This is a genomic window from Streptomyces sp. TLI_146, assembly GCF_002846415.1.
GTDB lineage: Bacteria > Actinomycetota > Actinomycetes > Streptomycetales > Streptomycetaceae > Streptomyces.
Window position 1 is genome coordinate 3,012,783 of record NZ_PJMX01000001.1, and the last position, 456,330, is coordinate 3,469,112.

At 72.2% G+C, this 456,330-nt stretch carries 406 protein-coding genes, 4 tRNA genes, 1 other RNA gene, 1 pseudogene and 4 riboswitches (2 of these 416 running past the window's edge); of the genes and pseudogenes, 202 read left to right on the forward strand and 210 right to left on the reverse strand.

All coding sequences use genetic code 11. The features are described 5' to 3' along the window. Positions 1 to 2,098, reverse strand: the 5' portion of a protein-coding gene (dnaE, locus tag BX283_RS13740) for a DNA polymerase III subunit alpha (RefSeq protein ID WP_101387904.1). 1,442 nt of this gene lie to the left of the window's left edge; only the first 2,098 of its 3,540 coding nucleotides appear in the window; its start codon is at positions 2,096 to 2,098; the stop codon falls past the left edge of the window. Between the two features lie 223 nt (positions 2,099 to 2,321). Between dnaE and BX283_RS13745 the strand changes: the two genes are divergently transcribed. The 4 genes from BX283_RS13745 (at position 2,322) to BX283_RS13760 (ending at position 7,101) form a co-directional block, all read left to right on the forward strand. Then, entirely contained in the window at positions 2,322 to 3,662 is a 1,341-nt protein-coding gene (locus tag BX283_RS13745) for a DUF2252 domain-containing protein (RefSeq protein WP_101387905.1), read from the forward strand. A gap of 55 nt (positions 3,663 to 3,717) precedes the next feature. Further along, positions 3,718 to 4,407 (forward strand): hypothetical protein, encoded by a 690-nt coding sequence (locus BX283_RS13750; RefSeq protein ID WP_101387906.1) that lies wholly within the window; start codon positions 3,718 to 3,720, stop codon positions 4,405 to 4,407. Positions 4,408 to 4,498: 91 nt separating this feature from the next. Next, a complete protein-coding gene (locus BX283_RS13755) occupies positions 4,499 to 5,311 on the forward strand; it encodes a thioredoxin domain-containing protein (protein ID WP_101387907.1) in 813 nt (270 codons plus the stop codon). Between the two features lie 140 nt (positions 5,312 to 5,451). Next, complete coding sequence (locus tag BX283_RS13760; RefSeq protein WP_101387908.1) at positions 5,452 to 7,101, forward strand: alkaline phosphatase; 1,650 nt, start codon at positions 5,452 to 5,454, stop codon at positions 7,099 to 7,101. A gap of 10 nt (positions 7,102 to 7,111) precedes the next feature. Here the strand turns inward: BX283_RS13760 and BX283_RS13765 are convergent, their stop codons facing one another. After that, positions 7,112 to 7,681: a dienelactone hydrolase family protein gene (locus tag BX283_RS13765; RefSeq protein WP_101387909.1), complete on the reverse strand. Its 570-nt coding sequence runs from the start codon at positions 7,679 to 7,681 to the stop codon at positions 7,112 to 7,114. Positions 7,682 to 7,711: 30 nt separating this feature from the next. On the opposite strand from BX283_RS13765, the gene BX283_RS13770 reads away from it, so the two are divergent. Further along, positions 7,712 to 8,779, forward strand: coding sequence for a mechanosensitive ion channel family protein (locus BX283_RS13770; protein ID WP_101387910.1), 1,068 nt, complete (start codon positions 7,712 to 7,714; stop codon positions 8,777 to 8,779). A gap of 98 nt (positions 8,780 to 8,877) precedes the next feature. Here BX283_RS13770 and BX283_RS13775 read toward each other — a convergent pair whose 3' ends face one another. The 4 genes from BX283_RS13775 to BX283_RS13790 form a co-directional block, all read right to left on the reverse strand. Then, a complete protein-coding gene (locus BX283_RS13775) occupies positions 8,878 to 10,464 on the reverse strand; it encodes a Na+/H+ antiporter (protein ID WP_101387911.1) in 1,587 nt (528 codons plus the stop codon). Between the two features lie 192 nt (positions 10,465 to 10,656). Further along, positions 10,657 to 11,598: an RluA family pseudouridine synthase gene (locus BX283_RS13780; protein ID WP_101387912.1), complete on the reverse strand. Its 942-nt coding sequence runs from the start codon at positions 11,596 to 11,598 to the stop codon at positions 10,657 to 10,659. A 52-nt stretch (positions 11,599 to 11,650) separates the two neighbouring features. Continuing rightward, the gene (gene lspA, locus BX283_RS13785) at positions 11,651 to 12,217 is read right to left on the reverse strand and encodes a signal peptidase II (protein WP_101387913.1); all 567 of its coding nucleotides are present in this window, start codon (positions 12,215 to 12,217) and stop codon (positions 11,651 to 11,653) included. A 60-nt stretch (positions 12,218 to 12,277) separates the two neighbouring features. Then, positions 12,278 to 13,357, reverse strand: a complete 1,080-nt coding sequence (locus tag BX283_RS13790; protein ID WP_101387914.1) for a histone H1-like repetitive region-containing protein — start codon at positions 13,355 to 13,357, stop codon at positions 12,278 to 12,280. Positions 13,358 to 13,909: 552 nt separating this feature from the next. Between BX283_RS13790 and ileS the strand changes: the two genes are divergently transcribed. Then, positions 13,910 to 17,083, forward strand: coding sequence for an isoleucine--tRNA ligase (gene ileS / locus BX283_RS13795; RefSeq protein ID WP_101387915.1), 3,174 nt, complete (start codon positions 13,910 to 13,912; stop codon positions 17,081 to 17,083). Between the two features lie 344 nt (positions 17,084 to 17,427). On the opposite strand, the gene BX283_RS13800 is transcribed toward ileS, so the two are convergent. The 16 genes from BX283_RS13800 to rsmH all read right to left on the reverse strand — a co-directional run bounded on the left by BX283_RS13800 (position 17,428) and on the right by rsmH (position 35,191). After that, positions 17,428 to 18,633, reverse strand: a complete 1,206-nt coding sequence (locus BX283_RS13800; protein ID WP_101387916.1) for a DivIVA domain-containing protein — start codon at positions 18,631 to 18,633, stop codon at positions 17,428 to 17,430. A gap of 55 nt (positions 18,634 to 18,688) precedes the next feature. After that, positions 18,689 to 18,979 carry a YggT family protein gene (locus BX283_RS13805; RefSeq protein ID WP_067158122.1) on the reverse strand — a complete coding sequence of 97 codons (291 nt, stop codon included), beginning with the start codon at positions 18,977 to 18,979 and terminating at the stop codon, positions 18,689 to 18,691. A gap of 68 nt (positions 18,980 to 19,047) precedes the next feature. Beyond that, on the reverse strand, positions 19,048 to 19,665 hold the full coding sequence (locus BX283_RS13810) for a cell division protein SepF (protein WP_101387917.1): 618 nt from the start codon (positions 19,663 to 19,665) through the stop codon (positions 19,048 to 19,050). Positions 19,666 to 19,807: 142 nt separating this feature from the next. Then, on the reverse strand, positions 19,808 to 20,530 hold the full coding sequence (locus tag BX283_RS13815; protein WP_101387918.1) for a YggS family pyridoxal phosphate-dependent enzyme: 723 nt from the start codon (positions 20,528 to 20,530) through the stop codon (positions 19,808 to 19,810). Continuing rightward, positions 20,517 to 21,299 carry a peptidoglycan editing factor PgeF gene (pgeF, locus tag BX283_RS13820; RefSeq protein WP_101387919.1) on the reverse strand — a complete coding sequence of 261 codons (783 nt, stop codon included), beginning with the start codon at positions 21,297 to 21,299 and terminating at the stop codon, positions 20,517 to 20,519. The genes BX283_RS13815 and pgeF overlap by 14 nt, the downstream gene beginning before the upstream one ends. Beyond that, positions 21,296 to 22,489 carry a cell division protein FtsZ gene (ftsZ, locus tag BX283_RS13825; protein ID WP_101387920.1) on the reverse strand — a complete coding sequence of 398 codons (1,194 nt, stop codon included), beginning with the start codon at positions 22,487 to 22,489 and terminating at the stop codon, positions 21,296 to 21,298. The genes pgeF and ftsZ overlap by 4 nt, the downstream gene beginning before the upstream one ends. A 276-nt stretch (positions 22,490 to 22,765) precedes the next feature. Then, positions 22,766 to 23,566 (reverse strand): cell division protein FtsQ/DivIB, encoded by an 801-nt coding sequence (locus tag BX283_RS13835; protein WP_101387922.1) that lies wholly within the window; start codon positions 23,564 to 23,566, stop codon positions 22,766 to 22,768. Positions 23,567 to 23,590: 24 nt separating this feature from the next. After that, positions 23,591 to 24,676, reverse strand: coding sequence for an undecaprenyldiphospho-muramoylpentapeptide beta-N-acetylglucosaminyltransferase (gene murG / locus BX283_RS13840; RefSeq protein WP_101387923.1), 1,086 nt, complete (start codon positions 24,674 to 24,676; stop codon positions 23,591 to 23,593). Between the two features lie 6 nt (positions 24,677 to 24,682). Continuing rightward, positions 24,683 to 26,032 carry a putative lipid II flippase FtsW gene (gene ftsW / locus BX283_RS13845; protein ID WP_101387924.1) on the reverse strand — a complete coding sequence of 450 codons (1,350 nt, stop codon included), beginning with the start codon at positions 26,030 to 26,032 and terminating at the stop codon, positions 24,683 to 24,685. Between the two features lie 61 nt (positions 26,033 to 26,093). Further along, complete coding sequence (gene murD / locus BX283_RS13850) at positions 26,094 to 27,524, reverse strand: UDP-N-acetylmuramoyl-L-alanine--D-glutamate ligase (RefSeq protein WP_101387925.1); 1,431 nt, start codon at positions 27,522 to 27,524, stop codon at positions 26,094 to 26,096. Then, positions 27,506 to 28,576, reverse strand: a complete 1,071-nt coding sequence (gene mraY / locus BX283_RS13855; protein ID WP_101387926.1) for a phospho-N-acetylmuramoyl-pentapeptide-transferase — start codon at positions 28,574 to 28,576, stop codon at positions 27,506 to 27,508. Before mraY ends, murD begins: the two co-directional genes overlap by 19 nt. After that, on the reverse strand, positions 28,573 to 29,979 hold the full coding sequence (murF, locus tag BX283_RS13860) for a UDP-N-acetylmuramoyl-tripeptide--D-alanyl-D-alanine ligase (RefSeq protein ID WP_101387927.1): 1,407 nt from the start codon (positions 29,977 to 29,979) through the stop codon (positions 28,573 to 28,575). Before murF ends, mraY begins: the two co-directional genes overlap by 4 nt. Continuing rightward, positions 29,976 to 31,664 (reverse strand): UDP-N-acetylmuramoyl-L-alanyl-D-glutamate--2,6-diaminopimelate ligase, encoded by a 1,689-nt coding sequence (locus BX283_RS13865; RefSeq protein WP_101387928.1) that lies wholly within the window; start codon positions 31,662 to 31,664, stop codon positions 29,976 to 29,978. The genes murF and BX283_RS13865 overlap by 4 nt, the downstream gene beginning before the upstream one ends. Before the next feature lie 14 nt (positions 31,665 to 31,678). Further along, positions 31,679 to 33,610, reverse strand: coding sequence for a penicillin-binding protein 2 (locus BX283_RS13870; RefSeq protein ID WP_101387929.1), 1,932 nt, complete (start codon positions 33,608 to 33,610; stop codon positions 31,679 to 31,681). 4 nt (positions 33,611 to 33,614) lie between these two features. Next, positions 33,615 to 34,190: a septum formation initiator gene (locus tag BX283_RS13875; protein WP_101387930.1), complete on the reverse strand. Its 576-nt coding sequence runs from the start codon at positions 34,188 to 34,190 to the stop codon at positions 33,615 to 33,617. Further along, positions 34,187 to 35,191: a 16S rRNA (cytosine(1402)-N(4))-methyltransferase RsmH gene (gene rsmH, locus BX283_RS13880; protein WP_101387931.1), complete on the reverse strand. Its 1,005-nt coding sequence runs from the start codon at positions 35,189 to 35,191 to the stop codon at positions 34,187 to 34,189. The genes BX283_RS13875 and rsmH overlap by 4 nt, the downstream gene beginning before the upstream one ends. Positions 35,192 to 35,600: 409 nt before the next feature. Between rsmH and BX283_RS13885 the strand changes: the two genes are divergently transcribed. From BX283_RS13885 to BX283_RS13900, 4 genes are all read left to right on the forward strand, one after another. Further along, a complete protein-coding gene (locus BX283_RS13885) occupies positions 35,601 to 36,164 on the forward strand; it encodes a carbonic anhydrase (RefSeq protein ID WP_101387932.1) in 564 nt (187 codons plus the stop codon). A gap of 301 nt (positions 36,165 to 36,465) precedes the next feature. Continuing rightward, positions 36,466 to 37,476: a MoxR family ATPase gene (locus tag BX283_RS13890; protein WP_101387933.1), complete on the forward strand. Its 1,011-nt coding sequence runs from the start codon at positions 36,466 to 36,468 to the stop codon at positions 37,474 to 37,476. Then, entirely contained in the window at positions 37,476 to 38,882 is a 1,407-nt protein-coding gene (locus BX283_RS13895; protein WP_101387934.1) for a DUF58 domain-containing protein, read from the forward strand. Before BX283_RS13890 ends, BX283_RS13895 begins: the two co-directional genes overlap by 1 nt. Beyond that, positions 38,879 to 41,290 (forward strand): DUF3488 and transglutaminase-like domain-containing protein, encoded by a 2,412-nt coding sequence (locus BX283_RS13900; protein WP_101392324.1) that lies wholly within the window; start codon positions 38,879 to 38,881, stop codon positions 41,288 to 41,290. Before BX283_RS13895 ends, BX283_RS13900 begins: the two co-directional genes overlap by 4 nt. A 216-nt stretch (positions 41,291 to 41,506) precedes the next feature. Here BX283_RS13900 and BX283_RS13905 read toward each other — a convergent pair whose 3' ends face one another. The 3 genes from BX283_RS13905 to BX283_RS13915 all read right to left on the reverse strand — a co-directional run bounded on the left by BX283_RS13905 (position 41,507) and on the right by BX283_RS13915 (position 43,676). Next, on the reverse strand, positions 41,507 to 41,905 hold the full coding sequence (locus BX283_RS13905; RefSeq protein ID WP_067158170.1) for a DUF3040 domain-containing protein: 399 nt from the start codon (positions 41,903 to 41,905) through the stop codon (positions 41,507 to 41,509). Between the two features lie 342 nt (positions 41,906 to 42,247). After that, on the reverse strand, positions 42,248 to 43,006 hold the full coding sequence (locus BX283_RS13910; protein ID WP_101387935.1) for a methyltransferase: 759 nt from the start codon (positions 43,004 to 43,006) through the stop codon (positions 42,248 to 42,250). Positions 43,007 to 43,148: 142 nt separating this feature from the next. Next, positions 43,149 to 43,676 carry an SAV_6107 family HEPN domain-containing protein gene (locus BX283_RS13915; protein WP_101387936.1) on the reverse strand — a complete coding sequence of 176 codons (528 nt, stop codon included), beginning with the start codon at positions 43,674 to 43,676 and terminating at the stop codon, positions 43,149 to 43,151. Between the two features lie 176 nt (positions 43,677 to 43,852). On the opposite strand from BX283_RS13915, the gene BX283_RS13920 reads away from it, so the two are divergent. From BX283_RS13920 to BX283_RS13940, 5 genes are all read left to right on the forward strand, one after another. Continuing rightward, positions 43,853 to 44,611 (forward strand): ATP-binding cassette domain-containing protein, encoded by a 759-nt coding sequence (locus BX283_RS13920; protein ID WP_101387937.1) that lies wholly within the window; start codon positions 43,853 to 43,855, stop codon positions 44,609 to 44,611. Next, a complete protein-coding gene (locus BX283_RS13925; protein WP_101387938.1) occupies positions 44,583 to 46,667 on the forward strand; it encodes a YhgE/Pip domain-containing protein in 2,085 nt (694 codons plus the stop codon). The genes BX283_RS13920 and BX283_RS13925 overlap by 29 nt, the downstream gene beginning before the upstream one ends. A gap of 28 nt (positions 46,668 to 46,695) precedes the next feature. Beyond that, positions 46,696 to 47,301: a TetR/AcrR family transcriptional regulator gene (locus BX283_RS13930; protein ID WP_101387939.1), complete on the forward strand. Its 606-nt coding sequence runs from the start codon at positions 46,696 to 46,698 to the stop codon at positions 47,299 to 47,301. 351 nt (positions 47,302 to 47,652) lie between these two features. Continuing rightward, positions 47,653 to 48,312: a DUF4126 domain-containing protein gene (locus BX283_RS13935; protein WP_101392325.1), complete on the forward strand. Its 660-nt coding sequence runs from the start codon at positions 47,653 to 47,655 to the stop codon at positions 48,310 to 48,312. 54 nt (positions 48,313 to 48,366) lie between these two features. Continuing rightward, entirely contained in the window at positions 48,367 to 49,881 is a 1,515-nt protein-coding gene (locus BX283_RS13940; protein WP_101387940.1) for an NAD(P)/FAD-dependent oxidoreductase, read from the forward strand. Between the two features lie 51 nt (positions 49,882 to 49,932). Here BX283_RS13940 and BX283_RS13945 read toward each other — a convergent pair whose 3' ends face one another. The 5 genes from BX283_RS13945 to BX283_RS13965 all read right to left on the reverse strand — a co-directional run bounded on the left by BX283_RS13945 (position 49,933) and on the right by BX283_RS13965 (position 54,290). Beyond that, positions 49,933 to 50,802, reverse strand: a complete 870-nt coding sequence (locus tag BX283_RS13945; protein WP_101387941.1) for a hypothetical protein — start codon at positions 50,800 to 50,802, stop codon at positions 49,933 to 49,935. A gap of 71 nt (positions 50,803 to 50,873) precedes the next feature. Next, positions 50,874 to 51,791: a methylenetetrahydrofolate reductase [NAD(P)H] gene (gene metF, locus BX283_RS13950; protein ID WP_101387942.1), complete on the reverse strand. Its 918-nt coding sequence runs from the start codon at positions 51,789 to 51,791 to the stop codon at positions 50,874 to 50,876. A 96-nt stretch (positions 51,792 to 51,887) separates the two neighbouring features. Next, positions 51,888 to 52,544: a thiamine phosphate synthase gene (gene thiE / locus BX283_RS13955; RefSeq protein WP_101387943.1), complete on the reverse strand. Its 657-nt coding sequence runs from the start codon at positions 52,542 to 52,544 to the stop codon at positions 51,888 to 51,890. Positions 52,545 to 52,615: 71 nt separating this feature from the next. Beyond that, positions 52,616 to 52,981, reverse strand: coding sequence for an Rv2175c family DNA-binding protein (locus BX283_RS13960; protein WP_101387944.1), 366 nt, complete (start codon positions 52,979 to 52,981; stop codon positions 52,616 to 52,618). A gap of 43 nt (positions 52,982 to 53,024) precedes the next feature. Next, positions 53,025 to 54,290: an NAD(P)/FAD-dependent oxidoreductase gene (locus tag BX283_RS13965; protein WP_373979168.1), complete on the reverse strand. Its 1,266-nt coding sequence runs from the start codon at positions 54,288 to 54,290 to the stop codon at positions 53,025 to 53,027. Between the two features lie 63 nt (positions 54,291 to 54,353). Further along, positions 54,354 to 54,467: riboswitch (TPP riboswitch) on the forward strand. Between BX283_RS13965 and thiO the strand changes: the two genes are divergently transcribed. The 5 genes from thiO to BX283_RS13990 all read left to right on the forward strand — a co-directional run bounded on the left by thiO (position 54,465) and on the right by BX283_RS13990 (position 59,849). Continuing rightward, complete coding sequence (thiO, locus tag BX283_RS13970) at positions 54,465 to 55,661, forward strand: glycine oxidase ThiO (protein WP_101387945.1); 1,197 nt, start codon at positions 54,465 to 54,467, stop codon at positions 55,659 to 55,661. Its footprint overlaps the riboswitch before it by 3 nt. After that, complete coding sequence (gene thiS / locus BX283_RS13975) at positions 55,658 to 55,873, forward strand: sulfur carrier protein ThiS (RefSeq protein WP_101387946.1); 216 nt, start codon at positions 55,658 to 55,660, stop codon at positions 55,871 to 55,873. Before thiO ends, thiS begins: the two co-directional genes overlap by 4 nt. 3 nt (positions 55,874 to 55,876) lie before the next feature. Continuing rightward, positions 55,877 to 56,671 (forward strand): thiazole synthase, encoded by a 795-nt coding sequence (locus BX283_RS13980; protein WP_101387947.1) that lies wholly within the window; start codon positions 55,877 to 55,879, stop codon positions 56,669 to 56,671. Positions 56,672 to 57,015: 344 nt separating this feature from the next. Beyond that, on the forward strand, positions 57,016 to 58,989 hold the full coding sequence (pknB, locus tag BX283_RS13985; RefSeq protein ID WP_180357148.1) for a Stk1 family PASTA domain-containing Ser/Thr kinase: 1,974 nt from the start codon (positions 57,016 to 57,018) through the stop codon (positions 58,987 to 58,989). Positions 58,990 to 58,997: 8 nt separating this feature from the next. Then, complete coding sequence (locus tag BX283_RS13990; RefSeq protein ID WP_101387949.1) at positions 58,998 to 59,849, forward strand: deoxyribonuclease IV; 852 nt, start codon at positions 58,998 to 59,000, stop codon at positions 59,847 to 59,849. Here the strand turns inward: BX283_RS13990 and BX283_RS41045 are convergent, their stop codons facing one another. After that, a complete protein-coding gene (locus BX283_RS41045; RefSeq protein ID WP_143676426.1) occupies positions 59,850 to 60,119 on the reverse strand; it encodes a hypothetical protein in 270 nt (89 codons plus the stop codon). Positions 60,120 to 60,170: 51 nt separating this feature from the next. Here BX283_RS41045 and BX283_RS41050 point away from each other — a divergent pair, with 51 nt between their 5' ends. After that, the gene (locus BX283_RS41050) at positions 60,171 to 60,593 is read left to right on the forward strand and encodes a DUF4396 domain-containing protein (protein WP_101387951.1); all 423 of its coding nucleotides are present in this window, start codon (positions 60,171 to 60,173) and stop codon (positions 60,591 to 60,593) included. Between the two features lie 22 nt (positions 60,594 to 60,615). Here the strand turns inward: BX283_RS41050 and BX283_RS14005 are convergent, their stop codons facing one another. Continuing rightward, entirely contained in the window at positions 60,616 to 61,248 is a 633-nt protein-coding gene (locus tag BX283_RS14005; protein WP_101387952.1) for a sulfite oxidase-like oxidoreductase, read from the reverse strand. A gap of 154 nt (positions 61,249 to 61,402) precedes the next feature. Here BX283_RS14005 and bfr point away from each other — a divergent pair, with 154 nt between their 5' ends. Continuing rightward, positions 61,403 to 61,882, forward strand: coding sequence for a bacterioferritin (gene bfr, locus BX283_RS14010; protein ID WP_101387953.1), 480 nt, complete (start codon positions 61,403 to 61,405; stop codon positions 61,880 to 61,882). 30 nt (positions 61,883 to 61,912) lie between these two features. Here the strand turns inward: bfr and BX283_RS14015 are convergent, their stop codons facing one another. Together BX283_RS14015 and BX283_RS14020 are read right to left on the reverse strand one after the other, a co-directional pair. Then, positions 61,913 to 62,161, reverse strand: coding sequence for a bacterioferritin-associated ferredoxin (locus BX283_RS14015; protein WP_180357150.1), 249 nt, complete (start codon positions 62,159 to 62,161; stop codon positions 61,913 to 61,915). A 146-nt stretch (positions 62,162 to 62,307) separates the two neighbouring features. After that, positions 62,308 to 63,645 carry a class II 3-deoxy-7-phosphoheptulonate synthase gene (locus BX283_RS14020; RefSeq protein WP_101387955.1) on the reverse strand — a complete coding sequence of 446 codons (1,338 nt, stop codon included), beginning with the start codon at positions 63,643 to 63,645 and terminating at the stop codon, positions 62,308 to 62,310. A gap of 153 nt (positions 63,646 to 63,798) precedes the next feature. On the opposite strand from BX283_RS14020, the gene BX283_RS14025 reads away from it, so the two are divergent. The 3 genes from BX283_RS14025 to BX283_RS14035 all read left to right on the forward strand — a co-directional run bounded on the left by BX283_RS14025 (position 63,799) and on the right by BX283_RS14035 (position 68,811). Next, positions 63,799 to 66,621, forward strand: a complete 2,823-nt coding sequence (locus BX283_RS14025; RefSeq protein WP_101387956.1) for an N-acetylmuramoyl-L-alanine amidase — start codon at positions 63,799 to 63,801, stop codon at positions 66,619 to 66,621. Between the two features lie 87 nt (positions 66,622 to 66,708). Further along, a complete protein-coding gene (locus tag BX283_RS42435) occupies positions 66,709 to 66,765 on the forward strand; it encodes a trp operon leader peptide (RefSeq protein ID WP_101392327.1) in 57 nt (18 codons plus the stop codon). A gap of 93 nt (positions 66,766 to 66,858) precedes the next feature. Further along, on the forward strand, positions 66,859 to 68,811 hold the full coding sequence (locus tag BX283_RS14035; RefSeq protein WP_101387957.1) for an anthranilate synthase family protein: 1,953 nt from the start codon (positions 66,859 to 66,861) through the stop codon (positions 68,809 to 68,811). Between the two features lie 195 nt (positions 68,812 to 69,006). Here BX283_RS14035 and BX283_RS14040 read toward each other — a convergent pair whose 3' ends face one another. From BX283_RS14040 to BX283_RS14060, 5 genes are all read right to left on the reverse strand, one after another. Then, on the reverse strand, positions 69,007 to 70,002 hold the full coding sequence (locus BX283_RS14040; protein WP_101387958.1) for a 2-hydroxyacid dehydrogenase: 996 nt from the start codon (positions 70,000 to 70,002) through the stop codon (positions 69,007 to 69,009). A gap of 117 nt (positions 70,003 to 70,119) precedes the next feature. Further along, the gene (locus tag BX283_RS14045; RefSeq protein WP_101387959.1) at positions 70,120 to 71,148 is read right to left on the reverse strand and encodes a 6-phosphofructokinase; all 1,029 of its coding nucleotides are present in this window, start codon (positions 71,146 to 71,148) and stop codon (positions 70,120 to 70,122) included. A 189-nt stretch (positions 71,149 to 71,337) separates the two neighbouring features. After that, a complete protein-coding gene (locus tag BX283_RS14050) occupies positions 71,338 to 72,009 on the reverse strand; it encodes a response regulator transcription factor (RefSeq protein WP_101387960.1) in 672 nt (223 codons plus the stop codon). After that, on the reverse strand, positions 72,006 to 73,214 hold the full coding sequence (gene macS / locus BX283_RS14055; protein WP_101387961.1) for a MacS family sensor histidine kinase: 1,209 nt from the start codon (positions 73,212 to 73,214) through the stop codon (positions 72,006 to 72,008). Before macS ends, BX283_RS14050 begins: the two co-directional genes overlap by 4 nt. A 25-nt stretch (positions 73,215 to 73,239) precedes the next feature. Next, positions 73,240 to 74,019 (reverse strand): 1-acyl-sn-glycerol-3-phosphate acyltransferase, encoded by a 780-nt coding sequence (locus tag BX283_RS14060; RefSeq protein ID WP_101387962.1) that lies wholly within the window; start codon positions 74,017 to 74,019, stop codon positions 73,240 to 73,242. A gap of 154 nt (positions 74,020 to 74,173) precedes the next feature. Between BX283_RS14060 and BX283_RS14065 the strand changes: the two genes are divergently transcribed. Together BX283_RS14065 and BX283_RS14070 are read left to right on the forward strand one after the other, a co-directional pair. Continuing rightward, positions 74,174 to 74,953, forward strand: coding sequence for a carboxylesterase (locus BX283_RS14065; protein ID WP_101387963.1), 780 nt, complete (start codon positions 74,174 to 74,176; stop codon positions 74,951 to 74,953). Then, positions 74,946 to 75,500, forward strand: coding sequence for a hypothetical protein (locus BX283_RS14070; protein ID WP_101387964.1), 555 nt, complete (start codon positions 74,946 to 74,948; stop codon positions 75,498 to 75,500). The genes BX283_RS14065 and BX283_RS14070 overlap by 8 nt, the downstream gene beginning before the upstream one ends. A 294-nt stretch (positions 75,501 to 75,794) precedes the next feature. Here the strand turns inward: BX283_RS14070 and BX283_RS14075 are convergent, their stop codons facing one another. From BX283_RS14075 to BX283_RS14100, 6 genes are all read right to left on the reverse strand, one after another. Continuing rightward, positions 75,795 to 76,565 (reverse strand): endonuclease/exonuclease/phosphatase family protein, encoded by a 771-nt coding sequence (locus tag BX283_RS14075; RefSeq protein ID WP_101392328.1) that lies wholly within the window; start codon positions 76,563 to 76,565, stop codon positions 75,795 to 75,797. Positions 76,566 to 76,643: 78 nt separating this feature from the next. Beyond that, on the reverse strand, positions 76,644 to 77,585 hold the full coding sequence (locus tag BX283_RS14080) for an ROK family glucokinase (protein ID WP_101387965.1): 942 nt from the start codon (positions 77,583 to 77,585) through the stop codon (positions 76,644 to 76,646). A gap of 66 nt (positions 77,586 to 77,651) precedes the next feature. Further along, the gene (locus BX283_RS14085) at positions 77,652 to 78,140 is read right to left on the reverse strand and encodes a DUF5304 family protein (protein WP_101387966.1); all 489 of its coding nucleotides are present in this window, start codon (positions 78,138 to 78,140) and stop codon (positions 77,652 to 77,654) included. Between the two features lie 66 nt (positions 78,141 to 78,206). Further along, positions 78,207 to 79,388 carry an ArsA family ATPase gene (locus BX283_RS14090; RefSeq protein ID WP_101387967.1) on the reverse strand — a complete coding sequence of 394 codons (1,182 nt, stop codon included), beginning with the start codon at positions 79,386 to 79,388 and terminating at the stop codon, positions 78,207 to 78,209. A gap of 1 nt (position 79,389) precedes the next feature. After that, positions 79,390 to 79,863 (reverse strand): SRPBCC family protein, encoded by a 474-nt coding sequence (locus BX283_RS14095; RefSeq protein ID WP_101387968.1) that lies wholly within the window; start codon positions 79,861 to 79,863, stop codon positions 79,390 to 79,392. Between the two features lie 89 nt (positions 79,864 to 79,952). Continuing rightward, positions 79,953 to 80,714: a metallophosphoesterase gene (locus tag BX283_RS14100; protein ID WP_101387969.1), complete on the reverse strand. Its 762-nt coding sequence runs from the start codon at positions 80,712 to 80,714 to the stop codon at positions 79,953 to 79,955. Positions 80,715 to 80,985: 271 nt separating this feature from the next. Here BX283_RS14100 and BX283_RS14105 point away from each other — a divergent pair, with 271 nt between their 5' ends. Next, the gene (locus BX283_RS14105) at positions 80,986 to 82,782 is read left to right on the forward strand and encodes a long-chain fatty acid--CoA ligase (RefSeq protein WP_101387970.1); all 1,797 of its coding nucleotides are present in this window, start codon (positions 80,986 to 80,988) and stop codon (positions 82,780 to 82,782) included. A gap of 14 nt (positions 82,783 to 82,796) precedes the next feature. Here the strand turns inward: BX283_RS14105 and BX283_RS14110 are convergent, their stop codons facing one another. After that, positions 82,797 to 84,416, reverse strand: a complete 1,620-nt coding sequence (locus tag BX283_RS14110) for a GMC oxidoreductase (protein WP_101387971.1) — start codon at positions 84,414 to 84,416, stop codon at positions 82,797 to 82,799. Between the two features lie 291 nt (positions 84,417 to 84,707). Then, positions 84,708 to 85,850 carry a glycosyltransferase family 4 protein gene (locus tag BX283_RS14115; RefSeq protein ID WP_101387972.1) on the reverse strand — a complete coding sequence of 381 codons (1,143 nt, stop codon included), beginning with the start codon at positions 85,848 to 85,850 and terminating at the stop codon, positions 84,708 to 84,710. Between the two features lie 107 nt (positions 85,851 to 85,957). On the opposite strand from BX283_RS14115, the gene BX283_RS14120 reads away from it, so the two are divergent. Next, positions 85,958 to 87,193 (forward strand): glycosyltransferase 87 family protein, encoded by a 1,236-nt coding sequence (locus BX283_RS14120; RefSeq protein ID WP_101387973.1) that lies wholly within the window; start codon positions 85,958 to 85,960, stop codon positions 87,191 to 87,193. Here BX283_RS14120 and BX283_RS14125 read toward each other — a convergent pair. Then, on the reverse strand, positions 87,151 to 88,485 hold the full coding sequence (locus BX283_RS14125; RefSeq protein WP_101387974.1) for an MATE family efflux transporter: 1,335 nt from the start codon (positions 88,483 to 88,485) through the stop codon (positions 87,151 to 87,153). The two genes, BX283_RS14120 and BX283_RS14125, sit on opposite strands and share 43 nt — an antisense overlap. An 84-nt stretch (positions 88,486 to 88,569) precedes the next feature. Here BX283_RS14125 and BX283_RS14130 point away from each other — a divergent pair, with 84 nt between their 5' ends. Continuing rightward, complete coding sequence (locus tag BX283_RS14130; RefSeq protein ID WP_101387975.1) at positions 88,570 to 89,094, forward strand: PadR family transcriptional regulator; 525 nt, start codon at positions 88,570 to 88,572, stop codon at positions 89,092 to 89,094. Between the two features lie 15 nt (positions 89,095 to 89,109). Here the strand turns inward: BX283_RS14130 and BX283_RS14135 are convergent, their stop codons facing one another. From BX283_RS14135 to BX283_RS14155, 5 genes are all read right to left on the reverse strand, one after another. Beyond that, positions 89,110 to 90,339: a hypothetical protein gene (locus BX283_RS14135; RefSeq protein WP_101387976.1), complete on the reverse strand. Its 1,230-nt coding sequence runs from the start codon at positions 90,337 to 90,339 to the stop codon at positions 89,110 to 89,112. A gap of 16 nt (positions 90,340 to 90,355) precedes the next feature. Then, positions 90,356 to 91,372 (reverse strand): NlpC/P60 family protein, encoded by a 1,017-nt coding sequence (locus BX283_RS14140; protein WP_101387977.1) that lies wholly within the window; start codon positions 91,370 to 91,372, stop codon positions 90,356 to 90,358. 252 nt (positions 91,373 to 91,624) lie between these two features. After that, positions 91,625 to 92,647, reverse strand: coding sequence for a C40 family peptidase (locus tag BX283_RS14145; RefSeq protein ID WP_101387978.1), 1,023 nt, complete (start codon positions 92,645 to 92,647; stop codon positions 91,625 to 91,627). 257 nt (positions 92,648 to 92,904) lie between these two features. After that, entirely contained in the window at positions 92,905 to 94,266 is a 1,362-nt protein-coding gene (locus BX283_RS14150) for an NYN domain-containing protein (protein WP_101387979.1), read from the reverse strand. A gap of 43 nt (positions 94,267 to 94,309) precedes the next feature. After that, positions 94,310 to 94,555: a hypothetical protein gene (locus tag BX283_RS14155; protein ID WP_101387980.1), complete on the reverse strand. Its 246-nt coding sequence runs from the start codon at positions 94,553 to 94,555 to the stop codon at positions 94,310 to 94,312. 190 nt (positions 94,556 to 94,745) lie between these two features. On the opposite strand from BX283_RS14155, the gene BX283_RS14160 reads away from it, so the two are divergent. Further along, positions 94,746 to 95,489, forward strand: coding sequence for a rhomboid family intramembrane serine protease (locus tag BX283_RS14160; RefSeq protein ID WP_101387981.1), 744 nt, complete (start codon positions 94,746 to 94,748; stop codon positions 95,487 to 95,489). Further along, positions 95,486 to 95,767, forward strand: a complete 282-nt coding sequence (locus tag BX283_RS14165) for an Lrp/AsnC family transcriptional regulator (protein WP_067158275.1) — start codon at positions 95,486 to 95,488, stop codon at positions 95,765 to 95,767. Before BX283_RS14160 ends, BX283_RS14165 begins: the two co-directional genes overlap by 4 nt. Before the next feature lie 396 nt (positions 95,768 to 96,163). Here BX283_RS14165 and BX283_RS14170 read toward each other — a convergent pair whose 3' ends face one another. The 6 genes from BX283_RS14170 to BX283_RS14195 form a co-directional block, all read right to left on the reverse strand. Further along, entirely contained in the window at positions 96,164 to 97,579 is a 1,416-nt protein-coding gene (locus tag BX283_RS14170) for an aminotransferase class V-fold PLP-dependent enzyme (RefSeq protein ID WP_180357151.1), read from the reverse strand. Positions 97,580 to 97,819: 240 nt separating this feature from the next. Further along, a riboswitch (SAM riboswitch) is annotated at positions 97,820 to 97,937 on the reverse strand. Between the two features lie 98 nt (positions 97,938 to 98,035). Beyond that, positions 98,036 to 99,100 (reverse strand): anthranilate phosphoribosyltransferase, encoded by a 1,065-nt coding sequence (gene trpD, locus BX283_RS14175; RefSeq protein ID WP_101387982.1) that lies wholly within the window; start codon positions 99,098 to 99,100, stop codon positions 98,036 to 98,038. 134 nt (positions 99,101 to 99,234) lie between these two features. After that, entirely contained in the window at positions 99,235 to 100,863 is a 1,629-nt protein-coding gene (locus BX283_RS14180) for a cytochrome bc complex cytochrome b subunit (protein WP_101387983.1), read from the reverse strand. Further along, positions 100,860 to 101,909, reverse strand: coding sequence for a ubiquinol-cytochrome c reductase iron-sulfur subunit (locus tag BX283_RS14185; RefSeq protein WP_101387984.1), 1,050 nt, complete (start codon positions 101,907 to 101,909; stop codon positions 100,860 to 100,862). The genes BX283_RS14180 and BX283_RS14185 overlap by 4 nt, the downstream gene beginning before the upstream one ends. Then, positions 101,906 to 102,715 (reverse strand): c-type cytochrome, encoded by an 810-nt coding sequence (locus BX283_RS14190; RefSeq protein ID WP_101387985.1) that lies wholly within the window; start codon positions 102,713 to 102,715, stop codon positions 101,906 to 101,908. The genes BX283_RS14185 and BX283_RS14190 overlap by 4 nt, the downstream gene beginning before the upstream one ends. A 63-nt stretch (positions 102,716 to 102,778) precedes the next feature. Further along, on the reverse strand, positions 102,779 to 103,399 hold the full coding sequence (locus BX283_RS14195) for a heme-copper oxidase subunit III (protein ID WP_067158287.1): 621 nt from the start codon (positions 103,397 to 103,399) through the stop codon (positions 102,779 to 102,781). A 178-nt stretch (positions 103,400 to 103,577) separates the two neighbouring features. On the opposite strand from BX283_RS14195, the gene BX283_RS14200 reads away from it, so the two are divergent. Beyond that, on the forward strand, positions 103,578 to 103,994 hold the full coding sequence (locus BX283_RS14200; RefSeq protein ID WP_101387986.1) for a response regulator transcription factor: 417 nt from the start codon (positions 103,578 to 103,580) through the stop codon (positions 103,992 to 103,994). 19 nt (positions 103,995 to 104,013) lie between these two features. Here BX283_RS14200 and BX283_RS14205 read toward each other — a convergent pair whose 3' ends face one another. From BX283_RS14205 to coxB, 4 genes are all read right to left on the reverse strand, one after another. Next, positions 104,014 to 105,267, reverse strand: a complete 1,254-nt coding sequence (locus BX283_RS14205) for an Ig-like domain-containing protein (protein ID WP_101387987.1) — start codon at positions 105,265 to 105,267, stop codon at positions 104,014 to 104,016. A gap of 162 nt (positions 105,268 to 105,429) precedes the next feature. Beyond that, the gene (locus BX283_RS14210) at positions 105,430 to 105,828 is read right to left on the reverse strand and encodes a cytochrome c oxidase subunit 4 (RefSeq protein ID WP_101387988.1); all 399 of its coding nucleotides are present in this window, start codon (positions 105,826 to 105,828) and stop codon (positions 105,430 to 105,432) included. After that, positions 105,825 to 107,561, reverse strand: a complete 1,737-nt coding sequence (gene ctaD / locus BX283_RS14215) for a cytochrome c oxidase subunit I (protein ID WP_101387989.1) — start codon at positions 107,559 to 107,561, stop codon at positions 105,825 to 105,827. Before ctaD ends, BX283_RS14210 begins: the two co-directional genes overlap by 4 nt. Further along, positions 107,558 to 108,529 (reverse strand): cytochrome c oxidase subunit II, encoded by a 972-nt coding sequence (gene coxB, locus BX283_RS14220; protein ID WP_101387990.1) that lies wholly within the window; start codon positions 108,527 to 108,529, stop codon positions 107,558 to 107,560. Before coxB ends, ctaD begins: the two co-directional genes overlap by 4 nt. A 413-nt stretch (positions 108,530 to 108,942) precedes the next feature. Here coxB and BX283_RS14225 point away from each other — a divergent pair, with 413 nt between their 5' ends. After that, a complete protein-coding gene (locus tag BX283_RS14225) occupies positions 108,943 to 110,325 on the forward strand; it encodes a cysteine desulfurase/sulfurtransferase TusA family protein (RefSeq protein WP_101387991.1) in 1,383 nt (460 codons plus the stop codon). Positions 110,326 to 110,631: 306 nt separating this feature from the next. Here BX283_RS14225 and BX283_RS14230 read toward each other — a convergent pair whose 3' ends face one another. Beyond that, on the reverse strand, positions 110,632 to 111,606 hold the full coding sequence (locus tag BX283_RS14230) for a carbohydrate kinase family protein (RefSeq protein ID WP_101387992.1): 975 nt from the start codon (positions 111,604 to 111,606) through the stop codon (positions 110,632 to 110,634). Between the two features lie 140 nt (positions 111,607 to 111,746). On the opposite strand from BX283_RS14230, the gene BX283_RS14235 reads away from it, so the two are divergent. Together BX283_RS14235 and BX283_RS14240 are read left to right on the forward strand one after the other, a co-directional pair. Beyond that, positions 111,747 to 111,944 (forward strand): hypothetical protein, encoded by a 198-nt coding sequence (locus tag BX283_RS14235; protein ID WP_101387993.1) that lies wholly within the window; start codon positions 111,747 to 111,749, stop codon positions 111,942 to 111,944. 133 nt (positions 111,945 to 112,077) lie between these two features. Then, positions 112,078 to 113,628, forward strand: a complete 1,551-nt coding sequence (locus tag BX283_RS14240) for a hypothetical protein (protein WP_101387994.1) — start codon at positions 112,078 to 112,080, stop codon at positions 113,626 to 113,628. 78 nt (positions 113,629 to 113,706) lie between these two features. Here the strand turns inward: BX283_RS14240 and BX283_RS14245 are convergent, their stop codons facing one another. Further along, positions 113,707 to 114,063: an iron-sulfur cluster assembly accessory protein gene (locus tag BX283_RS14245; RefSeq protein WP_101387995.1), complete on the reverse strand. Its 357-nt coding sequence runs from the start codon at positions 114,061 to 114,063 to the stop codon at positions 113,707 to 113,709. Between the two features lie 341 nt (positions 114,064 to 114,404). On the opposite strand from BX283_RS14245, the gene nadA reads away from it, so the two are divergent. Further along, positions 114,405 to 115,592 carry a quinolinate synthase NadA gene (gene nadA, locus BX283_RS14255; RefSeq protein ID WP_101387997.1) on the forward strand — a complete coding sequence of 396 codons (1,188 nt, stop codon included), beginning with the start codon at positions 114,405 to 114,407 and terminating at the stop codon, positions 115,590 to 115,592. A gap of 493 nt (positions 115,593 to 116,085) precedes the next feature. Here nadA and BX283_RS14260 read toward each other — a convergent pair whose 3' ends face one another. The 4 genes from BX283_RS14260 to BX283_RS14275 form a co-directional block, all read right to left on the reverse strand. Beyond that, entirely contained in the window at positions 116,086 to 116,775 is a 690-nt protein-coding gene (locus tag BX283_RS14260) for a response regulator transcription factor (RefSeq protein ID WP_101387998.1), read from the reverse strand. Continuing rightward, entirely contained in the window at positions 116,772 to 118,052 is a 1,281-nt protein-coding gene (locus BX283_RS14265; RefSeq protein WP_257582782.1) for a sensor histidine kinase, read from the reverse strand. Before BX283_RS14265 ends, BX283_RS14260 begins: the two co-directional genes overlap by 4 nt. 101 nt (positions 118,053 to 118,153) lie before the next feature. Then, positions 118,154 to 118,432: a hypothetical protein gene (locus tag BX283_RS14270; protein WP_101387999.1), complete on the reverse strand. Its 279-nt coding sequence runs from the start codon at positions 118,430 to 118,432 to the stop codon at positions 118,154 to 118,156. A gap of 18 nt (positions 118,433 to 118,450) precedes the next feature. Beyond that, a complete protein-coding gene (locus BX283_RS14275; RefSeq protein ID WP_101388000.1) occupies positions 118,451 to 119,320 on the reverse strand; it encodes a PspA/IM30 family protein in 870 nt (289 codons plus the stop codon). Between the two features lie 206 nt (positions 119,321 to 119,526). On the opposite strand from BX283_RS14275, the gene BX283_RS14280 reads away from it, so the two are divergent. From BX283_RS14280 to BX283_RS14295, 4 genes are all read left to right on the forward strand, one after another. Continuing rightward, on the forward strand, positions 119,527 to 120,126 hold the full coding sequence (locus BX283_RS14280) for a DUF3043 domain-containing protein (RefSeq protein WP_101388001.1): 600 nt from the start codon (positions 119,527 to 119,529) through the stop codon (positions 120,124 to 120,126). 86 nt (positions 120,127 to 120,212) lie between these two features. Beyond that, positions 120,213 to 120,920: a bifunctional 2-polyprenyl-6-hydroxyphenol methylase/3-demethylubiquinol 3-O-methyltransferase UbiG gene (locus tag BX283_RS14285; protein WP_101388002.1), complete on the forward strand. Its 708-nt coding sequence runs from the start codon at positions 120,213 to 120,215 to the stop codon at positions 120,918 to 120,920. A 187-nt stretch (positions 120,921 to 121,107) separates the two neighbouring features. Further along, positions 121,108 to 122,838, forward strand: coding sequence for an ABC transporter ATP-binding protein (locus BX283_RS14290; protein ID WP_101392331.1), 1,731 nt, complete (start codon positions 121,108 to 121,110; stop codon positions 122,836 to 122,838). Between the two features lie 88 nt (positions 122,839 to 122,926). After that, the gene (locus BX283_RS14295) at positions 122,927 to 124,030 is read left to right on the forward strand and encodes a S1C family serine protease (protein ID WP_101388003.1); all 1,104 of its coding nucleotides are present in this window, start codon (positions 122,927 to 122,929) and stop codon (positions 124,028 to 124,030) included. An 85-nt stretch (positions 124,031 to 124,115) separates the two neighbouring features. On the opposite strand, the gene BX283_RS14300 is transcribed toward BX283_RS14295, so the two are convergent. Then, complete coding sequence (locus BX283_RS14300) at positions 124,116 to 124,325, reverse strand: hypothetical protein (RefSeq protein WP_101388004.1); 210 nt, start codon at positions 124,323 to 124,325, stop codon at positions 124,116 to 124,118. 79 nt (positions 124,326 to 124,404) lie between these two features. Here BX283_RS14300 and BX283_RS14305 point away from each other — a divergent pair, with 79 nt between their 5' ends. From BX283_RS14305 to BX283_RS40615, 4 genes are all read left to right on the forward strand, one after another. After that, positions 124,405 to 125,592: a bifunctional adenosylcobinamide kinase/adenosylcobinamide-phosphate guanylyltransferase gene (locus BX283_RS14305; protein WP_180357152.1), complete on the forward strand. Its 1,188-nt coding sequence runs from the start codon at positions 124,405 to 124,407 to the stop codon at positions 125,590 to 125,592. Between the two features lie 74 nt (positions 125,593 to 125,666). After that, entirely contained in the window at positions 125,667 to 126,740 is a 1,074-nt protein-coding gene (gene cobT, locus BX283_RS14310) for a nicotinate-nucleotide--dimethylbenzimidazole phosphoribosyltransferase (protein ID WP_101388005.1), read from the forward strand. An 84-nt stretch (positions 126,741 to 126,824) separates the two neighbouring features. Further along, the gene (locus BX283_RS14315) at positions 126,825 to 128,591 is read left to right on the forward strand and encodes a phosphatidylglycerol lysyltransferase domain-containing protein (RefSeq protein WP_101388006.1); all 1,767 of its coding nucleotides are present in this window, start codon (positions 126,825 to 126,827) and stop codon (positions 128,589 to 128,591) included. Further along, positions 128,588 to 129,331 (forward strand): hypothetical protein, encoded by a 744-nt coding sequence (locus BX283_RS40615; protein ID WP_257582785.1) that lies wholly within the window; start codon positions 128,588 to 128,590, stop codon positions 129,329 to 129,331. Before BX283_RS14315 ends, BX283_RS40615 begins: the two co-directional genes overlap by 4 nt. On the opposite strand, the gene BX283_RS14325 is transcribed toward BX283_RS40615, so the two are convergent. Then, on the reverse strand, positions 129,280 to 130,032 hold the full coding sequence (locus tag BX283_RS14325) for a hypothetical protein (RefSeq protein WP_373979169.1): 753 nt from the start codon (positions 130,030 to 130,032) through the stop codon (positions 129,280 to 129,282). The genes BX283_RS40615 and BX283_RS14325 overlap by 52 nt on opposite strands. A gap of 90 nt (positions 130,033 to 130,122) precedes the next feature. Here BX283_RS14325 and BX283_RS14330 point away from each other — a divergent pair, with 90 nt between their 5' ends. Beyond that, on the forward strand, positions 130,123 to 130,896 hold the full coding sequence (locus BX283_RS14330) for an adenosylcobinamide-GDP ribazoletransferase (RefSeq protein ID WP_101388008.1): 774 nt from the start codon (positions 130,123 to 130,125) through the stop codon (positions 130,894 to 130,896). Between the two features lie 418 nt (positions 130,897 to 131,314). Here BX283_RS14330 and BX283_RS14335 read toward each other — a convergent pair whose 3' ends face one another. The 5 genes from BX283_RS14335 to BX283_RS14355 form a co-directional block, all read right to left on the reverse strand. Then, complete coding sequence (locus BX283_RS14335; RefSeq protein WP_101388009.1) at positions 131,315 to 132,190, reverse strand: endo alpha-1,4 polygalactosaminidase; 876 nt, start codon at positions 132,188 to 132,190, stop codon at positions 131,315 to 131,317. Further along, positions 132,187 to 132,822, reverse strand: a complete 636-nt coding sequence (locus BX283_RS14340) for a spherulation-specific family 4 protein (RefSeq protein WP_101388010.1) — start codon at positions 132,820 to 132,822, stop codon at positions 132,187 to 132,189. The genes BX283_RS14335 and BX283_RS14340 overlap by 4 nt, the downstream gene beginning before the upstream one ends. An 89-nt stretch (positions 132,823 to 132,911) precedes the next feature. Then, positions 132,912 to 134,366 carry a hypothetical protein gene (locus tag BX283_RS14345; protein ID WP_101388011.1) on the reverse strand — a complete coding sequence of 485 codons (1,455 nt, stop codon included), beginning with the start codon at positions 134,364 to 134,366 and terminating at the stop codon, positions 132,912 to 132,914. Further along, a complete protein-coding gene (gene pelF / locus BX283_RS14350; RefSeq protein ID WP_101388012.1) occupies positions 134,363 to 135,907 on the reverse strand; it encodes a GT4 family glycosyltransferase PelF in 1,545 nt (514 codons plus the stop codon). Before pelF ends, BX283_RS14345 begins: the two co-directional genes overlap by 4 nt. Positions 135,908 to 135,944: 37 nt before the next feature. Next, positions 135,945 to 137,975, reverse strand: a complete 2,031-nt coding sequence (locus tag BX283_RS14355; RefSeq protein ID WP_101388013.1) for a hypothetical protein — start codon at positions 137,973 to 137,975, stop codon at positions 135,945 to 135,947. 299 nt (positions 137,976 to 138,274) lie between these two features. Here BX283_RS14355 and BX283_RS14360 point away from each other — a divergent pair, with 299 nt between their 5' ends. The 6 genes from BX283_RS14360 to BX283_RS14385 all read left to right on the forward strand — a co-directional run bounded on the left by BX283_RS14360 (position 138,275) and on the right by BX283_RS14385 (position 148,387). Continuing rightward, on the forward strand, positions 138,275 to 139,795 hold the full coding sequence (locus BX283_RS14360; protein WP_101388014.1) for a leucyl aminopeptidase: 1,521 nt from the start codon (positions 138,275 to 138,277) through the stop codon (positions 139,793 to 139,795). Positions 139,796 to 140,093: 298 nt separating this feature from the next. After that, positions 140,094 to 141,482: a dihydrolipoyl dehydrogenase gene (gene lpdA, locus BX283_RS14365; RefSeq protein WP_180357153.1), complete on the forward strand. Its 1,389-nt coding sequence runs from the start codon at positions 140,094 to 140,096 to the stop codon at positions 141,480 to 141,482. 54 nt (positions 141,483 to 141,536) lie between these two features. Further along, positions 141,537 to 143,306 carry a 2-oxoglutarate dehydrogenase, E2 component, dihydrolipoamide succinyltransferase gene (gene sucB, locus BX283_RS14370; RefSeq protein WP_101388016.1) on the forward strand — a complete coding sequence of 590 codons (1,770 nt, stop codon included), beginning with the start codon at positions 141,537 to 141,539 and terminating at the stop codon, positions 143,304 to 143,306. A 107-nt stretch (positions 143,307 to 143,413) separates the two neighbouring features. Beyond that, complete coding sequence (locus tag BX283_RS14375; RefSeq protein ID WP_101388017.1) at positions 143,414 to 144,037, forward strand: GntR family transcriptional regulator; 624 nt, start codon at positions 143,414 to 143,416, stop codon at positions 144,035 to 144,037. Positions 144,038 to 144,672: 635 nt separating this feature from the next. Further along, on the forward strand, positions 144,673 to 147,372 hold the full coding sequence (gene aceE / locus BX283_RS14380) for a pyruvate dehydrogenase (acetyl-transferring), homodimeric type (protein ID WP_101388018.1): 2,700 nt from the start codon (positions 144,673 to 144,675) through the stop codon (positions 147,370 to 147,372). A gap of 490 nt (positions 147,373 to 147,862) precedes the next feature. Then, a complete protein-coding gene (locus BX283_RS14385; RefSeq protein WP_101388019.1) occupies positions 147,863 to 148,387 on the forward strand; it encodes a DUF4240 domain-containing protein in 525 nt (174 codons plus the stop codon). A gap of 7 nt (positions 148,388 to 148,394) precedes the next feature. Here BX283_RS14385 and BX283_RS14390 read toward each other — a convergent pair whose 3' ends face one another. Beyond that, entirely contained in the window at positions 148,395 to 149,492 is a 1,098-nt protein-coding gene (locus tag BX283_RS14390; RefSeq protein WP_101388020.1) for a PP2C family protein-serine/threonine phosphatase, read from the reverse strand. Positions 149,493 to 149,548: 56 nt separating this feature from the next. Beyond that, positions 149,549 to 150,022 (reverse strand): GNAT family N-acetyltransferase, encoded by a 474-nt coding sequence (locus BX283_RS14395; RefSeq protein WP_101388021.1) that lies wholly within the window; start codon positions 150,020 to 150,022, stop codon positions 149,549 to 149,551. A gap of 85 nt (positions 150,023 to 150,107) precedes the next feature. On the opposite strand from BX283_RS14395, the gene BX283_RS14400 reads away from it, so the two are divergent. Together BX283_RS14400 and BX283_RS14405 are read left to right on the forward strand one after the other, a co-directional pair. Next, positions 150,108 to 151,001, forward strand: coding sequence for a TIGR01777 family oxidoreductase (locus tag BX283_RS14400; RefSeq protein ID WP_101388022.1), 894 nt, complete (start codon positions 150,108 to 150,110; stop codon positions 150,999 to 151,001). Between the two features lie 201 nt (positions 151,002 to 151,202). Next, entirely contained in the window at positions 151,203 to 152,567 is a 1,365-nt protein-coding gene (locus BX283_RS14405; RefSeq protein WP_101388023.1) for an NAD(P)/FAD-dependent oxidoreductase, read from the forward strand. 469 nt (positions 152,568 to 153,036) lie between these two features. Here BX283_RS14405 and BX283_RS14410 read toward each other — a convergent pair whose 3' ends face one another. Beyond that, entirely contained in the window at positions 153,037 to 154,506 is a 1,470-nt protein-coding gene (locus BX283_RS14410; protein ID WP_101388024.1) for a regulator, read from the reverse strand. A gap of 208 nt (positions 154,507 to 154,714) precedes the next feature. Between BX283_RS14410 and lipB the strand changes: the two genes are divergently transcribed. From lipB to BX283_RS14430, 4 genes are all read left to right on the forward strand, one after another. Further along, on the forward strand, positions 154,715 to 155,512 hold the full coding sequence (gene lipB / locus BX283_RS14415) for a lipoyl(octanoyl) transferase LipB (RefSeq protein WP_101388025.1): 798 nt from the start codon (positions 154,715 to 154,717) through the stop codon (positions 155,510 to 155,512). A 126-nt stretch (positions 155,513 to 155,638) separates the two neighbouring features. Beyond that, complete coding sequence (gene lipA, locus BX283_RS14420) at positions 155,639 to 156,628, forward strand: lipoyl synthase (protein ID WP_101388026.1); 990 nt, start codon at positions 155,639 to 155,641, stop codon at positions 156,626 to 156,628. A 262-nt stretch (positions 156,629 to 156,890) separates the two neighbouring features. Next, positions 156,891 to 157,103 (forward strand): hypothetical protein, encoded by a 213-nt coding sequence (locus BX283_RS14425; protein ID WP_101388027.1) that lies wholly within the window; start codon positions 156,891 to 156,893, stop codon positions 157,101 to 157,103. A 10-nt stretch (positions 157,104 to 157,113) separates the two neighbouring features. Then, positions 157,114 to 157,812 (forward strand): DUF4191 domain-containing protein, encoded by a 699-nt coding sequence (locus BX283_RS14430; protein WP_101388028.1) that lies wholly within the window; start codon positions 157,114 to 157,116, stop codon positions 157,810 to 157,812. A 253-nt stretch (positions 157,813 to 158,065) separates the two neighbouring features. On the opposite strand, the gene BX283_RS14435 is transcribed toward BX283_RS14430, so the two are convergent. Then, the gene (locus BX283_RS14435; protein WP_101388029.1) at positions 158,066 to 158,533 is read right to left on the reverse strand and encodes an RDD family protein; all 468 of its coding nucleotides are present in this window, start codon (positions 158,531 to 158,533) and stop codon (positions 158,066 to 158,068) included. A 242-nt stretch (positions 158,534 to 158,775) separates the two neighbouring features. On the opposite strand from BX283_RS14435, the gene glnA reads away from it, so the two are divergent. Then, positions 158,776 to 160,185, forward strand: coding sequence for a type I glutamate--ammonia ligase (gene glnA, locus BX283_RS14440; RefSeq protein WP_101388030.1), 1,410 nt, complete (start codon positions 158,776 to 158,778; stop codon positions 160,183 to 160,185). Between the two features lie 222 nt (positions 160,186 to 160,407). Continuing rightward, positions 160,408 to 161,676, forward strand: a complete 1,269-nt coding sequence (locus BX283_RS14445) for a phosphatidylserine/phosphatidylglycerophosphate/cardiolipin synthase family protein (RefSeq protein WP_101388031.1) — start codon at positions 160,408 to 160,410, stop codon at positions 161,674 to 161,676. A 56-nt stretch (positions 161,677 to 161,732) separates the two neighbouring features. Here BX283_RS14445 and BX283_RS14450 read toward each other — a convergent pair whose 3' ends face one another. Further along, the gene (locus tag BX283_RS14450; protein ID WP_101388032.1) at positions 161,733 to 162,014 is read right to left on the reverse strand and encodes a hypothetical protein; all 282 of its coding nucleotides are present in this window, start codon (positions 162,012 to 162,014) and stop codon (positions 161,733 to 161,735) included. A gap of 127 nt (positions 162,015 to 162,141) precedes the next feature. Here BX283_RS14450 and BX283_RS14455 point away from each other — a divergent pair, with 127 nt between their 5' ends. After that, positions 162,142 to 162,501 (forward strand): arsenate reductase family protein, encoded by a 360-nt coding sequence (locus BX283_RS14455; protein ID WP_101388033.1) that lies wholly within the window; start codon positions 162,142 to 162,144, stop codon positions 162,499 to 162,501. Positions 162,502 to 162,522: 21 nt separating this feature from the next. Here the strand turns inward: BX283_RS14455 and BX283_RS14460 are convergent, their stop codons facing one another. Further along, a complete protein-coding gene (locus BX283_RS14460; RefSeq protein WP_101388034.1) occupies positions 162,523 to 163,065 on the reverse strand; it encodes a carboxymuconolactone decarboxylase family protein in 543 nt (180 codons plus the stop codon). A 229-nt stretch (positions 163,066 to 163,294) separates the two neighbouring features. Then, entirely contained in the window at positions 163,295 to 164,224 is a 930-nt protein-coding gene (locus tag BX283_RS14465) for a Gfo/Idh/MocA family protein (RefSeq protein WP_101388035.1), read from the reverse strand. A 189-nt stretch (positions 164,225 to 164,413) separates the two neighbouring features. Between BX283_RS14465 and glnII the strand changes: the two genes are divergently transcribed. The 6 genes from glnII to BX283_RS14495 all read left to right on the forward strand — a co-directional run bounded on the left by glnII (position 164,414) and on the right by BX283_RS14495 (position 171,534). Continuing rightward, complete coding sequence (gene glnII / locus BX283_RS14470) at positions 164,414 to 165,442, forward strand: glutamine synthetase (protein ID WP_101388036.1); 1,029 nt, start codon at positions 164,414 to 164,416, stop codon at positions 165,440 to 165,442. Between the two features lie 372 nt (positions 165,443 to 165,814). Then, on the forward strand, positions 165,815 to 166,405 hold the full coding sequence (locus tag BX283_RS14475) for a winged helix-turn-helix domain-containing protein (protein ID WP_101388037.1): 591 nt from the start codon (positions 165,815 to 165,817) through the stop codon (positions 166,403 to 166,405). Positions 166,406 to 166,624: 219 nt separating this feature from the next. Continuing rightward, the gene (locus BX283_RS14480; protein WP_373979574.1) at positions 166,625 to 167,896 is read left to right on the forward strand and encodes a sensor histidine kinase; all 1,272 of its coding nucleotides are present in this window, start codon (positions 166,625 to 166,627) and stop codon (positions 167,894 to 167,896) included. Further along, positions 167,881 to 168,528, forward strand: coding sequence for a response regulator transcription factor (locus BX283_RS14485; RefSeq protein ID WP_101388039.1), 648 nt, complete (start codon positions 167,881 to 167,883; stop codon positions 168,526 to 168,528). Before BX283_RS14480 ends, BX283_RS14485 begins: the two co-directional genes overlap by 16 nt. A 224-nt stretch (positions 168,529 to 168,752) precedes the next feature. Continuing rightward, complete coding sequence (locus tag BX283_RS14490) at positions 168,753 to 169,898, forward strand: methyltransferase (RefSeq protein WP_101388040.1); 1,146 nt, start codon at positions 168,753 to 168,755, stop codon at positions 169,896 to 169,898. Positions 169,899 to 170,019: 121 nt separating this feature from the next. Beyond that, positions 170,020 to 171,534 carry a DUF1996 domain-containing protein gene (locus tag BX283_RS14495; RefSeq protein ID WP_101388041.1) on the forward strand — a complete coding sequence of 505 codons (1,515 nt, stop codon included), beginning with the start codon at positions 170,020 to 170,022 and terminating at the stop codon, positions 171,532 to 171,534. An 87-nt stretch (positions 171,535 to 171,621) separates the two neighbouring features. On the opposite strand, the gene BX283_RS14500 is transcribed toward BX283_RS14495, so the two are convergent. Continuing rightward, complete coding sequence (locus BX283_RS14500) at positions 171,622 to 172,017, reverse strand: hypothetical protein (protein WP_101388042.1); 396 nt, start codon at positions 172,015 to 172,017, stop codon at positions 171,622 to 171,624. A 142-nt stretch (positions 172,018 to 172,159) separates the two neighbouring features. Here BX283_RS14500 and BX283_RS14505 point away from each other — a divergent pair, with 142 nt between their 5' ends. The 7 genes from BX283_RS14505 to BX283_RS14535 all read left to right on the forward strand — a co-directional run bounded on the left by BX283_RS14505 (position 172,160) and on the right by BX283_RS14535 (position 181,746). Continuing rightward, entirely contained in the window at positions 172,160 to 175,261 is a 3,102-nt protein-coding gene (locus BX283_RS14505) for an alpha-N-acetylglucosaminidase (protein WP_101388043.1), read from the forward strand. An 80-nt stretch (positions 175,262 to 175,341) separates the two neighbouring features. Beyond that, positions 175,342 to 176,142, forward strand: coding sequence for a tyrosine-protein phosphatase (locus tag BX283_RS14510; RefSeq protein WP_101388044.1), 801 nt, complete (start codon positions 175,342 to 175,344; stop codon positions 176,140 to 176,142). A 266-nt stretch (positions 176,143 to 176,408) separates the two neighbouring features. Further along, a complete protein-coding gene (locus BX283_RS14515; RefSeq protein ID WP_257582798.1) occupies positions 176,409 to 178,325 on the forward strand; it encodes a hypothetical protein in 1,917 nt (638 codons plus the stop codon). Between the two features lie 87 nt (positions 178,326 to 178,412). After that, positions 178,413 to 179,300, forward strand: coding sequence for a metal-dependent hydrolase (locus tag BX283_RS14520; RefSeq protein WP_101388045.1), 888 nt, complete (start codon positions 178,413 to 178,415; stop codon positions 179,298 to 179,300). A gap of 1 nt (position 179,301) precedes the next feature. Next, a complete protein-coding gene (locus BX283_RS14525) occupies positions 179,302 to 180,369 on the forward strand; it encodes a PDR/VanB family oxidoreductase (RefSeq protein ID WP_101388046.1) in 1,068 nt (355 codons plus the stop codon). 13 nt (positions 180,370 to 180,382) lie between these two features. Then, entirely contained in the window at positions 180,383 to 181,081 is a 699-nt protein-coding gene (locus BX283_RS14530; protein WP_101388047.1) for a TetR/AcrR family transcriptional regulator, read from the forward strand. Positions 181,082 to 181,233: 152 nt separating this feature from the next. Next, positions 181,234 to 181,746 (forward strand): GNAT family N-acetyltransferase, encoded by a 513-nt coding sequence (locus tag BX283_RS14535; RefSeq protein ID WP_101392334.1) that lies wholly within the window; start codon positions 181,234 to 181,236, stop codon positions 181,744 to 181,746. Positions 181,747 to 181,748: 2 nt separating this feature from the next. Here BX283_RS14535 and BX283_RS14540 read toward each other — a convergent pair whose 3' ends face one another. From BX283_RS14540 to BX283_RS14570, 7 genes are all read right to left on the reverse strand, one after another. After that, positions 181,749 to 183,341, reverse strand: a complete 1,593-nt coding sequence (locus tag BX283_RS14540; protein WP_306822802.1) for a fused response regulator/phosphatase — start codon at positions 183,339 to 183,341, stop codon at positions 181,749 to 181,751. 104 nt (positions 183,342 to 183,445) lie between these two features. Next, positions 183,446 to 185,488 carry an NB-ARC domain-containing protein gene (locus tag BX283_RS14545; protein ID WP_101388048.1) on the reverse strand — a complete coding sequence of 681 codons (2,043 nt, stop codon included), beginning with the start codon at positions 185,486 to 185,488 and terminating at the stop codon, positions 183,446 to 183,448. 163 nt (positions 185,489 to 185,651) lie between these two features. Beyond that, the gene (locus tag BX283_RS14550) at positions 185,652 to 186,677 is read right to left on the reverse strand and encodes a LacI family DNA-binding transcriptional regulator (protein WP_257582800.1); all 1,026 of its coding nucleotides are present in this window, start codon (positions 186,675 to 186,677) and stop codon (positions 185,652 to 185,654) included. Beyond that, complete coding sequence (locus tag BX283_RS14555) at positions 186,674 to 188,323, reverse strand: glycoside hydrolase family 13 protein (RefSeq protein ID WP_101388050.1); 1,650 nt, start codon at positions 188,321 to 188,323, stop codon at positions 186,674 to 186,676. Before BX283_RS14555 ends, BX283_RS14550 begins: the two co-directional genes overlap by 4 nt. 343 nt (positions 188,324 to 188,666) lie before the next feature. Further along, positions 188,667 to 189,503, reverse strand: coding sequence for a sugar ABC transporter permease (locus BX283_RS14560; RefSeq protein ID WP_180357155.1), 837 nt, complete (start codon positions 189,501 to 189,503; stop codon positions 188,667 to 188,669). 2 nt (positions 189,504 to 189,505) lie between these two features. Beyond that, on the reverse strand, positions 189,506 to 190,513 hold the full coding sequence (locus BX283_RS14565) for a carbohydrate ABC transporter permease (protein WP_101388052.1): 1,008 nt from the start codon (positions 190,511 to 190,513) through the stop codon (positions 189,506 to 189,508). A gap of 33 nt (positions 190,514 to 190,546) precedes the next feature. Continuing rightward, positions 190,547 to 191,821, reverse strand: coding sequence for an extracellular solute-binding protein (locus BX283_RS14570; RefSeq protein ID WP_101388053.1), 1,275 nt, complete (start codon positions 191,819 to 191,821; stop codon positions 190,547 to 190,549). A gap of 312 nt (positions 191,822 to 192,133) precedes the next feature. Here BX283_RS14570 and BX283_RS14575 point away from each other — a divergent pair, with 312 nt between their 5' ends. From BX283_RS14575 to BX283_RS14605, 7 genes are all read left to right on the forward strand, one after another. Further along, positions 192,134 to 193,765 (forward strand): glycoside hydrolase family 13 protein, encoded by a 1,632-nt coding sequence (locus BX283_RS14575; RefSeq protein WP_101388054.1) that lies wholly within the window; start codon positions 192,134 to 192,136, stop codon positions 193,763 to 193,765. A gap of 25 nt (positions 193,766 to 193,790) precedes the next feature. Then, positions 193,791 to 194,813, forward strand: a complete 1,023-nt coding sequence (locus BX283_RS14580; protein ID WP_306822803.1) for a LacI family DNA-binding transcriptional regulator — start codon at positions 193,791 to 193,793, stop codon at positions 194,811 to 194,813. A 155-nt stretch (positions 194,814 to 194,968) separates the two neighbouring features. Next, positions 194,969 to 195,901: a phosphatase PAP2 family protein gene (locus tag BX283_RS14585; RefSeq protein WP_180357156.1), complete on the forward strand. Its 933-nt coding sequence runs from the start codon at positions 194,969 to 194,971 to the stop codon at positions 195,899 to 195,901. Between the two features lie 99 nt (positions 195,902 to 196,000). After that, positions 196,001 to 198,991, forward strand: coding sequence for a bifunctional [glutamine synthetase] adenylyltransferase/[glutamine synthetase]-adenylyl-L-tyrosine phosphorylase (locus BX283_RS14590; RefSeq protein ID WP_101388056.1), 2,991 nt, complete (start codon positions 196,001 to 196,003; stop codon positions 198,989 to 198,991). A gap of 270 nt (positions 198,992 to 199,261) precedes the next feature. Then, entirely contained in the window at positions 199,262 to 200,152 is an 891-nt protein-coding gene (locus BX283_RS14595) for an alkaline phosphatase family protein (protein WP_101388057.1), read from the forward strand. Position 200,153: 1 nt separating this feature from the next. Beyond that, positions 200,154 to 201,422 carry an MFS transporter gene (locus tag BX283_RS14600; protein ID WP_101388058.1) on the forward strand — a complete coding sequence of 423 codons (1,269 nt, stop codon included), beginning with the start codon at positions 200,154 to 200,156 and terminating at the stop codon, positions 201,420 to 201,422. A gap of 8 nt (positions 201,423 to 201,430) precedes the next feature. Further along, positions 201,431 to 202,453, forward strand: coding sequence for a PD40 domain-containing protein (locus tag BX283_RS14605; RefSeq protein ID WP_101392337.1), 1,023 nt, complete (start codon positions 201,431 to 201,433; stop codon positions 202,451 to 202,453). Here the strand turns inward: BX283_RS14605 and BX283_RS14610 are convergent, their stop codons facing one another. From BX283_RS14610 to BX283_RS14630, 5 genes are all read right to left on the reverse strand, one after another. Beyond that, a complete protein-coding gene (locus BX283_RS14610; RefSeq protein ID WP_143676427.1) occupies positions 202,454 to 203,128 on the reverse strand; it encodes a hypothetical protein in 675 nt (224 codons plus the stop codon). Continuing rightward, on the reverse strand, positions 203,115 to 203,495 hold the full coding sequence (locus BX283_RS14615) for a hypothetical protein (protein WP_143676428.1): 381 nt from the start codon (positions 203,493 to 203,495) through the stop codon (positions 203,115 to 203,117). Before BX283_RS14615 ends, BX283_RS14610 begins: the two co-directional genes overlap by 14 nt. A gap of 40 nt (positions 203,496 to 203,535) precedes the next feature. Further along, positions 203,536 to 203,895, reverse strand: coding sequence for a 5-carboxymethyl-2-hydroxymuconate Delta-isomerase (locus tag BX283_RS14620; protein WP_101388061.1), 360 nt, complete (start codon positions 203,893 to 203,895; stop codon positions 203,536 to 203,538). Positions 203,896 to 204,016: 121 nt separating this feature from the next. Then, positions 204,017 to 204,361: a VOC family protein gene (locus tag BX283_RS14625; protein ID WP_101388062.1), complete on the reverse strand. Its 345-nt coding sequence runs from the start codon at positions 204,359 to 204,361 to the stop codon at positions 204,017 to 204,019. A gap of 133 nt (positions 204,362 to 204,494) precedes the next feature. Continuing rightward, on the reverse strand, positions 204,495 to 205,856 hold the full coding sequence (locus BX283_RS14630) for a glutamine synthetase family protein (RefSeq protein ID WP_101388063.1): 1,362 nt from the start codon (positions 205,854 to 205,856) through the stop codon (positions 204,495 to 204,497). 287 nt (positions 205,857 to 206,143) lie between these two features. Between BX283_RS14630 and BX283_RS14635 the strand changes: the two genes are divergently transcribed. The 5 genes from BX283_RS14635 (at position 206,144) to BX283_RS14655 (ending at position 212,204) form a co-directional block, all read left to right on the forward strand. Then, on the forward strand, positions 206,144 to 208,132 hold the full coding sequence (locus tag BX283_RS14635; RefSeq protein ID WP_257582802.1) for an amino acid transporter: 1,989 nt from the start codon (positions 206,144 to 206,146) through the stop codon (positions 208,130 to 208,132). A 182-nt stretch (positions 208,133 to 208,314) separates the two neighbouring features. Continuing rightward, positions 208,315 to 208,653, forward strand: coding sequence for a hypothetical protein (locus tag BX283_RS14640; RefSeq protein WP_257582804.1), 339 nt, complete (start codon positions 208,315 to 208,317; stop codon positions 208,651 to 208,653). Between the two features lie 140 nt (positions 208,654 to 208,793). Further along, positions 208,794 to 209,453 (forward strand): DUF3105 domain-containing protein, encoded by a 660-nt coding sequence (locus tag BX283_RS14645; protein ID WP_257582806.1) that lies wholly within the window; start codon positions 208,794 to 208,796, stop codon positions 209,451 to 209,453. Beyond that, positions 209,450 to 210,067, forward strand: coding sequence for a DUF305 domain-containing protein (locus BX283_RS14650; RefSeq protein ID WP_101388065.1), 618 nt, complete (start codon positions 209,450 to 209,452; stop codon positions 210,065 to 210,067). Before BX283_RS14645 ends, BX283_RS14650 begins: the two co-directional genes overlap by 4 nt. 226 nt (positions 210,068 to 210,293) lie before the next feature. Then, positions 210,294 to 212,204, forward strand: coding sequence for a protease pro-enzyme activation domain-containing protein (locus tag BX283_RS14655; protein WP_101388066.1), 1,911 nt, complete (start codon positions 210,294 to 210,296; stop codon positions 212,202 to 212,204). Between the two features lie 320 nt (positions 212,205 to 212,524). On the opposite strand, the gene BX283_RS14660 is transcribed toward BX283_RS14655, so the two are convergent. Both BX283_RS14660 and BX283_RS14665 read right to left on the reverse strand, forming a co-directional pair. Beyond that, positions 212,525 to 213,364 (reverse strand): alpha/beta fold hydrolase, encoded by an 840-nt coding sequence (locus BX283_RS14660; RefSeq protein ID WP_101388067.1) that lies wholly within the window; start codon positions 213,362 to 213,364, stop codon positions 212,525 to 212,527. Next, positions 213,361 to 214,062, reverse strand: a complete 702-nt coding sequence (locus BX283_RS14665) for a DUF998 domain-containing protein (RefSeq protein WP_101388068.1) — start codon at positions 214,060 to 214,062, stop codon at positions 213,361 to 213,363. The genes BX283_RS14660 and BX283_RS14665 overlap by 4 nt, the downstream gene beginning before the upstream one ends. A gap of 71 nt (positions 214,063 to 214,133) precedes the next feature. On the opposite strand from BX283_RS14665, the gene BX283_RS14670 reads away from it, so the two are divergent. The 3 genes from BX283_RS14670 (at position 214,134) to BX283_RS14680 (ending at position 218,025) form a co-directional block, all read left to right on the forward strand. Further along, complete coding sequence (locus BX283_RS14670) at positions 214,134 to 214,532, forward strand: hypothetical protein (RefSeq protein ID WP_101388069.1); 399 nt, start codon at positions 214,134 to 214,136, stop codon at positions 214,530 to 214,532. 66 nt (positions 214,533 to 214,598) lie between these two features. Next, positions 214,599 to 216,197: a multicopper oxidase family protein gene (locus BX283_RS14675; RefSeq protein ID WP_101388070.1), complete on the forward strand. Its 1,599-nt coding sequence runs from the start codon at positions 214,599 to 214,601 to the stop codon at positions 216,195 to 216,197. 79 nt (positions 216,198 to 216,276) lie between these two features. Next, complete coding sequence (locus BX283_RS14680; RefSeq protein ID WP_101388071.1) at positions 216,277 to 218,025, forward strand: NAD+ synthase; 1,749 nt, start codon at positions 216,277 to 216,279, stop codon at positions 218,023 to 218,025. Positions 218,026 to 218,061: 36 nt separating this feature from the next. On the opposite strand, the gene BX283_RS14685 is transcribed toward BX283_RS14680, so the two are convergent. Continuing rightward, a complete protein-coding gene (locus BX283_RS14685) occupies positions 218,062 to 219,084 on the reverse strand; it encodes an endonuclease/exonuclease/phosphatase family protein (RefSeq protein WP_101388072.1) in 1,023 nt (340 codons plus the stop codon). Between the two features lie 304 nt (positions 219,085 to 219,388). Between BX283_RS14685 and panB the strand changes: the two genes are divergently transcribed. From panB to BX283_RS14700, 3 genes are all read left to right on the forward strand, one after another. Beyond that, a complete protein-coding gene (panB, locus tag BX283_RS14690; RefSeq protein WP_101388073.1) occupies positions 219,389 to 220,267 on the forward strand; it encodes a 3-methyl-2-oxobutanoate hydroxymethyltransferase in 879 nt (292 codons plus the stop codon). Positions 220,268 to 220,441: 174 nt separating this feature from the next. After that, a complete protein-coding gene (locus tag BX283_RS14695; protein ID WP_101388074.1) occupies positions 220,442 to 221,467 on the forward strand; it encodes an ATP-binding cassette domain-containing protein in 1,026 nt (341 codons plus the stop codon). After that, positions 221,464 to 222,318, forward strand: coding sequence for an ABC transporter permease (locus BX283_RS14700; protein ID WP_101388075.1), 855 nt, complete (start codon positions 221,464 to 221,466; stop codon positions 222,316 to 222,318). The genes BX283_RS14695 and BX283_RS14700 overlap by 4 nt, the downstream gene beginning before the upstream one ends. 25 nt (positions 222,319 to 222,343) lie before the next feature. Here BX283_RS14700 and BX283_RS14705 read toward each other — a convergent pair whose 3' ends face one another. Next, the gene (locus tag BX283_RS14705) at positions 222,344 to 225,661 is read right to left on the reverse strand and encodes a BTAD domain-containing putative transcriptional regulator (RefSeq protein ID WP_101388076.1); all 3,318 of its coding nucleotides are present in this window, start codon (positions 225,659 to 225,661) and stop codon (positions 222,344 to 222,346) included. 168 nt (positions 225,662 to 225,829) lie between these two features. Here BX283_RS14705 and BX283_RS14710 point away from each other — a divergent pair, with 168 nt between their 5' ends. Next, a complete protein-coding gene (locus BX283_RS14710) occupies positions 225,830 to 226,630 on the forward strand; it encodes a site-2 protease family protein (protein WP_101388077.1) in 801 nt (266 codons plus the stop codon). Here the strand turns inward: BX283_RS14710 and BX283_RS14715 are convergent. Beyond that, positions 226,620 to 226,811: a hypothetical protein gene (locus tag BX283_RS14715; protein ID WP_101388078.1), complete on the reverse strand. Its 192-nt coding sequence runs from the start codon at positions 226,809 to 226,811 to the stop codon at positions 226,620 to 226,622. The genes BX283_RS14710 and BX283_RS14715 overlap by 11 nt on opposite strands. Positions 226,812 to 226,877: 66 nt before the next feature. Next, the gene (gene npdG / locus BX283_RS14720) at positions 226,878 to 227,591 is read right to left on the reverse strand and encodes an NADPH-dependent F420 reductase (RefSeq protein ID WP_101388079.1); all 714 of its coding nucleotides are present in this window, start codon (positions 227,589 to 227,591) and stop codon (positions 226,878 to 226,880) included. 119 nt (positions 227,592 to 227,710) lie between these two features. Between npdG and BX283_RS14725 the strand changes: the two genes are divergently transcribed. Next, positions 227,711 to 228,313: a hypothetical protein gene (locus tag BX283_RS14725; RefSeq protein ID WP_101388080.1), complete on the forward strand. Its 603-nt coding sequence runs from the start codon at positions 227,711 to 227,713 to the stop codon at positions 228,311 to 228,313. A 289-nt stretch (positions 228,314 to 228,602) separates the two neighbouring features. Here the strand turns inward: BX283_RS14725 and BX283_RS14730 are convergent, their stop codons facing one another. Next, the gene (locus tag BX283_RS14730) at positions 228,603 to 228,827 is read right to left on the reverse strand and encodes a hypothetical protein (protein ID WP_101388081.1); all 225 of its coding nucleotides are present in this window, start codon (positions 228,825 to 228,827) and stop codon (positions 228,603 to 228,605) included. Between the two features lie 77 nt (positions 228,828 to 228,904). On the opposite strand from BX283_RS14730, the gene map reads away from it, so the two are divergent. Both map and BX283_RS14740 read left to right on the forward strand, forming a co-directional pair. Beyond that, positions 228,905 to 229,762, forward strand: coding sequence for a type I methionyl aminopeptidase (map, locus tag BX283_RS14735; RefSeq protein ID WP_101388082.1), 858 nt, complete (start codon positions 228,905 to 228,907; stop codon positions 229,760 to 229,762). Between the two features lie 173 nt (positions 229,763 to 229,935). Continuing rightward, positions 229,936 to 230,586: a heme oxygenase (biliverdin-producing) gene (locus BX283_RS14740; RefSeq protein WP_101392340.1), complete on the forward strand. Its 651-nt coding sequence runs from the start codon at positions 229,936 to 229,938 to the stop codon at positions 230,584 to 230,586. Positions 230,587 to 230,777: 191 nt separating this feature from the next. On the opposite strand, the gene BX283_RS14745 is transcribed toward BX283_RS14740, so the two are convergent. From BX283_RS14745 to BX283_RS14755, 3 genes are all read right to left on the reverse strand, one after another. Beyond that, the gene (locus tag BX283_RS14745; RefSeq protein ID WP_101388083.1) at positions 230,778 to 231,461 is read right to left on the reverse strand and encodes a PhzF family phenazine biosynthesis protein; all 684 of its coding nucleotides are present in this window, start codon (positions 231,459 to 231,461) and stop codon (positions 230,778 to 230,780) included. Positions 231,462 to 231,540: 79 nt separating this feature from the next. Then, the gene (locus BX283_RS14750) at positions 231,541 to 233,034 is read right to left on the reverse strand and encodes an HtaA domain-containing protein (protein ID WP_101388084.1); all 1,494 of its coding nucleotides are present in this window, start codon (positions 233,032 to 233,034) and stop codon (positions 231,541 to 231,543) included. A 50-nt stretch (positions 233,035 to 233,084) separates the two neighbouring features. Beyond that, complete coding sequence (locus BX283_RS14755; RefSeq protein ID WP_101388085.1) at positions 233,085 to 234,593, reverse strand: HtaA domain-containing protein; 1,509 nt, start codon at positions 234,591 to 234,593, stop codon at positions 233,085 to 233,087. Between the two features lie 80 nt (positions 234,594 to 234,673). Here BX283_RS14755 and BX283_RS14760 point away from each other — a divergent pair, with 80 nt between their 5' ends. From BX283_RS14760 to BX283_RS14790, 7 genes are all read left to right on the forward strand, one after another. Then, a complete protein-coding gene (locus BX283_RS14760) occupies positions 234,674 to 235,708 on the forward strand; it encodes an ABC transporter substrate-binding protein (protein WP_101388086.1) in 1,035 nt (344 codons plus the stop codon). A gap of 32 nt (positions 235,709 to 235,740) precedes the next feature. Continuing rightward, positions 235,741 to 236,796 carry an iron ABC transporter permease gene (locus BX283_RS14765; RefSeq protein WP_257584298.1) on the forward strand — a complete coding sequence of 352 codons (1,056 nt, stop codon included), beginning with the start codon at positions 235,741 to 235,743 and terminating at the stop codon, positions 236,794 to 236,796. Next, positions 236,793 to 237,749, forward strand: a complete 957-nt coding sequence (locus tag BX283_RS14770; RefSeq protein ID WP_101388088.1) for a heme ABC transporter ATP-binding protein — start codon at positions 236,793 to 236,795, stop codon at positions 237,747 to 237,749. The genes BX283_RS14765 and BX283_RS14770 overlap by 4 nt, the downstream gene beginning before the upstream one ends. 167 nt (positions 237,750 to 237,916) lie before the next feature. Continuing rightward, positions 237,917 to 239,059, forward strand: coding sequence for an iron uptake system protein EfeO (gene efeO, locus BX283_RS14775; RefSeq protein ID WP_101388089.1), 1,143 nt, complete (start codon positions 237,917 to 237,919; stop codon positions 239,057 to 239,059). A 34-nt stretch (positions 239,060 to 239,093) separates the two neighbouring features. Beyond that, positions 239,094 to 240,383, forward strand: coding sequence for an iron uptake transporter deferrochelatase/peroxidase subunit (gene efeB / locus BX283_RS14780; protein ID WP_101388090.1), 1,290 nt, complete (start codon positions 239,094 to 239,096; stop codon positions 240,381 to 240,383). A gap of 25 nt (positions 240,384 to 240,408) precedes the next feature. Beyond that, positions 240,409 to 241,404 (forward strand): iron uptake transporter permease EfeU, encoded by a 996-nt coding sequence (gene efeU / locus BX283_RS14785; RefSeq protein ID WP_101388091.1) that lies wholly within the window; start codon positions 240,409 to 240,411, stop codon positions 241,402 to 241,404. Further along, positions 241,292 to 242,266 (forward strand): hypothetical protein, encoded by a 975-nt coding sequence (locus tag BX283_RS14790; protein ID WP_101388092.1) that lies wholly within the window; start codon positions 241,292 to 241,294, stop codon positions 242,264 to 242,266. The genes efeU and BX283_RS14790 overlap by 113 nt, the downstream gene beginning before the upstream one ends. Before the next feature lie 329 nt (positions 242,267 to 242,595). Here the strand turns inward: BX283_RS14790 and BX283_RS14795 are convergent, their stop codons facing one another. Then, positions 242,596 to 243,330 (reverse strand): bifunctional DNA primase/polymerase, encoded by a 735-nt coding sequence (locus tag BX283_RS14795; RefSeq protein WP_101388093.1) that lies wholly within the window; start codon positions 243,328 to 243,330, stop codon positions 242,596 to 242,598. Between the two features lie 94 nt (positions 243,331 to 243,424). Further along, positions 243,425 to 244,030, reverse strand: a complete 606-nt coding sequence (locus tag BX283_RS14800) for a TetR/AcrR family transcriptional regulator (RefSeq protein WP_101388094.1) — start codon at positions 244,028 to 244,030, stop codon at positions 243,425 to 243,427. Positions 244,031 to 244,219: 189 nt separating this feature from the next. Here BX283_RS14800 and ddaH point away from each other — a divergent pair, with 189 nt between their 5' ends. Beyond that, positions 244,220 to 245,062 carry a dimethylargininase gene (gene ddaH, locus BX283_RS14805; RefSeq protein ID WP_373979170.1) on the forward strand — a complete coding sequence of 281 codons (843 nt, stop codon included), beginning with the start codon at positions 244,220 to 244,222 and terminating at the stop codon, positions 245,060 to 245,062. A 185-nt stretch (positions 245,063 to 245,247) separates the two neighbouring features. On the opposite strand, the gene BX283_RS14810 is transcribed toward ddaH, so the two are convergent. Beyond that, on the reverse strand, positions 245,248 to 246,237 hold the full coding sequence (locus BX283_RS14810) for a small ribosomal subunit Rsm22 family protein (RefSeq protein ID WP_101388096.1): 990 nt from the start codon (positions 246,235 to 246,237) through the stop codon (positions 245,248 to 245,250). A 32-nt stretch (positions 246,238 to 246,269) separates the two neighbouring features. Next, positions 246,270 to 247,535 (reverse strand): multidrug effflux MFS transporter, encoded by a 1,266-nt coding sequence (locus tag BX283_RS14815; RefSeq protein WP_101388097.1) that lies wholly within the window; start codon positions 247,533 to 247,535, stop codon positions 246,270 to 246,272. 133 nt (positions 247,536 to 247,668) lie between these two features. Here BX283_RS14815 and BX283_RS14820 point away from each other — a divergent pair, with 133 nt between their 5' ends. Together BX283_RS14820 and BX283_RS14825 are read left to right on the forward strand one after the other, a co-directional pair. After that, positions 247,669 to 248,433 carry an SDR family oxidoreductase gene (locus tag BX283_RS14820; protein WP_101388098.1) on the forward strand — a complete coding sequence of 255 codons (765 nt, stop codon included), beginning with the start codon at positions 247,669 to 247,671 and terminating at the stop codon, positions 248,431 to 248,433. A 79-nt stretch (positions 248,434 to 248,512) separates the two neighbouring features. Next, the gene (locus tag BX283_RS14825) at positions 248,513 to 249,370 is read left to right on the forward strand and encodes a PhzF family phenazine biosynthesis protein (protein WP_101388099.1); all 858 of its coding nucleotides are present in this window, start codon (positions 248,513 to 248,515) and stop codon (positions 249,368 to 249,370) included. Between the two features lie 6 nt (positions 249,371 to 249,376). Here BX283_RS14825 and BX283_RS14830 read toward each other — a convergent pair whose 3' ends face one another. From BX283_RS14830 to BX283_RS14840, 3 genes are all read right to left on the reverse strand, one after another. Beyond that, the gene (locus tag BX283_RS14830) at positions 249,377 to 249,700 is read right to left on the reverse strand and encodes a hypothetical protein (protein WP_101388100.1); all 324 of its coding nucleotides are present in this window, start codon (positions 249,698 to 249,700) and stop codon (positions 249,377 to 249,379) included. A 124-nt stretch (positions 249,701 to 249,824) separates the two neighbouring features. Further along, an RNA gene (rnpB, locus tag BX283_RS14835) (RNase P RNA component class A) lies at positions 249,825 to 250,224 on the reverse strand. Positions 250,225 to 250,278: 54 nt separating this feature from the next. Beyond that, complete coding sequence (locus tag BX283_RS14840; protein WP_101388101.1) at positions 250,279 to 251,712, reverse strand: RNB domain-containing ribonuclease; 1,434 nt, start codon at positions 251,710 to 251,712, stop codon at positions 250,279 to 250,281. Between the two features lie 291 nt (positions 251,713 to 252,003). Between BX283_RS14840 and yaaA the strand changes: the two genes are divergently transcribed. Next, positions 252,004 to 252,804: a peroxide stress protein YaaA gene (yaaA, locus tag BX283_RS14845; protein ID WP_101388102.1), complete on the forward strand. Its 801-nt coding sequence runs from the start codon at positions 252,004 to 252,006 to the stop codon at positions 252,802 to 252,804. Between the two features lie 70 nt (positions 252,805 to 252,874). Then, positions 252,875 to 253,489: a bifunctional 4-hydroxy-2-oxoglutarate aldolase/2-dehydro-3-deoxy-phosphogluconate aldolase gene (gene eda, locus BX283_RS14850; RefSeq protein ID WP_101388103.1), complete on the forward strand. Its 615-nt coding sequence runs from the start codon at positions 252,875 to 252,877 to the stop codon at positions 253,487 to 253,489. Positions 253,490 to 253,555: 66 nt separating this feature from the next. On the opposite strand, the gene BX283_RS14855 is transcribed toward eda, so the two are convergent. The 3 genes from BX283_RS14855 to BX283_RS14865 are packed head-to-tail and all read right to left on the reverse strand — an operon-like array spanning position 253,556 to position 256,391. After that, the gene (locus tag BX283_RS14855) at positions 253,556 to 254,815 is read right to left on the reverse strand and encodes a bifunctional RNase H/acid phosphatase (RefSeq protein ID WP_101388104.1); all 1,260 of its coding nucleotides are present in this window, start codon (positions 254,813 to 254,815) and stop codon (positions 253,556 to 253,558) included. Next, positions 254,815 to 255,558 (reverse strand): zinc ribbon domain-containing protein, encoded by a 744-nt coding sequence (locus BX283_RS14860; protein ID WP_257584301.1) that lies wholly within the window; start codon positions 255,556 to 255,558, stop codon positions 254,815 to 254,817. Before BX283_RS14860 ends, BX283_RS14855 begins: the two co-directional genes overlap by 1 nt. After that, entirely contained in the window at positions 255,555 to 256,391 is an 837-nt protein-coding gene (locus BX283_RS14865; RefSeq protein ID WP_101388105.1) for a Nif3-like dinuclear metal center hexameric protein, read from the reverse strand. The genes BX283_RS14860 and BX283_RS14865 overlap by 4 nt, the downstream gene beginning before the upstream one ends. A 249-nt stretch (positions 256,392 to 256,640) precedes the next feature. On the opposite strand from BX283_RS14865, the gene BX283_RS14870 reads away from it, so the two are divergent. Continuing rightward, entirely contained in the window at positions 256,641 to 257,747 is a 1,107-nt protein-coding gene (locus tag BX283_RS14870; RefSeq protein ID WP_101392342.1) for a hypothetical protein, read from the forward strand. A 68-nt stretch (positions 257,748 to 257,815) separates the two neighbouring features. Continuing rightward, positions 257,816 to 257,974 (forward strand): hypothetical protein, encoded by a 159-nt coding sequence (locus BX283_RS40620; RefSeq protein ID WP_180357158.1) that lies wholly within the window; start codon positions 257,816 to 257,818, stop codon positions 257,972 to 257,974. 97 nt (positions 257,975 to 258,071) lie between these two features. Here the strand turns inward: BX283_RS40620 and BX283_RS14875 are convergent, their stop codons facing one another. Genes BX283_RS14875 through BX283_RS14885 form a run of 3 tightly spaced genes read right to left on the reverse strand, consistent with a single transcriptional unit; the run spans position 258,072 to position 261,011 of the window. Next, a complete protein-coding gene (locus tag BX283_RS14875) occupies positions 258,072 to 259,016 on the reverse strand; it encodes a 3-oxoacyl-ACP reductase (RefSeq protein WP_101388106.1) in 945 nt (314 codons plus the stop codon). A 20-nt stretch (positions 259,017 to 259,036) separates the two neighbouring features. Further along, positions 259,037 to 260,113 (reverse strand): Zn-dependent alcohol dehydrogenase, encoded by a 1,077-nt coding sequence (locus BX283_RS14880; protein WP_101388107.1) that lies wholly within the window; start codon positions 260,111 to 260,113, stop codon positions 259,037 to 259,039. A gap of 43 nt (positions 260,114 to 260,156) precedes the next feature. Continuing rightward, entirely contained in the window at positions 260,157 to 261,011 is an 855-nt protein-coding gene (locus tag BX283_RS14885) for a MaoC/PaaZ C-terminal domain-containing protein (RefSeq protein ID WP_101388108.1), read from the reverse strand. Positions 261,012 to 261,372: 361 nt separating this feature from the next. Here BX283_RS14885 and BX283_RS14890 point away from each other — a divergent pair, with 361 nt between their 5' ends. Next, a complete protein-coding gene (locus BX283_RS14890) occupies positions 261,373 to 262,794 on the forward strand; it encodes an MFS transporter (RefSeq protein WP_101392343.1) in 1,422 nt (473 codons plus the stop codon). A gap of 4 nt (positions 262,795 to 262,798) precedes the next feature. Here the strand turns inward: BX283_RS14890 and BX283_RS14895 are convergent, their stop codons facing one another. The 6 genes from BX283_RS14895 to BX283_RS14920 all read right to left on the reverse strand — a co-directional run bounded on the left by BX283_RS14895 (position 262,799) and on the right by BX283_RS14920 (position 270,051). Beyond that, a complete protein-coding gene (locus BX283_RS14895) occupies positions 262,799 to 263,440 on the reverse strand; it encodes a response regulator transcription factor (protein ID WP_180357160.1) in 642 nt (213 codons plus the stop codon). Between the two features lie 90 nt (positions 263,441 to 263,530). Further along, a complete protein-coding gene (locus BX283_RS14900) occupies positions 263,531 to 264,793 on the reverse strand; it encodes a sensor histidine kinase (protein WP_101392345.1) in 1,263 nt (420 codons plus the stop codon). Between the two features lie 5 nt (positions 264,794 to 264,798). Then, positions 264,799 to 265,524: an ABC transporter permease gene (locus BX283_RS14905; RefSeq protein WP_101388109.1), complete on the reverse strand. Its 726-nt coding sequence runs from the start codon at positions 265,522 to 265,524 to the stop codon at positions 264,799 to 264,801. Next, positions 265,524 to 266,450 (reverse strand): ABC transporter ATP-binding protein, encoded by a 927-nt coding sequence (locus BX283_RS14910; protein WP_101388110.1) that lies wholly within the window; start codon positions 266,448 to 266,450, stop codon positions 265,524 to 265,526. Before BX283_RS14910 ends, BX283_RS14905 begins: the two co-directional genes overlap by 1 nt. A gap of 244 nt (positions 266,451 to 266,694) precedes the next feature. Beyond that, positions 266,695 to 267,882 (reverse strand): lipid-transfer protein, encoded by a 1,188-nt coding sequence (locus BX283_RS14915; RefSeq protein WP_101388111.1) that lies wholly within the window; start codon positions 267,880 to 267,882, stop codon positions 266,695 to 266,697. A 12-nt stretch (positions 267,883 to 267,894) separates the two neighbouring features. Beyond that, positions 267,895 to 270,051 carry an acyl-CoA dehydrogenase gene (locus BX283_RS14920; protein ID WP_101388112.1) on the reverse strand — a complete coding sequence of 719 codons (2,157 nt, stop codon included), beginning with the start codon at positions 270,049 to 270,051 and terminating at the stop codon, positions 267,895 to 267,897. Positions 270,052 to 270,227: 176 nt separating this feature from the next. On the opposite strand from BX283_RS14920, the gene BX283_RS14925 reads away from it, so the two are divergent. The 4 genes from BX283_RS14925 (at position 270,228) to BX283_RS14940 (ending at position 274,111) form a co-directional block, all read left to right on the forward strand. After that, the gene (locus tag BX283_RS14925; RefSeq protein WP_101388113.1) at positions 270,228 to 270,875 is read left to right on the forward strand and encodes a class I SAM-dependent methyltransferase; all 648 of its coding nucleotides are present in this window, start codon (positions 270,228 to 270,230) and stop codon (positions 270,873 to 270,875) included. Between the two features lie 77 nt (positions 270,876 to 270,952). Further along, a complete protein-coding gene (locus BX283_RS14930) occupies positions 270,953 to 271,918 on the forward strand; it encodes an N-acetylmuramoyl-L-alanine amidase (protein ID WP_101388114.1) in 966 nt (321 codons plus the stop codon). A 186-nt stretch (positions 271,919 to 272,104) separates the two neighbouring features. Further along, the gene (locus tag BX283_RS14935) at positions 272,105 to 272,938 is read left to right on the forward strand and encodes a hypothetical protein (RefSeq protein WP_101388115.1); all 834 of its coding nucleotides are present in this window, start codon (positions 272,105 to 272,107) and stop codon (positions 272,936 to 272,938) included. Between the two features lie 162 nt (positions 272,939 to 273,100). Then, a complete protein-coding gene (locus tag BX283_RS14940) occupies positions 273,101 to 274,111 on the forward strand; it encodes an LLM class F420-dependent oxidoreductase (RefSeq protein ID WP_101388116.1) in 1,011 nt (336 codons plus the stop codon). A 16-nt stretch (positions 274,112 to 274,127) separates the two neighbouring features. Here the strand turns inward: BX283_RS14940 and BX283_RS14945 are convergent, their stop codons facing one another. The 4 genes from BX283_RS14945 to BX283_RS14960 form a co-directional block, all read right to left on the reverse strand. Continuing rightward, on the reverse strand, positions 274,128 to 274,700 hold the full coding sequence (locus BX283_RS14945; RefSeq protein ID WP_101388117.1) for a hypothetical protein: 573 nt from the start codon (positions 274,698 to 274,700) through the stop codon (positions 274,128 to 274,130). Between the two features lie 197 nt (positions 274,701 to 274,897). Further along, a complete protein-coding gene (locus tag BX283_RS14950) occupies positions 274,898 to 275,971 on the reverse strand; it encodes a prenyltransferase (protein ID WP_101388118.1) in 1,074 nt (357 codons plus the stop codon). Beyond that, the gene (locus BX283_RS14955; RefSeq protein WP_101388119.1) at positions 275,968 to 276,711 is read right to left on the reverse strand and encodes a class I SAM-dependent methyltransferase; all 744 of its coding nucleotides are present in this window, start codon (positions 276,709 to 276,711) and stop codon (positions 275,968 to 275,970) included. The genes BX283_RS14950 and BX283_RS14955 overlap by 4 nt, the downstream gene beginning before the upstream one ends. Positions 276,712 to 276,856: 145 nt before the next feature. After that, on the reverse strand, positions 276,857 to 278,182 hold the full coding sequence (locus BX283_RS14960; RefSeq protein ID WP_101388120.1) for a glycosyltransferase family 4 protein: 1,326 nt from the start codon (positions 278,180 to 278,182) through the stop codon (positions 276,857 to 276,859). Between the two features lie 287 nt (positions 278,183 to 278,469). On the opposite strand from BX283_RS14960, the gene BX283_RS14965 reads away from it, so the two are divergent. After that, positions 278,470 to 279,087 carry a TetR family transcriptional regulator gene (locus BX283_RS14965; protein ID WP_101388121.1) on the forward strand — a complete coding sequence of 206 codons (618 nt, stop codon included), beginning with the start codon at positions 278,470 to 278,472 and terminating at the stop codon, positions 279,085 to 279,087. Positions 279,088 to 279,425: 338 nt separating this feature from the next. Next, positions 279,426 to 279,932 (forward strand): annotated as a pseudogene (locus BX283_RS14970) (LuxR C-terminal-related transcriptional regulator); the annotation flags it as partial. Here the strand turns inward: BX283_RS14970 and BX283_RS42440 are convergent. The 6 genes from BX283_RS42440 to BX283_RS15000 all read right to left on the reverse strand — a co-directional run bounded on the left by BX283_RS42440 (position 279,858) and on the right by BX283_RS15000 (position 288,346). Further along, complete coding sequence (locus tag BX283_RS42440; protein ID WP_373979171.1) at positions 279,858 to 281,726, reverse strand: ATP-binding cassette domain-containing protein; 1,869 nt, start codon at positions 281,724 to 281,726, stop codon at positions 279,858 to 279,860. The pseudogene BX283_RS14970 and the gene BX283_RS42440 overlap by 75 nt on opposite strands. After that, positions 281,723 to 283,450, reverse strand: coding sequence for an ABC transporter ATP-binding protein (locus BX283_RS14980; protein WP_257582828.1), 1,728 nt, complete (start codon positions 283,448 to 283,450; stop codon positions 281,723 to 281,725). The genes BX283_RS42440 and BX283_RS14980 overlap by 4 nt, the downstream gene beginning before the upstream one ends. Before the next feature lie 66 nt (positions 283,451 to 283,516). Then, positions 283,517 to 283,651 (reverse strand): SapB/AmfS family lanthipeptide, encoded by a 135-nt coding sequence (locus BX283_RS14985; RefSeq protein ID WP_101388123.1) that lies wholly within the window; start codon positions 283,649 to 283,651, stop codon positions 283,517 to 283,519. A gap of 43 nt (positions 283,652 to 283,694) precedes the next feature. Continuing rightward, positions 283,695 to 286,328, reverse strand: a complete 2,634-nt coding sequence (lanKC, locus tag BX283_RS14990) for a class III lanthionine synthetase LanKC (protein ID WP_101388124.1) — start codon at positions 286,326 to 286,328, stop codon at positions 283,695 to 283,697. Between the two features lie 318 nt (positions 286,329 to 286,646). Then, complete coding sequence (locus BX283_RS14995; RefSeq protein WP_180357450.1) at positions 286,647 to 286,880, reverse strand: ferredoxin; 234 nt, start codon at positions 286,878 to 286,880, stop codon at positions 286,647 to 286,649. Further along, complete coding sequence (locus BX283_RS15000; protein WP_101388126.1) at positions 286,880 to 288,346, reverse strand: aldehyde dehydrogenase; 1,467 nt, start codon at positions 288,344 to 288,346, stop codon at positions 286,880 to 286,882. Before BX283_RS15000 ends, BX283_RS14995 begins: the two co-directional genes overlap by 1 nt. A 175-nt stretch (positions 288,347 to 288,521) precedes the next feature. Here BX283_RS15000 and BX283_RS15005 point away from each other — a divergent pair, with 175 nt between their 5' ends. From BX283_RS15005 to BX283_RS15035, 7 genes are all read left to right on the forward strand, one after another. Continuing rightward, positions 288,522 to 289,577, forward strand: coding sequence for an MBL fold metallo-hydrolase (locus tag BX283_RS15005; protein ID WP_373979172.1), 1,056 nt, complete (start codon positions 288,522 to 288,524; stop codon positions 289,575 to 289,577). Positions 289,578 to 289,764: 187 nt separating this feature from the next. After that, positions 289,765 to 289,902, forward strand: a riboswitch (cobalamin riboswitch). 115 nt (positions 289,903 to 290,017) lie between these two features. Beyond that, complete coding sequence (locus BX283_RS15010; RefSeq protein ID WP_101388127.1) at positions 290,018 to 291,277, forward strand: prenyltransferase/squalene oxidase repeat-containing protein; 1,260 nt, start codon at positions 290,018 to 290,020, stop codon at positions 291,275 to 291,277. Continuing rightward, a complete protein-coding gene (locus BX283_RS15015; protein WP_101388128.1) occupies positions 291,277 to 291,933 on the forward strand; it encodes an SCO2322 family protein in 657 nt (218 codons plus the stop codon). The genes BX283_RS15010 and BX283_RS15015 overlap by 1 nt, the downstream gene beginning before the upstream one ends. A 17-nt stretch (positions 291,934 to 291,950) precedes the next feature. Then, complete coding sequence (locus tag BX283_RS15020) at positions 291,951 to 293,327, forward strand: energy-coupling factor transporter transmembrane component T (protein WP_257582832.1); 1,377 nt, start codon at positions 291,951 to 291,953, stop codon at positions 293,325 to 293,327. Beyond that, the gene (locus tag BX283_RS15025; RefSeq protein ID WP_101388129.1) at positions 293,324 to 295,375 is read left to right on the forward strand and encodes an ABC transporter ATP-binding protein; all 2,052 of its coding nucleotides are present in this window, start codon (positions 293,324 to 293,326) and stop codon (positions 295,373 to 295,375) included. Before BX283_RS15020 ends, BX283_RS15025 begins: the two co-directional genes overlap by 4 nt. After that, positions 295,372 to 296,214 carry an ECF transporter S component gene (locus BX283_RS15030; protein WP_101388130.1) on the forward strand — a complete coding sequence of 281 codons (843 nt, stop codon included), beginning with the start codon at positions 295,372 to 295,374 and terminating at the stop codon, positions 296,212 to 296,214. The genes BX283_RS15025 and BX283_RS15030 overlap by 4 nt, the downstream gene beginning before the upstream one ends. 339 nt (positions 296,215 to 296,553) lie before the next feature. Beyond that, the gene (locus tag BX283_RS15035; RefSeq protein ID WP_373979173.1) at positions 296,554 to 296,955 is read left to right on the forward strand and encodes a transglycosylase SLT domain-containing protein; all 402 of its coding nucleotides are present in this window, start codon (positions 296,554 to 296,556) and stop codon (positions 296,953 to 296,955) included. A 157-nt stretch (positions 296,956 to 297,112) separates the two neighbouring features. Here BX283_RS15035 and BX283_RS15040 read toward each other — a convergent pair whose 3' ends face one another. Then, positions 297,113 to 298,282: a steroid 3-ketoacyl-CoA thiolase gene (locus BX283_RS15040; protein ID WP_101388131.1), complete on the reverse strand. Its 1,170-nt coding sequence runs from the start codon at positions 298,280 to 298,282 to the stop codon at positions 297,113 to 297,115. A 249-nt stretch (positions 298,283 to 298,531) separates the two neighbouring features. On the opposite strand from BX283_RS15040, the gene BX283_RS15045 reads away from it, so the two are divergent. Next, entirely contained in the window at positions 298,532 to 299,773 is a 1,242-nt protein-coding gene (locus BX283_RS15045) for a cytochrome P450 (RefSeq protein ID WP_101388132.1), read from the forward strand. A 3-nt stretch (positions 299,774 to 299,776) separates the two neighbouring features. Here the strand turns inward: BX283_RS15045 and BX283_RS15050 are convergent, their stop codons facing one another. Together BX283_RS15050 and BX283_RS15055 are read right to left on the reverse strand one after the other, a co-directional pair. After that, complete coding sequence (locus tag BX283_RS15050) at positions 299,777 to 300,040, reverse strand: DUF397 domain-containing protein (protein WP_101388133.1); 264 nt, start codon at positions 300,038 to 300,040, stop codon at positions 299,777 to 299,779. Beyond that, on the reverse strand, positions 300,021 to 300,848 hold the full coding sequence (locus tag BX283_RS15055; RefSeq protein WP_101388134.1) for a helix-turn-helix transcriptional regulator: 828 nt from the start codon (positions 300,846 to 300,848) through the stop codon (positions 300,021 to 300,023). The genes BX283_RS15050 and BX283_RS15055 overlap by 20 nt, the downstream gene beginning before the upstream one ends. Positions 300,849 to 300,965: 117 nt before the next feature. Here BX283_RS15055 and BX283_RS15060 point away from each other — a divergent pair, with 117 nt between their 5' ends. Next, the gene (locus BX283_RS15060) at positions 300,966 to 301,376 is read left to right on the forward strand and encodes an ATP-binding protein (RefSeq protein ID WP_101392350.1); all 411 of its coding nucleotides are present in this window, start codon (positions 300,966 to 300,968) and stop codon (positions 301,374 to 301,376) included. Between the two features lie 40 nt (positions 301,377 to 301,416). Here the strand turns inward: BX283_RS15060 and BX283_RS15065 are convergent, their stop codons facing one another. Further along, on the reverse strand, positions 301,417 to 303,486 hold the full coding sequence (locus tag BX283_RS15065) for a bifunctional glycosyltransferase 87/phosphatase PAP2 family protein (protein WP_373979174.1): 2,070 nt from the start codon (positions 303,484 to 303,486) through the stop codon (positions 301,417 to 301,419). A 334-nt stretch (positions 303,487 to 303,820) separates the two neighbouring features. Between BX283_RS15065 and BX283_RS15070 the strand changes: the two genes are divergently transcribed. Together BX283_RS15070 and BX283_RS15075 are read left to right on the forward strand one after the other, a co-directional pair. Continuing rightward, positions 303,821 to 304,936, forward strand: a complete 1,116-nt coding sequence (locus BX283_RS15070; protein ID WP_257582835.1) for a DUF2330 domain-containing protein — start codon at positions 303,821 to 303,823, stop codon at positions 304,934 to 304,936. Between the two features lie 36 nt (positions 304,937 to 304,972). Then, on the forward strand, positions 304,973 to 305,299 hold the full coding sequence (locus BX283_RS15075; protein ID WP_101388136.1) for an antibiotic biosynthesis monooxygenase: 327 nt from the start codon (positions 304,973 to 304,975) through the stop codon (positions 305,297 to 305,299). Positions 305,300 to 305,377: 78 nt separating this feature from the next. Here BX283_RS15075 and BX283_RS15080 read toward each other — a convergent pair whose 3' ends face one another. Next, positions 305,378 to 305,872 carry a hypothetical protein gene (locus BX283_RS15080; RefSeq protein WP_101388137.1) on the reverse strand — a complete coding sequence of 165 codons (495 nt, stop codon included), beginning with the start codon at positions 305,870 to 305,872 and terminating at the stop codon, positions 305,378 to 305,380. Continuing rightward, entirely contained in the window at positions 305,872 to 306,474 is a 603-nt protein-coding gene (locus tag BX283_RS15085; protein ID WP_257582838.1) for a hypothetical protein, read from the reverse strand. Before BX283_RS15085 ends, BX283_RS15080 begins: the two co-directional genes overlap by 1 nt. A gap of 89 nt (positions 306,475 to 306,563) precedes the next feature. Here BX283_RS15085 and BX283_RS15090 point away from each other — a divergent pair, with 89 nt between their 5' ends. Continuing rightward, positions 306,564 to 307,067: a GNAT family N-acetyltransferase gene (locus BX283_RS15090; protein WP_101388138.1), complete on the forward strand. Its 504-nt coding sequence runs from the start codon at positions 306,564 to 306,566 to the stop codon at positions 307,065 to 307,067. A gap of 22 nt (positions 307,068 to 307,089) precedes the next feature. On the opposite strand, the gene BX283_RS15095 is transcribed toward BX283_RS15090, so the two are convergent. Continuing rightward, entirely contained in the window at positions 307,090 to 309,144 is a 2,055-nt protein-coding gene (locus tag BX283_RS15095; protein ID WP_101388139.1) for an MFS transporter, read from the reverse strand. Between the two features lie 795 nt (positions 309,145 to 309,939). Between BX283_RS15095 and BX283_RS42155 the strand changes: the two genes are divergently transcribed. After that, positions 309,940 to 310,455 (forward strand): peptidoglycan-binding protein, encoded by a 516-nt coding sequence (locus BX283_RS42155; RefSeq protein WP_180357161.1) that lies wholly within the window; start codon positions 309,940 to 309,942, stop codon positions 310,453 to 310,455. 194 nt (positions 310,456 to 310,649) lie between these two features. Then, a complete protein-coding gene (locus BX283_RS15110; RefSeq protein WP_101388140.1) occupies positions 310,650 to 311,315 on the forward strand; it encodes an HAD family hydrolase in 666 nt (221 codons plus the stop codon). A 152-nt stretch (positions 311,316 to 311,467) separates the two neighbouring features. Here BX283_RS15110 and BX283_RS15115 read toward each other — a convergent pair whose 3' ends face one another. Both BX283_RS15115 and BX283_RS15120 read right to left on the reverse strand, forming a co-directional pair. Continuing rightward, positions 311,468 to 312,049, reverse strand: a complete 582-nt coding sequence (locus BX283_RS15115) for a TMEM165/GDT1 family protein (RefSeq protein WP_101388141.1) — start codon at positions 312,047 to 312,049, stop codon at positions 311,468 to 311,470. Between the two features lie 336 nt (positions 312,050 to 312,385). Continuing rightward, positions 312,386 to 313,129: an ABC transporter permease gene (locus BX283_RS15120; RefSeq protein WP_101392353.1), complete on the reverse strand. Its 744-nt coding sequence runs from the start codon at positions 313,127 to 313,129 to the stop codon at positions 312,386 to 312,388. 235 nt (positions 313,130 to 313,364) lie between these two features. On the opposite strand from BX283_RS15120, the gene BX283_RS15125 reads away from it, so the two are divergent. The 4 genes from BX283_RS15125 to BX283_RS15140 all read left to right on the forward strand — a co-directional run bounded on the left by BX283_RS15125 (position 313,365) and on the right by BX283_RS15140 (position 317,308). Beyond that, a complete protein-coding gene (locus BX283_RS15125; protein ID WP_101388142.1) occupies positions 313,365 to 314,018 on the forward strand; it encodes an HNH endonuclease family protein in 654 nt (217 codons plus the stop codon). A 174-nt stretch (positions 314,019 to 314,192) separates the two neighbouring features. Next, entirely contained in the window at positions 314,193 to 315,854 is a 1,662-nt protein-coding gene (locus tag BX283_RS15130; protein ID WP_101388143.1) for an alkaline phosphatase D family protein, read from the forward strand. A 206-nt stretch (positions 315,855 to 316,060) separates the two neighbouring features. Then, complete coding sequence (locus tag BX283_RS15135; protein ID WP_101388144.1) at positions 316,061 to 316,552, forward strand: DoxX family protein; 492 nt, start codon at positions 316,061 to 316,063, stop codon at positions 316,550 to 316,552. A 114-nt stretch (positions 316,553 to 316,666) separates the two neighbouring features. Continuing rightward, the gene (locus BX283_RS15140) at positions 316,667 to 317,308 is read left to right on the forward strand and encodes a DedA family protein (RefSeq protein WP_101388145.1); all 642 of its coding nucleotides are present in this window, start codon (positions 316,667 to 316,669) and stop codon (positions 317,306 to 317,308) included. A 42-nt stretch (positions 317,309 to 317,350) separates the two neighbouring features. Here BX283_RS15140 and BX283_RS15145 read toward each other — a convergent pair whose 3' ends face one another. Next, positions 317,351 to 317,581: a DUF2277 domain-containing protein gene (locus BX283_RS15145; protein ID WP_101388146.1), complete on the reverse strand. Its 231-nt coding sequence runs from the start codon at positions 317,579 to 317,581 to the stop codon at positions 317,351 to 317,353. Between the two features lie 50 nt (positions 317,582 to 317,631). Between BX283_RS15145 and BX283_RS15150 the strand changes: the two genes are divergently transcribed. Both BX283_RS15150 and BX283_RS15155 read left to right on the forward strand, forming a co-directional pair. Then, positions 317,632 to 318,057, forward strand: a complete 426-nt coding sequence (locus BX283_RS15150; protein ID WP_101388147.1) for an RNA-binding S4 domain-containing protein — start codon at positions 317,632 to 317,634, stop codon at positions 318,055 to 318,057. Positions 318,058 to 318,173: 116 nt separating this feature from the next. After that, a complete protein-coding gene (locus BX283_RS15155) occupies positions 318,174 to 318,458 on the forward strand; it encodes a hypothetical protein (protein WP_101388148.1) in 285 nt (94 codons plus the stop codon). A gap of 110 nt (positions 318,459 to 318,568) precedes the next feature. On the opposite strand, the gene BX283_RS15160 is transcribed toward BX283_RS15155, so the two are convergent. Both BX283_RS15160 and BX283_RS15165 read right to left on the reverse strand, forming a co-directional pair. Then, positions 318,569 to 319,339, reverse strand: coding sequence for a CbtA family protein (locus BX283_RS15160; RefSeq protein WP_101388149.1), 771 nt, complete (start codon positions 319,337 to 319,339; stop codon positions 318,569 to 318,571). A gap of 18 nt (positions 319,340 to 319,357) precedes the next feature. Then, on the reverse strand, positions 319,358 to 319,582 hold the full coding sequence (locus BX283_RS15165; RefSeq protein WP_101388150.1) for a CbtB domain-containing protein: 225 nt from the start codon (positions 319,580 to 319,582) through the stop codon (positions 319,358 to 319,360). A 33-nt stretch (positions 319,583 to 319,615) separates the two neighbouring features. Next, a riboswitch (cobalamin riboswitch) is annotated at positions 319,616 to 319,771 on the reverse strand. A 68-nt stretch (positions 319,772 to 319,839) separates the two neighbouring features. Here BX283_RS15165 and BX283_RS15170 point away from each other — a divergent pair. Then, positions 319,840 to 320,409, forward strand: coding sequence for a histidine phosphatase family protein (locus tag BX283_RS15170; protein ID WP_101388151.1), 570 nt, complete (start codon positions 319,840 to 319,842; stop codon positions 320,407 to 320,409). 46 nt (positions 320,410 to 320,455) lie between these two features. On the opposite strand, the gene BX283_RS15175 is transcribed toward BX283_RS15170, so the two are convergent. Further along, a tRNA-Val gene (locus BX283_RS15175) sits at positions 320,456 to 320,527 on the reverse strand. Positions 320,528 to 320,707: 180 nt separating this feature from the next. Here BX283_RS15175 and BX283_RS15180 point away from each other — a divergent pair. The 3 genes from BX283_RS15180 to BX283_RS15190 all read left to right on the forward strand — a co-directional run bounded on the left by BX283_RS15180 (position 320,708) and on the right by BX283_RS15190 (position 323,003). Continuing rightward, complete coding sequence (locus BX283_RS15180; RefSeq protein WP_180357162.1) at positions 320,708 to 322,111, forward strand: hypothetical protein; 1,404 nt, start codon at positions 320,708 to 320,710, stop codon at positions 322,109 to 322,111. A gap of 80 nt (positions 322,112 to 322,191) precedes the next feature. Continuing rightward, positions 322,192 to 322,749 (forward strand): DUF4383 domain-containing protein, encoded by a 558-nt coding sequence (locus BX283_RS15185; protein ID WP_101388152.1) that lies wholly within the window; start codon positions 322,192 to 322,194, stop codon positions 322,747 to 322,749. Between the two features lie 38 nt (positions 322,750 to 322,787). Beyond that, the gene (locus BX283_RS15190; protein ID WP_101388153.1) at positions 322,788 to 323,003 is read left to right on the forward strand and encodes a zinc ribbon domain-containing protein; all 216 of its coding nucleotides are present in this window, start codon (positions 322,788 to 322,790) and stop codon (positions 323,001 to 323,003) included. 66 nt (positions 323,004 to 323,069) lie between these two features. Here the strand turns inward: BX283_RS15190 and BX283_RS15195 are convergent, their stop codons facing one another. The 4 genes from BX283_RS15195 to BX283_RS15210 are packed head-to-tail and all read right to left on the reverse strand — an operon-like array spanning position 323,070 to position 328,205. Further along, a complete protein-coding gene (locus tag BX283_RS15195; protein WP_101388154.1) occupies positions 323,070 to 323,729 on the reverse strand; it encodes an O-methyltransferase in 660 nt (219 codons plus the stop codon). A 20-nt stretch (positions 323,730 to 323,749) separates the two neighbouring features. After that, positions 323,750 to 324,586: an HAD family hydrolase gene (locus BX283_RS15200; RefSeq protein WP_101388155.1), complete on the reverse strand. Its 837-nt coding sequence runs from the start codon at positions 324,584 to 324,586 to the stop codon at positions 323,750 to 323,752. Continuing rightward, positions 324,583 to 327,045 (reverse strand): phosphoribosyltransferase, encoded by a 2,463-nt coding sequence (locus BX283_RS15205; protein WP_101388156.1) that lies wholly within the window; start codon positions 327,043 to 327,045, stop codon positions 324,583 to 324,585. The genes BX283_RS15200 and BX283_RS15205 overlap by 4 nt, the downstream gene beginning before the upstream one ends. After that, positions 327,042 to 328,205 (reverse strand): HpcH/HpaI aldolase/citrate lyase family protein, encoded by a 1,164-nt coding sequence (locus BX283_RS15210; protein ID WP_101388157.1) that lies wholly within the window; start codon positions 328,203 to 328,205, stop codon positions 327,042 to 327,044. Before BX283_RS15210 ends, BX283_RS15205 begins: the two co-directional genes overlap by 4 nt. A 240-nt stretch (positions 328,206 to 328,445) precedes the next feature. Here BX283_RS15210 and BX283_RS15215 point away from each other — a divergent pair, with 240 nt between their 5' ends. Next, on the forward strand, positions 328,446 to 329,336 hold the full coding sequence (locus BX283_RS15215; protein WP_101388158.1) for a TerD family protein: 891 nt from the start codon (positions 328,446 to 328,448) through the stop codon (positions 329,334 to 329,336). A gap of 52 nt (positions 329,337 to 329,388) precedes the next feature. Here BX283_RS15215 and BX283_RS15220 read toward each other — a convergent pair whose 3' ends face one another. The 6 genes from BX283_RS15220 to BX283_RS15245 form a co-directional block, all read right to left on the reverse strand. After that, on the reverse strand, positions 329,389 to 330,123 hold the full coding sequence (locus tag BX283_RS15220; RefSeq protein ID WP_101388159.1) for a Tellurium resistance: 735 nt from the start codon (positions 330,121 to 330,123) through the stop codon (positions 329,389 to 329,391). A gap of 133 nt (positions 330,124 to 330,256) precedes the next feature. Next, positions 330,257 to 331,402, reverse strand: coding sequence for a DUF475 domain-containing protein (locus BX283_RS15225; RefSeq protein WP_101388160.1), 1,146 nt, complete (start codon positions 331,400 to 331,402; stop codon positions 330,257 to 330,259). 88 nt (positions 331,403 to 331,490) lie between these two features. After that, on the reverse strand, positions 331,491 to 332,066 hold the full coding sequence (locus tag BX283_RS15230; RefSeq protein WP_101388161.1) for a TerD family protein: 576 nt from the start codon (positions 332,064 to 332,066) through the stop codon (positions 331,491 to 331,493). Between the two features lie 90 nt (positions 332,067 to 332,156). Next, the gene (locus BX283_RS15235; protein ID WP_101392355.1) at positions 332,157 to 332,732 is read right to left on the reverse strand and encodes a TerD family protein; all 576 of its coding nucleotides are present in this window, start codon (positions 332,730 to 332,732) and stop codon (positions 332,157 to 332,159) included. A gap of 122 nt (positions 332,733 to 332,854) precedes the next feature. After that, entirely contained in the window at positions 332,855 to 333,313 is a 459-nt protein-coding gene (locus BX283_RS15240; RefSeq protein WP_067158615.1) for a peroxiredoxin, read from the reverse strand. A gap of 121 nt (positions 333,314 to 333,434) precedes the next feature. Next, positions 333,435 to 333,857: a DUF3052 domain-containing protein gene (locus tag BX283_RS15245; protein ID WP_101388162.1), complete on the reverse strand. Its 423-nt coding sequence runs from the start codon at positions 333,855 to 333,857 to the stop codon at positions 333,435 to 333,437. Between the two features lie 391 nt (positions 333,858 to 334,248). On the opposite strand from BX283_RS15245, the gene aceE (BX283_RS15250) reads away from it, so the two are divergent. Both aceE (BX283_RS15250) and BX283_RS15255 read left to right on the forward strand, forming a co-directional pair. Further along, positions 334,249 to 336,996 carry a pyruvate dehydrogenase (acetyl-transferring), homodimeric type gene (gene aceE / locus BX283_RS15250; protein WP_101388163.1) on the forward strand — a complete coding sequence of 916 codons (2,748 nt, stop codon included), beginning with the start codon at positions 334,249 to 334,251 and terminating at the stop codon, positions 336,994 to 336,996. Between the two features lie 85 nt (positions 336,997 to 337,081). Beyond that, on the forward strand, positions 337,082 to 337,852 hold the full coding sequence (locus tag BX283_RS15255) for a potassium channel family protein (RefSeq protein ID WP_101388164.1): 771 nt from the start codon (positions 337,082 to 337,084) through the stop codon (positions 337,850 to 337,852). A gap of 43 nt (positions 337,853 to 337,895) precedes the next feature. Here BX283_RS15255 and BX283_RS15260 read toward each other — a convergent pair whose 3' ends face one another. Beyond that, positions 337,896 to 338,264: a peptidase inhibitor family I36 protein gene (locus BX283_RS15260; protein ID WP_101388165.1), complete on the reverse strand. Its 369-nt coding sequence runs from the start codon at positions 338,262 to 338,264 to the stop codon at positions 337,896 to 337,898. Between the two features lie 315 nt (positions 338,265 to 338,579). Here BX283_RS15260 and BX283_RS15265 point away from each other — a divergent pair, with 315 nt between their 5' ends. Together BX283_RS15265 and BX283_RS15270 are read left to right on the forward strand one after the other, a co-directional pair. Beyond that, a complete protein-coding gene (locus tag BX283_RS15265; protein WP_101388166.1) occupies positions 338,580 to 339,791 on the forward strand; it encodes an alpha/beta hydrolase in 1,212 nt (403 codons plus the stop codon). 96 nt (positions 339,792 to 339,887) lie between these two features. Then, entirely contained in the window at positions 339,888 to 340,748 is an 861-nt protein-coding gene (locus tag BX283_RS15270; protein WP_101388167.1) for a DUF4429 domain-containing protein, read from the forward strand. Between the two features lie 60 nt (positions 340,749 to 340,808). Here BX283_RS15270 and BX283_RS15275 read toward each other — a convergent pair whose 3' ends face one another. Continuing rightward, complete coding sequence (locus tag BX283_RS15275; RefSeq protein ID WP_101388168.1) at positions 340,809 to 341,270, reverse strand: MerR family transcriptional regulator; 462 nt, start codon at positions 341,268 to 341,270, stop codon at positions 340,809 to 340,811. A 67-nt stretch (positions 341,271 to 341,337) separates the two neighbouring features. Between BX283_RS15275 and BX283_RS15280 the strand changes: the two genes are divergently transcribed. Beyond that, complete coding sequence (locus BX283_RS15280; protein WP_101388169.1) at positions 341,338 to 342,153, forward strand: serine hydrolase; 816 nt, start codon at positions 341,338 to 341,340, stop codon at positions 342,151 to 342,153. Positions 342,154 to 342,428: 275 nt separating this feature from the next. Here the strand turns inward: BX283_RS15280 and BX283_RS15285 are convergent, their stop codons facing one another. After that, positions 342,429 to 343,088: a pirin family protein gene (locus BX283_RS15285; RefSeq protein ID WP_180357163.1), complete on the reverse strand. Its 660-nt coding sequence runs from the start codon at positions 343,086 to 343,088 to the stop codon at positions 342,429 to 342,431. An 80-nt stretch (positions 343,089 to 343,168) separates the two neighbouring features. Between BX283_RS15285 and BX283_RS15290 the strand changes: the two genes are divergently transcribed. From BX283_RS15290 to fabF, 5 genes are all read left to right on the forward strand, one after another. Then, the gene (locus BX283_RS15290; RefSeq protein WP_101388170.1) at positions 343,169 to 344,365 is read left to right on the forward strand and encodes a CdaR family transcriptional regulator; all 1,197 of its coding nucleotides are present in this window, start codon (positions 343,169 to 343,171) and stop codon (positions 344,363 to 344,365) included. Between the two features lie 89 nt (positions 344,366 to 344,454). Next, a complete protein-coding gene (locus BX283_RS15295; protein WP_101388171.1) occupies positions 344,455 to 345,372 on the forward strand; it encodes an ACP S-malonyltransferase in 918 nt (305 codons plus the stop codon). A gap of 13 nt (positions 345,373 to 345,385) precedes the next feature. Then, positions 345,386 to 346,384: a ketoacyl-ACP synthase III gene (locus BX283_RS15300; protein ID WP_101388172.1), complete on the forward strand. Its 999-nt coding sequence runs from the start codon at positions 345,386 to 345,388 to the stop codon at positions 346,382 to 346,384. Between the two features lie 56 nt (positions 346,385 to 346,440). Continuing rightward, complete coding sequence (locus BX283_RS15305; protein ID WP_101388173.1) at positions 346,441 to 346,689, forward strand: acyl carrier protein; 249 nt, start codon at positions 346,441 to 346,443, stop codon at positions 346,687 to 346,689. Between the two features lie 94 nt (positions 346,690 to 346,783). Further along, positions 346,784 to 348,046 (forward strand): beta-ketoacyl-ACP synthase II, encoded by a 1,263-nt coding sequence (fabF, locus tag BX283_RS15310; protein ID WP_101388174.1) that lies wholly within the window; start codon positions 346,784 to 346,786, stop codon positions 348,044 to 348,046. Positions 348,047 to 348,166: 120 nt separating this feature from the next. On the opposite strand, the gene BX283_RS15315 is transcribed toward fabF, so the two are convergent. After that, positions 348,167 to 348,661, reverse strand: a complete 495-nt coding sequence (locus BX283_RS15315) for a DUF3145 domain-containing protein (RefSeq protein WP_101388175.1) — start codon at positions 348,659 to 348,661, stop codon at positions 348,167 to 348,169. 315 nt (positions 348,662 to 348,976) lie between these two features. Here BX283_RS15315 and BX283_RS15320 point away from each other — a divergent pair, with 315 nt between their 5' ends. Beyond that, the gene (locus tag BX283_RS15320) at positions 348,977 to 349,903 is read left to right on the forward strand and encodes an SGNH/GDSL hydrolase family protein (protein WP_101388176.1); all 927 of its coding nucleotides are present in this window, start codon (positions 348,977 to 348,979) and stop codon (positions 349,901 to 349,903) included. 178 nt (positions 349,904 to 350,081) lie between these two features. Beyond that, positions 350,082 to 351,302 (forward strand): pyroglutamyl peptidase, encoded by a 1,221-nt coding sequence (locus tag BX283_RS15325; RefSeq protein WP_101392357.1) that lies wholly within the window; start codon positions 350,082 to 350,084, stop codon positions 351,300 to 351,302. Positions 351,303 to 351,469: 167 nt separating this feature from the next. Here the strand turns inward: BX283_RS15325 and BX283_RS15330 are convergent, their stop codons facing one another. Beyond that, positions 351,470 to 352,270: an NAD(P)-dependent oxidoreductase gene (locus tag BX283_RS15330; protein WP_101388177.1), complete on the reverse strand. Its 801-nt coding sequence runs from the start codon at positions 352,268 to 352,270 to the stop codon at positions 351,470 to 351,472. 58 nt (positions 352,271 to 352,328) lie between these two features. Here BX283_RS15330 and BX283_RS15335 point away from each other — a divergent pair, with 58 nt between their 5' ends. Next, positions 352,329 to 353,255 (forward strand): LysR family transcriptional regulator, encoded by a 927-nt coding sequence (locus BX283_RS15335; RefSeq protein WP_101388178.1) that lies wholly within the window; start codon positions 352,329 to 352,331, stop codon positions 353,253 to 353,255. On the opposite strand, the gene BX283_RS15340 is transcribed toward BX283_RS15335, so the two are convergent. The 3 genes from BX283_RS15340 to BX283_RS15350 all read right to left on the reverse strand — a co-directional run bounded on the left by BX283_RS15340 (position 353,230) and on the right by BX283_RS15350 (position 355,715). After that, on the reverse strand, positions 353,230 to 354,018 hold the full coding sequence (locus BX283_RS15340) for an EI24 domain-containing protein (protein ID WP_101388179.1): 789 nt from the start codon (positions 354,016 to 354,018) through the stop codon (positions 353,230 to 353,232). The two genes, BX283_RS15335 and BX283_RS15340, sit on opposite strands and share 26 nt — an antisense overlap. A gap of 117 nt (positions 354,019 to 354,135) precedes the next feature. Next, the gene (locus tag BX283_RS15345) at positions 354,136 to 354,561 is read right to left on the reverse strand and encodes an organic hydroperoxide resistance protein (RefSeq protein WP_101388180.1); all 426 of its coding nucleotides are present in this window, start codon (positions 354,559 to 354,561) and stop codon (positions 354,136 to 354,138) included. Between the two features lie 125 nt (positions 354,562 to 354,686). Further along, entirely contained in the window at positions 354,687 to 355,715 is a 1,029-nt protein-coding gene (locus BX283_RS15350; RefSeq protein WP_101388181.1) for an NADP-dependent oxidoreductase, read from the reverse strand. A 114-nt stretch (positions 355,716 to 355,829) separates the two neighbouring features. Here BX283_RS15350 and BX283_RS15355 point away from each other — a divergent pair, with 114 nt between their 5' ends. Continuing rightward, the gene (locus BX283_RS15355) at positions 355,830 to 356,252 is read left to right on the forward strand and encodes a MarR family winged helix-turn-helix transcriptional regulator (RefSeq protein ID WP_101388182.1); all 423 of its coding nucleotides are present in this window, start codon (positions 355,830 to 355,832) and stop codon (positions 356,250 to 356,252) included. 155 nt (positions 356,253 to 356,407) lie between these two features. Here BX283_RS15355 and BX283_RS42160 read toward each other — a convergent pair whose 3' ends face one another. Then, the gene (locus tag BX283_RS42160) at positions 356,408 to 357,124 is read right to left on the reverse strand and encodes a hypothetical protein (protein WP_180357164.1); all 717 of its coding nucleotides are present in this window, start codon (positions 357,122 to 357,124) and stop codon (positions 356,408 to 356,410) included. 145 nt (positions 357,125 to 357,269) lie between these two features. Here BX283_RS42160 and BX283_RS15365 point away from each other — a divergent pair, with 145 nt between their 5' ends. The 6 genes from BX283_RS15365 to BX283_RS15390 all read left to right on the forward strand — a co-directional run bounded on the left by BX283_RS15365 (position 357,270) and on the right by BX283_RS15390 (position 364,937). Next, entirely contained in the window at positions 357,270 to 357,836 is a 567-nt protein-coding gene (locus tag BX283_RS15365) for a hypothetical protein (protein ID WP_101388183.1), read from the forward strand. A 683-nt stretch (positions 357,837 to 358,519) separates the two neighbouring features. After that, positions 358,520 to 359,557, forward strand: coding sequence for a rod shape-determining protein (locus tag BX283_RS15370; RefSeq protein ID WP_101388184.1), 1,038 nt, complete (start codon positions 358,520 to 358,522; stop codon positions 359,555 to 359,557). Between the two features lie 35 nt (positions 359,558 to 359,592). Then, positions 359,593 to 361,143 (forward strand): GAF domain-containing protein, encoded by a 1,551-nt coding sequence (locus BX283_RS15375; protein ID WP_101388185.1) that lies wholly within the window; start codon positions 359,593 to 359,595, stop codon positions 361,141 to 361,143. Between the two features lie 279 nt (positions 361,144 to 361,422). Continuing rightward, complete coding sequence (locus tag BX283_RS15380) at positions 361,423 to 362,094, forward strand: hypothetical protein (protein WP_143676429.1); 672 nt, start codon at positions 361,423 to 361,425, stop codon at positions 362,092 to 362,094. Positions 362,095 to 362,164: 70 nt separating this feature from the next. Beyond that, entirely contained in the window at positions 362,165 to 363,592 is a 1,428-nt protein-coding gene (locus tag BX283_RS15385; RefSeq protein ID WP_101388187.1) for an acyl-CoA synthetase, read from the forward strand. Then, on the forward strand, positions 363,585 to 364,937 hold the full coding sequence (locus BX283_RS15390; protein WP_101388188.1) for a carboxyl transferase domain-containing protein: 1,353 nt from the start codon (positions 363,585 to 363,587) through the stop codon (positions 364,935 to 364,937). The genes BX283_RS15385 and BX283_RS15390 overlap by 8 nt, the downstream gene beginning before the upstream one ends. A 278-nt stretch (positions 364,938 to 365,215) precedes the next feature. On the opposite strand, the gene BX283_RS15395 is transcribed toward BX283_RS15390, so the two are convergent. The 5 genes from BX283_RS15395 to BX283_RS15415 form a co-directional block, all read right to left on the reverse strand. Further along, positions 365,216 to 366,475: an MFS transporter gene (locus tag BX283_RS15395; RefSeq protein WP_257582852.1), complete on the reverse strand. Its 1,260-nt coding sequence runs from the start codon at positions 366,473 to 366,475 to the stop codon at positions 365,216 to 365,218. Between the two features lie 194 nt (positions 366,476 to 366,669). Then, a complete protein-coding gene (locus BX283_RS15400) occupies positions 366,670 to 367,419 on the reverse strand; it encodes a class I SAM-dependent methyltransferase (RefSeq protein ID WP_101388190.1) in 750 nt (249 codons plus the stop codon). 645 nt (positions 367,420 to 368,064) lie between these two features. After that, positions 368,065 to 368,141 (reverse strand) — tRNA-Ile (locus tag BX283_RS15405). A 165-nt stretch (positions 368,142 to 368,306) separates the two neighbouring features. After that, positions 368,307 to 368,379 (reverse strand) — tRNA-Asn (locus BX283_RS15410). 5 nt (positions 368,380 to 368,384) lie between these two features. Beyond that, positions 368,385 to 368,457 (reverse strand) — tRNA-Asn (locus BX283_RS15415). 194 nt (positions 368,458 to 368,651) lie between these two features. Between BX283_RS15415 and BX283_RS15420 the strand changes: the two genes are divergently transcribed. The 4 genes from BX283_RS15420 to BX283_RS15435 all read left to right on the forward strand — a co-directional run bounded on the left by BX283_RS15420 (position 368,652) and on the right by BX283_RS15435 (position 374,343). Next, positions 368,652 to 368,954: a hypothetical protein gene (locus BX283_RS15420; RefSeq protein WP_101388191.1), complete on the forward strand. Its 303-nt coding sequence runs from the start codon at positions 368,652 to 368,654 to the stop codon at positions 368,952 to 368,954. Positions 368,955 to 369,039: 85 nt separating this feature from the next. Further along, positions 369,040 to 370,485 carry an FGGY family carbohydrate kinase gene (locus tag BX283_RS15425; protein ID WP_101388192.1) on the forward strand — a complete coding sequence of 482 codons (1,446 nt, stop codon included), beginning with the start codon at positions 369,040 to 369,042 and terminating at the stop codon, positions 370,483 to 370,485. 196 nt (positions 370,486 to 370,681) lie between these two features. Beyond that, positions 370,682 to 372,415 carry an ABC transporter ATP-binding protein gene (locus BX283_RS15430; protein ID WP_101392359.1) on the forward strand — a complete coding sequence of 578 codons (1,734 nt, stop codon included), beginning with the start codon at positions 370,682 to 370,684 and terminating at the stop codon, positions 372,413 to 372,415. After that, positions 372,412 to 374,343, forward strand: a complete 1,932-nt coding sequence (locus tag BX283_RS15435; protein ID WP_101388193.1) for an ABC transporter ATP-binding protein — start codon at positions 372,412 to 372,414, stop codon at positions 374,341 to 374,343. Before BX283_RS15430 ends, BX283_RS15435 begins: the two co-directional genes overlap by 4 nt. Positions 374,344 to 374,470: 127 nt before the next feature. Here BX283_RS15435 and BX283_RS15440 read toward each other — a convergent pair whose 3' ends face one another. From BX283_RS15440 to BX283_RS15460, 5 genes are all read right to left on the reverse strand, one after another. Then, on the reverse strand, positions 374,471 to 375,706 hold the full coding sequence (locus BX283_RS15440) for an RNA polymerase sigma factor (protein WP_101388194.1): 1,236 nt from the start codon (positions 375,704 to 375,706) through the stop codon (positions 374,471 to 374,473). Between the two features lie 151 nt (positions 375,707 to 375,857). After that, positions 375,858 to 377,750 carry a DNA primase gene (gene dnaG / locus BX283_RS15445; protein WP_101388195.1) on the reverse strand — a complete coding sequence of 631 codons (1,893 nt, stop codon included), beginning with the start codon at positions 377,748 to 377,750 and terminating at the stop codon, positions 375,858 to 375,860. A 39-nt stretch (positions 377,751 to 377,789) separates the two neighbouring features. Then, the gene (locus tag BX283_RS15450) at positions 377,790 to 379,070 is read right to left on the reverse strand and encodes an NAD(P)/FAD-dependent oxidoreductase (RefSeq protein WP_101388196.1); all 1,281 of its coding nucleotides are present in this window, start codon (positions 379,068 to 379,070) and stop codon (positions 377,790 to 377,792) included. Positions 379,071 to 379,236: 166 nt separating this feature from the next. Next, entirely contained in the window at positions 379,237 to 380,538 is a 1,302-nt protein-coding gene (locus BX283_RS15455; RefSeq protein WP_101388197.1) for a deoxyguanosinetriphosphate triphosphohydrolase, read from the reverse strand. 47 nt (positions 380,539 to 380,585) lie between these two features. Beyond that, positions 380,586 to 381,503: a sirohydrochlorin chelatase gene (locus BX283_RS15460; RefSeq protein WP_101388198.1), complete on the reverse strand. Its 918-nt coding sequence runs from the start codon at positions 381,501 to 381,503 to the stop codon at positions 380,586 to 380,588. Positions 381,504 to 381,685: 182 nt separating this feature from the next. On the opposite strand from BX283_RS15460, the gene BX283_RS15465 reads away from it, so the two are divergent. Further along, positions 381,686 to 382,375, forward strand: coding sequence for a vancomycin high temperature exclusion protein (locus tag BX283_RS15465; RefSeq protein ID WP_101388199.1), 690 nt, complete (start codon positions 381,686 to 381,688; stop codon positions 382,373 to 382,375). A 23-nt stretch (positions 382,376 to 382,398) separates the two neighbouring features. On the opposite strand, the gene BX283_RS15470 is transcribed toward BX283_RS15465, so the two are convergent. Then, positions 382,399 to 382,836 (reverse strand): gamma-glutamylcyclotransferase family protein, encoded by a 438-nt coding sequence (locus tag BX283_RS15470; protein WP_101388200.1) that lies wholly within the window; start codon positions 382,834 to 382,836, stop codon positions 382,399 to 382,401. Between the two features lie 196 nt (positions 382,837 to 383,032). Between BX283_RS15470 and BX283_RS15475 the strand changes: the two genes are divergently transcribed. From BX283_RS15475 to BX283_RS15485, 3 genes are all read left to right on the forward strand, one after another. Further along, on the forward strand, positions 383,033 to 383,704 hold the full coding sequence (locus tag BX283_RS15475) for a hypothetical protein (protein WP_101388201.1): 672 nt from the start codon (positions 383,033 to 383,035) through the stop codon (positions 383,702 to 383,704). Next, entirely contained in the window at positions 383,701 to 385,062 is a 1,362-nt protein-coding gene (locus tag BX283_RS15480; protein ID WP_101388202.1) for a HAMP domain-containing sensor histidine kinase, read from the forward strand. Before BX283_RS15475 ends, BX283_RS15480 begins: the two co-directional genes overlap by 4 nt. Before the next feature lie 242 nt (positions 385,063 to 385,304). Beyond that, the gene (locus BX283_RS15485) at positions 385,305 to 386,948 is read left to right on the forward strand and encodes a M4 family metallopeptidase (RefSeq protein ID WP_101388203.1); all 1,644 of its coding nucleotides are present in this window, start codon (positions 385,305 to 385,307) and stop codon (positions 386,946 to 386,948) included. A gap of 34 nt (positions 386,949 to 386,982) precedes the next feature. Here BX283_RS15485 and BX283_RS15490 read toward each other — a convergent pair whose 3' ends face one another. Continuing rightward, a complete protein-coding gene (locus tag BX283_RS15490; protein WP_101388204.1) occupies positions 386,983 to 387,606 on the reverse strand; it encodes an NADPH-dependent FMN reductase in 624 nt (207 codons plus the stop codon). Positions 387,607 to 387,674: 68 nt separating this feature from the next. Between BX283_RS15490 and BX283_RS15495 the strand changes: the two genes are divergently transcribed. The 9 genes from BX283_RS15495 (at position 387,675) to BX283_RS15535 (ending at position 397,640) form a co-directional block, all read left to right on the forward strand. Then, complete coding sequence (locus tag BX283_RS15495; protein ID WP_101388205.1) at positions 387,675 to 388,454, forward strand: aminotransferase class IV; 780 nt, start codon at positions 387,675 to 387,677, stop codon at positions 388,452 to 388,454. Between the two features lie 136 nt (positions 388,455 to 388,590). Beyond that, the gene (locus BX283_RS15500) at positions 388,591 to 389,196 is read left to right on the forward strand and encodes a hypothetical protein (RefSeq protein ID WP_101388206.1); all 606 of its coding nucleotides are present in this window, start codon (positions 388,591 to 388,593) and stop codon (positions 389,194 to 389,196) included. 6 nt (positions 389,197 to 389,202) lie between these two features. Then, entirely contained in the window at positions 389,203 to 389,904 is a 702-nt protein-coding gene (locus tag BX283_RS15505; protein ID WP_257582857.1) for a class F sortase, read from the forward strand. A gap of 210 nt (positions 389,905 to 390,114) precedes the next feature. Then, on the forward strand, positions 390,115 to 392,646 hold the full coding sequence (nirB, locus tag BX283_RS15510) for a nitrite reductase large subunit NirB (protein WP_101388207.1): 2,532 nt from the start codon (positions 390,115 to 390,117) through the stop codon (positions 392,644 to 392,646). Beyond that, positions 392,643 to 393,044 carry a nitrite reductase small subunit NirD gene (gene nirD, locus BX283_RS15515; protein WP_373979175.1) on the forward strand — a complete coding sequence of 134 codons (402 nt, stop codon included), beginning with the start codon at positions 392,643 to 392,645 and terminating at the stop codon, positions 393,042 to 393,044. Before nirB ends, nirD begins: the two co-directional genes overlap by 4 nt. A gap of 16 nt (positions 393,045 to 393,060) precedes the next feature. Further along, positions 393,061 to 393,645 (forward strand): TetR/AcrR family transcriptional regulator, encoded by a 585-nt coding sequence (locus BX283_RS15520; protein WP_101388208.1) that lies wholly within the window; start codon positions 393,061 to 393,063, stop codon positions 393,643 to 393,645. Positions 393,646 to 393,729: 84 nt separating this feature from the next. After that, a complete protein-coding gene (locus tag BX283_RS15525; RefSeq protein ID WP_101388209.1) occupies positions 393,730 to 394,500 on the forward strand; it encodes an SDR family NAD(P)-dependent oxidoreductase in 771 nt (256 codons plus the stop codon). 57 nt (positions 394,501 to 394,557) lie between these two features. Then, entirely contained in the window at positions 394,558 to 395,478 is a 921-nt protein-coding gene (locus tag BX283_RS15530) for an oxidoreductase (protein WP_101388210.1), read from the forward strand. A 305-nt stretch (positions 395,479 to 395,783) separates the two neighbouring features. Beyond that, entirely contained in the window at positions 395,784 to 397,640 is a 1,857-nt protein-coding gene (locus BX283_RS15535; protein WP_101388211.1) for an APC family permease, read from the forward strand. Between the two features lie 179 nt (positions 397,641 to 397,819). On the opposite strand, the gene BX283_RS15540 is transcribed toward BX283_RS15535, so the two are convergent. The 3 genes from BX283_RS15540 to dusB all read right to left on the reverse strand — a co-directional run bounded on the left by BX283_RS15540 (position 397,820) and on the right by dusB (position 403,706). Beyond that, on the reverse strand, positions 397,820 to 398,830 hold the full coding sequence (locus BX283_RS15540; protein ID WP_101388212.1) for a helix-turn-helix transcriptional regulator: 1,011 nt from the start codon (positions 398,828 to 398,830) through the stop codon (positions 397,820 to 397,822). A 548-nt stretch (positions 398,831 to 399,378) separates the two neighbouring features. Continuing rightward, positions 399,379 to 402,102: a pyruvate, phosphate dikinase gene (gene ppdK / locus BX283_RS15545; protein WP_101388213.1), complete on the reverse strand. Its 2,724-nt coding sequence runs from the start codon at positions 402,100 to 402,102 to the stop codon at positions 399,379 to 399,381. A gap of 458 nt (positions 402,103 to 402,560) precedes the next feature. Then, the gene (dusB, locus tag BX283_RS15550; protein ID WP_101388214.1) at positions 402,561 to 403,706 is read right to left on the reverse strand and encodes a tRNA dihydrouridine synthase DusB; all 1,146 of its coding nucleotides are present in this window, start codon (positions 403,704 to 403,706) and stop codon (positions 402,561 to 402,563) included. A 64-nt stretch (positions 403,707 to 403,770) separates the two neighbouring features. On the opposite strand from dusB, the gene BX283_RS15555 reads away from it, so the two are divergent. Next, positions 403,771 to 405,228: an MFS transporter gene (locus BX283_RS15555; RefSeq protein ID WP_180357165.1), complete on the forward strand. Its 1,458-nt coding sequence runs from the start codon at positions 403,771 to 403,773 to the stop codon at positions 405,226 to 405,228. Between the two features lie 375 nt (positions 405,229 to 405,603). Here the strand turns inward: BX283_RS15555 and BX283_RS15560 are convergent, their stop codons facing one another. Next, complete coding sequence (locus BX283_RS15560) at positions 405,604 to 405,807, reverse strand: hypothetical protein (RefSeq protein ID WP_101388215.1); 204 nt, start codon at positions 405,805 to 405,807, stop codon at positions 405,604 to 405,606. 104 nt (positions 405,808 to 405,911) lie between these two features. On the opposite strand from BX283_RS15560, the gene BX283_RS15565 reads away from it, so the two are divergent. Continuing rightward, positions 405,912 to 406,748: a helix-turn-helix transcriptional regulator gene (locus BX283_RS15565; RefSeq protein ID WP_101388216.1), complete on the forward strand. Its 837-nt coding sequence runs from the start codon at positions 405,912 to 405,914 to the stop codon at positions 406,746 to 406,748. Next, positions 406,745 to 406,954 carry a DUF397 domain-containing protein gene (locus tag BX283_RS15570; protein ID WP_101388217.1) on the forward strand — a complete coding sequence of 70 codons (210 nt, stop codon included), beginning with the start codon at positions 406,745 to 406,747 and terminating at the stop codon, positions 406,952 to 406,954. The genes BX283_RS15565 and BX283_RS15570 overlap by 4 nt, the downstream gene beginning before the upstream one ends. 17 nt (positions 406,955 to 406,971) lie before the next feature. On the opposite strand, the gene BX283_RS15575 is transcribed toward BX283_RS15570, so the two are convergent. Beyond that, a complete protein-coding gene (locus tag BX283_RS15575) occupies positions 406,972 to 407,820 on the reverse strand; it encodes a helix-turn-helix transcriptional regulator (protein WP_101388218.1) in 849 nt (282 codons plus the stop codon). Positions 407,821 to 408,002: 182 nt separating this feature from the next. Here BX283_RS15575 and BX283_RS15580 point away from each other — a divergent pair, with 182 nt between their 5' ends. The 3 genes from BX283_RS15580 (at position 408,003) to BX283_RS15590 (ending at position 411,193) form a co-directional block, all read left to right on the forward strand. Next, positions 408,003 to 409,397, forward strand: coding sequence for an MFS transporter (locus BX283_RS15580; protein WP_101392363.1), 1,395 nt, complete (start codon positions 408,003 to 408,005; stop codon positions 409,395 to 409,397). A gap of 127 nt (positions 409,398 to 409,524) precedes the next feature. Continuing rightward, on the forward strand, positions 409,525 to 410,541 hold the full coding sequence (locus BX283_RS15585; RefSeq protein ID WP_101388219.1) for an aldo/keto reductase: 1,017 nt from the start codon (positions 409,525 to 409,527) through the stop codon (positions 410,539 to 410,541). 52 nt (positions 410,542 to 410,593) lie between these two features. Next, positions 410,594 to 411,193, forward strand: coding sequence for a TetR family transcriptional regulator (locus tag BX283_RS15590; RefSeq protein WP_101392364.1), 600 nt, complete (start codon positions 410,594 to 410,596; stop codon positions 411,191 to 411,193). 60 nt (positions 411,194 to 411,253) lie between these two features. Here BX283_RS15590 and BX283_RS15595 read toward each other — a convergent pair whose 3' ends face one another. Genes BX283_RS15595 through BX283_RS15605 form a run of 3 tightly spaced genes read right to left on the reverse strand, consistent with a single transcriptional unit; the run spans position 411,254 to position 413,987 of the window. Next, on the reverse strand, positions 411,254 to 412,102 hold the full coding sequence (locus tag BX283_RS15595; protein WP_101388220.1) for a DUF4097 family beta strand repeat-containing protein: 849 nt from the start codon (positions 412,100 to 412,102) through the stop codon (positions 411,254 to 411,256). Continuing rightward, positions 412,099 to 412,752, reverse strand: a complete 654-nt coding sequence (locus BX283_RS15600; protein ID WP_101388221.1) for a response regulator transcription factor — start codon at positions 412,750 to 412,752, stop codon at positions 412,099 to 412,101. Before BX283_RS15600 ends, BX283_RS15595 begins: the two co-directional genes overlap by 4 nt. Beyond that, entirely contained in the window at positions 412,740 to 413,987 is a 1,248-nt protein-coding gene (locus tag BX283_RS15605; protein ID WP_101392365.1) for a histidine kinase, read from the reverse strand. The genes BX283_RS15600 and BX283_RS15605 overlap by 13 nt, the downstream gene beginning before the upstream one ends. 176 nt (positions 413,988 to 414,163) lie before the next feature. Between BX283_RS15605 and BX283_RS15610 the strand changes: the two genes are divergently transcribed. Further along, a complete protein-coding gene (locus BX283_RS15610) occupies positions 414,164 to 414,553 on the forward strand; it encodes a hypothetical protein (RefSeq protein WP_101388222.1) in 390 nt (129 codons plus the stop codon). 206 nt (positions 414,554 to 414,759) lie between these two features. Here the strand turns inward: BX283_RS15610 and BX283_RS15615 are convergent, their stop codons facing one another. Further along, on the reverse strand, positions 414,760 to 416,142 hold the full coding sequence (locus BX283_RS15615; protein WP_101388223.1) for a glycine--tRNA ligase: 1,383 nt from the start codon (positions 416,140 to 416,142) through the stop codon (positions 414,760 to 414,762). A 180-nt stretch (positions 416,143 to 416,322) separates the two neighbouring features. Here BX283_RS15615 and BX283_RS15620 point away from each other — a divergent pair, with 180 nt between their 5' ends. The 5 genes from BX283_RS15620 to BX283_RS15640 all read left to right on the forward strand — a co-directional run bounded on the left by BX283_RS15620 (position 416,323) and on the right by BX283_RS15640 (position 420,482). Continuing rightward, entirely contained in the window at positions 416,323 to 417,267 is a 945-nt protein-coding gene (locus BX283_RS15620; RefSeq protein WP_101388224.1) for a metal ABC transporter substrate-binding protein, read from the forward strand. Positions 417,268 to 417,308: 41 nt separating this feature from the next. Beyond that, positions 417,309 to 418,079, forward strand: coding sequence for a metal ABC transporter ATP-binding protein (locus BX283_RS15625; protein WP_101388225.1), 771 nt, complete (start codon positions 417,309 to 417,311; stop codon positions 418,077 to 418,079). A 2-nt stretch (positions 418,080 to 418,081) separates the two neighbouring features. After that, positions 418,082 to 418,975: a metal ABC transporter permease gene (locus BX283_RS15630; RefSeq protein ID WP_101388226.1), complete on the forward strand. Its 894-nt coding sequence runs from the start codon at positions 418,082 to 418,084 to the stop codon at positions 418,973 to 418,975. 59 nt (positions 418,976 to 419,034) lie between these two features. Further along, on the forward strand, positions 419,035 to 419,454 hold the full coding sequence (locus BX283_RS15635) for a Fur family transcriptional regulator (protein ID WP_101388227.1): 420 nt from the start codon (positions 419,035 to 419,037) through the stop codon (positions 419,452 to 419,454). A 389-nt stretch (positions 419,455 to 419,843) separates the two neighbouring features. Then, entirely contained in the window at positions 419,844 to 420,482 is a 639-nt protein-coding gene (locus BX283_RS15640; RefSeq protein ID WP_101388228.1) for a ScbR family autoregulator-binding transcription factor, read from the forward strand. Between the two features lie 228 nt (positions 420,483 to 420,710). Here the strand turns inward: BX283_RS15640 and BX283_RS42165 are convergent, their stop codons facing one another. Beyond that, positions 420,711 to 422,315: an AfsR/SARP family transcriptional regulator gene (locus BX283_RS42165; protein WP_180357166.1), complete on the reverse strand. Its 1,605-nt coding sequence runs from the start codon at positions 422,313 to 422,315 to the stop codon at positions 420,711 to 420,713. Between the two features lie 684 nt (positions 422,316 to 422,999). On the opposite strand from BX283_RS42165, the gene BX283_RS15650 reads away from it, so the two are divergent. The 5 genes from BX283_RS15650 (at position 423,000) to BX283_RS15665 (ending at position 429,327) form a co-directional block, all read left to right on the forward strand. Beyond that, entirely contained in the window at positions 423,000 to 424,757 is a 1,758-nt protein-coding gene (locus BX283_RS15650; protein WP_101388229.1) for a biotin carboxylase N-terminal domain-containing protein, read from the forward strand. An 11-nt stretch (positions 424,758 to 424,768) separates the two neighbouring features. Next, positions 424,769 to 426,625 (forward strand): 2-oxoacid:acceptor oxidoreductase subunit alpha, encoded by a 1,857-nt coding sequence (locus BX283_RS15655; protein WP_101388230.1) that lies wholly within the window; start codon positions 424,769 to 424,771, stop codon positions 426,623 to 426,625. Next, positions 426,618 to 427,685: a 2-oxoacid:ferredoxin oxidoreductase subunit beta gene (locus tag BX283_RS15660; RefSeq protein WP_101388231.1), complete on the forward strand. Its 1,068-nt coding sequence runs from the start codon at positions 426,618 to 426,620 to the stop codon at positions 427,683 to 427,685. The genes BX283_RS15655 and BX283_RS15660 overlap by 8 nt, the downstream gene beginning before the upstream one ends. A gap of 136 nt (positions 427,686 to 427,821) precedes the next feature. Further along, entirely contained in the window at positions 427,822 to 427,953 is a 132-nt protein-coding gene (locus BX283_RS41585) for a hypothetical protein (protein ID WP_257582867.1), read from the forward strand. A 141-nt stretch (positions 427,954 to 428,094) separates the two neighbouring features. Next, complete coding sequence (locus BX283_RS15665) at positions 428,095 to 429,327, forward strand: cytochrome P450 (RefSeq protein ID WP_101388232.1); 1,233 nt, start codon at positions 428,095 to 428,097, stop codon at positions 429,325 to 429,327. Positions 429,328 to 429,408: 81 nt separating this feature from the next. On the opposite strand, the gene BX283_RS15670 is transcribed toward BX283_RS15665, so the two are convergent. Continuing rightward, on the reverse strand, positions 429,409 to 430,254 hold the full coding sequence (locus BX283_RS15670; protein WP_101388233.1) for an NAD(P)H-binding protein: 846 nt from the start codon (positions 430,252 to 430,254) through the stop codon (positions 429,409 to 429,411). Positions 430,255 to 430,283: 29 nt separating this feature from the next. Continuing rightward, complete coding sequence (locus BX283_RS15675; RefSeq protein WP_101388234.1) at positions 430,284 to 431,177, reverse strand: ScbA/BarX family gamma-butyrolactone biosynthesis protein; 894 nt, start codon at positions 431,175 to 431,177, stop codon at positions 430,284 to 430,286. Positions 431,178 to 431,382: 205 nt separating this feature from the next. Here BX283_RS15675 and BX283_RS15680 point away from each other — a divergent pair, with 205 nt between their 5' ends. Continuing rightward, complete coding sequence (locus tag BX283_RS15680; RefSeq protein WP_101388235.1) at positions 431,383 to 432,051, forward strand: ScbR family autoregulator-binding transcription factor; 669 nt, start codon at positions 431,383 to 431,385, stop codon at positions 432,049 to 432,051. 30 nt (positions 432,052 to 432,081) lie between these two features. Here the strand turns inward: BX283_RS15680 and BX283_RS15685 are convergent, their stop codons facing one another. The 4 genes from BX283_RS15685 to leuA all read right to left on the reverse strand — a co-directional run bounded on the left by BX283_RS15685 (position 432,082) and on the right by leuA (position 436,384). Continuing rightward, positions 432,082 to 432,924: an isoprenyl transferase gene (locus tag BX283_RS15685; RefSeq protein ID WP_101388236.1), complete on the reverse strand. Its 843-nt coding sequence runs from the start codon at positions 432,922 to 432,924 to the stop codon at positions 432,082 to 432,084. 16 nt (positions 432,925 to 432,940) lie between these two features. Beyond that, positions 432,941 to 433,690 (reverse strand): DNA repair protein RecO, encoded by a 750-nt coding sequence (gene recO / locus BX283_RS15690; protein ID WP_067158819.1) that lies wholly within the window; start codon positions 433,688 to 433,690, stop codon positions 432,941 to 432,943. 48 nt (positions 433,691 to 433,738) lie between these two features. Then, positions 433,739 to 434,458, reverse strand: a complete 720-nt coding sequence (locus BX283_RS15695; RefSeq protein WP_257582870.1) for a TerB family tellurite resistance protein — start codon at positions 434,456 to 434,458, stop codon at positions 433,739 to 433,741. Between the two features lie 156 nt (positions 434,459 to 434,614). Continuing rightward, positions 434,615 to 436,384 carry a 2-isopropylmalate synthase gene (leuA, locus tag BX283_RS15700; RefSeq protein WP_101388238.1) on the reverse strand — a complete coding sequence of 590 codons (1,770 nt, stop codon included), beginning with the start codon at positions 436,382 to 436,384 and terminating at the stop codon, positions 434,615 to 434,617. Positions 436,385 to 436,705: 321 nt separating this feature from the next. Between leuA and BX283_RS15710 the strand changes: the two genes are divergently transcribed. Genes BX283_RS15710 through BX283_RS15720 form a run of 3 tightly spaced genes read left to right on the forward strand, consistent with a single transcriptional unit; the run spans position 436,706 to position 438,895 of the window. Further along, on the forward strand, positions 436,706 to 437,767 hold the full coding sequence (locus BX283_RS15710) for a M4 family metallopeptidase (protein WP_101388239.1): 1,062 nt from the start codon (positions 436,706 to 436,708) through the stop codon (positions 437,765 to 437,767). 31 nt (positions 437,768 to 437,798) lie between these two features. Further along, positions 437,799 to 438,065: a protealysin inhibitor emfourin gene (locus tag BX283_RS15715; protein ID WP_101388240.1), complete on the forward strand. Its 267-nt coding sequence runs from the start codon at positions 437,799 to 437,801 to the stop codon at positions 438,063 to 438,065. Positions 438,066 to 438,094: 29 nt separating this feature from the next. Next, complete coding sequence (locus BX283_RS15720; protein ID WP_101388241.1) at positions 438,095 to 438,895, forward strand: GNAT family N-acetyltransferase; 801 nt, start codon at positions 438,095 to 438,097, stop codon at positions 438,893 to 438,895. 253 nt (positions 438,896 to 439,148) lie between these two features. Here BX283_RS15720 and era read toward each other — a convergent pair whose 3' ends face one another. The 5 genes from era to BX283_RS15745 form a co-directional block, all read right to left on the reverse strand. Further along, the gene (era, locus tag BX283_RS15725; protein WP_101392367.1) at positions 439,149 to 440,090 is read right to left on the reverse strand and encodes a GTPase Era; all 942 of its coding nucleotides are present in this window, start codon (positions 440,088 to 440,090) and stop codon (positions 439,149 to 439,151) included. A gap of 53 nt (positions 440,091 to 440,143) precedes the next feature. Then, a complete protein-coding gene (locus BX283_RS15730; RefSeq protein WP_101388242.1) occupies positions 440,144 to 441,079 on the reverse strand; it encodes a WxL protein peptidoglycan domain-containing protein in 936 nt (311 codons plus the stop codon). Between the two features lie 59 nt (positions 441,080 to 441,138). Continuing rightward, positions 441,139 to 442,461: a beta-xylosidase gene (locus BX283_RS15735; RefSeq protein ID WP_101388243.1), complete on the reverse strand. Its 1,323-nt coding sequence runs from the start codon at positions 442,459 to 442,461 to the stop codon at positions 441,139 to 441,141. A gap of 388 nt (positions 442,462 to 442,849) precedes the next feature. Beyond that, on the reverse strand, positions 442,850 to 443,203 hold the full coding sequence (locus tag BX283_RS15740; protein ID WP_101388244.1) for a cytidine deaminase: 354 nt from the start codon (positions 443,201 to 443,203) through the stop codon (positions 442,850 to 442,852). A 52-nt stretch (positions 443,204 to 443,255) separates the two neighbouring features. Then, on the reverse strand, positions 443,256 to 444,077 hold the full coding sequence (locus tag BX283_RS15745) for a helix-turn-helix transcriptional regulator (RefSeq protein ID WP_101392368.1): 822 nt from the start codon (positions 444,075 to 444,077) through the stop codon (positions 443,256 to 443,258). 171 nt (positions 444,078 to 444,248) lie between these two features. On the opposite strand from BX283_RS15745, the gene BX283_RS15750 reads away from it, so the two are divergent. Continuing rightward, complete coding sequence (locus tag BX283_RS15750; protein ID WP_101388245.1) at positions 444,249 to 445,664, forward strand: MFS transporter; 1,416 nt, start codon at positions 444,249 to 444,251, stop codon at positions 445,662 to 445,664. Positions 445,665 to 445,668: 4 nt separating this feature from the next. On the opposite strand, the gene BX283_RS15755 is transcribed toward BX283_RS15750, so the two are convergent. From BX283_RS15755 to BX283_RS15780, 6 genes are all read right to left on the reverse strand, one after another. Beyond that, positions 445,669 to 446,022 carry an MmcQ/YjbR family DNA-binding protein gene (locus tag BX283_RS15755; protein WP_101388246.1) on the reverse strand — a complete coding sequence of 118 codons (354 nt, stop codon included), beginning with the start codon at positions 446,020 to 446,022 and terminating at the stop codon, positions 445,669 to 445,671. After that, complete coding sequence (locus tag BX283_RS15760) at positions 446,019 to 447,311, reverse strand: hemolysin family protein (RefSeq protein WP_101388247.1); 1,293 nt, start codon at positions 447,309 to 447,311, stop codon at positions 446,019 to 446,021. Before BX283_RS15760 ends, BX283_RS15755 begins: the two co-directional genes overlap by 4 nt. Next, on the reverse strand, positions 447,308 to 447,805 hold the full coding sequence (gene ybeY, locus BX283_RS15765) for an rRNA maturation RNase YbeY (RefSeq protein ID WP_101388248.1): 498 nt from the start codon (positions 447,803 to 447,805) through the stop codon (positions 447,308 to 447,310). Before ybeY ends, BX283_RS15760 begins: the two co-directional genes overlap by 4 nt. A gap of 12 nt (positions 447,806 to 447,817) precedes the next feature. Further along, complete coding sequence (locus BX283_RS15770) at positions 447,818 to 448,834, reverse strand: PhoH family protein (protein WP_101388249.1); 1,017 nt, start codon at positions 448,832 to 448,834, stop codon at positions 447,818 to 447,820. 283 nt (positions 448,835 to 449,117) lie between these two features. Continuing rightward, positions 449,118 to 450,245: a carbohydrate kinase family protein gene (locus BX283_RS15775; protein WP_101388250.1), complete on the reverse strand. Its 1,128-nt coding sequence runs from the start codon at positions 450,243 to 450,245 to the stop codon at positions 449,118 to 449,120. Positions 450,246 to 450,313: 68 nt separating this feature from the next. Next, positions 450,314 to 451,627 (reverse strand): glucarate dehydratase family protein, encoded by a 1,314-nt coding sequence (locus BX283_RS15780; RefSeq protein WP_101388251.1) that lies wholly within the window; start codon positions 451,625 to 451,627, stop codon positions 450,314 to 450,316. A 261-nt stretch (positions 451,628 to 451,888) separates the two neighbouring features. On the opposite strand from BX283_RS15780, the gene BX283_RS15785 reads away from it, so the two are divergent. Beyond that, positions 451,889 to 453,070 carry an MFS transporter gene (locus BX283_RS15785; protein ID WP_257582876.1) on the forward strand — a complete coding sequence of 394 codons (1,182 nt, stop codon included), beginning with the start codon at positions 451,889 to 451,891 and terminating at the stop codon, positions 453,068 to 453,070. A 347-nt stretch (positions 453,071 to 453,417) separates the two neighbouring features. Here BX283_RS15785 and BX283_RS15790 read toward each other — a convergent pair whose 3' ends face one another. The 4 genes from BX283_RS15790 to BX283_RS15805 all read right to left on the reverse strand — a co-directional run. Continuing rightward, positions 453,418 to 454,425, reverse strand: a complete 1,008-nt coding sequence (locus BX283_RS15790) for an adenosine deaminase (protein WP_101388252.1) — start codon at positions 454,423 to 454,425, stop codon at positions 453,418 to 453,420. 55 nt (positions 454,426 to 454,480) lie between these two features. Further along, the gene (locus BX283_RS15795; RefSeq protein ID WP_101388253.1) at positions 454,481 to 455,392 is read right to left on the reverse strand and encodes a ribonuclease Z; all 912 of its coding nucleotides are present in this window, start codon (positions 455,390 to 455,392) and stop codon (positions 454,481 to 454,483) included. A gap of 15 nt (positions 455,393 to 455,407) precedes the next feature. Continuing rightward, on the reverse strand, positions 455,408 to 455,767 hold the full coding sequence (locus tag BX283_RS15800) for a histidine triad nucleotide-binding protein (protein ID WP_101388254.1): 360 nt from the start codon (positions 455,765 to 455,767) through the stop codon (positions 455,408 to 455,410). Between the two features lie 106 nt (positions 455,768 to 455,873). Further along, on the reverse strand, positions 455,874 to 456,330 hold the 3' portion of the coding sequence (locus tag BX283_RS15805) for a hypothetical protein (RefSeq protein WP_257582877.1). It continues 53 nt past the right edge of the window; the window shows 457 of its 510 coding nt (coding positions 54–510); its start codon lies off the right edge, out of view; it ends in the stop codon at positions 455,874 to 455,876.

Genomic DNA, 456,330 nt, shown 5'->3' on the forward strand with positions numbered 1-456,330 from the left:
CGGCCAGGACCTCTTCGAGGGGCTTCTCCAGCTCCGGGTGGATCGGGGTGATCTCCTGCTGCTTGTTCTTGCGCAGCGCGTAGTTCGTGTGCGAGTTCATGCCCATCGGGCCCGGGCGGTAGAGCGCGGACACGGCGGAGATGTCTTCGAAGTTGTCGGGCTTCATCAGCCGCAGCAGGGACCGCATGGGCCCGCCGTCGAACTGGAAGACGCCGAGGGTGTCGCCGCGCTGGAGCAGCTCGAAGGTCGTGGGGTCGTCCAGCGGCAGCCCGAGGAGATCGATGTCGATCCCCTTGTTGGACTTCACCATCTTGACGGCGTCGTCCATGATCGTCAGGTTGCGCAGACCCAGGAAGTCCATCTTCAGCAGGCCGAGCGACTCACAGCTCGGGTAGTCCCACTGCGTGATGGTCACGCCGTCGGTGTGGCGCACCCACACCGGGACGTGCTCGGTAATGGTCTCGCTGGACATGATCACGCCGGCCGCGTGCACACCCATCTGCCGGACCAGGCCCTCGACGCCCTTGGCGGTGTCGATGACCTTCTTCACGTCCGGCTCGTTCTCGTACATCGAGCGGATCTCGCCCGCCTCGCTGTAGCGCGGGTGCTTGGGGTCGGTGATGCCGTTGAGGTCGATGCCCTTGCCCAGGACGTCGGCGGGCATCGCCTTGGTGAGGCGGTCGCCCATCGCGTACGGGTAGCCGAGGACGCGCGCGGAGTCCTTGATCGCGTTCTTGGCCTTGATCTTGCCGTAGGTGCCGATCATGGCGACCTTGTCGGCGCCGTACTTCTCCGTCACGTACCTGATCACCTCGACGCGCCTGCGCTCGTCGAAGTCGATGTCGACATCGGGCATCGAGACGCGCTCGGGGTTGAGGAACCGCTCGAAGATCAGCCCGTGCGGGATCGGGTCGAGGTCGGTGATGCCCATCGCGTACGCCACGATCGAGCCGGCCGCGGAGCCTCGGCCGGGGCCGACCGCGATGCCCTGCTTCTTGGCCCACATGATGAAGTCGGCGACCACGAGGAAGTAGCCCGGGAAGCCCATCGAGATGATGGTGTCCATCTCGTACTCGACCTGCTTCATGCGGTCCTCCGGGATGCCTCCCGGGAAGCGGCGGTGCATGCCGCGCATGGTCTCCTCGCGGAACCAGGTGACCTCGGTGTAGCCCTCGGGGATGTCGAACTTCGGCATGAGGTTCTTCGCCTCGAACATGCCGCTGACGTCGACCTGCTCGGCGACCAGGGCCGTGTTGGCGCAGCCCTGCTGCCAGGCGTCCGAGGCGTCGATCGCGTACATCTCGTCGGTCGACTTCAGGTAGTAGCCGGTGCCGTCGAACTTGAAGCGGTCGGGGTCCGAGAGGTTCTTGCCGGTCTGGATGCACAGCAGCGCGTCGTGCGCGGTGGCCTCGTGCGCGTACGTGTAGTGCGAGTCGTTGGTGACCAGGGGCGGGATGCCCAGCTCCTTGCCGATCTTCAGGAGGTCGTCGCGGACCCGGCGCTCGATGTCGATGCCGTGGTCCATCAGCTCCAGGAAGTACCGGTCCTTGCCGAAGATGTCCTGGTAGTCGGAGGCCGCCTGGCGGGCCTCCTCGTACTGCCCCAGGCGCAGCCGGGTCTGGAGCTCGCCGGAGGGGCAGCCGGTGGAGGCGATCAGGCCCTCCGACCACTGCGAGATGGTCTCCTTGTCCATCCGGGGCCACTTCTGCAGCCAGCCCTCCGCGTACGCGTCGGAGGAGAGGCGGAAGAGGTTGTGCAGGCCCGTCGCGTTGGCCGCCCAGATCGTCTTGTGGGTATAACCACCCGAACCGGACACGTCGTCGCGCTTCTGGTGCGGCTGGCCCCACTGGATCTTGCGCTTGTTGCGGCGGGACTCGGGGGCCACATACGCCTCGATGCCGATGATCGGCGTCACGCCCGCCTTCTTCGCCGAGTGGAAGAAGTCGTACGCCCCGTGCAGGTTGCCGTGGTCGGACATCGCGATGTGCGTCATGCCCATCTCGTTGCACGCGTCGAACATGTCCTTGAGCCGCGCGGCACCGTCCAGCAGCGAGTACTGGGTGTGTACGTGAAGGTGCGTGAACGGCGGCTTCGACACGGCTGGGGCCTCCATGGCGGGGAGAAGGGGACAGCCTGGAAGTCTACGTCTCCCCACTGACAACCGGGGGCGGTCACAGCGGCGCGCAGCGCCTCGATGAGGGGTGGTGGTCGGGCGACGGGCGGGCACTCCGGGGTACGGTCACGCGTTGGAAGGGGCGGAACCACCCGTCCCATTTGTTGCGCATCACCACCCGCGCGTACGCACCAGGAGGCACCCGGCGATGTCGGTCCCGCAGCACACCACCGAGGAGCGCGGCGAGCAGATCCTCGCCGTCTTCGGCACCGCCTTCGGCGAGCTCCTGGCCGCCGACCCGGCCGCGTTCCGGGTCAAGTTCCGCAAGATGGCGGCCTCCGCGTTCGCCTTCTACCGGGGCACGGCCTGCCTGTTCTACGCGGACCTGGACCAGGAGGACGGCGGGGACACGGCGAGCGGTCCCTACCTGGACGAGCGGACCGGCCGGGTCTGGATCCACGGCGACCTGCACGCCGAGAACTTCGGCACGTACATGGACGCCAACGGCCGGCTGATCTTCAACGTCAACGACTTCGACGAGGCGTACGTCGGCCCCTTCACCTGGGACCTCAAGCGCTTCGCCGCCTCGCTGGCCCTGATCGGCCACGCCAAGGCGCTCAGCGACAAGCAGATCACCGAGCTGGTGCGGACCTACGCCGCCGCCTACCGCGAGCGGATCCACGCGCTGGCGACCGGCGCCAAGGGCGACGAGGCGCCCTCGTTCACGCTGGACACGGCCGAGGGGCCGCTGCTCGGCGCGCTGCGCTCGGCACGCGCGCGTACGCGCTTCTCGCTGCTCGACTCGATGACCGAGATCCGCGAGTACGAGCGCCGCTTCCGCGAGGACGACGGCTCGATAGAGCTGGACGCGGCGACCCGCTACAAGGTGCTGGCCGCCTTCGACGGCTACCTGGAGACGCTGCCGGACTCCAGCCTGCTGCGGCCCGACTCGTACCGCGTCAAGGACGTCGTCGGGCGACGCGGCATCGGGATCGGCTCGGCCGGTCTGCCCTCGTACAACATCCTTCTGGAGGGCCACAGCGACGCCCTGGAGAACGATGTCGTGATCTACATGAAGCAGGCGCAGACCCCGGCGGTCTCCCGGCACGTCACCGACGCCTCGGTGCGCGGCTACTTCCAGCACGAGGGCCACCGCACGGTGATCTCGCAGCGCGCCCTCCAGGCCGCCGCCGACCCCTGGCTGGGCTGGACCGAGCTGGACGGGGCGGGCCAGCTGGTCGCCGAGGTCTCGCCGTACGCGGTGGACCTGGACTGGTCGGACATCGACGAGTCGGAGCAGATAGCGGCGGTCGTCGCCGACCTGGGCCGGGCCACCGCCACCATGCACGCGGCGGCGGACGATGAGAGCGGCCACTCGGAGTTGGTGCCGTTCTCCACCGAGCGGGCCATCGACGCGGCGATCGCGGCCGACGAGGAGGGCTTCGCGGACCTCCTGGTGGACTTCGCGCACAGCTACGGCGCCCGGGCCCGGGCCGACCACCAGATCTTCGTCGACCTGTTCCGTAACGGTCGGATTCCGGGTCTCTAGTCTCACGGAATTCTTAGGCCGCGCCGACGGCGGGCCGTGGCAGACTTCAGCAGCGATGGACGTATCAGGGACCCGGCTCAGAGCGGCACGCGCGGCGCTTTTCACGGCGCTCGTCGTGGCGCTCTCCAGCGCGTCCCACGTCCTGCTCTCCCGCGTCCCGCTGCCGGTGCCCCTGGTGGCCGGCGCGGCCGGCACCGTGTTCGTGATCGCGTACGCGCTGGCGGGCCGCGAGCGCGGCTTCTGGTCGATCGCCGGGCTGCTCGTCCCGCTGGAGCTGGCCGCCGACACCGTCTTCTCCACCGGCCAGCACGTCTGTTACGGGCCCTCCGGCGGCCCGGTCGCGGGCGCGCTGCGGTCGGTGGGCGTGAACGTGCTGTGCGGCGGGAGCGTGGGCACCGAGCTGCCCGGCGTCGCCGGGTCCCGGGCGAGCGCGGCCGTGCTGCTGGCCGGTCCCGCACCGGCCGCGCCGTGGCTGCTGCTCGCCGCGCACGTGACGGTCGGGCTGCTCGCCGCGGCCTGGCTGCGGCGCGGCGAGGCCGCCCTGGCGCGCTTGGTGCGCACGGTCGGGGTGCTGGCGTTCCGGCCGCTGCTGCTCGCGGTCGCCGTGGTGGGCGGCGCGATCCGTCCCGTACGGGCGCGGGTACGGCCCGTGCGGCGCGCGGGATCGCCGTCGCGCGCCCGGCTGCTCGTGCACTCCGTGGGGCGGCGGGGTCCGCCCCGCCCCGCGCTGCTCACCGCCGTCTGAGCGACGGCCCCGACGAGCACGTCGACCCGGTCATCCGGGTCCCCCTCAGCACTTTCTCACCTGCCCTACCTGCCACACGGAGAAAACGATCATGAGCAAGCGCAACAGCCAGGCCAACAAGGCAGCCGCCCGTGAGCGGCTGCGACTGGAGCGCGAGCGCCAGGCCAAGAAGGACAAGGTGCGCCGCCAGGTGGTCGTCGCCGCCTCGATCGTCGGCGTCCTCGCGATAGCCGGCGGCGTCGGCTACGCGGTCATGCAGGCCAACAAGCCCGGCGAGTGGGACGCGGCCAAGGACAAGACCCTGGTCAAGCCCGCCAACACCACGGGCGACGACGGCACCACGGTGATCATCGGCAAGCCCACCGCCAAGAAGACCCTGGAGGTCTACGAGGACGCGCGCTGCCCGGTCTGCTCGGTGTTCGAGCAGCAGGTCGGCGCGACGGTCAAGAAGGACGTCGACGCCGGCAAGTACAAGATCCAGTTCATCGGCGCCACCTTCATCGACAACGGCAGCCCGGGGGTCGGCTCCAAGAACGCGCTCAGCGCGCTCGGCGCCGCGCTCAACGTGAGCCCCGAGGCGTTCATGGAGTACAAGGCGCAGCTCTACTCGGCGAAGTGGCACCCGGCCGAGACCACGGACAAGTTCAAGAACGACGACTACCTGATCCAGGTCGCCGACAGCGTCCCGGCTCTCAAGGGCAACGCCAAGTTCCAGCAGGCCGTCAAGGAGGGCACCTTCGACAAGTGGGCGCTCACCATGTCGAAGAAGTTCGACGACAGCGGTGTGACGGCCACGCCGACCCTCAAGATGGACGGCAAGAAGATCACCGGCGCGAACAGCGACAACGCCCCGCAGGACCCGGCCTCGTTCACCGCCGCCATCGACAAGGCGCTGAAGGGCTGACGCCCCCGCCGACGCCCCTCAGAAGGGCCTTCGGCGGGTCCGGGCGCTGACGCGCGCTCAGATGGCCGCCGGCGAACGGGCAGACAAACTTTTGCCGCGAGTCTGCCCGTTCGCGCTACCCATCAGTAAGGTGTGCGGCTGTGACCAGTCGATTCACCTCAACCCCCACGCGCCGCACGGTCGTCAAGGCCGCTGCCGCCACCGCTGTCGTCGCCGCACCCCTGGTGGCCGGCGCGACCGCCGCCGCCGCGGACTCCGCTGCGGCCCCCGCCTTCCTGCACGGCGTCGCCTCCGGCGACCCGCTGCCCGACGGCATCCTGCTGTGGACCCGGGTCACCCCCGCTCCCGACGCGGTGCCCGGCTCCGGCAAGGGCCCGGACACCGAGGTCTCCTGGGAGATAGCCGAGGACAAGGGCTTCTCGCGGATCGTGGCCCAGGGCCGCACCACCGCGACGGCCGCCTCCGACCACACCGTCAAGGCCGATGTGCGCGGCCTGCGCCCGGCGACCGCGTACTGGTACCGGTTCGCCGCGGGCACCGCGCTCTCCCCCGTCGGCCGTACGCTCACCGCCCCCGCCACGGACGCGGCGGCCGCCAACGTCCGCTTCGGCGTGGTCTCCTGCGCCAACTGGGAGTCCGGCTACTTCTCCGCCTACCGCCATCTCGCCGCCCGCTCCGACCTGGACGCGGTGCTGCACCTGGGCGACTACATCTACGAGTACGCCTCGGGCGCCTACCCGGAGGCGAAGTACGTCGTACGGCAGCACGAGCCGGCCCACGAGATCCTGAACCTGGCCGACTACCGCACCCGGCACGGCAAGTACAAGTCGGACGCCGACCTCCAGGCGATGCACCACGCGCACCCGGTGATCGCGATCTGGGACGACCACGAGTTCGCCAACGACGCCTGGTCGGGCGGGGCCGAGAACCACACGCCCGGCGCCGAGGGCGACTGGGCGGCGCGCGTGTCGGCCGCCAAGCAGGCGTACTTCGAGTGGATGCCGGTCCGCCCGTCCATCGCGGGCACCACCTACCGGCGCATCCGCTACGGCAAGCTGGCCGATCTGCACCTGCTCGACCTGCGCTCCTTCCGCTCCCAGCAGGCGAGCGTGGGCAGCGGCAAGGTGGACGACCCGGAGCGCACCATCACCGGCCGCGCCCAGCTGGACTGGCTCAAGTCGGGGCTCTCGGCCTCGAACGCCGCCTGGCAGCTGGTCGGCACCTCCGTGATGATCTCCCCGGTCGCCTTCGGCGCGCTGCCGGCCGAACTGACCGCGCCGCTCGCGGAGTTGCTGGGCCTGCCCAAGGAGGGCATCGCCATCAACGTCGACCAGTGGGACGGCTACACGGACGACCGCCGCGAACTCCTCGCCCACCTGGTCGACAACGGCATCAAGAACACCGTGTTCCTCACCGGCGACATCCACATGGCGTGGGCCAACGACGTCCCCGTCAAGGCGGCCACCTACCCGCTGTCGAAGTCGGCGGGCACCGAGTTCGTGGTGACGTCGGTCACCTCCGACAACCTCGACGAGATGCTCCACGTCGCCCCGCACTCCGTGTCGCTGGTGGCGGCGGCCGCGATCAAGGCCGCCAACCGCCATGTGAAGTGGGTCGACATGGACTCGCACGGCTACGGCGTCCTCGACGTCGACGCCCAGCGCTCGCAGATGGACTACTACGTGGTGTCCGACAAGCGGAAGCAGGACGCCACGTCCTCGTGGACCCGCTCGTACCGGACGCTCAACGGCAGCCAGAAGGCCGAGCGGGTCTACTCGCCGGTGGTCTGACGCCCGCGCGCTAGAGCGACGCGAGGAAGCCGAGAGCGGTGCTCCAGCTCTTCTCGGCGGCCTCCGCGTCGTAGTCCGGCAGTTGAGGATCGGTGTACAGGTGCCCGGCGCCCGGGTACCTGTACACCTCCGCGTCGGCGCCGATCCGGCCCATGCGCAGGTACCAGGTGTTCAGCCAGTCGTCCGTCTCGAACGGGTCCGGGTCCGCCACGTGCAGCTGTACGGGCAGCTCGTCCACCGACGCGCCCTCGGCGATGTCGGCGGTGCCGTGCAGGAGCAGCAGGCCGCGGGCCTTCTCGTCGCCGAGCGCGAGGGTCTGGGCGAGCGAACCGCCGAGCGAGAACCCCGCGTAGACCAGGCCCTCGTCGGAGTGCGGGGCGGCGGCCAGGATCGCGCGCCTGAGCAGCTCGTCGTTGCCGATCCCGTCGCGGATCGTCATGCCCTCCTCCAGGGTGTCGGCGGTGCGGCCGTCGTAGAGGTCGGGCACGTGCACCACGTGTCCGGCGGCGCGCAGCCGCTCGGCCGCCTCGTGCACGGCGGGCCGCAGGCCGTACGCCGAATGGAAAAGCATGATGTTCATGAGGCCATGGTGCCAGCTACGGTCGGGGGCATGGAGAACGTACTGCGCCCGTTGATCGTCATCGGCGGCTCGGTCGTGCTCACGCTGGCCCTCGTGTGGCTGGCCGACCGACTACTCCGCCAGGCCGACGCCCGGCACAGCGAGACCCCGCTGTGGGGACTGCTGCGCCGCTGCCGCGTCCCGTTGCAGGTCGTCGTCCTCACCGCGCTGCTGAGAGGCACCTACCGCCAGATCAAGTGGAACCCGATCCAGGACCACGACGCGGGCCTCGGCCAGCTCCTCTCCCTCGTCCTCATCGGGGCGAGCGCCTGGCTGGTGGTGCGGATCGCGGCGGCGGTCGTGGAGGCGTCGTACGCGCGGTACGCGGCCTCCGCGCTGGATCCGGCGCGGGTGCGCCGGGTCCGTACGCAGGTGACGCTGATCCAGCGCGTGGTGACGGCGGTCGTGGGCGTGGTCGCGGTGGCGTCGATGCTGCTGACGTTCCCGGCGATGCGGACGGCGGGGACCTCGATCCTGGCCTCCGCGGGCATCATCGGCATCGTGGCCGGTGTGGCCGCCCAGTCGACGCTCGGCAACCTCTTCGCGGGGCTGCAGATCGCGTTCGGCGACATGGTGCGGATCGGGGACACGGTGGTAGTCGACGGCGAGTGGGGCGTGATCGAGGAGATCACGCTGACCTATCTCGCGGTGCGCACCTGGGACGAGCGGCGTCTGACGATGCCGGTCTCGTACTTCACCAGCAAGCCGTTCGAGAACTGGTCGCGCGGCGGCGTCCAGATGACCGGCACGGTCTTCTTCCACCTGGACCACGCGGCCCCGGTGGCCCTGATGCGCGAGAAACTGGCCGACATCCTCCGCGAGTGCCCGGCCTGGGACGGCCGCGAGAGCGCCCTCGCGGTCACCGACACCACCCCGTCGACGATCGTGGTCCGCGCGACGGTCACGGCGAAGGACGCGGGCGACATCTGGACGGTACGGGTCACGGTCCGCGAAGAGATGATCGCCTGGCTCCACGACCACCACGCGTACGCCCTGCCGCGCATCAACATGGAACGGGACGACGGCGAGCCGCCCGCTCGGAACGGGCGTGCGGGGTAGGGGCACGCGACGGTGACGGCGTGCGGTGACCTCCGTCCGTGGGCGCGAGCGGCAACAGAGGGCCCGCGGACGGGAGTCACCGCACCCGCGGCCGAGCGCTAGCGCAGGCTGCGCACATCCAGCTGGCGCAGGACCCGGTCCACGATCTCCGGGTCCGCGCCGGCCTCGCTCCGCGCCGACAGCACCTCGTGCCGCGCCGCCGACATCATCTCCCGCTGGATCCGCTGGATCGTCCGCAGCCGCTCCACCCGCTTCGCGTACGCCTCCCGCCGCTCCTCGTCGACCATGTCCGGACTGATCCGCGCCCCCACGTCGTACGCCCGCCGCAGCAGCTGCTCCATGACCTCCTCGGGCAGCTCCTCCACGTCCTCGATCTCCCGCAGCCGCCGCTTCGCCGCCTTGGCCGCGCGGATCGCGAGCTCCCGCTCCAGCGCCCGCTCGGCGTCGGTGTCGGCCTGGACGCCCAGGCGCCGCACCAGGGACGGCAGGGTCAGCCCCTGGAGCACCAGCGTCACCATGATCACGCAGAACGCGACGAAGACGATCTCGTCGCGCGCGGGGAAGGGAGAGCCGTCCTCGGTCCTGAACGGGATCGCGAGGGCGAGCGCGACCGAGGCCACCCCGCGCATCCCCGCCCACCACATGACGATCGTCTCCCGCCAGGTCGTGGGGATCTCCTCGTCGTAGTCCCGCCGTGTGTGCAGCCGCTTGGCGAGCCAGGTCGCGGGCAGCAGCCACACCAGCCGTACGCCGACGACGACCCCGACCACGACCGCGCCCCAGCCCGCCATCTCGCCCACACGGCCGGTCGCGGTGCCGAACACGTTGTGCAGTTCGAGTCCGATGAGCCCGAACGCGATCCCCGTCACCAGGGTGTCGACGATCTGCCAGAACGTGGCCCCGGCGAGCCGCCCCTGGACGTCGTCGGCGTCCACCGCGTGCTCGGCCAGGAACAGCGCGAGGGTGAGCACGGCGAGCACCCCGGACCCGCCGAACTCCTCGGCCAGTACGTAGCCGACGAACGGCACGAGGAGGGTGAGGCCGATCTGGAGCGTGGCGTCGTCGAGCAGCCCCATCAGCTTGTTGGCGGCCCAGCCGAGGACGAGCCCGACCACGACCGCCACCACGGCGGACAGCACCAGCTCCCCCACCGCGTCCGGCCACGAGAAGTCGCCGCTGACCGCCGCCGCGATCGCCACGTGATAGAGCACGATCGCGGTGACGTCGTTGAACAGCCCCTCCCCCTCCAGGATCGACACCAGCCGGCGGGGCAGCCCGAGCGAGCCCGCGACGGCGGTGGCGGCGACCGGGTCGGGCGGCGCCACGAGGGCGCCGAGCGCGACGGCGGCGGCGATCGGCAGGCCGGGCACGATGGCGTGGGCGACGGCCGCCACGGCCGCCGTGGTGACGAACACCAGGGCCACCGCGAGCAGCAGGATCGGCCGGACGTTGGCGGCGAACTGCCGCCAGGAGGTGCGCTGGACGGAGGCGTAGAGCAGCGGCGGCAGGACCAGCGGAAGGATGAAGTCCGGCGGCACGTCCACGTTCGGGACGAACGGCAGCAGGGCGAGGACCCCGCCGAGGAGCGTCATCAGGACCGGCGCGGGCAGCCCGAGCCGGTCCCCGACCGGAACGGTGACCACCGCTCCGAGCAGCAGCACGAACAGCAGGGCCAGCTGATCCACAAATCCCTCCGGGCAGCTAGGCGATCAAGAACCCCAGCGTGCCACGTGGGTGTCGGCCCGGCCTTCGTCTGCGGCTGTGTGGTGGGTTGCTCGCGCAGTTCCCCGCGCCCCTGAATGCCTGGGGGCGCGGGGAACTGCGCGATCAGCCACAGACGGCCCGCAGGTCAAAGCAGGCTCGCGACGCCTACGGCGTCACTCGCTCTCCGCCCGGATCACGTCCAGCGCGTGCTGGAGGTCGTCCGGGTAGCGGCTCTCGAACTCCACCCACGAGCCGTCCGACGGGTGCTCGAAGCCGAGGCGCACCGCGTGCAGCCACTGCCGGGTCAGACCGAGGCGCTTGGCGATGGTGGGGTCCGCGCCGTACGTCAGGTCGCCCACGCACGGGTGACGGTGGGCCGACATGTGCACCCGGATCTGGTGGGTGCGGCCCGTCTCCAGCTTGATGTCGAGCAGCGAGGCCGCCCGGAACGCCTCGATCAGGTCGTAGTGCGTCACCGACGGCTTGCCCTCGGCCGTGACCGCCCACTTGTAGTCGTGGTTGGGGTGGCGGCCGATGGGGGCGTCGATGGTGCCGCTCATCGGGTCCGGGTGGCCCTGCACCAGGGCGTGGTAGCGCTTGTCCACGACGCGGTCGCGGAACTGCTGCTTCAGATACGTGTACGCCCGCTCCGACTTGGCGACGACCATCAGGCCGGAGGTGCCGACGTCGAGGCGGTGGACGATGCCCTGGCGCTCGGCGGCGCCGGAGGTGGAGATCCGGTACCCGGCCGCCGCGAGGCCGCCGATGACCGTGGTCCCCGTCCAGCCCGGGCTGGGGTGGGCGGCGACGCCGACCGGCTTCACGATCACGACGATGTCGTCGTCGTCGTGGACGATCTCCATGCCCTCGACCGGCTCGGCCACGATCTGCACCGGCGCGGGCGCCTGGGGCATCTCGACCTCCAGCCACGCGCCCCCGCGGACCCGCTCGGACTTGCCCACCACCGAGCCGTCGACCTGGACCTTCCCCGCCGCGGCGAGCTCAGCGGCCTTCGTACGGGAGAACCCGAACATGCGGGAGATGGCGGCGTCGACGCGCTCGCCCTCCAGACCGTCGGGAACGGGCAAGGTGCGGATCTCGGGAAACGTACTCACCCGTCGAGTATGCCTTGTCGCACCGACAACCCCGCCCGCGCCGAGGTGCGGCTCAGTCCTTGTGCACCGTTCCGTCCGGGTCCAGACCGCGGAACGAGAGGATCACGATCAGGAAGCCGCCGCAGACGATCGCGGAGTCGGCGAGGTTGAAGACGGCGAAGTGGGCCGGCGCGATGAAGTCGACCACGGCGCCCTCGAAGACGCCCGGGGAGCGGAAGATGCGGTCGGTGAGGTTGCCGAGCGCGCCGCCGAGCAGCAGACCGAGCGCGATCGCCCACGGCAGGCTGTAGAGCTTGCGGGCCAGCCGGAAGATCACCGCGATGACCGTCGCCGCGATCATCGTGAAGATCACGGTGAAGGCCTCGCCCATGCCGAAGGCGGCGCCCGGGTTGCGGATCGCGTTGAGCTCCAGCAGGTCCCCGACGAGCTGGATCGGCTCGTGGTGCTCCAGCCTGGCCACCACGAGCATCTTGCTGCCGAGGTCGAGCAGGTACGCGAAGAGCGCCACCGCGAACAGCACGGCGATCCTGCGCCTGCCCTTGGGCCGCTCGTCGGGAGCCGCGGCCTCGTCGGGCCCTTCTACGTCCGGCGTACCGATGATGCGCTCCGCCTCTGCCACGTGAGTCCCTCAACCCTAGGTACCTGACTGAGGACGAGGGTACGACACACGCGTACGGAGTCAGCCTCGGCGTTCCTGCTTCTGCTTGTCCTCGACGCAGAGGGTCGCGCGCGGGAAGGCCTGCATCCGCGCCTTGCCGATGGGATTGCCGCAGACCTCGCAGTAGCCGTACGTACCGGCGTCCAGCCGCTCCAGGGCGCGCTCCGTCTGCTCCAGCATCTCGCGCGCGTTGGCGGCGAGCGCCATCTCGTGTTCGCGGGTGATGTTCTTGGTCCCGGTGTCGGCGTCGTCGTCGCCCGCGCCGTCCCCGGAGTCCCGCATCAGCCCGCTCAGGGCGTTCTCCGAGGCCTCGATCTCGGTGCGCAGGCGCAGGACCTCGCTGGTCAGCTCCGTGCGCGCCTCGGCGACCTCGGCGGGCGTCCACGGGTCCTCCCCGGGCCGCACCGGCAGCTCGCCGGGCACCCCGGCGACGACGGTACGGGCCTTGGGCACCGCCGATGCCGCCGCCGTGGACTTCCTGGCCGCCGCCTCGCCGGCCGTGTTCTTGGCAACCACGTTCTTGGCTCCCCTCTGCTGCGCGGCCTCGGCCGCCCCCTTGGCCGCCGAGGCGGCCTGCTTCGCTGCCCCACCGGCAGCCTTGCCCGTTACCGCTTTCCTGGCAGACGCCGTCTTCTTGGCGGCAGCCTTCTTGGCCGAAGCCTTCTTTGCCGCAGCCTTCGCCGAAGCCGCCTCTTCCACGGCAGCCTGCTCGGCCACGCCCTTCTTGGCAGCGGCCTTCTCGGCCACGGCTTTCTTGGCCGGAGCCTTCTTCGCCGGGGCCTTTTTGGCCGGAGCCTTTTTGGCTGGAGTCTTCTTGGCCGGAGCCTTCTTGACAGCGGCTTTCTTGGTCACGGTCCTTTGAGTCGCGGCCTTCTTCGCCGGTTCCGCCTTGGCAACCGCTTCCTTGGCAACCGCTTCCCCGGCCGCGGCCTTCTTGGCCGCGGCTTTCTTCGCGGCCGTCTTCTTGGCCGCCCCCTTCACGGCGCCCTTGGGCGCTGCCGTCGCCTTCCTCGGGGCCGCCTCCTTCTTCCCGGACGAGTCCTCCGTAGCGGCCCTCTTCACCGCGGCCTTGGACGCCAACGCGGTCTTCTCAGCCACCATGGCCGCGGCCCCTTCACATATTGTGATCTTGCTCGCGAATCGTGCTGGGACGATAAATCGACCCCAGGCCCGCGGCAACGGGGCACGCCGCCGGTCCGGCCCCGCCCGAGGTGCCCGGAGACGAACCTGCATCCGTTGTGCCCAGCTCTTGGGCCCGTAATCCGCCACACGGGCGGAGCCGGACCCCGTGCGACCCCGTATGGCCATTCGGGTCATGCGCGCGGCCCGGCCGGGGCTCGCCGAAACCGGTCGGCCGTTGTCCGTACGGCCCCGTACACTGGGCCCAGCGAGAGGCGTCGACGGGACGAGTAGTGCCGTACGCAGCCAAGAGCGATCCGGGGACGGTGGGAGCCCGGAGGCGAGCGCGACACGAAGATCACCCCTGAGCCGCCGGAAGAAAGCCCACCGGGCCAGTAGAACCGGCTTCGCACCCCAATGAGGGGGCGGCGCGCGCGAGCGCGGCGCCAAGGAGGGTGGTACCGCGGGAGCGCTTCACGAGAGGCTCTCGTCCCTCCGACGGAAACGTACGACGATCCGCCGGAGGATGAACGGATGTCGCAGTACCGCCAGGTGCCCGCCCAGGTCGACTTGCCCGCGCTGGAGCACGCCGTGCTCGACTTCTGGCGCGAGGCGAAGGTCTTCGCCAAGAGCCTCGAACAGTCCGAGGGCCGCCCCGAGTGGGTCTTCTACGAGGGCCCGCCGACCGCCAACGGCATGCCCGGGGCCCACCACATCGAGGCCCGCGTCTTCAAGGACGTCTTCCCGCGCTTCAGGACCATGCAGGGCTACCACGTGGCCCGCAAGGCCGGCTGGGACTGCCACGGCCTGCCGGTCGAGCTCGCCGTCGAGAAGGAGCTCGGCTTCAACGGCAAGAAGGACATCGAGGCGTACGGCATCGCCGAGTTCAACGCCAAGTGCCGCGAGTCCGTGACCCGCCACACCGACGCCTTCGCCGAGCTCACGACCCGGATGGGCTACTGGGTCGACCTGGACGACGCCTACCGGACGATGGACCCCGAGTACGTGGAGTCCGTCTGGTGGTCCCTGAAGGAGATCTTCAACAAGGGCCTGCTCACCCAGGACCACCGCGTCGCCCCCTGGTGCCCGCGCTGCGGCACCGGCCTGTCCGACCACGAGCTGGCGCAGGGGTACGAGACGGTCGTCGACCCCTCGGTCTTCGTCCGCTTCCCGCTGACCGGCGGCCCCCTCGCGGGCGAGGCGGCGCTCCTGGTGTGGACGACCACGCCGTGGACGCTGGTCTCCAACACCGCCGTGGCGGCCCACCCCGAGGTCACGTACGTGGTCGCCACCAATGGCGAGGAGAAGCTGGTCGTCGCCCAGCCGCTCCTGGAGAAGGCGCTCGGCGAGGGCTGGGAGGCCACCGGGCAGACCTTCACGGGCGCCGAGATGGAGCGCTGGACCTACCAGCGCCCCTTCGAGCTCGTCGACTTCCCGAGCGCGAGCGAGGGAAGCAATGAGCACAGCCCCGGGTCCGCGCACTACGTCGTCAACGCCGAGTACGTGACGACCGAGGACGGTACGGGTCTGGTCCACCAGTCCCCCGCCTTCGGCGCCGACGACCTCCTGGTCTGCAAGGCGTACGGGCTGCCGGTGGTGAACCCGGTCCGCCCCGACGGCACCTTCGAGGAGGACGTCCCGCTGGTCGGCGGCGTCTTCTTCAAGAAGGCCGACGAGAAGCTGACCCAGGACCTGGCCGACCGCGGCCTCCTCTTCCGCCACGTGCCGTACGAGCACAGCTACCCGCACTGCTGGCGCTGCCACACCGCGCTGCTCTACTACGCGCAGCCGTCCTGGTACATCCGCACCACCGCCGTCAAGGACGCGATGCTGCGGGAGAACGAGAAGACCAACTGGTTCCCTGACTCCGTCAAGCAGGGCCGCTTCGGCGACTGGCTGAACAACAACATCGACTGGGCGCTCTCCCGCAACCGCTACTGGGGCACCCCGCTGCCGATCTGGCGCTGCGAGGACGACCACCTGACCTGCGTCGGTTCGCGCGCCGAGCTGAGCGAGCTGTCCGGCACCGACCAGACGGACCTCGACCCGCACCGCCCGTACATCGACGACGTCACCTTCACCTGCACGGCCGAGGGCTGCTCGCACACGGCGGTCCGCGTCCCCGAGGTGATCGACGCCTGGTACGACTCGGGCTCGATGCCGTTCGCGCAGTGGGGCTACCCGTACAAGAACAAGGAACTGTTCGAGAGCCGCTACCCGGCGCAGTTCATCAGCGAGGCCATCGACCAGACCCGCGGCTGGTTCTACACGCTGATGGCGGTCGGCACCCTGGTCTTCGACAAGTCGTCGTACGAGAACGTGGTGTGCCTGGGCCACATCCTCGCCGAGGACGGCCGCAAGATGTCCAAGCACCTGGGCAACATCCTCCAGCCCATCCCGCTCATGGACCAGCACGGCGCGGACGCGGTGCGCTGGTTCATGGCGGCCGGCGGCTCCCCGTGGGCCGCGCGCCGCGTGGGCCACGGAACCATCCAGGAGGTCGTCCGCAAGACGCTCCTCACGTACTGGAACACGGTGGCCTTCCAGGCGCTGTACGCGCGTACGTCCAACTGGGCGCCCAGCGCGGCCGACCCGGCCCCGGCGGACCGCACGGTCCTGGACCGCTGGCTGCTGAGCGAGCTGAACACGCTGGTCGACCAGGTGACGCAGGCCCTGGAGGCGTACGACACCCAGCGCGCGGGCAAGCTCCTGTCGGCGTTCGTGGACGACCTGTCCAACTGGTACGTGCGCCGTTCGCGGCGCCGGTTCTGGCAGGGCGACAAGGCGGCGCTTCGCACGCTGCACGACGTGGTGGAGACCGTCACGCGCCTGCTCGCCCCGCTGACCCCGTTCATCACCGAGCGGGTGTGGCAGGACATGGTGGTCCCCGTGACCCCGGACGCCCCGGAGTCGGTGCACCTCTCCTCCTGGCCGAAGGCGGACGCGTCGGCGATCGACGCGACCCTGTCGCAGCAGATGCTGCTGGTGCGGCGTCTGGTGGAGCTGGGCCGCGCCACGCGCGCGGAGTCGGGCGTCAAGACGCGCCAGCCGCTGTCGCGCGCGCTGGTGGCCGTGGCGGGCTTCGAGTCGCTCTCGCCGGAGCTGCACGCGCAGATCACGGAGGAACTGAACGTCTCGTCCCTGGCCTCCCTGTCCGAGGTCGGCGGCTCCCTGGTCGACACCACGGCCAAGGCCAACTTTCGGGCGCTCGGCAAGCGGTTCGGCAAGGGCGTCCAGGACGTGGCCAAGGCGGTCGCGGCGGCCGACGCGGCGGCGCTGTCGGCGTCCCTGCGCGACACGGGTACGGCGTCGGTCCAGGTGGGCGACGAGGAGGTCGTGCTCGCCCCCGACGAGGTGATCATCACGGAGACGCCGCGTGAGGGCTGGTCGGTGGCGTCCGACTCGGGCGCGACGGTCGCGCTCGACCTGGAGATCACGCCGGAGCTGCGGCTCGCGGGCCTGGCCCGGGACGCGATCCGGCTGATCCAGGAGGCACGCAAGAACAGCGGGCTCGATGTGGCGGACCGGATCGCGGTCCGGTGGGAGTCCTCGGACGCCTCGGTCGTCTCGGCGCTCTCCGCTCACGCGGAACTGATCGCGGAGGAGGTCCTGGCGACGGACTACGCGTCGGGGGCGGCTGACGACACGTACGGCGAGCCGTTCACGGACGAGGCCCTGTCGCTGACGTTCCGCCTGCGCAAGGCGTAACGCGCGCGACGCGAGCGGCCCGTCCCCGGAGGCACCGGGGGCGGGCCGCTTTGTCCTGCCCCCACCCCGCCCCTTCCCGAAAGCCCTGGCCGGGCGGCCTGGCTCTTTGTCTGCGGACCGCAGATGGCTGGTCGCGCAGTTCCCCGCGCCCCTAGGCGGCTAGGGGCGCGGGGCTGTGACATGTGCGGCTCCGCCGCGTGGGCGCGAGCAACCCACCACACACCCGCAGACAAACAGCAGGCCGCCCCGCCGCAGGCGCAAAAAAGGGCCGGGCCCCCGGAAATCCGGGGGCCCGGCCCTTCAGCCTGCCGACGGCTGTGCGCGGAGTGCGCGCGTACCGCCCGTCAGTTGTCGTCCTCGTCGATCAGGAAGCCCCGCATCGGAGAGGGAGCCTGCTGCATCGGCGACGGCCCCTGCGGCCGCACCGGCGCCATCGGCTGCGTCATCGCGGGCGACATCTGCTGCTGCCCGCCGTAGGAGGGAGCGCCGCCCATCGACGGCTGCCCGCCCATGGTGTGCCCGCCCATCGAACCGGCACTGGCCGACGCCATCGACCCGCTCATCTGCGGAGCCGGCGGCAGCGACGCGGTCGCCGGGGTGCGCGGCGGAGCCAGCGAGTCGTCCGCCTGGGTCTCCAGCTGGCGCAGCTGCGACTCCAGGTAGGACTTCAGTCGCGTACGGTACTCGCGCTCGAAGCCGCGCAGGTCCTCGACCTTGCGCTCAAGGGTGGCGCGGGCGGACTCCAGGGAGCCCATCGCGACGCGGTGCTTCTCCTGCGCGTCCCGCTCCAGCGCGTCGGCCTTGGCGCGGGCGTCCCGCTCCAGGCCCTCGGCGCGCGACCGGGCCTCGCCGACGATCTTGTTGGCCTCGGAGCGGGCCTCGGCGATCGCCTGGTCGGCGGTCTGCTGGGCCAGCGACAGGACGCGCGCGGCGCTGTCGCCGCCGGGGCCCTGGCCGGGCTGGGACATCTGCGGGCCGTGGCCGCCCATGGGGCCGCCCATCGGCTGGCCCATGGGGCCCTGGCCGAGCTGGTTCTGGCCCATCTGGTTCTGGCCCATCGGACCCTGACCCATGGGGCCCTGGCCCATCGGACCCTGGCCGAGCTGGTTCTGGCCCATCGGACCCTGGCCCATGGGGCCCTGGCCCATCTGGTTCTGGCCCATGGGGCCCTGGCCGTGCTGGCCCTGCGGGCCGTGGCCACCGGGACCGGCGGGCAGCTGCGGGGCGCCGCTCGGCAGCTGGGGCGGGCCCATCTGCGGCTGCTGCTGCTGCACCTGCGGGGGTCCGGATATGGCGGCGGGCACGGGGGCGCCCGGACCGCGCTGGTCCTGCGGCTCCGGCTTGCGCATACCCTGCTGCTGCTGGTTCTGCGCGGCGGCACGCGTCGCGGCGGCCAGCTTGGCGCGCAGGTCCTCGTTCTCGCGAAGCAGGCGGGTCAGTTCGGCTTCGACCTCGTCCAGGAAGGCATCGACCTCGTCCTCGTCGTAGCCTTCTCGGAGCCGGACGGTCGTGAACTGCTTGTTCCGCACGTCCTCAGGGGTCAGCGGCATCTCTTCTTCACCTCTACGTAGTCGTCGGCAGTCGGCAGGACCGTGTCGCTCACATCTATCTCCCCACGCTGGTGACGATGGAGATCAGGATGTACACGATGATCATCAGAACGAAGAAGGACAGGTCGAGTGCCACGCCCCCGAGACGCAGCGGCGGAATGAACCGCCGCAGAAGCTTGAGCGGTGGATCGGTGACAGTGTAGGTGGCCTCAAGAACGACCACCATCGCCTTGCCGGGTTCCCATGAACGTGCGAACTGCAAGACGTAGTCCATGACGAGCCGGAAGATCAGCACGATGAGGAAGCACATCAGCGCGATGTAGACCACATCCAGTGCGACGCCCATCTCGCGCTTCCCTCTCCCCTTGCTCTGTGCCCCCGGCCCCTTGGCCGGATCGTTCCCGGTGTCGTGTCTCAGCTCTGGTTGAAGAAACCGCCCTCTGCGATACGGGCCTTGTCCTCCGCCGTGACATCGACGTTAGCAGGCGACAACAGGAACACCTTCTGCGTCACCCGTTCAATGCTGCCGTGCAAACCAAACACAAGACCGGCGGCAAAGTCGACAAGTCGCTTCGCATCGGTGTCGTCCATCTCGGTGAGGTTCATGATCACCGGCGTGCCCTCGCGGAAGTGTTCCCCGATGGTACGGGCCTCGTTGTAGGTCCGCGGGTGCAGCGTGGTGATGCGGTAGGGCTCCCGCTCGGACACGACCTTGGGCATGATCACCGGTGCGTTCTTCTCCAGGCTCGGACGTTCAGGTGTGATGGATGCCACGGGGGCGATTCGCGCCGGACGCCCCGATTCCGCGGGCATCACGGCTGCGTGCGCGACCGGTTCACGGGGAGCCGGCGGCTGTACGGCTCGTACCGGTTCGTCCCGTTCGACCTGATGCGGAGGCTGGTGCCGGCGGCGGTCCCGCTCGGGCTCCGGCTCGGGTTCGAACTCGTCATCGGGGTCGAACCCCGGGCCGTCGTACCCATCGTCCTCCACGAGACCGAGGTAGACCGCCATCTTGCGCATCGCGCCGGCCATGCTCCGATTCCTCCGCTCTGTGGTGGATCGCCCTTGTCGCCAAATGTCGCTGTGTCACCAAGTGCCCACGATCCACTAGGTCTGCCCACCGATGAGTGGGAATGACCATATTTTCTGCTGTGGTCCGACTTGCTTCGCGACGTTACCCGAGCCGGGGTCGGACTCCGAGTACCGCCGTACCGACGCGTACATGTGTCGCTCCGGCCGCAACAGCCTCTTCGAGGTCCGCACTCATCCCTGCTGACACCATGTTCGCAGCCGGATGAGCGCGGCGCAGGTCAGTCGACAAATCCATCAGCCGCTCGAATGCGGCCCGTTCGCGGCCCGCGTACTCGCCCGCCAGCGGCGCCACGGTCATCAGACCGTCCAGCCGCAGACCGGGCGCGTCCGCCACAAGTCCGGCCAACTGCTCGATTCCGTCGGGGGCGACGCCGCCCCGGTCGCCCCGCGCACCCGACTCGGCGTCGAGCGCGACCTGGATGAGGCACCCCACCTCCCGCTCCGCCTTCACGGCGGCCGCGGAGAGCGCGGTGACCAGCCGGTCCCGGTCGACGGACTGCACCAGATCCGCGTAAGTCACCACGGAACGGACCTTGTTCGTCTGGAGCTGGCCCACGAAGTGCCAGCGCAGATCCGGGAGGTCGGCGCAGGCCGCCGCCTTGGGGGCGGCGTCCTGGTCCCGGTTCTCGGCGACCTGACGCACCCCCAGCTCGTACAGGAGCCGGACGTCGCTAGCGGGGTAGGTCTTGGTGACCACGATGAGCGTCACGTCGTCCCGCTTGCGCCCGACTGCCGCACAGGCCGCGGAGATACGTTCCTCCACCTGTGCCAGGTTCGCGGCGAGTTCCGCCTTACGGTCCGTCATGCCCGCTTCCCTCTCCCCCGGTCGCACCGGGCCCCTCGGCGTCGAGCCAGACGTATCCGGCGAGCCGCCCGGTGGTGCGGTCGCGGCGGTACGAGAAGTGGTCGTGCGATTCGAGCGTGCACACCCCCGACGGCTGCCGGTCCGTGATCCCGAGCGCCGCGAGCTGCGCGTGCACGCCCGCGGTGACGTCGACGGCCGGGGTCCCCCAGCTCGTCCGGGACCGGGCGGCCGGCTCGGCCGCGGCGACCTCGTCCCGCATCTCCGCCGGGACCTCGTAGCACTTGCCGCAGACGGCGGGCCCGGTCCGCGCGGTGATCCGGGACGGCTCGGCGCCGAGCGAGACCATCGCCGCGACCGCCGCGGGCACCACGCCCGCGACCATCCCGGGCCGCCCCGCGTGCGCGGCGGCCACCACCCCGGCGACCGGGTCGGCGAGGAGGACGGGCGTGCAGTCGGCGGTCAGGACCGCGAGGGCGAGCCCGCGACGGGCGGTCACCACCGCGTCCACCGCCGGGACCTCGGCGTCGGCGCCCCACGGCCCGTCCACCACGGCCACGTCCGGCGAGTGCACCTGGTTCATCCAGACCACCAGGTCCGGGTCGAGCCCCAGCGCCTTGGCGGCGAGGCCGCGGTTGGTCCGGACCGCGGCGGGGTCGTCGCCGACCGCGCCGCCCAGGTTGAGCTCCTCGTACGGAGCGGCGCTCACTCCGCCCCACCGGTCGGTGAAGGCGAAGTGCGCGCCGCTCGCGAGGATGTGCTGCCCTATCACTTCAAGAAGTCCGGGACATCCAGCTCTTCGGCCTGGCTGTCCTGGTACGGGCGGGCCGTCGGCACCTGCGGCGGGCTCGCCTCGCCGACCGGCGCGGTCTCGACCGGGGCCGGGGCCGGGGTCTCCTCGCGCGCGCTCACGGTGCCGAGTCCGCCCAGCGGGCGCTCGGGGGCGCGGACCGGCGCGGGCTCCTCGCGCTTGGCGGCGGTGGAGCCCAGCACGTTGTCGCGGCGGGCGGGCGGCTGGCCGCCGTCGAACCCGGCCGCGATGACCGTGACCCGTACCTCGTCGCCCAGCGCGTCGTCGATGACCGCGCCGAAGATGATGTTGGCCTCGGGGTGGGCGGCCTCGCTGACCAGCTGCGCGGCCTCGTTGATCTCGAAGAGACCGAGGTCGGAGCCGCCGGAGATGGAGAGCAGCACACCGCGGGCGCCGTCGATGGACGCCTCCAGGAGCGGCGAGGAGATCGCCATCTCGGCGGCGGCCACCGCGCGGTCGTCGCCGCGCGCCGAGCCGATGCCCATGAGCGCCGAACCGGCCTCGGACATGACCGACTTGACGTCGGCGAAGTCGAGGTTGATCAGGCCCGGGGTGGTGATCAGGTCGGTGATGCCCTGGACGCCGGAGAGCAGGACCTGGTCGGCCGACTTGAAGGCGTCGAGCACCGAGACCTGGCGGTCCGAGATGGACAGCAGCCGGTCGTTGGGGATGACGATGAGGGTGTCGACCTCTTCGCGGAGCTCGGCGATGCCGTCCTCCGCCTGGTTGGCGCGACGGCGGCCCTCGAAGGTGAACGGCCGGGTGACCACACCGATCGTGAGCGCGCCGAGCGAGCGCGCGATGTTGGCGACGACGGGTGCGCCGCCGGTGCCGGTGCCGCCGCCCTCTCCCGCGGTGACGAAGACCATGTCGGCCCCCTTGAGGACCTCCTCGATCTCCTCGCGGTGGTCCTCTGCCGCCTTGCGCCCGACTGCCGGGTTGGCTCCGGCCCCGAGGCCGCGGGTGAGTTCACGGCCGACGTCGAGCTTGACGTCGGCGTCGCTCATCAACAGAGCTTGTGCGTCGGTGTTGATCGCGATGAACTCGACGCCCTTGAGACCGACCTCGATCATTCGGTTGATGGCATTGACACCACCGCCGCCGACACCGATGACCTTGATGACTGCGAGGTAGTTCTGCGGTGCTGCCACGTCGAAGGCCTCTCGCCTCGAGTTACGGGTCGTCACGTGCGGGTGTCGCACGGCGACGACGAATGCCGATGTGGGACGGTCCGAACGCCGACCCGAACCCTAACGTTGAAGTTTAGGGTTACCAATGTGTCTGTTCCTTGGACTCTTCCGAACAGGACACTAAGTCGACAAGTGGCGCACGTTCAACGAACACGCCGAACCTCCCGTTTTTCTTTTCACCCTATGTGATCACCCGTAGCGATGACCAACCAGGGTGCTGGCCAGCGCATATGTGCGTCAACTCCCCGATGCCGCAGGGGCGGTGGGCGCGCTCACATCGAAGTACCGCGCCCTGGGCGCCGCTTTCATGAGGGCGACCAGCGTACGGGCCTTGAGCTCCCCCTCCTCGTCACTGCCCCACATGACCGTACGCCCGCGGCTCAACTCCAGGGAGACCGCGTCGTAGGAGGTGACCCGGACGAGTCGGGTGTCCTTGGCGACGGCGGACGGGAGTTCGCCCGCCACCTTGACCGCTTCGCGCACCAGTGCGTCGGACGGAAATCGGCGCAGCGAGGGCGAGTTGTCCGGGTTCAGTTCGAGCAGCGGTACGTGCGCGGGCGCCTTGGCGACCGTGGCGAACCGCACACCCTTGGCGTCCACTTCGGTGAAGTTCGCGCCTTTTTTCACCAGCAGAACGGGCTTGCGCTCGGTCACGTCGAGCGTGATGCCGTGCGGCCAGGAGCGGCTGACGTCCACCGAGTCGAGCCGCGGCAGCTTGCGCAGCAGCCGGGCCTCGATCGCGTCCGTGTCGACCGAGACCAGCGGGGATCCGACCGGAACGGCCGCCGCCGCCTCGACTTCGGCGGGGGTGAGCACCTCGGTGCCGGTGGTCTCCACCTGCTCGGCCCGCAGCCAGGTGGAGCCGTACAGCACCCAGACGACGGCCGCGCCGAGGACGACGGCGGTGGCCAGAATCAGCAGCAGCCGGCGCCGGGCGGGCAGCCGCAGCCGCAGCCGTCCCGCGGGGCGGCGGGGGCCGGACGGGCCGGACTTCCTCGCCTGTCCCGCTCCGCGTCGAGCGGTCGCCTGTCCGGCCACGGTCCCCTGCCTTCTGCCGCTCCGTCAGCGCGCGGCGATCGCCTCGTACACCATGCCGACGAGCAGGTCGTCGGCGTCCCGGCGGCCGAACTCGGAGGCGGCGCGGGACATCTCGTACAGCCGGTGCGGGTCGGCGAGCACGGGCAGGACCTGGTCCTGCACCCACCCGGGGGTGAGTTCGGCGTCGTCGACCAGCAGACCGCCGCCCGCCTTCACCACCGGCTGGGCGTTGAGCCGCTGTTCGCCGTTGCCGATCGGCAGCGGTACGTAGGCGGCGGGCAGCCCGACGGCGGAGAGTTCGGCGACGGTCATCGCGCCCGCGCGGCAGAGCATCATGTCGGCCGCGGCGTACGCGAGATCCATCCGGTCCACGTACGGTACCGGGATGTACGGCGGCATTCCGGGCATGTTGTCGACGCGCGGCACTTCGTTCTTCGGGCCGACCGCGTGCAGGATCTGGATGCCGGAGCGCTGGAGCACCGGAGCGACCTGCTGGATCACCTCGTTGAGGCGGCGGGCGCCCTGCGAGCCGCCGGAGACCAGCAGCGTCGGCAGGTTCGGGTCCAGGCCGAACGCGGCGCGCGCCTCGGGGCGGACCCGGGCGCGGTCGAGGGTGGCGATGGAGTGCCGCAGCGGGATGCCGATGTAGCGGGCGCCGCGCAGCTTGCTGTCGGGCGTGGCGACGGCGACCCCGGCCGCGTACCGCGAGCCGATCTTGTTGGCCAGGCCGGGGCGGGCGTTGGCCTCGTGGACCACGATCGGCACCCCGAGGCGCTTGGCGGCCAGATAGCCGGGCAGCGCCACATAGCCGCCGAAGCCCACGACGCAGTCCGCCTTGGTGCGCTCCAGGATCTGCTCGGCGGCCTTGATGGTGCCGCGCAGCCGCCCCGGGACCGTGATCAGTTCGGGGGTGGGCCTGCGGGGCAGCGGGACGGCCGGGATGAGCGCGAGCTCATAGCCCCGCTCGGGGACCAGCCGCGTCTCCAGGCCCTTCTCCGTGCCGAGGGCCGTGATCCCCACGGTCGGGTCCTGCCTGCGCAGGGCGTCCGCGAGGGCGAGCGCGGGCTCGATGTGGCCGGCGGTCCCCCCACCGGCGAGTACGACATGCACCGAAATTCACCGCTCTCCGGACGGACGCTTCTTGACGCGCCGTCTCATCGACTTCCAACTCACCCGAGGCTGCCGCATGGCCAGCGCCGCCCGCGCCGCGGGGTCGTCCCGCGCGAACGCGATCAGCAGCCCCACGGCGAACATGGTCGGCAGCAGCGCGGACCCCCCGTAGGAGAACAGCGGGAGCGGGACACCGGCGATCGGCAGCAGGCCGAGCACCGCACCGATGTTGATCACGGCCTGGGCCACGATCCAGGTGGTCACACCTCCCGCGGCGTACCTCACGAAGGGGTCCTCCGTGCGTCCGGCCACGCGGATACCCGCATAGCCTAGAGCCGCGAACAGGGCGAGCACCGACAGTGTCCCCGCCAGGCCCAGTTCCTCACCGGTGATGGCGAAGATGAAGTCGGTGTGCGGTTCGGGGAGTTGACCCCATTTTTCCACACTCGCACCCAGGCCGGAACCGAACCATCCGCCCGAGGCCAGGGCGTAGATTCCATGGACCGCCTGCCAGCACTGGTCCTGCGGGCCGGGGTCGGTGGCCCCGATGCAGGCGAGCCGGCCCATCCGGTTGGGGCTGGTCTTGATGAGGATCACGGCGAGGGTCACGGCCACCGCGAGGACGCCCCCGAAGAGCCGGGTGGGCGCCCCGGCGAGCCAGAGCAGGCCGAAGAGGATCGCGCAGAGGATGATCGCGGTGCCCATGTCGCCGCCGAGCATGATCAGCCCGAGCAGCAGGAAGGCCACCGGGACCAGCGGCACCAGCATGTGCTTCCACTGGGTGAGCAACCGTTTGTCCTGCTTGCGGGCGAGCAGGTCGGCGCCCCACAGGATCAGCGCCAGCTTGCCGAACTCACTGGGCTGGAGCTGGAACGGGCCGCCCAGGTAGATCCAGTTCTGGTTGCCGTTGACCGACATCCCTATCCCGGGGATCTGTACCAGGACCATCAGGAAGACGGTGACCATCAGCATCGGGTACGACAGCGCCCGGTGCAGCTTGGCGGGCATCCGGGCGGCCGCGAACATCAGGCCGCCGCCGATCAGCGCGGCGAGGAACTGCTTGCGGAAGAAGTACGAGGCCGGCAGCGACAGCTCCAGGGCCTTGATCATCGAGGCCGAGTAGACCATCACCAGACCGAGCACGGTGATCAGCAGCGAGCTGCCGAGGATCAGGTAGTACGCCGTGAGCGGCCGGTCCCAGGCCCGCCGGGCCCGCTCGAACAGCCGCCGCGGGCCGCCGCCCCGCTGTCGTGACGGGGCGCCGCCCGTGCCGCCGCGCCTGACCGCCGGGCGGCGTACGGACCCGGCGGCACGGCTGCGCAGGACGAGCCCGGGCGGGGTCGCTTCGGCCGGCATGTGTGCTGTCCCCTCCAGTCGTGCCCGGCGCCGCCGGTCCGCGGGACGGGGTCCCGGCCGGCTAGGCGCGCTTCGCGGCGAGTTCGCGGACCGCTTCCGCGAACGCCTCGCCGCGCTTGTTGTAGTTGGTGAACATGTCCATCGAGGCGCAGGCCGGGGCCAGCAGGACCGTGTCCCCGGGCTTCGCCAGCCCGGCCGCCGCGCGGACCGCCTCGGACATCGCCCCAGTGTCGGTCCGCTCGACGTCGACCACCGGTACCTCGGGGGCGTGTCGCGCCAGCGCTTCGGCGATCAGGTGGCGCTCGGCGCCGATCAGGACGACCCCGCGCAGCCGCTTCGCGGACCGCTGGACGAGCTCGTCGAAGGACGCGCCCTTGGCGAGGCCCCCGGCGATCCAGACGATCGGCTCGTAGGCGGCCAGGGAGGCCTCGGCGGCGTGCGTGTTGGTCGCCTTGGAGTCGTCCACGTACGCGACCGAGTCCACGTCCGCCACATGCGCGATCCGGTGGGCGTCGGGGCGGAAGGCCCGCAGCCCGTCCCGTACGGCCTTGGGCTCGACGCCGAAGGCGCGGGCGAGCGCGGCCGCCGCGAGGGCGTTGGCGATGTTGTGGGGCGCGGGCGGGTTGACGTCCGCGACCTCGGCCAGCTCCTGGGCGTTCTTCTGCCGGTTGGCGACGAAGGCGCGGTCGACCAGGATGCCGTCCACCACGCCGAGCTGGGAGGGGCCGGGGGTGCCGAGGGTGAAGCCGATCGCCCGGCAGCCCTCCTCGACGTCGGCCTCGCGGACCAGGTCCTCGGTGGCCGGATCCGCCACGTTGTAGACGCACGCGACCGTGTTGCCCTCGTAGATCCGGCCCTTGTCGGCCGCGTACGCCTCCATGGAGCCGTGCCAGTCGAGGTGGTCCGGAGCCAGGTTGAGCACGGCGGCCGAGTGGGCGCGCAGCGAGGGCGCCCAGTGCAGCTGGTAGCTGGAGAGCTCCACGGCGAGTACGTCGTACGTCTCCTCGCCGAGCACCACGTCGATGATCGGCGTGCCGATGTTGCCGACGGCGGCGGTGCGCAGGCCCGCCGCGCGCAGGATCGACGCCAGCATCTGGGTGGTGGTGGTCTTGCCGTTGGTGCCGGTGATCGCCAGCCAGGGCGCGGCCTTCTCGCCGCGCAGCTGCCAGGCGATCTCCACATCGCCCACCACGTCCACGCCCGCCTCGGCGGCGGCCGCGAACAGCGGGGAGTCGGGCTTCCAGCCGGGCGAGGTGACGACCAGGCCGGTCCCCTCGGGGAGCGTCTCCGCGTCCCCGAGGCGGACGGAGATACCTTCCTCCGCCAGCTCGGCGGCGCGCTCCCGGTGGGTGGCGGAGTCACCGCCGTCCACGACCGTCACCACGGCGCCGAGACCGGCCAGGGCGCGGGCGGCGCTGATGCCGCTCACCCCGAGACCGGCGACGGTGATCCGCATGCCCTGCCAGCTCTGACTCACTTGTCGGCTGCCCATCCCGCGTAGAAGAGACCCAGGCCCACGATGACGCACATGCCCTGGATGATCCAGAACCTCACCACCACAAGGACTTCTGACCAGCCCTTGAGTTCGAAGTGGTGCTGGAGCGGGGCCATCCGGAAGACGCGCTTCCCGGTCATCTTGAACGAGCCGACCTGGATGACCACCGACATGGTGATCATCACGAAGAGGCCGCCGAGCAGGGCGATCAGGAACTCGGTGCGCGAGCAGATCGCCAGACCCGCGAGCGCGCCGCCGAGCGCGAGCGAACCGGTGTCGCCCATGAAGATCTTGGCGGGCGAGGTGTTCCACCACAGGAAGCCGAAGCAGGAGCCCATCAGGGCCGAGGCGACCACCGCGAGGTCCAGCGGGTCGCGCACCTCGAAGCAGGCGTTGGGGTTGGTCAGGGTCTGCGCGTTGGCGCAGGACTCCTGGAACTGCCACAGCCCGATGAAGGTGTACGCGCCGAAGACCATCACCGACGCGCCGGTGGCCAGGCCGTCCAGACCGTCCGTCAGGTTCACGCCGTTGGACATGGCGAGAATCATGAACAGCGCCCAGATCACGAACAGGACGGGGCCGATGGACCAGCCGAAGTCCGTGATGAAGGAGAGCTTGGTGGAGGCGGGGGTGTTGCCCCGCTTGTCCGCGAACTGGAGCGCGAGCACCGCGAAGGCGATGCCGACGATCAGCTGTCCGGCCATCTTCGCCTTGGCGCGCAGGCCCAGCGAACGCTGCTTGACGATCTTGATGTAGTCGTCCAGGAAGCCGACCAGGCCCATGCCGGCGGTCAGGAACAGCACCAGCAGACCCGAGAAGGTCGGGTCCTCGCTGGTGATCACCTTCGTCGCGGCGTACGCGATGAGCGTGGCCAGGATGAAGGCGATGCCGCCCATGGTGGGCGTGCCCTTCTTGCCGGCGTGGCCGCGCGGGCCGTCGTCGCGGATGAACTGGCCGTAGCCCTTGCGGGCGAGCAGCTTGATGAGCAACGGGGTGCCGACCAGGGTCAGGAAGAGACCGATGGCTCCCGCGAAGAGGATCTGCCTCATCGGGCGGCGACCTCGCCCTCGACGCCACCGTCGAGCAGCGCGAGTGCCACCCGTTCCAGGCCGATCGACCGCGATGCCTTCACCAGCACGACGTCTCCCGGGCGCAGTTCACTGCGCAGCAGGTCGACGGCCGCCTGTGCGTCGGACACGTGCACCGACTCCTCACCCCACGAACCCTCGTTATATGCGCCCAGTTGCAGCCAGGACGCTTCCCGGTCCCCGACTGCCACGAGCTTGCTGACGTTGAGCCGGACGGCGAGCCGTCCGACCGCGTCGTGCTCGGCGAGCGATTCGTCGCCGAGCTCGGCCATCGGACCGAGCACCGCCCACGTACGGCGCCCCTTGCCCATGGCCGCGAGCGCGCGCAGGGCGGCTCGCATGGACTCGGGGTTCGCGTTGTAGGCGTCGTTGACGACTGTCACACCGTCCGGACGCTCGGTGACCTCCATACGCCAGCGGGAGAGGGTGCCCGCCTCGGAGAGCGCGCGGGCGATCTCGTCTGCGGACATGCCCAGCTCATGGGCGACGGCGGCCGCGGCGAGCGCGTTCGACACGTGGTGCTCACCGTACAGGCGCAAGGTCACGTCGCTGCACCCGGAGGGTGTGTGAAGCCTGAAGGAAGGCTGTCCGGCGTCTGTGAGCCGGACATTCTCGGCGCGTACGTCCGCGTCCTCGGCCTCGCCGAAGAGCAGCACGCGCGCCTTCGTGCGCGGCGCCATGGCCCGGACGAGCGGGTCGTCGGCGTTCAGCACGGCGCAGCCGTCCTGCGGCAGCCCCTCCACCAGCTCGCCCTTGGCTTCGGCGATCTGCTCGCGGCCGCCGAACTCGCCGATGTGGGCGGTGCCGACGTTCAGGACGAGCCCGATGCGCGGCGGGGTCAGACCGGTGAGGTAGCGGATGTGGCCGATGCCGCGCGCGCCCATCTCCAGGACCAGGTGCCGGGTCTCGGCGGTGGCGGTGAGGGCGGTCAGCGGCAGGCCGATCTCGTTGTTGAGCGAGCCCGGCGTGTAGACCGTCGGCGCGTGCCGCTGGAGCACCTGCGCGATCAGGTCCTTGGTGGAGGTCTTGCCGGAGGAACCGGTGAGCGCCACCACGTCGGTGCCCAGGCGGCGCACGACCTCGCGGGCCAGCGCCCCGAGGGCGCCCTGGACGTCGTCGACGACGATCGCGGGCACGCCGACGGGCCGGGCGGCCAGCACGGCCACCGCTCCCGCCTCGTACGCCACGCGCGCGTAGTCGTGGCCGTCGACGTGCTCGCCCGCGAAGGCGGCGAAGAGGGAACCGGGCGCCACCAGGCGGGAGTCGATGACGACGGATCCGGTGACCTGGAGGGACGGATCCGGTATGTCGTACGACTGCCCGCCGACGATTTCGGCGATCTCGGCGAGGGAGAGGGCGATCACTGCTTCATCCCTGACTGTGCTTGGCGGTGTTCGATCGCGGCCCGCAGGACCAGACGGTCGTCGAAGGGGCGGACCACTCCGGCGGTGTCCTGGCCCTGCTCGTGGCCCTTGCCCGCGACCAGGACGGTGTCGCCCGGCTCGGCGCGGGCCACGGCCGCCGCGATGGCGGCGGCCCGGTCGGCGTCGACCAGGACGTCGCCGCGCTCGTGGACGGGCACCTCGGCGGCGCCCGCGAGCATCGCGGCGAGAATGGCGAGGGGGTCCTCGGAACGGGGGTTGTCCGAGGTCAGTACGGCGGTGTCGGCGAGCCGGGCGGCGGCGGCGCCCATCGGCGCGCGCTTGGTCTGGTCGCGGTCCCCGCCGCAGCCCAGGACGATGTGCAGCTTGCCCCGGGTGACCTTGCGCAGCGAGCGCAGAACCGATTCGACCGCGTCCGTCTTGTGCGCGTAGTCCACCACCGCCAGGAACGGCTGGCCCGCGTCCACCCGCTCCAGCCGGCCGGGCACGCCCGGTACGGCTGCCACGCCGTCGGCGGCGGTCTGCGGGTCGATGCCCGCGACGGCCAGCGTGACGATCGCGGCGAGGGTGTTGGCCACGTTGAACGGGCCGGGCAGCGGGGCGGTGGCGGAGATCCGCTCGCCCTTGGGGCCGACGGCCGTGAAGGTCGAGCTGTCCTGGCGCACGTCCACGTCCTCGGCGCGCCAGTCGGCGTCCGGGTGGCCCTCGGCCGAGAAGGTGGTGACCTCGATGCCGGACTCGCCGGCGGCCAGCCTGCGGCCGTACTCGTCGTCGAGGTTCACCACGCCGAGCCGTGCGCGCTCCGGCGTGAACAACTGCGCCTTGGCCTGGAAGTAGTCCTCCATGTCGGAGTGGAACTCCATGTGCTCCGGGCTCAGGTTGTTGAAGACGGCGACGTCGAAGACGCAGCCGTCGACCCGGCCGAGCACCAGCGCGTGGCTGGAGACCTCCATGGCCACCGACTCGACCCCGCGCTCGCGCATCACCGCGAACAGGGCCTGGAGGTCGGTGGCTTCGGGGGTGGTGCGCTCGGACTTGATGCGCTCGTCGCCGATGCGCATCTCGACCGTACCGATCAGGCCGGTGCGGTGCCCGGCCCCGCGCAGCCCGCCCTCGACGAGGTACGCGGTGGTGGTCTTCCCGGAGGTTCCGGTGATGCCCAGCTGGAGCAGGTCGCGGCCGGGGTGGCCGTAGATCTCGGCGGCCAGCTCGCCCATGACGCCCCGCGGGTCCTCGGTGACCAGGACCGGCAGGCCGGTCGCGGCGGCGCGGTCGGCGCCCGCCGGGTCGGTGAGGACGGCGGCGGCGCCCAGGCCCGCGGCCTGGGCGGCGAAGTCGGCGCCGTGGAAGCGGGCGCCGGGCAGGGCCGCGTAGAGGTCGCCGGGGCGGACCGCGCGGGAGTCGTGGGTGATGCCGGTGACCTCTCCCGACCCCGGGGCCTCGGCGCCCAGCCGGTCGGCCAGTTCGCCCAGGGACGTCGGGCGGGGCCGGTCCGGCCGGGGCGCTCCCGGCTGGTGCGCGGGGGCGTCCTGCGGGGTGGTTCGGTACTGATCAGCGTGTGGCACGGCGGTGAGCGTACCGGGCGCACCCGCCGGGTCGCCAAAAGAGGGGGGCGGGGCGTGGTGGTTGCGGTCCTGGTTCCCGGGACCGGGGGTGATGGTTGTCACTGATGGTTCCGGATTCAGTCGTTGCCGCCGAAGGAGACGGGCAGATTGGGCTGCTTGGCGCCGGTCGGCGGGATCTGCAGTGTCTTGAGCGCGAACTCCATCACCTGCTTGTAGATCGGGCCGCAGATCTGGCCGCCGAAGTAGCTGCCCTTGGTCGGGTTCTGGATGGCGCAGTAGACGGTGATCGCCGGCTTGTCGGCGGGGGCGAAACCGGCGAAGGACGCGGTGTAGCCGTGGTAGCGGCCGGTTCCGGGATCGACGCGGTTGGCGGTTCCGGTCTTGCCCGCGACCCGGTAGCCGGGGATGCGGGCCTTGACTCCGGTTCCCTCCTCGTCGCCGACGACCGACTCCAGCATCTCGGCCACGGTCCTGGCGGTCTTCTCGCTGACCACCCGGGACTGCTTGGGCGCGGGGGCCGGGGTGAAGCGGCCGTCGGGGCCCTTGGTGCCCCGTACCAGCGTCGGTTCGATCCGCACCCCGCCGTTGGCGATCGTCGAGTACACCGAGGCCGCCTGCATGGCGCTGAGCGAGAGGCCCTGGCCGAAGCGGACCGTGTACTGCTGGGAGGTCGACCACTTCTGCGGCGGTGCCAGGATGCCGGGGGTCTCGCCGGGGTAGCCGAGGCCGGTGGGCGAGCCGAGGCCGAATTTGCGCAGATACGAGTAGAGGACCCGGTCGGCCTCGGCGTCGGTCTTGCCGAGCTGCTCCACGGCAAGGATCGTGCCGATGTTGCTGGACTTGGCGAGGACGCCGTTGAGCGTCAGGTTCCAGGTCGGGTGGTCGATGTCGTCCTTGAACAGCCGGTCGCCGCGGTGCAGCCGGTTGGGCACGGTGACATGGGTCAGCGGGGTCGCCGCGTTCTCCTCCAGGACCGCGGCCATGGACATGACCTTGGCGGTGGAGCCCGGCTCGTACACGTCCTGGACGGCCGGGTTGCCCAGCGCGCCCCTGCCGGCGTGCGCGAGGTCGTTGGGGTCGAAGCCGGGGGCGTTGGCCATGGCCAGGACCTCGCCGGTGTCGGTGCGCTGGACCACCACATAGCCCCGGTCGGCCTGGGACTTGCGGACCTGGTCGGTGATGGCCTTCTGGGCCATCCACTGGATGTCCCGGTCGATGGTCAGCTCGACGCCCGAGCCGGGCACGGCCGGGGTCTCGCGGGTGCCCGCGGTGGGCACCCGGCGGCCGCCCGACTGGGCGTAGGTGATCTTGCCGTCCTGGCCGGCCAGGACCTTGTCGAGCTGGGACTCCAGGCCTCCGCCGCCGCGCCCCTCGGCGTTGACGTACCCCAGTATCCCGGCGGCGAGGTCGCCGTTGGGGTAGACCCGCTTGCTGCTGGACTCGTTGAAGACGCCGCCGAGCACATTGGCGCCGGGGCCGCCCTTGGCCAGGTCGGCCCGGGCCTTCTCGGCGAAGACCTTCTTCAGGTCCTTGATCTGGTTCCACACCTGCGGGGTCTGGCGGCGGGCGAGGACCACATAGCGGCTCTTGGGCGTCCTGAGCTTCCTGGCGATCTCGTCCTGGTCCTTGCCGATCAGCGGGGACAGCAGGGCCGCGGCCTGCTCGGGGGCGTCGTCGGCCTTGCTGGTCGCCCGCGTGAACATCGACGGGTCGGCGGTGATGTCGTACGCGTCGACGCTGGTGGCCAGGGCGATGCCGTCGCGGTCGGTGATCTCGCCGCGCTCGGCGGGCAGCGCATAGCTGGCGTACCGGTTCTTCTCCGCCTTGGCGGAGTACGCGCTGGCGTCGACCGCCTGCACCTGGAGCAGCCGGACCACGAACGCGATCATGATCAGGGTGAGCCCCAGGCTGACCAGCCGCAGCCGGGGCCGGGGGCTGCCGAGCCTTATGCGCGCGGGGGCCTTGGGGCGGCGCTGCGCCGGGCGGGCCTGGGGGCGCGGCCGCGCGGGTCCTGGCACCCGGCGGCGCGGCGGTTCCTGGGGGCTCACTGCGTCACCTGCCGGGGGTCGGGGAGGTCTTCGCGGGGGCGGGCGCCGGGGGCGCGGCGGGAGCGGTGGCACGCGGCGGCGTGCCGGAGGGGGTGGGCGCGGGCGCGGGGACCGGCTGGGCGTGGGGCGCCGGGGTCTCGCCGGCGGGCGCGGGGACGGTCACGGCCGCGCCCTGGACCATCTCGGGGCTGGGCGCCGGGGCCGGCTGGGCGGCGCCCGCGGCGGGCACGCCCCTGACCGTGCCGTCGGGGTTGAGGAAGAGGGGGCTGCCGCCGGGGACCATGCCGAGCTCGGTGGCCCGGCGGGAGAGCGCGTCGGGGGCGGAGAGGCCGTCCACGTCGTGCTGGAGCGCCTGCTGCTCGTCGGTGAGCTCGGTGGTCTGGCGGCGCAGCTCGCTCAGCTTGAACGAGCCCTCGTTCAGCGCGGAGTTCAGCAGCAGCAGGCTGATCAGTCCGCCGCCGAGGAGCACGACGACCAGCAGCACGAAGGGGGTGCGGGCGGCGCTGCGCGCGCCCGCGGGGGGCAGCAGCCGGCCGAGCCGGGCCGCCTGCCCCCGCAGCTGCCTGGCCGCCCCGCTCACCGCAGGTCCTCCCGGATCCGCTGGGCCCCGCGGAACCTGGCGGGGGCCGCCCGCCGGTTCTCGGCGATCTCCTCCTCGGTGGGCAGCTCGGCGCCGCGGGTGAGGAGCTTGAGGCGCGGCTGGTACTGCTCGGGCACGACCGGCAGCCCCGGCGGGGCGGTGTTGGCGGCCCCGGCCGCGAAGACCTGCTTGACCAGGCGGTCCTCCAGCGAGTGGTACGAGAGGACCGCGATCCGGCCGCCGACGTCCAGGGCCGCCACGGCCGCCGGGATCGCCCGCTCCAGGACCGAGAGCTCGCCGTTGACCTCGATGCGCAGGGCCTGGAAGGTGCGCTTGGCGGGGTTGCCGCCGGTGCGCTTGGCGGCCTGCGGCAGCGAGTCGCGGATCAGCTCGACGAGCCGCGCGCTGTTGCTGAACGGCTCCTTCTCGCGCTCGCGGACGACCGCCGAGACGATCCGCTTGGCCTGCTTCTCCTCGCCGTACTGCCGCAGGATCCGCACCAGCTCGCCCGGCGGGTAGGTGTTGAGCACCTCGGCCGCGCTGACGCCGGTGGTCTGGTCCATGCGCATGTCGAGCGGGGCGTCCTGCGCGTAGGCGAAGCCGCGGTCGGCCTCGTCGAGCTGCATCGAGGAGACGCCGAGGTCGAAGAGGATGCCCTGGACGCGCGGGACGCCGAGCCGGTCCAGGACCTCGGGGAGCTCGTCGTAGACGGCGTGGACCAGGGTCGCGCGCTCCCCGAAGGGCGCCAGGCGCTCGCCGGAGAGGCGCAGGGCCTCCTTGTCCCGGTCGAGGGCGATCAGGCGCACCTCGGGGAACTGGGTGAGCAGCGCCTCACTGTGGCCGCCGAGGCCCAGGGTGCAGTCGACGACGACCGCCCCGGGCTGCGTCAGGGCCGGGGCCAGCAGATCCAGGCACCGCTGGAGCATCACCGGCACATGCCGGCTCTGTCCCTCCCGTCGCCCGTCGCCGCCCTCGCTGGGAAGCGCTTCGCGCCCTGTCACTTTGGCCCTCTCAGGTCCGGCGGGCACCGGGCGCATACCGCCGGGTCCCCACCCGCTCGGAAGGTCTGCCGGCGCCGGGGAAGTGGCGTCAGCCGACCGGCGAGCGGGGGGAGGCCGAGCCGTACGCGCGCCGCGCACGCGGGGGGAAACTGTGCAACTGCTCTGTACTGCGGATACGGAATCTGTCCCCGCAAGCGGGCCGGAGCGTGTCACCCCTCCCACTTCGCGTCACTTTAGTCCACCGGTCCTTTCGGTCAATCAACGGCCCAGCGCGTCGCGGGGTGCGCTTTTCACCCGCACGGACGACCGATTACCACGCTTGTGGGTTACCTCACAACCGACCGAGTTGACGGGATTTTTCCGTCCCCAGGACAAGACTGAACGATCTACGGCGACTACCGTCATAGACATGTCGACTCCTGCGCACAGCCCCGCAGAGCACCCCGTCCGCCCCCACCTCGCGGTCCGTGACGGGGGAACCGTCACCGACCGGCTGGTCGAGGCGAACCACAGGTACGCCGAGGCGTTCAGCGACCCCGGCATGGACGCCCGGCCGGTCCTCCGCGTCGCCGTCGTGGCCTGTATGGACGCCCGTCTCGACCTGCACGCGGCCCTCGGCCTGGAACTCGGTGACTGCCACACCATCCGCAACGCCGGCGGTGTGGTCACCGACGACGTCATACGGTCGCTGACCATCAGCCAGCGGGCGCTCGGCACCCGCAGCGTCATGCTCGTCCACCACACCGGCTGCGGCCTGGAGTCCCTCACCGAGGACTTCCGGCACGAGATCGAGGACGAGGTCGGCCAGCGCCCGGCCTGGGCCGTGGAGTCCTTCCGCGACGTCGACCAGGACGTACGCCAGTCCATGCAGCGGGTCCGCACCTCGCCGTTCCTGCTGCACGTCGACGACGTGCGCGGATTCGTCTTCGACGTCACCACCGGCCTGCTGCGCGAGATAGACGCGGCGGCCTGAGCCCGCCGGTCCCCGCCGCCGGGGCCCGTTTCGGACTCGATTCCGCGTCGCTTCGGAATCTCTTCAGGCTCCCTTCGGTGACAAAAACACGGCAACCCCCGACATATCCCCTCCAGTTATCCACAGGCGAGTGACACGACGCGGCGACGGCAACAAGAATGCGGGTGTGGCATCCGTCCGAACGCCTCGAGCGCGGTGCCCGTATTCCGAGGTGGGCCGTGCCGTTTCCAGTGCGCCGGCCCGCAGGCAACTGGGGTAACCCGCCGCTCCCCGAGCGGCGGGAAGGGCCGAGGAGGGCCGGGTGACGACCTATGACGAGCGAGCGAGCCTCACAGATCTGACCGCCACTGCGGAGCGCGTCCGCAGGTCGGTGGAGGGTGTGATCGAGGGCAAGCCCGAGGTCGTACGGCTCTCGCTGACCGTACTGCTCGCGGAGGGGCACCTCCTGATCGAGGACGTCCCCGGCGTGGGCAAGACCATGCTGGCCAAGGCGCTGGCCAAGTCCATCGACTGCTCGGTGCGGCGCATCCAGTTCACGCCGGACCTGCTGCCGTCGGACATCACCGGTGTGTCCATCTACGACCAGCAGCGGCGGGACTTCGAGTTCAAGCCGGGCGCCATCTTCGCGCAGATCGTGATCGGCGACGAGATCAACCGCGCCTCGCCCAAGACGCAGTCCGCGCTCCTGGAGTCGATGGAGGAGCGCCAGGTCACCATCGACGGCCAGACCTACGAACTGCCCAGCCCCTTCATGGTGGTGGCCACCCAGAACCCGGTGGAGATGGAGGGCACCTACCCGCTCCCCGAGGCCCAGCGCGACCGCTTCATGGCCCGCGTCTCGATCGGCTACCCGTCGGCCGAGGCCGAGCTCCAGATGCTCGACGTGCACGGCGCGGTCTCGCCGCTGGACGACCTCCAGCCGGTGGCGCACGCGCACGACATCGTCAAGCTCGTCGACGCGGTCCGCAAGGTCCACGTCGCCGAATCCGTCCGGCGGTACGCGGTGCAGCTGGTCGGGGCCACCCGCAACCACCCCGACCTCAGACTCGGCGCCTCGCCCCGCGCCACGCTGCACCTGCTGCGCGCGGCCAAGGCGACCGCGGCCCTGAGCGGCCGGGAGTACGCACTGCCGGACGACGTCCAGGCGCTCGCCGTCGCGGTCCTCGCGCACCGGCTGCTGCCCACCGCCCAGGCCCAGTTGAACCGCCGCACCGCCGAGCAGGTCGTCCTGGAGATCCTCCAGCACACCCCCGTGCCGCAGGCCGGCGGCCCGCTCTACGGCCAGCAGCAGCCCGGCACCCGGCGGCTGTGATGGCGGCCGGTGCGCCCCCGGCCGACGCCGGGCCGGAGAGCGCCGAGAAGGGCGGTGTCCGGGCCGCCCTGTCCGGTCTTACCACCCGCGGCCGGTCGTTCCTGGCCGCCGGAATCGCCGCCGCGATCTGTGCGTACGTGCTGGGCCAGGAGGATCTGCTGCGGGTCGGGCTGCTGCTCGCCGTGCTGCCCCTGGTCTGCACGACCGTCCTGTACCGCACGCGCTACCGGGTCGCGGGCAGCCGGCGCCTCTCCCCCGCGCGCGTGCCCGCGGGCTCCGAGGCCCGGGTGCACCTGCGCGTCGACAACGTCTCCCGGCTGCCCACCGGCCTGCTCATGCTCCAGGACCGGGTGCCGTACGTGCTGGGCCCCCGGCCCCGTTTCGTACTGGACCGGGTGGAGGCGGGCGGCAAGCGCGAGGTGTCCTACCGGGTCCGGTCCGACCTGCGCGGGCGTTATCCGCTCGGCCCGCTCCAGCTGCGTCTGACCGACCCGTTCGGGATGTGCGAGCTCACGCGCGCGTTCAGCGCCTTCGACACCCTCACGGTGATACCGCGCACCGAGCCGCTGCCTCCCGTACGGCTCTCGGGCGAGGCCGCCGGATACGGCGACGGCCGCCAGCGCTCGCTGGCGCTCGCCGGTGAGGACGACGTCATCCCGCGCCTGTACCGGCACGGCGACGACCTGCGCCGGGTGCACTGGCGCTCCACCGCGCGCTACGGCGAGCTGATGGTGCGGCGCGAGGAGCAGCCGCAGCGGGCCAGGTGCACGGTGCTGCTCGACACCCGGGACATCGCGTACGCGGGCGCGGGCCCCGACTCGGCCTTCGAATGGGCCGTCTCGGGCGCGGCCTCGGCGCTGGTGCACATGCTGGAGCGCGGCTACTCGGTGCGGCTGCTGACCGACACCGGCAGTTCGGTGCCGGGCGAGGGGGCGGGCGGGTTCGCCGGATCCACCCAGGACTCCTCGGAGTCGGCGGGACTGATGATGGACACCCTCGCGGTCGTGGACCACTCCGACGGCGGCGGGCTCTCGCGCGCGTACGACGTGCTGCGCGGCGGGAACGAGGGGCTGCTGCTCGGGTTCTTCGGGGACCTCGACGAGGAGCAGGCCGCGGTCGCGGCGAAGATGCGACAGCGCAGCGGCGCGGCGGTCGCCTTCGTCCTGGACAGCGACCTGTGGACGCACGGCTCGCCGCCGCCCGGGGGCCACGGCCCGGCCGAGCGGTCGCTGCGGCTGCTGCGCGAGGCCGGGTGGACGGCGCTGACCGTGCCGCCGGGCGCGCCTTTCGCGGCCCTGTGGCGGCAGGCGGGGCAGGAACGGACGGGCACGGGAGCCGCTTCGGGCGGCGCCTCGTGGACGTCGGGAACATCGGGGATACCGGGAATGTCAGGGGCGTGGTCATGAGCGGGCGCGGACGGCTGGCGCTGTGCGCCTTCGCCGCCACGGTGATGGCGTCGTGCTCCCTGCTGCCGCTGGTCGACCGGGCGACCTGGATCGTGCAGGCCGCGTTCCTGCTCGCCCTCCAGACGGGAGTGGGCGCGCTCGCCCGCCGGGTGCCGCTGGCGCGGCCGCTGACGGTGCTGGCGCAGGCCGTGGTGACGCTGGTCCTGCTGACCCTGGTGTTCGCCAGAGAGCAGGCCGTCGCCGGGCTGCTGCCGGGCCCGGAGGCCTTCGAGCACCTCTCCCAGCTGCTCCAGCAGGGGGCCGACGACGTCGGGCGGTACACGATCCCGGCGCCCAGCACCGACGGCATCCGGCTGATGGTCGTCGGCGGCACGCTGGTGATCGGGCTCGCGGTGGACGCGCTGGCCGTGACCTTCCGCAGCGCCGCCCCGGCCGGGCTGCCGCTGCTCGCGCTGTACTCGGTGGCCGCGGGGCTGTCCAACGGCGGGGCGAGCTGGCTGTGGTTCCTCCTGGCGGCCGCCGGTTATCTGCTGCTCCTGCTCGCCGAGGGCCGCGACCGGCTCTCCCAGTGGGGGCGGATGTTCGGCGGGGCGGCCCGGTCCGACCGGCCGCAGACGCCGTTCGAGCCGGACGGCGGCCCGCTCGCGCCGGTCCGCACCGGCCGCCGGATCGGGGCGCTCGCCCTGGGCATCGCCCTGGTGATCCCGGCCGCGCTGCCCGCCATGGGCACCGGGCTGCTCGGCGGCTCCGGCGGCGCCGGCGGTGAAGGCGGCGGGGGCGGCACGATCTCGGCGGTCAACCCGCTGGTCTCGCTCCAGAACAGCCTCAACCAGCCCGAGGACCGCGAGGTCCTGCGCTACCGCACCAACGCCCAGGACACCCAGGACCTGTATCTGCGGATCGTGGCCCTCGACCAGTTCGACGGGGCCTCCTGGAAGTCGTCCGAGCGCAAGATCAAGGACGTGCCGGACGTGCTGCCGCAGCCCGACGGGCTGAGCCCGGCGATCGGCACCGCGGAGATCAGGACCAGCGTCTCGGCCGCCGGCTGGTACACCCAGAACTGGCTGCCGATGCCCTACCCGGCGACCAAGGTCGACATCGGCGGGCACTGGCGCTTCGAGCCGGTCGGCCGGACCCTCGTCGGCGACCGGGGACAGACGACACAGGGCGTGCAGTACCAGGTCAGCAGCCTCCAGGTGCGGCCGACGGCGGACCAGCTGGCCGCCTCGCAGCCCGCTCCCCCGGCGCTGGTGCAGGAGTACACGAAGATCCCGCAGACCTTGCCGCGGATCGTGAACACGACGGCCCGCCGCGTCACCAAGGGCGCGACCACCGACTACCAGCGGGCCGTCATGCTCCAGGACTGGTTCGCGGTGAAGGGCGGGTTCACGTACGACACCCAGGTGGAGTCCGGCAGCGGTACGGAGGCGATCGCCCGCTTCCTCAAGGACAAGCAGGGCTTCTGCGTCCACTTCTCCTTCTCGATGGCCGCGATGGCCCGGACCCTGGGCATACCGGCCCGGGTGGCGGTGGGCTTCACGCCCGGCGAGCCGCGCCCGGACGGGACGATGTCGGTGGGGCTCCGGGACGCGCACGCGTGGCCCGAGCTGTACTTCGAGGGTGTGGGCTGGACCCGGTTCGAGCCGACCCCCTCGCGTGGTTCCGCCCCGGACTACACCCGGCCGGACACCCCGTCGGGCGGTCCCAGCAACCCGGTGAAGCCGTCCGAGGGCCCCTCGACGAAGCCCTCCGCGGCGCCGACCCCGTCGTCCTCCTGCCCGGCGCAGATGCGCAAGCAGAACGAGTGCGGCGCGGTGGCCCCGGCGGCCCCCATCGGCGGCGACGACGGCGGGCCCCCGCCGGCCACGGTGGCCGCGGCGGCCCTGGGCGTGCTCGCGGTGCTGGCGCTGCCGCTGCTGCCCTGGCTGTGGCGGCGCCGGGTGCGGTCGCGGCGGCTCGCCCGGGCCGGGCACCCGGAGGCCGATCCGGTCACCGCCACGCTGGCGGTGTGGCGCGAGGTCATCGACACGGCCTGGGACCACGGCATCGCCCCTGACGACTCGCTGACCCCGCGCAGGGCGGCGGCCCGCATGGTGCGGCTCGGCAGTCTGGATAGCGCGTCGGCGGAGTCGGTGCACCGGGCGGCGAGCGCGGTGGAGCAGGTGCTGTACGCCCCGAGCCCGCAGCGCCCCACGGGCCTCACGGAGGACGCCGACCGCATCCGCACGGGCCTGCGCGCCTCCCTCCCCACCTGGCCCCGCCTCCGCGCCGACCTGGCCCCCCGCTCGGCGGCCCGGCTGGCCTGGGCGGCGACGGCGGAGTGGGAAGCGGCGACGTCCCGGACGGCGAGCAGGCTGAGGACACTGGTACGGAGGCCGACGCGTCGGCCGACGCGGGGGTCGGCGTGAGGGTCTGACAGGTCGGACGGGCTGAGCGGAGTCCAGCTCCGCCGGTCCGACCGATTCCCCTCGGCCCGGCCGGTTTGCTTTTCAAGCGCTGGGCGGGCAACCAATCAGCCCGTCCGGCGCTTGAGGACGAGCAAGGGCCGCAGGCCCAGCGACACGGCTGAGGGGTGACCACCGTCGGTGGTCACCCCTCAGTCAATGTCCAAGCACGGCCCCGGGCTAGCGACCGCCTTCGTCGCGGCGCCGCTGCCAGCGCTGCTCGATGCGGTCCATCATCGACCGCTTCGGTGCACGGGTGCGGGCCGCAGGCCGCGCCGCCGCACCACCGCCCGCCGGCTGCTCACCGCGCCGTGGCGCCTTGCGCCAGCCGGTGACCGCGAGCACGGCACAGCCGAGCATGATGAGGAACCCGACCACGCTGATCCAGATCCCCTGCCCGATACCAATCATGAGGAGCGCGATACCCACCAGGAAGCCAGCGACCGCCTGGTAGACCCGTCGTCGGGTATACGTACGCAGCCCGCTTCCCTCAAGCGCTGTCGCGAACTTGGGATCTTCGGCGTACAGCGCTCGCTCCATCTGCTCGAGCATGCGCTGCTCGTGCTCCGAGAGCGGCACGGAGTCCTCCTACTCGTCGGTCGCGGGGGGCGACCGGATGCGGCCCCTTCAGGATAGGCAGGGAATCGCCCCCGTGAAACCCGCCCTCTACGCCAATTCGCCAATCCGAGCCGCCACGGCGGCTCGCCCGGTGGGGAGTGGATTCCCCATCGAGCGACCCGCCATGCCGGACCCTGTACCCCGATCATACGGGGCGAAGCCGCCGATCGGGGGGCCTGTGGCGTACTCCATGCCGCTACGCCGTCCGGGACAGCGCCGCTGATCAGCGCGGGGACGGCCGGGCGTGGGAAAGGGGCCGGGCCGACCGGGCGAACCGGAGCCGCCCGAGCGGCCGGACGGGGGTCAGACGCGCTTCTCGCCCAGGACGTGCAACTGCGTCGCCACGGAGTGGAACGCGGGGAGCTCGGCCGCCGCCGCCTCCAGCTTCAGCAGGGCGTCCAGGGCGCCCGGCTCGGTGTCCACGAGGACCCCGGGGACCAGGTCCGCGAAGACCCGTACGCCGTGCACCGCGCCCACCTCCACGCCGGTCGCGGCGACCAGCTCGGTGAGCTGCTCGGCCGTGAACCGACGCGGCACCGGGTCGCCGTCGCCCCAGCGCCCGGCCGGGTCGCCCAGGGCCCGGCGGGCCTCGGTGAAGTGCCCGGCGAGCGCGCGGGCGAGCACGGCGCCGCCGAGTCCGGCGGCGAGCAGGCTCAGCGCCCCCTCGGAGCGCAGCGCGTCGACCGCGTTGCGCACGCCCTCGGCCGGGTCCTCGACGTACTCCAGCACGCCGTGGCAGAGGACCGCGTCGTAGCCGCCGCGCTCGACCACGTCGAACAGGCCGAGCACATCGCCCTGGACGCCGCGGACCCGGTCGGCCACCCCGGCCTCGGCGGCCCGGCGCTCCAGCGCGAACAGCGCGTTCGGGCTGGGGTCGACCACGGTGACCCGGTGGCCGAGGCGGGCGACGGGCACCGCGAAGTTGCCCGAGCCGCCGCCGGTGTCCAGGACGTCCAGCGCCTCGCGCCCGGTGGCCTTGACCCGGCGGTCGAGGGCGTCCTTGAGGACCTCCCAGACCACGGCGGTACGGAGAGAGGCGCGGGGGCGCATGGGGTCCGGCACGGCAGTTGACTCCTCGGCGCGGCGCCGCCGCGGGACGGCGGGGCAAAGAACGGTGAAGGCCCGTCCACCCTATTGCCTCGCGAGCCTCCCCCGGCTCATCCCCGCACCTCACCGCACCCCCGTCGCCTCCCGGGCCCCCGCCTCACCCCGCGTCCGGCTCCCGGGTCCTGGGCTGGGGCAGCACGGGCTGGAGGACGAGGAGGCGCTCGACCAGGCGCAGGAACATCGCGGCGTCGCGGATCAGGTCGTCGGCGTCGCGCCCGGTGGCCGCGCCCTGGATGCCCGCCTCGGCGCGGGCCCGGCGGGTGGCGCCGGAGGCGAACAGCGCGCTCCACTCGGTCAGTTCGGGCGCTATCTCGGGCAGCACCTCCCACGCGCTGCGGATCCGCTGCCTGCGGCGGGGGGCGGTCTCGGGGCGGCCCCGGGCGGCGAGCACGGCGGCCGCGGTGCGCAGGGCGGCCAGATGCGCCGTCGCGTACCGCTCGTTGGGGGTGTCGAGCAGGGCGGCCTCGTCCAGACCGCTGCGGGCCTGGGCGAGCAGGTCGAGGGCGGCGGGTGGCGCACCGTCCCGGCGCAGCACCGGGTGGATGTCGCTCGCGGCACCGTTCAGTGAGGGGGCAGGGCCGGTGGGGCGGCGCCGGTGTGCGGCTGCCGCGCGGTGGCTGGCCATGACGAACCTCCTGTCGTCGTGTGACGGCGCTGTGGCCGTATGTGTCCATCGTGAGGGCCACCACTGACAATCGGCCGTCGCCCGCCCCGCTCCCGCCCTTGACCTGCCCCTTTGTCCCGTACGCAGGTTCGGGCTATCTTTTGTACTGACCAGTCAGTTCAAAGAATGGGGGGAACGTGGACAGCCCGCACGGGGCAGGCGTCACCGCCGAGGACTTCGGGCTCAAGGGGCCGCGCGGCTGGGTCTTCCGGGGTGTGCGGCTGGACGCCGCGCCCGGCTCGCTCGTCGCCGTCGAGGGCCCCTCCGGCTCCGGGCGCACCTGTCTTCTCCTGGCCCTCACCGGCCGGATGAAACCCACCGAGGGCCACGCCGAGGTCGGCGGCGAGCGGCTGCCGCGCCGGATGTCGGCCGTCCGCCGGTTCAGCGCGCTCGGCCCGGTCCCGGGCGTCAGCGACCTCGACCCCGCCCTGACCGTCACCGAGCACCTGCGCGAACGGGCGCTGCTCCAGCACCGCTTCGACGGGTCCCTGCGCGCCCTGCTGCGCACGCCCGCCGAGCGCCGCACCGCGGCCAGGGCGGTGATCGACGAGGCGCTGAAGGCCGCGGGCCTTGACCTGGCCGCGCTGCCGAAGGGGGAGCGCACCTCCGTACGCGATCTGGAGCGGTTGGAGGCGCTGCGCCTGTCCGTGGCCCTCGGGCTGATGGGCCGGCCCCGGCTGCTCGGCGTCGACGACACCGACATGAAGCTCTCCGACGCCGAGCGCGCGGAGGCCTGGGCGCTGCTGCGGTCGGTCGCGGACGCCGGTACGACGGTGATCGCCGTCTGCAGCCAGGCGCCCGGGGACGCCGACATCACCGTACGGAGTACGGACAACAAGCACGACGAGCACGAGGAGGGGGCGGGGGATGCGTTCGCCACGACTGGCCGCGCTTGAGCTGAAGCGGTTCGGCAGGGGGAAGCTGCCGCGCGCCGCGCTGGTCGCGCTCCTGCTGCTGCCGCTGCTGTACGGCGCGCTCTACCTGTGGTCGTTCTGGGATCCGTACGGGCGGCTCGACCGGGTGCCGGTCGCGCTGGTCAACGAGGACAAGGGCGCGACCGCGGGCGGCCAGAAGATCGCCGCCGGTGACGGCATCGCCGAGCGGCTGCACCAGAGCAAGACGTTCGACTGGCACGAGGTGAGCGACGAGGAGGCGCGCAAGGGGGTCGAGGACGGCACGTACTACCTCTCCCTGACGATGCCCGCGGACTTCAGCCGGCGGATCGCGTCGAGCTCCGGGGACTCCCCCGAGACGGGCGCCCTCCAGGTGCGCACCAACGACGCCAACAACTACATCGTGGGGTCCATCTCCCGCACGGTCTTCTCCGAGGTGCGCTCGGCGGCCTCCGCCAAGGCCTCCCGCTCCTTCCTGGACAAGATCTTCATCTCGTTCTCCGACCTGCACGACGCCACCGAGAAGGCCGCCAAGGGCGCCGCCGACCTCAAGGGCGGGCTCGGCAAGGCGAAGCAGGGCTCCAAGGACCTGGCCGACGGCCTGTCCGACGCCAAGGCGGGCAGCGGCAAGCTGGCGGGCGGCATCAAGAAGCTCAACAGCGGCTCCGCCGACCTGGAGGACGGCGCCCGCAAGGTCGCCGCGGGCACCCAGACCCTGGCGAACAAGGTCAACACGGCGGCGGACCAGGCGCGTCCGTTCCTCAAGGAGAACGCCAAGGCCATCGGGGACACGGCCAAGCTGGTCGACGACTCGGTGGGGCCGGTGCGCGACCACCTGGCCGACGTGATCAGGGCGGCGCCCGCCGCCGCGACCGGCGCCCGCAAGGCGTCGAACGACCTGAACACGGTCTACGCCAAGCTGTGCGAGTCCTCCGCGACGCCCGGCCCGGCCTGCCCGGAGCTCAAGCGCGCCAAGAAGGCGGCGGCCACCGCGGCCACCCTCGCCGAGGACCTCAACAGGGTGGTCCAGGACCAGAACAGCGACTTCAAGACACTCGACAAGAACCTCGCGGAGCTCCAGAAGCAGGCGCGCCGGCTCGCCAAGAGCGCGCCGACGCTCGCCAAGGACCTCGACAAGGCCGTCGGCGACGTCAACGCCCTCAACAAGGGCGCCAAGGAGGTCGCCAAGGGCGCAGGCACCCTGCACACCGGTCTGACCTCGGCCAAGACGGGCGCGGGCGACCTCGACACGGGCGTCGGCAAGCTCAAGAAGGGCGCGGGCACGCTCGACGGCGGGCTGCTCAAGCTCTCCGACGGCTCGGCCCAGCTGGCGGGCGGTCTGCACGACGGCGTCGGCAAGATCCCCGACTACGACAAGCAGGAGCGCGACAAGCGCACCGACGTGATGGCCGACCCGGTCAAGCTCTCCTCGCAGGCGCTGCACAAGGCGCCCAACTACGGCACCGGATTCGCCCCGTACTTCATCCCGCTCTCCCTCTGGGTGGGTGCGATGGTCGCGTACATGCTGATCCAGCCGCTCAACCGGCGGGCGCTCGCGGCGGGTGCGTCGGCCTGGCGGATCGCGCTGGCGGGCTGGCTGCCGGTGGCGGCGGTCGGGGTGCTCCAGGTGGGCGCGCTGATGGCGGTGCTGCACTTCGGGCTGGGCCTCCAGATGGAGCGCGCCGCCGGGACCATCGGCTTCCTCGCGCTCGTCTCGTGCTGCTTCGCGGCGATCGTGCAGTGGCTCAACGCCCGCTTCGGGGCGGCCGGGCGGATCCTGGTGCTCGCCTTCCTGATGCTCCAGCTGACCTCGGCGGGCGGCACCTATCCGGTGCAGACCAGCCCGGCGTTCTTCAACGCGATCCACCCGTACCTGCCGATGAGTTACGTCGTCGACGGGCTGCGGCGGCTGATCACCGGCGGCGGGCTCGGGCCGGTGTGGCAGGGCTGCGCGGTGCTGGTGGCCTTCACGGCGGGCACGCTGGCGCTGACCGCCCTGTCGGCCCGGCGGAAGCAGGTCTGGACGCTGGACCGGCTCCACCCCGAGCTGACCCTCTAGGAGCGCCGGACCTGTGAGAATCGACCGCATGGACAGCAGCACCAGACGGCAGGCGACCCGGCAGAAGCTCTACGAGGCGGCGGTGACGCTCATCGCCGAACAGGGGTTCTCGGCGACCACCGTCGACGAGATCGCGGAGCGGGCCGGTGTCGCCAAGGGCACCGTCTACTACAACTTCAAGAGCAAGACCGAGCTGTTCGAGGAGCTGCTGCGGCACGGCGTGGGGCTGCTCACCGCCTCCCTCCAGGAGGCCGCGGACGTCACCCACGCGCGCGGTGGCAGCAGGGTCGAGGCGCTGGACGCGATGATCCGGGCGGGCCTGGAGTTCATCCACCGCTATCCGGCCTTCACCCAGCTGTACGTGGCGGAGCTGTGGCGGACCAACCGGGCCTGGCAGTCCACCTTGATGGTGGTGCGCCAGGAGGCGGTCGCCGTCGTCGAGACGGTGCTGCGCGAGGCCGTCACGGAGGGCGAGCTGAGCGAGGAGATCGACATCCCGCTCACGGCGGCCGCGCTGGTCGGGATGGTCCTGGTGGCCGCGCTCGACTGGCAGGCCTTCCAGAGCGAGCGCTCCCTCGACGAGGTGCACGCGGCCCTGTCGCGGCTGCTGCACGGGCGGGTCAGCGGACGCTGACGCCGTCCCCGCGCGCGTGGACGCAGCGAAAACACCGGTGCGGCGAGGCCCCGATCCCCCCTGGGCCTCGCCGCACCGGCGTATTTCCGCGGAACACGTCCCCCGTACGTCGCTCTGGGCACTTCAGTACCCCCGTACCCCCCGTGCCCCGTTCGTCAGGGGAGCCGCGCCGTTCCGCCGCCCCGTGTCGGCGGTACGGGCGCGCCTGCCCCCTCCGTGTCCTCCACTCTCCCGTCCGCGCAGCTGGGACCCCATCCGCGCAATTACTCATCTCATCCAGTGAGTACGGATACTCAGGCGTCCGTGCTCAACCCCAGCCCGAAGAAGTCGGAACTGGTTACGATCGCGTCCGTGTCCGTACTCCCCCTGGTATTCACCAGCGGCTGGGCCAGCGGGGTCAACGCGTACGCCGTGGTCCTGCTGCTCGGCATCTTCGGCGCGACCGGCGTCACCGACGAGGTGCCCGACGCGCTCCAGCGCCCCGACGTCCTGATCGTCGCGGGGGTGCTCTTCCTCTGCGAGGCCGTGGCCGACAAGATCCCGTACGTCGACTCGGCCTGGGACTCCGTCCACACGGTGATCCGGCCGGTCGCGGGCGCCGTGGTGGGCGCGCTGCTCGCCGGGCAGAGCGGGTCGCTACCGGACCTGGCGGCGGGCGCGATCGGCGGGTCGACCGCGCTGACCAGCCATCTGGTGAAGGCCGGGACGCGGATGGCGGTGAACACCTCGCCCGAGCCGTTCAGCAACATCGCGCTGAGCACGGCCGAGGACCTGGGCGTCGCCGGGATCATCAGTTTCGCGATCTTCCACCCGGTCGCCGCGGCCGTGATCGCGGGGACGCTGCTGGTGCTCGGCGTAGCGATACTGGCCTTCCTCTGGAGCCGGATCCGCCGCTTCCGGCGCCGCCGCGCCCAGCGCCGCGAGGAACTGCATTTCCCGGGGGACAACCCCCGGACCCCCGGCCGGAAGAACAGGCCGCCCGAGGCATCCGGGAAGCGCCCACCCCGGTGAGCCCCCACGGCCCGGGCAGCGGCGTTGTCAGTGGCGGCCGATAAAGTCGCAGGCATGGCACGGATTGCGGTGATCGGCGCCGGGATGGGCGCCATGGCGGCTGCCGCCCGGCTGGCCGTGGCAGGCCACCGGGTGACGGTGTACGAGCGCACGTCGACGTACGGCGGGGCGCTGGGCAGGTTCGAGCGGGACGGGTTCGTGTTCGACACCGGCCCCGGTCTGCTGCGCCTGCCCGCGGTCTACCGGGACCTGTTCCTCAAGACCGGCAAGGAGCCCCTGGAGGACCGGGTCGAGCTCACCCCGACCGACCCCGCCGCCCGCCACCTCTTCGCCGACGGCACGGACGTCTCGCTGCCCAACGCCTCGCGCGCGGGCGTCGTCTCGGCGCTCGACGGGGCGCTCGGCGCGGGCGCGGGCGAGAAGTGGGGTGACTTCCTGGGCCGCGCGCGGGACGCCTGGGACCGCTCGCGGCGCCCGCTCCTGGAGGAGCCGCTCTGGCCCGACTGGCAGGTCCTGGCCCGCGATCCCTATCCCGCGACCAAGCAGCGCCGGCTGCTGCGCTCGCCCCGCCAGGCGGCCACGCTCGCGGAGGTCGGCGCCTGGGAGCTGGGCGACCCCCGGCTCGCCGCGCTCCTGACGAGCTACGCGCTGGCGGAGGGCCTGGACGCCCGCACGGCCCCGGCGAGCGCAAGCCTGCTCCCGTACCTGGAACAGAGCTTCGGCAGTTGGTACGTGCGCGGGGGCATGCGGGAGCTGGCGCGCGCGGTGTACGAGCGGTGCCTGGCGCGCCGGGTCGCCTTCGTCTTCGACGCCGAGGTCACCGGGATCGTGGAGAAGGACGGCCGCGCGGCGGGCGTCGAGCTCGCCGGGGGCGAGGTGGCCGAGGCCGACCAGGTGGTCCTCGCCGCCCAGCCGCGCCCCGGCTCCGGCCCGCTGCGCGGCCGCGAGCCGTGGCAGGAGGCCGATGTGCGGCCGATCGAGGCCCAGGCCCCCGGGCGGTTCACGGTGCTGCTCGCCCTGCGCGGCGGACGCCCGGCCGACGCGGTGCACCGCACGGTGGTGCACTCCCCCGACCCGGCGGCGGAGGCGGAGGCGGTCTTCACCACCCGCCACCCGGCGATACGGCCGACGGTCACGGTGCTGCGCCCCGACGACCCGGCGACCCGGCCGGACGACGCCCACGAGGCCGTCACACTGACCGCGACGGTACCCCCGCAGGGCCCGTTCGACTGGACCGACGAGCAGGCGCGCGAGCGGTATGCGGACGCGCTGGTGGAGGTCGCCGAGGCGGCGGTGCCGGGGCTGCGGGAGCGGATCCTGTGGCGCGTGGTGCGCACCCCCGCGGACACGGCGGCCGAGACCGGCGCGGAGGGCGGCTCGGTCCCGGCGCCGTCACTGGCCGGAGCCGGTGCCACCCGGCTGCACCCGGGCAACCGGACGCGGCTGCCGGGCCTGTATCTGGCGGGCGGCTGGGCCCACCCCGGGGGCGGGCTGGCGCACGCCGGGATGTCCGGGGCACTGGTCAGCGGTCTGATCGTGGAGGGCGACGACTTCCGCGGCTCGCAGTGAGCCGCGGCCGGTAGCCGGGCGCGGTCGTCGGCCGGACGGGCCGACGACCACTCAATAGCGGTACGGCTGCTGCTCGTTGACGTAGCCGGATCCGGTGCCGCCCGTCCCGTTGCCGTACTCGCCGCCCTGCGGATACGGCGCGGGCTGCTCCTCGCCGTACGGCTGGGGCTCGTTGTCGCGCTGCTGGGGCACCCAGACGCCGCCGGGCGGGGTGTCCATGCCGTACTGCTGGGCGTAGGGGTCGGCGTAGGCCTGCTGGGGGGCGGCATAGCTGTCGTAGCTGCCGTAGCCCTGGGTGGTGCCGCTGCCGATGTACGGGTCGGAGTACGCGGCGTACTGCTGCTGCCCGGTGTCCGTGCCATAGCCGTACTGGCCCGCGTAGGGGTCGGCGTACTGCTGCTGTCCGGCGTCGTATCCGCCGTACTGCTGCTGGGCTCCGGCGTAGGCGTTCTCGCTGTAGACGCCGTACTGGCCGGTGTCGTCGGGCAGCGGCTGCGGCTCGTAGACCGAGTCCGGCGGGGCGGTGGCGGGGTCGGCGGCCTCGGCCTTCGCGTCCTGCGGGGCGTCGGCCTCGCCGTCGCCCTCGTACTGGAAGCCGGAGACCTGGAGCACCGGGTCCTGGAGCGGGGCCGCGCCGCCCGAGCGGCGACGGCGGCTGGCGCCGGGCCTGCCGCCGACCGCCCAGCCGGTGGAGAAGCCGCGGCGGAAGGAGAGCGTGACGTAGGTCTGGCCGACCGCGAAGGCCAGCGCGCCCAGGATGATCACGAACACCGACGGCAGGAGGACGCCCAGGACCACGCCCATGAAGCCCGTGAAGGCGAGCAGCCGCCAGCGCAGCCGCGCCTTGTACTGCAGGAGCACTTCGCCGAGCAGCCAGAGCGCGACGACGCCGAACGCGATGTAGAGGACCGCCCAGCCCATGTACGCCCCTCTTCCCAAAGGCCGCCGTCCCCCTTGGCGGGACAGCCGGCCAGTACGCCCTGTGCGACTGATCAGGGCTGCTGGTGCAGCCCCAGATTCTCGTAGATCTCGAGTGTCGCCGTGGAGTTGTTGAGGGTAATGAAGTGCAACCCGGGTACGCCATCGGCGAGCAGCCGCGCGCAGAACTCCGTGGCGAACTCGATGCCAATGGAGCGTACAGCGGCCGGATCGTCCTTGACGGCGAGGATCCGCTCTTTCAGCTCGGGCGGGAACTCGGCATTGCTGAGCTGGGGCAGCCTTTCCAGCATCTTCACGCTGGTCACCGGCATGACCTCGGGGATGATCGGGGTCTCGCAGCCCGCCTCGGCGACCTTGTCGCGCAGCCGCAGATAGCTCTCCGGGCGGAAGAACATCTGGGTGATCGCGTAATCCGCGCCGGCCCGGCACTTGTCGACGAAGTGCCGTACGTCGGTGTCCCATTCGGTGGAGCGCGGGTGCATCTCCGGGAAGGCGGCGACGCCGACGCAGAAGTCGCCGGACTCCTTGATGAGCCGGACCAGGTCGGCCGCGTAGGTGACGCCCTCGGGGTGCCTGACCCAGTCGCCCATCGGGTCGCCGGGCGGGTCGCCGCGCACGGCGAGGATGTTGCGGATGTCGGCGTCCGCGTACTGCCCGACCATGTTGCGCAGCTCCGCCACCGAGTGGCCGACCGCCGTGAGGTGGGCGACCGGCGTCAGGGTGGAGTCGGCCGCGATCTGCTCGGTGGCCTTGACCGTGCCCGAGCGGGTGGAGCCGCCCGCGCCGTAGGTGACGGAGACGAAGCTCGGGGCCACCGCCTCGACCCGGCGCAGCGCGTTCCAGAGGTTCCGCTCGCCCTTCTCGGTCTTGGGCGCCCAGAACTCGAACGAGTACGTCGTCTCACCGGTCGCCAGCATCTCGCGCACGGTGCGCGCGCGATGTGTCCTGGTGGAAGCAGTGCCAAGGGCCATACTCGCAGGTTAGCCAGGCCTCGGCGGTCCCCCAACAGAGCCGGGGTAATTCGTCCGCATTGTCGGACTCTTGTCCACCCCTCGGACAAAAGATCTCTAGCGGGTCATCACGCGTTCACGCACCCGCTTCGCCAGGTTCGCCGTCGCCCCGGCGGGGTCGTCCGCCTCGGTGATCGCCCGGACCACCACGATCCGCTCGGCGCCCGCGTCCAGCACCTCGTCGAGGTTGGCCGCGTCGATGCCGCCGATGGCGAACCAGGGGCGCTCGGTGGCGAGCGAGGCCGTGTAGCGCACCAGGTCGAGGCCCGGGGCGTGGCGGCCCGGCTTGGTCGGGGTGGGCCAGCAGGGGCCCGTGCAGAAGTAGTCCACGCCGGGCTCGACGGCGGCCGCGAAGGCCTCCGCGTCGGCGTGCGTGGAGCGGCCGATCAGGACCTCGTCGCCGAGGATCGCGCGGGCGGCCGGGACCGGCAGATCGCCCTGGCCCAGGTGCAGCACGTCGGCGCCGATGGCGTGGGCCACATCGGCCCGGTCGTTGACCGCGAGCAGCTTGCCGTGCCGCCGGCAGGCGTCGGCGAAGACGGCCAGGTGCTCCAGCTCCTCGGCGGCCTCCATGCCCTTGTCCCGCAGCTGGACGATGTCCACGCCCGAGGTCAGCACGGCGTCCAGGAACGCGGGCAGGTCGCCCTGGCGCCTGCGCGCGTCCGTGCAGAGGTAGAGCCGGGCGTCGGCGAGCTGCTCACGGGCCGTGGGCATGAAGTCCCCCGTTGGGTGCGGTCGGGCGCGGGCCGGTCTCCCGGTCCGCGCCCCACCTGTAGGCGATCAGGTCAGACGGCGAGCGCCTGGGCGCGACGCTTCACCTCCGTGCCGCGATTCTCGCTCAGGGCCTGCGCGGGGGTGCCGGGCAGGGTCGGGTCGGAGGTGAAGAGCCACTCCAGCATCTCTTCGTCGGAGTAGCCGTCGTCCCGCAGGAGCGTGAGGGTGCCGGCGAGGCCCTTCACGACCTTGTCGCCGTCGATGAAGGCGGCGGGCACCTGCAGCGTCCGGTTCTCACCGCGGCGTACGGCGATGAGCTGGCCCTCCTTGACCAGCTGCCGCACACGGGTCACCTCGACATCGAGCATTTCGGCGATGTCGGGAAGGTGGAGCCAGGCGGGGACGAGTGCATCGGTTTTCGCGTCAATCTCGGTCACGGGACAAGCGTGCCATCCCGGACTGACACTCGGTAGCCGGAGCTCAGCCGACTGCCGCCTTGAGGGGGACGGACGGGTCGGCGGCGCGGACCGGATCCAGCGTCGCACCTGCCTCGATGAGCTTGCGGCCCTGCGCCAGATCGCGCGGTCGGCCGACGGCCAGGAGGGCGACGAGCCGGCCCTCGCGCAGCCAGCAGACCGACCAGGCGGCGCCCGCCGGGTCGCCCCGCCACAGCAGCCGGTCGGCGCCGCGGTGGTGGCCGACGTACTGCACGAACCTGCCGAACTGCTCGGACCAGAAGTACGGCACCGGGTCGTACGGGCGCACCGCCTCGCCGACGATGTCCGCCGCCACCGTGCGCGGCCCCTGGAGGGCGTTGTCCCAGTGGTGGATGAGCAGCCGCTCCCCGTACCTTCCCGAAGGGAAGGAGGCGCAGTCCCCGACCGCGTAGACGTCCGGGAGCGAGGTGCGCAGCCGGTCGTCGGCCGTGACCGCGCCCTCCGCCCCGCGCTCGATGCCGGTGTTCGCCAGCCAGTCGGTGGTGGGCCGGGCGCCGATGCCGACGACGACCGCGTCGGCCGGAACGCGGCGGCCGTCCGCCAGGACGACGGCTCCGGGCTCGACGGACGCCACGCGCGCGTGGGTGAGCAGTTCGGCGCCGCTCTCCGCGTACCAGCCGGCCATCGGTTCGGTGACCTCGGCGGGCAGCGCGCCCGCCAGCGGGCGCTCCGCGGCCTCCACGACGGTGACCGCGCAGCCCGCCTCGCGCGCGGCCGTGGCGAACTCCGCCCCGATCCAGCCCGCCCCGACGACCACGACGCGGAGCTGGGCGCTGAGCACCGCGCGCAGCCGCCCGGCGTCGTCGAGGGTGCGCAGCAGATGGACGTCGGGCAGCTGCCCGCCACCGCCCTCGCCCGACCGCGCGTCGCGCGGACCGCCGCGGTCCATGCCGGGCAGCGTGATCGGCTCCGCGCCGGAGGCGATGACCAGCGCGTCGTAGGGGACGGGCCCGGAGGTGGTGTCGATCTCGTGCTCACGCGCGCGTACGTCCGTGACGGTCTCGCCCAGGCGCAGGTCGACGCCGAGGCCCTCGAAGTCCACCTCGAAGGCGGAGCCCTCGGCCTTGCCGAGCAGCACCGCCTTGGAGAGCGGGGGCCGGTCGTACGGCCGGTGGGGCTCGGCGCCGATGAGGGTGATCCGGCCGGGGAAGCCCTGTTCGCGCAGGGCCACCGCGGTCTGGACCCCGGCCATGCCCGCGCCGACGACCACGACGTGGCGCTGTTCCGAATGCGTCTGCTTTTCGCTCACCCGATCACCATAAACATCTGACAGTTCGTCAGGAAACCGGTCAGGCGTTAGCCTGACGCACGTACAAGCACTCGCGGGAGCCCGGACGCACCGGGCTGAGAGGGAGGCTGCAGCGGCCTCCGACCGTACGAACCTGATCCGGGTCATGCCGGCGAAGGGAGGGGCTGGACGCCCATGCATGCATCCCGAAACGGGGCAGTTCCCCACGGGTCGGACGTACTGGTCGTGGGGGGCGGAATCATCGGCCTCGTCACGGCCTGGCGCGCGGCGCAGCGCGGTCTGCGCACCGCGCTCGCCGACCCCGCGCCCGGCGGCGGCGCCGCACAGGTCGCGGCCGGCATGCTCGCCGCCGTCACCGAGCTCCACTACGGCGAGGAGACCCTGCTCGGCCTCAACCTGGCCTCCGCCCGGCGCTACCCGGACTTCGTGGCCGAGCTGGAGCAGGCGAGCGGCGTCGGCACCGGCTACCGCGCCTGCGGCACCCTGGCGGTCGCCCTGGACGCCGACGACCGCGCCCATCTGCGCGACCTGCACGCCCTCCAGCAGCGCTCGGGGCTCGACTCCCAGTGGCTGACCGGGCGCGAGTGCCGCCGCCTGGAACCGATGCTGGCGCCCGGGGTGCGCGGCGGGCTGCGGGTCGACGGCGACCACCAGATCGACCCGCGACGCCTCGCCAAGGCCCTTCTGACGGCGTGCGAGCGGGCCGGGGTGGTGTTCCACCGGGGCTGGGCCGAACGGCTCTCGGTGGTACGCGAGCGGGCCGCGGGGGCCGTCCTCGCCGACGGCACCGAGCTCTCCGCCGATCAGGTCGTCCTCGCGGGCGGCAGCCTCAGCGGCCGGCTCGCCGGGGTCCCGGACGAGCTGCGGCCGCCGGTGCGCCCGGTCAAGGGCCAGGTGCTGCGGCTGACCGTGCCGCCCGCGTACGCGCCGTTCCTGTCCCGGACGGTCCGCGCGGTGGTCCGCGGCAGCCACGTCTACCTGGTGCCGCGCGCCGACGGTGAGCTCGTCGTCGGCGCCACCAGCGAGGAGCTGGGCTGGGACACCACGGTCACCGCGGGCGGCGTCTACGAGCTGCTGCGCGACGCGCACGAGCTGGTGCCCGGCATCACCGAACTGGCGCTCACCGAGACCCGCGCCGGGCTGCGCCCCGGCTCCCCCGACAACGCGCCGCTGCTCGGCCCCACCGCCCTGCCCGGCCTGCACCTGGCCACCGGCCACTACCGCAACGGGGTGCTGCTCACCCCCGTCACCGGCGACGCGCTGGCGCACGCGCTGGCCACCGGCGAACTGCCCGCCGAGGCACGCCCCTTCACCCCCCGCCGCTTCACCTCCGCCCCGGTGGAGTCCGTACCGCAGGAGCTGACCGCATGACCGTCTCCTCGACGACCGTCTCCGTCAACGGCGAGGTGCGCGACCTCGCCGCGGGCACCACGCTCGACGTCCTCGTCGCCACCCTGACCCCGGCGCCCTCGGGCGTCGCCGCCGCCGTCAACGAGACGGTCGTACCGCGCGGCGAATGGCCGCGCACCACGCTCGGCGACGGCGACCGCGTCGAGGTCCTGACCGCCGTCCAGGGAGGCTAAGCCATGGCCGACGACCTGTTCACCCTCGGTGGTACGACCTTCACCTCGCGGCTGATCATGGGCACCGGCGGGGCGCCGAGCCTGGACGTCCTGGAGCGCTCGCTGGCCGCCTCCGGCACGGAGCTCACGACCGTCGCGATGCGCCGCCTCGACCCGACCGTTCAGGGCTCGGTCCTGTCCGTCCTGGAGAAGCTGGACATCGGTGTGCTGCCGAACACGGCGGGCTGCTTCACCGCCGGGGAGGCCGTGCTGACGGCCCGCCTCGCGCGCGAGGCGCTCGGCACGGACTGGGTCAAGCTGGAGGTGGTCGCCGACGAGCGCACCCTGCTGCCCGACCCGATCGAGCTGCTGGACGCGGCGGAAGTGCTGGTCGACGACGGTTTCACGGTGCTGCCGTACACCAACGACGACCCGGTGCTCGCCCGGAAGCTGGAGGACGTGGGGTGCGCGGCGATCATGCCGCTCGGCTCGCCCATCGGCTCCGGGCTCGGCATCCGCAACCCGCACAACTTCGAGCTGATCGTGGACCGCGCCACCGTCCCGGTCGTCCTCGACGCGGGCGCGGGCACGGCCTCCGACGTGGCGCTGGCGATGGAGCTGGGCTGCTCGGCGGTGATGCTCGCCTCGGCGGTCACGCGCGCGCAGGAGCCGGTGCTGATGGCGGAGGCGATGCGGCACGCGGTGGACGCGGGGCGCCTGGCGTACCGGGCGGGGCGGATCCCCCGCCGCCACTTCGCCGAGGCGTCCTCCCCTGTGGAGGGCCGCGCGGCCCTGGATCCGGAACGTCCGGCGTTCTGAACGCGGGGCGGCTCCGCCGGGGAGACGGGGCCGTACGTCGTCTGCGGGCCGGTGGCGGGCTGGTCGCGCAGTTCCCCGCGCCCCTTGGGTAGTCGGCCGCAGCCGGAGAACCCAGCTCGGCCACCTGGCTTTGAGGGGCGCGGGGAACTGCGCGAGCAACCCGCCACCGGGCCGCAGACAAAGACGGGGCCTGAAAGGGGCGCGGGGAACTGCGCGACCAGCTGCCCACCGGGCCGCGGCAAGGACACCGCAAGGGGCCCGTCGCGTCACAGCTCCGCTTCAGTCCCGCCCCGGGATCCCCCGGGGCGGGAGGGGTGTCCTTGGGCGCTCGTAGACTCTGCTCCGTGGATACGACCCTTCAGGACCCCCTCGTCGGGCAGGTGCTCGACGGCCGCTACCGCGTCGAGGCGCGCATCGCCGTCGGCGGTATGGCCACGGTCTACCGGGCCGTCGACACCCGGCTCGACCGGGTGCTCGCCCTCAAGGTGATGCACCCGGCGCTCGCCGCCGACGGCTCGTTCGTGGAGCGGTTCATCCGCGAGGCCAAGTCCGTCGCCCGGCTCGCCCACCCGAACGTGGTCGGCGTCTTCGACCAGGGCACCGACGGCGGATACGTCTACCTGGCGATGGAGTACGTGGCGGGCTGCACCCTGCGCGACGTGCTGCGCGAGCGCGGCGCCCTCCAGCCCCGCGCCGCCCTGGACATCCTGGAGCCGGTGCTCGCCGCCCTCGGCGCCGCGCACCGCGCCGGTTTCGTCCACCGGGACATGAAGCCGGAGAACGTCCTGATAGGGGACGACGGCCGGGTCAAGGTCGCCGACTTCGGCCTGGTCCGGGCGGTGGACGCGGTCACCAGCACCACCGGCAGCGTCCTCGGCACCGTCTCGTACCTCGCCCCCGAGCAGATCGAGCAGGGCACCGCCGACACCCGCGCGGACGTCTACGCGTGCGGTGTCGTGCTGTACGAGATGCTCACCGGTGCCAAGCCGCACTCCGGGGAGAACGCCGCCCAGATCCTCTACGCCCACCTCCACGAGGGCGTGCCCGCGCCGTCCGCCGCCGTGCCCGGCCTCGCCGTCGAGCTGGACGAGCTGGTGGCGTCGGCCACCGCCCGCAATCCCGACGTGCGGCCGTACGACGCGGTGGGCCTGCTCGCGCAGGCCCGCGAGGCCCGTGCCGCGCTCGACGACGCGCAGCTGGACGCGGTGCCCCCGCAAGCCGTGCCCGCGGCCGGGACCTCCAGCTCGGAGGACCGTACGAGCGTCATACCGCGCGCGGTGGCGACCCCGCCCCGGGGCAGCGCCCCCACGGCGGCCGCCCCGCTCCCGGCCGAGCAGGACGCCGTCAACCGCACCAGCCGCTTGACCATGCCGCCGCCCGGGCCCGCCCCGGCACGCGCGCGCGGCGGACGGACCCGCCTCGTCCTGAACGGGCGGCGCGGCCTGATCGCGGCCCTCGCCGCCGTCCTGCTGGTCCTGGGGGTCGGCGCCGGGGTCTGGTACATCAACTCCGGCCAGTTCACGCACGTCCCGGCCGTCATCGGGCAGAGCGAGAGCGCCGCCAAGAAGCGGCTGGAGGACGCGGGCCTCTCGGTGAAGAAGGTCGACCGCCGCTACAGCGACACGGTCAAGCGCGGCACGGTGATCCAGACGGACCCGGAGACAGGCGCGCGCGTGCGCGGCAACGCCTCGGTGACCGTCGTGGTCTCGCGCGGCCCCGAGATGGTCAAGGTCCCCGACGTCACCGGCAAGCCGCTGGACGATGCCAAGAAGGCGCTGGCCGACGCGGGTCTGACGCCGGGCGCGGTCACCGAGACGTTCAACGAGGACGTCGAGCAGGGCTCGGTCGTCAGCACCGACCCGGCCGCGGGCGCCCCGCGCCGCGCGGACACCGCGGTCGCCCTCGTCGTCAGCAAGGGCGCCCCGGTCGAGGTCCCCGGCGTCGTCGGGGACTCGGTGGAGGACGCCACCTCCTCCCTGAAGGACGCGGGCCTTGAGGTCCGGATCGCGCCCGAGCAGGTCAACTCGCCGCAGGAGGCGGGCAGCGTCGCCGCCCAGTCCGCGGCCGAGGGCGCCCGCCTCGCCAAGGGCGACACGGTCACGCTCACCGTCTCCAAGGGCCCCCGGATGATCACCGTGCCCAAGGTGACCGGCGAGAAGTCCGACGACGCCAAGAAGGACCTGGAGAAGGCCGGTTTCAAGGTCAAGGTCGACCACGGCTTCCCGTTCCTGAGCGACGAGATCGCCAGCCAGTCCGTCGAGGCCGGCTCGCAGGCGCCGGAAGGCTCCACCATCACCATCAAGACCAAGGGACTCTGAACCACCCCATGCGCAACCCCATCGGCGGCCACGTCCCCGTGGCCGGCGGCCTCGCCACGACCGGCCTCGCCTACGCGCGCGAACTCGGCGCCGAGACCGTCCAGGTCTTCGTCGCCAACCCGCGCGGCTGGGCCACCCCCACCGGCAACCCGGCCCAGGACGAGAAGTTCCGCGCCGAGTGCGCCGCCGAGGGCATCTCGGCGTACGTCCACGCCCCGTATCTGATCAACTTCGGCTCGCACACCGAGGCGACCGCCGAGAGGTCGGTGGAGTCGATGCGGCACTCGCTGCGCCGGGGCCGCGAGATCGGCGCGCTCGGCGTGGTCGTGCACACCGGCTCCGCGACCGGCGGCCGGCCGCGCGCCGAGGCGCTGGCGCAGGTACGGGAGCGGCTGCTGCCGCTGCTCGACGAGCTGACCCACGACGACGACCCGTTCCTGCTCCTGGAGTCGACGGCCGGGCAGGGCGCCTCGCTGTGCTCGCGGACCTGGGACTTCGGCCCGTACTTCGAGGCACTGGACGCCCACCCCAAGCTCGGCGTCTGCCTGGACACCTGCCACATCCACGCGGCCGGGCACGACCTGGCCGGGCCCGGCGGGGCGGCGCAGACCCTGGACCTGCTGGTGGAGACCGTCGGCGAGGGGCGCCTCAAGCTGATCCACGCCAACGACTCCAAGGAGGGCGTGGACTCGCACCTGGACCGGCACGTGAACATCGGCGCGGGCCACATAGGCGCGGAGCCGTTCCGCGAGCTGCTCGCACACCCGGCGACCGAGGGCGTACCGCTGGTCATCGAGACGCCCGGCGGGAAGGAGGGGCAGGCGGCGGACGTCGCGCTGCTGAAGTCCCTGCGGCTCTGATCACCCCTCTTGAGGAATACCCCTGGGGGGTATACCGTTCTTGTCATCGACAGGAACGGTCATCCGGCGTTGGGGGAAGTCATGCAGCACGAGGCGCACACGCACACCGAGCACGAGCACCACGAGCACGGTGGACACCACGAGCACGTTGGGCACGAGGGGCACAGCGGGCACGAAGGCCATGGCGGACACGAGGGCCACGAAGGGCACACCGGTGGGCACGCGCACCACGGTGACGCCCACGCCCACCACGGTCACGGTGACGCCCACGCCCACTCCCACGCCCACCACGGTCACGGCGGCGGCAAGGTCAGCTGGTCCATGGCCGCCCAGGCCACCCTGCACTGCCTCACCGGGTGCGCCATCGGCGAGGTCCTCGGGATGATCGTGGGAACCGCGCTCGGCTGGGGCAACATGCCGACGATGGTGCTGGCCATCGTCCTGGCCTTCTTCTTCGGCTACTCGCTCACCCTGCGCGGCATCACCAAGGCCGGCGTCGACTTCCGTACCGCCTTCAAGGTGGCGCTGGCCGCCGACACCCTCTCGATCGCCGTCATGGAGCTGATCGACAACGGGGTGATCGCGCTCTGGCCGGCGGCCATGGACGCCACGCTCTCGGACGCGCTGTTCTGGGGCTCGCTGGTGGTCTCGCTGGCCCTGGCCTTCGTGATCACGACACCGGTCAACAAGTGGATGATCGGGCGCGGCAAGGGCCACGCGGTGGTCCACCAGTACCACCACTGACGCCCCCGAAGGGCGCCAGGACTCAGAGCTCGGGGCCGTCCCCGGGCTCTTCCTGGTACGAGTAGCGCTGCTCGCGCCAGGGGTCGCCGATGTTGTGGTAGCCCCGCTCCTCCCAGAATCCCCGCCGGTCCGCCGTCATGTACTCGATGCCGCGGACCCACTTGGGGCCCTTCCAGGCGTACAGATGCGGGACCACGAGCCGTACCGGGAAACCGTGCTCGGCGGTGAGGAGCTCACCGCCCTTGTGGGTGGCGAAGACCGTGCGGTCGGAGAGGAAGTCGGCCAGCCGCAGGTTGGAGCTGAAGCCGTATTCGGCCCAGACCATCACATGCGTGACGTCCGGGGCGGGCGGCGCGAGCTCGGCGACCGTACGCGCGAGGACTCCGCCCCATTCGGCCCCCAGCATCGAGAACTTCGTGACACAGTGAAGATCCGCGACGACGGTGGCGAAGGGCAGGGCCGTGAACTCCTCGTGGTTCCAGCAGTGCTTGTCGCCGTCGGCGGTCGCCCCGAAGACACGGAACTCCCACCGCTCGGGCTTGAACCTGGGGACCGGGCCGTAGTGGGTGACCGGCCAGCCGCGCTGGAGCCGCTGCCCCGGGGGAAGCTCCGACTGCGCTGCTTCCCGTTGTTCCGGGCGTTCCGGCTGACCCATGACTCCATGGTGACAGACGGCGAGGGGTGGTCATGACCAGCAGCGCCCCGATTCGGGCAACTCCTACTAAGCGTGCACTTACTGGACGCTCCCCGCACGCGATGCGAGGATGCGCGCGAATCTGCCCCTCACCCGTGTGGAAGGAGCCTCTGCGATGCAGGGCGACCCCGAGGTCATCGAGTTCCTGAACGAGCAGCTGACCGCCGAGCTGACCGCGATCAACCAGTACTTCCTGCACGCGAAGATGCAGGAGAATTTCGGCTGGACGAAGCTCGCCAAGTACACGCGTCACGAGTCGTTCGACGAGATGAAGCACGCGGAGGTGCTGACCGACCGGATCCTGTTCCTGGACGGGCTGCCGAACTACCAGCGGCTCTTCCACGTACGGGTCGGGCAGACGGTCACCGAGATGTTCGAGGCGGACCGGCAGGTGGAGGTCGAGGCGATCGACCGGCTCAAGCGCGGCATCGAGGTCATGCGGGCCAAGGGCGACATCACCTCGGCGAACATCTTCGAGTCGATCCTGGCCGACGAGGAGCACCACATCGACTACCTCGACACCCAGCTGGAGCTGGTCGAGAAGCTCGGTGAGGCGCTCTACATCGCGCAGCTCATCGAGCAGCCGGAGGGATAGAGCCGGTCCGGGCGCCGGGGCCTCGCGGGCCTAGGCCGCTTCCGCCAGCTCCTGGTCGGCCGCGAGCACCGCGCTGACCTCGCCCTTTTCGAGCAGTTCCCGGCGGGGGCAGGCGCCGCGTCCGAGCAGGCCCTGGATGGTGCGCACACAGGAGCCGCAGTCCGTGCCCGCCTTGGTGGCCGAGGCGATCTGGCGGGGGGTGCAGGCACCGGCGGCCGCGTGCTGCTCGACCTGCTTGTCGGTGATGCCGAAGCAAGAGCAGACGTACACGCGGTTCACCTCCCTGACAGGAACGGTCTGGCAAGCCATCCCCTATTCGGTGAGGCTTACCTAACCGTACCCAAAGTCGCGGTGGACGAAAAGCCCCGGATACGCCCGTGGGGCGCGGATCACAGATCCACGCCCCACGTCTCGTAGGAAGCTACTTACTGGTCGCGGTACATCTCGGCGACCAGGAAGGCCAGGTCCAGGGACTGGCTGCGGTTGAGGCGGGGGTCGCAGGCCGTCTCGTAGCGCTGGTGCAGGTCGTCCACGAAGATCTCGTCGCCGCCGCCCACGCACTCGGTGACGTCGTCACCGGTGAGCTCGACGTGGATGCCGCCCGGGTGGGTGCCCAGCGCCTTGTGGACCTCGAAGAAGCCCTTGACCTCGTCGAGCACGTCGTCGAAGCGGCGCGTCTTGTGGCCGGAGGCCGCCTCGAAGGTGTTGCCGTGCATCGGGTCGGTGACCCAGGCGACGACCGCGCCGGACGCGGTGACCTTCTCGACCAGCTCGGGCAGCTTGTCGCGGACCTTGTCGGCGCCCATCCGGACGATGAAGGTCAGCCGGCCCGGCTCGCGGTCCGGGTCGAGCCGGTCCACGTAGGTCAGCGCCTCGTCGACCGAGGTCGTGGGGCCGAGCTTGATCCCGATCGGGTTGCTGATCCGGGAGGCGAACTCGATGTGCGCGTGGTCGAGCTGGCGAGTGCGCTCGCCGACCCAGACCATGTGGCCGGAGGTGTCGTAGAGCTTGCCGGTGCGCGAGTCCACCCGGGTCAGCGCCGACTCGTAGTCCAGCAGCAGGGCCTCGTGCGAGGCGTAGAACTCGACGGCCTTGAACTCGGCCGGGTCGGTGCCGCACGCCTTCATGAAGTTCAGCGCGTTGTCGATCTCGCGGGCCAGCTGCTCGTAGCGCTGCCCGGACGGGGACTGCTTGACGAAGTCCTGGTTCCAGGCGTGCACCTGGCGCAGATCGGCGTAGCCGCCGGTGGTGAAGGCGCGGACCAGGTTGAGCGTGGAGGCGGACGCGTTGTACATCCGCTTCAGGCGCTCGGGGTCCGGGATACGGGCGGCCTCGGTGAAGTCGAAGCCGTTGACCGAGTCGCCGCGGTAGGTCGGCAGGGTCACGCCGTCACGGGTCTCGGTGCCCTTGGAGCGCGGCTTCGAGTACTGCCCGGCGATCCGGCCGACCTTGACGACCGGCACGGAGGCGGCATACGTCAGCACGGCGCTCATCTGGAGCAGCGTCTTGAGCTTGGCCCGGATGTGATCCGCCGACACGGCGTCGAACGCCTCGGCGCAGTCGCCGCCCTGGAGCAGGAACGCCTCGCCCTTGGCGACGGCCCCCATCCGGGCGCGCAGCTGGTCGCACTCGCCCGCGAAGACGAGCGGCGGATACGACTCGAGGTCCGCGATCACATCGCGCAGAGCCTCGGCATCGGGGTACTCGGGCTGCTGCGCCGCGGGAAGGTCACGCCAGGTGTTTACGTTCACGGTCACCCCCACAACCTTACGGGGTCCGCCAAGCCGTCCACGCGCGTGCCCACCTTATGAGACACACGGACGACCGCCCGCTGACCGATCTTGATCGGTCTCCTGCTAACCTCTGCCCGCTTCGGCAGTACTTCAGAAATCAACAGAGCGATGCAGGGGTGGGCGTTGAAGCGGAGTCACCGCAGAGACCGCAAGAAGAAGCTGATCGCTTACGGGGTGGGCGCGGCGGTCGTCGCGACCGCGGCGATCGGAACGCTCGCGGTGGCCTCACCGGGCCCTGCGACCACGGACGGCAAGCCGGCCGCGCCGGGCTCGGCGCTCCAGGCCCGGTTCGCCGACGCCGCGCGCGAGTTCCACGTGCCGCAGAGCGTGCTGATGGCGGTCTCGTACCGCCAGACGCTGTGGGAGAGCCACGCCGGGCAGCCGTCGACGACCGGCGCGTACAACGTCATGGGCCTGACCCGGGTGACGGCGGACGACGTCGAGCAGCCGACGGACGCGGAGCGCCTGTCGCACCTCAACATGAGCGGCGACCCGACGGTCATGAAGCACTTCGACGCCAAGCGCGCCCTGAAGCGGGCGCCGAAGGCCGTCGACACGAGCGACCCCCGGCTGCACACGCTGGACGAGGCCGCCAAGCTGATCGACAAGTCGGTCGACGCGGTCCGCAAGGACGAGAACCAGTCCGTCCGCGCGGGTGCGGCGCTGCTCGCGAAGTACCAGAAGGACGCGACGGGCTCGCTGCCCGAGGACGCGGGCAAGTGGTACGCGGCCGTCGCCCGCTACAGCCAGGCGCCGGACACCAAGGGCGCGTCGCTGTTCGCGAAGCGGGTGTACGAGTCGATCCGCACGGGCGAGAGCCGCGTCACGGCGGACGGCCAGCAGCTCGCCCTGCCGGCCGACCCGTCGGTGAAGCCGGTCCGGCCGGAGACGATGTCGCTGGCGGCGTTCAACGCGACGACCCAGACGCCGGAGTGCCCGGCGGGGCTGAACTGTGACTTCCGCCCGGCGGCGTACCAGCAGAACAGCTCGACACCGGACGACTTCGGCAACTACAACGAGTCGAACCGCCCCGCGAACGGCGAGGACATCCGCTACCTCGTCATCCACGACACCGAGGGCGGCTACGACGGGTCGCTGAAGACGTTCCAGACCTCGACGTCCTACGCCAGCGCGCACTACATGGTCCGCGCCTCCGACGGCCTGGTCACCCAGCTGGTGGCGACCAAGGACGAGGCCTGGCACGCGGCCAACAAGACGATGAACATGCACTCGATCGGCATCGAGCACGAGGGCTATGCCATCAAGGACAACGCCACGTGGTACACCGAGCCTCAGTACGAGTCCTCGGCCGCGCTGGTGAAGTACCTGGCCAACCGGTTCTCGATCCCGCTCGACCGTGAGCACATCGTCGGCCACGACGAGGTGCCGGGTGTGCTGGACACGAATGTGAAGTCCCAGCACTGGGACCCGGGCCCGTACTGGGACTGGAACCACTACATGACCCTGGTCGGCGCGCCCACCGGCGACCAGGGCGCGGGCGGCCCGCTCAAGGCGGGCCAGCTGGTCCGGGTGGTCCCGCCGTTCACCACGGCCAACCAGCCCACCGTCACGTACGGCGGCAACACGTACAGCCGTCCGGCGAACTTCGGCTACCTGTACACCTCGCCGTCCACCAGTGGTGCGGCGCTCGGTGACCCCTACCTCGGCACCCAGACCGCGTCCGAGGGCCCGAACTGGGGCAACAAGGTCGTCGCGGGCGGCGAGTACGTCGTCGCGGAGGCGCAGACCAACTGGACCGCCATCTGGTACGGCGGCCAGAAGGCCTGGTTCTACAACCCCGGCGGCACCTTCACCGCACCGGTCGGCAAGGCCGGCCAGCCGGTCCTGAAGCCGAAGGCGGGCGCCACGTCCATCCCGGTGTACGGGCGTGCCTACCCGGAGGACTCGGCGTACGCGGGGACCAACGTCCCGGTGCAGTCCAACAACTCCGCCTCGCTGACCAAGTACTCGATCCCGGCCGGTCAGGCCTACACCCAGGCGGGCCCGGCGCAGAACGGCGACTACTGGTTCGCCGGTACGTTCGCGGGCACCGCCACCGGTGACCGCACCCTGGTCCAGGGCAAGACGAACTCCTTCTACCCGATCCGGTACAACCACCGGCTCGCGTGGGTGAAGGCGACCGACGTCGAGCAGGCCACCAGCACCACCCCCGACCCCGGCACCACCCGCTACAACCTGCTCGGCCGGGACTCCTCCGGCGGGCTGTGGCAGTACCAGGGCACCGGCAGCGCCTCGGCGCCGTTCTACGGGCGGTACCGGATCGGCGGCGGGTGGCAGGGCTACAACGCCGTCTCCGCGATGACCGCGCTGCGCGCGGACGGCACCGGTGACATGGTGGCCCGCGACGGCACCGGCACGCTCTGGTACTACCAGGGCAGCGGCAACCCGAACGCGCCGTTCAAGAGCCGCCTCAAGGTCGGCGGCGGCTGGCAGACGTACAACTTCATCACCGGCGCCCGTGACCTCAACGGTGACGGCAAGGCCGATCTGATCGGCCGCGACGGCACCGGCGTGCTCTGGTACTACCAGGGCACCGGCAACCCGGCGGCGCCGTTCGCCGCGCGGGTCAAGATAGGCGGCGGCTGGCAGGGCTACAACGCCATGGTCTCCACCGGCGACCTCAACCGCGACGGCAAGGCCGACCTGGTCGCCCGGGACGGCTCCGGCGTGCTGTGGTTCTACAAGGGCACCGGCACACCGACCGCCCCGTACGCCCCCCGCGTCCAGATCGGCGGCGGCTGGCAGGGCTACAACAGCCTGCTCGGCCCGAGCGACCTGAACGGCGACGGGATCCCGGACCTGGTGGCCCGGGATGGGTCGGGCGTGCTCTGGTACTACAAGGGCACCGGCAGCGCGACCGGCGCGCCGTTCGCCACGCGCGTCCAGGTCGGCGGCGGCTGGCAGATGTTCAACCTGCTGGTCTGAGCAGAACCGATACGCCAGGGGCTCGTCCATCCAGGGGGTGGACGGGCCCTTGGCGTATCCCGCGCCTGATCCGCTAGGGTGCGGGGCATGTTCGCGCACTCGAACCAGAACTGGTGGTGGACCGCTCATCCGGCGGCCCACTGATCGCGCGTACTCCAGACCACGCGAAGGCCGCCCGAGGGGCGGCCTTTTCTGTTTCCCGCGGCCGTTCCTCCCCCTCCCCGGAAGGAACACCCCATGCCGCTCGCCGGACCCCTCGCCAGACTCCTCGACGCCGACTGCCCGCCCTTCGCCCTGATCCGCCGCCGTACGCCCGGCCGCGACCACGACGTGGTCGAGCTGCTGATCGGCGGTGTACGGGAGGTGGAGCGGCTCGCCGACATCCCGTGCGGGGACCGGCCCTCGCTCGCCCTGGTCCCGTTCCGGCAGATCCGCGAGCGCGGCTTCGACGTACGGGACGACGGCACTCCGCTGGCGGTCCTGGAGGCCGACGAGACGTACGAACTGCCGCTGGACGAGGTCCTGGAGGCGCTGCCCCGGCACGAGGTGCGGGTCGAGGGCGGCGGTTTCGACGTCGGGGACGAGGAGTACGCGGGGATCGTCCGGCGGGTGATCGAGGACGAGATCGGGCAGGGCGAGGGCGCCAACTTCGTGATCCGGCGCACCTACACGGGCGAGATCCCGGGCTTCGGCCGGGCGGACGCGCTCGCACTCTTCCGGCGGCTGCTCGCGGGCGAGCGGGGGGCGTACTGGACGTTCGTCGTCCACACCGGAAGTGAAAAGGGGCCCGGAGGGCCTTCCTCGCACGGGCGGGGGCGGGAGACGGGCGGGCGCACGCTGGTCGGGGCGAGCCCCGAGGTGCATGTGCGGATGTCGGGCGGGACGGTGGTGATGAACCCGATCAGCGGGACCTACCGCTACCCGGCGACCGGCCCGACGGCCGAGGACCTGCTCGCCTTCCTCTCCGACGAGAAGGAGATCGACGAGCTCTCCATGGTCGTCGACGAGGAACTGAAGATGATGTGCACGGTGGGCGACCGGGGCGGGGTGGTGGTCGGCCCCCGGCTGAAGGAGATGGCCCATCTGGCGCACACGGAGTACGAGTTGCGCGGGCGGAGCTCGCTGGACGCGCGCGAGGTGCTGCGGGAGACGATGTTCGCGGCGACGGTGACGGGGTCGCCGGTGCAGAACGCGTGCCGGGTGATCGAGCGGTACGAGGTGGGCGGGCGCGGCTACTACGCGGGCGCGCTCGCCCTGCTGGGCCGCGACGCGAACGGCGTCCAGACGCTCGACTCGCCCATCCTGATCCGTACGGCCGACATCGCGCCGGACGGGCGGGTGCGGGTGCCGGTCGGGGCGACGCTGGTGCGCCACTCGGACCCGGCGGGCGAGGTGGCGGAGACGCACGCGAAGGCGGCGGGGGTGCTCGCGGCCCTGGGCGCGCGCCCGGCCCGCCCGGCCGCGTCGCGCCCCTCCCCCGTCCTGGGCGACGACCCCCGGGTGCGGGCGGCGCTGGACGCGCGGCGGGCGGACCTGGCGCCGTTCTGGCTGCGGATGCGGGAGCGGGTGGCGGCGCCGTCGGGCGAGGCGCTGGTGGTGGACGCCGAGGACACCTTCACGGCGATGCTGGCGCATCTGCTGCGGTCGTCGGGGCTGGGGGTGTCGGTGGTGCGGTACGACGCGGCGGGGCTGCGGGAACGTGCGCTCGGCCACCGGGGCCCGGTGATCCTGGGCCCCGGCCCCGGGGATCCCTCGGACGCGTCCGACCCCAAGATGCGTGTGCTGCGCCCGCTGGCGGCGGAGTTGCTGCGCTCCCATCGGCACGGGCTGCTCGGTGTGTGCCTGGGGCACGAGCTGATCGCGGCGGAGCTGGATCTGCCGATCGTCCGCAAGCGGGTGCCGCACCAGGGGGCGCAGCTCCGCATCGACCTGTTCGGCCGCTCCGAGCGGGTCGGGTTCTACAACAGCTTCACGGCGCGGTGCGGGGACGCGGCGGCGGGAGCGTTGGCGGCTCGGGGGGTGGAGGTCAGCCGTGATCCTTCGACGGGGGAGGTGCATGCGGTGCGGGGGCCTGGTTTCGCGGGGGTCCAGTTCCACCCGGAGTCGGTGCTGACGTTGCGGGGGCCGGAGGTGGTGGGGGGTCTGCTGTCGGGCTTGCGCGCGATGTCCCCCACCCCGCCCCTTCCCTAGACCCTCCGGGGGTGGGTGGGGGGTAGGTGGCTCTCCCGGGGGCTTCGCCCCGGACCCCGTTTCGTCTGCAGGTCGTGGTGGGCTGGTCGCGCAGTTCCCCGCGCCCCTGACCACCTAGGGGCGCGGGGAACTGCGCGACCAGCCACAGATCACCCGCAGACGAACGGGGTCCGGGGGCGCAGCCCCCGGGAGGGTCTAGGCCCGTGGGACCAGTACGTTTTCCGTCCGGCGCCCCGCCACATACGCCTCCACGTTCTCCACCGTCGCCGCCACGATCTGCCCCACCGCCTCCTCCGTGTAGTACGCCTGATGCGACGTCACCACCACGTTGGGAAACGTCACCAGCCGCGCCAGCGTGTCGTCCGACACCACCTCCAGGGACTTGTCCAGGAAGAAGAGGCCGGCCTCCGCCTCATAGACGTCGAGGCCGACCCCGGCCAGCCGCCCCGCCCGCAGCTCGCCCACGAGTGCCTCCGTGTCCACCAGTCCCCCACGGCTGGAGTTCACCAGGATCGCGTCGTCCTTCATCCGCCGCAGCGCCGCACGGTCGATCACATGGTGCGTGGACGGCAGCAGCGGCACGTGCAGGCTCACCACGTCCGCCTCGGCGAAGAGCTCGTCCTTCTCGACGTACCGCATCCCGAGCTCCGCACACGCCGGATTCTCCGCCACGTCCCAGCCGAGCAGGTTCATGCCGAAGCCATGGGCGATCCGGGTGAACGCCTCGCCGATCTTGCCGGTCCCGAGCACCCCGACCGTACGGCCGCGCAGATCCCGCCCCATCAGCCCGTCGAGGCGGAAGTCGAAGTCGCGGGTGCGGTTGGAGGCGCGGACGATCCGGCGGTTGACCGCCATCGCCAGCGTCCAGGCGAACTCGGCCACCGAGTACGGCGAGTAGTACGACACTCTCGCCACCGTGAGGCCGAGCCGCTCCGCCACGTCCAGGTCGATGTTGTTGAAGCCGGTCGAACGCTGGGCGATCAGCTGGGTCCCGCCCACCGCCAGCGTCTGCAGCACCGAACGGCCCAGGTCCGCGTTGACACTGGTCGAGATCGCCTCGTACCCGGCCGCGATGGGCACCGTGTCCTCGTTCAGGAACACGTCCAGGCACCGGACGTCGTGCCTGCCCTCGAATGCCTTCTCGATCAGAGGTCTCTCATCGGCCTGCACGCCGAACGCCAGGATGTCCACAAGGATCACCTATGGGTGGATAGGGGCTCAGTGTTCAGTGTGCGCGAATATACGGCCCCTACCCGCGGCCCGCCCGGCGGCGGACCCCGCCCGGCGGCGGCCCGCCCCGGCGGCCCCTCAGCCGAAGAAGACCCCCACCTCCGCGTACAACGCCGGATCCACCGTCTTGAGCCGCGCCGTCGCCTCCGCGATCGGCACCCGGACGATGTCCGTGCCCCGCAGCGCCACCATCTTGCCGAAGTCGCCGTCCCGTACCGCCTCGATCGCGTGCAGGCCGAAGCGCGTGGCCAGCCAGCGGTCGAAGGCGCTGGGGGTGCCGCCGCGCTGGATGTGGCCCAGGACCGTCGTCCTGGCCTCCTTGCCCGTGCGCTTCTCGATCTCCTTGGCCAGCCACTCCCCCACGCCCGAGAGCCGCACATGGCCGAAGGAGTCGAGCGTCTGGTCCTTCAGGACCATGTCGCCGTCCTTCGGCATGGCGCCCTCGGCGACCACCACGATCGGCGCGTACGACGCCTTGAAGCGGGAGGTGATCCAGCCGCAGACCTGGTCGACGTCGAAGCGCTGCTCGGGGATGAGGATGACGTTGGCGCCGCCCGCCAGGCCCGAGTGGAGCGCGATCCAGCCCGCGTGGCGGCCCATCACCTCGACGACCAGGACCCGCATGTGGGACTCGGCCGTGGTGTGGAGGCGGTCGATGGCCTCCGTCGCGATGCCGACCGCCGTGTCGAAGCCGAAGGTGTAGTCCGTGGCGGAGAGGTCGTTGTCGATGGTCTTCGGCACGCCGACGCACTTGATGCCGTACTCGTCGCTGAGCCGGGCCGCCACCCCCAGGGTGTCCTCGCCGCCGATCGCGATCATCGCGTCGATCTCGTACTTGGCGAGGTTCTCCTTGATGCGGCGCACCCCGTCCTCGGCCTTGAGCGGGTTGGTGCGCGAGGAGCCGAGGATGGTGCCGCCGCGCGGCAGGATGCCGCGCACGGCGGGGATGTCCAGCTTGACGGTGTCGCCCTCCAGCGGGCCGCGCCAGCCGTCCTTGAACCCGGTGAAGTCAAAGCCGTACTCCTGCACGCCCTTGCGGACGACGCCTCGGATGACGGCGTTGAGTCCGGGGCAGTCACCGCCTCCGGTCAGTACTCCGACCCGCATGGAATTGTCCCTTCGCCGTGACGGACACAGGAAAGCCCTCGAAGGCTTCTACGAGTCACGCTAAGGGTGACGCAGGTCACCCCGGGATGGGACGAAACGTCAATTCCTTGAATTCAAGGGGGTGTTGACGGGTGGTCATTCACTCGTACGAGCGGAGCACGTTCATGCGCGAGCGGGCTCACACCTCGCTCACACCTCGTCGAGGCCCTGCTCTATCGCGTACCTCACCAGCTCCACGCGGTTGTGGAGCTGGAGCTTGCCCAGGGTGTTCTGGACGTGGTTCTGGACCGTGCGGTGGGAGATGACCAGGCGTTCGGCGATCTGCTTGTAGCTCAGGCCCTTGGCCACCAGGCGCAGCACCTCCGTCTCGCGGTCGGTGAGCTGCGGCGCCTTCGGCTCGTCGGCGGCGGCGGGCGCCGGGTCCGAGGCCAGCCGGCGGTACTCACCGAGGACGAGCCCGGCCAGGCCGGGGGTGAACACCGGGTCGCCGGCCGCCGTGCGGCGCACCGCGTCGGTGAGCTCCTCGGTGCTCGCCGACTTCAGCAGATAGCCGGTCGCGCCGGACTTCACCGCCTCCAGGACGTCCGCGTGCTCGCCGGACGCGGACAGGACCAGGACCCGGAGCGCCGGGTTGGCGCCGACCAGCTCCTTGCAGACCTGGACGCCCGGCATACCGGGCAGATTGAGGTCCAGGACCAGCACGTCGGGCGTGACCGCCTGGGCGCGGCGGACCGCCTGCGGGCCGTCCCCGGCCGTGGCCACCACGTCGAACCCGGCGGCCGCCAGGTCGCGCGCCACCGCGTCGCGCCACATCGGGTGGTCGTCGACCACCATGACCTTCACCGTCTGCCGCTCACTCATGCCTTCGCCTTCCCCCGTGGGACCTTCAGCTCTACTTCCGTCCCCTGGCCGGGCACCGAGATCAGCTCGGCGGTGCCGCCCAGGTCCCGCAGCCGGCCGCGGATCGAGAGGGCGACGCCCAGGCGCCCCTCCCCCTCGGCCTGCGCGAGCCGGCCCTCCGGAATACCGGGACCGTCGTCCCGTACCGTCACGATCACTTCGTCCCCCCAGTCCTCGACCAGGATCCAGGCCTGGGCGCTCTCCCCCGCGTGTCTGCGGACATTGTCCAACGCGGCACTGACAGCGGCCGCGAGCTCGCGTGCCGCGGGGGGTGCGAGCAGCACCGGAGCGCCCGGTTCCGCCAGCGAGACCCGGGATCCGGCGTGCGGGGCGAGCAGACCGCGCAGATCCACCTCGGCCCCGTCGGTCTCGCCCTCCGTGTCCTCGACCGTACGGACCAGCGCGCCCAGCGCCGGGTCCTCGGACGCGCGCGTGGTGGGCACCAGGCCGCTGGAGACCAGGGTCCGCAGGGCGACCTCCTGCTCGCCGGCCATCCGGCCGAGCTCGGCCGCCTCGCCGCCGAGCGCGGTGCCGCGCCGCTGCACCATCGCGAGGACCTGAAGGACGCTGTCGTGGATGTCCCGGGCCAGCCGCTCCCGCTCGCGGGTGGCCGCCTCGATCTCCAGGGCGCGGGCGAGGGTCGCCTCGCTCGCGCGGGCGACCTCCACCACGTAACCGATGGCGACGGAGGCGACCCAGACGAGCAGCACGTTGTGGAGGGTGTCCCGGGTGGGGCTGCCGCGCTCGACCAGGTTGGCGGCGGCGACCAGCGAGGAGGCGAAGGCGGCCCAGCGCCAGCCGCCCTTGATCGCGAACGCGAGCACCGAGCCCGCCGTCCAGATGGTCGGCAGGGTCGGACTGTTCACCGACTGCGCGTCGGCGTCGGCGAGCGGGGTGAGCAGGATGCCGGTGAGCGCGATCGCCAGGTCGACGCCGAGGAACCGCTTGGTGCAGCTCGCCGCGTTCGCCACCCGGGGCAGCGTCGCCAGCGTCCACACCGCGAGCACCGACAGGAAGGCGACGCCCACCCAGGGGCGCTCGAACCCGCGGTACTCCGAGACGAAGACCAGCACCGCGTACACCATCGTGAGTACGCGGTACGCGGTGAGCGCGCGCCACAGCGGCAGCTCTACGGACATCCTGATGACGCGCTCGCGCTTCGCCATGTTCCCCACCCCCGGCCGGACGCTGCTAGTCGCCGGGCCGTTCCGCGTGCTTGGCCTGCTCGGCCTCGCGAGCCTTCTCGGCCTTCTCGGCCGCCTTCTCCTCGTCGGCCTTCCGCTTGGCCTCGTCCGCGATCTGGCGCTTGGCCGCGGTCGCGTAGATGTCCACGTACTCCTGGCCGGAGAGCTTCATGATCTCGTACATGACCTCGTCGGTCACCGAGCGCAGGATGAAGCGGTCGCCCTCCATGCCGTGGTAGCGGCTGAAGTCGAGCGGCTTGCCGATGCGGATGCCCGGGCGCATCAGCTTGGGCATGACCTTGCCGGGCGGCTGGATCTTCTCGGTGTCGATCATCGCGACCGGGATCACCGGCGCGCCGGTGGCGAGCGCCACGCGCGCGAGGCCGCCGGGCTTGCCCCGGTAGAGGCGGCCGTCGGGCGAGCGGGTGCCCTCCGGATAGATCCCGAACAGCTCCCCGCGCTCCAGGACCTCGATGCCGCTCTTGATGGCCGCCTCGCCCGCGCCGCGCGCGCCCGAGCGGTCCACCGGGAGCTGGCCGACGCCCTTGAAGAAGGCGGCGGTGAGCTTGCCCTTCACACCGGGCGAGGTGAAGTACTCCGCCTTGGCGATGAACGTCACCTTGCGGTCCAGGACCGCCGGCAGGAAGAACGAGTCCGAGAAGGAGAGGTGGTTGCTGGCGAGGATCGCCGGCCCCTCGGCGGGAATGTTTTCGAGGCCCTCCACCCAGGGCCTGAAGGCAAGCTTCAGCGACCCGCCGATGGAGAACTTCATTGCGCCGTAGATCAACTCGGATGCCTTCCCTATGTCTGTCGAACAGACCTTAACCCGTGTGGGGCCCGCCCTCCCGCGCGCGGGCCGGTGACGGCTCTGGTCGGTGTCAGTCCGGTCGCGTACCGTGAAGTACGACTCCCCGCCCCCTGCTCATGAACAGGAGATCCCGGTGCCCGTCCTCCCTGGAGCCGAGCCGTTCCGCCACGAGGGCGGAGAGGTCGGCGTCCTCCTCTGCCACGGCTTCACCGGTTCCCCGCAGTCGCTGCGCCCGTGGGCCGACTTCCTGGCCGAGCGCGGTCTGACGGTCGAGCTGCCGCTGCTGCCCGGACACGGCACGCGCTGGCAGGACATGCAGCTCACCGGCTGGCAGGACTGGTACGCGGAAGTGGACCGGGCACTGGGCGAGCTGCTCCAGCGCTGCAGCCAGGTCTTCGTCTTCGGGCTCTCCATGGGCGGCGCGCTGGCGCTGCGCCTCGCGGCCCGGCACGGGGACGCGGTCAGCGGCGTCGTGGTCGTCAACCCCGGCAACAAGGTGCACGGCGTGGCGGCGCACGCGCTGCCGGTCGTACGGCACTTCGTGCGCTCCACCAAGGGGATCGCCAGCGACATCGCCAAGGAGGGCTCGGCGGAGGTGGGGTACGACAGGGTGCCGCTGCACGCGGCGCACTCGCTGCGCCGGTTCTTCCAGCAGGTCGACCGCGAGCTGCCGCAGGTCACCCAGCCGATGCTGCTGCTGCACAGCCCGCAGGACCATGTGGTGCCGCCGGCCGACTCGGCGCGGATCCTGGGCCGGGTCTCCTCCACGGACGTCACCGAGATCCTGCTGGAACAGAGCTACCACGTGGCGACGTTGGACCACGATGCGGAGCGGATCTTCGAGGAGAGTTACGCGTTCATCGGCCGCCTCGCTCCGAGTGTCGGGAAGAAGGGGAGCACGACCGGTGGCTGAGCACGACGCGGACCGCGAGCCGCAGCCGATCGACGAGGACGCCGCATGGGCGGCGATCGTGGCGGGGTACGGCGACGAGCCGTCCGACCCGCCCGGGGCCAAGCCGTTCAAGTCGGTGGAGGACCTGGCACTGCTGGAGGGCGACCGCAACGACACGCCGCCGCCGAAAGCGCCCGCGGCCCCCGAGCCGCCCGAGCCGAAGCCGCTGGGCAGCTCGGTGGTCTTCGCGCCCGGCGTGGGCGGGCCGCGCGACTTCAGCGTGGCGGAGCCGTCGGACTCCGACCTGGACGACGTGGACGAGGGCCACTTCATCCCGCCGGAGCCGCCGCCGCTGCCGGAGACCGACGTCACGGCCAAGTTCGCGTGGCTGGCGGTGATCGGCGGCCCGCTGCTGATGCTGCTGGCGGCGGTGCTCCAGTGGGAGTTCACGTGGTGGCTCACCACGCTGGGAGTGGGCGGCTTCATCGGCGGCTTCGCGACGTTGGTGGCGCGGATGAGCCAGGACGACGAGGACGAGGACGACCCGGGCCGGGGCGCGGTGGTGTGATTTTGGCCCGGAGTTCGTCTGCGGCTGAGTGGTGGGCTGGTCGCGCAGTTCCCCGCGCCCCTGGATGGTTCGGGGCACGCTGTCGTCTGCGGACCGTGGGTGGCTGAGCGCGCAGTTCCCCGCACCCCTAGGCAGTTAGGGGCGCGGGGAACTGCGCGAGCAACCCGGCACGGTCCGCAGACAAAAGCGGGGTCGGGGCGAAGCCTCACTTGCCCGCCCTCCCCAGCCGGGGTAAGGGGGCCGCAGGCCCCGCCCGGGGCCCCGAGGCCCAGCCACCCCCCACCCCCGGAGGGTTCAGGGAAGGGGCGGGGTGGGGGAATCCACCGGCACCCGCACCGCCGCCAGCACCGGCAGATGATCCGTAGCCGCCACAAGATCCCCCTCCGACACCCCCGCCAGCCCCACGGGAACCCCGCACCCCAGCACCTCCACCCCCTCCGTGGCAAAGACCGCGTCGATCCGCTGATGCGGGTCCAGGGGAGTCGAGGTGTGCTCCCCGCCCCAGGGACGGACCGCCCAGCAGTCCTGAAGGGCCCCCGCCAACCGGCGGAACGCACGCCCGTCGGGCCGGTCGTTGAGATCGCCACCCGCCACCGCGTAAGGCACCGACAGCGCCCCAAGGTGATCGAGCAGCAGCCCCGCCTGCGCCTCGCGCTCGTCCGCCTGGAGGCTGAGGTGGCAGCTGAGGACGCCCAGGCGCGCGCCCCCGATCCGTACCACCGCCGAGGCGAACCCGCGCCGGTGCAGGCCGGGTGTGAGCGGGAGCAGGACGTCCTCCGTGCGCTCCACCGACGCCCTCAGCGAGCACAGCAGCAGCGGCCCCGCCGCCGTCGCGCCGCCGCTCAGGACCACGAGGTCGCACGCCGCCGCGAGCCGCGCCGCGGCCTTGCGCCAGCGGAAGAAGCGCGGGGCCTCCTGGATCAGCACCAGGTCCGGGTCGCAGGCGCGGATCACCCGGGCCAGCGCCGCGGTGTCGTCGCGCATCGAGCGGATGTTGTAGCTGAGGACGCGGATCACGGCCGAGCCGTTCTCCGTACGGGACGCGGGAAGATCCGTGAGCGGCATGGGGCACAACATAGAGCAGCGCCCGCCGCGTCCGTGAGGGACGCGACGGGCGCTCAACTGCCGTGCGCGGCCGGGCACTCAGCCCTGGCGCGCCAGATCCGCCGCGCCCACCAGACCCGCCTTGTTGCCGAGCTGCGCCGCCAGCACCTGCGCGTGCGGCCGCCACTGGCCGCCGATCAGCCAGCGCCGGAACGACTTGCGGATCGGGTCGAGGACCAGCTCGCCCTCGTCCGAGACGCCGCCGCCGACGATGAACGCCGAGGGGTCGAAGAGCGAGGCCAGGTCGGCCAGGCCCGCGCCCGCCCAGCGGGCCAGCTCGCGGAAGGAGTCCACCGCGACCGGGTCGCCCTGCCGGGCGGCGGCGCTGATGTGCTTGCCCTCGATGCCCTCGATCGTGCCGTCGCCGAGGGCGAGCAGGATCTCGGCGTTCTCGGGGGTCGCGTTGGCGCGCTGGCGGGCGTACCGCACGAGCGCGCGCCCCGAGGCGTACTGCTCCCAGCAGCCCTGGCTGCCGCAGCCGCACAGCAGCCCGTCGGGCACCACGCGGATGTGGCCGAACTCGGCGGCCACGCCGAAGCGGCCGCGGCGCAGCTTGTTGCCGATGATGATGCCGCCGCCCAGGCCCGTGCCGAGCGTGATGCAGATGACGTCCTCGTGGCCCTGACCCGCGCCGAACTTGTACTCGCCCCAGGCCGCCGCGTTCGCGTCGTTCTCGACGACGACCGGCAGTCCGACCCGCTGCTCGACCTTGTCCTTCAGCGGCTCGTGGCGCCAGTGGATGTTGGGTGCGAAGAGCACGGTGGCGCGCTTGTCGTCGACGTATCCGGCGGCGCCGATGCCGACGGCCTCGATCTGGTGACCCTGGCCGGCCCCTTCGACCGCGGCGCAGATCGCGTCCACGATGGCGTCAGCGGTCGGCGGCGTGGGCACGGTGTGCGTCTCGAGGATGTGGCCCTCCTCGTCGACCACTCCCGCCGCGATCTTGGTGCCGCCGATGTCGACGCCGATGGTGAGTCCCATTAAGTCCCTCAGTTTTCGGTCGAGCCCCGCTAAGGCCAACCGTACCCGAGGGCGGGCACCCGTCAGTCAGTCCAGGTCGATGTGCTCGGTCGGCCCCGCGCCCGCCCCGCCGTCGCCCTTCTTCGGCCCGCCGGAAGGACCGCCCGACGACCCACCCGAGGACCCGCCCCGGGCCGTACCGGAAGGCTCGCCGGACGCCCAGCGGCGCTCATGGCCCTCGACCGCCGAGCGGTAGGCCGCCAGCAGCTCGCCGCCCGCCGCCGCGAGGTGGTCGAAGACCTGCGGGTTGCGCTCGATGACCGGCTCGACCACGGCCTTCGCCTGGCCGATCAGCTGCTGCACGGCGCTCTGCGCGGCCATGCCGGGCAGCGAGGACTGGAAGGAGGCGACCTTGTCGGCGACGGCGTCGACCAGCTTGCGCAGCTCCTCGGCGGCCGAGCCGGGCGGCGGGCCGTAGGCGGCGCGGCGGCGGGCCTTCTCCGCTGCGAGGTCCTCGGCGCACGCGTCGGCCCAGGCATCCGCGTCGGGGGCGGGACGCTCGGTGGCTTCGCTCATGGCGGACTCCAGCTACTGAAGAGAAGGGTCTGTTCTCTCGACGTTACCCGAATGGGGGTACGGCGTTCAGCGCGTCCGGGGCCACAGATCCGGGTCCGGGGTGAACCGGATCCGCAGGACGCCGTCGGTGAGCCCGGCGCCGGAGACCGTGCAGCGGCGCAGCGCCGAGGGCAGGGTGGCGATCTTGCGGAACGGGCCGGCGGTGAGCAGGAGTTCGTCGCCGCGCCGCACCAGACCGAGCTGGTCGCGGGTGGCCCCGGGCAGCGGCAGGTGCCACACCAGGACGCCGTCGTCGGCCAGCCGGTCCTCGACGTGCCAGGGCTCGGGGCGCGGGGAGGCGCCGCCCTCGGACCACAGGCCGACCTCGCCGGTCGGGCCGTCGATCAGCTCGTCCAGCTCCTCGGCGCCCCGAGGGTCGCGGCCCAGGTGCGGGACCTCGTGCAGCGCTGCGGCGCCGAACTCCTCGGCCAGCTCCTTGAGCACGGACTGCTGCTGCCCGGAGAGAGCGGCCAGGAAGGGGTCCGCCGAGCCGGTGGGCAGTACGCGGTTGGCGATCACCGCGTCGGGCGCCGCCCCGTGCAGGGCCAGGCCCAGGCGGGCGGTGCGCAGGGCGGCCGCGGCGGTCGGGGTGGGCTCGGCGACCAGCCGTACGGTCGTCGACGGGTCCGCCACCACGGCCTCGACGGCGGCGAGTTCCGCGTCCCAGCGGGCGGCCGTCTCGTACAGCCACTGCGCGGGCATCGGGACTCCGGCGAGCTGGGCGAGGACCGGGCGCAGCGAGCGGGCGGCCTGCCGCTCGGGCGGCAGCAGCCGGCGCAGATAGCGGCGCAGCTGCCCGGGCAGGGCGAGGGCGGCGACGCTCTGGTGGACCGGCGGCATGTCGACGACGACGAGGTCGTGGTCGCCCGCCGCCGTCTCGCGCAGGGCCTTGAGCAGGGCCAGCTGCTCGGCGCCGGGCAGCTCGGTCAGCTCCTCGCCGTCGAGGCGGCCGGCGCCCAGGAGCTCCAGGACGGCACCGGCCCGGTCCTGGAGGGCGAGCAGTTCGGTGCGGAAGTCGGCGCCGGAGTCGATGCGTACGACGTCCAGGCCCGCCACCTCCTCGCCGCCGAGCAGCGGGGTGAGCGGGTCGTCACGGTCGGCGCTCAGGAGCAGGGCGCGCTCCCCGCGCCGGGCCGCCGCGAGGGCGGTCGCGGCGGCGACGGTGGTGCGGCCCGCGCCGCCGGGACCGGTGACGAGGACCGTACGCACGTCAGGCCTTCTCGGCCCCGTCGGCGGTACCGGCCGCCGCGCCGCTCTCGACGCGCTTCTTCAGGCCCGCGAGCGCGCGGTCGATGATGACCTTCTCGGCCTTGCGCTTGATCATGCCGAGCATGGGGATCTTGACGTCGACGGTCAGCTGGTAGGTGACCTCGGTATGGCCGCCGGGGGCGGCGGCGAGGGCGTACGAGCCGTCGAGGGCGCGCAGCATCTGGGACTTGACCAGGCTCCAGCTCACCTTGTGGGGGCCGTCCCAGGTGTACTTGAGGGTGTGGTCGTCCTTGATGGCGCCCGCGTCGAGCACCAGCCGGACCTGCTCGGCCCGGCCCTCGGCGTCCTGGGACAGCACCTCGGCCTGCTTCACCTCGCCGGTCCACTCCGGGTAGCGGGCGAAGTCGGCGATCACCCCCATCACCTCGGCCGGTGCCGCCTCGATGGTGATAGACGAGCTGGTGTGTTCCGCCATCGTCGTGGCTCCTCCAGTGCGCGGGCCGGTGTGGGGTGACAGAAGTGCAGGCTATCGCGTGCCGCCGGGGCCTTTGCCCGGAGCCCGGATCACCACTCCAGGGCGAAGGGGCGGGAGGTGGCGGCGAAGTGGCCGACGTTCACGCACTCGGTGCGGCCGATCCGCATCCGGCGGGCGAGCGGCTGGTGGACGTGGCCGAACAGGGCGTACCAGGGCCGGGTCCTGCGGATGGCTTCGAGCAGGGCGCGCGAGCCGCGCTCGAAGCGGCGGGGCACCGTGTCGTAGCAGAGCTCGGGGACGTCCGGCGGGATGTGCGAGCAGAGCACGTCGACCTCGCCGAGCGCCTCGACCTTCGCCGCGTACTCCTCGTCGGAGATTTCATAGGGCGTTCGCATCGGGGTGCGCAGCCCGCCGCCCACGAAGCCGAAGACGCGCCCGCCGATCTCGACCCGCTCGCCGTCCAGGACGGTGGTGCCCGGTCCGGCGTACTGCGGCCAGAGGGTCGGTATGTCGACATTGCCGTAGGTGGCGTACGTCGGGGTGGGGAAGGCGGCGAACATCTCGGCGTACTGGCGGCGCACGGCCGACTCGATGGCGGCCTCCCGGTCGAGTCCGGCCCACAGGGAGCGGCCCAGGTCACGGGCCTCCTCGAAGCGGCGGGCGGTGCGCAGGGCGACGATCCGGTCGGCGTTCTCGACGCCGAAGAGGTCGGGGAAGATCCCGCGTGAGTGATCGGCGTAGTCGAGGAAAAGGACGAGGTCACCCAGGCAGACGAGGGCGTCCGCGCCGTCGCCCGCCTTCGCCAGACCCTCGGTGTTCCCGTGCACATCGCTGACCACATGTACTCGCATGGAGCCACCCTAGGCCGCCGGACCTGCGGTTACTTCCGAGTCGCGAAAGGAGTGGACTACTGTGCGCGATGCGGCGTGAAACCGTGTGACGCAGCGAACATCTGACCAGGACCCCCTATCGGGAACCCACTACCGGTGGGTAACGTCCGGGCAGTCCAGTCGTGCTCGGAGCGCCGCCCCCACGGGTTCTCCGGGCACCTGCCCGATCTTGGACCGCAGCCGGTGCGTCACACAGAGCCGTGGCACCGGCGCCCGATGAGGAGCAGCAGTCTTGCGCGAGTTCAGCCTTCCGGCCCTGTACGAGGTCCCCACGGACGGCAACCTGACGGATCTGATCCGCCGCAATGCCGCTCAGCATCCCGATGTCGCGGTCATGGGCCGCAAGGTCGCGGGACGCTGGACCGACGTTTCCGCCACCCAGTTCCTCGCCGAGGTCCGCGGTGTGGCCAAGGGCCTCATCGCCGCCGGCGTCGAGCCGGGCGACCGGGTGGCCCTGCTCTCCCGCACCCGCTACGAGTGGGTGCTGCTCGACTTCGCGATCTGGAGCGCGGGCGCGGTCACCGTCCCCGTGTACGAGACCAGCTCGCCCGAGCAGATCCAGTGGATCCTGGGCGACTCCGGCGCGACCCTGTGCGTCGTCGAGTCCGAGGCGCACCAGGCCTCCGTCACCTCCGTGCAGTCCGCGCTGCCCGCCCTCAAGGGCATCTGGCAGCTGGACGCGGACGCGGTGGCCCAGCTCACCGCGTCCGGCTCGGACATCTCGGACGAGCTGCTCGACCAGCGGATGTCCTCGGCGCACGCCGACGACCCGGCGACCATCGTCTACACCTCCGGCACCACCGGCCGCCCCAAGGGCTGTGTGCTCACCCACCGCGCCTTCTTCGCGGAGTGCGGCAACGTGGTGGAGCGCCTCAAGCCGCTCTTCCGCACCGGCGAGTGCTCGGTCCTGCTCTTCCTGCCCGCCGCGCACGTCTTCGGACGGCTCGTCGAGGTGGCGTCCGTGATGGCGCCGATCAAGCTCGGCTGCGTACCGGACATCAAGAACCTCACCGACGAGCTGGCCTCGTTCCGGCCGACGCTGATCCTCGGTGTGCCGCGCGTCTTCGAGAAGGTCTACAACGCGGCCCGGGCCAAGGCGCAGGCCGACGGCAAGGGCGCGATCTTCGACAAGGCCGCGCACACCGCGATCGCCTACAGCCGCGCGCTCAGCACGCCGCAGGGCCCCTCGCTCGGCCTCAAGCTCAAGCACAAGGTCTTCGACAAGCTCGTCTTCAGCAAGCTGCGCGCGGTGCTCGGCGGCAAGGGCGAGTACGCCATCTCCGGCGGCGCCCCGCTGGGCGAGCGGCTCGGCCACTTCTACCGGGGCATCGGCTTCACGGTCCTGGAGGGGTACGGCCTCACCGAGTCCTGCGCCGCGACCGCGTTCAACCCGTGGGACCGGCAGAAGATCGGCACGGTCGGGCAGCCGCTGCCGGGTTCCGTGGTGCGCATCGCGGACGACGGCGAGGTGCTGCTGCACGGCGAGCACCTGTTCACGGGGTACTGGAACAACGAGGCGGCGAGCGCCGAGGCGCTGGCCGACGGCTGGTTCCACACCGGTGACATCGGCACCCTCGACGAGGACGGCTACCTCGCGATCACCGGCCGCAAGAAGGAGATCATCGTCACGGCGGGCGGCAAGAACGTCGCCCCGGCGGTGATCGAGGACCGCATCCGCGCGCACGCGCTGGTCGCGGAGTGCATGGTGGTCGGCGACGGGCGGCCGTTCGTGGGCGCGCTGGTCACGCTCGACGAGGAGTTCCTGTCCCACTGGGCCGCGGACCACGGCAAGCCGGCCGGCTCGACGGCGGCCGCGCTGCGGGAGGACGCGGAGCTGCTCGCGGAGGTGCAGCGAGCGGTGGACGACGGCAACGCTGCGGTCTCCAAGGCGGAATCGGTGCGGAAATTCCGCATTCTCACCTCCCAGTTCACGGAGGAGGCGGGGCACATCACCCCGTCGCTGAAGCTGAAGCGCAACGTCGTGGCGAAGGACTTCGCGGACGAGATCGAGGCGATCTACGCCCACTGAGGGCTACGCCGTGATCAGCGCGGCACGTCCTCCGCGAGGACGCGCTCAAGGTTGCGCTCGGCGAGCGCGGTGATCGTGACGAACGGGTTGACGCCGATGGAGCCGGGGATCAGGGCTCCATCGGTGACGTAGAGGCCCGGATACCCCTTCACCCGCCCGTAGCCGTCGGTCGCCCGCCCCAACGGGCAGCCGCCGAGCGGGTGGTAGCAGAAGCCGTCCGCGAACGGCGTGTCGTTGCCGAACAGGTCGTACCGGTAGATCGTCGCGTTCTTGAGGTTGATCCGGTCGAAGAGCCTCCTGGTGGCGTCGACCGAGGGCTGGTTCTGCGCCCTGGTCCAGTTGAGCCTGGCCGAGTCGGTCGCCGGGTCGTATGTGAACGTGCCGCGCTGCGGGTTCTTGGTGATCGCCAGATACAGGCTCACCCAGTGCTCGAAGCCCATCGGCAGCGGGGCGATCTCGGCGAAGACGGGGTTTGCGGCGTTGTCCCAGTCGTCGATTCCCAGGGCGGGCATGGTGGCCTCGTTGGCGCCGACCGTGTCCCACATGTGGTTGGCGCGGGCGGTCATGATGTTGCCGTTGGTGCCCCAGCCGGTGCCGACGGCCGGATCGAGGGCGGGCAGCGCGCCGGTCTCGCGGGCGCGCAGCAGCAGTTCGGTGGTGCCGAGGCTGCCGGCGCCGAGGAAGAGCTTCCCGCAGCCGATCTCGCGGGTCTCCACGACCTTGCCGGTGAGGTCGGTGCGGTCGGCGGTGACCACATAGGTGCCGTCGGGCTGGCTGCGGATCGCGCGGACGTGGTGCAGGGTCTCGATGGTGACCTTGCCGGTGCCCAGGGCCGCGGCGAGGTAGGTCTTGTCGACGGACCGCTTGCCGTGGTTGTTGCCGTAGATCACCTCGCCCGCGAGCGCGGACTTGACGGCGGTGCCGGCGGCTTCGCGCTTCATGTACCCGAAGTCGTACACGTTGGGTACGAAGACGGTCTTCAGGCCCGCGTTCTGGGCGGCCTTGCGCGAGGTACGGGCGAACCTGTACCACTCGGTGGACTCGAACCAGGCCGGGTCGACGGTGTTCACGCCGAGCATGGCGTTGGCGCGCGGGAAGTACGTGGCGTACATCTCGGCGGCGTCGACCTGCGGCAGGACCTCCGCGAAGTAGTCGCGGCGCGGGGTGACGGCCATGCCGCCGTTGACCAGCGAGCCGCCGCCGACGCCGCGGCCCACGTACACGGACATGTCGCCGTAGTTCACCCGGTCCAGGACGCCGGGGTAGGGGCTGATGCTCTTGTTGACGACATCGAGCCAGAGGAACGTGGCCAGAGGTGCCTCGGTGCGGGTGCGGAACCACATCGATCGCTGGTCCGGGGCGGAGGTCGAACAGAAGACCTTGCCGTCCCCCGCGGGGGTGTCCCAGAGTCTGCCCATCTCCAGGACGAGGGTCTGGATCCCGGCCTGGCCGAGCCGGAGGGCGGCGACGGCGGCGCCGTAGCCGGAGCCGATGACCAGGGCGGGGGTGTGGGTGGCGGCTTGCGCCTGCGCGGCGCGGGCGGGGTCGAGGGTGAGCCGGGTCAGGCCCAGCAGGGCGGCGGTCTGGAGGGCGCCGAGTCCCAGGAGGTGACGGCGCGTCAGATTCGGTGTCATGCGCGCAGCATGGGCGGAATTCGGGCTTCCGCCCAGAGTTCACGTTGTCTTAAATCTGAGTGACCGTCAGAGGTGGGAGTGTGTTGGGCCCGGGGTTCGTCTGCGGGTGTGTGGTGGGTTGCTCGCGCAGTTCCCCGCGCCCCTAAAGGCCTGTGGCTGAGCTGGGTTCTCCGGCTACATCGGACTACCTAGGGGCGCGGGGAACTGCGCGACCAGCCACCCACGGTCCGCAGACGAAGGCCGGGCCCGGCCACCGGCGGCCCGCAGGTGCAGGCCGGGCCCAGCCGACCCTCACAGCAACAACCTCAGCCTCCCCGCCAGCAGATCCCAGCGCCACTTCTCCTCCACCCACGCCCGCCCCCGCTCCCCCATCCGGCGGCGCAGGTCCGGGTCCTGGAGGAGGGTGGTGATGCGGTCGGCCGACTCCTCGGGGGAGCCGCCGCGTACCACCCAGCCCGTCTCGCCGTCGAGGACCGCGTCGGGCGCGCCGCCCGAGTCGCCCGCGACCACCGGCAGGCCGGTCGCCGAGGCCTCCAGGTAGACGATGCCCAGGCCCTCGACGTCGAGGCCGCCCCGGCGCGTACGGCAGGGCATGGCGAAGACGTCGCCGGCGCCGTAGTGCGCGGGCAGTTCGGCCCAGGGGACGGCACCGGTGAAGCGGACCGAGTCCGCGACGCCGGTGTCCTGGGCGAGCTTGTGGAGGTCCGCCTCGTACGGGCCGCCGCCCACGATCAGCAGCACCGCGTCCGGCACCCGCGCGAGGATCGCGGGCATCGCGAGGATCAGGGTGTCCTGGCCCTTGCGCGGGACGAGCCGGGAGACGCAGACGACCACCGGGCGGTCGGTCAGGCCCAGGCGCTCGCGCACCGCGGCGCCGCCCGAGTCCGGGTGGAAGGTCTTCTCGTCGACGCCCGGCGGCAGTTGGACCATCCGGTCGGCCGCCCGCTCGGTCAGCGCGGCCGCGATCCGGGAGCGGGTGTACTCACCCAGATAAGTGATCGTGTCCGTGCCCTCGCCGATGCGCCGCAGCAGTTGCCGCGAGCCGGGCAGCTGGGCCCAGCCCGCCTCGTGGCCGTGCGTGGTGGCGACGAGCCGTTCCGCGCCCGCCCGGCGCAGCGCGGGCCCCATCAGGCCGAGCGGCGCGGCGGCCCCGAACCACACCGAGGAGCAGCCGTGCTCCTTGAGCAGCCCGACCGCCCGCCGGGTCACCCGGGGCGTGGGCAGCAGCATGGTGGTGCGGTCGCGCACCACGGTGAAGGGCTGCTCGGCGTCGAAGGCTGCGGTCGCCTCGACGCCCTCCCGGCTCCGCTTCCAGGTAGACGCGTAGACGACCAGCTGCTCGGGGTCCAGGCGCAGCGCCATGTTGTGCAGGAACGCCTGGATCCCGCCGGGGCGCGGCGGGAAGTCATTGGTCACGATCAAGGTCTTGTGCATCGCCGCCGACAGTACCGAACGGCCCCGCCTCGTCGCTCACACACGGCCCCGCCCGGCATCATGACTGCTCGAAACTCCAGAAACCCGGTCTTACGGACGAGGTGGGCATGTCGGCGGGAAACGGCACAGGGACCCCGAAGAGCATCCGGTCCGTGGTGGCGGTCTTCGCCGTCACCCGGTGTCTGCTGCTGCTCTGCGTCTTCCGGGTCCTCCTCGTCCCGGGCCCGGACGTCACGAGCGACGTCTCGGTCATCTACCAGGGCTGGTACGAGGTGCTGCGGACCGGCACGTATCCGCTGGACGACGTCACCTGGCAGTACCCGCCGGCGGCGGCACTCGCGATCCTCTCCCCCGCCGCCGTCCCCTTCCTCGACTACGCCTCGGGCTTCTTCGTCCTCGCGCTCCTCGCCGACGCGCTGGTTCTGGGGCTGCTCCTGTACGCGGCCGGGCGCCCCGGCAAGTCCCTTGCGGGCGCCCGGATCTGGGTCTGGGGCGTACCGCTGCTCGGGCCCACCGCGTACGCGCGCTACGACCTGATGGTGACGGCGGTCGCGGTGGCCGCGCTGCTCGCCGGGGTCCGCCGCCCCCGGGTGCTCGGCGCGCTCGCCGCGCTCGGCGCCCTGCTCAAGGTCTGGCCGGTGCTGCTGCTGGCCCGGGCACCCCGCCGGGCGTGGGCGGCGGCGGCCGTCACCGCCGGGGTGTTCCTGCTCGGCTGCCACGCGGTCGCGCCCGGCGCGTTCGCCTTCCTCACCTTCCAGCGCGACCGCGGCACCGAGGTCGAGTCGCTCGGCGCCCTCGTCTTCCATGTGGCCCGCCACTTCGGCTGGCGCGGCCGGGTGCAGCTCAACTACGGGTCGGTGGAGTTCCTCGGCCCGTACGTGCCGCTGGTCTCCACCCTGGCGATGGGGCTGACGGCGGCGGCGTTCGGCTGGCTGCTGCTGTGGCGGCTGCGGGCGCGCCGCACCGGGCCGAGCACGCTCGCGGACGCCGCCTTCACGGCCGTGCTGCTCTTCACCACCACCAGCCGGGTGATCAGCCCGCAGTATCTGATCTGGCTGGTCGGGCTGGCGGCGGTGTGCCTGGTCTTCGGCGGCGCCCCGATGGCCCGGCCCGCGCACCTGGTGCTCGCCGCCGCGGGCGTGACCCTGCTGGAGTTCCCGATCTGGTTCTCGCACGTGGTGGCGAGCGACTGGCTGGGGGTGCTGCTCCTGTCCGTACGCAACGGGCTCCTCGCCGTGGCGTCGGTGAGCGCGTGCCGGCGGCTGTGGCGGGGCACGGTTCCCCGGCCCACGCTGCCCGTTCAGCAGGTCCGCACCCGGGTGTTCTCGGTCCTGGTCCGCTGACCGGCCGTGCGCAGCCGCCGGTGCATCCGGGCGACGGCGGCGCACTGGAGCCCCATGGACAGCGCCATCGCCAGACAGATCCCCGGCAGCCCGAGCCCGGACAGGCAAAGGGCGAGCGGCAGTTGGAGGGCGACGCCGCACGCGGTGACCCCGGCGAGCGCCGGGCTGCCGCCGCTGCCCTCGAAGACCCCGCCGAGGGCGATGCAGACGGAGAGCAGCACCAGGTACGGGCCGAGGCAGCACAGATAGAGCGTGCCGGCCGCCGCGACCTGGCCGGTGGCGCCGAACGCGGCCATGATCCAGGGCGCGGACACGAGCAGCAGCAGCGCCGCCGTCAGCCCCAGCGCCCCCGAGACCAGCGCGGCCTGCCGCCCCACCGCGACCCGCTCGTCCCGCCCGGCGCCGAGCAGATGGGCGGTGTGGATGGCGGCGGCCTGGCGTACGGCGTAGAAGGCCATGGTGGCCGCGTACATCGCCTTGGTGGCGATGCCGTAGGCCGCGACCTCGCCGACGCCGACCCGGGCGACGATCGCGACGAGCGCGAGCGAACCGGCCATCCGCACCACGAAGTCGGCCGACATCGGCAGCCCGGTCGCCGCTGTCGCGCGCAGCTCCGCGCCGAGGCCGGTGGGCCGCACCGCGTGCCGGGCGGCTCTCAGCACGGCGTTGCGCCGCAGGGCCACCAGGCCGCAGAGCAGCGCGGCCGAGCGGCCGAGCACGGTGGCGAGGGCCGCGCCCCGGACGCCGAGCCCGCACCCCAGGATCAGCAGCGGATCGAGGGCGAGGATCAGCCCGTTGGCCAGGAAGGCGAGCCGCATCGGCGTGCGGGTGTCGCCCGCGCCCTTGAGGATGCCGTCGACGACATTGGTGGCGAAGAAGACCGCCGTGCCGGGCAGCGCGATCGCGAAGTAGCCGGACGCCAGGGCGAGTACGGCCTCGTCGGCGCCGCCGAGCACCAGCCGGGCGAGCGGCTCCCGGCAGAGGAAGCCGCCGCCCGCGACCACCGGCGTGATCAGCGCCCACAGGGCCCAGCCGCCGCGCACCGCCGCCCGTATCCCGCCCGGGTCGTCGGCGCCCCTGGCCCGGGCGACCAGGACGGTGGTCCCCGTGCCCGCCATCAGGATCAGGCCGAGCAGCAGGTTCTCCACATTGGTGGCGACGGCGACCGCGGCGACCGGGTCCCCGCCGAGCCGGGCCACCCAGACCATGTCGATCACCCCGGCCGCCACCCCCGCCAGGAGCTCGAAGTAGACCGGGTACGCGAGCGAGACCAGCCGACGGCGGTGTGACACGAGATCCCTCCCCCTCTTTTCGCTGTACCTCGATTCGAGGTACAGCGAAAAGAGATACCATGGGCCCGCCGAAAGGAGAAGTGGGTGCTGGAGCTGACGATCCTGGGGTTCCTCGACGAGGAACCGCTGCACGGCTATGAACTCAAGGAGCGCATCAAGGGCCTGAGCGGCCACGTCCGGCCGGTGAGCGACGGCGCCCTCTACCCGGCGATCGCGCGACTGGTGAAGGCGGGCAGGCTGGAGCAGCGCACCGGCCCGGGCACCGGCGCCGCCCCGCGCCGGATCCTCTCCCTGACGGAGGCGGGCCGCGCCGAACTGCACGAGCGGCTGCGGCATCCCAAGGACGTCGACATCACCGACGGGCAGCGCTTCTTCACCGTGCTCGCGTTCCTCGGGCGGCTGCCCGACCGCGCCGAGCAGGCCGCCGTGCTCCGCCGCCGCCAGGCGTTCCTGAACACCCCGGCGAGCTTCTTCTACCGTGACGGCGAGCCCGTACGAGCCGAGGAGAGCCCCGACCTGTTCCGCCGGGGGATGCTCAGGATCGCCCGCGCGACCGGCACCGAGGAGAAGAGGTGGCTGGCCGAGGCGATCGCCGAGCTGGAGGGCTGAACCCCGTGGAGCCGGTCAGCCCAGCTGGTCGCGTACGTAAGTGCGCCACAGGGCCGTGAACTCCTTCGGCGTGGTGGCCAGTTCCTCGTTCATCGCCTTCTCCAGCGCGCCCTCGCGGTGCTTCTGCCCGCCCACCGACGCGTAGAAGGCGGCGAGCTTCGCCTCGCCCCAGCGCTCGGCGATCATGCGGCACGCCAGCCAGCCGCCCTCGTACGCGCGCGCCAGCCGGTCCGCGCCGCCCTCGAAGCCGAAGTCCGCGTCGGCGGGCAGCTCGGCGGGCACCTCGCCGCGCCGCACCGCCTGCTGGAACTCGGGCGCCGCCTCGGCGGCGGTGCGCCCGGTGCCCCGGTAGCCGACCCAGTCCGCGTACCCCTCCGAGAGCCACATCGGGGTCGCCGTGGAGGTGTCGGCGCGGGTGGCGACATGGGTGGTCTCGTGAGTGAGGACGACCCGCCGGCCCAGATCGCCGAGCACGCCGTACGCCTCGGGGTTGACGATCACCCGGTCCGCCGGCGCCCTCCCGGACCCGCCCGCCTCGCCGGTGGTCACCGCCGCGATCCCCCGGTACGAGGCCGGGGGCGCGCCCAGCAGCGCCGCCATCGCGTCGAGCGAGGCGGGCACCAGGACCACCATCCGGCCCGCCCAGCGGCCCGGCCAGGCGGCCGAGACGGCGGGGACCGCGCGGTCGGCGGTGTGCGCGATCTGCTGGAGCACCTGGCGGTCCTGGCCGACGCCGAGGACCAGGCTGTGCGTGCCGCGCACCACGGCCACCGGGCCCTGCTGCCACAGCGGCTCGGCGGCGCCCTCGCCCGGCCGGTCGCCCGTCACGTACCAGCGCCCGGCCCGCTCGTCGAGTTCGACGACCCTGGCCGACGTCACCGGCGCGCTGTCGTACCCGTCGAGCCGGTAGCGCAGCTCGACCTGGGCGGTGGCCCGGTCGCCCGTGCGGCTGACCCCGGTCACCCGGTACGCCCAGGCGCTCAGCGGCACCTGGCGCAGATTGGCGAACTCGGCGCGCTGGGCGTCCCGCAGCGTCCCCGCGCCCGGGTCGAGCGCGGCCAGATAGCCGCGCTCGTCGTGCCCGAGGACGGCGGCCGCCCGCCCGTCCAGGGTGCGCTGCACCTGGCGGGTGACGGGGTCGGGGGCCGCCTCCGGGGCCGAGCAGGCCGACAGCGACAGCAGCGCGGCGAGACCGTATCCCGCCGCCCGCCGCCGCCACCTGCCGCTCAGCCAGCCGTACGCCATCCTCCCGATCGTACGTTCACACGCGGGTGATGGAGGAGATGGGCATCATGCCCACCGGGTCGTAGCGGACCGGAGCGCCCGGGTAGGGGGCGTGGATCACCTGGCCGTTGCCCACGTACATCGCGATGTGGCTGGCGTCGGAGCGGTAGGCGACCAGGTCGCCGGGCTGCGCCTCGGCGAGCGGGACCCGGCGCCCGGCGTACCGCTGGGCCTGCGAGGTGCGCGGCAGGCCGACGCCCGCGTGGGCGTAGGACCACTGCATCAGGCCCGAGCAGTCGAAGCCGGAGGGCCCGTTGGCGCCCCAGACGTAGGGCCTGCCCACCGCCTGGCGGGCCGCCGCCACGGCGGCCGCTGCGCGGCCGGAGGCGGGCACCGCCCCGCTCAGGTCGGGCAGTTCGCCGCGTCCGGAGCGCGAGACGCGGTCGAAGGCGGCGCGCTCGGAGGTCGGCAGCGCCAGCAGCACCCGGCGGGCCTGGGCGAGTTTGGCCTCCACGGTCCGCTTGTGCCGGGCGACCTCGGCGCGGCTGCGCTCCAGCTCGGCGAGCTTGCGGGTGGCCTCGGTGCGCTTCTGGCCGATCCGCCGCTGCTCCTGCTGGAGTTCGCGCAGCTCGGCGCTCTGGCGCTCGCCGATCCGGTCGAGTGCGGCGGCCTTGTCGAGATAGGTGTCGGGGTCCTCGGAGAGCAGCAGCGCGAGCGAGGGGTCCAGGCCGCCCGCGCGGTACTGGGCGCCCGCGATCGCGCCGAGCGCGCCCCGCATCCGGTTGATGCGCTCCTGGCCGCGGGCGACCACGTCCTGGGCCTGGTGGATCTGCTCGCGCAGCTGGTCGGCGTGCTCGTCCGCCTTGTTGTACTGCTCGGTGGCCTCCTCCGCCTGGGCGAAGAGCCGGTCGATCCGGTCCTTGCCGGTGTCGCCCGGGTCGGCGCTCGCGGGCGCCGCGAAGGCCGCTGCCGCGGTGGCCGCCGCGGCGGACAGGACGGTGACCCGGGTGCTCTGGGAGAGGCCCGACTGCGTGGGACGGCGATGGGACGCCAAGGAAGCCGCACTCCTTCCGCTGGTGCGGACCCCTGCCGCCCGGGCGGGCGGACGAGTTGGACGAGTCACGGGGGGACCGCACGCCGGACAGTAGCCGGGCGACCACACGGGGTCCAAAGACCCCGGCGTGTACGCAAAGTGACGCCCCGCCGGAGAACACAGGTCACCGGCGGGGCGTGGCGTCAGCGTGGGTCGCCGGAATTCCCCCGTTCGGAGGGCGGCGGCAACCGAGTTGTTATCTGTCCGGAAGGATCAGATGCGTACACCGAACTGGAAGGGCATGTTGTCCATGGCCTCGTAGCGGACGCTGGCGCCCGGCTTGGGTGCGTGCAGCACCTGGCCGTTGCCCGCGTACAGGCCGACGTGGTGGAGGTCGCCGTAGAAGAGCACGAGGTCGCCCGGCTTGAGCTGGCTGCGGCCTATCTGGGTGCCGGCGCCGGCCTGGGCCTGCGAGGTGCGCGGAATGTTCACGCCCGCCTGGCGGTAGGCCCAGGAGGTGAGCCCGGAGCAGTCGTACGAGGCGGTGCCGGTGGCGCCGTACACGTACGGCTTGCCTATCTGGCTCTGGGCGGCCGACAGGGCCGCGGCGCCGCGCTGCGAGGCGGGCACGTCGTGGCCGAGGTCGGCGCGCTCGTTGGCACGGTTGGCGCGGGCGTCGTCGGAGGCGAGCGAGGCCTTCTCGGCGGCGGTCAGCGAGTTGAGGAGCTTCTGCGCGGCGGCGAGCTTGGACTGGGTCTCGGCCTTCTTGGTGCCGAGCTCCTTGCGGGTGTCCGCGAGGTCCTTGAGCTTGTCCTGCGCCTCCTTGCGCTGCTGCGCCAGGCTGCGCTGCTTCTCCTGGATCTTCTGGAGCGCCTCGGTCTGCTTGGCGCTCAGCTGGTCCAGGGAGGACGCCTTGTCCAGGAAGTCGTCCGGGTTGGCGGAGAGGAAGAGCTGCACCGAGGGGTCGATGCCGCCCGAGCGGTACTGCGCCGAGGCCATCGAACCGAGGCCGTCGCGGAGCTTGTTGAGCTCGTCCTGCCCGCGGGCCACCTTGTCCTGGAGCGCGCCGACCTGCTTCTCCAGCTGGTCCTGCTTCTCCTTGGCGCCGTTGTACTTCTCGGTGGCCTGCTCGGCCTCGTCGTAGAGCTTGTCGACCTTGGACTTCACTTCGCTCTTCGACGGCTTCGGGTCCGCGTGCGCGGCCTGGGACGTGAGAGCGACGGCCGCGGCGGCAGTAGCGGTGAGCACGGTCACGCGGGTACGGCTCGCGGGCTTGGGTCGACGGTGGGACGCCACGAAGGCGAGCTCCTTCTTCCTCAGCCGCCGAACAGCGCAGACTCGGCGGGACCTCCACGGTCACCCCGGACAGGTGATCAACCGCGTGAAGGTTCGAGCCCCGACCCTAGTGACCCTCTTGTGATCAGTTCAAATCCTGATGGGAAAAAATTCGATCGCCGGGAGGATTCTTTACAGTCATCCCACGCGTAGTAATGGGCACTTGACAGAGCGCTGGGAACCGATCACCCGAATTCGGGCATTGAACGCAGGAGTTGCTAGACGCGCGAAAGCCGCTTCAGGAGCATGACGGACGCGACGGGCCGGGCACCGGCCTTGGCGACCCCGTCCGCCACCTCGCGGTCGGTCGAGACGACCACCACCGGCCGCCCGGACGGCTCCGCCCGCACCAGCTGGCGGATCAGCTCGTCGGCGGTCACCCCCGGCTTGGAGAAGAGCACCCGCACGCCACGCGGCGGCGCGAGCAGCACCGGCGCGGCCAGCTCCGCCCCGTCGAAGACACAGGTGACCTCGGCGCCCGTCTGCGCGGCGAGCACGGAGAGGCCGCCGAGGAGGCGCAGCCGCTGCTTCTCCAACGGCATCGTCGGATAGCCGGTCTTGGTGACGTTGTAGCCGTCCACCACCAGATGCACCTGCGGCAGCGCGAGCAGCTGGTCCAGGAGCGCCGGATCGGTCTCGGAGAGCGCGCGGGCCGCGATGTCCTTCGGGGTCATCTGTCCCGGTTCGACCGCTTCCACGGTGTCGGCGGGCCGCACCGAGGCCGGGGGCAGGGCGAGTTCGCGCCGCAGCCCGGACGCCGCGTCCAGGACCGTGTCGAGCAGCAGCCGCAGCCGCATGTCCTCGATCGAGCGGCCCTCGCGCACCGCGCGCCGGCTCGCCTCGACGGACGCCTCGGCCTCGGTCAGCCGGGTCCTGATCCGCCGCGACTCGCTCTCGGCGGCGGCCATCTGGGCCGCCGCCTCCGCTCTGATCCCGTCGATCTCACCGGTGACCTTGCGCAGGGCGGCCTCGCCGCGCTTGACGTCGCTGAGCGCGCTGCGCAGCTTGCGCTGGAGCGATTCGGCGTCCTTGCGGGCCGCGGCCAGTTCGGCGCGCAGCTCCTCCTGCTCGGTGCGCAGCCGCTCGTGCGCCTCGGCCAGCTCCCGGCGCAGCCGCTCCAGCTCGCGCCGGCCCTCCTCGTCGGCGCGCTCGGCGTCGGCGCGCTGGGCCTCCTCGCCCGCGGCGGCGACCAACTTGACCCAGCCGGTGGGCCGCAGCACATACGCGGCGGCCGCCACGTCGACGGGGTCGGCGGCCGCGGGCGGCGCGCCGGACTCCAGGGCGCCCGCCAGCTCCGGCTGCGACTCCTTCAGGCGCTCCCCGATCCGCTGCCGGAAGACCGGGTCGGACTCCAGGGCGGCGGCCATGGCGTTGCCCGCGAACTTGGCACGACGAGTCGGGGTGAAACGGGCGTACTGCCGCAACTGCGACGGCAGTTCGCCGACGGTCAGCCCGCCGAAGGCGTCCGAGACCAGGGCGACGACCCTGCGCCGCACCCCTTCGGGCAGCGGGCGGTCGAGCACCTCGGCGGGGCCGTCACCGGCCGCGCCGGCCGGTTCGGCACCGCTTGCATGCTCCACGATCCGTCACCTCAACTGTCGTCCGTCGCCCGTCCGGGCCCGTTCACTCCGCGCCGGCGTCCGGCCTGTCCACCAGCTCGATCTGGTCCACCGCGTTGCACCAGCGGCAGCGCACCGACTCGATGGTCTCACTGACCACCTCGCGTTCCTCGACCTTCGGCTCTCCGGCGAGGTCCAGATGGACGTACTCGACGACCTTCGACGAGCGGGTGACGTCGAAACGGGTCAGATTGCCGCAGAGGGTGCAGCGCCACCGCGTGGTGGCGGTGGGCAGGGGAACGCTGGTCATGTGGTGCTGACCTCTTTCCACGGTTCCGCGCCGGGGCTCGGGCCTCGTACACGGTCGGTTCATGGTCCAGGATCTCGCGGTGCGCCGTCGAACTGCGGATGTACTGCCCGTAACCCTACGGCCTACCGGGTACCCCCCGGCACGGCGAGGCAGTCTGTACCGTTCGGTCCGGTTACGCCATGCTCTGCTCATGATCGAGTGGAGCGCCCTGCGCGCGGCGGCGGTGCGCGGCCCGACGGTCACCTACACCGTCCTGGCCGTCTGCTGCCTGGTCTTCCTCGTCAGCCCCGTGTCCGGCCTCAATCCCTCGTACGGGACGGGGGACGCGCTGCTCGCGGCGCAGAGCGCGTATTTCGCCCGGTGGGGTGTCATCCCGAACGAACTGACGGCCGGTGACCCCGGCGCCCTCGTCACCCCCCTCACCGCACTCTTCGTGCACGGCAACTGGCTGCACCTGCTGGGGAACATGCTCTTCCTCTACGTCTTCGGCGTGATGGCCGAGGAGCGCATGGGCAGGATCGGGTTCGCGCTGTTCTACCTCGGCGCGGGCTACCTCGCCCTGCTCGCGTACGCGGTGGCGCACGCGTCCTCCGACCAGACGCTGGTGGGCGCGTCGGGGGCGATCTCGGGTGTCCTGGGCGCCTTTCTCTACCTGTTCCCCCGGGCGAGGGTGACCAGCCTCTTCCCCTTCCTCTTCTTCCTGCCACTGCGCTTTCCCGCGGCGCTGGTGCTGGTCTTCTGGTTCGTGCTCCAGTGGCTGGCGGTCAGGGCCGCTCCGGCCGGGCCCGGGGTGGCGTACCTGGCCCATCTGGTCGGCTTCGGCCTGGGCTTTCTCTACGCCTGGGTCCGGTTCCGGGGGACGGCTAGAGTGAAACGACCGAAACGACCGAAGCCATCCGCGTCGGCCGCCACCGAGGGAGAGAACCAGCCGTGATCACCGCGATCGTGCTCATCAAGACCAGCGTGGACCGGATCCCCGAGATCGCGGAGTCGATCGCGTCGCTGGAGAACGTCAGCGAGGTGTACTCGGTGACCGGCACCTACGACCTGATCGCCCTGGTCCGGGTGGCCCGCCACGACGACCTGGCGGACATCATCCCCGGCCGCATCAGCAAGATCCCCGGCGTGGAGGTCACGGACACGCACGTGGCGTTCCGGACGTACTCCCAGCACGACCTGGAGGCGGCGTTCGCCATCGGCCTGGATGCCTAGCCCTTGGGCGGGCGGCGGGTCCGGTTCTGGGTGCGCTGTCGCCTGCGGGCCGTGGGTGGCTGGTCGCGCAGTTCCCCGCGCCCCTGCGTAGTTCGGGCGCGTTGTCGTCTGCGGACTGTCTGTGGCTGAGCGCGCAGTTCCCCGCGCCCCTGGGTAGTTCGGGCGCGTTGTCGTCTGCGGACCGTCTGTGGCTGAGCGCGCAGTTCCCCGCGCCCCTGCGTAGTTAGGGGCGCGGGGAACTGCGCGACCGGCCCACCACGGTCCGCAGACGAACACGGCGGGGTGCAGGGGCCGCAGGCCCCGCAACGGGGGTCCGGGGGCAAAGCCCCCGGGAAGCGAGCCTCCACCCCCCACCCACCCCCGGAGGGTTTAGGGAAGGGGCGGGGAGGGGCGAGCTCACACCGCCGGGACGCAGCGGCCCTCCTCCGTCCGGTACGACCACTTCGCCCCGTCCCGCACCAGCTCCCGCACCGCCCGAACAAACCGCTCCACATGCTCGTCCGGCGTCCCCGCCCCGAAGCTGACGCGGATCGCGTTCAGGGACCGCTCACCCGGCTCCGCCTCCGGCGCCCCGCACTCGCCCGGCTCCTGCGGCTCGCTGCCGAGGAGCGTGCGTACCAGCGGGTGCGCGCAGAACAGACCGTCCCGCACCCCGATCCCGTACTCCGCCGACAGCGCCGCCGCGAAGTGCGAGCTGTTCCAGCCGTCGACGACGAACGAGATCACGCCGACCCGAGGCGCGTCGTCGCCGAACAGCGACAGGACGCGGACCTCCGGAACCGCCGCCAGCCCCTCCCGCACCTTCGCGATCAGGTGCCGCTCCCGCTCCACCAGTCCCTCGAACCCCGCCTCGGTGAGCGCCTTGCACGCCGACGCGATGGCGTACACGCCGATCACGTTCGGGGACCCGGCCTCGTGGCGGGCCGCCGTGGTGTGCCACTCGACGTCCACCCCGCCGTCCGCGCGCCGGGCGACCTTGCGCGAGGCGCCGCCGCCCGCGAGGTACGGCTCGGACTCCTGGAGCCAGTCGGCACGCCCAGCGAGCACGCCCGAGCCGAACGGCGCGTACAGCTTGTGCCCGGAGAAGGCGATCCAGTCGACGTCCAACTCCCTTACGGAGACGGGGTGGTGGGGCGCCAGCTGCGCCGCGTCGAGCACGATCCGCGCCCCGTGCGCGTGCGCCGCCGCCGCGAGCTCCTTCACCGGCCACAGCTCACCGGTGACGTTCGACGCGCCTGTGACGCAGACGAGAGCGGGGCCGTAAGGGTCGCGGTCGGCGAGCGCCCGCTCCAGCGTCGCCACCGCCTGCTGCGGCGTACGCGGCGCGTTGAGGTACGTCACCCGCGCGTCCCGCCACGGCAGCAGCGAGGCGTGGTGCTCGGTCTCGAAGACGAACACCTGGCAGTCGGCCGGGACCACCTGGGCCAGCAGGTTCAGGGAGTCCGTCGTCGAGCGGGTGAACACCACCTGGTCGCCCGGGCGGCAGTCCAGGAACTCCGCCACCGCCGCCCGGCTGTTCTCGAACAGGTCCGTGGAGAGCTGCGAGAGGTAGCCCGCGCCCCGGTGCACGCTGCCGTAGTAGGGGGCGTACGCGGCCACGTCGTCCCACACCCGCTGGAGGGCCGGGGCGCTCGCCGCGTAGTCGAGGGCCGCGTACGTCACCTCGCCCCCGGTGACCAGCGGCACGGTGACGTCCCGGCCCAGCACCGGCAGCGGCGCCGCACAGCAGGCTTCGTCCGAGGCCTCGACGGAGGGGGCGGCGGAGGCGGCGGAAACAGCGGTGGAAACGGCGGTGGAAAGGCGTGCGGACATGGCGGTATCTCCCGGCAGGTCAAGGCGAAAGGAATGACTGTGAAGCCCCACGGCACGACACGGCGGCGGCCCGACCGGCGCCGGATGCACGGGGGTCGACCTCGAAACACGGGCGGAAAGGGCCCGCGGAGGTGTACAGAAAAAGGGGCCGAAGGGCCCTATCGCATTCGCTTGCTCACGAGACTGCTCCCTTGAGGACCAGGACCCCAGGGGCGCGCCACTCCGAACGGAGTGCGCAGGGGTCCGCGCTTGCCGCAGACCTCGCTGCCTGCGACCTGGTCTTCACCCGGGGCACCCCGCCACGGACGGAGGGTTGCCGGACAGCGGGCCGGGGCCGTAGTCGCTGTCACTCATGACCTTGGAAAGCATCCTGCCATACGTCCGCGTACGCGCAAGGCGCGGTCCGGATGCCGGACTGCGCCTTGCGTCACACTGCCTGCACCGGCACGCCCTCGATCAGGCGTTGCTCGCGGCCACCCACCGCTCCAGGGCCCGCCGCGCCGCCCCGGAGTCGATCGCCTCGGCCGCCCGGGCGATCCCGGCCCGGATCTGCTCCTCCAGGCTCCCCGGGCCCGGGTCGAGCGCGACGAGCGCCGCCGCCGAGTTGAGCAGCACCGCGTCCCGCACCGGCCCCGTCTCGCCGCCGAGGAGCCGGCGGGCGACGTCCGCGTTGTACGAGGCGTCCGCGCCGCGCAGCGCCTCCACCGGCACCAGGTCGATGCCCACGTCTCTGGGGTCGAACGCCTCCTCGCGCACGGCCCCGTCCCGTACCACCCAGACCCGGGAGGTCGCGGTGGTCGTCAGCTCGTCCATGCCGTCGTCGCCGCGGAACACCAGCGCGGAGGAGCCGCGCTCGGCGAGCACCCCGGCCACGATCGGCGCCATGCGCGCGTCGGCGACGCCGGTGGCCTGAGCCTTGACCCGGGCCGGGTTGGTGAGCGGACCGAGGAAGTTGAAGGTGGTGCGGATGCCGAGCTCGCGGCGCGCGGCGGCGACGTACCGCAGGGCGGGGTGGAACTTCACGGCGAAGCAGAAGGTGACGCCCGCCTCCTCGGCGACCTGGACCACCTGCCGGGGCGTGAGGTCCAGGTTGACGCCGAGCTTCTCCAGGACGTCGGAGGCGCCGCTGGCCGAGGACGCGGCCCGGTTGCCGTGCTTGACGACCTTGGCGCCGGTGCCCGCCACCACGATCGAGGACATGGTGGAGATGTTGACGGTCTTGGCGCCGTCGCCGCCGGTGCCGACGATGTCCACGGTCCGGCCGGGCACCTCGATCAGGTTGGCGTGCTCGTACATCGCGCGGACCATGCCGCTGATCTCGGTGACGGTCTCGCCCTTGGCCCGCAGGGCCACGGCGAAGCCGGCGATCTGCGCGTCGGTCGCCTCGCCGCGCATGATCGAGTCCATCGCCCAGGCGGTCGCCTCGGCGCTCTGGTCGGTGCCGTTGAGCAGCGCGTCCAGTACGCCCGGCCAGGAGTAGGCCGCCACGCTGTCGCCGCCAACCGGGGTCACAACGTTCATGGTCCGCTCCTGGGTCCATCGACGGATATGGGATGGGAACACCCTATCCAGCCCGGGGGACGGCGAAGGGCCCCGTCCATCGCCTGGACGGGGCCCTGTGCTGTGTGGCGTACAGCGGTCTCGCTAGGAGGGGATCAGTGGTGGCCGTGGCCGCTGGTGATCTCCTCGTACTCCTCCGCGGTCGGCTTGGCGATCTGGCTCTGCTCGCCGAAGTAACCCTTGTGGAGCTTGACGCGCAGCTTCTCCATCGCGGAGACCTTGCGCTTGACACCGTTCTCGTCGACGGCCGCGGGCAGCTCGGCCGGGCGGGTCTGCTCGTGCGCGGTGAGCTTGTAGAGCTGACCGGCGTCGAGCGGCTCGTGGACCTCGACGAACTCACCGTGCGGCAGCCGCTTGATGATGCCGGTCTCGCGACCGTGCAGCACCTTCTCGGCGTCCCGGCGCTGGAGGCCCAGGCAGATCCGCTTGGTGATGATGAACGCGACGACCGGGCCGACGAAGAACGCGATCCGGACGAACCAGGTGATGGCGTTGAGCGACAGGTGGAAGTTGGTCGCCCACAGGTCGTTGCCACCGCCGACCAGCATCACCATGTACGCGGTCACCCACGCCACACCGATGCCGGTGCGGACGGGAGCGTTGCGCGGACGGTCGGCGATGTGGTGCTCGCGGGTGTCCTTGGTGATCCAGGCCTCGATGAACGGGTAGGCCGCGATCGCGAAGAGCACCAGCGGGAAGATCACCAGCGGGATGAACACACCGAGGACCAGCGTGTGGCCCCACAGGTTGATCTCCCAGCCCGGCATCACTCGGATGAGGCCTTCGGCGAAGCCCATGTACCAGTCGGGCTGGGCGCCGGTCGACACCTGGTCCGGGCGGTACGGGCCGATCTCCCAGATCGGGTTGATCGAGGCGATCGCCGCGATGATCGCGATGACACCGAACACCAGGAAGAAGAAGCCACCGGCCTTGGCCGTGTAGACGGGCAGCAGCGGCGCGCCCACGACGTTCTTGTTGGTGCGGCCGGGGCCCGCGAACTGGGTGTGCTTGTGGTAGAAGACCAGGATCAGGTGAGTGATCATCAGGCCGAGCATGATGCCGGGCAGCAGCAGGATGTGGACCGAGTAGAACCGGGCCACGAAGTCGCCGCCGGGGAACTCGCCGCCGTAGATGAAGAACGACAGGTACGTGCCGACGACCGGCACGCCCAGGATGGCGCCCTCCATGAACCGGACGCCGGTGCCCGAGAGCAGGTCGTCCGGGAGCGAGTAGCCGGTGAAGCCGGTGAACATGCCGCAGAAGAACAGCAGGAAGCCGAAGAGCCAGTTGACCTCGCGCGGCTTGCGGAACGCGCCCGTGAAGAAGACACGCATCATGTGCACGAACATGCCGGCGAGGAAGATCAGCGCCGCCCAGTGGTGGATCTGCCGGATCAGCAGACCACCGCGCACATCGAAGCTGATGTGCATGGTCGAGTTGAACGCCTCGGACATCTGCACGCCCTGGAGCGGAACGTAGGAGCCGTCGTAGACGACCTCGTTCATGCTCGGGTGGAAGAACAGCGTCAGATACACACCCGTGAGGATGATGATGATGAAGCTGTACATGCAGATCTCGCCGAGCATGAAGGACCAGTGGTCCGGAAAGATCTTGCGCATGTTGGTCTTGGCCAGGGTGTAGATCCCCAGCCGGCCGTCGGCCCAGTCGGCGAACTTCTCGCCGTTCCCGGCCTCGCGCCGTTCGTCAGTCGTGGTGGTGCTCATCCGCGCTCCCAGAAGGCAGGACCGACGGGCTCTTCGAAGTCGCCGAGCGCTTCGAGGTAACCCTCGCTGTTCACGCCGATCCGCAGCTGCGGCAGAGCGTGACCGGCCGGGCCGAAGATGACGCGGGCCCCGTCGGAGAGGTCGAAGGTGGACTGGTGGCACGGGCAGAGCACGTGGTGGGTCTGCTGCTCGTACAGGCTGATCGGGCAACCGACGTGGGTGCAGATCTTCGAGAACGCCACGATGCCCTGGTGCGACCACTCCAGCTCGCGCTTGTCCTTGATGTTCTCCGGCTGGAGCCGGACGATCATCAGGGCCGCCTTGGCGATCTGGGTCTGGAAGTCGTGCTGGTCCTCCTCCAGGCCCTCGGGCTTGGCGAAGGTCAGCGAGCCGACCGCGACGTCTTCCGGACGCAGCGGCTCGTTGGTGTTCATGTTGATGAGGGCCTTGCCCTTGGCCCACATCGTCTTGCGCAGCTTGTCCTCGGGCAGGGTGCCCAGGTCGCGCAGGAGCACCACACCGGCGAGCGGCACCATGGCCAGCGCGCCGTACATGGTGTTGCGGATCAGCTTGCGGCGGCCGAAGCCGGACTCGCGGACGCCGTCCGCCCAGTCCTGCATGACCTTCTCGCGGACCTCCGGCGGCGCCGCGATCTCGTGGCGCTCGTCCGACATCTCCTCGTCGGACATCAGCGTGCGGGCCCAGTGGACCGCGCCGGCGCCGATGGCGAACAGCGCGACGCCCAGGGTCAGACCCAGGGAGAAGTTGAGCGCGCTGACGTGCCCGAACGGGAAGATGTAGACGATCTTGTCGATCGGGAAGATCACGAAGGACGCGATGAAGGCGACCGTCGCGACCATCGAGAGCATGAAGAGACCGGCGACCACGCGCTCGGAGCGCCTGGCGGCCGCCTCGTCGATGTCCTGGACGCGCGGCTTGTGGGGCGGAAGGCCCGGGTCCGCGAACGGGTCGCGGGCGCGCTCGACCGAGCCGTGCTCGGGGTCCTGCTCGCTGGGCAGGTTCTCGGAATTGTCTTGGCTACTCATGACTTCTTGGCCTTAGCGGAGTGGGCCGCGATCCAGATGGCGACTGCGATGAGGGCACCGAGGCCGAAGATCCACGCGAACAGACCCTCGCTGACGGGGCCGAGGCCACCGAGCGAGAGACCACCGGGGCTCGCCGTCTTCTCACTGTTCACGGCGTCCAGGTACGCGATGATGTCCTGCTTCTGCTTCTGCGGCATCGTCGTGTCGGGGAACGACGGCATGTTCTGCGGGCCGGTCTGCATGGCCTCGTAGATGTGCTTCGGTTCCACGCCCTCCAGGCTGGGGGCGTACTTGCCGTGCGTCAGCGCACCGCCCTTGCCGGAGAAGTTGTGGCACTGGGCGCAGTTGGTACGGAACAGCTCGCCACCCTTGGCGATGTCCGCGCCTTCCGGGCTGTACTGCTTCTCGGTCGGCTTGATCGGGCCGGCGCCGAGGGAGGCGACGTACGCGGCGAGCTGGTCGATCTCGGCCTGCGAGTAGATGACCTTCTTCTTCGGCACCTGGGCGCCGGGCTGCTGCGCCGGCATCCGGCCGGTGCCGACCTGGAAGTCCACGGCGGCGGAGCCTACGCCGACCAGGGACGGGCCGTCAGAGGTGCCCTGACCGCCGGTTCCGTGGCAGCTGGCGCAGCCGACGGAGTAGAGCTTCTTGCCCTCGTCAATGGCGAGGGACTGGGCGGTTTCGTCGGCCTTCGCCTTGTCCGCGGGCGCGAACGCGGCGTACAGCCCCCCGGTGGCCGCCAGCGCGAGGAGTAGGACGACGAGCGCCGCCAGCGGATGGCGTCGTCGTGCGGAGAGCTTTTTCACGGATTACCCCGGTGTCAGGATCTTCTGCGTCGATGCGGGATGGTGTCGGGTCTGCGGGCCCGATTACTTGATCAGGTAGATCGTGGCGAAGAGGCCGATCCAGACGACATCGACGAAGTGCCAGTAGTAGGACACGACGATGGCGGCGGTCGCCTGCTCGTGGGTGAACCTTCTGGCCGCGTAGGTCCTGCCGAGGACCAGCAGGAAGGCGATCAGACCGCCCGTCACATGCAGACCGTGGAAGCCGGTGGTCAGGTAGAACACCGAGCCGTACGGGTCGGAGGACAGCGAGAGGCCGTCCTTCTTCACCAGCTCGGTGTACTCGAAGACCTGGCCTCCGATGAAGATCGCACCCATCACGAACGTGATCGTGAACCAGGTGCGCAGCTTCTTCACGTCGCCCCGCTCGGCGGCGAAGACGCCGAGCTGGCACGTGAGGGAGGAGAGCACCAGGATCGTGGTGTTCGTCGCCGAGAACGGAAGGTTCAGCGAGGACGCCATTTCCTTCCAGTGCTCGGCACCCGTCACCGATCGCAGGGTGAAGTACATCGCGAAGAGGGCCGCGAAGAACATCAGCTCGGAACTCAGCCAGATGATGGTTCCGACGCTGGTGAGGTTCGGCCGATTGACCGACGGGTGCGCGTGCCCGGTTTCTACTGTCGTTGCTGTCGCCACGACCGACATTATGTCGGTCGCTTATCTCGCGCTCACTCCGGGGGGTGCCGTTCGGTGTGTCCGCACCCCGTGTCCTGCCCGAACGGCCCATCCGGGCGCTCGCCGAACCGGTGTTGACACGGTGTCGGACGGAGTAGCATCCGCGCATCGGCTCCCGAGCCCGTACCGCCGTCGAATCGGAGGAACAATGCAGTCGAGCGCCACCGTACTTGTCTACAGCGACGACGCGAACACCCGTGAGCAGGTGCGGCTCGCCGCCGGACGCAGGCCCGCCTCCGACGTTCCCCCGGTGACCTTCCTGGAGTGCGCCACGCCGCACGCCGTCCTCAAGGAGCTGGACCGCGGCGGCATCGACGTGTGCGTCCTGGACGGGGAGGCCGTCCCGGCCGGCGGCATGGGGATCTGCCGGCAGATCAAGGACGAGATCTTCGAGTGCCCGCCGGTGCTGCTGCTCATCGGGCGCCCGCAGGACGCCTGGCTGGCCACCTGGAGCCGTGCGGACGCCGCGGTGACCCTCCCGGTCGAGCCGGTCGAGTTCGCGGCCGCACTGGCCGCCCTGATCCGTTCGCGGCGCCCCGACGGCGCCGTGGCCACCCGGGCCTGATCCCCCCACCGCGCAGGCCCTAGACCTGCGGCCGCAGCCGGGCGGAGTTCAGTTTGCTCTGCCCGGCCTTCAGGTCGGCCTGGAGCACGCTGCCCTTGCGCCACTTGTCCCAGTCCACGTTCCAGTCGCCGAAGCCGTTGTCGAAGGGCGTCATGTCCTCGCCGATGCTGTTGACGACCTTGACGATGTCGCCCTCGGTCACGTTCTCGTAGAACCAGGCGGCGTTCCCGGTGGACATGCCCGTACAGCCGTGGCTGACGTTCTCGGAGCCCTGCGAGCCCACCGACCAGGGCGCCGCGTGCACGTACTCGCCGCTCCAGGTGACCCTCGTCGCGTAGTAGACCGGCAGGTCGTACGCGTCGGCGCTGCTGGAGGAGATACCGACGGTCTCCCCGCGCATCCGTACGAAGTACTGCTTGCCCAGCACCACCTTGACGCCGTTTCGGGTGGAAAAGCCCGGCTTTCCGGTGGTCACCGGAATGGTATTGATCACTTCTCCGTTGCGTTTGACCGTCATGTAGTGCGAGGACGCGTCCGTGATGGCCTCGATGCGGTCGCCCGTGGTGATCTTCAGGGGGTGCGCGGGGCCGCCGTACAGCTTGTCCGCGATCCTGACGCCCTCCAGGCGCGAGGAGGCCCTGATGGTCGCGTTGGTGGGCCAGTACTCCTTGGGCCGGTAGTGCAGCGTCTTGTCGTCGACCCAGTACCAGGCGCCCTCCACCGAGGGCGTGGACTCGACCTTCAGGGCGCGTTCGACGATCGCCCGGGCCGCCTTGTCCTTGACCGGCTTGCTCAGCTCCGCCGTGATGGGCTGCCCGACGCCGTACTTGCCCGCGTCCGGGCCGAATTCGACCTTCACGACGTCTTTGGGCGCGCTCGTGTCGAACGTCAGCGTACGGCGCCCTGGAGCCCCGTCCGAGTCCTCCGTGGAGACCACCACCGTGTAGTGGGTGCCCGCGACCAGCGGGGCCGTGGAGTGCCAGCGGTTCCCGTCGCCGTCCAGCTCGCCCGCCAGATACCGCCCCGCGGCGTCCAGGGCCATCACGTCCGTGATGCGCCCGCGGCCGCCCCTGGCGGTGATCTCCAGGGGCCGGTCCGGATCCGCCTTCGCGCTGCCCGCCGGGCCGTTGTACGCGATCTGGCCGGCCGCGTCGTACGGCTTGGCCGAGAGCGGGTTGCTGTCGGAGCGGCCGCACGCGCCGGCGCCCGCCCCGAGGGCAATGACCAGCAGGGTGCAGCTCAGGACGGTACGGCTACGCGGTGCGTGACTCATGACCACACGTTATGAAGCGCGGGCGGGTTCGGCGCGCCGGAGGACTGCAAACGGGCGGCGCTCCCCCGACGGCCCAACGGGGCCCGCACGGGCCCCGGGTACGCGAAAGGGCCCCGCGGCTCGTCGGAGCCGCGGGGCCCTTTCACAGGTACGTGCGAGGACCTACTGGTTCTGGTTCTCGCCGCGGTAGTACTCGAACACCCAGCCGTAGATACCGATGAGGATCAGCGGCGCCGAGAAGTACAGCAGCCACCAGCCCATCGCGATGGCCAGGAACGCGAGCGCGCCACCGACCGCCAGCGAGAGCGGCTGCCAGCTGTGCGGGGAGAAGAATCCCAGCTCACCGGCGTCGTCCGCGACATCGGCCTCCTTGTCGTCCTGCGCGCCCGCGTCGACCCGCCGGGCCGTGAAGGCCAGGTAGAAGCCGATCATCACGCTCAGGCCGAAGGCCATCACGAGAGCGGTCGCACCGGCCGGCTCCTTCGACCACACGCCGTACACGACGGCCATGATCAGGATGAAGACGGAGAGCCAGAGGAACATCTTGCCCTGGATCTTCACTTGCCCGCCTCCTTGCCGCCGGCGAGGGCCTTGCCACCGTGACCGTGGTTCTCGAGCTGGTCGAGGGCCGCGATCTCAGGGTGGTGCAGATCGAACGCCGGGGATTCGGAGCGAATACGCGGCAGGGTGAGGAAGTTGTGCCGCGGCGGCGGGCACGACGTCGCCCATTCGAGCGAACGGCCGTAGCCCCACGGGTCGTCGACCTCGATCTTCTTGCCGTACTTCGCCGTCTTCCAGACGTTGTACATGAACGGCAGTATCGACAGACCGAGCAGGAACGAGCTGATGGTCGAGATCGTGTTCAGCGCGGTGAAGCCGTCGGCCGCGAGGTAGTCCGCGTAACGACGCGGCATGCCCTCGGCACCGAGCCAGTGCTGCACCAGGAACGTGCCGTGGAAGCCCACGAACAGCGTCCAGAAGGTGATCTTGCCCAGGCGCTCGTCCAGCATCTTGCCCGTGAACTTCGGCCACCAGAAGTGGAAGCCGGAGAACATCGCGAAGACCACGGTGCCGAAGATGACGTAGTGGAAGTGCGCGACGACGAAGTACGAGTCGGAGACATGGAAGTCCATCGGCGGCGAGGCCAGGATGACGCCGGTCAGACCACCGAAGGTGAAGGTGATCAGGAAGCCGACGGCCCAGAGCATCGGTGTCTCGAAGGACAGTGAGCCCTTCCACATCGTGCCGATCCAGTTGAAGAACTTCACACCGGTTGGCACCGCGATGAGGAACGTCATGAACGAGAAGAACGGCAGGAGCACGCCGCCGGTGACGTACATGTGGTGGGCCCACACGGTCACGGAGAGACCGGCGATGGCGATCGTCGCGCCCACCAGGCCCATGTAGCCGAACATCGGCTTTCTGGAGAACACTGGGATGACTTCGGAAATGATGCCGAAGAAGGGCAAGGCGATGATGTACACCTCTGGATGGCCGAAGAACCAGAAGAGGTGTTGCCAGAGGAGTGCGCCGCCGTTCTGGGCGTCGAACACATGGGCACCGAACTTGCGGTCCGCCTCCAGGGCGAACAGCGCGGCGGCCAGGACCGGGAACGCCAGCAGGACCAGCACACCGGTCAGCAGGACGTTCCACACGAAGATCGGCATCCGGAACATCGTCATGCCGGGCGCGCGCATGCAGATGATCGTGGTGATGAAGTTGACCGAGCCGAGGATCGTGCCGAAGCCGGAGAAGGCCAGACCCATGATCCACATGTCGGCGCCGACGCCCGGCGAGCGGACCGCGTCCGACAGCGGGGAGTAGGCGAACCAGCCGAAGTCGGCCGCGCCCTGCGGGGTGAGGAAGCCACCGACCGCGATCAGCGAGCCGAACAGGTAGAGCCAGTAGGCGAACATGTTCAGCCGCGGGAACGCCACGTCGGGCGCGCCGATCTGCAGCGGCATGATCCAGTTCGCGAATCCGGCGAACAGCGGCGTCGCGAACATCAGCAGCATGATCGTGCCGTGCATCGTGAACGCCTGGTTGAACTGCTCGTTCGACATGATCTGCGTGCCGGGACGGGCCAGCTCGGCGCGCATGAAGAGCGCCATCAGGCCGCCGATGCAGAAGAACGCGAACGACGTGACCAGATACATCGTGCCGATCGTCTTGTGGTCAGTGGTGGTCAGCCACTTCACGACGACGTTACCCGGCTGCTTGCGCCGGACCGGCAGCTCGTTCTCGTACGAGTCGTCTGCTGCCGCGGCACCCTGGGATTCGTTGAGGATGCTCACAGTTTGTTCGTCTCCGCGTTCTTGGCGGGGTCGGTCTGAGCGATGCCCGCCGGCACGTAGCCGGTGTTGCCCTTCGCCGCCAGCTCCTTGAGGTGCTGCTGGTAGCGCTCCGGCGAGACGACCTTCACGTTGAAGAGCATCCGGGAGTGGTCGACACCGCACAGCTCGGCGCACTTGCCGAGGAAGGTGCCCTCCTGGGTCGGGGTCACCTCGAAGGAGTTGGTGTGCCCCGGGATGACGTCCTGCTTCATCAGGAAGGGGACCACCCAGAAGGAGTGGATGACGTCACGGGACGTCAGCACGAAGCGGACCTTCTCGCCCTTGGGCAGCCACAGCGTGGGCCCGGGGTTTCCGGTCTGCGGGTTCCGCGTGCCGGGGATGCCGACGTCGTAGACGCCGTCGGCGCCGGCCGGGAAGTCCTTGGTGAAGCGGTCCGGAATGGCGGACAGCTCCTTGGACTTCACGGCGTCGCCCGTGGCCGGGTTGCCGTCCACGTCCTCGACGTAGTTGAAGCCCCAGCTCCACTGGTAGCCGACCACGTTGACGGTGTGGGCCGGCTTCGGGGAGAGCTCGAGGAGCTTCGACTCATCACGCGCGGTGAAGTAGAAGAGCACCGAGACGATGATGAGGGGGACGACCGTGTACAGCGCCTCGATGGGCATGTTGTACCGGGTCTGCGGAGGTACCTCGACCTTGGTGCGGCTGCGCCGGTGGAAGATGACGCTCCACAGGATCAGGCCCCAGACCAGCACGCCCGTGGCGAGCGCGGCCGCCCACGAACCCTGCCAGAGGGAGAGGATCCGCGGAGCCTCTTCCGTCACCGGGGTGGGCATACCGAGGCGAGGGAAGTCTTTCCAGTTGTACGAGCAACCGGAGGCGGTAGCCAGGACCAGGCCCGCGGTCAGCACCTGCAGCAGCTTCCGCCGCATCGGGCGCCGCGACGAGCGGTCGGAGCCGTTGGGACTCACGTAGCGCCTTCCCGAGAGTCTCGCCCGCGCCGGCCGGCTACGGCCGTCCGTCTCGCTGGTCGGTCGCCGCCCTGGCCGCGGGCAGGGGTTTGGATGTTTATGCGGACCAAACCCTACTGGACGCTATTTGGGGTCGCGCGGGGAGGGTGCCCAACGCGCCGCCGGGGCCCCCGAAGGGGTGGAATCCGGGCCTCCGGTGGGGCATCTGACGGGTTTTTCTGTACGGGTCCACGGAACGCGGTGCGGCAAGGGCACCCCCTTGAGGCGCGCGGGGCTGTGACACCCGCGGCTCCGCCGCGATGGGGGTCCCCCCTGCTCGAGCGAAGTCGAGAGCTTGGGGGAGCGACCGGCCCACGACGGCCCGCGGCCGACCGACGACCCGGCCAGGCCTCCCCCCGCGTTAGCGTGGCCGCGTGCCCTACTTCGACGCCGCCTCCTCCGCCCCCCTGCACCCCGTGGCCCGCCAGGCCCTCCAGGCCTCGCTCGACGAGGGCTGGGCCGATCCGGCCCGGCTCTACCGCGAGGGGCGGCGGGCCCGGCTGCTGCTCGACGCGGCCCGGGAGGCCGCGGCCGAGGCGGTCGGCTGCCGTCCGGACGAGCTCGTGTTCACCACTTCGGGGACACGGGCGGTGCACTCCGGAATTTACGGTTCCCTCGCCGGGCGCCGGCGTGTCGGCCGCCATCTGGTGGTGTCGGCCGTGGAGCACTCCTCCGTACTGCACGCGGGCGGGGCCCTGGAGGCGGACGGCGGCACGGTGACAGAGGTCCCGGTCGACCGGACCGGGGCGGTCTCCCCCGCCGCGTACGCCGCCGCGCTGCGCCCCGACACGGCGCTGGCCTGCCTCCAGTCCGCCAACCACGAGGTCGGCACGGTGCAGCCGGTGGGCGAGGTGGCCGAGGCGTGCCGGGCTGCCGGGGTGCCGCTCCTGGTGGACGCGGCCCAGTCGCTGGCGTGGGGCCCGGTCGAGGAAGGCTGGTCGCTGCTGGCGGCGAGTGCGCACAAATGGGGCGGCCCGGCGGGCGTGGGCCTGCTCGCGGTCCGCAAGGGCGTCCGGTTCGCCCCGCAAGGCCCCGCCGACGAGCGGGAGTCGGGCCGCTCCCCCGGCTTCGAGAACATCCCCGCGATCGTGGCGGCGGCCGCGTCGCTGCGGGCGGTACGGGCGGAGGCGGCCGCCGAGGCGGAACGGCTGCGGGTCCTCGTGGACCGGGTGCGGGCGCGGGTGCCGGAGCTGGTGCCGGACGTGGAGGTGGTCGGGGACCCGGTGCGGCGCCTCCCCCATCTGGTCACCTTCTCCTGTCTCTATGTCGACGGAGAGACCCTCCTCCACGAACTGGACCGCGAGGGCTTCTCCGTCTCGTCCGGCTCCTCCTGCACGAGCAGCACGCTCACGCCGAGCCATGTGCTGCGGGCGATGGGGGTCCTGAGCGAGGGCAACGTCCGGGTCTCGCTCCCGCTCGGCACGGAGTCGTCCGACGTGGACCGCTTCCTGGCGGTGCTCCCGGGGGTGGTCTCCTCGGTCCGCCAGAAGCTGGGCGCCCCGGCGTCACCCCCCTCCCCCGCCTCCGGCGGCAGCGACCTGACGATCGACGCCCTGGGCAAGCGCTGCCCGATTCCGGTGATCGAGCTCGCGAAGGTGATCGGGGATGTGCCGGTGGGCGGAACGGTGACGGTACTGGCCGACGACGAGGCGGCCCGCCTGGACATCCCGGCGTGGTGCGAGATGCGGGGGCAGGAGTACGTGGGGGAGTCGCGGCGGGAGCGGGGCTCTGCGTATGTGGTGCGGCGGGTGGGGTGAAGCGGGGCGCCCTCCTGCGGCGGCGCGTATGCCTGCGGCGGGCGGGGCGGGGACAGAGCGGCGCGTATGCCTGTGGCGGGGGCGGCGGGGGTTTTAAGGGGCGCGGGGAACTGCGCGACCAGCCACCGACGGGCCGCAGCCGCGAGACGAGCCGCAAGGGGCTGACCGGAGCGAGCCCGCCGCGCAGCGGCTGGGGGCGGCCCCACCGCGAAGCGGGCCTCGGAAGGCACGCAGCCCCGCCGCGAAGCGGTCGGGGCTGCGGGAGTGGGGGGTACGGAGTACCCCCCACCGAAAGGGCGGGCGGGCCTAGGCCAGGAACGCCCGAACCTCCGCCGCCGCCTCATCCCCATACGCCTTCGTGAACCGATCCATGAAGTGCCCGCGCCGCAACTGGTACTCCTGCGTACCCAGCGTCTCGATCACCAGCGTCGCCAGCATGCAGCCCACCTGCGCCGCCCGCTCATGGCCGACGCCCCACGACAGACCGGACAGGAAGCCCGCGCGGAACGCGTCGCCGACGCCCGTGGGGTCGACCTTCGCCTCCTCCTCCGCGCAGCCGACCTCGATCGGGTCCTCGCCGACCCGCTCGATGCGCACGCCGCGCGAGCCGAGGGTGGTGACCCGGTAGTCGACCTTCCCCAGGATCTCGGCGTCGCTCCAGCCGGTCTTGGACTCGATGAGCCCCTTCTCGTACTCGTTGGAGAAGAGGTACTTCGCGCCCTCCAGCAACGTACGGATGTCGTCGCCGGACATCCGCGCGATCTGCTGCGAGAAGTCCGCCGCGAACGGGATCCCGCGCGTCTTGCACTCCTCGGTGTGCCGGAGCATCGCCTCGGGGTCGTCGGCGCCGATCAGGACGAGGTCGAGGCCGCCCACGCGCTCGGCCACCGACTGGAGCTCGATCTGCCGGGCCTCGCTCATCGCGCCGGTGTAGAAGGAGCCGATCTGGTTGTGGTCGGCGTCGGTGGTGCACACGAAACGGGCGGTGTGCAGCACCTCGGAGATGCGGACCGAGTTCGTGTCCACCCCGTGCCGGTCCAGCCAGGCCCGGTACTCGTCGAAGTCGGAGCCGGCGGCCCCGACGAGGATCGGCCGGGTGCCGAGCTGGCCCATTCCGAAGCAGATGTTCGCGCCCACACCGCCCCGGCGCACGTCGAGGTTGTCGACGAGGAAGGAGAGGGAGACCGTGTGCAGCTGATCGGCGACCAGCTGGTCGGCGAATCGGCCGGGGAAGGTCATGAGGTGGTCGGTGGCGATGGAGCCGGTGACTGCGATACGCACGGCTAGGACACTCCTGCGTGGAGGACTGTTGACAGTTAACGCTACCGGGTCGCAGCAGCTCCCCTGAAGGGCGGAAACTACCCAATAGTAGGCCTTTTTTCGCATGGTTCCTGATGCGTACGGTGCGGAATATGGAAACCATGGAGCAGACCGGAAATGTCATGGCGTCCGAACCGGGCCTCGCGCAGCTGCGCGGCGACTGCGCGCGGATGGCGCCCCACTGGGTGGTGCCGGCGGAGGCCGGGCCGGCGCCCGTCCCACCGTCCCGCATCCACGGGGTGTCCGTGCCGCCCGACTCGGTCCGGCTGATCGCCACCATGTCCGAGTACGGCGACTGAGCCGAGCAGAGCGGCCCGGGCGACCGGCCGGGCGACGGGGCAGCGCGCGGAGGGAACCGTGCGCTCCCCCGCTCCGTCCAAGGCGTGTCCCCCGTAAAGGGGATGCGGGATACGACTGGACAGGAGCGATGCGGTGAGCAGCGAGCAGACGCAGGAAGAGTCGCCACAGCGGCGGACGCGGCGGTCCCCGTTCGTCCTCGCCTCGGTCGCGGCCGCGGTGCTGGTCGCGGGCGGCGGCGGGGCGTACTGGGCATCCACCGCCTCGGGCGGCTCGGCCGCCGTCGACGGCAAGGCGGGCGCGGGTGGGGACCCCACTCCGCCGCCGCTCGGCCTGGACAGCGGCAGGGAGGGCATCGCGCCCGGCGAACCGGACCCGAACGGCGTGGTCTACCGCGCCGAGGGGAAGCTTCCCGACGGCCCGGCGAAGGCGGCGGTGTACCGTCCGGGCGGCGGCACGGTCGGCGAGGCCGAGGTGGCGAAGCTGGCGAAGGCCCTGGGGATCGACGGTCCCCCGCGCCTGGAAGGGGCGCTCTGGAAGGCCGGGATCACCAAGGACGGCGGCGGCCCGGTACTGACGGTCAATCAGAAGGCGCCGGGCAGCTGGACGTTCGCCCGGTACGGCACCGGCGGTACGGACAACTGCCCCAAGGGCAGCAAGTGCCCGATGCACACCACGGGAACGGACACCTCCACGAGCCCGGCCCAGGGCATCGCGCCCGGTGAGCACGACCCCACGGGGGGCGGCTCCCCGGTGAGCGAGCAGGCCGCGAAGGCGGCGGCCGCCCCGGTGCTCAAGGCGCTGGGCCAGGACGACGCCAAGCTGACCGCGTCCCAGCTGATGGGCGCGGTCCGGGTGGTGAACGCGGACCCGGTGATCGGCGGTCTGCCCACGTACGGCTGGTCGACCGGCGTCCAGGTCGGCCCCGACGGGCAAGTGGTCGGCGGCAGCGGCCAGTTGAAGGCGCCGGAGAAGGGCGACACATACCCCGTGCTGAGCGCCGAGGAGACGCTGAAGCAGCTGAACGGATCGGGTGGGGGGCGCCCGGCGAGCAAGGACTGCACGGGCCCGGTGCCGCTGGAGGACCAGCCGCAGGGCGAGCCCACCAAGGGCACGCTGCCGAGCGACCCGCAGCGCAAGCTGCCCAGTGACCCGCAGGGCAACATCCAGCCCTGCAAGCAGGGCACGCCCTCGACGGTGACCGTGGACAAGGCGGTGTTCGGGCTCTCCGCGCAGTACGTGGACGGGCGGCAGGCGCTCGTACCGTCGTGGCTGTTCGAGGTGAAGCCGACCGGCGCCACGCAGCCGGTCACCGTCACCGCCCCGGCGCTGGCTCCGCAGTACCTGGCGAAGCCGCCCTCGGCGCCGTCCGGCCCCGGCACTCCCCTGCCGACGCCGTCCGGCTCGTCACCGACCGGCCACCAGGCCCTGGTCTCGTACGCGCTCGGCCAGGACGGCCGGACGCTTACCGTGACCTTCTGGGGCGGGGTCTGCGACAGCTACGCGGCGACCGCGGACGAGAGCGGCACGGAGGTCCGGGTCTCGGTGGGCGTCGCACACCACGACCCCAAGAAGATCTGCGCCATGATCGCCAAGAAGGAGACGGTCTCGGTGACGCTCCACCAGACGCTGGGTGAGCGTCGGGTGGTGGACGCGGGCACCGGGCAGGAGCTGCCGAAGGGCTGATCCGGTGGACATGCGAGGAGGGCGGGCACCTTGTGGGGTGCCCGCCCTCCTCGTACGTACGACGTGTTTCAGCAGTGCTTAGCTGAAGGAGTCGCCGCAGGCGCAGGAGCCCGTCGCGTTCGGGTTGTCGATCGTGAAGCCCTGCTTCTCGATGGTGTCCACGAAGTCGATGGAGGCGCCGCCCAGGTACGGGGCGCTCATACGGTCGGTGACGACCTTCACTCCGCCGAAGTCCTTCACGACGTCGCCGTCGAGCGAGCGCTCGTCGAAGAAGAGCTGGTAGCGCAGGCCGGAGCAGCCGCCGGGCTGGACGGCGACGCGCAGCGCCAGGTCCTCCCGGCCTTCCTGGTCAAGGAGGGCCTTGACCTTGGCCGCGGCGGCGTCGGACAGGAGGATGCCGTCGCTCACAGTGGTGGTCTCGTCCGATACGGACATCTGCTTCTCTCCCGGGTTGTACGGAGACTGCTTGCCGACGGTGGAAACCGGCGGGGCCCCGGATTCATTCCGGGCCGTGCGTCTGCCTTGGCCGTGCTTTGGCTCACCTTCATGCTCGCACACCCCGGCGCGAGCCGGAAAAGACCTGTGGACAACCGCGGGACAGGGGGCGGGACAGCCGGGGGCAGTGGGGCGGAGCGAGAGCAAAGCGACGCGAAACGGATGCGCAGGGGCGCGAAGGGGATGTGTCACATCGACGCTATGGCCATCGTCAAACTGACGTGAAGCAGTTATGATAGATAGCGTCATTTAGACGAAAACTCGTCTGCAGAAGAGAAAGGGTGCGTGACGTGACCACCGCCCAGCCCCTGGATGTCCAGCCGACTCCGCTCGCCCTGCTGCTGCTCGGCCGCGAGGCCGACCCGAAGAGCGAGCGCGGCGTGGAGTGCCCCGGCGACCTGCCGTCCCCGTCCGACCCGGACCTGGTGGCGCGGGCCCGCGCGGCCAAGGAGAAGCTCGGGGACAAGGTCTTCGTGCTCGGCCACCACTACCAGCGCGACGAGGTCATCCAGTTCGCCGACGTCACCGGTGACTCCTTCAAGCTGGCCCGGGACGCCGCCGCGAAGCCGGAGGCGGAGTACATCGTCTTCTGCGGTGTGCACTTCATGGCCGAGTCCGCGGACATCCTGACCTCGGACGACCAGAAGGTCGTCCTGCCCGACCTGGCCGCCGGCTGCTCCATGGCCGACATGGCCACGGCCGAGCAGGTCGCCGAGTGCTGGGACGTGCTGACCGAGGCGGGGATCGCCGAGCAGGTCGTGCCCGTCTCGTACATGAACTCCTCCGCCGACATCAAGGCCTTCACGGGCAAGCACGGCGGCACGATCTGCACCTCGTCCAACGCCAAGAAGGCGCTGGAGTGGGCGTTCGAGCAGGGCGAGAAGGTGCTCTTCCTGCCGGACCAGCACCTGGGCCGCAACACCGCCGTCCGCGACATGGGGATGTCGCTGGAGGACTGCGTGCTCTACAACCCGCACAAGCCCAACGGCGGGCTCACCGCCGAGGAGCTGCGCGACGCCAAGATGATCCTGTGGCGGGGCCACTGCTCGGTGCACGGGCGGTTCTCGCTGGACTCGGTCAACGACGTACGGGAGCGGATCCCGGGCGTGAACGTGCTGGTGCACCCCGAGTGCAGGCACGAGGTCGTGGCCGCGGCGGACTACGTGGGCTCGACGGAGTACATCATCAAGGCCCTGGAGGCCGCGCCGCGCGGGTCGAAGTGGGCGATCGGCACGGAGCTGAATCTGGTCCGGCGTCTGGCGAATCGATTCGCCGAGGAGGACAAGGAGATCGTCTTCCTCGACAAGACGGTCTGCTTCTGCTCGACGATGAACCGGATCGATCTGCCGCATCTGGTGTGGGCGCTGGAGTCTCTCGCGGACGGGAAGCTGATCAATCAGATTCAGGTGGACGCGGAGACGGAGAGCTTCGCGAAGCTGGCGCTGGAACGGATGCTGGCGCTTCCGTAGCGGTCAGCCCACCCGCCCGCCCTTCCGGACGGGGGTGCTCCGCACCCCCGTCTCCCCGGCCACGGGGCTCCGCCCCGGACCCCGAGCGGGGCTGCGCCCCTGCGCCCCCTTTTCGTCTGCGGACCAGGGTGGGCTGGTCGCGCAGTTCCCCGCGCCCCTTAAATGCGCCCCTGCGGGGCGCCCAGGGGATTGCCGCGGAGCGGCATTTCTAGGGGCGCGGGGAACTGCGCGCCCAGCCGACCACCGGCCCGCAGACGAAGAACACGCCCCCGCGCAGCCCGCCCGCCCCGAGCCTCGCAACCGCCCCCAGGGGCGCGGGGAACTGCGCGACCAGTTGGGGACGGCCCGCAGCCGAACACCGGCCCGATAAGGGGCGCGGGGAACTGCGCGAGCAAGCCACCACCGGCCCGCAGACAAACCCCGGGCCGAAAAGGGGCGCGGGGAACTGCGCGGCCAGCCCGCCACCGGCCCGCAGGCAAACCACGGGCAAAAGCTATTCCGCCCTCGGGCGTACCAGGCCCGACTCGTACGCGATCACTACCAGCTGCGCCCTGTCCCGCGCGCCCAGTTTGGCCATGGCGCGGTTGACGTGGGTCTTCACGGTGAGGGGGCTGACCACGAGGCGTTCGGCGATCTCGTCGTTGGAGAGGCCGCCCGCGACCTGGACGAGGACTTCGCGTTCGCGGCCGGTGAGGGCCGCGAGGCGTTCGGCGTGGGCGCCGGGCGGCTCGCCCGAGCCGTCCCAACTGCCGCCCTGCGCGAGGAAGCTGGCGATCAAGCCCTTGGTGGCGACGGGCGAGAGCAGCGCGTCACCGGCCGCCGCGATCCGGATCGCGTTCAGGAGCTCGTCCGGCTCGGCGCCCTTGCCCAGGAAGCCGGAGGCGCCCGCGCGCAGGGACTGCACCACGTACTCGTCGACCTCGAAGGTCGTGAGCATCACGACGTGGACATCCGCGAGATCCGGATCCGCGGTGATCATGCGGGTCGCGGCGAGCCCGTCCGTACCGGGCATCCGGATGTCCATCAGGACGACGTCGGCCCGGGTGGAGCGGGCCACGGCGACCGCCTCGGCCCCGTCCGATGCCTCGCCCACCACGTGCATGCCCGGCTCGGAGTCGACGAGGACGCGGAACGCGGAGCGCAGCAGCGCCTGGTCGTCCGCGAGTACCACCCTGATCGTCATGCGCAGCCTTCCCCCGGTCCCTCGGCCGCCCGGACGGCCGCCGCGTCGCGGGTCAGCGCCGTACGGGCCGTGTCGGCCGTCTTGACCGGCAGTATCGCCTGCACCCGGAAGCCGCCGCCGTAGCGGGGTCCCGCCGTGCAGGTGCCGCCCAGCGCGCTGACGCGCTCGCGCATCCCGAGCAGACCGTGGCCCCCGCCGCCGCCCCCGGCGGCGCCGTCGCTGTTCCCGCTGCCGTTGTCGAGGACCGTGACCTCCGTGTTCGGCCCCACCCGCACCACGCTGACCTCGGCCTTCGCGTCCGGACCCGCGTGTTTGCGTACGTTGGTGAGCGCCTCCTGGATCACCCGGTACGCGGCGAGGTCCACGGCCGCCGGGAGCCCGGCGCGGACGGCCGGGTCGAGGGGGGCGAGCTCGACCGGCAGCCCGGCGCGGCGGAAACCGGCCAGCAGATCGTCCAGAAGCGCCAGGCCCGGGGCCGGTTCGGTGGGGGCCTCCGGGTCGCCGGACTGGCGCAGCAGGCCGACGGTGGCGCGGAGTTCGTTGAGCGCCGAGCGGCTGGCCTCGCGTACGTGCGCGAGGGCCTCCTTGGCCTGGTCGGGCCGCTTGTCCATGACGTGTGCGGCAACCCCGGCCTGGACGTTGACCAGCGCGATGTGGTGGGCGACGACGTCGTGCAGATCGCGGGCGATGCGCAGGCGCTCCTCGGCGACCCGGCGGCGGGCCTCCTCCTCGCGGGTGCGCTCGGCCCGCTCGGCGCGCTCGCGGATGGACTCGACGATGGCCCGGCGGCTGCGGACGGCGTCACCGGCGGTGGCGGCGAGGCCGGTCCAGGCGAGCACGGCGACGTTCTCCTGCGCGTACCAGGGCGCGTCCCCGAAGCACATCGCGGTCGCGGTGAGGACGCCCATGGTGGTGATGCCGACGCGGTAGGTGGTGGCGCGGTCGGTGTGCGCGGCGACCGTGTACAGCGCGACGACCGGGGCGATCGCGATCGGGGCGGGCGAGTTGCCCGCGAGCAGGTCGGCGACGGTGATCCCGCCGGTCAGACCGAGGACCGCGAGGGGGTTGCGGCGGCGCAGCACCAGCGAGACGGCGCCGAGCACGGCGAGGACGAGGGCGGTCGCGCTGGGCGTCCTGGTCCCGAAGACGGGTCCGTTGGAGCCGTGCGGGTCGGCGAAGGAGCCGACGACCAGGCAGACGAGGACGACCCCGGCGAGGGCGGCGTCCCCGGCGAGGGGGTGGGCGCGGAGCCATCCGTGGATGCGGGCGAACGTCACGCCTCCTTACGGTACGGGGCCCGCCCTGCGCGGGGAGGCGCAAGGCGCCCCTTCAGGGGCGCGGGGCCGCGATACGTACGGCTCGGGCGCCGGCGGAGCACTCAGCCCGGGATCAGCCCGTCGTCGCTGAGCATCTGCCGGACCTCGTCGAGCGTCGCGTCCTCGGCCGGGAGGATGAGCTCCGACGGCTCCAGGGCGTCGTCCGGAAGGGGCTCGCCCAGACGGCGCACCGCGTCCAGGAGCGCCCCCAGCGTGCGACGGAAGCCCTCCTCGTCGCCCGCCTCCATCTCCTCCAGCAGCTCGTCGTCCAGCTTGTTGAGCTCGGTGAAGTGGCTGTCCGCCAGCTTCACCTGGCCCTCCCCCATGATCCGTACGATCATGGCGACTCCTCCTTGGCCCTACTGCTTGTCGAAGCGGGGGGTCTGCTGCTGCGGACGGTCCTGCGGGCCGGCGGTGCCGCCCTCGATGGCCTGCTGCCCCGACGTACCGCCGGTGAGCTCGGCCTTCATCCGCTGCAGTTCCAGCTCTACATCCGTACCACCGGAGATGCGGTCGAGCTCGGCCTGGAGGTCGTCCTTCTGGAGGCCGGACTGGTCGTCCAGGGCGCCGGAGGCGAGCAGCTCGTCGATCGCGCCGGCCCGCGCCTGGAGCTGCGCGGTCTTGTCCTCGGCCCGCTGGATGGCCATGCCGACGTCGCTCATCTCCTCGGAGATGCCCGAGAAGGACTCGGCGATCCGGGTCTGCGCCTGGGCCGCCGTGTAGGTCGCCTTGATCGTCTCCTTCTTGGTGCGGAAGGCGTCGACCTTGGCCTGGAGCCGCTGGGCCGCGAGGGTGAGCTTCTCCTCCTCGCCCTGCAGGGTCTGGTGCTGCGTCTCCAGGTCGGTGACCTGCTGCTGGAGGGAGGCGCGGCGGGTCAGCGCCTCGCGCGCCAGATCCTCGCGGCCGAGCGCCAGCGCCTTGCGGCCCTGGTCCTCCAGCTTCGTGGACTGGCTCTGGAGCTGGTTCAGCTGCAGTTCGAGCCGCTTGCGCGAGGTCGCCACGTCGGCGACTCCGCGGCGCACCTTCTGGAGCAGCTCAAGCTGCTTCTGGTACGAGTAATCGAGGGTCTCGCGCGGGTCCTCGGCCCGGTCAAGGGCCTTGTTCGCCTTCGCGCGGAAGATCATCCCCATACGCTTCATGACACCGCTCATGGGCTTCGCGCGCCCCCTTCTGACGGACTCCAGCTCCAGCTGCTGCAACAGAACCCACAGTACGGGCCCTGCATCCATTACCGCACTGTTCGGACGCCGATGCGGTCATCCGCAAGGACGACTGCGTCCCCGCCCGCTCCGGCGCAAGGAGTAGGTGACGCTCAGGGACCGCGCCCTTACTTCCCGCGAACGCGCCCGTCCACACCCCTGGGGACGCAAGGCGTTGCGGGATCGTTCTCCACCGGCCTGTGGTCCATGCGCGCGACCCCGTACCCTTGGGCTTTGTGTTCCGTAGCCGTTCCAAGGAAGAGAAGGCCCCGGCCACCGACAAGGTGACGGCTGACCTCTCCAAGCAGCCCCGCGACCCCGAGGCCCCCAAGGGCAGGCCCACGCCCAAGCGCAGTGAGGCCCAGACCCAGCGCCGTCGGGCGTCGACCGTGCCGAGCGACCGCAAGGAGGCCGCCAAGCGTCAGCGCGAGGTCCGCCGTATCGAGCTGGCCAAGCAGCGCGAGGCGCTCGCCAACGGCGACCAGCGCTATCTGCCGGCCCGCGACAAGGGTCCCGTGCGCAAGTTCGTGCGCGACTACGTCGACTCCCGGTTCTGCATCGCCGAGTTCTTCCTGCCGCTCGCCGTGATCATCCTGGTCCTCTCGATGGTCCGGATCGGCAGCCTGCAGAACATCGCGCTGCTGCTGTGGCTCGCCGTGATCGTGCTGATCGTGGTCGACTCCATCGGTCTGGCGTTCCGTCTCAAGAGGCAGCTCAAGGAGCGCTTCCAGGACGAGCCGACCAAGGGCGCGGTGGCGTACGGCCTGATGCGTACGCTCCAGATGCGCCGACTGCGTCTGCCGAAGCCGGCCGTCAAGCGCGGGGAACGACCCTGAGCACGGACGTCGCCGCTTTCAGCGGCGCCTCCGGCAACTGGCTGAAGGGTCTGGGCGGGCTGCGCAACACCGTGCGCCAGGAGCTCGTGGCCCGTCAGCTCGACGAGCAGATAGCCGCCCGCTTCCCGGTCGGCCAGCGCCTGCGCGTCCTGGACGTCGGTACGGGCCAGGGCACCCAGGCCCTGCGCCTGGCCCGGGCCGGGCACACGGTGACCGGCCTGGAGTCCGACCCCGAGATGCTCAGGGTGGCGCGCGAGGCGCTGTCCACCGAGCCGGAGGGCATCCGCGAGCGGGTCCGCCTGATCGAGGGCGACGGCAACGAGACCGGCGTGCACTTCCTGCCCGGCTCCTTCGACGTGGTGCTCTGCCACGGCGTGCTGATGTACGTCCAGGAGCGGGACGCGATGCTGGCGGGCCTGGCCCGGATGCTGGCCCCCGGCGGTCTGCTCTCGCTGCTCGTGCGGAACGCGGACGCGCTGGCCATGCGGCCCGGTCTCGCGGGGGACTGGGGCGGCGCGCTCTCGTCCTTCGACACCGACGCGTATACGAACCGGCTCGGGCTGTCCGTTCGGGCCGATCGGCTCGACACGTTGACGCGGACGCTGGATGGCATCGCGGCGCCGCTGCACGCCTGGTACGGCGTGCGGGTCTTCACGGACAACGTGTCCAATGATGTGCAGTTGCCTGCGGCCGATGAGCTTGACCGGTTGCTGGCGGCTGAGGACAAGGCGGGGCGTACCGATCCCTATCGACGGGTCGCGGCGCTGCTTCATCTGTGTGGGGTGCGGGGGTAGTCGGGTCGGCTGCGAGCCGTCTGTGGCTGGTCGCGCCCACGCGGCGGAGCCGCACATGCCACAGCCCCGCGCCCCTAGGGGCGGCCCGGAACGGCAGGCGGCGGCCCAAGTCGTCGGCCTCGGGGCTCAGGTGAGGCCGGGCGTTTCGCGTCCTCCCTAGGTGACCTCTGACGACTCCCCCGCCAAGATGCCCGCCCGGGACACCTGGCGGGCTCTCTACCGGCACTTTCGGCCGCATCGTGGCACCGTCGCCCTCGGGGCGCTGCTGACCCTGGCGGGTGCGGCCACCGGGCTCGCCCAGCCGTTGGCCGCCAAGGCCCTGGTGGACCGGCTCGGCGGGGACGAGCCGATCGCGGGGGTGCTCGTCCTGCTCACCGCGCTCGTGGTGGTGGGCACGGTGGTCGAGTCGTTCGGGGCGTACGTCCTGGAGCGCACCGCCGAGTCCGTGGTCCTCGCCGCCCGGCGCACCCTCATCGGGCGGCTGCTGCGGCTGAGGCTGCCCGAGGTCGAGCGGCTGCCCCCGGGCGACCTGATGTCCCGGGTGACCTCCGACACCACCCTGCTGCGCGCGGTCACCACCCAGTCCGTGGTCTCGGCCGCCACCGGCGGGCTCACCTTCCTGGCGACGATCGCGATGATGGCGTACATGGACGCCGTGCTGTTCGGCGTCACGCTCGGCGTGATCGTCCTGATCGGCTCGGCGGTGGCCATGGTGATGCCGCAGATCTCCCGGGCGACCGCGCGGGCCCAGGAGTCGGTGGCCGAGATATCCACCGTCCTGGAGCGGGCGTTCGGCGCCTTCCGCACGGTCAAGGCCTCCGGCGCCGAGGAGCGCGAGACGGCGGTGGTGGACGCGGCGGCCGAGGAGGCCTGGCGGCACGGGGTGCGTTCGGCCAAGTGGCAGTCGGTGGCCGGGACTTCGGTCGGGCTCGCCGTGCAGGTGTCGTTCCTGGCGGTGCTCGGCATCGGAGGCGCGCGGGTCGCCTCGGGCGCGATCTCCGTCTCGACGCTCGTCGCGTTCCTGCTGTTCCTGTTCTATCTGATCGACCCCGTCTCCAAGCTGGTGCAGGCGGCCACCCAGTACCAGGTGGGCTCGGCCGCGATCGCCCGGATCGAGGAGGCCGAGCGGCTGGAGACCGAGGACCGGGGGGCCGCCGCCGCGTCCGCGCCGCGCACCGGGCCCGCCTCCGTGGTGTTCGACGAGGTGACCTTCCGCTACCGCGACGACCTCCCGTACGTCCACCACGGCGTCTCCTTCGAGGTGCCCGGCGCCGGGATGACCGCCTTCGTGGGGCCCTCGGGGGCGGGCAAGACGACCGTCTTCGGCCTGGTCGAGCGGTTCTACGAGGCGACCGGCGGCCGGATCCTGATCGACGGCCGGGATGTGCGCGACTGGCCGCTGGCCGAGTTGCGCGCCACCATCGGCTATGTCGAGCAGGACTCCCCCGTGCTGGCCGGGACCGTCCGCGAGAACCTGGTCTTCGGCGCCCCGGACGCCACGGACGCGGAGATCGCCGACGTCCTCGTACGGGCGAAGCTGGACGCGCTGGTGGAGCGGCTGCCGGACGGTCTGGACACCGTGGTGGGGCACCGGGGTTCGAAGCTGTCGGGCGGCGAGCGGCAGCGCGTGGCCATCGCGCGGGCGCTGCTGCGCAGGCCCCGGCTGCTGCTCCTGGACGAGGCGACCTCGCAGCTGGACGCGGTCAACGAGCTGGCGCTGCGGGACGTGGTGGCCGAGGCCGCCCGGGAGACGACGGTCCTGGTGGTGGCGCACCGGCTGTCGACGGTGACGCTGGCGGACCGGATCGTAGTGATGGAGGCGGGGAAGGTACGGGCGGTGGGCACCCACGCCGAGCTGGTGGCGGGGGATCCGCTGTACGGGGAGCTGGCGGCGACGCAGTTCCTGGCGACGGCGTGATCCGGCCACTTCACGGGCGGGTGACGCGTCCGACCTGATCGGACCGTCGTGGGAGGCAGTGCGCCGGGGCCGGGGCAATACTGCGGCCATGGATGGATCCGTGACCCGCGGCCGGGTTCGCCGGCTGCTGCTCCCCGTGACGGCGGCCTTCGCCGCGGCCGCCCTGCTGGCCGGCTGCTCCGGCTCCGGCTCCGACGCGGCGCACTCCTCCCCGGCGCAGGCCAACGTGGCCGCGCCGAAGCAGGCCCAGGCGCCGCACCGGGCGGACGGCAACGGCCTCCAGGCCGACTACGAGCGGGTGATCAAGGACGTACTGCCGTCGGTCGTCCAGATCGACGCGGCCGACAGCCTGGGCTCCGGGATCGTCTACGACGCCCAGGGGCACATCGTCACCAACGCCCATGTGGTGGGCCGCGAGAACACCTTCAAGGTGTCCACCGCCACCGGCGGCGGCGCGATCGCCGCCAGGCTGGTGGCGGCCTACCCCGAGCAGGACCTCGCGGTGATCAAGCTGGACTCGGTGCCGAACGGGCTCAAACCGGCCAGGTTCGGCGACTCCACGAAGGTCGCGATGGGCCAGATCGTGCTGGCCATGGGCTCGCCGCTGGGCCTGTCCAGCAGCGTCACCCAGGGCATCGTCTCGGCGACCGGCCGGACGGTGACCGAGAGCAGCGCGGGCGGCGGCACCGGCGCCACCATCGGCAACATGGTGCAGACGTCGGCGGCGATCAACCCGGGCAACAGCGGCGGCGCGCTGGTCAACCTGGACAGCGAGATCATCGGCATCCCGACACTGGCGGCGACCGACCCGGACATGGGCGGCAGCGCGGCCCCGGGCATCGGCTTCGCCATCCCGGTCTCGATGGTGAAGACGGTCGCGGACCAGATCATCAAGAGCGGCAAGGTCACCGACTCGGGCCGGGCGGCCCTCGGCGTGACCGGACGTACCCTCGTCGACTCCGACTACCAGCCCGCGGGCGTCGCCATCGTCGAGGTGAAGGCGGGCGGGGCGGCCGACAAGGCGGGGCTGAAGGCCGGGGACATCCTCACCCGGCTAGGGGACACCGACATCAGCACCATCACCTCGCTGTCGGAGGCGCTGGCCGCCGCCAAGCCCGGCCAGACCGTCCAGGTGACCTATACGCGCGGCGGCTCGGTGAAGACCGCCCAGGTCACCCTCGGCGAGATCTGAGCGCCCCCGCGCGGGGAGCGCACGGCGGCGCCCGCGGACCGAAGAGGTCCGCGGGCGCCGTCTCGTGCCACCGTGCGTCCGCGCGTCAGGACGCGTCGGCGTGCAGGCTCATCGGGCCGTAGATCTTCTTGCCGTCGTCGAAGAGGTGCACCTGGTCGGCCCCGCCTTCCAGCAGGTCCTTCCAGACCTCACCGATCCAGGACTCCGCGTCGCCCTGGGTCGTGAACTCCTCCGGTGCCACCGCCGGCTCGACCTCCGTCCCGTCGGACTTCTCGAATCGCCACGTCCACGCCATGTGCGCCTCCCGGGTCACGTTGCTGCCCGCAGCGTAGCCGGGCGCGCACCGCCCGCGGTGACGCGGGAGGATCGTCTTCGTGGAACTGACTCTCCTCGGCACCGGGGCCCCCGCCGGGCTGCCGCGCCCCGACTGCCCCTGCGCCGCGTGCGCCTCGGCCCGCGGCGACCAGGCGCGCGCCGCGACCGCCCTGCTCGTCGACGGCGCCCTGCTGCTCGATCTGACCCCCGGGGCGGCGCTCGCCGCCGCCCGGGCCGGGCACTCGCTCACGGGCGTGCGGCAGGTCCTGCTCACCCATCCGCACGACGGGCCCGCGGTGGAGCTGCCCCCCGGGCTCCCGTCGGCCGGGCGGGTCCCTGACGGCCGGGTCCTGACGCTGATCAGCGGACACCGGGTGCGGGCCGTGCCGATGGACGCGCCGGGCACCGGGTACGAGGTGACCTCCCCGGAGGGCGAGCGGCTGCTGTATCTGCCGCCCGGGGGCGCGCCGTCGGGGATGGCCGGGGCGTCGCACCCGTACGACATGGTGGTCTGCGACGTCCTGGGGCGGCCGGACGCGCTGGCCCGGCTGCGGGCGGCGGGCGCCGTGGGGCCCGCCACCGATGTGGTGGCCGCGCACGTGGACCACGACGTGCCGCCCGGCCGGGAGCTGGCCAGGAGGCTGGCGGCGGCCGGGGCGCGGGCGGTGCCGGACGGGACGACGCTGATCGTCGGGGAGTACCACGCGGTGCCCGACCTGCCGCGCCGCACGCTGGTCCTCGGCGGGGCCCGCTCGGGCAAGTCCGTGGAGGCCGAGCGCCGTCTGGAGGCCTTCCCCGAGGTCGTGTACGTGGCGACGGGCGGCACCCGGGAGGGCGATCCGGAGTGGGCGGCGCGGGTCGGGCTGCACCGCGAGCGGCGGCCCGGAGCCTGGCGCACGGAGGAGACCTGCGACCTGGTGCCGCTGCTCGCCTCGCCCGGGCCCGCGCTGCTCGTGGACTGCCTGTCGCTGTGGCTGACGGACGCGATGGACCGGGCCGGGGCGTGGGAGGAGGAGAAGCTGCCGGAGGCGGTGCGGGAGCGGGTGGCCGAGCTGGTCGCGGCGGTCCGCGCGACCTCCAGGACCGTGGTGTTCGTCAGCAACGAGGTGGGCTCCGGGGTGGTGCCCGCGACGCGCGCCGGACGGATGTTCCGGGACGAGCTCGGCAGGCTCAACACGGCGGTCGCGGGCGAGTGCGAGCACGTGCTCCTGGTGGTCGCCGGGCAGGCGCTGGTGCTGCGCGGCTGAGCGGACGGGCCGCGGGGCCCGATCTTGCCGCACCACCCGCGGGGCGGCCCCGCACTGCCGGTACTGTTCGGCGAATGAGCAGGCTGAATCTCGACGACTTCTCCGATCTGATCGAACGCCCCGACAGCGGTGTGCGGCGTGACGCCGAGGAACGCCGGGAGCGGCTGACCGTGCCGTCCGGCGCGCTCGGCCGGCTCGACGAGCTGGGCGAGTGGCTGTCCGCCGCGCAGGGCACGGTTCCCGTCAAACCCATCGAGCACCCGCGCGTGATCCTCTTCGCGGGCGACCACGGCGTCGCCGAGCTGGGCGTCTCGGCCCGCCCGGCGGGCTCCGCGCACACCCTGGTGCGGTCGGTCCTGGACGGCGCGGGCCCGGTCTCCGTACTGGCCCGCCGTCTGAACACCTCCGTACGGATCGTCGACGCGGGTCTGGACTGCGACCCGGAGCTGCTGCCCGAGGACGTCGTACGGCACCGGGTGCGGCGCGGCAGCGGGCGGATCGACATCGAGGACGCGCTGACCGTGGAGGAGGCCGAGGCGGCCGTACGCCTCGGGATGCGTATCGCCGACGAGGAGGCCGACTCCGGCACCGACCTGGTCGTCCTCGGCGACCTCAGCGTCGGCGGCACCACCGCCGCGGCCACCCTGATCGCGGCGCTCTGCGGCACCGACGCCTCCGTGGTCACGGGGCGTGGCGGGGCGACGATCGACGACCTGGCGTGGATGCGCAAGTGCGCGGCGATCCGGGACGCGCTGCGCCGGGCACGGCCGGTTCTGGGCGACCAGCTGGAGCTGCTGGCGGCCGTGGGCGGTGCCGACCTTGCCGCGACCACCGGTTTTCTGCTTCAGTGCGCGGTGCGCCGAATGCCGGTCATCCTCGACGGGGTGGTCTCCTCGGCCTGCGCGCTCGTTGCCCAGCGGGCCGCCTTCCGGGCTCCGGACTGGTGGCTGGCAGGTCAGCTGAGCGGTGAACCGGCCCAGTCCAAGGCACTGGACCGGATGGCACTCAACCCTCTGCTCGATCACGGCGTCACTGTCGGTGAAGGAACCGGGGCCCTGCTCGCGCTCCCCCTCGTGCAGGCCGCCGCCGCCCTTGCCGCGGAGCTGCCCGAGCGCGCGGAGACCGAGGGGGATCGCGCCGAAGACTGAGTCGCGGCGCGGCCGGGCATCGCCCCGGCCGCGGCTGTGACCGGCCATGAGGCGCGATGTCCATGCCCCATATGATCGCGTTTCATGGGAGAAGTCCGCTTGACCACCGAAGGATTGAACCGGAGTACCGTCCGGTCGCGACGCAGTGCGGCATTCGCCGTCTGGTATCTGCGCGCCGTGACGTTCATCAACTTCCTGAGCGCCGTGTGGGTTTCGCTGGGCCAGGACCTTCGGCGTCACAACACGGACGACTATTTCACGCCGTACCTGCTGGACGCGGGATTCGCCTCGGGCGTGGTCACGCTGTTCCTCGCGGTCACCATGCGCCGCCGCAAGCGGGCCGCCTGGATCCTCAACCTCGTGCTCGGCGGGCTCGTCCTGCTGCTGTTCGCGTTCGTCATGGTCTTCCCGGAGCTCCGCGGGCACGCGCAGAACTGGGTGTCGCTGGTCCTGACAGCGGCCTTCGTGCTCGCGCTGCTGCTCGGCCGCCGGGAGTTCTACGCCAAGGGCGACCGCTCCAACCCCCGGCTCGCGGCCGTCGTCGCGGGCGTCGGGCTGCTGGTCACCTCGCTGCTGGCCACGCTCCTGGTCACCGTGACCAACACGTACGAGGGCAGCCAGCACTCCACGTTCCTGGGCCGCTGGCGGTACGGCGTGATGCGGCTCGTCTCGCTGGTGCCGGACGACCACGACATCACCGGGATCGACACCCCGGGCTGGGTCGACGTCACCATCAACGTCCTGTCCACACTGCTGCTCATCGCCGTGATCTACGCGGCCTTCCGCAACCGCAAGGCCGTCGACCCGATCACCGTCGAGGACGAGGACAAGCTGCGCGCGCTCCTGGACAAGCAGGGCGAGCGCGACTCGCTCGGCTACTTCGCGCTGCGCCGCGAGAAGAGCGTCATCTGGTCCCCCACCGGCAAGGCCGCCGTGGCCTACCGGGTGGTGGGCGGTGTGTCGCTGGCCTCCGGCGACCCGATCGGCGACCCCGAGGCGTGGCCCGGCGCGATCGAGCCGTGGCTGGCCGAGGCGCGTGAGCACGGCTGGACCCCGGCGGTGATGGGCGCCAGCGAGGAGGCGGGCACCATCTACGCCCGGCACGGCCTGGACGCGCTCGAACTCGGCGACGAGGCGCTGGTGGAGACCGCCGACTTCACCCTGGACGGCCGCGCCATGCGGACCGTGCGCCAGGCGTACAACCGGGTGAAGCGTGCCGGGTACGAGGTGAGGATCCGCCGCCACGCGGACATCCCTGCCGATGAGATGAGTGAACTGCTGCGCAAGGCCGACGACTGGCGCGACGGCGCCACCGAGCGCGGTTTCTCCATGGCCCTGGGCCGTCTGGGTGACCCGGCGGACGGCCAGTGCGTGATGCTGGAGTGCACCGACGGCAACGGCGACCTGCGGGCCGTCCTGAGCTTCGTGCCGTGGGGCCCCAACGGGCTCTCCCTCGACCTGATGCGCCGCGACCGGGACTCCGAGAACGGCCTGATGGAGTTCATGGTCATCGAGCTCCTGCAGCGCGCCAAGGAGATCCAGATCACCCAGGTCTCGCTGAACTTCGCGATGTTCCGCTCCGTCTTCGAACGCGGCTCGAAGCTCGGCGCGGGGCCCGTGCTGAGGCTGTGGCGCTCGCTGCTCAGCTTCTTCTCCCGCTGGTGGCAGATCGAGTCGCTGTACCGCGCCAACGCCAAGTACCGACCGATCTGGGAGCCCCGCTTCATGCTCTTCGAGAAGTCCGCCGACCTGCCGCGCATCGGTATCGCGGCCGCGCGCGCGGAAGGCTTCCTGGAGGCTCCCGGGCTGCCCAAGTGGCTGCACCGCAAGCACCTGGAGTCCCAGAGGTGAGGGGTCCCCGCTCCCTGACCGGCAACGGACCAGTACGTCGGTTCGTCCGGCGGGAGTGGGGTCCGCTCCACCTGGCCGTCCGCTACGCGCTCACCACCCAGCGCTGGCGGGCGGTCCCCATGACGCTCGGCGCGGTCGCGCTGACATCGTTGTTCCAGATCGTCCAGAGCCAGCCGTGGGGCTTCCGGCCGGTCCAGGTGATCGGCTCGGTCAAGGCCGAGGACGCGCTGTGGATCTCGCTGCTGCGCACCCCGCTCTCCCTCTTCGTCCCGGCCCTGGACCTGCCGGTCTGGGGCGCGCTCGCCCAGCTCCTGCTGGTGTTCGGGATCGCGGAGATCTGCATCGGCCGCCGCCACACCCTGCTCATCGCGTACACGGCGACGCTGGCCGGGACGATGTACGCGCGCGTGGGCATCGCCCTCGGCCCCGACAGCGTCCTGGGGCTGCCCGCCTCGGACGCCAAGATGGTCGACACCGGCCCCTCGGCCGCGGTGGTGGGGCTCGCGGTGTACGTGTGCTGGCGCTACCGGGCGTACTGGACGGCCGGGGTCGTGACCGCCTCGATGGCCGGCGAGGTGGCGCTCAAGGACAACCTCGCGGGCAAGGAGCACATCGCGGCGATCGTCGCGGTGGGCGTGCTGTGCTGGATCACCTCGGTACGCCAGAAGCGCCGCCGCGACCGCGCCGCTCAGGGGCGGCGCACCGGCAGCCTGTCCGGGGCACCGCCGATAAAGTCCTGAACCCGGCGCCGCAGCCGCGTCCAGCGCCGGTCGTGCCGGTAGACCCGCATGGCGGAGCGGGCCCGGGCCCTGGGCCGCTTGCGGTAGAAGCGGCGGGCCCACGGCGAGCCGGGCCGGGCGAGCCGGATGGCGCCGATCAGCGCCACGAACGGGACCAGCGTGCCCATGATGGCGAGCCGGAACTTGCCCTTGAAGAGCGCGATCAGCACGAAGCAGAAGTTGATCCAGAGGGTGAGGATGAACGACGCCCGGTCGTGCTGCTCCTGCGGGGTCATGTCGTTGACGCCGAGCGGCGAGAACCCGCCGAGGGTGAGCAGCACCAGGGCGGCGGTCAGCACCACCACCTCGACGCTCTTGCGGCCCTGCTCGGTCCAGTAGACGTCGTCCAGGTGCAGGATCAGCGCGAACTCGTCCAGGACCAGGCCCGCGCCGACGCCGAAGACCACCGCGAAGACACAGGCGCCGATCCCCTGCCGCCCGCTGCCGACCGCCCCGAACCCGCCCGCCACGGTGAGGATCACCCCGGGCACCACGTGGTGGATGTGCATCCCGCCCGGCCTGATGTTGCGGAACGGGCCGCGCCCGGCCCGGATGAGCCGGGTGATCGTACGGGTGACGAGGAAGGTCAGCACGAACGACGCGAGGGCGAGCAGCATCGGAAGCTTGCCCGGCTCGACGAAGTTCCGGTTGAACCAGCTCATCCCCATCCGCCCTGAATCGGAGGAGTACCCGCAATACGCGCAATTTACCCCGGCGGGGCCGGGAGTGACGCGCGGGATACCCTGCGGCCGATGAATCCCATGGACGGCATACGGTTCGCCTTCGGCACGCTCACCGCGCTCCCGGTACGGGTCACCCGCTGGGACCGCGAGGCGGCCCGCTCCGGGATGCTCTGGGCCCCCCTGGCGGGCCTGGTCCTCGGCCTGGGCGCGGCGGCCGTAGGAGGCCTCCTGCTGCTCCTCGGCTCGGGCCCGCTGCTCGCCGCGGTCGCCACGGCCGCGGTCCCGGCCGCGCTCACCCGGGGGCTGCACCTGGACGGCCTCGCGGACGTGGCGGACGGGCTCGGCAGCGCGAAGCCCGCGGAGGACGCGCTGCGGATCATGAAGCAGTCGGACATCGGCCCGTTCGGCGTGCTCACCCTGGTCTTCGTCCTCCTGGGCCAGGTGGCCGTCCTCGCCGAGCTGTACGCGCAGAGCTGGGCCCGGGGCGCGGTGGCGGCGGTGGTCGCGGCCGCCACGGCCCGCCTGGCCCTCACCCTAACCTGCCGCCCGGCCGTCCCTCCGGCCCGCCCTGACGGCCTGGGAGCGGCGGTGGCGGGTGCGGTGCCCCTGCGGGCGGCGGTGGGGGTGGCGGTGCTGGTCGCGGCGGTGTGCGCGGCGGGGGCGGGGGTGACGCTGGGGTGGGGCGCGGCGCTCCACCACGGTCTGGCGGTCGCGGGCGGCCTGGTGGCGGGCCAGCTGCTCCTGGCCCATTGTGTGCGCCGGTTCGGCGGGGTGACGGGGGATGTGTTCGGCGCGGTGGAGGAGGCGGCGGTGACGGCGACCCTGATCGTGTCGGTGCTCTAAGGCCTACGGCCCTTTTGGCCGGACTTCACCTGCGGGCCGGTGGCGGGCTGGCCGCGCAGTTCCCCGCGCCCCTTTTCTGCCCGGTGTTCGTCTGCGGGTGTGTGGTGGGTTGCTCGCGCAGTTCCCCGCGCCCCTAGGTGGTTCATTACCTGCGGGCCGGTGGTGGGCTGGTCGCGCAGTTCCCCGCGCCCCTAGAGGGTCGGCCGCAGCCGGAGAACCCAGCTCAGCCACAGGCTTTTAGGGGCGCGGGGAACTGCGCGAGAAGCGGGCACGGTCCGCAGACGAACGAGGGTTTTCGGGGGCGCGGGGCTGTGACATGTGCGGCTCCGCCGCGTGGGCGCGACCGGCGCCCGTAAGGGGCGCGGGGAACTGCGCGAGCAACCCACCACCGGCCCGCAGACGAGGTCCGGGCAACCCGCTAGCACGCCTCCCTCCACGTCCCCAGCTCCAACTCCTTCCGCATGGAGCTCAGCCTCAACCCCCGCGCCGCCTCGCAGAACTTCCCCCGCGCCAGCTTGTACTCCACGTGGAAGACGGCCTTTCCCGCCTTCACGAACGGCGTCAGCCGATCGCACTCGCCGAACTCCGCGCACTGCTCGTTCACCGCGAAGTCGAAGTCCCCCACCAGCTCCGGGATCTGGTCGAGGTCGTTCTTCAGGCCGACCGCCATCCCCCGGTCATGGGCGAGCCGCGCGATCAGCCGGTTGTACGCGAGCTGATGGGCCGCCGTGAGCGGGAACCCGGTCTCGTTGTCGTAGCCGTCCATGTTGTCCGGCTCGACCGCGTCGAAGCCCTTCTCCCGGCACATGTCGAACCGCTTGGCCATCAGCGGCCCCAGCACGTCCGTGCGGCGGACGTCGAGCCAGCGCTCGCCCTTCCAGCCGTTGCTCTCGCCGAGCACCGACTTGGGGAACCGGCCGGCGTCCGGGCGGAAGTCCTCCCAGGCGCCGGTGGAGACGTAGCAGATGACCTTGCGCCCGCGCCGGTGCAGATCGTCGACCTGGGCCTTGGAGACGTTGAAGCCGTCGACGTCGTACACCGGCACGTCGACCGTCGGGTCGAGCTTCCCGGTGAGCTGCCACTGCCAGGCGAGGCCGGGCCTCGGCTGCCAGCGCGCGCCACCGGGCTTCGGCGAAGACGAGGGCGAGGTCGGGGGCGAGGGGCTGGCCGGGGTCGGGCCCGGCGCGGTGCTCGACTCGTCCGGCGCCGGCCGGTCGTCGTCGTCCGGGGACGACGAGGAGCACCCCGCCACCAGGAGCAGCAGCAGGACCAGGGCGAGCGGGAGGCGTCTCATCGGGCGGGCTCCAGGAGGTGCGGCAGGGTGCCCCAGGGGTGCGGGGCCTCGCCCGGCACCGCGCAGTGCACGGACGTGGTGGGCCGGGCACCGGGCGGGGCCGCGTACACCAGGTGGCAGAAGAGCTCGGGCGGGTGATCCCGGGTCCACTCCGGGGCGCGCACCTCGGGATAGGCCGCCCAGGTGCCCTCGAACGTGACCAGCAGGTCCGCGAGGCCGGCGTAGCCGGGGTCGGGGTGGGCGCCGTGGTTGAGGACCAGGGTGTCGGCCCCGGCGGCGCGCGCGGCGACCGAGAGCCGCCGGTAGTGCGGCAGCAGCGCGGGGTCGGTGGCCACCTGGTCGAGGAAGGCGCCGTCGGCCCCGTACCAGTCGCGGTGGCGCAGCAGGTCGCGTACGACGTCGGCGTGCGGGCGGCGGCCGTAGTCCGTGTCCGCGTAGCCGAGCACGGGCACATCGGCCGCCCGCAGCCGGGCCGCGGCCTCGGCGAACGCCGGGTCGGGGGCCTCCCCCGCGCCGCTGGCCGGGTTGAGCACCACGCCGTACAGCAGCGGGGCCGCCGCGATCAGCGTCTCCCAGGCGTCGGGCCGGTCGGCGGGGTGGTCGTAGAAGGGGACGAGGAGGGTGCGGGGCATGGCGTGCGTGACTTCCGTCCTGATGTGCGCGGGCGCTGCGGACCCCGCTCCGTATGCGGTCGAACGCGATGCGGTCGTGCCTGATCCAGTCATACCCGGTGGGCCGTCGCCCTTCCCAGCAGCGCTCCCACCAGCGCGGCCAGCACCACCGCCGCCACGCCCGCCACCACCGGCCCGACCGTGCGCGGGTGGCCCGCCCCGGTCGCCAGGGCGAGGACCTGCGCCCCGCCCGCCGTGCAGCAGACGGCGGCGGCGCTGCGGACCGCCCCGAACGACTGGAGCAGCAGCGCGATCCACAGGACCATGCCGGTGAGCAGCAGCCCGGTCAGGCGCAGCGCGCCCAGTTCGGGGGCGCCCGGCCACAGGAGCGTGCCGAGGACGGTCAGGGCGAGGAGGATCGCCAGATAGCCGCTCAGGCAGACCGCGAGGGTGCTCGCGGTCGCCTTGCGGAAGCCGTACGCGGTGGTGCTGGTCCGCAGCCCCGCCAGGCTCTGGCTGCGGAAGCGGTACAGCAGCCATTCGGCGGGGCCCATGCTCAGGGTGAGCGCCACCGCCGAGGGCGCGGCCACGGCGGCCCCGGCCCCGTCGGCGAACACGTCCCCGACGGCCGCGTAGAGCACCAGGACGCCGGTGCCCAGGCCGAACAGGGCGTACGGGACGGACGCGGCGAGCCGTGGGCCCGGCCGTCCGTCGGCCGCTGCCCCGTCGCCGCCCGCCTCGCCGGCCAGGGCTCGCCGGGCGAACCCGGCCGCCGCGGCCAGCGGGAGCAGCAGCAGCGCGGTGCGCAGCACGTCGGGCAGGTCGAGGGCGAGGGTCGCGGCGGCGCCCGCCGTCATCGGCAGCAGCGCGACCAGCAGGTCCCGCTCGCGCCCCAGGGCGAGCAGCACGGTCGCCGCCGCCAGATAGACGGCCTGCCCGGCGGCGAAGGCGGCCGCGGACAGCTCACCTGGCCCGCTCGCCGCCAGCGCCACCAGGGCGCTGAGCACGGCCCCCAGCGGCGCCCCGACGCGCAGGGCGGCGGCCGCGGCGGGCCGGTCGCCGAGGCCCAGCCAGGCGTAAGCGCGGTGCGAGAGGCCCTGGTTCCACACCCAGCCGGTGACGGCCCCGGCGAGCAGCGGGACCGTACCGGCGGGCAGGCCGAAGCCGTCCGGCGGCCCGGTGAGCAGCGGCGCCCCCAGGACGTACGCGAGGCCGGGCAGCGCGAACACCAGGCCGCGCAGCAGACAGGCGGGCAGGGCGGCGTGCCAGGGGTCGGCGGCCGGGCCCGCGGCGGGCGGGAAGCGGCGCTCCACGCGCGCGTAGAGGTCCTCGGCGAGTTCGAAGGAGTCCTGGCGGCCGTAGGCCGTACGGATGTGGGCGTCGGTCATGCCGTCGGATTCGAGGATGGCCGCGACCTCGTCGGGGTGGACGGCGGCGGCGATCAACTCCTCCATGCGGTCGGCGAGTTCGTCGATGGGGTCGGCGGCGACGGCGTGCGGACGCTGTCGGGGGATGAAGGGCAGGGTGTGCTGACCCTCCTTGCCCAGCCAGAGCGAACCGCTCACCAGACGGATCCGTCCGACGCCAGCTCCCGGTACCAGGGATCGACCAGTTCGAGCGTCCAGTCGTCCTGCGGCACCTCGGCGCGCGGCTCGGCGACCGGCGCGTACTGCCGTACGGGCTCCGGGCTGCCGGCGAGCTCCAGATAGATCCGGCGGAAGCCGTCCACGGACCGGTGGAGCGTGAACTGGTCGACGACCCGGCTGCGGGCCCGCGCGCCCAGTTCGGTGCGGTACGCGTCGTCGCGCAGCAGCGCGAGCGTGGCCTCGGCCATCAGCGCGGGCTCGCGCGGCGGCACCACAAGACCGGCGTCCCCGACGGCCTCGCGCACCCCGCCCACGTCCGTGGACACCGTGGCGCGGCCGCAGGACATCGCCTCTATCAACGAGAAAGGGAACCCCTCACTGATGCTGGAGAGCATCACCACGCTCCCCGCCGCGTACGCGCTCGCGACGTCGCTGATACGGCCCTCGTAGCTGATGCCGTCGCTCACGCCGAGTTCGGCGGCGAGCTTCTCCAGCTTGGTGCGGTAGTCGGCGTTGCCCGCCGGGACGGGGCCGAACAGCCGCAGCCGCACCTCGGGCAGCTCCGCCCTGACCATGGCGTACGCCCGGATCAGGGTCTCCAGGTCCTTGATGGGGTCGACGCGCCCGCACCAGCTGAGGGTGGGCACCGCCGGGTCGGGTCCGGCGTGCGGGAAGAGGGTGGGGTCGACGCCGTTGTAGACCGTCCTGATGCGGTCCACCGGCGCCCCGCCGCGCTCCTCCCAGCGGCGGTTGTACTGGTTGCACGGGGTGATGAGGTCGGCCTGGCGGTAGCCCATCGAGTTGAGCTCGCGGTAGAAGCTGAGGATCACCGACTTCACCGGCCAGGACTGCTCGCCGGTGCGGTAGCCGAGGTAGCGCTCGCGCAGGTAGATGCCGTGTTCGGTGAGGAGGAAGGGCACGCCGTCGAAGTGCTGGGCGGCGAGCGCGGGCAGGGTGGCGAGCCCGCTGCTGACGGCGTGCGCCACGCAGTCCTCCGGGAGCCGGGCGGCCAGCGGGCGCAGCGCGTGTTCGAGGAGGTCGGTGGCGGTCAGGGCGTCGTGCACGGTGGGCCGTGCGGCGGCTATCTGAAGGTGCGGCATGGTCCAGATCCACATCAGCGACCGCAGCGCGGCCTCCGAGCGCATCGCCGCCGAGAGCCGCCCGGCCCGGGCCAGCCGCGCCAGGGCGTACAGCCCCTGGGTGAAGTCGCAGCCGGACTCCGGGTCGAGCATCGAGAGCAGGAACCGCTCATAGACGTCTATGAAGCGGCGCCGCTCCTTGCCGAGCAGTGGCCGCCGCGCCGGCACCGTCCCCCACAGGGGGAACGCCGTGTGCCGGTACACGTTCGGCGGCAGCTCCCAGGTGACCGGCTCGCGGCCGCTGCCGGTGAGGGCCAGGACGTTGAAGTCGACCTCCGGCATACCGCGGACGAGCTGGTCGCACCAGGTGCTCACACCACCGTGGATGTGCGGATAGGTGCCTTCCGTGAGCATGGTGACATGACGGCCACTGCTCGGCATTGGTGTCCCCCCTGGACAGCGAATGTCAGTCGGCTGGTCAGGCCGGAAGCTTCAGCGTGACCGCCGCCTGGAGCGGTCCGGGTGAGGACCAGGCGGAGCGCTGACCCGCGTACGGCGTGCCGAACACGGTGGTACCGAGGAGCTGTTGCTGCTGGGTGCCCTCGGGAGCGGTGATGGGTGCCACCACGCCCGACGGCGCCTGGACGGTCACGGTGGTACCGATGCGGTACGCGGTGACCTTGCCGTCGGCGACCGCCTTGGCCCAGGTGGACTGGCGGCCGAGTTCGGTGCCGATGTCCCGCTGGCGCAGGTTGACGACGGGCGCGCTGTCCGCGAACAGACCACGGTAGTCGCCCAGGACCTTGTCCAGGACCGGGTAGAGGATCCGCTCCTCGGCCAGGTTGGACTGGTGGACGTAGTGCGGCCGCGGGTCGTTGCCGAGCACATGGCGCAGCGCGGTGCCGGCCTCCTGGGGGACGATGTGGGACTGGTAGCCGGTGGCGGTGTCCAGCGGCGCGGGCAGGCAGGTGGACGTCGGGTTGTCCTCGCAGATCCCGCTGCCGCCGTCCGCCTTCGAGGTGTAGATCCAGTTGTACTCGTCGGTCATCTCGGCCGCGTTGCCGACGTTGTAGTACACGTTCATCGGGTAGCGCGGCACCGTGAGGGCCTTGCCGACCGGGCGCTGCTGCGGCTCGCGCGAGTTGTCGCTGCCGATCCACTTGACCCCGGCGTCCAGGAGCCCACCGGCCAGGTTGGGGTTGTCCTGGGGCTGCTGCGGCAGGGTCTTCAGGCCGGAGTGCTCACCGGTGACCAGCTCGGCGCGGTCGACCGGAAGGCCCTTCTGCACGCCCCAGTTGTAGTTGTTGTTGATCTGGCCGGAAATATCGCTCCGGCTCACCCACTTGGTGCTGCCGTCGGCGTTCTTCGCGCAGGCCCAGGGGACGGTGGTGGTGTCCTGGACGCAGCCGAGGAACTCGTGGGTGTAGGTGTGGTTCTCCCAGCGGAACTTGGCCTTGTCGGCGAGGAGCTGGGCGGTGAGCGCGTCGGTGCCGCCGTTCTCGGCCTTCCACTCCTCGCCGGAGCCCGCGTTGTACAGCAGGTCGAGGGTGAAACCGTTCGCCTGCTCCCACTGGGCGGCGTACTGCGCGTCGGCCGCCGTCATCCGGATGTCGCTGGTCGCCCCGCTCCCCCCGGCGCAGTCGAAGTCGCCCGGGGTGCAGTTGGCCGCGGTGTCCCAGCGGGCGTCCGGCGCGAAGACGTCGTCGACGTGCACGGCGAAGTAGTTGCGGCTCTGCCCCAGGTGTACGCCTTGGGTCAGCCATTCCACCATGCCGCGGGCCAGCACCTTGAACTGCTCCTGGTACTGGTTGTAGGCGAAGGTGACGACCAGTTCGCTGCGCCCGTCGTGGGTGTAGGACCCGAGCAGGGAACCGCCGGTGGGCGCGGTGAGGTAGCTGGTGTAGCCGTCCCGGGGGTGGCCCGCGTACCCGTAGCTCTCGGACACCAGGGCGGAGTTGTCCTCGAAGGGGACCGTTCCGTCCAGGTAGTTGAACGGCCCGGTCTTGCCGGCCGCGGTGACCTGGGTGGTGGCGCCGTCCAGGACGCCCGACCAACCGCCGTTCTGGTCGGTGTAGTCGAGCCCGACCTCGGGGTGGGCCCAGGTGTAGGCGTCGATCTGGCGGATGCCGAAGGTCTTCTCGTACGCCGCGAGCGCGGCCTGCTCGGGGGCGTCGGCCGAGCCGAACGGGATCTCGTTGGGCGCGACCACGCCCTGGAACTTGGCGCGGGGCCGCCCGCTCACCGTGTCGCTCAGGAAGGCCGCGTCAACGGTCTGGCGCCCGGCGTCGTTCAGCTTCACCGTCTGGTACGGCAGGCCGATGCTCTGCAACTGGGCGACCAGCGCGTCCACCGCGCTGCCCCCGTCGTCCAGGACGAGCACCTTCAGGTCGATGCGCGGCGCCGTCGCCGCGGTGGCGGCACTCGCCGCGGGTATGCCCGCCGCCAGGACGCCGGCGGCGATCAGCGCCACCGTGGATCTGCCCGCCCTCAAGCGGTTCGCCTTCTTCATTGTTCCCCCCTCATGGGGGCCCTTCCGTATGCGCACACGCATGGCAGGGCCTGTGGAGATTATGCAAAGGAGCCCCGTGCGCCCTTGCCCGAACGGGCTGAGTGTGACCGAGCGCTCACAGTCTGGCGGGGAAACATGGAAGAGACACCACGGATGAGTGAATTGCCGCCGCCGTGATCGAAGCGCATCGGCGCGCGTACGCTCGTATCCGCGCCCAACTCGGCCGATTTACGATGCGCCGGGGCACAGCCGACCCATCCCTCGGCTCGGAAACTCAACGGAAGAGAGACTTCACCACCGTGACTGCTCTGACTCTCAGCACTGCCGGTGCCGCGACGCTGCGCGCCGACGCCGTGGTCGTCGGCATCGCCAAGGGCACCGGGCCCAAGGCGGGTCCGGTCGTGGCGCCGGGCGCCGAGGCCGTGGACAAGGCGTTCGGCGGCAAGCTCGCCGGCATCCTGGAGACCCTGGGCGCCTCCGGTGCCGAGGGCGAGGTGACCAAGCTGCCGTCACCCTCCGGCCTGAAGGCACCGGTCGTGCTGGCGGTCGGGCTCGGCACGGCCCCCGGGAAGGACGAGGCGTTCGCCGCCGAGGTCCTGCGGTCCGCCGCCGGCTCCGCGGCCCGCGCCCTCACCGGCACCAAGAAGGCCGCGTTCGCGCTGCCCGTGGAGGCGGCCGAGGACGTGGCGGCCATCGCGGAGGGCGCGCTGCTCGGCGCGTACTCCTTCACCGCGTACCAGGAGGGCGGCAAGGGCGCGAAGGCGCCAGTGGCCGAGATCGCCCTGATCGGCGCCAAGCCGCGTGACAAGGCTCACAAGGCGGCCGCCGAGCGCGCCATCACGCTGGCCGAGGAACTGAACCGGGCCCGCGACCTGGTGAACACCCCGCCGAACGACCTCTACCCCGAATCCTTCGCCGCAGTCGCCACCGCGGCCGCCAAGGAGCACGGCGTCAAGGTCCAGGTGCTCGACGAGAAGGCGCTCACCAAGGGCGGCTACGGCGGCATCCTCGGTGTCGGCGTCGGCTCCGCCAACGGCCCCCGCCTGGTCCGCATCGGCTACACCCACCCGCAGGCGGCCAAGTCGCTCGCCTTCGTCGGCAAGGGCATCACCTACGACTCGGGCGGCATCTCGCTGAAGCCGGCCGGCCACAACGAGACGATGAAGTGCGACATGGCCGGCGCCGCCGCCGTCTTCGCCGCCGTCGTCTCGGCCGCCCGCCTCGGCCTGAAGGTGAACGTCACCGGCTGGCTGGCGCTCGCCGAGAACATGCCGTCGGGCACCGCTACCCGCCCGGGCGACGTCCTGCGCATGTACAGCGGCAAGACCGTCGAGGTCCTCAACACCGACGCCGAGGGCCGGCTCGTGCTCGCCGACGCCCTGGCCAAGGCCTCCGAGGAGAACCCGGACGCGATCGTCGACGTGGCGACCCTGACCGGCGCCATGATGATGGCGCTCGGCAACCGCACGTTCGGCGTCATGGCCAACGACGACGCCTTCCGCACCGCCGTCCACGAGACGGCCGAAGAGGCCGGTGAGGCGTCCTGGCCGATGCCGCTCCCCGCCGACCTGCGCAAGGGCATGGACTCCCCGACCGCCGACATCGCCAACATGGGCGAGCGGATGGGCGGCGGCCTGGTGGCCGGTCTGTTCCTGAAGGAGTTCGTGGGCGAGGGCATCACCTGGGCCCACCTGGACATCGCGGGCCCGGCCTACAACGAGGGCGCCCCCTTCGGCTACACCCCCAAGGGCGGCACCGGCTCCGCGGTCCGCACCCTGGTCCGGCTGGCCGAGCGCACCGCCGACGGCGAGCTGGGCTGACACCGCTGACACCGATGGCCTCGGGCATATGCCCGAGGCCGTTCGTGTTCCTCCCCCGTATCCGTCCGGATTCCGCTCTGGACGAAATCAACGGGTACGTACACGGTGATCGCCCTCCCACAGGGCGATCGCCCGTCCCAGAGCCCGGCCCCGCGTCCCGCCTTCCGGCAACAAGTGCGAAGATGGGTTCTCGGCAGGACAGGGCCCCCACCACAGGGCCGACGAAGACAGCGGCCGAACACCAGCCGCCGCCCGGTCACGGGACCGGCGCCCGGCGCACATGCATGGAGGACGTGACGTGGCGAACGACGCCAGCACCGTTTTCGACCTAGTGATCCTCGGCGGTGGCAGTGGCGGCTACGCCGCGGCCCTGCGCGGAGCGCAGCTGGGCCTGGACGTCGCACTGATCGAGAAGAACAAGCTCGGCGGCACCTGCCTGCACAACGGCTGCATCCCCACCAAGGCCCTGCTGCACGCCGGCGAGATCGCCGACCAGGCGCGCGAGGCCGAGCAGTTCGGTGTCAAGGCCACCTTCGAGGGCATCGACATCGCGGCCGTCCACAAGTACAAGGACGACGTGATCTCGGGCCTCTACAAGGGCCTCCAGGGCCTGGTGGCCTCCCGCAAGGTGACGTACATCGAGGGTGAGGGCAAGCTGTCGTCGCCCACCTCGGTCGACGTCAACGGGCAGCGCGTCCAGGGCCGCCACGTCCTCCTGGCGACCGGCTCCGTGCCGAAGTCGCTGCCGGGCCTGGAGATCGACGGCAACCGCATCATCTCCTCGGACCACGCGCTGACCCTGGACCGGGTCCCGCAGTCCGCGATCATCCTGGGCGGCGGCGTCATCGGCGTCGAGTTCGCCTCGGCGTGGAAGTCCTTCGGCACCGACGTCACCGTCGTCGAGGGCCTCAAGCACCTCGTCCCGGCCGAGGACGAGAACTCCTCGAAGCTTCTTGAGCGCGCGTTCCGCAAGCGCGGCATCAAGTTCAACCTGGGCACCTTCTTCCAGAAGGCCGAGTACACCCAGAACGGTGTCAAGGTCACGCTGGCCGACGGCAAGGAGTTCGAGGCCGAGGTCCTCCTCGTCGCCATCGGCCGCGGCCCGGTCTCGCAGGGCCTCGGTTACGAGGAGCAGGGCGTCGCGATGGACCGCGGCTACGTCCTCGTCGACGAGTACATGCGCACCAACGTGCCGACCATCTCGGCCGTCGGTGACCTCGTCCCGACCCTCCAGCTCGCGCACGTCGGCTTCGCCGAGGGCATCCTGGTGGCGGAGCGTCTGGCCGGTCTCAAGACCGTCCCGATCGACTACGACGGTGTGCCGCGCGTGACGTACTGCCACCCCGAGGTCGCCTCCGTCGGCATCTCCGAGGCCAAGGCCAAGGAGATCTACGGTGCGGACAAGGTCGTCGCTCTGAAGTACAACCTCGCGGGCAACGGCAAGAGCAAGATCCTCAAGACCGCGGGCGAGATCAAGCTCGTCCAGGTCAAGGACGGTGCCGTGGTCGGCGTCCACATGGTCGGTGACCGTATGGGCGAGCAGGTCGGCGAAGCCCAGCTGATCTACAACTGGGAGGCTCTGCCGGCCGAGGTCGCGCAGCTCATCCACGCGCACCCGACGCAGAACGAGGCTCTCGGCGAGGCGCACCTGGCGCTGGCCGGCAAGCCGCTGCACTCCCACGACTGATTGCCCTCGGGCGCGACGACCACTTCCGCAAATCTGTAAGGAGAAACTGAAACCATGTCGGTTTCCGTAACCCTTCCGGCGCTCGGCGAGAGCGTCACCGAGGGCACCGTCACCCGCTGGCTGAAGGCCGAGGGCGAGCGCGTCGAGGCCGACGAGCCGTTGCTCGAGGTCTCGACCGACAAGGTCGACACCGAGATCCCGGCCCCCGCCTCCGGCATCCTGGCCTCCATCAAGGTGGCCGAGGACGAGACCGTCGAGGTCGGCGCCGAGCTGGCCATCATCGACGACGGCTCGGGCGCTCCGGCCGCCGCCGCGGCTCCGGCCGCCGAGCCCGCCGCCGCTCCCGCCCCGGCCCCCGCGGCCGAGGCTCCGGCCGCCCCGGCGCCCGCCGCCGAGGCCCCGGCCCCGGCCGCCGCCCCCGCCGGTGGCGCCGCCGGCACCGACGTGACGCTGCCCGCCCTCGGCGAGTCCGTCACCGAGGGCACCGTCACCCGCTGGCTGAAGCAGGTCGGCGAGGAGGTGGCCGAGGACGAGCCGCTGCTCGAGGTCTCCACCGACAAGGTCGACACCGAGATCCCCGCCCCGGTCGCCGGTGTGCTGCTGGAGATCGTGGTCGGCGAGGACGAGACCGCCGAGGTCGGCGCCAAGCTGGCCGTCATCGGCGCCGCGGGTGCCGCGCCCGCCGCCGCTGCCGCCCCGGCCGCCCCGGCTCCGGCCGCCGCCCCCGCTCCGGCCCCGGCGGCCGCTCCGGCGCCCGCCCCGGCCGCTCCGGCTGCTCCGGCTCCGGCCCCGGCCGCCCCCGTGGCCGCCCCGGCCGCGCCCGCCGCCCCGGCGCCCGCGCCGGTCGCCGCCCCGGCTCCGGTGACCCCGGCTCCGGCCCCGGTCGCCACCTCCGGCGACGACGGCGCGTACGTCACGCCGCTGGTCCGCAAGCTCGCCTCCGAGTCCGGTGTGGACCTGGGCGCGGTCAAGGGCACCGGCGTCGGCGGCCGTATCCGCAAGCAGGACGTCATCGCCGCCGCCGAGGCCGCGAAGGCCGCCGCTCCGGCGCCGGCCGCCGCCGCGCCCGCCGCGAAGGCCGCCCCCTCCCTGGAGGCGTCCCCGCTGCGCGGCCAGACGGTCAAGATGACCCGGATGCGCAAGGTCATCGGCGACAACATGATGAAGGCCCTGCACTCGCAGGCCCAGCTCACCACGGTCGTCGAGGTGGACATCACGAAGCTGATGAAGCTGCGTGCCGCCGCCAAGGACTCCTTCGCCGCCCGTGAGGGCGTCAAGCTGTCCCCGATGCCGTTCTTCGTGAAGGCCGCGGCCCAGGCGCTGAAGGCCCACCCGGTCATCAACGCCCGGATCAACGAGGACGAGGGCACCATCACGTACTTCGACTCGGAGAACATCGGCATCGCCGTGGACTCCGAGAAGGGTCTGATGACGCCGGTCATCAAGGGTGCGGGCGGTCTGAACCTCGCCGGTATCTCCAAGGCGACCGCCGAGCTGGCCGGCAAGGTCCGCGCCAACAAGATCACCCCGGACGAGCTGTCCGGCGCGACCTTCACGATCAGCAACACCGGCTCGCGCGGTGCGCTGTTCGACACGGTCATCGTGCCGCCGAACCAGGTCGCGATCCTGGGCATCGGCGCCACCGTCAAGCGCCCGGCGGTCATCGAGACCGCCGAGGGCACGGTCATCGGCATCCGTGACATGACCTACCTGGCGCTCTCCTACGACCACCGTCTGGTGGACGGCGCCGACGCGGCCCGCTACCTGACGGCCGTCAAGGCGATCCTGGAGGCCGGCGAGTTCGAGGTCGAGCTCGGCCTGTAGGACCGCGGCCGTACGGTCTGTGACGAAGGCGCCCCCGCCCGGAGTGATTCCTGGTGGGGGCGCCGCCGTATTGTCTAGAGGTCACCGCTCGCGCGAAGGAGCTCTTCATGACCCCGCCCGTCGTCCACTCGCTGCGCGAGCAGATCCGCGAGCACATCGTGGAGGGGATCGTCAGCGGCCGCTGGAAGCCGGGTGAGCGGATCGTGGAGCGCCGTATCGCGGTCGAGCTCCAGGTGAGCCAGACGCCCGTCCGGGAGGCCCTGCGCGAGCTGGAGTCCCTGCGGCTGATCGAGTCGGCCCCCAACAAGGGCGTACGCGTACGGAACCTGACGGCGGCCGACCTGGAGGAGAGCTACCCCGTCCGGGCGGGCCTGGAGCAGATCGCGGCCGAGCTGGCCGCGGACCGCCTCGCCGCGGACTGCTCGGCGCTTGAGCCGCATGTGGCGGCGCTGTACGAGGCGGACGCGGCGGCGGACGGGACGGCGCAGGTCCGGCACACGGTGGGGTTCCACCGTGAGCTGGTGCGGGCGGCGCACAACAGCGTGCTGCTGCACACCTGGGAGGGCCTCGGCATCGAGGTCTTCACGGCCCTGTCCATCCGCTGGCTGGGCACGGTGCAGAAGTCGTACGCGGAGGAGCACCAGGAGCTGGTGGAGGCGTTCCGGCGCCACGATCCGCGGATCGGCACGCTGGTCAAGTCCCACGTCCTGGGCTGCGCGCCGCGGGCTTAGCCCGGGGTTCGTCTGCGGCCCGGTGGTGGGTTGCGGCGGATTCCCCGGGGGCTGCGCCCCCGGCCCCTACGGTGTTCGTCTGCGGACCGTGGCGGGCTGGTCGCGCAGTTCCCCGCGCCCCTTAAATGCCGCTCCGCGGCAATCCCCTGGGCGCCCCGAAGGGGCGCATCTCAGGGGCGCGGGGAACTGCGCGAGCAACCGACCACGGCCCGCAGACGAACGAGGGTTCAGGGGCGCGGGGAACTGCGCGACCAGCCCGCCACCGGCCCGTAGACGAACCCCGGGCCGAAGAGGGGCGCGGGGAACTGCGCGACCAGTTGGGGACGGCCCGCAGACAAACACCGGGCCAAACAGGGGCGTAGCCCCCGCAGGGAGAGGTGGGGGTGGGCCCCGCTCATACTCCGGCACCCCCGCTCATCCGAACCCCACCCCACCTGCGAAAACAAGGCACCCCGTGCCCCCTTCCGGGGCACCCCGTGCCGACTTTTTCGATATCGAGAAGTTTTTCGCTCAACGCTTTGATCGATCATCGATCGGCGGCTTACAGTCAACGGCGGACTTACCCGGTCCACCGCCCTGTCCTGCCAGACAAGGCCCCTTATCTCCACCCCCCTCCAGTCCGGAAGGCGGCGATCATGATCGACCCCACGCCCAAGTCTCCGAGCGAGCTCGACCAGCTCCCGGACCGTGACACCGAGGAGACCGCCGAGTGGGCGGCCTCCCTCGATGCCGTCGCCAAGGCCGCCGGCCCCCACCGGGCCGCGTATCTGATGCGCCGCACGCTCCAGCACGCCGAGGGCGCGGGCCTGGCCCTGCCCAAGCTGCTGGAGACGGACTACGTCAACACCATCCCCAGCTCCGCCGAACCCGTCATCGACGGCGACGAGGAGATGGAGCGCCGGATCACGGCGTGGAACCGGTGGAACGCCGCCGCGATGGTCACCCGCGGCTCCAAGCACGGCGTCGGCGGCCACATAGCCACCTTCGCCTCCGCCGCCTGGCTGTACGAGACCGGCTTCAACCACTTCTTCAAGGGGAAGGAGGCCGACGGATCCGGCGACCAGCTGTACATCCAGGGCCACGCCTCCCCCGGCATCTACGCCCGCGCCTTCCTCGACGGCCGTCTCGACGAGACGCACCTCGACAACTTCCGGCAGGAGTCCGGCGGCAACGGCCTGCCCTCCTACCCGCACCCGCGCCGGCTGCCCTGGCTGTGGGAGTTCCCGACCGTCTCCATGGGTCTCGGTCCCCTCTCCGCCATCTACCAGGCGCGCTTCAACCGGTACCTCACCAACCGCAACATCAAGGACGTCTCGGCCTCCCACGTGTGGGCCTTCCTCGGTGACGGCGAGATGGACGAGCCCGAGTCGACCGCCGCACTCGCGCTCGCCGCTCGTGAGGGCCTCGACAACCTCACCTTCGTCATCAACTGCAACCTGCAGCGCCTCGACGGCCCGGTCCGCGCGAACTTCAAGATCGTGCAGGAGCTGGAGGCCCAGTTCCGCGGCGCCGGCTGGAACGTCGTGAAGTCGCTGTGGGGCGGCGCCTGGGACGAGCTGTTCGCGCTCGACACCACCGGCGCCCTGGTCCGCCGGCTGCGCGAGGTCCCGGACGCGCAGGTGCAGACGTACCAGACGCGTGACGCGGCCTACATCCGCGAGGACTTCTTCGGCAAGGACCCGGCCCTCGTCGAGATGGCCCGGCTGCTCACCGACGACAAGATCCTCGAGTGCTTCCACCTCTCCCGCGGCGGTCACGAGCCCCGCAAGGTGTACGCGGCGTACAAGGCCGCCCTGGAGTTCAAGGGCGCGCCGACCGTCATCCTGGCGCAGACCGTCAAGGGCTTCACCCTCGGTGAGGGCTTCGCGTCCAAGAACGCGAACCACCAGATGAAGAAGCTCTCGAACGACGAGTTCAAGAACATGCGGGATCTGCTGGAACTGCCGATCTCCGACGCCCAGTTCGTCGACGGTGTCGTTCCTTACGGGCACCCCGGCGCGGACTCCCCCGAGGTGCGTTACCTCCAGGAGCGGCGCGCCGCCCTCGGCGGTCCCGCCCCGGCCCGCCGTACGCACGCGCTCGCTCCGCTGCCCGCCCCGGCCGACAAGGCGTTCGCCGCGTTCGACAAGGGCTCCGGCAGCCAGTCCATGGCCACCACCATGGCGTTCGTCCGGCTCGTCAAGGACCTCATCCGCGACAAGGAGACCGGCAAGCGCTGGGTCCCGATCGTCCCGGACGAGGCCCGCACCTTCGGTATGGAGAGCCTCTTCCCCTCCCTCGGGATCTACTCCCCCAAGGGCCAGACGTACGAGCCGGTCGACCGCGACCAGCTGATGTACTACCGCGAGGCGAAGGACGGCCAGATCCTCAACGAGGGGATCACCGAGGCCGGTTCGATGGCCGACTTCATCGCCGCGTCGACCGCGTACTCCACGCACGGCGAAGCGATGATCCCGTTCTACATCTTCTACTCGATGTTCGGCTGGCAGCGCACCGCCGACCAGATGTGGCAGCTCGGCGACCAGCTGGGCCGCGGCTTCCTGGTGGGCGCCACCGCCGGTCGTACGACGCTGACCGGTGAGGGCCTCCAGCACGCCGACGGCCACTCGCCGGTGATCGCCGCGACCAACCCGGCGGCGCTGACCTACGACCCGGCGTTCGCGTACGAGATCGGCACGATCGTCAAGGACGGTCTGCGCCGGATGTACGGCGAGGCGGCTCCGGGCGAGGACCAGAACGTCTTCTACTACCTCACCGTCTACAACGAGCCCATGCCGCAGCCCGCCAAGCCGGCCGGGATCGACGAGGGCATCATCAAGGGCCTCTACCGCTTCAACACGGCCGAGTCGGCCGGGCTGGACGTGGCGGCCGCCAACCCCGCGCGCATCCAGCTGCTCGGCTCGGGCACGGCGATCCACTGGACCCTCGCGGCCCAGAAGCTGCTCGCCGAGGAGTGGGGCGTGGCCGCCGACGTGTGGTCCGCGACCTCCTGGACCGAGCTGCGCCGGGACGCCCTGGAGGCGGACGCCGCGCTGCTGCGCGGCGAGGAGCGCGTGCCGTACGTACGCCAGGCGCTGGCCGGTGCCGAGGGCCCGGTCCTCGCGGTCAGCGACTACATGCGCCAGGTGCCGGACCAGATCGCGCAGTGGGTCGAGCAGGACTACTCCTCGCTCGGCGCCGACGGGTTCGGCCTCTCCGACACCCGTGACGCGGCCCGCCGCCACTTCGGCGTCGACGCCCAGTCGATCGTCGTCGCGGCCCTGGCCCAGCTGGCCCGCCGCGGCGAGGTCAAGGCGTCGGCGGTGAAGGAAGCCCGCGAGCGGTACGGCCTGTAAGGCCGGAGGACGCGGTGTACGCCCCCGGGCGCGGCTCTGTGCCGTGCGGCCGGGGGCGTTCGCTGTTCGTCTGCGGCTGTGTGGTGGGTTGCTCGCGCAGTTCCCCGCGCCCCTAGGTGGTTCATTACCTGCGGGCCGGTGGTGGGCTGGTCGCGCAGTTCCCCGCGCCCCTAGGGGGTCGGCCGCAGCCGGAGAACCAAGCTCAGCCACAGGCCTTTAGGGGCGCGGGGAACTGCGCGAGAAGCGGGCACGGTCCGCAGACGAACGAGGGTTTCCAGGGGCGCGGGGAACTGCGCGACCAGCCACCCACGGTCCGCACACGAACGAGGGTTCCAGGGGCGCGGGCGCGGGCGACCCAGGCTGCGCGCCCGACGGGCGAGCTCTGCGGCCGGGGTCGGCGGGGCGAATGGTTCGATCCGGCCGCCCGATGGGCTGATTTGCGCGGCTCCGCGTGCGCGCCCACCCGCCAGCCACGATGCTGGATCCCGTGATGGACGAGACGGAATTCTGGGAGCTGATCGACAGCACCCGCGAGGACGCCGAGGGCGACCCCGAGGACCATGCGGAGCTGCTGGTGGAGCGCTTGCTGCAGCTCGACCCGGAATCCGTCCTGGACTTCGCCAGGCACTTCGAGGCCCGCTACAACCGCGCGTACGCCTGGGATCTGTGGGGCGCGGCGGCCGTGCTGCTCGGCGGCGCCAGCGACGACGCGTTCGACTACTTCCGCTGCTGGCTCATCGGCCAGGGCCGGGAGGTGTTCGAGGGCGCCCTGCACGACCCGGACCACCTCGCCGAGCTCCTGGACGACTTCGACGAGGAGATCGACGGCGACGGCGAGGACCTGGGGTACGCGGCGGACGAGGCGTACGAGCAGCTCACCGGGGCCGTCGCGCCCGATCTGGGGATCTCGCCCCAGCCCTCCGAACCGCTGGGCACCCCGATCGACTTCGAGGACGACCGCGCCCTGGCGGAACGGTTCCCCCGACTGTGGGAACGATTCGGCACGTCGGTCTGACGTCGGGCTAAGCGGCCCGGTGGCCGTTCGCCGGGGCCAGCGCCAGCGCCAGTAGCGCCACGTCGTCCTTGGCCCGGCCCGCGTACCGGACCAGGTCGTCGCGTACCGCCTCGGTGAGCGCCGCGAGGCCGTCGCGCGGGGTCGCCAGCGCCGCCAGTCGCTCCCCCAGCGGATAGAAGGCGCCCGCCCCGTCGCGCGCCTCGGTCACCCCGTCCGTGTACGCGAGGATCCTGTCCCCGTCGGCGAGCTCCACCCGCAGCTCCCCCGGCGGCGCCAGGCCCGCGAGGCCGAGGCCGAGGGGTGGTGCGGGCTCGGCGGCCAGTTCGGCGGCGGTGCGGCCGCGCAGCAGGAACGGGCGGGGGTGGCCGCAGCTCACCACCCGTACGACCCTCTCGTGCGGCGGGAACTCCAGGAGCAGCGCGGTCGCGAACAGCTCGCCGTGGCCGTCCGGGCGCGCGTCGACCACCAGGCGGCGGTCCAGGCGGGCGGCGACGGCGGCGAGCGTGGGCTCGTCCAGGACCGCCTCGCGGAAGGCGCCGAGCAGCGCGGCCACCGTGCCGACCGCCGCCAGGCCGTGGCCCTGGACGTCCGCGATCACCGCCCGTACGCCGTGCGGGCCCTCGCGCACGTCGTAGAAGTCGCCGCCGACCAGGGTGCCGCGCTGGGCGGCCTGGTAGAGCCCGGCGCAGCGCACGGGCCCCACCGCGTCCGGCAGCGGCGGCAGCACCGCGAGCTGGGCGGCCTCGGCGACGGTACGGACGGTCACCAGCTGGTGGTCGCGGCGCTGGCGCACCCAGGCCACGACGATGCTGAAGACCACGACGACCGCGAGGGTGAGGATGTCGCCGGGGTGCGGGTACCAGTCGCGGGTGTGCGGCAGCAGCACGCCGACGAAAGTGACGGTGGCCAGCACGACCGTGCCGATCGGCCCGTACGCGAAGGCGGCCAGCGGCGGCACGGCGGCCAGGAAGTAGCCGAGCTCCACCCCGTTGGGGGTGCCGAGCTGGGCGGCCGTGATCCCGGCGAGGACCACCACCGGGAGCGCCCGCTGCCACAGCGGCCGGGGGGCGACCGGCAGCAGCCCGGACGCGCCCTCGTCCGCCATGGCGAAGCTCCTCGGCCGCCGGTCCTGCGCTGCTGTCTCGTATCTCCTGTTCTACGTCACTCGGTGAGCGAGCGCCCCATGAGCACGTCGTCCACGTACTCCCCGTCCAGCAGGAACTCTCCGGGCAGGACGCCCTCGACGGCGAAGCCCTCCGACTCGTAGAGCCTGCGGGCGGGCGTGTTGTGGCCCAGGACGCGCAGGGTGAGGCGGCGCGCCCCCTGGCGCCGGGACTCCTCCACGGCGGCGCGCAGCAGGGCCCGGGCGACGCCCCGGCCCCGGGCGCGGTCGGCGACGGCGAGGCCCTGGATCTGGCGGACGTGGCTGTTGCAGTCGAGGCGGGTGGGCCGGACGAGGCGCAGATATCCGGCCACCAGGTAGTACGAGGGCGGGTTGGCGGGGTCGAAGAACGGCGCGTACGGCGGCTCGGGCCGGGGCTGGACGGCGTGCAGCGGCGACCAGACCTCGCGGTCGAGCTCGGCGAGCGCGGTGTCGTCGGCGTGGCGGGCGGGGCGTATGTGCGGCGAGGGCATGGGGTCACTGTGCCATCGGGGTACACGTGCGGAAGCATGGTTTCCGCCCCGGAGCGGGGCACCCTCACCATCGGGAGAAGGCGGCATGCGGATCGCGATCACGGGCTCGACCGGGCTCATCGGCACGGCGCTCGCGCAGTCACTGCGGGCGGACGGGCACGACCTCGTCCGGCTGGTGCGGCGCCCGGCGCGGGCCGGCGACGAGGTCGAGTGGGACCCGAAGCGGCAGTATGTGGACGCGGGCGGGCTCGCCGGGTGCGAGGCCGTGGTCCATCTGGCCGGGGCCGGGGTCGGCGACCACCGGTGGACCGACGCGTACAAGAAGGAGATCCGCGACAGCCGGGTGCTCGGCACGGCCGCCCTCGCCGAGGCCCTGGCCTCGCTCGACGTGCCGCCGAAGGTGCTGCTGTGCGGCACGGCGATCGGCTATTACGGCGATACGGGAACGCGCGCGGTGGACGAGGAGGCGCCGCCTGGCGAAGGCTTCCTGGCGGGGGTCTGCGTGGAGTGGGAGGAGGCGGCGGCCCCGGCGGCCGAGGCGGGGATCCGTACGGTGTTCGCGCGCACCGGTCTGGTGGTGGCCCGTGAGGGCGGCGCCTGGGGCAGGCTCTTCCCCCTCTTCCGGGCGGGTCTCGGCGGGCGGCTGGGCAGCGGGCGCCAGTATTGGTCGTTCATCTCCCAGCACGACCACACCGCGGCGCTGCGGCACCTGCTGGAGCGCCCCGAGCTGTCCGGCCCGGTGAACCTGACGGCCCCGGAGCCGGTCACCAACCGCGAGGTGACGGCGGCGATGGCCCGCGTGCTGCACCGCCCGGCGCTGTTCCCGGTCCCGGCCCCGGCGATCCGGCTGGTGCTCGGCGAGTTCGCGGAAGACGTCCTGGGCAGCCAGCGGGTCCTCCCCCGCCGTCTGCTGGATTCGGGCTTCCGGTTCGCGTTCCCGACGGTGGAGGGGGCGGTTGCCGCGGCACTGAAGGGGTAGCGGCGGGGGGTGCTAGGGCCGAACCCCCGCAAGCGGGCGGTACCGGCGCACGGGGTGCGGGGGCGTGCCTCCGTGCTCGGTCGCGTGCGCGAGTCGCGGAATCGACCGCGCTTTCTACTCTCTGACCGAACTCCTGCATTTCGTGGTCCCGTTGGGGGCATGAGGCCTCCACCAAGCCGCGCCGACCTCAGGGAGGGGCACGTGCTCAGCACCGCACACCATGCGGACGTCGTCATCGTGGGGGCCGGGCTCGCCGGCCTGTCAGCGGCTCATCAGCTGACCGGCGCGGGGGTCACGGTCATGGTCCTGGAGGCCGCCGGGGAGGTGGGCGGGCGCATGTGCACCGAGCACCTCGACGGCTTCCGCCTCGACCGGATCGGCCAGTTGCTCTCCACCTCGTACCCGGAGCTGACGCGCACGCCCGGCCTGGACGGCCTGGCGCTGAGCGCGTTCGCGCCCGGGGTGCTCGTGCACAGCGCGGGCCGCCACTACCGGGCGGGCGTGCCACGGAGCACGCGGGGCGCACTCGCAGCAGCGCGCGCCCTGGCGAGCGCCCCCAGGGGAGGCCCGCGGGGCGTGCCCAGGAGCTCCGCGCGGGGCGGCTCCCGCAGCGCCCCGACCCCACTCGGCGGCGCGCTCGACCAGGCCCGGCTCGGCGCGTCGCTCGCCCGGCTCGCCGCGACCCCCGTCGAGCGGCTGCTCGCCCGGCCCGAACTGCCCATCGGGGCCGCCCTGCAGACCCGCGGCCTGCCCGCCCGCACCCTCGACGGGTTCGTGCGCCCGCTGCTCTCCGCGCTGCTCTGCGACCCGGACCTCACCACCTCCAGCCGGTGCGCCGACCTCGCCCTGCGCGGCTTCGCGCGCGGCCGGCTGTGCGTACCGTCGGGGGGCGCCTCGGTGCTGCCGGAGCTGCTCGCGGCCGCGCTGCCGCCGGGCACGGTCCGTACCGGCGTCAAGGTCACCTCGGTCGCCACGACCTCCGTGACCACCGCCGACCACGGTGTCATCGGCTGCCGTTCGCTGCTGCTCGCCACGGACGCGCGGGCCGCCGCCGAGCTGCTGCCCGGGCTTCGGGTGCCGCCGTTCCACCCGGTGACGGTGGTGCACCACACCGCCCCCGCGCCCCCACTGGCCGAGCCCGCGCTGCTGCTCGACGCGGACGGGGGCGGCCCGGTGGCGCACACAGTGGTGATGAGCGAGGTCGACCCGGCGCGCGCGCCGCGCGGGCGGGCGCTCGTGAGCTCCACCGTGCTCGGCCCCCCGCCGCCGGACCTGGAGGCCTCGGTCCTGGCCCATCTGGCCCGGCTGTACGGGACGTCGACGGCGGACTGGGACCTGCTCGCCGTCCGGCACACCCCGGAGGCGGTCCCGGCGATGCCCGCGCCCCACGACGTACGCCGCCCTGTGCGGCTGCTGGCGGGCCTGTACGTGTGCGGGGACCACCGGGACACCAGCACGGTCCAGGGGGCCCTGTACTCGGGCCGCAGGGCCGCGGGGGCGATCCTCTCCGACATGGGCCTGCGCCCGGCGATCCAGGCCCCCTCGACGATCCGCCCGGCGGCCTAGCGGTTTCGCCTGCGGGCGGTCGGACGCTGATTGCGCAGTTCCCCGCGCCCCTTTTTGGCCCGGTGTTCGTCTGCGGGTGTGTGGTGGGTTGCTCGCGCAGTTCCCCGCGCCCCTAGGGGGTTCATTACCTGCGGGCCGGTGGGGGCTGGTCGCGCAGTTCCCCGCGCCCCTAGGGGGTCGGCCGCAGCCGGAGACCCCAGCTCAGCCACAGGCCTTTAGGGGCGCGGGGCCGCAGCCGGAGAAGCCAGCTCAGCCACAGGCCTTTGGGGGCGCGGGGAACTGCGCGAGAAGCGGGCACGGTCCGCAGACGAACGAGGGTTTCCAGGGGCGCGGGGCTGTGACATGTGCGGCTCCGCCGCGTGGGCGCGACCGGCGCCCGTAAGGGGCGCGGGGAACTGCGCGAGCAACCGCCCGCGGTGGGCGGCCGCGAGGCGGGCAGAAGCAGCCCGCCCCGTGGGCGCCCAGCGGACTACCCGAGCGCCGCGACCCGGTCGCGATACGTTCGTACCGCCGCCGCGTCCCGATACGGCTCAAGCCGGCGCTCGAAGTCCCGCACGTACTCCGTCGCCCGCACCGACCGCATCTCGCTCGCCTGCTGCGCCGCCTCCGCGGCGAGCGCACAGGCCTGGTCGAGCTCGCCGAGGCCGAGCCGGGCGCAGGCCAGGACCACCCGGCAGAAGAGCCGCGAGCGGGCGTACGCCGGGGCGCGCAGCTGCAAGGAGCGCTCGGCGTGCTGCGCGGCCGCCCGGTACTGCTGGAGGTCGCGGTGGCAGTGCCCGAACTCGTCCGCGAGCTGCGCGTCGTCGAAGAACCGCGCCCAGTGCGGCACGTCGTCGCCCGGCCGGGCCGCCTCCATCGCCCGTTCCGCCCGCACCAGCGAGGCCGTGCACGCCCGGATCTCGCCGAGCACCCCGTGCCCGCGCGCCTCCACGGAGTGCAGCAGCGCCTGGACGACCGGCGGCGCCGAGGAGCCGACGCCCTGCTGGGCCACCCGCGCCAGCTGGACCGCCTCCCGGCCATGGCCGAGGTAGACGGCCTGCCGGCTCATCGTGACCAGCACGTACGAGCCGTACGCCCGGTCCCCGGCGGCCTGTGCGAGGCGCAGCGCCTGGACGAAGTACCGCTGCGCCAGACCGTGCGCCGCGATGTCGTACGAGGTCCAGCCCGCCAGGCGGGTGAGGTCGGCGGCCGCCGCGAAGAGCCTGCGGCCGATGTTCTCGCCGTAGCTGCCGCGCAGCATCGGCTCGGCCTCGTGCTCCAGATAGCGCACCAGGGCCTGGCGCGCGTGGCCGCCGCCGTAGGCGTGATCCAGGGTGCGGAAGAGCTCCCCGACCGAGCGCAGGGCCGCGATGTCGCCGCTGGTCACGCGCTGTCCCGGGCCCCGTTCCGAGCTGCGCTGCCGGGGCACGCCCGGGCGGCCCTGGCTGGGGATGCGCGGCGGTCCGGCGGCGGCCGCCTCGCCCGCGAAGCGCGGGGAGGGGTCGCCGTGGCCGACGCGTTCGTCGGCCCGCCCGATCAGCCAGTCCCGGCTGGGCACCACGAGCCCGGCCGGGGTGAAGGCGATCTTGCGGAGTTCGATGTGGCTGCCGGAGTCCTTGCGCCACAGACCGCTGACGATGTCGACGGCCTCCTCCGGGGTCGCCGCGAACTCCAGCCCGGCGTACACCGGCGCGCAGGCGTCGAGCCCCAGGTCCTGGGCCGAGAGTCTGCGCCCCAGGCGCCGGGTGAACACCTCGGCGATCAGCGCGGGCGTGGTGCCGCGCGGCTGCTGCCCGCGCAGCCACCTGGTCACCGACGTCTTGTCGTACCGCAAATCCAGGCCGTGCTCCAGGCCGAGCTGGTCCACGCGGCGCGCGAGGCCCGCGTTGGAGAACCCGGCCTCCGCGATGAGCGCGGCTAGCTGCCGGTTGGGCGTGCGCTGCGGGGGTCGTTCCGTCATCAGCTGTGCGATCTCCTGCCTTCCGGGCCAAGCGGGCAGCCCTCATGGAACGGGGGGAATTTAGCGGCCAATACCGCCCTGACCGCCGCCTTCGCCCCGCATTCATCCGATCGTGTGAGGAGGTGCCGTTTCTGCCCGCCGCACGCTGCCGTCGAACGCGGTCGTACAGTGGCTGGGGCGCATGTATGCACTGGGTGAGGAGCCGGGCGTGAACGAGCTGCGATTTGTCCGACTGGGTTTCGGCGACGACGCGGTCGAGTACCAGCGGGCCTGGGACGAGCAGCGGCGGGTGCACGCGGCCCGGTTCGCCGATGAGGTCCCGGACACCTGTCTGCTCCTGGAGCACCCGCCGGTCTACACGGCGGGCCGGCGCACGGACCCCAGTGAGCGCCCCCTGGACGGCACGCCCGTCGTGGACGTGGACCGGGGCGGCAAGATCACCTGGCACGGCCCGGGCCAGCTGGTCGGCTACCCGATCCAGAAGCTGCCGCGCCCGGTGGACGTGGTGGCGCATGTGCGCCGCCTGGAGGAGGCGCTGATCCGCACAGCCGCCGACTTCGGCCTGGAGACCACCCGTATCGAGGGCCGCAGCGGGGTGTGGGTGCTCGGCGACCCGGTCGAGCAGCGGCCCAAGGTCGGCGGCCTCGCCCTGGACTTCGACCCCCGGCTCACCGACGACGAGTTCGACCCGCGGCTGAACGGGCCGGAGTACGCGCCCTCCAACGCGGGCCAGCGCCGCGAGGACCGCAAGCTCGCGGCGATCGGGATCCGCGTCGCCAAGGGCGTGACGATGCACGGCTTCGCGCTGAACGTGAACCCGGACAACACCTGGTTCGACCGGATCGTGCCGTGCGGCATCCGCGACGCGGGCGTGACCTCGCTCTCGTACGAACTGGGCCGCGAGATCACGATCGCCGACGTCCTGCCGGTCGTCGAGAAGCACCTCAAGGACATCCTGGAGAACGCGGAACTGGCGCCCAGGGAGATCGAACGCGCTACCGCCTAGTACGCCCCGGGCGCACCGGGAACGGGAATGCGCCCCTCTGGCCATGGGTTGGCCAGACGTAATGCCACGCAAATAACGGGCGTACCCTGGTGTCCGCCGAAGAATCGAAGTCATAGGGAGCACGTCGTGTCCGCAGTCGCACCCGACGGACGCAAGATGCTGCGCCTGGAGGTCCGGAACAGCCAGACCCCCATCGAGCGCAAGCCCGAGTGGATCAAGACCCGGGCGAAGATGGGCCCCGAGTACACCAAGATGCAGAGCCTGGTGAAGAGCGAGGGGCTGCACACGGTCTGCCAGGAGGCGGGCTGTCCCAACATCTTCGAGTGCTGGGAGGACCGCGAGGCGACCTTCCTCATCGGCGGTGACCAGTGCACGCGGCGCTGCGACTTCTGCCAGATCGACACGGGCAAGCCCGAGGCGCTGGACCGCGACGAGCCCCGCCGTGTGGGCGAGTCCGTGGTCACCATGGACCTGAACTACGCCACGATCACCGGCGTCGCCCGCGACGACCTGGCGGACGGCGGCGCCTGGCTGTACGCGGAGACCGTGCGCCAGATCCACGCGCAGACGGCCGACCGCGCCGACGGCCGCACCAAGGTCGAGCTGCTCGCGCCCGACTTCAACGCGGTGCCGGAGCAGCTGGCCGAGGTCTTCTCGTCCCGCCCCGAGGTCTTCGCGCACAACGTCGAGACGGTGCCGCGGATCTTCAAGCGGATCCGCCCCGGCTTCCGCTACGAGCGCTCGCTCGACGTCATCACCCAGGCGCGCGACTACGGCCTGGTGACCAAGTCGAACCTGATCCTCGGCATGGGCGAGACCCGCGAGGAGGTCAGCGAGGCGCTCCAGCACCTGCACGACGCGGGCTGCGAGCTGATCACGATCACGCAGTACCTGCGACCTTCGGTGCGCCACCACCCCGTGGAGCGCTGGGTGAAGCCGCAGGAGTTCGTGGAGCTCAAGGAGGAGGCCGACGAGATCGGCTTCTCCGGTGTGATGTCGGGCCCGCTGGTCCGCTCCTCGTACCGCGCGGGCCGGCTGTTCCAGCAGGCGATGGAGCGCCGGGGCGAGGCGGTTTCGCCGTCGGCCTCCACGGAGGGCACCGCCGTCGGCGTGTGAATTCGCGCACAAAGACTTACCGACCGGTAATGGCTGAATCGACGCGGCCCGTACATCCCCCGCAGGTAGGGGGTGTGTACGGGCCGCGTCAGCGTTTTACCGGGGCGCGTCAAGGTTTCATTGGTGTTTGACCGTTCGGACACGCCCTGGTAACACCAGTCAGTGACACTGGGTTCACGCACCGCGCACGCCCCCGAGCGTGAGCCCGCGCGCACGCCCCGTTCGTTCCGTATCCGGTTCCCGTCCTGGGGAGGACCTCACGATGCAGTCCGCGACGACCGTACGCGCCACCGCGCTCCCGTCCGTCACCGACGCACTGCGCGCCATGGAGTCCTTCCTCATGGCCGCGGGCCAGCGCACCGCCCGCCGCAACGCCTGGACCGCGGTCCTGGAGGACCGCCGCCGGGCCAAGGACCGGACCGAGGCGCTGCACGTACTGGAGGCCGTGGCTAGCCGTCCGTCCCAGGCCACGTAAACTTCGGTTTATGGCGAGGAAGGAAAACGCAGACACTACTGCGAACCCCGGGCGACTGAAGCAGATCGCCCTGACGTACAAGATGACCCGCAAGGCCGACTCGAAGGTCGGTCTCGTCGTCGCGGCAGTGGGAATCGTCACCTTCGGTGTCTTCCTCGCGCTCGGGTTCTGGATCGATCACCCCTTCTACCTGGGCATTCTCGGCTTCCTGCTGGCCTTCCTCGCCATGGCGATCGTCTTCGGACGCCGTGCCGAGCGCGCTGCCTTCGGGCAGATGGAAGGACAGCCGGGGGCCGCGGCCGCGGTGCTCCAGAACATCGGCCGCGGCTGGACGACGACCCCGGCGGTGGCGATGAACCGCAGCCAGGACGTCGTGCACCGGGCGGTCGGCAAGGCCGGCATCGTGCTGGTGGCCGAGGGCAACCCGAACCGCGTGAAGTCGCTGCTGGCGGCCGAGAAGAAGAAGATGGCGCGGATCGTGGTGGACGTCCCCGTCCACGACGTGATGGTCGGCGACGGAGAGGGCCAGGTGCCCTTGAAGAAGCTCCGCACCACACTGCTGAAGCTCCCGCGCGTCCTGGCGGGGCCGCAGGTCACCGCGGCCAACGACCGGCTGCGCGCGATGGGCGACCTGATGAGCAACATGCCGCTTCCCAAGGGGCCGATGCCCAAGGGGATGCGGATGCCGCGCGGCGGGAAGGCGCGCTGACGCTCCGCTGGGGCGACCGGTGAAGGGGCGGCCGGGACCGAGTGGTCCTGGGCGCCCCTTTTCCGTTTCCCGCGCGTACGGGAATGTCCAGTGCCGGTGCGTACGGGGCTGTGCGCTTCGCGCCGGGGATGCGTTCGGGTGCGAACCGTGCGTGGCTGGGCGCGCAGTTCCCCGCGCCCCTAGGGGGTAGGGGGCAGCGGTCCCCGCCAGCTCAGGGGGTACGGGGGCTAGGCCGGCTCAGGGGGTACCGAAGTTAGATCCGGACCTGGATCGCTCGCGCCAGGCGGTCGTGGAGGCCTCGGCCGTCGCGGTCCCAGACCAGGGCCGGGATGGCGAGGCAGAGCAGGACGCTGCGCAGGAGCGAGCGCGGGAAGCTGAGGCGGCCGCCGCCCTCGGCGATCAGGCGCAGACGCAGGAGGCGCTTGCCGGGGGTGGACCCGACCGTGCCGACGGTCAGGATGCTCATCACCAGGAAGACGACGAGCGCCCAGTTGTTGGTGAGGTGGAGACTGCGGTGCGCGAGCAGCCCGTATGCGATCAGGGCGCTCACCGACCAGTCGATGAAGATGGCACCGAAGCGCCGACCCAGGGGGGCGATGGCGCCCGGCCCCTCCTCCGGCAGCCCGAGCTGTTCGCCGCGGTAACCGAAGTCGACGCCCATCTCCTCGGCCGCCGCCTTGGGCCCGGAGAGCCACGATCCGATTGCTTGCCTGTTGTCCACGCTTCCACGGTACCGGCCGGGGTGCGAAGGCCTGCCGCCGGGATGGCCAAGAGGGCCGCGTTTATCCCATTTATACGGGTCTTGATGCGCTGCCTACCCGGGGCCCGGTTAACTTGGGCGAAACAAACGGGTCACGCTTGAGAAATCCCGCCTGCCTATGGTCAGGTCCAGCGTGTGCCACCGCACTGGCCGCACCACGAGCTACCACCCCGTCTCCCCCGGACGGGAGTAGGAGGAGTTGGATGTTCCAGAACGCCGACGACGCCAAGAAGTTCATCAAGGACAACGACGTCAAGATGGTCGACGTCCGGTTCTGTGACCTTCCCGGCGTGATGCAGCACTTCACGATTCCGGCGACGGCGTTCGACCCGTCCGAGGAGCTGGCCTTCGACGGCTCGTCGATCCGCGGCTTCCAGGCCATCCACGAGTCCGACATGGCGCTGCGCGCCGACCTGTCGACCGCGCGCGTGGACCCCTTCCGCCGCGACAAGACGCTGAACATCAACTTCTTCATCCACGACCCGATCACGGGCGAGCAGTACAGCCGCGACCCGCGCAACATCGCCAAGAAGGCCGAGGCCTACCTCGCGTCGACCGGCATCGCGGACACGGCGTACTTCGGCCCCGAGGCCGAGTTCTACGTCTTCGACAGCGTGCGCTTCGCCACCACGGCGAACGAGGGCTTCTACCACATCGACTCCGAGGCCGGCGCCTGGAACACCGGTGCGACCGAGGACAACCGCGGCTACAAGGTCCGCTACAAGGGCGGCTACTTCCCGGCCCCGCCGGTCGACCACTTCGCCGACCTGCGTGCCGAGATCTCCCTGGAGCTGGAGAAGTCCGGCCTCCAGGTCGAGCGCCAGCACCACGAGGTGGGCACGGCGGGCCAGGCCGAGATCAACTACAAGTTCAACACGCTGCTGGCCGCGGCCGACGACCTGATGCTCTTCAAGTACATCGTGAAGAACGTCGCGTGGCGCAACGGCAAGACCGCGACCTTCATGCCGAAGCCGATCTTCGGCGACAACGGCTCGGGCATGCACGTCCACCAGTCCCTGTGGACCGGCGGCGAGCCGCTCTTCTACGACGAGCAGGGCTACGCGGGCCTGTCGGACACCGCCCGCTACTACATCGGCGGCATCCTCAAGCACGCCCCGTCGCTGCTCGCCTTCACCAACCCGACGGTGAACTCGTACCACCGCCTGGTCCCCGGCTTCGAGGCCCCGGTCAACCTGGTCTACTCGCAGCGCAACCGCTCGGCCGCGATGCGCATCCCGATCACGGGCTCGAACCCGAAGGCCAAGCGCGTCGAGTTCCGCGCCCCGGACCCGTCGTCCAACCCGTACCTCGCCTTCTCGGCGCTGCTCCTCGCGGGCCTCGACGGCATCAAGAACAAGATCGAGCCGGCCGAGCCGATCGACAAGGACCTCTACGAGCTCGCCCCCGAGGAGCACGCGGGCGTCCCCCAGGTCCCGACCTCCCTCCCGGCGGTGCTGGAGGCCCTGGAGGCCGACAACGAGTACCTCCAGGCGGGCGGCGTCTTCACGTCCGACCTGATCGAGACGTGGATCGACTACAAGCGCACGTCGGAGATCGCCCCGATCCAGCTGCGGCCGCACCCGCACGAGTTCGAGCTGTACTTCGACATCTAAGCCCGACCGGATGTCACACGCCTGAGCGCGTCTGCGTACGTTCTGCGTACGGAAAGAGGCCCTGCCACTCCCTCCCGGGGGTGGCAGGGCCTCTTGCGTGCCCGCAACCGGGGGCTGGCTGGGCGGGAACTCGACCTTCCTGGGCTCTTCTTGGCAAGATTCGGGCGCCGCCGATCAGGTTTCGACCCGATCGCGTCCCATCACATCCGAGAGGAACCCCCTTTGCGCCCCCGCCCCACCCTCCGCACCGCCGCCCTCGCCGCCGCCCTCCTCGCCTCCACGCTCACCGCGCAGGCCACCACCGCCTCGGCCGATGTCCCGGCCCCCGTCACCACTCAGGCCGTCTTCAACAACCCCACCGGGACCGCCGCCGAGCAGCAGGCCGTCGTGGCGCGGCAGGTGGAGCTCGTTGCGGGGGCGCCTGCCGGGGCGCGGATACGGCTGGCCATGTTCTACGCCGACGACCCGGCCCTGCCCGACGCGCTGATCGCCGCCCACCGGCGGGGCGTCGACGTGCAGGCGATCTTCGACGAGAAGGCGGTGAGCATGGCTCCGTACAAGAGCCTGCTGGCCGAGCTCGGTGGGGATACGGCCAAGTCGTCGTGGGTGATGAGCTGCGGGGCCGGGCGCGGGTGTGTCGGTACGCGGGTGCTCGGGACCGTCGACGCCATCAACCACAACAAGTTCCTGCTGCTCTCGCAGACCGGCTCCACGCCTGATGTCGTCGTCCAGTCCTCGGCCAATCTGCACGTCGGGCGGGACGGCACCAAGGGGTGGAACAACGCCCTGGTGCTGGTGGGGAACGACGGGATCTACGCCGCCTACAACGGGTATTTCGACGACCTCAAGGCCCGGCGCGCCAACAACGACTACTACTCCACCGGGCGGCCCCCCGTCGCCTCCGGCAACGCCAAGGCGCACTTCTACCCCCGCGCCGAGAGCAACGGGGCGCCCTACAACGACCCCTCCGAGGACACCGTCGCCACGGTGCTCGACAACGTGAAGTGCTTCGGCAACTCCAAGTACGGCACGACCGACAACCACCGCACCCGGATCCGGGTCAGCATGACCATCTTCAGCCGCCCCTACCTGGCCGACCGGCTCGCCGAGCTCGACGCGCAGGGGTGCTACGTCGAGGTCTCCGAGACGTACAACCCGGACAGCGCGCTGGAGAAGCAGTCGCTCGAGACGCTGCTGAAGAAGACGTCCAGTGTGTACGGCGGGGTCATCACCAAGTACTACTGCCAGGCCGACTCCACCTGGATCCATGACAAGTACCTGCTGGTGGAGGGGAATTACTACAACACCCCGGACCGCAAGGTGCTGTGGACCGGCAGCCACAACTGGAGCGGGAACTCGCTGCGGCAGAGCGACGAGACCATGCTCCAGCTGGAGGACAGCGCGGTGTTCGACTCGTACGTGGCCAACTTCAACCAGCTGCGGGCCGCGACCACGCACCAGCCCGCCAACGGCGCCGCCGCCACCTGCTGAGGCGGTCTCCGGTGGAGTGCCGCGCCCCGGTCCACCAAGGGGCGCGGCACCGCTCGTCAGCGGCCGGAGCGGATCAGCGCCCGGACCATCCGGCACGTCGTGTCGGACGGCGGGTGCACTCCGATCAGCTCCGCCGTGCTCCGTATCTTGCGGTTGGGCGCGTGCTCCGGCTGGTACACACCCGTGTCGAGCAGCGCGATGGCCAGGCGCATCGCCTTGAGGCGCCTGTTGTGCGTCTCGTACCACACCCGCGGACGCCCGGCGGGCAGCGGCACCTTTTTCAGGGACATCAGGGACAGCTGTTGCGGGGCGCGCGAAGTCAGTACGGCAGCGGCCATGGGCATCCTCCTGGGCAGTCGGGAACCCTCTCGAACTGCCTCAATTTTACTGCCCACCACTGACAATCGCCGCTGGCCGATGGGTCTTTGAGCAGGTCACAGGGGTATCGGCGGTACCGTGGACCTCATGGAGATCTGGATCAATCCCGCCTGTTCCAAGTGCCGCAGTGCCATCCAGCTGCTCGACGCCGAGGGCGCCTCGTACACCGTCCGCCGCTACCTCGAAGACGTGCCGTCGGAGGACGAGATCCGGGCCGTGCTCGAACGGCTCGGCCTCGAACCGTGGGACATCACGCGCACCCAGGAGGCCGACGCGAAGGAGCTCGGGCTCAAGGAGTGGCCGCGCGAGGCCGCCTCGCGCGACCGCTGGATCGCGGCGCTCGCCGCGCACCCCAAGCTGATCCAGCGGCCGATCATCACGGCACAGGACGGTACGGCCGTGGTGGGCCGCACCGAGGAGGCGGTACGGGACGCGCTCTCCCGGTGAGGCCCCGGCGCCTGCCGCCCGTCAGCGCACCCGCTCGTCCGTCCCCGCCACCTTCCGCGCGGTGACGTTCAGGCGGTTCCACGTGTTGATCGTGAAGATCAGCGCGAGCAGCCCGCCGAGCTCCTGCTCGCTGAACTCCTCGGCCGCCTCCTCGAACACCTCGTCGCTCACCTCGCCGTCCGCGATCAGCGTGACCGACTCGGTGAGGGCGAGCGCCGCGCGCTCCTGCGGCGTGAAGAAGTGCGGGGCCTCGCGCCACACGCCCACCATGTGCAGCCGCTCCGGGTTCTCGCCCGCCTTGTGCGCGTCGCTGACGTGCATGTGGAGGCAGTACGCGCAGTTGTTGATCTGCGAGGCCCGTATCTGCACCAGCTCCACCAGGGCGGGGTCGAGGTGCTCGGTGGCCGCGATGTTGAGCGCGATGATCGCCTTGAACGCCTTCGGGTTGGCCTTGGCGAAGTCGATCCGTACCGGGTTCTGCGCGGCGGCCCGGGCGATGGTGTCGGTGATGTCGGCGGTGGCGGTGGTGGCGGTGGTCTTCGGGGCGATCTGCGTCGTCGTCATGATCAATAATCTACGGAGCTAGGCGACCGGCCCCCAGGTGCATTTCCGGTGCGGAAATGTGGGTCAATTTTCCCGGCCCGCGAGGCCGCCCCGAGGCCGTCCCGGAGCTCGCCCCGCCCCGTTCCGTTGTCATACCTTCGGGCGAATCAACACGGCGCCGAGACCTGGGCCGGTCCCACCGGCCCAGGTGCCGACCCGGCCGGTCCCACCGATCGGGTCACCGACCCGGTCACCGCTCCCCCTTCCCCACCTGCCGTTCCGCCTCCGCCAGCACCTCCGTCACCCGCGCCCCGAACCCCGCGTCGCACGGATGTGGCGCCCCGCCGCGTGCCGCGGCCAGCAGCGCGTCGAGGGCCGCCGCGAACGCCCCCTGCGCCCCGTTCCACTCCGGCATCGCCACCACGCCCGGCTCCCCCAGGAACTCCACGCCCACCCCCGCCGCCGCCTGCGGCGCGGTGAAGCCGAGCGTCACCGTGGCCGAGGCGCCCGAGGCGTGCTGCAGGATCAGATGGACCGTGTCGCCGGGGCCGGGCGCGGCCGTCACCGCCGTCACCTCGCCGAGCACCGGCATCAGGACCGACAGGGCGTGCGGGCCGACGTCCCAGAGCGCGCCCTTCTCGCGCCGCCAGGGCGAGGCGGCGTACGGGCTGGGCGCGGCGCCGGGGGTGAACAGCGCGCCGAGCCACTGCGCGCGGCCCGTGAACCAGCCGTCGAGCGCGGCCTGCCGCTCGATCCAGTCGGCCGGGCCCGGCGCGAAGCGCAGGGTGAAGAAGACCACCGAGGCGACCCCGGCCCGCCGCGCCGCGTCCGCGACCTCGCGCGCGTGGCCGACGTCGGTGGCGACCGGCTTGTCGAGCAGCAGATGGCACCCGGCCGCCGCCGCCCGTACCGCCAGCGGCGCCTGGACGTCCGGGGGCAGGGCGAAGGCGACCGCGTCGCAGGCCGCGAAGAGCTCGTCCACGTCCCCGTACACGGGGACGGAGTGCTCGGCGGCGAGCGCGGCCGCCGCCTCGGGGCGGCGCCCCCAGACCCCGGCGAACTCGACGTCCGGGTGCGCGGCGAGCGCGGGCGCGTGGGCGGCGACGGCCCAGGGGCCGGTGCCGAGGAGTCCGATCCGAAGGGGTGCGGGGCGGTCTGTGGTGCCGGATGCGTGGGCCATACGGACAAGTGTGCTCAGTGTGGCGGACGAAAATCGGCTGTTACGAACGAAAGCTGAGTAACACCGGGTTCACAAACGGGCAACGGACGGGAAATCCCGGGATGTGAGGCTGCCCCCGACGGCGAGGTGCCCCGCACGGCGCCCCGCCGGCTCCCGCACCACCAGCAGCTCCCGCAAAGGATGGCTTCCGTGACGTTCAAGGCTGAGTACATCTGGATCGACGGCACCGAGCCGACGGCCAAGCTCCGCTCGAAGACCAAGATCATCGCGGGTGTGCCCGACGGGACCGAGCTGCCGGTGTGGGGCTTCGACGGCTCCTCCACCAACCAGGCCGAGGGCCACGCCTCCGACCGCGTGCTGAAGCCGGTCTTCTCCTGCCCCGACCCGATCCGCGGCGGCGACAACGTCCTCGTCCTGTGCGAGGTCTTCGACATCGACGGCACCCCGCACGAGTCCAACACGCGCGCGCTGCTGCGGCCCGTCGCCGAGCGGTTCGCCGCGCAGGAGCCGATCTTCGGGATCGAGCAGGAGTACACGTTCTTCGACGGCGCCCGTCCGCTGGGCTTCCCGGTCGGCGGCTTCCCGGCCGCGCAGGGCGGCTACTACTGCGGTGTCGGCGCCGACGAGATCTTCGGCCGCGAGATCGTCGAGAAGCACCTCGACCACTGCCTCGCCGCGGGGCTGAGCATCTCCGGCATCAACGCCGAGGTCATGCCCGGCCAGTGGGAGTTCCAGGTCGGCCCGGTCGGCCCGCTGGAGGTCTCCGACCAGCTGTGGATCGCGCGCTGGCTGCTCTACCGCACCGCCGAGGAGTTCAACGTCTCCGCCACCCTCGACCCCAAGCCGGTCAAGGGCGACTGGAACGGCGCGGGCGCGCACACCAACTTCTCCACCAAGGCGATGCGCGAGGGCTACGAGGCGATCATCACCGCGTGCGAGTCGCTCGGCGAGGGCTCCAAGCCGATGGACCACGTCAAGAACTACGGCGCGGGCATCGACGACCGCCTCACCGGCCTGCACGAGACCGCCCCGTGGAACGAGTACTCGTACGGGGTCTCCAACCGCGGCGCCTCGGTCCGTATCCCGTGGCAGGTCGAGGTGGACAAGAAGGGCTACATCGAGGACCGCCGCCCGAACGCCAACGTCGACCCGTACGTCGTGACCCGGCTGATCGTCGACACCTGCTGCACCGGCCTGGAGAAGGCCGGCCAGGTCTGAGCCGGAGACGGCCCCGCAGGAACCGCCCCGGAGGGCGTCCGCCGCACACGCGGTGGACGCCCTCCGGGCTTTGTGGGAGGGCGAGTTCCGGTCACGGTGTGCCGAGGTTCCGTATCAGACTGTGGGAGGGCGCTGCTCAGCGGCGCGAGGATCTGGTTGAATGGGCCCATGGCCAGCTACCCGAACCCCGCGACAGGTCGCAGCGACCTTGAGCCGTTCTGGCCGTCTCGTCAGCACCACGACTTCGACCGGGTGTGTTGCCGCGCGATGAACGCGCCGGCCCTCTAAAGCCTCCCCTCATCGAAGGCCTTCGGCCCGCGCGCACGACGTACGTCCCCTGCTGACGACTCCGCGCGAAAGAGCTGACCTCTCATGGCGAACACCCGTACCTTCTCCGCCTCCGCTGCGACCGCTGCCCGCCCCGGTCCCGTACCCCTGGGACGCCATCGACTCCGTGCCGTCGACCGCGACGAGGTGGCCGCCGCCACCGGCACGGTCGCCGACTTCCTTCCGCCGGGCGCCACTTGGCTGCCCGCGCCCCAGCACACCCTGCCCGCGCTGCCCGGCCACCCGCCGATGGTCGGCTACCTGGTGCTCGTCCCGGCCGACCAGCAGCCGCTGCTCGCCGCCGCGCCCGACCCGGTGGCCGAGGAGCCCGACGCGGACGCGTCGGTCGGCGGCGACGCGCTGGTGCGCATCGACACCGTCCGCCGGACCGCCGAGGTCGACGGGCGCGAGCTCGACCTCACGTACCTCGAATTCGAGCTGCTCGCGCATCTGGTGGCGCACCCTCAGCGGGTGCACACCCGCGACCAGTTGGTGACCACGGTGTGGGGGTACGGCCATGTCGGCGACGGCCGGACCGTGGACGTCCACGTCGCCCGGCTGCGCCGCAAGCTCGGCGCCCAGCACCGCCACGCCATCCAGACCGTGCGACGGGTCGGGTACAAGTACGCGCCCTGACCCGCCCGTACGCGCTCACCGGGCTGCCCCCGGCACGGACCGCCGTGCCGGGGGCGCCCCTGTTTCCGGGCAAAGGGGCGCCCCTGTTTCCGGGCAAACTAGGAGGTCAGGGGGTGGTGGTAGGTACACCCCGGCCGGGGGGACCGGCCCCGTGACCGCGCCCCGGTGGGGCGGCGAGACTGGGGATCCGGAGTAAGCGATGCGAGGAAGAGGACGATGATGATCGTGACAAAGGCGCGGGACGCCCTGGTGGCCGCCGGGCGCGGATCGGTGCTCTCGGCGTCGGCCACCTTCGTCTCCATCAACCTCTTCACCTGGGCCGTGGTGTCCATCGCGCTGATACCCGTCGGCATCGGCGCGCTGACCACCCCGTACGTCCTGAAGCTGGTGCGCCAGCACGCCAACCGGCGCCGCGCGTGGGCGAAGGAGTGGGCGGGCGTGACCATCCCCGTCCCGTACCGCCCGCTCCCCCGCGAGGTGCGCCCCGGAGTGGCCGGGTCGGTCGAGCGGTGCGGGCTGCTGCTGAAGGACCCGGCGACGTGGCGCGACCTCCAGTGGATGTTCACCGACATGACCGCGGGCTTCCTCATCGCGATCCTGGCGCCCGTCCTGCCGCTCTACTTCGTGTACGGCGTGGTGCTCGCCGCGGGCGTCTGGGAGCCGATCCACCGGGCGGGCGGCGGCGAGTGGTTCACCTTCCTGCACATCACCTCGCAGTCGACCGCCAACCTGGCCGTCGTCCTCGGCGCCGCCTACGCCCTCCTCGGCGTCCTGGTGAACCCGGCCCTGATCCGCGCCCACTTCAGGCTCGCCGCGCGCTCGCTTGCGCCGACCCGGGAGCAGGAGCTCGCGCTGCGGGTGGAGCGCCTCACCGAGACCCGGCACGACGCCGTGGACTCCTCGGCCGCCGAGCTGCGCCGCATCGAGCGCGACCTGCACGACGGGGCGCAGGCCCGGCTCGTCGCCGTCGGCATGAGCCTGGGCACCGTGGAGGCCCTGATCGAGAAGGACCCCGCGCAGGCCAAGGCGCTGCTCGCCAAGGCCCGTGAGTCGTCCGCCGAGGCGCTCACCGAACTGCGCGACCTGGTCCGGGGCATCCACCCGCCGGTCCTCGCCGAGCGGGGCCTCGGGGACGCGGTGCGCGCCCTGGCGCTGCGCCTGCCGCTGCCGGTCGAGGTCGACGTGGAGCTGCCCGCCGGGCGCGCCGAGGCGCCGGTCGAGTCGGCCGCGTACTTCGCGGTCAGCGAGGTCCTCACCAACGCGGTCAAGCACGCGCGGGCCGACCGGATCTGGGTCGACCTCTCGTACGGTGGCGGGGCGCTGCGCATCTCGGTCACCGACGACGGGCGCGGCGGGGCCCGGGTGGGCGGCGGCTCGGGGCTGAGCGGCCTGGAGCGCCGACTGGGTACATTCGACGGCGTCCTGGCCGTCAGCAGTCCCGTGGGCGGCCCCACCATGGTGACCATGGAGATTCCTTGCGCGTTGTCCTAGCCGAAGACCTCTTCCTGCTCCGCGACGGGCTGGTGCGGCTGCTTGAGGCGTACGACTTCGAGATAGTCGCGGCGGTCGAGAGCGGGCCCGAACTGGCCCGGGCGCTGGCCGAGTCGGACCCCGAGGTGGCGATCGTCGACGTACGGCTGCCGCCCACGCACACCGACGAGGGCCTCCAGTGCGCGCTGGCCGCCCGGCGGGCCCGGCCGGGGCTGCCGGTCCTGGTCCTGTCGCAGCACGTGGAGCAGCTGTACGCGCGCGAGCTGCTGGCCGACGGGAACGGCGGGGTCGGCTACCTCCTCAAGGACCGGGTCTTCGACGCGGAGCAGTTCGTGGACGCGGTGCGGCGGGTGGCGGGCGGCGGCACGGCGATGGATCCCCAGGTGATCTCGCAGCTGCTCTCCCGCAAGGGGCGGGACTCGCCGGTGGCCGGGCTCACTCCGCGTGAGCTGGAGGTGATGGAGCTGATGGCCCAGGGGCGGTCGAACGCGGCGATCGCGGCGCAGCTGGTGGTGACGGAGCGGGCGATCGCCAAGCACACGTCCAACATCTTCGCGAAGCTGGGCCTGCCCGTCTCCGATGACGACAATCGGCGGGTGCTGGCGGTGCTGGCCTATCTGGAACGCGGGTGAGCGCTTCGCCGAGTGCGGTTCTGTTTCGGCTGCGGACCGTGGGTGGCTGGGCGCGCAGTTCCCGCGCCCCTAGGGGGTGGGGGTTGGCCGGGGCCATGAGGGACGGCACTGACGGGCCCTGGCCCCCGCGCCACGGACCGCCTTGGACGCCCCCAGCCGCAAGCCCGCGCGTGGATGGCGCAGGACCCCGCCCCCGGCGGGTTAGCCTGGCCGCAATGAACCGTATGACCACGCCCTGGGGCGAGTACGACCTGACCCGTTTTCCCGAGGATCCGCGCGACCAGCTGCGGGCCTGGGACGCCGCCGACGAGTATCTGCTGCGGCACCTGGAGGACACGGACCTCTCCGGGTCCGTGGTGGCCCTCGGCGACCGGTGGGGCGCCCTGACGACCGCGCTGGCGGCCCGGGGGGCGGGCTCGCTCACGCAGATCAGCGAGTCCTTCCTGGGCCAGGAGGCGACCCGGGCGAACCTGGCGCGGGCGGGCGTGGCGGCGGACTCCGTCACCCTGCTCTCCACCCACGACGAGCCGCCCGCCCGGGTGGACGTGCTGCTGGTGCGCGTACCGAAGAGCCTGGCCCTCCTGGAGGACCAGCTGCACCGGCTCGCGCCGGGCGTGCACGCGGGCACCGTGGTCGTCGGCACCGGCATGGTGAAGGACATCCACACCTCCACGCTGAACCTGTTCGAGCGGCTCCTCGGACCGACGAAGACCTCGCTGGCCGAGAAGAAGGCGCGGCTGATCTTCTGCGAGCCGGACCCGGAGCTCGTCCGGCCGGTGAACCCGTGGCCGCTGACGTACTCCCTGGAGATGGGCATCGGCCCGGCCTCCGGGCTCGCCGTCACCAACTACGCGGGCGTGTTCTGCGCCGACCGCCTCGACATCGGCACCCGCTTCCTGCTCCAGCACATGCCCACCCGCTCCGGCCCGGACCGGGTCGTCGACCTCGGCTGCGGCAACGGCATCGTGGGTACGGCGGCGGCGCTCGCCAACCCCGAGGCGAAGGTCGTGTTCACGGACGAGTCGCACCAGGCGATCGCCTCGGCGCGGGCGACGTTCCGGCTGTGCGCGGGCGCGGCCCGGGAGGCCGACGCCGAGTTCCGGCTCGGCGACGGGCTGAGCGGGTTCCCGCCGGGCTCGGCCGATCTGGTGCTGAACAACCCGCCGTTCCACACCCATCAGGCCACCACGGACCGCACCTCCACGCGGATGTTCACGGACGCGCGCGAAGCGCTGCGCCCGGGCGGCGAGTTGTGGGTCGTGGGCAACCGCCACCTGGGCTACCACCTCAAGCTGGAACGGCTCTTCGGCAACAGCGAACTCGTCGCCAGCGACCCGAAGTTCGTGGTGCTGCGCGCGGTCAAGCGCTGAACGTCCGCCCCGGCTGACCGGACCTGTGTTCCTGGAGATACCTACGAAATAGTCGGGGCGTTGAACGCCCCACGTGCCCCATGCGTATGGAACGACGCGCTGCTTCAAGCGAAGGAGTTCCATGGGACGCTCAATACGAAAACGGCCGACCTTCCCCCGGCGGATGACGATGGCCGCCGCGGCACTCTTCATCGGTGGGGGCGGCCTTGTCGCGGTGAATGTGTACGCCTCGGCGAGTGACGACCCGGGAAAGGCCCAGGTACGGGCCGCCCCGGTGCGGAATTTGTCGACGATCGACTGTCCGGACGTGTCCAACAGCCTGCCGGACGTGCCGGATTCGGCCCGCCCCGAGGTGGACCGCGAACTGGCCGCCATTGATACGCAGATCACCGACGCATACGAGAAGTTCGCCTCGAACAAGGACCGCGTCGACCGGGACGCCGGGTATGCCCAGCAGGTCGTACTGGATCCGCTGAAGGACAAGCGGACGGCGTCGCTCGACCGGATCGCCGGCGCCGTGGGCCGCGGCGGCGGACAGCAGCCGCAGGGAATGCGGGGGCTCGCCCCCTGCACCCTGCGCGCCGACGACAACGGCGGAGGCGGCCAGGGAGCCGCCCAGGCGGCCGGACAGGACCAGGGGCAGAACCAGGCCCAGGGTCAGGGGCAGGACCAGGGCCAATGGCAGAACCAGAGCGGCCAGGGTCAGGGCCAGAACCAAGGCCAGCAGGGCCAGCAGGGCCAGGGCGTCGGGAACGGGCCCTCGAAGAACGACTTCGTCGACATCCGTTCCGTACGGCCGAACATGCGGGCCCCCCAATTCCAGCGCAACGGCTCGACCGGTCTCTTCACCAGTAGTTGCGGCGTCAACCAGAATGCCAAACGGAATCCGGACAACGTCATCGTCGCGCCCGGTGTGAGCAATGGCGCCCACCATATGCACGACTATGTCGGAAACCAGGCGAACGACGCCTTCGCCAGCGACGGCGATCTGGCCAACGGCGGTACGAGCTGCCGCAATCAGGGCGACAAGTCCACGTATTACTGGCCCGTGATCCGTCTGCAGAACGGCCAGAACGAGAACGACGCCAAGGCGGACGGCGGCGGCAAGGACAAGAACGTCGGAAAGATCCAGACGCCCGTCCAGGTCACCATCAAGTTCGCCGGGAATCCCGTCAGCAAGGTCACCGCCATGCCGCGCTTTCTGCGGATCATCACCGGCGACGCCAAGGCCTTCACCAACGGGAACGCGAATGCCAACGCGTCCTGGAGCTGCACCGGATTCGAGAACCGCCAGCTCAAGGACAAGTACCCGATCTGCCCTCAGGGCAGCAAAGTCGTCCGCACCTTCAATTTCCAGAGCTGCTGGGACGGGAAGAACACGGACAGCGCGAACCACCGGACGCACGTCGCCTTCGCCGGAAGGAACGGTGCGTGCCCGCGCGGCTTCAAGGCGATCCCGCAGCTCCAGCAGCGGATCGTGTACGCCGTGCCGCCGGGCCCCGGGTTCGCCGTCGACTCATTCCCCGAGCAGCTCCACAAGCCCGTCACCGATCACGGTGACTTCATCAACGTCTTCAGCGACTCGCTGATGAGGAAGGCGGTGACCTGCATCAACACGGGGCGCAGCTGCGCCTGACCGACAGGGCGCGCACGCGCCTGGAAACCCGCTCCCCCTGATTGGCTCCCCCGGGTCACCCCACCCGGGGGAGCATCCCCTGCGCGGTCAGCTCATGTGGTGGTGTCCGGAATGGTTGGTCCCGGTCTCGACACTGCCACCGAGCCGGCCGCGCAGCGCGTTGACCACGGTCTCGTCGCCGACGGCGACCCACTTGCGGCCCACCAGATAGGCGCCGCCGTAATCCTTGGCCCCGTTGATCCACTCCCGCTGGCCGCGGTCCGTGGCGAAGGTCGCCAGGACGTAGCGGCCGTCCGGGGTGTCGCAGTTGGCCTGCCGCAGCTCGGCCGCGTTCGTGGAGATCTTCGGCTTGCAGGCGGCCTGGGCCGCGATCTGTTCGAGGGTTCCGCCGGCCGTCTTCGGCGCGTCGTGGCCGTGCCCGCCGCAGCCCGCGGCTAGGGTCACGACCGCGGTCACCAGGGCCGCTCGTACAAGAGTGCGCATGCCTCCATCGTGCCCTCAACCACCCCCTCCCCGTGGGCATTTGGCCATTTCAGTGGCCCCGTTGCCCGGCACCCGCGCCACCGTTGACGTGCGCTCCGCACGCGCCTGTTGTCACCCCAACGACACGAGGAGCGCCGAGCCCATGACCGAGCTGTCGAGTCCCCGGACCCCCTCCAGACGTACGGTGCTGAGCACCGCCGGAGCCATCGGCGCCGGGGCCGCGATCGGGGCGCCGCCCCCCGCGCTCGCGGCCCCCGCACCCTCCGCGGTTGCACACCCACTTGACACCGGGCCCGCCCGGGAGGCCCTCGTCCGGCTCCTGCCCGACCACGCCGACCAGATCCGCCTCACCCCCCTGCCCGAGGGCGGCCCCGACCGCTTCCGGGTCACCGGCACGGGCGGGCGGGTCGAGATCGCCGCCACCGGCCCGGCCACCGCCCTGACCGGTCTGCACTGGTATCTGAAGTACACCTGCAAGGCCCATCTGACCTGGGCGGGAAGCCAGCTGGACCTGCCGCGCCCGCTGCCCGCGCCCGCCCGGCCGGTGGAGCGCACCGCGACCGTCCCGCACCGGTTCGTCTTCAACGACACCCACGACGGCTACACCGGCCCGTACGCCGGCTGGCCGCGCTGGGAGCGGCTGATCGACGTCCTGGCGCTGCACGGCTGCAACGAGGTTCTGGTGACGCCGGGTCAGGAGGCCGTCTACCAGCGCTTGTTGATGGATTTCGGGTACTCGGACGAGGAGGCCCGGGCCTGGCTGCCCGCGCCCTCGCACCAGCCGTGGTGGCTGTTGCAGAACATGAGCGGGTACGGCGGCCCCCTCTCCCCCGCGCTGATCGACCGGCGCGCGGAGCTGGGCGCGCGGATCACGGCGCGGCTGCGCGAGCTGGGGATGCGGCCGGTGCTCCCGGGCTACTTCGGGACCGTCCCGGACGGCTTCGCCGAGCGCAATCCGGGTGCCCGCGTCGTGCCGCAGGGCGGCTGGAACGGGCTGCGTCGACCCGACTGGCTCGACCCGCGCACCGAGGTGTTCCCGCAGGTCGCGGCCGCCTTCTACCGCCATCAGGAGGAGCTGTTCGGCGAGGCGCGGCACTTCAAGATGGATCTGCTGCACGAGGGCGGCACCCCGGGCGACGTGCCGGTGGCCGAGGCCGCCCGGGCCGTCGAGAAGGCCCTGCACACCGCCCGGCCGGGGGCCACCTGGGTGATACTCGGCTGGCAGACCAACCCCCGCCCGGACGTCCTGGACGCGGTCGACAAGTCGCGGATCCTGATCGTCGACGGCCTCTCCGACCTCGCCACGGTCACCGACCGCGAGAAGGACTGGGGCGGCGCGCCGTACGCGTTCGGCACCATCCCCAACTTCGGCGGCCGCACCACCCTGGGCGCCAACACCCACCGCTGGACGGGGAAGTTCGCCCAGTGGCGCGACCGGCCGGGCAGCACGCTGGTCGGCACCGCCTACATGCCGGAGTCCGCCGAGCGCGACCCCGCCGCGTTCGAGCTGTTCAGCGAGCTCGCCTGGCGGGACGGGCCGGTGGAGCGGGAGGACTGGTTCCGTACGTACGCCGATGTGCGCTACGGGCGCGAGGACGGCCACGCGCGCGAGGCGTTCGCCGCGCTCGCCGCCACCGCGTACCGGCTGACCACCGCCGACGGGCGGCCCGTCGACTCGCTCTTCACCCGGCGCCCGTCCATCACCGCCTCCGTCACCACCGCGTTCGAGTCGGCCCGCTTCGACCGCGCCTTCGCCGAACTGCTCGCCGTACGGCCCTCGCTGCGCGGCTCGGACGCCTATGCGTACGACCTCACCGATGTCGCCCGGCAGGCCCTCGCCGACCGCTCGCGGCTGCTGCTGCCGCAGCTGCGGACCGCGTACCAGGGGAAGGACCGGGAGGCGTTCGGGGTGCTGAGCGCGCTGTGGCTGCGGCTGATGCGGCTGGCCGACGAGATGTCGGGGTGCCACCGGGCGTTCCTGCTCGGCCCGTGGCTGGAGGACGCCAAGCGGTTCGCGACGAACGCGCCGGAGGCGGTCCGGCTGGAGTGGACGGCGCGGACGCTGATCACCACCTGGGCGGACCGTTCGGCGGCGAACAACCTCAGCAACTACGCGGACCGCGACTGGCAGGGTCTGCTGACGGACCTTCACCTCCCGCAGTGGCGCGCCTACTTGGACGAGCTGGCCGACGCCCTGGCGGACGGGCGGGCACCCAAGGCCTTCGACTGGTACGTGGGAGAGGAGGCGTGGCGGCGGGAGTCGGGCACGTACCCGGTACGGGCGACGGGCGACCCGTACCGGACGGCGCTGCGCGTCCACGACGCGCTGGCGAGCGCCCCGTACCAGGGGGCCGTGACCGTCGCCGCCGACCCGGTGAGCTTCACGCCCGGCTCGACCGGCACGGTCACGGCGGCGCTGCGCAACCTCAACGGGCTGCGGGCGACCGGCCGCGTCGACTTCGCGCTCACCGGCCTCGACGCCGAGCCGGAGGGCCGCACCCGACTGCGCCGGATCCCGGCGGCGGGCGAGGGGTCGGTGCGCTGGCGGGTCACCGCGCCCGCCGACCCGCTGACCGCACCGCTGCGGGCCATGCCGTACGAGCTGACCACGCGGTACGGCCCGGACGGCGAGGACCGGGTGGCGGTCGTCCACCGGTCCGCCGTGTACCTCGCGGCGCCGCTGAGCGCCGGGTGGCGGACGTTCACCAGCAACGACGCGGTCTTCGGCGAGCTGGACGGGCGGCTGGCGGTCAACGGCGGCGGCCTGGACCTGTGGAAGGGCATCGCACAGTTCGGCACGGCGTACCGGGAGGGAGTGCTGCGGGAGGGAACGGTGGTGACGTTGTCCGTCGACTCCCTCGAAAACACCAGCAGTTGGGCGCGCGGAGGGATCGTCGTGCGCAACGGCCTCGGGGTGCCGGGGTCGGCGGGCTTCCTGAATCTGGCGGCGACGCCCGGGCAGGGCGTGGTGCTGTCGTACGACGCGGACGGCGACGGGCTGCTCGACACCTACCGCCGAATCACGGGGGTGGCGGCGCCGGTCCTGCTGCGGCTCGGCCGGGGCCCGGCCGGGTCATTCACCGGCGCGTGCTCGACGGACGCGGGGGCGAGCTGGCGGACGGTGGGGACGGTGACGGTGCCGGGGACGGCCGCGGCGCAGGACGCGGGGCTGTTCATGAGCGCGGCGAACGGGGGCAGTGGGGCGCGGGGGACGGCGGAGTTCGGGGGGTGGGTGGTGGCGTAGGGGCGTGGTTAGGTTTCGGGCCGGTTGGGGGCACACATGGTCGCGTCCTCTGTTCCGCTGCCCCAGGAGTGCGTCCGCCCATGACCGCGATTCCCGCCCACAGCGTCGCCAACCTCCGTGATCTCGGCGGTACGCCGCTCGCCGGGGGGCGTACGGTCCGGCCCGGCCTGGTCTTCCGGGCCGGGGCGCTCGACCGGTTCGACCCGGAGCGGGACCCTGCGGTGGCCGGACTCGGGATCCGTACGGTCGTCGACCTCCGGACGGCGGCCGAGCGGGCCGAGCGGCCCGACCGGCTGCCGTCCGGGGCGCGGCTGGTGGTCGCGGACGTCCTGGCGGACACGGTGAGCGAGTCCGGGGCGCCGGCGGCCGCGCGGCTGCGGCACGTCCTGGCCGACCCCGTCGCGGCCGAGCAGCATCTGGGCGGGGGCCGGGCGCAGAAGGTGTTCGAGGACCTGTACCGGGACCTGGTGTCATCGCCGTCGGCCCGCGCCGCGTACCGCACGCTGCTGCTCGAACTGGCGGATGCGGAGGCGGGGCCGGTGCTCTTCCACTGCACGGCGGGGAAGGACCGTACGGGGTGGGGGGCGACGGTGCTGCTGTCCCTGCTGGGGGCGTCGTCGGAGGTGGTGTCGCGGGAGTACCTGGCGGTGAACGGGGCGGTACGGGAGGCGTTCGCGCCGTTGATCGAGGGGTTCACGGCGCAGGGGGGTGATCCGGAGGTGGCACTCGCGGTGATCGGGGTGGTGCCGGAGTATTTGGCGGCGGGGTTGGGGGAGGTGGCGTTCCGGTACGGGGGGATGGCTGGGTATGTGCGGGAGGGGTTGGGGGTGGGGGATGAGGTGGTGCGGGGGCTGCGCACCCGCTTGGCGAGCTCCCCCTGAGGCGGTTTCCCCGGGGCTGCGCCCCCGGACCCCGTTAGCGGGGCCTGCGGCCCCTGCACCCCGCTGAGTTCGTCTGCGGACCGTGGCCGGTTGCTCGCGCAGTTCCCCGCGCCCCTTAAATGCCGCTCCGCGGCAATCCCCTGGGCGCCCCGAAGGGGCGCATCTCAGGGGCGCGGGGAACTGCGCGACCAGCCACAGACGGCCCGCAGACGAACCCCGGGCACACCCCCCGGTGACCATCCCACCATTCGCTCGTTTTGCTGAACGTGGCCCCGCCCCAGGACATCCTCAGCCGCCCCACCCCCATCGGCATCGAGCAGGCCGAAGCCGCTCTCGTCGAGCACTATCCGCGGCTGACCCGGCTCGCCTATCTCGTGCTGCCGCCCTCCCTCGGGCGCAACCGGCGCGTGCTGACCGCGCACGCGCTGGTGCAGCGGTCGCTGCCCCGTAAGCACGGGGGTGCGGAGGCCGCGATTCCGGCGCCGCGGCGCGAGGACCCGGGGTACGGGTTCGTGCGGCGGCAGGTCGTGCGGCAGGCGCTGGAGGCGGGGCTGCCGCTCAGGCGGCGGGCCTGGCCCAAGCGGGCGCAGTTGCCGCCGGTGCTGCCGCAGGTGTGGGGGCTCAGGCTGTTCCCCCGCTCCGGCGGAGCCGACGAACTCGCCCTGGACCAGCGGCTCTCCGCCCTCAGCGGACCCGCCCGGGCCGCCTTCGTGCTGCGGGGCCTCGACCGGCTGAGCGACGCGGAGGTCAGGAAGGAACTCGACGCCGTGGGCGTCGAGGATCCGCAGAAGGCCGTCGAGGAGGCCGGGGACCCCGGTGACGGCGCCGCGCTGCTCCAGGCCGCCGAGTTCGACCCCTGTTCCCTCCAGGCCCGGCCCACCGACCTCATGCGCCGCCGCCAGCACCTGCGCGCCGCCCTCGTCGCCGCCGCCGCGCTCGCCGTCTGCGGCACGCTCCTGGGGCTCCCGGGCGACGGCTGGGGGCCGGACGGGGCGGCCGCGCCGCCGTACGCGCGCAATCCCGCCGCCGAGGCCGCCCTCGACCCGGCGCGGGTCACCCGGGTGGACTCGGCCACTTGGCGCACCTCGGCCCGTACCGACTTCTCCGTCTGGCCCGCCCGGGGCTCCCTCACCGGCGACACCGCGCTGCTGCGGCGCGCGCTCGCCGTCTGGGCGCGGCCGGGCCGCTCCGTGCAGGTCTCGGCCACGCCGGGGACGCCGTCGGGCCCGCCGATGGGCGCGCCCCAACTGCTGTACGCGGGCAAGGTCGACCGCGCCTCGGTCGTGCTCTTCTTCGACGGGCTGCGGGTCACCCGGTACGCCGAGCCGGTGGACGGTACCTCCGGCGCCGCGCTCGACTTCGCGCGCGTGGACGGCGCGGACGCCGCCTCCGCCGGGGCGCTCGTGGTCGGCCGCACCGACGGCAACGTCCGCTATCTGACCGCCCCCTGGGTGCGCGACGCGGCCGTACGGGACCTGCTGGACCCGGCCGCCGCGCCCCGCCCGCTCCCCCGCGACCGGGACGGGGTGACCGCCCCGCTGGTCTCCCCCGCCCAGGCCCGCGACTGCACCTCCTGGGACGTGCTCCAGTTGCACGAGGACCGCGAGAACTCGGCGGGACGGCTGCTGACCGACCTCGGGGAGCTCGCACCCGCCCGGCTCACCTGGGGTCCGCCGGACGCGCCCCGGGACATCACCGGCGCCGCCGCCCGCGAGGCCTGGGCCCGTACCGCGTGCCTGCTGCCGACCGTGCGCTCGCAGGGCGTGCGGACCGTCAACGCGTGGCAGTTCGCCAGGCAGCCCCTGCCCGAGGCCAACGGCACGGCCGCCTGGCTGTGCACCCGGGCCGACACCTGGTCCGGCACGGGCAACCGGGTGCTCGCCCAGTTCCAGGCCCCGGGCGCCGGGAAGGCCACGGCGGGCGCGGTGGCCGCGCGCGCCGAGAACAGCGCCGCCTGCGGCACCCACCAGCCGCGCGTGCTCGCCGGGGTGCTGTGGAAGTCCCGGGGCGGGCACTGGTACGTGCTGGCGGCCGGCAGCGAGGACCTGACCCGGGTCGCCGTCTCCGGCGGCGTCGACGCCTCCGAGCGCGGCCATCTGCTCGCCGTGCGCACCCAGGAGGGCGCCCGCGCCCAGCTCGACGGCCGCCTCGCGGACGGGACCCGGGTCACCGCCCTGCGCTGAACCCGTGGGCCCCGGTGACCGGTTCCGTACGAACAACTCCTCGCACAACCCTGTTGCCAGACGCCTACCCGTCAGTACATTGACGCCATGTCTAATACGCCGCAGCCCGCTCCGGTGGTCTCGGAGCACATAGAGCTCAAGGCCCGGAACGTCTCTTTCGGGTGGGAGCAGACGCCGCTCCACTGGATCCCGGGCGATCCGTTCACCGGCCACACCATCAATGTGCTGCACCTGCTGCTCCCGGCGGGCGAGCGCTGGTTCGTGCATGTGTACAAGCAGGTGCTGCCGTACATCCGCGACGAGCGGCTGCGCGAGGACGTCATCGGGTTCATCGGGCAGGAGGCCACGCACTCGGCCGCGCACGACGACGTGCTCCCCCACCTCAAGGCGCTGGGCCTGGACCCCACCCCGTACACCGCGCAGGTCGACTGGCTCTTCGAGAAGCTGCTCGGCGACCGGACGCTGCCACCGGGGCGGGCGCGCCGGTGGTGGCTGATGGAGCGGGTCGCCACGATCGCGGCGATCGAGCACTACACGGCGTTCCTGGGCGACTGGATCCTCAACGCCGACGCCCTGGACGAGCGCGGCGCCGACGCGGTGATGCTGGACCTGCTGCGCTGGCACGGCGCCGAGGAGGTCGAGCACCGGTCGGTCGCCTTCGACCTGTTCATGCACGTGGACGGCGGCTACCGGCGCCGGGCCAGGACCTGGGCCACCGCGTTCGCCGCGCTGCTCTTCCTCTGGCAGCGCGGCGCCCGGTTCTTCATGGAGAACGACCCCTCGCTGCTCGACGGCAAGGCGACCGTCGGCGCCTTCCTGCGCGCCGGACGGCAGGGCACCCTGCCCACCGCCGGAGCGATGGCGCGCTCGATCCCGCGCTATCTCAGCCGTACGTACCACCCCTCGCAGGAGGGCTCGACCGCGCAGGCCGTGGCCTATCTGGCGAGCTCGCCCGGCGCCAATGGAGGCCGCTGACATGCCGCGTACGAGGTCCGTGGTCCTGGCGGCGGGGGCCGCGCTGCTGGTGCGGCGGGCGGTGCGCCGCCGTATCGCCACCTCGCCGCTGTGGCCGCTGCCCGCCCTGGAGACGCCCATCTCGGGGCAGGGCGGCCGGCGCGTTCCCTCGCTGCGGCTCACCGTCGCCGAACGGGCCGTGCCCGCCGAGGGCGTGGCGCTGCTGCGGCTCGAATCCCCGGCGGGCACCGCGCTGCCCGAGTGGCGGCCGGGCGCCCACCTGGACCTGGTGCTGCCGTCCGGGCTGGTCCGCCAGTACTCGCTCTGCGGCGACCCGGCCGACCGCGCCACGTACACGGTTGCCACCCGGCTGATCGAGGACGGGCGGGGCGGCTCGCGCGAGGTGCACGAGCAGCTGCGGGAGGGCGCCGAACTGGTCGTGCGCGGGCCGCGCAACCGCTTCCCGCTGGCCGAGGCCCCGTCGTACGCGTTCGTCGCCGGAGGCATCGGCATCACCCCCGTGCTGCCCATGCTGCGGGCGGTCGAGGCGGCGGGCGGCGAGTGGCGGCTGCTGTACGGCGGGCGTTCGCGCGCCACCATGCCGTTCCTGGACGAGATCGAGAAGCTCGGGGGCGAGCGCGTCACGGTGGTCGCCGAGGACGAGGCGGGGCTGCCGGACGCGGCCGCGTTCCTGGCGGACACGGGCGAGGGCGCGGCGGTGTACTGCTGCGGGCCCGAACCGCTGATGGACGCGGTGGCGGCGGCCCTGCCCGAGGGGCGCACCCTCCACCTGGAGCGGTTCACGCCCGGCGCGAGCACCGCGCAGCTCGGCACCTTCGAGGTCGAACTGCGCCGCACCGGCCGCACGCTCACGGTCCCGGCGGGCCGCTCGGTGCTCGCCACGGTCCGCGACGAGCTGCCGAACATCTCGTACTCGTGCGAGCAGGGCTTCTGCGGAACCTGTCAACAGCGGGTCCTGGAAGGGGAGATCGACCACCAGGACGAGCTGCTTGACGACGCGGAGCGGCAGGACTCGATGCTGATCTGCGTATCGCGCTGCCTCGGACGGAAACTCGTGCTCGACCTGTAGGTACTCTGTTCGCATGACGACCGGGGTGCGGCGCCGGATGGGCGTCGAGGAGCGCAGGCGGCAGCTGATCGGGGTCGCGCTGGAGCTGTTCAGCCACCGCTCCCCCGACGACGTGTCCATCGACGAGATAGCCGCGGCGGCCGGGATATCGCGGCCGCTCGTCTACCACTACTTCCCCGGCAAGCAGAGCCTGTACGAGGCGGCGCTGCGGCTCGCAGCCGACGAGCTGGCGGGCCGGTTCGTGGAGCCGCACGAGGGGCCGCTGGGGGCCCGGCTGCTGCGGGTGATGGGCCGCTTCTTCGACTTCGTCGAGGGCCATGGGCCGGGCTTCGCCGCGCTAATGCGGGGCGGGCCCGCGGCCTCGGCGGTCGGCTCGACCACCGCCAACGCGATGATCGACGAGGTGCGGCACGCGGCGTACCTCCAGATCCTCGCCCACCTCGGCGTCCAGGACCCGCCCGCGCGGCTGGAGTTGGTGGTGCGCTCCTGGGTCTCGCTCGCCGAGTCGACGGCGCTGATCTGGCTGGACGGCCGCCGGATCCCGCGCGCCGAGCTGGAGTTGCAGCTGGTCCACGACTTCGCGGCGCTGGCGGCGGTGAGCGCGGCGTACGACGACGAGATGGCGGCGGTGGTGCTGCGGATCATCGCGAACGAGCCGGAGGACGGGCCGTTCGGCGAGCTGCTCGCCCGGCTGACGACGCTGGGCGCGTAGGTGCGCGGGCGCCCCGTTTGTCTGCGGACCGTGCTGGGTTGCTCGCGCAGTTCCCCGCGCCCCTGACTACCTAGGGGCGCGGGGAAACGCGCGACCAGCCACAGACGACCCGCAGCCGATCGAGCGCCTCACCCACCCGTACCGTGATCACCATGACGACACCCCTCACGTTCCGCCGGGCCTCGCAAGAGGACGTCCCCGCCCTCGTCGCCCTCTACGACCGCGCCGCCCGCTGGATGCAATCCACCGGCATCGACCAGTGGCAGCCCGGCGAGAAGGACGCGGACCACTTCCGGCGGCGGATCGCGGAGGGCGAGGTCTGGCTCGCGCTGACGGACGGCGGGGTGGCCGGGGCGTACGAGCTGTGGTGGCGGGACGAGCCCGCCTGGGGCGTGCGGCCGCCGGAGGCGGGCTATGTGCACCGGCTGATGACCGACCGTACGCTCGCGCCCGCCGGAACCGGCCGCGCCCTGCTCGCCCACGCCGAGCAGCGCATCGCGGCGGCCGGGCGCCCCCTGTCCCGCCTCGACTTCAAGGCCTCCAGCCCGGGGCTTCGCACCTACTACGAGCGGGCCGGGTACGCGGTGGCCGGAGAGCAGCCGTTCAAGGAGGGCGGAGGCGGCAGCAACTACGCGGTCGTCCTGATGGAGAAGCGGCTCGGCTGACGTCAGACGAGCCCGGTGAGCCGCAGGGCCAGCAGCGCCACGTCGTCCTCGCGGCTGCCGAACGCGCCCAGCAGCGCGTCGCACAGCGCTCCCGTGCCGCGCGCGGCGTTCGCCGCCGCGAGCAGGCGCAGCCGCTCCATGGAGAGCGCGAGGTCGGTGCCCCGGGTCTCGATGAGGCCGTCCGTCACCATCAACAGGACGTCGCCGGAGGCGAGTTGGTGGCGGTACGGGCCGGGGTGGTCGAGACCGAGGCCGAGCAGCGGGCCGTGGACGTCGAGGTAGTCCGTCCCGCCCCGGCGGGAGGAGACCAGCGGCGGTATGTGGCCCGCGTTGGCGATCCGGGCGCGGCCGAGCAGCGGGTCGATGAGGGCGAGGCAGAGGGTGGCGGTGGCCTCCGGGTGGTAGAGCTGGAGCATCCGGTCCAGTCGGCGCACCAGCACGGCCGGGTCGCGCTCGTCGGTCGCGTACGCCCGTAGCGCGTGGCGCAGTTCGACCATGACGGTGGCCGCGTCGAGCGAGTGGCCCACGACGTCGCCGACGCCGACGAGGAGTCCGTCGGGGGTGGGCAGCGCGGTGTAGAAGTCGCCGCCGATCTCGGCGCGGGTGGAGGCGGGCACATAGCGCACGGCGACGTCGGCGCCGGGGAGCCGGGGCTGGTGCTGGGGCAGGAAGCTGCGCTGGAGGGTGAGCGCGATGTGCCGCTCCTCGGCGGCGCTGCGCAGCGACTCGGCGGCCAGCGCGGTGGCCTCGGCGAGATGGGCGAGCAGGGCGCGGGTGTCCTGGCCGCCGGTGGCGTGGACGGGGGTGGCCAGGCAGACCGGCGGCTGGTCGGCGCGGCTGCGGGCCAGTACCAGCCGGGCGTCGCCCTCCTCCTCGCCGGTCGGCAGCACCCCGGAGGGCCACAGCGGCGCGGGCGCGATCCGCGACCGTACGCCGGTGCAGCCCGCCATGGCCCGCTGGAGCAGCGGGGCGACCGCGGCGGTGGTGGCCGCGGGCTCGTTGCGCGGCGGGCCGCCCGCGTACAGCGTGCCGTCGGCGCCGAAGACGTAGGCGGCGGCCCGGCAGCGGAGCAGGGCGGTGACCGCTGCGGCGGCCGTGTCGGCGAGCTCCTGGGGGCAACTCGTCCCGTACAGCTCGGTGGTGGCGGTGGCCAGGCGGGCGAGGCGGCCCGCGCGGGCGTCGGCGTCGTGGCGGAAGCGGGCGCCGCGCAGGGCGGCCCGGACGACGGCCTGGATCTCCTCGGGCTCGACGGGCACGGCGAGATAGGCCTCGGCGCCCGCGTCCAGGCCCCGGGTGCGGTCGCGCGGGGTGGTGGCCGCGGCCGAGAAGTGCACCACGGGCATGGTGGCGATCTCGGGGTGCGCCTTGATGCGGCGGCACAGCTCGAAGCCGTCCATGTCGGGCAGGCCCACGTCGACCAGGGCCGCGTCGGGCAGGACGCCGTTCCTGACCCGGGCGTCGAGCTCGACCAGGGCGTCGGCGGCGGTGGCCAGCGGCACCACCCGGTGGCCCGCGCGCCGCAGGACCGCGCCCATGGCGTAGCGGTTGGCGTCGATGTCGTCGACGACCAGCACGGTGGTACGGGACGGGTTCACGGCTCATCCCCCGTGGGGCCGTCGGGCCCCATTTGGGCGTGGTGCGGACCGGGCAGCGATTACGTCCACACGGTAGCGCGCGGGCCGTCCACAGGGGTCCCTGGTCAACTTCCCTGTGCGAAATCACCCTTGAGGGCGTAGCTGAGGCCCTGGTCGAGCCCGGCGCGCGCCCCCCGGCGGAACGCGCTGTCGTACGCCTGGTCCCCGACGGCGGCCCTGGCCCGGCGCTCGCACTCCTCGCGCACGGCGGTCAGCCGGGGCGCGCCCATCTGGGCCTTGCCGACGGTACGCCAGTACTCCTGCCCGATGCCGAGGACCAGGGCGCCCTCCTCGCCGTCGCCCCGGGCGGCGAGCGCGCAGGCGAGCAGGTCGAGGCCGATGGCGATGCCGAAGCTGTCGTGGAGCAGCTGCTTGCCGGTGAGCATGGCGCGCACGTGCTCGGCCGCCTCGGTGGCGCGGCCGAGCGCCAGCGCGGTGACGGCGAGCATGTAGTCGGCGTACGCCCGCATCCAGCGCTCGCCCCGGCTCGCGCACTGGTCGCGCAGCCAGGTCGCCTCGGCGGCCGCCTCGCGGATGCGGCCGAGGTTGGTGAGGGCGTAGATCCGGGCGAGCGCGGCCAGGGCGAGGCCGGGCGAGAGGTCGTCGTCGGCCGCGTCGATGGCCGGGGTGAGCACGTCGAGGGCGCCCTCGGCGTCGCCCGGCATCAGGATGGCGCCGCCGAGCAGATAGGCGGCGCGCAGCCGGGACTCGGGGCCGGCGGCGTTCGCCGCGCACCGTCTGCCGTGCCGCAGCGCGGTCTCCATGTCGCCCTGGAGGAAGGCGGTCATGCCGAGCGCCCACTCGGCGCGGTCGCGGCGCGGGCCGGGCCCGGGGCCGAGGGCGAGGGCGCGCTCCAGGAAGCCGCGGCCCTCGCGCAGGTGCCCGCAGCAGAACCAGAAGAACCAGAGCGAGGACGCCAGGTCGAGCGCGGCGTCGGGGTCGGCCGCCAGCAGATGGTCGAGGGCGGTGCGCAGATCGGCGTGCCCGGCGGCCAGCCGCTCGTACCACTCCACCTGGTCGGGGCCCATCCACTCGGCCTCGGCGGCGCGGGCCAGGCGGCGGCAGCGCTCGGCGTGGCGGCGGGCCACGGCCGCCTCCTCGCCGAGCTCGCCGAGCCACTGGCGGCCGTACTCGCGGATGGTGTCGAGCATCCGGTACCCGGCCCGGCCCCGGTGCGTCCTGACCCGTACGACGGACTTGGCGACCAGGCCCGCGAGCGCGGGCCCGACGGCCTCGGGGGCGAGCGGGCCGCCCGCGGCGACCTCCTCGGCGGCCTCCAGGTCGAAGGCCCCGGCGAACACCGAGAGCCGGGCCCACAGCAGCCGCTCCAGCGGGGCGCACAGCTCGTGGCTCCAGCCGATGGTGGTGCGCATGGTCTGGTGGCGGGGCAGCCGGGCGGCCCGGGTGTCGGCGAGGACCTCGAAGCGCGAGTCGAGCCGTTCGGCGAGCTGCTCCACGCTCCACAACCGCAGCCGGGCGCCCGCGAGTTCGAGGGCGAGCGGGATGCCGTCGAGTCTGCGGCAGACGGCGGCGGCCGCCTCGGCGCGGGCCGGGGTCTCGAAGGACTTCAGCGACAGGTACGGGACGGCGTCGACGGCGCGCTGCTTGAAGAGGGTGAGCGCGGCCCCCTCGGGCGGCAGCGGGCCGAGCGAGAAGACACGTTCCTCCGGGCGCCCCAGGGACTGCCGGCTGGTGGCCAGGACGGTGAGCCCCGGCGAGGTCTGGAGCAGCTCCCCGATGAGGTGGCCGCAGGCGGAGACCAGGTGCTCGCAGGTGTCCAGGACCAGGAGCAGCCGTTTGTCGCCGAGCCAGCCGCACAGCGCCTCGGCGGCGGTGCGGGTGGTCTGGTCGGTGACGCCCAGGTGGTCGGCGACGGTGGCGGCGAGCAGTTCCGGGTCGCACAGCGGCGACAGCTCGATCCACCACACCCCGTCGGGGCAGAAGGCGTCGCGGCCGCGCGCGGCGCGCAGGGCGAGCCGGGACTTGCCGACGCCGCCCGGGCCGGTGACCGTGACGAGCCGGTGGCCCCGCAACAGGCGGTCCAGGGTGGCCAGTTCGACCGACCGGCCGACGAAACTCGTGGTCTCCGCTGGAAGATTCCCCAACACGGGGCACAGTTTGGACCAGAGAACGGCCCAGTCCCGACGCGATCCCCCGGTTCAACCAGAAACAGTCGCAAACAGGCCAGGAGCGGTCGGGACAACGCCATTTCCGCGCGTACGGAGAACACCGACGGACGTCGACCGGTCACTCCCGTACGCACTCCCCCACTCACTCCCGTACGCGCGCGGTGGACCCCCGTACCACCAGCTCCGGCTGGAAGACGAACTCCGTGCGCTGCACCGGGTTCCCCCGGATCTCCTCGAGCAGCGCGCCCACCGCGGCCGTCGCCATCGCCCGCACGGGCTGGCGGACGGTGGTCAGCGGCGGGTCGGTGAACGCGATCAGCCGCGAGTCGTCGAAGCCCACCACCGAGATGTCCTTCGGTACGTCGAGCCCGCGCTCGCGCGCCGCGCGGACCGCGCCGAGCGCCATCATGTCGCTGGCGCACACCACGCCCGTACAGCCCTGGTCGAGCAGCGCGCCCGCCGCCACCTGGCCGCCCTCGACGCTGAAGAGGGTGTGCCCCATGTACGCGGCGGCCTCCTCGCGGCGCAGTCCGAACCGCTCCCCCAGCGCGGCCGCGAACCCCTCGGCCTTGCGGCGCGAGGGCACGTATCGGAGCGGCCCGGCCGCCAGACCGATCCGGGTGTGGCCGAGGTCGGCGAGATGGCCGACCGCCATCGCCATCGCCGCGTGGTCGTCGGGCGAGACGAAGGGCGCGCGGATGCGCTCGTTGTACCCGTTGACCAGCACGAACGGCACCCCGCGCTCGGTGAGCGCCAGATAGCGGGCGGGGTCGGCGGAGGTGTCGGCGTGCAGCCCCGACAGGAACACGATGCCGTTGACCCCGCGCTCCTCCAGCTGCTCGACCAGCTCGTCCTCGGTCGCCCCGCCGGGCAGCTGGGTGCAGAGCACCGGGGTGTACCCGTGCCCGGCGAGCACCTGCTCCACGGCCTGGGCGAAGGCGGGGAAGATGGGGTTGGTGAGCTCCGGGGTGACCAGGCCGACGAGTCCGGCGCTGCGGTGGCGCAGCTGGGCGGGCCGCTCCCAGCCGAGGACGTCCAGGGCCGCGAGCACCCGCTGCCGGGTGGCGTCGGCGACGCCCGGACGCCCGTTGAGCACCCGGCTGACGGTGGCCTCGCTGACGGCCGCCTGCGAGGCGATGTCGGCGAGGCGCGGCCCGGCGTCGGTCACACCGCCCACCACACGGTGGTGTCGGCTTCGAGGACGAACTCGCCGCCGTCCAGGGCGACTTCACGGCCGTCGCTGGCGAGGAGGGGCTTGCCCGGAGCGGGCAGGCGCACCGGTTCGGCGGTGAGGTTGACCGTGCAGACGAACCCCTCGCGGGCGAACGCGAGGACGCCTCGCGGGGCCTCCAGCCAGCTGACGGTATCGCCCGAGCCGAGGCCGGGGTGCTCGCGGCGGGCGGCGAGGGCGGCGCGGTAGAGCTCCAGCGTGGAGTGCGGGTCGCCGGTCTGCGCCTCGACGGAGAGCGCGCCCCACGACGCGGGCTGGGGCAGCCAGCTGCCGCCGCTGCCGAAGCCGTACGAGGGGCCGTCGGCGGTCCACGGAAGGGGGACCCGGCAGCCGTCGCGGAAGCCGTCCTGGCCCTCGGCGCGGAAGAACGACGGATCCTGGCGCACCTCGTCGGGCAGATCGGTGACGTCCGGGAGGCCGAGCTCCTCGCCCTGGTAGAGGTAGGCGGACCCCGGCAGCGCCAGCATCAGCAGGGTCGCGGCGCGCGCCCGGCGCAGCCCGAGCTCGCGGTCGCCCGGGGTGCGCAGCTGGGTGCCGAGGCCGGGCGGGTTGGCGAAACGGGTGGCGTGCCGGGTCACGTCGTGGTTGGAGAGCACCCAGGTCGCGGGGGCGCCGACCGGGCGCATCGCGGCGAGCGAGACGTCGATGACCTCGCGCAGCTCCTCGGCGTCCCAAGGGGCGCCCAGGTACTGGAAGTTGAAGGCCTGGTGCAGCTCGTCGGGGCGTACGTAATGGGCCGTGCGCTCCACGGTGGGCGTCCACGCCTCGGCGACGGCTATGCGCTCGCCGGGGTACTCGTCGAGGATCAGGCGCCAGGAGCGGTAGATCTCGTGGACGCCGTCCTGGTCGAAGAACGGCATGACATCGTTGCCCAGCAGCTTGAGCTGGTCGCTGCCGCCGATGTCGGGCAGCCCGGCCGCCTTGACGAGCCCGTGGGCGACGTCGACGCGGAACCCGTCGACGCCCATGTCCAGCCAGAACCGCAGGATCGAGCGGAACTCGTCGGCGACGGCGGGGTGCTCCCAGTTGAAGTCGGGCTGCTCCGGGGCGAACAGGTGCAGATACCACTCGCCGTCCTCGGTACGGGTCCAGGCGGGCCCGCCGAAGATGGACTCCCAGTCGTTGGGCGGCAGTTCGCCGTCCGCGCCGCGCCCCGGCCGGAAGTGGTACCGGCTCCGCAGCGCCGAGCCAGGCCCCTCCCGCAGGGCGCGCTTGAACCACTCGTGCTGGTCGGAGGAGTGGTTGGGGACGAGGTCGACGATGATGCGCAGCCCGAGCTCGTGGGCGTCCCTGATCAGGGCGTCGGCGTCGTGCAGGGTGCCGAACATCGGGTCGATGGCGCGGTAGTCGGCGACGTCGTAGCCGGCGTCGGCCTGCGGGGAGGCGTAGAAGGGGGAGAGCCAGACGGCGTCGACGCCGAGGTCGCGGAGGTACGGGAGCTTGTGGCGTACGCCGTCGAGGTCCCCCATCCCGTCGCCGTTGGCATCGGCGAAGCTGCGCGGATAGACCTGGTAGATCACGGCGTCCTGCCACCAGTTGGTGCGGGTGGGTGCGGTGGCGGAGGCGGTGAGGTGCGGGGTCATTTCGTCCCTGGGTCGGTGTGGGTGGTGGGTTTTCCTTGACGCGGGTGGGCTGCGCCTGCGCCTGCGGCGGGCCGAGGGTGAGTCCTCCCGGGGGCTACGCCCTCGGACCCCGTTCGTCTGCGGACCGTGGTGGGTTGCTCGCGCAGTTCCCCGCGCCCCTTAAATGCGCCCCTGCGGGGCGCCCCTGTAGGGGCGCGGGGAACTGCGCGACCAGCCCCAGACGGTCCGCAGACAAAAGGCGACCCGGGCGCAGCCCGATCAGCGGGGACCAGGGGGCGCAGCCCACCGCCCGGCCGCCCGCCAGAGGGCTTAAGGGAACGGGCGGGGTGGGGGCATAACCACCTCACCCCTTCGTCGCCCCCGCCGTCATCCCCGCAACCAGATGCTTCTGCGCGAACAGGAAGAACACCGCCGCCGGCACCGCGATCAGCACGGACGCCGCCGTCATCGGCCCCCAGTTCGCCGTGTACTGCGTCACGAACGTCTGAAGGCCGCCCGCCAGCGTCAGGTTCTCGTCGCCCACCATGAACGCCGACGAGTACGCGACCTCGCCCCACGCCGTGATGAAGGAGTAGAACGCCGTCACCGCGAGCCCGGGCTTCGCCAGCGGCAGGATCAGGCGCCAGAACGTGCCGAACGGGTTCAGCCCGTCCACCCGCCCCGACTCGTCGATCTCCACCGGGATCCCGTCGAAGAAGCCCTTCATCATCCAGGCGCAGAACGGGACGGCGATCGTCAGATACGTGATGATCAGGCCCACCGGCTGGTTCAGCAGCCCCAGCTGGCCCATCAGGTTGTAGAGGGGGACGATCAGGATCGCCATCGGGAACATCTGGGTGATCAGCAGCGTCCACATCAGCGGGCGCATACCGGGGAACTTGAAGCGGCTGACCGCGTAACCGGTCGTCGCGGAGATGAAGACGCCGAGCAGCGTCGTCACCCCGGCGATCAGCGCCGAGTTCCCGAACCAGGTGAAGAAGCTCGTCTTGTCCACCAGATAGCGGTAGTTGTCGAGCGTCGTGTCCTTGAAGAAGTCCGTGGTGATCGCGTACTTCGCCGGCTTCAGCGAGGTCAGCAGCACCCACAGGACGGGGAAGACGGCGATGACCGACGCCCCGATCAGCGTGGCGTGCAGACCGACCGAAGCCAGCGGCGACCGCTTACCGCGTTGCGACGACATCGTCACCACACCTCTCCCTGCTTGCGAAGCGACCGCCGGTACACGAAGGCGAAGATCATCAGCACCGCCAGGATCAGCACGCCCCATGTCGCCGACCCCGCGAAGTCCCGCGGGCTCTCCACGAAGGCCTGGCGGAACGCCTGGGTCACCAGGATCTCCGTCGAGTCGCCGGGACCCCCTCGCGTCAGCAGGAAGATCACCGGGAACATGTTGAACGTCCAGATGGTGGAGAGCAGGATCACCGTGGAGGAGACCGCCCGCAGACCGGGGACGGTGATGTAGAGGAAGCGCTTCCAGGGCCCGGCCCCGTCCATCTCCGCCGCCTCGTACAGCTCGCCCGGGATCGACTGGAGCCCGCCGAGCAGCGCCACCATCATGAACGGCACGCCGAGCCAGACGTTGACCGCGATCACCGAGAACTTCGCCCACGTCGGGTCGTCCAGCCACGGCACCGCCGAGATGCCGCCGCCGTCCAGGACCTTGTTCAGCAGTCCGTTGTCGCGGTTGAAGAGGAAGCGCCAGGCGAACACCGAGACGAAGCCGGGCACCGCCCAGGGCAGGATCAGCATCATCCGGTACGCGGCGCGGCCGCGGAACTGCCGGTTGAGCATGTTCGCGAGGACCAGGCCGAGCAGGAACGTGGTGGAGACACAGCACACCGTCCACACCACGGTCCACACCAGCCGCTGCACGAAAATCGGGTCGTTCAGCACGTCCACGTAGTTGTCGAGGCCGACGAACTCGTACGTGGCGTCGATGTGGTTGGCGCCGATCGTGCGGCCGACGTTGCGTTCGTTGGCGTCGGTCAGCGACAGGTAGATGCCGCGGCCGAGCGGCCATCCGATGATCACGCCGAGGACGATCACCACGGGGGCGACCATCGTCCAGGCGTACCAGTGCGTCGAGAGCGCCCGCCGCAGGCGGCCGGGGCGCTCGCCGGTCGCGCGGCCCCGGCCGCGGGCGCCCTCGCCCGCGGCCTTCGCCGTCGACTGGCCGGTGTGGACAGTCATGTCAGTCAGTACCCGTCTCCCGCTGCCGGTCCGTTACTTCCAGTCCTTGAGGATCTTGTGGAAGGCGGTGGCGGAGGCCTTGGCCGCGTCCTCGGGCGAGGAGGCGCCGGTCACGGCCTTGGTGAACTGGAGCTTCAGCGGCTCGAAGAGGGCGCCGTTCTCCGGGATCCAGGCGCGCTCGACGGCCTTGTCGACGGCCGGCTTGAAGAACTGGACCATCTCGTTGGACTTGACGTCCGGCTGGTCGTACGCGGCGGTCCGGGTCGGCAGCAGGCTGAGCGCCTTGGTGGTCTGCACCTGGACGGTCTGCGAGGTCAGGTAGTCCACGAAGGCGTGCGAGGCGTCGCGGTTCTTGGAGCCCGCGTAGACCGCGAGGTCGTGGCCGCCCTGCGGGGCGCCCTGCGCGGCCGAGCCGGCCGGGACCGCGGCGATGCCGAGGTTCGCCTTGTCCTTGAACTCGTCGCCGGCGTAGGCGTCGGCCACGGCCCAGGGGCCGTTGACCATCATGGCGACCTTGCCCGACTTGAAGGCGGTCTCCATGTTGTTCCAGCCGTCGGTCGCGTTGGTGATCGCGGCGCCGGAGGTGACCAGGTCGCGGGCGGCCTTGAAGGCCTTGACCCCGGCCGGGGAGTCGACGGTGACCTTCTTGTTCTTGGCGTCGACGAGGTCGCCGCCCTCGCCGTAGATGAACGGCAGGAACCAGTACGAGTCGTCGCCGCGCAGGTACAGGCCGGTCTTGCCGGTCTTGGACTTGATGGCGGCGGCGGCCGTCTTCACCTCTTCGAGGGTCTTCGGCGGCTCGACGCCCGCGTCCTTGAGCATCTTCTTGTTGTAGAAGAGGCCGAGGGTGTCGATGACCTGCGGGACGGCGTACATCTGGCCGTCGTACCTGCCGCTGGCCGCGGCCTGCTTGAGGAAGGCGGAGTCCACTTCCTTGGCCTTGGCGTCCGGCACCTTGTCCAGGTAGCCGAGCGAGGCGAAGTCGGCGACCCAGCCGACGTCGGCGCGGATGACGTCCGGCGCGTCGGAGCCGCTGCTGAACGCGTTCTTGATCTTGTTCTGGGCGTCGCCGTACGGCACGTTGACGTACTTGACGGTGACCTTGGGGTGCTGCGCGTGGAAGTCCTCGGCGATCTTCTTGAACGTGGCCTTCTCGGTGTCGTTCGAGGTGTCCCACCACGTGACGGTGCCGGAGAGCTCGCCCGAGCTCTTCTTCTCGCCGCTGTCACCACTGTCGCTGTCGCCGCAGGCCGTCGCCGCGAGCGCCAGGGTCGCGACCAGCGCGGTGGCCGCTATGCCACGTCGCATGTGAACTCCTTCAACGGGTGCCGCGCCATCACGGCGCCGGATCGCCAGGAACGTAACAAGGATGAAAGAAGACCGAAAGACCTTGCGAAGAATTTCTGCAAGGCCGGTCGATCGTTACATCCGCGTGTCCACACGGTTGCCGATGCACGCCTTGTCAGGAGGGGCGTACGTACTCCATGGGCACGCCCGGGAGCCCCGCGCCGCCTTTGCAAGCCTTCCGCAAGAGCTTGCAGGACTGTTACCTTCGAGGTGCAGCGGCGTTGATCCCGTAGTCGCAAGACCCCGTGCAGGCCACTGGAGAGGGACCCGTTCATGACGCAGGAGCTGACCACGACCACCGCCGTCACGGGCCGCGGCCGGGGCCGGGGCCCCGGGAGCACCGGCTGGTGGCGCGACGCCGTCATCTACCAGGTGTACGTCCGCTCCTTCGCGGACGGCGACGGCGACGGCATCGGCGACCTGCCCGGCATCCGGGCCCGTCTGCCGCACCTCGCCGAGCTGGGCGCGGACGCCGTCTGGCTCACCCCGTTCTACGCCTCCCCGCAGGCCGACGGCGGCTACGACGTGGCGGACTACCGGGCCGTCGACCCGCTCTTCGGGAACCTCCAGGACGCCGACGACCTGGTCCGCGAGGCCCATCGGCTGGGCCTGCGCGTGATCGTCGACATCGTCCCCAACCACACCTCCGACCAGCACCACTGGTTCCGCGCGGCGCTGGCCGGCGGCCCCGAGCGCGACCGCTACCACTTCCACCCGGGCAGGCGGGCCGCCGTGCCCGCCCAGGGCGGCGCCGCGCCCCCCAACGACTGGGAGTCGGTCTTCGGCGGCCCGGCCTGGACCCGTACCGAGGACGGCGACTGGTATCTGCACCTGTTCGCCCCGGAGCAGCCCGACCTCAACTGGGAACACCCCGAGGTGCGGGCCGAGTTCGAGTCGGTGCTGCGGTTCTGGCTCGACCTCGGCGTCGACGGCTTCCGCATCGACGTGGCCCACGGCATGGTCAAGGCGGCCGGGCTGCCCGACATCGGCGCCCGGGAGCAGGCCAAGCTGATCGGCGCCCAGGAGCTGCCGTTCTTCGACCAGGACGGCGTCCACGAGATCCACCGCTCCTGGCGGCGGCTGCTCGACTCCTACGACGGGGAGCGCATCGCGGTCGCCGAGGCCTGGGCGCCTTCGCCGGAGCGCCTCGCCCTGTACGTACGCCCGGACGAACTGCACCAGGCCTTCAACTTCCAGTTCCTGAACTGCCCGTGGGACGCGGCCGAGATGCGCGCGGTCGTCGACGCCTCGCTGGCCGCGACCCGCTCGGTGGGCGCCCCGACCACCTGGGTGCTCTCCAACCACGACGTGGTGCGCCACCCGACCCGCTACGGCGGTGGCGAGCGGGGTCTGCGCCGGGCCAGGGCCGCGGCCCTGCTGATGCTGGCGCTGCCCGGCTCCGCGTATATCTACCAGGGCGAGGAGCTCGGCCTGCCCGAGGTGACCGATCTGCCCGACGAGGTGCGCCAGGACCCGTCGTTCTTCCGCGCCGAGGGCCAGGACGGCTTCCGCGACGGCTGCCGGGTCCCCATCCCGTGGACCGCCGAGGGGCCCTCGTACGGCTTCGGCAGCGCCGGGAGCTGGCTGCCGCAGCCGAGCTCCTGGCGCGGGCTGTCCGTCGAGGCGCAGACCGGCGACCCGCGCTCGACCCTGGAGCTCTACCGCTCGGCGCTCGCGCTGCGCCGGGAGCTGCCGGGGCTCGGGGACGGGGAGATGGAGTGGCTGGAGGCGCCCGAGGACGTGCTGGCGTTCGCCCGGCCGGGGTTCGTGTGCACGGTCAACACAGGCGCGGACGCGGCCCAACTCACGGTCCCCGGGCGGCCGCTGCTGTCCACCTCGGCGCTGGAGTTCACCGGCGGTAACGTCACGATCCCCGCCGAATCAGCGGTCTGGTGGGCAATCTGACGTGCGACCGGTACAGTCCAATCCCGTGACCGCACGGCTTGCCGACATCGCAGCCCAGGCGGGGGTCAGCGAAGCCACAGTCAGCCGCGTGCTCAACGGCAAGCCCGGTGTGGCCGCGGGCACCCGTGAATCCGTGCTGGCCGCACTCGACGTCCTCGGCTATGAGCGGCCGGTGCGGCTGCGCAGGCGCAGCGCGGGGCTGGTCGGTCTGATAACGCCGGAGCTGGAGAACCCGATCTTCCCGGCGCTCGCCCAGGTCATCGGCCAGTCCCTCACCCGCCAGGGGTACACACCGGTCCTCGCCACCCAGACCCCCGGCGGCTCCACCGAGGACGAGCTCACCGAGATGCTGGTGGACCGGGGCGTCTCGGGCATCATCTTCGTCTCCGGGCTGCACGCCGACACCACGGCCGACATGGACCGCTACGAGCAGCTGCGCGCCCAGGGCGTGCCGTATGTGCTGGTGGACGGCTTCTCGCCGAAGGTGCAGGCGCCCTTCATCTCCCCCGACGACCGGGCCGCGATGCGGCTCGCGGTCACCCACCTCGCGGCGCTCGGCCACACCCGTATCGGCCTCGCGGTGGGCCCCAAGCGGTTCGTCCCCGTCCTGCGCAAGATCGAGGGCTTCACGGCCGCGATGGAGGACTCGCTCGGGTTGACGCCGGGCGAGGCGGAGGCGCTGGTCCAGCACTCGCTGTACACCCTGGAGGGCGGCCAGGCCGCGACCACCGCGCTGATCGCGGCGGGGTGCACGGCGGTGGTGTGCGCCAGCGACATGATGGCGCTGGGCGCGATCCGGGCGGCCCGCCAGGGCGGTCTCGACGTGCCCAAGGACATCTCGGTGGTCGGTTTCGACGACTCGCCCCTCATAGCGTTCACCGATCCCCCGCTGACCACGATCCGCAAGCCGGTGACGGCGATGGGGCAGGCGGCGGTCCGCGCCCTCCTGGAGGAGATCGGCGGCACCCCGGCCCCGCACAGCGAGTTCGTGTTCATGCCCGAGCTGGTGGTTCGCGGTTCAACCGCTTCTGGACCGGCGCCCAAGTAGCACTCCGGTGGGGCGGCTGTCCGCTTCGGCCTAAAATCGAGGGAAGAGTCACCCTCTCCTCCGTGAGGAGTCCTCCACTGGGAGTAGGAATCCGGACCGAACCCGACCGGAGGACGATCTGCGGGGCACAGGTCCATCTGGCAGACTCTCTCGCTATGGGTGAAATGACCGTGAAGACTCTGGAAGGTACGGCGGACACCCCGTCGGCCGCCTCGTCGGCTGCGCCCACACCCGTCAGCGAAGAGCCCGTCGCCGAAACGCCGACGCCGCCGGTCCCGCCACTGGATCCGCCTCCGGCCGATTCCCTCCTCCAGCGGCTGCGCACCCCGCGCCGCCCCCGGCTCTGGTTCGAAATCCTCCTGATCGCGGTGAGTTACTGGACGTACTCACTGATCCGCAACGCCGTCCCCGAGCAGAAGTCGCAGGCGCTCGACAACGCCGACTGGCTCTGGTCGGTCGAGCAGCACCTCGGCATCGCGGTGGAGCGGTCCGTCAACCACAGTGTCAACTCGGTGACATGGCTGATCACCGGCATGAACTACTACTACGCCACGCTCCACTTCGTGGTGACGATCGGCGTCCTGGTGTGGCTCTTCCGCAGCCACCCGGGCCGTTACGCGGCGTCCCGGCTGATCCTCTTCGCCACCACCGGCGTGGCCCTGGTGGGCTACTACTTCTACCCGCTGGCGCCGCCCCGCCTGATGAACGGCGGCGGCTTCGTCGACACCGTCCTGGTCCACCAGACCTGGGGCTCGATGGCCTCGGGCGACCTGAAGAACATGTCGAACCAGTACGCGGCGATGCCGTCCATGCACATCGGCTGGTCGCTGTGGTGCGGCCTGACCGTCTTCGCGCTCGCCAAGGCGCCGTGGGCGCGGATCCTCGGCCTGCTCTACCCGGCGGCGACCCTGGTCGTCATCGTCTCGACGGCCAACCACTTCTGGCTGGACGCGGTGGGCGGCATCATCTGCCTGGCCTTCGGCTTCCTGATCTCGTACGCCTGGTACGGGAAGCTGCCGCACCGGCTGGCACGGCGGGTCGAGAACGCGCCACGCGGCCGCGTGGTCACCGGCACCGCACGCGGGTAGCCGTTCCTCGCCTGCCCGCCCCCGGCCCGCTGCGGATAGGCTCGGACCCGACCTTGATCCGGCGCGGAGCCGGGCGCGGTGGCAGTGGGAGGCGGCGGGATGACGGCGGTGCCGGGGCGCAGGAGCAGCACCTTCACACGGCTGCTGCGGTTCGGTTTCACCGATCCGTCGGCGGCCGAGCGGCTGCTCGACACCCCGGAGCTCGCCTCCGTGCGCACCGATCCGGTGCTCCTGGACGGGCTGGGGGCCACCGCCGACCCCGATCTGGCGCTCGCCGGTCTGGTACGGATCGTGGAGGCGCAGGACCCGGCCGAGCGGCAGGCGCTGCTGGACACCCTCGTCACCGCCAAGCCGCTGCGGGACCGGCTGCTCGGGGTCCTGGGGGCCTCCGAGGCGCTCGGTGACCATCTGGCCCGGCATCCGCGCGACTGGCACGCGCTCGTCACCTACGAGGCCGCGGACCTGCACCCCGGGGTCGCGGAGTTCGAGCGGGGCCTCGCCCGGGCCCAGGACCCGGTGTCGCTGCGGGTCGCCTACCGCAGGTGCCTGCTGGCCATAGCGGCACGTGATGTGTGCGGGACCACCGACGTGGCCGAGACGGCCGCGGAGCTCGCGGATCTCGCCACCGCGACCCTGCGGGCCGCGCTCGCCATCGCCCGGACCGCGTCCCCCGAGGACGCCGCGATATGCCGGCTCGCGGTGATCGCGATGGGCAAGTGCGGCGGCCACGAGCTGAACTACGTCTCCGACGTCGACGTGATCTTCGTCGGGGAGCCGGTGGACGGCGCCGACGAGCGCAAGGCGCTCCAGGCCGCCACCCGGCTCGCCTCGCATCTGATGCGGATCTGCTCGGAGACCACCGTCGAGGGCACCATCTGGCCCGTCGACGCCAATCTGCGCCCCGAGGGCCGCAACGGCCCGCTGGTGCGCACGCTCTCCTCGCACCTCGCGTACTACCAGCGCTGGGCGAAGACCTGGGAGTTCCAGGCGCTGCTGAAGGCGCGGGCGGTGGCCGGGGACCCGGAGCTGGGGGCCGCGTACATCGAGGCGGTCTCCCCGCTGGTGTGGCAGGCCGCCGAGCGCGACAACTTCGTCGCCGACGTGCAGAAGATGCGCCGCCGGGTCGTCGACAACATCCCGGCCGCCCAGGTCGACCGCGAACTGAAGCTGGGGCCCGGCGGGCTGCGGGACGTCGAGTTCGCCGTCCAGCTCCTCCAGCTGGTGCACGGGCGCAGCGACGCGACCCTGCACAGCGGCACCACCCTGGACGCGCTCGGCGCGCTCGCGGCGGGCGGCTATGTGGGGCGCGCGGACGCCGCCCAGCTCGACGAGGCGTACCGCTTCCTGCGCGCGATGGAGCACCGCATCCAGCTGTACCGGCTGCGCCGCACCCATCTCGTCCCCGAGGACGAGGCCGATCTGCGGCGCCTCGGCCGCTCGCTCGGCCTGCGCACCGAGCCGGTCAGCACGCTCAACCGGGAGTGGAAGAAGCACGCCTCGGTGGTGCGGCGGCTGCACGAGAAGCTCTTCTACCGGCCGCTGCTCGACGCGGTCGCCCAGCTCTCCCCCGGCGAGACCCGGCTCAGCCCGCGCGCGGCCGGACAGCGCCTGGAGGCCCTGGGGTACGCGGACCCGGCGGCGGCCCTGCGGCACCTGGAGGCGCTCTCCTCCGGCGTGACCCGCAAGGCCGCCATCCAGCGCACCCTGCTGCCGGTCCTCCTCGGCTGGTTCGCCGACTCGGCCGACCCGGACGCGGGCCTGCTGGGCTTCCGCAAGGTCTCCGACGCGCTCGGCAGGACCCCCTGGTACCTGCGGCTGCTGCGCGACGAGGGCGCGGCGGCCGAGAACCTGGCCCGGGTGCTCTCGGCCGGCCGCCTCGCCCCCGACCTGCTGCTGCGCGCCCCCGAGGCGGTGGCGATCCTGGGCGACCCGGAGGGCCTCAAGCCCCGGCTGCGCGAGCCGCTGGAGCAGGAGGTGCTGGCCGCGGTGGGCCGCGCCGAGTCCGCCGAGGGCGCGGTCGCGGCGGCCCGCGGCGTACGGCGCCGGGAGCTGTTCCGCACCGCCGCGGCCGATCTGATCGGCTCCTACGGTACGGAGGACAGCCCGGCCGAGGAGGACCCCGGGGAGCTGGTCGACCGGGTCGGGAACGCGGTGACGGACCTCAACGCGGCGACGCTGGCGGGTGCGTTGCGGGCGGCCGTGCGGGCGGAGTGGGGCGACACCCTGCCCACCCGGTTCGCGGTCATCGGCATGGGCCGCTTCGGCGGACACGAGCTGAGCTACGGCTCGGACGCGGACGTCCTGTTCGTCCACGAGCCGCGCGAGTTCGTCGACGAGCAGGAGGCGACGCGGACCGCCAACCGGGTCGTCGCGGAGATGCGTCGGCTGCTCCAACTGCCCACCGCCGACCCGCCGTTGCTGATCGACGCGGATCTGCGGCCGGAGGGCAAGAGCGGCCCGATGGTGCGCACGCTGGCCTCGTACGCCGCGTACTACCGCCGCTGGTCCCTGGTGTGGGAGAGCCAGGCGCTGCTGCGCGCCGAGCCGATGGCGGGCGACGAGGAGCTGGGGCGGCGGTTCATCGAGCTGATCGACCCGCTGCGCTACCCGGCCGAGGGGCTCGGGGACGACGCGGTGCGCGAGATCAGACGCCTCAAGGCCCGGATGGAGTCGGAACGGCTGCCGCGCGGCGCCGACCCCACGCTCCACACCAAGCTGGGGCGCGGCGGCCTCTCGGACGTCGAGTGGACGGTCCAGCTGCTCCAGATGCAGAACGCCTGGGCCGAGCCGGGCCTGCGCACCACCCGGACCCGGGACGCGCTCTCCGCCGCCCATGCGGCGGGCCTGATCTCCACCGAGGACGCGGTGATACTGGACGACGCGTGGGTCCTGGCGACACGGGTGCGGAACGGTGTGATGCTGGTACGTGGGCGGGCGGGTGACACGTTCCCGTCCGACGGGCGCGAGCTGGCGGCGGTCGGGCGCTATCTCGGCTACGAGCCGGGCCATGTCGGGGACATGCTCGACGACTACCGCCGGGTTACGCGGCGGGCGCGGGCGGTGGTGGAGCGGTTGTTCTACGGGGCGTAGAGCTTTGGGGGCGACTGCGGGCCGGTGGCGGGCTGGTCGCGCAGTTCCCCGCGCCCCTAAAGGCCTGTGGCTGAGCTGGGTTCTCCGGCTGCGGCGGACTACCCAGGGGCGCGGGGAACTGCGCGACCAGCCACAGACGGCTTGCAGACGAACGACCGACCCCCATTCGTTCCCACTACCTTCACCCGCAAGGATCTTCCCGTCTTCAACAGCCCGCTCTAACCTCTCGGTGCACCGCCCCCCACAATCCCCCTCACCGGAGGTACCGCCGTGTCCGGCTGGTCCATACCCCGCCGCCGTACCCGCACCGCCCTGTTCTCCGCCGTCGGTCTCGCCGCCGCGTCCGCCGGTCTGTGGGCCGGGCTCGGGGGCACGTCCGCCGCCTCGACGACGGCGACCGTGCCCACCCCCGACCACACGGTCGTCGTGGTCTTCGAGAACCACGCGTACAGCCAAGTCATCGGCAGCTCCAGCGCCCCGTACATCAACTCGCTGAAGAGCGGCGGCGCCAACCTCACGCAGTCGTTCGGCGTCACGCACCCGAGCCAGCCCAACTACCTCCAGCTCTTCTCGGGCAGCAACCAGGGCGTCACGGACGACAGCTGCTACACCCCCGGCTTCAGCTCCGCGCCCAACCTGGGCTCCGAGCTGATCGCCGCGGGCAGGACCTGGGGCAGCTACAACGAGACCCTGCCCAGCCAGGGCTCCACCACGTGCAGCAGCGGCAAGTACGCCCGCAAGCACAACCCCTGGTTCGCGTTCAGCAACGTGCCGACCTCCACGGCCAAGACGATGACCCAGTTCCCCACCGACTTCACCACGCTGCCGCAGGTCTCCTTCGTGGTGCCGAACCTGTGCAGCGACATGCACGACTGCTCGGTCTCGACCGGTGACACCTGGCTCAAGAACAACCTGAAGGCGTACGCGGACTGGGCCAAGACCCACAACAGCCTGCTCGTCGTCACCTTCGACGAGGACAACCGGCTCGCGGGCAACAAGATCCCGACCGTCCTCTACGGCCAGCAGGTGATCCCGGGCTCGTCGTCCTCGACGACGTACAACCACTACAACCTGCTGCGCACCATCGAGGACATGTACGGCACCGCGCACGCCGGCCAGGCCGCCAACGCCTCGGACATCACGGGCATCTGGGCTTCCTGACGTGTACGTAGCAGACAGCCGCAGCACTCCCGCGGCCCCCGCCGCCCGGCTCACCACCGGGCGGCGTCCCGCCGTGGCCCCGACCGTCCTGGCCCTGGGAACGGTCAGCCTGATCACCGACGTCTCCTCGGAGATGGTCACCGCCGTCCTGCCGCTCTACCTGGTCACGGGCCTGGGCCTGTCGCCGCTCGGCTTCGGCCTGCTCGACGGCGTCTACAACGGCTTCAGCGCGCTCGTCCGGCTGGCCGGCGGGCATCTGGCCGACCGGGGCGGGCGCCACAAGGCCGTCGCGGTCTTCGGCTACGGCCTGTCGGCGGTGTGCAAACCGCTGCTCCTGGTGGCGGGTTCGCTGCCGGTGATCGGCGCGGTGCTCGCGGCCGACCGGACGGGCAAGGGGCTGCGCACGGCGCCGCGCGACGCGATGATCTCGCTGGCCGCGGCGCCCGAGGCGCGCGGGCGGGCGTTCGGCGTGCACCGCGCGATGGACACGGCGGGCGCGCTGCTCGGGCCGCTGGTCGCGTTCCTGATCCTCCGTCGGGCGGTGGACGGGTACGACGCCGTCTTCACGGTCAGCTTCTGCGTGGCGGCGGTCGGCGTGCTCGTCCTGGTGCTGTTCGTACCCGGGCGCACGGCCCCCGAGCGGGCCCCGGACGCGCCGCGCGCCTCGCTCAAGGCGGCGCTGGCCCTGCTCGGCGAGCGCGAGGTGCGCCGACTCGCCCTCTGCGCCCTGCTGTTGGGCCTGGCCACGGTCAGCGACTCCTTCGTCTACCTGCTGCTCCAGCGCCGCATGGACGTGCCCGACCGCTGGTTCGCGCTGCTGCCGCTCGGCACCGCGGCCGCGTTCCTGCTGCTCGCCGTGCCGCTGGGCCGCCTCGCCGACCGGGTGGGCCGCTGGCGGGTCTTCCTCGGCGGCCACGCGGCCCTGCTGTGCGCGTACGCCCTGCTGCTGCCGGGCTGGCGCGGCGCTGCGCTGCCGTACGTCGTGCTAGCCCTGCACGGCCTGTTCTACGCGGCGACCGACGGCGTCCTGATGGCCGCGGCGGCGGGCGCCGTCCCGGCTGAACTGCGCTCCAGCGGGCTCGCGTTGATCCAGACCGGCCAGGCGTCGGCCCGCTTCGTCTGCTCGATCGCCTTCGGCGCGGCGTGGACCGCGTGGGGCGACCGCACGGCGCTGGCCACGGCGGCCGTGGCGCTCGCGGTGTGCGCCACGGGGGCGGTGCTGCTGCGCCCGGCGGAAGCGTCCGAGCTCGACGGGGGAGGGCCCGCATGACCGTCCGTATGACCCTGCGCAACAAGCTGATCGTCCTGGCGACGGCCCTGGTCGTCCTCGCGGGCGTGGCCACCGCGGCCGTACTGCACGCGGCGGGCCGCGAGGACCGCAAGAACCAGGTGCAGGCGGACGGGCCGCCGGTGCGGGGCGGCGAGGTCTCGCTCGCCCCGGACTCGGGCCGCCGGATCGTCTTCCGCAACATGGCGTGGGGCCCGCACCGCGACGAGCTCGCCACGGTCCCGGCCGCCGATCCGTCGGGGCCGCGCACCGCCTCCGGCGTCAAGTGCCTGCGCTTCTACGCGGCCGCCGGGACCGGGGTGTGCCTGCGGGCCGAGCGGGGCGCGGTGCAGGACGGCTACCGGGCGGTGATCCTGGACGCGCGGCTGAAGGAGCGCGCCCACTACAGCCTGCCGGGCATCCCGACCCGGGCGCGGGTCTCCCCGTCCGGCCAGCTGGCGGCCTGGACGGTCTTCGTGGGCGGCGACTCGTACGCGGGCACCAACTTCTCCACCCGCACGGCGATCCTGGACACCCGTACGGGCAAGCTGACCAAGACCCTGGAGGACTTCACGATCGAGCGCGACGGGCACCCGTACCACGCCTCCGACGTGAACTTCTGGGGTGTCACCTTCGCCGACGACGAGCACTTCTACGCGACGATGGCGACGGGGAAGAAGACGTACCTGGTCCGCGGCGACCTCCCGGCCCGCAAGGTGACGACGCTGCGCACCAACCTGGAGTGCCCGTCCCTCTCCCCCGACGGCACCCGCCTCGCCTTCAAGAAGCGCGTGCCCGGCCTCCCGGCGGACGCGCCCTGGCGCCTGTACGTCCTGGACCTCGCCACGATGCGCGAGACGGCCCTGGCGGAGCCGCGCAGCGTGGACGACCAGCTGGTGTGGCAGGACGACAGGACGGTCGCGTACTCCCTGCCGGGCGACTACGGGGCCGACCTGTACACCCTCCCGGCGGACGGGACGGGGAGCCCGCGCAAGCTGCTCACGGCGGGGCTGGCTCCGGCGTATCTGGGCTGATCAGCCGCCCGCGCCCGGCTCACCGGGCGGCCCCGGCACGGCCCTGCGCACCTCCCGGACGAAGGGCTCGACGCCCCGCTCGCGCAGCGCGGCGAGCCAGGTCTCGCGGGCGGCGGCGACGTCGGGGGCGGCGGGTCCGTACGTGCTGTTGCGCACCGCCGTCAGCAGCAGCGCGACCGCCCCGACCAGGATGGCGGCGACGGTGATCGCGCCGAACACCCAGCCCGTACTGATGAGGGTACGGACGAAGTCGCTGTCGCCGTTGACGAGCCGCAGCCCGTAGCCGACGCCGAGGAATCCGACAGCGGCGGTTCCGGCGAGGACGGGGGCGAGGACCATGACCACGGCGGGGGCGCCGGCCTCGGCGGCCTCGTCACCGGCTTCGGTGGGCCGACCCGCCTCGCGCCGCCGGACGTACTCCAGGTACTCGGGCGCGGCGGCGGAACTGATGAGGCTCGCCGCGTTGACCGCCATGGTGCGGACCTGCCCGGGGGTGAGCGGCTCGTCCGGCCCGGCGGGGTGGTCCCGCAGGACGTCGTCGACGAGCCGCTCGTAGTCGGGCCGGTCCTCGGCGAGGAGGTGCGAGGCGTACGCGGCGGTGGACGTCTCCCCGAAGGGGCGGCTCCTGGCCAGCGAGGCGATGACCTGCTTCATGAACGTGTCAGTTCCGCTCACCGGTCGCTCCCTCCACTTCCGCGGGTGCGGCGGGCCCGGCCGCGGGCTCCGCCGCCGACGGCTCCCCCGCCGCCTGGAGTTCGGCCAGCTTGCGGCCGGCCAGCTGCTCCAGCACCTTGGGCGCCGCGATGCCCACCGCCATCACGCCCACCGGGCCGCCCGCCTGCCCCGACGCGCCGAACCCGGCCGCCAGGCCGACCCCGAGCGCGAGGCGCAGGGCGAGGGCCGTGAGGTAGGCGCCGAGGGGGAGTTCACCGCGTACGCGCCACGGCAGGTTCCGCACCCGGGCGATGTCGCCGCGCAGCTGGTGGGCCTCCAGGGCACCGGCCCCGAGCAGCCCCCAGACGCACGCCATCCATACGGACACGGGCCAAGGATGGCAGCGGCGCCGGGGGCGCGGGAAGGGGTCAGTCCTTGTGGAAGCGGTACGACTCGCGCTCCATCTCGCGGACCTCGACCATGACGTGCAGTCGGCGGCCCTGCGGCGCCGTCACGTGCTTGAGGGTGAGGTCGCGGACCGTCTCGGCGAGCCGTTCGCGGGCCTCCTGGGTGCGCCCGGTGAGGATCGACAGCTGGACGAAGACGGCGTCGATGTCGTCCTCGCCCTCGCCGAAGTACGACTCCTCTATCCGCCGGAAGCGGCTCTTGAAGGCCGCGGCCGGGGCGTCGACGATGCCCGGCGCGGCGGCGTGGACGTCGCGCGCGAAGGCCTGGCGGTCGAAGGTCTCGGCGAGACGTTCCGAGTACTCGACATGGACGAACGGCATGCTCAATCCTCTGGTCGCACGGCGGGACCGGCTGGCTCCCAGCAGCCGCAACCGGCCGCAGCCGGGCGGTATTCCCGGCGCCGGCCGCCCCACGCGCGCGGCGGGCCTCCCGCCTCGTACCTCAGGACGGCTGGATCAGCCCGATGACGTTGCCGTCGGCGTCCTTCACCGACGCCGTCAGCCGCCCGCCGCCGACGTCCTGGACGTCCTGGAGCGTCTGCGCACCCGCGTCGACCAGCGTCTTCACGGTCTTCTTGATGTCGTCGACATGCCAGTACGGCACCGGCCCGGTCATCCCCTTGCCGTGGCCGTTGGGGTCGAGGCCCACTTCCTGGCCCGCCGCGTCGAACTGCACGTAGTACGGCTCGTCCATCACGGGATCGGTGGCAAGAAGCCCGGCGAAGACCGCCTTCGCCCGGGCGAGGTCCTTGACGGGATAGATGATCGTCTTGAGGCCTTGGGTCATGGAGATGCTCCTCGCGGTGCGTCGGCGCGGGGGCAGCCCTCCGGCCGCCCCCTGCCATGACACACTCCGGCGACCGCCCCCGCCCGCCGGGCTCACCCGAATGCCCCGCGCGGAACACCCCCAAGGAACGCCCCTACAGCACCGGCAGGTTCTTCCGCAGCTCGAAGGCGGTGACCTCGCTGCGGTACTCCTCCCACTCCTGCTTCTTGTTGCGCAGGAAGAAGTCGAAGACGTGCTCGCCGAGCGTCTCGGCGACCAGTTCGCTGCGCTCCATCAGCGAGATCGCCTCGCCGAGGTTCTGCGGGAGCGGCTCGATGCCCATCGCGCGGCGCTCGGAGTCGGAGAGCGCCCAGACGTCGTCGTCGGCGCCCGCCGGGAGCTCGTAGCCCTCCTCGATGCCCTTGAGGCCGGCCGCGAGGAGCAGGGAGTACGCCAGGTACGGGTTGCAGCCGGAGTCCAGGGAGCGGACCTCGACGCGGGAGGAGCCGGTCTTGCCGGGCTTGTACATCGGCACCCGGATCAGCGCGGAGCGGTTGTTGTGGCCCCAGCAGATGTACGAGGGGGCCTCGCCGCCCGCGCCCGCCGTGCGCTCCGAGCCGCCCCAGATGCGCTTGTAGGAGTTGACCCACTGGTTGGTGACGGCCGAGATCTCGGCGGCGTGCTTGAGCAGGCCCGCGATGAAGGAGCGGCCGACCTTGGAGAGCTGGTACTCGGCGCCCGACTCGTAGAACGCGTTGCGGTCGCCCTCGAAGAGGGAGAGGTGGGTGTGCATGCCGGAGCCCGGGTACTCCGAGAACGGCTTCGGCATGAAGGTCGCCTGGACGCCCTGTTCGAGCGCCACCTGCTTCATGACCAGGCGGAACGTCATGATGTTGTCGGCCGTGGAGAGCGCGTCCGCGTACCGCAGGTCGATCTCCTGCTGGCCGGGCGCGCCCTCGTGGTGGCTGAACTCGACCGAGATGCCCATGGATTCGAGCATGGTGATCGCCTGCCGGCGGAAGTCCATGCCCACGTTCTGCGGGGTGTGGTCGAAGTAGCCGGAGTTGTCCGCGGGGGTCGGCCGGGTGCCGTCCAACGGCTTGTCCTTCAGCAGGAAGAACTCGATCTCGGGGTGGGTGTAGAAGGTGAAGCCCAGGTCCGAGGTCTTGGCAAGGATGCGCTTGAGGACGAAGCGCGGGTCCGCGAAGGACGGCGAGCCGTCGGGCATCAGGATGTCGCAGAACATCCGCGCGGTGCCCGGGGCCTCCGCGCGCCACGGCAGGATCTGGAACGTGCTCGGGTCCGGCTTGGCGATCATGTCGGACTCGTACACCCGCGCGAAGCCCTCGATGGCCGAGCCGTCGAAGCCGATCCCCTCGTCGAACGCCTGCTCCAGTTCGGCAGGAGCCACCGCGACCGACTTCAGAAAGCCGAGCACATCGGTGAACCACAAACGCACAAACCGGATGTCACGCTCTTCGAGAGTGCGGAGCACGAACTCCTGCTGCTTGTCCATAGCCACATCCTTGCAGTTCAGACGGTCTGTGCACCACCGCCCGGGCATGAGGGGGAAACATCAGTATCAAGGCCCGGGATTACCGCCACATTACGCACCCGGTATGACCTGCGGCACGTCCCCTCCCCACAGTCGCACCGGGTGCCGCGCGGGGCGAGGCTGTGGGGGATACTCGCTCCTCGTCGCATGCAGAAACGTCCCCGCAACGGTTGAATACGGCCACCGGGGTACGGACCCGAGTACTGCCAACGAGTGCAGCACGAGTACGGCTATGGAGAACCCGAAGGATGACCGGCACCCAGATGGAGCCCCCGGATACCGTCGCCGCGCCGCCCGCGCGCGAACCCGCCGCCCGGCGCTGGCGGGCCTGGCTCCTGGACGGCCTGTCCGAGCGCTCCGCGCGCCACCCCGGACCGCACGGCACCCCGCCGCAGGAGCACCAGGGCCACTCGTGGTGGCGGGTGATGTGCCTGACGGGTGTCGACTACTTCTCCACCCTCGGCTACCAGCCCGGCATCGCGGCCCTCGCGGCCGGGCTGCTCTCGCCGATGGCCACCCTCGTACTGATCGCGCTGACCCTGCTCGGCGCGCTGCCGGTCTACCGGCGGGTGGCCAAGGAGTCCCCCAACGGCGAGGGCTCCATCGCCATGCTGGAGCGGCTGCTGCCCTGGTGGGCGGGGAAGATCTTCGTCCTGGTGCTGCTCGGCTTCGCGGCCACCGACTTCATGATCACGATCACCCTGTCGGCGGCCGACGCCTCGGCCCACGTGGTGGAGAACCCCTTCGCCCCCGACTGGCTGCACGGCTCCAACCTCTGGATCACGCTCGCCCTGGTCGCGGCCCTGGGCGCGGTCTTCCTCAAGGGGTTCAAGGAGGCCATGGGCGTCGCCGTGGTGCTGGTGGCCGTCTATCTGACGCTCAACCTGGTGGTGCTCGCCACCGCCGTCGGCAAGATAGCCACCGAGCCGGTCGCGGTGAACGACTGGTGGCACGCCGCAAGCGCCGAGCACTCCTCGCCGCTGGCGATGGTCGGCGTGGCGCTGCTCGTCTTCCCCAAGCTCGCGCTCGGCATGTCCGGCTTCGAGACGGGTGTGGCGGTGATGCCGCAGATCACCGGTGACGCCTCCGACACGTACGCGAAGCCGCTCGGCCGCATCCGCGACACCCGCAAGCTGCTCACCACCGCGGCCCTTGTCATGAGCGGCTTCCTGCTGGTCTCCAGCCTCGCCACGACGATCCTCATCCCGGAGGCGGAGTTCAAGGCGGGCGGCGACGCCAACGGCCGCGCGCTCGCCTACCTCGCCCACCAGCACCTGGGCGAGGCCTTCGGCACGGTGTACGACATCTCGACCATCGCGATCCTCTGGTTCGCCGGGGCGTCGGCGACGGCCGGGCTGCTCAACCTCGTCCCGCGCTATCTGCCGCGCTACGGCATGGCCCCGGAGTGGACCCGCGCGGTGCGCCCGCTGGTGCTGCTCTTCGTGGCGATCGCCTTCTTCATCACCTGGTGGTTCGACGCCGACGTGGACGCGCAGAGCGGCGCGTACGCGACCGGGGTGCTCGTCCTGATGCTCTCGGCGGCGTTCGCCTCGACCGTGGCCGTACTGCACCGGGGCAAGCGGGCCGCCGCCGTCGGGTTCGGCGCGATCACCGCCGTCTTCGCGTACACCCTGGTCACCAACGTCATCGAGCGGCCCGACGGGCTCAAGATCGCACTGCTGTTCATCCTGGCGATCCTGCTGTCGTCGTTCGCGTCCCGGGTGCACCGGGCGTTCGAGCTGCGGGCCACCGAGGTGACCTTCGACGAGGCGGCGAGCCGGTTCATCGACGAGGCGGCCGCGAGCGGACCGCTACGGCTGATCGCCAACGAGCCGCAGGAGCACAGCACCCGGGAGTACCGCGCCAAGGAGTACAGCCAGCGCGAGGAGACCCATATCCCGGACGGGCGGCCGGTGCTGTTCCTGGAGGTGTTCGTGCAGAACTCCTCGGACTTCACCACCGAGCTGACCGTGCACGGCGACGAGAAGCACGGGGTGCGCAGGCTGCGGGTGGAGGGCGCGGTGGTGCCCAACACGATCGCGGCGGTGATGATGAAGCTGCGCGAGCGCACCGGCGAGGTGCCGCACGCGTACTTCAACTGGACCGAGGGCCACCCGCTCAGCCATCTGCTGCGCTTCCTGGTCTTCGGCGACGGCGAGGTCGCGCCGGTCACCCGTGAGGTGCTGCGGCGGGCCGAGCCGGACCTGAAGCGGCGTCCGCGCGTCCACGTGGGCTGACCTCGGGGGCTGACTTCGTGGGCTGAGCTCCAGGTCCGCCGCAGGCCGCCGCCCGGCCCGCGGCGGACCGGTTCCGGCCGGGTGGCCGGATCTTGGCCGACCCCACCCTGCCGCGCGGCGTGCTCCCTCGCCTAGCATCTGCGGCTATGGGGGGAGTGAGACGCCTTCGCATCACACGTCCCGTGGCGCTGGTGAGCGCCATGGCGACGCTCCTCGCCGCGCTCTTCCTCTGCCTCACCGCGGGCGGCGAGGCGAGCGCGGACCCCACCGCTCCCCGGGTCCACCACGCCGTGGCGGTGAGCGGGGCGGCGCAGTACAGCTGTCCGTACGACCGGGGCGACTGCGGGCTCTTTCCGCACGCGGATCCGGCCGTGCTGACCGCGCCTCCGCTCGATACCCCGGCGCCGGGGGCCGCGCACGCCGTACGGGCCGCCGCGCCCCGTCTCGCGGGGGCGCCCGCGCGGTCCGGGGCTCCGCCCCGGGTCCCTGACCTTCATGTCCTTCAGGTGCTGCGGACATAGCTCCGCTGGTTGTGCGGTCGTTTTGACTGCGGGTCCGCTTCGGCTGGTCGCGCAGTTCCCCGCGCCCCTGGCAGTACGGGCCTCGCGGGGTCCATAGGAACTCCCCCGACTTCCCCCTCACCAGAAGGACTTGAGCCACCATGGCCACCAAGGAAACCAAGAGCTCGCGGCAGGCGCGGATAGCCGAGATGCGGCGGGCCGAGCAGGCCCGCGAGCGGCGCAACAAGCTCATTGCCATCACCGCGTCCGTGGTGATCGTCGCCGGGCTCGTCGGCACCGGCGCGTACCTGCTGAACAAGGAGTCCGACGACAAGGACAAGCAGCAGGCGCAGAAGGCCGCCGACGCCAAGGCGACCATCGCCGGCGAGAAGGACTGGGACCCGAAGAAGCTCACCCGCAACCACGTCACCAAGACGGTGTCGTACCCGATGAAGCCGCCGGTCGGCGGGGACCACGACCAGGTGTGGATGAACTGCGGCGGCGCCGTCTACAAGAAGCCGGTCCCCGACATGAACGCGGTGCACTCCCTTGAGCACGGCGCGGTCTGGGTGACGTACAACGACAAGGCGCCCGCCGCCGATGTGCAGAAGCTCTCCGACAAGGTCTCCAAGACGCCGTACTCGCTGATGAGCCCGTACCAGGACCAGGCCGGGGCGATCATGCTCAGCGCCTGGGGCAAGCAGGTCACCGTGACCAGCGCGGACGACCCGCGGGTCAACCAGTTCTTCGCCAAGTACGTGCAGGGCGCGCAGACGCCGGAGCCGGGCGCGGCGTGCACGGGCGGGCTGGACCAGAAGTGAACCGCACCTACTGGGCGTCCCTCGCGGCGGTCGTGGCGGCCCTGGTGTTCGCGACGGTGGCCACGGTCGCCAGCGCCACCGGAGGGGACTCGAAGCCCGCCGCGCACACCCCGGTGGCGGCCTCGGCGGACGCGGGCTTCGCGCGCGACATGGCCGTCCACCACCAGCAGGCGGTGGAGATGTCGTTCATCGTGCGCGACCGCACCAAGGACGAGGAGGTCCGCCGGCTCGCGTACGACATCGCCAACACCCAGGCCAACCAGCGGGGCATGCTGCTGGGCTGGCTCGATCTGTGGGGGCTGCCCAAGTCGGAGCCGGAACGGCTGCCGATGGCCTGGATGGGCATGGGCAGCGAGCCCGGCGCGGACGGCGCCCTGATGCCCGGCATGGCGACCAACACCGAGATCGCCCGGCTGGGCAAGGCGGACGGCAAGCAGGCGGAGGTCCTCTACCTCCAGCTGATGACCGAGCACCACAAGGGCGGTATCCACATGGCCCAGGGGTGCGCCCAGCGGTGTACGACCGAGGTGGAGCGCGGTCTGGCGCAGGGCATGGTCGACTCCCAGCAGTCGGAGATCGACCTGATGGCGCAGATGCTGAAGGCACGTACGTAACCCGGCTTACCGGACGGCAGCCGCCCAACACCACTAAAACGGACCCAAGTCCCGCCTCCCCGGCGGGACTTGGGTTTCTCTTGACACAGGCATGCCCCCCGCATGAACCGTTCCTCACCAGAGTGACGCTGTGCATGTGCAGATCAAGTGCATATGCCTCCCAGGTGAAGAGCCTCATGCAGGGGGTCAAATGAGAACCAGCCGCACCAGGCGGCGTGCCGTGAGCATGGCAGCGACACTGCCTCTGCTCGCCGGCGCGCTCGCTCTCGGCATACCGTCCGCCCACGCGGCGGACCCCGTGCCGTCCGGGCGGGCCGCCCTCACGGGCACCAAGCCCGCGTGGGCCACCGGCGCCGCCGACCAGGGCGCCACGGCGAACGGCAACAAGGTCGACGCGCGCGTCTACCTCGCGGGCCGCGACGCCAAGGGCCTCGCCGCGTACGCGGCGGCCGTGTCGGACCCGAGCTCGGCGTCGTACGGGAAGTTCCTGAGCGCCGCGCAGACGCAGCAGCGTTTCGGTGCGACCAAGGAGCAGATCGCGGCGGTCACCGGCTGGCTGAAGTCGCCCGGGCTGACCGTCACGGGCAGCAACCAGCACTACATCTCGGTCTCCGGCGACGTGGCCGCCGCCGAGAAGGCGTTCGCCACCCAGCTGCACAACTACCGCAAGGGCGGCCGCACTTACCGCGCGCCGGTGCAGACCGCCTCCGCGCCGGGCGCGCTGGCCGACGCGGTGCTCACCGTGACCGGCCTGGACAACGCCCCGCACAAGGCGACGCACCACGAGACGCTGCCCGGGCCCGGCCCCGCCTTCAAGAACTCCGGGCCGTTCTCGACGTACTACGGCTCGAACATCGCCACCACCCTGCCGGACGCGTACGGCACCAAGGTCCCGTACGCGGTCAGGGGGTACACCGGCAAGCAGCTGCGGGCGGCGTACGGCGCGGGCGGCTACACCGGCAAGGGCGTGACCGTCGCGATCACCGACGCGTACGCCTCGCCGACGATGGCGAAGGACGCCCAGCGGTACGCGCTGCGCAACGGCGACAAGTCGTACAAGCACGGCCAGTACAGCGAGGTGAAGCCCGCCGACTACAACAGCGTGGAGGCGTGCGACGCGGCGGGCTGGTACGGCGAGGAGTCGCTGGACGTCGAGGCCGTGCACGCGGTCGCGCCGGACGCGGACATCGTGTACGTGGCGGGCGCGTCCTGCAACGACCCGGATCTGCTCGACGCGCTGAACAAGGTCGTCGACAGCCACCTGGCCGACATCGTCTCCAACTCGTGGGGCGACATCGAGGCCAACGAGACGCCGGACGTGGCGGCGGCCTACGACCAGACGTTCAAGCTGGGCGCCGTCGAGGGCATCGGCTTCTACTTCTCCTCCGGCGACGACGGCGACGAGGTCGCCAACACCGGCAAGAAGCAGGTCGACACCCCGGCCAACTCGGCGTGGGTGACGGCGGTCGGCGGTACGTCGCTGGCGGTCGGCAAGGGCGACACGTACAAGTTCGAGACGGGCTGGGGCACGCTGAAGGCGTCGCTGGCGGCGGACGGGAAGAGCTGGACGAACTTCCCGGGCGCGTACACGTCGGGCGCGGGCGGTGGCACGAGCGCGACGGTGAAGCAGCCGTTCTACCAGCGGGGCGTGGTCCCTGACTCCCTCGCGAAGGCGAACGGCTCCGCCCGTATGCGCACGATCCCGGACATCGCGGCGGTCGCGGACCCCAACACGGGGTTCCTGGTGGGCCAGACGCAGACGTTCCCCGACGGCGCGGTGAAGTACGACGAGTACCGCATCGGCGGTACGTCGCTGGCGGCGCCGGTGATCGCGGGCGTGCAGGCGCTGGCGCAGCAGGCCCGGCACTTCCCGATCGGCTTCGCGAACCCGTCGATCTACGCGCGCTACGGCTCGCCGCTGTACCACGACGTCACGGACCACCCGCTGGGGGCGCGTGACCTCGCGGTGGCGCGGGTCGACTTCGTGAACGGGGTCGACGCGTCGGGCGGGCTCGCGACGTCCGTTCGCACGCTGGGGAAGGACAGTTCGTTGCGGGCGGTGCGGGGGTATGACGACGTGACGGGTGTCGGCACGCCTTCCCGCGGCTATGTGGCGTCGTATGGCCGCCACTACTAGCCACGACGTGGCCGGGTGTCCGGTGCGCGTTCCTGTTCGTGTGTGAACACCCCCGCCCCGGGGCCGGTTCCGGTCCCGGGGCGGGGCGTTTTCCCCGGCCGGTTAGTTCGTCTGCGAGCCGTCCCCAACTGGTCGCGCAGTTCCCCGCGCCCCTAGAAGCGCCCCTCCGGGGCGCCCAGGGGATTGCCGCGGAGCGGCATTCTTAGGGGCGCGGGGAACTGCGCGACCAGCCATCCACGGTCCGCAGACGAACACAGCGGGGTGCAGGGGCCGCAGGCCCCGCCAACGGGCCCCCGGGAAGCGAGCCTCCCCCGGAGGGTTCAGGGAAAGGGCGGGGTGGGGGAATGCGGCGCGTCCAGGATCGAGTCCGCCACCCTTCCCGCGTCGTCCAGCATCACCAAGTGCCCCGCCCCCTCGGCCACCTCCAGCACACCCCCCAACGCATCCGCCAGCCCCCGCTGACAGGTGAGCCAGGACGGACCCCCCGCCCCGCCCGCCAGAACCGTCACCGGCACCGGCGGGAGCGGGAAGTGGTCGCGGAGGTGGAGGAGTTCCGCCGCCACCGCGCGGTAGCGGACGTTCTCCAGGAGCAGGCCCCGCCACACCCTGGACGTGCGGTAGCAGCGGTGGACCAGGGCCCGGGGGGCCGGGTCAGACCCGCCCGTGCGGGAGAGGCGGACCGTGGCCCGGCGCAGGAACGGCCCGAGCGCCGCCGGCAGACCGACGCCCGACAGCACCGCCCCCGCCACCCGCGCCGACACCACCCGCGCGGACGCCACCTGCCGGGCCTCCGGCTCCACGCTGGAGTCCACCAGGACCAGCGCGGCCGTACGGGAAGGGTGCAGCCGGGCGTACGCCTCCGCGTGGAAGCCCGCGATCGAGTGCCCCACCACCGTCACCGGCCCGGACACCCCCACCGCGTCCAGGACCGCCGCGATCCGGTGCGCCTCCCCCGAGGCCGTCGGCGGGGCCGCCGCCGGGCCGGAGAGGCCGTGGCCGGGGCGGTCGAAGCGGACCACCGTGCGGTGGGGGGCGAGCAGCGCCGCCACCTCGTCCCAGTCGAACCAGGCCATGCCCAGGCCCGCGCTGAGCAGCACGGGCGGACCGCTCCCCTCCACCACCACATGGTGCGGCACCCCGTCGATCCGTACGAACGTCATACTCGATTCTCGCGCGCGACCGCGTACGCGAGCACCCCCAGCCACACCGCGACCAGCAGCACCTGCCCCCGCTGCCCGGCCCCCAGCGACCAGGTCCCGCGCCCGGCCTCGAACGCGGCGATGGCGGCCAGCGTCCAGACGGTGACGGCCAGTTCGAGCACCACGAGCAACGGTCCCACCCGGGCCAGTGGCGCCCATCGGCCATAGCGGCGCGCCGCCACCGTGAGCGCCACGACGCCCACCAGCGCCCCGGTCATCGCGACGCTGCTGCTCACCGCGTGCGCGGTGTGCGTGGCCGGAACCAGACCGGCCGTCTCGCGCGCCGCGCACTCGGGGTCGGCGGTCGGCGCGCAGCTCAGCGGCAGCCGGGAGTCGGCCACGGTCGCCGCGCCGAACAGCACGAGCCCGGCCCACCCGGCCACCGACCAGCCCCGCCGGTCGCACCGCCACAGCGCCCACGCCGACCCGGCGAACACCAGCGCCCCGGCCACCAGGTCCGTCGCCCGGAAGAGCCCGCCGAGCGGCTGGTCGGCCGCGGCGAGCTCGCTGACATAGGTCTGTACGGGGTCGAGCCCGGTGTGCAGGACCACTTCGAGCACCCACGCGGTGTAGGCGAGCGCGCCGAGCGCCAGCAGGACCACCGCGGGCCGGACGCGCGAGCCGGTGGCTTCCTCTTCGGCCGCGTCCGTGGTCGTCATGGGGCCATGATCACCTGGGCGTCCGGGGTCCCGCACGTCGAGTCATACCGGGTGGGGGTAAGGTGCGGTCCATGGTGACCGCGAGGAGGACCACGGCGTACGGGCAGCTGCTGCTCTGCGCCGCGCTGCTCTTCGGCATCTTCACGATGCACACGGTCGGGCATCCGGCGGAGCACACCGCGGCCGCCCCCGGCGAGCACACCGCGATGGCCATGGCCGCGCCCGCCGCTCACCACCAGGCCGCCGCCGCTCCCCGCCACGAGCCCATGCGCGGTATGGACCCCGGCTCCGTATGTCTGGCCGTGCTCGGCGTGTGGGGCCTCACCCTGCTCGCCGTACGGCTGCTGTCGGCGCGCGGCCGGACGCCGGGCGCGATCGTCGTACGCGGCCGGACCCTGCGGCCGCTGTGGCCCAACCCTCCCCCTCCGTACGGGAGTCGCGTCGCCGCCTTGTCGGTGCTGCGCCAGTAGGAGCGCGCGAAGCAGGACACGCGCCCCTACTCCTTCGCATGCCCACACCACGAGGTGCACCCAGTCATGTCCGCACACCCCACTCGCCGCGCCGTGCTCGGCGCCACCACCGCCGTCGCGGGCGGCGCCCTGCTCACCGCCTGCTCGGGCTCCGGCTCGATGGACGGAATGGACGGCATGGGCGGAATGGACCACGGCTCCACGCCGTCGGCCACTCCCCCGGGCTTCGTCGACCCCGCCGGTCCCGAGGTCGTCGCCGCCGAGGCCCGGCGCGGCTCCGGGCCCGTCCGCAACGTCCGCCTCACCGCCACCGCCACCCCGCTCGACCTGGGCGGCGGCCGTACCGTCCGCTCCTGGGCGTACGGCGACAAGCTGCCCGGCCAGGAGGTCCGGGTCACCGCGGGCGACACGCTCGCGCTCACCCTCGCCAACCACCTCCCCGAGCCGACCTCGCTGCACTGGCACGGCCTCGCCCTGCGCAACGACATGGACGGCGTGCCGGGTCTGACCCAGCGGGCCGTCGCGCCGGGGGCGTCGTTCGCCTACCGGTTCGCCGTCGCCCACCCCGGCACGTACTGGTTCCATCCGCACTCCGGCGTCCAGCAGGACCGGGGCCTGTACGCCCCGCTGATCGTCGAGGACCCGAAGGAGCCGCTGGCGTACGACCGGGAGTGGGTCGTCGTCCTGGACGACTGGGTCGACGGGGTGGACGGCTCGACGCCGGACGCGGTGCTGGCGGAACTGCGCAAGGGCATGGGCGGCATGGACGGCATGGACCACTCCGGCCACGACATGGGTGACATGGGCGGCACGCCGACGCCCTCCGCCGGTCCCTCCCGCATGCTCATGGGCGCCACCAGCGAGGCGCTCGGCGGCGACGCGGGTGACGTCGCGTATCCGTACTACCTGGTCAACGGCCGTACGCCGCAGGACCCCGCCGTCTTCACCGCCAAGCCGGGCGAGCGCGTCCGGCTGCGGATCATCAACGCGGGCGGCGACACCGCGTTCCGGGTGGCGCTCGGCGGCCACGAGCTGACGGTGACCCACACGGACGGCTTCCCGGTCCGGCACACGACGGCGGACACGCTGCTGCTCGGCATGGGCGAGCGGTACGACGTGCTGGTCACGGCGGGCGACGGGGTGTTCCCGCTGGTGGCGCGGGCCGAGGGGAAGAAGGCGGCGGCGCTGGCGGTGCTGCGCACCGGCGGCGGGGCCGCGCCCGACGCCTCCGTACGCCCCAAGGAGCTGACCGGGCGGCTGCTCACAGCCGAGAAGCTCGCGCCGGACGCCTCCGTGGCGCTGCCCTCGAAGGCGCCCGACCGGACGGTGAGGCTGACGCTGACCGGCGGGATGGCGAAGTACGACTGGGCCTTCGACGGGAAGCCGTACCGGCCGGACGCGCGCCACCCCGTCCAGGCAGGCGAGCGGGTGCGGCTGGTCTTCGCCAACACGACGTCGATGTGGCACCCGGTGCATCTGCACGGCCACACGTTCGCGCTGGCGGGCGGCGCGGGCGGGGCCCGCAAGGACACGGCGGTAGTGCGGCCGAAGCAGACGCTGACCGTGGACTTCGACGCGGACAACCCGGGCCTGTGGATGGTCCACTGCCACAACGTCTACCACTCGGAGGCCGGGATGATGACGGTCCTCGGCTACCGGAAGTAGCCCCGCCGGTGGGGTGGAGCGGGGTGCCGCGCCCTCGCTCCACCCCCCATCGCGTCGCTTTGACGATTACACTGGCGGGGTGCCTCAACTACGTCTCGCTCTGAATCAGATCGACTCGACCGTCGGCGACATCGCCGCGAACGCCGAGGCGATCGTGCACTGGACCCGGCACTGTGCCGAGCAGGGCGCGCACCTCGCCGCCTTCCCCGAGATGATGCTCACCGGCTACCCCGTCGAGGACCTGGCGCTGCGCTCCTCGTTCGTCGAGGCCTCCCGGCAGGCGCTGACCGCTCTGGCGGCGCGGCTGGCCGCCGAGGGCCTCGGGGAGCTGCCGGTGATCGTCGGCTACCTCGACCGGTCGGCCGACCGGCCCCGCTACGGCCAGCCCGCGGGCGCCCCGCGCAACGCGGGAGCGGTGCTGCACCGCGGCGAGGTGGTGCTCCGGTACGCCAAGCACCACCTGCCCAACTACGGCGTCTTCGACGAGTTCCGGTACTTCGTGCCGGGCGACACCCTGCCCGTGATCCGGGTCCACGGCGTCGACGTGGCCCTGGCGATCTGCGAGGACCTCTGGCAGGACGGCGGGCGCGTCCCGGCCACCCGGTCGGCCGGGGCCGGGCTGCTGGTCTCGATCAACGCCTCGCCGTACGAGCAGAACAAGGACGACACCCGCCTCGAACTGGTCCGCAAGCGGGCCCAGGAGGCCGGGTGCACCACCGCCTACCTGGCGATGGTCGGCGGCCAGGACGAGCTGGTCTTCGACGGCGACTCGATCGTCGTGGACCGCGGCGGCGAGGTCGTCGCCCGCGCCCCGCAGTTCTCCGAGGGCGGTGTGCTGCTCGACCTGGAGCTGCCCGCCGCGGGCCCGGTCCCGTCCGGGACGGTCGACGACGGGCTACGGATCGAGCACGTGATCCTCTCCGAGGAGCCCGTCCCGGCGTACGAGCCGGAGCTCACCGGCGGACAGGCCGAGCGCCTCGACGACGACGAGGAGGTGTACTCGGCGCTGGTCACGGGCCTGCGCGCGTATGTGTCCAAGAACGGCTTCCGGTCCGTCCTGATCGGTCTGTCCGGCGGCATCGACTCGGCGCTGGTCGCCGCGATCGCCTGCGACGCGCTCGGCGCGGAGAACGTGTACGGCGTGTCGATGCCGTCCAAGTACTCCTCGGAGCACTCCAGGGGCGACGCGGCCGAGCTGGCCCGCCGCACCGGGCTGAACCTGCGCACGGTGAGCATCGAGCCGATGTTCACCGCCTACATGGTCTCGCTGGGGCTCACCGGGCTCGCCGAGGAGAACCTCCAGTCGCGGCTGCGCGGCACCATGCTGATGGCGATCTCCAACCAGGAGGGCCATCTGGTGCTCGCGCCGGGCAACAAGTCCGAGCTGGCGGTGGGGTACTCGACCCTGTACGGCGACTCGGTCGGGGCGTACGGCCCGATCAAGGACGTCTACAAGACGGCCGTGTTCCGCCTCGCCAACTGGCGCAACAAGGCGGCGGCCGACCGGGGCGAGGTCCCGCCCATCCCGGAGAACTCGATCACCAAGCCGCCCAGCGCCGAGCTGCGCCCGGACCAGGTCGACACGGACTCGCTGCCGGATTACGCGGTCCTGGACGCGATCCTGGCGATGTACGTCGACCGCGACCAGGGCCGCGAGGCGATCGTGGCGGCGGGGTTCGACGCGGAGCTGGTGGCGCGGACGCTGCGGCTCGTCGACACCGCCGAGTACAAGCGGCGCCAGTACCCGCCGGGCACCAAGATCTCCGCGAAGGGCTTCGGCAAGGACCGGCGACTGCCGATCACCAACCGGTGGCGCGAGTCGGTCTGAACCCGGGCGCCCGGCCCCGACCCCGGCCCCCTGGCCTCAGATCTTCAGCCGCGCCGCGATCGGCAGGTGGTCGCTGGGCGTCCGGCCCAGGGTCCACGAGGACTTCGGCTCGACGCCCTTGACCATGATCTGGTCGATCCGGGCCATCGGGAACGACGCGGGCCAGGTGAAGCCGAAGCCGTTGCCCGCCGCGCCCTGGGTGGAGCGCATCTGCGAGGTGATGTTGTTCAGGGCGCGGTCGTTCATGGTGCCGTTGAGGTCGCCGAGCAGGACGACCTTCTTGAGCGGGTCGCCGGCGATGGCGTCGCCCAGGGCGTCCGCGCTGGCGTCCCGCTGGCGCGCGGTGAACCCGGCGCTGAGCTTCACCCGGACCGAGGGCATGTGCGCCACGTACACCTTCACCTGGCCGGCGGGGGTGCTCACGGTGGCGCGCATGGCGCGGGTCCAGCCCATCTTGATGTCGACCGGCTCGGCGTCGCTCAGCGGGAACTTCGACCACAGGCCCACCGTGCCCTGCACCGAGTGGTGCGGATAGGTCCCGTTCAGCGCCTTCTCGTACGCGCCGACCGCGCTGCCGGGCAGCTCCTCCAGGGCGAGGACGTCGGCGCCGGAGGCGATGAGCTGACGGGCGGTGCCGGCCGGGTCGGGGTTGTCGGCGTTCACGTTGTGCGTGGCGACGACCAGGTTGCCGCCCTTGCTCTCCTTGTCGGTGAGCAGCCCGCCGAAGAGATTGAGCCAGACGACCGCCGGGAGGACCAGGGCGATCAGCGCGGTCGCCGAGCGGCGCCACAGCGCGAGGCCGAGGAGCACCGGGACGAACACGCCCAGCCACGGCAGGAAGGTTTCCGTGAGGCTGCCCAGGTTGCCGATCCGGTTGGGGATCTTCGCGTGGACCAGCATGACCAGGGCGATCAGCACCGCGAGCCCGGCCAGGACCAGGCCCCGCCGCCAGATGCCGGGATCCCCCTGCCAGCCGTCGAGCAGGCGCCGGACCCGGGATCCGGAGCGCTCGCCCTCCGCGCTGCCGTTCCCCGTCTCCGCCACGTACGCCCGCGTCATACCGTCGTCCTCACTGCCTTGCCGTTCGTACTCCGCCGCCCTGATGACCCTAGGCGATGGAGGGCGGCTTTCCCTTGCCCCGTACTGCCTCGATGACGACAGGGCGCCGCGCGGGGTTCCAGCGGGTCACGGCCGCGGGGGTGGCTGTGACAAAACGCGCATATTTGCCAGGTGGGTGGTTTAAAGGTCATGTATTTGCGTGACTGAGGCACCCACTTCCCGTCGGCGGGGGTGGGATGCCACCATGGAAGTGGTCCGGAGACGCCGTCAGGGCGCTTCGAGATGACGAACAGGAGCCGTTGCGATGACGCAACAACTTAAGGCTGCGCAGAATCCGCCCGTAGAACGTTCCGACAGCAGCAAGGCGCTGTACGGGGGCAAGTCCACGCGCCGCGTCACGATCCACGACATCGCCGCCGCCAAGGCCCGGGGCGAGAAGTGGCCCATGCTCACCGCGTACGACGCGATGACCGCGTCCGTCTTCGACGAGGCCGGGATCCCGGTGCTCCTCGTGGGCGACTCGATGGGCAACTGCCACCTGGGCTACGACACGACCGTCCCGGTCACGCTCGACGAGATCGCCATGCTGTCCGCCGCCGTCGTACGGGGCACCAAGCGCGCCCTCGTCGTCGCGGACCTGCCGTTCGGCACCTACCAGGAGGGCCCGGTGCAGGCGCTGCGCAGCGCCACCCGCCTGATCAAGGAGACGGGCGTCGGGGCCGTCAAGCTGGAGGGCGGCGAGCGCTCGCTGGCCCAGACCGAGCTGCTGGTGCAGTCCGGCATCCCGGTCATGTCCCACCTGGGCCTGACCCCGCAGTCCGTGAACGCCATGGGCTACCGGGTGCAGGGCCGCTCCGACGAGGCCGCGCACCAGCTGCTGCGCGACGCGAAGGCGGCGGAGTCCGCGGGCGCGTTCGCGGTGGTGCTCGAACTCGTCCCCGCGGAGGTCGCGGCGGAGATCACGCGCTCGCTGCACATCCCCACCGTGGGGATCGGGGCGGGCGTCGAGTGCGACGCGCAGGTGCTGGTGTACACGGACATGGTGGGGCTCACCGGGGGGAAGGTGCCGCGGTTCACGAAGCAGTACGCGGATATGCGCCGGGTCCTCGGTGACGCGGCCAAGGAGTTCGCAGGCGAGGTCGTGGGCGGGGCGTTCCCGGCGGAGGAGCACACGTTCCACTGAGCGCGCCGCTCGGGGAATGCAGTCATTTCGGCTGCGGACCGGCCTTGGCTGGTCGCGCAGTTCCCCGCGCCCCTAAGGGGCACGGCAGCCCGTCGGCACTTCGTGTCGGCGGGCTGTCGGCGTCTGTAGGTCGTCTGTCGGTGGATTGTCGGTGGCGGCTGGCACCTTGGGGGCATGACGCGAATCGACAACAACCCCGAAGGCGGCGCGGCCAACGCCGTCACGGTGCGGGGGCTGGTGAAGCACTTCGGCGACACCAAGGCGCTGGACGGCGTGGACCTGGACGTCCGCGAGGGCACGGTCCTCGGAGTCCTGGGGCCCAACGGCGCCGGCAAGACCACCCTCGTCCGCTGCCTGTCCACCCTGATCGTGCCGGACGCCGGCACTGCCACCGTCGCCGGGTACGACGTGGTGAAGCAGCCCCGCCAGCTGCGCCGCACCATAGGCCTCACCGGGCAGTACGCCTCGGTGGACGAGAAGCTGTCGGGCTGGGAGAACCTGTACATGATCGGGCGGCTGCTCGATCTGTCCCGCAAGGACGCCCGGGCCCGCGCCGACGAGCTCCTGGAGCGGTTCTCGCTCACCGAGGCCGCCAAGCGGCCCGCGATGAACTACTCGGGAGGCATGCGCCGCCGCCTCGACCTCGCGGCCTCCATGATCGGCAACCCGGCCGTGCTCTATCTGGACGAGCCGACCACCGGTCTCGACCCGCGCACCCGCAACGAGGTGTGGGACGAGGTCCAGCGGATGGTGGCCGAGGGCGCCACCGTGCTGCTCACCACCCAGTACATGGAAGAGGCCGAGCAGCTGGCGAACCAGCTGACGGTCATCGACCGCGGCAAGGTCATCGCCAACGGCGGCATCAACGAGCTGAAGGCGAAGGTCGGCGGCCGCACCCTGCAGATCCGGCCCACCGACCCGGCCCAGCTGGGCGCGATGGCCCGCGCCATCACCGAGGCCGGTCTGGACGGGGTCTCCGGCACCCAGGCGGTCCCCGACGAGGGCCTGCTGAACGTGCCGATCCTCAGCGACGAGCAGCTGACCGCGGTGGTCGGCCTGCTGGGCGCCCGCGGCTTCGGCATCGCCCACATAGGCACCCATCTGCCCAGCCTGGACGAGGTGTTCCTGGCCATCACCGGCCAGAAGCCCACCCTCCAGGAGTCCGAGAGCGACGACACGATCGAGGAGGTCGCGGCATGAGCACCGCCACCACCGCCGAGGCCGCCCGCACGAAGGCGCCGACCGGCATCCGCCCGCCCGTCACGGACGCCGACGGCCGGATCGGCCCGCGCGCCAATCTGCGCCACATAGGCGCCCTGGTGCGCCGCAACGCGCTCCAGATCAAGCAGGACCCGGAGTCGATGTTCGACGCCGTGTTCATGCCGATCATCTTCACCCTGCTGTTCGTGTACGTGTTCGGCGGCGCCGTCTCCGGCAAGGGCAACCAGGGCGAGTACGTCAACTACCTGATCCCGGGCCTGATGGCGATGCAGGGCCTGAACATCGCGATGGCGGTGGGCACCGGCATCAACGACGACTTCAAGAAGGGCGTCATGGACCGGTTCCGGACCATGCCGATCGCCCGGTCGTCGGTCCTGATCGCCAAGATCGTGGTGGAGATCGGCCGCATGATGGTCGCCACCTCGATCCTGCTCGTCATGGGCTTCATCCTCGGCCTGTCCATCCACACCTCGGTGCTCGAACTGCTCGCGGCGGTCGGTCTGTCGCTGGTGTTCGGCGCCTCGCTGATGTGGATCTTCATCCTGCTCGGTCTCACCATGAAGACGGCCCAGGCCGTCCAGGGAGTGGCGATGCTGGTGCTGATGCCGCTGCAGTTCGGCTCGTCGATCTTCGCGAAGCCGACCACGATGCCGGGCTGGCTGCAGACCTTCACGGACTACAACCCGCTCTCCAACCTCGCGGACGCCGCCCGCAACCTGGTCAACGGCGGCCCGGTCGCCCACTCGGCGCTGATGACGCTGGGCTGGGCGGTCGCGATCACCGCGATCACGGCCCCCCTGGCGGTAGCCAAGTTCCGCAAGCGGACGTGATGTTGACGGTTCGCCAGATCTGACATCAGTCCCGTTCGCGTTGTGCCAGGGCGGCGGCCTCCTCCAGGGAGAGGCCGCCGCCCTCGGCGTACGCGGCGTCGTAGGCGGCGCCGTCGAGACGTGAGCGGACCAGCGCCTCCACCTTCGCCCGCTGCTCCACCTCCATGGGCGTGGCGAAGTGGACCGACGGCATCAGGGCGTCGTGCGCGCCGACCAGGCGCGCGGCGTCGGCGGCGGTCCCGCTGCCCGGCTGTGTGAGACCCGCCCACGACCAGGCGACGGAGAGCAGATGCACCGGGATCATCTGGGGCGCGACCATCTGGGACATCGGCTCCACGGCCCGGGCCAGCGCGGCGCGGGCGTCCGCCAGGCCCTTGGCGTAGGCGCCCTCCAGGTTCTCCAGCCAGGCCCGGATGCCGAGCACGAAGCCCTCGAAGAGCGAGAGATTGCTCGACTTGAACTCCTCCAGCATCAGCACGATCTGCTCCCGCGCCTCCGGGATCCGGTCGGTGCGGCCCAGCCACATCGACAGGAACAGCCGGGCGGCGGGCTGCGCCTCGTACCCCGCCTGGCGGCCCGCGGCGAGGATCTCGCGCAGCATCGCCTCGCCGCGCTCGCCCTCGCCGGTCTCGATCAGCACCGACGCCAGGCGCGCCTTCAGGAGCGAGACCTGCGCCTGGGCGCCGAGCCGTTCGGCATACCGCACGGCCTCGGCGTAGTCCTCGGCCGCCAGCGCGTACTGGCCGCGCCGCTCCCGGGCCTCTCCGCGCGCGGAGAGCGCCTCGGCGGCGCCCCAGTCGTCGCCGAGGCGCCGGAAGATGGCGAGGCCCGCGTCGGCGTCGCGGGTCGCCTCACCGGCCCAGTCGCTGCGGTTGGCGAGGACGTTGGCCCGCATCTGGAGGGCGTTGGCGAGCTCCCACTCGTAACCGAGCTCCTCACAGGCCAGCACGGTCGCGTCGAGGAGTTCCTTGAGCTTGCCGGAGTCGCTGACCAGGATCACCGGGAAGAACCAGAGCGCGCCGGGCATCCGGCAGGTCTGCGGCAGCCCCGGCCGGTAGACGCCCACGATGGCGCGCAGATACTCCCGCGCCTGAGGCGTCGTCCAGTTGTCGGCGGTGTGGTCCATGGAGGCGAGCAGGAACAGCCGCACCCCGCGCCGCGCCTCCTGGAGCACCTCGGGCTCCATCGGCGGCGGGCTGTCGGTGCAGCGCGAGTGGACCGGCGGCGCGGGCTCGGCGGGCGGCGCGAACGGGTCGGGGCCGAGGTCCGCGGCCGCCTGGGACCAGTGGCGGGACTCGCCGCGCAGATCGCGCATGTGCCAGTACGAGCCCAGCGCGTGCACCATGCACAGCACCTCCTGCTCGTCGGCGAGGTCGACGGCCCGGCGCAGCGCGGTGCGCAGGTTCTCGTACTCCCGCTCCAGGAGCTCGACCGCGGCGCGCTGGCCGCGGCCGCGCAGCCGCGGGTCGGTGGTCCGGGCCAGCTCCCGGTAGTGCACGAGGTGGCGGCGCTCGGTGGCGCCCCGGTCCCCGGCGTCGTCGAGCCGCTCTCCCGCGTACTCGGCGACGGTCTCCAGGAGCCGGTAGCGCATCTCGCCGCCGTCCCCGGGCGCGGCGACGACCAGCGACTTGTCGACGAGGGAGCCGAGCAGCGGGGCGACGTCGGCGGCGGCGACACCGGCCGGGCCGTCCGCGCAGACCTCCTCCGCCGCCGCCAGGACGCAGCCGCCCGCGAAGACGGAGAGGCGGCGCAGGACCGTGCGCTCCGGTTCCTCCAGCAGGTCCCAGGACCAGTCGACGACCGCGCGCAGGGTCTGCTGGCGCGGCAGTACGGTCCGGCTGCCGCTGGTCAGCAGGCGGAACCGGTCGTCGAGCCGGTCCGCGATCTGACGGGGCGTCAACATGCGGAGGCGGGCGGCGGCGAGCTCCACCGCCAGCGGCAGTCCGTCCAGGCGGCGGCAGATCTCGGCGGCCGCCCCCGGGTCGTCCTCCACCCGGAAGCCCGGCCGGGCCGCCGCGCCCCGGTCCGCGAGCAGCCGCAGCGCCACCGGCCCCGGCAGCGGCTCCACCGGCCGCACCACCTCGCCCGGCACGCCCAGCGGCTCCCGGCTGGTGGCCAGGATGGTCAGCCCCGGGCAGCGCGCCAGCAGATACTCCGCGAGCCCGGCGGCGGCGTCGACGACATGCTCGCAGTTGTCCAGGAGCAGCAGCATCCGGCGGCGCTCGCAGTGCGCGGCGAGGTGGACGAGCGGGTCGCCGCCGGCGCGGTCGGCGGCCCGCAGCTCCTCGGCGCCGGCGCCGTGCAGCACGGTCTCGCGCGCGCCGACCGAGGTGAGGACGGCGGCGGGCACGGCCGCCGGGTCGGCGACCGGGGCGAGCTCGGCCAGCCACACCCCGTCGGGCCAGCCGTCCCCGGCCGCGCCCACGGCCTCGGCGGCCTCCTGGGAGAGCCGGGTCTTCCCGGCCCCGCCGGGCCCGAGCAGCGTCACCAGACGGGCGCCGCCCAGGTCGCCCCGGATCGCCTCGATGTCGGCCTCGCGCCCTACGAAGGAGGTGAGCCGCGCGCGCAGGTTGCCGCGGGCGGCGGGGCGGGCGGGGGGCGGCTCGGCGGCGGGCGCGTCCGGCGTGCGCAGCAACTCCTCGTGCAGCGCCCGCAGTTCGGGGCCCGGGTCGGCGCCGAGGCGGTCGGCCAGGGTGCGGCGCACGTCCTCGTACGCGGCGAGGGCCTCGGCCGTGCGGCCCGCCGCGCGCAGGGCGCGGATGCGCAGGGCGTGCAGCGGCTCGTCGAGCGGGTGGGCGGCGCAGAGCGCGGCCAGTTCGGGCAGCGCCTCGTCGGCCCGGCCGAGCGCCAGGGCCGCGGCGAGGCGGGCCCGGCGGGCGTCGAGGCGGCGGGCCTCCCAGCGGGCCGCCTCGGCCGCCCGGTCGGGCAGGTCGGCCAGGACGGGCCCGGTCCACAGCGCGAGGGCGTCGTCGAGCCGGGTCAGGGCCTTCGCCGGGTCGCCCTGCTCCAGGGCGCGGCTCCCGTCCCCGGCCAGCCGCTCGAAGCGGTACAGGTCGATGTCGTCCGGCTCGGCGTCCAGGCGGTAGCCGCCGCCCTCCACCGAGGCGATCGCGGTGTGCCCCACCGCCCGCCGCAGCCGCCCGACCAGCGCCTGGAGCGCACCGGCCGCGTCGGCGGGCGGCTCGCCGTTCCACACCTCGTCGACGAGGAGGCCGACCGGGACCGTACGGCCGGGGCGCAGGGCGAGCACCGTCAACAGGGCGCGCAGCCGCGCCCCGCCGACGGCGACCGCCGTTCCGTCGGGGTTCAACAGCTGGGTGGGGCCGATAATCCGGTAGCGCACGGCCCCATTCTCCGCGACGTGCGCCGCCCCCGTGCCCCCGCCCGCCAACTCCCGGCCAAGCGCCGGTGGCCAGGGGTGGAACTCGTACGGGATCGCCGGACGTTCTCGGGGTATCACCTGTACGGTCGGGGCCGTCCGACCGCACCCCCACCCCCGGGAGCCCCGCACATGGCCACCGCCACCTCGCGCCGCAGCGACCGGAGGATCAGCCCGGTCTTCCTGGGGATCGCCGCCGTCACCGCGGTCGCCGGATGGGCGGTGTGGACGGGGTTCTCGAACGCGCCGGGCTTCGCCGTCTTCCTCTTCGTGACGGGCGCCTGGGTCGTCTCCCTGTGCCTGCACGAGTACGCGCACGCCCGCACCGCGCTGCACGGCGGCGACATCTCGGTGGGCGCCAAGGGCTATCTGACGCTCAACCCGCTGAAGTACACGCACGCGATGCTGTCGATCGTGCTGCCGGTCATCTTCGTGATCATGGGCGGCATCGGTCTGCCCGGCGGCGCCGTCTTCATCGAGCACGGCCGGATCCGGGGCCGCTGGAAGCACAGCCTGATCGCGGCGGCGGGCCCGCTCACCAACGTGCTGTTCGCGGTGGTCTGCACGGCCCCGTTCTGGCTGCACGCGCTGGACGGCGTCCCCGCCGGGTTCCGGTACGCGCTGGCGTTCCTGGCGCTGCTCCAGGTGACGGCGGCGATCCTGAACTTCCTGCCGGTCCCGGGCCTCGACGGGTACGGGGTGATCGAGCCGTGGCTGTCGCACGGCATCCGCCGCCAGATCGAGCCGTTCGCGCCCTTCGGGCTGCTCGCGGTCTTCGCGTTCCTGTGGCTGCCGTCGGTGAACAACGTGTTCTTCGACGCCATCCACTCGATCCTGCGCGGGCTCGGCGTCACCGAGTGGGACACCTACTGGGGCCAGCGCCTCTACCGCTTCTGGCAGGGCACCCCGGACATCCCGTCGCTCACCGGCTGACGGCGGCGGCCCGCCGCGCGTCGGCCTTCGCCTTGCGCAGGTAGTACCAGGCCATGTTGGAGGAGAGCCCGGCGAGCAGGATCCAGACGACGCCGGTCCAGTTGCCCTGGACGAAGGAGACCACAGCGGCGGCGACCGCGAGGGCGCAGACGACGAGGGCGTACAGAGCGAGGCGGGGCATGGGGGTCGGCTCCTGTCCGGGTACGGCGCTGATGCCCGTCCAGTGTCCCCCATGCCCCGGCCGGAGCTACACGTCGGTCACACGCAGCCCGGCGTGCGCCTTGTAGCGGCGGTTCACCGAGATCAGGTTGGCGACCAGCGACTCCACCTGGTGGGCATTGCGCAGCCGCCCCGCGAAGACACCCCGCATCCCCGGGATCCGGGCGGCCAGCGCCTGCACCAGGTCGGTGTCAGCACGGCTCTCGCCGAGCACCATCACATCGGTGTCGATCTCCTCGATGGAGGCGTCCTGGAGGAGCACCGCCGAGAGGTGGTGGAAGGCGGCGGTGACCCGCGAGTCCGGCAGCAGGGCGGCGGCCTGCTCGGCGGCGCTGCCCTCCTCGGGCTTGAGGGCGTACGCGCCCTTCTTGTCGAAGCCCAGCGGGTTGACGCAGTCGACGACCAGCTTGCCCGCGAGCTCCTCGCGCAGCGCCTCCAGCGTCTTGGCGTGCCCGTCCCACGGCACCGCGACGATCACGATGTCGCTGCGGCGCGCGCACTCGGCGTTGTCCGCGCCCTCCACCCCGAGGCCCAGCTCGTCGGCGGCGGCCCGGGCCCGCTCGGCGGCCCGCGAGCCGATGATCACCTTCTGGCCCGCCCGGGCCAGCCGGTAGGCGAGCCCGCGGCCCTGGTCGCCGGTGCCACCGAGCACGCCGACGACAAGCCCGGAGACGTCGGGCAGGTCCCAGGGGTCCTTGGCGGCGGGCTTCGGGGTGTTCGCGGCGCTGTCAGTCGAAGTCATGGAGCCGACCTTACGCCGCGCCCTACCGGCAGGTAGACCCCTGGTGCGCCTGCTCCCGTTCGGGTGAGGAGTGACCGTTGCGGCCCGCCGGGGCGCGCGGTGCGGCAGGATGCCGGGCCATGGATGCCGTACGCGTCGCACTGTTGCGGGAAGTCCTCGCGGGGACCGAGTGGCTGCGGGGCACCCGCCGGTTCGCGGGGGTGCTGCGGGGGTCGGTGGTGCCGAACGGCGGCGGGCTGCTGCTGGTGGGCACCGAGGCGTACGAGCCGTGGCACCTGGCGGCGCACCTCACCGACGAGGCCGCGTGGTCGGGGGTCCCCGAGCTCACCCCCACGCTCGTACGCCACCGGGTCGAGCCGGGCCGCGGCCCGCACCTGTCCGTGGGGCTCGGACGCCTCGCGGCGGCCGGACGGGGCGAGACGCTGCTCGTGGTGGCACCGGAGCGGCCCGACGGCGGCCTGCTGGAGCGGGTCCACGACGCCCGGCGGGCCGGGGCGCGGGTCCTGGCGCTCGACGGGGGCGACCCGGAGGTGCGGGGCCTGGTCCACGAGTCACTGACGGTGCCGCCGGGCGCGGAGGTGGACCTGGACACGGTGCAGCATCTGGTGAGCGCGGCGGTGGGGGAGAACGGGGGGCCGGTGCAGCGGGGGCGGCGGGGGTTCCGTGACCGGCTGTCCCGCTTGGCGGACCATCTGACGGCCCCGCCGCCGGCCCGGTGGTAGCCGCCTGCGGGGCTTCGCCCCGGGCCCCGTCACATCTGCGGACCGTGGGTGGCTGGCCGCGCAGTTCCCCGCGCCCCTGAAGGGGCCGTCGTTTGTCTGCGGGCCGGTGGCCGGTTGCTCGCGCAGTTCCCCGCGCCCCTGAGAATGCCGCTGCGCGGCAATCCCCTGAGCGTCCCGAAGGGGCGCTTTTAGGGGCGCGGGGAACTGCGCGACCAGTTGGGGACGGCCCGCAGACGAACGCGCAGCGAGTGGCACGGGCCGCAGGCCGACCCGGGGCACGAGGGGCCCCTCAGTCCTCCTGGCCGGAGGCCTTGTCGTGCCACTTCGGATCCGTGTCCCACTCCAGATTCCGCTCCTGCGCGGTCTCCATCGCGTGCTGCGCCTCCTCGCGGGACTCGTACGGACCGAAGCGGTCCTTCGCCGGGCACTCCGGGCCCTCCTCGACCTTCTGATGAACCAGGCAGTAGTACCACTCGCCCGCCTTGCCGGCCGTGCGCTTCTTGAACAGGGCCATACGGAGGCTCCTTCCTCGGCCCGTGCTCGGACCTTCTCGACCATGCTGCCCCAACGCGGCTCGATAGACTCGCCGGCATGTCCGCCCAGTCGCTGCTCGTACCAGGGGAGCTCTCTCCCACCCGCTCCGTCCCGGGGAACATCCGACGCCCCGAGTACGTCGGGAAGCCCATGCCCACGCCGTACACCGGTCCCGAGGTGCAGACCGCCGAAACGATTGAGCTCATGCGGGTCGCGGGCCGTATCGCCGCCCGCGCGATGGAGGAGGCCGCCAAGCTCATCGCGCCCGGCGTGACCACCGACGAGCTCGACCGGGTCGCGCACGAGTACATGTGCGACCACGGCGCGTACCCCTCGACGCTCGGGTACCGGGGCTTCCCGAAGTCCCTGTGCAGCTCGGTCAACGAGGTCATCTGCCACGGGATCCCGGACTCCACCGTGCTGAACGACGGCGACATCGTGAACCTCGACGTCACCGCGTACATCGGCGGCGTCCACGGCGACAACAACGCCACGTACTTCTGCGGCGACGTCGACGAGGAGTCGAAGCTCCTGGTCGAGCGGACCCGGGAGTCGCTCAACCGCGCCATCAAGGCCGTCAAGCCCGGCCGTCAGATCAACATCATCGGCCGTGTCATCGAGTCGTACGCCAAGCGGTTCGGCTACGGCGTCGTGCGCGACTTCACCGGGCACGGCATCAGCACGGCCTTCCACTCCGGCCTGATCGTGCCGCATTACGACGCGCCGCACGCCACCACCGTGATCAAGCCGGGGATGACCTTCACCATCGAGCCGATGCTGACGCTGGGGACGCACGAGTACGACATGTGGGAGGACGGCTGGACGGTCGTCACCCGCGACCGCAAGCGGACGGCCCAGTTCGAGCACACGCTGGTGGTGACGGAGACGGGCGCGGAAATCCTCACGCTGCCGTGATCGATTCCCCGTCTCCGGGGGTACATGTTTACCGACAGGCCGTCGGGAACCAGTTGACTTAGGTAAGCCTAAGTAGTTAGGTGAGCCTAAGTAGCGGGATCGGTGCTGCCGCTGTGCCGTGCCGTGCCGATCAGTGCTGGTTCCCGTACCCCCTCGGTCTCCGGAGGCACGCCTTGGACACGCCCTTCTCCACCCTCATCCGCACGGCGTCGCACGAACAGCACACCGAGGCGGAGAACTCCGGCTTCATGAGCGCCCTGCTCGGCGGGCGACTCGGCGTCGAGGCGTACGCCCGGTACACCGAGCAGCTGTGGTTCGTGTACCAGGCCCTGGAGGAGGGCGCGGGCGCGTTGCGGAACGACCCCGTGGCGGGGCCGTTCATACGGCCCGAGCTGATGCGTACGGCTTCGCTGGAGCGGGATCTGACGCATCTGCGGGGCGCGGGGTGGCAGCGGGGCGCTGTGCCGCTCCCCTCGACCCGGGCCTATGCGGCCCGGGTGCGCGAGTGTGCGGTGACGTGGCCCGCCGGGTATGTGGCGCACCACTACACGCGGTACCTCGGGGATCTCTCCGGGGGGCAGATCATCCGTGACCGGGCGGAGAAGACGTGGGGGTTCGCCCGGAAGGGCGACGGCGTGCGGTTCTACGTCTTCGAGTCGATCCCGAACCCGGCCGCTTTCAAGCGGGGGTATCGGGAGTTGCTGGATGCGGTGGATGTGGACGATCTGGAGAAGCAGCGGGTGGTGGAGGAGTGTCGGCGGGCGTTCTCGCTGAACACGGCGGTGTTTCGGGAGCTGGGGGAGGAGTTTCCGCTCAGCGCGTAGCGCTTGGCGGGGCCCGGTGTTCGTCTGCGGCGCCGTCGTGGCTGGTCGCGCAGTTCCCCGCGCCCCTTTTCTGCCCGGTGTTCGTCTGCGGGTGCGTCGTGGCTGGTCGCGCAGTTCCCCGCGCCCCTGGGGGGCCGGGGGTGGCCGGGGTGTCAGCCTGCGGCCCTGGAGGGGGGTGGGTGCCCGGTGTGTCAGCGTGCGCCACTTAGCGTGCGGGCCAGGGTTACCCTGCCGCCCAGCTCGATCGTGTCGTCCGGGCCCGGGGCCGTGAGGAGTTGGGAGCCCTTGCCCTGGGTGATGTTCAAGGCTCGGCCCAATTGGGCCGTGAGGAGGAGGGCCGCCGCGCCCGTTGCCTCGTCCTCGTCGATTCCGTCGCCCCGGCCCGGGAACGCCCTGGCCCGGACGCGGCCCGCGGCCTCGTCCTCCCAGCCCCAGGCGTACACCCACTCCCCCGGCTCCGGCACCTGAAGCGCCTCCACCTCGGCGGCCGAGGCGTACTGCCGCAGGGTGCGCGGCGGGGCCCACTCCGCGCGGGCGGTGATCCAGGTGAACTCGCCGTCCTGGCGCGCGAAGACGTCGCCCACGGCCAGTTCCAGTACGTCGATGTCGAGCAGCCACGCCGTCCCGACCAAGGGATGCCCCGCGAAGGGGAGCCGCAGGCCGGGCGTGTAGATGTCGACGGCGCCCCGCTCGGGGTCGTCCACGAACACCGTCTCGCTGAAGCCGAGTTCCTTGGCCAGCGCCTGCCGGGCCGCCTCGTCGGGCAGCGCGGAGCCCTCGCGCACCACGCCGAGGGCGTTGCCGTGGCGGCCGTCGGGGCCGCAGAAGACCCTGAGTACGTCGATGAGCACGCCGGGTACGCCGTTTTCCGTCACCCCGGCATTCAACAACACCCGCGACGGCCGCAGGGCCGCACCCTTCGCAAAGGGTGCGGCCCTGCGGTGCGGGTCGGGGTCAGGCGCGGCCGAGGGCGGTCCGGCGGCGGGCCGCGTACACGGCGGCCGCCCCCGTCACCGCGAGCGCGCCCGCCGCGCCGAGGAGCGGCCCGGTCGGGGCGGAGGAGCCGGTGGCGGCGAGGGTGGCGCCGGTGGTCGAGCCTCCGACGTTCCCGCCGAGGTTCCCGCCGACGGTGGCGGCGGCCCCGGAGGTGCCGGAGGTGCCAGTTCCACCGGCCGTACCGCCGCCGCTCGTCGTCGCCGTGTCACCGGTGGCGTCCAGGTCCGCGCTCTCGCTCAGCCCCAGCGCGACGGTGACGGGGTCGATGGCCTCCCCCGCCTTGTACGGGGACTGCTCGCCGGGCCGGGCGAAGACGGCGGCGCCGTCGGCGGTGAAGGCCGCCGGTACGGCGCTCAGCCGCACCACGTCCTTGCGGGCCGTGAAGTCGGCCCGGGAGAGGTCGAGGGAGGCGAACTCGACGTTCCGCTTGACCCCTTGGGGCGTGGTGACGTCGACGTACAAGGCACCCTTGGCGCCGGACGCCGCTATCCGTACGGCGCCGAAGGCGATGTCGAGGTTGCCGTGGGCCGCGTAGGTGAAGCGGACGTCGCCCCGGAAGGAGGCGTTCACTTTGCGGGCGTCGGCCTTCAACTCACCCTTGTCGAGCGGGAACCCGAAGGAATCCTTGGAGGCGGTGGCGCCCTCGGAGACGGCAGTGTTGCCGCCACCTGCGATGTACGCGCGCCACGACTGCTTGATCCCCCAGCTGAGCTGGGCCTTCACGACTTTGTCGGAGGCGGGGGTGGGGGTGGCGGGCTTGGTGGGGGTCGGCTTGGCGGGGGCGGGCTTCGTGGGAGTGGGCTTGGTCGGGGTCGGCTCGGTCGGGGTCGGGGCGCCGCCGCCCATCGGGAACGTCAGCGTCGCCGGGTCCAGCTTCTCCCCCTTCTTGTAGTTGCCGTTGAACGCGGCGGCGCCCTGCTCGGTGAGCGTGGCCGGGATGTCCTTGAAGGTCATCGCGGCGCCCTGCGACGGCTTCACCCGCGACAGGTCGAGGTCGGCGAGCGGCACGTCGTCGGTGGTCCTGTCCTTGCCGCCGTCCTTGGTGGTCACGTCGGCGGTGATGACGCCGGTCGTGGTGGTCGTCGTCACCTTCAGGTCGGACAGTTTGATGTCGAGGACACCGCCGTGCGCCGAGAACCGGACGCTCCCCTTGAAGGCGGTGGCACTGGCGTGCGTGGAGGTGTCGTACGCCCCGGTGCCGTCCACGAATGTGAACACGCCGTTCCCGGCGGCCTGCTGGGCACCGTCCGCGACCGTGATGCCCCCCGCCCCGACATACCGGCGGAAGCTGTCCTTGAACCCCCAGTCGAGCGTGGCCCCCTTCAACTCGACTTTCGAAGCGGCGCGGGCGGGGACGACGGACAACACCGTGGCAGCACTGGCCGCACAGACGACGGCGATGGCCGTCGTACGGGCGGTGGAGCGGGAGAGACGGGGGGAAGTGACGGGCATGGTCGAGTGGCTCCTTGGTAGATGGAGGGAGAGGTGGGCTGGTCAGTCGGTCAGTCGGTCCTGGGGGGAGCCGGGGGCGTGGCGGATGCGGTTTCGGGGTCGGCTGTCGTGGTGGGCGTCGCGGGCGCGGCCCCCTGTTCCCGAGCGCCGTCGCCTTCAGGCCGTGCAGGGCCGCCCCTCGCATCCCCGGAGCCCTTCAGGGGCGCGGGGAACTGCGCGACCGGCCCACGGCGGCCCGCAGTCGAAGAACGACGCACCGCGAACCCGATCGCCGCCGCGGCGACCAACCCCGCCCCCACGAGCCCGAGGTACAACGGCCCGTGATCCGACGAGGCCGAGGCGGCGGCGGCCTCCGGTCGGGCAACCGGCGAGGGCGAAGAGGGCGAAAGCGACGGCGCGGCCGACCCCCCGCTCCCCACATCCGGCAGCGCCGGCAGCCGAGCCGCCCCCTCCACCGCCACGGCGAGCGACACCGGGTCCATGACGGTCCCCGCCGGGTACATCCCGCCGAACACCTTCGCCCCCGCAGCCGTCAGCGTCGCGGGCGCCTCGGAGACGGCCACCAGGCCGTCGCGCGGGGCGAGTCGGCCCGCCGGGAAGGTGATCAGGGGGCGCCCGGCCGAGGAGAGCGTGCCCCGGCCGTCCGCGACCTCGACCGCGATCCGGTCGAGGGTGAGCGCGAAGTGGGCGCCCGTGAACCGGACGGCGCCCGCGAACGAGGCATCGAGCGTGCCCTTCTCGTCGTCGTACGAGCCGTGCCCGCGCGGGAACCTGAACAGCGCGCCGCCGTCCTGGGCCCCGCCCGACAGCGTCCAGCCGCCCCGGGCGACCGGCCCCGTGACGTACTCCCGGAAGGTCCGGCGCACCCCCCAGTCGACGGCCGCGTCCACGAAACCGGCGCTCGCGCTCCTGGAGGGGGCGGGGGACGAAGTCGCCGAGGGCGTCGGCGTGTCCACCGACAGGCTCACCGGGTCGAGCGCCGTCCCGGCCGGGTAGTACCCGGCGAAGGCCGCGGCCCCCTGCGAGGTCAGCGTCGCGGGCACGTCGGTGAGCGCCACGGGCGAACCGCCGCCCCGCATGTCGATGCCGCCCAGGGACAGCGCGGCCAGCGGCACTTGGCGTGCCGTGGTGACCTTGCCGGTGCCCTTCGCCCGGCTGGTCATGTCGGCGTAGAGGGTGCCCCGGCCGCCGGAGATACGGACGGCGGGGCGGGCGATGGTCAGGTCGAGCGCGTACGAGCCGTCGGCCCCGGGGTGCCCGGTGAACCGGACCCCGCCGGAGAAGGCCGCTTCCAGCGCCCCGCCGCCGGGGTCGTACGAGCCCGCCGCCGAGTGGAACCGGAACCGGCCGGTCCCGACCGTGGCGGCCCCGCCGAGCAGCCGCCAACTCCCGTGCGCCACCGGACCGGTGACGTAACTCTGGAAGGAGGACCGGATGCCCCAGTCGAGCCTGCCGCCGTGCACGGTCCGGTCGGCCGCGTGCGCCGGGCCCACCGGGACGAGCAGGGCGCCGAGGACCGCCGCGAGCAGGGCGGACACGAGGGAGCGGGACGGCAGCATGACGAACCCCTTCAAGGGCTGGCGACTTAGGTAAGGCTAACCTAAGCTAACCCCTGGCCAATAGGCCACACCCTCGATCCATCCGCAGACGACAGGACGGTGCACCGGTGCGAACGACCCGCACGACACGACTGCTCACGGGCGCGCTGATCTCCGTACTCGCCCTCACGGGCTGCGGCACCAGCGGCGCGAAAGGCGACGGGCCCGCCCCCGCCGCCCCGGTCGACCGCGCCGAACCGCTCGCCGCCCGGGACATCGCGGCGCCGCACCTGCCCGCCACGGTCGACTCGGCGGACGGCCGACGCGTCGAAGTGGCCTCCGCCGACCGGGTCGTGCCGCTCACCGGCTCGCTCAGCGAGATCGTCTTCTCGCTCGGCCTGGGCGGGCACGTCGTCGCCCGCGACATCACCGCCACCTTCGAACAGGCCGCGAAACTGCCGGTGGTGACCCGCGCCCACGACATCTCGGCCGAGAGCGTGCTCTCCCTGAAGCCGACGCTCGTCCTCGCCGACACGGAGACCGGACCGGCGGAGGCGATCGGCCAGATCCGCGCCGCCGGGATCCCCCTTGTCGTGGTCGCCCCCGCCAAGAGCCTTGCCGACGTGGGCCGCCGCATCACGACCGTGGCCGGGGCCCTGGGCGTACCGGGGGCGGGCCGGAAACTCGTCGCCCGGACCGAGCAGCGGATCTCGGCCGTGCGCGAGGGCGTTCCGGCCGCGCCGGACGGCAGCAAGCCGCGCGTCGCCTTCCTCTATCTGCGCGGCTCGGCCGCCGTCTATCTGCTCGGCGGCGCCGAGTCGGGCGCGCCCTCGCTCCTGGAGGCGGCGGGCGCGGTCGACGCGGGCGCGGAGTCGGGGCTGCGCAAGGACTTCACCCCGCTCACCAGCGAGGCCCTGGTGAAAGCCGCACCCGACGCCCTCCTCGTGATGCGCAAGGGGCTCGCCTCGGTGGGCGGGGTCGACGGGCTGCTGAAGATCCCGGGCGTCGCCCAGACCCCGGCCGGGCTCGACCGCCGGATCGTCTCCGTCGACGACGGCGTGCTCCTCAACTACGGCCCCCGCACCGACCAGGTCCTGAAGTCGCTCGTGAACCAGCTGTACCAGGGCAGCAAGTGACGGCCTCCCCGATCGAAGCGGCTCCCGCCGAGGTGCGCGAGCCCGTCGCCAAGGCCCGCCGGTCCACCGCTACTTGGACCCTCACTCTCGCCCTGGCCGTCGCCCTGCTCGTGCTCGCCCTGCTCTCCGCCGGGCTCGGGGCGTACCACATCCCCCTCTCCGACGTGCTCGTCTCGGTCCGCCACCGGGTAGGACTCGGCGGGCATCCGCTCGACCGGGTCGGCGAGAGTGTGCTCTGGAACGTACGACTGCCCCGGGTCGTCCTCGCCCTGCTCGTCGGGGCCTCGCTCGGGTGCGCGGGGGCACTCGCCCAAGGCGTCTTCGGCAATCCGCTCGCCGAACCCGGCGTCATCGGGATCTCGTCGGGCGCGGCGGTCGGCGCGGCCGGCTCGATCGCGCTCGGGCTTGACTTCCTGGGCAACTGGACCGTGACGCTCTGCGCGTTCGCCGCCGGGCTCGTCACCGTCCTGCTCGTCTACCTCCTGTCCCGCTCGGGCGGCCGTACGGAAGTGGTCACCCTGATCCTCACGGGCATCGCCGTGAACGCCTTCGCGGGCGCGCTCATCGGCCTGTTCGTCTTCTTCGCGGACAGCGCGCAGCTCTCCCAGATCACGTTCTGGCAGCTCGGTTCGCTCGCCCAGGCCACCTGGCCCAAGGTGCTGGCCGTGCTGCCCTGCGCGGCGGCCGGCCTGGCCATCGCTCCCTTCTACGCCCGCAGGCTGGACCTGCTCGCGCTCGGCGAGCGCCCGGCCAGGCATCTGGGTGTGGACGTGGAGCGGCTGCGGATCGTACTGGTCCTGGTGATCGCGCTGCTGACGGCGGCGGCCGTCGCGGTGGCGGGGGTGATCACCTTCGTCGGGCTGCTCGTGCCGCATCTGCTGCGGATGGCGGCCGGGCCGGGGCACCGGTTCCTGGTGCCCGCGAGCGCGCTCGGCGGGGCGGTCGTACTGGTCGCGGGCGACCTCGCGGCCCGGACCGCCGCCGCGCCCGCCGAACTCCCCCTCGGCGTGCTCACCGCGCTCATCGGCAGCCCGTTCTTCTTCTGGCTGCTGCGCAGGACCCGTCGTGGACAAGGTGGTTGGGCATGAGGTTCGTACGGTTCACGGCGGCGCGCCGCAGGAGCGTGCCCGGTCCCGCAGCCCCCGGCGAGATTCTGGCCGAGGCGTGCGGGCTGCGGGTGCGGCTCGGCGGGCGGACCGTGCTCGACGGGGTGTCCGTGCGGGCCCGCGCCGGGGAGGTGCTCGCGCTGGTGGGGCCGAACGGCGCGGGCAAGTCGACTCTGCTGGGGGCGCTCGCCGGGGACGTCGCCGGCTGCGGGGGCAAGGTGCTGATCGCCGGGCGGCCGCTCGCCGACTGGTCCCCGGGCGACCTGGCGCTGCGCCGCGCGGTGCTCCCCCAGTCCGCCGCGCTCTCCTTCCCCTTCCCCGTCGAGGAGGTGGTCCGGATGGGCCGGGCGCCCTGGGCCGGGGTCGGCGGGACGGACGCAGAGGACACAGACGACGTGGTGGTCGCGGCGGCCATGGCGGCCACCGAGGTGGCCCCCTTCGCCGACCGCCCCTACGCCGCACTCTCCGGCGGCGAGCGCGCCCGGGTGGCGCTGGCCCGGGTGCTGGCCCAGCGCGCCCCGGTGCTGCTGCTCGACGAGCCGACCGCCGCGCTCGACCTGCGCCACCAGGAGCTGGTGCTCAGGCTGTGCCGGGAGCGGGCCGGGGCGGGGGACGCCGTGGTGGTGGTCCTGCACGACCTGGGGCTCGCGGCGGCGTACGCGGACCGGGTCGCCGTGCTGCACGCCGGGGCGGTGGCGGCCGAGGGGGCGCCCGCCGAGGTGTTCCGCGAGGAGCTGCTGAGCCGGGTCTACCGGCAGCCGGTGGAGGTCTTCCCGCACCCGGAGACCGGGGTTCCGCTGGTGGTGCCCAAACGGGAGCCCGTACGGAGTCACGGGGGCGCAAAGAAGCGTGCGGGGGCGCAAGAAATCAGCCAAGCGCAGGCGTGTGAGCCCGGGGCGAAACTGCTGGATCATGGTCCACGCAGCGCTGCTTGACCGTTCCTTGACCTGACCATGGCTTTCCTGTGATTGGCCTGTTATCGACGGCCGGGAGGCGGCAGGAGGTGAGAGCTGAATCACTGACCCGATGGGTATCGGTCAGGTAAGCCTCGGTTAAGTTAGGTCCGCCTCACCCCCCTGACCGAAACCAGTGTGGAGCCCGCATGCGAGCCGTCCGTCTCTCCGTAGTCACCGCCGCCACGACCGTCGCGGCGCTGGCCGCCGTCACGGGCTGCTCGTCGAAGAGCGACTCCAAGAGCGCCGACGGTGCCATCCAGGTCACCGCCTCCGACGACGCCTGCAAGCTGTCGAAGACGGAGTTCGCGGCCGGCCACGTGCAGTTCGCCATCGAGAACAAGGGCTCCAAGATCACCGAGGTCTATCTGCTCTTCCCGGACGACCGGATCGTCGCCGAGCGCGAGAACATCGGCCCGGGCACCAAGCAGAACCTCACCGCCGAGGTGAAGGCCGGCTCCTACGAGGTCGCCTGCAAGCCCGGCATGAAGGGCAACGGCATCCGCCAGAAGGTCACCGTCACCGGCGGCGCCCAGACCCCCAAGCGCGACCCGAAGCTGGACGCGGCCGTCGCCGCCTACCGCACCTATGTGCAGCAGCAGGCCGACGAGACCCTGCCCAAGCTGAAGACCTTCACCGACGCGATCGCCGCCGGTGACGTCGAGGGCGCGAAGAAGGCGTACGCGCCCTCGCGCATCGGCTGGGAGCGCACCGAGCCGGTCGCGGAGTCCTTCGGCGACATCGACCCGAAGACGGACGTGCGCGAGGACGGCCTGGAGAAGGGCCAGACCTGGACCGGCTGGCACCGCCTGGAGAAGGCGCTGTGGAAGGACGGGAAGATCGGCGACGAGGAGAAGAAGCTGGGCGTCCAGCTCTCCACGGACATCGCCGACTGGCAGAAGCGCGTCGGCACCGCCGAGATCACCCCGACCTCCATGGCCAACGGCGCCAAGGAGCTTCTGGACGAGGTCGCCACCGGCAAGGTCACCGGCGAGGAAGAGCGCTACAGCCACACCGACCTGGTCGACTTCAAGGCCAACGTCGAGGGTGCCCAGAAGGCGTACGAGCTGCTCAAGCCGGTCGCCTCGAAGAACGACCCGGCGCTGACCGCCGAGCTCGACAAGCAGTTCACGGCGATCGAGGCCCAGCTCGACAAGTACCGCACCGACAAGAACTCCTACGAGTTCACCTCGTACGACAAGGTCGGCGAGGGCGACCGCAAGCAGCTGTCCGACGGCGTGAACGCGCTCAGCGAGCCGCTCTCCAAGCTCGCCGCCGCCGTCGCCAAGTAACACCGCACGCAGACAGAACAGGAGGGAATCCGCCATGAGCGACACGACCGACGCCGGCGCCGGCACCACCGACGCCGCCGGGGGCGCCACGTCCTCGGCCCCGTCCCGCCGTTCCCTGCTCGGCTGGGGCGGTGCGGGCCTGGCGCTCGGCGCCGCCGCGGCCGGCGGTGCCGTCGCCGCGGTGCGCGGTGACGGCGACGACGCGGTGCCCGCCGCCGAGACCGGCGCGGCCGTGCCGTTCTACGGCGCCCACCAGGCCGGTATCGCGACCGCGGTCCAGGACCGGCTGCACTTCGCCGCGTTCGACGTGACCACCAAGGACCGCGGCGAGCTGATCAAGCTCCTCAAGGACTGGACGGCCGCGGCCGCGCGGATGACCGCGGGCCAGACGGTCGGCGAGGGCGCCTATGGCGGCCTCGCGGAGGCGCCGCCGGACGACACGGGCGAGGCGCTCGGCCTCAAGCCGTCCCGGCTCACCCTGACGATCGGCTTCGGCCCCTCGCTGTTCGCCAAGGGCCGCTTCGGCCTGGAGGGCAAGCGGCCGGAGGCGCTGGTCGACATCCCGAAGTTCCCCGGCGACAACCTCGATCCCGCCCGCAGCGACGGCGATCTGTGCGTCCAGGCGTGCGCGGACGACCCGCAGGTGGCGGTGCACGCGATCCGCAACCTGGCCCGGATCGGCATGGGCAAGACCGCCATCCGCTGGTCGCAGCTGGGCTTCGGCAAGACGTCCTCGACGACGCCGGACGCCCAGACCCCGCGCAACATGATGGGCTTCAAGGACGGCACCCGGAACGTCTCGGGCACCGACACCGCCGCCCTGGCCAAGCACGTCTGGGTCGGCGACAAGGACGGCTCGCCCTGGATGACCGGCGGCTCCTATCTGGTGGCCCGCCGCATCCGGATGCACATCGAGACCTGGGACCGCACCGGCCTCCAGGAGCAGGAGGACGTCTTCGGGCGCGACAAGGGCGAGGGCGCCCCGGTCGGCAAGGCCAAGGAGCGCGACGAGCCGTTCCTGAAGGCGATGAAGCCGGACGCGCACGTGCGCCTGGCGCACCCGGACTCCAACGACGGGGCGACGATCCTGCGCCGCGGCTACTCCTTCACGGACGGCACGGACGGCCTCGGCCGTCTCGACGCGGGGCTCTTCTTCCTCGCCTACCAGCGCGACGTCCGCAAGGGCTTCCTGCCGGTACAGCGCAGCCTGGCGCGCAACGACGCGCTCAACGAGTACATCCAGCACGTGAGTTCGGCGATTTTCGCCGTCCCGCCGGGCGTCCGCGACAAGGACGACTGGTGGGGCCGGGCACTGTTCAGCTGATCGGCCGAGGGCTGAGGGGAAACTAATGTTCGGCAATTACCTGATCGGCCTGCGCGAGGGTCTTGAAGCCAGTCTGGTCGTCTGCATCCTCGTCGCGTACCTGGTCAAGACGGGTCACCGCGAGGCGCTGCGGCCGATCTGGATCGGCATCTCCGTCGCCGTCCTGGTGGCGCTGGGCTTCGGCGCGGGCCTGGAGTTCGGCTCGCAGGAGATGACGTTCAAGGCGCAGGAGGCGCTCGGCGGCTCGCTGTCGGTCGTCGCGGTCTGCCTGGTGACCTGGATGGTCTTCTGGATGCGGCGCACCGCGCGGTTCCTGAAGTCCGAGCTCCAGGGCAAGCTGGACGCGGCGCTGCGGCTCGGCACCGGCGCCCTGGTCGCGACCGCCTTCCTGGCGGTGGGCCGGGAGGGCCTGGAGACCTCGCTGTTCGTCTGGACGTCGGTGCACGCGGCCGGGTCCGACAGCGGCAACACCGACCCGCTGATCGGCGCGCTCCTCGGGCTCGCCACCGCGGTGTTCCTGGGCTGGCTCTTCTACCGGGGCGCGCTGAAGATCAACCTGGCGAAGTTCTTCACCTGGACCGGCGCGATGCTGGTCGTGGTGGCGGCGGGCGTCCTCGCGTACGGCGTGCACGACCTGCAGGAAGCCGACTTCGTCCCGGGCATCAAGAACCTGGCGTTCGACATCAGCTCCACGATCCCGCCGGACAGCTGGTACGGCACGGTCCTCAAGGGCGTCCTCAACTTCCAGCCCGACCCGACGGTCCTTCAGGTCACGGTGTGGGCGCTGTACCTCATCCCCACGCTCGCACTGTTCTTCGCCCCGGTAGGGTTCGCGAAGTCCGTGAGGAGCTCCGCTCCCACGGTGGCGGCCAAGAAGGACGAGGGGCAGAAGGCAGTCCATGAGCAGGGTGAGTCGGCTGACGGCGGCGCTCGCGGCGGTGACCGTACTGACGGTGACGGCGAGCGGCTGCGTGACGGTGCACGGCGAGCGGGAAGTAGTACCGTCGGCGACCAGGGCTGAGGCCGCACAGGCGCTCAGGGACTTCACGGACGCGTACAACAAGGCCGACAAGGCCTTCGACCCGGCCCTCGACGCGGGCCGGGTCACCGGTCCGCTCGGGGCGGTCAACCAGGCGGGCCTGAAGGCCCGGCACGTCACCAACCCGGGTGGCAACCCGCAGCATGTGCCGCTGGAGCTGACGGACGCGAAGTTCGCGATACCCCGGAAGGCGGGCTGGCCGCGCTGGTTCGTGGCCGACACCGACTCCAACCGCGACAAGGACTCCGGCCCGGACGACACGCGCTGGCTGCTGGTGTTCGTACGCGGCGGGGCCGGCGACGTCTGGAAGGTCGCCCACCTCTCGGTCCTTGCCCCCAAGGACGTCCCGGTCTTCACGGCCGACAAGGACGGCTTCGCCGAGCCGGTACGGCCGGACGAGGCGGGGCTGGCGGTGGCGCCGAAGGATCTGAGCGAGCAGTACGTGGCGTATCTGCGCACCGGCCGCCCCGAGACGTTCGCACCCGGCCCGCACACCACGCTCTGGCGCGAGGAGCGCAAGAAGAACGCGGTACTGCCCGGGCTGTCCACCCAGTACGTGGACCAGCCGCTGAACGGCGGCGACTTCGCACCGCTCGGGCTGCGGACGCGGGAGGGGGGCGCGCTCGTCTTCTTCGGCACGCGCCACTTCGAGCGGCAGACTGCGGCGAAGGGGGTGCGTCTGAACATCAACGCGGATGTCCGTGCGCTGATGACGGGCGAGGCCCGGTCCACCGTGACGAAGGAGCGGGTGTCGGACGACGCGGCGGTGGTGCCGGCGGTGGGGCGGGGGCCGGTGGTCGTGATCAACCGGCTTCAGGGCTTGGTGTCGGCCAAGGGCGAATAGGGTTTCGCGTTCGCCTGCGGCCCGGTGGCGGGTTGCGCGCGCAGTTCCCCGCGCCCCTGTTTTGGCCCGGCCTTTGTCTGCGGGTTGGTGGCGGGCTGGTCGCGCAGTTCCCCGCGCCCCTAAAAGCGCCCCTCCGGGCCGCCCAGGGGATTGCCGCGCAGCGGCATCTAAGGGGCGCGGGGAACTGCGCGAGCAACCGGCCACGGTCCGCAGCCGAAAGAGGGTTTAGGGGCGCGGGGAACTGCGCGATCAGTTGGGGACGGCCCGCAGACGAACACCGGCCAAAAAGGGGCCCACCGGCCCGCAGACGAAAGCGCGCCCGCAAGGGGCTACCGGCCCAGCGGCCAAGCCACCGCGTGCGCGTCGCCCGCCCCGTGCCGGGCACACGCGTCCGTGAGGGCCTCAAGGAGGGTCAAGGGGTCGGGCAAACCGTGCTCCGGCCCCCGTACCCACGCCACCTCATGATCGCCGGGCAGCCGGGCCGGCGGCACCAGGACGTAGCTGCCCCGGCAGTGCCACCGCAGCCCCGGATGCTCGTCCATCGTCTCGGGATGGCAGTCCAGCTCGCACGGCCACCACTCGTCCTCGTCCTCCGGCGTCCCCCGCGTCGCCGTGAAGAACAGCATCCGGGCCTGGTCGCCGACGCCGCCGGACTCGGCCACCGGGCCGACGTCGACGCCCTCGGCGAGCAGCCGCTCCAGGGCCTCGCGGCCCGCTTCGAGGGGGACGTCCAGGACGTCGTGGACCATGCCCGTCGCCGTGATGAAGTTCGCCTCGGGCTGGCCCTGCGCCCAGCGCTCGATCTGGGCGCGGTCGGTGGTCGACTGCGTCTGCCAGGCGAACGAGACCGGATGGCGCGCCGGGGTCGGACAGCCCACGCGCTCACAGGAACAGCGGTATCCGGCGGGGTACGCGGCCGGGGCGATGGGAAGCTTCGCGGCGGCGACGGCGAGCAGCAGGGCGAGGCGGCCCTCGTCCGCGCCGGGGGCGTCCTTGGGACGCCTGCGCAGCCAGCGGGACAGCTTGCTCTGCGAGCTGCCGGAACGCCCGTACTCCGCGCCCATCTATCCCCTCACCTCACCGTTGCCCCGCGAGAACCTTCCCCCATGCTCCCACCATCCTGCGCCTCCCGAGGCCGTACCCCCCAACCGGGGGCGCTCAGCGAGGGGCGAGTCCGCGCAGGGCGTATTCGACGACGGTGTCCGCGTACGCGTGGGTGAGCGGCAGGGTGCGCAGCAGCCAGCGGTGCGAGAGGGGGCCGACCAGCAGTTCCAGGGCGGTGCGCGGGTCGACGTCGGCCCGCACCTCGCCCGCGTCCTGGGCGGACCGCAGCCGGTCCACGTACAGCTTCAGCTGCGGCTCCAGGAGGTTCTGTACGAAAGCGGCGGCGAGCTCCGGGTCGATGATGCCCTCCGCGGCGAGCGCCCGGTACGGGGCCTCGGTCGCGGTGTCGTTGAGCTCGTCGACGGTGGCGCGCAGCACCAGCTTGAGGTCGGCCTCCAGGTCACCGGTGTCGGGCAGGGCCACCTCGCCCTGGATCGCCTGGTGGCTGAGGTCGACGAACGCCTCAAGCAGGACCGCCGCCTTGGAGGGCCACCAGCGGTAGATCGTCTGCTTGCCGACCCCGGCGCGGGCGGCGATGCCCTCGATGGTGGTCTTCGGGTACCCGGCCTCGCCGACGAGGGAGAGCGCCGCGTCGTAGATCGCGCGCCGCGAGCGCTCGCTGCGGCGGGTGGAGTCGGGCGCCTGCCCCTTGTTCGCCATGCCGGGATCCTAGCGCCACCGAGGCGAAACGTATCGTCTCTGTCAAGGGCGCGCGCAGGGCAACAGTGTGTTAAGCGGCGAAAAACACCCGGACGGATCACTGCGCGAACGCCGGTCAGGACGCACCATGGGCTGACCACCACCGCTGCTGCGGCGCGTGCAGCCGAAGTCGTCCGTGAGGAGCCCTCATTGCTCAGTGAGACCCGTGACCTCAGTGCACCCCGAGTCGCCAGACCCCGGCGCTATCTGATGTGCCCACCGGCACACTTCAAGGTCACGTACTCCATCAACCCCTGGATGGACCCCGCCAAGCCCGTCGACCTGCCGCTCGCCCTCGCCCAGTGGGAGGACCTGCGCGACCGCTACCGGGCGCTCGGCCACACCGTCGAGCTGCTCGAACCCCGCCCCGACCTGCCCGACATGGTCTTCGCCGCCAACGGGGCGACCGTGATCGACGGCCGGGTCCTCGGCGCCCGCTTCGCCCACCCGGAACGGGAGGCGGAGGCCGCGGCCCATCTGGACTGGTTCCGCGCCCACGGCTTCACCGAGATCCACGAGCCGGCCCACATCAACGAGGGCGAGGGCGACTTCGCCGTCACCGCGTCCTATGTGCTGGCCGGGCGGGGCTTCCGGTCCAGCCCGCTCTCGCACGACGAGGCCCAGGAGTTCTTCGGCCGCCCGGTGATCGGGCTCGACCTCGTCGACCCGCGCTACTACCACCTGGACACGGCCCTGTGCGTGCTCGACGACTCGGCCGACGAGATCATGTACTACCCGGACGCCTTCTCGCCCGGCAGCCGGGCCGTGCTCGCGCGGCTGTTCCCGGACGCGGTGATCGCCTCTGCGGAGGATGCGGGGGCGTTGGGGCTGAACGCGGTGAGCGACGGCCTCCACGTGCTGCTGCCGCAGGGGGCGGTGGGGCTGTTCTCGCCCCTGCGGGAGCGGGGGTTCGTCCCTGTGGGGATGGACCTCGGTGAGCTGCTCAAGGGCGGGGGCAGCGTGAAGTGCTGCACGCAGGAGCTGCGCGACTAGGCGCGGTGAGTCGTCTGCGGACCGTGGGTGGCCGGTCGCGCAGTTCCCCGCGCCCCTGAAGATGCCGCTGCGCGGCAATCCCTGGGCGCCCCGGAGGGGCGCTTCTAGGGGCGCGGGGCTGTGAATGTGCGGCTCCGCCGCGTGGGCGCGACCAGCCACCCACCGGCCCGCACCCGCAAAACGACCTACTCGGCCGGAGGCCAAACGTCGCCCCACGACGCGTCCCGGGCCGCCCGGTACAGCGCCCCGTGCCGCTTCGTCACCGTCTCGCGGCGCAGCACCTCCTCCGCCGTGCACAGGTCGAGCAGCACCTGGCCCTTGCGGATCTGGGGCCGCCGCACGATCCGGTTCACGGCGGCCCCGGCCGCCCCCCGCACCGCCCCGACATAGCTGAACTTCTCGTCCTCGTACGCCAGTGAGCCGCCCTTGACCTGCCGGTGCAGGGACGAGCGGCTGACCCGGGCGGAGAAGTGGCACCAGTCCGTACCCGGCTCGATGGGGCAGGCGGCGCTGTGCGGGCACGGCGCGGCGACGGTGAACCCGGCCGCGATCAGCCGGTCCCGGGCCTCGATGATCCGGGCGTAGCCGTCCGGGGTGCCGGGCTCCACGATGACCACGGCGCCGGTCGCGGCGCGGGCGGCGGCGTCCACGAGCGCGCCGCGGTCGTCGGGGGTGAGCTCGTTCAGTACGTACGAGACGGTGACGAGGTCGGTCTCCGGCAGGCTCAGGGCCGAGCCGATCCGGGCCCGCTCCCAGCGGATCGCGCCGAGGCCCTCGATGCCGGAGGCGTCGGCGAGTTCGCGGCCGATCGCGAGCGCGGGCTCGGCCCAGTCCAGGACCGTGGTCGCGGTGTCCCACGCCTCCGCGACCGCCCAGCTCGCCGCGCCGGTGCCGCCGCCGACGTCGGTGTGGGTGGCCGGGGCCCAGTCCGGGACGGCGTCCTGGAGGGCGGCGAGGGCGGCGCGTACCGCCTCGAAGGTCGCGGGCATCCGGTACGCGGCGTACGCGGCCACGTCGGAGCGGTCGCGCAGCACCGGGGCGTGGGTCTGGGTGTCTCCCCGGTAGTTGGCGATCAGCCGGTCGACGGCCTGCGCGGCCTGCGACGGCGGCAGCCCGTCGAGCAGCCCGGCGAGGGCGGAACGCAGGACCTGCGGGACGGGGACGTTCTCGTTCACCCGGGGATTCTACGGGGGGAGCCGGGGACGGCTCAGACCTCGGCGGACGGCCGCTGCCACGGCCTGCACAGCACCAGGAAGCACAGCAGCGCGGCCACGCCCGACACCAGCTGGACCACCGCCATGGGGACCGCCGTCCCCTCCCCCGCGATCCCCACCAGGGGTGAGGCCACCGCCCCGATCAGGAACGACGACGTGCCGAGCAGCGCGGACGCGGAGCCCGCCGCGTGCGGGGTGCGCATCAGGGCCTGGGCCGTGGTGTTGGGCGTGGCCATGCCCATCGCGGACATCAGCACGAACAGCCCGGCCGCGACCGGCGCGAGGCCGGGGTCGCCGAACACCCCGGACGTCATCACCAGCAACGCCGCCGCCGCGAGCACGATGACGGTCAGGGCGCAGGCGAGCACCTTGTCGAGGCTGACCCGGCCGACCAGCAGCTTCCCGTTGATCTGCCCGGCGGCGACCAGGCCGACCGAGTTGAGCCCGAAGAGGAGCGAGAAGGTCTGCGGCGAGGCCCCATAGATCTCCTGGATCACGAAGGGGGAGGCGGAGATGTACGAGAAGAGCGCGGCGAAGGCGAGCCCGCCGGCCAGGACGTACCCGGTAAAGACCCGGTCCTTGAGCAGCGAGCCCATGGTGCGCAGGGCCTCGCCGACCCCGCCCTCGTGCCGCCGCTCCGGCGGCAGCGTCTCGCCCAGGCACCGCCATACGAAGAGGGTGAGCAGCAGCCCCACGGCGGTGAGCACCACGAACACCCCGCGCCAGTCGGTCAGCCGCAGCACCTGCCCGCCGATCAGCGGGGCGACGACCGGGGCGGCGCCGGAGATCAGCATCAGGGTGGAGAAGAACCGGGCCATCTCGACGCCGTCGTAGAGGTCGCGCACCACCGCCCGGGCGATCACTATGCCCGCCGCGCCCGCCAGGCCCTGGAGCAGCCGGAAGGCGATGAGCAGTCCGGCGTCGGGCGCGAAGGCGCAGACGGCGGTGGCGACCACGTACACGACCATGCCGACGAGCAGCGGCCTGCGGCGGCCCCACTTGTCGCTCATCGGCCCGACGACGAGCTGGCCGAGCGCCATGCCCGCCAGGCACGCGGTGAGGGTGAGCTGCACGGTGGCGGCGGGCGCGTGGAGCGCGCCGGTGACCTCGGGCAGCGCGGGCAGGTACATGTCCATGGAGAGCGGCGGGAGCGCGGTGAGCCCGCCGAGGACCAGCGTGACCAGCAGACCGGCGCGGCGGGCGGCAGCGGGGGCCGCGGCCGGTATCGGGGCCGGTGCGGTCCGGCTGGTCTCCGCCATGGGTGTCTCCACTTCCGGCCACAGGGACCGTTGTAGTTTCAAGCATCCATGCTCTCAGGCCGGTGGGGGTGCTCGGGACCACATCCCGGACAGCGCGGCGCGGGGCGCGGACCGCTCCCGTACGCTCCGGACCATGAACGCATCCGCAGCGCGCAAGACCGCCGTCGTCACCGGCGCCGGCTCCGGAATCGGCCGCTCCGTGGCGCTCACGCTGGCCGCGGCGGGCTGGTCGGTGGCCGTGGCGGGCCGCCGCCCGGAGCCCCTTCAGGAGACGGCGGCCCTGGCGGGCCCCGACGCCGACGTCCTGCCCCTCCGTACGGACGTGACGTCACCGGACGAGGTGGCGGCCCTGTTCGAGGCGGTACGGGAGCGGTACGGGCGGCTGGACCTGCTGTTCAACAACGCGGGTACGTTCGGGCCCGGCGGGGTCGCGGTGGAGGACCTGGCGTACGAGGCGTGGCGCCATGTCGTCGACACCAACCTCAACGGGGCGTTCCTGTGCGCGCAGGCGGCGTTCCGGCAGATGAAGGAGCAGGACCCGCAGGGCGGCCGGATCATCAACAACGGCTCGATCTCGGCGCATGTGCCGCGGCCGAAGTCGGTGGCGTACACGGCGACCAAGCACGCGATGACGGGCCTGACCAAGGCGCTCTCCCTGGACGGCCGCCCCTACCGGATCGCCGTCGGCCAGATCGACATCGGCAACGCGGCCACGGACATGACGGCCCGGATGGTTACGGGTGTGCCGCAGGCGAACGGGTCGCTGGCGGTGGAGCCGGTCATGGACGCGGCGGACGTGGCCCGTACGGTCCTGCACATGGCGGAACTCCCCCTGGAGGCGAACATCCAGTTCGCGACGGTGATGGCGACGGCCATGCCGTACATCGGGCGGGGCTGACGGGACACCGTCCCGGAGCCCCGGCGACACCCCGCCCCGACCCGGGAATGATCACCCCGCACCCGGAGTTGATCGCAGCATGACAGACGTGCTGCGCTACACCGCCTTCTCCTCCGACCCCGCCGGTGGCAACCCGGCCGGGGTCGTCCTGGACGCCGCCGGGCTCGACGACGCCGCGATGCTGGCGATCGCCGCCGACCTCGGGTACAGCGAGTCCGCGTTCCTGACCGAGGCCCCCGAGGGCCTCGGCGAGGCGGGGCGCGCGTTCACCATCCGCTACTTCAGCCCGCTGGCCGAGGTGTCGTTCTGCGGGCATGCCACCGTCGCGACGGCCGTGGCGCTGGGCGAGCGGATCGGCCCGGGCGACCTGGTCTTCGCGACCCGCGCCGGCACCGTCCCGGTGACCGTCACCGAGGAGGACGGCACCCTGCGGGCCACGCTCACCAGCGTCGAGCCGCACAGCGAGGACATCGCCCCCGACGACCTCGCCGAGGCGCTGGCCGCGCTCGACTGGCCCGCCGCCGACCTGGACCCGGCCGTGCCGCCGCGCATCGCGTACGCGGGCGCCCGCCACCTGGTCCTCGGCGCCGCCACCCGCGAGCGGCTCGCGGACCTCGACTACGACTTCGACCGGCTCGCCGCGCTGATGCGGCGGCTCGACCTGACGACGGTTCAGCTGGTGTGGCGCGAGTCGGACACGGTCTTCCACGTCCGCGACCCGTTCCCGGTCGGCGGGGTCGTCGAGGACCCGGCGACGGGCGCGGCCGCGGTGGCCTTCGGCGCGTACGTACGCGAACTCGGCCTGGTGCCCGAGGAGTCCGTCCTCACGCTCCACCAGGGCGAGGACCTGGGCCGCCCCGGCGTCCTGACGGTGACGCTGCGGGCGGGCGACGCGCGCGTACGGGTGGGCGGCGCGGGGGCCCGTATACCGGAGTGACCCGGACTACGCCTGCCCGGTCTCGAAGCGGCTGACCTTCCCGTCCTGGACCTCGAAGCGCCAGGCGGTCCGCATCGCGCCCCAGGTGTCGTTGCGGTAGTCCGCGATCAGCGAGAGCCCGCCGTCGCTCTCCTTGTCGATGTCCATGTGGCCGTTGGAGGAGAAGACCTCCCGCTCGGTCCAGTCGGCCACGTCCCGGTCCGACCCGTCGTCGGACATGGTCGCGCCGGGCGTGAGAACCGCCTGGAAGGCGGCGCGGTCGTTCGCGTTGAGCGCGGTGACGAAGGCCCGGACGGCCGGGTCGCTGAGCTGGTCGACGGGGACGGGCATGGGGGCACCTCCGGTGCGGCTACGGGACCGGGCGCGTCCACCCCGGACGGGCCCGCCTCCCAGCTCACCCCATCCCCACCGCTCCCGCCACCGCTCACGGCGGTGCGGGGGAAGTGTGAAACGGCAGACGAGTCGGGCTGTACGCCGGGTTCTGTCGCCCGGTCGCCTCGCGGCGGCCGGGGAGACGGCCATCCATCTAGGACCGGTGTTGCCACCGGCCTCGTGCGGTCTACCCGCGGACTCGGGCGGGCAGCCCTCGAACGTCCGCGCAGGAGCACCGGGGTGCTCCCTCTTGACCTTGCTCCGGGTGGGGTTTACCTAGCCGCCTGAGTCACCCCAGGCGCTGGTGGTCTCTTACACCACCGTTTCACCCTTACCCGGCACCTGAGTGCCGGGCGGTCTGTTCTCTGTGGCACTGTCCCGCGGGTCACCCCGGGTGGGCGTTACCCACCACCCTGCCCTGTGGAGCCCGGACGTTCCTCGGGAGGATCCGAGGATCCCCACGCGGCCGTCCGCCCGGCTCGTCTGCCGTGCCGACCATGCTACCTGCCGGGCGGGTGGGCGCGCTGCCGCCGCCGTCAGGCCGGGGCGAACTCCACCTTCGCGGTGCCCGGGTCGGCCTGGGTGAGCCGGACCCGGAGGCGTTCGCCCAGCGGCAGGGGGGTGCTGCCCTTGACCGGGGCCACCACGGCCGGGTCGGTCAAGTGGACGGTTCCGGCGGCCGGTTCGTCGTCCTCGACGTCCACGACGGTCGCGTCGAAGACATCGCCGACGCGGTCCTTGAGGAGGGCCGCCTCCACCAGGTCGACGCACTCACGCTCGACCGTGTTGGCCCTGCGGGTTCCCTCGGCCATCTCCTTGGGCAGCGCGTCGAGCGCGGCCGACACCCACTCGGGGACGTCGGCGGCGCCGACCGCCGCGAGGCAGAGCTCACCGGCGTACCGGTCCACGAGGCGGCGCAGGGGCGCCGTGCAGTGCGTGTACTCGTCGGCGACGGCGGCGTGCACCGTGTGGTCGGGGACGTTCCCGCCGGTGAACACGGTGTACCCGGCGCCGCGCAGCAGCGTCGTGCACTCCTGGAGGAACGCGGCGTGGTGCGGGTCGCGCGGGTCGAGGGAGCGGATGACCTCGGCGTACGGGACGTGGTGCGGCCAGTCGATGCCCAGCGCCTGCGCGGAGCGGCGCAGCCGGGCGACGGCGCCGTCCGGGGCGCTGGGCAGAGTGCGCAGGACACCGGTGCCGTACGCCAGCATCAGGTCGGCGGCGGCCATGCCGGTGAGCAGGGAGATCTGGGCGTTCCAGCCGTCGGCGGGGAGGGGGGCTCGGTACTCCAGGCCGTACCGGCCGTCGCGCTCGACGATCTCCTGCTCGGGGACGTTGAGCGAGATGCCGCCGCGGGCGACCTCCCGCTGTTCGCGCAGCCGCCCGATGTCCCGGAGCAGGGCGAGGGCCGGCTCGGCGGTGCCGTCGTCGATCTGCCGCTGCGCCCCTTCGTAGTCGAGCCTGGCCCGGCTGCGGACGAGGGCGCGCTCGACGTGGGTGGCGGTGGTGGCCCCGTCGGCGTCCAGGTCGATGGTCCACACGACGGCGGGGCGGACCCGGCCGGGGAGCAGGCTGGCGGCGTCCTCGCTGAGTACGGGCGGGTGGAGCGGGACGCGCTCGTCGGGGAAGTAGAGGGTGTTCACGCGGCGGTGCGCCTCGGTGTCGACGGGGCCGCCGGGGGTGACGAAGGCGGCGACGTCGGCGATGGCGTAGTGCACGCGGTAGCCGGGCCCCCTCTTGGCCAGGTGCATGGCCTGGTCCAGGTCCATGGAGGCGGGCGGGTCGATGGTGAAGAAGGGGAGGTCCGTGGCGTCGCGGGCCGGGAGGCGGGGGTTGCCCGCGGCTCTGTCCGCCTCGGCGAGGACGTCCGGGGGGAAGTCCTCGGGGACGTCGAGGGTGGTGCGGAGGTCGCGCAGGGCGGCCCTCAGCGGGTCGGCTGCGCCGGTCATACGGAGGTGACGGCGAGGCATGCCCCGAGCGTAGGCCGCGCCCGGCGTCTCGGCCCGTTTTCGTTTCCCCACCCCACCCCTTCCCGAAAGCCCTGGGCGGGCGGCCGGGTGCTTCGTCCGCGGGCCGTGGGTGGCTGGTCGCGCAGTTCCCCGCGCCCCTAGGTGGTTAGGGGCGCGGGGAACTGCGCGAGCAACCCACCACGGTCCGCAGCCGAAGCACCCACCCCCGGAGGGTTTAGGGAAGGGGCGGGGTGGGGGCTTAATCTGGGGGCGGGGCCGCACCCCCTCCCCCGCTCATCCCAAGGAGACCCCGTGCTCGTCCTGCTGCCCCCCTCCGAAGGAAAGGCCGACGGGGGCCACGGAACCCCCCTCAAGGAGGAGGCCCTGGCGCTGCCAGGCCTGCGCCCCGCCCGCACCGCCGTCCTCGACGAACTCATCGAGCTGTGCCTCGGCGACGAGGACAAGGCCCGCGACGTACTCGGCCTCACCGAAGGCCTCAGCGGCGAGATCGCCAAGAACGCCGAGCTCCGCACCGCCGGCACCCGCCCCGCCGGCGAGATCTACACCGGCGTCCTCTACGACGCCCTCGGCCTCGCCACCCTCGACCCCGCAGCCAAGCGCCGCGCCACCGCGTCGCTGCTCGTCTTCTCCGGCCTGTGGGGCGCCGTCCGCATCACCGACCGCATCCCGTCGTACCGCTGCTCGATGGGCGTGAAGCTGCCGGGACTCGGCGCGCTCGGGGCGTACTGGCGCGGCGTCATGGACCCGGTCATGACCGAGGCCGCCGGGACCGGCCTCGTCCTCGACCTGCGCTCCTCCGCGTACGCCGCCGCCTGGAAGCCCAAGGGCGAGGTGGCCGGGCGGACCGCGACCGTACGTGTACTGCACTCCCGGTTCGTCGACGGCGTCGAGAAGCGCTCGGTCGTCAGCCACTTCAACAAGGCCACGAAGGGGCGGCTCGTACGCGACCTGCTGCTGTCCGGGGCCGCCCCCGCCGACCCGGCGCGGCTCGTGGAGGCCCTGCGCGACCTCGGGTACGTGGTGGAGTGCACCGCCCCCGCCAAGCCCGGCAAGGCGTGGGCCCTGGACGTGGTGGTGGAGCAGATCCACTAGCCCGTGGGGGTCCGTTGCGCCCTCCGCAACGGTCATTGCAAGGGTCGCATCCGCCCGGCAGGATGCCCCCATGACCTCCGTCCTGGACCTCGCCCCCGTCGTCCCCGTGGTCGTACTCGACGACGCCGCCGACGCCGTACCGCTCGCGCGGGCCCTCGTGGCGGGCGGGCTGCCGGCGATCGAGGTCACCCTGCGCACACCCGCCGCGCTCGACGCGATCCGGGCGATCGCGGAGGAGGTGCCGCAGGCCGTGGTCGGGGCCGGGACCGTGGTGTCGGCCGCCGGGGTGGCCGACGCCGTGGCGGCCGGGGCCCGCTTCCTGGTCAGCCCGGGCTGGACCGGCGGCCTCCTTGACGCGATGACCGCGTCCGGGCTCCCGTTCCTGCCCGGGGTCGCGACCGCGTCCGAGGTGGTGGCGCTCCTGGAACGCGGGATCGGCGAGATGAAGTTCTTCCCGGCCGAGGCGGCGGGCGGCACGGCCTATCTGAAGTCGCTGGCCGGGCCGCTCCCCGGCGCCCGCTTCTGCCCCACCGGCGGCATCTCGCTCGCCTCGGCCCCGGCCTATCTGACCCTGCCGAACGTGGGCTGCGTCGGCGGTACGTGGATGCTGCCCCCGGACGCGCTGGCCGCGCGGGACTGGGGGCGGGTGGAGGCGCTGGCCCGGGAGGCGGCGGGGCTGCGCTGAGCGCGTGCCCGGACTTTGTCCGCGGGCCGGTGGCGGGCTGGTCGCAGACAAAGACCGGGCACATCCTCAGCCGCGCAAATGCCCCGTATCGTTCAGCAGCCGCACCGACGCGTTCCCGTCCCCGTAATACGCCACCGCCGACAGCGACGCCGCCGACAGCTCCATCCGGAACAGGGACTCCGGCGGGGCGCCAAGGGCGAGCCGGACCAGCGTCTTGACCGGGGTCACATGCGTGACCAGCAGGACCGTGCGGCCCTCGTACGCCGTGAGCAGCCGGTCCCGGGTCGCCGAGACGCGCCGCGACACCGTCGCGAAGCTCTCGCCGCCGCCGGTCGGGGCGGCCTTGGGCGAGGCGAGCCACGCGTCGAGGTCGGCGCCGTACCGCTCGCGCACCTCCGCGAAGGTCAGGCCCTCCCACGCCCCGAAGTCCGTCTCGCGCAGGCCGTCCTCGACCCGTACGTCCAGACCGAGGCGCGCCGCGACCGCCGCCGCCGTCTCGCGGCAGCGCCGCAGCGGGGAGGAGACGACCGCCTGGATCGTGCCCCGGGCCGCGAGCGCCGCCGCGACCTGGTCGGCCTGGCGGCGGCCCGCCGCCGACAGCTCCGGGTCGGTGCCGCCGCTGCCGGAGAACCGCTTCTCCGGGGTGAGCGCGGTCTCGCCGTGCCGGAGCAGGACGAAGGTGGTGGGCGTGCCCAGGTCGGGCGCGCTCCACCCGGCGGCCGGGGCCCCGGCCGCCCGCGCCGGAGCCGGAACGGTGGCCGTGGCCGGAGCCGGAGCGGACGTCGTCGCCAGCGCCGCCCGGGCCCGCGCCGCACCCGCCGCCGCGTCCCCGACGACCCGCGCCGCGCCCGCGTCGGCGGAGCCCGCCGAGGCCGTGTCCAGCGCCGCCGTGGACGCCGACGGCTCCCACTGCTTGCCGCGCTTGCCCGCGTCCATCGCCTCGTTGGCGAGCCGGTCCGCGTGCTTGTTCTTCTCGCGCGGGATCCACTCGTACGTGACCTGCGCGGACGGCAGGATCCGCCCGGCCTCGGCCGCGAGCGGCTTCATGTCGGGGTGCTTGATCTTCCAGCGGCCCGACATCTGCTCGACGACCAGCTTGGAGTCCATCCGGACCCGCACCTTCGCCGCCGGGTCGAGCGCCTTCGCCGCCTTCAGCCCGGCGATCAGGCCCTTGTACTCGGCGACGTTGTTGGTCGCGACCCCGATGTACTCCGCCGCCTCGGCCAGCGTCTCGCCCGTCACCGGGTCCAGGACCACCGCGCCGTAACCGGCCGGGCCCGGGTTGCCCCGGGAGCCGCCGTCGGCCTCGACAACGAACTGCCGCACTACAGGCCCGACTCCGCCGTACGGACCAGGATGCGGTGGCAGTTCTCGCACCGCAGCACGGTGTCCGGGGACGCCGCCTTCACCTCGTTGACCTCGGTGATGTTGAGCTCCAGGCGGCAGCCCTCGCACTTGCGCTGGTAGAGGCGGGCCGCGCCGACGCCGCCCTGCTGCATGCGCAGCTTGTCGTAGAGCTTCAGCAGGTCGGCCGGGATCACACCCGCCACGACCTCGCGCTCCTTGGCCACCTCGGCGGCCTCGGCGTCGATCTGCTGGGTGGCGGCGTCGCGGCGGGCGATCGCGTCGTCGGTCTTGGTCTGGACGGAGGAGACGCGCTCGGTCAGCTCGGCCGCGCGCTCCTGGGCGGACTCACGGCGCTCCATGACCTCCAGGACCACGTCCTCCAGGTCGCCCTGGCGCTTGGCGAGCGAGACGATCTCGCGCTGGAGGGACTCCAGGTCCTTGGGGGACGAGACGGCGCCCGAGTCCAGCCGCTGCTGGTCGCGGGCGGCGCGCTGGCGGACCTGGTCGACGTCCTGCTCGGCCTTGGTCTGCTCGCGGGCGGTGTCGCTCTCCTCGGTCTGCGCGGCGACCAGCAGGTCGCGGAGCTGGGCGAGGTCCTTGTTCAGCGAGTCGATCTCGGCGTGCTCGGGCAGCGACTTCCGCTTGTGGGCGAGCTGCGACAGGCGTACGTCGAGGGCCTGTACGTCGAGGAGGCGGATCTGGTCGGCGGGCGCGGCGTTCAGTTGGGGGCTCCAGAAGAGTGGTGGGATGACCAGGGGTCGGTGACCGTCTTCGAGACGTGGACCCGCAGGTCCCAGCCGTGACGGTCGGAAATCTCGTCGAGCTGTGCGGCGGCCTGCTCGCACCAGGGCCACTCGGTGGCCCAGTGGGCGGCGTCGATCAGACCGAGCGGTGCGTACTGGGTCGCCTCCGACACCGGGTGGTGGCGCAGGTCGGCGGTGAGGAAGGCATCGGCTCCCGACGCCCGTACGGCGTCGAAGAGGCTGTCGCCCGAGCCGCCGCTGACCGCGACGGTCTTCACCAGCGCCTCGGTGTCGCCCGCGACCCGGATCCCCTGCGCGGTGGCGGGCAGCCGGGCGGCGGCGCGGGCGGCGAACTCGCCCAGCGTCATCGGGTGGTCCAGCTCGCAGATCCGGCCCAGGCCCCGGCGCCCCGAGGGGTCCGTGGCGTCGGGCACGAGCGGCCGGACGACCCGGATGTCCAGGGCGCCCGCGAGGGCGTCGGAGACGCCGGGGTCGGCGGTGTCGGCGTTGGTGTGGGCTACGTGCAGCGCGATGTCGTGCTTGATCAGGGTGTGCACGACGCGGCCCTTGAAGTGGCCGGCCGCGACCGTCGTCGTCCCGCGCAGATAGAGCGGGTGGTGGGTGACGATCAGATCGGCGCCGAGCCTGACGGCCTCGTCCACGATCTCCTGTACGGGGTCGACGGCGAACAGCACGCGCCGGACCTCCGCGTCGGGCTCGCCGCAGACGGTGCCGACCGCGTCCCATCCCTCGGCCCGCTCGGGCGGCCAGAGGGCGTCGAGCGCGGCGATGACTTCAGACAGACGGGGCACAGACACAGGTTACCCGCGCTCCGGGCCCCGCCCACCATGGCTTCGGGCCCCGGCCCGCCGTCGCACCGGCCCCGCCCGCTCCCCGGGCCGCCCGCGCCCGCCCCGCCCTGCCCGCACCGCACTGCACATCCGTCGCCCCGCTCACAGGCGAATCGCCCGATGGCCACCCTTTGGTGTGAAGCGGGTGGTCTCGTGTTGTTCGGCAGGAAGTGCGAAAACTAGCTTCATGGGCCGGAGGTGAGCCATCTCATGACGGCCTTGGCCATCGAGACCGCTGCCGGGAACGGCGCGGTCCGGCAGACGGAGTTCACGATCACCGCGGACGGCTCCTACGCGGCCCGCCTGGTAAGGGGCGAGGACGGGGGCGACCGCTGGTTCCCCGAGCGGTGGACGCTCGACGGCCCCGAGCCGTACGCGGTGCCGCTGCCCGGCAACCAGCCGGAGGAGCCGGACGCCTCGGTGCTGCCGATGGCGGACGGGCGGGTGCTGATCCACCGCCGGGTCGCGGACCGGGACGCCTTCGCCCTGCTCTACCCGACCGGCCCCGGCACCGGCGAGCTCGCCCTGGGCACGATCGCCCGCGATTCGGGACGGCGGCTCTCCCTGCTGCCGCCGTCCCCGAACGGCAGCTGTGCGTACGCGCTCGCGGCCGGGCCCAAGGACAGCACGCTCTGGCTGGTGGCGGGCGGCGCCTTCGGCCCGGAGCCGGTCGCCACCCTCCAGGGCCGCTGCTCGGGCGGCGTCTGGCTGGACCGGACGGGCAGGCTGCTCGCCCTGGACCGCGAGCTGGAGGGGCGGACCAAGGCAGTCGCGGTGGACCTGGAGCGCGGCGGCGAGGTGACCCCGCTGCTCCAGATCACCGAGGAGAGCCAGGACCGGCTGCTGCTCGCGGACCCGGACACCGGGCTGCTGCTGCTGCGCTCCGACGCACCCGGCCACGACCGGCTCGGCTGGGGCGTGCTCGGCTCCACCCTGCCGGTCCGCTTCCCCGAGTGCCTGCGGCTGGCGGACGCGGCGGTCACGCCGTTCGCCGTGCAGCCCGGGCAGCAGCTGATGCCGGAGAGCTGCGCGGTGGCGCTGCGGATCGACGCGGCGGCGGGCACCTGGCTCGGCGTGTGGCGCCCGGCGGGCCGCCGGCTGCACCAGCTGGCCGCGCCCGAGGGGTGGCTGGCGGGCTCGGGCCTGTGGACCCGGGACGGGGTGCTGCGACTGCCGTGCGCGACGCCCGCGGCGCCCTGCGCGGTGGCGGCGGTCCCGGCCCCGGCGGAGGTGGCGCGCCCCGCTCCCGTACCGCCGAAGCCGCAGGCCCCCCGGCCCGTACCGCTCGCGCAGGCGCCCTTGACCGGCCGTCAGTAGAGCGTGGCCGTCTGGTTAAGATCCACGGCGAACGCAACGGACGAAACACAACGGGGTGACTGCACCACATGTCCGAGACACTGACCGCCGTGTCCGCCGAAGCCACGACGGACCCCGACGGCCACGGCCGGCACCGGGGCGGCGCCGCGGCGACCGAGGAGCCGACGACCGAGGCCCACGGCCGCCACCGGCGGAACGACGGCGACGGCGGCCACCACAGCGGCTGACGTCGGCGAAGAGGCGTGAAGGGCCCGGGATCCACAGATCCCGGGCCCTTTCCCGTGCCCCCGCGGCTCAGCCGCGCTTGTCCCGTGGCCCCGCGGCTCAGCCGCGCTTGAGCCCCAGCACCTCCGCCGCCGCGAAGCTCTCGTCCGCCGGGCGGTCGGCGTAGTACGGCGTGAGCAGTTCGTCCAGCTCCCCGTACGAGAAGGCCTCCTTGGCCGCGTCGAACTTGGCGGCGACCTTGGGGCGTTCCACGATCGCGACCATCCCGCCGTGCACCACCATCAGCTGGCCGTTGACCCGGGCGGCCGCCGGGGACGCCAGATAGCCGACCAGCGGCGCCACGTGCTCGGGCGCCAGCGGGTCCAGCTGCCCCTCCCCCGGCTCCTCGAAGCCCGCGAAGACGTCCTCGGTCATCCGGGTGCGGGCCCGGGGGCAGATGGCGTTGGCGGTGACCCCGTACTTGGCGAGCGCGAGGGCGGTGGAGGTGGTGAGGCCGACGATCCCGCCCTTGGCGGCCGCGTAGTTGGGCTGTCCGGCCGACCCGGCGAGGAACGCCTCCGAGGAGGTGTTGACGATCCGCCCGTAGACCGCCCCGCCCGCCGCCTTGGACCGCCCGCGCCAGTGCGCGGCGGCGAAGTGGGTGGTGTTGAAGTGGCCCTTGAGGTGTACGTGGATGACCGCGTCCCACTCGGACTCGGTCATCGAGAAGATCATCCGGTCGCGCAGGATGCCCGCGTTGTTGACGAGGATGTCGAGCTTTCCGTAGGTACTGACCGCCAACTGCACCAGTTCGCGGGCCTGTTGGTGGTCGGCCACGTCCCCGGTGTGGGCGACCGCCGCGCCGCCCGAGGCCCGGATCTCGGCGGCGACCTCCTCGGCGGGCCCGGCCGAGGCCTCGCCGGAGCCGTCCCGGCCCGGCTGCCCGAAGTCGTTGACGACGACGGACGCGCCGAGCCGGGCGAGTTCGAGCGCCTCGGCCCGGCCCAGGCCGCGCCCGGCGCCGGTGACGATCGCGGACAGGCCTTCAAGGGGCAGTGCTGCCATGCCGGTCGGCTCCTCTCGGGTCACAGGGTGATGCACGTGCGCAGGGCCTCGCCCGTACGCATCTGGTCGAGGGCGTCGTTGATCCCGGCGAGCGGCACCCGGTGGGTGATCATGCTCGCCAGGTCGATCCGGCCCGCCCGCCACAGCGCGATGGCCCGCTCGTAGGAGCGCAGCACGTCGCCGCCGCCGTACAGGGAGGGCAGGATCCGCTTCTCGTCGAAGAACAGCTCGAACATGTTGATCTGGAAGAAGTCGTCCATGGCGCCCGCGCCGACCACGCACAGGGTGCCGCCGCGTCGGGTCGCGCCGTAGGCGGTGCGGGCGGTGGCGGACTTGCCGACGACCTCGAAGACGTAGTCGAAGCCCTCGCCGGCGGTGATCCGCTGCTTGGCGTCGTCGAGTTCGCTGGGCGAGACGGCCTCGGTGGCGCCGAAGGTCAGCGCGGCCTCGCGCCGGGAGGCCACCGGGTCGACGGCCACGATCTGCGCCGCGCCCTGCACCTTGGCGCCCTGGACGGCGGAGATGCCGACGCCGCCGCAGCCGATGACGGCGACCGACGAACCGGCTTCCACCTTCGCGGTGTTGATGGCGGCGCCGAGCCCGGTGGTCACCCCGCACCCGATGAGCGCGGCTATCTCGTACGGCACGTCGTCGGGGATCGGGACCGCGCACCCGGCGCCGACCACGAGCTCCTCGGCGAAGGTACCGGTTCCGGCGAAGCCGAACACGTCGCCGCCGGGGCGCTTGAAGTTGGGCGTGCCCGCGTTCAGGAACCCGGCCAGGCAGAGCTGGGTCTGGCCGCGCCTGCACGAGGCACAGGTGCCGCAGGCGGGCAGCCAGCTCACCAGGACGCGGTCGCCCGGGGCGAGCGAGGTGACACCGTCGCCGACGTCGAGGATCTCGCCCGCGCCCTCGTGGCCGGGCACGAAGGGGGCGGGCTGCGGGAGCACGCCGGTCATCGCGGAGATGTCGGAGTGGCAGAGCCCGGTCGCGCGGATCCGGATCCGCACCTTCCCGGGCCCGAAGCCCACCGCCTCGACATCGTCGAGCACATCGAGCTTGTCCTGGCCGATCTCGTGCAGTACGGCTGCGCGCATGGTGCGGCTCCCCTCTGATGAGCCTCGGGTCTGGTGCGGCGGTTCAGACGTGTTCGACGAGCGTGTCGGAGAGCACCGGCGCGTCGTCCCGCTCGACGGCCGTCACCGACACCTGGACGCGGCCCGGACCGGTCCACATCCGGATGCGCAGGGTCTCGCCGGGGAAGACGACCCCGGTGAAGCGGGTGGTGTACGAGCGGACGCGGGCCACCTCGCCGCCGAGCACGGTGTCGACGACCGCCTTGAGCGTCATGCCGTACGTGCACAGGCCGTGCAGGATCGGCCGGTCGAATCCGGCGAGCTTCGCGAACTCGGGGTCGGCGTGGAGCGGGTTCCAGTCGCCGGAGAGCCGGTAGAGCAGCGCCTGCTCCTCGCGCACCGCGCGCTCGACGGTGTGGTCGGGGGCGCGGTCGGGCTGCTCGGTGCGGACGGAGGGCCCGCGCTCGCCGCCGAAGCCGCCCTCGCCGCGGACGAAGATCTGGGCGTCGCTGGTCCACAGCGGCCCGTCCGCGTCGGCGGCCTCGGTGCGCAGCACCAGGACGGCGGCCTTGCCCTTGTCGTGGACGGCGGCCACCTTGGAGGTGGAGACGGCCTTGCCCCGTACGGGGATCGGGCGGTGCAGGACGATGCCCTGGCCGCCGTGGAGCACGGCCGCGAGGTCGACCTCGATGCCGGGCGCCGACAGCCCGCCGACCACGCCCATGCCGGCGCCCGCGACGGTGGCGAAGGAGGGCAGCACGTGCAGCCTCGACTCCAGGGTGTAGCGCAGTTCGTCGGGGTCGGTCGCCGGGACGCCCGCGCCGAGTCCCAGGTGGTAGAGCTGGATGTCCTTGTGGTCCCAGACGATCTCGGTGGACCGGGGCTCGGCGGCGAGCGCCTTCGCGACGTCGATGGGCATACGGGGCCTGCTCCTTGGAGGTGGGAAGACCTCGGCGCGGCCGTCCGCACCGTCGGCCGCACCGAGGCCGTGCGGGACCGGCGCCGACGCCGGTTCTAGAACGCGTTCTAGGGCTCGATGGCCCCTATGTATAACGCAGCACCCCGGGATTGGGAACAGTTCTGACGTGCCGTCAGTTACATGCGCCCGGGGATGCCGCACAGCGGCATTTACAGGGGCGCGGGGAACTGCGCGACCAGCCCGCCACCGGCCCGCAGACGAACGGGGACCCAGGGGCGGAGCCCCAACCGGCCGCCCGCCAGAGGGCTTCAGGGAAGGGGCGGGGTGGGGAATCCAACCCCCGGCTGCAAACATGGCCCGCATGGTCCAAGCGCCCCCAGACACCGCCGCCATACCCACCCGGACGAAGCCGACCCGCACCTGGCTCGTCCTCCTCGCCGCCTGCGCGGGACAGTTCCTCGTCGTCCTCGACGTCTCCGTCGTCAACGTGGCCCTCCCCTCGATGCGGACCGGGCTCGGGATGACCCCGACCGGACTGCAGTGGGTCGTCAACGCCTACTCCATCGCGTACGCCGGTTTCATGCTCCTCGGCGGCCGCGCCGGAGACCTCTTCGGGCGCAAGCGCATGTTCCTCGTCGGGCTCGGCCTCTTCACCGCCGCCAGCCTGGCCGGCGGACTCGCCCAGGAGGGCTGGCAGCTGCTGCTCGCGCGCGGCGTGCAGGGCCTCGGCGCCGCCGTGCTCGCGCCGTCCACCCTCACCATCCTCACCGCCGCCGTCCCCGAGGGCGCCGCCCGCACCCGGGCCATCGGGACCTGGGCGGCGGTCGGCGCGGGCGGCGGCGCGGCGGGCGGGCTGGTCGGCGGGGTGCTCACCGACACGCTGTCGTGGCGCTGGGTCCTGCTCATCAACGTGCCCGTCGGCGCCCTCGTCCTCACCGGCGCCACCCTGTGGATCACGGAGAGCCGCGCGGCCACCCGCAACCGCCTGGACCTGCCCGGCGCGGTCGCCGTCACCGGCGGGCTCGCGGTCCTCGCGTACGGCATCGTGCAGACCGAGCAGTCCGGCTGGACCGCGCCGGGGACCCTCGTCCCGCTGCTCGGCGGGCTCGCGCTGCTCGGCGCGTTCCTCGCCGTCGAGGCGCGGGCGGCGGCGCCGCTGATGCCGCTGCGGCTGCTGCGGATCAGAGCCGTCTCGTCGGCCAACGTCGTGATGTTCGCCTGCGGCTCGGCCACGTTCTGCACCTGGTACTTCATGACGCTGTACGCCCAGAACGTGCTCGGCTACACCCCGCTGGGCGCCGGACTCGCCCTCATCCCCAGCTCGTTGAGCATCGTCCTCGGCGCCAAGATCGCGCCCCGGCTGATGCCGGTGACCGGGACCCGCAACCTCACCGTCATCGGCGTACTGATCGCCGCCGCCGGGTTCGGCTGGCAGTCCACGATGCATGCGCACGACCCGTACTGGATGTCGATCCTGGTGCCCGGCGTGCTGATGATGACCGGCGCGGGGCTCGCGACCACGCCGCTCGCCTCGCTCGCCACCTCCGGCGCCGCGCCGGGCGAGGCCGGGCTCGTCTCCGGGCTCATCAACACCTCCCGCACGATGGGCGGCGCGCTCGGCCTCGCGATCCTGTCGACGGTGGCCACCGCCCGTACCGGCGACTCGCTGACGCCCGAGGCGCTCACCGAGGGCTACGCGCTCGCCTTCCGCACCGGCGGGTTCGTCCTGCTCGCCAGCATGGTGGTCGCGCTGGTGTGGCTGCCCAGGAGCGCGAGGCGCTGATCCCTCAGAGCCAGCCCTGCTGCCGTGCCGCCCGCACCGCCTCCATGCGGTTGCGGGTGCTCGTCTTGCCGATCGCGGACGAGAGGTAGTTGCGCACCGTCGACTCCGACAGGTGCAGCTTGCCCGCGATGTCGGCGACGGTCGCGCCGTCCACCGAGGCGTTCAGGACGTCCCGCTCGCGCACGGTCAGCGGGTTCGCGCCCGCGCTGAGCGCGGCGGCGGCGAGCGCCGGGTCGATCACGGTCTCGCCGCGCAGCACCCGCCGGATCGCCTCGGCCAGATCCTCCACGGGCCCGTCCTTCACCAGGAACCCCGCCGCGCCCGCCTCCATCGCCCGCCGCAGATACCCCGGCCGCCCGAACGTGGTGAGGATCAGCACCCGGCAGTCGGGGCACTCCTCGCGCAGCAGGGCCGCCGCGTCCAGACCGCTGAGGCCCGGCAGTTCGATGTCCAGAAGGGCGACATCGGGCCGCGCGGCGAGCGCCTCGGCCACGATCTTGTCCCCGGCACCGACCTGCGCGACGACCTCGATGTCCTCCTCAAGCCCGAGCAGCAGGGCGAGGGCACCGCGCATCATGCCCTGGTCCTCGGCGAGGAGAACGCGCACGGACTTCGCGGGGCGGTGGTCTTGGGGCATCTCATCCATGGGGGCAGGCTACGGCCAACGCCCCAGTTCAGGGCAGACGAAGGCCTTCAGGTGCGCCGACCGCGCCGACATGTACGCCGAGCACTCCCGCTAGTCCCGCCCCGCCCCCTGCACCTCCAGCTCCGCGTCCAGCTCCACGTCGAGCGGGTCCACCGGCAGCTCGGCGGTCACCTGGAAGCCGCCGCGCGGTCCGGGGCCCGCTTCGAGGGAGCCGCCGGCCGCCGCGAGGCGTTCGGTGAGGCCCTTCAGGCCCGTGCCGCCGACGCGGGGGCCGGGGGACACGGGCTGTTCGGGCGGTACGCCGCGGCCGTCGTCGGTGATCTTCAGCCGTACCCGGCCGGGCGTTCCGTCGACCGCGATCTCGCAGCGGGCCGCGCCGCTGTGCCGTACGACGTTGGTGACCGCCTCCCGTACGACCCAGCCGAGCAGCGCCTCCACCTGGGCGGGCAGCGGCGGGCCCGACAGGCGTACCACCGGCTCCACTTCGGCCGCCCGGAGCGCCGAGCGGGCCCGGTCCAGCTCGGTGCCGAGGCTGCCCTCGCGGTAGCCGGTGACGGCCTCGCGGATCTCGGTGAGCGCCTGGCGGCCGACCGACTCGATGTCGGCGACCTGGCCGAGCGCGGCGTCCAGGTCGCGCGGGGCGAGGCGGCGGGCCGCCTCCGACTTCACCACGATCACCGAGAGCGTGTGGCCGAGCAGGTCGTGCAGGTCCCGGGAGAAGCGGAGACGTTCCTTCTCCACGGCGGTACGGGCCAGCTCCTGGCGGGTGTCGCGCAGTTCGCGCACGGTCTGGGAGAGCGAGAGGACGGCCGCCGTCACCATGCCGGAGAGGAACGTGCCGTACGCGATGGTCACGTTGTCCCACACCTCACCGGCCTCCATACCGGAGATGGCGCCCGCCGAGCTCGCCAGCACCATGATCGTGAGGCCGAGCCGACGGTCCCGCAGCACCGCGCCGCAGGCCAGCGCGAGCAGCGGGAAGAAGAACAGCCAGGTGCCGCCGTAGCCGATGGTGAGGGCGTAGGTGATCGCGGCCATCGCGGCCAGGATCCCGAGGGTCGTGCGGCTCTCCCGCTTCTCCTTGACGAAGGCGCGGAAGGAGACCGTCACGTAGAGCGAGTTGAAGGCCAGCAGGCCCGCGCCGCCGATCCACGGGTTCGGGGTCCTGCCCTGAACGAGGTTGGAGAACGCGCCCAGGCCCATCAGGAGCCAGGGCAGCAGTGTGTAGCCGCTCGCCGGGGGGCCGGGCAGGTCGGCGTCGCGATCGCGCTCCTTCGGCGCGGACGCCGCCTTCTTCAGCTCCGGCAGCTTCGGCAGGAGTCGTGCCACTGTCTCGTTCTCCCCGTCGTTCATCAGGCTCATACCGTCCTCGCGGACCGTCGGTAGGAGACCACGGCGTACGAGCCGAACGCCAGCAGCCAGGCGCCGAGCACCGCGACCGTCCCGGGCCCGGGGGCCGAGCCGTGCGAGACGGCCCAGCCGAGGCCGGCGAACCGGTGGGCCGGGGTGTACGCGGCGACCGAGGCGAGCCAGCCGGGGAAGGAGGAGAGCGGGAACCACAGTCCGCCGATCACCGCGAGCCCCATCAGGCAGGCGGTGTTGACCACGCCCATGGCCTGCGGGCCGAGCCGGTAGCCGTTGCCGAGGCCGAGCAGGGTGAAGGGCAGCGCCCCGGCCCACAGCAGGACGGTGAGCGCGGCCCACTGCCAGGCGTCCAGGCGTACGCCGTTGACCAGCGCGCCCGCCGCCAGCACCGCGGCGATCGCGGGCAGCACGGTCACCGAGCCGCTGATCGCGCGGCCCGTCACCACGCGGGACGGCGCCAGCGGGGTGACGCGCAGCTGGCGCAGCCATCCGGTGGACCGGTCGGCGGCCACGCCCATCCCGGTGCTCAGGGACGCGCCGAGCGCGCCGTACGCGGCCATGCCGACCATCGAGGCGGTCCTCCACTCGGCCGAGTCGCCGTCGCCCGAGCCGATGTTGGTGAAGAGCAGATACATCAGGACGGGCATGCCGATGCCGAAGACCACGAACGACGCGTCGCGCAGGGTGCGGCGGACTTCGAGCAGGATGTAGCCGGGCATCAGACGGTCTCGCTTTCGCGTACGGACGTGGGCGTCACGGTGGAGGTGAGGGAGAGGAACGCGTCCTCCAGGCTGGCCGGGGCGACTTCGAGGCCCCGGACCGCGCCGAGCCGGGCGAGCTCCACGACCGTGGCGTCCGGGTCGTCCGTACGCAGCCGGGCCCGGTCGCCGCGCACCTCGACCGCGACCACGCCCGGCAGCGCCGCCAGGCCCGCGCTGGGGCCGCCCGCCAGGTCGAAGGAGACCAGGCCGCCGCCCGCCGCGCGCTTGATCCGCTCGCCGGGGCCGTCGGCGACGACGCGGCCCTGGTCGAGGACCACGATCCGGTCGGCGTTGTCGTCCGCCTCCTCCATGTAGTGGGTGGAGAACAGCACGGTGTTGCCCCGGGCCGCGTAGGCGCGCATCGCGTCCCAGAACGCGCGGCGCGCCTCCACGTCGAGCGCGGCGGTCGGCTCGTCCAGGACGAGCAGCGCGGGCGCCCCGGCGATCGCCACCGCGAACCGGACGCGCTGGGCCTGGCCGCCGGAGAGCCGGTCGACCCGGCGGTCCGCGAACTCGGTGAGCCCGGCGAGCGCGAGGGCCTCGGCGGCGGGCATGGGGCGCGGGTAGGTCGAGCCGACGAACGCGACGAGCTCCCGCACGGTCACGCGGGGGATCGGCTGCCCCTCCTGGAGCATCGCCCCCACGAGCCCGGCCCGCACCGCGCGCCCGGGTATCTGCCCGAAGAGCCGCACCTCGCCCGCGTCCGGCTCGTCGAGGCCGAGCAGGAGGCCGATGGTGGTCGACTTCCCGGCGCCGTTGCGGCCGAGGAGCGCGACGGTCTCGCCCCGGCGGATGTCGAGGTCGATGCGGTCGAGCGCGCGTACGGGGCCGAAGGCCTTGACCACGCCGTCGAAGCGCACGGCGCTGGGTGCTGTCTGCGTCATGTCCTTGACGCTACGGATGCGCCCCGGGCGGGCGGCAGATGTTCTTGTACGGGGTTGGGTGGGACAAATGTCCCGGGGGGTCGTTCGTCCGCGGGCCGGTGGCGGGCTGGTCGCGCAGTTCCCCGCGCCCCTTAAATGCGCCCCTGCGGGGCGCCCAGGGGATTGCCGCGCAGCGGCATTTCCAGGGGCGCGGGGAACTGCGCGAGCAACCCGGCACGGCCCGCAGACGAAAGAGACGAGCGGCCTACCTCCGCAGCAGCGTCACCACCGCCGCACCCCCCAACCCGATGTTGTGCGCCAGCCCGACCCCCGCCCCCTCCACCTGTCGTGGGCCCGCCTCTCCCCGTAGCTGCGTCACCAGCTCGCACACCTGCGCCAACCCCGTCGCCCCCAGCGGATGCCCCTTGGAGATCAGGCCCCCGGACGGGTTCACCACCCACCGGCCGCCGTATGTCGTCGCCCCGGACTCCAGCAGCTTTCCGGACTCGCCCTCGCCGCACATCCCCAGCGCCTCGTACGTCAGCAGCTCGTTGATGGAGAAGCAGTCGTGGAGCTCGATCACGTCGACGTCCTCGATGCCGAGGCCGGAGCGGTCGTACACGAGGCGTGCCGCCGCCCGCGTCATGCCGAGACCCACCACGTCGATGCACCGGCCGGACGCGAAGGACTCGGCCGTGTCCGTCGTCATCGCCTGGGCGGCGATCTCCACCGCCCGCTCCTCCAGGGCGTGTTCGGCGGCGAAGCGCTCGGAGACGACGACGGCCGCCGCCGAGCCGTCGGACGTCGGGGAGCACTGGAGCTTGGTCAGGGGGCGGTGGATCTCCTTTGAGGCCAGCACCTCCGCCACGGAGTAATCGACCTGGAACTGGGCGTGCGCGTTGTGCACCGAGTGGCGGTGGTTCTTCGCGCCCACCGCCGCCAGCTGCGCCGCCGTCGTCCCGTACAGCTCCATGTGCTCCCGCGCCGCGTTGCCGAAGATCTGCGCGGTGGGCGGGCTCATCTCGAAGCCGTGGGCGGCGGCCATGACGGAGTAGTGGCGGGCCACCGGGGACGTCGAGAAGTCGTCACCCGTGGCGCCGCCGCCCAGCGCGCCGCGCTTCATCTTCTCGAACCCCAGCGCCAGTACGCACTCGCTGACCCCGCCCTCCACCAGCTGCCGGGCCAGCGTCAGCGCGCTCGCGCCGGTCGCGCAGTTGTTGTTGACGTTGTGGACGGGGACGCCGGTCAGGCCCAGTTCGTACGCCGCCCGCTGGCCCGCCGTCGACGGCTGGAAGCAGTAGCCCGCCAGAACCTGTTCCACCTGCCCGTACGCGATCCCGGCGTCCGCCAGCGCCGCCGTACCGGCCTCCCGCGCCATGTCCCAGTACTGCCACTCCCGCGACTCGGGCTTCTCGAACTTCGTCATGCCGACACCGGCCACCAGGCTCTTCACATCCGTACCCCTTCAGTCTCGCGGCAGGCCGAGGATCCGCTCGGCCACGACATTGAGCTGGACCTGCGTGGTGCCGCCCGCGATCGTCAGACAGCGGGACATCAGATAGCCGTGGACGGCCCGCCGCGCCGGGCCCTCGGCCGCCGCGCCCGCCGGGCCGAGCAGCTCCAGGGCCAGGTCGGCCACCTTCTGCTGGTGAGCGGTCTGGACGAGCTTGCGCACGCTGGCCCCGGCGCCGGGCTCCAGGCCCGACACCTGGAGCGTGGTGGTGCGCAGCCCGATGCAGGCGAGCGCGTGCGCCTCGGCGGCCAGGGCGCCGATCCGGGCGCGGTACGAGCCGTCCAGGCCTTCCGCGCGGGTCAGCAGCGACTCCAGACCGGTGTCGAAGGTCAACTGGTCGGCCATGTGGACACGTTCGTTGCCCAGGGTGTTGCGGGCGACCCGCCAGCCGCCGCCCACCTCGCCGACGACCGCGTCGGGCGGCAGCGGCGCCCCGTCGAAGTACACCTCGTTGAAGAGCGCGTCCCCGGTGATCTCGCGGAGCGGGCGGATGTCGATCCCGGGCGTGTTCTTCATGTCCACGAGGAAGTAGGTGAGGCCCTCGTGCTTGGGGGCCTCGGTATCGGTCCTGGCGAGCAGGATCCCGTGGTCCGCCCACTGGGCCGCGCTCGTCCACACCTTCTGGCCGGTGATCCGCCAGCCGTCGCCGGTGCGCTCGGCCCGGGTCCGCAGGCTCGCCAGGTCCGAGCCCGCCTCCGGCTCCGAGAACAGCTGGCACCACAGCAGGTCCCCGCGCAGGGTCGGCAGCAGAAAGCGCTCCTGCTGCTCGCGCGTCCCGTACGCCAGCAACGACGGCACCACCCAGGTCCCGATCCCCAGCTCGGCGACCTTCACCCCGGCCGCCCTCAACTCCTCCTGGACGACCAGCTGCTGGACCGGGCCGGCACCCAGGCCGTAGGGAGGCGGCAGGTGCGGGGCGGCGTAGCCGGTGGGGGCGAGGGTCCGCCGGGCGGCCGCCGGGTCGAGGCCGCGTACGGACCGGGCCGCCTCCCGTGCCGGGCCCCGGAACTCCTCCGCCTCCCCGGGCAGCTCCAGGCGCAGTTCCCGGCGCGCCCCGGCCCCGGCGAGCCGGACGGCCCGCTGCCGGTGGGCGTCCCCGGCGCCCAGGAGCTGGCGGGCCACCAGGGCGCGGCGCAGACGCAGATGGGCGTCGTGCTCCCAGGTGAAGCCGATGCCGCCGAGGATCTGGACGCAGTCCTGGGCGCAGCTGAACGCCGCGTCCAGAGCCGTGCCCGCCGCCAGCGAGGCGACCAGGCCGCGCACCTCGGCTCCCTCCGAGTCCGCCGCCCGCGCCGCGTCCCACACCAGCGCCCGCGCCTGCTCGACCCGGACCAGCATGTCCGCGCAGAGGTGCTTGACCGCCTGGAACCGCCCGATCGGCCGCCCGAACTGCTCGCGCACCTTGGCGTGGGCGACCGCCGTCTCCAGCGCCCAGCCCGCGGTGCCGCACGCCTCGGCCGCGAAGAGGACGGCCGCGAGGTCCCGTACGAGCTCGGGGTCCACGGCCAGCACCCGGTCGTCCGCGACCGTGAGGCCGTGCGCGGCGACCTCGGCGGTGGGGCGGGTGGGATCGGCGCCGTCGTGCGCCCGTACGCCCAGGTCCGCCGCGTCCACCGCCAGCCACAGCGTCTCCTCGCCCGCCCGGGCGGCCAGGACCAGCAGGTCGGCCTGGGCCCCGGCGAGCACGGGCGGCGCGACCCCGTCGAGCGTCCAGCCCGCCGGGTCCCGTACGGCGGTGAGGCCCCCGGGACCGAGCGCCACGGCGGCTGTCCGGGCCCCGGCCGCGATCGCGTCCACCGTCGCCAGGTGCCCGGCCCGCTCCAGAAGCCCCGCCGCGAGCACGCTCGGCAGGTACGGGCCGGGCAGCGCGCCCCTGCCCGCCTCCTCCAGGACCACCGCGAGCTCCACCAGGCCCCCGCCGCCGTGTCGCTCGCCCAGGTGGACGCCGAGCAGGCCCTGCCCGGCCAGCGCGTCCCAGTACGGCGGGCGGGCGTCCCCGGCGGGTGCGTCCAGCAGCTTGCGCACCTCCTCGACCGGCACGGCCCGCGCCAGCCAGCCGCGTACCGCCTCGGCCAGCTCCCGCTGCTCCCGGGTGATTCCGATGCCCATGCGCACTCCCCCGCCGCCGCGGCCGCCACTGGAACGGCGACAGACTAGAACACGTTCCAATCTGACGGAAGGTCAGATCGGGGACGGGATTCACCGGCGAGGGGCCTGTTCGGCGGGGATTACGATGTGGCGCCACCCTCCACGCGTTCCGCGCGCACAACCACGGGAGCCCCGCCATGGCGACACCCAAGCCGGAGATCCTCGCCGCCTTCGAGGCCGCCAAGGGGTTCATGCCCGTACGCGAAGGGCTCGCCCTCTACGACGCGGCCGTGGCGGCGGGCGCGCTCGGCCTGCCGCTCCTGGAGGTCGGCACCTACTGCGGCCGCTCCACGCTGCTGCTCGCCGACGCCGCCCGCGCCGCCGGGACCGTCGCCGTCACCGTCGACCACCACCGGGGCAGCGAGGAGCAGCAGCCCGGCTGGGAGTACCACGACCCGAGCGTGGTCGACCCGGAGGTCGGCCTGATGGACACCCTGCCCACCTTCCGCCGCACCCTGCACAAGGCGGGCCTGGAGGACCACGTGATCGCGGTCGTCGGCCGCTCGCCGCAGGTGGCGCGGGCCTGGGGCGGCGAGGTCGGGCTCGTCTTCATCGACGGCGGCCACACCGACGAGCACGCGAACGGGGACTACGAGGGCTGGGCCCCGCACCTCGCCGAGGGCGGCCTGCTGGTGATCCACGACGTCTTCCCCGACCCGGTCGACGAGTTCACCGGCCAAGCCCCGTACCGCGTCTATCTGCGCGCGCTGGCCTCCGGCGCGTTCACCGAGGTCTCGGCCACCGACTCGCTGCGCGTGCTGCGCCGCACGCGCGCCGGGGTGTGACGGCGCACACCGCAGTGCACCCCTTCGGCGCACGCGGGAACCACGCCCCCGCAGAGCTCCCCCGCTAGCATCGCAGCGTGTCGTACGACAGCGAGTCCCCCACCCCCGCCCGGCGCCGTCTGCGCGGCAATCTCGTCATCGCCACCGCCGCGCTGGTCCCGACCGCCCTGGCCGGGTGGCTGGTGTGGCAGGCCATGGGCGGCTCCGGCGGCCAGGACGACAAGCCGCCGAGGGTGCTGCCGCTGCCGAGCGGGCCCGCCGTGGTCCCCTCGGGGAACACCCGGCCGCCGACGGTCACGGTGACGGCGACCCCCTCGCCGTCCGTCTCGCCCTCCGTCGCGCCCTCCACCCAGTCGGCCCGGCCGACCGGGCCGCTCGCCGGGCGGGTCGTGGTGATCGACCCGGGGCACAACCCGAGCAACTTCGAGCACGCCGCCGAGATCAACCGCCAGGTCGACATCGGGACGAACAAGAAGGAGTGCGACACCACCGGCACCGACACCAAAGGCGGCTACACCGAGGCCGCGTTCACCCTGGACGTCTCGCACCGCCTCCGGGCGCTACTGGAGAAGCTGGGCGCGACCGTCACGTACACCCAGGACAACGACCGGCCGTTCGGCCCGTGCGTGGACGAGCGGGCGGCGATCGGCAACCGGGCGAAGGCCGACGCGGTCGTCTCGGTGCACGCCGACGGCGCGGCCGAGGGGCAGCGCGGCTTCCATGTGATCCTGCCCGCCCTGGTGAACGCGGGGAAGGCGAACACCGCCCCGATCGTGGCCCCCTCGCGTGAGCTGGGTGTGAGGATCGCGGGGAAGTTCGTGCACGCCACCGGCATGCCGCCCTCCAACTACGTGGGCGACGGCACCGCGTTGGACGTCCGGAAGGACCTCGGCGGGCTCAATCTGTCGACCGTGCCGAAGGTGTTCATCGAGTGCGGGAACATGCGGGATTCCGGCGACGCGGCCCTGCTGACGAACGCGGATTGGCGGCAGAAGGCGGCCCAGGGGATCGCGGACGGGATCAGCAGCTTCCTGCAGAAGTGAAGGGGTCGCCGACGCGAACGGTCGGCTGCGGGTCGGTCACGGTCTGAGCACCGGGGGGACTTCCCACCCGGTCAGACGATAGATTCTCCTCCGGGCGGGGAACCGCCCCCGTGCTTCGCGCCGTGTGCACGTACACCGGCGGCAGCGATGACCGCCCCGACGAGACGACCCAAAAAGGACTATTACGTGAACATCCGCTCCCTCACGCGAGGCGACGGCGTGGTGATCGGAGCAGCGGTGGTGCTGTTCATCGCCTCGTTCCTCGATCTCTACTCGGTCGACAACGCATGCGTCGGCTCCATCTGCTCCCACGCCAACGTTCCGAACGCGTGGGACGCGCTGGGCCTGCTGATGAGCATGTTCCTGGCCGGCATCATCGGAGCGGTCCTCATCGTCGTGGCCCGCTCGCTGCCGCAGCCGAAGAAGATCGCCGGGATGGACCTGGCCCAGTTCGGTACCGCCTTCACGATCTTCTCCGCGTGGACCGCGTTCTGGACCATCATCGACATGGACAGCGCCGGCGCCGGCATGATCCTCGGCCTGATCTCCGCGCTGGTGCTCGCCGCCGGCGCGGTGGCCGGTCCGATGGTGGCCGCGCTCAAGGCCCCGCTGATGGGCGCCCCGCGTCCGGCCGTGGCCCCGTACGGCGGCCAGCCCTACGGCGGGCAGCCCGCGGGCGGCTACGGCTACCCGGGCGGCGCCCAGCCGCAGCCCCAGCCGTACGGTGCCGCGGGCACCGACCCGAGCCAGGGCGGCCAGACCCCGGCGCCCGGCGCCGCGGCCCAGTCGGCCCCGGCCCCCGCGGCCGGTGCTCCGGCCGGGGACTTCGCCCCGTTCTGGTTCGCCGTCCCGGTGGCCCGTCCGCTGTACGCGGAGGACGGCTCCCCCACGCCGATCGCGGAGCTCGCGCCCGGCACGTGGTACCTGGCCGTGGAGCAGCGCGGTGCGGCCCTGGTCGCGCAGACGCAGGACGGCCGTCGTGGTGTCCTCCAGGACACGACCGGTATCCAGCGCGGCTAGTTGCCGGTTGCTTCGACCGCGGACCGTGCGTGGCTGGTCGCGCAGTTCCTCGCGCCCCTAGTGGCACATGCGTCATGGCCCCTCGCCCCCTTTCGGGCGGGGGGCCTTTGCCGTACGCTCCCCTGACGGTCCGTCAGATCATTCTGGTTGGGGGCTCTCGTCATGCGCCTTGGACTCGCACTCGGGTACTGGGGACGCGGTCCCGACCCCGGGCATCTGGAACTCGCCCAAGAAGCCGAGCGGCTCGGGTACGACTCAGTCTGGACCGCGGAGGCCTGGGGGTCGGACGCGTTCACGCCGCTGACCTGGATCGCCGCGCACACCTCCCGTATCGGACTGGGCACCGCCGTCGCGCAGATGGCCGCCCGCACACCCACCGCGACCGCCATGCACGCGCTGACCCTGGACCACCTCTCCGGCGGCCGCGTACTGCTCGGCCTGGGGCTTTCGGGGCCGCAGGTGGTGGAGGGGTGGTACGGGCGGCCGTTCCCGTCCAGCCCGCTCACCGCGACGCGGGAGTACGTGGAGGTGATCCGGCAGGTGCTGCGGCGCGGGGCGCCGGTGGAGCTGGACGGCCGCTTCCACCCGCACCCGTACCGGGGCGCGGACGGCACCGGCCTCGGCAGGCCGCTCAAGCCGATCACGCATCCGCTGCGGGCGGACCTGCCGGTGCTGCTCGGCGCCGAGGGCCCCAAGAACATCGCGCAGACGACCCGGATCGCGGACGGCTGGCTGCCGCTGTACTGGTCGCCGACGCGTCTCGACGTGTACGAGGCGTCGCTGGCGGGGGCGCCCGAGGGCTTCACCGTCGCCCCCATGGTCCGGGCGCACGTCTGCGACGACGTGGCCGAGGGGCTGCTGCCGGTGAAGGCGATGCTCGGCTTCTACATCGGCGGGATGGGGCACGCGGCCCGCAACTTCCACGCGGATCTGATGGCGCGGATGGGGTACGAGGCCGAAGCCCGCCGGATCCAGGCGCTGTTCGGCGAGGGCCGCCGCGAGGAGGCGGTCCGGGCCGTGCCGGACGCCTTCGCCGACGAGATCTCGCTGGTCGGGCCGCGCGAACGGATCGCGGAGCGGCTGGAGTCCTGGCGCGCGGGCCCGGTGACGGACCTGCTGGTCACCTCACCGGACCTGACGACGCTGCGGGTGCTGGCGGAGCTGAACGGCTAGGCCCTGGGCCGCCCGCTCATCCGCCGCTGAGCTGCGACGCGGACGGCACCTGGTCCTTGACCTCGGCGCCCGCGCTCTTGCCGGCGTCCTTGACCCCGCCGATGACCTTCTCGAACATCCCGACGTCGGCGTCGGTGGCGTCGCCCTTGCGGAGCTTGCCGCCCAGGTCCTTGAGCGAGTCGATGCCGGAGCTGAGGGGGGCGACGGCCTTGGAGAGGAGCGGGTCGCCCTTGGCGTTGTTCACGGCCGCCTTCAGCCGGTTGTATGTGAAGGCGCCGGCCAGACCTGCCTTGACCAGGGCGAACGTCCGGCCCTTGGTGCCCTTCTTGAACTTGCCCGCCTTGTACGGCTTCACGATCCACTGGTAGGCGGCGCCCGCCGCGAGTCCCGCGTTGGCGACGAACCGCGTCTTGGCGAGCTTCTGCTTCTCGAACGAGCCGGACGGGGACGGCGAGGCGCTGGCCTCCGCCGCGGTCAGGCTGTTGCGGGCGCTCTTGGTCTCGCCTCCGCAGGCGGTCGTCGACACCAAAACCGCGGTGGACAGGACGACCGCCACGAGTATGCGGCGGAAGTTGAGCGTACTGGGCACGGTGACCTCCGGGGAGATGTGTCGTCCTCCCCGGCAGCCTCACCCGCCCCGACCGGTACCGCCACTCGGGCGAGCCCGTATGGGTGCCCGGTGTTTGTCTGCGGGCCGGTGGTGGGCTGGTCGCGCAGACGAACGCGAAGCGGGGTGCAGGGGCCGCGGGCCCCGCACCGGGGTCCAGGGGCGCGGCCCCGGAGGGGCTAACCGCAGCACTCGGGCGCGAGCCCCCGCGGCAGGCGTTCGCCGCCGAACACCGCCGTCGTCGCCTCGTCGCCCCCCAGCGCCGCCACCGCGAGCAGCAGCGACCCCGCCGTCCACGTCGTGAGCTCCTCGGGCCACACCGCCCGGTTGCCCTCGAAGACGTACCCCGTCCAGTACAGGCCGTCCCCGGCCCGCAGGTGCTGGATGGACTGGAGGATCTCCAGGGCGCGGTCCGACTCGCCCATCACCCACAGCGCGAGCGCCAGTTCGCAGCTCTCGCCGCCCGTCACCCACGGGTTCGGCAGCACGCACCGCACCCCCAGCCCGGGCACCACGAAGTCCTCCCAGCGCGCCTCGATACGCGCCTTCGCCTGGGCGCCGGTCACCGCGCCGCCGAGGACGGGGTAGTACCAGTCCATGGAGTAGCGGGACTTGTCCAGGAAGCGCTCGGGGTGGGCGGCCACGGCGTGCGCGAGCGCGCCCGTCGCCAGCTCCCAGTCCGGCTGCGGCTCCTCGCGCTGCTCGGCGATGGCCAGCGCGCACCGCAGCGCCTGGTGGATCGAGGAGCTGCCGGTCAGCAGCGCGTCGGTGACGGGCGAGCCGTCCTCCTCGCGCTTCCAGCCGATCTGCCCGCCCGGCTGCTGGAGCCGCAGCACGAACTCGACGGCCGCGTACACCACCGGCCACATCCGGTCCAGGAAGGTGTCGTCTCCGGTGGCGAGGTAGTGGTGCCAGACGCCCACCGCCACGTACGCGACGAAGTTGGTCTCCCGGCCCCGGTCGGTGACCCGCTCGAAGTCCCCGTCGTGGTACGCCGCGTACCAGGACCCGTCGTCGTTCTGGTGCCGCGCCAGCCACTCGTAGGCGCGCGCGGCGGCCTCGTGCTCGCCCGCCGCGTCCAGCGCCATGGCGGCCTCGGTGTGGTCCCACGGGTCCAGGTGGTGCCCGCGGAACCACGGTATGGCGCCGTCCTCGCGCTGCACGGCGAGGATGCCGGCCACCGTGGCGGCGGCCTGTTGCGCGCTGAGCACCCCCGGCAGGACGAGGTGCTCGGTCCGCTCCGGTGAGGTCACTTGGCGGCGACCTTGTCGAAACGGGCGAGGTGCGGCTTGGTCGCGTACGCCACGAAGCTCTTGCCGACGATCGGGTTGAGTGCCTGCTCCGCGAGCCGCGTGACCAGCGGCTTCTTCATGATGTCCCAGACGAGCAGCTTGTGGTACGCCCGCACCGGCAGTGCCTTGTCATTGTCCACGCCGAAGGCGCACTTGAGCCACCAGTACGGCGAGTGCAGCGCGTGCGCGTGGTGCTGGCCGTACGGCTTGAGGCCCGCCTCGCGCATCTTGGCGAGCAGCTCGTCCGCCTTGTAGATGCGGATGTGGCCGCCCTCGACCTCGTGGTACGCGTCGGAGAGCGCCCAGCAGACCTTCTCCGGCCCGTAGCGGGGCACGGTGACCGCGATCCGGCCGCCCGGCTTGAGGACCCGGACCATCTCGGCGAGCACGCCCTTGTCGTCCGGGATGTGCTCCATGACCTCGGAGATGATCACGACGTCGAAGGACTCGTCGGGGAAGGGCAGGTTGAGCGCGTCGCCCTCCATCGCCGTGGCGGTCGCGCCCTCGGGCGCCTCACCGGCCTCCTTCATCGCCGCGAACCACTTGGCGACCTCGCGGATCTCCTCGCCGTTCTGGTCGAGCGCCACGACCTGCGCGCCGCGCCGGTAGCACTCGAAGGCGTGCCGCCCCGCGCCGCAGCCCAGGTCGAGCACGCGGTCGCCCGGGGCGAGCGGGAAGCGGGAGAAGTCGACGGTCAGCACGGATGCCTGCTTTCGCGAGGGTCGTAGCTTGCGGGAGCCTGGGGGTGACGCCACCCCCTTGAGGCCGCGGAGCGGCCGGGGTTCGGGGCCGCGGAGCGGCTGGGGCCTGGGTGGCCGAAGGTGCGGGGGCGGGGGCTTCGCCGGGTCACCCTGTCCGCTTTCCGGCCGCGGAGCGGCCGCCCGCCACGATCGCCGCGCGGTACAGCTCGGCGGTGCCCTCGGCCGCCCGGGCCCAGGTGAACCGGTCGAGGACCCGTTCCCGCCCGGCCGCGCCGAGCCGCGCGCGCAGTTCCGGGTCGGCCAACAGGCGGTTCAGGGCCGCGGCGAGCGCGCCCGGCTCACCCGGCGGCACCGCGAGGCAGGTCTCCCCGTCCGGCCCGGCGACCTCGGGGATGGCGCCCCCGGTCGTGGCCACCAGCGGCGTCCCCGTCGCCATCGCCTCTGCGGCCGGCAGCGAGAACCCCTCGTACAGCGAAGGAACACAGCTGACCTGCGCGGACCGTACGAGGTCGACCAGCTCGGCGTCGGTGATGCCCTTGACGAACCGGACCGCGTCGCCGAGCCCGTACTTCTCGATGGCCTGGGCGACCGGCCCGTCCTCGGCGCGCTTGCCGACGACCACGAGGTGCGCCTCGGGGTGCTCGGCGCGCACCTTGGCGAGCGCCTCGACGAGGAAGACGAGGCCCTTGAGCGGGACGTCCGCGCTGGAGGTGGTGACGATCCGGCCGGGCACCTCGGCCACCGCCGGGTCCGGGGACCACAGGTCGGTGTCGGCGCCGATGTGCACCACGGAGACGCGGTCCTCGCGCACCCCGAGGTGCTCGACGATCTCGCGCTGCGAGGAGCCGGAGACGGTGAGCACGGACGGCAGCCTGCGGGCGACCCGCTTCTGCATCCGGGTGAAGCCGTACCAGCGGCGTACGGAGGCGCGCCGCTTCCAGTCGCCGGCGGCGTCCAGCTCCAGCTGCCGGTCGACGGTGATGGGGTGGTGGATCGTGGTGACGAGGGGGGCGCCGAGGTCCGCGAGCAGGCCGTAGCCGAGCGTCTGGTTGTCGTGGATGACGTCGAACTCGCCCTTGCGGGCGGCGAGGTGGCGCCGGGCCCGCAGCGAGAAGGTCAGCGGCTCGGGGAAACCGCCGGTCCACATGGTGGCGACTTCGAGCCCGTCGATCCAGTCCCGGTACTCGTCCCTCTTGGGCGTACGGAACGGGTCGGGCGAGCGGTACAGGTCCAGGCTGGCGAGCTCGGTGAGCGGCACGCCCTCGTCCAGGACGGGGTACGGCTGGGCGCCGATGACCTCCACGCTGTGCCCCAGGCGGGCGAGTTCGCGGGAGAGGTGGCGTACGTAGACGCCCTGGCCGCCGCAGAACGGATTGCCCTTGTACGTCAGGAGGGCGATCCGCAGCGGGCGGTCGCCCGCACGGGCCGGCTCCCCTGCGCGGGGGCTTGCCTCCACGGCCTCTGCGGTCACTCGCGGCCCCTTCATCGCTGCGTTTCGCCGGAGCGTAACCGCTCGCGCTAATCTAGAACAAGTTCCAGACTTGATCCTTCTTGATCTCTCCGAGGAGCCTCAAGAAGCTTCGAATCTACCGGCAGGTAGCGCGCGTGTGAGGGCCGGATCGGGTGATTCGCGCCACCACCGGGGCCCCTGCCATGCTGTGCCCCCGGAAACGGGCCACCAGGGGCACGGGGTCCGCACGGGAAACCCCGCACGGGGAACGTCGGCGAAGCGCACGACCGGACGACGGAACGGGACAGATGACAGCGGAAGCCAAAGCAGCCATTGCCGCCTCGCCCGCCCTGACCGAGCGCCAGGAGGCGCGCCGCCGCCGCATCCTGCACGCCAGCGCCCAGCTGGCCAGCCGGGGCGGCTTCGACGCGGTCCAGATGCGCGAGGTGGCCGAGGCCGCGGGGGTCGCGCTCGGCACGCTCTACCGCTACTTCCCGTCCAAGATCCATCTGCTGGTCGCCACCATGCAGGACCAGCTCCAGCATCTGCACTCCACGCTCCGCAAGCACCCGCCGTCCGGCGACTCGGCCGCGGAGCGGGTCGCCGAGACGCTGATGCGGGCGTTCCGCGCGCTCCAGCGCGAGCCGCACCTCGCCGACGCGATGGTGCGCGCCCTCACCTTCGCCGACCGCTCGGTCAGCCCCGAGGTGGACACGGTCTCCCGGCAGACCACCGCGATCATCCTGGACGCGATGGGCCTGGACCACCCCACCCCGCGGCAGCTCTCGGCGGTCCGGGTGATCGAGCACACCTGGCACTCGGCGCTGATCACCTGGCTGTCGGGGCGGGCCTCGATCGCCCAGGTGAAGATCGACATCGAGACGGTGTGCCGGCTGATCGACCTCACGGCCCCCGAATCCGGCTGAGGGCCCTCGGGCGACGGCACCGGAGGGCGCCCCGGAAGGCCCCGTAAGGCCCCGGAAGGCACCTTCGCGAGACGGCAGCGGAATCGGACATACCGCATCGCCGCCGGACCGCCGTCGGACCGGCCGAACCCGCCCCCTCTTTGCGCCCGGCGCGCGGACACGCTGGGGGCTCCTGGTCCGCGCCGGACTGTGCGCCGTGCGCGCCCCCGTGCCACCCCATGGCCGATAATCCGGGTTCCCCTCCCCCGGCGCGCCGATAGAAATGTTTCGCGTGCCAAAGGAAGGCAACCGGTAGGCGGGGAGCTGGAGGGGGCTGAAACGTGATCCGGGTACTTCTCGTGCACGACGCCTGTCTGATGCGGTCGGCACTTGCCGACCGCCTGGCCCGTGAACCCGGTCTGGAGGTGCATCACGCACCGTGGTGCAGTGCGCCCGCCCGCGCGCGGGTCCTTCGGCCGGATGTGTGCGCCGTGGACCTCGACTGTTCCGACTCGTACGGGATCGCGCCGCTGGGGGAGTTACAGAGCCGGCACAACGGGTCGCGGGGCACCCGGCTCGTCGTGCTGGCCAGCGCCAACCGGCCCGGGCCGCTGCGCCAGGCCGTGGAGGCGCACGCCCTCGGCTACGTCGACAAGGACGCCACCCCGGAGCGGCTGGTGGCGGCCATAAGACAGGTGGCGGGGGGTCGTCGGTTCGTCGACGACTCGCTGGGCTACGGGTTCCTGCGGGCGGCCGAGATGCCGCTGACGAGACGGGAGCTGAGCGTGCTCTCACTCGCCGCCGAGGGCGCCTCGATCGCGGACATCGCGCACAGCCTCCACCTGTCCAACGGGACCGTGCGGAACTACATGGCGGCGATCACCCGTAAGACCGGTGCCCGCAACCGCGTGGACGCCATTCGTATCTCCCAGGGCGAGGGATGGGTGTAATCCGGTCAACTCACGGTAGAACGCGGAGTTTTGGAGAAGTTCGTCGTGCGTACCGCGCTCCACCCCGTCGCCGCCCAGGACCAGCACCTGCCGGGCCCGGCCCGCCGAGCCGGTCCGGTGCGCCACGACCACCAGGGCCGTCCCGGGCCGCCGGGCGAACGCCCGCTCGGCCCGCGCCTCGGCCGCCGGGTCGAGGTGGCAGGTCGCCTCGTCGAGCAGGACCAGGGGCGCGGGGGCCGCGTACGCCCGGGCCAGTGCGATCAACTGCCGCTCCCCCGCCGAGAGTTCCGACGGTGGCACAGGGGCGTCGAGTCCGCCGAGCCGCTCGACGAGTCCGCGGGCGCCCACGGCCGTGCAGCAGGCGAGCAGGTCCTCGTCGCCGGGCGGGTCGTCCGGGCACAGATAGGTGAGGTTGGCGCGGACGGTATCGGTGAAGACGTACGCCTGCTGGGGCACCAGGACCCGCGCGCATCCGCGTAAAACCTCGCCGCTGTCCGGGACCCGCACCCCCGCCATGAGCTCGGCCAGAGTGGACTTGCCGATTCCGCTGGGTCCGACGACCGCCAGGTGCCCGCCGTGCGGCACGGTCAGGTCCAGGCGGTCGACGACGGGCGCCGCGCCCGGCCCGTACGCGAAGGTGACGCCCCGCAGCCGCACGGCCTCGTCGGGGCCGGGGGTGCCGGAGGGGGCTGCTTGGACTTCCCCTTGGACCTCCGCTCGGGCCTCCGCTCGGGCCTCCGCTCGGGCCTCCGATTGGACCTCTGTTTGGACCTCTGTTTGGACTTCCGCTTGGACGCTCCCGTCCGCCGTGAGCCGCCGCAGCACCACGAACAGCCGCGCCCCCGAGGTCCCGAGCCCCTGCATCAGGGACTGGAGGGCCGGGATCAGGGACTGGGTGAGATAGGCGAGGGCGCCCACGAACGCGCCCGGGGTGACGCCGTGGTCCAGCAGCCAGGGGGCCGCCGCGAGCAGCAGCACCACGGTGAGGCGGCCGCCGATCCCGGCCGCGAGGGTGCGCAGCACGCCCCAGCGGGCCAGTGCGCGCGAGGCCTGGAACTCGGCGTCGATCCGCTCCCGTACGTCCGCCGCCACCCGGTCCTGCGCCCCGGCCGCCGTGATGTCCCGCAACCCGCCGACCGCGAGCCCGAGTTCGGCGGCCAGCGCCTCGTCGGCGGCCAGGAACACCTCCTGGCGGCGGGCCAGCGGGCGCAGGGTGGCGACGAACAGGGCGAGTCCGGCGGCCAGCGGCAGCGCCACCACCGGCAGCAGCACCGGCGCCAGCGAGAAGAGCCCGATCAGCGCGCCGACCGCCGTGACGACGAAGGTCCGCGACACCATCACCAGACCGGCGAGCGTGTCGCGGGCGATCTCCACCTGGTGGGTGAGCCGGGAGACCGCCGCCCCGTCCGGCGCCCGCAGCGCCCGGCGCACCACCCTGCGGACGAGGTCGTCGCGGACGGGTTCGACGAGCGCGGCCACCGCCAGATGCACCCGGCCGGTGCCGAACGCCCCGGCCAGCACGCCGAGCGCCGCAAGCCCGAGCCAGCCGAGGCCGGTCCCCGTGTGGCCCGCGAGGAAGCCCCGGTCGAGCGCCCGCGCCAGCGCGTAGCCGAGCAGGAACGTCTCCCCCGCCTCCAGCGCCGACCAGGCGGCGAGCCGGAGCAGCGCCCGCCACCGGGGGCGCGCGAGCCTCAGCAGGCGCCCCTTCACGCGGCCTCCTCGGCGAACACCGCGCGGTACTCGGGCAGCCGCCACAGCTCCGCGTGCGGGGCGAGCGCGCGCACCCCGCCCCCGTCCAGCCACACCACGAGGTCGGCGCGGGCCGCGGTGGTCACCCGGTGGGCGACGATGAGCCGGGTGCCGGGGGTGAGCTCGTCGAGCAGGGCGCGGGAGACCTTCAGCTCGGTGGCGGAGTCCAGGCTGGAGGTGGCGTCGTCGAGGATCAGGAGGCGCCCGCAGTGCGCGAACGCCCGTGCCAGGCCCAGGCGTTGTGCCTCGCCGCCGGACATGGGGGCCTCGGCGCAGGGCGTGTCGTAGCCGAGCGGCAGTCTGCGGACGAACTCGTCGGCGCAGGCCGCCCGCGCGGCCGCCCGGACCTCCTCGGGGCCCGGTTCGCCGACGCCGAAGGCGATCGTGGCGCCGATGGTGGCGCCGAGGAGCGCGGGGCGGGCGAAGGCGTGGCCGACCTCGCGGCGCAGCGCGTCCCGGGAGAGCTCGGGCAGCGGGACGCCGTCGACCAGGACCGTGCCCCGGTCGGGGTCCGCGAGCCGGCCCGCGACCGCCGCGAGGGCCGTCTTGCCGCTGCCGGACCGCCCGACCACGGCGGCGACCGCCCCGCCGGGCACGTACAGGTCGACCTGGCGCAGGGGTCCGGTGGAGACGCTCCGGAACTCCAACGCGCCGGTTCCGTCCGGAAGTCGGCGCGTCCCGTACGTCATGGCGGGCGGGGCGAGCGCCTCGGCCAGGCGGTCGGTGGCGGCGCGGCCGCGCACCAGGGCGTTGAGCTGGCCGACCAGGACGCCGGTGCCGGTGGCGAGGACCGCGTACCGCCAGGCCGCGAGCATCCCGCCGACGCTCAGCGCGCCGTCCGCGAGCCGCAGCCCGGCGACCGCGAGCACGGCGAGCTGGAGCAGCGGCAGCAGGGCGGCGGCCTGGGCGGTGGAGCGGCCGGTGACGCGCCACATGCGATAGCCCTGGCGGGAGAGTTCGGGCAGCGGGGCGAGGATGCGGGCCGCGTCCCGTTCGGCGGTTCCGGCGGCCGCGATGGTGCGGGCGCCCTCCACCGCCTCGGTGAGCCGTCCGGCGATCTCGCCCTGGGCGCGCAGATAGGCGGCGCCCGCGTCGCCGGAGGCGCGGACGAACACCTTGAGCAGCAGGGCGAGTACGGGCATCCCGGCGAGCAGCGCGAGGGCCGTCCACCCGTCGGTGAGGGCGAGCGCGACCAGGCCGCCGACCGGGGTGATCACGGCGGCGAGCGTGGCGGCGAGCGTGGCGGGCACGGGGCCGGCCTGGGCCGCGTTGCCGACGAGCCGGGCCACCAGGTCGCCTTCGGGCAGGGCCGCGCGGGGCCCGGTGGCGAGGACGTGGCGCAGCACCCGGTCGCGTATCCACGCGGTGGTACGGGCGTTGGCGGTGGCGGTCACCAGGCCGTCGAGGGCGCCGAGCAGGATGGTGGCGCCGGTGAGCGCCGCGCACAGCGCGAGCCAGGGGCCCGCGGCCGCCCGGTCGTCGCCGAGCAGCAGGTCGAGGGTGCGGCCGAGCGCCCACGGCAGGGCCAGACCCGCCCCGGCGAGGGCCGTGGTCAGCAGCAGGACGAGGGCGGCGGGTGCCGCGCCGTACCGGACGGTCTCGCGGAGAAAGGGGCGCTGCGCCAAGGGGCCCTCCGGGGCGCGCACGCCCCGGGCGGAGAGCAGATCCGCCCGGGGCCGCGTCACACGGTTGATCGATTTCGATCAAGGTTGATCATGTGCAACAGGGTTTGATCAGGGTGGTGCGTGTGCTCAGAGGCAGAGCAGGAAGCTGTTCGAGCTGTGCTTGTCACACGCGAGCAGGCTCAGGCTGCTCTGGTCGCCGCCGCCACCGCCGCCACCCGTGGTCTCGGGGGTTTCCATCTTCTGCAGGTCGAGAAGTGTCATCGCCATCTCCTTCTGTCTCGTGGAACTTTCCGTGGGGACGGGTTCACCGTCCGGCCCCTCGCGGGGCCGTCTTGGGGGCCGCCGGAAGCGGCGGCAGGAAGGGCAGCCCGACCGGGCGCCTTCGGGGGGACACGGCACCGGGCACGGAGCCCAGGGCGAGCAGAACGCCCGCCGTGCCGGTCGCGAGGTCCATGGAGAGCCGCATCATCTGGTCGCCGGGGAAGGCCAGATGGCCCTCGTACGGCACGGCGTACCAGGCGAGCGCCGCGCTCTGCGCGTCCAGGTCCGGGCGCGCGGCGCGGGTGCGGGCGAGGTGCAGCACCATGCCCGCGCGGCCGTTGAACAGGCCCGGCTGGGCGTAGTACCGCAGCCGCGCGGTGGGCAGGATCGAGGCCCTGGCCGCGGCGAACTGCTCGTCGTGGCGGTGCGCCAGATAGTCGTCGAGCACCATCGCGATGCCGACGCCGCCCGCACCGAGGTAGGGCATGATCCGCGCGCCCTCGTCGACCTGGAGGGCGCCCGAGCGGTCGGTGACGCAGCGCGCGAGGTCGCGGCGCAGGAACTCGGCGGCGTGGTCGAGGAGCGCGGGCTCGCCGGTGTGCTCGTAGAGCCGCAGGAAGAGCAGGGCGGGGCCGCTGGCGCCGTGCAGCAGCCCGGCGCGCGGGCGCCCCGCGCTCGCGTCCGGCTCCGGCTGCCCGGCGATGATCCAGGCCGCTTCCAGCGCCCGGTCTCGCAGATCGGCCTCGCCGGTGGTGCGGCCGAGCGAGTCGAGGGCGAGCCCGAGTCCGGCCAGGCCCCCGTGCAGCCCGGGCGCGAGCCGCTGCCACTTCTCCTCCAGCACCCGGTCGACCAGGTCGAGGGCGCGCTCGGTGTGGCCGAGCCGGTCCAGGACGTAGGCGACGCCGCTCAGCCCGTCGTAGAAGCCGAGCGGACAGCCGGCGGGCGGCTGCTCGGTGCGGCGCAGCAGCCACTCCTCGCCGTCCCGGTAGCGGTCGGCGCCGGTGGCGTCCAGGGCGTAGAGCACCCCGGCCGCGCCGTGCGCGACCCCGAGGCCGCCGCCGTCCGAGAACTGGGCGATGTCACCGGGGAAGAGCCGGTCCTCGCGCTCGGGCGTGGCGGAGGCGAGGATCGCGCGGACCATCGAGTCGCGCCCGGCGGGCCACTCGGCGGGCCGCACCGGCAGATAGGGCCGCGGCAGGGGCTCGTCCGTCCCCCGGATGACCCGCACCGCCTCCTCGAAGAAACCTTCCGGCACAGCGGGGAACTGGCTCGCCGCGACCTTCGCCAGATGCGCCGCCTTGTCCTGGTCCACCACGAGGAGCGTCGTCATCGGCACGAACAGCGCCAGCCGCAGACAGGCCAGCGCGTACCGGTCGACCTCGAAGCCGGTGCGGTCGCGCGGGGCCATGAACCCGGGGTGCGCCATCGTCTGCCCCTGGTGCTCCTCGACCGGCACCGCGCCCTCGAAGTCCAGCAGCTGCACGGAGACCTCGCGGCCGCCGTCCGCCTCGCCCCCGTCCGGGGCCACCATCACGTTGAACATGTGCAGGTCGTTGCAGACCAGGCCGCGCGAGTGCACCGCCTGGACCGCCTCCTCCACCGCCCGGTGCACCGAGAGCGCCCAGGCCGTGTACGAGGCCACCGCGTCCGGGTCGGGGTCGACGGCCAGCAACGGGTGGCGCTCGGCGAAGAACGCGTTCAGCGTGCGCCCCTCCAGGAAGTCCATGACCAGGAAGCGGTGACCGCCCAGCTCGAACCAGTCGCGCACCTCGGGCGCCACGCCGAGCCCCGAGAGCCGCTCCAGGGCCGCCTTCTCCCGCTCCAGACGGGTGACCGCGTCGCAGCCGTCACCGGCCAGCCCGGCGTACGGCCGGGCCTCCTTGAGGACGACCTTGCTGCCGTCGCGCGAGTCCGTCCCGGCGTACACACCGCCGCCGTTGGAGAAGTGCAGGGCCCGCTCGATGCGGTACGGCAGGTCGGCGACCGTCGTCGCGTTGCGCGCCTCCAGCTGGGGCCGCAGGAACGGCGGCAGCGCCACCCACTCGGGCACCTGGAAGGCCGGGTCGCGGCGGTCGGGCACCAGCTCGCCCCGGGCGTTCTCGATCGCGGGGACCAGCGCCCCGCCCTCGCCGACGCAGTGCCGCTCGACGAATCCCCCGTAACGGACGTACAGGGGCCCGGAGTTCCAGCGCAGATCGGTGAGGATGTACGGGCCCGGCTCACCCTCCAGGAGCTCGCCGAGCTCGGTGAGTATGCGCTCCAGCTCCTCCACCCCGGACGGGTAGATCGTGGCGAACTTCCCGCTCGAACCACGCCCGGCGTACTTGGAGTTGCGCAGGTGCAGCGGCTGGCGGCCCGGCACGAACTTGAACGGGATCTCTCTGGGGACGCAGTACTCCCACACCTGCGCGGCCATCTTCTCGGCGTTGTCCAGACACGCCGAGACGTGGATCTTCCAGCCCTGGAGGAGGGCGCCCGGGCGCGGTTCGCCGGCCGCGTTCACCGGGTTGAAGTGGAGCCAGTCCCCGGAGAGGAAGGTGCGCCACCCCTCGGGGACCGGGCGCTGGGCGGCCTCGAAGAGCGGGACCCGCTCACCGGTCCTGGACGAGGACAAACGGTCCGGAGTCTCGTAGAAATGCCTGTCGGCCAGGCAGAAGACCTCGTACCGCTTGTCCATCGTTCCCCCCTCGGTGGCGTGGCAACGAAGGTGCCACGCCTGCCGGGGGCCGGACAGTCGCATGTGTCATGCGGTCACTGTGCGGTACGCATGGGTCAACCTGCGTTCGTAGAGGTTCGAACAGGGGTGCGGGGCCCGGCAATTCGGCTGCGGGCCGTCCCCAACTGATCGCGCCCGCGCGGCGGAGCCGCAAATGTCACAGCCCCGCGCTCCTTAAGTGCCGCTGCGCGGCAATCCCCTGGGCGCCCCGAAGGGGCGCTTCCAGGGGCGCGGGGAACTGCGCGACCAGCCACCGACGGCCCGCAGACAAACGACGGCTCACTCCTCGGGAGGAAAGACCGGCTCGCCGGACTCAAGCAGGCTGATGCTGATGGCCTCCACCGGGCACCCCTCGGCCGCGGCGAGGACAAGTTCATCGGCGTCGATGTCGGCGGCCCGCGGCCGGGACTGCCGGGCCGTGTCCAGCCCGAACCCCTCCGGCGCGGTGTTCACGCACATCCCCGACCCGATGCACACGCTCCGGTCCACCTCGACGTGCCAGCGGTCCCCCATCACGCCTCGCCCCCGTACCCGGCGGGCAGATGGATCATCTTGTGCTCCAGGTACTCGCTGAGCCCCTCGGGCCCGAACTCCCGCCCCAGACCGGAGTTCTTGTAGCCGCCGAACGGGCCGAACATGTCCAGGCTGAAGGTGTTCACGTTGAACGTGCCGGTGCGCACCCGCCGGGCGAAGTCGATGCCGTGCTCGACGTCGCCGGTCCACACGCTGCCGCTGAGCCCGTACTCGGAGTCGTTCGCGATCGCCAGCGCCTCGGCCTCGTCCGCGTACGGCAGGAGGCAGATCACCGGCCCGAAGATCTCCTCGCGGGCGATCCGCATGGAGTTGTCGACGGCGCCGAACAGCGTCGGCTCGACGTACCAGCCCCGGTCCCGCCCCGGCGGACGGCCGCCGCCCGCAAGGATCTTGGCACCCTCCTCCTGGCCGATCCGGATGTAGTCGAGCGAGCGCTGCTGCTGCCGTTTGGCGACCAGCGGGCCGACCTGGGTCGCCGGGTCGAGCGGGTCGCCGACGACCAGCTGCCCGGCGGCGGCCGCGAACGCCTCCGCGAACTCGTCGTAACGGCTCGCGGGCGCCAGGATCCGGGTCTGGGCGACGCACGCCTGCCCGTTGTTCATCCACGCGGCCGGTACGACTCCGGCGACCGTCGACGCCAGGTCGGCGTCGGGCAGCACGACGGCGGCGGACTTGCCGCCCAGCTCCAGGGTGACCCGGGTGAGGTTGCGCGCGGCGACCTCCATCACGCGCCGCCCGGCCGCCACCGACCCGGTGAACGACACCTTGTCCACATCCGGGTGCCCGACCAGGTACTCGCTGACCTCCCGGTCGGCGGGCAGGATCGAGAGCACGCCCTCCGGCAGCCCGGCCTCGCGGGCGATGTCGCCGAGTATGTACGCGTCGAGGGGCGTCTCCGGGGACGGCTTGAGCACCACCGAGCACCCGGCGAGCAGCGCGGGCGCGAGCTTGGCGGCGGCCACGAACTGCGGGACGTTCCACGGGACGACGGCCGCCACCACCCCGACCGGCTCGCGCCGCACCAGGATCGGCCCGAGGACCCCGGCGCGCCGCTCCTCGTACGGGAAGTCGCGCGCGACGGTGATGGCCGCGTCCCAGACCATCATCGCGCCGAGGGCCTGGGCGAGGACGCTCCAGGAGTACGGGGAGCCGTTCTGCGAGCTGATGGAGCGGGCGATCTCCTCGTGGCGCAGGGCGATCGCGTCCTTGATACGGGTGACGACCTCGATGCGGTCGGCGAGCGGCAGCCGTGGCCAGGGCCCCTCGTCGAAGGCCCGGCGGGCGGTGGCGACGGCGTGGTCGACGTCGGCCCGGGAGGCGTGCGGCACCCGGCCGATGACCTGTTCGGTGTGGGGCGAGACGACGTCGATGACGTCGGTTCCGCGGGGGTCGGTGAGTTCCCCGCCGATGTAGAGCCGGGTGTGCTCGATGAGATCGCTGGTCATGGCGTGGCGCCTCCCGCTGCGGTCCATTTTCTGACGGCATTTCAGATCTGCCAGAACTGATACCAGTTCCCCTATGAGGAGTCCACGGACGGGAGACCTCTTGAGGCCCGGACTGAAACACGTTCTACTGTGACCTGTCGGTGCCCACCGGGGCGGTCGGAGACGAGGCTGATCCATGACGCAGATGGCACGGGGGACGCGGGTGGCCGACCACGGCGGGGGCGTCCACTCGATCGAGGTGCCCATCCCGGACAACCCGCTCGGCCACACGCTGGTGTACGTGGTCGACACCGGCCGGGGCCCGGTCCTGGTCGACACGGGGTGGGACGACCCGGCGTCCTGGGACACGCTGACGGACGGCCTGCGGCGGCTCGGCACCGAGGTCGCGGACATCCACGGGGTGGTGCTCACCCACCACCACCCCGACCACCACGGGCTCTCCGGCCGGGTGCGGGAGGCGTCCGGGGCGTGGCTCGCGATGCACGCGGCGGACACGGCGGTGGTCCGGCGCACCCGGGAGGCGGAGCCGGGGGCCTGGCTGTCCTATCTCGTGGAGAAGCTGACGGCGGTGGGGGCGCCGGAGGACCACCTCGCGCCGCTGCGGGCGGCACGGGCGCGGGGTTCCGCCCGGTCGCTGCCGGGCCTGCGGGCGGCTCTGCCCGACCGGGAGATCGTCCCCGGCGACCTGCTGCCGCTGCCGGGCCGCCGGCTGCGGGCGATCTGGACGCCCGGTCACACGCCGGGCCACGTCTGCCTCCACCTGGAGGAGCGGCACCCCTCGGACCGCCCGGGTCACGGCCGCCTGTTCTCGGGCGACCACCTGTTGCCCGGGATCACTCCGCACATCGGGCTGTACGAGGACCCCGACGACGCGACGGTGACCGATCCCCTCGGCGACTACGTGTCCTCCCTTGAGCGGGTGGGCCGCCTGGGGGTGGCGGAGGTGCTCCCCGCCCACCAGCACACGTTCACGGACGCGGCCGGGCGGGTCCGTACGCTCCTCGCCCACCACGAGTCCCGCCTGGCGGACCTGCTCTCCCTGCTGGCGGCCGAGCCCCTCACCCCCTGGCAGCTGGCGGTCCGGATGGAGTGGAACCGCCCCTGGTCGCAGATCCCCTACGGCTCGCGCAACATCGCGGTGTCGGAGGCGGAGGCGCATGTACGGCGACTGGTGAAGCTGGGGCGGGCGGAGGGGGTACCGGGCCCGCCGCTGGCGTACCGGGCGGTTTAGCCCCCGCCCCGCCCCTTCCCGGGGCTGCGCCCCGGACCCCGGCACCCAGGGGATCGCCGCGCAGCGGCACTCAAGGGGCGCGGGGAACTGCGCGAGCAACCCAGCACGGTCCGCAGACGAAGCACCCGGCCGCCCGCCCAGGGCTTTCGGGAAGGGGTGGGGTGGGGGATCACGCCCGCCGCAGGCGGAAGCTACAGTGAACCCGTCGTCCATGCCCGTACGGGGGAAAGCCGGTGCGAATCCGGCGCTGACCCGCAACCGTGAATATGTCGTCGCCCGCCCGGCGCGACAAGCCGGACCACCCCGACGGACATGACCGGCTCAGCGGTCACCGGCAAGCACGCCGATGACCGGCCCCGTCGAGGTACACGGAGCCACGAGCCGGCGTGCCCCCGCGCCCGCCGCGCCGTCCGGCCCCCGCAGGAGAGGCACCGCCCGCCATGACCGTACGCCGCTGCGCCGCAGCGCTCGCCGTCGCCACCGTCGCCCTCGGCGCTGCCGCCCCGGCCGCCCTCGCCGACGGCACGGCGCCGTCCTCCCCCGCCAAGACCCTCCCGCAGGGGCTGTACGGGACGAAGGACCCCGCGTTCGACGGCGTCTGGCGGCAGTCGCTCGCCCTGCTCGCCCAGAGCACGGTCGGCGTGAAGCCCGCCGCGCAGGCGGTGACGTGGCTGACGGGTCAGCAGTGCGACACCGGCGGCTTCTCCTCGTACCGTGCCGACGCCGCCAAGCCGTGCGACGCCAAGACGGTGCTCGACACCAACGCCACCGCCGCCGCGGTCCAGGCCCTCGTCGCCCTCGGCGACCACACCGACGCCGTGACGAAGGGCGTCTCCTGGCTGAAGACCGTGCAGAACCCCGACGGTGGCTGGCCCTACAACCCCGGCGGCAAGAGCGACGCCAACTCCACCTCGGTCGTGATCGGCGCCCTCGCCGCCGCCGGTGAGAAGCCCGCCGACGCCAAGTCCGCCGTCAAGGACGGCCAGGGCGGCAAGTCGCCGCTGGACGCGCTGCTCACGTTCGCGATGCCGTGCGACAGCACGCCCGGCTCGGGCGCGTTCGCCTACCAGCCGGACCTGAAGACCTCGAAGCTGTACGCGAACGCCGACGCCAGCGCCGCCGCCGTGACCGCCTCGTACGGCAAGGGCCTCGCCGCCACCGCCGGGCACTCCGACGCCAAGGGCACCACCTGCGAGAAGGCGACCACGCCGGAGCAGGCCGCGCACAACGGCGCCGCGTACCTGGCCCGCACCATGGCCAAGTCGGGCCACCTCAACTCGATGATGCCGGGCGCCGAGAACCAGCCCGACTACGGCAACACCGCCGACGCCGTCGTGGCCCTCGCCGCCGACGGCCAGGAGGCCCAGGCCAAGGCGTCCCTCCAGTGGCTGGAGAAGAACGCGTCCGGCTGGGCCAAGGAGAACGGCCCGGCCGCGTACGCCCAGCTCGTCCTCGCCGCGAACGCCACCGGCGCCGACCCGAGGAAGTTCGGCGGCACGGACCTGGTGTCCCAGCTGAACGCCACGGGCCCGACCCCGGCGGGCACGCAGGCGGCCGACCAGACCAAGCAGGCCAAGTCCGACGAGAAGAAGGACGACTCCTCCAGCACGTCGGTGTGGTGGATCGTCGGCGTGTTCTTCGTGGCGAGCGTGGGCGTCGGCTTCCTCGTCAGCGCGCGCAAGAAGAACGCACAGAAGTGATGTCCGGGCACCGCCTCACGGCCGTGACCGGCCTCGCCCTCGCGCTGACGCTCGGCGCGGGGGCGGTGGCGGTGCCCGCACAGGCGTCGGGCTACCGCTACTGGTCGTTCTGGGAGCGCCAGGGCACGACCTGGACGTACGCCACGCAGGGCCCGGCCACCGCGCACCCCTCCGACGGCGACGTCCAGGGCTTCCGCTTCGCGGTCAGCGCGGACTCCAAGGACGCGGCGACCCCGCGCTCGGCGCCGACGTTCGCGCAGGTGTGCGCGTCGACACCGGCGAAGCCGGGCCGCAAGCGGGTCGCCCTCGCGCTCGACTTCGGCACCCCGCAGGACGCGCCGGGCGGCGAGACGCCCCCGGCACCGCGTACGGCGTGCGCGCAGGTCCCCGAGGACGCGACGACGGCGGACGCCCTGGCCGCGGTGGCCAAGCCGCTCCGCTACAACAGCGCGGCCCTGCTGTGCGCGATCGCGGGCTACCCGCACACGGGTTGCGGCGAACAGGTGTCGACGAAGAAGCCGGACACGCGGCCCAGCACCGCCGCTCCGGAGAAGTCCTCGGACTCCGGCCCGTCCCTGGGCCTGCTGGCGGGCATCGCGGCAGTCCTGGCCCTGGCAGCAGCAGCGATCTGGCAATCCCGCCGCCGCCGCGACTGACCGGCCGGAACCATCGGATGCCCAGGAACGACGACACCCGGCAGCCAGGTCCGGCGAGCAAGCCCGACGGGGAACCCACCGACTCCCCGCAGCCGCCGACGGCGAAGGCGCCCCACAAGAAGACCCGCACCGGCGAACGGACCGTCACAGGTGGAGCGGGTGGGTACGACAACCCGGCCGGAGGCCGGGTGCACCCACGACGGCCCGCGGCCGACGAACACCGCACCCCACGCCCCGCGCCCAAGCGGCACCGCACCCCACCCCCCGCGGCGAAGCGGCACCGCACCCCCTACACCACCCGCTCCAACGCCCTGCACCCCGGCGCCTGGTGGCTGTGGGCCATAGGGCTGGCCACGGCCGCTTCCCGCACCACCAACCCCCTCCTCCTCGCCCTGCTCGTGGCCGTCGCCGGCTACGTCGTCGCGGCGAGGCGTACGGACGCGCCGTGGGCCCGCTCGTACACCGCCTTCGTCAAGCTCGGCCTCGCCGTCGTCGCCATCCGCCTCGTCTTCAACGTGGCCCTCGGCTCGCCGATCCCCGGCACCCACACCCTCCTCACGCTCCCCGAGGCCCCCCTCCCCGACTGGGCGAAGGGCATCCGCATCGGCGGCCGCGTCACCGCCGAGGGCATGCTCTTCGCCCTCTACGACGGCGCCCGACTCGCCGCGCTCCTCATCTGCGTCGGCGCCGCGAACGCCCTCGCCAACCCGGCCCGCCTCCTCAAGTCCCTCCCGGGCGCCCTGTACGAGGCGGGCGTCGCCGTCGTCGTCGCGATGACGTTCGCGCCGAACATGGTCGCCGACGTCGCCCGGCTGAGGACCGTCCGCCGACTGCGCGGCCGCCCCACCGGCGGCATCAAGGCGATCCTCCAGATCGGCCTGCCGGTCCTGGAGGGCGCCCTGGAACGCTCGGTCGCCGTCGCCGCCTCCATGGACGCCCGCGGCTACGGCCGCACCGCGCACGTACCGCCCGCCGTCCGCCACACCACCACCGTCCTCACCCTCGGCGGACTACTCGGCGTCTGCGCCGGTACGTACGGACTCCTCGCCGCCGAAGGCGCCCGCTACGGCCTGCCCGTCCTGCTCACCGGCCTCGCCGCCGCCCTCGCGGGCCTGCGCCTGGGCGGCCGCCGCTCGGTCCGCACCCGCTACCGCCCCGACCGCTGGGGCACCCGCGCCTGGCTGGTGGCCGGTTCCGGCGCGGCGGTGGCGGCCGCGATGATCTGGGCGGGCACGTACGCACCGGACGCCCTGCACCCGGGCGTCGTCCCGCTCACCGCCCCCGAGCTCCCCCTCTGGCCCGCCCTGGCCACGCTCGTGGGCCTGCTCCCGGCCTTCGTGACCCCCGCACCTCAGACACCCCGGACACCCCGGACACCCCAGGAGTCGAAATGATCCACTTCGAAGAGGTGTCGGTCACGTACGAGGGCCACGAGGCCCCCACCGTCCAGCAGGTCCACCTCACCGTCCCCGAGGGCGAGTTGGTCCTGCTCATCGGCCCCTCGGGGGTCGGCAAGTCGACACTCCTCGGTACGGTCTCGGGCCTGGTCCCCCACTTCACCGGCGGCACCCTGCGCGGCCGTGTGACGGTCGACGGCCGCGACACCCGTACCCACAAACCGCGCGAACTCGCCGACCTGGTCGGCACGGTGGGCCAGGACCCGCTCGCCCACTTCGTCACCGACACGGTCGAGGACGAGCTGGCGTACGGCATGGAATCGCTCGGCCTCGCCCCGCACGTGATGCGCCGACGGGTCGAGGAGACCCTCGACCTGCTGGGCCTCGCGGACCTGCGCGACCGCCCGATCGCCACGCTCTCCGGCGGCCAGCAGCAGCGCGTGGCGATCGGCTCGGTCCTGACCCCGCACCCGAAGGTCCTGGTCCTGGACGAGCCGACGTCGGCCCTTGACCCGGCGGCGGCGGAGGAGGTCCTGTCCGTACTGCAACGCCTGGTCCACGACCTGGGCACGACGGTCCTGATGGCCGAACACCGCCTGGAACGAGTGATCCAGTACGCGGACCGGGCCCTCCTGCTCCCGTCCCCGTCCACCGCTCCGATCCTGGGCACCCCGGCGGAAATCATGGCGATCTCGCCGGTACACCCCCCGGTGGTCACTCTGGGCCGCCTGGCAGGCTGGCACCCCCTGCCTTTGTCGGTACGGGACGCCCGCCGCAGGGCAACAGACCTCCGAGCCCACCTGGCAACGAGAGCCCCGCAGCCGCCAACGGCGAAGGCACCGTCCCACGAAGAGCCCCGCACCGACGACCCCACCGTCACGGGCACCACCCCCACCCACGCCCCGCAGCCGCCAACGGCGAAGGCACCGTCCCACGAAGAGCCCCGCACCGACGACCCCACCGTCACGGGCACCACCCCCACCCACGCCCCGCAGCCGCCGACGGCGAAGGCACCGTCCCACGAAGAGCCCCGCACCGACGCCCCCACCGTCACGGGCACCACCCCCACCCACGCCCCGCAGCCGCCGACGGCGAACGCGCCCCACAAGAAGACCCGCACCGGCGATCCCACCGAAACGGGTGGTGCGGGTGGGAACGCCGACCCGGCCGAAGGCCGGGTGCCCACCCACCGCCCCGCACGGGGCCCCGCACGCGCGGCGAACACCGGCCTCCGCGCGGCCCTGGCCCGCCTCCGCCGAGGCACAACGGCAGCAACGGCAGCACCCGCCGCGACGGCAACCGCAACCGTCACCGAACTCGGCGTACGCCGAGCCCGCATCGACGCCCTGCGGGCCGTCACCCTCACCCTCGCCCCCGGCGAGACCACCGCCCTCATGGGAAGGAACGGCGCGGGCAAGTCCACCCTCCTCAACACCCTCGTCGGCATGATCGAGCCCACCACCGGCACGGTGACCGTCAACGGCCGCACCCCGCACCGCACTCCCCCGCGCGAGCTGATCCGCGACGTGGGCCTCGTACCGCAGGAGCCCCGGGACCTGCTGTACGCGGACACGGTCGCCGCCGAGTGCGCGGCGGCCGACGCCGACGCCGAGGCGCCCGACGGCACCTGCCGCGACCTCGTCACCGCGCTCCTCCCCGGCGTCCCCGACGACACCCACCCCCGCGACCTCTCCGAGGGCCAGCGCCTCGCCCTCGCCCTCGCGATCGTGCTGACCGGCCGCCCCCCGCTGCTCCTCCTAGACGAGCCGACCCGAGGCCTGGACTACGCGGCGAAGGCGCGCCTCGCGGACGTGCTGCGCGACCTCGCCGCCGAGGGCCACGCGATCGTCCTGGCCACCCACGACGTGGAGCTGGCGGCCGAGATCGCCCACCGGGTGGTGATCCTGGCCGACGGCGAGGTCGTCGCGGACGGCCCGACGGCCGACGTGGTCGTTTCCTCGCCCTCCTTCGCCCCGCAGGTCTCCAAGATCCTGGCCCCGGACCCGTGGCTCACGGTCACCCAGGTACGCGAGGCCCTGGCATGACGGCGCCCCGGCAGCGGAGCGACCGCCAGGCCAGGGCCGTCCGCCTCGGCCCCCGGGGCGTCGTCGCCCTCGCCCTCATCACCCTCATCGGCATCGCCGCCTTCGGCTGGCCCCTCCTCGCCGACGGGGACTCCGGGCTCGCCCACTCCCAGGACGCCCCCTGGCTCTTCGCCGCGCTCCTGCCCCTCCTCGTCGGGGTGGTCGTCGCCACCATCGCGGACGAGGACGGCGGCATGGACGCCAAGGCCGTCGCCATGCTCGGCGTCCTCGCCGCGGTCGGCGCCGCCCTGCGCCCGCTGGGCGCGGGCACGGCCGGTCTGGAGCCGATGTTCTTCCTGATGGTGCTGAGCGGCCGCGTCCTCGGCCCGGGCTTCGGGTTCGTGCTCGGCGCGGTCACGATGTTCGCGTCGGCCCTGCTCACGGGCGGTGTCGGCCCCTGGATGCCGTTCCAGATGCTGTCGATGGGCTGGTTCACGATGGGCGCCGGGCTGCTCCCGGGCCCGCACCGCCTCCGGGGCCGGGGCGAGCTGGCGCTGCTCGCGCTGTACGGCTTCGCGGCGTCCTTCGCGTACGGCACGATCATGAACCTTCAGGGCTGGACGTACATCGGCGGCATGTCGTCCGGGATCTCCTTCCACCCGGGCGACCCGCTGGGCGAGAACCTGGTGCGTTTCGCCGCGTACTGCGCGACCACCTCGCTCGGCTGGGACCTGGGCCGGGCGGTGCTCACGACCGTCCTGACGTTCGCGCTCGGCTCGACCGTCCTGAAGGCACTGCGCCGAGCCACCCGGCGCGCCTCCTTCGAGGCCCAGGTCACATTCGAGGGCTCCGGCGGGTGAGGCCCCCCACAGGACCCACGTCACATACGACCCGGAATAGTGGACTTATGCGGCCTATATAAAGCCACAAAACGCCCCTTCGACCAGCCGTTTCACCCCCACTCCCGACCCGGGCCCGGCACCCCCGGATGCGAGGACCACTAGTACCGGGGGTGTTTGCGACGGCTCCTCGGGGTCGCTACAACTGGTCCAGTCGCCGGGCACCCCCGGCCCGCTCGCCGGGTCGCGCAGGCCCACGCAGGACGAAACCCCCGCTCCTCCCGGGAGCTCATGTGGCTCTCCGGAGCTGCCGCCCGCCTGCTCCGCGACCGCCCCATGTTCCCGACGTTAGGTCTCTCTGTGTCGTTCGCCGCCCGTCTCGCCGCCCGCAAGAACACGATCGCCGCCGGTGCCGCCACGCTGCTCGCCGCCGCCGGTATCGCGGTGGCCGCCGTTCCCGCCCAGGCCGCCCCCATGGGCGCCCAGGACGTGGCCAAGAAGATGATCCCGAGCGCCGCCCAGTTCCAGTGCTTCAGCAACATCGTCCACCACGAGTCCGGCTGGAACGTCCACGCCTCCAACCCGTCCAGCGGTGCGTACGGCCTGGTCCAGGCGCTGCCCGGCTCCAAGATGGCCACCAAGGGCTCCGACTGGCAGACCAACCCCGCCACCCAGATCGCCTGGGGCCTGGACTACATGAACTCGCGCTACGGCAGCCCGTGCGGCGCCTGGAACTTCTGGCAGCAGAACAGCTGGTACTGAGCCGCACGGCTCGCGTCGACCAGCTGAGGCAATGCGAAGCCCTCCGCGGGGTGCAGGGGGCGGAGCCCCCGCAACGGGGCCCGGGGGCGTAGCCCCCGGCAACCCGCCTCACCCCCCACCTACCCCCGGAGGGTCTAGGTGAAGGGGCGGGGTGGGGCTACAACCGCTGCAAGATCGTCGCCGTCGCCAGCGCACCCCCCGCACACATCGTGACCAGCGCGAACTCCCGGTCACGCCGTTCCAGCTCGTGCAGGGCCGTCGTGATGAGGCGGGCGCCCGTCGCGCCGACCGGGTGGCCGAGGGCTATCGCGCCGCCGTTGACGTTCACCTTGTCCAGGTCCTGGTCGAAGACCTGGGCCCAGCTCAGCACCACCGAGGCGAACGCCTCGTTGATCTCGACCAGGTCGATGTCCCGCAAGGACATGCCCGCCTTGCCCAGCACCGCCCGCGTCGCGTCGATCGGCCCGTCCAGGTGGAAGTGCGGGTCCGCCCCCACCAGCGCCTGCGCCACGATCCGCGCCCGGGGCCGCAGCTTCAGCGCCCGGGCCATCCGCTTGGACGCCCACATGATCGCGGCCGCGCCGTCGGAGATCTGGGAGGAGTTCCCGGCCGTGTGCACGGCGGTCGGCATGACCGGCTTCAGCCCGGCCAGCGCCTCCATCGACGTGTCCCGCAGGCCCTCGTCCCGGTCGACGAGCCGCCACATGCCCTGCCCGGCCGCCTGCTCCTCCTCGGTCGTGGGCACCTGCACGGAGAACGTCTCCCGCTTGAACCGCTCCTCCGCCCACGCCACCCCGGCCCGCTCCTGCGAGAGCAGCCCCAGCGAGTCGACCCGCTCGCGCGTCAGCCCCCGGTGCCGCGCGATCCGCTCGGCCGCCTCGAACTGGTTGGGCAGGTCCACGTTCCACTCGTCCGGGAACGGCTTCCCGGGCCCGTGCTTGGACCCCGACCCCAGTGGCACCCGCGACATCGCCTCCACCCCGCAGCTGATGCCGATGTCCACGACCCCCGCCGCCACCATGTTGGCGACCATGTGACTGGCCTGCTGGGACGACCCGCACTGGCAGTCCACGGTGGTCGCCGCCGTCTCGTACGGCAGTCCCATCGCCAGCCACGCGGTGCGCGCCGGGTTCATGGACTGCTCGCCGGCGTGCGTGACCGTGCCGCCGACGATCTGCTCGACGCAGTCGGCGTGGATCCCGGTCCGCCCGAGCAGCTCGCGGTAGGTCTCGCCGAGCAGATAGGCGGGGTGCAGATTGGCGAGCGCGCCACCGCGCCTGCCGATCGGTGTGCGTACGGCTTCGACGATGACGGGTTCCGCGGCCATGAGCTCGTCCTCTCCTTGGCACAGTCGCCGGGGCCTCCCGGAGCCGCCGCGACCGAACTAGTACGCGTTCTAGTTCCTTATGCAGTCTGGTGAGACTTACCCCCGGTACGCAAGGGTTGTGCACGCACCCACCGCACCCCGCGCCCGCAACCGGGCCCCCGGGCCCCTTGCCACTTGTAGAACCCGTTACTACCTTTCAGTCAAATTCTGATGGGTCGTCAGACAAGTGCCGTCGAGATGGAGTTGCCGATGCGCTGCCCCCACCTGCCCGAGGGGTTCGACTTCACCGACCCCGACCTGCTCCAGGACCGCGTCCCGTACCCAGAGTTCGCCCAGGCGCGGCAGACCGCCCCGGTCTTCTGGTGCCCCCAGCCGCACGGCATCGCCGGCTTCGGCGACGACGGCTACTGGGTGGTGACGCGCCACGCCGACGTCAAGTACGTCTCCACGCACCCGGAGCTGTTCTCCTCCACCACCAACACCGCCGTCATCCGCTTCAACCAGAACATCACCCGCGACCAGATCGAGGTCCAGCGGCTGATCATGCTCAACATGGACCCGCCGGAGCACACCCGGGTCCGCCAGATCGTCCAGCGCGGCTTCACCCCGCGCGCGATCCGCTCGCTGGAGTCCACCCTGCGCGACCGCGCCCGCCGCATCGTCGACACGGCCCTCACCGCGTCCAAGGGCGGCGACTCCTTCGACTTCGTCACCAACATCGCCGTCGAGCTGCCGCTCCAGGCGATCGCGGAGCTCATCGGCGTACCGCAGCAGGACCGCGCGAAGATCTTCGACTGGTCCAACAAGATGGCGGCGTACGACGATCCCGAGTACGCCATCACCGAGGAGATCGGCGCCGAGGCCGCCATGGAGATCGTCTCGTACGCGATGAACCTCGCGGCGGCGCGCAAGGAGTGCCCCGCGAAGGACATCGTGTCGACGCTGGTCGCGGCCGAGGGCGAAGGCAACCTGCTGGCCGACGAGTTCGGCTTCTTCGTCATCCTGCTCGCGGTCGCGGGCAACGAGACCACGCGCAACGCGATCAGCCACGGGATGCACGCGTTCCTCACCCACCCCGACCAGTGGGAACTCTACAAACGCGAGCGCCCGGAGACGGCGGCGGAGGAGATCGTGCGCTGGGCGACGCCGGTGGTGTCCTTCCAGCGTACGGCCACGCAGGACACGGAACTCGGCGGTCAGAAGATCAAGGCGGGCGACCGGGTCGGCCTGTTCTACTCCTCCGCCAACAACGACCCCGAACTCTTCGACGAGCCCGAGCGGTTCGACATCCTCCGCGACCCTAACCCGCACCTCGGCTTCGGCGGCGGGGGCCCGCACTTCTGCCTCGGCAAGTCGCTGGCGGTCCTCGAAATCAACCTGATCTTCAACGCGATAGCGGACGCCCTGCCGAACCTGACCCTGGCGGGCGACCCGCGCCGCCTGCGCTCGGCATGGCTGAACGGGATCAAGGAGCTCCAGGTGAGCCCGTGAGCTCTACAGCTGCCGTACGAAGTCGCCGAAGGCGGCCGGGTTGAAGCGGATGGCGGGACCGTGGGGGTCCTTGGAGTCGCGAACGGCGACGGTGGAGGGGAGGGCGGCGATCTCTACGCATTCGCCGCCCTGGTTGCCGCTGTGGGAGGACTTGCGCCAGCGGGCGGCGCCGAGGGTCGCGCACTCGACGCATTCGCCGCCCTGGTCACTGCTGTAACTGGACTTACGCCACTGGGCGTCGGCCAGCTCAGAGTTGATGCTCCCCATAGCGCTCCTCCATCACCCGCCGGATCAGCTCTGCCGAGTCCCGGAGAGACAGGGCGGCCGCCTGGAGATGATCGTATCGGAGCGAACAGTCCTTGACAGTCTCCGGGTTGGCCGTGGGATGCCCCATTCCGTAGCCCTCGGTGTAGATGATCGCCGGGTCTCCGGAGAACCGGAAGAGGGTGAACGAGCCTGTCAATCCGGCGTGCGATCCAACCTCGTAAGGCAACACCTGGATATTGACCCTCGGGTTGTTCTCGTAGCTCAACAGACGCTGAAGTTGACCGCGCATGACCGTGCCCCCGCCGATCTCCTGCCGGAGCGCCGCCTCGCTGAGGATGGTCCACAGCACCGGCGGGTTCTCCTTCTCCAGGATCCGCTGCCGTGCCATCCGGACGGCAGTCCGGTCCTCCAGGTTCGACGTGTCGACCGCGCCGAGCACGGCACGCGCATAGTCCTGCGTCTGGAGCAGCCCATGCACCATGTTGGTCTGGAACGTATAGATCTCAACCGCCCGCGCCTCCAGCTCAGCAACTTGCTGAAACCAAGCCGGAAGTTGGCTTCGCAGGACGAGCGGCAGCAGGCGCGACAGCAGTCCGCCCGTGCCCAGCGCGGCGTCCGCCCGCTCGCTGAAGTCGGCCGTCGGCAGCTTGCGGGCCGTCTCGATCTGGCCGATCAGTGAGCCGGTGTACGAGATGATCGCGCCCAGTTGCTTCTGGGTGAGCCCGCCCGCCTCGCGGTAGCGGCGCAGCTCGTAGCCGTAGTAGTCGAGCGGCGAGGCGCTCGGATCGAGGACGTTGATGTGGACCACGGCGGGTACCCCCTCGGGCTCAACTCCGCTTACTTCTCAACGGGTTGTATTCATTCGTAGCCGAGAGTAGCCATCTCGCGGCACGCTCGTACCGTGAACGACAATTCCCAGTACGGCATGCGCTTCACGGTCGGCGTGCACTCCGCACGCCATGTCCGCAGGATCGTCCGTACACACCTCGACTTCTGGGCCATGTCCGACCTCGTGGACGCGGCCGAACTCGCTGTGACGGAGCTGCTCGCCAACGTGGTACGGCATGTGCCGGACCGCTACTGCGAGTTGAGCATGCGCCGTCTGCCGCACGGCGTGCGCGTCGAGGTGTCGGACAGATTCCCGCAGCTTCCCCTGCCCCTCAACGCGTCGGATGAGGACGAGTCCGGGCGCGGGCTCGTGCTCCTGGACGCGGTGGTCGACAAGTGGGGCGTCTCCCCGGGCCCGGCCAGGACCGGGAAGACGGTGTGGTTCGAGTGCGGGACACCCCCGCAGGAGATCACCGACATAGACCTTGATGAGCTCCTCCGCGGCTGAAACGGTTGTCACCGGGGGCCGGGGTGGTGCCGTCGCGCGGCTACTTCGACGCGCCGGAGCCCGACCCCGTACTGCCCGCCGGCATCGCCTTGCCGCCCCATGTCGCCGCTCTGGGCGCGGGCAGCCCCGGGAGCTGAACGCCGCGCGGGCCCGCGAGGGCGTACACGAGGGCGAAGCCCGCGCCGACGACGGTGGCGCCGCCGATCGCGTCGAGCACCCAGTGGTTGGCGGTGGCGATGATCGCGCACACCGTGAAGAGCGGGTGGAGCATGCCCAGCGCCTTCATCCACAGCTTGGGCGCCACCACCGCGATCACGATGCCGCACCACAGCGACCAGCCGAAGTGCAGACTGGGCATCGCCGCGTACTGGTTGGTGACCTGTGTCATCGCCCCGTAGTCCGGGTTGGCCAGGTCCTGCGGGCCGTGGACCGTGTCGATGAAGTCCATGCCCGGCATCAGGCGCGGCGGGGCGAGCGGGAAGAACCAGAAGCCGACCAGGCCGAGCACCGTGGCGAAGCCCAGGGCCGCGCGCGCCCAGCGGTAGTCGGTGGGTCGGCGCACGTACAGCACGCCCAGGACGGTGAGCGGCACCACGAAGTGGAACGACTCGTAGTAGAAGTTGAAGAACGACTCCAGCCACTTGGCGTGCTGGATCGAGTGGTTGGCCCAGCGCTCGATGTCGATGTGGAGCGCGCGCTCGATGGACGCGATGGTCCGGCCGTGCGCCTCGGCAGTCTCCCGCCCGGCGGTGGCCTCCAGGCGTATGTGGGAGTACGCGGAGTAGCCGACGCGGATGGCGAGCAGTTCCAGGAGCAGGTTCGGGCGGCTGAGCACCCGGCGCCAGAACGGCACCAGCGGGACGCGGGCCCAGCGGCCCGGGGCGGGCTCCGCGTAGGTGGTGGGGACCGGCTTGCGGAAGTGCTCGGAGGTGCGCGGCAGGAACGGGACCAGGCAGGCCGCGAGCAGCGCCGTCAGCAGGGGAACGTTGTCACGTAACGGGTAGAGGACCGGCATGTTCGGCAGCAGCACCGCGCCCGGCAGCGTCATCACCAGGAGGACCAGGGCGGGCCACACCAGCCGGTCGCGGGCCTTGGTGCCGACCCGGCCGACCATCGCGAGCAGCACCCACAGGAGCTGGTGCTGCCAGGCCGTCGGCGAGACGGTGACGGCGACGCAGCCGGTGAGGGCGACGGCGAGCAGGAGCTGGCCGTCGCGCGCGTAGCGGACGGCCCGGCGCAGGCCGAGGACGATCACGGCGACGGCGAGCGCCAGGAACAGGCCGATCTCCAGCGGCCCTTCGAGGCCGATCCGGAGCAGGGCGCCGTGCAGGGACTGGTTGGCGAGACCGTCGGGGCGCGCGCCGAGCCCGGCGCCCGCCACGTGGTGCACCCAGTACGTCCACGAGTCGTGCGGCATGAGCGCCCAGGTCAGGGCGGTCGCGGCGGCGAAGGTGGCGGTGGTGGAGACGGCCGCGCGTCTGCGTCCGGTGAGCCAGAGCAGCGGGACGAACAGCAGCACGGTGGGCTGGAGGGCCGCCCCGACGCCTATGAGCACCCCGCAGGCGCGCTCCCCGCGTACGGCGAAGCAGCCGAGCAGGACGAGCAGGACCGGGATGATGCTGGTCTGGCCGGTGGTGAGGGCGTTGCGCACCGGCAGCGAGACCATCAGGAGGCTGATGGCGACGGGCGCGGCCACCAGCGAACTTCGGCGCGAAATCGGCCCCGGGAGCGCGCGGGCGGCGACGACGCCGAGCACCGCGACGAACAGGAGCGTGGAGAACGTCCAGGCCACGCCGAGCGCCTGCTCGGCGGAGTGGGTCAGCGGTTTGAGGACGAGCCCGGCGAAGGGGGTACCGGTGAAGTGGTCCTGGTCGTACAGGGAGCCTTTGACGTGCAGTACGCCGTTGACCCCGTCGCCGCCGCTCGCACCGGTCCAGGTCTCCAGGTCGGTGAGCCGTTCGCCTGGTGGAAGGCGCAGGACGTGGGCCATCTGCCGTATCGCGAGGACGGCGGCGACCAGCCACAGCACCACCCGGGCCGCGCCCATCCGGGAGTCCGCCGACCCCGAGTCCACTGTGCTGCCGCGTCCGCCGTGCTCCGCATTAGCCACGCCCCGCCAAGCCTCCCACCGTTCTCTAAAAGCCCGTTGTTCGCCCGTCGTACCGGCCCCCGAGTGCGGGGCGACTCCTCAGAGCCTCGCACCACCCCTCTGAGGAGACTCAGACAACCCCCACTTCGCCTGACTGTCACCGGGGTTTTGACCGGAACCGCCTTGACCGGCCCCCGCGACCCGCCGGAACCGGACCTGCCGGAACGCCGTCGTAGATCGCGTCGACGGTGGTGCACGGGTGGTACGTGCGAGAGGCGGGGGAATGCGCGGCAGAGGTGTCGGCAGTGGCAGCGGGCGGCGAACGGGGCTGCTCCTGCGGCGAACAGGGCTGCTCATGGGGGCATTGCTGACCCTCCAGCTCCTCTCGATCGTCTCCCCCGCTTACGCGTGCGGGTGCGGCGCGATGGTCCACGGCACGGGTACCCAGTTGTCGGTCCGTCAGGAGACGTCGGCGGTGCGGTGGGACGGCCGGGGCGAGGAGATCGTGATGAGCCTCACGGTCGACGGGAACGCGCCGAAGGCGGCCTGGATCATGCCGGTGCCGCACCGGGCGACGGTCACGCTGGGAGACCGGGCGCTCTTCTCCGACCTGGAGCGGGCGACGGCGCCGGTGCACAGGGACCGCGACTACTTCTGGCCGAGGGACGGCGACTGGCCCTTCACCCGCGACCACCACACGGCGGGCGACAGCGCGGGGGCCGCCCCGGGCGCGGCCGCACCGCCGGTCGGCGTGGTCGACCGGCAGCGCCTGGGCCCGTTCGACGTGGCCCGTCTGACGGCGACGGACCCGGAGGCGCTGCGGAGCTGGCTGGAGACGAACGGGTTCCGGCTCCCGCCCGCCCTCTCCACGGAACTGCGCCCCTACGTCGACCAGAAATGGGAGTACGTGGCGGTCCGCCTGGCCCCCGCCTCCGGCGACGGCCCCCTGACGGGCACGCTGGACCCGTTGAAGCTGACGTTCGCGAGCGAGCGCCCGGTCTACCCGATGCGCCTCTCGCGGCTGGCGAGAACCGCCCAGTCCCTGAAGCTGTACGTGGTGTCGGCGCACCGGATGGAGCCGGATTCGACCATCGGGGGCACGCCGCCGAAGGTGCTGTACGCGGGGAAGGTCCCGCTGGAGGGCGGCGAACTGGCACGGTTCGCGGGCGTGTCGTACGCCGCCGAGGGCGACACCCCGTACCTCACGGCCCTGAGCCAGTCCTTCTGGCAGCCCTCCGCGATCACGGGCGACCACGAACTGAGGCGCGCGGCCGACGACACCCCGGTCCGGCGGGTGATCTGGACGGACCACCTGATGCGGGTGGCGGGCGTCCCGGCGTGGCTCCTGACGGTCACCACGGGCCTGGCGGCGGTGGCGACGACGGCGCTCCTTCTCGTACGCGCAGGACTGCGGAGGCGGCGCGTGGTCGTCCCGCCCCCGCCGGTTGTGGTGCCGCCGCCGCTGGGGTGAGCGGGGCCGTGGTGGGCGGGGCCGTAGGGTCGGGGCATGAGCATCGTGAAGATCAATGTCCTGAAGGTCCCGAGCGAGCAGCGCGAGGTGCTGGAGCAGCGGTTCGCCGCGCGGGCCGGGTCGGTGGAGAACTCCGACGGCTTCGAGTGGTTCGAGCTGCTGCGCCCGGTCGAGGGCACCGACGAGTACCTCGTGTACACCCGCTGGCGCAGCGAGGAGGACTTCGAGAAGTGGATGGCCACGTCGATGCGCGGCGCGCACGGCGGGGGCGGCGCGGCGGAGGGCGAGCGCCCCAAGCCCGCCGCGACCGGTTCCACGCTGTGGTCGTTCGAGGTCGTGCAGCAGGCGGCGCCGAAGAGCTGAACCGGCACCGCCCGCAGGCGCGTGGACGGCCCGTACGCCGGGAGTTCGCGTACGGGCCGTCCATCCCGGCGCTCCTTGCTAGAGCTCCAGCATGCGTTCGGTCAGCTGCCGGTAGTCGCGCAGCGCAAGGCGGAGTTCCTCGGTGTCGTCCTTCGCCGACGAGACCGACTGGCGGCGTTCCTTGACCAGTTCCGCGACGCGCGCGGCCGTCTCGCCCAGGACCGCGTCGGCCTCCTCCACGGACTTCCGGGGCTCGTCGATGAAGCCGCTCACCGCGCGGTGCAGCCGCAGCGCCCACTTGTCGCGCTCCTCCGTGGGGAGCAGGGGGGCGGGGGCCAGCTCGGCGGGCGGGGGCGGCACAGGCTGGTCGTCGGCGCTCGCCGCCGAACCGGCCGCACCCGCCGTGGCCGCCGCGCCCGGGACCCGTACCGCCGGATCGGCCGGGGCGTCCGGCGCCGGGTCGGCGCCCCGTACCGCCGTACCACCGGGAACGGCCGGCGCCGGGTCCGAACCGCGCACCGCCGGGGACACCTTGGGTTCGGCCGGGCCCGTCCCGTTCTCGTCGCGTCGCATCACACCGCACTCCCCTTCGCGTGCCGTCGCGGCAGGGCCGGGCGGCGGGTGGGGTGGGCGTGGCGCGGGCCCGCCGTCAGGAGCTCCTCGAACAGGGAGCGGGCCTCTATGACCGCCTCCCGGATCTCCTCCGTGTCGCCCGTTCCGCGCGCCGCGCGGTGCACCCTGCGGTAGCCGTCGAGCTGGCCCGCGTGGTGCACGGAGAGCGCGGCGATCTGGTCCTCGTACGCCTTCGCCGCCGGGAAGCCCCGCTCCTCGGCCAGCCGGGCGACCAGCTTGTCGGCGGCCTCGGCGGCCCGGCGCGGTGAGTCGACGAACTGCTCCTGGATGCCCGCCCAGCGCACGAGGTAGTGCTCGCGGGCCTCGGGCGGCAGCGGGCGTTCGGTGAGCGCGCCGTGCCGCTTCAGCCGCTCGGCGAGCTCGCGCTCGGCGGCCCGGCGGTCCCCGTCGTGCAGGACGACCGCCCGTTCGTACTCGGGGCCGAAGCGCCGCCGCAGCCCGCGCCCGCCGGTCGCCGAACCGTGCAGGGCGAACCGGACGGCGACGGCGAGGGCGGCCAGGGCGAGCACCGCGATCAGGACGACAATCACGATCGTGGACATGTCTGCCTTCCCGGTGAGTTGGTCCTTGTCCGCCGGGTTGCCAGGAATTCGGTGGCCAAACGGTACCGGTCTCGGGTAGGCAGACGCCCATGAGTTGGATCATGAACCGCGAGCCCTACGACTCCCCCGACGCGGCGCTGCTCCGCCGCGAGTACTACGACGAGGTGGCGAGCCGCTGGTACGGCCGCCCGGCCACCGCCGAGGAGATCGAGGAGGGCCTCACGGACGACGGCGCCGACCGGCTGCGCCCGCCGCTCGGCGACTTCGTGGTCGGCCGCCACGACGGCGCGGCCGGCGCCTGCGGCGGGATCCTGCTCTGCGAGACCGCCCCGGTCATCGACGGCACGGCCCCGGCCACCGCCGAGCTGACCAGGGTCTATGTACGCCCCGGCCTGCGCGGCACCGGCGGCGGCGCCGCGCTCCTCACCACCCTGGAGACGGCCGCCCGCCGCCTCGGCGCCCGCCGTGTCGCCCTGGACACCCGGCACGACCTGGTCGAGGCGCGTGCGCTGTACGCGCGCAACGGCTATCGGGAGATCGAGCCGTACGCCCAACGGCCTTACGCGGAACGGTGGTTCGCGAAGGAGCTGTGAGGGGCTGCGAGGGGCCGGGCACTCACCTGGCGTGGTCCCGGCGCAGGTCCGGTCCCCTCGGGCGCTCCTCGTCCGAGCCGGACATCTCGGCCGTCAACTCCTCCACCAGTTTGACCAGGTCGGTCGGGCGGTCCGGGCCCCACCAGTCGCCGAGCAGCTCGGACAGGGACGCCTCGCGGGCCCGGGCGAGCCGGACCGCCGTCGCCCGGCCCGCCTCGGTGGCGACCAGGGCGATCCCGTCGCGTACGGCGAGGCCGCGCTCCTCCAGCTGGCGGGCGCCCTCCGTGACCAGCCGCAGCGGTACGCGGGTGCGCTCGGCGACGAAGGCCGGTTCCGCCGAGCCGTAGTGGTGGATGCGCAGCAGGAGCCAGCTGGAGGCGGGCAGCAGGTCCAGGCCGGCCCGGGTGGTGATCTTCTCGTAGATTGCCCGGCGGCCCTCCCGGGTGCCGAGCACCGACAGCGCCCGCGCGCACTCGTCGTACGACGAACGCTCGACCGGGTTGGAGGCCACGGTCTGACTGACGTCGGGCGCGGTGACCGCGCCGCGCAGCTTGTCCTCGCGCAGGAACCAGGCGATCACGAAGGCAAGCAGCGTCACCGGCACCGCGTAGAGGAAGACGTCGGTGATCGACTGTGAGTAGGCGTGCAGGACCGAGGGGCGCAACGTCGGCGGCAGTTCGGCGATCGTGCGCGGGTCCGCGGCCAGTTGGGAGGGCCCGGTGCCCGCCGGGAGTTCGCGGCCCGCCAACGCGTCGGCGAGTTTGCCGTTCAGGCGGTTGGTGAAGATCGTGCCGAAGATCGCCACGCCGAAGGACGCGCCGATCGAGCGGAAGAAGGTCGCCCCGGACGTGGCCACGCCCAGGTCCGCGTACCCCACCGCGTTCTGGACGACCAGGACGAGCACCTGCATCACCAGGCCGAGCCCCGCGCCGAAGACGAAGAAGTACACGCTCATCTCCCAGGTGGAGCTCGTCTCGCTGAGCTCGTGCAGCAGGAGCAGCCCGACGGTGACGACGGCCGTGCCCGCGATCGGGAAGACCTTCCAGCGGCCCGTCCGCGACACGATCTGGCCGGACGCCGTCGACGTGATCAGCAGGCCGAGCACCATCGGCAGCATGTGCACACCGGACATCGTCGGGGTGACGCCCTGCACGACCTGCAAGAACGTCGGCAGATACGTCATCGCCCCGAACATCGCGAAGCCGATGACGAAGCTGATGACGGCGACGAGGGAGAAGGTGCGGATACGGAACAGCTTCAGCGGAAGGACAGGTTCCGCCGCCTTCCGCTCGACCGCCACGAACGCGCCGAGCAGCACCGCGCCCAGCACCGCGAGCCCGACGATCTGCGCCGAGCCCCAGGCCCAGGTGGTCCCGCCGAGCGAGGCGACCAGGACCAGGCAGGTGGCGACGGACGCGATGAGGAAGGTGCCCAGGTAGTCGATGGTGTGGCGGGTGCCGTGCACCGGGATGTGCAGCACGGCGGCGATCACGAGCAGCGCGACGACGCCGATCGGGAGGTTGATGTAGAACACCCAGCGCCAGCTGAGGTGTTCGGTGAAGAGCCCGCCGAGCAGCGGCCCGAGCACGCTGGTCGCGCCGAACACGGCCCCGAACAGGCCCTGGTAGCGGCCGCGTTCGCGCGGGGAGACGAGGTCGCCGACGATCGCCATCGACAGCACCATCAGCCCGCCGCCGCCCAGCCCCTGGACCGCGCGGAAGGCGATCAGCTGCCCCATGTCCTGCGCGACGCCGCACAGCGCCGAGCCGACGAGGAAGATGACGATGGCGGCCTGGAACAGCTTCTTCCTGCCGTACTGGTCGCCGAGTTTGCCCCACAACGGGGTCGCGGCGGTGGAGGCGAGCATGTACGCGGTGACGACCCAGGACAGGTGCTCCATCCCGCCGAGGTCGCTGACGATCGTCGGCAGCGCCGTGGAGACGATGGTCTGGTCGAGCGCGGCCAGCAGCATGCCGAGCAGCAGCGCGCCGATGGCGACGAGTACGGTCCGCCGCTCCTGCCCGACGCCGGGCCCGGCGCCCGGGGAGAGCGCGGTGGAGGCCGTTTCCTGGGCCATGGGCCGCCCCTCTCTGTCTCTGCCGCCCCCGCTGTCTCCGCCCCGCCTCTCTCCATCCTGATCGCAATGTCCGAATATGGCCTGCCGGGCCGCCCGGCCCCCCTCGGTCCGCCTTCACGGGACCTGCATAATCGCAGGCAGTTCAAGGGGAGGGGACCCACGATGACGGGACACGTATGTCCTGAATGCGGCACGGAACACGAGCCCACCGGCAGACCGGCCTGCACCTGCGCGCTACGAGCGGCCCGCTCGGCCGAGGTGGCCGCATCGGAGGACTTCGACCCGCTGCGGATCAGGCCGTATGTGACGTTGGGGGATGCGGGGAGGGGGCGGGAGATCGCAGAGGGGGCCGACCCGGCGGCGACGATGCCGCTGCGCCCGTTCCGGACGGAGCCTGCGATCCCGGGGGCGACGGGGCTCGCTGGGGACGAGCTCGGGGCAACCATGGCATTCCGGGCAGGGGCGACGGGGCTCGCTGGCGACGAGCTTGGGGCAACCGTGGCATTCCGAGCAGGGGCGACCGGGCTCGCAGGCGACGAGCTTGGGGCGCCCGTGGCATTCCGAGCAGGGACGACGGGGCCCGCTGGGGACGAGCTCGGGGCAACCGTGGCATTCCGGGCAGGGGCGACCGGGCTCGCAGGCGACGAGCTTGGGGCGCCCGTGGCATTCCGGCCCACCCCTCAAGGGGCGCGGGGAACTGCGCGCCCAGCCACCCACGACCCGCAGACAAAACACCGCCCCCGGCGCCGCCCCCTCCTCCTCGCCACTCTCGCCCTCGCCGCCACCGCGGCCATCGTGGCCATCACCAGCGCCACCCTCTTCGGCGGCGACTCCGAGGCCGACGCAACCGCCCCGGCCACCACAGTGAGCACCGCCCCCGACCCCACCACCACATCGAGCACCCCCACCCCGACCCCCGCCAACACCACCCCACGCACCACCCCCTCCCCCCACAAGCACTCACCCTCCCCGAGCCGTACCCCCAAGGCCTCCACCACCCCGTCCCGCCGCCCCACCCCGGCCTCACCCACCCCCTCCCAGGTCACCGGCACCGTCGACACCACGACCGCCCCGGTCGCACCGCCCGCCACGGCCCCCGTACTGCGCCGGGGCGACAACGGCCCCGAGGTCGCCGAACTCCAGGACCGGCTGGCCCAGTTGACGATCTACAACGGAAAGACCGACGGCCACTTCGGCTCCAGGACGGAGAACGCGGTGCGTACGTACCAGTCGTACATGGGCCTCGAAAGCGACCCCCCGGGCGTCTACGGCCCGGAGACCCGCAGCGCCCTGGAGGCGCAGACGTCCTAGAGGGGCCGGACCCCCGGGACGAGGCCGGGTCGGGCCACCGGGTCGGGCCACCGGGTCGGACCACCGGGTCGGGCCACCGGGTTGGACCATTCGACCTTCATTTTGTATCGTGATGGAACAAAGTGGTTCCGCCCGTACTCCCTGACCGGCGGGCGGAGCCACTTGTCTCTGCTCCCGCACCCAGGAGTCCGCCGATGACGGCCACGCCCACGACCCTGACCGCCCGCGCCCTCCTGTTGGACATGGACGGCACGATCGTGAACTCCGACGCCGTGGTCGAGCGGTGCTGGCGCCGCTGGGCGGTGGAGCACGGCCTCGACCCCGAGGAAGCGCTGAAGGTCGTCCACGGCCGCCAGGGCTACGCCACCATGGCCGTCCTGCTGCCGGACCGCCCGATGGAGCAGAACCTCGCGGACAACCGCGTGATGCTCGCCGAGGAGACGGCCGACACCGACGGCGTCGTCCCCGTCCCCGGCGCCCCCGCCTTCATGGCCTCCCTCGCCGGGCTCCCGCACGCCCTGGTGACCTCGGCGAACGAGCCGCTGGCCCGGGCCCGGATGGGCGCGGCCGCCCTGCCGATGCCGCCCGTACGCGTCACGGCCGAACGCGTCGGCGCCAGCAAGCCGGACCCCGAGGGCTTCCTCAAGGGCGCCGCCGAACTGGGCTTCGCCCCGGCGGACTGCATCGTCTTCGAGGACTCCGAGGCAGGCATCCAGGCGGGCCTGGCGGCGGGCATGCGCGTTATTGGCGTGGGCCCGCGAGCGGCGGCACACGCCCCGACGGCACACGTACCGGACCTGACCCACATCACGGTGACCCCGGAGCCGAGCGGCACGCTCAGGCTGGAGATCACCCAGTAGGGCGTCGCCTCCAGCCGGGCCACCCACATCGACGATCGCCCCGAAGGGGCGCTCTCAGGGGCGCGGGGCGGTGACATGTGCGGCTCCGCCGCGTGGGCGCGACCAGCCACAGACGACCCGCAGCCGAAAGACCGCGCCCCAAACCGCCGGCGTCAGCCGGCAATCGCCTCAAAAAGACTGAACCCCGCCAGCGCAGCCATCAGCGCCGCCGCCACCTTCGTGATCAGCCGAAGCGGCACGTACTTCATCAGCGTCCGCCCGCCCAGGATCCCCAGCCCCGCCACCGCCCACAGCGCCAGCACCGCCCCCACACCCACCGACAGCGGGCTGTCGTACCGCGCGGCCAGGTTCGCGGTCATGATCTGCGTCAGGTCCCCGAACTCGGCGACCAGGATCAGCATGAACCCGGCCCCGGACACCTTCCAGAACGACTGGTCGGCCGGGGCCTTCACGCCGTCCTCCTCCTCGTCCTTCTTGAAGAGCAGCATCGCCGCGCCCGCGAGGAAGAGGACGCCCACGATCGCCTGGAGCAGCCGGTGCGGCAGCAGCGTGAGCACGCTGCCCGCCGCGATGGCGAGCGCCACGTGCAGCAGGAACGCCGCCGCGACGCCGACGAACACGTACGACGCCTTGTAGCGGGTACCGAGCATCAGACCCGCGAGCGCGGTCTTGTCGGGGAGCTCGGCGAGGAAGACCACGCCGAAGGTGATCGCCAGGATGGTGAAACTGAGCACGGAGGGCCTCAATCGGTCGGGCGCGGCGCGGCCGTACCGAGAGCGTGTCACGAAAGAAATCCGGGGTCGCTTCGGCACAGCAGCGCCATGAAGCGGAAAGCGGTCATGGTTCACTGCGGCCGAAGGTCTCGCTGGCGAGGCCCTCGCGGGCCTGCCTCCGGGCGCCGGCCGGGGTCCCTCCCGAAGGAGAGTCCAGCAGTATGTCGACGTTCCGGCGAAGAGCTACTCCCCTTCTGCTCCGTACAGAATACGGGACACCGCCCCGCACCCGTCAGGGACCAAAGTCCCCCCCCGCCCCGGAGGGCCAAGAGGAGGGGCCAAGAGGAGGGGCCGAGATCAGAGCGGCACATCCCGGTGCACCCGCCCCCGCCCCACCAGCTCCAGCACCACCGACACCGCCACCGCCTGTACCGCCATCAGCGCCACCAGCACGTACAGCTGCACCGCCCCCGCCTGCACCGGTGACGCCCCGCCGAGCAGCATCCCCACGAACGCGCCGGGCAGCGTGACGAGCCCCACGGTCCGGGTCTGGTCGAGGCCGGGCAGCAGCGCGTCGGACGCGGCCGGGCGGGCCACCTCCAGGCGCGCGTCCCGGTCGAGCAGCCCGAGCGCCATCCCCGCCTCCACCTCGCCGCGCCGCACGGTCAGCTCGTCCAGCGCCCGCCGCCCGCCGAGCACCGTCGCGGTGAGCGCGCCGCCGATGAGGATGCCGGTGACGGGGATGAGCGCGATGCCCTTGACCGGCACCAGGCCGGTCAGCAGCAACACCCCCACCACCGGGGCCACTCCCGCCGCGATCGGCAGCGCGGCCCACCACCAGGTGCCGTTGGGCGTCATCCGCCGCCCGGCCGTCCGCACCGCCACCGCGTACATCAGCAGCAGGAAGCAGAGCAGCAGCGGCACCGAGCCGACCACCCAGTGGATCGCGCTCGCCACCACCGCGAGCTGAACGGCCGCGCGCACCCCGGCGACCAGGATCTCCTTCGCCCGGCCGAGCCGCGCCACCGCCGCGACACCGGCCGCGACCAGGAGCAGTACGGCGAGAACGACCCCGAGCGTGACATTGACGGGCAGCAGCACGCGCCCACCGTACGCCGGGACCCGCCGCCGCACCGGGTGGTGCAACCGTGGCATACGGGGCGTCAGTTACCTTGCGGGACAAGGGTGTCAAGAACCTCCGCACCCCTTGATGTGACGTGCCCATGTCGCCACTCTGTTACCTGGCGCCCACCCCCAGGAAACCTGGCGCCGCCACGATGACCGGGCCGCGCACCCGCGCGCCCGGCCAGGTCCCCCCACACCCAAGGGAGTTCGCATGTCAGGTGTCTACGCGCGTCGAATAGCCAGGCTCTCCGCGCTCACCGCCTCCGCCGCCCTCCTCGCCACCGCGAGCCTGCTCACCGCCCCCGGCGCCCAGGCCGCACCCCCCGCCCCGGTCAGCGCCGCCACCGCCCGCAGCTATCTCGCCGCCATGACCGCCACCCCGGAGGGCTCCTCCGACGGCTACAGCCGCTCCAAGTTCCCGCACTGGATCACCCAGTCCGGCACCTGCAACACCCGCGAGGTCGTCCTCAAGCGCGACGGCACCAACGTCGTCACCGACTCCAGCTGTGCGGCGACCAGCGGCAGTTGGTACTCCGAGTACGACGGCGCCACCTGGACGGCCGCCGCCGACCTCGACATCGACCACGTCGTCCCGCTCGCCGAGGCCTGGCGCTCGGGCGCCAGCTCCTGGACCACCGCGCAGCGCCAGGGCTTCGCCAACGACCTGACCCGGCCCCAGCTGATCGCGGTCACCGACAACGTCAACCAGGCCAAGGGCGACAAGGACCCGGCCGAATGGCTGCCCTCGCGCACCGAGTACCGCTGCATGTACGCCCGGATGTGGGTGGACGTGAAGCACTACTACAACCTGACCGTGGACTCCGCCGAGAAGTCCGCACTCCAGTCCGTGCTCAACGGCTGCTAGGCGCTCCGCTGGTAGTGCGGTGATTCATCTGCGGGCCGCCTGTGGCTGGTCGCACAGTTCCCCGCGCCCCTACGGGGCTCCGGTGCCGCACCGGGCTTCCACAAGTCCGCTCAGCAGGCTCACTATCTCGCCCCTCCGTCCTTCCGTACCGTACGGAGCGACGGAGGGGACGCGATGGCGGGACTGCGCCTGGGACCACTGCTGCGGTACGTCGACGGCGGGTCCGGCACGTCGGCCACGCTCTGGGTGGAGGCGGACCGGCCCTGCACGGCCGAGGCGCGCTGCCCGGACGGCGCCGGTGGCTCCTCCCGTACGTTCCAGATCGCCGGGCACCACTACGCGCTGATCCCGGTGACCGGCCTCGCCCCGGGCACCGCCACCCCGTACGAGGTCCTGCTCGACGGGCGGCGGGTGTGGCCGCCCGAGCACTCCGCCTTTCCCCCGTCCGTGATCCGCACGCCCGCGCCCGGCACGGCCCCGCTGCGCGTCGCCTTCGGGTCCTGCCGCTGGGCCGCCCCGCCCAAGGGCGAGCGCGACCCCGCCGGGCCGGACGCCCTGGACACGCTCGCCACCACTCTCGCCGCACGCCTGACCGCCGACCCGGACGCCGAACGGCCCGACGTCCTGCTGCTCCTCGGCGACCAGGTGTACGCCGACTCCGTCTCGCGGGCGACCCGCCGCTGGCTCGCCGCCCGGCGCGATCTGGCGGATCCGCCGGGGGCGCAGGTCGGGGACTACGACGAGTACACCCGGCTCTACGACGAGTCGTGGGGCGACCCCGAGGTGCGCTGGCTGCTCTCCACCGTGCCGAGCTGCATGATCTTCGACGACCACGACGTGATCGACGACTGGAACACCAGCGCCGCCTGGCTGGCCGAGATGCGCGCCACCCCGTGGTGGTCGGAGCGGCTGGTCGGCGGGCTGATGTCGTACTGGGTGTACCAGCACCTCGGCAACCTCCCGCCCGCCGAGCTCGCCGCCGATCCGCTGTACGCGGCGGTGCGCGGCAGCCCCGACGGGACGGAAGCGCTCCGCCGGTTCGCGGCCGGGGCGGGCACCGACCCGGCCGCCGTGCGCTGGAGTTACCGCCGCGACCTCGGGCGCGTACGGCTGCTGATGGTGGACAGCCGGGCCGCCCGGGTCCTGGACGAGCAGAAGCGTGCGATGCTCGACGAGGCGGAGGCCGACTGGGTGCGGGAGCAGGTGCTCGACGGGACCGGCCCCTACGACCACCTGCTGATCGGGACCTCGCTGCCGTGGCTGCTGCCGCCGCTCGTCCATGACGCGGAGGGCTGGAACGCGGCGCTGTGCCGGGGCGAGCGCGGCCCGCGCTGGGCGCGGTTCGGCGAGAAGGTGCGCCGCCGGGCCGATCTGGAGCACTGGGCGGCCTTCCCGTCCTCCTTCTCCGGGCTCGCGGAGCTGATCGCCCGCGCGGGCACCGGACCGGGGGCGCCCGCCACGGTCTGCGTGCTCTCCGGCGATGTGCACCACGCCTACCTCGCGGAGCCGCTCTGGCCCACCGGCGGCCCGGACGCGCGCGTGCTCCAGCTGACCTGCTCGCCCGTCCACAACTCGGTGCCCGCGATGCTCCGGGCCGCCTTCCGCTTCGGGTGGAGCCGGTGGGGGCGGCGGCTCGGGCGGGCGCTGGCCCGGCACGGCCGCCTCGGCGCGCCGCCGGTGCGCTGGCGCCGGACGGGCGGCCCCTGGTTCGGGAACCAGCTGATGACGCTGACGCTGACCGGGCGCACGGCCCGGCTCCGGCTCGACCAGGCACGGGCGGGGCGCGGCGGGGCCGCCCGGCTGGTCACGGTCCTGGACGAGGACCTGACTCCGTAACCCTGCGTCCCGATGCAACCCTGCGTCCCGACGCGTTTGCGATACGTCCATGTATGACCCCCGTAAAGATGAATTCCGGCCAACTCCGGTCGGGTTTCAACCGGAATTGAGCCATCTACTTAAACTTGAACTTGCAAGTACTACTCAGGTCTCCCTAACGTGGAGCCTCCACCGGCCCCGTCCCCACACCGAAGGAGCCCGTCCCCATGGCTTCCCCCACGTTCCCCTCCGCTCTGCACACCGAGCGCGCCAAGCCCTACGTCCTGGGCCTGTTCCGCATCGTCACCGGCTTCCTCTTCGCCTGCCACGGCGCCGCCTCGCTCTTCGGCTGGTTCGGCGGCGCGGCCGGTACTGGCGGCACCCTGGAGACCGGCGCCTGGCCCAACTGGTACGCGGCCGCCATCCAGCTCGTCGGCGGCGTGCTGATCATGGCCGGACTCTTCACCCGCTCCGCCGCCTTCCTCTCCTCGGGCTCCATGGCGTACGCCTACTTCGACGTCCACCAGTCCGGCGCGCTGCTCCCCCTCCAGAACGGCGGCGAGAACGCCGCGATGTTCAGCTGGGTCTTCCTGCTGCTCGTCTTCACCGGCCCCGGCGCCCTCGCCCTCGACCAGCTGCTCGGCCGCCGCTCCCGCGCCGCGCTGCCGCAGGCCGACGCCGCCACGGCCCCGACCGCCCCGGCGGGCACGGCGCGCTGACGCCCCGCCACCCCCGAACGGAAACCCCACGCGCCCCAGGCGTACGCTGTACGGCTGTACAGCGACCCGGCCGCAGACCAGCGACAGCGGGGCGCATTCCGTTCGGGGGTCGTAGTGCTGGAGAGTGTGGGGTCGCTGACCGGCAGCCCATGGATTTACGCCGTGGTGACTGTCTCCGTTCTCCTGGACGTGTTCCTCCCCGTCCTGCCCAGCGGGGTCCTGGTGATCACCGCCGCGACCTCCGCGGCGGCCGGTTCGACCACCGCGGCGGGCGCCCCGCACGCCATACGCGACGTGCCCGACCTGCTCCTCCTCGCCGCCTGCGCCGCCGCTGCCTCGGTGCTCGGCGACCTCGTCGCGTACCGCCTGGCCTGGCGCGGCGGGGCGCGGCTCGACAAGGCCATCGCCCGCTCCCGCCGGCTGACCCGCGCACAGGAACGTCTCGGCGCCGCGCTGAGCCGGGGCGGCGGCGCGCTCGTCGTCATCGCCCGGTTCGCCCCGGCGGGCCGGTCCGTGGTCTCGCTCGGCGCGGGCGCGGCGCACCGCACCCCCAAGGAGTTCCTGCCGTGGTCCGCCCTCGCCGGGGTGGCCTGGGCGGGCTACAGCGTCGGCCTCGGCTACTTCGGCGGGCGCTGGCTCGGCGCGACCTGGCTCGGCACGGGCATCTCCGTCCTCGCCCTGTTCGCGGCGGGCTCCCTCGCCGCCTACGTCATGCGCCGCCCGGCCCAGGCCGCGGTGGCCGGCCCGGCGGCCTGACACACCGGACCGCGCCGCCCGCGGCGAGCCGCACGGACGTGCCTACGCCGGGGTCCTGACCGGCACTCCCCGTATCTCCAGGCCTTCGAGCAGCTCGGCCGTGGCCCGCGCTATCTCCTCCACCGCCCGGTCGAAGACCTCGCGGTTGTGCGCGGCGGGCGCCCGGAAGCCGGACACCTTGCGCACGTACTGGAGAGCCGCCGCGCGGATCTCCTCGTCGGTGGCCTCCTCGGGGAGGGCCGGCGGCCTGAGCGTCTTGATGCTTCTGCACATGCCTCAAGTGTGACGGGTACCACTGACAACGGCCTCGGTAGAGTCGGGGCATGGCGGCAGCAGACGAGGTGAAGGCACAGGGGCCCAAGGGGCCGACCGCACCGGCGGGGCCCTCGGAGCCCGTGCGGATCGACAGCTGGATCTGGTCCGTACGGCTCACCAAGACGCGTTCCATGGCGGCGACGGCGTGCCGCGCCGGTCACGTCCAGCTCAACGGCGAGCGGGTCAAGCCCGCGCACACCGTGAAGGTGGGCGACGAGGTGCGGCTGCGCCTTGAGGGGCGGGAGCGGATCGTCGTCGTCTCGAAGGTCATCCGCAAGCGGGTGGGCGCGGCGATCGCCGCCGAGACCTATGTCGACAACAGCCCGCCGCCGCCCGCCCGCTCGGACGTGCTCGCGGCCGGGGTGCGCGACCGGGGCATGGGCCGGCCGACCAAGCGGGACCGCCGGGAGATGGAGCGGCTGCGCGGGCTGTAGGGGCGCACGAGGCGTTGGCCGGTACGTAACTCGGAGGCCAACTCCCCTCGTACCGGAGTAACTTGGAGGGCCGGGGGCCAGGGGAGCCCCCGGAACCGTCCCTAGAGGAACACGCCATGATCCTGTTATTGCTCGTCCTGGCGCTGGTCCTGTACGGCTTCGGCTTCAGTCTCGGCGGCATAGTGTTCTGCGTCGCCGTGGTGGCCGTACTCTTCAGCGCCCCACGCCGTGGCCGCTCCACGGCACCGTCCGGCGGCTCGTCCGGAGCCGGCGGAGCAAGCCGTGGCGGCCAGGACACGGACTACCGGGCCTACCGCGCCCGCCGGGACCGGATGGACCGGTGGGAGCGGCGCTACCGCAGGGAGCGGCAGAGCCGTCTGTTCTCCCTGCGCCGCCCCTGACCGATCGAGCGCCACCGAAACAGCGCACCGAACACGCACCGAGCACGACCCACGCGCGCGAGGGCCCCGGACCGCTTCGGTCCGGGGCCCTCGTGCGTGCGGCGCGCCCATCAGTGGACGGCCGCGGCCTTGCTGTTGTCGACGCCCGTGCCGCGGGGCTCGGCCGCGGCGGCCTTGGGCACAAGGAGCCGTTCGGCCAGGTGACCGAAGACCAGCCCGAAGCCGGCCCACAGGGTGACCTGGATGGCGAGGGCCGCGAGCCGGAACTTCCAGAGCAGCATCGCCGGGAAGTCCTTGGGCACTTCGTTGACGGCGGGCAGGAACGCGTACGCGAGCCCGATGGCGACCAGGAAGGCGGCCGAGGCGGCGACGGTCGCGTTCCAGTTGCCGAGGCGGGGAGCGAGCCGCTTGCCGAGGATCACCGCGGCGACGGCGAGCAGCACGCTCAGCGCGATCATCAGGAAGTACAGGGCGGTGCGTTTGCCGATCGTGTCGGGGTCACCGACGGACGGCGGGTTCGCCGGGTACTTCAGGAACGGGACGACGTAGACGGTCAGGAGCGCGCCGAGCGAGACGAACGCGGCCGTGGCACGCGGCCCGAACCGGCCGATCCGGCCGAGCGCGACGCAGAACGCGAGCGCCGCGATGCCGCCGATGGCCACGCCGAACACGAGCACACCGGTGGCGAGGCCGCCGGTGGACTGCAGGGTGCGGCTGAACACCTCTTCGCCGTGTTCGTGCGCGTGCGCGTCCTCGAAGTCGATGGCGGCGTCCACCCGGGGCTCGCCCAGGACGTACGCCACGATGAGCGCCAGGAGGCCCGCGGCGAGGCCGGCGAGCATGCCGCGCACCAGCAGGGCCCTGACGGACAGGGAGTTCACGAGTCGGTACCCCTGGTCTCAGTGGCAGGGGAAGCCGAGCAGGTGGCGCCCGTCGTGCAGCCACTCATGGACGTTCTCACCGGAGAAGACGCTGGTGGCGCCCTGCTCGGAGCCCACGAAGTAGAGCAGCACGAGCATGAGGATGCCGAAGAAGAGCGCCCAGGGAGCGATCGCCTTGAGCGATATGGGGGTGATGGCCGGCGTTGCAGTTGCGCTGGGCGCAGAGGCGGCGGAAACAGCCACGGCAGAACCTCCTGGGGAACACGCGTCCCGGTCATTGGTGCCTTTGTCGACGGTGGTGGGTCTGACTTCCCCGTCTTCGCTCCCTGTTGGGGGCTCGCCGGGTTCACAGTGGCGCGACCGTGCCGGAATCTCACCGGGCTTCCTTCACACCGTCTTTATGTCGACGTGACCGTACCGCGTGCGGGACCGCGCCGCTACGGCGCGCGGATGCACAACCCCCGCGCCAAGTGCGTGAACGGCCGTGCTCTGCTTGACCCATGACCGTACGCGTGATGTTGATCTCACCCCCGGCCGACCGCTACGCGCGCGAGGCGAGAGTCGGCGACGACGCGGCCGCACCGGACGAGGGCGCGGTCCGCAGGGTCAAGGACGCGGCGGCGGCGCTCGCGGTACCGGCCCGCCGTCTGAAACCGCCCGCCTCGCTCTACGAGTTGGCGGACGGCCTGCCCACCTGCGACGAACCGGCCCTGGCCGACTGGGATCTGGGCCGGTGGCGGGGGCAACGGCTGGACGAGCTGAGCACGGCGGATCCCTCGGGGGTACGGGCGTGGCTCACCGATCCGGGGGCGGCGCCGCACGGCGGGGAGAGCCTGCTCGCGCTCGTCGCGCGCGTGGGCGGGTGGCTGGACACCCTGCCCGCGGCGGGCGGCCGGATCCTCGCGGTCGCCTCCCCCGCCGTGATCCGCGCCTCCGTGACCCACGCCCTGACCCTGCCGCCCGCGTCCTTCTGGCGCCTGGACGTGGCCCCCCTGACCCTCACGGAGCTCTCGGGCCGCGCGGGCCGCTGGAACCTGCGGTGCGGGCGCCCGGCGGAGGCTGCCCGCTGACGACGAAGGCCCCCCGCCTCGATCGGCGGGGGGCCTTCACCACGTGTGGGCATGGACGGTTTCGAACCGCCGACATCTGCTTTGTAAGAGCAGCGCTCTACCCCTGAGCTACACGCCCGTGGCACATCCGTGGATGAGGGAACAGCGTACATGGCCTCCGGGGCAGGGCTGCAAACCCGTTCGCCGGGGCAGGCGGGTCGGCGGGTCCCGGGAGGCGGGGCGAACTAATCGGCCGGTGTGTTCGTCACTACCTGGTGGGAGAATGAACCGGCAGGCGGACACGGCACGGGAGAGGGATGTGACGGCGACACACGCGCGGCCGTACAGCAGAGCGGGTGCCATCGTCCCCGGTGTCGGAGCGCGGGCGGCCGGGGGGCGGCGGGCCCTCTCGGACGCGCTGGCGCTCGTCGCGCTGCCGCTGGTGCTCGGGGCCGCGCTGCTGCCCGGCGCGTTCGCCGGAGGCGGGACGCGGCGCTGGTTCGGCGGGCGCGGCGAGAGCGTGCGGGCCGACGCGCAGGCCGCCAAGGACGCGGCGGCCGCCGCCTTCTACGAGCTGGACACCGCCCAGCGGGACCTGCGGATCTCCATCGAGACGATCACCGCCGTGGACAGCTCGCCGCGCGCCCGCAAGGCCGTGGACGACTTCGCGGCGCTCGGCCGGCGGATCGACGAGGTCAGCAACGACTACATCACCGCGGTCGACGCGCACGACCTGGACCGCGACGGCCTGGACGCCTCGGTGGCCGCCCGGGCCCGGGGCGAGCTGACGAAGGCCAAGGACGACCTCGTCCGGGTCAAGGGCGAGCTCGACCGGTTCGAGCAGAGCCTGGGGCCGCTGCTGTCCACCGCCGAGACCCAGCTGGCGCGGCTCGCGCCGGCCGTGGAGCGGGCGCGACAGGCGCTCCTTGCCGCGAGCACCGCTCTCGATTCGGTGCGCGCGTCCGGACTGAGAGCGGACGATCTCGCCGCCCGCCTCGCCGCCCTCGGCCCCGAGCTGACCCGGCTCAACCAGGGCGCCGGGCAGCACGGCGTGCCCGAGACGCTGGAGCGGGCCGACCGGGTGCTGCGGGAGGCCGAGGGTGTGCGCGCCGAGGCCGAGCGGCTGCCCGAGCGGGCCGCCGAGATCGACCGCCGCCTGGTCACGCTGCGCACGCGCGCGCAGGCTCTGACCACCCGGGCCGGGACCGTCGACCCGGTCCTGAGCGAGCTGCGGCGCCGGTTCGCGGCCGCCTGCTGGCAGGACCTCCAGCAGGTCCCCGAGCAGGCGCTGGTGAACGTGCGGCAGGCCGAGGAGAAGCTGAAGGAGGCGGCCGCCGCGCGCGACGAGCAGCGCTGGGCCGACGCGACCTCCCGGCTGAGCACGGTCAGGGCGCTGCTCAACACCACCGACGAGGCGGTCTCGGCCGCCGGGGACCGGCTCCAGCGGCTCAACGCGGTGGCGAAGGACCCGCAGCAGGAGATCGAGCGGACCCGGTTCGCGATCCGGGACGCGCAGCGCCTGGCGATGTCCGGCCGCAGCACCCCGGACCCGCGCCACGCCCGCCCGCTCGACGACGCCGTGGCGCGCCTGGAGCGCGCGACCGCCACGCTGGAGGGCCGCCACCCCGACTACTGGCACTTCCTCACCGAGACCGAGGCGGTCCGCCAGAGCGCCGCGCGCGTCGTGGCCCAGATCCGCGAGGAGCGTGGGCACGGGGCCTGACGGCCGTCACCGGGACGAGTTGTCGCGTCCGCGCGACGGGCGGATCCTGGGAGGTACGGACGACACGAGGAGGCCCGCCCATGGCCACCCAGCCGCTTCATCCCCTGCGCCACCCCCTGCGCACCCCCCATGTGTCACTCGACGAGCACCTGCCCGTCGACCACCGGCTGAGCCAGGTGTACCGCTTCGGCGCCGGGATCATGGGGCTGTTCCTGCTCGTCTTCGGCATCCTGGGCCTGACCCACAACATCGGGTTCTTCGACACCGGCGGCAAGGAGGTCGTAGGCCTGAGCACCAACGGCACGCTCAGCGTGATCTCGATCGTCGTCGGGGCGCTGCTCCTGTACGGCATGGTCCGGGGCGGCAACTTCGCGTCCTGGATGAACATGTCGCTCGGGGTGCTCTTCCTGATCAGCGGGTTCGTGAACCTGGCCCTGCTGGACCGCGGCTCGCAGAACTTCCTCGCCTTCAAGATGCAGAACGTGATCTTCAGCTTCCTGGTGGGTCTGGCGCTGATGGTCTTCGGGATGTACGGGCGGGTCAGCAGCCATCTGCCGCACGACAACCCGTACTGGAAGGCGCGGCGCGAGGCGGAGGCGCAGGCGGAGCCGGGCGTGCGGGAACGGCCGCTGCGGTAAGCCGCACGGCGCCGTCACGGGGCGGTTAGCCTGGGGTCATGCCTCGCTATGACTACCGGTGCCGCTCGTGCGGCGACACGTTCGAGCTCAGTCGGCCCATGGCCGAGTCGGCCGCGCCCGCGGTGTGCCCCGAGGGGCACGAGGACACGGTGAAGCTGCTGTCCACCGTGGCCGTGGGCGGGATGGCCAAGTCGGGGCCCGCGCCCGCGCCGTCCGGCGGGGGCGGGTGTTGTGGTGGGGGCTGCTGCGGGTAGTTCTTCACGTGCGGGCCGGTGGGGGCTGGGCGCGCAGTTCCCCGCGCCCCTACTCGCCCAGGGACGCTAGCGCTTCCTCGACAGCGTCAGGCCGTCCGCCACGATCAGCAGGACGCTGTCCATCCGCTCGTCCCGCCTCACATGCTCGTTGAACCGCTGGATCCCGGCGGCGGGACCGGTCGCCGCCGGGTCCACGACCTCGCCGTGGAAGAGCACGTTGTCCACCGCGATGAGGCCGTTCTGGCGCATCCTGGGCACCAGTTCCTCCCAGTACGCGATGTAGTTGTCCTTGTCCGCGTCAAGGTAGGCGAAGTCGATGTGCGGCTCGGTGGGCATCGCCCGCAGCGTGTCGAGCGCCGGAGCGATCCTCAGGTCCACTTTGTGCGCCACGCCCGCCTTCGTCCAGGCCTCGCGCCCGTACGCGGTCCACTCCTCGGAGATGTCGCACGCGATCAGCCGCCCGTCGTCGGGCAGCGCCTGCGCCATGGCGAGCGCCGAGAACCCGGTGAAGGTGCCGACCTCCACCACGTGCCGGGCGCCCGCCAGCCGGACGAGGAAGGCCAGCAGCGGGGCCTGCTCCTCGGCCGACTGCATGCCCGCGTGGTCGGGCAGCCGGGCGTACGTCGTCTCCACCAACTCGCGCTGCACCGCGTCCAGGGGCGGGTTGTGCGCCAGCATGTACGCGTACAGCTCGTCGGTCATCTTCGTGCTGTTTCCCTTGGTCATACGGGCGAGTATGCGACCGGTCAGAGCACGGCGGGCGCATTGCGGGAGTCCGTGGCGCGGGTGGCGAACCGGCGCACGATCTCCTCGCCCGCCAGCACGCCCCGCTCGTCGAGGACGTCGACGTGCGGCGCGGTCCAGCCGGACTCCGCGAGCTCGCCGTGGCCCGGGCGCCAGCCCTCGTCGGCGGCGAGCAGCAGGTCCGCGTCGAGGAGCGAGTCCCCGGCGGCCAGGGTGAGTTCGGCGCCGGTGCGGCGGGCCACCTCGTGCACGGCCGCGCTCTTGGTGAGCGGCTTGGGCACCGCGTAGATCTTGCGGCCCTGGAGCGAGACCGTCCAGCCGCGCTCCTCGGCCCAGGCGGTCAGCTCCTTGACCCAGTCCTCGGGCAGCAGCGCGCGCTCGACCACGAGGTAGGCGAACAGGTCCTCGGCGACCCGCTCCTTGCGCAGCCAGGCCGGGTCGGCGGCGGCCGAGATGTGGGCGCGCACCTCGTCGAGGGGGGCGCACTCGGCGGCGATGCGGGCGTCCACGAGCCGTCGCCAGTCGCGGTCGGCGACCCCGTCGACGAGCAGCTGCCCGCCGTTGGCGCAGATCGCGTACTTCGCGGGCAGGCCGGGCAGTTGGATGCGCTGGTACTGCTTGCGGGTGCGGGTCGTGGTGGGCACGAAGACCGTGTCCGGGTCCGCCTTGAGCGCGGCGAGCAGGGTGGCGGCGTTCTCGGTCATGAACGAGAGCGGCTTGTGCTCGTGGATCTCGACGCAGAGCAGCCGGGGGGCCCGGGGGTCCGGCATGGTCAGGTCGAGGGCCGCCGCCGAGTAGATGAGCGTACGGTCCAGATCGCTGGCTATCAGGGTGCTCATCGGGAGGCCACCGCCTTGCCGTCGGCGCCGGTCGCCCCGCGCGTGTACTGGGGGTGGATCAGTCCGACACAGCTGTACGGCAGGTCGTCGACCCATTCCACCGGTACCCCGCGCTGCTCCGCAAGGAGGCGTACGTGGTCGAGGTCGGCCCCGGCGCCCCGGTGGGCCAGGATCTTCCAGGGGACGCGGCGCAGCAGGACGCGGGTGGTCTCGCCGACGCCGGGCTTGACGAGGTTGACGTCGTGGATGCCGTACTCCTCGCTGATCCGCTCGACGGCGGCCCAGCCCTCCCAGGTGGGGGTGCGGTCGGTGCCCTGGAGCGCCTTGGCCTCGCGGTCGACGTCGGCGGCGACGTCGTCGAAGCGGGCGGCGACGGCGTCCAGGAAGTCCACCGAGACGTCGGAGTCCGCCAGTTCGCGGTAGAACTTGGCGCCGTGGAAGTCGCCGGGCCCGATCAGGTCCTTGCGCAGCACGGTCCGCGATATCAGCCCCGACACGGTCGAGTTGAGGCACGCGGACGGGATGAGGAAGTCCTCGCGGGTGCCGTACGTACGGACGCAGGAGCCGGGGTCGGCGAGGACGGCGATCTCCGGGTCGAACCCGTCGAATTCCGGGAACTCCCGTATCGCGGCGGCCAGTTCGCGGGTGATGGCGCCCTTGCCGGTCCAGCCGTCGACGAAGACGACGTCGGCGGGGTCGTGGTGGGCGGCGAGCCAGCGCAGCGCGTTGGGGTCGATGCCGCGGCCGCGCACGATGGAGACGGCGTAGTGCGGCAGGTCGAGCCCGTGCCGCCGCTGGGCCCAGCGGCGCATCAGGACGCCCACGGGGGTGCCCGCGCGGGCCAGCGAGACGAGGACGGGCCTGGGCGAGCGCTCGGCGAGGACGGTCTCGGTCACCGTGCCGACGGCCCGCGCGATCCGCTCGGCCGAGGTGTCGAGCGCGGCGCGGAAGAGCTCCTGGTACTGGGGGGACGGCTGGTACTCGACCGGCAGCGACTCCGCGTAGTGGGCGCCGCCGCTCTGGATCGCCTCCTCGCGCTCCTCGGTCGGCGCCTCCAGCTCGACCCCGGACAGGTCCTTCAGCAGCCAGCCGACCTCGTCGGGCGCGTACGAGGAGAAGGCGGGCCCGCGGAGGGGCTCGGGCAGGGGCTCGGGCATGGGGGCACCTTCGGGTACGTACGAGGGGACGACGGCCAGCACGACGTGCGGGATGTGCGCGGCGAGCCTGGCCAGCAGGCCGTCGGGGGCGTGCAGTGCGGGGGTGTCGGCGGCGGAGTCGACGACGGCCACGACGGTGTCGTACCCGGCGCCGGCCACGTTGTACGCGTAGCGCTCGCCGGGGCCGTCACAGGGGTTGTCGTGGGCGGGGAAGACGAGGCGGGTGCGGATGGCGTAGCCGGGGTCGTCGACGGCGAGGACGGGTGACCGGGTGGTGGTGGAGAACCGGACGTCCACGCCCGCGTCCTCCAGGGCGAGGGCGAGGCGGAGGGGCGCGTACATCAGCTCTTCGAAGCCGAGGACGAGGGTGCGGCCGGGGGCTGCCCCCAGCGCCCCCTTCAGCCGTCCGGCCATCGCGGGAAGCGCGGCCTCCAGGGCGGTCCGGTGGGCCGGGGTGAACCCGTGGCGGCCCCCGTCGGGAAGCCCGTCGGGCCAAGCGAGGTCGACGGCGGTCACGCGGGCCACCGCCCCGTCCCGCCCCGCCCCGCTGTGGGCCACCGCCCCGTCCCGGGGGGAAGACTCGTGTTCCGCCACCAGCGCCTGCCCCCTCTCCAGCACCCCCTCCGGCAGCAGAACCGTTCCTGCCGCCAGGGTCACCAGGGACACCTCCGCACCGATCTCCGCCGCGAACGCGGAAAGGCGGGAGCGGTCCGCCGGGGAGCGCATGTCGACCAGGGCGACTATCACGTACCGGGAACGGGGGTAGCGCGCGTGCAGCGCCCGGATCGTGTTCAGGACCGTGTTGCCCGTCGAGAACTCGTCGTCGACCAGCACCAGCACCCCGTCCCCCGCGAGCAGCGCCGGGTCCTGCGGCAGCAGCAGGTGGGAGGTGGCGTGGGAGTGGGACTCCTCGAAGCCGCCCGCCCGCGCGACCCCCTCGACGGGACGGCGGGTGGAGTGGAGGTAGGGCGCCACGCCCAGGCCGTCCGCCACCGCGTGGCCGAGGCCCGTCGCGGTCTCCGCGTAGCCCAGGACGACCGCCCCGGCCGCCGCGGGGCCGAGCAGCTCCCGCACCTCCTCGCCCAGCGCGAACCCCGCCCCGTACACCCGCGAGGGCCGCTGGGGCACGTGCTTGCCCAGCACGTTGGAGACGAGCAGATGCGCCCGCTTGGGGTTGCGGCGCAGGGCCAGGCCCAGCAGCTCGGGCAACCGCTCGTCGCCCTGGAGTTCCACTCCGAGCCGCTCGGCGACCCACGTTCCCGACCAGACCACCACGTTGTCGACGCTCTCCGTCTTTGTCATCCGGCCAGGCCGGCGGTCAGCAGCTCCACGAAGCCGGTGTCCTCGTTGGCGACGCCGAAGACCTCGGCGCGCAGCAGAGTCCGCTCGGCCCACGCGCGGTGCGGCTTCACCTCGTTCATCTTGTTCGTATACGCGGAGCGCAGCACTCCGCCGCGGCCCCGCTCCGGCCGCAGGATGTCCTGGGCGTCGCTGTACTCCTCGTGGCTGACCACCGACAGCGCGTGCACCGGCACCACGTGCGAGGGGTGGATGCAGGTCTTGCCGAGCAGCCCGTTGGCGCGGTCGAGCTCGATCTCGCGCAGCAGGCCGTCGATGTCGTGCTCGATCAGTGTGTCGCGCAGCTCCTCCGCGCGCCCCTCCAGGAAGGGGCTGCGGCGCAGCTGGGGTTTGAACATGCGCTCCTGGAGCCTGAAGTACTCCCACACCGGCCCGGTGATCGTGAAGCCCGTGCCGTCGGCGCGGCCGAGCACGTTGACCACGTCCGCGATCACCCCGGCCACGATCTGCACGTCGTACGCCGTCATGTCCGGCGAGCGCCGCAGCCCGTACGCCGAGCAGAAGTCGGTCACCCCGAGCCGCAGCGCGAGCACCCGCTCGCGGTACTTGTCGACGGTCCGGGCGATGCCGGTCAGCGTCTCGCAGCGGGTCTCCAGATGCAGCAGCTCGGGCGATTCGAGCACCGGCATGGCGAAGAGCCGCCGCCCGCCGGCCGCCTCGGCCGCGCCGAGAGCCTCCAGGAACGGCACCCCACGCTCCTCGGTGAACTTCGGCAGTACGAATCCGGACAGCATCCGCACCGAGGAGCCGAGCCGCTGCACCAGATCGGGGATCTGGGCGGGTTCGCGGACCCGGATGAACAGCAGCGGGGTCTGCCCGCCGCGCGCGTCGAGGTCGGCGAACTGGCGGACCAGGTTGGCCTCCGCCCCCGCCACCTCGGCGTCGTCGATCGAATCCTCCAGGCAGAGCACCATGGACACGACACCCCGACGGGCCTGCTTGAGGACGTCGTCGGCGAGCGTGGGGCGGGTCGCGGGACTGTAGAGCGTCGCCCCCAGGGCGGCGGACAGCACACGCGCGGGAGAGTCCGCGTTGAACTCGGCGGGCTCCCGGTGGAACAGGTCCTTACGAGCAGCAGGCGGAACGTGCCCGAAGTGACGCATATGGATTCCCCTGTACTGCAACGATGGCCCGGACTGAGTGAGTGTGGGTGGCCGGTAATAGTACGTAAGAACACATGTCGCGAGTTCCCCGCGGGCGTGAAATCCAGGTAACCCGCCCGCGCCCTTCCCGTGTCGCGGGCGGACGCGGTACGTAACGTACGTACCGCTCATCTGCGGGACAAGGCCGCCCTCGGGCCCCCGCGTTGTCCGGGCGGGCGGCGGGAAGGCAGGATTGCGACCATGACGCACGCGATGCTGAAGGGATCCAACGTCCCGCTGGACGCCATGGCCGTGAGGGCCGTGCTCCGCTGGACGCCGGGCGCCGACGTCCCGGACGTGGACGCCTCGGCGCTGCTGCTCGCCGCCGACGGCCGCGTGCGCTCCGACGAGGACTTCGTCTTCTACAACCAGCCGCGCCACCCCTCGGGCCTGGTGCGGCGGCTGCCCAAGAAGCGGGTCGGGGACGGGCTGACCGACACCATCGAGGCGGATCTGGCCGCGCTCGACCCGTCCGTCGACCGCGTCCTGGTCACCGCCTCCTCGGACGGCGCGACCTTCGGATCCGTCCGTGACCTGCGGGTCCTGCTGTACGACGCGGGGCCCGGCGGCGCCGAGCCGCTGGCCGTCTTCGATGTGAAGGCGGAGACCGGCGAGGAGACCGCGATCATCTGCGGCGAGCTCTACCGGCGCGGCGACACCTGGAAGTTCCGCGCGGTGGGGCAGGGCTATCCGACCGGTCTGGTGGGCCTGGCGACGGAGTACGGGATCTCCGTGGACGAGGACGGCGACGGGGGCGAGGAGAGCGCGGACACCGGCTCCTCCGGCGCCCAGGCGCGGACCCACGGCCAGGCCGCGGCCCGCTCCGCGTCCCAGCCGCAGCCGCACGCCGCTCCCACGGCCCAGCCGCAGACCCAGCCCTATGTGCCGCCGCTGCCGGCCGCCTCGCCGCCCTCCTACGGCTATCCGCACCCCGCGCCGCCGCAGCACCCTCCCGTGCACCAGCCCTCGTACGGCTATCCGCAGCCCGCCTCCGCCCCGTCCGGCTACGGCTATCCGCAGCCGGTGGCGGCGCACGCGGGAGAGCCGGAGTTCACGCTGCCCCCGATGGGGCCGCAGTTCATCCGGCAGTGACGGGCGGCGCCGGGCGGGCGGTGGCCCGCCGGGCGCGCTCACGGGCGCACTCTCAGGCCTTCGTCTTGTAGCCGCGGCCCCACTGGAGCCCCCATCCGTAGAGGCGGTCCAGCTCGGCCTGGAAGCCGTACACGAACTTCACCTCGCGCCGCACGACCATGTCCCCCTTGACGTTCTCGATGGTGACGACCGCGCAGGAGCGGGCCTGGGGGGCGTGCTCGTCCAGGTCGATCTCTATGCGCGGGCCGTTGCTCGGGTAGAGCGTGACCTTGGCGTGCGTACGGTCGAAGGCGGGCGTCTGGTCGTAGATGTAGACGAAGACCAGCAGCCGCTTGATGGACTCGCGGTGGTCGAGGTTGACGTAGATCGTCTCGCCGGACGGCGAGCCGAACCGGTCGTCGCCGCTGAGCTGGACGTACGGCGCCGCGTTGGTGGCGCCGAAGAAGCCGCCGAGCGGCTGCACCACGCCCTTGGAGCCGTCGTTCAGCTCGTAGAGGCAGCCGAGGTCGAGGTCGACGTTGACCACGCCCTGGGTGTGCGCCTGGACCACGTCGGGCTTGAACATCTTGAACGGGTGCCGCAGCACGCTGGACCCCGACCGGCCGCCGAAGTCGGAGGTGCGCATCCGCCACGACAGGTTGACGCGCAGGGAGCCGGAGTTGGCGCCCTGCTTGCCGAGCGAGACCACCGGGTGCCGTTTGGTCAGCTCGATGGCGTTGCTCGCGGCGCTGCCCGTGTCGAACTGCGCCGAGGGCCTGCCGCGCAGCAGGCTGTCCCAGAAGGCCATCTGTTCCCCACCCCTATACGAAACAAAGCGAACGGCCCCGCACCGGAAGAACGGCGGGGCGGCCGGAAGGCGCGAACCTCCCGGCCGCCCCGCTCAGAGCGTTCCGCAATCGTCGACGGGTCACACCACGGATTCAGACCCCCGTGGAGACTTCCGCCTTCTCACTGAAATCCCCGCCGCCCTCCGCGGCGATCCGCTTGTTGCGGCGCACCGAGGACCAGAAGGACCAGGCGATCAGGACGACGCCGACGAGGCCGGTGATGACCTCGTTGATCTCGTACTGGATGGTCACCAGGAGGATCACGGCGAGGGCGCCGATCGCGTAGTGCGCGCCGTGCTCCAGGTAGACGTAGTCGTCGAGGGTGCCCTGGCGGACCAGGTAGACCGTGAGGGACCGCACGTACATGGCGCCGATGCCGAGGCCGAGCGCCATCAGGACGATGTCGTTGGTGATGGCGAAGGCGCCGATGACGCCGTCGAAGGAGAACGAGGCGTCCAGGACCTCCAGGTAGAGGAACATGAAGAACGCGGCCTTGCCGGCCAGCAGGACCGCCGAGGCGCCGCCCTTGCCGCTCTTCTTGGCCTCTTCCTCGGCCTCCAGCTCGGCTTCCTCCTCTTCCTCCAGCTTGTCCTCGAAGTAGCCGGAGAGGCCGCCCACGATCATGTACGTGATCAGACCGGCGATGCCGGAGATGAGGACCGTCTCGCCCTTGTCCGCGTGCGCCCCGCCGTGCAGATGGGCGTGGGTCGCGAAGGTCATCGAGGAGACGAGCAGGACGCCGAGCGCGATGGCGACCGAGAGCATGTCGACCTTGCCGAGCTTGGCCAGCGGCCGCTCGATCCAGCGCAGCCACTGGATGTCCCGGTCCTCGAAGATGAAGTCCAGGAAGATCATGAGGAGGAACATGCCACCGAAGGCGGCGATCGACGCGTGCGCGTCGGTCACCAGTTCCTTGTAGTGCTCCTTCTCGTTCAGCGCGAGGTTGACGGCCTCGATGGGGCCGATCTTGGCGCTGATGGCGACGATGACGACGGGGAAGACCAGCCGCATGCCGAAGACGGCGATGAGCACACCGACCGTGAGGAAGATCTTCTGCCAGAAGGCGTTCATCTTCTTCAGGATCCCGGCGTTGACCACCGCGTTGTCGAACGACAGCGAGATCTCGAGGATGGACAGGATCGCCACGATCCCGAAGGCGGTCCAGCCGTCGTAGAGCACTGCCAGGGCCAGACCGACCGCAGTGATCACGAATGACCAGCCGAAGGTTTTCAGAATCACTGACTTCCCCATCTAGCTAGGCGGGGTCCCCCCAGACGGAGTCTGGGGGAGGGTCTCCCCCCGCGCCGCACCCGACTTGGGCTCGGCTTTACGAAACGTTGACCCCGAAGTCTAGAGCGATCCCCCGCAGTCCGGACGCGTACCCCTGGCCCACTGCACGGAACTTCCACTCGCCGCCGTAGCGGTAGAGCTCACCGAAGATCATCGCGGTCTCGGTGGAGGCGTCCTCGCTCAGGTCGTAGCGCGCGAGCTCCTTGCCGTCGGCCTGGTTGACCACCCGGATGAAGGCATTGCTGACCTGGCCGAACGCCTGGCCGCGGGCGTCCGCCTCATGGATCGAGACAGGGAAGATGATCTTGTCGCAGCCGGCCGGCACCTTCGTCAGGTCGACGATGAGCGACTCGTCGTCGCCCTCGCCCTCACCCGTGAGGTTGTCCCCGGTGTGCTCGACCGAGCCTTCGGGACTCGTCAGGTTGTTGTAGAAGACGAAGTACTCGTCGCCGAGCACCCGGCCGTTCGCGCACAGCAGTGCGCTGGCGTCGAGGTCGAAGTCGGCCCCGGTGGTGGAACGCGCGTCCCAGCCGAGACCGACCAGCACCTGGGTGAGGTTCGGCGCGGCCTTGGACAGGGAGACGTTGCCCCCCTTGGCGAGCGTGACGCCCATGATCGTGAGTCCTCCCCTGAGTGACGGACGAAGGGTTGAGCGCGTCCGGCGCCGCACGGGGTGCGGCGCCGGACGAGGGAGAGCGACGGCTCAGACGTTGACGCCGAAGTCCTGCGCGATGCCGCGCAGACCCGACGCGTACCCCTGGCCGATGGCGCGGAACTTCCACTCCGCGCCGTTGCGGTACAGCTCGCCGAAGACCATCGCGGTCTCCGTCGAGGCGTCCTCGCTCAGGTCGTACCGGGCGAGCTCGGTGTTGTCGGCCTGGTTCACCACGCGGATGTACGCGTTGCGGACCTGGCCGAACGACTGCTGGCGGCTCTCGGCCTCATAGATCGAGACCGGGAACACGATCTTGTGAACGTCGGCCGGGACACCGGCCAGGTTCACCTTGATGACCTCGTCGTCGCCCTCGCCCTCACCGGTGAGGTTGTCCCCGGTGTGCTCGACGGAGCCGTCGGGGCTCTTGAGGTTGTTGAAGAAGACGAAGTTCGAGTCGTTGGCGACCTTGCCCTGGTCGTTGGTCAGCAGTGCGCTGGCGTCCAGGTCGAAGTCACCCCCGGTGGTGGTACGAGCATCCCAGCCCAGACCGACGATGACCGCGGTCAGGTTGGGGGCGGCCTTGGTCAGCGAGACGTTGCCGCCCTTGCTGAGGCTGACTCCCACGAGTCCTCCCATTGGTGTGAGGGGCCGGCTCAGTTCAGCGTCCCCGTCGTGCGTTGGCATCGGATCAACGTCTGGATCCTAGTGACCGGTTCCCGCCTCAAACAGGCGATTCGGCCGAAGGTTCACAGGGTGTCGAGCGCCTTGACGTAGTCATTGAGGTCCCGGGCGTCCGGCAGACCGTTCTCGACGGTCCAGCGGACCACGCCGTCCTTGTCGATGACGAAGGTGCCGCGCACCGCGCAGCCCTTCTCCTCGTCGAAGACCCCGTACGCGCGGCTGACCTCGCCGTGCGGCCAGAAGTCCGAGAGCAGCGGGTACTCCAGGCCCTCCTGCTCGGCGAAGACGCGCAGGGTGTGGATCGAGTCGTTGGAGACGGCGAGCAGCTGGGTGTCGCGGTCGGTGAACTGCGGCAGGTTGTCGCGCAGCGCGCACAGCTCGCCCGTGCAGACGCCCGTGAAGGCGAACGGGTAGAAGAGGAGCACCACGTTCTTCTCGCCGCGGAAGTCCGAGAGCTTCACGGTCCGGCCGTGGTTGTCCTTCAGCTCGAAGTCCGGGGCCTTGGTGCCGACCTCGATCGCCATGGAAACGCCTTCCCTTCTGTGGGTCCGGTCCGCCGGCCGCGGTGGACCGTTGCGGTGGACCCCACCCTACGCACAGGGCCCCCACCGGCGATGCCGGTGGGGGCCCTGGGGCGTGGAGGGGTCAGCGCTTGCCGGACTTCAGTCGGGTGCCCGACCAGTCCTTGCCCACGCTGATGCTCTTGGCCATGGAGAGGCCGGCAGTCTGCGCGGCGTCGCTGATGTCGCTGGGCTCGATGTACCCGTCGCGGCCCGTCTTGGGGGTCAGCAGCCAGATGGTGCCGCCTTCCTCAAGCAGGCCGATGGCGTCGACCAGGGCGTCCGTAAGGTCGCCGTCATCGTCACGGAACCAGAGCACGACGACGTCGGCGACATCGTCGTAGTCCTCGTCGACGATGTCCTGGCCAATCAGGGACTCGATGCCCTCGCGGAGATCCTGGTCGACGTCTTCGTCGTAACCGATCTCCTGGACCACCTGTCCGGGCTCGAACCCCAGCCTGATGGCCGGGTTGGTCCGCTCCTCCGCGTGGTCCGCGGTCGCGCTCACGGCTTGCCTCCTGATCTTGATTCGGTAAGTAATGCGGCCCCACGCACGCGCGAGGCTTGGGCGTAGTCCACACGGGCGGGACGAATCGCGCAAGTACCAGGCCCCCGAACCCGCCCTTTGGGGTGCACTGTGCCCCCAGTCAGGGGCGAACCCGGGCCCGCTGGTGATTCATCCCACACCCTTGCAGATAGTTTGCACGCTTCTGCTCCGTGCGTACGCCAATCGGGGTGACGCGCCCTTTGGGGAACACGCGCACGGCTTGGGCGTAAGGTTGCGATTTGGGCGGCCGCACACCTCGTTACCCCTCGGTAGAGATGACGTTTGCGTCCTCGCGGTCCACGATGGGATGCGGCGCACCAACCCCGCACGCCCCCGACAGCGAAGGAACAGCGTGGCTTCCGGATCCGATCGCAACCCGATCATCATTGGCGGCCTTCCCAGCCAGGTCCCGGACTTCGATCCGGAGGAGACCGAGGAGTGGCTCGCCTCCCTGGACGCGGCGGTGGACGAGCGGGGCCGTGAGCGCGCCCGCTATCTGATGCTCCGCCTCATCGAGCGCGCCCGCGAGAAGCGCGTGGCCGTGCCCGAGATGCGCAGCACGGACTACGTCAACACGATCGCCACCAAGGACGAACCGTTCTTCCCCGGCAACGAGGAGATCGAGCGCAAGGTCCTCAACGCGACCCGCTGGAACGCCGCGGTGATGGTCTCCCGCGCCCAGCGCCCGGGCATCGGGGTCGGCGGCCACATCGCCACCTTCGCCTCCTCCGCCTCCCTCTACGACGTGGGCTTCAACCACTTCTTCCGGGGCAAGGACGACGGCAAGGGGGGCGACCAGATCTTCTTCCAGGGGCACGCCTCCCCCGGCATCTACGCGCGCGCCTACCTTCTGGACCGGCTGAGCGAGCAGCAGCTCGACGCGTTCCGCCAGGAGAAGTCCAAGGCGCCGTACGGGCTGTCGTCGTATCCGCACCCGCGGCTGATGCCGGACTTCTGGGAGTTCCCGACCGTCTCGATGGGCCTCGGCCCGCTCGGCGCGATCTACCAGGCCCGGATGAACCGCTACATGGAGGCGCGCGGCATCGCCGACACCTCCGACTCGCACGTGTGGGCGTACCTGGGCGACGGCGAGATGGACGAGCCGGAGTCGCTGGGCCAGCTCTCCATCGCCGCGCGCGAGAACCTCGACAACCTGACCTTCGTCGTCAACTGCAACCTCCAGCGCCTCGACGGCCCGGTGCGCGGCAACGGCAAGGTCATCCAGGAGCTGGAGTCGCAGTTCCGCGGCGCCGGGTGGAACGTCATCAAGCTGGTCTGGGACCGCTCCTGGGACCCGCTGCTCGCCCAGGACCGCGACGGCATCCTGGTCAACAAGCTGAACACCACGCCGGACGGCCAGTTCCAGACGTACGCGACGGAGACCGGCGGCTACATCCGCGAGCACTTCTTCGGCGACGACCACCGGCTGCGCGCCATGGTCGAGAACATGACCGACCAGCAGATCCAGCACCTGGGCCGCGGCGGTCACGACCACAAGAAGGTGTACGCGGCGTACGCGGCGGCCAAGGCGCACAAGGGCCAGCCGACCGTGATCCTCGCGCAGACCGTCAAGGGCTGGACGCTCGGCCCGAACTTCGAGGGCCGCAACGCGACCCACCAGATGAAGAAGCTGACGGTCGAGGACCTCAAGCGCTTCCGCGACCGGCTGCACATCCCGATCACGGACGCCCAGCTGGAGGCCGGCGCCCCGCCGTACTACCACCCGGGCCGCAACTCCGAAGAGATCCAGTACATGCACGACCGCCGCAAGGGCCTGGGCGGTTACGTGCCGACCCGTGTGGTGCGCGCCAAGCCCCTGCCGCTGCCCGAGGACAAGACGTACGCGGCCGCCAAGAAGGGCTCGGGCCAGCAGTCGATCGCCACCACCATGGCGTTCGTCCGCATCCTGAAGGACCTCATGCGGGACAAGGAGATCGGCAAGCGGTTCGTGCTGATCGCGCCGGACGAGTACCGCACCTTCGGCATGGACGCGTTCTTCCCGAGCGCCAAGATCTACAACCCGCTCGGCCAGCAGTACGAGGCGGTCGACCGCGATCTGCTGCTCGCCTACAAGGAGTCCCCGACCGGCCAGATGCTGCACGACGGCATCTCCGAGGCGGGCTGCACGGCCTCGCTGATCGCCGCGGGTTCGGCGTACGCGACGCACGGCGAGCCGCTGATCCCGGTCTACGTCTTCTACTCGATGTTCGGTTTCCAGCGCACCGGCGACCAGTTCTGGCAGATGGCCGACCAGCTCTCGCGCGGTTTCGTGCTGGGCGCGACCGCCGGGCGCACCACGCTGACCGGTGAGGGCCTCCAGCACGCCGACGGCCACTCGCACCTGCTCGCCTCGACCAACCCGGGCTGTGTCGCCTACGACCCGGCGTTCGGCTACGAGATCGCGCACATCGTCCAGGACGGTCTGCGCCGGATGTACGGCGAGACCGCCGACGGCAAGCCCGGCGAGGACGTCTTCTACTACCTGACCGTCTACAACGAGCCGATCCAGCACCCGGCCGAGCCGGCGGACGTCGACGTCGAGGGCATCCTCAAGGGCATCCACCGCTACGCCGCGGGGACCGCGGGCACCATCCCGGCGCAGATCATGGCGTCCGGCGTGGCCGTCCCGTGGGCCGTCGAGGCGCAGCGGATCCTCGCCGAGGAGTGGAACGTCAAGGCCGACGTCTGGTCCGCGACCTCCTGGAACGAGCTGCGGCGCGACGCCGTCGAGGCGGAGGAGCACAATCTGCTCCACCCCGAGGAGGAGCAGCGCGTCCCCTACGTCACGCGCAAGCTGTCCAGCGCCGAGGGCCCGTTCGTGGCGGTCTCGGACTGGATGCGGGCCGTGCCGGACCAGATCTCGCGCTGGGTGCCCGGCCGGTACACCTCGCTGGGCGCCGACGGGTTCGGCTTCGCCGACACCCGGGGCGCGGCGCGGCGCTACTTCCACATCGACGCCCAGTCGATCGTCCTCGCGGTGCTCACGGAGCTCGCCCGGGACGGGAAGGTCGACCGGTCGGTGCTGAAGCAGGCGGTCGACCGGTACCAGCTGCTCGATGTCGCCGCGGCCGACCCCGGCGCGGCCGGGGGCGACGCGTAGCGCTCCACGGCGGACCTTGGGCTGGTCGCTGTCCGCGCCCCGATCGGGGCGCGGACAGCGACCGGCCCGCTTTTACTATGCCCGTATGAAGCAACTACCCGCGCAGAAGCGGTGGGAGCGGCTCACCCAGTGGCCGCTGCTCGCGCTGGCTGTCGCGTTCGCCCTCGCGTACGCCGTGCCCGTCGTCCACCCCGGGGCGGGGACCGGGGTGCAGGACGTGTGCGTCGGTGTGGAGTGGGTGGTGTGGGGCGCGTTCGCCTGTGACTATCTCGTGCGGCTCGCCCTGTCCGGGCAGCGGCTGCTGTTCGTCCGTACGCACTGGCTGGACCTGCTCGCGGTGGTGCTGCCGCTGATCCAGCCGCTGCGGCTGCTCCGGGTCGTCTCCACGCTCGCCCTGGTGGGGCGGCGGGCGCGGATGGCCCCGCAGATACAGCTGACCGTCTACGTCGGCGGGGCGGTGGTCGGGCTGCTGATGTTCGGCTCGCTGGCCGTCCTGGAGGTGGAGCGGGGCGCTCCGGCCGGGAACATCAAGACGCTGGGCGACGCGGTGTGGTGGTCGTTCACCACGATGACCACCGTCGGCTACGGCGACCACGCGCCGACCACCGGGCTCGGGCGGCTCATCGCGGTGGGCCTGATGCTCTCCGGCATCGCCCTGCTGGGTGTGGTCACGGCGAACATCGCGGCCTGGTTCATCTCCCGCTTCGAGCGCGACGGCGAGGAGGAGCGGCGCCAGACCGCGCTCCTGGAGGCGCTCACCCAGGAGGTCCGGTCGCTGCGCGGGCAGGTCGCGGCGCTGGCGGGCGGGACGACGTGTGCCTGCGAGCAGGGCACCCAGGGCGCGCCGCTGGCGTAACGCACGCGGGGACGGAGCTAGGGGCGGGGCGGTCATCCCCGCCTCAGCGCTCCCAGACCTTGAACGCCCGCACCCGGTAAGGGCTTTGGGGCAGCCAGGACCCGCCGCCCGGATACGTGTCGAACTCGGCCGTCTCCGCGCACTCCCCGGACTGGTACGCCGTCACCGGGCGGCCCGTCCGGTTGGCCAGGGACCCCGCGTCCGTGCCGGGCGGTAACGCCGTACAGCTCTCGATCTCGATGTTCCTCAGGTCGTACGCCTGCCGGGCGCCCTTGAAGTCCGGCTGCCTCCAGAGGCACAGCTCGCCGGGCGCGCAGGTGCCCAGGCGCGGCGGGGCGGCCGCGCGGGCCGGAGCGGGCAGCAGGAAAGCGGTGGCGGCGAGGACGGCTGCGGCCGTCGTCTGTGTGCGCATGGCGGGTGACCCCCCGTGTGGTCGGCTGTTCCTGTCCCGTTGAACGTGTCCCCGCCGCCGCCGGTTTCCGTATCGCCGCGCTTCACCCGGACAGGTGAAAGGCCCGCCGGACCGGCCGACCGGAGAAGGTGCCCCACCTGGGCGATCTCCGAACGTGAGGGTCCGGACGCGGAGAGCGATCCGCGCCCGTGCGTCGCGGAGCGTACGCCTCCACACGCGCTGGGTGAGACCTCCTCACCCTCCATGATCCGTTCAAACGTGATCTGAGTCACTGTCACCCCAGTGGACCTTCCAGGCCTCTTACTCTGTACCGCAGTGACTTCCTTCGACTCCTCCCCCACATTCAACGTCTGGCGCGCGCTGCTCGCGCTCGCCGTCGTGTTCGTGATGCTCGCGACCTCGGGCTGGACCGCGGTCCGCGGCCACCAGGCGTCGACCGAGCCGCGCGCCGTCGCCCTCGCCGCCTGGGCGAAGGGCACCCTGGACGGCGAGAAGCTCCCGGCGCCGGACACCTCCGCGCGCCGGATGGCCCGCTTCTTCGCCTCCCTGACGGCCACCGAGCGCACCGATCTGGTCCGGCGCTACCCGCTGGTCGTCGGCAACATCAACGGCGCGCCGATCCCGCTGCGCTACGAGGCGAACCGGCTGGCGCTCGTCGAGGCGCGCGAGACCGAGCGCGCCCGGATGCACGACGCCCGGCTCACCCCCGACGGCCGCCAGGGCGCGGGCCGCCGGATGCACCGGTACGAGTCGCTGCTCGACGGCGACCGGCAGATCCTCGCCTTCGACCCGTCGGACAGCGGCCGCGTCGCCGAGGTCTTCGGTGACCTGGAACACGCCGAGCGCGTCTCGGTGGTCGTCCCGGGCGTCGACACGAACGTCATGACCTTCGAGAAGACCTCGCGCAAGTACTCCGCCCCGGTGGGCATGGCGCAGTCGCTGTACGCGGCGGAGCGCGCGGCGGGTCCCCGCACCCGTACCGCGGTGATCGCCTGGGCCGACTACACCACCCCGGCCGGGCTCGGCATCGACTCCGCGATCGGCCGGCTGGCCGAGGACGGCGCGGTCCGGCTCGACAAGCTGGTCCGCGCCCTGCCGGGGAACGCGCCGGTCTCCCTCTTCTGCCACAGCTACGGCTCGGTGCTGTGCGGCGTCGCCGCGCACCGGCTGCCGCCGCGGGTGGTCGACATAGCGGTCGCGGGCAGCCCCGGCATGCGCACCCAGAGCGCCTCCCACCTGGGCACCTCGGCCCGGGTGTGGGCGATGCGGGACCGCGACGACTGGATCGAGGACGTGCCGCACCTGGACGTCGCGGGCCTGGGCCACGGCGCGGACCCGGTGTCCTCCGGGTTCGGCGCGCGGGTGCTCTCGGCGGCCGGGGCCGTCGGCCACGCGGGCTACTTCGAGCCGGGCACCCAGAGTCTCGCCAACTTCGCCGCCCTGGGCGTCGGTTCGTACGACTCGGTCAGCTGTCTCAAAGGCAATTCGGCCTGCCGGCGCGGTATTTCCGGCGCGGACGCGGCCTGACGCGCGTAGAAATCGGCGCCGCCCCGGACGTACGTGTGACATTGCGGCCGGCGCCGAGGGGGGACGCGCGGGCGTGCGCCGCCTACGATGAGGCGCATGGGTGATGTGCTGGCCGGAATTCATGCCACCTGGGAGTTCGAGCCCGACTCCGTACTCATCCGCTTCGAACGGGGGATCCGCACGCCGAAGCTGTTCACGGCGCTGCGCGAACGGCGCATCCCCCACGAGGCGTTGGAGTCGGTGACGCTGACCCCGGGCAAGCGCGGCACGGTGGTGCTGCACGCGGTGCCGAGACCTGGCGCCGACCCGCTGATGGAGGCAGCGGCGGGACAGCTCAAGGACGGGTGCGACCCGTACCGCCTGGTGCTGCCCGCCGAGCGCGAGACGCTCGCCGAGTACTACGCGGACGAGCTGCGCGCGCTGCTCGGCCCGGACGCGGCGGAGCCTTCGGAGCGGTATGTGGTGGCGGCGCCGGAGCTGCCGCAGAGCTTCAAGGCGTACGACGGGAAGGCCTCCTTCGACGGCCGCCAGGTGTCGTTCCGCTGGTTCTGGACGGGTGCCTCCTCGGCGAAGTGGAAGGCGGGCGACCAGACGTTCCCGCTGGCGTCGCTGTGCGGGGTCGAGTGGCGCTCGCCGGAGGTCTTCGACGGCTGTCTGCGGCTGCTGCGGCGGGACGCCGAGGCCGTCGCGCCACCGGCCGACCAGGATCCGGCCACGGTCGTCTTCGGCCTCGGGTACGGGCCGGTCCACGAGTCGCTGCCGTTCGCGGCGGCCGTCCTCCAGGCGATCCGGGGCGCCTCCGGCACACCGGTCCCGGCGGTCCTGGCGCCCCCCGGGCGGCGCGACCCGGCGGACATCGCCGAAAGGATCCGGCACCTGGGTGAACTCCATCGGGCGGGGCTGGTGACGGACGCGGAATTCAGCGCGAAGAAGGCGGAACTGCTGGCGGAGCTGTAGGAGTTGCGGCTGCGGGGCCCTGCCCCCCGCGCTGGGGGTCGCCCAGGGCCGGGGTCCGGGTCAGGCCCGCTCCGACGCCCGCCGCGCCTCCGCGTAGAAGTCGATCTTGTGGTCGAGAACGGCGAGCGTGTCCTGGAGCTCCGCCATGCGCGTGATGACGTCGCGCCGGGTCTGCTCCAGGAGCTCCTGCCGTGCGTCGAAGGTGTGCTCGCCCTCGCGGACCAGCTCGGCGTACCGGACCATGTCCGCGACCGGCATCCCGGTCAGCCGCAGCTTGCTGACGAACGCCAGCCAGTCGAGGTCCTTGTTGGTGAACCGCCGCTGCCCGGTGTGCGAGCGGTCCACGTGCGGCATCAGGCCGATCCGCTCGTACCAGCGCAGGGTGTGCGCGGTGAGGCCGCTGAGGGCGGAGACCTCGCTGATCGTGTAGCGGTCCTGGCCGTCGGGGCGGGGGTGCAGCGGGCGGGTCTTGCACAGGTCCACGACCGTCGACTTCACAGGGATGCTCTCGATCACCGTCATGCCCCCACGCTAGAACGTTGGAGTGCACTCCAAGCAAGCGGTATTTCCCGGCGGACCGTTTAGGCTCGTGCGCATGAAGAGCCTGGCGCTGATCGAGAACTGGCCCGTGCCGCACGCGGCGACCGCCGTCGTCCGTGCGGACGGCACCGTCGCCGGGGCGCACGGCCCGACCGGGCAGCGCTTCCCGCTCGCCTCCGTCACCAAGCCGCTCACCGCGTACGCCGCGCTCGTCGCGTACGAGGAGGGCGCCGTCGAGCTGGACGAGCCCGCGGGGCCCGAGGGTTCGACCGTACGGCATCTGCTCGCGCACACCTCGGGGCTCGCCTTCGACGAGCACCGGGTGATGGGGGCGCCCGGGGAGCGGCGGCTCTACTCCAACGCGGGGTTCGAGGTGCTCGGCGACCACATCGCGAAGCGGACCGGGATCCCGTTCGCGGACTATCTGCGCGAGGGCGTCCTCGAACCGCTGGGGATGACGTCGACGTCCCTCGACGGCTCGCCCGCGAAGGACGGCGTCTCGACCGTCGACGACCTGGTGCGGTTCGCGGCGGAGGTGCAGGCGCCGCAGCTGCTGCATCCGATGACGGTGGCCGAGGCGATGACGGTGCAGTATCCGGGGACGAAGGGGGTTCTGCCGGGGTACGGGCACCAGAGCCCCAACGACTGGGGGCTGGGCTTCGAGATCCGGTCCTCGAAGTCCCCCCACTGGACGGGGGGTTCGTCCTCGCCCCGCACGTTCGGGCACTTCGGCCAGTCCGGGACGTTCCTGTGGATCGACCCCGACGCCGCGGTCGCCTGCGTGGCCCTGACGGACCGGGCGTTCGGGCCGTGGGCGGTGGAGGCGTGGCCGCCGTTCACGGACGCGGTGCTGGCGGATTTGTAGCGGGTTCGTTCGTCTGCGGGTGTGTGGTGGGTTGCTCGCGCAGTTCCCCGCGCCCCTGGGGGGTCGGCCGCAGCCGGAGAACCAAGCTCAGCCACGAGCTTTTAGGGGCGCGGGGCTGTGACATGTGCGGCTCCGCCGCGTGGGCGCGACCAGCGCCCGTAAGGGGCGCGGGGAACTGCGCGACCAGCCCCCCCACGGTCCGCAGACGAAGGCGGGTTTTCAGGGGCGCGGGGGAACGAAACAACCAGCCACAGAACCGCCCGCGGCGAAACGCTTCAGGCCTCGTTCAGCTCCCAGAACAGCAGCTCCGCCGGCCCCGCGGCGATCACATCCAGGCCGAGCGCGTCCGTGACGCGGGCCGAGTCCCCCGGGCCCAGCCGCTCGCCCGCGAGCGCGACCTCGCCGCGCACCACATGCACGTACACCCCCGGCGCATCCGGCACCGCCGTCCGCTCCCCGGCCGCCAGCCGGCGCACGTACAGCATCGCCCCGGCCGCGAGCACCGCGTACGGCGTCGAGTCGGCTATGCCCCGGACGATCTCGTACGACGGGGTACCGCCGGGCTCCCGGGGAGCCAGCCACATCTGGACGAAGACCAGCGGGACCGTACCGTCGTTGCGCTCCTCGTGGCGGACGCCTCCGGCCGAACTGAGGTGCTGGACGTCCCCCGCCCGTACGACCGTCGCGCGGCCCGTCGAGTCACGGTGGGTGAGCTCGCCCTCCACCACCCACGTGACGATCTCGGTGTGGCTGTGCGGGTGCTCGTCGAAGCCCGCGCCCGGCGCGAGCCGCTCCTCGTTGCAGGCCAGGACCGGGCCGAAGCGCAGGTTGTCCGGGTCGTAGAAACCGCCGAAGGACAGCGCGTGCAGGGACTCGATGCCCGCCGCCGCGTCACCGCCCCGGTAGCGCTCGCGGGCTCGCCTCACGGAAATCACGGGGTCCACGGTAGGGCCTGCCGGGCGCCCCGAACCCCCGGCAGGGCACGCACCCGTCCTGATAAGGCAGTCTTGTCCCCGTGCCCGAACCCGAATCGCCGCAGCCGCCGAACGCCGCCCATCCGCACGCCGCGACCCTCAAGCGCCTTGAGCAGTCCTCCGGCCGGCTCGCCGCGAACGCCATCGCCCGCATGGACGAGACGCTGCCGTGGTACCGGGCGATGCCGCCGGAGAACCGGTCCTGGATCGGTCTGGTCGCCCAGGCCGGCATCGCGGCCTTCACCGAGTGGTTCCGGCACCCGGACACCCCGCAGGCCATCTCCACCGACGTCTTCGGGACCGCGCCCCGCGAGCTGACCAGGGCCATCACCCTGCGGCAGACCGTGGAGATGGTGCGCACCACCATCGAGGTCATGGAGACCGCGATCGAGGAGGTCGCGGCGCCCGGCGACGAGTCGATCCTGCGCGAGGCACTGCTGGTCTACGCCCGCGAGATCGCCTTCGCCACCGCCCAGGTGTACGCCCAGGCCGCCGAGGCACGCGGTGCCTGGGACGCCCGGCTCGAGTCCCTGGTCGTCAACGCCGTCCTCTCCGGGGAAGCCGACGAGGGTGCCGTCTCCCGCGCCGCCGCGCTCGGCTGGAACTCCCCCGAGCACGTCTGCGTCGTCCTCGGCACCGCCCCCGAGGGCGACAGCGAACTCACCGTCGAGGCCATCCGGCGGGCCGCCCGGCACGCCAAGCTCCAGGTCCTGACCGGGGTGCTCGGCGACCGCCTGGTCGTCATCGCGGGCGGCAGCGACAACCCGCTCCAGGTCGCCAAGGCCCTGATCGGGCCGTACGCGGCCGGTCCCGTGGTGGCCGGCCCGGTCGTCCCCGACCTGCTGGCCGCCACCCGCTCCGCCCAGGCCGCCGCCGCCGGACTCAAGGCGTGCTCGGCCTGGCAGGACGCCCCCCGGCCCGTGCTGGCGGACGATCTCCTGCCGGAGCGCGCGATCGCCTCCGATCCGGCCGCGCGCGAGCAGCTGGTGGAGGAGATCTACAGACCGCTGGAGGAGGCGGGCTCGGCTCTCCTGGAGACCCTGAGCGTCTATCTGGAGCAGGCGAGCAGCCTGGAGGGCGCGGCCCGGATGCTCTTCGTGCACCCCAACACCGTGCGCTACCGGCTGCGACGTGTGACGGACGTCACCGGCTGGTCGCCCTCAGATGTACGTTCCGCCTTCACGCTCAGGATCGCCCTGATCCTGGGGCGTCTGGCCGACGGAGATCCGCAGTCCTAGACTTTTGTCGGACACCCACAATTCCCCCGACGGTTCTTCGTCCCTGTCCCCACGGGCGAGCAGGGCCGTCCACAAGAGAGAGTGTGAGAGTGCTCGTACTCGTCGCTCCCGGCCAAGGCGCTCAGACGCCCGGCTTCCTGACTCCCTGGCTCGACCTCCCCGGCGCCCGTGACCGGCTCGCCGCGTGGTCCGACGCCATCGGGCTCGACCTTGTCCACTACGGCACGCAGGCCGACGCGGACGCCATCCGCGACACCTCGGTGGCCCAGCCCCTGCTGGTCGCCGCGGGTCTGCTCTCCGCCGCGGCACTGGGTGACATCACCCCGGGCGCGGTGGCGGGCCACAGCGTCGGCGAGATCACCGCCACCGCGTACGCCGGTGTGCTCTCGGAGGAGGCCGCGCTCGGCTTCGTCCGCACCCGGGGCCTGGGCATGGCCCGGGCCGCGGCCGTCACCGAGACCGGTATGTCCGCGCTGCTCGGCGGCGAGCCCGAGGTCGTCTTCCCGCACCTGGAGAAGCTCGGCATCACCCCGGCCAACGTGAACGGCGCGGGCCAGGTCGTGGCCGCGGGCACCCTGGAGCAGCTGGCCGCCCTGGAGGCGGACAAGCCCGAGGGCGTGCGCCGCGTCGTACCGCTGAAGGTCGCGGGCGCGTTCCACACGCACCACATGGCCCCGGCGGTCGAGGAGCTGCGCGAGGCCGCGGGCTCGCTCGACATCTCCGACCCGAAGATCACGTACGTCTCGAACGCGGACGGTGCCACCGTCGCCACCGGCGCCGAGATCGTCGCCCGCCTGGTCAACCAGGTTTCGAACCCCGTCCGCTGGGACCTCTGCATGGAGAGGTTCCAGGAACTGGGCGCCACCGCGCTGATCGAGGTGTGCCCCGGCGGCACCCTGACCGGCCTGGCCAAGCGCGCACTGCCCGGCGTGAAGACCGTCGCCCTGAAGTCCCCGGACGACCTCGAAGCGGCCCGCGCGCTCATCGCCGAGCAGAACGCCGGATAAGGAGCCGTAGCGCATGTCGAAGATCAAGCCCAGCAAGGGCGCGCCGTTCGCCCGGATCATGGGCGTCGGCGGCTACCGGCCGACCCGGGTGGTTCCCAACGAGGTCATCCTGGAGAAGATCGACTCGTCCGACGAGTGGATCCGCTCCCGCTCCGGCATCTCCACCCGGCACTGGGCCTCCCCCGAGGAGACCGTGACGGCGATGTCGGTGGAGGCCGCGGGCAAGGCCATCGCGGACGCCGGTCTCACCCCCGAGCAGATCGGCGGTGTGATCGTCTCCACGGTCTCGCACTTCAAGCAGACCCCGGCGGTCGCCACCGAGATCGCGGACAAGATCGGCGCCGTCAAGCCGGCCGCGTTCGACATCTCCGCGGGCTGCGCGGGCTTCGGCTACGGCCTGACCCTCGCCAAGGGCATGATCGTCGAGGGTTCGGCCGAGTACGTGCTGGTCATCGGCGTCGAGCGGCTCAGCGACCTGACCGACCTGGAGGACCGCGCGACGGCCTTCCTGTTCGGTGACGGCGCGGGCGCGGTCGTGGTCGGCCCCGCGGACGAGCCGGGCATCGCCCGTACCGTCTGGGGCTCCGAGGGCGACAAGTCCGAGACCATCAAGCAGACCGTGCCGTGGACGGAGTACGACAGCTCCGCGGGCAAGTTCCCTGCGATCACGCAGGAGGGCCAGGCGGTGTTCCGCTGGGCCGTGTTCGAGATGGCGAAGGTCGCCCAGCAGGCGCTGGACGCGGCCGGAATCAGCGCGGACGACCTGGACGTCTTCATTCCGCACCAGGCCAACATGCGGATCATCGACTCGATGGTGAAGACCCTCAAACTGCCGGAGCACGTCACGGTCGCCCGTGACGTGGAGACCACCGGCAACACCTCGGCCGCCTCGATCCCGCTCGCGATGGAGCGGCTCCTGGCGACCGGACAGGCGAAGAGCGGTGACACCGCGCTCGTCATCGGCTTCGGGGCGGGTCTCGTCTACGCCGCGACGGTCGTTACCCTCCCCTAGGCACACCGGATCTTCCGGATGCCCACAAACCCGTAAAAAAACCGAAGGAGCGCCACATGGCCGCCACTGAGAAGGAGATCCTCGACGGTCTCGCCGAGATCGTCAACGAGATCGCCGGTATCCCCGTCGAGGACGTCCAGCTGGACAAGTCCTTCACGGACGACCTGGACGTCGACTCGCTGTCCATGGTCGAGGTCGTCGTCGCCGCCGAAGAGCGTTTCGAGGTCAAGATCCCGGACGACGACGTCAAGAACCTGAAGACCGTCGGCGACGCCGCGGACTACATCCTGAAGCACCAGGCCTGAGTCTCCCGACTCAGTCCCGGACTCAGTTCCGCGTGACTGCCGCCACCCGGCGGTGGCGCCGCTGATCCCCCCTTACACCGTGGAGAAATTTCCTGTGAGCTCGACCAATCGCACCGTGGTCGTCACCGGTATCGGCGCAACCACACCGCTGGGTGGCGACTCCGCCTCGACCTGGGAAGGTCTGCTGGCGGGCCGTTCCGGCGTCCGGCCCCTGGAGGGCGAGCGCTTCGCCGACCTCCCGGTCCGCATCGCCGCCACCGCCGCCGTCGACCCGGGCGAGGTACTGCCCCGCCCGCTGGCCCGCAAGCTGGACCGCTCGGCGCAGTTCGCGCTGATCGCGGCCAAGGAGGCCTGGGCCGACGCGGGCTACACCGCCCCCGCCGGTGACGACCAGCCGATCGCCCCCGAGCGGCTCGGCACGGTCATCGCCTCCGGCATCGGCGGTGTGACCACCCTGCTCGACCAGTACGACGTGCTGAAGGAGAAGGGCGTACGCCGCGTCTCCCCGCACACCGTCCCGATGCTGATGCCGAACTCCCCCTCGGCCAACGTCGGTCTTGAGGTGAACGCCCGCGCGGGCGTCCACACCCCCGTCTCCGCCTGCGCCTCGGGCGCCGAGGCGATCGGCTACGCCGTGGAGATGATCCGCACCGGCCGCGCCGACGTCGTCGTCGCCGGCGGCACCGAGGCGGCCATCCACCCGCTGCCGGTGGCCGCGTTCGCCAACATGATGGCGATGTCCAAGAACAACGAGAACCCCGAGCAGGCCTCGCGCCCGTACGACAAGGCCCGCGACGGCTTCGTCCTCGGCGAGGGCGCCGGTGTCGTCGTCCTGGAGTCGGCCGAGCACGCCGCCAAGCGCGGCGCCCGGGTCTACTGCGAGGTGCTGGGCCAGGGCCTGTCGGCCGACAGCCACCACATCGCGCAGCCCGAGCCGACCGGCCGGGGTGTCGCGGCGGCCCTGCAGAACCTGCTGGACTCCACGGACCTCAAGCCGTCCGAGGTCGTCCACCTCAACGCGCACGCGACGTCCACCCCGCAGGGCGACGTCGCCGAGATCAAGGCGCTGCGCAAGGTCCTCGGCGACGACATGGACCACATCGCGGTCTCCGCGACCAAGTCCATGACCGGGCATCTGCTCGGCGGCGCCGGCGGCATCGAGACCGTCGCGACGGTCCTGGCGCTGCACCACCGGGTCGCGCCCCCGACCATCAACGTCGACGAGCTCGACGACGAGGTCGAGGCCGACATCGTCCGCGGCGAGCCGCGCCAGCTGCCGTCCGGGTCGATCGCCGCGATCAACAACTCGTTCGGCTTCGGCGGGCACAACGTCGTGCTGGCGTTCCGCTCCGTCTGAGACACGCGCCGAGACTCGCGTACGTAACCGGAAGGGCCCCCACCGAGCGGTGGGGGCCCTTTCCGTTACGTCTCTCGGGCGCGTTCCGTTACGTCTCTCGGGCGTGTCGGACGGGGTGGGTCAGACGACCTGGTGCAGCCAGCGGACGGGAGCGCCCTCGCCCGCGTACCGGAACGGCTCCAGCTCGTCGTCCCAGGGCTTGCCGAGGAGGCGGGCGATCTCGGCCTCCAGGTCGGTCTCGCCCCGCACCGAGCGGGCGAGCGCGGCCCGCAGCCGGTCCTCGGGGATCAGGATGTCGCCGTGGATGCCGGTGACCGCGTGGAAGATTCCCAGGTCGGGCGTGGCGCTGTAGCGCTCGCCCTCGGCCTTGGCGCACGGCTCCGCCGTGACCTCGAACCGCAGCATCTGCCATCCGCGCAGGGCGGACGCGAGTTTCGAGGCGGTGCCCGGCTCGCCCTGCCAGGAGAACTCCGCTCTCCAGGTGCCCGGCGAGGCGGGCTGGCGGATCCAGTCGAGCTGGACGCGCACACCGAGCACCCCCGCCACGGCCCACTCGACGTGCGGGCACAGCGCGCGGGGGGCGGAGTGGATGTACAGAACTCCACGTGTCGTCACCGGGACCTCCAGTGCGGTTCGAGGTTCGCCTTCCCCAGCGGCCTCGCGCCCCTACCGGTCTCGGTCAGGACAGCACCTGACATTCTGCCCCGGGGTTCAACAGTAAACAGCATCGGGAGTTAATCTCCTGAATGGGGACAGTATGTGACGTGATGTAATTTACCGGAGCCGTCTGGCGTGGTTCCTCTGGCTGGACGGGCCAAAGCTACCGCGCGGAGCAGACAGAAAGGTGTCGTACGGTCGGTCCTGGGCCCGGGAAACACGAAGCTTTCACTCGCCAGGACGCCAGGGGCACCCGAGGGAGGGGACCAGGGGATGGACCACGGGACGTTGCCGACCCGCCGAAGCCGCTCCGCGCGGGGCCGTACCGCGGCCGCCGCCGCTCTCACGGCGGTGGCGCTCGCCGTCACGGCGGGGTGCACCAGCTCCGAGCCATCCGCCGGGCACCGCGCCGAAGCGGCCCCCAGGCCGTCGCCGACGCCCACCCCCCACTGGAACCCCCGCCCGGCGTCGATCGCGGCCGTGGGCGACTCGATCACCCGGGGCTTCGACGCCTGCATGGTCCTCTCCGACTGCCCCGAAGCGTCCTGGGCGACCGGCAGCGACCACGGTGTGCGCTCGCTCGCCACCCGGCTGCTGGGCGCCGGAGAGGCGGCCGCGCGCAGCTGGAACTACGCCAAAACCGGTGCCCGGATGTCCGACATCCCGGCCCAGCTGAACCGGGCGGCGGCCCACCGCCCCGAGTTGGTCACGGTGATGGTCGGCGGAAACGACGCCTGCCGGGACTCGGTCGACGGCATGACGTCCGTGGCCGCGTTCCGGACGGGCTTCGAGAGGTCCCTGCGCCAGCTGCGCACCACCCTGCCCAAGACGCAGGTGTACGTGTCGAGCGTGCCGGATCTCAAGCGCCTCTGGTCGGAGGGGCGGGGCAACGCCCTGGGCAAGCAGATCTGGAAGTTGGGCATCTGTCAGTCCATGTTGAGTGACGCGGACGACCTGGGGGCGGCGGCGGTCGAGCGGCGTGACGCGGTGTACGCGCGCGTGGTGGCGTACAACAAGGCGCTGAAGGACGTGTGCGCGAAGGACCGTTACTGCCGTTACGACGGGGGCGCGGTCTTCGACTACCGCTTCACCGACGACCAGCTGAGCCACTGGGACTGGTTCCACCCCAGCAAGGACGGACAGGGCCGGCTGGCGGAGATCGCGTACCGCAATGTGACGGCGGCGAGCCCCCCGAGGTAGCACGAGGTAGCACGCGGCGGCGGCCGAATCCCTCCCCTTCCTCTCCCGTGGCTTCTCGTCCCCCTGTTCACACGGGAGTTCCTTCTCGATACTGGCCGCCCAGGCCTCGACGGAAGGATGCGCGGTGGGACGTGTACGCGGTGTACGGGTGGCGCGGCTGGCCCTGCTGGTGGCTTCGATGACGGTGGGCGCCGCGCTCGCCCCGGTCCCGGCGCAGGCGCAGGCCCCGGCCGCGACGGGGGCGCCGCCGACCGTGGAGGAACGGCGCCTGGACCTGGCCGTACCGCAGGAGATACTGCGGCGCTCCGGGTTCGACGGCGTGGCCCCGGAGTTCGCGCGCGAGCTCGGCGGCGTACGGTCCTACCGGCAGGCCCAGCAGCTCATCGCCCGCGAGGGCGGGGCGCTGTGGCGGCGGGCCGTGGACCGGGCGCAGGGCCGCGGCCCGGCGGGCGGCGACCTGAGCCGGGACGACGACCGGCCGCTGTACTGGGCGCGGCTGGGAATGACGCGGGAACTGCGGGGCTGGGAGCCGGGGTTCGGCCTGTCGGCGGGGCGGCGGGCGGCGCTGCTGGACTGCCTGGAGCGGTCGTCCCGGGGCCAGGACTCTCTCTCGTACGGCTCGGGCAAGGGCTACAAGCGCATCCTGCTCACCGGCTTCGACCCCTTCACGCTCGACCGGGACATCCGGATCAGCAACCCGTCGGGGGCGACGGCCCTGGCGCTCGACGGCACATGGATCTCGACGGCCGCCGGGCCCGCCCGGATCGAGACGGCCGTGTTCCCCGTCCGCTGGGACGACTTCGCGGCGGGCACGGTCGAGCGCACGCTGCGGCCGGTGCTGCCGAAGGTCGACCTGTTCACCACGGTGAGCCAGGGGCGGATCGGGCGGATCGACATCGAGCGGTTCAACGGGGCGTGGCGGGGCGGGTTCCCGGACAACGAGGACGTGTCGCGGACGGAGACGGTCCCGGTGTCCGACCCGGCGAGCCAGCCGCAGTGGACGTCGACGACGCTGCCGTACGCGGCGATCGTCGCGGCCCGGACGGGGCCGTTCCCGGTCTACGACCACACGTCGGTGACGGAGATTCCGGCGGGCGGGACGGGGCCGGTGGTGCGGGAGGCCGGGCCTTCCGCGGGGTCCGTGGCGCGGGCGGGAGGCGGGGGTGACTACCTCTCCAACGAGATCGCGTACCGGGCGACGCTGTTGCGGGACCGGTTGGGTCTGGCCGTCCCCGGGGGGCATGTGCATACGCCGGTGCTGCAGTTCGGCGCGGACAATGCGGATCCGTCGACGGGGTCGGTGACGGATCCGGAGTTCGTGCGGAATCGGGGGGAGATTGTGGGGCAGGTGCGGGCGATTGTGGCGACGGCGGTAGCCCCCACCCCGCCCCTTCCCTAAACCCTCCGGGGGGTTTGTTTGTCTGCGGACCGTGGTGGCTGGTCGCGCAGTTCCCCGCGCCCCTAACCACCTAGGGGCGCGGGGAACTGCGCGAGCAACCCAGCACGGTCCGCAGCCGAAGCACCCGGCCGCCCGCCCAGGGCTTTAGGGAAGGGGCGGGGTGGGGGTCAATCCCGGAGCGCGGAGAGGTCCGCCTTCGACAGGTCCTCGCGGGACGCCAGCGCCTCCCCCACCGCCTCCAGCACCGGCAGCCCCCCGACCCCCGTCGCCAGCGCCACATCCTTCGCCGCCAGCTCCACCGGGAAGTACGCCTCCGTCGCGAACAGACGCCCCACCAGACCCCCCAACGGGCTCGCCTCCAGGGACGCCCGCGCCAGCGAATCCGGCAGACCCAGCGCCGTCGCCAACCGCAGGGACTCCGCCACCAGAGCCACCCCGCCGATCACCCCACTGATCAGGACCAGCTTCAGCGCCGCCCCCGTACCCACCTCCCCGCACCGCGTCACCGACCCCAGCTCCGCCAGCAGCCCGGCCACGGCGGCCGTCTCGCCGCCCGCCAGGATCAGGAGTTCGCCGGTCGCCGCCCGATCCACGCTGCCCATCACGGGCGCGTCGATGAACGCGACCCCGGCGGGCAGCCGGGACGCCAGCTCCCGGACCGTGTCCGGCCCGACCGTCGACGTGTCGATCCACGTCATCCCCGCCCGCAGCGCCGGAACCATCGCGTCCGCCACGGCGAGGGCCGCCGCCGGGTCCGCCAGCATCGTGATGACCACGTCGGCCTCGCGGACCGCGTCGGCGGGGGTGGCGGCGGCCACGGCCCCCTCGGCCACCAGCGCCGCCGCCTTGCCCGGCGTACGGTTCCAGACCGTCAGCCCGTAACCCGCCGAGAGCAGTCGGCGCGCCATCGGCGCCCCCATGTTGCCCAGCCCCAGAAACGCCACCGTCTTCGTCTTCTCGCTGTTCATGGGACGACCGTACGAAGGTCTTCACCCATGCCACAAGCGAATGTCTAGCATGGGAGACATGAGTGACGCGCATAGCTCAACCCACAGCCTCTACGACGTCTTCCTCCGCGTCGCCTCCGACGGCTCCTTCACCGCAGCCGCCCAGGCCCTGGGCTACACCCAGTCGGCCGTCTCGCGGCAGGTCCAGACGCTGGAGGACGAGTTGGGGAGCGTGCTCTTCGACCGGCTGGCCCGGGGCGTGCGGCTCACCGAGGCCGGGCGGGTGCTGGTGCCGCACGCCGAGGCCGTACGGGACCGGCTCGCCGCCGCCCGCGCCGAGCTCTCCGCGCTGCGCACGCTCGACGGCGGGCTGCTGCGGGTCGGGGCGTTCTCGACGGCGGATGCCGCACTGCTGCCCCGCGCCCTCGCCGCGTTCCGGCGCCGCCACCCCGGGGTGACCCTCGCCCGTACCGAAGGGCCCTCCGTGAAGCACCTCGGGCTGCTCGCCGCCGGGGAGCTGGACATCGCCGTGGTCAGCGCCACCGCCGGGCGCGCTCTCGACGGCTGTGCGCTGCGGCACCTGCTCGACGAGCCGATGTTCGTGGCGATGCCGCAGGACCACCCGCTGGCGGGGCGCGAACGGGTGCGGCTGGCCGAGCTCGCCGACGAGGAGTGGGTCGCGGGCAGCACCCGGCCCGAGGACACGCTGATGCGGCCGGTCCTGGAAGCCGGGTTCCGGCCGCGCACGACCCTCGTCGTACGGGACTGGATCGCCAAGCAGGGCTTCGTCGCGGCCGGGCTCGGCGTGACCCTGCTGCCCGCCCTGGCCGCCGACTCGGTCCGCGCGGACATCGTGCTCGTCCCCGTGCACCCGGACGACGTACCGACCCGGGCGGTCTACGCGGCGACCCCGCACGGCCGCGCCGACTCCCCGGCCGTGGCCGCCTTCCTGGCCGAACTGCGGTCGGCGGCCCGGCGGATCACGCCGCCGTCAGACCGCCCGTAGGTTCCGGCTCCGGCTCCGCCGGGGTCTCCTCGCGCAGGTCCCGCACCATCAGCGTCGCCCCCGCCACCGCCCCCGGCATCAGGAACACCGCCACGAACGGCACCAGGAACGCCAGCGTCAGCGGGACGCCGAAGCCGAGGACCAGCAGGCGGCGGGTGCGCAGCAGGGCGAGGCGCTCCGCCAGCTCCACCCCCCGGCGCTGGAGCGCCACCGCCGTCAGCTCCTCGGTCAGGAAGAAGCCGGAGACGCAGAAGCCGATCGCCGGGACCACCGTCTGCCCGACCACCGGCAGGAAGCCGAGGGCGAAGAGGAGGATGCCGTACAGGACGACGCGGGTCAGTACGCGTACGGAGTCACGGGCGGAGATCCACAGCTCGCGCCAGAGCGGCAGACCGGACTCCGGGGCCTCGCCGCCGCTCTCCGCGCGGTCGACGTCCTCGGACAGCTTCTCGTAGAAGGGCTGGCCGACCAGGAGCGTCACCGCGGTGAAGGTGATCACCGCGAGGAACAGGCCGAACGCGAAGACCAGCGCCGTCAGGAACCCCCGGAACAGGCTCAGCCACGGCGAGGACCAGCCGTCGGCGAACGGGGTCGCCCAGCCGACGAAGTCGTCCGCCCCGTAGGCGAGGCCGGTCAGCGCCGCCGCGTACAGGACCAGGGTGACCAGGCCGGGCAGCAGTCCCACTCCCAGGGACCGGCCGTGCCCGGTGACCCATCGCTGCCCTTTGACCAGATAACCGAAGCCCGCCCCGAGATCACGCATGGCCGAACTCTATCGGCCGGTAACCGCCCCTCTCGTACGGGAGTTCCCCGCTCCGGAACACGGCGAAGGGCCGCACCCCATGTGCCGGGGTGCGGCCCTTCGTACAGAACGGGGACGTCAGGCGACCGCGAGGTCCACCGTGATGTTGCCGCGCGTGGCCTTCGAGTACGGGCACACCTGGTGCGCCTTCTCGAGGAGGTCGCGCGCGGTGGCCGCGTCCACGTTCGGGATGGCCGCGGAGATCTTGACGATGATGCCGAAGCCGTCGTCGTTCTTGCCGATGCCGACCTCGGCGGTGACCGTCGAGCCGGATATGTCGGCGTTCTCCTGGCGCGCGACCACCCCGAGGGCGCCCTGGAAGCAGGCGCTGTAACCGGCCGCGAACAGCTGCTCCGGGTTGGTGCCCGCGCCGCTGCCGCCCATCGCCTTCGGCGGGTTCACGACCACGTCGAGCGAGCCGTCGTCGGTGGCGACCCGGCCGTCCCGGCCGTTCTCGGCGGTGGCGACGGCGGTGTACAGAACGTCGGACTGCTGGATGGACATGCTGGGTGCTCCTCCTGGTCGTTCCCGGCCGCTCGCGCCCACGACAGCCCGGGATGTGGAAAGACCTTATCGGATGGCGGAAGTCATCCGATAAGGTCTTCACGGTTCCACGGGCGTGGCAGAGGTCACTCGCCCAGCGAGACGACCATCTTTCCGGTGTTCTCGCCCCGGAGCATGCCGAGGAACGCCTCCACGCCGTTGTCGATGCCCTCGACGACCGTCTCGCCGTACTTCAGCTCGCCGGAGGCGATCCAGCCGGCCACCTCCTGGACGAACTGCGGCTGGAGCGCCGCGTGGTCGCCGACGAGGATGCCCTGGAGCCGCAGCCGCTTGCCGATGATCATGGCCATGTTGCGCGGGCCCGGGGTCGGCTCGGTGTCGTTGTAGCCGGCGATCATGCCGCAGATGGTGGCGCGGCCGTGCACGTTCAGCGAGGAGATCGCCGCTTCCAGGTGCTCGCCGCCGACGTTGTCGAAGTAGACGTCGATGCCGTCCGGGGCGGCCGCGCGCAGCTGGTCGCGGACCGGGCCGTTCTTGTAGTTGAAGGCGGCGTCGAAGCCGAGCTCCTCCACCAGCCACTTCACCTTCTCGTCGGAACCGGCCGAGCCGATCACCCGCGAGGCGCCCTTGAGGCGGGCCATCTGGCCGACCTGGCTGCCGACCGCACCGGCCGCGCCGGAGACGAAGACCGCGTCGCCCTCCTTGAAGGAGGCCACGTCGAACAGGCCCGCGTACGCGGTCAGGCCCGTCATGCCGAGCACACCGAGGTACGTGGAGAGCGGGGCCAGCGAGGCGTCGACCTTGGTGGCGTGCTTGGCGTCCAGATCGGCGTACTCGCGCCAGCCGAGCCCGTGCAGCACATGGTCGCCGACGGCGAAGCGCTCGTCGTTCGAGGCCACGACCTCGCCCACCGCGCCGCCGTCCATCGGCTTGTCGAGCTGGAACGGCGGGATGTACGACTTCACGTCGTTCATACGACCGCGCATGTACGGGTCGACGGACATGAAGAGGTTGCGGACCAAGATCCGGCCCTCGGCGGGCGCGGCGACCGGGACCTCGCGCAGCGCGAAGTCGGCCGGGACGGGCCAGCCGTGCGGGCGGGCGACGAGGTGCCATTCACGGCTGGTGGCGGGGAGTGCGGACGGTGCGGACATGAGGGTGCGTCCTCCTGCGTTGCGGGCGCCGGATCCGGCGGATTACTTCAGGTACTGAAACAACCATGCTCCTGGATATTTGAGATTGTCAAGTAACTCGGTACGCTGGTACCCATGGCCATGCGTATGGATCCCCTCACCGTCGAAGTCGTCGAACTCATCGGCTCGGTGGTGGCGCGCTACCACGAGGAGTACGAGCGGGCCGCCGCCGAGCACGCGCTCACCGGCGCGCAGGCGCGCGTCCTCGGGCTGCTCTCGCTGGAGCCGGTGCCGATGCGGCAGATCGCGCGGAAGCTGAAGTGCGAGCCGTCGAACGTCACGGGGATCATCGACCGGCTGGAGGCGCGCGGTCTGGTCGAGCGGCGCCCCGACCCGGCCGACCGCCGGGTCAAGCTGGCCGCCCCGACGGAGGAGGGCCTGGCGACGGCGGCGCGCCTGCGCGACTCCCTGGACTTCGCCCGCGAACCGCTGGCGCAGCTGTCGACCGACGAGCGGACGGTGCTGCGGGATCTGTTGCGGCGGATGCTGGGGCAGTGAGCCCGGTCTTCGTCTGCCGGCCGGTGGGTGGCTGGTCGCGCAGTTCCCCGCGCCCCTGGAAGCGCCCCTTCGGGGCGCCCAGGGGATTGCCGCGCAGCGGCATTTTCAGGGGCGCGGGGAACTGCGCGGCCAGCCACCCACGGCCCGCAGCGAAACTACAGGCACCACCAGAGAAAGCGGTTGCACGTCTGGGTCGGGGTCGGCGAGGGGGGCGGCGCCGGTGGCGGCGGGGCGTCCGAGGTCGACGGCTGGGGCGAGGTCGACGGCAAGGGGGAGCCGTCCGGGCCCGTCGGCGTGGGCGCCGGGGCGCTGGGCGCGCCGGTCGGGCCGGTGGCGGGGTGCGAGCCGCCCGGGGAGGGGGGACCGGTGCCGCTGCCGGTGCCGCCGCCCGGCCCGGGGTGCGTACCGCCCGGACGCGGATGCTGCTTGCCGTGCCCGTTCCCGGCCGGCACCGCGCTCGGCCGCTTGGGTCCGCCCACATCACTCGCGTCGGGAGCGGGCGCGGACGACTCCTGCGAGATCTGCTCCTCCTCGTGTACGGAGGTGGCGGCGCCCCGGTCGTCCGGCGGCGGCTCCATGGCGAGCCGCGCGAGCCCCAGCGCACCGGCCGCGAGGACCACACCCGCCGAGCCGAACAGCACGAGGCGGCCACGCTGCTTGCGGGCGCGGCGGCGCGGGCGGGCCGCCCGGGGCGGTTCGCGGCGCGCGCGGCGGTGACCGACGACGGGGGCCGGGGCCGCACCGGATGCGGCGGCCTCGTACACCCCGAGGTCGATGGTTTCGGGCTGCCGCAGTTCCTCCGCGGGGGTGCCGCATCCGGCGCAGGCCAGTGCGCCGTTGAGGTGCCGTCGGCAGGCGTGGCAGTAATCCATGGCCAACGGAGGCTATGCGGGGAGCGGTCAACAATTGGGGCCGGGAATGTGTGGATCTTGTGTGGAACCCCTTCTTCCACGGCGCGTCGGGGGCACGAAGTCGGGCGTTCGGTGCGTTGTCGGTGGGGCCGGGCAGGATGGGGTCATGACGGACGCGCAGCCCCACCACTTCGGCCCGCTCGACTTCCAACTCGTCCTGCTGCGGCGGATGGCGGACCACCAGCCGGAGCTGGTCGACGACGCCCGCCGCGAGCTGGGGGTGTCGACAGCCGCCATGCGGGAGGCCAACCGGCGCTGGCAGGCGATGAGCCGTTCGCCGCGCTCCCGGGGCGCCGCCGCGCGGTACCGGTCGGTGCTGGGCGAGCCCGAGACGGTGGCCCCGCGCAAGGTCGGCGACCTGGAGTGCGAGGCCCGGCTGTGGCCGGTGCCGCTGTGGCCGACGCTGCGGTTCGAGGTGCTGGCCGGACCGGACGGCACGGTGTGGAACGAGTGGCTGGTCCGCGCGCCCGGCGAGCCCGGCCCCGCCCTGCGGACGGCGGCGGACCTGCGCCCGTGGTCCTGCACGGTGGACGAGGCCGCCCGCGCCTTCCCCCCGGCCCGCCCGATGGAGGGCAGCGCCCCCACCCGCTGGCAACTGGAGCTGACGGTCCCCGGCGGGGGGACGTGTGTGGCGGAGTTCTCGTGGGGGTTGTTGCAGCGGGTGTTGGGGTGAGGGGTGCGTGCTTCGTCTGCGGGTTGTGGGGTGGCTGGGCGCGCAGTTCCCCGCGCCCCTAGGGGGTTGCCGAGCGGCGGGACCGTGGCGCCGAACTTTGCCTCGCTGAGCGACTTCGCCTGCGGGTTGTGTGTGGCTGAGCGCGCAGTTCCCCGCGTCCCTAGGAGGTTGCCGAGCGGCAGGACCGTTGCGCCGAGCTCTGCCTCGCTGAGCGACTTCGCCTGCGGGCCGTCGGTGGCTGAGCGCGCAGTTCCCCGCGCCCCTAGGGGGTGCCCGTCGGCGGGGGCGCCACTTCGGCGGAACCGGTGCGCTGGGCCTTGCCGCGCTGAGCAGCCACGTCCCCCTAAGGGGCGCGGGGAACTGCGCGACCAGCCCCCCCACCGGCCCACACACGAACACCGGGCCCAAGAAAGGGGCGCGGAGAACTGCGCGGCCAGCCACCCACCGGCCCGCACACGAACACCGGGCCAAAGCAGGGGCAAGCCACAGACGGCCCGCCGCTGAAAGCCCCCCCCCCAACCCCCCGCAGGCGCACCGACCCACCCCCCACAGTCCCCCAATCGGCCCTCCCCCGGAGGGAACTCGCACTCTGTCAGCCGACGCCCGACCGGCTCATCCCAGCGCGCGCGGCGCCCCCCGCCGCCGGACGATTCGATCAAGAGCCGCCACTCGGGAGGATCGCCGTGACCGTCAGTCTGGAGCAGTTGCGCCGTTGCCATGTAGCCGTCGACCTCGGGGCCGCGAGGACGCGCGTATTCGTCAAGGGCCTGGGACTCGTCGTGGACGAGCCAAGCGTCGCGGCCGTCAACACCCGTACCGGCGCACTGATCGCCGTCGGCGCGTTCGCCGAGAAGATGACGGGCCGTACGCCCGACTACATCCGCGTCGCCCGGCCCGTCACCGGCGGCACCGTCGTCGACATCGAGATGGCCCAGCGCATGCTGCGGCATCTGGTCGGCGAGAAGCTGCGGCGCCAGCTGCGCCGCAAGCCGGGGCTGCGGGCCGCCGCCTGCACCCCGCACGAGGCCGACCCGCTCGCCCAGCGCGCCGCCGTCGAGACCCTGGTGGGACTCGGCGCCCGCCGGGTCGAGCTGGTCGACACCCTGATCGCGGCGGCCGTCGGCTGCGGGCTCCCGGTCGAGCAGCCGACCGCCACCATGATCATGGTGTGCGGCGCGGCCACCACTCAGATCGCGGTGCTCTCGCTCGGCGCGATCGTCACCGCCGAGCGGATCCCGGTCGGCGGCGACGCGATCGACCACGCCGTCATCCAGCACCTGCGCCACCAGCACGAGCTGATGCTGCCGAGCCAGTCCGTGCGCCCCCTCCAGCTCGCCCTCAGCGGCAACGGGCTGACCCCGCACGGCCCCGCCTCCACCGAGATCCACGGCCGGGACGTCGCCACCGGCCTCGCCCGCTCGGTCCAGGTCGACACCGCGGCTGTCCGCGACGCGATCCACACCCCGCTGACCGCCGTCCTCGACGGCATCGGCAAGGTCCTGCGCGACTGCCCCCCGGACCTGGTCGCGGACCTCGCGGACCGGGGGATCATGATGGTCGGCGGAAGCGCCCTGCTGCCGGGCCTGGACCAGATGCTGCGCAAGGCGACCGGCATGCCCGTGGCCATCGCCGAACGCCCGGACGTCTGCGCCATCCTGGGCCTCGGCGCGATGCTGGACGGCAAGATCGAGCCGATGGTCCTCGACCCGCTGGCCGAGTGAGGCAAGGGGCGCAAGAGCACAGGGAGAGGGGTGCGGTGCGCGCGGACGACCGGTCCGGGGACGGGGCACCCCTGCCCGTCCTGCTCGAAGCCGTCCTCGGCGTCGGCTCCGAGCTCGAACTGCGCACCACCCTCCAGCACATCGTGGACACCGCGGCCGAGCTGACCGGCGCCCGGTACGGGGCGCTCGGCGTCGTCGACCCCGAGCGCGGCCGGCTCACCGAGCTGTTCACGGCCGGGCTCACCGACGCCGAGCGGGAGCGGATCGGGGCGCTCCCGGACGGGCGCACCGGGGTGCTCGGCGCGCTCGTCCAGGACCCGCGCCCGCTGCGGCTCGACGACCTCACCGCCGACCCGCGCTCCTCGGGCGTGCCACCCGGCCACCCGCCGATGCGCTCGTTCCTGGGCGTCCCCATCCGCGTACACACCGAGGTGTTCGGCAACCTCTACCTCACCGAGAAGGACGGCGGCCCGTTCACCGACGGGGACCTCGCGCTGCTGCGGGTGCTCGCCTCGCAGGCGGGGATCGCCATCGGCAACGCCCGCCTCTACGAGACGGCCCGGCGCCGCGAGCGGTGGATCGAGGGCGCCGCCGCCGTCACCACCTCGCTCCTGACCGGTGACACGGCGGCGGACGCGCTGATGACGGTCGCCGAGCGGGCCCGGCTGCTCGCCGACGCGGCGGCCGGGGTGGTGCTCCAGCCCACCCGGGAGGGCGGCATGGAGATCGTCGCCGCGTCCGCGCCGGACGACCCGGGCGACATCGTGGGGACGACCATCGCGCCCGGCTCCCCCGTCCTGGTCCAACTGCTCGGCGGCGAGCCGGTGTTCATCGAGGACTCGGCGACCGACCCCCGGATGACCACGCATGTACGGAGCCGGTTCGGGCCGAGCATGATGCTGCCGCTGCAGAGCGGCGGCAAGCTCATCGGTACGCTCGCGCTCCCCCGGCGGCGCGGGGCCGAACCGTACACGGCGGTGGACCGGCTGCTGGCCGCGCAGTTCGCCTCGCAGGCCGCGCTCGCGCTGGTCCTCGCGGACGCGCAGCACAACCGGGAGCGGCTCGCGGTGTACGAGGACCGCGACCGGATCGCCCGCGATCTGCACGACCTGGTCGTCCAGCGGCTGTTCGCGACCGAGATGATGCTGGAGTCGACGCGCCGCCGCGCCGCGAAGGGGTCCGGCGACGACACGGACGAGCTGCTCACCCGGGCGGTGGACGAGCTCGACTCCACGATCCAGGAGGTCCGCACCGCCATCTTCGCCCTCCAGCAGCCGCCCGCCGACGCGCCGACGACGGTACGGGGGCGGGTGCTGCGCGAGACGGACGGCGCGGGGGCGCTGCTGGGGTTCCGGCCGTCGGTGCGGTTTTCCGGGGCGGTGGACGCGGTTCTGGACGACGCGGTGGCCGGGCGGCTGCTGTCGGCCCTGCGCGGCGCGCTGGCCGCGGCGCATCGGCGTGCGGGGGTGTCGTCCGTCGCGGTCGTGGTCGACGTGACCGTTGTCCTGGCGGACGGGCGGCCCGGTGTACGGCTCACCGTCACGGACGATGGGGAGGGGACGGTGGTTTGGGAGGCGCCGCGGTAGGGGGCGGTTTGATGTGCGTCGGCGGCTGCGGGCCGGTGGGTGGCTGGTCGCGCAGTTCCCCGCGCCCCTAAAAGCGCCCCTCCGGGCCGCCCAGGGGATTGCCGCGCAGCGGCATTCTTAGGGGCGCGGGGAACTGCGCGAGCAACCGGCCACGGTCCGCAGACGAACGAGGGTTCTCAGGGGCGCGGGGAACTGCGCGACCAGTTGGGGACGGCCCGCAGACAAACACCGGGCCAAATTCGGATGCGTACCCGGCCGACGTGGCCGGAAAGTATCCCCATGAGCGCGATGTGGACGACCGCCCTGGCCGGTGCCGCCGCCGGGCTGGGTGTGGCCATGCCCGTGGGAGCGGTCGGGGTGCTGCTCGTACAGGAAGGCATGCGCGACCGGCGCGGAGCCGTCGCGGCGGCGTCGGCGGTGGCCGTGGTCGACCTGGCGTACGCGGCGGCGGCCACCGCGCTGGGCCCGTGGATCGCGGCGACGCTGTCGGGCGTGGAGGCGTGGGTACGGCTGGCGGCGGCGGCCGTACTGGCCGTGATCGCGGGGCGGGGGCTCTGGGGGTCGCGCAGACCCCCAACGCGCGACTCCCCCGGCCAACGGGAGGGCCCGCTCCCGGCCCGGCCCCCCGGCCAAGGGGAGGACCCGCTCCCGGCCCGGTCCCCCGCCCGTACCTTCGCCCGCTTCGCCGCCCTCACCCTCGTCAACCCCACCACCGCCCTCTACTTCACCGCCCTCACCACCGCCCAGGGCAGCACCCTCCACGGCGGCGGCAGCGGGGCCGTGTTCGTCTCGGCCGTGTTCGCCGCGTCCTTCGTGTGGCAGCAACTGCTCGTCGCGGCGAGCGGGTTCGCCGGGGCGCGGATCTCCGACGCGGCCCGGATGTGGACGTTCCGGCTCGGCTACGGGCTGGTGGCGCTGTATGCCGTCAAGGTGGCGCTGCCGCTTCCTTGATCGCGGTGCCGCGTAGGGTTTCCGATGGCCCTTCAGGGCCGGTGCCGTCGACTCGCGAGGAGCCCTTTCCGTGTCCCCTCTCTTTCCCGCGCTACGGACCGCCGACGCGAAGGAAGCCCTTCGGTTCGGCGAGCACACCCTCAGTTACGCCGAACTCGCCGGGGCGGCGGGCGCCCTGGCGGGCAGGCTCGCCGGGGCGGGCCGGGTCGCCGTCTGGGCGACCCCGACCCTGGAGACGGCCGTCGGGGTGGTCGCGGCGCTGCTGGCCGGGGTGCCCGCCGTACCGCTGAACCCCAAGACGGGCGAGCGTGAGCTCGCGCACATCCTGGCGGACAGCGCGCCCTCGACCGTCCTGGCCGCCCCCGGAGACCTCCTGCCTCCCGCGCTGGCGGCGCTGACCAGGATCGACGTGGTCGCGACGGCGGGAGCGGCGGACCTGCCGGCCGCCGAGCCGGACGACGCCGAGTCGCCCGCCCTCATCGTCTACACCTCCGGCACCACCGGCCCGCCCAAGGGGGCCGTACTCCCCCGCCGGGCCATCTCCGGCACGCTCGACGCGCTCGCGGAGGTCTGGGCGTGGACGCCCGACGACGTCCTCGTACACGCCCTGCCGCTCTTCCACGTCCACGGCCTGATCCTCGGCGTCCTCGGCCCGCTGCGGCGCGGCGGCTCGGTCCGGCACCTGGGCAGGTTCTCGGTGGAGGGGGTGGCCCGCGAGCTGACGGCGGGCGCGACGATGCTGTTCGGGGTGCCGACGATGTACCACCGGATCGCCGAATCCCTCGACACCGACCGGGAGTTGGCGAAGGCGCTCGCGGGGGCGCGGCTCCTGGTGTCGGGTTCGGCGGCGCTGCCGGTCCACGACCACCGGCGGATCGCGGCGGCGACCGGCCGTACGGTGATCGAGCGGTACGGGATGACCGAGACGCTGATGAACACGAGCGTACGGGTGGACGGCGAGCCACGTCCCGGGACGGTCGGCGTGCCGCTGCCGGACGTGGAACTGCGCCTGGCGGACGAGTCGGACGGCATCGGCGAGATCCAGGTGCGCGGCCCGAACCTGTTCAGCGGCTATCTCAACCGGCCGGACGCCACGGCCGGCGCGTTCACCGACGACGGCTGGTTCCGCACCGGCGACATGGCGAGCCTGGACGCCGACGGATACGTACGGATCGTCGGCCGCAAGGCGACGGACCTGATCAAGAGCGGCGGGTACAAGATCGGGGCGGGCGAGATCGAGAACGCGCTGCTCGACCACCCCGGGGTGCGCGAGGCCGCCGTCACCGGGGAGCCGGACGCCGACCTCGGGGAGCGGATCGTGGCGTGGGTGGTCCCGGCCGACCCCCAGTCCCCGCCCACGCCCGAGGAGTTGGCCGGGCACGTCGCCGCCCAGCTCTCCCCGCACAAACGGCCGCGTACGGTCCGCTTCCTGGAGGCGCTGCCGCGCAACGACATGGGCAAGATCATGAAGCGCGCGCTGGGCAACGGGAATGGCTGACCGCCCCAGCGCCAGGGCGGCGATCGAGGCGGCGACGTCCGCTTTCACGGAGCTGCACGCGCCGGAGCGGGAGACGGCGGTGGAGGGCCCGCTCGGGTGGGACGGGTACGCCGCCTCACGGGCCCGGGCGACGGAACGCACCGGCGAGCACGAGTCGGTGATCTACGGCCGGGCGGAGGTGGAGGGGCGACCCTGTGTGGTGCTCTCCTTCGAATTCGGCTTCCTGGGCGGGTCGTTGGGCGAGCGTACGGGTGACCGCCTGGAGGCGGCGTACCGGGCGGCGCGGGAGCTGCGGCTGCCGCTGGTCTCGCTGATCGCGACCGGCGGCAGCCGGATGCAGGAGGGCATGGTCGCGCTCACCCAACTCCAGCGGGTGGCCCGCCAGTCGATCCTGCTGCGGTCGGCCGGGCTGCCCCAGATCGCGGTCCTGCGCGACCCGACGACGGGCGGCGGCTGGGCCACGCTCGGCGCGGGCGCGGACGTCGTCCTGGCGCTGCCGGGCGCGCAGGTGGGGTTCGCTGGGTCGCGGGTACGGCCCGCCGACGCGGACCCGACGGCGTACGCGGCGGAGGGGCAGCTGGCGGCCGGGGCGGTGGACGCGGTGGTGCCGGTGGCGGAGCTGCGCGGGGTGCTGGGGAGGTGGCTGGGGCTGCTCTGCGGCGGGGCGCCGGACGGCCCGGCCCCGGCGGAAGTGCCCGCCGCGCTCGGCGATTCGGGCCTGCCGGGGACGGGCTGGGAGGCGGTGTCACAGGCGCGCGCGCCGTCCCGGCCCCGGGCGTCGGCGTACCTGGACGCGTACTTCACCTTCCGCCTCCCGCTGAGCGGGGACAGGTGCGGGGGCGTGGACCCGGGGATGCTGTGCGGGTTCGGGGAGCGGGGCGGGCGTACGGTCGCGTACGCGGCCCAGGCCGGCACCGCGACCCGCCCGGCGGGCTACCGCACCGCCGCCCGCCTCCTGCGCCTCGCCGACCGCCTCGGCGTCCCCGTCCTGACCCTGGTCGACACACCGGGCGCGGCGAACGACGCGGCGGCGGAGCGGGCGGGGCAGGGTGCGGCGATCGCGGACTGCTTCGCCGCGGTGGCGGGGGTGGGGGTGCCGGTCACCACGCTGGTGATCGGCGAGGGCGGCTCGGGCGGCGCCCTGGCGCTCGCCGCGCCCGGCCGCACCTGGCTGACTCCGTCGAGCTACTTCTCCGTGATCGGGCCGGAGTTGGCGGCGGCGATCTTGAAGCGGGGTGCGGATGAAGTCCGGGGGACGGCTGACCAACTGGGGCTCCGCCCCCAGGACCTGGTACGCCTCGGTTTGGCCCGGGGGGTGGTCTCCCCCACCCCGCCCCTTCCCTGAACCCTCCGGGGGTGGGTGGGGGTGGAGGCCCCGGCCCCCGTTTGCGGGGCCTGCGGCCCCTGCACCCCGCTGAGTTCGTCTGCGGACCGTGGATGGCTGGTCGCGCAGTTCCCCGCGCCCCTTGAATGCCGCTCCGCGGCAATCCCCTGGGCGCCCCGCAGGGGCGCATCTCAGGGGCGCGGGGAACTGCGCGAGCAACCGACCACGGTCCGCGGACAAACGAGGGTTAAGGGGCGCGGGGAACTGCGCGACCAGTTGGGGACGGCCCGCAGACGAACTCAGGCCTCGGGGTCCCTGGCGTCGTACCGCGCGAACCGGCGGCGCGTGACGCCGAGCAGCGTCACCGCGAGCACGCACGCGAGGCCGCCGCCGGTGACGGCCACCGTGGGCGAGGCCAGGTCCGCGGTGGTGCCCGCGAGGAAGTCCCCGAGCCGGGGTCCGCCGGCGACGACGACGATGAAGACGCCCTGCAGCCGCCCCCGCATCTCGTCCGGCGCGGCGACCTGGAGCATGGTGTTGCGGAACACCATGGACACGGTGTCGGCGCACCCCGCGAGGGCGAGGAAGAACAGCCCCAGCCAGAGGTCGCGGGTCAGCCCGAACACGGCGATCGCGGCGCCCCACGCGCCCACGGCCAGCAGGATCGCGAGCCCGTGCCGGTGGATGCGGCCGAGCCACCCCGAGAACACCCCGCCGAGCAGCGCGCCCAGCGCGGGCGCGGCGACCAGGAGGCCGGTGGTGCGGGCGTCACCCCCGTACCAGAGCGCGGCGACGGCCGGGAACAGGGCGCGGGGGTGCGCCAGGATCATGGCGCAGAAGTCGGAGAAGAACGTCATCCGGAGGTTGGGCCGGGTGGCGAGGAAGCGGAACCCGTCGAGGACGGAGGCCCGCTTGGCGGCCGTACGGTCCCGGTCGGGCAGCATCGACGGCAGCCGCCACATCGCGTAGAGCGAGGCGGCAAAGGTGACGGCGTCGATGAGGTACGCCGACTGGTACCCGGCGAACCCGACGATCAGCCCGCCCAGCATCGGGCCCAGCAGCATGCCCGAGGTCATGGTGACGGAGTTGAGCGCGTTGGCGGCCGGAAGCTGCTCGGGAGGCAGCAGCCGGGGGATCATCGAGGACCGCGCGGGCCCGTTGAGGGCCGCGCACACGGACTGCAGCGCGACGATCCCGTACAGGAACCACACGTGCGCGAACCCGGCGATCGCGGCGGCCGCGAGCCCCGCCGACAGCACGGCGGACCCGGACGCACTGGCGAGCCCGAGCCGGCGCCGGTCCACGGTGTCCGCGATCGCCCCGCCGTACAGCCCGAACACCATCAGGGGCACGAGGGAGAACAGCCCCACGAGCCCGACGCTGAAGCTGGACTCCGTGATGTCGTACACCTGGAGCGAGATCGCCAGGGAGGTCATCCCCTGCCCCACCCACGAGATGGTGTTCCCGAACCACAGCCGGCGGTAGTCCGGGGAGCTGCGGAGGGGCGTGAGGTCGGCGAGTATGCGGGTTCTGGGCGGAGAACTGGTGTCGGCGGTCACGCAGGATGCTAACCGTTGCCTGGGGCGGGTTATTCGCCCGCGGGTGGATGGGGGCTGGTCGCGCCCACGCAGCGGAGCCGCACATGTCACAGCCCCGCGCCCCTGCAGGGGCGCCCCGCAGGGGCGCATTTAAGGGGCGCGGGGAACTGCGCGACCAGTTGGGGACGGCCCGCGGACGAACGAGCACCCAAACCTCAGACGCGCTCCGCGTGCACGTACGACATCGGGTACACGATGCGGCCCTTCGCATCGACGTCGAAAGCGTTCGGGTCGAACGGCAGCGTCCCGCCGGTCTCCGCCCGCTGCTTCTCGAAGTACTCACGCGTGTGGTTCGTCGTGCACAGGCTGTCCTCGATCGCGAGGATCCGCCACGTCCCCTCCAGGTTGACCCGGAAGTTGTCCTTGCTGACGCGCAGCTGCTGCGGCGGCAGCCCGACGAGCTCGGACTCCGCGAACGCGAACAGGTGCAGCCGGGCCCCCGGCGCCGTCACCCGGTGCAGCGCCGCCGCGTACTTGCGCCGCTGCTCGTCGGTGAGGACGTGGTACAGCCCGTAGTCGAGAACCGTCTCGAAGCCGCCCTCGACGCCCTCGAAGGCCGTCGCGTCCGACACGGCGAACGTCACATCGAGCCCGCGCTCCCGGGCCCGCTCCTGCGCCTGCCCGATCGCGGAGGGCGAGAAGTCGAGGCCGGTGACCTGGTGGCCGCGGCTCTTGAGGTGCAGCGAGTTCTGCCCGGTGCCGCACCCCGCGTCCAGCACCTTCCCACGGAACGCGCCGGACGCCTCCAGGGCCACCACGACCGGCTGCGGCTCGGGGATGTTCCAGGGCGCGAAGTCGAACTTCATGCCCAGGCCCTCCGTCCGCACCTTCCCCGCGTACAGCGGATCGAAGTTGGCACTGCCGGCCGTGTAGACCTCGCCGCCCTGCGGTTCTTCCGTGCTCACCTGGTGCCTCCCCTTTGCGGTTCGTGATGCGGTCAATCTCCCGGACCGAATCACCTGGGGACAAGCCCGGGTGGCTGATCAGACGTTCAATCGCGGGAACTCCGCGGTTGCACACCGGTCTTGACAATTCGAGGAAAGAGAAGAAAGAGGGGAAAGGAATGCGCCACGGCCGTGGGGCGCGGCGCCCGCGCGACGCGGCGCCACGGCGCCTCCGGCGCGCGCCCGGGCCCCCGGCCCCCAGCCGCCCCACGGGCCCGCCCGGGCCCACCAGGCCCCCGCGCACGGCCGGGCCGCGGCACGGCTCCCCCGGGACCCGCCGCTCCGGGCGACGGCCGCCACCCCGACGAATTCCCCCGGAATTCCGCCCCGGGGAATTCCCTCCCGGCCCGCCGTTCCCGTACTCGGGAATTCGGCCTCCGGGAATGCGACCCGGAAGTCAGGGCTCACATCAGTACGTACGGAAGAAAGCCCGCGCCCCCGCGCCCCGCGTCGTCCGCAGGCGCGCCCCCGGACCTCCCGGCCCCCTCCGTCATCGCTCCGACCGGGTGGGTGCCACGATGCCCCCGGTGTGTCGTACGTGGAGTACGACGCTCCCGGGGGCATCCTGGTCTCGCCTGTCCGAAACGTTCCTGCAGGAACGACTCGTGGTGGGGCGGGTGGGACTCGAACCCACGGCCGACGGATTATGAGTCCGCTGCTCTAACCGGCTGAGCTACCGCCCCTAACGGCGCGTCGCGCACATTTGTGCGCGCCGTCTGCCGCAGCATAGCCGCTCATACGATCTCCTGCCTCGGATGGTCGGCAACGCACGACCATGAGGACCCGATCGCGGCCCGCGCGGTTCCACCGGGCATGAAAAAGGACCCTCGAGGGGCCCTTTTTCGTTGCTCTCCCGACTGGACTCGAACCAGTAACCTGCCGGTTAACAGCCGGCTGCTCTGCCAATTGAGCTACAGGAGACCGAGCTCCCCCGACTGGACTCGAACCAGTAACCTGCCGGTTAACAGCCGGCTGCTCTGCCAATTGAGCTACAGGGGAATGTCTCGTTGCATCGAACGTACCTACCCCGGGTGTCCCCGGGCGGCGTGCGCTCGCTGCGACACATACATTAGCGCAAGCAGGGGGGTGCTCCGCCAATCGGTTCCACCCCGGGTGATCACGGGGCTGCACGGGTAGGCGCAGCACACGACGCCACAGCGACGTCAGACAGACGCCACAGAAGGGTGACCGCCATGCGCTACCGGCTCACGTTCGCCGTCGGACTCGTCGTCGGGTACGTGCTCGGGACCCGGGCCGGACGCGAGCGGTACGAGCAGTTGAAGAAGTCCGCCCGGCAGGTCGCGCAGAACCCGGCCGTCCGCAACACCGCGGAGTCCGCCGCGCAGAACGGCCGCGCGTACGCGGGCAAGGCCTTCCACGCGGTGAGCGAGAAGGTCGGGGAGAAGCTGCCGGACTCCGTCGGCGAGCGGGTGCGGTCGCTGCGCGAGCGCGGCCAGGGCGCCGGCGAGGACGACTGGGGCACCAGCAACACCTGACGGACCCTGTGCACCGGCGACAACGGGCGAGACCTTGACTCACGCGGGGGCCCAGTGGCCCCCCGCGTGATGCAGAATCGTGCGCATGGGGATAGTCGCCGGGCTGGACAGCTCTTCCGCCTTCACACGCATCGTCGTCTGCGACACCGACACCGGTGCCGTCCTGCGGCAGGGGTACGCCCCGCACCCTGTGGACCCGAAGGCCACCGAGGTCGATCCGCAGGCCTGGCTGCTCTCGCTGGGCGAGGCCGCGGCGGGCGGGCTGCTCGAAGGCGTGCAGGCCATCGGCGTCGCCGCCCAGCAGCACGCGCTGATCGCGCTCGACGGGCAGGGCGCTCTCGTACGGGCGGCGCTGACCGGCAACGACAAGCGCGCGCAGGCCGCCGCGGCGGATCTCACCGACGGGCTCGGCGGGCGCGAGGCGTGGGCCAAGGCCGTCGGGTCCGTGCCGCAGGCCGCCCAGGCCGTGGCGAAGCTGCGCTGGCTGGCCCGCAACGAACCGGAGGCCGCCCAGCGCACCGCCGCGATCGTGCAGGCGCACGACTGGCTGGTGTGGCAGCTGCTCGGCCGCCCGGCCCGCCGCACCACCGACCGGGGCGCCGCCTCCGGCACCGGCTACTGGTCGGCCGCGACCGGCTTCTACCGCCCCGACCTCGTCGAGCTCGCGCTCGGCCACCACGTGGCGCTTCCCGAGGTGCTCGGCCCCTCCGACGCGGCCGGCACCACCCCCGAGGGACTGCTGATCTCGGCGGGCACCGGCGAGACGATGGCCGCCGCGTTCGGGCTCGGCGTCGGGCCCGGCGACGCGGTCGTCTCGCTCGGGGCGTCGGGTTCCGTCATGGCCGTGCACCACGAGGCGCTGGCCGACCCGGCCGGGATGATTACGTCGTTCGCCGACGCCACCGGCCGCCATCTGCCCGTGGTGCATACGAGCAACGCGGTACGGGCGCTGCGCGGCACGGCGGAGATGCTCGGCGCCGAGAGTCTGGAGGAGCTCTCCGCCCTCGCGCTGAAGTCCACTCCGGGCGCCTGCGGACTGGTCCTGCTGCCGTATCTGGAGGGCGAGCGCACGCCCCGGCTGCCGCACGCGGCCGGCACGCTGGCGGGGCTGCGGCGCGAGTCGATGAAGCCCGAGCACCTGGCGCGGGCCGCCTTCGAGGGCATGCTCTGCTCGCTCGCGGACGCGCTGGACGTGCTGCGGCTGCGCGGCGTCGAGGTGCGGCGGGTCTTCCTGCTGGGGGCGGCGGCCGAACTGCCCGCCGTGCAGGCGGCGGCGCCCGCGATCCTGGGCACCCAGGTGGTCGTGCCACAGCCCGCCGAGTACGCGGCGCTGGGCGCGGCCCGCCAGGCCGCCTGGGCGCTCGGCGTCTCGCAGGGCAGCCTCGCCGCGCACACCCCGCCGGCCTGGCAGGGCGCGGCCGCGCAGGTCTTCGAGCCGGGCGAGGAGCTGGCGGTGGGGCAGGCGGTGCGCCAGCAGTACATCGCGACGCGCGACGAGATCCACCCGGGCGCGTTCGACCCGGGCGCCTAGGCGGCGCTCCGGTCACCGGGGGCGGGAAATCAGCCGTACGGGGTGATCTCCGGCGTGTCGCCTTGACTCCGCCGGAGGTCCGCCCTTGACTCATCCTTTTGACTTGCCCTTGGCTTAATCCCTTGGGGTTCCGGGGGTGGAGTGTCGCAAGATGGGGGTCGAACCCCTCGATCTTGCCGACCCGGAGAGCCTCCACGTGCTCATACGACTCCTGCGGACCCATCTGGATCCGTACAAGAAACCGATCGCGCTCCTGGTGCTGCTGCAGCTGCTCCAGACGTGCGCGACCCTCTATCTGCCGACCCTGAACGCCGACATCATCGACAACGGTGTCGTCAACGGGGACACCGGCTACATCCTGGAGTTCGGCGGCATCATGATCGCCGTCAGTCTGGTCCAGGTCGTCTGCAACGTCGGCGCCGTCTACTTCGGCGCGCGTACGGCGGCGGCGGTGGGCCGGGACATGCGCGCGGCCGTCTTCGGGCGCGTCCAGTCGTTCTCCTCGCGCGAGGTGGGCCACTTCGGGGCGCCGTCCCTGATCACCCGGACCACCAACGACGTGCAGCAGGTCCAGATGCTGACGCTGATGGCGTTCACGCTGATGGTGTCCGCGCCGATCATGTGCTTCGGCGGCATCATCATGGCGCTCGGCCAGGACGTGCCGCTGTCGGCGGTGCTGCTGGCCGTGGTGCCGGTGCTCGGCGTCTCCGTCTCGCTGATCGTGCGCAAGATGCGCCCGCTGTTCCGCACCATGCAGACCCGCCTCGACACGGTGAACCGCGTGCTGCGCGAGCAGATCACCGGCAACCGTGTGATCAGGGCGTTCGTCAAGGACGACTACGAGAAGGGCCGCTTCCGGGGCGCCAACACCGAGCTGACCGACGTCTCCCTGGGCACCGGCCGGCTGATGGCGCTGATGTTCCCCACCGTCATGACGGTGGTCAACGTGTCCTCCGTGGCCGTGGTGTGGTTCGGCGCCCACCGGATCGACGACGGGTCCCTGATGATCGGTCAGCTCACCGCGTTCCTCACGTATCTGATGCAGATCGTGATGGCCGTGATGATGGCCACGTTCATGTTCATGATGGTGCCGCGCGCAGAGGTCTGCGCCGAGCGCATCGAGGAGGTCCTCGCCACCGACACCAGTGTGGTCCCGCCGCTCTCGCCGGTGCGCGAGCTGCGCCGCAGCGGCCATCTGGAGGTCCGCGGCGCCGACTTCACGTATCCGGGCGCCGAGGAGTCCGTCCTCAAGGGCGTGGACCTGGTGGCCCGCCCGGGCGAGACCACCGCGGTCATCGGGTCGACCGGCAGCGGCAAGTCCACGCTGCTCGGGCTCGTACCGAGGCTGTTCGACGTGACGGGCGGCACGGTCCTGGTCGACGGCGAGGACGTGCGCGGAATCGATCCCGTACTGCTCGCCAAGACGGTGTCGATGGTGCCGCAGAAGCCGTATCTGTTCTCCGGAACGGTCGCGACCAATCTGCGGTACGGCAATCCCGACGCCACCGACGAGGAGCTCTGGCACGCGCTGGAGGTCGCCCAGGCCAAGGAGTTCGTCACCAGGCTGGAGGGCGGGCTGAACGCGCCGATCGCGCAGGGCGGCACCAATGTCTCCGGCGGCCAGCGCCAGCGGCTCGCGATCGCGCGGACCCTGGTGCAGCGCCCGGAGATCTACCTCTTCGACGACTCGTTCTCGGCGCTCGACTACGCGACGGACGCGGCCCTGCGGGCGGCGCTGCTGCGCGAGACGCGCGAGGCGACCGTCGTCATCGTGGCCCAGCGGGTCTCCACGATCCGCGACGCCGACCGGATCGTCGTCCTGGACGAGGGCCGGGTCGTCGGCACCGGCCGCCACCACGAGCTGATGGCCGAGAACGAGACGTACCGGGAGATCGTGCTCTCCCAGCTGACGGAGGCCGAGGCGGCATGAGCGGAAACATGGCCCGGATGATGGGCCAGGGCGACGGCAAACGCTCGATGGACTTCAAGGGTTCGTCGAAGCGGCTGCTGCGGCAGCTCGCCCCGGAGAAGGGCACGCTCTATGTGATGCTCGTCGCCGCGCTGCTCAGCGTGGCGCTGTCGGTGGTCGGGCCGAAGATCCTCGGCAAGGCGACCGACCTGGTCTTCGCGGGCGTCGTCGGCCGGCAGATGCCGGACGGGACGACCAAGGAACAGGCCCTGGAGCGGCTGCGCGACAAGGGCGACGGCGGCCTCGCCGACATGCTCTCCGGGGTGGACTTCACCCCCGGCCACGGCATCGACTTCGGCTCGGTCGGCGGCGTGCTGCTGTTCGCGCTCGCGGTGTACGTGGGCGCGGGGCTGCTGATGCTGGTGGCGACCCGGCTCTCCAACCGGGCGATCAACCGCACGGTGTACCGGATGCGCGAGCAGGTGCAGGCGAAGCTGTCGCGGCTGCCGCTGTCGTACTTCGACCGCGCCAAGCGCGGCGAGGTGCTCAGCCGCGCCACCAACGACATCGACAACATCTCCCAGACGATGCAGCAGACGATGGGCCAGCTCATCAACTCGCTGCTCACCATCGTCGGCGTGCTCGCGATGATGTTCTGGATCTCGCCGCTGCTCGCGCTGGTGGCGCTGGCGACCGTACCGCTGTCGGTGTTCGTCGCGACGAAGATCGGCAAGCGGTCGCAGCCGCAGTTCGTGCAGCAGTGGAAGACCACGGGACGGCTCAACGCGCACGTGGAGGAGATGTACACCGGGCACAGCCTGGTGAAGGTCTTCGGGCGCCAGGAGGAGTCGGCGCGGCAGTTCGACGAGCAGAACGAGGCGCTGTACGAGGCCGGGTTCAAGGCGCAGTTCAACAGCGGGGTGATGCAGCCGCTGATGATGTTCATCTCGAACCTGAACTACGTGCTGGTCGCGGTCGTCGGCGGGCTGCGGGTCGCCTCCGGCGCGCTGTCGATCGGCGATGTGCAGGCGTTCATCCAGTACTCGCGGCAGTTCTCGATGCCGCTCACCCAGGTCGCCTCGATGGCGAACCTGGTGCAGTCGGGGGTCGCCTCCGCCGAGCGGATCTTCGAGCTGCTCGACGCGGACGAGCAGGCGCCGGAGCCGGACGAGAAGGCGGCCGAGCGGCCGGTGGAGCGGCGGGGCGCGGTGACGCTGGAGAAGGTGGCGTTCCGCTACGACCCGCAGAAGCCGCTGATCGAGGACCTGTCGCTGAAGGTCGAGCCGGGCCAGACGGTCGCGATCGTCGGCCCGACCGGCGCGGGCAAGACGACGCTGGTCAACCTTCTGATGCGGTTCTACGAGGTGACGGACGGGCGGATCACCCTGGACGGGGTGGACGCGGCCCGGATGTCGCGCGAGGAGCTGCGGGCGGGCATCGGCATGGTTCTCCAGGACACCTGGCTGTTCGGCGGGACCATCGCGGACAACATCGCGTACGGGGCGGATCGCGCGGTGACGCGCGAGGAGATCGAGGAGGCGGCTCGGGCGGCGCACGCGGACCGGTTCATCCGGACGCTGCCGGACGGGTACGACACGGTCATAGACGACGAGGGGACGGGGGTCAGCGCGGGTGAGAAGCAGCTGATCACGATCGCCCGGGCGTTCCTGTCCGACCCGGTGATCCTGGTGCTCGACGAGGCGACGAGTTCCGTGGACACGCGGACCGAGGTGCTGATCCAGAAGGCGATGGCGCGGCTCGCCCACGGGCGGACGTCGTTCGTGATCGCGCACCGGCTCTCCACGATCCGGGACGCCGACGTCATCCTCGTCATGGAGAACGGGTCCATCGTCGAGCAGGGCACGCACGACGAGCTGCTGGCGGCGGACGGCGCGTACGCGCGGCTGTACGCGGCGCAGTTCGCGCAGGCCGTGGCCGAGGTCGACTGAGCGCTCCGCGGGAGGTGAAGTGCGTCGTCCGCGGGCCGGTGGGGGCTGGTCGCGCAGTTCCCCGCGCCCCTTACGGGGCGCGGTGCCGCACCGCACTTCACACGGCCGCGCAGAGCTGTTCCGGCGCTCAGTCCAGGTACCCCCGCAGCTGGTCCGCGAAGGCGTGGTCGCGGAGTTTGTTCAGCGTCTTCGACTCGATCTGGCGGATGCGTTCGCGCGTCACTCCGAAGATCCGGCCGATCTCCTCCAGCGTGCGGGGGCGGCCGTCGGCGAGGCCGTAGCGGAGCTGGACCACCTTGCGTTCGCGCTCGCCCAGGGTGGACAGCACCGCCTCCAGGTGCTCGCGCAGCAGCAGGAAGGCCGCGGACTCCACGGGGGACGCCGCGTCGCCGTCCTCGATCAGGTCGCCGAGCGCGACGTCGTCCTCCTCGCCCACGGGCGCGTGCAGCGAGACCGGCTCCTGGGCGAGGCGCAGCACCTCGCTCACGCGCTCCGGCGCGAGGTCGAGGTGCGCGGCCACTTCCTCCGGCGTCGGCTCGTAGCCGCGCTCCTGGAGCATCCGGCGCTGCACCCGCACGACCCGGTTGATCAGCTCCACCACATGGACGGGGACGCGGATCGTCCGGGCCTGGTCGGCCAGCGCGCGGGACATGGCCTGGCGGATCCACCACGTCGCGTACGTGGAGAACTTGTAGCCGCGCGCGTAGTCGAACTTCTCGACCGCGCGGATCAGTCCGAGGTTTCCCTCCTGGACCAGGTCGAGCATGGTCAGCCCGCGTCCGACGTAGCGCTTGGCGACGGAGACGACCAGGCGCAGGTTCGCCTCGATGAGGCGGCGCTTGGCCATCCGGCCCATGACCACCAACTTGTCGAGGTCGACGGCGAGTTGGGAGTCCAGGTCCGGGGTGTTGCTCAGCTTCTCCTCGGCGAACAGGCCCGCCTCGACCCGGCGGGCGAGCTCGACCTCCTCGGCGGCGGTGAGCAGCGGGATCCGGCCGATCTCACGCAGGTACTGCCGGAAGAGGTCGGACGACGGGCCGCCGGTGTCCGCCCGCCCCGGCACCCGTTCGGGCGGCTCCGGAACGTCCACCACCTCGTCGACGAGCTCGACGGGGGGCGGCACTTCGGCCTCGGGGTGGAGCGCGGCCCGGGTCTGCGGGGGCACGGTGGCCATGACGTCGTTGTCGGTCAGGGTCTGGGTCTGCACGGGGGCGACCTCCAGGGTGATCGCTGCCGGATCGGGGGCGTGCGGCAGCGGGACGGGGGCGGCCGGGCCGCTGTCCGTCCCGTACACGATGAGCGGATCCGCGGGGGTGTGGTACCCACCTTCGGTGGGCCGGCCGCGCTCCGAGGACTCAGGCACCGCACCCCAGTGTGGGGTAAGACACATCTCCGCCACGAGGGGCGTGCGGTGACTTTTTGAAGCCGGTCCGTGACCGGTCGGTTACCCGTGCGGCAGCGGTGTGGGGCCGCGCTGTAGTGGTACGGGTACCCCCGGTGTCCCGGGGCAGGCCTCAGAGTGCTTCCGCGCCCCGGTTGCGCAGCGCCTGCCCGTACTGCTGGAGGACCCACAACTCGTTCTGCACGGCGGCCAGCCGCTCCGGGTCGCCGTTCTGGCCGAGGCGCGCCAGGGTGCCCTGGATGTCGAGGAGGCGGCGGTCGACGGCGCGGCGGCGCACGGCGACGAGCTGCTCGCCCGCGTACGCCTCGTCGACCACGCGCGCGTGGATGGCCTCCACGGCGAGCTCGGTGACGAGCGCGCGGACCGTGTCGTTGGGGGCCGACTCCATGACCGCCGGAAGGTAGTCGGAGGGCGCGTCGGTGGCGCCGCCCGCGTCCATGATGCACTGGCGCACCGCCGCGTACGGCGGGGCCGTGAACTCGTCCACTCCGTACGCGTCGAACGCCGGGGAGACCAGGTGCGGGTACTGGAGGGCGAGCTTGAGGAGCTCACGCTCGGTGCGGTGGGCGGGGCTGCGCAGGTTCAGGGCGGGGCCGGAGGGGGCGGCGGCCGGGGCCTGCGCCTCGCCGTACTCGCGGCGGCGGTCCGGGGCCGGGCCCTTGCCTCCCCGGTCGCGGGCCCAACGCGCCAGCTGGGCCACGCGCTTGACCACGAACTGGGTGTCCAGGATGCCGAGGATGCCGGCCAGCTGGACGGCCACCTCGTGCTGGGAGGCGATGTTCTTGATGCGGGCGACGATCGGGGCGGCCTCGTCGAGGGCGGCCGCGCGGCCCGCCGGGGTCTCCAGGTCGTACCGCTGGACGATCTGGCGGATCGCGAACTCGAAGAGCGGGGTGCGGGGCTGGACCAGGTCCGCGACCGCCTCGTTGCCCTTGGCGAGGCGCAGCTCGCAGGGGTCCATGCCGTCGGGGGCGATGGCGATGTAGGTCTCGGCGGCGAACTTCTGGTCGTCCTCGAAGGCGCGCAGGGCGGCCTTCTGGCCCGCCGCGTCACCGTCGAAGGTGAAGATCACGCGCGCGCTGCCGTTGTCCATCAGGAGGCGGCGCAGGATCTTGATGTGGTCGCCGCCGAAGGCGGTGCCGCAGGTGGCGATGGCGGTGGTGACCCCGGCGAGATGACAGGCCATCACATCGGTGTAGCCCTCGACGACCACCGCGCGGCTGGACTTGGCGATGTCCTTCTTGGCCAGGTCGATGCCGTACAGGACCTGCGACTTCTTGTAGATCGCGGTCTCGGGGGTGTTGAGGTACTTGGGGCCGTTGTCGTCGTCGCGGAGCTTGCGGGCGCCGAAGCCGACCACTTCGCCGGAGACGTCGCGGATCGGCCACATCAGCCGGCCGCGGAAGCGGTCGATGGGGCCGCGGCGGCCCTCCTGGGAGAGCCCGGAGAGGGTGAGCTCCTTGTCGCTGAAGCCCTTGCCGCGCAGGAAGCGGGTGAGGTGGTCCCAGCCCGCCGGGCTGTAGCCGACGCCGAAGTGGGCGGCGGCGGCCTGGTCGAAGCCGCGCTCGGCGAGGAACCTGCGGCCGATCTCGGCCTCGGCGCTGGTGCCCAGCTGCTCGATGTAGAACTGCGCGGCGATCTTGTGCGCCTCGACCAGGCGGATGCGCTCCCCGCGCTGGTGGGAGGGGTTGTAGCCACCCTCCTCGTACCGCAGGGTGATGCCCGCGGTGGCCGCCAGGCGCTCCACGGCCTCGGAGAACGACAGGTGGTCGATCTTCCGGACGAAGGCGATCGTGTCGCCGCCTTCCTGGCAGCCGAAGCAGTGGAAGAGACCCTTGCTCGGGCTGACCTGGAAGGACGGGGACTTCTCGTCGTGGAAGGGGCACAGGCCCTTGAGGTTGCCGCCGCCCGCGTTGCGCAACTGGAGGTACTCGGACACGACGGCGTCGATCGGGACCGCGTCCCGGACCGCCTTCACGTCGTCATCGTTGATCCTGCCTGCCACGCACGAAGTCTACGGGGCGGCGGTGACAGTCAGGACTGGTCAGGACTGGCCGGACAGCAGGTCCCCCAGGGGCACCGAGGGGTCCGCGAGCCGGTCGGGGTCCACCTGGACGCCCTTGGTCCCGGCCCTGATCAGGTCCTGGATCGCCGCTGTGACGTCCCACACATTCACGTTCATCCCCGCCAGCACCCGGCGCTCGCTCAGCCAGAAGGCGATGAACTCGCGCTTTCCCGCGTCGCCCCGCAGCACCACCTGGTCGTACGAGCCGGGGGGCGCCCAGCCCGAGTACTCCAGGCCCAGGTCGTACTGGTCGGAGAAGAAGTACGGCACGCGGTCGTACGAGACGTCCTGGCCCAGCATCGCGCGCGCGGCGGCCGGGCCGCCGTTGAGGGCGTTGGCCCAGTGCTCCACGCGCAGCCGGGTGTCGAGCAGCGGGTGGTGGGCGGCCGCCACGTCACCGGCGGCGAAGATGTCCGGGTCGGAGGTGCGCAGCGAGGCGTCCACGGCGATGCCGCCGCCGTCGGCGCGGTCGACGAGGGCGAGCCCGGCGTTCTCGGCGAGGGCGGTGCGCGGGGCGGCGCCGATCGCGGCGAGCACGTCGTGCGCCGGGTGCTCCTCGCCGTCGTCGGTGCGGGCCGCGAGGACCATGCCGTCCTGGCCGGTGATCTCGGTGAGCCTGGCGCCGAAGTGGAAGCGGACGCCGTGCTCGGCGTGCAGATCGGTGAAGATCTGGCCCAGCTCGGGGCCGATGACCTGGTGCAGCGGGGTCGCCTCGGGCTCGACGACGGTGACCTCCGCGCCATAGCCGCGCGCGGCGGCGGCGACCTCCAGGCCGATCCAGCCGGCCCCGGCGATCACCAGGTGGCCGTTGTCGCGGCCGAGCGCCTTGAGCATGTTGCGCAGCCGCTCGGAGTGGGCGAGGCGGCGCAGGTGGTGGACGCCCGCGAGGCCGGTGCCGGGGATGTCGAGGCGGCGGGGCTCGGAGCCGGTGGCGAGCAGCAGCTTGTCGTAGCCGATCAGGGTGCCGTCGCCGAGGCGGACGGTCCTGGCTTCCCGGTCGATGGCGGTGACGGTCTGGCCGAGGTGGAGCTCCACGTCGTTCTGCGCGTACCAGGCGGGCTCGTGGACGAAGACGCTGTCGCGCTCCTCCTTGCCGGAGAGGAACCCCTTGGACAGGGGAGGCCGTTCGTACGGGTGCTCCCGCTCGTCGCCGATGAGGATCACCCGGCCGTTGAACCCCTCGGCACGCAGGGTCTCGGCGGCCTTGGCCCCGGCCAGTCCTCCACCGACAATGACAAATGTCCGGTCTGCGTCGACCACTTGATGCCTCCTCGTTGCTCGACCGCCATCTGCGAGCGTCCCGCACGGAGCGTGATGGGGGAAGAGGGCTTGCTCCGTTGGGGGCGCCGAGTGGCCGGGCTTCATCGGTACGTCATAGGCGTGTCATACGTGTGTCGTACGGGGTCGTCGGCGCCTTCCGGCCACCTCATCCCCGCCGGGCGGTGAGTCTGGCGTGCAGGGACAGGGCCGCGGCGTCCGTCAAGGACGCGATCTGGTCGACGATGACCCGTTTGCGGGCGCGGTCGTCGGGGGCGGCCGCGAAGAGCGCGCGGAACTGCGGGTCGAGCCCCTCGGCGGGGGCGCGCGCGGTGAGCGCTTCGGCCAGTTCGGCCAGAATGATGCGCTGCTCGGCGCGGAGCCGCTCCTGCTCGTCGCGCTGCATCACATACCGGTCGGCCACCGCCTTGAGCACCGCGCACTCGTTGCGCGTCGCGCGCGGGACGACCAGCTCCGCCCCGTACCTGCTCAGCCGCCCCGAACCGTGGCGCTCGCGGGTCGCGCCCTCGGCGGACAGGCAGAACCGGCCGATGAGCTGGCTGGTGGCGTCCTTCAGGCGGGCCTGGGCGACCGCCGAGCCGTCGTACCCGTGCGGCCACCACTCCTCGTCGATCAGCCGGTCGAGCGCGTCCGCGAGCTCCTGCGGGGCGGTGTCCGCCGGCACGTACCGCCCGATCGCCACGCGCCAGATGTCCTGGCGCTCGGGCTCGGAGAAGAGCAGGTTGGGGTCGATATGGCCGGCGTGCAGCCCGTCCTCGAAGTCGTGGACCGAGTACGCCACGTCGTCCGACCAGTCCATGACCTGGGCCTCGAAGCACTTGCGGTGCGGCTCGGCGCCCTGGCGCACCCAGTCGAAGACCGGCAGGTCGTCCTCGTACACCCCGAACTTCACGGACTGCGGGTCGGTGGGGTGGCCGCCGCGCGCCCAGGGGTACTTGGTGGCCGCGTCCAGGGCGGCCCTGGTGAGGTTGAGGCCTACGCTGACGGGCTCGCCGGTCCGCTCGCCCCGCACGAAGCGCTTGGGTTCCAGGCGGGTCAGCAGGCGCAGCGACTGCGCGTTGCCCTCGAAGCCGCCGCAGTCCTTGGCGAAGTCGTTGAGCGCCTGCTCGCCGTTGTGCCCGAAGGGCGGGTGGCCCATGTCGTGCGAGAGGCAGGCCGCCTCGACGAGGTCGGGGTCGCAGCCGAGGGCGGCGCCGAGCTCGCGGCCGACCTGGGCGCACTCCAGGGAGTGGGTGAGCCGGGTGCGCGGGCTCGCGTCCCACAGCTGTCCGGTCACCCCGGGCGTCACGACCTGCGTCTTGCCCGCGAGGCGGCGCAGCGCGCCGGAGTGCAGCACGCGTGCGCGGTCGCGCTGGAAGGCGGTCCGGCCTGGTCGTTTGTCGGGCTCGGCGGCCCACCGCTCGACGTCGGACGGGTCGTACCCGGGGTGGTGTGCCGCGATGCCTTCCATGCACCGACAGTAAACGCAAGCACTGACAAGCGGGGCAGGAGGGACGATCAGGCCGTGGCGAGTTCGCGGTGCGGCGCGGCGAACGGGGCCGCCGTGAGCGCCTGGTCGTAGCGGTGCAGGACGAGGCGGGCGACGGCCGGGTGGGCGCCCAGCGGGGCCGCCGCGACACCGCGCGCGTGGGCGGCGCTCTGGGTGGCGAACCGGCCGGGCGCGGTGAAGTACGACGCGATCGCGACCCGGTGGCGGCCGCGCGCGGCGAGCGCCCGCAGCGCCTCGGGGACGGTGGGGGCGGCGGCCGAGGCGTAGGCGGGGACCACCGGCACCCCGCCGAGCCGCTCGCTCAGCATCGCGGCGGTGCGGCGGGTGTCGGCGGCCGACTCGGGGTCGCGCGACCCGGCCCCGGCGAGCACCACTCCCGCGCCGCCACGCGCGCGTGGGTCGTCGTCCCACCCGGCCTCGACGAGCCGCTCGTACAGCGCCTCGACGAGCAGCGGGTGCGGGCCGAGCGGCCGCGCGACGCGGGTGCGCAGCCGGGGGGCGTCGGCGACGGCCGCCGGGATGTCCTGCTTGACGTGGTAGCCGCGGCTCAGCAGCAGCGGTACGAGAACGGCCCGGCCCGCGCCGAGCCCGGCGAGCGTGGCGGGCAGCGCGGGCTCGTCGATCTCGATGTGGCCGAGCCGTACGTCGAGTCCGGGGCGCAGTTCGCGGACCAGGTCGAGCAGGGCGGTGACGGTGCGCAGGGCCCGGGGGTCGCGGCTGCCGTGCGCGACGGCGACCAGCGCGGGCCGGGCGGGGGCCGGGACGGTCGTGGGCATCGGCTTGCGGCTCCCGTTCAGTCGTACGTGGCTGAGCTGGCTGCCCAGTTGGGCGGCGATGCGGGTGACGAGTTCGGCCGTGCTGTCGAGCGGCAGCGACTGGCGGGCGGACAAGAACTGCGACTGAGTCTCCGGCTCCATCTCCGTCATGGACCGATCCTGCCGGGCCCACATTGCCATGTCGTTGCGCCGTGGTGACGAGTGTTTTCCGCCGCCTCACGCGGGCGCGGCGGGCGGTGGGATCGCGGGGCTCCGGCAGGAAACGGGACAGAACCGTCCGCCGCTCCCCTGCGTCCGAACACTCGAACACCGTCGAACCCAGGGGGACCCTCATGCGCCTGCCGCGCCCGCGCGTACGGATCGGGCTGCCGCGCACCCGCACGGGGCAGCGCCGGGCCGTCCAGGCCGTCGCGGCGGTGTGCACCCTGGCGCTGGCGCCCGCCGCCTGGATGTTCACGGCCGCCGAGGGCAGGATCGGCACTGTGGCGCAGGCGCCCGCGTCCGGGGTCGCGGTGGTGTTCGGGGCCGGGCTGTGGGACGGCGAGCCGTCGCCGTATCTGGCGCACCGCCTGGACGCGGCGGTCGAGCTGTACCGGGCCGGGAAGGTGAAGGCGGTCCTGGTGACCGGGGACAACGGGCGGGCCGAGTACGACGAGCCGGACGCGATGCGCGCGTACCTGGTGAAACACGGGGTCCCGGACCGGCAGGTCGTCAGCGACTTCGCCGGGTTCGACACCTGGGACTCGTGCGTACGGGCCCGGAAGATCTTCGGCGTGGAGCGGGCGGTGCTGGTCAGCCAGGACTTCCACATCCGGCGGGCGGTCGCGCTGTGCGAGGCCGCCGGGGTCGACTCGTACGGGGTCGCGGTCGGCGCCGTGCGCGACACCACCTGGTACTACGGCACCACCCGCGAGGTGTTCGCGGCGGGCAAGGCCGTCCTGGACGCCGCCTTCAAGCCCGATCCGCGTTTCCTGGGGCCGAAGGAGAGCGGGGTGGCGCGGGCGCTGGCCGACGGGCGGTGAGGGCCTGCCTCCGACCCCCGTCGTCAGGCTCTGAGCCAGTCGCCGCCGGGCAGCGGGGTGCCGTGCGCCCGCAGCTCCCGGGCCAGCGGGGCCGCCGCCAGATACACCCAGGCGCGGGCGGTCCCCCCGCCCGGCAGCTCGACGGTCCGCGCCACCCGGTCGTACAGGTTGCGGGGATCGCCGGGGCCGTAGCACTCCTCCAACTGGTCCAGTACGCGCAGGACTTGGCCGTACGCCTCGGGGAGCGGCGCGATGAGCGCGCCGGTGACGACCCCGTCCCCCTCCGTCGCGTACGGGTAGCCGGGCCCCTCGTACAGCACCGCGCCCGGCAGCCGCGCGGGTGCCTCGGAGGCGGTGCGGCCGGTCAGCAGGCGCAGGTGGTAGCGCTCGCCGGGGCGCAGGGTGCCGTAGACGAAGAACGGGAGGCCGCCGTCTTCGGGCGGTGGGTCGGCCGATGTCACAGGCGCTCTCCCTCGGGGTGCCAAAGGGCTTCCAGCCTGGCCGGAAGTCCCTGTTCGGACGGCTGACGCGGTGCGTACGCACAGCTGTTACACAGTGTCCCGGGTTCCGTGATGATCCGGTTCTACCGTTGATTGTCGCGGCCGGCGGATCCGGCCGGTCCCCCGCCCCCGCCCTCTGCCACCAGGCCGTCCCGTCATGATCCTGAGCCTTCGCGCCACCGCGGCCGCCGCCGTGCTCGCCGTCTGCGCCCTCGCGGTGAGCGGGTGCGGCGCGCCCACCGGGCTCGGCGACGGCGGCGCCGCGCCGCCCGTGGCCGCGCAGCCCTCGCCGCGGCCGCTCTGGCCCAACTGGTCCGAGGGCGCCCGCGAACGGCCCGGCGCCGGGAACCCGGCCGGGAAGCGGCCGCCGCCCGCGCCGCTGGCCCATGGGCCCGAGGTACCGGAGGCGGGGCTCGCGGCGGTCGACCCGTACGAGGTGCTGCGGGCCGATCCCCGGACCAAGCCGTTCGGCGGGCGCGAGAGGATCCACCGCCCGGGGCAGCCCGGCATCCGCCCGCCCGTCCTGCACGATCTGACCGGCGACGGCTCGCCGGAGCTGGTCCTCGCCGCCGACCTGGAGAGCGGCCGTACGGTGCTGGCCGTCTACACGGCCCGCGCCGGCAAGGTCGTCCCCGTCCTCTACACCGTGGGCAAGCGGCTCGCGGTCGAGACCGTCGGCACCGACCTGGTGGTCCGCAGCGCCTCGGACGACGGCGCCGAGCAGGCCGTGCGCTACCGGTGGGACGGGGCGCGGCTGGAGTCGGTGAGCGACATCAGGACGTACAAGAGGGACGAGAGCGAGACCGTGGCGCCGGAGGACGGGCCATGAGGGCCGCGCCGAGACCCGGCGGCGAGGGGGCCGGTCGACGGCTGCGGGCCGCCCGGCGGGCCCTCGCGCGGCTCGCCCGGTCCGCGTGGACGGGCGCGCGCGCCCTCGTCCGGCGCGTGCGCGCCTTCTCCCAGGGGCTCAGCCTGCGCTGGAAGATCGCCGCGGCGCTGGCGGGCGGCTGCGCGCTGGTGGCCGTCGCCATCGGGCTGCTGATCCACCAGGCGCGGGCCGCGCAACTGGTCACGACGGCCCGCGAGTCGGCGACGGCGCAGCTGGTACGGGTGCGTCAGCTGTACGAGCTGACCGGCCAGGTCGACCAGAGCGACGCCGACGCGGCCGTGGACGACGGGCGGCTGCCGTCCGCGCTGCGCGAGTCGGCGCTGGCGGGCCGCCGCGGCACCTTCGTCGAGCTGGACGGGCCCGACCCGGCGGTGTGGGCGGCGCGGCCGATCGGCGGCCAGGTGCTGTCGGTACGGCTGCCGCTGGCGGCCGAACGGGCCGATCTGCGGGAGTTCGACCGGGAGCTGGTCGCCTGGGGCGCGCTGGTGGTGGCGCTCGCGGCGCTCGGCGGGGCGGCGCTGGCGAGCCGCCTCAGCCGGGAGCTGCGGACGGCCGCGGCCACCGCGCGCCGGATCTCCCGGGGCGAACTCGACGCCCGGATCGGCCCGTCGGGGCCGGACACCGCCCGCAACGAGGTGGCGGAGCTGGCCCGTGCGGTCGACACGATGGCCGCGTCCCTCCAGCGGCGCCTGGAGGCCGAGCAGCGGTTCACCGCCGATGTGGCGCACGAGCTGCGGACACCGCTGACCGGGCTGCACACCGCGGCCGAACTGCTGCCGCCGAGCCGCCCCACCGAGCTCGTACGCGACCGGGTCGCGGCCCTGCGCACGCTCACGGAGGATCTCCTGGAGGTGGCCCGGCTCGACGCGCGCGTGGAGCGGCCCGCGCTGGAGGTGCGGCCGCTGGGGGATCTGGTCGAGGGGATCCTGCGGCGCGGCGGGTTCGGGGTGGAGCGGGCGGATGTCGGCGGGGACGCGCTGGTCCGCACGGACCCGCGCCGCCTGGAGCGGATCGTCGCCAACCTGGTGGCCAACGCCCGCCGCCACGGAGCGTCGCCGGTCGAGGTCACGGTCTGCGGGACGACCGTGACGGTCCGGGACCACGGGCCCGGGTTCCCCGCGCACGTCTTGCGCGACGGGCCGCGGCGGTTCGTCACGGGGTCGCAGGAGCGGGGGCAGGGGTCCGGGCTGGGGCTGACCATCGCCCTCGGGCAGGCGGAGGTGATCGGGGCACGGGTGGAGCTCCGCAACCCGCCGTCGGGCGGAGCGTCGGCGACCGTCACGCTGCCGGGGGCTTGACCCTTCGTCCGCGGACCGTGGATGGCTGGTCGCGCAGTTCCCCGCGCCCCTTAAATGCCGCTCCGCGGCAATCCCCTGGGAGCCCCGAAGGGGCGCATCTCAGGGGCGCGGGGAACTGCGCGACCAGTTGGGGACGGCCCGCAGACAAAGACCGGGCCCTATGGACACCACCTGTCATGTCCCCCTAAAACTGAGGCAACGTCAGCTTTACCCGAGCCGACCCCCCATGACCGAGGAGCCCGATGAGACCGACACGGAACGCATCGCGCCTCACCACCGCCGGGACAGCCGTCGCGGCCGGTGCCATGTTCGCCGCCGCCCTCGCCCCCGCCTCCGCCGTGGCCGAACCCCGGCCGCACATGAACGCCCGCGACGCCGCCGTCCAGGCCGCGAACAGCGCGGTCGACGCGCACGCGGCCGCGCTCGCCGTGACCGCCGCCCAGGGCACGTCCGTACGGGACGTGATCGTGGACCCCGACGGCAGCCGGCACGTGCGCTACGACCGTACGTACCGCGGACTGCCCGTGCTCGGCGGCGACTTCGTCGTCCACCTCTCCCCCGCCGGGGCCTACCGCGGCGCCGACCGGGCCGTGGCGAACGACCTCGCCGTACCCGGCGTCACCCCCGTGATCTCCGCGCCCCGCGCCGCGGGCCTCGCCTCCGCCGAGCTGCGCGCGGCCCACAAGAACGTCACGGGTCTGACCGCCAGGCCCCAGCTCGTCGTGGACGCGCTGCACGGCACGCCCAAGCTGGCCTGGCGCACCCAGGCCGCCGCCCGGGACTCGCTCGGCAACCCCGTCGCGCGCGTGGTCCTCACCGACGCCCGCACCGGCGCCCGCATCGACGCCTGGGACTCGATCGAAACCGCGACCGGCGACGGCAAGTCGCTCTACAGCGGGACCGTTCCGCTGGAGACCACGCTCTCGGGGTCCTCGTACCAGCTCAAGGACCCCACGCGCGGCAACACCTACACCGGTGACGCCCAGAACAAGACCGACCTGTGCATCTTCGGCATCTGCTTCATCCGGGCGCCCGCCGCGCTGTTCACGGACGCCGACAACCACTGGGGCAGCGGCGCCAACACCGACCGCGCCACGGCCGCCGTCGACGCCCAGTACGGCACCAACACGACCTGGGACTACTACAAGAACGTCCACGGCCGCAACGGCATCGCCGGGGACGGGAAGGGCTCGTACAACCGCGTCCACTACGGCAGCAACTACAACAACGCCTTCTGGGACGACAGCTGCTTCTGCATGACGTACGGCGACGGGGACGGCACCACCTTCGGCCCGCTCGTCGCGCTCGACGTCGCCGGGCACGAGATGTCGCACGGTGTCACGTCCAAGACCGCGGCCCTCACCTACTCCGGTGAGTCCGGCGGCCTCAACGAGGCCACCAGCGACATCATGGGCACCATGGTCGAGTGGTACGCGGCCAACGCCGGCGACCAGGGCGACTACCTCATCGGCGAGAAGATCGTGAAGCCGGGCTTCGGCAAGCCCGCGCTGCGCTTCATGGACAAGCCCTCGACCGACACCAAGTCGGCGGACTGCTGGTACTCGGGCGTCGGCAACCTCGACGTCCACTACTCCTCCGGAGTGGCGAACCACTTCGCCTACCTGCTCTCCGAAGGCAGCGGCGCCAAAGTCATCAACGGCGTCTCCTACAACAGCCCCACCTGCAACGGCTCCACCGTCTCCGGCATCGGCCGGGAGAAGGTCGGCAAGATCTGGTACCGGGCCCTGACCGTCTACATGACGTCCTCCACCAACTACGCGGCCGCCCGCACGGCGACCCTGAACGCGGCCAAGGACCTCTACGGCAGCGGCAGCGCGGAGCAGAACGCGGTCGCCGCGGCCTGGTCGGCGGTCGCCGTCGGCTGACCCGGCACCCTCTCCCCCGTCCGTACGCCGCACCTCAAGCGGCGTACGGGCGGGTCGCCTTGGCGTCCCGCAGCGTCCGCCCCCACCAGCCGAGCTGGTCGAGGAGCCGCTTGACGGCAGCCTCCGGCTCGGTGGGCTCGCGCAGTTCGCCGTCCGACTCGAAGAGGCCGCGGGCCTGGTGGAAGCTGACCGTGTCCCGGACCGTGACCGCGTGCAGCTCGGCGAAGATCTGGCGCAGGTGCTCGACGGCCCGCAGGCCCCCCGAGATCCCGCCGTACGAGACGAGGCCGACCGGTTTGGCCTGCCACTCGACGTAGTGCCAGTCGATGAGGTTCTTGATCGACGCCGGGAAGGAGTGGTTGTACTCGGGGGTCAGGACGAGGAAGGCGTCGGCGCCGGCGAGCCTGGGCGTGAGGGTGTCGAGGACCGCCTTGACCGGCGGCGCCGGGTCGTACGAGATCGAGGTCGGCAGGGCGATGTCGGCCAGGTCGATCACGTCGACCTCGAAGTCGTCGCGCTCGCCCAGCCGGTCGAGCACCCACTTCCCGACGACCGGGCCGAAGCGGCCCTCGCGGTTGGAGCCGATGATCACGGCGAGGCGGAGCGGGGCGGTGGAGGCGGCGGTGGGCTCCGCGACGGGAGCGGTGGTGATGTCCATGCCGAGGAGCCTCACACCTCAACTTAGCTTCAGGTCAACCCCACTCGTACCCCTATTACGGTGGCCCCATGACGACTCCCTATGCCGAGATCAACGGCCGCCCCGCCGACGCGGAGAATCTCCGCATCCCCGCTCTGACCGGCGGATACGGCCATTTCACCGCGATGCAGGTGCGCGGCGGCCGGGTGCGCGGGCTCGCCCTGCACCTGGCTCGGCTCGACGCGGCGACCCGCGAGCTCTTCGGCCCCGGCCTCGACGGCGAGCGGGTCCGCGCGCTGATCCGGCAGGCTCTGGCGGCGGTCGGCGCCGAGGACGCGGCGGTACGCGTCTATGTGTACGGGCCGGAGGAGGACCCGACCGTGATGGTGACCGTACGGCCGCCGATGGACATGTCGCCGGAGCCGCAGCACCTGCTCTCCGTGCCGTACGAGCGGCCGGTCGCCCACCTCAAGCACCTCGGCGGCTTCGGCCAGGCCTACTACCGCCGGGTCGCCGCCCGCGCGGGCTTCACGGAGGCGCTCCTCACCGGCCCCGGCGGGGAGATCGCCGAGGGGGCGATCACCAACATCGCGTTCTGGGACGGCGGTTCGGTGGTGTGGCCCGACCGCCCGGCGCTGCTCGGCACGACCATGGCGCTGGTGGAGTCCCGGCTGCCGGGGTACGGCACGGCCACGGTCCGCCGCCCGGTCACCCTGGACGGTCTCGGCGCGTACCGGGCGGCCTTCGTCACCAACTCGCAGGGCATCGCGCCGGTGGCCCGGATCGACGACACCGCCTTCACCGTGGACGCCGAGCTGATGGAGACGGTCTGGCGGCTGTACGCGGAGGTGCACTGGGACGCGGTCTGAGGGACGCGGCGGTCGCGCGAACGGGTGACGGCCGGGCCGCCGCCGTCACCCTTTCGCCCCCCGCCGGGGGGCGGGCGTCCGCGCAGGCCACTTACCTCGGAGGGAGAAGCAAGGCACCCCGCTCCCCGGAGGACCCATGCGTACTGCCCGCCTGCTGACCGGTTCCGCGCTCGCGGCCGCCCTGCTGGGCCTCGGCGGCGCACCCGCGTACGCCAACGACTTCGGCGGCGCGGGCCTGGAGGTCTGGCCGTCGTCGGCCGCGCCGGGGACCACCGTCACCGTGAACACCACGGCGTGCGGCCACGACGGCCATGCCACCGGGGACGCGCGGGCGGTGGGCGACGGGGAGTTCCCGCTCACCGCCTCCACCCGCAAGGACGTGCTCGCCGGGCAGTTCACCGTGCCCCACACCGCCAAGCCCGGCACCTTCGAACTCACGGTGACCTGCGACAACGGCAAGTCCGCCCGGGGCGATCTGACGATCGCGGGCGGCGGCGAGCACAGCGGCTGGGACCGGGGCGACCACAGCGGCTGGGACCGGGGCGACCACCCCGAGGCGGGCAAGCACGAGCCCGGCGGGCACGAGGAGCCCCGGGGCCATGTGAAGACCGGTCTCGGCGGCAGCGCCACCACCTCCAACCGGACCGAGATCGCGGCCGGGGCGGCCGTCCTGGCCGTCACCGCCGTCACCGGCGGGCTGCTGCTGCGGCGCCGGGCGCGCGGCCCGCAGGACCGGGGCTGACCGCTCTTGTCGGCGCGCTCCGCCCAGTCGCTGCGGGACGCCCAGGCCGCCCGGCGGCGCAACGGCTGGCTGCTGTGCATCGCCGCGTGCGTCGGGGTGTGGCTGCTGCGGCAGGGCATGGAGACGACCGAGCCGCCGCAGCCGTCGCGGGCCCAGTCGTTCACGAGCACGGAGACGTTCACGGGCGCGGCGAGCAGCGCCCCCGCCCCGCCCCACGCGCGCGGGGGTGAAGCCCGCGCGGGCGCGGCCCTGCCACCCGCCGAGCCCGTACGCGTCCGGATCCCGGCGATCCGGGTGGACGCGCCGGTGATGCGGCTCGGCCTGGCCCGGGACGGCAGCCTGGAGGTGCCGCCGCCGGACCGCAGCGGATCCGCCGGGTGGTACAAGGACGGCGCCGCGCCGGGTGCCGACGGCACGGCCGTGCTGGCCGGGCACGTCGACGACGCGCGCGGACCCGCCGTCTTCTACGCGCTGGGCGCCCTGAAGAAGGGCGGCCGCATCGAGGTGGCCCGCGCGGACCGGCGCACGGCCGTCTTCACCGTCGACGCGGTCGAGGTGTACCCGAACGACGCCTTCCCCGACCGGCGTGTGTACGGCCCGGCCGGCCGCGCCGAGCTGCGTGTGATCACCTGCGGCGGCGGCTTCAGCGAGAAGTCCGGCTACCGGGGGAACGTGGTGGTCTTCGCCCACCTGACCGGCACGGCGTAACGCACCGAGGGCGGCTCACCGCTGCCCCGGGCCCGTCTCCAGAACACTCACAGAGGTCCCTCCGCGGGGCTGAGCGGGCCGTTGCGCCCGGGAAACCGGTCAGATCCGGCCGGGAAACAGCCGCCTTGCAGGCTGCGGTCATGGGTTCGGACACCGTGACGAGGCTCTGGCCCCCGCCGCACCCGCTCACCCACGACGGAGGGTTCCGACATGACTGCACCCGCGCCCTCGGCCGCACCCCGCACGATCGTCGTGGTCGGCCACGGCATGGTCGGCCAGCGATTCCTGGAGGCCCTGGCCGAGAGGGGAGTCACCGACCACGCCCGCGTGGTGGTGCTCGGCGAGGAGCCCCGGCCCGCCTACGACCGGGTCCACCTCACCTCGTACTTCACCGGCACCACCCCCGACGAACTCTCCATGGTGGAGGACGGGTTCATCGAGAAGTACGGCATCGAGCTGCACCTCGGTGACGCCGCGCGGAGCGTGGACCGGGCCGCCCGCACGGTCACCGCGCACTCCGGGCGGGTCTTCGCGTACGACGTCCTGGTGCTCGCCACCGGCTCGTACCCCTTCGTGCCGCCGGTGCCCGGCAAGGACCTGGCGGGCTGTTTCGTCTACCGGACCATCGAGGACCTGCTCGCCATCGAGGAGTACGCGCGCACCGCCACCACCGGCGCGGTGGTCGGCGGCGGGCTGCTCGGCCTGGAGGCGGCGGGCGCGCTCCAGGGGCTCGGACTGACCACGCACATCGTGGAGTTCGCGCCCCGGCTGATGCCCGCCCAGGTCGACGCCGGCGGCGGCGCGGCCCTGCTGCGCACCATCGAGAACATGGGCCTGTCGGTCCACACCGGCGTCGGCACCCAGGAGATCACCGGCGAGCGGGCCGTGGACGGCATGCTGCTGTCCGACGGCTCCCGGCTCGACACCGACCTCGTCGTCTTCTCGGCCGGGGTGCGCCCGCGCGACCAACTGGCCCGCGACTGCGGCCTCGCCGTCGGCGAGCGCGGCGGCATCGTGGTCGACGAGCGGTGCCGCACCTCCGACCCGGCCGTCTACGCGATCGGCGAGTGCGCGCTGGCCTGCGACGGAAAGGTGTACGGCCTGGTCGCGCCCGGATACGAGATGGCGGTGGCGGTCGCCGACGCCCTCGCGAGCGGCGACGAGGAGCCGAGGAAGTCCTTCACCGGCGCCGACATGTCCACCAAGCTGAAGCTGCTCGGCGTGGACGTCGCCTCCTTCGGGGACGCACACGGCAGTGCCGAAGGCAGCCTCGACGTCGTCTACACGGACGCGCGCTCGGGCATCTACAAGAAGCTGGTCGTCGCCCCCGACGGCACCCTGCTCGGCGGGGTCCTGGTGGGCGACGCCGAGATGTACGGCACGCTGCGCCCGCTCACCGGCCACATCCCGCCGATCCCGGCCGAGCAGCTGGTGCTGCCCGCCGGCCTCGGCGCTCCCGTGGCGCTGGGCCCGGAGGCGCTGCCCGACGACGCGGTGATCTGCTCCTGCCACAACGTCACCAAGGGCGCGATCACCCCGCTGGGCTCGCTGCCCGAGGTCAAGAAGTGCACCAGGGCCGGTACGGGCTGCGGCAGTTGCCTCAAGACCCTCGAGAAACTGCTGCCGAAGACCGGCGACGGCGGTCTGTGCGACTGCTTCGCCCAGACCCGCCAGGAGCTGTACGAGATCGCGCTCGCGCTGCGGGTCCGCTCGTACCAGCAGCTCCTGGACGAGCACGGGCGCCCGGCCGCGCGCGGCGGCGACGGCTGCGAGATCTGCAAGCCCGCCGTCGCCTCCATCCTGGCGAGCCTCGGCGGCGGCCACATCCTCGACGGCGAGCAGGCGGCGCTCCAGGACACCAACGACCACTTCCTCGCCAACATCCAGCGCAACGGCTCGTACTCGATCGTGCCGCGCATCCCCGGCGGCGAGATCACCCCGGACAAGCTGATCGTCATCGGCGAGGTGGCCCGCGACTACGGCCTCTACACGAAGATCACCGGCGGCCAGCGCATCGACCTCTTCGGCGCGCGGGTCGACCAGCTCCCGGTGATCTGGGCGCGGCTGGTCGCCGCCGGGTTCGAGTCGGGCCACGCGTACGGCAAGTCGCTGCGCACGGTGAAGTCCTGTGTGGGGCAGACCTGGTGCCGCTACGGAGTGCAGGACTCGGTCAAGATGGCGATCGACCTGGAGCTGCGCTACCGGGGCCTGCGCTCCCCGCACAAGCTGAAGGCGGCGGTCTCGGGGTGCGCCCGCGAGTGCGCGGAGGCCCAGTCCAAGGACTTCGGCGTGATCGCCACGGCCAACGGCTGGAACCTGTACGTGGGCGGCAACGGCGGGGCGACCCCGCGCCACGCGGATCTGCTGGCCCAGGACCTGACAGATGACGAACTTGTCCGTCTGATCGACCGATTCCTCATGTTCTACATCCGCACCGCCGACCGCCTGGAGCGCACCTCGGTGTGGCTGGAGCGGATCGAGGGCGGCCTCAAGCACGTCAAGGACGTGGTGGTCGACGACTCGCTCGGCATCTGCGACGAGCTGGAGGCGCTGATGGCCACCCATGTCTCGGCGTACCGCGACGAGTGGGCCGAGACGGTCGAGGACCCCGAGCGCCTCGCCCGGTTCGTCTCCTTCGTCAACGCGCCCGGCACGCCCGACCCCACGGTGCGGTTCGTGCCGGAGCGCGGCCAGATCAAGCCCGAACTGCCCGTCCTGGCCCTGGAGGTGGCCGCGCGATGAAGAACGGCACGATGCCCACGACGTACGACGCGACGGCCGACGACGCCACGGTGCACGGCGCCCCGGCGAGCGACAGCATCCGGCTCCTGCTGGAGGACGGCTGGTTCGAGGTGTGCGAGCGCGCGCGGCTCATACCGGGTCGCGGGGTCGCCGCGCTGCTGCCCGACGGCCGCCAGGCGGCGGTCTTCACCGACCGCACCGGGCGCGCGTACGCGATCGACAACCGCGACCCGTTCACCGGCGCGTACGTCATGTCGCGCGGGCTGCTCGGCTCGGCGCACGGCCGGGCCTTCGTGGCCTCCCCGCTGCTGAAGCAGCGCTTCGACCTGGAGACGGGCGAGTGCCTGGACGACGAAGAGGTCTCCATCCAGGCGTACTTGACCGATCGTTCCAGTTAGTTCTACTGTCGTCCTCGTGGCCAGGACCAAGGAATTCGATCCGGACGCCGCGCTCCAGTCGGCCCTGAGGCTGTTCTGGGAGCGCGGCTACGAGGCGACGTCGATGGCGGACCTCGTCGAGCACCTCGGCATCGGCCGCGCCAGCATCTACGCGACCTTCGGCAACAAGCACGAGCTGTATCTGAAGGCGCTCGACCGGTACGGCGAGGCGCACAGCGCGATCCTGTTCCGCGAGCTGTGCGGGCCCGGCCCCGCGCTGCCCGCGGTGCGCGCGGTGGTCCACCGCTTCGCCGCCGAGTCGACGGCCGAGAAAACCCGCCTGAACGGCTGTTTCGTCACCAATACCGCCGCCGAGGTGGGTGCGCACGACACGGCTGCGGCCCGCCGGGTCGAGCACGCCTGGGAGCAGCTGGAGACGCTGCTGCACGCCGCGCTCGAACGGGCCCGGGCCCAGGGGGAACTGCCGCCGGAGCGCGATCCGCGCTCGCTGGCCCGGCTGTTCCTGGCGCTCATGCAGGGCATGCGGGTGATGGGCAAGGTGTCCGACGACCCGGCCCGGGTGCGGGAGGCGGCCGAGGCCGCGCTGACACTGTTGGACTGACCAAACCGCTTCAAGAGGCGCCGCACGAGGTGCCTTGCGGGGCGGTTTCTCTATCCCTCCATAACAGAACGATTGGTCAAGAAAATGCCTGCTCGTTTCACCGACAAGACCGTTCTCGTCACCGGCGCCGGATCCGGCATAGGCCGGGCGATCGCACTCGCCTTCGCCGCCGAGGGGGCGCGGGTGGCCGTCGCCGGACGTACCGCCGCCTCGCTGGAGGGGACCGTGGCGCTGATCGAGGAGGCGGGCGGGGTGGCGGCCGCGTTCACGGCCGACGTGTCCCGCGCCGAGGACGTACGTGCCCTGGTGGCGTCCGCCGTCGCCCGGTTCGGCTCCCTGGACGTCGCCGTCAACAACGCCGGGGTGCTGCGCGGCCAGGGCGGCGCGGGCCTCGCCGATCTGGCGGCCGAGGACTGGCAGGCCATGCTCGACACCAACCTCACGGGTGTCTTCCTCGCCCTCCGGGCCGAGGTCGCCCAGATGCGCACCCAGGAGCACGGCGGCGCGATCGTCAACATCGGCTCCAACCTCGGCGCCCACAAGCGGATCCCGGGCGCGGCCGGGTACCTCACCACCAAGGCCGCGGTCTCCGCGCTGACCCGGGCCGCCGCGCTCGACCACATCCAGGACGGCATCCGCATCAACGCGGTCAGCCCCGGCGCCTCCGCCACCACGATGTCGCTGCGCGCGGGCGAGACGGAGGCCGACCGCGAGGTGCGGATGAAGGCGGAATCGCCGCTGGGCCGGGTCTCGACCACCGCCGAGATCGCGGCGGCGGTCCTCTATCTGGCCTCGGACGACGCGGCGTCGGCGGTCGGCACGGACCTGGTGATCGACGGCGGCGCGGCGGCCTGACCGCCGAGGTCGGCGGCCCCCTGCTGTCCGGACCTACCGGACGGTACGGTGGGCCGCATGACTCAGGGCTGGAGCGCGAGGGACATCCCCGACCAGAGCGGCCGCACGGCGGTCGTCACCGGAGCGAACAGCGGCATCGGACTCGTCACGGCACGCGAACTCGCCCGCAAGGGCGCGCACGTGATCCTGGCGTGCCGCAGCGAGGCCCGGGGCAAGGAGGCCGAGTCGCTGATCAACCGCCAGGTGTACGGCGCGGACGTGGAGTTCGCGCCGCTGGACCTGGCGGACCTGTCGTCGGTACGCGCCTTCGCGGAATCGTTTCAGCCCAGCCATCTGGACCTGCTGATCAACAACGCGGGAGTGATGGCGCTGCCGTACGGAAAGACGGCGGACGGCTTCGAGCGGCAGTTCGGGGTGAACCACCTGGGCCACTTCGCGCTGACGGGCCTGCTCCTGCCCCGGCTGCGGGCGGCTCCGGCGGCACGGGTGGTGTCGGTCTCCAGCGGGCTGCACGCGCTCTCGAACATCGACCTCACGGACCTCAACAGCGAGCGCCGCTACCGCCGTTGGATCGCGTACGCCCGCTCCAAGACGGCCAACCTCCTCTTCGTCCACGAGTTGGCCCGCCAGTTGCGCTCGGCGGGTTCGAACGTGGTGGCCGCCGCCGCGCACCCCGGCTACGCCTCGACCAACCTCCAGACGGCAGGCGCCCGCATGGAGGGCCGCCGGGTCGCCGAACGCCTGGCAGAACTGGGCAACCGCCTCCTGGCCCAGCCGGCCGAGTCCGGCGCGCTCCCCACCCTGTACGCCGCCACGGCCCCCGCGGTCCGCCCCGACTCCTTCACGGGCCCCCGCCTCCAGGGCTGGCGAGGCGCCCCCACGCGATCGGCCCGGGCGAAGTGGACGCTGGACGATGTGACGGGGGAACGTCTGTGGGTGGCTTCGGAGGAGCTGACGGGGGTGCGGTACGGGTGGTGAGGCCCGGGGTTCGTCTGCGGGCCGGTGGTCGGTTGCTCGCGCAGTTCCCCGCGCCCCTGGATGCGCCCCTCCGGGGCGCCCAGGGGATTGCCGCGGAGCGGCATTCAAGGGGCGCGGGGAACTGCGCGACCAGCCACCCACGGTCCGCAGACGAACGAAACGGGGTCCGGGGGCGCAGCCCCCAGGAGACCACCTCGGGGTGGGGCCCCTCCCCCCGTCAAAACCCCGTATAGAACCCACCCCCACCCAACAAAACCCCGCCAATAGCCCCCGCCCCAGCGCCCCCTCCGACAGACCATCGGCACATGCTGATCAAGCCGATCCCCCGGGCCCCCGAACCCCCGGCCGACGAACCCCCCAGAGCCGCAGGCGCAACCGGCACCCCCGACCCCCACCGCCTCACCACCCCCCAGGGCCTCGCCGCCCTCTCCCTCGACGCCATGGCCTCCGTCGCGTACGGGCCGGAGGCCATCGTGCTGGTGCTGGCCGCGGCCGGGTCGTACGGGCTCGGGTTCACCCTCCCCGTGACACTCGCCATCGCCGCCCTGCTCGCCGTGCTCGTCGCCTCGTACCGCCAGGTCATCGCCGCGTTCCCGAACGGCGGCGGCTCGTACGCCGTGGCCCGCGCCCACCTGGGCCCCCGCACCGGCCTGGTCGCCGCGGCCTCGCTGATCCTCGACTACGTACTGAACGTCGCCGTCTCCGTCACCGCCGGCGTGGCCGCGCTGACCTCCGCCTTCCCCGGCCTCTACGACGACCGGCTCCTCATCTGCCTCGGCGTCCTCGTCCTCGTCACCGCCGTAAACCTGCGCGGCATCGTGGAGTCCGCCAAGGCCTTCCTCGTACCGACCGTCGTCTTCGTCGGGTCGATCCTGGCGATCGTCGTGGCCGGGCTGCTGCGCGACGGACCGGTCTCCACGGAGGCGGCCGACGGGCACGCCTCGGTCCTGACCGGCAACGCCACCAGCGTGGGCGCGCTGTTGCTGCTCAAGGCGTTCGCCTCCGGCTGCTCGGCGCTGACCGGCGTCGAGGCCGTCGCCAACGCCGTGCCGTCCTTCCGCGCCCCGGCAGCCAAGCGCGCCCAGCGCACCGAGGTCGCCCTCGGCGCCCTGCTCGGCGTGATGCTCATCGGGCTCTCCGTACTCATCGGGCGCTTCCACCTCCAGCCGGTCGACGGCGTCACCGTCCTCGCCCAGCTCGCGGACGCCTCCCTCGGCCACAACTGGGCGTTCTACGTCGTCCAGTTCGCCACCGTCGTCCTGCTCGCTCTCGCCGCCAACACCTCGTTCGGCGGACTGCCCGTCCTCATGTCGCTGCTCGCCCGTGACAACTACCTGCCGCACGTCTTCGGCCTGAAGGCGGACCGCCAGGTGCACCGCCACGGCGTCCTGGCACTGGCCACCGTCTCCGGCGCGCTCCTCGTCTTCTCGGGCGGCGACACCAACACCCTCGTACCGCTCTTCGCGATCGGCGTCTTCGTCGGGTTCACCATCTGCCAGACCGGCATGGTGCTGCACTGGCGGCGCGAGCGGTCCGCGCGCTGGCGCGCCAAGGCCGCGCTCAACGGGTTCGGCGCCCTGCTGACCGGGGTGAGCGCGGTCGTCGTCACCGCGACCAAGTTCACCGACGGCGCCTGGCTCGTGGCGATCGCGCTGCCGCTGCTGGTGCTGGCCTTCGAGGCGGTGCACCGGGCGTACGGCAGGATCAGCGAGCGCCTCGGCCTCGGCCGCGTCCCCGAGCCGCCGCACCGCGACCGCTCCCTGGTCATCGTGCCGGTGTCGCATCTGTCCCGGCTCACCGGCGACGCGCTGAACGCGGCCGTGTCCCTGGGCGACGAGGTACGGGCCGTCACCGTCACCCACCCCGACGAGGAGGACCGCCGGGCAACCGAGGCGCTGCGCCGCGACTGGCAGCTGTGGAACCCCGGCGTGGAACTGGTCGAACTGCACTCGCCGCACCGCACGGTGGGCCGCCCGGTCGCCGCGTACGTGGACCGCGTGCACCGCTACCACCCCCACACCCGGGTCACCGTGCTGATACCGGAGGTCGAGCCCGCCCACATCTGGCAGCGGCTGCTCCAGAACCAGCGCGGCTCGGTCCTCGCCCACGCGGTGCGGCGCGACACGGACGCGGTGATCTGCCGACTGCGGTTCCGGCTCTGACGGCGGACCGGGCGGGGGCCGGAGACCATCAAGGGCCCGCCGAACACCCACCGGACGCCCGCCGAACACCCACCGAGGACCCGCCGGACACCCGCCGAAGACCCCCCGGGCACCCACCAAGGACCCGCCGGGGAGCGGCTGTTTCCGGCCACTCCCCGGGAGCCCCCGGCCCGTACGCCCTACATCGTCGCCGGGGCGGAACGTTCCGCCATCACCGGCTGTCCGCCCCGCAGCAGCGCCGACCCCAGCGGGGTCAGCGTGTGCAGCACCGCGCTCCCGTGCCGCAGGGTCACCAGCAGACCGGCCTCCCGCAGGACGCCGGCGTGCTGGCTGGCCGAGGCGAGCGACACCCCCGCCCGGCGGGCGAGTTCGCTCGTCGTGCAGCCGTGCCCTATCGACTGGAGCACCGCCGAGCGGGTGTGCCCGACCAGGCGGCCGAGCGAGGGGCCAGGCGCGGTGCCCGCGCTCTGCCTCTCGTACGGCGTGTGGGTGTGCGTCACCGGATAGACCAGCACCGGCGGCAGCAGCGGGTCCTGGAGCGCCACCGGAGTGCGGCGGCAGAAGAAGGACGGCTGGAGCAGCAGCCCGCGGCCCTCCAGGTACACGTCCCGGTCCACCGGGTAGTCGGCCTCCAGGACGGGCGCCCGCCAGCGCATCATCGGCGGGAGCGAGGCGAGGAGTTCGTCCGCCCCGCCGTCCAGGAGCGCGCGGCCGCGGGCCGCCCGGTCGGCGTCGACGCGGGCCTGGATGTGCGTCCAGTACGGCGAGATGGCGGCCCGGTGGTAGCTGCGCAGCACGCACATGAGACGATCCAGCGGCTCGCTGCCGCCCTCGGCGAGCGCCCGCAGCCATCTGGGCAGCCCGCGGGGCCCCGCGACCCGGGAGAGCTCGTCGTGCAGCCGGTCCTGCCCCGTCTCGCGTACGGCCTCGAGCCCTGACTCGATGGTGTGCGGCCCTTCGGCGGGCGTCAGAAAGTCGGGGAAATAGCCGCGGCCCGGCACCACTGCGGAGAGCAGACGTGTTTCACCGTTCAACCGGGTACGCGTTTCCGTTCGCCATTCACCGAAGACTAGGGCGCCCCGACGGTCTCTTAATCGATGAAAGCTGAGAATCGTTTCCCACAGCGCGTCCGGACCAGGCGCCATGCGCACCCGGGCCAGGTCCACGCCAGTGAAATGAATACGCAGCACCGAATCTCCACCTGTCTCGAATGTTGCAACATGTTGCATCGTGTTGCATCCGCAATCGTCCCGCCCCTGAGTATGCCTACCGTCACACCCCGTGACCACCGGCCTTTCAGCCACACTTGAAAGGCATCGCGAGCAGCCCGTGTGTACCGAAAAGCTGTACGACGTCGGGCACGACACCGGGCCAACCGGAAAGACGTTGTGAGGACCGTGGGGGGCTTTGCTTCGTCTGGCGGCGGTCGGCATGGTGGCGGCTCCGTGCCCGGCGGGGATGACAGAGTGCGGTTCGCGGATGGGGATCCGTGAACCGCACTCTGCATTTAGGGCCAAGGCGCCGTTAAATGTCCGCACTTCAACAGGAATTAAGCGGACGCACACCCAGATAACATCCGCTTCCCGGTCCCGGAACAGGCCCGGAAGAACAAGCGGAAGGGCACGCGGACATGCCGAAGGGGCAGCACCCCCGCACAGGGTGCCGCCCCTTCTATGTGAACCGGAACCGCCGTCGGATCGGTGTTGAGGGTCGGGGACCCGACGGCGGCTCCGGAGCTCTAGCGCGAGTCGCTGCCCTTCGACTCGGCTGCCGCGCGGCCCGCCTCAAGGCGCGCCACGGGGATGCGGAACGGGGAGCAGGAGACGTAGTCCAGGCCCACCTCGTGGAAGAAGTGCACCGACTCCGGGTCGCCGCCGTGCTCGCCGCAGACACCGAGCTTCAGGTCGGGGCGGGTGGCCCGGCCGGCCTGGACGGCCGAGCGGACCAGCGAGCCGACGCCGTCCTTGTCGATGGTCTCGAACGGCGAGACCCCGAAGATGCCCTTCTCCAGGTACGCGGTGAAGAAGCTCGCCTCCACGTCGTCCCGCGAGAAGCCCCAGACCGTCTGGGTCAGGTCGTTGGTGCCGAAGCTGAAGAACTGGGCGGCCTCGGCGATCTGGCCCGCCGTCAGGGCGGCGCGCGGCAGCTCGATCATGGTGCCGATGGTCAGCTTGAGGTCGGTGCCGGTGGCGGCCTCGACCTCGGCGATGACCCGGTCGGCCTCCTCGCGGACGATCTCCAGCTCCTGGACCGTGCCGACCAGCGGAATCATGATCTCCGCACGCGGGTCGCCCTTGGCGTTGCGGCGCTCGGCCGCGGCCTCCGCGATCGCCCGCACCTGCATGGCGAACAGACCCGGGATGACCAGGCCGAGGCGTACGCCGCGCAGACCCAGCATCGGGTTCTGCTCGTGCAGCTTGTGCACGGCCTGGAGCAGGCGCAGGTCGTTCTCGTTGGCGTCCTTGCGGGACTCGGCGAGCGCGACGCGGACCGACAGCTCGGTGATGTCGGGCAGGAACTCGTGCAGCGGCGGGTCCAGCAGACGGACGGTGACGGGCAGGCCGTCCATCGCCTCGAAGAGCTCGACGAAGTCCTTCTTCTGGAGCGGCAGCAAGGCACTGAGTGCCTCCTCGCGCTCCCCGTCGGTGTCGGCCAGGATGAGGCGCTCGACCATCTCGCGGCGCTCACCGAGGAACATGTGCTCGGTGCGGCACAGGCCGATGCCCTGGGCGCCGAACCGCCGCGCCCGCAGGGCGTCTTCGGCGTTGTCGGCGTTGGCCCGTACGCGGAGCCGGCGTACCCGGTCCGCGTACGCCATGATCCGGTGCACGGCCGCGACCAGCTCGTCGGCGTCGTCGGCGCCCGCGTGCATCCGGCCCTCGAAGTACTCGACGACCGGCGACGGCACGACCGGGACCTCACCGAGGTACACCTTGCCGGTGGAGCCGTCGACGGAGACCAGGTCGCCCTCTTCGATGACGGCGCCGGACTGCGTCGTCATCCGGCGGCGCTTGGTGTCGACCTCCAGCTCCTCGGCGCCGCAGACACAGGTCTTGCCCATGCCGCGCGCCACGACCGCCGCGTGCGAGGTCTTGCCGCCGCGCGAGGTCAGGATGCCCTCGGAGGCGATCATGCCGTCGAGGTCGTCGGGGTTGGTCTCCCGGCGGATCAGGATGACCTTCTCGCCCGAGCGCGACCACTTGACGGCGGTGTACGAGTCGAAGACCGCCTTGCCGACGGCCGCGCCGGGCGAGGCCGCGATGCCCCGGCCGATCAGCTCGGTCTTGGCGGACTCGTCGAAGCGCGGGAACATCAGCTGGGCGAGCTGGGCGCCGTTGACGCGCTGGAGCGCCTCGGCCTCGTCGATCAGGCCCTGGTCGACGAGCTGGGTCGCGATCCGGAAGGCGGCACCGGCGGTGCGCTTGCCGACGCGGGTCTGGAGCATCCAGAGCTGGCCGCGCTCGATGGTGAACTCGATGTCGCAGAGGTCCTTGTAGTGGGTCTCAAGGGTCTCCATGATCTGCATGAGCTGGTCGTACGACTTCTTGTCGATGCCCTCCAGCTCGGCCAGCGGCACGGTGTTGCGGATGCCCGCGACGACGTCCTCGCCCTGGGCGTTCTGCAGGTAGTCGCCGTAGACGCCCTGGTGGCCGGAGGCGGGGTCGCGGGTGAAGGCGACGCCGGTGCCCGAGTCGGGGCCGAGGTTGCCGAACACCATCGAGCAGATGTTGACGGCGGTGCCCAGGTCGCCCGGGATGCGCTCCTGGCGGCGGTAGAGCTTGGCGCGGTCGCCGTTCCACGAGTCGAAGACCGCCTTGACGGCGAGGTCCATCTGCTCGCGCGGGTCCTGCGGGAAGTCGCGCCCGGCCTCGGCCTTGACGACCTTCTTGAAGTGCTTGACCAGCTTCTTCAGGTCGGCGGCGTCGAGGTCGGTGTCGACGGTGACCTTCTTGGCGGCCTTGGCCTCGTCGAGGGCGTCCTCGAAGAGCTCGCCGTCCACACCGAGGACGGTCTTGCCGAACATCTGGATGAGGCGGCGGTAGGAGTCCCAGGCGAAGCGCTCGTCGCCGGACTGCTTGGCGAGACCGGTCACCGAGGCGTCCGAGAGCCCGATGTTGAGGACGGTGTCCATCATGCCGGGCATGGAGAACTTGGCGCCCGAGCGTACGGAGACGAGCAGCGGGTCGTCGGCCTGGCCGAGCTTCTTGCCCATCTTCTGCTCAAGGGCGTCGAGGTGCGCGCTGACCTCGTCGCGCAGCGCGGCCGGCTCCTCGCCGCTGTCGAGGTAGACCTTGCACGCCTCGGTGGTGATGGTGAAGCCGGGAGGGACCGGCAGACCGAGGTTGGTCATCTCGGCGAGGTTCGCGCCCTTTCCACCGAGCAGGTCCTTGAGGTCCCTGTTCCCTTCGGTGAAGTCGTAGACGAACTTCTGACTGTGCTGGAGGTCCTTGTCTTCCGACACGGGTCTCGACTCCTCGATCCGAAAAAGCGTGGCGGCTGCCCTGACGGCGAGGAACATACCCAGATCGAAGGTGTCTGGGTACGTCCACTTGCGCGTCATGGGGCCTTAACCACTCGTCCGCCAGCAGATCGAAAGTAACCAGGGTGTAACCGAGGCGATCTTGATGCGTTCACCCCCTGAAGCCGGGTTTACCAAAACCCCAGGTTTTGCGCTCATCAGAGCGCACTCTCCTGCAAGTGAGTTCACTTCTTAAACACAGAAGGGGTGGCACTCAGTGCCACCCCTTCTGAAGATGCAGCCGCCTCGAAACTGCTCATCTGAGCGCAACCCCTATCAAGGGTGGCGAGAATCACGCCGCCGGACGGGCCGGAATTCCACGATCCGGACCCTCGATCACGCCAACGCGAGACGGCGGAACCGGGACCCGGTTCCGCCGTTTCCGACCAGTTCGTACGGATTTACCCGCCGGAGGTGTCCAGCTCCGCGTCCGCGCTGACGCCCGAGCAGTCGTACGGGTCCTTGAGCCAGCCGTCCGGCAGGACCACCCGGTTGTTGCCCGAGGTGCGCCCGCGCGGGCCGTCGGCGCCGTCCGGCCACGCCTGGTCCAGGTCGAGCTCGCTCAACTGAGCGCTCAGCTCGTCCAGGGACGAGGTGATCGCGAGGCGCTTGCGCATCTCCGAGCCGACCGCGAAGCCCTTGAGGTACCAGGCCACGTGCTTGCGGAAGTCGATCACGCCGCGCGACTCGTCGCCGATCCACTCGCCGAGCAGCGTCGCGTGCCGCACCATCACGTCCGCGACCGTGCGCAGGGTGGGGCGTGCGTAGGAGTCCGTACCCTCGAACGCGGCCACCAGGTCGCCGAAGAGCCAGGGGCGGCCGAGGCAGCCGCGGCCCACCACGACGCCGTCGCAGCCGGTCTCCTTCATCATCCGCAGCGCGTCCTCGGCGGACCAGATGTCGCCGTTGCCGAGCACCGGGATCTCCGGGACGTGCTCCTTGAGGCGCGCGATGGCGTCCCAGTCGGCGGTGCCGCCGTAGTGCTGGGCGGCGGTGCGGCCGTGCAGCGCTATCGCGGTGACGCCCTCCTCGACGGCGATCCGTCCGGCGTCGAGATAGGTGATGTGGTCGTCGTCGATGCCCTTGCGCATCTTCATCGTGACCGGCAGGTCCCCCGCGTTGGAGACCGCCTCGTTGAGGATGGCGCGCAGCAGCGGCCGCTTGTAGGGAAGCGCCGATCCGCCGCCCTTCCGGGTCACCTTGGGCACCGGGCAGCCGAAGTTCAGGTCGATGTGGTCGGCCAGGTCCTCGTCGACGATCATCCGGACCGCCTTGCCGACGGTGACCGGGTCGACGCCGTACAGCTGGATCGAGCGGGGCGTCTCCGTCTCGTCGAAGTGGATCAGCTGCATGGTCTTCTCGTTGCGCTCGACCAGCGCCCGCGTCGTGATCATCTCGCTCACGAACAGCCCCTTGCCGCCGCTGAACTCGCGGCACAGGGTACGGAACGGGGCATTGGTGATGCCGGCCATGGGCGCCAGCACCACGGGAGGCTGCACGGCGTGCGGGCCGATGTTGAGCGTGGTCATTCCGCCATTGTCCCGCATCCCGGCAGTCATTAGTTAGCCGTACTACATGGACCAGGTCGTTAGTTAGGCGTACTATCCACGCATGTCCGACCTCAGCCCCCGGCGCCGCATACTCGTGCTGGCGATCTGCTGCATGAGTCTGCTGATCGTCGGCCTCGACAACACGATCCTGAACGTGGCGCTGCCCACCATGCAGCGCGAACTGCACACCTCGGTCTCCGGGATGCAGTGGACGATCGACGCGTACACGCTCGTCCTCGCCTCCCTGCTGATGCTCTCCGGCTCGACGGCCGACCGGATCGGCCGCCGCCGGGTCTTCATGGCGGGCCTGACCGTCTTCACCCTCGGCTCGCTGCTCTGCTCGCTCGCCCCGAACCTCTCCTCGCTTGTCGCCTTCCGCACGATCCAGGCGGTCGGCGGCTCGATGCTCAACCCGGTGGCGATGTCGATCATCACCAACACCTTCACGGACCCGCGCGAACGCGCCCGCGCCATCGGTGTGTGGAGCGGCGTCGTCGGGATCTCCATGGCGGCGGGCCCGATCGTCGGCGGCCTCCTGGTCGACTCGGTCGGCTGGCGCTCGATCTTCTGGATCAACCTGCCGGTGGGCCTGGCCGCGCTCCTGCTGACCTGGCGTTACGTGCCCGAGTCCCGCGCGCCGAAGCCGCGCCGCCCCGACCCCGTGGGCCAGCTCCTGGTCGTGGCGCTGCTCGGCTCCCTGACGTACGCGATCATCGAGGCGCCGAGCGCGGGCTGGACGTCGGCGCGGATCCTGTTCTTCTGCGCGCTGGCGGCCGCGGCCCTCACCGGCCTTCTGCTCTACGAGCCCAGGCGCCGCGAACCCCTGATCGACCTGCGGTTCTTCCGCAGCGTGCCGTTCAGCGGGGCGACGGTGATCGCGGTCTCGGCGTTCGCCGCGCTGGGCGGCTTCCTGTTCGTCAACACGCTCTACCTACAGAACGTACGTGGCCTGGACGCCCTGCACGCCGGGCTCTACATGGTGCCGATGGCGGCCGTCACCATGGTGGTGGCGCCGCTGTCCGGCCGCCTGGTCGCGAGCCGGGGACCGCGCCCCTCGCTGCTGATCGCAGGCGTCACGATGGCCGCGAGCGGGCTGCTGTTCGCGGCCTTCGACGGCGAGTCGTCGACGCCGCTGCTCTTCACCGGGTACGTCCTGTTCGGCCTCGGCTTCGGCATGGTCAACTCCCCCATCACCAACACGGCCGTCTCCGGAATGCCCCGCGCCCAGGCGGGCGTGGCGGCGGCGGTGGCCTCCACCAGCCGCCAGACGGGCCAGACGCTCGGCGTCGCGGTGATCGGCGCGGTGCTTGCGGGCGGCCTGTCGGGCGCGGGCGGCGGCGCCTACGCCGACGCCTTCCCGGACGCGGCCCGCCCGGCCTGGTGGATCATCACCGGCTGCGGCCTGGCCGTCCTCCTCATGGGAGCGGCCACGAGCGGCCGCCGGGCACGGGAGTCGGCGCGGCGGACGGCGGAGCGGCTGGAGACGGAGACGGAAGTGGTGGGGGCGGGGGTGGCGTGACCCCGGGGCCCTCACCGGCCCGCCGTCCTGTCCGCGCGCGTGCCCCCGGGCCCTCGGCCCACGCGCGTGGGGATCCCGGCCCCGCCGAGGGCGAGCACTCGGGCAACACATAGCCCGGCCCCCCGACCCCAGTGCGGCGATCAGCACGCCCGACGTGGCGCCCCCGTCACTCGCACGCCTCCTCGCCGGGCCATGCCCGGTGACCGGGGTGACGCGTGATCTCCCTGTTCGCCCTGTGGACCCTCTTGCGCTCTCGCGCCTCCCGGGCCGCCTCGCGGTCTGTGTGCCAGGCGTCACAGACCTCGCACCCGGGGGCGCCGACCGGTAGCGAGTCGTCCGTCGGCCCTGTCGGCGGCCCGACCGGAAATGCCCACATCAACACCACCGGCCCACGGGAGTCTCCAGCACACGGGCCCGAGCCAGTTCCTCGGGGGAAAGGTGGCGCAGGGCCTCGGGCGCCGTGGCCCATTCGGTCCCACCACCGGGGGGACACAGGTAGACGCTCCCTTCGTAGCGCTGTTGCACCACGCCGATCCTGTCGCCGTTCGCGGTATCGGCCACATATTCCGGGCTCGCCATGGCCGCTCCTCTCCGTAGCGTTCTCACTACCGAGGGTTCAGCGTGGCTCACACCTGGGAACCGTTCAACGTGTCGGAACAGAACGGAAGGTCGGTGAACAGCCCTTGAACCGCAAGGAGTTGAGGCCTGACGCCTCGCCGCAGGCGGCTTACGGAGCGCGTCTGCGCAGCCTGCGGGAGGCACGCGGCTGGACGCAGGACGAGCTCGGGGAACGCACGGAGTACTCCAGTGTGCATATCTCGGCGGTCGAAACTGGTCGCAAGCCTCCGACCCTTCGGTTTTCGCGTAGTGCGGACCGGGCGCTCGGCCTTGAGGGCACGGCGGACACGTTCGAGCGCGAGTACCGGCAGATGCGGCAGGGGAGCCTGCTGGAGGGGTTCCCCGAGTACGTCAAGCACGAGGCGCGGGCCGTTGAGCTACGGCTGTACGAGATCGGGATCATCCCTGGCCTGTTGCAGACACCGGAGTACGCACGGGTACTGGCCGACAGTGCCGTACGCCGGGGCGCCATCACCCCCGAACAGGCAGAGGACCGCGTCTCGTTCCTGGCGAAACGCCAGGCATCACTGCTGCGTCCCCGACCACCCATGATCTTCGTGGCCATGGACGAAAGCTGTATCCGGCGTACCGTCGGTGGGGCAGCCGTCATGGACGCGCAGCTTGCACGCCTGGTCGAGTTCGCCGGGTTGCCGAACACGCTGCTCCAGATGGTGCCGTACGACATCGGTGAGCGTCGCACGTTCGACCTGCCCGTCAACCTCCTGACCCTGTCCGATCGGTCCGTGATCTGCTACGCGGAGTCCCAGGCGCAGGGCAACTTGGACCGGGAAAGTGCCTCCGTGGAGCCCATGTTGACGGCCTACCATCAGTTGCAGGCCGAATCGCTGTCGCAGGCGGCGTCTGTGGCCATGATCGAGCAGGTACGAAAGGGAAAATCGTGACGACCGAATCCCCTCAGTGGTTCAAGTCCTCCTACAGCAACAACGGTGGCAACTGCGTGGAGGTCGCCGCCAACCTTGTCGTCACGAGCGGCGTGGTCCCCGTCCGTGACTCAAAGGCCCCGAACGGCCCGGCCCTGAACGTCCGCTCAGGCGCGTTCTCTTCCTTCATAGCAAGCCTCAAGGCCGGAGAGTTCGGCTCTGCCTGAGCCAGCACCACGTGTGGTCAGACGACCGCCGTCTCCAGCAACCGCTCAAGCCCCGCCCGCGACGCCGCGTCCAGCGGGACGTACGTCACCAGGCGCGGCCCCGACGACGGCCCCAGCCACAGGTTGGTGTGTTCCAGATGGAGCAGGCCCACGTGGGCGTTGCGGATGTACTTCTCGCGGCCGCTCTGGTCGACCACCTCGTGGCGGGCCCAGATCTCGCGGAACTCGGGGGAGCCGTTCTCCAGCCGGTTCAGGAGCGTCTTCCAGGCGGGCTCGGCCAGGTGCTCGGCCATCGAGGCGCGGAACTTGGCGGCCATCATCCGGTTGACGTCCGGCAGGTCGGCGACGGCCGCGCGCCAGTCGTCGTTGGTGAAGGCCAGCCACATGCAGTTGCGGTCCTCGGGCGGCAGCGCGTCCAGGTCGCAGAGCAGCCTGGCGTACGTGCGGTTGTAGGCCAGGATGTCGTACCGGCTGTTCTGGATACAGGCGGGCAGCGGCTCCAACTGGTCCAGCATCGCGCGCAGCGACGGAGTCACCGTCGGGCAGGGCGCGTTGGGGTTCGGGTCGCTCGCGCCCGCCAGGGCGAAGAGGTGCGTGCGCTCGCTGGGGTCCATCAGCAGGGCGCGCGCCAGCGCGTCCAGGACCTGGGCGGAGACCTGGATCTCCCTGGCCTGCTCCAGCCATGTGTACCAGGTGACGCCGACGGCGGAGAGGTAGGCGACCTCCTCGCGGCGCAGCCCCGGGGTGCGCCGGCGGCGGCCGTGCGGCAGGCCGACCTGCTCGGGCGTGATGCGCTCGCGGCGGCTGCGAAGGAACTCCGCCAGCTCGTGCCTGCGGACGTCGGACTCCGGGGCCACAGTGGTCATGGAACCAGGATGCCGCTCCGCCCACCCCATTGCCAGGTAGTGGATGTACCAGGATAAAGAGACTCTGGTACCAGGCTGAGCGAAGGACGATCGTCTCCTGCGTGAGCAATGACGTGAGTACTTCCGCATCCACCTCCACGGCCGAGGCGGCCACCGCCGCCGAGGCCGCCGCCGTCCCGGTCATCCGCCACGGCGGCGCGGCGATCGGCTCGCTCGGGCTGTTCACCGTACTGCTCGGCGCGGCCCTGCCCCTGATCGACTTCTTCATCGTCAACGTCGCCCTGCCCGCCATGGAGAAGGACCTCTCGGCGGGCCCGGCCACGCTGGAACTGGTGGTCGCGGGCTACGGCGTCGCGTACGCCGTGCTGCTCGTCCTGGGCGGCCGCCTCGGCGACACCGCCGGGCGGCGCCGGCTCTTCCTGATCGGCATGGCGGCCTTCGGCGTGACCTCGCTGGCCTGCGGCCTGGCGCCGACCGCCTGGACGCTGGTGGCGGCCCGGGGCGCCCAGGGCGCCGCGTCCGCGCTGATGCTGCCGCAGGTCCTCGCCACCATCCAGGCCACCACGGCCGGGCCGCGCCGGGCCCGCGCGATGAGCCTGTACGGGGCGACCGCCGGGCTCTCCATGGTCGCCGGGCAGATCCTCGGCGGCGTCCTGGTCGCCGCCGACATCGCGGGCAGCGGCTGGCGCGCGGTCTTCCTGGTCAACGTGCCCGTGGTGGTCGTCGGGCTGCTGCTCGCGGTCCGCAGCGTGCCGGAGACCCGCTCGGACCGGCCCGCCTCGGTGGACGTGCCCGGCACGCTGCTGCTCGCGCTCTCGCTGGTCAGCCTGCTGCTGCCGCTGACCGAGGGGCGCGCGGCCGGGTGGCCGCTGTGGACCTGGGTCTCGCTCGCCGTCTTCCCGTTCGCTGCCTTCGCGTTCTTCCGCACCGAGCAGCGCGCCGACCGCCGGGGCGGTACGCCGCTGGTCCCGCCGAGCCTGCTGAAGCTGCCCTCGCTGCACCGGGGCCTCGTCATGATCGTGCCCTTCTCGGTCGGCTTCAGCGGCTTCATGTTCGTGATCGCGGTCGTCCTCCAGCAGGGGCTGCGGATGGGACCGGTGTCGGCCGGGCTCGCCCTGGTGCCGATGGCGGTGGCGTTCTTCGGCGCGTCACTGGCCGGGCCGCGGCTGATCGGCCGGTACGGGAGCCGGGTCGTCACCACCGGCGGCCTCATCCAGGGCGTCGGCATCACGGTCCTGGTGCTCACCGTCCGGCAGGGCTGGTCCGGCCTCGGGATAGCCGAGCTGGCGCCGGGCGTCGCGCTGGCCGGGCTCGGCCAGGGCCTCCAGCTGCCGGTGCTGTTCCGGATCGTGCTCTCCGACGTCCCGACCGACCGCGCCGGGGTGGGCAGCGGCGTCCTGGTGACCACCCAGCAGTCCGCCCTCGCCCTCGGCGTCGCCACGCTCGGCAGCCTCTTCCTCTCGCTGGTGCCCTCGGTGGGGACGCGGGACGCGCTGGCGGTGACCTTGCTGGTGCAGCTGGCGGCCGTGGTCCTCACGGTGCTGCTGAGCCTGCGGCTGCCGAAGACAGTGGGGTGACGGAGGGGGTGGGGTGACGACGGCCTGGGGGTGGGGCTGACAGATAACAGATGACAGATATTGAAATCTGTCATCTGTTATGCGACGGTGGATACCGCAACCCCCACCCCTCAAGGAGTGACCAGTCATGCGCACCCGCACCCTCGGCACCACCGGCCCCCAGGTCTCCGCCCTCGGCCTCGGCTGCATGGGCATGTCCGCGCTGTACGGCGAGGCCGACCGGGCCGAGTCGATCGCCACCATCCACGCCGCGCTCGACGCGGGCGTGACCCTGCTCGACACCGGCGACTTCTACGGCATGGGCCACAACGAGCTGCTGATCGGCGAGGCGCTGCGCGGCGCACCCGCCGCGGCCCGCGAAAAGGTGCTCACCAGCGTCAAGTTCGGCGCCCTGCGCGACCCGGACGGCGGCTGGGCCGGGTACGACGGCCGCCCGGCGGCGGTGAAGAGCTTCGCCGCGTACTCGCTCCAGCGGCTCGGCGTCGACCACATCGACGTCTACCGCATCGCCCGGCTCGACCCGGACGTCCCGGTCGAGGAGACCGTCGGCGCCATCGCGGAGCTGGTCGAGGCCGGTCACGTACGGCACATCGGGATGTCCGAGGTCGGCGCGGACACCCTGCGCCGGGCCGCCGCGGTCGCCCCGATCTCCGACCTCCAGATCGAGTACTCGCTGATCTCGCGCGGCATCGAGGACGAGATCCTGCCGACCGCCAAGGAGCTCGGCATCGGCATCACCGCGTACGGCGTGCTCTCGCGCGGTCTGATCAGCGGCCACTTCACCCGCGACCGGCAGCTGGCGGCCGACGACTTCCGCGGGATGAGCCCGCGCTTCCAGGGCGAGAACCTGGACCGCAATCTGGACCTGGTCGAGGCGCTGCGGAAGGTCGCCGAGCACCAGGGCGTCTCGGTGGCGCAGATCGCGATCGCCTGGGTGATCGCGCAGGGCGAGCGGTTCGGCGCGGACGTGGTGCCGCTGGTCGGCGCCCGCCGCCGGGACCGGCTCGCCGAGGCGCTGGGCGCCCTCGACGTCACGTTCGACGCGCGTGACCTGGCCGCGATCGAGGCGGCGGTGCCGGCCGGCGCGGCCGCGGGCGAGCGCTACCCGGCGGCGCAGATGGCGCATCTGGACAGCGAGCACTGAGTTGTCCACAGGGCCGGGCGCCGGGTCGGACACGGCGGGTAACGTCAAGGTCATGAGTACGGAACCCCTGACCGCCGAGCGCATCCTCGAAGCGACCGAGGAAGTGCTGCGCCGACACGGCCCGGCGAAGGCCACGGTCGTCGATGTCGCCCGCCAGCTCGGCGTCAGCCACGGCAGTGTGTACCGCCACTTCCGTACGAAGTCGGCGCTGCGGGAGGCCGTCACCAAGCGCTGGCTGGACCGCACGACGCGCGAGCTGAGCTCGATCGCCAACGACGAGCCCAAGGACGCCGAGGCGTCGCTGCGCGCCTGGCTGGCGGGGCTCTTCGAGGCCAAGCGCCGCAAGGCGGGCGACGACCCCCAGCTGTTCGCGACGTACGAGGTGCTGCTCGCGGAGAACAGCGCGGTGGTCGAGGAGCACATCACCGAACTGGTCGCGCAGATCGAGCAGATAGTGCACTGGGGCGTGGAGCGCGGCCAGTTCACTGCCCTGGGGCCGGACGCCCAGGTGGCCCGGGCGGTCTTCGACGCCACGAGCCGCTTCCACGACCCGGCGTACGCGCCGCAGTGGCTGAAGCCGGAGATCCTGGTGGAGTTCGAGACCGTGGTCGACCTGGTCCTGGGCGGCCTGCGCCTCCTGGACAGGATCTAGCCCGGCCAGGATCCAGCCCGGCCAGGAGCTGGCCTGGACAGGATCCAGCCCGGACAGGGGCTAGCTCAGGCGGAGGTAGTCCAGCGTCGCGGTGCCCGAGCCGGAGGACACCTTGATGAGGCGGTCCGAGGCCGGGTCGGGCAGGGAGTCCTCGATGTCGCGGGTGCCCGAGCCCTTGGTGCCCTCGACCCGGTAGTGGGAGCCCGCGGGGACGCGGAGGTCGACGCTGCCGGAGCCGGTGGAGGCGGTGACCCGGCGGGGCGGGGTGACGAACTCCAGCTCGGCGTGGCCGGAGCCCGAGCGCACCTCGGCCTCGGTGGAGCCGATCGCGGCGCCGCTGAAGGAGCCGGAGCCGACGGAGGCGTCGATCGGGCCGCGTACGCCGTAGAGCTTGACGCTGCCCGAGCCGCCGTCGACGTCGACCGGGCCGGTGAGGCCGGTGACGCGGACGGTGCCGGAGCCGCTGTTCACCTTGAGCGCGACCCCGGCGGGCACGGTCAGGTCCAGCTGGACGGAGCAGCCGAGGCTGGTGAGGGCGAAGGTGCCGTCGCACTCGGGCCGCAGCTTGAGGGTGTCGCCGTCCCACTCCTTGACGACCTTGGGCCTGCGCAGCGACCAGGAGAGCCGCTCCTGGATGCGCACCTCGCCCTCGGGGCCCGGCACCACGGTCAGCTCGGCGCTGCCCGAGTCCACCTGGACCGCCTTGACGGGATGGCGGTCGCTGGTGGCGACACTGGTGTGGCTGGAGGTCTGGCGGGCGTACTGCGCGTACACCTCGATGCCCATCGGCGCGACCACGAACAGCGCGCTGAGCACGGCGGCCAGGATCCACCGCCCGCGGTGCCGGGGCCGCTCGCCGGCGGGACCGGGACCGACGGGGGCGGTGCGCGTCTGCGGGTCCGTGCTCATGAGCCGCCGTCCAGGAACCGCAGGACCGCGAGGACGCGGCGGTGGTCGCCGTCGGCGACGGGCAGATCGAGCTTGGCGAAGATGTTGTTGATGTGTTTGGCGACGGCGCTCTCGCCGACGACCAGCTGCTCGGCGATGCCCGCGTTGGAGCGGCCCTCGGCCATCAGGGCGAGGACTTCGCGTTCGCGCGGGGTGAGGCGTTCCAGCGGGTCGGTGCCGCCGCCCCGGCGCAGCAGCAGCTGGGCGACGACCTGCGGGTCGAGCGCGGTGCCGCCGCCCGCGACGTGCCGGAGGGCGTCGATGAACTCCTCGACGTCGGCGACCCGTTGCTTGAGGAGGTAGCCGATGCCGCCGGTCCGGGCGGTGAGCAGATCGGCCGCGTACCGCTCCTCGACGTACTGGGAGAGGAGCAGGACGGCGGTGTCCGGCCACTGCTGACGGATCATCAGAGCAGCTCGTACGCCCTCGTCGGTGAAGCCGGGCGGCATCCGCACGTCCACCAGGGCCAGTTCGGGCCGGTGTTCCTCGACGGCGGCGAGCAGCCCGTCGGCGTCCCCCGCCTCGGCGGCGACGTCGAACCCCGCCATCTCCAGGACCTTGACGAGTCCTATCCGCAGCAGCACCGAGTCCTCGGCGATCACAGCCCGCACGGCAGCTCCACAGTGATGACGGTCGGGCCCCCGAGGGGGCTGTTGATCCGGATGGTTCCGTCCACGGACCCTACGCGTTTGGCCAGGCCCCGCAGTCCGGTGCCGGCGGCGGCGTCGGCGCCGCCCGCCCCGTTGTCGGTGACGGTGAGGCGGAGCAGCTCGCCGCGGCGGCGGACCTGCACGGAACAGCGCGTCGCCCGGGCGTGCTTGGCGACGTTCGCCAGCGCCTCGGAGACGACGAAGTAGGCGACGGCCTCGACCGTGGGGGACGGGCGGCGGTCGATGTCGACGGTGAGCTCGACGGGCAGCGGGGCGCGGGCGGCGATGCCGGACAGGGCGGCGTCCAGGCCCCGGTCGTCCAGGACGGCCGGGTGCAGCCCGCGCACCAGGTTGTTGAGCTCCTCGATGGCCTCTTTGGCCTCGCGGTGCGCCTCGTCGATGACGGCCCGGGCCTCGGGCGGCAGCTCGGTGAGGGTGGCGCGGGCCAGGCCCAGGTTCATGGCGAGGGAGACCAGGCGCTGCTGGGCGCCGTCGTGCAGGTCGCGCTCGATGCGGCGGCGTTCGGCGTCGGCGGCGTCCAGGACCCCGGCGCGGCTCTCGGCCAGGGTCTCCACGCGCCGCTCCAGCTCCTTGGCCCGGTTGGGGCCGAGCAGGGCGGCGGCCGCGTGGCCGTCGAGCCGGGTGGCGGCGGCCGCGAACCAGGGGGTGGCGAGCAGGAGCAGCACCCCGCCGACGGAGAACAGCACGTACGCGTCGGTCCAGTGCGGAAGGCGGGCGTCCAGCGGCACCGCCCACAGCCACGACAGGACGAAGGCGCCCACGAATCCCGTCACCCAGGCGCAGACCACCAGGACGCCCGCCGCCGCCGCGAGCGGGGCGACGAGGAGGTGGTACCCGTACTGCCGCCAGGTCGACTCCGACCGCAGCCGCTCGACAAGGCCGCGCCAACTCAGCCTGCTGCTGCGCCAGTTGATCCCCGGTACGTCGAGGCCGAGCAGCGACCAGAAGCGGCTGCGCTGGAGCGCGGTGAGGAGCGGGCTGAGGAGGAGCACGAACAGCAGGGCGCTGGGGGTGTGCCCCGGCGCCCTGACGATGTACGTGAAGGAGGCGGCGGCGGGCAGCGCGAGCGGTATGCCCGCCACCGCGAAGGTGGTGTTGCGCCAGGCCCACGCCGACCACGGGGCGTGCGCGGCGGCCCAGTCGAACGCGCGCCGCAGCGGGCCGGGAGTTGCCATGCCCATACGGTAAACGCCCAGCTCGGAGCGGTGCCATCACGCTACTGCCCGCCCGGGGGTATAGCTGGCACCACCCCCGGATCGGACAGTCGCGCTACTGATCTCAACGGCTCGGCGGGCGAGGCTTGTTGCCGTGCCCGCAGGAACGCCCTCGGGCCGGAAGGAGACCCGCCGCCATGACCCTCGTCGCCCCGCAGATCCGCATCCGCCGTCCGCGCCTGGCCGCGCTGCTGACGGTGGCGGGGGTTGCTCTGGTGCCGTGGATGGCGGTCCTCGCGCAGACGTTGCCGCAGACCGTCGAGGTCTCCAACTGGCCGGTGGCGTGGATCGGCCTCGACGCGGGGCTCGCCTTGGGGCTCGCGGGGACCGGGGTGCTGCTGCGGCGGGGGGATGCGCGGGTCTCGCCCGTTGCGGCGGCGACGGGGGCGCTGTTGGTGATGGATGCGTGGTTCGACGTGACGATGTCGGCGCCGGGTCCCGAGTTCGCGACGGCCGTCGCGCTGGCCGTGCTTGCGGAGCTGCCACTGGCGGTGGCATGCGGGGTGGTTGCGGGGCGCCGCGCGTAGGACGTCACCTGCGGCCCGGTGGTGGGCTGGTCGCGCAGTTCCCCGCGCCCCTGAAAGCCTGGCCCCGTAACGTTCGCGCGGCGCACTGGGGGCCGCGGCCCAACAGCTGAGCCCCGTACCGCCTGCACGGCGGTACGGGGCTCAGCCACGTGTTTCCTAGGGGCGCGGGGAACTGCGCGACCAGCCCCCACCGGCCCGCAGACGAACTAGCAGCCCAAGAGCCGCGCACCCAGGTAAGACTGGATCTGGTCCAGGGACACCCGCTCCTGCGACATCGTGTCGCGCTCGCGGACCGTCACCGCGTTGTCGTCCAGCGTGTCGAAGTCGACCGTGACACAGAACGGCGTACCGATCTCGTCCTGGCGACGGTAGCGGCGGCCGATCGCACCCGCGTCGTCGAACTCGATGTTCCAGTTCTGCCGCAGGTCCGCCGCCAGCCCCTTCGCCTTCGGCGACAGCTGCGGGTTGCGCGACAGCGGAAGGACCGCGACCTTGACCGGCGCCAGGCGCGGGTCGAGGCGCATCACGGCGCGCTTCTCCATGACGCCCTTGGCGTTGGGCGCCTCGTCCTCGTTGTAGGCGTCGAGGAGGAAGGCGAGCATGGAGCGGCCGACACCGGCGGCGGGCTCGATGACGTACGGGGTCCAGCGCTCACCGGCCTCCTGGTCGAAGTACGACAGGTCGCTGCCGGACGCCTTGGCGTGCGCCGAGAGGTCGTAGTCGGTGCGGTTGGCGACACCCTCCAGCTCGCCCCACTCGCTGCCGCCGAACTGGAAGCGGTACTCGATGTCGGCGGTGCGCTTGGAGTAGTGGGAGAGCTTCTCCTTCGGGTGCTCGTACCAGCGCATGTTCTCCTCGCGCAGGCCCAGGCCCGTGTACCAGTTCCAGCGCTCCTGCATCCAGTACTCCTGCCACTTCTCGTCCTCGCCCGGCTTGACGAAGAACTCCATCTCCATCTGCTCGAACTCGCGGGTGCGGAAGATGAAGTTGCCGGGCGTGATCTCGTTGCGGAAGGACTTGCCCATCTGCGCGATGCCGAAGGGCGGCTTCTTGCGCGAGGTCTGCTGGACCTGGCCGAAGTTGGTGAAGATGCCCTGCGCGGTCTCGGGGCGCAGGTAGGCGACCGAGCCGCTGTCCTGGGTCGGGCCGAGGTGGGTGGAGAGCAGACCCGAGAAGTTCTTGGGCTCGGTGAAGGTGCCCTTGTTGCCGCAGTTGGGGCAGTTGAGCTCGGCGAGGCCGTTCGCGGGCTCCTTGCCGTGCTTCTCCTCGTACGCCTCGATCAGGTGGTCCGCGCGGAACCGCTTGTGGCAGGAGGTGCACTCGGTGAGCGGGTCGGTGAAGGTGGCGACGTGGCCGGAGGCCTCCCAGACCTCGGTGGCCAGGATCACCGACGAGTCGATGCCGACGACGTCCTCACGCGAGGTGACCATGTACCGCCACCACTGGCGCTTGAGGTTCTCCTTCAGCTCGACACCCAGCGGCCCGTAGTCCCAGGCGGCGCGCTGACCACCGTAGATCTCACTGCACGGGTAGACGAAGCCACGGCGCTTGCTCAGGTTGACGATGGTGTCGATCTTGTCGGCGGCCACGGTGCTCTCTTCATTACGACGACGACGAACGGCGAATGCCTCAGATTAGCGGCGGCCTCCACCCCTGGATCAAATCGGTATCCCCGCGCAGCCCGGAGCGCGGCTCGGAGCATCCGTCGGACAGGTGCCCTGACCACGGCTTGTTGACAATCGTTTCCACTTTTGTTGAAAATGACTGTCATGAACGTACGACGCCTCATACCCGCCGCCGCCCTCTCCGCCGCCGCGGTGCTCGGCCTCAGCGCCTGCTCGGGCTCCGGCACCGGGACCACGAAGGACGGCAAGCTCGACGTGGTGGCGTCGTTCTACCCGATGCAGTACCTCGCGGAGCGCATAGGCGGCGACCACGTCTCCGTACGCAACCTGACCAAGCCGGGCGTCGAGCCGCACGACCTGGAGCTCAGCCCGAAGCAGACCGCCTCCCTCGGCGAGGCCGGTCTGATCGTCTACCTCAAGGGCATCCAGCCCGCCGTGGACAAGGCCATCGCGCAGTCCGGTGCCAAGCACACCGTCGACGCCGCCGGCCTCACCAAGCTGGAGGACCACGGCACCGAGGTCGGCCACGACCACGAGGGCGAGGAGCACCACGGCGAGAGCGAGGCCGGCGCCGACCCGCACGTCTGGCTGGACCCGGTCAAGTACGCCGAGGTCGCCCAGGGCGTCGGCAAGGCCTTCGAAAAGGCCGACCCCGACCACGCGGCGGACTACAAGAAGAACACCGACGCCGTGGTCAAGGACCTCGGCGCGCTGAACGGGAAGTTCGCGGCGGGCCTGAAGAACACCGCCACCAAGACCTTCATCACCACCCACTCCGCCTTCGGCTACCTCGCCGAGCGCTACGGCCTGACCCAGGAGGGCATCGCGGGCATCGACCCCGAGGCCGAGCCGAGCCCGGCCCGGGTCAAGGAGCTCCAGTCCATCGCGAAGAAGGACCACGTCGACACGGTCTTCTTCGAGACACTGGCCAGCGACAAGACCGCGAAGACCCTGGCGAAGGACACCGGTCTGAAGACGGATGTCCTGGACCCGCTGGAGGGCATCACCAAGAAGTCCAAGGGCGAGGACTACCTCCAGGTGATGGAGTCCAACCTGGCCGCGCTCCAGAAGGCGCTCGGCGCGAAGTGAGCACTCCCCCGTCCGCATCCGGCACATCGGAGGCACCCGTGATGGACCCCGTGAAGGAACCCGTCATATCCCTGCGCGGCGCCACGGCCACCCTCGGCTCGCGCCCGGTGCTGCGCGGCGTCGACCTCACCGTCCGGCGCGGCGAGGTCGTCGCCCTGCTCGGCGCCAACGGCTCCGGCAAGTCCACCGCCGTACGCTCGGCGATCGGCCAGGTGCCGCTCACCGGCGGCAGCATCGAGCTGTTCGGTACGGAGCTGAAGCGCTTCCGGGACTGGGCCCGCGTCGGCTATGTGCCCCAGCGCACTACCGCCGCCAGCGGGGTCCCGGCGACCGTCCGCGAGGTCGTCGCCTCGGGGCGGCTCTCCCGTACGAAGCTGGGTCTGCTCGCCAGGGCGGACCGGGCGGCCGTGGCCCGGGCCATCGAGCTCGTGGGCCTCGCCGACCGCGCCAAGGACTCGGTGAACGCCCTCTCCGGCGGCCAGCACCAGCGCGTTCTGATCGCCCGCGCGCTCGCCTCCGAGCCCGAACTGCTGATCATGGACGAGCCGATGGCGGGCGTCGACCTGGCCAGCCAGGAGATCCTCGCCGCGACCCTGCGCGAGCAGGTCGCGGGCGGCGCGACCGTCCTGCTCGTGCTCCACGAGCTCGGCCCCCTGGAGCCCCTGATCGACCGCGCGGTGGTGCTGCGCGACGGCTGCGTCACCCACGACGGCCCGCCGCCCAAGGCCACCGGCCAGCACGCCCTGCCGGGCCACGACCACGTCCACCCCCACTCGGCCGCCGAGCCGATCCGTACAGGACTGCTGACCTGATCATGGAAATCCTCCAGACCGCCTTCATGCAGCGGGCGCTCATCGCGGCCGTCCTGGTCGGCATCACCGCGCCCGCCGTCGGCATCTACCTGGTCCAGCGCCGCCAGGCCCTGATGGGCGACGGAATCGGCCATGTCGCCATGACCGGCGTCGGCCTCGGCTTCCTGCTCAACGCCAGCCCGGTGTGGATGGCGACGCTCGTCTCCGTCGTCGGCGCCGTGACGATGGAGCTGATCCGGGCGTACGGCAAGACGCGCGGCGACATCGCGCTGGCCATGCTCTTCTACGGCGGTATGGCGGGCGGTGTGCTGCTGGTCAACCTCTCGGACACCGGCTCCAACGCCAACCTCTCCTCGTACCTCTTCGGCTCGCTCTCCACCGTCTCGGACTCGGACGTCACCTCGATCTGCGTGCTCGCCGCGTTCGTGGTGCTGGTCACGGTCGGGCTGCGGCGGCAGCTGTTCGCGGTGAGCCAGGACGAGGAGTTCGCGCGCGTCACCGGCCTTCCGGTGCGGGCCCTGAACCTGCTGATCGCGGTGACCGCCGCGATCACCGTCACGGTCGCCATGAGGGCCGTGGGGCTGCTCCTGGTCAGCGCGCTGATGGTGGTCCCCGTGGCGGCCGCTCAGCAGGTCTCCCGTTCCTTCGCGGTGACGTTCGTCCTCGCGGTGGTCATCGGCACGACGGTCACCCTGGCCGGAACGGTCACCTCGTACTACCAGGACGTGCCGCCCGGTGCGACGATCGTGCTGCTCGCGATCGGCGCGTTCATCGCCCTGACCGCGCTCGCCGCGCCCCTGGCGCGCAGGCGTGCGCGGGTGGCCGAAACCGTCGCGGAACAGTGCACCCTGGAGGTGCCGGGGTCGCGTACCGGGGCCGACGAGGCCACGGTCTGACCCCGACCTGGCAGAATGGCCCGACGACGTGAGCGGGCGACGGTTAGAGGGAGGCACCTGTGGCGACGGCTGGACCACCCGTACGCGGCCGGTCGACCAAGCAGCGGGCCGCCGTGGCGGCGGCTCTCGACCAGGTGGACGAGTTCCGCAGCGCGCAGGAGCTGCACGACATGCTCAAGCACCGGGGCGACTCGGTGGGGCTGACCACGGTCTACCGCACCCTGCAGTCGCTCGCCGACGCCGGTGAGGTCGACGTGCTGCGCACCAGCGACGGCGAGGCCGTCTACCGGCGCTGCTCGTCGGGCGACCACCACCACCATCTGGTCTGCCGGATGTGCGGCAAGGCGGTCGAGGTCGAGGGCCCCGCGGTGGAGAAGTGGGCCGAGGCGATCGCCGAGCAGCACGGCTTCGTCAACGTGGCGCACACCGTGGAGATCTTCGGCACCTGCGCGGAGTGCGCGGCGGCGGCCGAGAAGTAGGCACGCGGGACGTTACGAAAGGGGCCCCGGGACTCGTTCCCGGGGCCCCTTCGCGTATCCGGACCGCCACCCGGATCGACACCCTGATCGCCCCCGGAGAGCGCCACTTGCAGACCGGATGTCCCGTTCGTACTGGGCCCGGAGCCCGGATCCGGCCGTAGGCGTTTGACTGGATTAAGCCGTCAGAACATACGTCAATATCGCCCTATCACCCACTGAAGTGCAGGTCAGTGAGGCGGAGTGCGGAGGGGTCCGGGCCAGCCGGGAGAGGCTTTGGGCCACACTCAAGCAGGACTAAAGAAACCGTCGGGTTGGTTTCTATACAATCTTCCTCCTGGCTCCTGTCCTCCAGAAGCCCCCTCCTTCCTGCGCGACAACGGAGTTTCCCCATGAGCAAGCAGCAACGGGCTGAGCGGACGCGGCAGACGCTGATCCTGGCGGCGGCCGAGGTGTTCGACACGGACGGTTTCGCCCCCTCCTCCCTGACCACGATCAGCACCCGGGCCGGTGTCAGCAACGGGGCCCTGCACTTCCACTTCGTCAGCAAGAACGCCCTGGCCGAGGCCGTCGGCGACCACGCCATGGCGTCCCTGCGGCAGATCGCGCGCCCGCGCGAGGCCGGGCAGGGCCGCTCGCTCCAGCTCCTCGTGGACACCACGCACGCGCTGGCGTTCCGGCTCGGCGACGACGTCATCCTGCGGGCCGGGTTCGGGCTCAGCTCCGACGCGACCTGGAAGGGGTCGACGGACCTGCGCCAGTACTGGGTCGACTGGGTCGGCGACGTGCTGACCGGGGCCGCCGCCGAGGGCGCGCTCGCCGAGGGGGTCGCGGTGGAGGACGCCAAGGCGGTGATCGCGGCGACCACCGTCGGCTTCGAGGCGATGGGGCGCAGCCAGCCGCGCTGGTTCTCGCGCCAGATGTTCGGCAAGTTCTGGGGGCTGCTGCTGCCCCGGCTGGCCCGGGCCGACGCGCTCGGCTCGCTGAGGCCGGACGGCAGCCCGGGGCTGGTGGCGGCGCTGCCGCTGTAGAGCCCGCTGACCGGCACTGCCGGCGGATCTCGTCCGCGCCACGGAACTCCCGCACGCCGTGGCCGCAAGGGCGTGCCGGGCCGGGCCGGATCCGCCGCGCACGGCACTCCCGGGTGCCGAAACGGTTCGGGCGCCGAGGTGAGTGCGTGTCCCGCCCCCCGACGGGACACGGACTCACCTCGGCGCCCGAACGCGTAGACGCCGCCGGGCCCGTGGGCCCGGCGGCGGTCAGGCTCCGATCCGCCGGGGCGGCCGGGCGAAGGGTGCCGAGTACGCCGCGGCAGCGGCGGCCGAGCCCGGCCGGGCGTACACCTCGCACACCCGCCGGTGCCGCGCGGAGCCGTCGGCCGGGCCGTAGGAGACCTCGGGTCCCGCGGCCAGCCGCGCGGACTCGCAGGCGATGATCTCGCCAGGCGCGGCCAGCGCGAGGAGCCGCTGCCCGAGGTCCAGGAGCGCCCCGTTGACGGACTGCGGGGCGCCGGGGTCGCCGGGCGCGAAGCGCACCAGCGCCCGGCCGGTCACCACGGCCGCGTGCAGGGTCAGGTCCCGTTCGGCGGGCGAGCGGTGGACGGCCGACCGGCCGGGCGGGGTGACCGCGTCGCGTACGGCGGCGGCCGCCCGGAGCGCGCGCAGGGCGGCGCCGTCGCCCTCCTCGTCCTCGTCCCGGAACAGACCGAGCGAGACCGGGCCGACGGAGCCGACGACACGGCCGCCGAAGTGCTCGATCCGTGTGCGCGTCGCCGCACTGACCCGCTCCAGCGCCTCGTCCAGGTCGGCCGCCCGGTCGAGGTGGTGTGCCTCGTCCGGGCGGAGCGCCCCGGGGGCGACCCTGGCCTGCACGAGGAGCACGCTCAGATCCTGGCGTTGCAGCACATCCGGCCGTACGACCGCCCGTTGGGGCACGGCGACCGCGCGCGGGGCCGCCGCCCACTCAGGGGCGTGGCCATGCCTGCGGTGGCCGGAGACGGCGGTCAGGGTACGGCGGCGGTCGGCGCGTTCGCACGGCTGGTCGGCGGCGGGGACGGGCGCCAGGGCCGCAGGCTGCGCGGGAGCGGCGGCCGGGCGCGCGGATGCCAGGCCCAGGGACGGGTCGTGGGCGAGGATCGCCCGCTGGAGGCGGCGCAGCTCGTGGCCGGGCTCCAGGCCGAGGTCCTCGACCAGCGTGGCGCGCAGCCGGTTGTAGACGGTGAGCGCGTGGGCCTGGCGCCCGCAGCGGTACAGGGCCAGCATCAGCTGCCCCGAGCTGCGCTCGCGCAACGGCTCGGCCTCGACGGCGGCTTCCAGCTCGCCGAGGACCGCGTAGTGCTGCCCGGACGCCAGCTTCGCCTCGAAGTAGTCCTCCAGGACGTCGAGCCGGGCGTTCTGCAAGGCCGTCAGCTCGGGCCACACGACGCCGGTCTCGGCGAGGTCGGCGAGCGCCGGTCCGCGCCACAGGGCGAGCGCCGCGCCGAGCGAGGCGACGGCCGCCTCGGGCCGCCCGCCCGCGAGTTCGGCCCGCCCCTCGCCGACCCGGCGCCGGAAGACGTGCAGATCGATCTGGTCGGGGTCGGTGCGGATCAGATACCCGGGCGCCCGGGTGACCAGCTCGGCCGCGCCTTGGGGGCCCTCGGCGAGGATCCCGCGCAGCCCCCACACCGCGTTCTGCAGGATCTTCCGCGCGGTGACGGGCATGTTGTCCGCCTGCCAGAGCACGGAGAGCAGCCGGCTCGTCGGGACGACCTGGTTGGCCTGCAACAGCAGATAGCCCAGCGTCGCCCGCTGCTTGGTTCCCCCCAGAGGGACCTGCCGATCGCCGGACACCACCTCCAGCGGGCCCAACATCCTGAAGCGCATAGCTCCCCCCCGGTCCTGTGTGCACGTCGTGACGCAATGACTTGTTGAAGACAATACAAACCGGTATCCCGGTTTGTCAAAGCTGGGAAACTGGGTGAAATCCCCCAAAAGGTTCAATCGATTGGCGGGTTCCGGCCGGTGCGTGCGGTGCGCGAGCAGAGGAACCGTACGACAGGTCGGTTTTGCTGTGTCTTGCGGGGTGGTCACCGCACCCGGGCGTACGGGCGACGCCCAGAAGAGGCCCGTCCGCTCCGCTTCACCGGGCTTCCCCTTCAACCGGCTTGAGGGTCACTGCACCTGTCGATAGAGCGGCGAATTAAAGGATTCCGTTTCCCGCGATCGGGGCGCGATCCGGGCGCGATGGGGAATGCGCGACAACAGCCGATCTCCCGATGGGAGGGCGAAGTCAACCCCGAAGTGATTTCCGTCAATTCCCTGCGCGTCAGAGCCGCTCGGGATGGGCCCCACCTGCGCCGCGGCCCCGACTCCCGGGCACGTCAGGGGCGTTGGGCGGGCCCGTCCGGCACCCGGCACTCCCCGTTTGATTACCGGACGGTGGACAACTGCGGAGTAACGCCGGATACGGTCCCTCCAGGATGCTTCGAGGGTGCCGCTGTACAAACCACTCGGCGTTTCGTTCTCGATCTTTCCGCTTCAGCGCCCGCAAGTTGAGGAGCAGTCGTCGTGCGCAAGGTGCTCATCGCCAACCGTGGCGAAATCGCTGTCCGTGTCGCCCGTGCTTGCCGGGACGCCGGGATCGGGAGCGTAGCCGTCTACGCCGATCCGGACCGGGACGCTCTGCACGTCCGCGCGGCCGACGAGGCGTTCGCCCTGGGCGGTGACACCCCGGCCACCAGCTACCTGGACATGAACAAGGTCCTCCAGGCGGCCCGGGACTCGGGAGCCGACGCCATCCACCCCGGCTACGGCTTCCTCTCCGAGAACGCCGAATTCGCCCAGGCCGTCCTGGATGCCGGCCTGACCTGGATCGGCCCGCCGCCGCAGGCCATCCGCGACCTGGGTGACAAGGTCGCCGCCCGCCACATCGCCCAGCGCGCCGGCGCCCCCCTCGTCGCCGGCACCCCCGACCCCGTCTCCGGCGCCGACGAGGTCGTCGCGTTCGCCGAGCAGCACGGCCTGCCCATCGCCATCAAGGCGGCCTTCGGCGGCGGCGGACGCGGCCTCAAAGTCGCCCGCACCCTCGAAGAAGTCCCCGAGCTCTACGACTCCGCCGTGCGCGAAGCCGTCGCCGCCTTCGGCCGCGGCGAATGCTTCGTCGAGCGCTACCTCGACAAGCCCCGCCACGTCGAGACCCAGTGCCTGGCCGACACCCACGGCAACGTCGTCGTCGTCTCCACCCGCGACTGCTCGCTCCAGCGCCGCCACCAAAAACTCGTCGAGGAAGCCCCCGCCCCCTTCCTGAGCGAAGCCCAGAACGCGGAGCTGTATGCCGCGTCCAAGGCCATCCTCAAGGAAGCCGGCTACGTCGGCGCCGGCACCGTCGAGTTCCTCGTCGGCACCGACGGCACCATCTCCTTCCTCGAAGTCAACACCCGCCTCCAGGTCGAACACCCCGTCACCGAAGAAGTCACCGGCATCGACCTGGTCCGCGAGATGTTCCGCATCGCCGACGGCGAGGAACTCGGCTACGGCGACCCCGAGATCCGCGGCCACTCCTTCGAGTTCCGCATCAACGGCGAAGACCCCGGCCGCAACTTCCTGCCCGCCCCCGGCACCGTCACCCTCTTCACCCCGCCCACCGGCCCCGGCGTCCGCCTGGACGCCGGCGTCGAATCCGGCAGCGTGATCGGCCCCGCCTGGGACTCCCTGCTCGCCAAGCTCATCGTCACCGGCGCCACCCGCGAACAGGCCCTCCAGCGCGCCTCCCGCGCCCTGGCCGAGTTCAAGGTCGAAGGCATGGCCACCGCCATCCCCTTCCACCAGGCCGTCGTCACCGACCCCGCCTTCACCGCCGACCCCTTCCAGATCCACACCCGCTGGATCGAGACCGAATTCGTCAACGCCATCCCCGCGTTCGTCCCCCCTGCGGCCGATGGCGACGACGAAACGTTCACCGAGCGGGAGTCGGTGGTGGTCGAGGTCGGCGGCAAGCGCCTCGAAGTCTCCCTGCCCTCGTCCCTTGGCATGTCGCTGGCTCGCACGGGCCTGGCGGCCGGAGCGAAGCCGAAGCGCCGCGACAAGAAGAAGACGGGCTCCGCCATTTCGGGTGACGCGCTGGCGTCCCCGATGCAGGGCACGATCGTCAAGGTCGCCGTCGAAGAAGGCCAGGAAGTCCAGGAAGGCGACCTCATCGTCGTCCTGGAGGCCATGAAGATGGAACAGCCCCTCAACGCCCACCGCTCCGGCACCATCAAGGATCTCGCCGCGGCCGTGGGCGCGTCCGTCACGTCCGGCGCCACCATCTGCGAAATCAAGGGTTGAGGAGCCACTCCATGCTGAAGGAAGTCAAGCGCCTTGATCGGGTGATCATCCGCTTCGCGGGTGATTCGGGTGACGGGATGCAGCTCACGGGTGACCGCTTCACCTCGGAGACCGCCTCGTTCGGCAACGATCTCTCCACCCTGCCGAACTTCCCCGCCGAGATCCGCGCCCCCGCAGGCACCCTGCCCGGGGTCTCCAGCTTCCAGCTCCACTTCGCCGACCACGACATCCTCACCCCCGGCGACGCGCCCAACGTGCTGGTCGCCATGAACCCCGCCGCCCTCAAGGCCAACCTCGCCGACGTACCGCGCGGCGCGGACATCATCGTCAACACCGACGAGTTCACCAAACGCCCCATGGCGAAGGTCGGTTATGAGACGTCCCCTCTGGAGGACGGCTCCCTGGAGGCGTACAACGTCCACCCGGTGCCGCTGACGACGCTCACCGTGGAGGCGCTGAAGGAGTTCGGCCTGCCCCGCAAGGAGGCCGAGCGCTCCAAGAACATGTTCGCGCTGGGGCTGCTGAGCTGGATGTACCACCGGCCCACCGAGGCCACCGAGGCCTTCCTGCGGAAGAAGTTCGCCAAGAAGCCCGAGATCGCCGAGGCGAACGTGGCGGCGTTCCGGGCGGGCTGGAACTTCGGTGAGACGACGGAGGACTTCGCCGTCTCCTACGAGGTCGCCCCGGCCACGCGCGCCTTCCCCGCCGGTACGTACAGGAACATCTCCGGGAACCTGGCCCTCGCCTACGGGCTGATCGCCGCCTCCCGCCAGGCCGACCTGCCGCTCTACCTCGGCTCGTACCCCATCACCCCGGCCTCCGACATCCTCCACGAACTGTCCAAGCACAAGAACTTCGGCGTCCGCACCTTCCAGGCCGAGGACGAGATCGCCGGAATCGGCGCAGCTCTCGGGGCCGCCTTCGGCGGATCGCTCGCCGTCACCACCACCTCCGGCCCGGGCGTGGCGCTCAAGTCCGAGACCATCGGCCTGGCCGTCAGCCTCGAACTGCCGCTGCTCATCGTCGACATCCAGCGCGGCGGCCCCTCCACCGGCCTCCCCACCAAGACCGAACAGGCCGACCTGCTCCAGGCGATGTACGGCCGCAACGGCGAAGCGCCGGTCCCGATCGTGGCGCCGAAGACCCCGGCCGACTGCTTCGACGCGACCCTCGACGCCGCGCGGATCGCGCTGACGTATCGCACTCCGGTGTTCCTGCTCTCCGACGGCTACCTGGCCAACGGTTCCGAGCCGTGGCGCATCCCCGACACCGACGAACTGCCCGACCTCCGCGTCCAGTTCGCCACCGTCCCCAACCACACGCTGGCCGACGGCACCGAGGTGTTCTGGCCCTACAAACGCGACCCGCGGACGCTGGCCCGGCCGTGGGCGGTCCCGGGCACCCCGGGCCTGGAACACCGCATCGGCGGCATCGAGAAGCAGGACGGCACGGGCAACATCTCGTACGACCCCGCCAACCACGACTTCATGGTCCGCACCCGCCAAGCGAAGATCGACGGGATCGAGGTCCCCGACCTGGAGGTCGACGACCTTGGCGGGGCGGACACCCTGGTCCTCGGCTGGGGTTCGACCTACGGGCCGATCACCGCCGCCGTGCGCCGTCTGCGCGCCGAGGGCGTGCCCATCGCGCAGGCCCATCTGCGCCACCTCAACCCCTTCCCGAGGAATCTCGGCGAGGTGCTGAGGCGTTACGAAAAGGTGGTCGTCCCCGAGATGAACCTCGGCCAGCTCGCCACGCTGATCCGGGCCGAGTTCGTGGTCGACGCGCAGTCGTACACCCAGGTCAACGGCATGCCGTTCAAGGCGGAGCAGCTCGCGCAGGCCCTCAAGGAGGCCATCAATGTCTGAGACGACGACGGCACGTAACCTGCTCTCCCTCGTCCCGAAGGCCGAGGCCCGGCAGTCCATGAAGGACTTCAAGTCGGACCAGGAAGTGCGCTGGTGCCCCGGCTGCGGCGACTACGCCGTCCTCGCCGCCGTCCAGGGCTTCATGCCCGAACTCGGCCTCGCCAAAGAGAACATCGTCTTCGTCTCCGGCATCGGCTGCTCCAGCCGCTTCCCGTACTACATGAACACCTACGGGATGCACTCCATCCACGGACGCGCCCCCGCCATCGCCACCGGCCTCGCCACCAGCCGCCAAGACCTGAGCGTCTGGGTCGTCACCGGCGACGGCGACGCCCTCTCCATCGGCGGCAACCACCTCATCCACGCCCTCCGCCGCAACGTCAACCTCAAGATCCTCCTCTTCAACAACCGGATCTACGGACTGACAAAAGGCCAATACTCCCCCACCAGCGAAGTCGGCAAAATCACCAAGTCGACACCCATGGGCTCACTCGACGCACCCTTCAACCCGGTCTCCCTGGCCCTCGGAGCCGAAGCCTCGTTCGTCGCCCGCACCATCGACTCCGACCGCAAACACCTCACCGAGACCCTGCGCGCCGCCGCCGACCACCCCGGCACCGCCCTCATCGAGATCTACCAGAACTGCAACATCTTCAACGACGACGCCTTCGAGATCCTCAAGGACCACGACCAGGCCCAGGAGGCGGTGATCCGCCTGGAGCACGGGCAGCCGATCCGCTTCGGCGCAGACCTGCACAAGGGCGTCGTACGCGACCCCGCCACCGGCGACCTCCAGGTGGTCGAGGTGACCCCGGAGAACGAGTCGCGGATCCTCGTCCACGACGCCCACGCGGCCTCCCCCACCACCGCCTTCGCCCTCTCCCGCCTCGCCGACGCGGACACCCTGTACCAGACCCCGATCGGCGTCCTGCGCAGCGTGACCCGGCCGGTGTACGACACGCAGATGGCGGACCAGCTGGACCGGGCCATCGAGCAGCGTGGCAAGGGCGAGCTCGGCTCCCTGCTCGCGGGGCAGGACACCTGGACGGTCATGCCCTAGTCCGGAATCAGCACAGTCTCCGGAAGCAGCACCGTCCGGAATCAGCACCTCAGAAACACCCAGGATCCCCGGTGGTAAACCGGGGATCCGGTTTTGTTATTGTCCCTCTCGTCCCAGCATTGGGGGGGGAGGACACATGAGCGCATGGCTGTACTCCGTCGTGAGTGACGGTCTCGCGGGGCGCGCGCTCAGCCACGCCGTGCTCCCCTCCGCCGTGGACATCCCGCTCTTCCCGCCCGGCCGTCGCTGTCCGGGCCCACCTCGATGACTGGCCGGATCGACTGCTCCGACGGGTGTCCCACCCTCGGCGGCGCGTCCGGGAACGGCACCCGCATCGACGTACATCTCCCTCTGCGCCGACAGTAGTCGGCACAGACACACGCCCTCACCGTCCTTACGGAGCACCTCCATGCCCCAGCAGCAATGCCCGTTCGCCATCGACGCCGCCGGTACCGACATCCACGGCGAGATCGCCCGCATCCGCGAGCACGGCCCGGTCGCCCGGATCGAGCTGCCGGGCGGCGTGGCCGCCTGGTCGGTGACCAGCGCCGACGCCGCCAAGAGCCTGATGACCGACCCGCGCGTCTCCAAGGACGCCGAGCGGCACTGGCCCGCCTGGATCAACGGCGAGATCCCCCGGACCTGGCCGCTCGCCATCTGGATATCGGTCCGCAGCATGATCACCGCGTACGGCGAGGAGCACAGCCGGCTGCGCAAGCTGACGTCCAGGGCGTTCACCGCGCGCCAGACGGCCGCGCTGCGCCCGACGATCGAGCAGATCGTCTCCGACCTTCTCGACAAGCTCGCGGACACCCCGCAGGGCCAGCCGGTCGATCTGCGCAAGGCGTTCGCGAGCCCGCTGCCCGTCCAGGTGATCTGCGAGCTCTTCGGCGTCCCGGAGAGCGCCCGCGACCGGCTCTGCCGCCTCATCGACATCACCTTCCTCACCGAGGTGACCGCCGAGGAGGCCGAGGCGACCGGGCGCGAACTGTACGCGGCGCTCAACGAGTTCATCGCCTTCAAGCGCGCCAACCCCGGCAACGACATGACCACCGACCTGATCGCCACCCGCGACGAGAGCGACGGCAGCGGTCTGACCGAGGTCGAGCTCGTGGACACCCTGCTGCTGATGATCTCGGCCGGGTTCGAGACCGTGGTCAATCTGATCGACCAGGCCGCGTACGCGCTGCTCACCCACCCCGAGGAGCTGGCGCGCGTGCGGCGCGGCGAGGTCGCCTGGGAGGACGTGGTCGAGGAGACCCTGCGCTGGGAGCCGCCGGCGGCCCATGTGCCGCTGCGGTACGCCGTGGAGGACATCGAGATCGGCGGCGTGGTGATCCCCCAGGGCGAGCCGATCCTGGTCGCGCTCGCCGGGCCCGGCCGCGACCCCGAGGTGCACGGCGAGGACGCCGACCGCTTCGACCCGTCGCGCCCGCTGCGCCGCGAGCACCTGGCGTTCGGGCACGGCGTCCACTTCTGCCTGGGGGCGCCGCTGGCCCGCCTGGAGGCGACGGCGGCGCTGTCGGCCCTCTTCGAGCGCTTCCCGGACCTGGCCCTCGCCGCCCCGGGCGAACAGCTCGCCCAGCTCCCGTCGTTCATCTCCAACGGCCACCGGGAACTGCCGCTCCTGCTGAACGGCTGACGGACGCAGGGGCCTTGCCGGACACTTCCGGCAAGGCCCCTTACGTACGTAGTACGTGTACGAACGGCTGGGGTACGCGGCTCAGGCGAAGGCAGCCGCGTGGTCGCGGGCCCACTCGGCGTACGAGCGCGCGGGGCGGCCCGTCAGCTCCTGGAACGTGGGCGACACCTCGGCCTTCGCCCCGGCCCGCTGGCGCTCGGCGCTGTGCAGCAACGCCTCGGCCACCGGCTGCGGATAGCGCGCCAGCAGCGCGGCACGCGCGCGTTCGGGGCCCAGCTCCTCAAACCGGAGCGGCCTGCCCAGGGCGTCGCCGAGGAGCGCGGTCTGCTCGGCGGCGGTGACGGCCGCGGGGCCCGAGAGCGCGTACGCGCGGCCTTCGTGGGCGCCCGGCTCGGTGAGTGCCAGCGCCGCCGCCTCGGCGATGTCGCGCGGGTCCACGGTCGCGTTGGGCGCGTCCCCGTACAGCGCGCGCACCACGCCCTCCTCGCGCACCGAGCGCGCCCAGGACAGGGTGTTGGTCATGAACGCGCGGGGCCGCAGCAGGGTCCAGGCGAGCCCAGACTCCCGTACGGCCGTCTCGTTCTCGCGCTGGCGGGCGGTGATGAGGTCGTCGGCGGCCGGGTCGGTGACGGCCAGCGCGGAGAGCTTGACCAGATGGCGCACCCCGGCGGCGCGGGCCGCCTCCACGAACCGGACGTCGTCCCGTTCGCCGATGCTGCCGGTGACCAGGAAGGCCGCCCGTACGCCCTTGAGGGCGCGGTCGAGGCTGTCGCGGTCGGCGTACTCGCCGGCGACCACCTCGACGGCCGGTCCCGCCACCGCCACCCGTTCCGGCCGTCTGGCCAGGACGCGCAGCGGGTGCTCGGCCGCGAGCAGCCGGGCGACCTCGCCCCCCACGGTTCCGGTCGCCCCGGTCACCAGAATCATCGTCGCCCTCTTCTCCCTTGCCGTACCGGTCAGTCGGCGCGCGGCGCCGACAGCGTGGCGAGGAAGACCAGGCTCTCGTCCTGGTGGCCGGTGACCTGCACACTGGTCATGCCGGGGCGCCGGGGCGCCGCGTCGGTGACCTGTATCCAGCACGGGCTGTCGAACTCCGCGTACCGGTGGAACGCTATGTCACCCGCGACCGGGACGACCGGCGCGGGCCCCAGGGCCGCGCTCGCCGCCTGCCGGGCCGCCTCCAGCAGGAGCATGCCGGGCACATGGTCGTTGGGGCGCTGGAAGAGCGTGGGGTGTGTGGTGTCCGCCCGCAGCCGCCAGACGCGCTCCTGCGGGCTGGCCGCGAGCACCACGTCGGCGGCGCGGCTGCGGCCCGCCAGGTCGGCGGGGACGGGCAGCGGAAGGCATCCGGTGGTGTCGCCGGGGGTCGTGCGGTCGCCGCGCAGCCGCCGGTAGACGCCCGGGCTCAGGACGCGGGCCTGGCCGGAGCCGGTGGCGACGAGCCGCCCCAGCCGGCGCAGCACCCAGCGGACCTTGAGCCGCGAGAGCTTGCCGCCGCGCCATTCCAGCCGGGAGAACTCCAGCTCCACGTCGATGAGCGCAGGCTGTCCGCCGACGTCCAACTGCGTGGGATTGGCGGTGTATTCGAGGTCGGTGAGCATGAAGTGCCAGTCGAGCGGCACCCCGTAGCCCGCGTGCACTATCAGCATCGCGGACTGCCGCATCGTCTCGACGACGAGCAGCGGGTCGTGCAGATCGCCCGCGACGGGCTCGAAGAAGACATGGTTGTGCGGCCAGTGCGCGGTGACCGAGAACGTGTGCTCGTCACGCTGTCGCCAGCCGTGCGGAAAGGCGTCGGCGGGCCTGGCCCGATGGACGAGTTCCGGCGATACAGGGTGCGATTGCGTCATGTTGGTGGGCCCGGCACCGGTTATGGGTATGGCGCTGGTCAATACTGCTTCTGTTTTGGACATGGCTCCCCCCGAGGCATGTACGAAGAACATAGTCCTGCGTCCCACTGTTAAGATACAAACTAGACGGTTTTTTTCAAGCCTGGGGAGCGGGCGGCCCCGAAGTTCACGGCGTCGACACCGCGACGCAACACGAGGAGGCAGCGTGGCGAAGCAGGACCGTGCGATCCGCACCAGGAGGGCGATCCTGGAGGCCGCGGCCATCGTCTTCGAGAAGCAGGGGTTCCAGGCCGCCACGATCACGGACATTCTCAAGATGGCCGGGGTCACCAAGGGCGCGCTCTACTTCCACTTCCAGTCGAAGGAAGCGCTCGCGCACGGGGTCCTGAACGAGCAGGGCTCCGGCCCCTCGCTGCCGCCGCAGCCCGTCAAGCTCCAGGAGCTCATCGACTCCGGCTCGGTCCTCGCGCACCGGCTCCGCACCGACCACCTGGTCCGGGCCAGCATCCGGCTCACCCTCGACCAGCAGGCCACCGGGCTCGACCGCAGCGGCCCGTTCCGGCACTGGAGCGAGGTGAACGTCGAGGTGCTCACGATGGCGCAGCAGCGCGGTGAGCTGATGCCCAACGTGGTCATCTCCGACACGGCCGAGCTGTACGTGGGAGCCTTCGCCGGGCTCCAGATGATGTCCCAGACGCTCAGCGACTACCAGGACCTCTCGCACCGCCACTCGGTCCTGCAGCGTCATGTGATGTCCAGCATCGCCGTGCCGTCGGTGCTCGCGGCCCTGGACTTCTCCGAGGACCGCGGCGCCCGGCTCACCGCCGAGCTGGAGTCGGCGGCCGTCGCCGAGTGCGCGGCGGCCGCGGTCTGACGACCCGGCCGCCCCGCCCCGGCACGGGAGTTACTCGCCCGCCCCGGCACCGTCCTGCCGGGGGATGTCGAGGTTGGGGACGGCCCCGCCGAAGCGGCGGTCGCGCTGTGCGTACTCCAGGCAGGCCCGCCACAGGTCGCGGCGGTCGAAGTCCGGCCACAGCACGTCCTGGAACACCATCTCGGCGTAAGCGCTCTGCCAGAGAAGGTAGTTGGAGGTGCGCTGCTCGCCGCTGGGCCGCAGGAACAGGTCCACGTCCGGCATGTCGGGGTAGTACAGGTACTTGGCGAAGGTCTTCTCGCTGACCTTCGACGGGTCGAGCCGGCCCGCCTTCACGTCCTCGGCGAGCGCCTTCGCGGCGTCGGCGATCTCGGCCCGGCCGCCGTAGTTCATGCAGAAGTACAGCGTGAGCCGGTCGTTGTCCTTCGTCTGCTCCTGGGCGACCTGGAGCTCCTTGGCCACCGAGCGCCACAGCTTGGGCATCCGGCCCACCCAGCGCACCCGGATGCCCAGCTCGTCGAGCTGGTCGCGGGTCTTGCGGATGAAGTCGCGGTTGAAGTTCATCAGGAAGCGCACCTCGTCGGGCGAGCGCTTCCAGTTCTCGGTGGAGAACGCGTACAGCGAGATCGAGCCGACCCCCATCTCGATCGCGCCCTGGAGCACGTCGAGGACGCGCTCGGCGCCGACCTTGTGGCCCTCGGTGCGCGGCAGCCCGCGCTCCTTAGCCCAGCGCCCGTTGCCGTCCATGACGACCGCCACGTGCTTGGGGACCAGCTCGCCGGGGATCTTCGGCGGGCGCGCACCCGAGGGGTGCGGCTCGGGGGTCGTGTACTCGCGCCGGGACCGGCCGCCCAGGATTCCGCGTCGTGCCATGTGGAGCTCTTCTCCCTCAGTTCTTCTCTACGTACCGCAGTGAGCGCAGGCCGCGCTCCAGATGCCAGTGCAGATAGGCCGACACGAGGCCGCTGCCCTCGCGCACGTGCCTCGGCTCGCTCGCGTCCGCCGTCGCCCAGTCCCCCGTGAGCAGCGCGCTGAGCAGTCCGACCGCCTCCGCAGAGGGTACGACGCTGCCGGGCACCCGGCAGTCGGCGCAGACCACACCGCCGCCCGCGATCGAGAAGAACCGGTTGGGCCCGTGGATGCCGCACTTCGCGCAGTCCTCGAAGCTGGGCGCGTAGCCGTTGACGGCGAGCGAGCGCAGCAGGAAGGCGTCGAGGATCAGGTTGGGGGCGTGCTCGCCGCGCGCGAGCGTGCGCAGGGCGCCCACGAGCAGCAGGTACTGCTGCACGGCGGGCTCGCCCTCGTGGTCGGTGAACCGTTCCGCCGTCTCCAGCATCGCGGTGCCCGCGGTGTACCGGGCGTAGTCCGTGACGATCGCGCCACCGTACGGAGCGATGGTCTCACTCTGGGTGCACAACGGCAGGCCGCGCCCGACCAGTTCGCTGCCGCGCGCGAAGAACTGCACGTCCACGTGCGAGAAGGGCTCCAGCCGGGCCCCGAACTTGGATTTGGTGCGGCGCACCCCGCGGGCGACGGCGCGCACCCGCCCGTGGCCGCGGGTCAGAAGCGTGATGATCCGGTCGGCCTCACCGAGCTTCTGGGTCCGCAGCACGATGCCGTCGTCCCGGAACAGACTCATGGAGCCATTGTTTCACCGCCGGGAGCGGCCCCGGTCAGGACGGGTGCTTCAGGACGGGGTGCGGGCCGCCGCGAGGAGCCGGGCCACGTCGTCCGCGCACAGCTGGAGCGCGCCGCCCACCGTGGTGAGGACCTCCCGCTCGGCCGGGCTGTACGGGCCGTCGGCCAGCGCGATACGGGCGCCCTGGAGCAGGATCGACTCCCGGCCGGCCGGGGCGAGGTGCGGGGCCAGCGGCTCCAGGGACTCGTGCAGCTCGATGGCGAGGGCCGCGCCGCACGGATCGGCCTCGGTGTCGGTGAGGAACCGCCCGGTGTCGGCGGCGAGCGCCTCGATCAGGGTGATCAGCTGCTCCTCGGTGCAGTCGTCGTACCCGGCGGCGCGGACCGTGGCGGCCGCGGTCGAGGTGACCGTACGGGAGGAGGTGCCGCCCGCGGCGAGGACGGCGAGGGCGACGGTGTGGACGGCATCGCGCAGCATCGCCGAGAAGCGGGTGGTGGTGGGGTGGTCGAGGGCGTCCGTCCCGAAGTGGGTCTCGCAGGCCGCGCACTCCACGACGGGCCCGGCGGCCCCGCGCGACAGCAGCGGGACGCCGAGCACGGCCAGGCGCCGACGGCCGGTGCGGCGGCGGAAGTTGCGGTCGCCCCCGCACTCCGGACAGAAGAACTCCCCGTCCCCGACGGTGGTCCAGGACGTACGGGTCGTCCAGATTCGTTCGAGAATGCCCACGGCGCGAGGCTTCGTCACGTTCTGTCCTCGGCCTTGCACCACCGCGCACCTCCGTAACGGACCGGCAACATTGCCGCGTTGACGTGATGTTAGCCACATCGATGATGTGACGTCAGCACCCCGTGGGAAGGAGTGGCGCAAAGACGGCGCCCCACCGGCCGCCCGGGGCAGGTGGGGCGCGGTGCGGCGCCGGAGGGGCTACTTGCGGGCCGAGCGGTTGACGGCGGAGATGACCGCCTTCAGCGAGGCGCGCGTGGTGTTGGCGTCGATGCCGATCCCCCACAGGACCTGCCCGTCGATGGCGCACTCGATGTACGAGGCGGCCTGCGCGGACGCGCCCTCGCTCATCGTGTGCTCCTGGTAGTCCAGCAGGCGGGCGTCCACGCCGATGGCGGCCAGCGCCTCGAAGAAGGCCGAGATCGGACCGTTGCCGGTGCCGGTCAGGACCGTGTCGGCGCCGTCCACGACCGCCTCGACGGTCAGCGTGTCCCGGCCGTCCGTGTCGGTGGTGGTCTGGCCGGAACGCAGCTGGATGCGGCCCCACTGGTTGGCCGGATTCGGCAGGTACTCGTCCTGGAACACCGACCAGATCTGGCCGGGAGTGACCTCGCCGCCCTCGGCGTCGGTCTTCGCCTGGATGATCCGGGAGAACTCGATCTGCATCCGGCGCGGCAGGTCCAGCTTGTGGTCGTTCTTCAGGACGTACGCGATACCGCCCTTGCCGGACTGCGAGTTGACCCGGATGACGGCCTCGTAGGAGCGGCCGACGTCCTTCGGGTCGATCGGCAGATACGGGACGGCCCACTCGATGTCGTCGACGGTGACGCCCTTGGCGGCCGCGTCGGCCTCCATCGCGTCGAAGCCCTTCTTGATGGCGTCCTGGTGGGAGCCGGAGAAGGCGGTGTAGACCAGGTCGCCCGCGTAGGGGTGGCGCGGGTGGATCTCCATCTGGTTGCAGTACTCGGAGGTGCGGCGGATCTCGTCGATCTGCGAGAAGTCGATCTGCGGGTCGACGCCCTGGCTGAACAGGTTCATGCCCAGGGTGACCAGGTCGACGTTGCCGGTGCGCTCGCCCTGGCCGAACAGACAGCCCTCGATGCGGTCGGCCCCGGCCATGATCGCCAGCTCGGCCGCCGCCACCGCCGTACCGCGGTCGTTGTGCGGGTGCACGGACAGGCAGACGAACTCGCGGCGGGTCAGGTTGCGGCTCATCCACTCGAACCGGTCCGCGTGCGTGGACGGCGTCGAACGCTCCACCGTGGCGGGCAGGTTGAGGATGATCTCGCGGCCCTCCTCGGGCTGCCAGACGTCGCAGACCGCCTCGCAGACCTCCAGGGCGAAGTCCAGCTCGGTGTCGGTGAAGATCTCCGGGCTGTACTGGTAGCCGAAGACGGTCTCCGGGCCCAGGATCTTCTCCGCGTACTCCATCACCAGCCGGGTGCCGTCCACCGCGATCTGCTTGATGTCGTCCTTGGAGCCGCGGAAGACGACCCGGCGGAAGGTCGGGGCGGTGGCGTTGTACAGGTGCACGGTGGCGCGGCGGGCGCCGCGCACGGACTCCACGGTCCGCTCGATCAGGTCCTCGCGGGCCTGGGTCAGTACGGAGATGGTCACGTCGTCCGGGATCGCCCCCTCTTCGATGATCGACCGTACGAAGGTGAAGTCGGTCTCGCCGGAGGAGGGGAAGCCGACCTCGATCTCCTTGTAGCCCATGCGCACCAGCAGGTCGAACATCTCGCGCTTGCGGGCGGGCGACATCGGGTCGATCAGCGCCTGGTTGCCGTCGCGCAGATCGGTGGACAGCCAGCGCGGGGCCTTGGTGATGCGCTTCTCGGGCCAGGTGCGGTCGGGGATGTGCACGGCCTCGTACGAGCCGTACTTGTGGATCGGCATCCCGGACGGGCGCTGGGTGTGGGTCGCGTTGGTGACGGGCGTCGGACGACCGACAGACACGGAGTTCTCGGACATTTGCGTAGGGCTCCTCGGGTCCTTCGATTAGGACGGCCGACTGAGTCGAAGCAGCACCAGATCCCGCGGGGAGGGGGTCGGCCTACGACTACAGGCCCTCGCCGCGGCAGCTAAGGAGAAGCAGCCCGAAACGCATGATGTGCCGCAGCCTAGCCGAGGGGCGCCGAAAGCGCCGGTCCCGTTTCAGTATGCGGGACGTGGCGGAAGGGACCAGGGACCAAAGTCCCTGTCCCGGCCCGCGCGTACCGGCCGCGATGGCTTGGAACCAATCATGGTGGCGAGTAGTGACAGCCTCATGACCCAGTGCCACATTGTCGCGACATGAACGCGCATACGCCCGTCTTCTGCACCATCGTGCCACCCCACGTCCTCGACAAGCTCGTCACCGCCGAGGACCCCGCGCTCTCCGCCATCGCCCGCAAGACGCTCGTCGCGGACGCCGCCCAGCGCACCGCCCGCCGCCTCACCACCGTGCTCGGCGCACCCGAGGCCGCCCCGCCCGCCGGGGCCGTCGAGGGACAGCCCCACCGCACGATCCACGACTGCCGCCACGGCACCGCGCTGCCCGGCCGCAAGGTCCGCGGCGAGGGCGACAAGCCGGTCAAGGACGCCACCGTCAACCGCGCCTACGCCGGGCTCGGCGCGACCTTCGAGCTCTACCTCAAGGCGTACGGACGCGACTCCATCGACGGCTCCGGAATGCCGCTCGACGCGTCCGTCCACTTCGACGCCGACTACAACAACGCCTTCTGGAACGGCGAGCAGATGGTGTTCGGGGACGGCGACGGCCGGATCTTCCTGGACTTCACGATCCCCATCGACGTGATCGGGCACGAGCTGACCCACGGCGTCACCCAGCACACGGCGAACCTGACGTACTTCGGCCAGCCGGGCGCGCTCAACGAGTCGATGTCGGACGTCTTCGGCTCGCTGATCAAGCAGTACACGCTCGACCAGGATGCCCACCAGGCCGACTGGCTGATCGGCCAGGGCCTGCTCGCCCCCGCCGTGACCGGCACGGCGCTGCGCTCGATGAAGGCGCCCGGCACGGCGTACGACGACGACGTGCTCGGCAAGGACCCGCAGCCCGCGACGATGGACCACTACATCACCACGGGCCGCGACAACGGCGGCGTCCACCTCAACTCCGGCATCCCCAACCACGCCTTCTACCTCGTCGCGGACGCGCTCGGCGGCAAGGCGTGGGAGCGGGCCGGTCAGATCTGGTACGACGTGCTGACCGGCGGGGAGCTGGGCAAGCAGGCCCTGTTCGCGGACTTCGCCCGGCTCACGGTGGCCGCGGCGCGCGCCCGTTACGGGGAGGGGGCGGAACTCCAGTCCGTCCTGAAGGCCTGGTCCCAGGTCGGCGTGCCGACCGGCTGACGCGGCGGCGGTGCGCTGCTACACAGGGAGCATGCGCATCCAGGTGACCCGCACAGGAGGATTCGCCGGCATCGAGCGCCGGGCCGAGGTCGACACCTCGGGCCGGCCCGACGCGGCGGAGTGGCAGGCCCTGGCCGAGGCGGCCCTCGCCGACGGCCGGGGCGAGCCGTCCCTCGGCGTACCGGACGGCTTCCACTACGAGATCACGGTCGACGGCACCACGGTCCACTGCGCGGACCCGAGCCTGTCCCCCGCCCAGCGGACGCTGGTGTCACGGGTGCTGAAAGAAGGTGCGTAGAGGGTGACCGCCTTGCTTTCATTCACCGCATGACGACCTCTGACGTGGCCCTGCTGGAACGCTATTACGACGCGGTGCCGCGCACCTCGGCCCGCGCCGAGGACTTCGGTCCGCTGACGCTGTTCGTACGGGAGGGTGTGGGCTGGCCGTTCTACGCCCGGCCCACGCTCGGCCACACCGGGCCGGTGTCGGCCGCGGACGTGGACAAGGTGCGGGCGCGCCAGCGGGAGCTGGGGATACCGGAGGCGTTCGAGTGGGTGGACGAGGTGTCGCCCGGGCTGCGCGCGGCGGTCGAGTCCTCGGGCCTCGCGGTCCACGCCCACCCGCTGATGGTGCTGGCCCCGGACGCGCCCACGCCCCCGCCGCACCCGCAGGTCCGCGTCCTGGACGCGGACGACCCCCTGCTCCACGCGGCCCTGGTGGTGCCGCACCTGGCGTTCGCGGCGCCCGGTACGGCCGTGGGCGCGCCGGGTCCCGCCGAGCTGGCCGCCGAGATCACGGCCCGGGTGGGCGACGGGCGCGCGCCGCAGGTCGCGGAGCGCATCCGCACCGGCGCGACGGCGGTCGCGGCGGCCGTCCTCGACGGCCTCCCGCTCTGCTCCGGCATGCACAACCCGGTGGGCCCGGTGACGGAGATCGTGGGCGTCGGCACGGTGCCGGCGGCGCGGCGGCGGGGGCTGGGGGAGGCGGTGACGTCCGCGCTCGTCGCGGACGCGCGGGCGCGGGGGGCGTCGACGGTGTTCCTGTCGGCGGGGGACGAGGCGGTGGCGCGGATCTATGGGCGGCTGGGGTTTGTACGGGTGGGGACGGCGCTGATAGCCGAGGGGTGAGCCTTTCCCCACCCCGCCCCTTCCCGGCTGTGAACATGTGCGGCTCCGCCGCGTGGCCTCTGGCGGGCGGCCGGGGTCCCTTGAGTTCGTCTGCGGACCGTGCTGGGTTGCTCGCGCAGTTCCCCGCGCCCCTAGGTAGTTAGGGGCGCGGGGAACTGCGCGCTCAGCCATCTACGGTCCGCAGACGAAAGAAGCGGGGTGCAGGGGCCGCAGGCCCCGCAAAAGGGGGCCGGGGGCGTAGCCCCCGGGAGGCCTAGAAGCCCAGCTTGCGGAGTTGCTTCGGGTCGCGCTGCCAGTCCTTCGCGACCTTCACATGAAGGTCCAGGAACACCGGCGTCCCCAACAACGCCTCGATGTGCTTGCGCGACTTCATCCCGACCTCCTTGAGCCGCTTCCCCTTGGGACCGATGATGATCCCCTTCTGGCTCGGCCGCTCGATGTACACGTTCGCGTGGATGTCGAGCAGCGGACGGTCCGCCGGACGGTCCTCGCGCGGCAGCATCTCCTCCACCACCACCGCGATGGAGTGCGGAAGCTCGTCCCGTACCCCCTCCAGCGCCGCCTCGCGGATCAGCTCGGCCACCATGACCTGCTCGGGCTCGTCCGTGAGGTCGCCCTCGGGATAGAGGGCCGGGCCCTCGGGCAGCAGCGGGACCAGGAGGTCCGCCACCAGCTGGACCTGCTGGTCGCCGACCGCCGAGACCGGCACGATCTGCGCCCACTCGAAGCCCAGCTCGTCCCCGAGCCGCTGCACGGCGAGCAGCTGCTCGGCCAGCGCCTTGGAGTCGACCAGGTCCGTCTTCGTCACGATCGCGATCTTCGGGGTCTTCTTGATCCCCGCGAGCTCCTTGGCGATGAACTTGTCGCCGGGCCCGAGCTTCTGGTCCGCGGGAATGCAGAAGCCGATCACGTCGACCTCGGCCCAGGTCGTCCGCACCACGTCGTTCAGCCGCTCGCCGAGCAGCGTGCGCGGCTTGTGGAGGCCCGGCGTGTCGACCAGGATCAGCTGGGCGTCGGGGCGGTGCACGATGCCGCGGACGGTGTGCCGCGTCGTCTGCGGACGGTTGGAGGTGATCGCCACCTTCTGTCCGACCAGAGCGTTCGTGAGGGTGGACTTGCCCGCGTTGGGGCGGCCGACGAAGCAGGCGAAGCCGGCCCGGTGGGGGGCGTTGTTCTCAACAGTACGAGCGCTCATGCCGCCCATTCTCCCCGATCCGAACGGCCCCGCTGTACGCGCGGGCCCCGCACTCAGCCGCGCCGCCCCCGGACCCGCCGCAGCCGCCACCCCGCGACCCCCGCCGCCAGGGCCGCCACCAGCACCGCGAGGACCGGCCAGGGCAGGGCGAGGAAGGACGCGCCGCCCGACCCGGTGACGCCCTTGGCGCTCGCCGTGAGCCGTACGTCGCCCCGGTCCAGCTGCGGCGAGCCCGCCCACGGCTCGGTCAGCCGGACCTTCTGGCCGGGCAGCAGTTCGGCCGGGACGTTCGTCAGTCCGCGGCTCAGCAGCGTACGGCCGAACAGACCCGTCGCCTTCAACTGGACCTTCGGGTCGAGCGTCACGTTTCCCCGGTTGTGGAGGGTGTACGAGATCACGGTCCGGCTCTTGCCCGTGCCCGGCACCAGCGGGCGGTGCTGGGCGAGCGAGACGTCCTCGACCGCGAGCGCGGGCACGGTGGGTCCGGTGACACGCAGATAGACCCGCGCCCCCACGGCCTGCTGCACCCCCATCGCCAGCTCCCCCCGCCCGGCCGCGACCTTCTCGTCCAGGGCGACCAGCGCCCCGGGGTGGTCGCCGGGCTCCGCGTCGGCCGGGACGGTCACGGTGAACGGCACGGTGACCGAGGAGTGCGCCGGGACGGTGACCGCCGTGCGGTCGGGCCGGGTCCAGGCGCCCACGCCGTGCTGCGGCTCGCGCCGGGTGCGCACGGCGAACCCGCCGTCGCGTTCGGTGTTGTACGCGTCGGCCCCGTACAGCCGGAAGGCCATCGGGGCGGCCGTCTTGTTGGTGACGGTGACCTGGTCGGTGAGGGTGGTGCCGGGGCCGGCGGAGAGGTAGAAGTACGGGCGCCGCTCCGCGGCGGCGGAGGCCGGGTAGACGGCCCAGTTGCCGTTGTCGGCGGCTCGCGCGGGCGTACCGAGGAGCAGGACGGCCGCGGCGAGGAGGAGGGCGTACAGCTTGCGCACGGTGCGGAACCCCCGGGGACGGGTGGGCCGGCCGGGTGCGCGCCCGGCCCACGGGTGGATCAGGCCAGCGTGAGCGTCAGCACGCCGGAGTACGCGCCGGGGGCGGTGAACGCCGGAACGTCCAGCGAGACCCGGGCGTCGACGGTGAACTCACCGCCGGTGAGCGCCGCGTTGGGCGTGGTCGCGAGCGTCGCGCCCGCGCCGCCCACGGTGCCCGGCGAGCCCGCCGCGCAGGTCGACGGGGAACCGGCCTTGGTGGCACAGGCCGGGGTCCAGCCGAGCTTCGAGGCGTCGATCTTCGCCCCGCCGGGGCCGGTGAAGTCGGTGACCTTGCCGGTCAGGGACCAGCCCGCGGGGCCGCCGCGGAAGTCCTGGACCGTCACCGTCTGGAGCGAACCCCGGGAGGCACCGCCCTTGCCGAAGTCGACGGCCTCCATCGAGACGGCGTCACCGGCCTGGGCCATGGAGAGCGTGCCCGCCTTGACCGAGGAGTTGAGCTTCTGGCTGTTGGGCGGGGCCGGGGTGTCGTCGATCACGCTGTACGCCGCCGGGCCCGCGCCCTTGTCGTCGCTCCAGCTCGCTCCCTCGTAGGCGACGATGCCGCTGGTCGCCTTGTCGTTGACCGTCAGGGCGGTGGAGAACGCGCCCTGCGCGTCCGCCGTCACAGTCGTCTTGTCGGCGGTCTCGGCGGCCCCGGCCCGGCCGACGACCGTCACGGTCGCGCCCGCGGTGAACTTCGACCCGGCGACGGTGACGCTCGCACCGGGCTTGCCGGAGGCCGTGCCCAGCTGGACGGCCCGCTGGTTGGTCTGGCCGCCGCCGGTCGCGGTGACCGTCTCGGAGACGGGCGCGGGCGGGTTGGTGACCGTGCAGGGGGTGTCCAGCTCCATGAGGTAGCTGGTGTGGATGTTGTAGTCGCCGGGCGACAGGGTGATCGCGCCGGGTGCGGTGACGGTGAACGTACCGGTCATGGAGAACGGCGGGAACGCGCCCTTCCCCGGCACCGGGTCGTTCTTCTTGGGTCCGGCGACCGTGACGGCGCCGGTCTGCGCACCGCCGACGGTGACCTTTCCGGTGGGGGTCATGATGTCGGCGGGCAGCGCCAGGTCCACCGGGTTGCCCGCGGCGGGCTTGGTGACCGTGTACGTGACGGTGACCGTGTCCCCGACCTTGGGCGCCGCCTTGTCGACGGTGATCTGGGCGGACGTGGTGCCGTCGATCGGCGGGATGTTCGCGATGGGCGGTGGTACGCAGTGCGTGGCGAAGTCGACGGGCGTCGCGGCCAGGGCCTGCGCGGGCGCGACGAGCGCCCCGGTTCCGGCCATGAGCGCCGCGGCTCCCAGTACGGCGGCCCAGTGGCGCCGTCTTCGTGCTGAAGGCATGACTGCCCCCTCTGCGGTTGTGGCGCAGCAGCGGCTCGGCTGCGCCTGGCAGGGGCCTATTGACCTGGGGGCGCGAAGAGAAGTCAATGGAATCGAAATCCCTTGACTGATGGCCCATCAGATACTGTCAAGATCCCTGTTATCGCAGGTCAACTGGGGGATCGTGGTCCGATTGCCTGCGGGCCGGTGGGGGCTGGTCGCGCAGTTCCCCGCGCCCCTTATCGGGCCGGTGTTCGCCTGCGGGCCGGTGGTGGGTTGCTCGCGCAGTTCCCCGCGCCCCTAGGGGGTACGGGCGAGCGCGAGGGCGAAGGCGAGCATTTCAGGGGCGCGGGGAACTGCGCGACCAGCCCCCACCGGCCCGCAGACAAACCCCGGGCACAAAAAAACGTCAGCCCGCCGCGACCCGCGCGCGGACCTCGCCGTCCGGCCCCGCCACCAGCACGGGGGTGCCCGCACCACCCAGGTCCCGCACCGCAGCCCGATCCTCCGCCGAGGCGGTGGCCGCCTCCGTCACCACCGCCGCCGCCTCCAGCGACTTCGCCCCGCTGGCCACGGCCATCGCAACCGCCGTGCGCAGCGCGGAGAGCCTGAGCGAGTCCAGCTCCACGGTCCCGGCGACGTACGTGCGCCCGGTCTCGTCCCGTACGGCCGCGCCCTCGGCCACCCCGTTGCGGGCCCGGGCGCTGCGCGCCAGGGTGATGATCTTGCGGTCCTCGGGGTCGAGTTCGGTGCTCAGAGTCATACGCCGAGCATAAGGAGTGCGCCCGGAGCCACCCGCGCGCAACCCCCCGCGCTCAGCCCGCCACCGGGTACATCGACCCGCGCCGCCCCTCCGGCGTAGCCAGCCACTCCAGCTTCGCGGCCGTGTCGGTCTCCGGCAGCGGGGTGTGCAGCACGATCGCGAGGTCCGGGCGGGCGGGCACCCGCAGCTGGGTGGACTCGACGAACAGCGTGCCCACCACCGGGTGCTGGAACTCCTTCTCCATCTGGCCGCCGGGCAGGATGTCCCGCTGCCGCCACAGCTCCGCGAACTCCGCCGAGAGCCGGGACGCCTCCTCGACGACCTCCTGGAAACCCTCGTCGTCGGGCCGCTCCGAGCAGGCCGCCCGGTACTGGGCGACCACCTTCGCGGCGACCGCGTCCCAGCCCTTGGCGCGGGAGCGGTAGACCGGGTCGGTGAAGAACGCGATCAGGCAGTTCTGCACGATCTCGGGTCGCATGCCGAGCACCATGGCGGCCGCGTCGTTGTACATCACGGTGTTCCAGTACACGTCCATGATGTGCGCGGGGAACGGCATCCACGCGTCGATCAGCCGCTGCAGGCCCTGGCACATGTCGCTGTGGGCCGGATCGACCTCGGGCGCGGGCGGGTTGAGCCCGGCCAGCACGTACAGATGGCGGCGCTCGGCGCTGGTCAGCTTCAGGACCCGGCCCACCGAATCCAGGACCTGCGGCGACACCGTGATGTCCCGGCCCTGCTCCAACCACTGGTACCAGGAGACGCCCACCCCGGCCAGCACGGCGACCTCCTCGCGGCGCAGGCCCGGGGTGCGGCGGCGCGCGCCGCCGTCGGGCAGACCTGCCGCGGTGGGGCTGATCCGGGCCCGCCGGTTCATCAGGAACTCGCGCAGTTCGGTGCGCCGCAGCGACTTGTCGATCGGCGTGGCCACGTCCGTACTCCCCCTCGTCGGCTACCGGTTCGGCGCCCCGGGCCGCTGCCTGGTGGTGCCGCCAACAGGATAAGTTCCCACTCTCCACGGCCGTTCGCGCACGGCCAGGCTGTGGCCATGGCAATCGACACCCCCACCGCACCGGCCACGCCGGTCGCCGCTCAGGCCCCGCGGGACGGCCGGCTCACGGGCCGGGCGAAGCTGGTCCTGTTCGTGCTCTGCGCCGCCCAGTTCATGGTGGCGCTCGACTTCTCCGTACTGAACGTGGCGCTGCCCGTCCTCGGCGACGACCTGGGCCTGAGCCGCTCCGCGCTCCAGTGGGCGGTCACCGCCTTCGCGCTGCCGTCCGGCGGCTTCCTGCTCCTGTTCGGCCGGACAGCCGATCTGTACGGCCGCAAGAAGCTGTTCCTGGCCGGGCTCGCCCTCTTCGGCGCGGCCTCGTTGCTCGCCACCCTCGCCTGGGACCCGGCGTCGTTCCTGACCGGCCGCGCCCTGCAGGGCCTGGGCGCCGCGGTGATCGTGCCGACCGGGATGTCCCTGCTGACCACCACGTTCCCCGAGGGCCCGCAGCGCGACCGGGCGCTCGGCATCAGCGGCACCCTGCTCTCGCTCGGCTTCACCGTCGGGATGGTGCTCGGCGGGGTCATGACGGACACGCTGGGCTGGCGTTCGACCATGGGCCTGCTCGCGGTCGCCGCGGTGGTCGTCCTCGCCCTGGCGCCCGGGCTGCTGCCCGAGTCCCGCACCCCGGACCGCCCGCGGCTTGACGTGCCCGGCGCGATCACCGTCACCGGCGGACTGCTCGCCCTGATCTACTCCCTGTCGACGGCGGCCCAGCGCGGCTTCGGCGGCGCGGACGTGTGGGGCACGCTGGTGGCCGGACTGGCGCTGCTCGCCGCGTTCGTGGTCGTCGAGTCGAAGGCCCCGGCCCCGCTGGTGTCGCTGCCGATGCTGAAGCGCCGGACGGTGGCGTGGGGCAACCTGGGCGGTCTGGTCACCTTCTCGATGATGTCGACGGTCGTCTTCGTGCTGACCCTCTACCTCCAGGAGGTCCTGGGCCTGTCGTCCTTCAGGACCGGACTCGTCTTCGGCGTCCAGGGCGTCATGTCGGCGCTCGCCGGCAGCTACGCCGCCAAGGTCATCGGCCGCTTCGGCGCCCGCCGCACCCTGGTCGGCTCGCTGCTCGGCCAGGGCCTGTTCATCGCCCTGCTGCTCGCGATCGGCAGCGGGTCGGGCGCGCTGCTCGCCACCGTCGCCGTCTCGCTGGCCAGCATGTGCCACCTGGGCGCGATCATCTCGTACGGACTGACCGTCACCAGCGGTGTCCCCGACGAGGAGCAGGGGCTGGCGACCGGTCTGGTCACCACCACCCAGCAGGTCGGCATCACCATCGGCATCCCGCTGCTCGGTGTGCTCGCCACGACCCGGGGCGACCTCTTCCACGGCGTGCGGACCGTGCTGCTGGTGGACGCGGTGATCGTGGTCGCGGCGGCGGCGCTGGTGGCGGTGGGCCTCGGCCGCCGGAAGGCCTGAGCCGTCAGGGCCGGTCGAGCCGGAGGCGCTCGGCCTTCGGGAGACCGGCAACGACCAGGTCGTACGAATCCTCGATCAGCTCCCGGACCAGCCGGTCCGGGAGCTGATCCACGTCCACCGTGTTCCAGTGGCGCTTGTTCATGTGCCAGCCGGGCACGATCGCCGGGTACTCGGCGCGCAGCCGCACCGCGTCGTCCGGGTCGCACTTGAGGTTGGCGGTGAGCGGTGTGCCGTCCAGGTTGCTCAGCGCGAACATCTTCCCGAGGACCTTGAAGACCGAGGTCCGCGCGTCGAACGGGAACTCCTCGGTCGCCGCGTTGAACGCCAGGCAGAAGGCCCTGAGCTCCTGGGGTGTCACGCCTCTTCCTCCTCCTTGACCGGCACCGGCTCCACGAGCACGGTGACGATCTTGTTCCGGCGGCCCGCCGGGGACTCGGCCGTCAGCCGCAGGGCCCGCCCGTCCGGCAGGTCCACGACCGCCTTGGCGCCCGCGATCGGCACCCGCCCGAGCGCCTTGGCGAGCAGCCCGCCGACCGTCTCCACGTCCTCGTCGTCGAACGCGTCGAGCCCGAAGAGCTCGCCCAGGTCGCCGATGTCGAGCCGTGCGGTGACCCGGAAGCAGCCGTCCGCGAGCTCCTCGACCGGCGGCAGCTCCCGGTCGTACTCGTCGGTGATCTCCCCGACGATCTCCTCCAGGATGTCCTCGATGGTGACGATGCCGGCCGTGCCGCCGTACTCGTCGATGACGACGGCGACGTGGCTGCGGTCCTGCTGCATCTCGCGCAGCAGGTCGCCCGCGTTCTTGGTGTCGGGCACGAAGGCCGCGGGGCGCATCGCGGTGGAGACCAGATCGGCCTCGGAGTCACGGTTGATGTGCGTCTTGCGGACCAGGTCCTTGAGGTAGACGATCCCGACGATGTCGTCCTCGTTCTCGCCGGTCACCGGGATCCGCGAGAAGCCCGAGCGCAGCGCGAGGGTGAGCGCCTGGCGGATGGTCTTGTAGCGCTCGATGCAGACGAGGTCGGTGCGCGGCACCATCACCTCGCGCACCAGCGTGTCGCCGAGCTCGAAGACCGAGTGCACCATCCGGCGCTCGTCGTCCTCGATCAGCGACTCCTGTTCGGCGAGGTCGACCATCGCGCGCAGCTCGGCCTCGGAGGCGAACGGGCCCTTGCGGAAGCCCTTTCCGGGCGTGAGCGCGTTGCCGAGGAGGATCAGCAGCTGCGGCACCGGGCCCATGATCCGGGCCAGCGGCAGCAGTACGTACGCGGCGGCCGTCGCCGTGTTCAGCGGGTGCTGGCGGCCGATGGTGCGCGGCGAGACGCCGACGGCGACGTAACTGACGAGCACCATGACCGCGATGGCGACGAGCAGCGCCGTCCAGGTCTCCCCGAAGTCCTCCAGGCACACATAGGTGACCAGCACCCCGGCCGCCATCTCGCAGGCGACCCGGACGAGCAGGGCCACATTGAGGTAGCGGGTGGGGTCGGCGGCCACCTGGGCGAGCTTGGCCGCGCCGCGCCGCCCGGACCGCACGGCCTCGGCCGCGCGGAACGAGGACGTACGCGCGATGCCGGCCTCCGCGCAGGCGGCCAGCCAGGCGACCACGACCAGGGCGACGGCGCCGAAGAGCAGCTGCCCGGTCATGAGACGGTCGGCGCCGGGGAGGGACCGGTGTGGCCCTTCTCCGCCCGCCAGCCGTCGACGATGGCCGCCTGCAGACCGAACATCTCGGCCTTCTCGTCCGGCTCCTCGTGGTCGTACCCCAGCAGGTGCAGCACTCCGTGGACGGTCAGGAGCTGGAGCTCCTCGTCCATGGAGTGCTGCGTCGGCGCGTCCTCGCCCTGCTTCTTGGCGACCTCGGGGCAGAGCACGATGTCACCGAGGAGCCCCTGCGGGGGCTCCTCGTCGTCCTTCATCGGCGGACGCAGCTCGTCCATCGGGAAGGACATGACGTCGGTGGGACCGGGCAGGTCCATCCACTGGATGTGCAGCTGCTCCATGGCCTCGGCGTCCACGACGATCACCGAGAGCTCGGAGAGCGGGTGGATCCGCATCCGCGTGAGCGCGTAGCGGGCGATGTCGAGGATCGCCTGCTCGTCGACCTCGGTTCCGGACTCGTTGTTGACGTCGATCGACATGGTGCGCTCTGACTACTTCCCGTTGTGGCCCTGCTGGCTGTCGTACTTCTCGTACGCGTCGACGATACGGCCGACGAGCTTGTGCCGGACGACGTCCTGGGACGACAGCCGGGAGAAGTGGACGTCCTCGACACCCTCCAGGATCTCCTGGACCTGGCGCAGACCGCTCTTCGTCCCGTTCGGCAGGTCGACCTGGGTGATGTCACCCGTGATGACGATCTTCGAGTCGAAGCCGAGGCGGGTGAGGAACATCTTCATCTGCTCGGCGCTGGTGTTCTGCGCCTCGTCCAGAATGATGAACGCGTCGTTGAGCGTACGACCGCGCATGTACGCCAGCGGGGCGACCTCGATGGTCCCCGCCGCCATCAGCCGGGGGATCGAATCCGGGTCCAGCATGTCGTGCAGCGCGTCGTAGAGCGGGCGCAGATACGGGTCGATCTTCTCGTAGAGCGTGCCCGGCAGGAAGCCGAGGCGCTCGCCCGCCTCCACGGCGGGCCGGGTCAGGATGATCCGGGTGACCTGCTTGGACTGCAGGGCCTGGACCGCCTTGGCCATGGCGAGATAGGTCTTTCCGGTACCGGCGGGGCCGATGCCGAAGACGATCGTGTGCTTGTCGATCGCGTCGACGTACCGCTTCTGGTTGAGGGTCTTGGGGCGGATGGTGCGACCGCGGCTGGAGAGGATGTTCTGCGTGAGCACGTCGGCCGGCGTCTCGTGGCCGTCCTCCCCCTTGCCGTTCTCGCTCGCCCTGAGCATGGCGATCGAGCGTTCCACTGCGTCCTCCGTCATCGGCTGACCGGTGCGGAGCACCAGCATCATCTGGTCGAACAGGCGTTGGATGAGCGCGACTTCCGCCGAGGTCCCCGTGGCACTGATCTCATTGCCCCGGACGTGGATGTCGGCCGCCGGGAAGGCCTTCTCGATCACGCGCAGCAGCGAGTCGCCGGATCCGAGCAGCATCACCATCGGGTGCTTGGCAGGGACCTTGATCTGGGCACTCGCCTGCGGCTGTGTGGGTGTCTGAGTCATGGGCCGGCTCTGTGGCCTGCGCATACCTCCCGTTGCAGGGTTCTCGCTGCTCGACAACCTCTGGAATACCAAGCGTACGACCTGGCACTGACAGTGCCGAGGGGTTTTACCGGGTGGTCGTCTGCGGGCCGGTGCTGGGCTGGCCGCGCAGTTCCCCGCGCCCCTGGGGGGCCGTGGCTGCTCCGGCTGCGAGGGCGGCCCGAAGGGGCGCTTTTAGGGGCGCGGGGAACTGCGCGACCAGCCACCTACGGTCCGCAGACGAACGATCGCCCGACCGGGGCACTCACGCCGGGCTGCGGAAGCCGATCGTGGGGACCGCCCGCCGCAGCGGCCACGGCCGGGCCGCGCCCGGCAGCAGACCCTCCAGGAACTCGTACCGGCGCAGGGCCGCGGGGTCCTGCCCGGACCGGGTGCGGACGGCCTGCCACCACGCCGCGATCTCCGCCCACCCCGGCGCGGAGAGCGACCCCCCGAACTCCTGCACCGACAGCGCCGCCGTCAGCCCGGCGAACGCGAGCCGGTCCGCCAGCGGCCACCCCGCGAGCGTGCCGGTGACGAATCCGGCCACGAACACGTCGCCCGCACCGGTCGGGTCGAGCGCCTCCACGGCGATCGCGGGCACCTCGGCGGTCTCGCCGGTCGAGCCGTCCACCGCGTACGCGCCCTCCGCGCCCAGCGTGACCACCGCGACCGGCACCTTCTCGGCGAGGGCGCGGGCGGCCGCGCGCGGGCAGTCGGTGCGGGTGTAGCGCATCGCCTCGTCCGCGTTGGGCAGGAACGCCTCGCAGTGTTCGAGCCCGGTCAGGCCCGCCAGGTCCCAGTGCCCGGTGTCGTCCCAGCCGACGTCCGCGAAGATCCGCGAGCCGTGCCGGGCGGCGTCGGCGATCCACTCCTCGGTGCGCCCGGGCACCAGCGAGGCGATCGCGGCACGCGCGCGTGGCGGGGAGGCGGGAGCCGACTCCTCCGGGGGCGCCTCGTGGCCGTGCGAGACCATGGTCCGCTCGCCCTCGTACGCCATGGAGACGGTGACCGGCGAGTGCCAGCCGGGCACGGTCCGCGACAGCGACAGGTCGATGCCCTCGCCCTGCTCCAGGGCGTCCCAGCAGTACTCGCCGTAGTGGTCGTCGCCGAAGGCCGCCGCCAGCGAGGTGCGCAGCCCGAGCCGGGCGAGCGCGATGGCCATGTTGGCGACGCCGCCGGGGCTGGAGCCCATGCCGCGCGCCCAGGACTCGGTGCCGCGCACCGGGGCGGAGTCGAGGCCGGTGAAGATGATGTCGAGGAAGACCGTGCCGGTCAGGAAGACGTCGCACTCCGGGTCGCGGGGCCGGCGCACCTTGCCCAGCGGGTCGACGCCCGCGGTGTGGCCCCACTGGTCGGCGCGGTCCTGTTGCTCTCTGCTGGATGTGGTCACGGCGGACTCCCCGTTCGCGTACGGATCAGGCCAGTGTGCCCGATGGGTACGACAACGACAGGTCCCCGCTACCAGCGCGGCAGGGTGGGCGTACGCCACTCCTCGTAGCCAGGGGCCAGCCGCATCGCGGCGGCGTCGTCGCGGTCGCGCAGGGTGCCGTCGTCGGCGAGCCAGCGCCGGTGGAGGCGGTCGAGCGCGTCGCGGTCGAGGACGACGCCGAGGCCGGGTGCGTCACAGACGGCGAGCCGTCCGCCCCGGAAGACCGGGCGGTCCACGACGACGTCCTCGCTCTGCCACGGGTAGTGGCTGTCGCAGGCGTGGTCGAGGTTGGGCACGGTCGCGGCGACGTGGGTCATCGCGGCGAGGCTGATGCCCATATGGGTGTTGGAGTGCATGGAGAGCCCCACCCCGAAGGTGCGGCAGATCGCGGCCAGCTCACGGGTGTTGCGCAGCCCGCCCCAGTAGTGGTGATCGCTGAGGACGATCTGCACGGCGTCACCAAGGAACGCCTCCCGGATCTCCCCGAAGGTGGTCACGCACATATTGGTGGCGAGCGGCACGTCCGTACCGGCCGACACCTGCGCCATCGCGCGCGTGCCGGACGCCGGATCCTCCAGGTACTCCAGTACGTCCGCGAGCTCGGCGGCGACGCGCAGCGAAGTGGCCGCGCTCCAGCCGCCGTTCGGGTCGAGCCGCAGCGGATGCCCCGGGAAGGCCTCGGCGAGCGCCCGGACCGCGGCGACCTCCTGCTCGGGCGGGAAGACACCGCCCTTGAGCTTGAACGAGCCGAACCCGTACGCGCACGCGAACCGCCGGGCCTGCGCCACGATCCCCTCGGGGTCGAGGGCCGCCCCCCAGTCGTCCTTCTCGCCCGCCCCGCCCGGGTGTTCGGCCCACCGGTAGAAGAGATAGGCGCTGTACTCCACGCTGTCGCGGACCTTCCCGCCGAGGAGCGTGTGCACGGGCACGCCGAGCGTCTTGCCGAGCGCGTCGAGGCAGGCCACCTCGAAGGCGGAGACGACGGAGAGCCGCAGCTTGTCGGCGCTCTGGACACCGCGCAGCCCGCCGACGTCCACGGAGTGGTCGACGCGGGCCTCGTCGACGGGCAGGTTGTTCATGAGAGTGAACAGCCCATTGAGGTCGGAGAGGTCGTGCCGGGCGGCGAGGAGGGAGTCGGCGTACGGCCGGGCGAGTTCGAGGTACTTGGTGTCGCCATAGGTCTCCCCCACCCCGGTGACGCCGCTGTCGGTGACGACTTCGACGACGAGGCGGGGGGTGTACGGCTGGTGCACGCCCTGGATGTTGAGGAGCGGGGGATCGGCGATGAGGACGGGGGTGAGCCGGATGTCGACGATGGCGTGACACTGCGGGTGTGCATCCATGGGAATGGAGACTAGGTATGTGAACGAGGGAGGGTCAAGGGCCACTAGGGAGCGAGAGAGGGAGGATCGAGGGGGTACCCGCGCACTCCCCACCCCAAACAAAATGTGACACAGCTCACTGATCGACGGCTTTTCGCGCACTCGGAGTGCTTGATACAAATTGGGCCGCGTTCCCGTATGTGACAACACCGGGCGCATCCCCTCTCTTTGAACTTTCTCCGCACCTCTCTGCCCGTTCGGGCACCGCTCCCTGGAACGCCCATGCCCGCACGCCCTCGTGCCGCCTGGCCGCTGGTCGCCGTCTTCACGGCCGGCTACCTGGCCGCGTATCTGCTCCCGACCGTCGTGGGCCGCCTCTCGTCGGGCCTCGGTCTCTCCCCCGCACAGGCCGGACTCATCGGCTCCACGCTGCTGTTGAGCTCGGCGACGGCGGGCTTCGCGCTGGCGGCGCGGGTGGAGCGGTACGGGGAACGCCGCCTGGCCCGCCTCGGCCTGCTGCTCGCGCTGGGCGGTTACGGCGCGGCCGCGCTGACGTCGCTCCTCCCCCTGGTCGTGGCGGGCGCGGTGGTCGGGGGCTTCGGATCCGGTACGGCGACGGCGGTGGCCGCGTCCGGGATGGCCGCGCGCCGGGACCCGCACCGGCTGACCACGCTCGGGCTGCTGTCCGTGTCCGCGACGGCCGGGGCGCTGTATCTGACGATCCCTCACTTCGGGGGCGGGCACGGGGTGCCGTTCGCGGCGATCGGGGTGGTGGCGGGGGCGGTGTGGCCGGTGACGAGCCGACTGCCGGGCCCGGCACCGGTCCCCACCACCGGGCGCGTCACGTCCGCCCGCCTGCCGCACCGGCGCGCCGGCGCTGTGCTGGCGGCGGGGATGCTCTGCTGGTCCCTGGCGCAGAACGCGCTGTGGGGCGTGAGCGGCCGCATCGGCCTGACCCAGGCGGGCCTGACGGAGGTCACCGTGGGCGCGGTGTTCGCGGTGGCGCTGGGCGCGGGCCTGCTCGGGGTGACCGGGGCGGGGGCGCTGGGTGCGCGGCTGGGGCGGGCGGTGCCGATCGGGGTGGGGACGGTGGTGATCGCCGGGTGCGTCGTGCTGAGCTCGTCGGCGCGGAGCCTCGCGCCCTTCGCGGCGGGCGAGATCCTCTGGAACGTCTTCTACCCCGTGGTGCTCTCGTACTTGCTGTCCCTGGCGGCGTCCCTGGACCCCCGAGGCCGCTGGGCGGTCCTGGCGGGCTCGGCGTCGTCCCTGGGCGTGGCGTGCGGGCCCCTGGCGGGGAGCGTGCTGTCGTCCGGGCTGGGGTTCGGGGGGATGGGGGCGGTGCTGGGTTCCCTGCTGCTGGCGACGACCGGCCCGCTGACCCTGCTGGCATCGCGCCCGCGCGGGGTTGTGGTGGCGACCCCGCAGACGGTGGTCCGGGCCGAGGAGTTCAGCCTGTCGGTGTGAGTGCCGCCTGCGGGCCGGGGCCGGGGTGCTCGCGCGTTGGGCCAGTGCCCGTGTTTGTCTGCGGGCCGTCCCCAACTGGTCGCGCAGTTCCCCGCGCCCCTTTTAGCCCGGGGTTCGTCTGCGGGCCGGTGGTGGGCTGGTCGCGCAGTTCCCCGCGCCCCTAGGAGGTTGCGGGCTATGGCGAGGGCGAAGCCGAGCATTTCAGGGGCGCGGGGAACTGCGCGACCAGCCCTCCACGGTCCGCAGCCGAACACAGCGGGGTGCAGGGGCCGCAGGCCCCGCAAACGGGGTCCGGGGGCGCAGCCCCCGGGAAGCGAGCCTCGACCACCCACCCACCCCCGGAGGGTCTAGGGAAGGGGCGGGGTGGGGAACTCATACGCCTCGACCTCCGCCAGGTACCCCTCCCGCACCCCCTCCTCCCCCTCCAAAAACGCCGCCAGGAACGAGTTCCGAGCAAGCACCCGCAGATCCTCGAAGGACAACCCCAACGCCGCCCCCACCGCATCGAAGTTGTCCCCCGCATACCCCCCGAAGTACGCCGGATCATCAGAGTTCACGGTGCACAGCAGCCCCGCCTCCATCATCCGCCGCAACGGATGCGCCGAAAGCTCGGACACCGCCCGCAGCCGCACGTTCGAGAGCGGGCACAGCGTCAGCGGGATCCGGTCCCGGACCAGACGGGCGACCAGCGCCGGGTCCTCCAGGGCCCGAAGGCCGTGGTCCACCCGCTCCACCCCGAGGACGTCGAGCGCCTCGGTGATGTACGACGGCGGCCCCTCCTCCCCCGCGTGCGCCACCTTCCGCAGCCCCAGCGAGTCCGCCACCGCGTACACCTCGCGGAACTTCGCCGGCGGATGACCGACCTCCGCCGAGTCGAGGCCGATGCCCACGATCCGGTCCAGATACGGCCGCGCCGCGTCCAGCGTGTTCAGGGCGGACTCGGCCGACTGGTCGCGCAGGAAGCAGAGGATCAGCGCGGTGGAGACACCGTGGCGCTCCCGGCTCCGGTCAAGGGCGCGGCCGAGCCCCTCCACCACCGTCCCGATCGGCACGCCGCGCGCCGTATGCGCCTGCGGATCGAAGAAGATCTCCGCGTGCCGCACCCCCTGCGCCGCCGCCCGCGCCAGATACGCCTCCGCCAGCGCCTCGAAGTCGTCCTCCGTACGCAGCACCGCCATCAGCGAGTAGTACAGGTCGAGGAAGGACTGGAGGTCGTCGAAGAGGTACGCCTTGCGCAGCTCCTCGGCGTCCGCGTACGGCAGCCGCACACCGTTGCGCGCGGCCAGTTCGAAGGCGAGCTCGGGTTCGAGGGTGCCTTCGATGTGGAGGTGGAGTTCGGCTTTGGGGAGGGGCATGGAAGCGCTTTCCTGAAGGGAGCGGAGAGGTAAGGGGCAAACAGCGCGAGGGCGACTACGGCGTACGTTTCGGCAGCGGCACCCGCATCAGATCCGCCGCGATCGTCAGCCCCCCCGCGAACCCCGCCCCCCGCGCCTGCCGCTCGAACTCGGCCGGGTCCGCGTACCGCTGCGAGAAGTGCGTGAGCACGAGGTGGCGGACCCCCGCGTCCCGGGCCACCGCAGCCGCCTGACCTGCCGTCAGATGCCCGTGGTCCTCCGCCAGCCGTACGTCCTCGTCCAGGAACGTCGACTCGATCACCAGCATGTCGCAGCCCTCGGCCAGCGCGGGCACGCCCTCGCACAGCCGGGTGTCCATGACGAAGGCGAACCGCTGTCCGCGCCGCGTCTCGCTGACGTCGTCGAGGCTCACCCCGCCGAGCGCGCCCTCGCGCTGGAGGCGGCCCACGTCCGGCCCTGCGATGCCGTGCTCGGCCAGGAGCGCAGGCAGCATCCGGCGCCGGTCCGGCTCGGTGATCCGGTAGCCGTACGCCTCGACGGGGTGCGAGAGCCGCCGCGCTTCGAGCGTGTACGCGTCCGTCGCGGCCAGCACCGCCCCCTCGCCGTCTACGGGCACCTGCGCCAGCTCGACCGTCTCGCGGTAGGCCGTCGCGTACCGCAGCCGGTCGAAGAAGTGCTGCCCGCTCGCCGGGTAGTGCGCGGTGACCGGGTGCGGCACGCGGTCGAGGTTGATCCGCTGGATCACCCCGGCGAGCCCCAGCGAGTGGTCGCCGTGGAAGTGCGTGACGCAGATCCGGTCGATGTCGTGCGCGGCCACCCCGGCCCGCAGCATCTGCCGCTGGGTGCCCTCACCGGGGTCGAAGAGGATGCCCCCGCCGTCCCAGCGCAGCAGATAGCCGTTGTGGTTGCGGTGCCGGGTCGGGACCTGGCTGGCGGTGCCGAGCACCACCAATTCACGTACGGACACGTGGGATTACCGGTCCTATCCCGGCGGCCACTGGAGGCCGCGGCCGCCGAGCAGGTGGGCGTGCGCGTGGAAGACGGTCTGGCCCGCGCCGCTGCCGGTGTTGAAGACGATCCGGTACCCGCTGCCGTCGATCTTCTCGGCGGCGGCGATCTCCCCGGCCTCGCGCAGCAGGTCGGCGGCGATCCCCGGCTCGGCCGCGGCGAGCGAGGCGGCGTCGGGGTGGTGGACGCGCGGGATGACGAGGATGTGCGTCGGCGCCTGGGGGTTGATGTCGCGGAACGCGACGACGGTCGCGGTCTCGCGGACGACGGTCGCCGGGACATCCCCCGAGACGATCTTGCAGAACAGGCAGTCCGCCTGCGGCTCTCCGGCCACGGTCCTGAGCTCCTCGGTCGCGGTGGAACAGTGGATCAGTCACAGGCATGCTACTGACGTCTGCCCGCCGATCCCCACTCGCCCCGTGCTCATCCGTCCCGGTTCGTCACTTGCCCCTGAACGACTCCGTCACCGTCACCGTGACCGTCACCGTCGGGCGGCTGCCCGGTTTCCCCGGGGGCCTGGGGGTGTTCCTGGTGGGGGGCGGGGCGTTGCAGTCGCCCAGGACGCTCGCGTGGAAGACCGTGCGGTCGGCGACCTTCGCCGTCAGGTCGCCGCGTACGCAGCGGTCCTCGCGCTCCTCCGTGACCTTGCCGGTGACGCTGATCTTCTTGTTGTCGTCGGTGCGGCCCCGGCAGTCGACCGTGGCGACCGAGCGCGTCGAACCGGCCGACGGCGTACGGGTCGAGCTGCCGCCCCCGTCGATCTTCGCCGTGCACGTCAGATAGCGCACCTTGACGCCGTCGTGCTCCAGCTTGCTCGTGGCGACCTTGTCGGTGGTCACCGAGACGGTGACCGAGCTCATGCCGCCGACCGGGTCGCAGGCCGCGGCGCCCACGGCG

Coding starts and splice junctions, on each gene's coding strand:
- BX283_RS13745 (WP_101387905.1), top strand. CDS start 2,322: ATGTCGGTCCCGCAGCACACCACCGAGGAGCGCGGCGAGCAGATCCTC.
- BX283_RS13750 (WP_101387906.1), top strand. CDS start 3,718: ATGGACGTATCAGGGACCCGGCTCAGAGCGGCACGCGCGGCGCTTTTC.
- BX283_RS13755 (WP_101387907.1), top strand. CDS start 4,499: ATGAGCAAGCGCAACAGCCAGGCCAACAAGGCAGCCGCCCGTGAGCGG.
- BX283_RS13765 (WP_101387909.1), bottom strand. CDS start 7,681: ATGAACATCATGCTTTTCCATTCGGCGTACGGCCTGCGGCCCGCCGTG.
- BX283_RS13770 (WP_101387910.1), top strand. CDS start 7,712: ATGGAGAACGTACTGCGCCCGTTGATCGTCATCGGCGGCTCGGTCGTG.
- BX283_RS13790 (WP_101387914.1), bottom strand. CDS start 13,357: ATGGTGGCTGAGAAGACCGCGTTGGCGTCCAAGGCCGCGGTGAAGAGG.
- ileS (WP_101387915.1), top strand. CDS start 13,910: ATGTCGCAGTACCGCCAGGTGCCCGCCCAGGTCGACTTGCCCGCGCTG.
- BX283_RS13800 (WP_101387916.1), bottom strand. CDS start 18,633: ATGCCGCTGACCCCTGAGGACGTGCGGAACAAGCAGTTCACGACCGTC.
- BX283_RS13805 (WP_067158122.1), bottom strand. CDS start 18,979: ATGGGCGTCGCACTGGATGTGGTCTACATCGCGCTGATGTGCTTCCTC.
- BX283_RS13810 (WP_101387917.1), bottom strand. CDS start 19,665: ATGGCCGGCGCGATGCGCAAGATGGCGGTCTACCTCGGTCTCGTGGAG.
- BX283_RS13815 (WP_101387918.1), bottom strand. CDS start 20,530: ATGACGGACCGTAAGGCGGAACTCGCCGCGAACCTGGCACAGGTGGAG.
- ftsW (WP_101387924.1), bottom strand. CDS start 26,032: ATGCCGGCCGAAGCGACCCCGCCCGGGCTCGTCCTGCGCAGCCGTGCC.
- murD (WP_101387925.1), bottom strand. CDS start 27,524: ATGGGCAGCCGACAAGTGAGTCAGAGCTGGCAGGGCATGCGGATCACC.
- mraY (WP_101387926.1), bottom strand. CDS start 28,576: ATGAGGCAGATCCTCTTCGCGGGAGCCATCGGTCTCTTCCTGACCCTG.
- BX283_RS13885 (WP_101387932.1), top strand. CDS start 35,601: ATGTCGACTCCTGCGCACAGCCCCGCAGAGCACCCCGTCCGCCCCCAC.
- BX283_RS13895 (WP_101387934.1), top strand. CDS start 37,476: ATGGCGGCCGGTGCGCCCCCGGCCGACGCCGGGCCGGAGAGCGCCGAG.
- BX283_RS13900 (WP_101392324.1), top strand. CDS start 38,879: ATGAGCGGGCGCGGACGGCTGGCGCTGTGCGCCTTCGCCGCCACGGTG.
- BX283_RS13915 (WP_101387936.1), bottom strand. CDS start 43,676: ATGGCCAGCCACCGCGCGGCAGCCGCACACCGGCGCCGCCCCACCGGC.
- BX283_RS13925 (WP_101387938.1), top strand. CDS start 44,583: ATGCGTTCGCCACGACTGGCCGCGCTTGAGCTGAAGCGGTTCGGCAGG.
- BX283_RS13930 (WP_101387939.1), top strand. CDS start 46,696: ATGGACAGCAGCACCAGACGGCAGGCGACCCGGCAGAAGCTCTACGAG.
- BX283_RS13940 (WP_101387940.1), top strand. CDS start 48,367: ATGGCACGGATTGCGGTGATCGGCGCCGGGATGGGCGCCATGGCGGCT.
- BX283_RS13945 (WP_101387941.1), bottom strand. CDS start 50,802: ATGGGCTGGGCGGTCCTCTACATCGCGTTCGGCGTCGTCGCGCTCTGG.
- metF (WP_101387942.1), bottom strand. CDS start 51,791: ATGGCCCTTGGCACTGCTTCCACCAGGACACATCGCGCGCGCACCGTG.
- thiE (WP_101387943.1), bottom strand. CDS start 52,544: ATGCCCACGGCCCGTGAGCAGCTCGCCGACGCCCGGCTCTACCTCTGC.
- thiO (WP_101387945.1), top strand. CDS start 54,465: ATGCATGCATCCCGAAACGGGGCAGTTCCCCACGGGTCGGACGTACTG.
- thiS (WP_101387946.1), top strand. CDS start 55,658: ATGACCGTCTCCTCGACGACCGTCTCCGTCAACGGCGAGGTGCGCGAC.
- BX283_RS13980 (WP_101387947.1), top strand. CDS start 55,877: ATGGCCGACGACCTGTTCACCCTCGGTGGTACGACCTTCACCTCGCGG.
- BX283_RS13990 (WP_101387949.1), top strand. CDS start 58,998: ATGCGCAACCCCATCGGCGGCCACGTCCCCGTGGCCGGCGGCCTCGCC.
- BX283_RS41050 (WP_101387951.1), top strand. CDS start 60,171: ATGGCCGCCCAGGCCACCCTGCACTGCCTCACCGGGTGCGCCATCGGC.
- BX283_RS14005 (WP_101387952.1), bottom strand. CDS start 61,248: ATGGGTCAGCCGGAACGCCCGGAACAACGGGAAGCAGCGCAGTCGGAG.
- bfr (WP_101387953.1), top strand. CDS start 61,403: ATGCAGGGCGACCCCGAGGTCATCGAGTTCCTGAACGAGCAGCTGACC.
- BX283_RS14035 (WP_101387957.1), top strand. CDS start 66,859: ATGCCGCTCGCCGGACCCCTCGCCAGACTCCTCGACGCCGACTGCCCG.
- BX283_RS14045 (WP_101387959.1), bottom strand. CDS start 71,148: ATGCGGGTCGGAGTACTGACCGGAGGCGGTGACTGCCCCGGACTCAAC.
- BX283_RS14050 (WP_101387960.1), bottom strand. CDS start 72,009: ATGAGTGAGCGGCAGACGGTGAAGGTCATGGTGGTCGACGACCACCCG.
- macS (WP_101387961.1), bottom strand. CDS start 73,214: ATGGCGAAGCGCGAGCGCGTCATCAGGATGTCCGTAGAGCTGCCGCTG.
- BX283_RS14075 (WP_101392328.1), bottom strand. CDS start 76,565: ATGCCGCTCACGGATCTTCCCGCGTCCCGTACGGAGAACGGCTCGGCC.
- BX283_RS14080 (WP_101387965.1), bottom strand. CDS start 77,585: ATGGGACTCACCATCGGCGTCGACATCGGCGGCACCAAGATCGCGGCG.
- BX283_RS14085 (WP_101387966.1), bottom strand. CDS start 78,140: ATGAGCGAAGCCACCGAGCGTCCCGCCCCCGACGCGGATGCCTGGGCC.
- BX283_RS14095 (WP_101387968.1), bottom strand. CDS start 79,863: ATGGCGGAACACACCAGCTCGTCTATCACCATCGAGGCGGCACCGGCC.
- BX283_RS14100 (WP_101387969.1), bottom strand. CDS start 80,714: ATGCGAGTACATGTGGTCAGCGATGTGCACGGGAACACCGAGGGTCTG.
- BX283_RS14110 (WP_101387971.1), bottom strand. CDS start 84,416: ATGACACCGAATCTGACGCGCCGTCACCTCCTGGGACTCGGCGCCCTC.
- BX283_RS14115 (WP_101387972.1), bottom strand. CDS start 85,850: ATGCACAAGACCTTGATCGTGACCAATGACTTCCCGCCGCGCCCCGGC.
- BX283_RS14120 (WP_101387973.1), top strand. CDS start 85,958: ATGTCGGCGGGAAACGGCACAGGGACCCCGAAGAGCATCCGGTCCGTG.
- BX283_RS14135 (WP_101387976.1), bottom strand. CDS start 90,339: ATGGCGTACGGCTGGCTGAGCGGCAGGTGGCGGCGGCGGGCGGCGGGA.
- BX283_RS14155 (WP_101387980.1), bottom strand. CDS start 94,555: ATGACCAGCGTTCCCCTGCCCACCGCCACCACGCGGTGGCGCTGCACC.
- BX283_RS14160 (WP_101387981.1), top strand. CDS start 94,746: ATGATCGAGTGGAGCGCCCTGCGCGCGGCGGCGGTGCGCGGCCCGACG.
- BX283_RS14170 (WP_180357151.1), bottom strand. CDS start 97,579: ATGTCCGCACGCCTTTCCACCGCCGTTTCCACCGCTGTTTCCGCCGCC.
- trpD (WP_101387982.1), bottom strand. CDS start 99,100: ATGAACGTTGTGACCCCGGTTGGCGGCGACAGCGTGGCGGCCTACTCC.
- BX283_RS14180 (WP_101387983.1), bottom strand. CDS start 100,863: ATGAGCACCACCACGACTGACGAACGGCGCGAGGCCGGGAACGGCGAG.
- BX283_RS14185 (WP_101387984.1), bottom strand. CDS start 101,909: ATGAGTAGCCAAGACAATTCCGAGAACCTGCCCAGCGAGCAGGACCCC.
- BX283_RS14195 (WP_067158287.1), bottom strand. CDS start 103,399: ATGTCGGTCGTGGCGACAGCAACGACAGTAGAAACCGGGCACGCGCAC.
- BX283_RS14200 (WP_101387986.1), top strand. CDS start 103,578: ATGCAGTCGAGCGCCACCGTACTTGTCTACAGCGACGACGCGAACACC.
- BX283_RS14205 (WP_101387987.1), bottom strand. CDS start 105,267: ATGAGTCACGCACCGCGTAGCCGTACCGTCCTGAGCTGCACCCTGCTG.
- BX283_RS14235 (WP_101387993.1), top strand. CDS start 111,747: ATGGAGCAGACCGGAAATGTCATGGCGTCCGAACCGGGCCTCGCGCAG.
- BX283_RS14245 (WP_101387995.1), bottom strand. CDS start 114,063: ATGTCCGTATCGGACGAGACCACCACTGTGAGCGACGGCATCCTCCTG.
- BX283_RS14260 (WP_101387998.1), bottom strand. CDS start 116,775: ATGACGATCAGGGTGGTACTCGCGGACGACCAGGCGCTGCTGCGCTCC.
- BX283_RS14270 (WP_101387999.1), bottom strand. CDS start 118,432: ATGATCGTACGGATCATGGGGGAGGGCCAGGTGAAGCTGGCGGACAGC.
- BX283_RS14275 (WP_101388000.1), bottom strand. CDS start 119,320: ATGGATGCAGGGCCCGTACTGTGGGTTCTGTTGCAGCAGCTGGAGCTG.
- BX283_RS14290 (WP_101392331.1), top strand. CDS start 121,108: ATGCCCGCCCGGGACACCTGGCGGGCTCTCTACCGGCACTTTCGGCCG.
- BX283_RS14295 (WP_101388003.1), top strand. CDS start 122,927: ATGGATGGATCCGTGACCCGCGGCCGGGTTCGCCGGCTGCTGCTCCCC.
- BX283_RS14300 (WP_101388004.1), bottom strand. CDS start 124,325: ATGGCGTGGACGTGGCGATTCGAGAAGTCCGACGGGACGGAGGTCGAG.
- cobT (WP_101388005.1), top strand. CDS start 125,667: ATGAGCAGGCTGAATCTCGACGACTTCTCCGATCTGATCGAACGCCCC.
- BX283_RS14315 (WP_101388006.1), top strand. CDS start 126,825: ATGGGAGAAGTCCGCTTGACCACCGAAGGATTGAACCGGAGTACCGTC.
- BX283_RS14325 (WP_373979169.1), bottom strand. CDS start 130,032: ATGAGCTGGTTCAACCGGAACTTCGTCGAGCCGGGCAAGCTTCCGATG.
- BX283_RS14330 (WP_101388008.1), top strand. CDS start 130,123: ATGAATCCCATGGACGGCATACGGTTCGCCTTCGGCACGCTCACCGCG.
- BX283_RS14335 (WP_101388009.1), bottom strand. CDS start 132,190: ATGAGACGCCTCCCGCTCGCCCTGGTCCTGCTGCTGCTCCTGGTGGCG.
- BX283_RS14340 (WP_101388010.1), bottom strand. CDS start 132,822: ATGCCCCGCACCCTCCTCGTCCCCTTCTACGACCACCCCGCCGACCGG.
- pelF (WP_101388012.1), bottom strand. CDS start 135,907: ATGCCGAGCAGTGGCCGTCATGTCACCATGCTCACGGAAGGCACCTAT.
- BX283_RS14355 (WP_101388013.1), bottom strand. CDS start 137,975: ATGAAGAAGGCGAACCGCTTGAGGGCGGGCAGATCCACGGTGGCGCTG.
- sucB (WP_101388016.1), top strand. CDS start 141,537: ATGTCGGTTTCCGTAACCCTTCCGGCGCTCGGCGAGAGCGTCACCGAG.
- BX283_RS14375 (WP_101388017.1), top strand. CDS start 143,414: ATGACCCCGCCCGTCGTCCACTCGCTGCGCGAGCAGATCCGCGAGCAC.
- aceE (WP_101388018.1), top strand. CDS start 144,673: ATGATCGACCCCACGCCCAAGTCTCCGAGCGAGCTCGACCAGCTCCCG.
- BX283_RS14385 (WP_101388019.1), top strand. CDS start 147,863: ATGGACGAGACGGAATTCTGGGAGCTGATCGACAGCACCCGCGAGGAC.
- BX283_RS14390 (WP_101388020.1), bottom strand. CDS start 149,492: ATGGCGGACGAGGGCGCGTCCGGGCTGCTGCCGGTCGCCCCCCGGCCG.
- BX283_RS14395 (WP_101388021.1), bottom strand. CDS start 150,022: ATGCCCTCGCCGCACATACGCCCCGCCCGCCACGCCGACGACACCGCG.
- BX283_RS14400 (WP_101388022.1), top strand. CDS start 150,108: ATGCGGATCGCGATCACGGGCTCGACCGGGCTCATCGGCACGGCGCTC.
- BX283_RS14410 (WP_101388024.1), bottom strand. CDS start 154,506: ATGACGGAACGACCCCCGCAGCGCACGCCCAACCGGCAGCTAGCCGCG.
- BX283_RS14425 (WP_101388027.1), top strand. CDS start 156,891: ATGCAGTCCGCGACGACCGTACGCGCCACCGCGCTCCCGTCCGTCACC.
- BX283_RS14430 (WP_101388028.1), top strand. CDS start 157,114: ATGGCGAGGAAGGAAAACGCAGACACTACTGCGAACCCCGGGCGACTG.
- glnA (WP_101388030.1), top strand. CDS start 158,776: ATGTTCCAGAACGCCGACGACGCCAAGAAGTTCATCAAGGACAACGAC.
- BX283_RS14450 (WP_101388032.1), bottom strand. CDS start 162,014: ATGGCCGCTGCCGTACTGACTTCGCGCGCCCCGCAACAGCTGTCCCTG.
- BX283_RS14455 (WP_101388033.1), top strand. CDS start 162,142: ATGGAGATCTGGATCAATCCCGCCTGTTCCAAGTGCCGCAGTGCCATC.
- BX283_RS14460 (WP_101388034.1), bottom strand. CDS start 163,065: ATGACGACGACGCAGATCGCCCCGAAGACCACCGCCACCACCGCCACC.
- BX283_RS14465 (WP_101388035.1), bottom strand. CDS start 164,224: ATGGCCCACGCATCCGGCACCACAGACCGCCCCGCACCCCTTCGGATC.
- BX283_RS14475 (WP_101388037.1), top strand. CDS start 165,815: ATGGCGAACACCCGTACCTTCTCCGCCTCCGCTGCGACCGCTGCCCGC.
- BX283_RS14480 (WP_373979574.1), top strand. CDS start 166,625: ATGATCGTGACAAAGGCGCGGGACGCCCTGGTGGCCGCCGGGCGCGGA.
- BX283_RS14490 (WP_101388040.1), top strand. CDS start 168,753: ATGACCACGCCCTGGGGCGAGTACGACCTGACCCGTTTTCCCGAGGAT.
- BX283_RS14495 (WP_101388041.1), top strand. CDS start 170,020: ATGGGACGCTCAATACGAAAACGGCCGACCTTCCCCCGGCGGATGACG.
- BX283_RS14500 (WP_101388042.1), bottom strand. CDS start 172,017: ATGCGCACTCTTGTACGAGCGGCCCTGGTGACCGCGGTCGTGACCCTA.
- BX283_RS14505 (WP_101388043.1), top strand. CDS start 172,160: ATGACCGAGCTGTCGAGTCCCCGGACCCCCTCCAGACGTACGGTGCTG.
- BX283_RS14510 (WP_101388044.1), top strand. CDS start 175,342: ATGACCGCGATTCCCGCCCACAGCGTCGCCAACCTCCGTGATCTCGGC.
- BX283_RS14520 (WP_101388045.1), top strand. CDS start 178,413: ATGTCTAATACGCCGCAGCCCGCTCCGGTGGTCTCGGAGCACATAGAG.
- BX283_RS14525 (WP_101388046.1), top strand. CDS start 179,302: ATGCCGCGTACGAGGTCCGTGGTCCTGGCGGCGGGGGCCGCGCTGCTG.
- BX283_RS14530 (WP_101388047.1), top strand. CDS start 180,383: ATGACGACCGGGGTGCGGCGCCGGATGGGCGTCGAGGAGCGCAGGCGG.
- BX283_RS14535 (WP_101392334.1), top strand. CDS start 181,234: ATGACGACACCCCTCACGTTCCGCCGGGCCTCGCAAGAGGACGTCCCC.
- BX283_RS14555 (WP_101388050.1), bottom strand. CDS start 188,323: ATGACCCCGCACCTCACCGCCTCCGCCACCGCACCCACCCGCACCAAC.
- BX283_RS14560 (WP_180357155.1), bottom strand. CDS start 189,503: ATGTCGTCGCAACGCGGTAAGCGGTCGCCGCTGGCTTCGGTCGGTCTG.
- BX283_RS14565 (WP_101388052.1), bottom strand. CDS start 190,513: ATGACTGTCCACACCGGCCAGTCGACGGCGAAGGCCGCGGGCGAGGGC.
- BX283_RS14570 (WP_101388053.1), bottom strand. CDS start 191,821: ATGCGACGTGGCATAGCGGCCACCGCGCTGGTCGCGACCCTGGCGCTC.
- BX283_RS14575 (WP_101388054.1), top strand. CDS start 192,134: ATGACGCAGGAGCTGACCACGACCACCGCCGTCACGGGCCGCGGCCGG.
- BX283_RS14585 (WP_180357156.1), top strand. CDS start 194,969: ATGGGTGAAATGACCGTGAAGACTCTGGAAGGTACGGCGGACACCCCG.
- BX283_RS14590 (WP_101388056.1), top strand. CDS start 196,001: ATGACGGCGGTGCCGGGGCGCAGGAGCAGCACCTTCACACGGCTGCTG.
- BX283_RS14605 (WP_101392337.1), top strand. CDS start 201,431: ATGACCCTGCGCAACAAGCTGATCGTCCTGGCGACGGCCCTGGTCGTC.
- BX283_RS14620 (WP_101388061.1), bottom strand. CDS start 203,895: ATGCCGTTCGTCCATGTCGAGTACTCGGAACGTCTCGCCGAGACCTTC.
- BX283_RS14625 (WP_101388062.1), bottom strand. CDS start 204,361: ATGACCCAAGGCCTCAAGACGATCATCTATCCCGTCAAGGACCTCGCC.
- BX283_RS14630 (WP_101388063.1), bottom strand. CDS start 205,856: ATGGACAAGCAGCAGGAGTTCGTGCTCCGCACTCTCGAAGAGCGTGAC.
- BX283_RS14635 (WP_257582802.1), top strand. CDS start 206,144: ATGACCGGCACCCAGATGGAGCCCCCGGATACCGTCGCCGCGCCGCCC.
- BX283_RS14645 (WP_257582806.1), top strand. CDS start 208,794: ATGGCCACCAAGGAAACCAAGAGCTCGCGGCAGGCGCGGATAGCCGAG.
- BX283_RS14655 (WP_101388066.1), top strand. CDS start 210,294: ATGGCAGCGACACTGCCTCTGCTCGCCGGCGCGCTCGCTCTCGGCATA.
- BX283_RS14660 (WP_101388067.1), bottom strand. CDS start 213,364: ATGACGTTCGTACGGATCGACGGGGTGCCGCACCATGTGGTGGTGGAG.
- BX283_RS14665 (WP_101388068.1), bottom strand. CDS start 214,062: ATGACGACCACGGACGCGGCCGAAGAGGAAGCCACCGGCTCGCGCGTC.
- BX283_RS14670 (WP_101388069.1), top strand. CDS start 214,134: ATGGTGACCGCGAGGAGGACCACGGCGTACGGGCAGCTGCTGCTCTGC.
- BX283_RS14675 (WP_101388070.1), top strand. CDS start 214,599: ATGTCCGCACACCCCACTCGCCGCGCCGTGCTCGGCGCCACCACCGCC.
- BX283_RS14685 (WP_101388072.1), bottom strand. CDS start 219,084: ATGACGCGGGCGTACGTGGCGGAGACGGGGAACGGCAGCGCGGAGGGC.
- panB (WP_101388073.1), top strand. CDS start 219,389: ATGACGCAACAACTTAAGGCTGCGCAGAATCCGCCCGTAGAACGTTCC.
- BX283_RS14695 (WP_101388074.1), top strand. CDS start 220,442: ATGACGCGAATCGACAACAACCCCGAAGGCGGCGCGGCCAACGCCGTC.
- BX283_RS14700 (WP_101388075.1), top strand. CDS start 221,464: ATGAGCACCGCCACCACCGCCGAGGCCGCCCGCACGAAGGCGCCGACC.
- BX283_RS14710 (WP_101388077.1), top strand. CDS start 225,830: ATGGCCACCGCCACCTCGCGCCGCAGCGACCGGAGGATCAGCCCGGTC.
- BX283_RS14715 (WP_101388078.1), bottom strand. CDS start 226,811: ATGCCCCGCCTCGCTCTGTACGCCCTCGTCGTCTGCGCCCTCGCGGTC.
- npdG (WP_101388079.1), bottom strand. CDS start 227,591: ATGACTTCGACTGACAGCGCCGCGAACACCCCGAAGCCCGCCGCCAAG.
- BX283_RS14725 (WP_101388080.1), top strand. CDS start 227,711: ATGGATGCCGTACGCGTCGCACTGTTGCGGGAAGTCCTCGCGGGGACC.
- BX283_RS14730 (WP_101388081.1), bottom strand. CDS start 228,827: ATGGCCCTGTTCAAGAAGCGCACGGCCGGCAAGGCGGGCGAGTGGTAC.
- map (WP_101388082.1), top strand. CDS start 228,905: ATGTCCGCCCAGTCGCTGCTCGTACCAGGGGAGCTCTCTCCCACCCGC.
- BX283_RS14750 (WP_101388084.1), bottom strand. CDS start 233,034: ATGCCCGTCACTTCCCCCCGTCTCTCCCGCTCCACCGCCCGTACGACG.
- BX283_RS14755 (WP_101388085.1), bottom strand. CDS start 234,593: ATGCTGCCGTCCCGCTCCCTCGTGTCCGCCCTGCTCGCGGCGGTCCTC.
- BX283_RS14770 (WP_101388088.1), top strand. CDS start 236,793: ATGAGGTTCGTACGGTTCACGGCGGCGCGCCGCAGGAGCGTGCCCGGT.
- efeO (WP_101388089.1), top strand. CDS start 237,917: ATGCGAGCCGTCCGTCTCTCCGTAGTCACCGCCGCCACGACCGTCGCG.
- efeB (WP_101388090.1), top strand. CDS start 239,094: ATGAGCGACACGACCGACGCCGGCGCCGGCACCACCGACGCCGCCGGG.
- efeU (WP_101388091.1), top strand. CDS start 240,409: ATGTTCGGCAATTACCTGATCGGCCTGCGCGAGGGTCTTGAAGCCAGT.
- BX283_RS14795 (WP_101388093.1), bottom strand. CDS start 243,330: ATGGGCGCGGAGTACGGGCGTTCCGGCAGCTCGCAGAGCAAGCTGTCC.
- BX283_RS14800 (WP_101388094.1), bottom strand. CDS start 244,030: ATGGCGAACAAGGGGCAGGCGCCCGACTCCACCCGCCGCAGCGAGCGC.
- BX283_RS14815 (WP_101388097.1), bottom strand. CDS start 247,535: ATGGCGGAGACCAGCCGGACCGCACCGGCCCCGATACCGGCCGCGGCC.
- BX283_RS14820 (WP_101388098.1), top strand. CDS start 247,669: ATGAACGCATCCGCAGCGCGCAAGACCGCCGTCGTCACCGGCGCCGGC.
- BX283_RS14825 (WP_101388099.1), top strand. CDS start 248,513: ATGACAGACGTGCTGCGCTACACCGCCTTCTCCTCCGACCCCGCCGGT.
- BX283_RS14830 (WP_101388100.1), bottom strand. CDS start 249,700: ATGCCCGTCCCCGTCGACCAGCTCAGCGACCCGGCCGTCCGGGCCTTC.
- BX283_RS14840 (WP_101388101.1), bottom strand. CDS start 251,712: ATGCCTCGCCGTCACCTCCGTATGACCGGCGCAGCCGACCCGCTGAGG.
- eda (WP_101388103.1), top strand. CDS start 252,875: ATGACCTCCGTCCTGGACCTCGCCCCCGTCGTCCCCGTGGTCGTACTC.
- BX283_RS14870 (WP_101392342.1), top strand. CDS start 256,641: ATGACGGCCTTGGCCATCGAGACCGCTGCCGGGAACGGCGCGGTCCGG.
- BX283_RS40620 (WP_180357158.1), top strand. CDS start 257,816: ATGTCCGAGACACTGACCGCCGTGTCCGCCGAAGCCACGACGGACCCC.
- BX283_RS14875 (WP_101388106.1), bottom strand. CDS start 259,016: ATGGCAGCACTGCCCCTTGAAGGCCTGTCCGCGATCGTCACCGGCGCC.
- BX283_RS14880 (WP_101388107.1), bottom strand. CDS start 260,113: ATGCGCGCAGCCGTACTGCACGAGATCGGCCAGGACAAGCTCGATGTG.
- BX283_RS14885 (WP_101388108.1), bottom strand. CDS start 261,011: ATGCCCATCGACGTCGCGAAGGCGCTCGCCGCCGAGCCCCGGTCCACC.
- BX283_RS14890 (WP_101392343.1), top strand. CDS start 261,373: ATGGTCCAAGCGCCCCCAGACACCGCCGCCATACCCACCCGGACGAAG.
- BX283_RS14895 (WP_180357160.1), bottom strand. CDS start 263,440: ATGGATGAGATGCCCCAAGACCACCGCCCCGCGAAGTCCGTGCGCGTT.
- BX283_RS14900 (WP_101392345.1), bottom strand. CDS start 264,793: ATGAACGACGGGGAGAACGAGACAGTGGCACGACTCCTGCCGAAGCTG.
- BX283_RS14905 (WP_101388109.1), bottom strand. CDS start 265,524: ATGCCCGGCTACATCCTGCTCGAAGTCCGCCGCACCCTGCGCGACGCG.
- BX283_RS14910 (WP_101388110.1), bottom strand. CDS start 266,450: ATGACGCAGACAGCACCCAGCGCCGTGCGCTTCGACGGCGTGGTCAAG.
- BX283_RS14920 (WP_101388112.1), bottom strand. CDS start 270,051: ATGGGCATCGGAATCACCCGGGAGCAGCGGGAGCTGGCCGAGGCGGTA.
- BX283_RS14925 (WP_101388113.1), top strand. CDS start 270,228: ATGGCGACACCCAAGCCGGAGATCCTCGCCGCCTTCGAGGCCGCCAAG.
- BX283_RS14940 (WP_101388116.1), top strand. CDS start 273,101: ATGCGCCTTGGACTCGCACTCGGGTACTGGGGACGCGGTCCCGACCCC.
- BX283_RS14965 (WP_101388121.1), top strand. CDS start 278,470: ATGACAGCGGAAGCCAAAGCAGCCATTGCCGCCTCGCCCGCCCTGACC.
- BX283_RS14985 (WP_101388123.1), bottom strand. CDS start 283,651: ATGACACTTCTCGACCTGCAGAAGATGGAAACCCCCGAGACCACGGGT.
- lanKC (WP_101388124.1), bottom strand. CDS start 286,328: ATGGACAAGCGGTACGAGGTCTTCTGCCTGGCCGACAGGCATTTCTAC.
- BX283_RS14995 (WP_180357450.1), bottom strand. CDS start 286,880: ATGGGGGACCGCTGGCACGTCGAGGTGGACCGGAGCGTGTGCATCGGG.
- BX283_RS15000 (WP_101388126.1), bottom strand. CDS start 288,346: ATGACCAGCGATCTCATCGAGCACACCCGGCTCTACATCGGCGGGGAA.
- BX283_RS15005 (WP_373979172.1), top strand. CDS start 288,522: ATGACGCAGATGGCACGGGGGACGCGGGTGGCCGACCACGGCGGGGGC.
- BX283_RS15010 (WP_101388127.1), top strand. CDS start 290,018: ATGACCGTACGCCGCTGCGCCGCAGCGCTCGCCGTCGCCACCGTCGCC.
- BX283_RS15015 (WP_101388128.1), top strand. CDS start 291,277: ATGTCCGGGCACCGCCTCACGGCCGTGACCGGCCTCGCCCTCGCGCTG.
- BX283_RS15020 (WP_257582832.1), top strand. CDS start 291,951: ATGCCCAGGAACGACGACACCCGGCAGCCAGGTCCGGCGAGCAAGCCC.
- BX283_RS15025 (WP_101388129.1), top strand. CDS start 293,324: ATGATCCACTTCGAAGAGGTGTCGGTCACGTACGAGGGCCACGAGGCC.
- BX283_RS15030 (WP_101388130.1), top strand. CDS start 295,372: ATGACGGCGCCCCGGCAGCGGAGCGACCGCCAGGCCAGGGCCGTCCGC.
- BX283_RS15040 (WP_101388131.1), bottom strand. CDS start 298,282: ATGGCCGCGGAACCCGTCATCGTCGAAGCCGTACGCACACCGATCGGC.
- BX283_RS15045 (WP_101388132.1), top strand. CDS start 298,532: ATGCGCTGCCCCCACCTGCCCGAGGGGTTCGACTTCACCGACCCCGAC.
- BX283_RS15050 (WP_101388133.1), bottom strand. CDS start 300,040: ATGGGGAGCATCAACTCTGAGCTGGCCGACGCCCAGTGGCGTAAGTCC.
- BX283_RS15060 (WP_101392350.1), top strand. CDS start 300,966: ATGCGCTTCACGGTCGGCGTGCACTCCGCACGCCATGTCCGCAGGATC.
- BX283_RS15070 (WP_257582835.1), top strand. CDS start 303,821: ATGGGGGCATTGCTGACCCTCCAGCTCCTCTCGATCGTCTCCCCCGCT.
- BX283_RS15075 (WP_101388136.1), top strand. CDS start 304,973: ATGAGCATCGTGAAGATCAATGTCCTGAAGGTCCCGAGCGAGCAGCGC.
- BX283_RS15080 (WP_101388137.1), bottom strand. CDS start 305,872: ATGCGACGCGACGAGAACGGGACGGGCCCGGCCGAACCCAAGGTGTCC.
- BX283_RS15085 (WP_257582838.1), bottom strand. CDS start 306,474: ATGTCCACGATCGTGATTGTCGTCCTGATCGCGGTGCTCGCCCTGGCC.
- BX283_RS15090 (WP_101388138.1), top strand. CDS start 306,564: ATGAGTTGGATCATGAACCGCGAGCCCTACGACTCCCCCGACGCGGCG.
- BX283_RS15095 (WP_101388139.1), bottom strand. CDS start 309,144: ATGGCCCAGGAAACGGCCTCCACCGCGCTCTCCCCGGGCGCCGGGCCC.
- BX283_RS15110 (WP_101388140.1), top strand. CDS start 310,650: ATGACGGCCACGCCCACGACCCTGACCGCCCGCGCCCTCCTGTTGGAC.
- BX283_RS15125 (WP_101388142.1), top strand. CDS start 313,365: ATGTCAGGTGTCTACGCGCGTCGAATAGCCAGGCTCTCCGCGCTCACC.
- BX283_RS15130 (WP_101388143.1), top strand. CDS start 314,193: ATGGCGGGACTGCGCCTGGGACCACTGCTGCGGTACGTCGACGGCGGG.
- BX283_RS15135 (WP_101388144.1), top strand. CDS start 316,061: ATGGCTTCCCCCACGTTCCCCTCCGCTCTGCACACCGAGCGCGCCAAG.
- BX283_RS15145 (WP_101388146.1), bottom strand. CDS start 317,581: ATGTGCAGAAGCATCAAGACGCTCAGGCCGCCGGCCCTCCCCGAGGAG.
- BX283_RS15150 (WP_101388147.1), top strand. CDS start 317,632: ATGGCGGCAGCAGACGAGGTGAAGGCACAGGGGCCCAAGGGGCCGACC.
- BX283_RS15155 (WP_101388148.1), top strand. CDS start 318,174: ATGATCCTGTTATTGCTCGTCCTGGCGCTGGTCCTGTACGGCTTCGGC.
- BX283_RS15170 (WP_101388151.1), top strand. CDS start 319,840: ATGACCGTACGCGTGATGTTGATCTCACCCCCGGCCGACCGCTACGCG.
- BX283_RS15185 (WP_101388152.1), top strand. CDS start 322,192: ATGGCCACCCAGCCGCTTCATCCCCTGCGCCACCCCCTGCGCACCCCC.
- BX283_RS15190 (WP_101388153.1), top strand. CDS start 322,788: ATGCCTCGCTATGACTACCGGTGCCGCTCGTGCGGCGACACGTTCGAG.
- BX283_RS15195 (WP_101388154.1), bottom strand. CDS start 323,729: ATGACCAAGGGAAACAGCACGAAGATGACCGACGAGCTGTACGCGTAC.
- BX283_RS15200 (WP_101388155.1), bottom strand. CDS start 324,586: ATGAGCACCCTGATAGCCAGCGATCTGGACCGTACGCTCATCTACTCG.
- BX283_RS15205 (WP_101388156.1), bottom strand. CDS start 327,045: ATGACAAAGACGGAGAGCGTCGACAACGTGGTGGTCTGGTCGGGAACG.
- BX283_RS15210 (WP_101388157.1), bottom strand. CDS start 328,205: ATGCGTCACTTCGGGCACGTTCCGCCTGCTGCTCGTAAGGACCTGTTC.
- BX283_RS15215 (WP_101388158.1), top strand. CDS start 328,446: ATGACGCACGCGATGCTGAAGGGATCCAACGTCCCGCTGGACGCCATG.
- BX283_RS15220 (WP_101388159.1), bottom strand. CDS start 330,123: ATGGCCTTCTGGGACAGCCTGCTGCGCGGCAGGCCCTCGGCGCAGTTC.
- BX283_RS15230 (WP_101388161.1), bottom strand. CDS start 332,066: ATGGGCGTCACGCTCGCCAAGGGGGGCAACGTCTCCCTGTCCAAGGCC.
- BX283_RS15240 (WP_067158615.1), bottom strand. CDS start 333,313: ATGGCGATCGAGGTCGGCACCAAGGCCCCGGACTTCGAGCTGAAGGAC.
- BX283_RS15255 (WP_101388164.1), top strand. CDS start 337,082: ATGAAGCAACTACCCGCGCAGAAGCGGTGGGAGCGGCTCACCCAGTGG.
- BX283_RS15260 (WP_101388165.1), bottom strand. CDS start 338,264: ATGCGCACACAGACGACGGCCGCAGCCGTCCTCGCCGCCACCGCTTTC.
- BX283_RS15270 (WP_101388167.1), top strand. CDS start 339,888: ATGGGTGATGTGCTGGCCGGAATTCATGCCACCTGGGAGTTCGAGCCC.
- BX283_RS15275 (WP_101388168.1), bottom strand. CDS start 341,270: ATGACGGTGATCGAGAGCATCCCTGTGAAGTCGACGGTCGTGGACCTG.
- BX283_RS15300 (WP_101388172.1), top strand. CDS start 345,386: ATGTCGAAGATCAAGCCCAGCAAGGGCGCGCCGTTCGCCCGGATCATG.
- BX283_RS15305 (WP_101388173.1), top strand. CDS start 346,441: ATGGCCGCCACTGAGAAGGAGATCCTCGACGGTCTCGCCGAGATCGTC.
- BX283_RS15320 (WP_101388176.1), top strand. CDS start 348,977: ATGGACCACGGGACGTTGCCGACCCGCCGAAGCCGCTCCGCGCGGGGC.
- BX283_RS15325 (WP_101392357.1), top strand. CDS start 350,082: ATGACGGTGGGCGCCGCGCTCGCCCCGGTCCCGGCGCAGGCGCAGGCC.
- BX283_RS15330 (WP_101388177.1), bottom strand. CDS start 352,270: ATGAACAGCGAGAAGACGAAGACGGTGGCGTTTCTGGGGCTGGGCAAC.
- BX283_RS15335 (WP_101388178.1), top strand. CDS start 352,329: ATGAGTGACGCGCATAGCTCAACCCACAGCCTCTACGACGTCTTCCTC.
- BX283_RS15340 (WP_101388179.1), bottom strand. CDS start 354,018: ATGCGTGATCTCGGGGCGGGCTTCGGTTATCTGGTCAAAGGGCAGCGA.
- BX283_RS15345 (WP_101388180.1), bottom strand. CDS start 354,561: ATGTCCATCCAGCAGTCCGACGTTCTGTACACCGCCGTCGCCACCGCC.
- BX283_RS15350 (WP_101388181.1), bottom strand. CDS start 355,715: ATGTCCGCACCGTCCGCACTCCCCGCCACCAGCCGTGAATGGCACCTC.
- BX283_RS15355 (WP_101388182.1), top strand. CDS start 355,830: ATGGCCATGCGTATGGATCCCCTCACCGTCGAAGTCGTCGAACTCATC.
- BX283_RS42160 (WP_180357164.1), bottom strand. CDS start 357,124: ATGGATTACTGCCACGCCTGCCGACGGCACCTCAACGGCGCACTGGCC.
- BX283_RS15365 (WP_101388183.1), top strand. CDS start 357,270: ATGACGGACGCGCAGCCCCACCACTTCGGCCCGCTCGACTTCCAACTC.
- BX283_RS15380 (WP_143676429.1), top strand. CDS start 361,423: ATGAGCGCGATGTGGACGACCGCCCTGGCCGGTGCCGCCGCCGGGCTG.
- BX283_RS15390 (WP_101388188.1), top strand. CDS start 363,585: ATGGCTGACCGCCCCAGCGCCAGGGCGGCGATCGAGGCGGCGACGTCC.
- BX283_RS15420 (WP_101388191.1), top strand. CDS start 368,652: ATGCGCTACCGGCTCACGTTCGCCGTCGGACTCGTCGTCGGGTACGTG.
- BX283_RS15425 (WP_101388192.1), top strand. CDS start 369,040: ATGGGGATAGTCGCCGGGCTGGACAGCTCTTCCGCCTTCACACGCATC.
- BX283_RS15435 (WP_101388193.1), top strand. CDS start 372,412: ATGAGCGGAAACATGGCCCGGATGATGGGCCAGGGCGACGGCAAACGC.
- BX283_RS15455 (WP_101388197.1), bottom strand. CDS start 380,538: ATGGAAGGCATCGCGGCACACCACCCCGGGTACGACCCGTCCGACGTC.
- BX283_RS15460 (WP_101388198.1), bottom strand. CDS start 381,503: ATGACGGAGATGGAGCCGGAGACTCAGTCGCAGTTCTTGTCCGCCCGC.
- BX283_RS15465 (WP_101388199.1), top strand. CDS start 381,686: ATGCGCCTGCCGCGCCCGCGCGTACGGATCGGGCTGCCGCGCACCCGC.
- BX283_RS15475 (WP_101388201.1), top strand. CDS start 383,033: ATGATCCTGAGCCTTCGCGCCACCGCGGCCGCCGCCGTGCTCGCCGTC.
- BX283_RS15480 (WP_101388202.1), top strand. CDS start 383,701: ATGAGGGCCGCGCCGAGACCCGGCGGCGAGGGGGCCGGTCGACGGCTG.
- BX283_RS15485 (WP_101388203.1), top strand. CDS start 385,305: ATGAGACCGACACGGAACGCATCGCGCCTCACCACCGCCGGGACAGCC.
- BX283_RS15490 (WP_101388204.1), bottom strand. CDS start 387,606: ATGGACATCACCACCGCTCCCGTCGCGGAGCCCACCGCCGCCTCCACC.
- BX283_RS15495 (WP_101388205.1), top strand. CDS start 387,675: ATGACGACTCCCTATGCCGAGATCAACGGCCGCCCCGCCGACGCGGAG.
- BX283_RS15500 (WP_101388206.1), top strand. CDS start 388,591: ATGCGTACTGCCCGCCTGCTGACCGGTTCCGCGCTCGCGGCCGCCCTG.
- nirB (WP_101388207.1), top strand. CDS start 390,115: ATGACTGCACCCGCGCCCTCGGCCGCACCCCGCACGATCGTCGTGGTC.
- nirD (WP_373979175.1), top strand. CDS start 392,643: ATGAAGAACGGCACGATGCCCACGACGTACGACGCGACGGCCGACGAC.
- BX283_RS15525 (WP_101388209.1), top strand. CDS start 393,730: ATGCCTGCTCGTTTCACCGACAAGACCGTTCTCGTCACCGGCGCCGGA.
- BX283_RS15530 (WP_101388210.1), top strand. CDS start 394,558: ATGACTCAGGGCTGGAGCGCGAGGGACATCCCCGACCAGAGCGGCCGC.
- BX283_RS15535 (WP_101388211.1), top strand. CDS start 395,784: ATGCTGATCAAGCCGATCCCCCGGGCCCCCGAACCCCCGGCCGACGAA.
- dusB (WP_101388214.1), bottom strand. CDS start 403,706: ATGCGGGACAATGGCGGAATGACCACGCTCAACATCGGCCCGCACGCC.
- BX283_RS15555 (WP_180357165.1), top strand. CDS start 403,771: ATGTCCGACCTCAGCCCCCGGCGCCGCATACTCGTGCTGGCGATCTGC.
- BX283_RS15560 (WP_101388215.1), bottom strand. CDS start 405,807: ATGGCGAGCCCGGAATATGTGGCCGATACCGCGAACGGCGACAGGATC.
- BX283_RS15575 (WP_101388218.1), bottom strand. CDS start 407,820: ATGACCACTGTGGCCCCGGAGTCCGACGTCCGCAGGCACGAGCTGGCG.
- BX283_RS15585 (WP_101388219.1), top strand. CDS start 409,525: ATGCGCACCCGCACCCTCGGCACCACCGGCCCCCAGGTCTCCGCCCTC.
- BX283_RS15590 (WP_101392364.1), top strand. CDS start 410,594: ATGAGTACGGAACCCCTGACCGCCGAGCGCATCCTCGAAGCGACCGAG.
- BX283_RS15595 (WP_101388220.1), bottom strand. CDS start 412,102: ATGAGCACGGACCCGCAGACGCGCACCGCCCCCGTCGGTCCCGGTCCC.
- BX283_RS15605 (WP_101392365.1), bottom strand. CDS start 413,987: ATGGCAACTCCCGGCCCGCTGCGGCGCGCGTTCGACTGGGCCGCCGCG.
- BX283_RS15610 (WP_101388222.1), top strand. CDS start 414,164: ATGACCCTCGTCGCCCCGCAGATCCGCATCCGCCGTCCGCGCCTGGCC.
- BX283_RS15620 (WP_101388224.1), top strand. CDS start 416,323: ATGAACGTACGACGCCTCATACCCGCCGCCGCCCTCTCCGCCGCCGCG.
- BX283_RS15625 (WP_101388225.1), top strand. CDS start 417,309: ATGGACCCCGTGAAGGAACCCGTCATATCCCTGCGCGGCGCCACGGCC.
- BX283_RS15630 (WP_101388226.1), top strand. CDS start 418,082: ATGGAAATCCTCCAGACCGCCTTCATGCAGCGGGCGCTCATCGCGGCC.
- BX283_RS15640 (WP_101388228.1), top strand. CDS start 419,844: ATGAGCAAGCAGCAACGGGCTGAGCGGACGCGGCAGACGCTGATCCTG.
- BX283_RS42165 (WP_180357166.1), bottom strand. CDS start 422,315: ATGCGCTTCAGGATGTTGGGCCCGCTGGAGGTGGTGTCCGGCGATCGG.
- BX283_RS15655 (WP_101388230.1), top strand. CDS start 424,769: ATGCTGAAGGAAGTCAAGCGCCTTGATCGGGTGATCATCCGCTTCGCG.
- BX283_RS15660 (WP_101388231.1), top strand. CDS start 426,618: ATGTCTGAGACGACGACGGCACGTAACCTGCTCTCCCTCGTCCCGAAG.
- BX283_RS41585 (WP_257582867.1), top strand. CDS start 427,822: ATGAGCGCATGGCTGTACTCCGTCGTGAGTGACGGTCTCGCGGGGCGC.
- BX283_RS15665 (WP_101388232.1), top strand. CDS start 428,095: ATGCCCCAGCAGCAATGCCCGTTCGCCATCGACGCCGCCGGTACCGAC.
- BX283_RS15670 (WP_101388233.1), bottom strand. CDS start 430,254: ATGATTCTGGTGACCGGGGCGACCGGAACCGTGGGGGGCGAGGTCGCC.
- BX283_RS15675 (WP_101388234.1), bottom strand. CDS start 431,177: ATGACGCAATCGCACCCTGTATCGCCGGAACTCGTCCATCGGGCCAGG.
- BX283_RS15685 (WP_101388236.1), bottom strand. CDS start 432,924: ATGGCACGACGCGGAATCCTGGGCGGCCGGTCCCGGCGCGAGTACACG.
- recO (WP_067158819.1), bottom strand. CDS start 433,690: ATGAGTCTGTTCCGGGACGACGGCATCGTGCTGCGGACCCAGAAGCTC.
- leuA (WP_101388238.1), bottom strand. CDS start 436,384: ATGTCCGAGAACTCCGTGTCTGTCGGTCGTCCGACGCCCGTCACCAAC.
- BX283_RS15710 (WP_101388239.1), top strand. CDS start 436,706: ATGAACGCGCATACGCCCGTCTTCTGCACCATCGTGCCACCCCACGTC.
- BX283_RS15715 (WP_101388240.1), top strand. CDS start 437,799: ATGCGCATCCAGGTGACCCGCACAGGAGGATTCGCCGGCATCGAGCGC.
- BX283_RS15720 (WP_101388241.1), top strand. CDS start 438,095: ATGACGACCTCTGACGTGGCCCTGCTGGAACGCTATTACGACGCGGTG.
- era (WP_101392367.1), bottom strand. CDS start 440,090: ATGAGCGCTCGTACTGTTGAGAACAACGCCCCCCACCGGGCCGGCTTC.
- BX283_RS15735 (WP_101388243.1), bottom strand. CDS start 442,461: ATGCCTTCAGCACGAAGACGGCGCCACTGGGCCGCCGTACTGGGAGCC.
- BX283_RS15740 (WP_101388244.1), bottom strand. CDS start 443,203: ATGACTCTGAGCACCGAACTCGACCCCGAGGACCGCAAGATCATCACC.
- BX283_RS15745 (WP_101392368.1), bottom strand. CDS start 444,077: ATGAACCGGCGGGCCCGGATCAGCCCCACCGCGGCAGGTCTGCCCGAC.
- BX283_RS15750 (WP_101388245.1), top strand. CDS start 444,249: ATGGCAATCGACACCCCCACCGCACCGGCCACGCCGGTCGCCGCTCAG.
- BX283_RS15760 (WP_101388247.1), bottom strand. CDS start 447,311: ATGACCGGGCAGCTGCTCTTCGGCGCCGTCGCCCTGGTCGTGGTCGCC.
- ybeY (WP_101388248.1), bottom strand. CDS start 447,805: ATGTCGATCGACGTCAACAACGAGTCCGGAACCGAGGTCGACGAGCAG.
- BX283_RS15770 (WP_101388249.1), bottom strand. CDS start 448,834: ATGACTCAGACACCCACACAGCCGCAGGCGAGTGCCCAGATCAAGGTC.
- BX283_RS15780 (WP_101388251.1), bottom strand. CDS start 451,627: ATGGATGCACACCCGCAGTGTCACGCCATCGTCGACATCCGGCTCACC.
- BX283_RS15785 (WP_257582876.1), top strand. CDS start 451,889: ATGCCCGCACGCCCTCGTGCCGCCTGGCCGCTGGTCGCCGTCTTCACG.
- BX283_RS15790 (WP_101388252.1), bottom strand. CDS start 454,425: ATGCCCCTCCCCAAAGCCGAACTCCACCTCCACATCGAAGGCACCCTC.